This window comes from Bradyrhizobium sp. 482_C4_N1_8, from assembly GCF_052075965.1.
GTDB classification, from domain to species: domain Bacteria; phylum Pseudomonadota; class Alphaproteobacteria; order Rhizobiales; family Xanthobacteraceae; genus Bradyrhizobium; species Bradyrhizobium barranii.
On record NZ_CP197231.1, the window covers coordinates 6,748,197 to 7,204,705 of the forward strand.

Consider the following 456,509-nt stretch of genomic DNA (forward strand, 5'->3'; position numbering starts at 1 on the left):
CTCTGCTTCAAGAACGGCCAGCTCGAGGAGACGGGCCTTGCCGCCGGCGTGCTCAATCATCCCGCAACCGCCGTGGCCTGGCTCGCCAACAAGATCGCGCCGCTCGGCCTTGCGCTCGAGCCCGGCCAGATCGTGCTTGCCGGCTCCTTCATCCGTCCGATCGAGACCCGCAAGGGCGACACAATTCAGGCCGATTATGGCGCCTACGGCTCGGTGAGCTGCTACTTCGCTTAGACGAACAAAAAAGACAGGGAGTGAAACCGCGATGCCGCATTTCACCATCGAATATTCGGCCAATCTCGACGGCCGCCTCGACATCGGCGCGGTCTGCGAGGTGGTGCGGAAGGCGGCGGTCGAGACCGGCATCTTCCCGCTCGGCGGCATCCGCGTCCGCGCCATTAGATGCGAGCACTATGCGATCGCCGACGCGCGACAGGACTACGGCTTTCTCGACATGGTGCTGCGCATCGGCGAAGGCCGCGACCTTCCTACGCGTCAGAAAGCCGGCGAGCACGTCTTCCAAGCGCTTTCAAAACATCTCGATCCCGTCTTCGCCGCCAGCAAGTTCGCCCTGTCGTTCGACATGCAGATCAACGACAAGGACACGAGCTGGAAGCGCAACAACATCCACGACGCCCTGAAAGTGGAAGCTGCCCATGGATAAGCCCACGCCGAAAGCCGATGTGTTCCAGGCCAATCGTGACCGCGCCGCACCGCTGCTGAAGAAGCTGCGGGCCGACGGCATCGGCCACATGATCGACGGCAAGATCGTCCCCTCGATCTCCGGTGAGGCATTCGAGACGAAGTCGCCGGTCGATGGCGCCACGCTTGCGAGCGTCGCACGCGGCAACGCCGAAGACATCGACGCCGCAGCCACGGCCGCTACGCTGGCCTTCAAGTCCTGGCGCGACATGGGGCCGGCGATGCGGAAGAAGCTGCTGCACCGCGTCGCCGACGCGATCGAGGACAATGCCGACGACATCGCCGTGCTCGAATGCATCGACACCGGCCAAGCCTATCGCTTCATGGCCAAGGCAGCGATCCGCGCCGCCGAGAATTTTCGCTTCTTCGCCGACAAGTGCGCCGAGGCGCGCGATGGCCAGAACACGCCGAGCGACGAGCACTGGAATATCTCGACCCGCGTGCCGATCGGCCCGGTCGGCGTGATCACGCCGTGGAACACGCCGTTCATGCTCTCGACCTGGAAGATCGCCCCGGCGCTGGCCGCGGGCTGCACCGTCGTGCACAAGCCGGCCGAGTGGTCACCGGTGACGGCCGCCATTCTGGCAAGGCTCGTCAAGGAAGCCGGCGTTCCCGACGGTGTGCTCAACACCGTGCACGGTTTTGGCGAGGAGGCAGGCAAGGCCCTGACCGAGCATCCGGCGATCAAGGCGATCGGCTTCGTCGGCGAGAGCGCGACGGGGTCGGCGATCATGGTTCAGGGCGCGCCGACCTTGAAGCGCGTGCATTTCGAGCTCGGCGGCAAGAACCCGGTGATCGTGTTCGACGACGCCGATCTCGACCGCGCGCTCGATGCCGTCGTGTTCATGATCTACTCCCTCAACGGCGAGCGCTGCACGTCGTCGAGCCGTCTGCTGATCCAGCAAGACATTGCCGAGACATTCATCGAGAAGCTGACCGCGCGCGTGAAGGCACTCAAGGTCGGCCATCCGCTCGATCCCGCCACCGAGATCGGGCCGCTGATCCACGAGCGGCACCTGGCCAAAGTGTGCTCCTATTTCGACGTCGCGCGGCAGGACGGCGCTGTGATCGCCGTCGGCGGCAAGACCTATGACGGCCCGGGCGGCGGACATTACGTCGAGCCGACACTGGTGACCGGCGCAACCGGCAAGATGCGCGTGGCGCAAGAGGAAGTGTTCGGCCCCTTCCTCACCGTGCTGCCCTTCAAGGACGAAGCCGACGCCATCGAGATCGCCAACGACATCCGCTATGGCCTGACCGGCTATGTCTGGACCAACGACGTCGGCCGCGCACTGCGCGTTGCCGACGCGCTGGAGGCCGGCATGATCTGGCTCAACTCGGAAAACGTTCGCCATCTGCCGACGCCGTTCGGCGGCATGAAGGCCTCAGGCATCGGCCGCGACGGCGGCGACTACTCGTTCGACTTCTACATGGAAACCAAGCACGTCTCGCTGGCGCGGGGCACGCACAAGATTCAGAAATTGGGAATCTGACGCTCGTCGAGCCGAGGGGAAACGCCGATGCCCGTACCGCAACACATCTTCGAACCGCCGTTCAACATCATCCGCTCCAGCCACGTCGTGCTCGACGTGACTGACCTGAAGCTCAGCCGTGCGTTCTACGAAACCACCGTCGGGCTGCATGTCGAGGATGCCGACGACAAGGTCGTTTACCTGCGCGCAGCCGAGGAGCACCAGCATCACTCGCTGGTGTTGCGCAAGGCGGCGGTACCCGCCTGCGCCCGGCTCGGCTTCAAGGTCGGCAACGACAAAGACCTCGACAAGGCCGCCTCCTTCCTCTCGGAGAACGGTCTCTCCTACGCCTTCGTCGACCAGCCCTTCCAGGGCCGCACGCTGCAATTCACCGACCCCTTCGGCTTCCAGATCGAGCTCTACGCGTCGATGGACCGCCGCCCGCATCTGCTTCGCCGCTACGATCTCTACAGGGGATGCCATCCGCAGCGGCTCGATCATTTCAACGTCTTCGCCGCCGAGGTGCAGGATACCGTCGACTTCTATGCCCGGCTCGGCTTCCGTCTCACCGAATACGCCGAGGAGGACGGACCGAACGGGCGCATTGCGGCTGCCTGGATGCATCGCAAGGGCAATGTCCACGACTTCGCCATCACCAACGGCAAGGGCCCGCGCCTGCACCACTTCGCCTATTGGACGCCGACGGCGATGAACATCATCCATCTCTGCGACGTGATGGCCTCGCAAGGCTTCGTCAAGAACATCGAACGCGGACCGGGACGCCACGGCATCTCGAATGCGTTCTTCCTGTACGTGCGCGACCCCGACGGGCACCGTCTCGAACTTTACACCAGCGATTATTTCACCGGCGATCACGACCACGAGCCGCTGCGCTGGTCGCTGCGCGATCCGCGCCGCCAGACGCTGTGGGGCGCGCCGGCGCCGCGGTCCTGGTTCGAGCAGGGCTCGCCGTTCAGCGGGCAGGCCGTGCGTGAGCCGAAGTTCGTGGCCGACGTGCTGGTGGCGGATTAATGCCGATGACAGGCAAAGCCTCTCTCTTCGTCGTCCCTGCCTAGTGCGCAATTGCGCACGGGAGCAGGGACCCATAACCACAGGGAGGAGTTTGGCGAAGACCCGTTGTTCGGTACTCCTACCTCATCCAATCGATAGATTCCGCGGTATGGGTCCCGGCGTTCGCCGGGACGACAGGAAGTGAAGAGTCACCAATGAAGCTCCCTCGCCTCGCCACCTATTCCGTCAAGGGTGAAACCAAGTACGGCGCCGTCCTTGAGGGCGGCATCGTCGATCTCTCCGCACGCCACGCAAAAGACTATCCGACGCTGCGCGAAGTGATCGCCGCCGGAAAGCTCGTGAGCCTTGCCGAGGAGGCCGCCAGCCTGACGCCAGACCACGCGCTCGGCGACATCACCTGGCTGCCGCCGGTGCCCGCACCGGAAAAGATCATCTGCATCGGCGTCAACTATCCCGACCGCAATGCCGAGTACAAGGACGGCCAGGAGGCGCCGAAATATCCGAGCATGTTCATGCGCTCGCCTCGCTCCTTCGTCGGCCACGACACGCCTTTGGTGCGCCCGCGCGCGTCAGCGCAGCTCGACTACGAAGGCGAGATCGTGCTTGTCATCGGCAAGGCGGGCCGGCACATCGCGGAAAGCGCCGCGCTCGACCACATCGCAGCGCTCACGCTCTGCAACGAAGGCTCGGTGCGCGACTGGCTTCGCCACGCCAAGTTCAACGTCACGCAGGGCAAGAATTTTGATTCCAGCGGCAGCCTCGGCCCGTGGCTGGTGCCCTACACGCGGGAAGCGCAGATCGCCGACATCAGGCTCACCACGCATGTCAACGGCGAGCTCCGGCAGGACGACCGCACCAGCCGGCTGATGTTCCCGTTCCGCTATCTCATCAGCTATATCTCGACCTTCGCGACGCTGGTCCCCGGTGACATCATTGTGACGGGCACGCCGACCGGTGCCGGTGCGCGGTTCGATCCGCCGCGCTATCTGACGCCCGGCGATGTCATCGAGGTCGAAGCCGAAGGCATCGGCATGCTACGGAATGGCGTCGTCGACGAAGCCTGACAACAATCGAAGAAGCCTGACAACAATCGAAATGGAATAGTACAATGACCACCCTCACCGGCGGCGAAGCGATCGTAAGCGGCCTTGTCGCCCACGGCGTCGACACCGTGTTCGGCCTGCCCGGCGCGCAGGTCTACGGTCTGTTCGACGCCTTCCACCAGGCCCAGCTCAAGGTGATCGGCGCGCGGCACGAGCAAGCCTGCGGCTACATGGCGTTCGGCTATGCGCGCTCCAGCGGCAAGCCCGGTGTGTTCAGCGTGGTGCCCGGCCCCGGCGTGCTCAACGCGAGTGCGGCGCTGCTGACCGCCTACGGCTGCAACGAGCCGGTGCTGTGCGTCACCGGCCAGGTGCCGACGCAGTTTCTGGGCAAGGGCCGCGGCCATCTGCACGAGATGCCGGACCAGCTCGCCACCTTGCGCACCTATGTGAAATGGGCGGATCGGATTGAAACGCCCGGCAACGCGCCGACCACCGTGTCGCGCGCCTTCCAGGAAATGACGTCCGGGCGGCGCGGCCCTGCCTCGGTCGAGATGCCCTGGGACGTCTTCACCCAGCGCGCGGACACCTGTGCCGCAAAGGTGCTGGAGCCGCTGCCCGCGCCATTGCCCGACCCTGATCTGATCACGCAGGCGGCCGCGGTGATCAGGAGCAGCAAGGCGCCGATGATCTTCGTCGGCAGCGGCGCGATCGAGGCGCGCGACGAAATCCTCGAGCTCGCCGAGATGATCGATGCACCCGTCGTCGCCTTCCGCAGCGGGCGCGGCATCGTCTCCAACGCGCATGAGCTGGGGCTCACGATGGCGGCCGCCTACAAGCTGTGGCCGAAGACCGATCTCATGATCGGCATCGGCTCGCGGCTGGAGCTGCCGACCATGTCGCGCTGGCCGTATCGGCCCGACGGGTTGAAGAGCATCCGCATCGACATCGATCCCGTCGAGATGCGGCGCTTCATCTCCGACACCGCCATCGTCGCCGATGCCAAGACCGCGACCGCCGATCTGATCCAAGCGGTCAGCAAGGCCGGCTACGGCAAGACCGCCGGCCGCCGCGCCGCGATCCGCGAGGCCACCGCGGCCGCGCTGGCGGAGATCCAGAGCATCCAGCCGCAGATGGCGTATCTCAACATCCTGCGCGAGGTGCTGCCGGCGAACGCGATCGTCACCGATGAATTATCGCAGTTCGGCTTCGCCTCCTGGTACGGCTTTCCGATCTACGAGCCGCGCACCTTCATCACGTCAGGCTATCAGGGCACGCTCGGCTCGGGCTTCCCCACCGCGCTCGGGGCCAAGGTGGCCAATCCCGACAAGCCGGTGGTCGCGATCACCGGCGACGGCGGCTTCATGTTCGGCGTGCAGGAGCTTGCCACCGCCGTGCAGTTCAACATCGGCGTGGTGACGCTGGTGTTCAACAACAACGCCTATGGCAATGTCCGCCGCGACCAGCGCGAGCGCTTTAACGGCCGCGTGGTGGCGTCCGATCTGGTCAATCCGGATTTCGTCAAGCTCGCGGAGTCCTTTGGTGTGGCTGCTGCGCGCGTCACCGCGCCGGACCAGTTCAAGGCGGCGATGGAAAAGGCGCTGGCCCATGGCGGGCCATATCTGATTTCGATCGAGGTGACGCGGGATTCGGAAGTCAGCCCCTGGGCGTTTATTCATCCGCCGAAGCCGTAGTTGTTGTCATTCCGGGGCGCGCGTAGCGCGAGCTATGATGCGCGATTGCGCATCTGAGAATCCATAACCACGATCGGCAGTATGGATTCCGGGCCTGCGCCTTACGGCGCATCCCGGAATGACGAGAAGCGTCAGCGCGTCCGGCGGAAGGTCAAATTGATCCGCTTCCTTCCCAGCAGCGCGTGCTCGCCATCGGCGAGCGGCGCGACGCCGTGATAGGCGAGCCTGCTAGCTCCGCCCCAGACGACCACGTCGCCATGGACAAGCCGGAAGCGGCGTGGCTTGTCGCTGCGCGCCAGGCCGCCGAACAGGAAGGTCGCGGGCAGCCCAAGCGAGACCGAGACGATCGGCGCCGAATAGTCCAGCTCGTCCTTGTCCTGATGCAGCGACAGCCGCGTGCCGGGCTCGTAGCGATTGACGAGGCAGGCGTCGGGCGCAAAGCCGGTGAACCCGCCCTGCTCCGCCGCGCCTCGGGCCAGGTCGCGAAGCACCGTCGGCATCTGGGGCCATGGCGCGCCGGTTCGCGGATCGATGGGATCATAGCGATAGCCGGTGTGATCGGTGATCCAGCCGCGCTCGCCGCAATTGGTCATCGCCACCGACATCAGGTGGCCGCCGGGCGTGGTCATGCGGCGGAACGGCGACTGTGTCACGATCGCGCGCACGGCGGCGATCAACTCGCTCTCGATCGGCCTGACGAACCCGCGCAGCAAGACGGCACCGTCGGCGATCTCCTCGCGCGACGGCTGTGCCTCGGCGGCGGTGTCGAACAGATCACCCGTCAATCGCAACGCTCATTTGGCATCATGGAAGATCACACCCAGCGTGTGGCGCTGGCCGGACCTGATCCGGCTGACGCCATGGCGGAGATTAACGCGGTAAGTCCCGCGTGTCCCCTGCACCGGGCGGTGATGCACGGCGAAAGCGACCGCATCGCCCTGCATCAGCGGCACGACCTCGGCACGCGACTGCATGCGCGGGCGCTGCTCGGTCAGCACGAACTCACCGCCGGTGAAATCGCGTCCCGGCTCGGACAAGAGGATCGCGACCTGGAGCGGAAACACGTGCTCGCCATAGAGATCCTGGTGCAGGCAGTTGAAATCGCCGGTCTCGTACTGCAGCAGCAGCGGCGTCGGCCGCGCCTGGCCTGCCTCGTGGCAGCGCTTGAGGAACGCCGCATGCGCGGCTGGATAACGGATGTCGATCCCCATCGCCTCGTTCCAACGATTGGCAACGCCCTGAAGATGCGCATAGAGCGCCGGGCGGAGCTCCGCGATCAGATCGGGCAGCGGGTAGGAGAAATATTTGTACTCGCCACGGCCAAACCCGTGGCGGCCCATGACGATGCGGCTGCGGAAGCCCGCATCATCGGGATAGAGCGCGGCGATGGCGCGGCATAGGTCGGGCGCCAGCAGATTCTTCAGGACGGCGCTGCCCTGGGAGTCGAGCTCGGCCGTGATCTGCGGCCAGTCGAGGGTGTCGACATGGGCGGCGAGGTCGGCGGCCGACTTATGAGGCGATTGAGGCGATTTGCGTGCTGTTGCTGTCATAGCTACGACTTTCGCAAGATCGATCCGCCCGCCGCCACCCGATTCCCGATATCTCCCCGTCATTGCGAGGAGCCCTTGCGACGAAGCAATCCAGACTGCCTCCGCGGAACCAGCCTGGATTGCTTCGCTGCGCTCGCAATGACGGTGGGGAGGCGCCTCAGCCCCGCACCGGCAGCGTCGTCACGTCGTAGCCGTGCTTGATCGTGCGCTTCAGCACGGGGTCTTCCAGCTCGAAATCGAAGCGATCGGCGGGGCGGATGCCGCCCTTGGCAGCAAAGGTGCCGCCGAACATGGCGCAGCCGTCGGGGAACTTGCCACCCTCAAAGCCGCGCGCGATGAGGTCGGCGACCGGCAGCATCGCGTCCAGCGTGCCCTCCTGGTAGAGCACGCGCTCGCCCTTGATGGTGGCGTAGGAGCGCAGGATCATCCTGTCCCAATGACCGATGACGTCCTCGAGCTCCCAGAGCGTGGATGCGACCGGCTTGTCGCACATCTGCTTGGAGACCGTGACGTTGTAGGCCTCGACCTTGCGGTCGGTATGGTCGGAGCCGCAGCCGACGAAGATGCGGCCCTGCCAGCCGATCAGCACGAATTCGACCTCGCCGGAGGAATCGCCGCCACAGCATTCGATGCCGTCTTCCTGGGTCAGCCGGCGCGCCGAGGCGCGGTAGTAGATCGGCGTCGAGGCCGGCGGGGCGATGCCCATCTCTTGCAGCTCGGCGATGTGCTTGTCGCGCGCGACGGGATCGCGGCCGGTCCAGCCCGCAATGACCATCTGGTCGATCGCCAATGTCAGCGGCGTGGTGGTGTCCTGGGCGTCAACGGTGAAAGTCAGGTCAAACACGAATTACGGCCTCCATGCCGGCAGCAAGCTCGAAAATACGACGGTCAGATCCGCCCGCGCCCGCCAGCATCAGGCCGACAGGAACGTCACCCTCGCGATGCGCGGGCAGCGAGATGGCGCAGCCGTCGATCATGTTGATGAGGGTGCAATTGCGCAGCGCCCGCAGGTTTTCCCTGGTGAACGCCTTGTCATCGGCGAGATCGGAAATCTTCGGCGGCGTGTTGGCGGTGGTGGGCAGCACCAGCGCGTCATAGGGCGCGACGCGCGCATTGACGCGCACGATCAGCGAGCGGCGCTCGTTGAGGAGATCGATGTAATCGGCAGCGCTCTGCGCCTCGCCGCGCATGATGCGCACGGAGACCCTGGGGTCGTAGACGTCGCCCTTGGCCGTAATGAGGTAGCGATGCCAGGCATAGCTTTCGGACGCCGCAAAGCCGCCCTTGGCGTTCATCGGGCCGATGTCGTGAAATTCGGCCATCTCGATCCGCTCGATGATCGCACCGTGATCGGCGAGGCTCTTGAGCGCGCGCTCGAACGTCGAGGCCACGTCCGCATCGAGATCGTCGAGCGCAATCGTGGTCGGCACTGCGAGCCGCATGCCCTTTACCGGCCGCGGCTTCAGCGGGACGATCGGCTCGTTCGCGAGCACGGCATCGAGAATGGCACAGCAGCTGACCGACCGCGCCAGCGGCCCGATGCTGTCGAGCGAGAAGGACAGCGGCACGGAGCCGTCCAGCGGCACGCGGCGCTGCGTCGGCTTGTAGCCGACGATGCCGTTGAAGGCGGCCGGAATCCGGCAGGAGCCGCCGGTGTCGGTGCCGAGCGCGCCATGCGCCATGCCGTCGAGCACGGACACCGCGGCGCCCGAGGACGAGCCGCCGGGCACGTGTCCCTCGGCTCGGTTCCAGGCGCCCTTCGGCGTGCCGTAATGCGGATTGATGCCGATGCCGGAATAGGCGAACTCAGTCATGTTGGTCCGCCCGATCACGACGAAGCCGGCCTTGCGCAGCCGCGCCACCGTCGCGGCGTCCTGATCGGCCGGCGCAGAATCGTCGAGCGCGCGGGAGCCGGCGCGCGTGACCTGGCCCTTGATGTCGAAGAGATCCTTGATCGAGACCGGGATACCGGCATAGCGCGACGGCGCCGCCTTGACCTTGCGCAAGCCGTCCATCGCATCCGCGGTTGCGAGCGCGGCGTCCTTGTCGACGTGGATGAATGTGCGTTGGCCCTCGCCGGCCGGGTCGGCGATCCTGGCGAGGCATGCCTCGACCAGCTTGCGGGAGGTCGTGCGGCCGCTTTCGAGGTCGTCGGCGAGTTTCGCCAGTGTCGGAAAATCGGGCATGTCTGTCTCACGGAATATTGCGCGCGCAATCTATAGCGCCGCCTCGGTTCGACACAAGCATTGTGCGCATGATGGCATGCATGCGCATTGCTGGACCGTTGACGCGCGATGGTCGATTGTCGCATCAAGATCGAAATAGCCAGGCGTGAAGCCCAGGCCTTATCAAGAATTGCCTTTGGGAGGGTTTTCCGACATGGCCGAACCGCAGCGCGCGCGCCCGAAACCGACGCCGGAGACCCAGCATTTCTGGGACGGCACGAAAGCGGGCGAATTGCGTTTGCAGCGCTGCGACGCCTGCGCGCATGTCTATTTCCCGCCGCGTCCGTTCTGCCCATCCTGCGCCTCGCGCAAGGTCAGCATCTTCAAGGCGAGTGGCAAGGGCTTCCTCTACAGTTACGTGATCAATCATCGTCCCGCCGCTCCCGGCTTCACGCCGCCTTATGCGATCGCGGTGGTCGAGCTCGCCGAAGGACCGCGGATGATGAGCAACATCATCGATTGTCCGCAGACGCCGGAGGCGCTCGAGCTCGACATGAAGCTCGAAGTCGCCTTCCAGGCGCTCGACGACAAGATCACCCTCCCCGTGTTCCGTCCGGCGAAGGGATAGGCCATGCGCAGCAACCAGGTTGCCGTCGTCGGCGCGGCCGAGACCTCCGAACTCGGTGTCATCCCCAATATGTCGCAGCTCCAGCTCCACGCGGATGCGGCGCTCAACGCCATCGCGGATGCCGGGCTGAAACTCTCCGACATCGACGGCTTTGCCACCGCGGTCGAAACGCCGCAGCAGGTCTGCCATTACCTCGGCATTAGGCCTACCTGGGTGGACGGCACCTCGGTCGGCGGCTGCTCGTTCATGCTGCACGTTCGCCATGCGGCGGCGGCGATCGAGGCCGGTCTCTGCAAGACCGTGCTGATCACGCATGCCGAGAGCGGCAAGTCGATGATCGGAAAGGCGCCGCGCTCGACGCCGCCGGACAGCCTCAACGGCCAATTCGAGGCGCCGTTCGGCGTCTACGGCCCGCCCAGCATGTTCCCGATCCCCGTGCTGCGCTTCATGAAGACCTACGGCATCACCCATGAGCAGCTTGCTTCGGTCGCGGTGGTGCAGCGGGAATGGGCGGCGAAGAATCCGCGCGCGATGATGAAGGACCCGATCACGGTCGCCGACGTCCTCAACTCGCGCATGATCGCTTATCCGTTCCGCCTGCTTCAGTGCTGCCTCGTCACCGACGGCGGCGGCGCGCTGATCCTGACCTCGGCCGACCGCGCCAAGGATTTTCCGAGGAAGCCCGTCTACATCATGGGCACCGGCGAGAGCGTGGAAACGCCGATGGTCAGCCAGATGGAGACTTTCAACTCCTCGCGCGCGTTCAAGACCGCCGGCCCGCTGGCGTTCAGGGAAGCCGGCATCGCGCACCGGGATGTCGACCATCTCATGATCTACGATGCGTTTGCGCATCTGCCGCTGTTCGGCCTTGGCGACCTCGGCTTCATGCCGCATGAGGAGACAGGCCAATTCATCGCCGACGGCAACACGCGGCCCGGCGGCAAGCTGCCGCTCAACACCAATGGCGGCGGCCTGTCCTACATGCATTCGGGCATGTACGGCATGTACGCGCTCCAGGAGAGCGTGCGCCAGATGCGCGGCATCGCGCCGGCGCAGGTGCCGAACGCGAAGATTTCGGTGTGTCACGGCGTCGGCGGCATGTTCGCGGCAAGTGGCACGATCGTGTTTACGAACGAGAGGTAACGACTGTCATTCCGGGGCGTCGCGTCAGCGACGAGCCCGGAATCCATAACCACGATCGGGAGTATGGATTCCGGGCCTGCGCCTTGCGGCGCATCCCGGAATGACGGCGGAAATTGGAACGGCTAGCGGAGAACTCACATGACAAAATCACTGCAAGACAAGGTCATCATCGTCACCGGCGCGGGCCGCGGCATCGGGCGCGAGATCGCGCTGCTCTGCGCGGCGGAGGGCGCCAAGGTCGTCGTCAACGACCCCGGTGTTGCCGCCGACGGCGCCGGTTCCAGCGCTTCGCCTGCCGAGGAGGTGGTCGACGAGATCAAGAAGCGCGGCGGCATCGCGGTGCCCAATTTCGAGTCGGTGGCGGAAGCTGTCCCCGCCAGCAAGATCGTGAAGACCGCGACCGATCATTTCGGCAAGCTCGACGGCGTCGTCAACAATGCCGGCATCCTGCGCGACATGATCTTCCACAAGATGAGCGTGGAAGCGTTCGAGGCCGTCATCAAGGTTCACCTGATGGGCTCGTTCTACGTCAGCCACGCTGCGGCGCGGATCTTTCGCGAGCAGGAGAGCGGCTCATTCGTGCACTTCACCTCGACCTCCGGCCTGATCGGCAATTTTGGCCAAGCCAACTACGCCGCGGCCAAGCTCGGCATCATCGGGCTGTCGAAGTCGATCGCGCTCGACATGGGCCGCTTCAACGTCCGCTCCAACTGCGTCTCGCCGTTTGCCTGGACCCGCATGATCGGCACCATTCCGACCGAGACCGAAGCTGAGAAGGCGCGCGTCGAGAAGATCAAGCAGATGGGACCGGAGAAGATCGCGCCGATCTGCGCCTATCTGCTCTCCGATGCCGCCAAGGACGTCTCCGGGCAGATCTTCGGCGCACGCATGAACGAGCTGTTCCTGTTCAGCCAGAACCGCCCGCTGCGCTCGGTTCATCGCAGCGAGGGCTGGACGCCGCAAACGATCGCGGAACACGGCATGCCGGCACTGAAGGGCTCGTTCTACAAGCTCGACCGTTCGGCCGACATCTTCCCCTGGGATCCCGTCTAGCCGTTTTCCCAGCAATTGTTGCATTGCGATCTCCGGTTGTCCGACCGGAGATCGCCCGCATTACGCCCGATTGCGGGCGAATGGTTTCCTTCCAACAAAAAAACGGGAGGCGACTATGACAAAATCACTGACCAATTCTACCGGTACTGATGAGCCGTGCCTTGGACGCCGCACCCTCTTGAAGGGCGCGGCAGCGGCGGTAGCCGCGACCGGCGTTACGATGAACGCAACCCTGGCAGCCTCTGTCGCGCCATTGGGCCAGACCGGCACTCCGACGATATCGACGGCCCCGTTGCCCTTGGGACCGCTTCCCGGCAGCCGCTACCCGGACTCCCGTCTGGAATCCGCGAAGAAGGGGCCGCCAACGTTCGGGCCTGCCGACTTCCCGGCCTTCGCCGGCACCATGGCGGTTGAGCGTGTTGCAACCGGCTTCCGATGGGCCGAAGGTCCCGTGTATTTTGCAGCCGGACGATATCTGCTGTTCAGCGACATCCCCAACAATCGCATCATGCGCTTCTCGGAGGATGACGGTCATACCAGCGTCTACCGTCAACCCTCGATGAACTCGAACGGCAACACGATCGATCGCGAAGGACGCCTGATCACGTGCGAGCATAGTGGGCGGCGTGTGACGCGCACCGAACTCGACGGCTCGATCACCATCATTGCCGACAAATTCAATGGCAAGCGACTGAACTCGCCGAACGATGCGGTCGTCACCGCCGATGGCGCGATCTGGTTCACCGATCCGGCCTACGGCATCGGTGGCTTCTATGAGGGCATCAAGGCCGACCCCGAGCAGGAGAAGAAGAACGTCTACCGCGTCGACCCGAAAACCGGCGACGTCAAGGTCGTCATCGACGATTTTGTGGAACCCAACGGGATCACCATCTCGCCCGACGAGAAGAAGCTCTACATCTGCGAGACCGGATTCACGGACGGACCGGACAACCCATCGCATATCCGCGTGTTCGACCTCGACGTGGCGGCGGGGAAGGTGTCGAACAGCAAGGTCTTCGCCGAGATGCCAAAGCCAAGCATCACCGACGGCGTCCGCTGTGACACCGAAGGACGGGTCTGGTGTTCGGTGGGCTGGGGCGATCCGAACGAAGACGGCGTGCGCTGTTATACGCCATCGGGCGGTCTGCTCGGCAAGATTCATATTCCGGAAACAGTAGCGAATCTGAGCTTCGGCGGTCAGCAGCGAAACAGGCTGTATATCTGTGGCTCGACATCGCTCTATGCTGTGTACACCAGTGTGCAGGGCGCACTAAAGCCGTGAACATCAACAAATAGCGAATGGTGAGTAGCGAATAGTCGGCAGCGGCACGCCCTTCTGTTCGCTACTCGCCCCATTAACCCGTATTCCTCAACCCTGCCGAGATGCCGTTGATGGTGAGCTGAATCCCGCGCAACACCTGCTCGTCCGGGTTCTGCGCGCGGTGCTCCTTGAGTAGCTCGACCTGCACGTGGTTGAGCGGATCGAGATAGGGGAAGCGGTGGCGCACCGAGCGCTCCAGCAGCGGGTTGCCCTGGAGGAGCCGGTCCTGGCCCATGATGTCGAGCAGCGTCTCGATGCAGGAATGCCATTCGCGGCGGATGCGGCCGAAGATCTTTTCGCGCAAGGCTTCGTCCGGCACGAGCTCGGCATAGCGCGAGGCGATCGCGATCGAGCTTTTGGCCAGCACCATGTCCATGTTCGACAGCAGCATGCGGAAGAACGGCCATTCCCTGTAGAGCTCTTTCAGGAACGGCATGCCCTTGTCGGGATGCTCCGCGATCCACTGCTCGACCGCGCTGCCAAAACCGTACCAGCCGGGCAGCATCAGGCGGCACTGCGCCCAGGAGAACACCCAGGGAATGGCGCGCAGATCTTCGATCGCGCGGGTCTTCTTGCGCGAGGCCGGACGGCTGCCGATGTTCAGCGTCGCGATCTCGTTGATGACGGTGGAGGCCCAGAAATAATCGACGAAACCGTCGGTCTCGTAGACGAGGCCGCGATAGGCCTTGAAAGCCAAATTTGAAAGCTCGTCCATCGCGGTGAGATATTCGCGGCGCGGCGCGCTCTGGCGCGGATGCAGCAGGCTCGCCTCCAGCGTTGCGGCGGCGAGGATCTCCAGATTGTTGCGGCCGACTTCGGCGTTGGAATATTTCGACGAGATGATCTCGCCCTGCTCGGTGATGCGGATCTGCCCGTTCACCGCGCCGCCGGGCTGGGCGATGATGGCGTCATAGCTCGGACCGCCACCGCGGCCGACCGAGCCGCCGCGGCCGTGGAACAGGCGCAAGCGCACGCTGTGACGCTCGAACACGTCGACGAGGCCGATCTCGGCCTTGTAGAGTTCCCAGCCCGAGGTGACGAAGCCGCCATCCTTGTTCGAGTCGGAATAACCGAGCATGACCTCCTGTACGCTGCCGCGGCTGTCGACGAGGCGGCGGTAATCGTGCAGCGACAGCATGCGATCCATGATGCCGCTGGAGGCCTGCAAATCCTCGATGGTCTCGAACAGCGGCACGATGTTGATGGCGCTGCGCCCGGAGGGATGGACGAGGCCGACCTCCTTGAGCAGCACGGCCACTTCGAGCATGTCGGACATGCCCTTGCACATCGAGATGATGCATTGGGGAATGGCGTCCGAGCCAAACTTCGCATGCGCCTCCGCGGCGGAATGGAAGACGTTGAGCTCACCCATGGTCTCGTCGCTGTATTTGACGAATGGCGAGACCAGCGAGCGTGTGCTGCGCAATTCATTGGTGAGCAGCGAGATGCGCGCGTCCTCGCCCAGCGCGAGATAGGACATGCCGGGGTTCGCGGCATCCATCAGCTCGGCGATGGTACGTTCGTGCACGGCCGAATTCTGGCGGATGTCGAGCCGCGCCAGATGGAAGCCGAAGCAATCCACCGCGCGCCGCAGCAGTCGCAGCCGGCCGCGGGCGATGACGCGGGCATTGTTGGAGATCAGCGAACGGTGCAGCACGTCGAGATCGGCCTGCAGCTCCCTGACGGTCTCGTAAGGCCTGCCCTTGCCGACCGGCCGGCGCGTGATCTCGACCTCGAGCTTTTCGGCCGTCGCCGTCAGGCGCGCATAGATGCCGGAGACCGCGAGACGATAAGGCTCGCCGCTCCGGTGCGGCGAGGTGTCGGGCGAGCGTTCCGCCAGCGTCCGCAGCTCCTCGGAGACGTCGGCGAGGTGCGCTGCGATCGACAGCTCCGAGCCGAGCACATGCAGCTCGTTGAGATAGAATTGCATCACCCGGCTCGACTGCAGCCGCAGCGTCCCGCGCATGACGTCGGCGGTGACGAAGGGATTGCCGTCGCGGTCGCCGCCGATCCAGCTGCCCATGCGCAGGAACGAGGCGAGCTCGCTTGCAGCCGCCTCGCCGCTCTCCTCCAGCCGGTCTTCGAGCACGTTGACCAGCCGCGGTACCTCGCGCAGGAAGGTGTAGTCGTAGAAGGACAGGCCATTGGCGACCTCGTCGAGCACGGTGAGCTTGGTCCGGCGCAAGAGATTGGTCTGCCACAGCGTCAGCACCTCGCGGCGGAGCTGTTCGTCGCTGGCGGCGGCCTCGTCTTCAGTCAGCGCCACACGCTCGCGGCGGTCCAGCAATGCCGCGACCTCCATCTCGCGATCCATGGTGCTCTTGCGACGGACCTCGGTCGGGTGCGCGGTCAGGACCGGGCTGACCAGCGCGGTCTTGAAGAAATTACGCAGCACATCGGAGCTGATCCCGGCGTCCCTGGCATGGGCCAGCGTCTCCGCCAGTACGCCGGAACCGGTGCTCTGGGCGGCACTGCGGGCGCGCATCTGGCGAATGTTGTTCTGGTCCTCGGCGATGTTGGCGAGGTGGGAGAAATAGCTGAAGGCGCGGACAATCCGCACCGTCTCGGAGGTCGACATGCTGTCGAGGATCTGCTCGAGCTCGCGGCGGGCAAGCCGGTCCTCGTCGCGGTGGAACCGGATCGAGGTCTGGCGGATGCGCTCGACCAAGTCGAACAATTCCGCGCCCTCCTGGTCGCGCACCGTGTCGCCCAGGATGCGCCCGAGCAGGCGGATGTCGTCACGCAGCCGCACATCTGCCTCCAGCGCCTGGGCGTCCTCAGGGCGATTAGGGCGATGGTCAGTGGTGTCGGGTGGCACGGTCTGGAGGGACATGGCTCGCTTCCTTGTTCGAGCTCGCTTCGCTGCCCGGCTCAGCCGAGTGTGCAAGTTTTTTGCCGCAGCGCAAGATGAAGTTGGGGGCGGCGCACACTGAAAGGGGCGATCACTCCTTGCGGCTAGGCCGGCACGATCACCTTGCCGATCGGCCAGAGCGCGATCCCCGCAAGCTTCAGATGGGCCCAGGCAAAGGGAATGCCGATGATGGTGACGGCGAAGATCACGGCTGTCAGCACGTGGCCGAGTGCCAGCCACCAGCCGGCCAGCACGAACCAGATAATGTTCCCGATCACCCCGAGCGGGCCGGTGCCGATATCGCCCATACCGGTGACCTCGTCGCGGTTGACCGCGCGCGAGCCGAACGGCAGCAGGGCGTAGACCGCGATGTTGAACGCCGCCCGCGCCCAGGGAAGGCCGATGATGGTAATGGCCATGATGACAGAAGCCACCAGCCAGCCGAATGCCATCCAGGCACCGCCGATGAGAATCCAGATCACGTTGAGCAGAATGGAAACGGGGGCCATTAGATTTAGGAACCTTGGGATGATCCGGGGTCAATGAGCCCTCTTATAGCACGACCTCCGCGGTCATAGTCCATGACGCCGGCTGCGTTCGGCACGCAGCGATGTGCCGACAAATCCGACATCCTCGATCCCGCGCGAAATTTCCCTTGCGCAGAGCCACAGCGTCACCGCGGCGGCACCGATCGCGGCCAGCCCCGAGATCAGAACAGGATTGGGACAGAATATGACGAGAAGATTATCGAGTGGAACGGACCCGGTTGGCCAGCGCGGACTGCAAGAAGATGCCAGAGCCAAACCGCACAGCAGGATGGTGACAGCATTCGCTCCAGCCAGGGCGACCACGACGATCGCAAGACCCTTCTTCATGGAGAGGACGAGATCAACCACCTTCACGACCGCACAGCATGCGATCACGACAACGATGGCCAGGCCCCATCCGGAAATCCCGGCGGCGATGGCCTGACCGCTCCAAGCCCACGCAGCAGCAACACAGGCCAACAGAGTGAGATTGACCTTCACGGCTTCGGGAAATTTGCAACGAAGCGCGTAAGGATTCGCCTTCTCGATGAGGTCCAGCAATGCGCAGGCGATCAATCCGGCCGCAAAGCCGCCGAGATGGACGCCCCAGTCGATCCGCGAATTGCCGAGCGCAAACGCGATGTTCAATCCGATGTTGATGGCGAAGAAGTCGAACCTGACGTCGAGCTTGCCGAGGATCCACAGGCAGAGCAGCGCACCCAAAATGCCCGACGTGGCGCCGGACGCGCCGACGGTCAAATAGGGCGTGGAATGGATGCCATTGCCGATGACGGCGCCGAACACCATCGCGCAGAGATAGATGATGAGGAAATAGGCCGGTCCCACTCGCCGCTCGAGATGTCCGCCCCACAGCACGAGGCACAACATGTTCATGGTGAGGTGGACGAAGTTGACATGCAGGAAGCCATAGGCGAGCAGGCGCCAGTACTCATGCCGCGCGATTGCGCCCGAATACATGCCGCCATAGCGATACAACAACTCTGCCGGCGCCGCCGGACTACCTGCCTGGATGAAGCAGAATCCCGACGCCAGGACGGTCACCGTCATCAGCGCGTAAAGGGCCGCATGAGGAACTTCGAAGAAGCTGGCGCGGTATGAGGGCATCGGCGATCGCAAGCGGTTGGCGTGGGAACGTCAACCTAGCCGAGCCGATTACTGATTGCTACTCCAGCGTGCGCGATCAGGCGGCGCCTACCGCCCCTCGAACTTCGGCTCACGCTTCTCCATGAACGCCTTCATGCCCTCGGCCATGTCCTGTGTCTTGAACAGCGGCAGAAGCTGGAGGTAGACGTGGTGAACGTGATCGGAGAAGTTCTCGTTGAGGCCCATCCGCATCATGCGCTTGGAGGCCTGCACCGCGAGCGGCGCGTTGGCGGCGATTTCACGGGCAATCGCAGTGGCGCGGTTCATCAGCTCGGCATCCGGAACGACCTCGTTGGCGAGGCCCCATTCCAGGCACTCGCGCGCGCTCAGCGTGCGGCCCGTAAAAATCAGCTCGGACGCCTTGGCCCAGCCGAGCATCCGCGGCAGCAGCCACGTGCCGCCGGATTCCGGCACGACGCCGCGCTTGACGAAGGCCGCCGCAAGCTTCGAGGACTCCGCCATGATGCGGATATCGCAGCCGAGCGCGGTGTCCATGCCGTAACCGGCGGCGCCGCCGTTGACGGCGCAGATGGTCGGCTTGTCCATCGCCTGAAGCACGGTCGGCGGCGTGTTGCGCAGATTGATCGTGGTCGGCGAAGACGCGGCACTGAGGCCATTGCCGTCGCGCTCCCGACGCAAATCGAGGCCGGCGCAGAATGCCCGCCCCTTGCCGGTGAGGATCACGACCCGGACGTTGCGGTCCTCATTGGCCTCGGTCAGCAGCCGCGCCAGATCGTTCAGCATCGGGCCGGAGATCGTGTTCATGCGCTCCGGCGCATTCAGCGTGATCACCGCGATGTGGTCGGCGACCTCATAGAGGACTTCGTTTGCGGCGTCGGTCATGATCATTCGTTCCTGTGTTCGTAGCCCGGATGGAGCGAAGCGAAATCCGGGGTCTTTCTGACGCGAGCACCGCCCCGGATTGCGCTTCGCTCCATCCGGGCTACAAGGCTTTCAAATCTTCCGCCCCGCCTGCTCCCAATAGGGATCGCGCAGGCGGCGTTTGAAGATCTTTCCGGAGTCTTCGCGCGGCAGGCTCGTGCGAATCTCGATGTGCTTGGGCACCTTGTAGTCGGCGAGCGAGCCCTTGAGCCGGGTGCGGATATCGCCGGCATCGAGCGTGACACCCGGTTGCGGCTCGACCACCGCCATCAGCGCCTCGCCGAACTCGGCATCGGGGATGCCGAACACGGCGCAATCATGCACGCCGGGCACGGCATGCAGCACGGATTCGATCTCGGCCGGATAGATGTTGACGCCGCCTGAGATCACCATGTCGCGCTTGCGGTCGCAGATGAAGACGTAGCCGTCCTCGTCGATATAGCCGACATCGCCGGAGGTGATGAAACCGTCACGGTCGATCTCGGCGCGCTTCTCCGGCTTGTTGTGGTAGGTGAAGTCAGCCATTTCGGCCATGCGGGAATAGATCTCGCCGATTTCGCCCACGGGGAGCACGCTGCCGTCATCGCCGATGAAGCGCAGTTCGGCGCCGGGGGAAATCTTGCCGACGGTGCCGGGCTTTTTGAGCGCATCCTCAGAGGTCGCGAAGGTGACGGCGCTGGATTCAGTCGAGCCGTAGAATTCGTAGATCACCGGCCCCCACCATTCGATCATGGCGCGCTTGACGTCGGCCGGACATGGCGCGGCGGCATGGATGATGTGGCGCAGCGACGAGACATCGTATTTCTTGCGCACCGCCTCAGGCAGCTTCATCAGGCGGATGAACATGGTCGGCACCATGAAGATGGTGTCGATCTTGTACCGTTCGATCAGCTCAAGAAATTCTTCCGCCTCGAACCGCGGCATCAGCACCAGCGCGCCGCCGAGCTTGCCGGCGCGGATGCCGAACGAATTTGGCGCGGAGTGATAGAGCGGACCCGGCAGGATCGCGCGGGCGCCGGGCTTGAGCCCATAGATCATCGCACGCATGCGCTCGCCGGCCGCCGCCTGTTCCGGCGTCGGCGCATTGCGCCGCACGCCCTTTGGATGGCCGGTCGTGCCTGACGTGTAGATCATGTTCATGGGCTGCGGCACGACCGGGCCGTCATAGGGCTGGTGTTGCGCAAGCCAGGATTCGAAATCGATCGCGAAGTCCGGCGTCTTCAGGTGATCGGGGTCGATCTTGTAGTTGGACAGGATCTCCAGCGGGGTCGGCACGCTGAGCACGGTGACGCCTTTCGGGATGGCATCGCGCAGGGCGTGCAGCATGTCGGCATGCCCGATCAGCACGGACGTGCCGGTATCGCCAAGGATGTAGTTGATCTCCTCCGGCTTGAAGTGCCAGTTGATCGGCACGCCATAGGCCCCGAGCCGCATCGCAGCGTAGGCGGCTTCGAGGAAGGCGATGTCGTTGCGCATCAGCATGCAGACGCAATCGCCCTGCTTGACGCCGATTTTGGCGAGGCCGCTCGCGATGCGATCCGCGCGGTTGGCGACTTCGGCGTGGGTACGGCGGCGCTCGCCGGAGACGATGCCGAGGAATGGGGACGTTTCGCTCATTTGTTGCTTTTCCGATCTTTCGTCGGTTCAAAATTGTAGCCACACCCGCGATCGTCATTCCGGGATGCGCCGAAGGCGCAAGCTACGATGCGCAATTGCGCATCTGAGAATCCATACTCCCGATCGTGGTTATGGATTCCGGGCTCGATGCTACGCATCGCCCCGGAATGACGGGGAGTTACTAATCCACATACCTCGCCGCACGCTTCTCCAGATTGGAGCGCACCGCTTCGGTCTGGTTCGCACGACCGATCAGCTTCTGCTGCTCGATGGACTCGGCGAGCAGCGCCGGGCCGGGATCGACCGAGAGATTGTTGAGCAGGCGCTTTGCGGCGCGGATCGCATCGGGGCTCTTGCCGGCGATCTCGCGCGCGACTTCGAGAGCCGTGGCGCGAGGGTCGTCGCAGATGCGCGTCGCGAGGCCGTAGTTCATCGCCTCCTGTGCGGAGAAGATGCGGCCGGTGTAGGTGAGATCGCGCAGGATGTCGTCGCGCACGAGCGAGGCCAGGATCGGCGTGCCCGCCATGTCGGGCACGAGGCCCCATTTGATCTCCATCACCGACATCCGCGCATCCGGTGAGAGAAAGCGCATGTCGGCACCGAGCGAGAGCTGGAACCCACCGCCGAAAGCGACGCCGTGCACGGCCGCGATCACGGGAACCGGAAGCTGGCGCCAGCCCCACACCGCCTGTTGCGGAAAGTTCGCCTGGCCGTGCGTACGCGCCGTGAGGTCGCGATTTTCGCCACCCGGAATTCCGTTGCCGCCCTTCTCCTTCATGGCGGCAAAACGCCCCATGTCGAGACCGGCGCAGAAGGCGCGGCCTTCGCCCGAGAGCACGACGACACGCACGCCCTTTTCCTTCGAAAGCCGGTCGGTTGCGGCAACAAGGGCCTCGAACATCGCCTGATCGAGCGCATTCATCTTGTCCGCGCGCACTAGGCGCACGTCGGCGACGCCTTCCGAGATCGAGATCGAGACGCGCTCTTCCATGGATGAATTCTCCCCTGTTCTTGTTCAGTGCCGCTTTACAGGAAGCCGGCGGCCGGATTTAGTCAATCGACCAATTAACTGACAATGCCTGCGGAGGAAACAGCCATGTTCAAGGAAAATCTTCTGGCCGGCCGGAACATCCTTGTCACCGGTGGCGGCACCGGGCTCGGCAAGTCGATGGCGGCGCGCTTCCTCCAGCTTGGAGCAGAGGTGCACATCTGCGGCCGGCGCAAGATCGTGTGCGACGAGACCGCGACCGAGCTGATGGCTGAGTATGGTGGCCGCGTCACCAGCCACGGCGTCGACATCCGCAACGCGCTCGCGGTCGAAGAGATGATCGAGACCATCTTTCGTGACGCTCCCCTCACCGATCTCATCAACAACGCGGCCGGCAATTTCATCTCGCGCAGCGAAGAGCTCTCGCCCCGCGGCTTCGATGCCGTCGCCAACATCGTGATGCACGGCACGTTCTATGTGACCCATGCGGTCGGCAAGCGCTGGATCGCCTTGAAGCAGCCCGGCAATGTCGTTTCCATCACCACGACCTGGGTGCGCAACGGCTCGCCTTACGTGGTGCCGTCCGCGATGAGCAAGTCAGCGATCCACGCCATGACGATGTCGCTCGCGACCGAATGGGGCCGCTACGGCATCCGCCTCAACACCATCGCGCCGGGCGAGATCCCGACCGAGGGCATGAGCAAGCGCATCAAGCCCGGCGACGAAGCCGGCGCGCGCACCAAGGCCATGAACCCGATGGGCCGCGTCGGCACCATGGAGGAATTGCAGAACCTCGCGGTGTTCCTGATCTCCGGCGGCTGCGACTGGATCAGCGGCGAGACCATCGCCATGGACGGCGCGCAGGCGCTGGCGATGGGCGGCAATTTCTACCAGCTCCGCGACTGGAGCGACGACGACTGGAAAACCGCGCGCGAGAGCATCATGGCGCAGAACGAGAAGGACCGGGCCAAGCGGGGGTAGCTCGCTCTCTCCCGTATTGTCTTTGCCCGCGGATGACGCCACACTCCGCGACACAAAAACAAGATGCCACGGGAGAGACATGTCCACCACACAGCCATTGGCGAATCTCGCCGACATGGTGCGCGAGCGCGCGACCAGCCGCGGCAATGCCACCGCCTACGAGTTCGAGGGCCGCGTCACCAGCTTTGCCGAGTTCGACGTCAAGACCAACAAGGTCGCCAACGCATTGATCGCGATGGGCGTCAGACGCGGCGACCGCATCGCCTATCTCGGCAAGAACAGTGATCTCTATTTCGAGCTGCTGATGGGCGCGATGAAGGCCGGCGTGGTGATGGCGCCGGTGAACTGGCGCCTCGCCGGGCCCGAGGTCGCCTTCATTGTCGCCGATTGCAAGGCGCCGGTTCTGTTTGTGGGGCCAGAGTTCGTCACCCAGGTCCGCCAGATCAAGGACCAGTTGCCCAGCGTGCGCACTGTCATCACCACCGAAGGCGGCGCGCCGGAATGGCAGGATTTTACAGCCTGGCGCGATGCGCAAAGCGGCGACGACCCGAAGGTGCCGATCGACACGAAGGACATCGCGATCCAGCTCTACACGTCGGGCACGACAGGCAAGCCGAAAGGCGCGATGCTGTCGCATGCGAACTTCCTCAACCTCGTGCAAACCGGCAATGCCGAGGACAAGCCGGAATGGAATCGGTGGTCCACCGACGACGTGTCGCTGGTGGCGATGCCGATTTTCCACATCGGCGGCTCCGGCTGGGGCGTGATGGGACTCTATCACGGCGCCCGCGGCGTGATCGCGCGCGAGTTCGATCCAACCAAGGTTCTGGATTTCTTCGAGCAGTCGGGCATCACAAAGCTGTTCATGGTGCCGGCGGCGATGCAGTTCGTGGTGCGGCAGCCGCGCGCGAGGACGGTCGATTTCTCGCGGCTGAAATACATGCTGTATGGCGCCTCGCCGATTCCGGCGGCGCTGCTGAAGGAATGCATCGAGATCTTCAAATGCGGCTTCGTGCAGATGTACGGCATGACCGAGACGACAGGCACCATCGTCGCGCTGCCGCCGGAGGACCACGTCGAGGGCCTCGAGCGGATGCGCTCGGCCGGCAAGGCGCTGCCGGGCGTCGAGATCGCGATCCTGGATGCGGACGGCAAGCCGCTGCCGCCGCGCGAGGTCGGCGAGATCGCGACGCGCTCAGGCTCCAACATGGCCGGCTATTGGAACCTGCCGGAGGCGACTGCGGCGACCCTGCGCGGCGATGGCTGGCTGCGCACGGGCGACGCCGGCTACATGGACGAGGACGGATACCTCTACATCCACGACCGCATCAAGGACATGATCATCTCCGGCGGCGAGAACATCTACCCCGCCGAGGTCGAGAGCGCGCTGTGCGATCATCCCGATGTCGCGGAAGCCGCCGTGATCGGCGTGCCCGACGACAAATGGGGCGAGGCCGTGAAGGCCGTCGTGGTGATGAAGCCCGGCAAGCAGGCGACCGCCACCGACATCATCAACTTCACCCGCGAACGCATTGCCGGGTTCAAGACGCCGAAGAGCGTGGAGTTTTTGCCGGCCCTGCCGAGGAACCCGTCAGGCAAGATTTTGCGGCGGCAGCTGCGCGAGCCTTATTGGGCGGGGAAGGATAGAAGGGTGAACTGACCGCTTGGTGCGGTACCGTAGGGTGGGCAAAGGCGCGAAGCGCCGTGCCCACCAATCTTCGTTTGCAACAAGAACGGTGGGCACGCTCCGCTTTGCCCACCCTACGGCAGCGATGCTTCGCAGCAACCGCTCAATGCTTCCCCGGCCCCATATACCCGAACAAGAACCCCGCCACCTTGCGCATCTGGATCTCCTCACTCCCCTCCGTGATGCGATAGCGGCGGTGGTGGCGGTAGATGTGCTCGAACGGCTTGTGGCGTGAATAGCCCATGCCGCCGTGGACTTGCATGGCGCGGTCGGCGGATTCGCAGCAGAGGCGGTTTGCCCAGTAGTTGCACATGGAGACGCGGTCGGAGAGCGTGCGCTCGATCTGCTCCTCGGTGAGCTTGTCCATCTCCCACGCCGTCTTGCGGATCAAAAGGCGCAGCATCTCGGCTTGCGTGGCGAGCTCGACGAGTGGGAACTGGATCGCCTGATTCTCGGCCAGCGCCCTGCCAAACGGCTTTCGCTCGCGCGCGTATTTCACACTCTCGTTGATGCAGTAGACGGCAGCACCGAGCGAGCTTGCCGCCTGGCGGATGCGGTTCTGGTGCACGAAGCACTGCGCCAGCGACAGGCCGCGGCCGACTTCGCCGAACAACGCATCCTCCGGCACGAACACGTCCGTAAAGCTGACGCGGGGATGGTCGGTTGGCATGTTGAAGGTCCACATGTATTCCTCGACCTTCACGCCATGGCTCTTGGCCGGAACCAGGAAGCAGGTGATGCCGCGGGCATCTCCGTCATTGCCCGAGGTGCGCGCGAACAGCGCGCAATGCGTGGCGACGTGCATGCCGGTCGTCCACATCTTCTCGCCGTTGATGATCCAGCCCTTGACGTTGTCGCGGGTCGCGGGCACCGCGCGCGTCTCCATGTGGGTGGCGTCCGAGCCGTGATGCGGCTCCGTCAATCCAAAGGTGATGCGGTACTTGCCCTTGATCGAGCCGTCGATCATCGCCTTCTGGTCGTCGCGGCCATAGCGATCGAGCATGGTGACAACAGGGAAATTGCCGACGATGGAGTGCTCGTTCTGGAGATCGTTGTGCAGGCCGAGACCCTTGGCGGCAAAGTGCTCGCGGATCACGGCCATCCAGAGGTTGGAGCCGTCCTTGCCGCCATATTGCTTCGGCACCGGAAAGCGCAGATGGCCGGCGGCGTCCGCCAGATCCTTGGCCTTGCGCAGCAGCGCTTCCCATTCATGGCGCGGCAGGCCGCCATTGTCGAAATCGGTGCGCGCCCATTCGCGGCGATGGTCGAAGAAGCGGATGTTGTCGTCGGCTTGTTCGAGCGGCTTGATCTCGCGTTCGATGAAGCGATCGAGCTCTCCGAGATAGGCGACGAGATCGGCAGGCAATGAGAAATCCACGGCTCTCTCCCGGATTGATTTTGTTGTTTTGCGTTAAGGCGCTACCGCGCTTTTTGCTTCGCACGATTAAGGTGAGAAGTGCGCGCGCAAGTCAAGCAAGGCAAGGCGTGTGACGGGCGCAAGGCGCGCCCGCGCAATTCGATGGTGTCGCGGCGCCGACGCGCGCTAGTATGTCCGCAATATTCCTTCACGAGAAAATGCGGGAGCGCGCGATGGATCTGAAATTCTCAAAAGTGGAACGCAAGGGGCCAATCACGATCATCACGCTGTCGCGGCCCGAGGTCTACAACGCGCTGCACATCGATGCGCATTTCGAGCTCAACAAGGTGTTCGACGACTTCTCCGCCGACCCCGAGCAGTGGGTCGCGGTCGTCACCGGCGCCGGCGACAAGGCGTTCTGCGCCGGCAACGATCTGAAATGGCAGGCGGCGGGCGGCAAGCGCGGCTGGGACAAGGGCGGCTTTGCCGGCCTCACCTCGCGATTCGACTGCGACAAGCCGATCATCGCCGCGGTCAACGGCGTCGCCATGGGCGGCGGCTTCGAGATCGCGCTCGCCTGCGACCTGATCATCGCGTCCGAGAACGCGACCTTCGCCCTGCCCGAGCCACGCGTCGGCCTCGCCGCACTCGCCGGCGGCCTCCATCGCCTGCCGCGCCAGATCGGGCTGAAGCGCGCCATGGGCATGATCCTCACCGCGCGCCATGTCAGCGCCAAGGAGGGCCACGAACTCGGCTTCGTCAACGAGGTGGTGCCGCAGGGCGAGGCGCTGTCGGGCGCGCTGCGCTGGGCGGAGATGATCACCAAGAACTCGCCGATGTCGATCCGGGCATCGAAGCAGACCATCCAGAAGGGCCTCGCCGTGTCACTGGAACAGGCGATCGAGGAGCAGCGCGAATATCCGGCGGTGAAGGCGATGGTGGCCTCGCAGGATTATATCGAGGGCCCAAAGGCATTCTCGGAGAAGCGGCCACCGAAATGGGTGGGGAAGTAGAGCGCCGCTCTCCTCGTCACGACGACGGATGCCCCAACACCACAGGTGTCATGCCCCGGCTTGACCGGGGCATCCAGTACGCCGCGGCTTCAACGTATCTCACTGCCGTCTCTGGAATACTGGATCGCCCGCCCCTGTGCGCAATTGCGCACTAGGCGGGCGATGACAGCGGAGAATATGGCACCGTCTACCCGCCTATCGCCCCAGCTCCCGCTTGTATGACGCGTAATTCGGCTGGTCCACCGCGAGCTTGTCCATCGTGGTCGCCCACAGATGCTCGGCGAGCCCCGGCGTTGCGAGGTCGATCTCGCCCGTGGCGATGCGCTCGGCGAGCGCGCGGTTGAGATCGGTGACCGAGCCATCCATGCCCATCAGCGCGCGCAAACGCTCGACTTCCTTCGCGTCGCTCCCCTCCTCCTGCGTCAGCTGCCGCGTGACGAGGTCGAGGATGTTGACGGCGACGCGCAGCTTGAAGGCCTGGTGGCCCGAGATCAGCGGCGTGATGTCGTTGCGGAGGAAATCGGCGACCGCCTTGGTCAGCTCGGTCGGTGTTGGTTCGTCCTGCATGTGTCAGCTCCCGCGCGGCGCCAGCAGCCGCAACAGATCGATCTCGGTCTCGCTGGCGCGGCGGCCGATCATGGCGCGTTCCATCGAATGGTCAGGCCCCTCGCGAAACCGCTGCATCATGCCGCCGCACATGATGCCCCAGCGCAGCGTGCCCATCACTTCCCAGAATTTTACGCGCACGGGATCGACTTTTCGGCCTGCCGCTTCGTAGCCGGCAAACAACTCCTCGCGTGTGCCAAAACCGCCGACCGGCTTGTCGATCTCACCAAAACGCCAGGAATTGACGCAGACCCAGCCGAGATCCTCCATGGGATCGCCGAGATGGGCGAGCTCCCAGTCGAGCACGGCACGGACACCGTCGGCGCCGATGATCAGATTGCCGTTGCGGAAATCGCCGTGCACCAGCGTCATCTCGGCCGAGGGACCGGGATCATGGTCGCGCAGCCAGCGCAGCGCCAGCTCGAACACGGGCTTGGGCCAGTTCAGGCTGCGATAGTCGCGCTCGAACTCGCCGATCTCCTGAGTCGCGGACCGGCTGCGCAGCTCGGGCAGCTTGTCCTGCGGCAGTTTGTGCAGGCCGGCGAGCACGCCACCGATCTGCCGCGCGAGACGCGGCCGCGCCGCCGCGTACTCATCATCGCGAAGAATCTTGCGGGCGATGGTCTCGCCCTCGACCCGCTGCATGATGAAGCCGGTGCCGAGATTTTCGTCCGGCGTCAGCACATGCATGACGCGCGGCGACGGCACGCCTGCCTCGAAAGCGAGCTGCATCAACTGCGCTTCAGCGGCGAGACCCGCCGCGCGCGTCGGCGCGGCGCCATAGCCCTTCGGCGAGCGTCGCAGGATCGCGCCGATCAGCCCATCGGGATGCTCGATGTCGAAGCGCCAGGTTTCCTGGCTGGCGCCGCCGGACAGTTTTGCTGCGCCGGTGACGCCGGTCGCCCCTTCGCACCAGCGCGCGACGCTGCGGGAGAGCTCGGCCTCGATCATTTGCCTTTGAACTGCGCCGGGCGCTTCTCCAGGAACGCGCCAACGCCTTCACGGAAATCGTCCGTGTCGCCGGCACGCAGCTGGCACTGGAATTCGAGATTGAGCTGATCCTCGAACGAATTTTCGGGGCTGTCCCAGTAGAGCTTGCGGATCAGCGACAGCGCGACGGTCGGGCCGCTGGCAAGGTCGCGCGCAAGCTTCATCGCCTCCTCCATCAGCACGCCGTCGTCATAGACGCGGTTGACGAGGCCCCATTCCAGCGCCTTCTCGGCCGGCAGCCGCTCACCCATCAGCGACAATTCGACCGAGCGCGCCCGGCCGATCAGGCGCGGCAGCAGCCAGGTCGAGCCGCAATCCGGCACCAGGCCGATGCGACGAAACGCTTGAAGAAAATAAGAGGACCGCGCGCACAAAATCATGTCGCCGAGCAGTGCGAAGCTCATGCCGGCGCCGGCCGCCGGGCCGTTGACCGCGGTCACGATCGGGCAATGCAGATTGCGGATGCGCCGCAAGAAGGGATGAAAGCCGGTCTCGAGCGTCAGGCCGGCCTTGGTTTTCTTCGACTGGTTGTTGCGCCCCTGCAGATTCGCACCGGTGCAGAACGCCCGCCCCGCGCCGGTCAGCACCACGCAGCGGACCTCGCCCTTCTTCTCCTCGATCGCGTCGAGGGCATCGGAGAGGCCACCCAGCATGTCCATGGAGACCGCGTTCATCACCTCCTGATGGTCGAGCCGGAGGATCGCGACCGAACCATCGAAATCGAGCGTGACGTGTTTGAACTGCATGGTTTCCTCGTCAGTTGGTACTAGCGATGTTTCGCAGACCGGAATTAGTTTTGCCGGGGCGCATATTTGATTTTTGTCGCGGCCTTGTCCATGGTGGTCCGAACATACCTTGTCGTCGTATCGCACAATCTTGCGCGCACAGGCTGGTGCGCGCCCGTGCCAAAAACAGGAAACGCGCCATGAACCTTTTCGACCTCACCGGCCGCGTCGCCGTGATCACCGGCGGAAATGGCGGTATCGGGCTCGGCATCGCGCAGGCGCTCGCCGGCCAGGGCTGCAACGTCTCGATCTGGGGCCGCAATCCTGACAAGAACAAGGCTGCTGCCGCGAGCATGACGGGCCTCTCCGGCAAGGTCGACACCCGCGTCTGCGACGTCACCGATCCGGCTTCGGTCAATGCCGCGATGAAGGCGACGCTCGACATTTTCGGCCGGGTCGACGGCTGCTTTGCCAATGCCGGAATCGGCGGCGGCGGCCGGCGTTCCTTCATCGAGCGCACCGAGGAAGAATGGCGCACGATGTTTGCGACCAATCTCGACGGCGTGTTCCACGCGTTCCAGGCCGCCGCAAAACACATGACCGAACGCGCCAATGCCGGCGATCCCTTCGGCCGGCTGGTCGCGACATCGAGCCTCGCCTCGATCTTCGGCACGGCGCGCAACGAGCATTATGCCGCGACCAAGGCCGCGATCAACGCGCTGGTGCGCGCGCTCGGCGTCGAGCTGGCGCGTCACGGCGTCACCGCGAACGCGATCCTGCCCGGCTGGATCAAGAGCGACATGACCGCGGGCATCATGGCCAACGAGAAGTTCGTCGCCAATGTGATGCCGCGCATTCCGATGCGGCGCTTCGGCGAGGCCAGCGATTTCGGCGGCATCGCGGTGTATCTGATGAGCAAGGCGTCGTCGTATCACACCGCGGATACGTTCGTGATCGACGGCGGCTATACGGCGTTTTGAATCTCGTAGCCCGGATGGAGCGAAGCGTAATCCGGGATTTTCAAAAACAAGCAAGACCCGGATTTCGCTGCGCTCCATCCGGGCTACAAACTCTGAGGGGAATGGGCAAATGTTCTCACACATCATGATCGGCACCAACGATCTCGACAAGGCCAAGGCTTTTTACGACCAGCTGCTCGGCACGCTCGAGGTGCGCCCGGCCAGGGTCGACGGCCATCGCATCTTCTACATCACCAAGACCGGCGTGTTCTCGGTGACGAAGCCGATCAACGGCGAGGCCGCCACGTGTGCGAATGGCAGCACCATCGGCTTTGCCGCCAACTCGCCTGAGCAGGTCGACAAGTGGCACGCAGCCGGTGTCGCCGCCGGCGGAACGCCGATCGAGAATCCGCCCGGCATCCGGGAGGGCGCAGGGAACAAGCTCTACATCGCTTATTTGCGCGACCTCGATGGCAACAAGATCTGCGCGATGCATCGGCTGCCGAACTGATTGCTCCAGGACGGTGTCATTCCCCGCCTTGTGCGCAATTGCGCACTGGAGCGGGGAATCCAGTACGCCGCGGCTTCTCCGTAAATCGCTGACGTCACGGAGTACTGGATCGTCCGGTCAAGCCGGGCGATGACAACAGTGAGTGCGGCCCGCACCTGCCTCCTCACCCCGTTCAAACAACATTTCAAACACGCTCGCGATATTCCATCGCATGGCATGGGTCGCCTGAAAAAATGTGCGCTCGCGCTTTGGCCGCGCTGCGACTATTCTGCGGCCCAACGCGATCTCAGTGACCCCGGGAGGAACAATGACAAAGCACGCCTACATACCCCGCACCACCAACTACACTCTCAATCCCGGCGACGAGCTCAACGATCTGCGCATGTCGGACCAGGTCCGGCCGCTCTACGATCACGTCAGGAAATTCATCCGCGACACCGTCGAGCCGATGTCGATCGAATTCGCCAAGGCCGGCGAAGGCAAGCAGGATCGCTGGAGCTTCACCCCGAAGCAGCTCGAGGTGCTCGAGGTCGCCAAGAACAAGGCCAAGAAGGAAGGCCTGTGGAACTTCTTCCTGCCCGACGACGAGACCGGCCAGGGCCTGAAGAATCTCGACTACGCCTATATCGCCTCCGAACTGGGCAAGAGTCCGCTGGCCTCCGAGACGATGAACTGCTCGGCGCCGGACACGGGCAACATGGAAGTGTTGGAGCGCGTCGGCACCAAGGAGCAGAAGGAGAAGTGGCTGAAGCCGCTGATGGACGGCGAGATCCGCTCGGCCTATGTCATGACCGAGCCGAACGTCGCCTCCTCCGACGCCAAGAACATTTCGACGACCGCAAAGCTCGTCGGCGACGAATGGGTCATCAACGGCGAGAAATATTACATCTCCGGCGTCGGCGATCCCCGCTGCAAGATCCTCATCGTGATGGTGAAGACCAATCCGGATGCGGCGCCGAGCAAGCAGCAGTCGCAGATCCTGGTGCCGCGCGATACGCCCGGCGTCGAGGTGCTCGGGCCCATGTACGTATTCGGCCAGGACCACGCCCCGCGCGGCCACATGCACATGCGCTTCAACAACGTCCGCGTGCCCAAGGAGAACATGCTGCTCGGCGAAGGCCGCGGCTTCGAGATCTCGCAGCTCCGCCTCGGCCCGGGCCGCATCCATCACTGCATGCGCACCATCGGCAAGGCCGAGAAGGCGCTTGATCTGATGGTGCAGCGTGGCCTCACCCGTGAGGCCTTCGGCAAGAAGATTGCCCATCTCGGCGGCAACATGCAGATCATCGCGCAGGCGCGCTGCGAGATCGAGGCGATGCGGCTGATGGTGCTGAAGGCCGCCAAGGCCATGGACGTGCTCGGCAACAAGGAGGCCCGCGTCTGGGTCTCCATGGTCAAGGCCATGGTGCCGGAGCGCGCCTGCAAGATCATCGACCAGTCGATCCAGATGCACGGTGCCACCGGCATCTCGCACTGGACCCCGCTTGCCGAGATGTACCAGGACGTGCGCCATCTGCGCTTCGCCGACGGTCCGGACGAGGTGCACTGGATGGTGGTGGGACGCCACGAGCTGAGCATGGCGTAAAAGTCTCTCCTCCCCCTCTCCCCGTTCTTACGGGGAGAGGGTTGGGGTGAGGGGCCTCTCTCTACACGTGAGATCATCGAGGGACCTGTACCCCCTCACCCGAATTCGATCTGCGATCGAATTCGACCTCTCCCCGCATCCGCCTTCGCTAAAGCTTCGGCGGACATGAGCGGGGCGACAACTCACGGAGCCACCATGGAATACGCCGCCAGCGACCTGACGCCACGCGAGCGCTACAAGGTGCTGACGTCCTTCATCCTGCCACGGCCGATCGCGTGGGTGACCTCGGTCGGGCCGACCGGAATCGTCAACGCCGCGCCGTTCAGCTTCTTCAACGCCTTCTGCGAAGATCCGCCGCTGTGCATGTTCGCGGCGAACCGCAAGCCCAACGGCCAGGACAAGGACACGTTCCTCAACATCCAGCGCACTGGCGAGTTCGTGGTCAACCTCGCCGACGAGCCGCTGGCGAAGGCCATGCACGAGAGCAGCGGCGACTTTCCCCCTGAAGTGGGCGAGCCTGACTATCTCGGGCTGAAGCTCGCACCGTCGGCGAAGATCGCCGTGCCGCGGCTCGCCGACACGCCCTGGGCGATGGAGTGCAAGCTCTGGAAGATGATCGACGTCAACGACGATCGCCGGCTGATCATGGGCGAAGGCATCCACTTCCATATCCGCGACGAACTGTGGGACGACAAGGCGATGCGGGTGCACATGGACCGCTATCACCCGATCGGCCGCATGTTCGCCGATCGCTACTGCCGCACGGATGATCGAGTGGTGTTTCCGGCGGCGGAAGGGGCGAAGGGGAAGTAGGCCGCGCCATCGCGCTCCCTCGCCCCGTTCTTACGGGGAGAGGGCTGGGGTGAGGGGCTGCCTCCGAGAAAACAGTGTGAGTTGGACTCGCGGAGAGTCCCCCTCACCCGAATTCGATCTTCGATCGAATTCGACCTCTCCCCGCAAGTGGGGCGAGGTGAAGCGAGCACCACCTACGTCGCGGCCGGCTCGCCGATCTTGTCCTGGGTCTTGGTGTCGAAATCGCCGGCGTCGTGCCGCTCGTGGAGCTGGCTGGCGGGATCGCCGGAGACGCGGTTGACCATGCGGCCGCGCTTGACGGCCGGACGCTTGGCGATCTGATCGGTCCAGCGCTGCACGTGCTTGTAGTCCTGCACCGACAGGAATTCGCCGGCGCCATAGACCAGCCCCTTGGCGAGCGCGCCGTACCAGGGCCACACCGCGATGTCGGCGATGGTGTAATCATTGCCCGCGAGGTACTCGTTGTCGGCAAGGCGCCGGTCGAGCACGTCGAGCTGGCGCTTGACCTCCATCGCAAAGCGGTCGATGGCGTATTCGATCTTGGTCGGCGCGTAGGCGTAGAAGTGACCAAAACCGCCGCCGAGATAGGGCGCGCTGCCCATCTGCCAGAACAGCCAGGACATCGCCTCGGTGCGGCTCTTGATGTCCTTTGGCAGGAAGGCGCCGAACTTCTCGGCGAGATAGACCAGGATCGAGCCGGATTCGAACACCCGGATCGGCTCCGGACCGGAGCGGTCCACCAGCGCGGGAATTTTCGAATTCGGGTTGATGTCGACAAAGCCGCTGCCGAACTGGTCGCCATTGCCGATCCTGATCAGCCAGGCATCGTATTCCGCGCCCTTGTGGCCGAGCGCCAGCAGTTCCTCCAGCATCACCGTGACCTTCACGCCATTCGGCGTCGCCAGCGAATAGAGCTGGAAGGGATGCTTGCCGACCGGCAGCTCCTTGTCGTGGGTCGCGCCGGCAATGGGGCGGTTGATGCTGGCGAACTGCCCGCCGTTCTCCTTGTTCCAGGTCCAGACTTTGGGCGGCACGTAGGCGGGGGCGTCGGTCATGCGGGGGCTCCGGCGAAAAAGATGCGCCTGCATTAATTAGCCCGCGAATGGCCGATGGCAAGGGCGCAGAAATGCATTGCCGGGCAGGGCAACTCTACGTTTCGTCATGGCAGGCCACTTCCCCGCCCTCGTTCCGCGCCCGCCGCTCCGCGCCCCCCGGGAATAACGATCGGAAAGAGCCAGGTTCAGGACGCGGCTGCCGTCAGCCCCTGCTCGGCCCGCCCCAGCAAAAACCCCTCATATCCCTTCGCCGCGACCTCGTCGCAGATCCGGCGGTAGACACCGACGCCGCCGATATAGGGCATGAAGATGCGCGGCTTGCCTGGAATGTTGGCGCCCATGTACCAGGAATTGGCCTGCGGATAGAGCGTGCCGCGGGCGACCTCGTTGACATGGGCGACCCACTTGTCCTCGGCCTCCCCGCTTGCCTCCATGGTGGCAACACCCTGCCTGCGCATGTGGACGAGGCAATCGGTGATCCAATCGACATGCTGCTCGATCGAGACGATCATGTTCGAGAGCACCGACGGACTGCCGGGGCCGGTGATGATGAAGAGGTTCGGAAAGCCCGCGCTCATCAGCCCGAGATAGGTCTTTGGGCCTTCCGCCCATTTCTCGTTCAGCGTCCGTCCGCCCGGGCCACTGATGTCGATCTTCGCGACCGAGCCGGTCATGGCATCGAACCCCGTCGCCATCACCAGCGCGTCGACCTCGTGGTCCTTGCCTGCGACACGCACGGCATTCGCGGTGATCTCCTCGATCGGATTGGTCTTGATATCGACCAGCGAGACGTTCGGCCGGTTGAAGGTCGCGAAATAATCCGTATCGATGCAGATGCGCTTGGTGCCGATCGGATGGCTGTTGGGCTGGAGCAGCTTCGCGGTTTCGGGGTCCTTCACGATCTCGGCGATCTTGCTGCGCACGAAGTTCGCCGCGGTATCGTTCGCGGACGGCTCGAGGCCGAGATTGTTGTAGACATACATGAAGGTGAGCCCGCCGCGCTCCCAGCGCGCCGAATATTTGCCATTCCTGGTCTCATCGCTGTCGTCGAGCGCGCCGCGATCGGGTTGCTCGGCGAAAATGCCGTTGCGCGCGACTTCGCGGGCGAAGCGGCGGATCTCCGGATAGGTCTTGCGGACGTTACTGCGTTCTTCGTCGGTCAGCGCGGCGTTGCGCGCGGGAATCGAAAAATTCGCCGTGCGCTGAAACACGGTGAGATGTCTTGCTTGTTCGGCGATGACGGGCGTCGATTGGATGCCAGACGATCCCGTCCCGATCAAGCCGACGCGCAAGCCCGTGAAGTCGACGTCTTCATGCGGCCAGCTGCCAGTGTGGTAGACCGGTCCCTTGAAGCTCTCAAGGCCCTTGATGTCGGGCTTGCGCGCGTTCGAGAGGCAGCCGGTCGCGAGCACGATGAACTGCGCCTCAACCGTCTTGCCGTCGGACGTCGTCACCGACCAGCACTTCGCCCGCGCGTCGAACGCCGCGCGCTCGACGCGGGTGTCGAACTGGATGTCGCGGCGAAGATCAAAACGGTCGGCAACGTGGTTGGCGTAGTTCAGGATCTCCGGCTGCGGCGCGTAGCGCTCGCTCCAGTCCCACTCCTGCTGAAGCTCTTCCGAGAACGAGTAGGAATACTGCATGCTCTCGACATCGCAGCGCGCGCCGGGATAGCGATTCCAGTACCAGGTGCCGCCGACGCCACCGCCCTGCTCATAGACGCGCGCCGAGAAGCCAAGACCGCGCAGGCGGTGCAGCATGTACATGCCGGCAAAGCCCGCGCCGACGACGACCACGTCGTAAGCTTTCACGGTTCGAGCCGGACTCGCTTGCGCTTGCGACATCGGTTGGCGCTCCCTCGCTGTTTTCTCTTTGTTTGCGCCAGCATTCTCACAGACTCACAAAAGCGCAAGAGACAAATCGGCGGGCTCTGGCCTGTTTATTTTGTGCAGCGGAATGGCTCATCCGCCGCGTGGCGTCTGCACGCAAGATGCGCGGCCAAATCCGGATTGGCATCGTTGACGACGATGGGCTAGCTTCGAAGCGCCTTCGCTCAAGCAAAGCAACAACAGCAACGCGACGGCTGCCGGGAGAGAGCCATGAAATCGCCGATCTGCGACATGCTGGGCATCGAGTTCCCGCTGCTCGCCTTCAGCCATTGCCGCGACGTCGTTGCCGCCGTCAGCCGTGCCGGCGGCTTTGGCGTGTTGGGTGCCACCGTGCACACGCCCGACACGCTCGAACGCGAGCTGAAATGGATCGACGAGCATGTCGACGGCAAGCCCTACGGCATCGACGTCCTGATCCCCGAAAACATCTCGACCGCGGGCGAGAAGGACGTCACCTGGAAGAGCCTGGAGGCGCGCGTACCGCAGGAGCACCGCGCCTACACGCGCGACCTCCTGATGAAGTACGATATCGAGTTGACGACAAGTGATGTGGCCGACAATCAGCCGCAACCGTTCGACGCGAAGACCGCACTTCAGCTGCTCGAGGTCTCCTTCAACCATCCGATCCGATTGATCGCCAACGCGCTGGGCGTGCCGCCGAAGGCGATGATCGAGATGGGCAGGAAGCACGGCGTGCCGGTTGCCGCCCTCGTCGGCGCCAAGGAGCATGCGTTGCGGCAGGTTGCGGCCGGCGTCGACATTCTCGTGGTGCAGGGCACCGAGGCCGGCGGCCATTGCGGCGAGGTCTCCACCCTGGTGCTGGTGCCGGAGGTGATCAAGGCGATCAAGAACATCCGCGACGTGCCGGTGCTCGCGGCCGGCGGCATCATGACGGGACGGCAGATGGCCGCCTGCATGGCGATGGGCGCGGCCGGCGCCTGGACCGGTTCGGTGTGGCTCGCCACCGTCGAGGCCGAGACCACGGAGATCTTCCGCGAGAAGATGATCGCGGCATCCTCGCGCGACGCGATCCGTTCGAAGGGGCGCACCGGCAAGCCGGCACGCCAGCTCCGCTCGGTCTGGACCGATGCCTGGGACCGCGCGCCGGAAAGCCCAGGCGCGCTGCCGATGCCGCTGCAAAGCGTCATCAGCCGCGACGCCTTCAACGCGATCGACCGCGCGGCGGCGAGCGGCAACGCCAAAGCGCGCGACCTCGTCAGCTATTTCGTCGGCCAGGGCGTCGGCCTGATCGACAGCGTGAAGTCGGCGGGCGCGGTGGTGCAGGAGTTCAAGGAAGAATTTGCCGAGGCCGTCGAGCACATGAATGCGCTGGTGGCGGAGTAGCATCCACATCGTCATTGCGAGCGAAGCGAAGCAATCCAGACTGCCTCCGCTGATGCATTTCTGGATTGCTTCGTCGCTACAACGCAAAATTGCTTCGCAATTTTGTCGCGAGCTCCTCGCAATGACGAAGCAACTAACATCGTGAATCGAGATTATGACTGACAAGACCAATATCCCGGAAGACCTCATCCCCGTCATCGTCGGCGTCGGCGAGATCATCGACCGACCCAAGGAGATTACCGACGGCCTCGAGCCGTTGGATCTGCTCGAACAGGCGCTACGGCGGGCTGAGCAGGACGCCGGCGCAAAACTGCTTGGCGAGGTGCAGTCGCTCGACGTCGTCAACTTCCTGAGCTGGCGCTATCGCGATCCGGAAAAGCTTTTGGCGCAGCGGCTCGGCATTGCGCCGGCGCATTGCTATTACGGCCCGGTCGGCGGCGAGAGCCCGATCCGCTACATCCACGAGGCGGCAAAACGCATCGCGCGTGGCGAGTGCACGGTGGCGGCAGTCTGCGGTGCGGAGGCGCAGTCGACCGCGACCAAGGCTGAGCGCGCCGGGATCAAGCTACCCTGGACGCCGTTCGCCCATGACGTCGAGGAGCCCAAGCGTGGTGCGGCATTCCAGAAGCCGCTCGCGGTGAAGCTCGGCGTGTTCCGTCCCGTCACGGTTTATCCATTCTATGAGTCCGCCTCCTCCGCCCATTGGGGCCAGACGCCGCGCGAAGCCATGGCAGAGTCCGGCACGCTGTGGTCGCGCTACTCCGAAGCCGCCGCCGAAAATCCCAACGCCTGGCTGAAGCGGCGCTATGCGCCGGACGAGATCACGACGCCGTCGGCGGACAACCGCCTGATCGCCTGGCCCTACAACAAGCTCATGGTCGCCAACCCCAGCGTCAACATGGGCGGCGCGCTGCTGCTCACCAGCCTCGCCAGGGCGCGCGCGGCCGGCATCGCCGAGGACAAGCTGGTCTATCCGCTCGGTGGCGCCTCGGCCGAAGAGCCGCGGGATTACCTCCTGCGCGATCAGTTCCATGAAAGCCATCCACAGAATGCGGTGCTGAAGGCGGCGATGGACCTCGCCGGCGGCGACGGATTCGACGCGATCGAGCTCTATAGCTGCTTCCCTTGCGTGCCCAAGATGGCGCGGCGGACGCTTGGCCTCGGGGCCGACGTGCAGCCGACCGTGACCGGTGGTCTCACCTTCTTCGGCGCGCCGCTCAACACCTACATGACGCATGCGGCCTGCGCGATGGTGCGGCGTGTGCGCGATGGTGCCAAGCTCGGGCTGCTCTACGGCCAGGGCGGCTTCGTCACCAAGCACCACGCATTGGTGGTGTCGAAGACGCCACGTGCGGCGCTGGCGCAGGAGACCAGCGTGCAAGCCGAGGCCGACCGCAACAAGCGCGCGGTGCCCGAGTTCGTCACGGAGGTTTCAGGCAGGGGCAAGGTCGAGAGCTTTACGATGCTCTATGGCCGCGGCGGCGATGTCGAACACGGTGTGGTGATGCTGCGGACGGCGGACGAGCGGCGCACACTCGCGCGCATTCCGGCGAGCGACGCGGCGACGCTGGCGCATCTGCTCAACATGGATCGCACGCCGGTAGGCTCGCTCGGCGAGATCGCGATGGCCGCGGATGACGTGCCGGAGTGGCGGGTGGCGTAGCTTTCGTAGGGTGGGCAAAGGCGCTCTTGCGCCGTGCCCACCATTCTTCCTCCAATCACATGAAGACGGTGGGCACGCTTCGCTTTGCCCACCCTACGAGATCAACCTAGCCCTTCGGCGCCTGCTTCTCCGACGCCGTCGCCGGCTTGCCCTTGGCACCGGCACCGCCGGCGACGCGAACCTGGTCGCCGTCGGAAATACCATCCGGCGGGGCAGTGATCACGCGGTCGTCGGGTGCGATGCCCGAGGCGAGTTCAATCTCCTTGCCGAGATCGCGTGCGATGGTCACGGTCTTGAACTGCACCTTGTCGTCGGGACCGACGGTCGCAACACGCAGACCGCTGCCGTTGAAGATCAGGGCACTGGCGGGAATGCTCAGCGGCGCGGTGTCGCGCTGAAGGTTGAGCTTCACGCTGGCATAGCCGCCGGGCATCAACTCGCCGTTGGAATTGTCGAGCCGAAGCTGCATGCGGGTGGTTCCTGAGGCGACGTCGACGGCCTGCGAGGACGCCTCGACCGTCGCCTGGAATGTCCGGTTCGGGTATTCCGGCATGACCATGGTGGCCTTGGCGCCGATCTTGATCGCAGGCACGTAGTTCTGGGGAACGTTGACGTAAACGCGCAGCTTGGTGATGTCGGAGACCACGAACATCGCCGGGCCGGAGCCGCCGCCGGCATTGATCAACGCGCCGACGTCGGTATCGCGCGCCGTGACCACGCCATCGAACGGCACCGTGATCTTCTTGTAGCCGGCCAGCGCTTCAAGCCGTTCGACATTTGCCTGGCCTGAGTGGACGGCCGCGTTCTTGTTGGAGAGATCGGCGGTGCGCTCGTCGATCTCCTGCGCGGAGACGAAGTTGGAGGCGACCAGCGTCTTGCGCCGGTTGAGCGTTGCTTCCGAGAGCCTGGCACTGGCCTGCTGGCTGGCGAGGTCGGCGCGGGCCTGAAGCAGTTGCTGGTCGAGGTCGGGCGCCTCGATCTCGGCGATCACCTGCCCCGCCTTGACGCGCGCGCCCATGTCGACGCTCCAGCTCTTCAGATAGCCGGAGACGCGTGCGAAGATAGGCGCGCGGTAATAGGCTTCGAGCCGACCCGGCAGGTCGATGGTGCCGTTGAGGGATTTTGCGTTCGGCAGGGTCACCGCAACGCTGGGAACGGCCTGATCGTCGGTCCATTCCTTCAGCTTGGAGCCCTGCTCCTCGCGGGCACGAATGCCGGTACCCACGACGAGGCCTGCCGCAATCAGCGCCACCACGCCGAAGATGCCCAGTTTCCGGTGCGACACCGGGGAGCGGGGTTCAGTGGGCGACATGCGGAGTCTCCAATGGGGCGGCGGCTTTGGCGCCCTGTTTCTTGTGTACCATACTGAACACCACGGGAACAAACATCAGCGTGGCGAAAGTTGCAAAGATCAGGCCGCCGATCACGGCGCGGCCAAGCGGCGCATTCTGCTCGCCGCCCTCCCCGAGCCCCAAAGCCATCGGCGCCATGCCGATGATCATGGCGAGCGCGGTCATCAGCACCGGGCGGAACCGGACGAAGCCGGCCTCGAGTGCAGCGGCGATGGGGTCACCGAGCTCCTCGTAGCGCTCGCGGGCGAAGGAGATCACCAGCACGCTGTTGGCGGTGGCAACGCCCATGCACATGATCGCGCCGGTCAGGGCCGGCACCGACAGCGTCGTCTCGGTCATGAACAGCATCCAGACGATGCCGGCGAGCGCGGCCGGCAGCGCCGTGATGATCACGAACGGATCGGACCAGGACTGGAAGTTCACGACGATCAGGAAGTAGATCAGCACGACGGCACCGAGCAGGCCGAACAGAAGACCGGTGAAGGCGCTGTTCATGGTCTGCACCTGGCCGAGCAGCACCACGGAGGAGCCCTTCGGCACGTCCTTGGCGGTGTCGGCGATCACCTGGCGGATGTCGGCGGCGACCGCGCCGAGATCGCGACCCGAGGTCGTGGCAAAGATCTGCACCAGCGACTGGATGTCGTATTGCGACACCACCGCGCTCGAGGTCGAGCGCTTGATGTCGGCGATGCCGCCGAGGATCGGCGATTGCGAATTGCCGGTGGCCGTGATCGGCAGCGTCTGGAGCGCGCTGAGCGAGTCGATCTGGTATTGCGGCGTCTGCATCACGATCGAGTAGGACACGCCGTTGTCCGGATTCAGGTAGTAGGTCGGCGCTACCTGCGAGGAGCCGGCGAGATTGACCACGAGGCTGTTGGTGACGTCGCGCTCGGTCAGGCCGACATATTGCGCGCGGGTGCGGTCGACGTCGATGTTGAAGGTGGGATTGTTCGGCGACTGCTGGATACGCGCATCGGCAACGCCGGGAATCTTGCGAACCTTCGCCAGCAGGTTGTTGGCGTAGGCAAAGTTGGCGTTGATGTTGGCGCCGCGGATCTGCAGGTCGATCGGCGCCGGCGCGCCGAAGTTCAGGATCTGGCTGACGATGTCGGCGGGGAGGAACGCGAAGCTGACGCCGGGGAACAGGCGCGGCAGCTGCTCGCGCAGCACGCGCACGTGCTCTTCCGTCGGCTTGTGGCCCTCTTTCAGCTTGATCTGGATGTCGCCGTCCTGCGGGCCGATCACGCCCGTGTTGTTGTAGGTCATGTTGATGCCGGAGATCGGCATGCCGATGTTGTCGGTCAGCGTCTCGATTTCGCCGGGGATCAGCTTGCGGATCGCCTTCTGGACGTCTGCGAGCTGGTTGGCCGTCTCCTCCACGCGGGTGCCGACCTGGGTGCGGACATGCATCAGGATATTGCCGGCATCGACCGCCGGGAAGAAGTTGCGCCCGAGGAACGGCACCAGCGCGAAGGACGCGCCGACCACGCAGAGGAAGCCGATCACGAACACCGCGCGGTGCACCAGCGCCAGTCCCAGCAGATTATGGTAGCCGCCGCGGATGCGCTCGAACCGCTTCTCGAAGCCGCGCTGGAACCAAACCAGCGGATTGCGCGACTTCGGCGGGCCGCCCTCGTGATGGACGTGCGCCTGCAGCAGATAGTTCGCCATGGTCGGCACCAGCGTGCGCGACAGGATGAACGACCAGATCATCGCGAACATCACGGCTTCGGCCATCGGCACGAACAGGAAGCGGGCGACGCCGGAGAGGAAGAACATCGGCACGAATACGATGCAGATGCACAGCAACGAGACGAAAGCCGGCGTCACGATCTGGTTGGCGCCGTCGAGGATCGACTGCTCGACCGGCTTACCCTGCTCCAGATGGTAGTTGATGTTCTCGATGGTGACGGTGGCGTCGTCGACGAGGATGCCGACCGCGAGCGCAAGGCCGCCGAGCGTCATGATGTTGAGCGTCTCGCCGATCGCCGACAGCATGACGATGGCGCCGAGCACCGAGAGCGGGATCGAGACCGCGATGATGACCGTGGAGCGCCAGCTGCCGAGGAACAGCAGGATCATGACGCTGGTCAGCAGCGCCGCGATCACGCCTTCGATCGCGACGCCTTGAATCGCACCGCGGACGAACACCGACTGGTCGCCGATGAAGCCGATCTTCAGCGCGTCCGGCAGCTGGTCCTTGACGTCGATCACCTTCTGCTTGATGCCGGCGATGATGTCGAGCGTCGAGGTCGCGCCCGCCTTCAGCACCATCATCAGCACCGAGCGGTTGCCGTCGACATGGACGATGTTGGTCTGCGGCGGATTGCCGTCACGCACGGTCGCGACGTCGCGCACATAGACCATCGCGCCATTGACGGTCCTGATCGGCAGATTGCCGAGCTCGTCGATCTTCAGCGGCGAGTTGTTGAGCTGGATGTTGTATTCGAACTGGCCGATCTTCTGGGTGCCGACCGGCGTGATCAGGTTTTGGGCTGCGAGCGCGTTGGCGACGTCCTGGCCCGACAGGCCGCGCGCCTGGAGCGCGGTCGGATCGAGGTCGATCTGGATTTGGCGCTGCTTGCCGCCGAACGGATACGGGATCGCCGCGCCGGGCACGGTGACCAGCGGGGTGCGCAGGTTATTAATGCCGATATCGGCGAGGTTCTGCTCGGTCAGGCCATCGCCCGACAGCGCCACCTGGATGATCGGAACGGTCGAGGCGGAGTAGTTCAGGATCAGGGGCGGCGTTGCGCCCGGCGGCATCTGCTTCAGCAGCGTCTGCGAGATCGCGGTGACCTGCGCGTTGGCGGTGCGGATGTCGACGTTCGGCTGGAAGAAGATCTTGATGATGCCAAAGCCGTTATAGGAGTTGGCGGTAATGTGCTCGATGTCGTTGACGGTCGTCGTCAGCGCGCGCTGGAACGGCGTGGTGATGCGGCCGGACATCTGGTCCGGCGGCAGGCCGGTGTACTGCCAGACCACCCCGATCACGGGGATGCGGATGTCCGGGAAGATGTCGGTCGGCGTCCGCAGGGCCGCGAGCGGCCCGATGATCAGGAGCAGAAGCGCGAGCACGACAAACGTGTAGGGTCGGCTCAGGGCAATACGGACCAGAGCAATCATCGGTCAGGCAATTCCAAATCGGGGGACAGGGAACACGCCCCACGGGTTCCTGAGGCTGATTTACCCGAACACCGTGGAAATGGCCAACGACGGCGCCGCCCCGTGCGGTCACTTCCCTGCTATCGCACTGCGAAATCGCATTCCAGATATGCAGCCTGCGGCCGGAATATTACGGAAGCGGCTTACCCCCGTAAAAAGAAGCGGCTTACCCCCGTAAAAAAGCGGCGCCCGCAGGCGCCGCTTTCAGAACTGCGATCGTGTCCCGGCTCAGGCTGCGCGGACGTTGGTCAGGAACTTGCTGACCTCGATCTTGAGGCGGCTCGAGTCGTTGGACAGCATCTGCGCTGCCGACAGCACCTGCGAGGAGGCCGTGCCGGTCTCGGTCGCACCGCGCTGCACGTCGGTGATGTTGGAGGAGACCTGCTGTGTGCCCTGCGCCGCCTGCTGCACGTTGCGGGCGATCTCCTGGGTCGCTGCGCCCTGCTCTTCCACCGCAGCCGCAATCGCCGAGGAGATTTCGGAGAGACGCTCGATGGTCGAGGAGATCTCCTTGATGGCGCCGACCGAGTCGTTGGTCGCCGCCTGGATGCCGGAGATCTGCTGGCCGATCTCGCCGGTCGCCTTGGCGGTCTGCTCGGCGAGCGCCTTTACCTCGGAGGCGACCACCGCGAAGCCGCGGCCGGCTTCACCGGCACGCGCCGCCTCGATGGTGGCGTTCAGCGCCAAGAGGTTGGTCTGGCCCGCGATGGTGTTGATCAGCTCGACGACGTCGCCGATGCGGGAAGCCGCCTTCGACAGCTCGCTGACGCGCTCGGTGGTGGCACGGGCCTGGCCGACGGCGTCGCCCGCCATCCGCGCTGATTCCTGCACCTGGCGGCTGATCTCGCCGACCGACGAAGCCATCTCCTCGGTGGCCGAGGCCACCGACTGCACGTTGGTCGAGGCTTCCTCCGAGGCCGCGGCGACCGTGGTCGCCATCCGCTGTGAGCGGTCGGCGGTCGAGGTCAGCGTCGAGGCGGAGGCTTCGAGCTGGGTCGAGGCCGACGACACGGTCTGGACGATCTCGCCGATCATCGTTTCGAAATCGCGGGTGATGCCGTCGACGCGGCGGCCGCGCTCGATCTTGGCTTCGGCATCGGCGGCGGCGGCCTCGTCGGCGGCTTTCTTGGCGATCAAGGCTTCCTTGAAGATCTGGAGCACGTCGGCCATGGCGCCGATCTCGGTCTTCTCGCCGCGATGCGGGACTTCGGCGGAGAGGTCGCCCTTGCCGAGCGCCTGCATCGGCTGGATGATCGAGTTGATGCCGGCGGAGACGTCCTGGACCAGGTAGAAGCTGACGCCGATGCCGATGATCACGGCGGCGCCGAGGACGATCGAGACCAGCATGAAGGCATAGAAATAGCTGTCGGCGGCATCCTGGGCAGCCTGGTCGCCGCCCTTGGTGTTGAGATCGATGTCCTTCATCAGGACCTCATCCGACGCAAGGCCGATCTTGTTGACCGTCTTGGTGTTCAGCTCCTGGGCGTCATGCGGGACCTTGCCGGCCTCCTTGCGTGACAGCGCCATGACGTCTTCGGTGCCCTTCTTGTAGTCGTCCCAGAGCTTGGCCCATTCGTTGTACAGCCGGCGTTCCTCGGGTGAAGTGATCATCGGCTCGTAGGCCTTGCGGGACTTGGCGAGCGCCTCGATGACGGTGCCGGCCGTCTTTTCGTTGGCGAGCTTCTCCTCGAGGGTCTCGGACAGCATGTGCTGGCGGACCACGTTGCGGTAGGTGATGACGCTGGCGCGGAGTTCGCCGAGCACCCGGACGCTGGGCAGCCAGCTCGTGGTGATGTCGGTGGTGTTGGCGTTCATCGACCGCATCTTCGTGACGGCGAGCAGGCCCATGCCGGTCATCGCGACCAGCAGGAACGCCACGACACTGATGATCTTGGCGCGAATGGAAATGGTGGCGAACATAATCGGGTCTCGTTGTGCTGGCGCGGGCGCGCGTCCGGGAGGTCTTAACAATCAACCAAAAGGAGCGACGCCGACATCAGACAACAGAGCGACTGAGCAGATGTTAACTACGACTCCGTTCGAGTACGGAGCCTGAAAGAAATGAACAGGCAGCTAAGAACGTCCTGCGCTCAGCGCATGAGCCCAAGCGCGTCCGCGAAGAATTCCGGCCCGCCGAAATTTCCGGACTTCAGTGCGAGCAGCATATCGCCTGCTTCAGCGCCGACGGCGCGCAGCACCGGGACGCCCGCAGCGATCTCCGCGCCGACCAGGAAGCCGGGAATCCCGAGGCGATCGACGACGGCGCCGGAGGTCTCGCCGCCAGCCACGACCAGCCGACGGACGCCTGATTTCACTAGGTTTTCCGCAATGTCGGCCATCGCCTGCTCGATGGCGTGACCGGCTGCATCGCGGCCGTGGCGCGCCTGCAAGGCGGCGACCTGATCCGGTGTCGCGCTCGACGCGATCAGGACCGGACCGTCGGCTAAACGCGGCTTGGCCCAGGCGATCGCGCGCTGCACTTCGTCCGCTCCCGTAAGAATACGGTCCTGATCGAGATGGAGCACCGCCATGACGCGTTCGGCATTAGCGATCTGCTGTAGCGTCGCCTGCGAGCAGCTTCCGGCGAGGCAGGCCGCCGGTCCGCCGACGGCGGCGTCCGCCCCGCCGCTGCCAGCGGCCGACTTGACCTTGCCCGTCGAGACCAGAGCCCGCGCCAGTCCGAGGCCGATGCCGGAGGCGCCGACCGACAGCCGATGCTGGGCAGCGACGAGGCCGATGGCCTCGAGGTCGCGGTCGAACACGGCATCGATGATCGCGGCACCGATGCCCTTGCCTGACAATTCGGCAAGCCGAGCCCGCACGGCCTCCGCGCCGCGGGCGACGGTCGCGAGGTCGACGAGACCCACCTGCGTCTTGCTCTGGCGCGCCAGCACGCGCACCAGGTTGGAATCACGCATCGGGTTGAGCGGATGGTCCTTGAGCGGGCTCTCGTTCAGCGGCACGGCGCCGACGAACAGATTGCCCTGATAAACCGTGCGACCGGTCTCCGGGAAAGCCGGCGTCACCAGCACGACGGCCTCGCCGCTATCGGCGCGCAGCGCGTCCATCACCGGGCCGATATTGCCCGCATCGGTGGAATCGAAGGTCGAGCAGACCTTGAACAGCACATGGTGCGCCCCGCGGCCACGCAGCCATTTCTCCGCCGCACGCGAGCGCGACACGGCAAGGCCCGCCTCGATCGAGCGGCTCTTCAGCGACACCACGACGGCGTCGACCTCGGGCAGCGTGAGATCGTCCGCGGGCACGCCGATGGTCTGCACGGTACGCAGGCCCGCGCGCGTCAGCGTGTTGGCGAGATCGGAGGCGCCGGTATAGTCGTCGGCAATGCAACCCAGTGCGAGCGTCACGGCTTCACTCCCGCATAAGGCCTGAACCAGGCGAGGCCATCGGTGGTCTTGCCGCGCGGATTGTATTCGCAACCGACGAAGCCGGTATAGCCGAGCCGGTCGAGTTCGGTGAACAGGAAAGGATAGTTCAGCTCCTCGCCGTCGGGCTCGTTGCGCGAGGGGACGCTCGCGATCTGGATGTGCCCGATGATCGGCATCATCTCACGCAGGCGCATGGTGACGTCGCCGTGGATGATCTGGCAGTGATAGATGTCGAACTGGAGCTTCAGGTTCGCCAGTCTCAGCTCCTGGATCAGGTCGCGCGCGAAGCCGAAATCATTGAGGAAGTAGCCGGGCACATTGCGCGCATTGATCGGCTCGAGCACGATGTCGATGCCGTGCGGAGCGAAGAACTCCGCAGCCCACGCCACCGACTTGTAGAACGCCTCGATCGCGACCCGCTCGCCGCGGTTGGCAATGCCGGCCATCAAGTGCAGCCGCTTGACACCGGTCGCCTTGGCGTAAGGCAACGCGGTCTCCAGGCTCGCCTTGAGATCGGCGAAGCGCGCCGGCAGCGCCGCAAAGCCTTTCTCGCCGGCGTTCCAGTCGCCCGGCGGCAGGTTGAACAGCGCCTGCGTCAAACCGTTGCGCTTGAGCCGCTCGCCGACCACCTCGGCCGGATGCTCGTAGGGAAAGAGGAATTCGACCGCGGTGAAGCCCGCTTGCGCAGCGGCGTCGAAACGGTCAAGGAACGGCACCTCGGTGAACATCATCGAGAGATTGGCGGCGAAACGGGGCATCGGAATCCTCTTGGCTTACTTGTCGCCGGGAAGTTTTACGCCGGTGACCTGCGCGTACATGCGCGCCACCGAGGCGTCGTCATCGCGGCCCATGCCGGCAGCTGATGTCATCAGGAACATCTGGAGCGCGGCGGCCGAGACCGGCACCGGGAATCGGGCGCTGCGCGCCATGTCCTGGATGATGCCGAGGTCCTTGACGAAGATCTCCACCGCGCTGCGCGGCGTGTAATCGCCGTCAAGCACGTGGGGCATGCGATTCTCGAACATCCAGGAATTGCCGGCTGAGGCCGTGATCACCTCATAGACCTTGCGGATGTCGAGGCCCTGCTTGGCCGCGAACGCCATCGCTTCGCTGGCGGCGGCGATATGCACGCCGGCGAGCAACTGGTTGATCATCTTGAAGGCGGCGCCCTGCCCTGCGGCATCGCCGAGCTCGTAGAGTTTTGCCGCCATGGCATCGAGCGCCGGCCGTGCCTTTGCAAAGGCAGCGGGACTGCCGGAGGCGAGGATCGTCAGCTCACCTTGGGCCGCGCGCTGCGCGCCACCGGAGATCGGCGCATCCAGATAGTGACGGCCGGTCGCCTCCAACTGCTTTGCGAGGCGACGGGCCACATCCGGGTCCATGGTGGCGGAGGACAGGAAGACGCTGTCCTTCGGCAGGGTCTCGGCGGCGCCATCCTTGCCGAACAGGATGGTCTCGGTCTGCGCGGCATTGACGACGACGCTGACGACGATGTCGGCGCCCTTGGCCGCTTCCGCCGGCGTGCTGGCGCCTGCGCCGCCGTCCTTCACGAAACGCGCCACCGCGTCGGCCGAGACGTCGCAGCCGGTCACGGCATGACCGGCGCGCTTCAGCGAGGTCGCCATGCCGAATCCCATCGAGCCGAGCCCGATGACCGCGATACGCTGATTTTGCGACGTGGAGGCGGACATGCAACTGACCCTTGCGAACGTTTCCTGGACGGCCGCCCTTTGCGGCGGCTCACTGATCCGAATAACACGGCTTGGCCGCGCTGCCAAAGCGTGAGACAAGCGGGCATGACGGCTATGAGCAACGAGACCCGGCTGCGTGAGGATATCTGCCGCTTCGGACGGTCCTTGTTCGAGCGCGGCCTGACACCGGGCTCTTCCGGCAATATCAGCGTCAAGATGCACGACGGGGGTTGGCTCGTCACCCCCACCAACGCCTCGCTCGGCTTCCTCGACCCGGCGCGACTGTCGCGGCTGGACGCACGGGGGCGCCTCCTCTCGGGCGATGCGCCGACCAAGGAAGTTCCGCTGCACAACGCGCTCTACGATACGCGCGAAAGCGCGCGGGCGATCGTGCATCTGCACTCCACCCATTCGGTCGCGCTCTCGATGCTGCCCGAGATCGACCCGCGCGCCGCGCTGCCGCCGATGACGGCTTATTATCTGATGAAATGCGGCGCCACTGCGCTTGTGCCCTATTACCGCCCCGGCGATCCCGCGGTTGCGGATGTGATCAAGGGACTGGCGGGCAAATATTCGTCCGTGCTGCTCGCCAATCACGGCCCGGTGGTCGCCGGCGACACGCTGGAGGCCGCGGTGTTCGCGACGGAGGAGCTGGAGGAGACGGCGAAGCTGTACCTGCTGCTGCGCGGGATGAACCCGCGGTATCTGTCGCCGGAGCAGGTGAAGGATCTGGTGAAGGTGTTCGGGGTGACGCTGCCGGAGCATGGGCATGAGCATTAGCGCCCTTCGATCATGGGCGGACTAACGACGCCTCATCCACCACAGTCATTCCCCGCGGAAGCGGGGAATCCAGTACGCCGCAGCTTCTCCGTATCCAACTAGCGTCTCTGGAATACTGGATCGCCCGCCTTCGCGGGCGATGACACCGACCAGGTAGTAACTACAGCCCCAGATACGCCTTCCGTACGTCCGGGTTCCCCCTGATCTCCTCTGCCGGGCCCTGCATCAGCACGCGGCCGGTTTGCAGGATGTAGGCGCGGTCGGCGATCTCCAGGCACTCGGCCATGCGCTGCTCGACGATCAGCACAGTCATGCCGGCGTCGCGGATGCGCAGTACCGCCTGGAAGATTTCGTCGACCAGCTTCGGCATGATACCTTGCGAGGGCTCGTCCAGCATCAACAGCCGCGGGCGCGTCATCAGCGCGCGGCCGATCGCGAGCATCTGCTGCTCGCCGCCGGAGAGCGTCTCGGCGCGCTGCTCCAAACGTTCTTGGAGACGCGGGAACAGTGTGAAGACGAGATTGAGCGGCCCCTCGCGGTCGGCGTCACCGCGGTACAGATAACTGCCGAGGCGCAGATTGTCGCGCACCGACAGGCGCGGGAACAGGCGGCGGTTCTCCGGCACATAGGCGATGCCGGTGGCGGTGATGTGATGCTGCGCCATGCCGTCGAGACGCTTGCCGTCGAACGTCACCGTGCCCGAACGCGGACGCTCGGCGCCGGCGATGGATTTGAGCAGCGTCGACTTGCCCGCGCCGTTGGCGCCAGCGACGCAGACGATCTCGCCCTTCTGGACCTCGATCGAGACCGCCGAGATCGCGACCAGACCCTGATAGGCGGTCGTGACTTCATGCACCGACAGCATGACGATCTCCCAGATATGCGCTGATCACCTTGGGATCGCGGACGACGTCGGAAGGCTTACCCTCGACCAGCACCTTGCCGAGGTCGAGCACGATGGCGCGGTCGACCAGCGGCATCACGATCTCCATGACATGCTCGACCATCAAAACGGTGATGCCGGCATCGCGCACCTTGCGCACCAGCGCGACGCCGGTCTGCGCCTCGGTCGGCGTCAGGCCGGTGAGAACTTCGTCCAGCAGCAGCAGCTTTGGTTCGGTCGCCAGCGCACGGGCGACTTCGAGGCGGCGTTTCTCGGCCGGCACGAGGTCGCTCGCGAGCACGTCGGCGCGTGCGGCAAGGCCGGTGAATTCGAGCACCTCATGCGCCTTGCGGCGCGCCTCGCGCATCACAGTGTTGCGCACGAGAGCACCGACGATGACGTTGTCGATGACAGTCATGGTCTCAAAGCTCTTGACCACCTGGAAGGTGCGCCCGACGCCACGCTGGCAGCGTTCGGCCGCCGGCATGTTGGTGACATCCTCGCCGTCGAACCAGATCGACCCTTGCGTCGGCGGCAAGACGCCGGCGATGAGATTGAACAGCGTCGACTTGCCGGCACCGTTCGGCCCGATCAGACCGACGATCTCGCCGCGGCCGACCGAGATCGAGACATCGCTGTTGGCGACGAGGCCGCCAAACCGCTGCCAGACGCCGCGGGTTTCAAGGAGCGCAGTCATCGCGTGGCTCCTCTTGCCTTCGAACGGGAGAACAGGCTCACCAAGCCTCGCGGCAGGGCCAGCGAGATCGCAACGATCAGCGCGCCATAGACGATGAGGTCGACGCCGCGGCCGGAGCCACCGATATAGGAGCGCGTCAGCTCCGTCATCGGGATCAGGATGGCAGCCCCAAGCACAGGCCCCCAGAGGGTGCCGATGCCGCCGAGCACGGCCGGCAGCGCCATCAGCAGCGAGAACTGGAAGCCCATCACGCTTTCAGGATCGATATAGGCGAGAAACTGCGCATAGAACGCGCCCCCGATGGCGACGAGGAAGGCGGAGACCGCGGCCGCGCCCATCTTGGAGTTGAACACGACGACGCCGAGGCTCTCGGCCGCTTCCGGATTGTCCTTCACCGCGCGCCACCAAAAGCCCCATTTGGAGTCCTCCAGCCACCAGGTGACGAACCAGGCGAGGCTGCACAGCACCAGCGCGAAATAGAAGTACGGCAGCTTGCTGCGCATGAACTGGAATTTCAGCCAGCTGTCGCCGCGCACGGGAACGGTGATTCCCATCGCAGCCCCCGCCCATTCCCAGTTCTGGAACAAGAGCAGTCCGATCTCGGCGATGACGATGGTCGCGATCACGAAGTAATGGCCGCGCAGGCGGAAGAAGGGATAGCCGAGCCCCATTGCGATGATCGCCGCAATCACGCCGCCGGCGAGCATGCCGAACCAGGGCAGCACGCCGAACTTGGTGAACAGCAGCTCGGTGGTGTAGGCGCCGATGCCGAAATAGAGCGCGTGCCCCAGCGAGATCTGCCCGCAATAGCCGGACAGGATGTTCCAGCTCTGCGACAGCGCCGCATACATCAGGGTCAGGATCAGGATGTTCTGGACGTAAACATCCTTGATCAACAGCGGAGCCAGCGCTGCGAGCCCGGCCAGCACTGCGGCGATGATGAGATCGCGGCGGCGCCGCGCTGCAAAAGCCTTGTCCATCACATCGACCCGAACAGGCCACGCGGCCGGATGAAGACGACGAGGAGATAGACGGCATAGATGCCGACGGACTTCAGCGATGGCGGCAACACCAGCGCGGTCACCGCTTCGACCAGGCCAACAATGATGCCGCCGGCGAAGGCGCCGAACACGCTGCCGAAGCCGCCGAGCGCCACGGTGACGTAGGCGATCAGCGCGAACGACGCGCCGACATCGGGATAGATGTAGAAGAACACCGCCATGATCGCACCGGCGAGACCGACCAGCGCGGCGCCGAGGCCCCAGCCGAACGCGAACACGCGGTTCTTGTCGATGCCGACGAGCGCGACGGCGCCGGGATCCTCGCGGGTGGCTTCCAGCGCGCGGCCGAAGTCGGTGCGGTGGATGAAGAGGTAGAGCCCGGCGAAGGCCGCGATCGAGACCAGCGCACCGATGAGCTGCGGCTCGGGCAGGAAGATGCCGGCGACCGAGATGGTTTTACCGCCGAGCCAGGACTGTGGAATGCTGCGATAGTCCGGCGTGAAGAAGTACTGCGCGAGGCCGCGCATCACGATCGCAAGGCCGAAAGTCGTGAAGATCTGCACCATGCCGGCATTGGCCTTGGCCCGCATGGCGAAGCGTACAAGGAGTAGATAGACCACCGCTCCGAACACGAACATCGCCGCGGCGACCAATGGGGCCGACAGCAGGGGATCGATCGCGAAGAACGCGAACAGAAAGAAGGACAGGTACATCGCGAGCATCAGGAATTCGCCATGGGCGAAGTTCGTGACGTCCATCAGGCCGAAAATCAGCGCGAGGCCGACCGCGATCAGTCCGTAAAGCAGGCCCATCAGAAGGCCGCTCGCGAGACTCTGGATAATGGCTTGAGCTGTCAAAAGTCGTCCCCCGAAATAGATCCTCATCCTGAGGAGCGCGCACCAGCGCACGTCTCGAAGGATGGCCCAGCCCTCGTCCTTCGAGACGCGGGCTACGCCCGCTCCTCAGGATGAGGGCGGGAGCTACGTCCGAGCTCCCGCTTCCCAATCTTACTTCATCGGCCAGATCGCTTCCGCGATCGCGGCCTGCGGCGGGAAGATGGTGACGAACTTGCCGCCGACATATTGCAGCAGCACCGGGTCGGCGTCGTTGTTCTGGCCGGCCTCGTCGAACTTGACGCGCTTCCAGGGCATGATGGTCTGCTCGCCCGGGATGTCGGTCGCGGCCAGTGCATCGCGGATCTTCTCGCCGTCGGCCGACTTGGCGCGGTTGATGGCGTCGGCCAGGATGATCAGGCCCATGAACTGGCGCGAGGTCAGGTCGTTGAAGTCCTTGCCCGAGCGCGCCTTGAACATCTCGTTGATCTTGCCGACCATGGGACGCTTCTGCGCGAGATCGAGCGAGAAGGTGCCGCGCGAGATCACGCCTTCGAGCTTGTCGCCGACGGCATCATAGAGCGCCTTCTCCGAGAAGCCGGCGTCCTGCGCCACGATCGCGTTCGGCTTGTAGCCGAGCTCGCCCATGGTCTTGACGAGCAGGATGCCGTCCGTGGTGTAGCTCGAGGGCATCAGCACGTCGGCATTGGCGCTCTTGAGCTGCTGCACTTCGGCCGACAGCGACGGCGAATTGGCGCGATACTTGATGTCGGAGACGATCTTGTAACCGCGCTCGCCGGCGATCTTGGCCTGGGCGTTGCCGGAATCGGTGCCGAAGATGGTGTCCTCGTGGAACAGCGACAGCGTCTCGATCTTGGTGCCCTTCTTCTTCAAAGCATCGAAGAAGTCGAACATCGCAGCCGAGTACATCTCGTCATGCGGGGCGGCGCGGAAGTAATATTTGAGGCCGCGGCGATGCAGGCTCGGCGAGGAGTTGTCGGCGGAGACGAACGGGATCTGGTAGCGCTCGCAGATCTGGCTGACGGTGACGGCGACCGCGCTTTGATAGGTGCCGATGATCGCGGAGACCTTCTCCTGCGTGATCAGGCGCTCGGCCTCGGCGCGGCCCTTTTGCGGATCGGCCTGGTGGTCGGCGAACACGAGGCGGACTTTTGCGCCGCCGAGGCCCGGCAGACCCTCGCCCTTGGCCAGCGGCAGATCGAAATCGGTGTCCTTGTTGATGACCTCGAGCGCGGTCTCATAGGCCTTCTGCGCGTCGACGCCCTGCTGCGCGCTGCCGCCGGAGAACGGATAGATCACGCCGATCACGACCTCGGAGGTCTGGGCGCGTGCAGCGAGCGGCACCAGCGCGGCAGTGGCTGTGGCACCAAGCAGCACGTCGCGGCGAGAGATCGTCATGGCAAAGTCCCCTGTTACTAAATTTCGACTGATCGAATGGAGCGATTGATGGACGCGGTAAAGCCCGAAGAAGCAGCAAACGCTGCCTACTAAATCACGGCCATGTTCCGGTTCTTCAGATCCGTCACCAGCATCAGGCCGGGCGAATGCGTGATCGCGAACGGCAACCTGGCGGCGTTGATCACCGATTGCGGCGTCACGCCGCAGGCCCAGAACACCGGGATCTCGTCGTCGGCGACGGGCACGGGATCGCCGTAATCCGGCTTGGCGAGATCCTTGATGCCGATCAAATGCGGATGCCCGAGATGCACGGGGGCACCGTGCACGGCGGGATAACGCGAGGTGATCTGCACCGCGCGGATCGCATCGGCCGGCTTGAACGGACGCATCGACACCACCATGGGACCGGCGAACGGACCGGCCTCGCCGCAGGCGATGTTGGTGCGGTACATCGGCACGCGCACGTTCTGCTCGATGTGGCGGATCGGCATGCCCTCGTCGAGCAACGCCTCTTCGAACGAGAACGAGCAGCCGAGCACGAAGGTCACGAGATCGTCGCGCCAATGCTTGGTCACGTCGGTCGGCTCGTCGACCACCTCGCCGTCGCGCCAGATGCGATAGCGCGGCACGTCGGTGCGGATGTCGAGATCGGCGCCGAGCGCGGGGATGTGCGGGCTGCCGACATCGGACATGCCGATGATCGGGCACGGTTTCGGATTGAGCTGGCAGAAGCGGTGAAAGGCGCTGGCATATTCGGCCGGCAGGATCGCCAGATTGCCCTGGACGAAGCCGGGAGCGACGCCGGCGGTAGATCCGACCTGGCCGCCGCGATAGGCGAGCCGTGCCAGGCGGCTCGGGAGCGTGTCGGGCGTTTCAGTTTGCTGCGCTGCCACCAAAACAGTCATTTGATCGACCTGCCTATAAACTCGACAAAGACAGCCAACACCAAGCATGCTATAAAGTCTAATCTTCCTTTCTAATCGATATCGATAAATTCAATTTATCGATCGGGAAAATCCTTCTCAATGCTGGACTTCAGGTCGATCGAAACCTTTCTCTGGGTTGTGAAGCTCGGCAGCTTTCGCGGCGCCGCAGCACGGCTCAATACGACCCAGCCGGCGATCTCCCAGCGCATCGCCCAGCTCGAGCGCGAGATGGGCGTGAAGCTCCTCAACCGCGATCATCGCGTTGCTTCGCCGACGCCGAGCGGCCGGCAGATGATGGTCTATGCCGAGAAGCTGATCGGTCTGAGGGCGGCGATGATCGCCGAGATCGGCGATCGCTCGGCGATGCGCGGCGTGATGCGCCTCGGCGTCGCCGAGACCATCGTGCACACCTGGCTGCCGCGGCTCGTCAAGAGCATGAACGAAGTCTATCCGAACCTGTCGCTGGAGATCGAGGTCGACATCACGCCGAACCTCACTGCGCGCCTGCTCGCGCAGGAAATCGAGCTCGCCTTCGTGGTGGGGCCGCTGTCGGCGTCGGGCGTCCACAATCGCGTGCTCGCGGATTATCCGATCGGCTTTCTCGCAAGCCCCTCGCTCGGGCTCGGCGACGGCCCGGTGACGCGCGCCGACCTCGCGCGGTTTCCGATCATCACCTTCCCGCGCAAGACCAGGCCCTACGAGGTCGTGCGCGAAGTCTTCGACCGGCCGGAGCTGCCGCCGATCCGGCTGCATGCGTCCGCATCGCTGGCGACGGTCATCCACATGGCGGTCGAAGGGCTCGGCATCGCCGTGATCCCCGACGCCATCGTCGAGAACGAGCTCGCCGACGGGCGGTTGCAACTGCTCCAAACCGATCTCGCCATAGCGCCGCTGACATTCACGGCGAGCTGGCTCGCCTCGCCTGACGTCGTCGCGGTGGAGCGCGTCGCCGAGCTCGCACGGCAGATTGCGCAGAGCAGCCTCGCGGTTGACGAGTCCGCGCCGGCGCGTCATTGAAAAAGGCGCCGGACAACCGAGAGACCGACCGCATGAGCCGAGCCGCCACCAATCTGCAAATCGATTCCGCCCGCCTCTGGGGCTCCATCCACGAGACCGCCCAGTTTGGCGGGACGGCCAAGGGCGGCGTACGGCGGCTGACGCTGAGCAGCGAAGACAAGCAGGTGCGCGACTGGTTCCGCAAGGCTTGCGAGGACGCCGGCCTCGATGTGCACACCGATGCGCTCGGCTCACAGTTCGGCCTGCGCAAGGGCCGCGACATGACGAAGCTGCCCGTCGGGATCGGCTCGCATCTCGACACCCAGCCGACCGGCGGCAAGTATGACGGCATTCTGGGGACGCTCGGCGCGCTGGAAGTGATCCGCACGCTGAACGACGCAGGCATCGAAACCGAAGCGCCGATCTGCGTCGTCAACTGGACCAACGAGGAAGGCTCGCGCTTCGCACCGGCGATGATGGCCTCCGCCGCTTACGTCGGCGATTTCACCACCGATGACATCCTGTCGCGCAAGGATATCGACGGCACTTCCGTCAGCCAGGCGCTCGACAGCATCGGCTATCGCGGCGACAAGCCGGTCGGCTTCCAGAAGCTCGGCTGCTTCGTCGAATTGCACATCGAGCAAGGTCCGATCCTCGAGGCCGAGGGCAAGACCATCGGCGTGGTCGATTCCGGCCAGGGCGTGCTCTGGTACGACGGCAAGATTTCCGGCTTCGAGAGCCATGCCGGATCGACGCCGATGCCGCTGCGGCGCGATGCGCTCGCGACGCTCTCCGAAATCGTGCTGGCGATGGAGGCCATTGCGAAGAAGCATGGGCCCAAAGCAGTCGGCACCATCGGCGAGGCCGTGATCGCAAATCCCTCGCGCAACGTCATTCCCGGCGAGATCGCCTTCACCATGGATTGCCGCAGCGCGGATGGCGCCATCATGGACGCGCTCGATCGCGATCTGCGCGCCGCCATTGCCGAGATCGCCGCGCGCCGCAAGGTCGAGGTCAAGATCGACCTGGTCTGGCGCAAGCCGCCGACGCATTTCGATCCCAAGCTGATCGCGGCGGTCGAGAACGCGGCGAAGACGCTCGGCTATTCCTCTCGCCGCATCACCTCCGGCGCCGGCCACGATGCCTGCAACCTCAACACCGTCATGCCGGCGGCGATGGTGTTCGTGCCTTGCAAGGACGGCATCAGCCACAACGAGCTGGAAGACGCCACGCAGCCCGACTGCGCCGCGGGCACCAACGTGCTGATGCATACCGTGCTGGCGATCGCCGGCGTCGCGTCCTGATCGGAGAGAGCCATGCGCGGAGTTTTCGTCGACGCCAACGAAGCCCTCGCCGTGATCATGGAGCGGCTCGGGAAGCCCGGCGACCCCGAGGTGCGGATCCACAGGGATCCCGACATCAAGCCCGAACAATATCCTGAAGTCCTCGATGGCGCCGAGATCGCCATCGTCGACCACACCGCGCTGCCGACCGAGGTCGCGAAGACATGCACAGGCCTGAAGCATGTCGTGTTCCTCGGCACCGGCGCGCGCAGCTACATGAATCCGGAAGAGCTCGCCGAGCTCGGCATCTCCGTGCACCTGATCAAGGGGTATGGCGACACGGCAGTCGCGGAGTCCGCGATCGCCCTGATGTGGGCCTCCGCCCGCGTCATCGCGATGATGGACCGCGAGATGCGCGTCGGCAATTGGCTGCGCGAGGACGGCATGCAGCTAACCGGCAAGACGCTCGGCCTGATCGGCTTCGGCGGCATCGCCGCGGAAGTCGCACGCATTGCGGTCGGCTCAGGCATGAAGGTGATCGCCTGGAACCGGTCGCCAAAGAGCCATCCGGGCGTCGAGTTCACCGATCTCGACACGCTATTGGCGAGAAGCGACGTCGTGTCGCTGCATCTGCTGCTCAACGACGAGACCCGCGGCATGATTACGCGCGAGAAGATTTTTGCGATGAAGCCCGGTGTCATCCTGATCAACACCGCGCGTGCCGCCGTCGTCGACGAGACCGCGATGATCGACGCGCTGAAGTCCGGCCACATCCGCCATGCCGGCCTCGACGTCTTCAACATCGAGCCCCTGCCCGGCGACCATCCGTTGACGAAGATTCCGAACGTGACGCTGTCGGCGCATTCGGCCTTCCGCACGCCGGAAGCGAGCGAGAACCTGATTGAAGCGGCATGGGTCCATTGCCGCCGGATCGTGAAGGGATAAAAGCAACAACAATGGCCGACTATCGCACCATCAAGGCACAGCCGCTCACCAATGTCGTCCGTGCCATCGTCAAGGCGGGCGGATCTACGGACCGCGAAGCCGAGCTCGTGTCCACCAACCTCGTCGAGGCCAATCTTAGAGGACATGACTCGCACGGCGTCGGCATGATCCCGCGCTATGTCCAGAGCGTCACCACGGGCGGCCTCGCCGTGAACCAGCACGTCAAGATCGTGCTCGACACCGGTCCGCTTCTCACCCTGGACGGCCTCACCGGCTATGGCCAGGTGATCGGCCATGAGGCGATGGAGCTGGCGGCAGAGCGCGCCAAGCGCAACGGCGTGTGTCTCGTCGGCCTCTCCAACTCGCACCACATCGGCCGCATCGGCCATTGGGCCGAGCAGTGCATCGACCACGGGCTGGTCTCGATCCACTTCGTCAACGTGATCTCGCGCCCGATCGTGGCGCCGTGGGGCGGCAGCGATGCGCGCCACGGCACCAACCCGTTCTGCGTGGGCATCCCGCGCAGGGGCAAGGACCCGATCGTGCTCGACTTCGCCACCAGCAGGATCGCGCAGGGCAAGACCCGCGTCGCCCACAACAAGGGCGTCGAGCTCGAGCCCGGCACCATTATCGACAACGAAGGCAAGCCCACCGTCAATCCGCGCTACACCGTGATCCCGCCGCACGGCGCCATCCTGCCGTTCGGCGAGCACAAGGGCTCGGGGCTCGCACTGGTGTGCGAAATCCTCGGCGGGGCGCTCTCCGGCGGGCAGGTGGTCAAGGGCCCGTCCGACGGCAAGTACAACGTCCTCAACGGCATGCTCTCGATCGTCATCGACCCGAACAAGCTCGGCACCGGCGACAACCTTGCGAGCGAGGTCGAGAGTTTTGTTGCCTGGCACACCGGCTCGCCGCCCGCTCCCGGCATCGACAAGGTGAAGATCGCCGGCGATCCCGAGCGCGAGACCAGGAAGAAGCGTCTGGCCGAAGGCATTCCGGTCGACCCGACCACCTGGCAGGAAATCCTGGAGGCCGGGACGAAGTTCGGACTGGACCAGGCTGCGATCGAGAAGATCGCGGGCTAGTCGGGAACGAAGCGCATCGCTGAGAATAGCCCGGCCAAGTGCACTATCGCGCAACGAGGTCTGGACTAAAGCGAAGCATCACCGCACTCGTGGAGCGGATTTGAACCGGCCCGCGTCGTCTCACGACAACGCGAATATCCCGGTCCACATCCGCCCCCGAGGTTCACATGTTCTCCCGTCTTGCAAAGCTCATGTCCGGCTCGAGCGAGCCGTTACCCGAAATCGACTTCTACCGGCACCGGCTCGCGATCTATGAAAGCGAGCTGGGCGAGCCCGAGCACAGCTTCACGGACAGCGCGGAGCGCCGCATCGACATCCACGCCTTTGGCCGCGATTTCGTGCCGGTGTGCGAAGAGGGATCTGACGAAGGTTATGTGCTTCTGACCAACGGCATGAGCGAACAGCGAATGCCGGGGGTGCATGGCGACGCAAAGCCACGTGCCGAGCTGATGTGGTATGTCCGGGAGCCGACAGAGGAGGTTTGCGCCAATCTGCGCTGGCTCGCCAATCTGCCGTTCATCGACACGACCTGGTTCGGTTTTGGTCATCGCGTCGCGCTGCCGTGTCCGCCGGTTGCAGGAACGGACTTCCAGACGTTCCTGTTTCTCACACCGATCATCGGCCCCGATAAGCAGATCGCCGAGGCGCTGGAGATCGCGTGCGATCCCGTGGAGATCCTGACCGTGAACCTGATCTCGCATCAAGAGCTCGGCCTCATCAAGTCCCAGGGACTCGACCCGTTTCTCGATCTGCTCGACGAGAACGATTATCCGCCGATCTTCGATCCGACGCGGAAATCGTATGTGTAGGGTGGGTTAGCCCTGCAACTGCGCGAAGCGCAGTTGCTCGGCGTAACCCACCTCTTCTGTCTCCGCGGATACGAGCAGTGGTGGGTTACGCCTTCGGCTAACCCACCCTACGCAGCTCGCCCCGCCTCAATCCACCATATCCGCGACCGCCTTGCCGCAGGCGGTGGTGTCGGCGTTGCCGCCGAGATCCTTGGTGCGGAGCGTGCGTTCGGCGAGGGTGCGCTCGATCGCATCGACGATCGACTTACCGGCCTCCTTCTCGCCGAGGTGCTCGAGCATCATCGCGCCGGACCAGATCGCGCCGATCGGGTTGGCGATGCCCTGCCCCGCAATGTCGGGCGCCGAGCCGTGCACCGGCTCGAACACCGAGGGGAAATCGCCCTCGGGATTGATGTTGCCCGATGGCGCGATGCCGATGGTGCCGGTGCAGGCCGGGCCGAGATCGGAGAGGATGTCGCCGAACAGATTCGAGCCGACCACGACGTCGAACCAGTCCGGATGCAGCACGAAGTTCGCGGTCAGGATGTCGATGTGGTACTTGTCCCACTTCACGCCCGGAAACTTCTTCGCCATCGCCTCCACGCGCTCGTCCCAATAGGGCATGGTGATGGAGATGCCATTGGACTTGGTCGCCGAGGTCAGGTGCTTCTTCGGCCGCGACTGCGCGAGCTCGAAAGCGAATTTCAGGATGCGGTCGACGCCGATGCGGGTCATCACCGTCTGCTGCGTCACGAACTCGCGGTCGGTGTCCGGGAACATGCGGCCGCCGACGGAGGAATATTCACCTTCGGTGTTCTCTCGCACCACCCAGAAATCGATGTCGCCGGGCTTGCGGTTCGCCAGCGGCGACGGCACGCCGGGCATCAGCCGCACCGGGCGCAAATTCACATACTGGTCGAACTCGCGGCGAAACTTGATCAGCGACCCCCACAGCGAGACGTGATCCGGAATCTTGGCCGGCCAGCCGACGGCGCCGAAATAGATCGCGTCATGCTTGCCGATCTTTTCTTTCCAGTCGTCCGGCATCATCTGGCCGTGCTTCTCGTAATAGTCCCAGGACGAGAAGTCGAAATGGTCGAAATGCAGGGACACCCCGTGCTTCTTCGCCGCTGCCTCCAGAACGCGCAGGCCCTCGGGCATCACTTCCTTGCCGATGCCGTCGCCGGGAATGACTGCAATCCGGTATTGTTTCTTGCTCATCGAGAACGTCCCTGGTTGGTCCGGCAGCCGCCGCCTTTTTGACCGCACTGCAATGGACCAAACTCGGCAGCAGTGCAACGCTGCACTGCAATGTTGACCGTGGCGCGGCCGAGCGCCTACTGGTTTGATCCTGATGTTCCCACCGAGCGAGTACCCTTCATGGATCTGCATCTGCGTGGCAAGCGCGTCCTGATCACAGGCGCGTCCAAAGGCATTGGCGCAGCCGCCGCCGAGGCGTTTGCCGAGGAAGGCGCAAACCTCCTGCTCGCCGCCCGCAGCGGCGACCAGCTCAAGGCGCTGGCGGACCGCCTGCGCTCCGCGCACCAGATCGATGCCGCGACGAGCATCGTGGACCTGCGCAAGGCCGAGGATTTGGCGCGGCTCGCGAGGGAAGCCGCCGACATCGACGTGCTCGTCAATAATGCCGGCGACATCCCCGGCGGCTCGATCGACAAGATCGACGAGGCGACCTGGCGGCACGCCTGGGAATTGAAAGTGTTCGGCTACATCAACCTGACGCGGCAGATCTACGCGCAGATGAAGGCGAAGGGCGGCGGCGTCATCGTCAATGACATCGGCGCGGCCGGCGAAAAATTCGATGCCAATTACATCTGCGGCAGCGCCGGCAACGCCGCATTGATGGCCTTCACCCGCGCGCTCGGCGGCAAGAGCCTCGCCGACAACATCCGCGTGGTCGGCATCAATCCCGGCCCGGTCGGCACCGATCGCCACGTCACCCTGCTCAAGACGCGGGCAAAGCACCAATTCGGCGACGAGAGCCGCTACAAGGAATTCCAGAAGAGCCTGCCGCTCGGCCGGCCCGCGCATGCGCGCGAGATCGGCGATCTCATGGCGTTCCTGGCGTCCGATCGCGCCGGATATACGTCGGGGGTCATCTATACCGTGGATGGCGGCATCAGCGCGGGCTGGGGTTAACTCTATCCGCGTCATTGCAAGCGCAGCGAAGCTATCCAGATTGCCATCTCAGGTACATTTCTGGATTGCTTCACTGCGCTCGCAATGACGATTGAATAAGCACAGGAGTAGAATAGTTGTCTCAAGACCTGATCCGCGAAACGGCCTGCGCCGTCGTCGATAAGCTGCGATCCGGCGACGTCTCGCCGCTCGAGCTTCTGGATGTGCTGGAGAAGCGCATCGGTGAGGTCGACGGCAAGGTCAACGCGCTGCCGACGCTATGCTTCGACCGCGCGCGAGACAACGCCAAGGCGCTGATGCAGAAGCCGGCCGGAGCCCGCGGGCTGCTCGCGGGCCTGCCGGTACCGATCAAGGACCTGACCGATGTCGCGGGCGTGCTGAACACACAGGGTTCGCCAATCTTCAGGGACAATGTGCCCAAGCAGTCCGATCTCATGGTCGAGAACCTCGAAGGCAATGGCGCGGTCGTCTACGCCAAGTCGAACACACCGGAATTCGGCGCCGGCGCTAACACCTTCAACGAAGTGTTTGGCGCGACGCTCAATCCCTGGGATACGACGAAGTCTGCGGCCGGCTCCTCCGGTGGCGCGGCGGTGGCGCTGGCCACCGGCATGGCCTGGCTCGCCCAGGGCTCCGACATGGGCGGCAGCCTGCGCAGCCCCGCGGCGTTCTGCGGCGTCGTCGGCATGCGGCCGAGCATCGGGCGCGTCGCACATACGCCCAAATCGGCGATCGACCGCAATCTCGGCGTGGTGGGGCCGATGGCGCGCAACGTCGAGGATCTTGCGCTGCTGTTGGATGCCATGAGCGGTGACTATGCGGACGACCCGCTGTCGCTGCCCGCACCTGCGACCTCGTTCCTGTCGGCGGCGCAGTCAGGCAAGAAGCCGAAGCGCATCGCCTATTCGCCCGATCTCGGCATCACCCCGGTCGATCCCGAGGTCAAGGCGATCACGCGCAAGGCCGCTGAACGCTTCGCGGAGGCCGGCGCGATCGTGGAGGAAGCGCATCCGGACTGGCGCGAGGCGCATGAATGCTTCCACGTCCTGCGCGCCTTCGATTTCGCGATCACCAAGGCCAATCTGCTGCGGACCAAGCGCGACCTCCTGAAGCCCGAGGTGATCTGGAACATCGAGGAAGGCCTCAAGCTCACCGTCGAGCAGCTCGCGCGCGCCGAGGCGCAACGCGTCGGCATGACCGCGCGCGCGATCGAGTTCTTCAAAAACTACGACCTGCTGTTGACGCCAACCACGATCGTGCCGCCCTTCCCGATCGAGCACCGCTATGTCGCCGAATGCGCCGGCAAGAAGTTCGAGAACTATGTCGAATGGCTCGGCATCGTCTACGCTATCACGCTCGCCTGCTGCCCGTCGCTGTCGCTGCCCTGCGGCTTCACGGCGTCTGGCCTCCCGGTCGGCGTACAGGTCGTCGGTGCCCCGCGCGCGGATGCGCAGGTGATCGCCGGCGCGAAGGTATTGGAAGATATTCTGGGTCTGCGCGGCTCCACGCCGATCGATCCCAAGGTGAAGGCCTGACGCGAGCCGCACCGGCGGGGACTTGGCCGTCCCCGCCGTGCGCCGGTCAGACCCTAGTCGTTCGCTTTCGGCCCGCCGTGATACCGATGCGCATCGTATCCGGCCTCATCCGTTGGAGCGGCGAAGGCGAAGGAGTTCGGATGCGTTTCCGACATCTGGGCGGTGGCCGCCGAAGCCATGTGCGAGTGATTCATTGCCTCGTGGGCAGAGGCGGCGGAGCAAAGCGCGACCAGCATGGCCGACGCTGCGAGAACTGATTTCATCATGATGTGACGTGCCTCTTGTGAGTGCCACCAGCAAATTGCAGATGGATCTCGCCGCGTAGGATTGCCAGTTTGAATCCAGGCACGCGATATAGGCGCGGCATAAGCATTTCGCGCTCCAGTATAGGCTTCCAGCGTTTCTGGCTCGCTCCCGCGGCGGGGAAAGCCGCTCACCTCGAGGCGGTATTCGCCTCCAGGCCGCGACTGTACCGCGACATCGCAAAGCAAAAGACAAAGTAGATCGCGGCGACGAAGATGTAGACCTCGACCGAGAATTGCTGCCAGGCCGGATCGATGATCGCGGTCTTGGCCGTCGTCAGCAGGTCGAAGATGCCGATGATCAGGACTAGGCTGGTGTCCTTGAAAAACGCGATGAAGGTGTTGACCAGCGGCGGGATGACGTGGCGGATCGCCTGCGGCAGCACGATCAGACGATGCTTGCGCCAGTAGGACAGCCCGAGCGCATCGGCGGCCTCATATTGCCCGCGCGGCACGGCCTGGAGGCCGCCGCGGATGACTTCGGCAAGATACGCGCCCGCGAACAGGATGATGGCGATCTGCGCGCGCAGCAGCTTGTCGATATTGAAGCCGCTCGGCATGAACAGCGGAAACATCACGCTCGCCATGAACAACAGGCTCACCAGCGGCACGCCGCGGATCAGTTCGACATAGAGCACGCTGAGCGAGCGGATCGCCGGCAGCTTTGAGCGCCGGCCGAGCGCGACGAGGATGCCGAGCGGGAAACCAAAGGCCAATCCAAACGTCGCCAGGATCAGTGTCACCGGCAATCCGCCCCAACGGTCCTGCGAGACGAAGGAGAGGCCGAACACGCCGCCCCACATCAGTACGCTGATCAGCGCCAGCGCGCCGATCCAGATATAGGCCAGCTCGCGCCGCCACAGGGCGCGGCGGGTGGAGAGATAGAACAGCGCGATGAACAGCACCACCGACAGCGCCGGCCGCCACTGCTCGTCGAACGGATAGGTGCCGAACAGTATGAAGCGATATTTTTCGGGGATGATCGCCCAGCAGGCACCGAGGCCGCGCGCGGCGCGGCAGGCGCTGGAGTCGTTTGCCGGCGTGAGCCACACGGCATTCGCGATGCCCCACTGCACGAAGCTGAAGATGCCCTTGGCGAGGACTGCCAGCAACACGACCGAAAGAATAGCGTTCGGGATCGACGAGAACAAATTGGTGCGGAGCCAGCGCAGCACCGGGTTGCCCATCTGCGGGCGGCGGGCAGCGCGCGGGGCGTCCGGAATATCGGCGATCGCCGTCATGATCAGCGCTCCACCAGCGCGATGCGCGAATTGTACCAGTTCATGAAGAAGCTGATGCAGAGGCTGATGGTCAAGAACACCGCCATGATCAGCGCGATGGCCTCGATCGCCTGCCCGGTCTGGTTCAGCGTGGTATTGGCGACAGACACGACGTCCTGGTAGCCGATCGCGACCGCGAGCGAGGAGTTCTTGGTCAGGTTGAGGTACTGGCTCGTCATCGGCGGCACGATGACGCGCAGCGCCTGGGGCAGGATGATCTGCCGCAGCATGAAGCTGCGGCGCAAGCCGAGCGCATTGGCGGCATCCCATTGTCCGCGCGGCACGGACTGGATGCCGCTGCGCACGATCTCGGCAATGAAGGCCGAGGTGTAGGTCACGAGCGCGATCAGCAGCGCGAAATACTCCGGCGCGAGCGTCAGCCCGCCGACGAAGTTGAAGCCGCGCAGCTCCGGCCATTCGATCTTCCAGGACACACCAAGCGCCACCGACATTGCCGCCGGCAGCGCGACGATGAGGCCAACCGCAAAGGGCCACGCCGGCCGCGGCTTGCCGTCGCGCATCTGCTGCGCGATCAGCCATCGCCTGATGAGATAGAACACGGCAAGCCCGAGCACGGCTGTACCGAGCACCCAGAGCTGCGGCGAGCCGACCGGAATCGCCGGCAGGATCAGGCCGCGATTGGACAGAAATACGCCCTCGACCGGCCGCCAGGCCGCGCGCGCGGCCGGCAGCGCCTGCATCAACACGTACCAGAACAAGAGCTGAAGCAGCAGCGGGATGTCGCGGAGCGTTTCGACATAGACGGCGGCGAGCCGCGACAACAGCCAGTTGGCGGAGAGACGCGAAATGCCGATCAGCGTGCCCAGGATCGTCGCGAGCACGATGCCGATCACGGCGACGCGCAAGGTGTTGGCGATGCCGACGACGAAGGCCCACAGGTACGTGTCTCTCGGATTATAAGAGAGCAGGCTGTCGGCGATCGGCATGCCGGCTTCCCGGCCGAGGAAAGCGAAGCCGGTGGTGATGCGGCGGGCCGAGAGATTGGTGACGGTGTTGCACCAGAGGAAGGCGACAACCCCAAGCACGATTCCGACGACGAGCACCTGCCAGAACAGGCCTTGCAGCTCTCGGCGGCCAAATCCGCCGAAGAAGCGACGGCGGGGCGGCGGTCTTGGACTGTCTGAAGTCACAGCACAAAAATCCTTCTGGCGAGCAACGATTTCCGGCGGCGCACGTCAACTGTTGCACCAATCTTAAAAGCGTGCAACAAATGTTTCATGGCCGAGCCCACGAAATCCTCGCCCTTGAGCGAACTGCGCATTGCGTTGCCATCGCTCCCCCTGCGCCTGCAGGAGGTCGGCCGCTTCGTTGCCGCCAATGACTACGACGCCACCACCCGTTCGATGCGCGATCTCGCCGCCGAGGCCGGCGCCGACCCGGCTGCATTCACGCGGCTTGCCAAGGCCATCGGCTATTCCGGCTGGGACCAGTTGCGCGCGGCACTCACCGAAGCGCGGCGGCCTTCGCAGATCTCACCTTTCTCGGGCCGCGCCAAGAGCCGCCGTCACGGCCCGAACGCCGATGTCGCGCTCGTCACCGACAAGCTCGAGGCCGAGGGCGCCGGCCTTCTGCGCATTCCGGCCCAGCCGATTGCGGATGCAGCCCGCGCGCTGCACGACGCCAAGCGTATCTGGATTGCCGGTTACCGAAGCTGCCGGAGCGTCGCGGAGCTCTTGAACTACGAGCTCCGGCTGTTCCGTCCCGAACAGGTGCAACTCGTCGGCGCATCCGGCCCCGACGATCTCGATCTCGGCGCCTTTCGTACCGGCGAAGCCGTCATCGTCATCGGCTTCCTGCCCTACACGCATGCGAGCGTCCGCGTTGCGCAGGCCGCCCATCGTGCCGGCGCAGCGCTGATCGCGATCGCGGACAGCCTCTCAGCGCCGATGGCAGAAGGCGCCGACCACGTGCTGCTGTTTGAGGCGGCCTCGTCCCCCGGCTTCTTCCCGAGTCTCACGGGTGCCATCGCGATTGCGCAATCGCTCGCGGCGGTCACATTCTCGCTCGGCGGCACGGCCGCGAAGAAGCGCCTGGAAACCACCGAGGCGCGGCTCGCCGCGGCCTCCACATACATTTCAGAGAAAGGTTGACCCATGGCCGCTCGCACCAGCCGCGTGCTGCACCGTTCGTTGCGCGAAACGCCACCCAAGGCGATCGGCGGCGAAGGCGTCTATCTTTTCGCCGAGGACGGGCGGCGCGTGATCGACGCCTCCGGCGGCGCAGCCGTCTCCTGCCTCGGCCATCAGCATCCGCGCGTGATCGCGGCGATGGCAAAACAAGCCTCGACGCTGGCCTATGCGCACACCGCCTTCTTCTCCTCCGAGCCGGCCGAGGCGCTGGCCGAGACGCTGGTCGGGCATGAACCCGGCGGTCTCGCCTACGCCTATTTCGTCAGTGGCGGATCGGAGGCGATCGAAGCCAGCATCAAGCTGGCGCGGCAATATTTCATCGAGCGCGGCGAGCCGCAGCGGCAGCACTTCATTGCGCGGCGGCAGAGCTATCACGGCAACACGCTCGGCGCGCTCGCCGCCGGTGGCAATACCTGGCGGCGCGCGCCCTATGCGCCCCTGCTGTCCGGTGCCTTCAGCCATGTGACGCCGGCCTTCGCCTATCACGAGAAGCACGAGGGCGAATCCGATGCGCAGTTCGTGGCGCGACTGGCCGCGGAGCTCGAAGCCGAATTTCAGCGGCTTGGCCCCGACACCGTCGCCGCGTTCCTCGCCGAGCCCGTCGTCGGTGCCACCGCCGGTGCGGTGACGGCACCGGACGGCTACTTCAAGGCGGTGCGCGAGATCTGCGACCGGCATGGCGCCCTCCTCGTCCTCGACGAAGTCATGAGCGGCATGGGCCGCACCGGCACGACGCACGCCTGGGAGCAGGAGGGCGTTGCTCCGGATATCCAGGCGATCGCAAAGGGTCTCGGCGGCGGCTATCAGCCGATCGGCGCGATGCTCGCGAGCGGCAAGATCATCGACACCATCCGCTCGGGCTCCGGCGCGTTCCAGCATGGCCACACCTATCTGGCGCATCCCCTCGCCTGCGCAGCCGCGCTCGCGGTGCAGGATGTGATCCGCGAGGACCGCCTGCTAGACCGCGTCAAGGAGCGCGGCAAGCAACTCGAGCAGCGCCTGACCGAGCGCTTCGGCAATCACCGCCATATCGGCGACATCAGGGGCCGCGGCCTGTTCTGGGCGATCGAGCTCGTCGCCGATCGCGCCGGCCGCACCTCGTTCGATCCCGCGCTCAAGCTGAACCAGAAGATCAAGGCGGAAGCCTTCGCCAACGGGCTCGGCTGCTATCCCGGTGGCGGTACCGTGGACGGCGCCCGTGGCGACCATGTGCTGCTGGCGCCGCCCTATATCGCTTCGGCTGCCGAGATCGATCTGATCGTCGACAAGCTCGGCACCGCCGTCGACAACGTGTTGCGTAGTGTCAATCACTGAGGGGAGAGTCATATGATGAGGAAAGTGGTTATCGTAGCCGGCATGCTTGCAGCATCGACGGTTGCCGCGTCGGCGGCGACGCTCGACACGGTGAAGAGCCGCGGCACGCTGATCTGCGGCGTCAGCGCCGGCTTTGCCGGTTTCTCCGCGCCGGACTCGCAGGGCAATTACAAGGGTCTCGACGTCGATTATTGCCGCGCGCTCGCGGCCGGCGTGCTCGGCGACGCCAGCAAGGTGCGCTACGTCTCGCTGACCGCGCAGAATCGCTTCACCGCGCTGCAATCGGGCGAGATCGACGTACTCTACCGCAACTCGACGCAGACCTATCTGCGCGGCGTGACGCTGGGCCTCCGCCAGGGGCCGGTCAACTTCTATGACGGCCAGGGCTTTGTCGTGAAGAAGGACCTCGGCGTGAAGGAGATCAAGGATTTGAAGGGTGCGACTGTCTGCGTCGCGCAGGGCACCACGCATGAAGTCACGCTCGGCGATTACGGCCGCGCCAACGGCATCGACTGGAAGCCGCTGGTGTTCGACCGCGTCGACACCATGTACCAGACCTTCTTCGGCGGCCGCTGCGATGCCATGACCCAGGATGCCTCCGCGCTCGCCGGCGCCGTGACGACCGCGGCGCCGAATCCGGCCGACTACGTCGTGCTGCCGCAGACCATCAGCAAGGAGCCGCTCGGCCCGTTCACCCGCAACGGTGACGAAGTCTGGAGCGACATTATCACCTGGTTGCATTACGGCCTGATCGAGGCCGAGGAACTCGGTGTCACGCAAGGCAATGTCGACGAGATGGCGAAGTCACAGACGCCGGCGGTCCAGCGCCTGCTGGGTGCCTCCGGCGACCTCGGCTCGCGGCTCGGTCTCGATAACAAATGGCTGGTGACGGTGATCAAGGCCACCGGCAATTACGGCGAGATCTACGAGCGCAATGTCGGCAAGGCGAGCCCGCTCAAGCTCGACCGCGGCCTCAACGGCCTCTGGAGCAAGGGCGGCTTGATGTACGCGGTGCCGTTCAAGTAAACGGTGCTTCACCTCTCCCCGCCTGCGGGGAGAGGTCGACCGCGCAGCGGTCGGGTGAGGGGGAGCCTCCGCGAATTCATCCCTCACTTTCAACGTGGATAGAGCCCCTCACCCCGACCCTCTCCCCGTAAGAACGGGGAGAGGGAGAAGAGACACCGATGCGCATCGCCCTGATTCACGCCCTCAAGCATTCCATCGCGCCGATCGAGGCTGCGTTCGCGAAGGCGTGGCCAGAGGCGCGGCTGATGAACCTGCTCGACGACAGCCTGTCGGCGGATCTGGCCCGCGACGGCGTGCTCAACGATGCCATGACCGAGCACTTCCTCGCGCTCGGCGACTATGCGGCAGCTACGGGAGCGAACGGAATCCTGTTCACCTGCTCGGCGTTCGGCCCCTGCATCGAGGCCGTCGCGCGCGCACATGCGCCAATGCCCGTGCTGAAGCCGAACGAGGCGATGATCGAGCAGGCCGTGACCATGGGCAAGCGAATTGGCCTGCTCTCGACCTTCCCGCCGACACTGGCCTCGATGCCACCGGAGTTTCCGGCCTCGGCCCAGGTCGTGCCGAAACTCGCCGAGGGCGCGCTGGCGGCGCTCGATCGCGGCGATCGCGCCACGCACGACAGGCTGATTGTCGAGGCTTCAAAGGACTTGCGCGATTGCGACGTCATTGCGCTCGCGCAATTCAGCATCGCGGCAACCGCGCCGCTGGTCGCCGAAGCCACCGGCCGCCCGGTCGTGACGACCCCGGACAGCGCGGTCGACAAGTTGATGAGGCTGCTGAAAGCGAAGGCCTAGGCGCCGGCCTTTTTCCGACGACGCGCATCCTTGATCGCAGCAGCAAGCGCGGCCTTCGTTTCGTTCACAAAGTCCTCGACCAGTTCCTCGCGCGTGGCATGCGCGGCCTCGCCGGTGAACAGGCCCTGCTCGGCCAGCATCACCACGCCATGCAACGCCGCCCAGATCTTGAGCGCTTGCCGCTCGCGCAAGAAGCCGACCGCCGGCGCCTCGAGGGCTTCGATCACCAGCGCAAAAGTCTCGCGCGTGGCGTCGTGCAGCTCGCTGCCCTTTGCCGCGCATGACACGGTGCGGGAAGCGAACATCAGGCGATAGATGCCGTTGCGGCGCAGACCGAAATCGAGCGTCGCCTGCGCCAGCCGCGACAGTTTCGATTGCTTCGACGGCTTCGCCATCGCCTCGCGCAGAAGTGCACTGAGCTGCCGGAACGCTTCCGCCGTCACCGCCGTTAGCAGCGCATCACGGTCGGCAAAATGCCGATACGGCGCCGGCTGCGAGACGCCGAGCTGTTTGGCAAGCGCCTTGATGCTGATCGCCTCGGCGCCGCCCTGCTCCGCCTCGCGCAGCGCGGCCTTGATCAAGGCGTCACGGAGATCGCCATGGTGGTAAGTATTCTCCGGCTTACGGACGAGTTGTGAACGCATGTTACGTCAAGCCTATAAGTTTGCGCTTGACAGGGGAAGCCCGCCGCGAATGTAATAGCATATAACTTAAAGCGGCGGCAAATGCCGCCGATAAAATTGACATGAGGATCGCGCGGCCTTCGGGCCCCGCGCACACGACCGAGGAAGCCGCCATGACAGAGCGACTGAGGGTTCACGTCGATCCCGACAAATGCCAGGGCCACGCGCGCTGCAAGGCGCTCGCGCCGGAGCTGTTCGAGCTCGACGAATACGGCAACGCCCATGAGGCCGGGGACGGCACCGTGCCCCCCGGTCTCGAAGACAAGGCGTGGCTTGCCAAATCCAACTGCCCGGAAATTGCGATCGATGTGATCGAGGAGTAGCGCGGCCCCTGCCCGCTTGCGTGCTTTTAGCGAACACGAGCCCCGAGGGATTTCCTGCCATGTCCGACGTCAGCCAGCCTGTCGCCCACCCGCCCGTCACCGACTGGGTCAACGATTTCGACCACACCGATCCGCAATGGACGGAGGATCCGTTCTCGATCTGGGAGGAGCTTCGCTCCGCGAGCCCGGTGGTGCATACAAAGCGCTTCCTCGGCTGCTACATGCCGACGACTTATGAGGCGGTGCGCGAGATCGCCAACGACACCGAGCATTTCTCCTCGCGCCGCATCATCGTCCGTGACGTTCGACCCGAAGTCGCCAGGAACGCCGCTCCGCCGATCACCTCCGACCCGCCCGTACACAAGCCAGCCAAGCAATTGCTGTTGCCGCCTTTCACGCCGGACGCGATGAAGAAGCTGGAACCGCGGATGCGCGCGATCTGCAACGAGCTGATCGACGGGTTCATCGCCGATGGCAAGGTCGATGCCGCAGCGCGCTACAGCAAATATATTCCGGTTCAGGCTATCGCCCACATGCTCGGCATTCCCGAGAGCGACAGCGATCGGTTCATCGACTGGATCCACATGATCCTCGAGCTCGGCATCAAGGACGAGAGCAAGCTGCTCCAGGCCGTGCAGGAGATGAGCGCCTATTTCAGGACGCATATCGAGGAGCGCAGATCGAAGCCGACCGACGACCTGATTTCCTATTTGATGAACGCCAAGGACAAGGAAGGCCAGCCGCTGGAAGAGTCCCATGTGCTGGGTTCGCTGCGGCTGCTCCTGATCGCCGGCATCGACACCACCTGGAGTGCGATCGGCTCCTCGCTCTGGCATCTCGCCCGGACGCCGGCCGACCGCGAACGGCTGATCGCCGAGCCCGGGCTGATCCCGATCGCCGTGGAGGAGCTGCTGCGGGCCTATTCGCCGGTGACCATGGCCCGCGAGGTGGTCAAGGAGACCACGATCTCGGGCTGCCCGGTCAAGGCGGGCAACATGGTGCTGCTGTCGTTCCCGGCCGCCAACCGCGACCCCAAGATGTTTCCGGACGCTGACAAAGTCGTGATCGACCGCCGGGAGAATCGCCATGCCGCCTTCGGCCTCGGCATCCACCGCTGCGTCGGTTCCAACCTTGCACGCATGGAGATGCAGGTTGCGCTGGAGGAATGGCTGAAGCGGATCCCGGACTTCTCCCTCGATCCGGCAGGCACGGTGACCTGGTCACAGGGCACGGTGAGAGGCCCCCGCCAGTTGCCATTTCTGTTCGGAAAGGCGATGTAGGCCTTTCCAAGACCAACGGAGAGAGGCCGGACGTGACAGAGCAAGCAACCCTACCGGCCTCTGATCACATCGACATCGACATCGCCGACGCCAAACGGCGGATCAAGGCGATCTTCATCGGCTCGATCGGCAATCTCGTCGAGTGGTACGATTTTTACGCCTATACGGCGTTCGCGCTCTATTTCGCTCCGGCCTTCTTCCCTGGCAACGACCCCGTCGTCCAGCAATTGAACGTCGCCGTGGTGTTCGCGGCGACCTTCCTGATGCGCCCCCTGGGCGGCTGGCTGTTCGGCTACATCGCGGATCATTTCGGCCGGCGCATCTCGCTGACCTTGTCGGTCGTCTTCATGTGCTTCGGCTCGCTGATCATCGCGCTGACGCCGACCTATGCGACCATCGGTTTCGCCGCGCCGGTGATCCTGGCGCTCGCCCGCGTCATCGAGGGCCTGAGCCTCGGCGGCGAATATGGTGCCAGCGCGACCTATCTCAGCGAGGTCGCCGATCCCAAGCATCGCGGCTTCTATTCGAGCTTTCAATACGTCACCCTGATCGGCGGCCAGCTCACCGCGATCATCGTGCTGCTGCTCCTGCAAAAGGTCTTCCTCACGCCGGAGGAGCTCAAGGCCTGGGGCTGGCGCATCCCGTTTGCGATCGGCGCGGCGCTGGCGATCTTTGCCGCAGTGATGCGGCGCAATCTGCACGAGACCGAGGCCTTCGAGGAAGCCAAGAAGGTGGTGAAGCCGACCGGCTCGATCACCAATTTGCTGCGCTACCCCCGCGAGCTGCTGCTGGTGGTCGGCCTCACGGCCGGCGGTACCGCGGCGTTCTACACCTTCACCACCTACATGCAGACCTTCGTCAAGCTCTCGGTCGGCCTGACCGAGGACCAGACCACTTTCGTGATCTTCGGCACGCTGATCTTCGCGACCATCCTCCAGCCGATCTACGGCGCGATCTCCGACAAGATCGGCCGCAAACCGTTGCTGATCTTCTTCGGCGTCGCCGGTACGCTCGCGACCGTGCCGCTGCTGATGACGCTGAAGGAGACCAAGTCGCCGTTCATGGCCTTCATTCTGATCTGCTGCGCGTGGCTGTTCGTCGCCGGTTACACCTCGATCAACGCGGTGGTGAAGGCCGAGCTGTTCCCGACCAATGTCCGCGCCCTCGGTGTCGGCCTGCCCTACGCCATCACGGTCTCGATCTTCGGCGGCACGGCGCCGGCGATCGCGCTCTATTTCAAGAGCATCGGGCACGAGGAGTGGTTCTACTACTATCTCGCCGGCGTCATCTGCCTGTCGCTGATCATCTATTCCACCATGCGTGACACCAAGCACGCCTCCGCGATGCATCGCCACGAGTAGCTCATGGCCGACGACAACGAGCCGCCCGACAGCAAGCTGACGCGCACCAAGGAGAAATGGGCGCGCGAAGGCCGCTTCCTCACGGGCCGCGTTACGCGACCGGAGGATCAGCGGCTACCGCCGGGCCAGCATCTCACCAAGGACTGGCCGGTGCTCGATCTCGGAGTCGTGCCGCCGGTTTCGCGCGAGCGCTGGCGGCTCGACGTTTACGGTGCGATCGAGACCCCCGTGTTCTGGACCTTTGCCGAATTCGCGGCGCAGAAGCAGGCGCAGATCACCTCCGACATTCACTGCGTGACCACCTGGTCTCGCTACGACAATGAGTGGGAAGGCCTCGCCACGCGCGAGCTGCTTGCGGCTTGCCAGCCGCGCGAGGACGCGCGCTTCGTGGTCCTGCATTCCCATGACGGCTACACCACCAACCTCACGCTGGAAGACTTTGCCGCCGAGGACGCGCTGCTCGCCCACAGCTGGTCGGGTCAGCCGCTGACCGAAGAGCACGGCGGCCCGGTACGGCTCGTCGTGCCGCATCTGTATTTCTGGAAGAGCGCCAAATGGCTTCAGGCCATCGAGTTCCTGACCGAGGACGCGCTGGGCTTCTGGGAAGTCCGCGGCTATCATAACCGCGGCGATCCCTGGGCCGAGCAGCGTTATTCAGCCGATTAGGTTCACGCAAGGACGGGGGAAGCCCATGCCGACGGAACGCTTTCAATTCACCGGCGAAGGCGGTCATCAACTAGCCGCCGCGCTGGAGCTGCCCGATGGCGAGCCCGCAGCCTACGCGCTGTTCGCGCACTGCTTCACCTGCGGCAAGGACACGCTGGCGGCAAAACGCATCTCGGTCGCGCTCGCCGCCAAGGGCATTGCGGTGCTGCGCTTCGACTTCACCGGGCTCGGCTCCAGCGAAGGCGATTTCGCCAATTCGACGTTCTCCTCCAACGTCGCCGACCTCTTGCGCGCCGCCGATCATCTGCGCCAGGTCCGCACGGCGCCGTCGATCCTGATCGGCCACAGCCTCGGTGGTGCCGCGATCGTCGCCGCCGCCGGAAGGATTCCGGAAGCCAAGGCTGTCGTGACCATCGCGGCGCCGTCCGATCCCGCGCACGTCACAGGTCTGTTCAGCGAGCATCTCGACAGCATCCGCGCGCAGGGCGAAGTCGAGGTCTCGCTCGCGGGACGTCCGTTCCGGATCAAGCGCGAATTCCTCGACGACATCGCCGAGCAAGAACTGATGAAGGACATCACCGGCCTGCACAAGGCCCTGCTCGTGATGCAGTCCCCTGTCGACGACACCGTCGGCATCGACAATGCGACCAAGATTTTCGTTGCGGCAAAACACCCCAAGAGCTTCGTCTCGCTCGACCACGCCGATCACCTGCTGAGCAAGCCGGCCGACGCCCTCTACGCGGCCGACGTGATCACGGCCTGGGCCAGCCGCTACATCGACACCGCGAAGCCCGCGAAGGCGATGGATCTCGCGGAAGAGCCGCGCAGAGTGGTGGTGCAGGAGACCCGCAAGAGCAAGTTCAACCAGGCCATCACCGTCGGCCCGCATCATCTGGTGGCGGACGAGCCGATCGCGGCCGGCGGCGAGGATGCCGGTCCCGGCCCCTATGACTTCCTGCTGGCCGGCCTTGGTGCCTGCACCTCCATGACCATGCGCCTCTATGCCGATCGCAAATCGCTGCCGCTCGATCGCGTCACGGTCACGCTGAAGCACTCCAAGATCTACGCCAAGGACTGCGCGGAGTGCGAGACGCGCGATGGCATGCTCGACCAGATCGAGCGCGACATCGCGATCGACGGCGCGCTCGATGCGGAGCAGCGCAAGAAGCTGATGGAGATCGCCGACAAGTGTCCGGTGCACCGGACGCTGACCTCGGAGATCCGCATCGTGACGAAGGTCGTGGACTAGACGGCCAAGATAGTATTTTTCTTCTTGTCCGGAGCCTGGCGAAAATACTCCGTACCCGAAACAGCCGCACGGCTCATCCGCTTGGTGCCGCTGATGGGAAAGCAAGTCGAGATCGCTGATCGCGGTCGTTTCGAACTGCCTATCAAATGCAGGATCGAAGTTGCGCCCACATTGGGACTAGACCAAAAAACCCGGGGCGCGCTGGCCTGTGCGTAACAAGGATAACTTCGACAATAGGTTCGCCTAATGCGGGTGACACGGCATCCTGATCGCATCACGCGAATCAGGGAGATTGCCGATGGGCGTTTATTTGGTGACTTGGGATTTGAATAGGCACAAGCCGAACTACGCGCAGGCTCGACAGAACCTTGTCGATCACATGTCGCGCTACCCCCATATCAAAGATGAGGGTCTAGACTCCGTATGGTTCATCCAATCAACCTCCACGGCCGACGCGCTGGACTCTGACATTCGGGGCCACATGGATACCAACGACAGGTTGATGGTCACCAAACTCGTGAACGGGCAGCACCAAGGCTGGCTCTCGAAGGAGATTTGGGACTGGATCAATGCTCGCATCTAGCGACACCGCGCTAGGCATGTTCGAGTGGCTAAAGTATCTCGCGTCCGGACTGTCCTTCGCGACAGCCGTTACCCTGTTCTTTCGATGGCGCGACTACGAACGGAAGAAAGCGGCAGGTTCGACCTTGACGGTTACCGATGGAGTCGATCGCCGGAATGTGCGGTGGGCCAAGTTGAATTTGAGGAGCTGGACAGCCTCACCGATCCGGATAGGACGCCTCCGCGTCTTGTGGCCGCTTGGCCTTGGTGGGTACGCCTACACAGACGAAGACTCCGTAAAAGCGATCATGATCTACGACCGATCGATTGAACTCCCAGAGGGATGTCGGTCGATTGTGATCACTCCGCCTGCAGAAATACCGGAGAGCAACTCTCTCCGATTGACCTTCTTTGTGAAGGCGGATCAATCGCTCCGGCAATCGCGGCGACGATCGCGCCTATACGTTTGGGTCTCCGGTGAAACCGTTGACGCTCAACGTCGCCGCGTCGGCCTCCTGCTTCGGAGCGGGCCGGTAGATTGGTCGAAACCACCACAAAAGTGAGAGACCTAAACATGGAGAAAACCGGCCCCCCCAGCGGTCCGTCATTGAAGAGCACATTTTCAACGGCGCATTACGCCGCCGTGGTCTCGACCATTGCGCTGATAATCTCCGGCGGCAGCCTGCTTTTTACGAAGCGCTCCTACGACCTCAGCGCGGCAAAAGACCAGCGCGAACTTCTTGAGAAGTCACCGATCGTCGATGTGCAAGTCGCCCCCAATAGCAAGGCGAGAAGCGCCGACCTCACGATCTACATTTTCAATCGTGGGGACATCAACATCGTGCCGCAAGACATCACCGCCCTCCATCTACTCGAACATGGTGATCTCTATCTGTCGGGCTCGCGTCAAAATGTAGAGAAGCTCAGTACGTCCCTGAGCCTCAAATCGATGGGGGTCATTGCTCCAAAGAATTCAGCTACCATGAAGGGAACCGTATCCGGCGTAACCGACGAAAAAGACGATTGGCCTATCAATGGCGTTGACATCACATTCACTCTACGGATCAAGCTCGCCGATGAAGGCGAGACGCTCAAGACGATGAATGTGACTAGAGAGATCAAGCCGGGGCTTTAGGGAAGCACAGCCACCGCCCACTCGGCGATCGGACGACGGACTCCCTGTGAATAGAGTCGCGAAAAGCGATCGTTCGCTCCACCACTAGCGGCGAGAGTGCCATCCTCATCGCCCGCGAATCGATTCATGAGGGAACGAATGACGACAGACAGCGAGGGACGGAAGATCAACCGGAGCCTCCGAAAATCGCAAGCCGAGATCCAGCACCTGATCGACTGCTTCGGTGATCACCTTGCGCAGAAACACAAGTACGATCGATGGGGACTCGAGGCCGTCTGGTTCTACCTGGTCGAGCGGTATCACTGGACTCCCGCCATCGTTCGGGCGCCTAACACCGACGACCTCGATTTCCTGCTCCACGATGAGATGAACGGATGGAAGGCACCCAACGATGACAAGCCGAGCCAAGGTTACAGTTGATGCCGACGCCTGACGACACAAAAAAGTGGCAAGATCATCCAGTTGTCATCGCAATCGGCAGCGGCGCTGCCGCGCTGATCTTTGCGCAGACCGTGATCTTTCCGACGATGACAGCATCGCTTCAAAATGAAGTCTCGTCGGCGCGAAGCCAAACGCAAGAAGTTGCGGCGTTAAGGGAACAGCTCAAGAAGGCGACTGAAGACACTGCGAAGGCCAAGCTCGAGCTCAAAGCAGCCCAGATCAACAACGTATTCTCGGTGGGCAACCCTTATCCCATTGGTTTGAGCAAAGTGAAGATCGGCGACAGTCCTGAAGCCATTCTTGGTAACTATCCAGAGGAAAAAGTTACAAAGAACGTTGCCTCATATTGGTCGATTAAATTAGACCACGCCACGTTCAGGGAAGTTACGTATTTTTTTGATCGGCCGAAGAATCTGAAGGACAGAAAGATTCGAGCATTGCTCTTTTTCACAACTGAGCAATCGTCCGGGATTATCCGCGACAAACTGACAGAAGCACTCGGCAACCCTTCGATTTTCGGACCAAAGCCAGATTGTGCTGGTTGGTCGTTGGGCAAAGACCTATTCGCCAAGGCCGACGGATCTATATCGTTTTCGATCGTAAACACACAACCAGATTGTATTGTCGAGGAAAAATAGAGCCTTTTTTCTGCTCGTGGCAGCACGGCCACGGTGCATTCCGCGATCGCCGTCTTCAATCTACCGCCGCGCCATCGCCGGCATCTAACGAGAGAGAATGCCTTGCCAGTAACCCGAATCGAGAAATTCGATTCCAGCGGTTCGCCTACGCAGCGCGCCGAGCCCGATGCAGATGGCCAGTACCACTACTTCCACTTCGGAAAGAACGTTGATGCCGTCTGCTTTCGCGCGCTCGACGACGTGGCGGAGTTTCTTAGAAAGCCCCCGAAGGCCGGCGTTCGTATGAACCCGGGGTGGAGCAAGATTTCCCGTCGAATTTACATCGATGGAGTACCGCGCTAGCGCGGCTGCTCTAGAAGCACGACGCCATCGTCCGCACCGCCGCGCTGATCTCATTCTCGCGCCAGGCGGCGAAGCCGAGCAGCAGGCCATGGTCGCGTGGACGGCCGAGCGCCAGGCTGGACAGGGCCCGTGTTTCGACGCCTGCCTCGACCAGCCGTTGCACCGCCGCCTGATCGGCGCGACCGCGCTTGAGGCGAGCGACCAGTTGGATGCCGCCCGAGGGCACTTCAGCGGAGAGAACTTCGCCCAGATGGCGCTCCAGTCCCTCGACGAGGTGATCGCGGCGCGCGTGATAGAGCCGTCGCATCCGGCGCAGATGCGCGAGAAAATGCCCGTCTGCGATGAACTCCGCCAGCGCTTCCTGGATGTGGCTGGAGGCGATCAGCCCGACGTGTCGCTGTGCGATCTCAAGGGTGCCGACCAGCCCTGGTGGCGCGACGACATAGCCGAGCCGGATATCCGACGTCATCGCCTTCGAGAACGTTCCGACATAGAACACGCGGCCGTGGGCGTCTAACCCCTGCAAGGCCGGCACCGGCCGGCTGTCATAATGGAATTCGCCGTCGTAATCGTCTTCGACGATCCAGGTCTCGCCTGGCCTGCTCATGCCCAGGAATTCAGTGCGGCGCGCGAGCGACATCAGCCGCCCGGTCGGATGCTGATGCGAGGGCGTCATGAAGATGAGCTTTGGCGCGGCCAGTCCCGGCATCCGCTGCATGCCCTGCTCGTCCAGCTTCATTCCCATCACGCGCGCGCCGGAGGCGCGGAAAGCCGCCGCAGCGCCGGGATAGCCGGGGTCCTCGACCCAGACATCGTCGCCGGGCGTGATGAGCGCAGCTGCAATCAGGGTCAGCGCGGCCTGCGCGCTCGGCAGGATCAGGATCTGGTCTGCGGTGGCGCGGACGCCCCTGCTGGCGGCCAGATAATGCGCCAGCGCCTGGCGCAGGCGCGTCCGATTGACCGGTCCAAGCTCGCGCTTAGCTGCGCGCACCGCGCTGCGGCGCAGGCAGCGGGCCCACACTTCGTTCGGAAACTCCCGCGCATCTCCTTGCCCCGGACGCAAGGGTTTTAGCGGCGCCTGATAGGACATCGGCCAGTCGGTCTGCTTGAGCTTCGACGCCCAGGGTGAGAGCCGCGGCTTACCAGAGCGGACGCTCGGTGCGACGGCACCCGTCTCTTCGTTACGGCCGCCGTCGACCGTGACCATGGGACGACGACCGTGCGACGCCTCGAGATATCCCTCGGCGGCGAGCTGCTCGAAGGCATAAGTGACGGTGTTGCGCGAGACGCCGAGATCGCTCGCAAGCCGGCGGCTCGACGGCAGCGCGCGGCCTTTGCCGAGTCGACCGGTCGCGATCAGGTCTCGCAGCTGGCTCGTCAGTTGCGCCGTCAGCCCCTCGTCGTCGGTCCGCTTCAGCTCGATCAGGGCGGAGATCACACCTTCCGAAACTGGCACCTAATTCCTTTCCGATCTGGCACTTTTTCAGGTGCCAATCCGGATGCTATCCGCCGGACTGGACTGCTTCAAGGATTTTGCGATGAACTCCCTCTCCTCCCGCGCGGCCGTCGGCCTGTTCCTGATCGTCGTGCTGGCCTGGGGCGTGAACTGGTCGGTGACGAAGCAACTCGTCCAGTTCCTTCCGCCACTATGGACTTCGGCGATCCGGAGCTGGATCGCGCTGGCCGGATTGTTCGTGATCCTCGGGCTGAGCAACAATCTGATGATCCCGGAGCGGCGCGACATTCCGGTGATCCTGAGCGTCGCACTGCTGCACATGACGGTGTTCTCGGTCCTGGTTGCGGCCGGTGTGCGCTTCCTGCCCGCGAGCAAGGCAATCGTGCTCGGCTACACCACGCCGCTCTGGGTCGCGATCGCCGCGCCCTTGCTGGGGAAGGATACGCTGACGGCGCCCAAGCTCGCCGGCGCCTTGCTCGGGCTGATCGGCCTTGCCGTGATCCTGAACCCCACGTCGATCGATTGGACCAATACCAACGTCCTGCTCGGGGCCGGCATGGTCGTCCTGGCCGCGATGTCCTGGGCCGCGAACATCATCTATATGAGCGCGCATCGCTGGATTGCATCGCCGCTCCAGCTCCTGCTCTGGCAGGTGCTCGTGGCGACGATCGTACTGACGGGATCGGCTGTTATCACGGAAGGCCCGCCGCACGCGGAATGGTCGTGGAAGCTCGTGCTGCTTTTCCTGTATTCCGGCCTGATCGGAACGGCGCTGGCCTATTGGGCGATGTCGATGGTCAACAAGAGCATCTCGGCCCTGACGACGTCGCTCGGCACCACCGGGACGCCGCTCGTCGGTATCGCCAGTGCTGCGATCCTGCTGGGCGAGCCAATCGACATGAGTCTTGCTGTCGCGGCCGGACTGATCGTCACCGGCATCGGTCTTGCGACGCTGGGCGACCGGCTGCTGCGCGGTCAGGCCACCGCGAGCGGCTGAACCCGCAGTGCGCCGCGCAGGCCGGCCGTCGTGCCGAGCAGGATGCCGGCGACCGCGACGAACGAGCCCAGAGCGAGCGTCGATACGCCGGTGAGCCCCTGCCCGATCGAGCAGCCGAACGCCATCACGCCGCCGATCCCCATCAGCGCGGCGCCGCCGGCAGACCGCAGCATGTGGCGCGGCGAGGAATAACCTTCGAGGTGGAAACGGCCTGTGGCGAGCGCGGTGACAAGGCTGCCGGCGAGAACGCCGGCCACGGTGGCGATGCCGAAATTGAGCGTCAGACCGGTCGAGAGCATGGCATACTGCAGGCTATCGGCGATCGGCGCGACGAAGGTCAGCGAGGTCACCGGGACGGGATTGAAATCGTCGGCACCAAGATAGCCGGTGACGAACCAGCCGCTGGCGACCAGGAGGCCGACGACGACGCCGGCTGCAATCTGGCCGGGCGAACGCCGGAACGCCGGGTGCGCGAACGCAAACAGGATCAGCGCAACGACGATTATAGCAGCGCTCAGCGCACGCGAGGCCGCTTCGCCGGGACCGAGCGTCGCCAACAGTGACGGCAGCGAATTGGCGTTGACGGTCGTTTGCGAGGCCTGAACCAGCGCAATGCGCGCCGGCGCGATCAAGCCCTTGAGCGTCATCTGCGCGGCGATGGCGAGCACGATCACGACGACGAAGGAGCGGAGATTGCCGCGGCCGAGCAGCACCAGCGCCCGCGAGCCGCAGCCGTTCGACAACACCATGCCGTAGCCGAACAACAGGCCGCCGAGGAACAGCACCGGCACTGAAAAGGATTGTTGCAGATAGATCGACTTGCCGAGATCGACCATGCCGCTACCGGCAAGGAATTGGCTCGCAGCAACCGCAACAGCAATCGCCATCGCAAAGGTCCGCACCAGCCGCCCGTCTCCTTCGGCCAGCCAGCCGCGCATGCTGCTCATCAGGCAGAAGCCGCTGAGCAGGCCCACGGCGCCATAGATGAGCCCGATGATGAGGCCGGCGAGGATGACGAGTTGGGTGGACGAGTCCATGGTCAAGGCTTCAGGATCACGCGATCCCGCGACGAACCGGCGACCGCGACATAGGCCTCCTTGGCGCGCTCCAGCGGATAGACGGCATTCGCCTTGATCGGGAACGGTTTCAGGTGCCCGCTCGCAAAGCCGGGGCCGAGGTCGCGCAGCACCGCGCCGGTCGCGGCCGAGGACAGCCCGAGCGTGTCGATGCCGACATAGGTGTGTTGCCCGCGGTAGAATTCGAGGATGTTGAACTGCACGATGCGGTCGATCGCGGCGATCAGGATCTGGCGGCCGCGCAATCCGAGCGACTTGTGCGCGGCCTGGAAATAGGGATCGCCGACCGTGTTGAAGACGATGTCGGCCCCCTTGCCGCCGGTCAGTTCGCGTACGCGCGTGGCGACATCGGTCGCCGAGGCGTCAATCACCTCGATGGCTGCGTTGGCATGGCCCTCATAGGCTTCCGCCTTGCGCACCACGCCGATAACGCGCGCGCCCTGCCACGTCGCGATCTGGACCGCGGCCTGACCGACCTTCCCGTTGACGCCGAACACCAGCACGGTCTCGCCGGGCTTCGGAATGCCGGCGCGGCGAAAGCCTTCCATTGCGGTGACGAAAGGCACGCCGATGCCGGCGGCCTCCTCCCAGGACACCGTCTTCGGCTTCTCCACCACGGCGTCGGCTTCGACGACGAGATGGCTGGCATGGGTGCCGTCGCGGCGGATGCCGAGATCGCCGGAGGAGCCGAACACCTCGCGGCCGATCGTATCGGCCGGTCCGTCAATCACCACGCCGGCATAATCGCGGCCGGGCGTGCGGGGGAAGACCGCATAGGGCATCAGCCCGGTCGCAGCCTTCACATCGGAGGGGTTGACGGCGGCGGCCCTTATCTCGATCAGGAGATCCTTCGGACCGCGCGTGAGTAGATGACGCTCGATCAGCGGCGCGATCGCCGCAGCATTATCGGCCTTGGCATTGAGGCGGACGCAGCGCGCTTCGACGGTTTTGCAATCGGCTGGTGACATCGAAAGACCCACGATTTCTCGCGGGCCTTGTCGCCTTTGGGACCGGTCAAGTCAACCGCCTCCCCTCATCCTGAGGAGTCGCGCGAGCGGCGTCTCGAAGGATACAGGCCCGCGCTGCAGCATCCGGGCCTTCATGGTTCGAGACGCGCCTTCGGCGCTCCTCACCATGAGGAGCGACAGCTAGTCCTTCGGCCGCTTGTCGTAGAGGCGCTTGGCCTTGCCCAGCGAGCGCTCCAGCGTGGCGGGGGCGACCACCCGCACGTTGGAGCTGATTCCGATGGTGTTCTTGATGTGGGTCGAAACGCGGTCGGCATGATCGACCAGCCCGCGGCCGTCCCAGCTCTCCGGGCGCGCCTCGGCGATGATGGTCAGCTCGTCCATGCGGCCTTCGCGGGTCAGCTCCATGATGAAGTGACCGCCGCACCAGTCGGTCGCGAGCAGCACCTCCTCGATCTGGGTCGGGAACAGATTGACGCCGCGCAGGATGATCATGTCGTCCGAGCGGCCCGTCACCTTCTCCATGCGCCGCATGCCCGGCCGCGCCGTGCCCGGCAGCAGCCGCGTCAGGTCCCGGGTGCGATAGCGGATCACCGGGAAGGCTTCCTTGGTCAGCGAGGTGAAGACCAGTTCGCCCTTCGCGCCGTCCGGCAGCACCGCGCCGGTTTCGGGATCGATCACCTCGGGATAGAAATGGTCCTCCCATATGTGCAGACCGTCCTTGGTCTCGATGCATTCCTGCGCAACGCCTGGACCGATCACCTCCGAGAGGCCATAGATATCGGTTGCATCCATATCGAAGGCGTCCTCGATCTCCCCGCGCATCGCATTGGTCCAGGGCTCGGCGCCGAAGATGCCGACCTTGAGCGAGCACTGGCGCGGGTCGAGCTTCTGGCGCTTGAACTCGTCGAGGATCGCCAACATGTAGCTCGGCGTCACCGTGATGATGTCGGGTCGGAAGTCGTTGATGAGTTGCACCTGCCGCTCGGTCATGCCGCCGGAGATCGGCACCACGGTGCAACCAAGTTTTTCCGCGCCGTAGTGCACACCCAATCCGCCGGTAAACAGGCCGTAGCCATAGGCGTTGTGGATGATCATGCCGGTGCGGCCGCCGGCGGCGCGGATCGAGCGTGCCATCACCTCCGACCAGGTGTCGATGTCGCGCTGCGTATAGCCCACCACGATCGGCTTTCCCGTGGTGCCGGAGGAGGCATGCACGCGCACCAGCTTTTCGCGCGGCACGGCGAACATGTTGAAGGGATAATTGTCGCGCAGATCCGTCTTCACGGTGAACGGGAATTTTGCGAGATCGGAGAGTTCGCGAAAGTCGGACGGATGCACGCCGGCCTTGTCGAAGGCCTGGCGGTAATGCGCGACGTTGTCGTAGGCGTGCTTCAGCGACCAGGCCAGCCGCTGCGTTTGCAGCGCCATGATCTCGTCACGCGACGCGCGCTCATGCGCGTCCATCTCGGCGCGATAGGCGTTGCCACCTTCCTTGAGCCTCGTCAGAGCCATCCTCGTTTCCCCACATTGGTTGGTTCTTTTTATTGGAGTCTTACGGTTCTTGCGTCGGCAGCCACGTGCCGGGAATGACACGCGAATGCCCCCGGAATTCCGCGATGACGGTGTCGCCCGCTGTCACGCGCACGTCGTAGATGCCTGAGCGTCCGCCACGGCTGACCTCGCGCGCTTTTGCAACGAGGCGGTCATCAAGCCTGCCCGGCTTGATGAAGGTGATCTGGCCCTGTGCCGCCACGACACGTTCATTGTGCGAATTGCAGGCAAAGGCGAAGGCGGAATCGGCCAGCGTGAAGATGAAGCCGCCATGGGCGATACGCTGGCCGTTGACCATGTCCGGCCGCACATTCATCGCCAGCGTCGCAAAGCCCGGACCAATCTCGACGATCTCCATGCCGAGACCCTTGGAGGCATCATCCTCCGCCCACATCGCGTCGGCGCAGGCGCGGGCAACATCCTCGGGCGACAGGTTGGCTTTGACGTTCACGCGCTTCTCCCGGCCAAATGTTTGGCCATAATGCTCTGCTGCCCGGCCATAACTGTCAAACGTGATCGTAATCGACCACGACCCGCTCCGACGACGGCTTCGCCTGGCAGGTAAGGACGAAGCCGGCCTTCAACTCCCAGGGCTCCAGCGAATAGTTGACGTCCATCGGCGCCTCGCCCTCGACCAGCTTGGCGCGGCAGGTCGAGCACATGCCGCCCTTGCAGGCGAAGGGCAGATCGACGCCGGCGCGCAGCGCGGCATCGAGGATCGCCTCATCTTCGGCGACCGGCACGTCGCGGCGCTTGCCGTCGATGATCAGCGAGGCGATCGCCTTCGGCGGCGCGTCGGGTGCAACGATCTTCTTCGGTCGCGGCTTGCCGCCGAATTCGGAGACGAAGCGCTCCACGTGGATGCGCTCTTCCGCGATACCGAGATCGCGGCAGGTCGCCTCGATCTCCTCGCTCATGCCAAGGGGGCCACAGATGAAGATATGATCGACACTCGCGGCCGGCACCAGCGAGCGCAGCAACACCCTCACCTTGTCGCCATCGAGTCGGCCATGCAGGATCGGGATGTCCTGCTCCTCGCCGGAGATGACGTGGAAGATCGAGAGGCGATCGATGAAGCGGTCCTTGAGCTCCTCGAGTGCCTCCAGGAACATGATGTTGTCGGTGGCGCGGTTGCCGTAGAACAGGAAGAAGCGGCTGTCCGCCTCGCGCGCGAGCACGCCCTTGACGATCGACAGGATCGGCGTGATGCCGGAGCCTGCGGCAAAGCCGACATGGATGCGTCCGCTATCTGCCGGCGGGATCACGCCGAAGCGTCCGGTCGGCGTCATGACGTCGAGCTCGTCGCCGCATTTGAGTTCATCCGCCGCCCAGTTCGAAAATGCTCCGCCATCGACCTTCTTCACGGCAATGCGGATCTCGCCATCGTCAGGACCCGAGCAGATCGAATAGGAGCGCCGGACTTCCTCGCCATCGAGCATGGTGCGGAGCGTGAGGTACTGGCCGGGCGCGAAAGCGTAATCGCCCGCGAGTTCGCCGGGGACCGCAAAGGTCATCGACACCGCGTCGGCCGCCTCGCGGCGGAGGTCGTTGACGGTCAGGCGATGAAAGCGCGGTGCGGCTGCGGACATGATCAATGACACTTGAAATAATCGAAGGGTTCGCGGCAGGCCTTGCAGCGCCACAACGCCTTGCAGGAGGTCGAGCCGAATTCGGACAGAAGCTCGGTCTTGTCAGAGCCGCATTGCGGGCACGCAACGGCCTGCTCGCCGAACAGCGCGCGGCGAGAGCTTGACGCCTGCGGTGGCGCGATGCCGTAGGCGTGCAGCTTGCGGCGCCCCTCTTCGCTCATCCAGTCGGTGGTCCAGGCCGGCGACAGCACGGTGCGCACTTTCGGCTGGCGAAAACCGGCGCGTTCCAACGCAAGCTCGATCTCGAACGCGATCATGTTCATGGCCGGGCAGCCCGAGTAAGTCGGGGTGATCGCGACCTCGACATGATCGCCATCGAGAACGACATCACGGAGCACGCCGAGATCGGCGATGGTCAGCACCGGGATTTCAGGGTCAACGACGCTCGCCGCGGCATCCCAGGCGCGCCGGCGCAGCTCGCTGTCGCGCTCGAGCACCGTCACCATGTCTGCCCCGGAAATGTACGCTGCATCGACTGAAGCTCGGACAGGAGATGACCGAGATGCTCGCTGTGGCGGCCCACGCGGCCGCCCTGCTGCATCCAGTCATTCTGCGGCAACCTGAGCGTTGCTTCACCAACGACGTCAGACAACGTTGTCAGCCAGCGGCCGCGCAAGGTGCCGGGATCCACAGCGATGCCGGCATGGATCAAAGCGCGTTCGCCTTCGTCGACGGCAAACATCTCTCCGGTGAAGGCCCAGAGATGATCGATCGCGGCCTGCGCCCTGGCGTGACTCTCGCCGGTACCGTCGCCAAGCCGAATGATCCATTCCGAGGCGTGGCGCAGATGATAAGCGCTCTCCTTCTCGGACTTGGCGGCAATGGCCGCGAGCGTCGTATCGCGCGAATTCATCATCGCGCGCCAATAGAGGTCGGCGAAGGCGGAATAGAAGAACTGCCGCACCAGGGTCTGGGCAAAGTCGCCATTCGGCTGTTCGACCAGCAGCAGGTTGCGGTACTGCCTGACGTCGCGCAAATAGGCGAGCTTGTCCTCGTTGTTGTCCTTGCCTTCGGCTTTGGCTGCGTAGGTGTAGAGTTCACGCGCCTGGCCGATCAGATCGAGCGCGATGTTGGAGAGCGCCATGTCCTCTTCCAGCATCGGCGCATGTCCGCACCATTCCGACAGACGATGACCGAGAATCAGCGCATCGTCGGCGCGGCGCAACGCGTAGAGCACCAGCGGCGTTTCGGAGACCTGGATGTTGGCCACAAGCATCACATGTGCCCCACTTCCTCAGGCACCTCGTAGAACGTCGGATGCCGGTAGATCTTCGATTCCGCTGGCTCGAACATCATGCCCTTCTCGGCGGGATCGCTCGCGGTGATCGCGGTCGACGGCACGACCCAGATCGACAGGCCCTCGCCGCGGCGGGTGTAGATGTCGCGCGCGGCCTGCAGGGCCATGGTGGCGTCATTCGCATGCAGCGAGCCGACATGCTTGTGCGCGAGCCCGTTGCGGCTGCGAATGAAGACTTCCCACAGCGGTGTGTTCGGCGTGGCCATCGTGATCTCCTTATTCCGCGGCTTGTGCGGTCTGACGCTGCGCGCGCTTTGCGGCATAGCTAGCTGCCGCCTCGCGCACCCAGGCGCCCTCATCGTGCGCCTTGCGACGCGCGGCAAGCCGATCGCGGTTGCACGGGCCGTTGCCGGCGAGCACCTGCTTGAATTCGGTCCAGTCGATCTCGCTGTAGCGCCAGTGCCCTTCGGCGTCCCGCGTCATGCCGGGATCGGGGATGGCGAGGCCGAGATATTGCGCCTGCGGCACGGTGGCATCGACGAACTTCTGGCGCAGCTCGTCATTGGAGAAGCGCTTGATCTTCCACTTCGTCGATGTGTCGCTGTGCTGGCTCGTCGCATCGGGCGGACCGAACATCATCAGCACCGGCCACCACCAGCGGTTCAGCGCGTCCTGCGCCATCGCCTTCTGCTCATCCGAGCCGCGGCACAGCGTCAGCATGATCTCGTAGCCCTGGCGCTGGTGGAAGGACTCCTCCTTGCAGACGCGGATCATCGCGCGTGCGTACGGGCCATAGGAGCAACGACACAGCGGGATCTGGTTCATGATCGCGGCGCCGTCGACCAGCCAGCCGATGGTGCCGATGTCGGCCCAGGTCAGCGTCGGATAATTGAAGATCGAGGAATATTTGGCCTTGCCGGTGAGCATCGCGTCGACCAGCTCTTCGCGCGACGTACCGAGCGTCTCGGCGGCGGCATAGAGATAGAGCCCGTGGCCGCACTCGTCCTGCACCTTGGCCAGCAGCGCCGCCTTGCGGCGCAAGGTCGGCGCGCGCGTGATCCAGTTGCCCTCAGGCAGCATGCCGACGATTTCGGAATGGGCGTGCTGGGAGATCTGGCGGGTGAGCGTCTTGCGATAGGCCGCCGGCATCCAGTCGTTCGGCTCGATGCGCTCCTCGGCATCAATGCGGGCCTGGAACTGCGCAGCCTTCGCCGCATCCTCGAGACCGCGATCGTCAGTCTCGGCCGTATTCAGCGCCTGGGTATACATGCGCATCCTCCCGTTTATTGGGAGGCAATATATAACAAAAATTACGTCATGCAAGATATTTCTGTAACATATAAATCAGGCCTCGAACCGCCGCTCCAGGAGCTTTCGAGCCGGCGGCAGTGGCCCCTTCTCATTGGTTCCATGGCTATCAAGCCATTGTTCCGACGGCGCAAGCAGCGCGCGATAGACCTCGCCGCAGAGTTCACGTGCTGCCCTGCCGGGCCAGTCGCCCGGCAGCAAGCTCTCGGGCAGCAGCGGATCGCGCAACACAACACGGCGGTAATAGTGGATCAGCAGGATGCGCGCGGTGAAGGCGTCGGCCTCGGACAGATCCGCACCGCGCGCGATAGCGGCACGGAGCGGCTCGAACGTCTTCATGAATTTCAGATAGGCGTCTGCGGTGCGGTCCAGCGGCCAGCTCGCGCTGAGCAGACGGCGCCCGCTGTCATCCTCAGCCGAGACTTCGAGACGGATTGCCCCGCCAGCCTCGTCCGGCACCGGCACACCTGATGGCGCGACCCACACGCCGGGCAGCGGACTGCCGAAGCCGGCGTTGCGCAGCGCTTCGCGCGAGACGTCGCGATCCTCCCCGTTGCCGATCAGGAGCAGCTCGAAACGCCCGGTCCAGTCCGACGATGGCGGATCGTAGATGTGGCGCGTGGCGGCCTCGAAGGTCTGACTTCCTTTATCGGCCAGGCGATAAAAACTGTTCCGGCCAACCTTTTCGCGTGTCAGCCAGCCATCGGCAGCAAGGCGTGACATCGCGGTGCGCACCACGCCGCTATCGATGTCCACACTCTCGAAGAACTCCAACAGCGTGCCGAGCCACACCGAGCCGCCGCGCGGCACGATCGCGTCGCCAAACACGGTGATGACGATGGAGCCCGTGCGTGACGGCTCACGCTTGAGCTGGTCGATGATGCGGGACAATGGATGCGCCATGCGCGAGGCATAGCGCGTTTGGTGCGGGCGCGACAATGGACGGGAGCTACAATCAAAGCGAGAGCCGGGCTCGATCCTTCGAGACGGCCCTTCGCGCCTCCTCAGGATGAGGTCTGATCGCTTTCGCGCCGCATCACTAGCTCTCAGTCCTCATGGTGAGGAGCGCGGCAAAGCCGCGCGTCTCGAACCATGCAGGCCGCGCTTACCGATGCGGATCGGGATAGACCATGCTGCGCCAGCCGCTGCGGTCGAACGGCCGCCACTGGCCTTCCTTCTGCGCGAGGCGGTCGGCGACCGCATAGACGGCGGCGGGATGATGGCCCATGCCGCAATGGCTGCTCTCGACCTCGATGCTCTCGGTCTGCGCGCCCGTCTTCTCCATACAGCCCTGCCAGGCGCAGACGCCGTCGGTGCGGCTGAAGATGGCGGTGGTCGGCACCGGCGGCGGGACGGCGAGCTCGCCGCCGAACTGCGGATCGACCTCGTCGGACTTCCGGCCGCTCGCCCATTCATAGACGCGCCAGGCATTGGTCGAACGGGGATCGCCCGCGAAGGGGCTGCCGAGCGTGATCACCTGGCGCACGCGCGCCGGCATCATCTTGGCGAGCTGGCGCGCATAGAGGCCGCCGAGGCTCCAGCCGACCAGACTGATCCTGCGGCCATGCTTGTCGCTGAGCTCCTGCACGAGATCGACCATCGCATGCTGCACGCCCTCGCGCAGGCCGTAGTTGCGGCCCTGGCGCCAGCCGCTTGCCGCGTAGCCCTTGCTGGTCAGAATGGAGCGCAGCGCGCGCGTCGACGCGTCGGAGGCCACGAGGCCCGGGAACACCAGCACCGGATGCCCATCGCCGCGGGGCGCGAGGCTCAGCAGCGGCAGCGCGCCGAGGAATGCGCCGAACTCGTGGATCGCGCGCCCTTCCAGGAACATCAAGGTACGGGACGGCGGACGCAGCGTCTGGGCAGTAGCGGTCATCAATGGTCCCCTGGGCAGAATTGCTGAAAAGGCTACCGGTTGCGATGCCGGCAAATGGGTACGAATTCCAACAGTCCGGCTTCTCGAACGTTCCGCAACGCAGCATGAATCAGCTAGGCGGCCGGTTCCAGACATTCAAGCGGGTGAAGCCCAAGGCGACAATAGGCCCGCAGGTGAATGCCAGCGTCCGTGACGCAAAAGTCACAACCATCGAAGCAGGAATTCTACGGAGTAGAGCGCAAGACCTGCGAGCCCGCCGATCAACGAACCGTTGAAGCGGATGTATTGCAGGTCGCGGCCGATGTTGATTTCAATCAGCGAAATCAACTGCGCCATATCCCACGCCTTGACCTGGTCGGAAATGAAGGTCGAGACGCCGCTCTTCTGATCCGCAACGAAGCTGCGCAGCACCGCCACCAGGCCCTTGTTGATCTCGCCGCGGAGCTCGGCATCGCCGGCGAGCACCTCACCCGCGGCGACGAACATGCCGGCGAGATGATGCTGCAGTACCTGCGTCTCGCCGCTTGCGCTGCGCTCGATGAAGGAGCGCATGTTGGTCCAGACGGTCCGGGCGAGATCGGCAAGCTCGGGCCGGGCGAGCAGATCGCGCTTCAATCCGTCGATACGATCGATATAGGCCTGATCGGTGCCGAGCCGATCGACGAAGCCCAGCACCATGCGATCGAACTCGCCGCGAAACGGATGTTTGGGATCGCTGCGCACCTCGTTGAAAAAAGCCGTGGCGGACGCCACGATCTTGTTCACCAGAAACTTGTCGGCGCGATAGAGCCTGAGCAGGGTCGGCAACTCCGCGCGCACCTTCTCGCGGATCATCGCCATCGTCTCGGTCTGGTTCAGCGTCTCGTGCATCACGCGCAGGAGATCATCGAACAGGATCTGATGCCGCCCTTCCGCGACGAAGCCGCGCAGCGTGCCGGCCGCGAGCGGCGCAAGGTCGATCGCCTGGAGCTGCGAGGACATGCGGCGAATGATGAAGGTCATCAGACCCGAGCTTTCCGTCGCGGAGACGGCCTCCGGCAGCAGGCGCAGCGCGAAACGCGCGAGATCATCGCTGCGCTTGCGGTCGCGCAGCCAGTCGGCGACGAAGGAGCCGAAATCGATCTCCCTCAGCTTGGCCTCGACGGGGCGGGCCTCGAGGAAATGCACCTGGATGAACTCGCCGAGCTTGTCGGCGATGCGGGCCTGATTGCTCTGGATGATCGCGGTGTGCGGGATCGGCAGGCCGAGCGGCCGCTTGAACAGCGCGACCACCGCGTACCAGTCGGCGAGCCCGCCGATGGTCGCGGCTTCTGCGAAGGCCGCGATGAAGCCGAACACGGGATGCACTGGCAGAAGCCATTTCGCAACGACGAACAGGGCAAGCGTCGAGGCCAGCACCAGCGTCGCCAGTGCTTTGACGCGGCGAAGCTCCGCCGCGCGTTCGGCGTCACCGGGGGTGTCGAAGGAGAAGGTAGCGGGCGGGGTCATCACTGCATCACCCTACTCGTCATTGCGAGCGAAGCGAAGCAATCCAGAGTCTTTCCACGGAGACGGACTGGATTGCTTCGCTTCGCTCGCAATGACGGCAGCGCAAAAAACAAAGGCCCGCCGAAGCGGGCCTCAAATTTCAGTTTGTACTCAGGGTGCCGTATCAAGCGGTCTTGGTGTAGACCTTGGCAAAGTTGTCCTGAGCGGACTTCGCACCGTTGGCAGCGAGCTTGCCGACATAGTCGGCGGTCGCCTTGGCGCGCGAGACGAAAACTTCGCCGCGGGCGCGGAGCAGGCTCGACTGGATCTCGACGGCTTCGCTGATCGACTTGGCGGACGCGAGCTTGTCGATGCCCGCGAAGAACGCCTCGGCGTCCTCGTAGATCGCCTGCTGGATGTTGCGGCTGATCTTGCCGGCCTCGGTGACGGACTCGGTCACCGCGTTCTCGACGGCGGCGGTCACGCGCTCGGAGCCAGCGAACACCTCGGCAGCACGGTCCTTGGCGGTGTTGGCGGACTTCTTGACGAACTCGCGGGCGGCCTCGGGAACTTCCAGGTTCTGGATGTTCTTGAAAGCGTCCTTGAAGCCCTCGAAGGCAGTGTTGGTTTCGGTGGTCATGGGGTTCTCTCCATCCTCATTGGGTTGAGCTATGGGCTCACCCCGTCCTCATTGGCCCGGGGCACGGCTTATATGACATAATTAATGGTGCGATGCAATATTCGTATTGCACTGCGATATCACGAAATCGTGAACAGCCTTAATGGGAGGCAATTTGGCGCCTCCCTAGCCAGTTGGGTTCCCGGAAGGCGAGACGGCCGCCCTAATGCTGGACGGCTCCCGGCAAGCCATAGGCCTCCATCTGGGCCTGGACCTGTGCGATGTTGTGGCCGAGCACGACAATGTCGTGGGTCTTGCCGTCGACGTCCCGGACATGGTCCCGCAGCAGCGCCTCGGCCTTGAAGCCGAGGCTCTCGAACAGGGCGATCGCCGCCTGCTGGTCGACCGTCATCTGGACCGAAAGCTTTTCCAGGCGGGCGCCGAGCGCGAGCGCAAAGGTCTCCTGCGAGAGCGCCCGCCCGACCCCCTTCCCGCGCACGTCGAGGGAAACAACCATCCGGATCTCGCCGACATGGGGCGACCAGGAATGCGGATCGCGCACCAGCGTGCCGCAGCCGACGACCTTGGCGTCCCTGACCGCGAGCAGGCTGGTAATCGCGCCGCGCTCGATCTCCTTGACCCAGGCCGAGAGCACCTTCGGCTCGCTGATGTTGCGCGGCAGGAACAACAGATCATGGGTCGGCAGGCCCTTGCCGAAGGCCAGCATCGCGGCCTCGTCCGCAGGCGACATCAGGCGGATCTCGATATCGCCAGCGTCGGTCTTGACCTGACGCGGATAGGAACGCTGCTCACTCATGTCGATCTCTTCCCCAGCCAGGTATCCAGTTTCGGCCACAGCCGCTTCACCGCATTGGCGCCGGCGACCAGCGAGACGTGACCGCCCTTCAGCATCACCTCTTCCTTGTCCTCGGACCCGATCTTGGCGATCAGGTGTTTTGCGGCCTCATACGGCACGATGTGATCGTGCTCCGCGACCGCGTGCAGGAACGGCACCTTGATGTCTTCGAGCTTCGCCGCGCGGCCGCCGACCGACATGGTGTCGTTGAACAGCTTGTTGTCCCACATCAGGTCCTTGGTGATGGTGCGGAAATATTCGCCCGCCAGCGGCAGCGTGTCGGTCGCCCAGCGGTCGAACATCCGGTACGATTTCACGAACTCGTCGTTCCAGATGTTTTCCCAGAGCTGGATCTGGCTCACCGTGCGCGAGGCCGGGCGCAGCATCTCGAACGAGGACAGGATCATCTCCGGCGGCACGTTGCCGACGCTGTCGACGAGGCGGTCGACGTCGAAATAACGCCGGTCGGAGAAATTCGAGAACAGCTTCATCTCGCGAAAGTCGATCGGCGTGGTGAAGCAGATCAGGTTCTTCATCGGCCCGTCCTTGTGGATCGAGCCATAGAGCAGGGACAGCACGCCGCCGAAGCAATAGCCGATCACGGAGACGTCCTGCTCGCCGGAATCGGCCTGCACGCGGCGGACGCAATCCGGGATGAAGTCGAGGACATAGTCCTCCATGCGCAGGCTCTTCTCCTCCGGCCGCGGCGCGCTCCAGTCCAGCATGTAGACGTCGTAGCCGCGCTTGAGCAGGAACTCGATGAAGCTCTGACCAGGCACGAGATCGAGGATGTAGCCACGATTGGTGGTCGCCATCACGATCAAGACCGGTACGCGGTAGATCTCGTCGGACATCGGCCGGTAGTGATAGAGGCTCATGGTGCCGCGCGAATGCAGCACGTCCTTCGGCGTCGAGCCGAGCGAAGGGCCCGAAGTCGAAAAATATTCGACGCCCTTGATGCTGCGCTGGATGGCGCGCTGCACCTCGGACTGGATGCGATCAGGGAGCGATGCGAAATCTAGTCCGGTGGCTGCATTCATGTCTGCTCTCCGCCCTCGGACGGCGGGCGCTTGGTGCGCGGCGGTCGCAATGCCGTATCGGAGCCCTGAGATACGCCGGAACGTGCCGCCATCTGGCTCAGCATCCACTTGATCTCACCGATCTGGCCTTCGATGGCTTGCAACCTTTCGGCAAGGCCAGTGACCTGATCGCGGCTGGGCAGGTTCATGGAGACCAGATATTTTTCCATGAGCTCGCCGAGTTGCTTCTGAGCACCTGCAGCAACTCCTCCCGCGCGGTTCATCGCCTGTGAAAACTCGGGCGACGACATGGCCTGGTTGGCGAAGGAGTTGAACCCCTTCTCCATCTCACCAACCATCTTCTGCCACATGGCGACCGGGTCATTGGTCTTGTCGGTCATCGGCGTCCTCCTGATATCGAGAGCTGCGATGCCCTTCTTTTTTCGCCATACCACACCGTTGCGAGGGAGCGGTCAACCGGCAGGTCGCGCGGTGCGGCGCACACGGCTTCTTTGCGGCGGCAAATCGTGCGATACAGCATCGATCAGCAGGAGGGAACGCGCCCGTGACCACCCATCAGCCGCCCCAGACCATCCGCGCCAACGGCATCGACATCTGCTACGAGATCTTTGGCAACGACAATGCCGAGCCGCTGCTGCTGATCATGGGGCTCGGGGCGCAGATGATCCACTGGGACGATGCGTTCTGCGAGCAGCTCGCCGTGCATGGGTTTCGCGTGATCCGCTTCGACAATCGCGACATCGGCAAGTCGAGCCATCTGACGGGCGGTAAACGCCTGACGCCACTCGAGCTGTTGAAGCTGCGCTTTCTCAGGATTCCCGTGGCCGCGACCTACAAGCTGATCGACATGGCGAAGGACACGGTCGGCCTGATGGATGCGCTCGGCATCAAGTCGGCGCATCTGGTTGGCGCCTCGATGGGCGGCATGATCGCGCAGGAGGTGACGCTGTCGTTTCCAGAGCGCGTGCGCTCGCTGACCTCGATCATGTCGACGACAGGCAATCCGCGTGTGCCGCCGCCGACACGCGAGGCCTCCGCGATGCTGATGGCGCCGCCGCCACGCAGCAAGGAGGAGTTCATCGTCCGCTTCGGCGAGACCTGGAAGGTGCTGCGCGCCGGGTCCTTTCCGGAAGAGGAAGCGCTCGACCCCGATCGTGCCGAGCGCGTCTTCGCACGCGGCCTCAATCCGGCCGGCGTCGGCCGGCAGCTCCGCGCCGTACTCGCCTCCGGCAGCCGCAAGGAGCGGCTGCGTGGCGTGAAAACACCGACGCTGGTCATTCACGGCACCGTCGATCCGCTGGTGCGGCCCGAAGGCGGCAAGGACACCGCAGAGTCGATTCCCGGCGCAAAGCTATTGATGATCGACGGCATGGGCCATGCGCTGCCGATGCGCTTCTGGCCCGACATCATCCGCGCCATCGACAAACACGCTCATGGGGCGGCGGCGCAGGCGGCGTAGACGCGACCGGTCTCCTCGCGGTGACCATGTGAGCTTCCGGTTACTCTCTTAACGCGAGCCGGGGCGAAAGCTATACAGGCCTTCCTCAATCGCAAGACAGAGGCTGCGGCCTCTCGGAGCTCACATGCATCTCATCGTCCGGTCCGTCGCAATGATTGCGGCTTCCATTCTCATGCTGTCCCTCGGCAACGGCGCTGCGCTGGCCGCCAGCGCGCAGGAAGAAGCCAACCGCGCCGCCGTACTGGCCTTCTACGAGAAGGGCCTTAACCAAAAGGACGCCGACGCCGCCCTCGCCTATGTCGGCAACCGTTATGTCCAGCACAATCCGAACGCGCCCGATGGTCCGGACGGTTTTCGCAAGTTCATCGGCTTCCTGCGCGAAAAGTTCCCGAGCTCGCACAGCGAGGTCAAGCGCTCATTCGTCGACGGCGACTTTGTCATCCTGCACGTCCACTCCGTTCGCGAGCCCGGCAGCAGGGGCCGCGCGATCGTGGATATCTTCAAGCTGGAAAACGGCAAGATCGTCGAACACTGGGACGTTGTTCAGGACATCCCGGAAAATCCGGCGAACAACAATACGATGTTCTAGAGCCGTAGCCCGGATGAAGCGCAGCGTAATCCGGGACCACTCTTTGCGGATCGACCGCCCCGGATTTCGCTTCGCTCCATCCGGGCTACAAATCGCCGCCTAGCTCCTCCTCGCGATCCAGATCACATGGCGCGCGCCGCCGCCTCGTCCGGTGGCGCGAACGTTGACTTCGTTCACATCGAAGCCGGCGCTGCCGAGGCGCTTGGTGAAGGCCGGGTTGGGTCCCGACGACCAGACGGCGAGCACGCCGCCCGGCCGCAGCGCCACCTTCGCCGCTTTCAACCCGCTCGCATTGTAGAGTGCGTTATTGCCCTTCCGGGTCAGCCCCTCCGGCCCGTTGTCGACGTCGAGCAGAATGGCGTCGAAGGCCGACCGCTGCGCGCGGATGATCCCGCCGACGTCAGTCTCCCGGATCTTCACCCTGACATCATCGAGACTGTCGCCAAAGACCTCGGCCATCGGGCCGCGCGCCCAGGCGACCACCGCCGGCACGAGCTCGGAGACCACGATCTTCGCCTTGCTCCCGAGCACAGTCAGCGCCGCGCGCAGCGTAAAGCCCATCCCGAGGCCTCCGATGAGGACAACGGGTTTTGCGACCGTCTCGATCTGCTTTGCCGCGAGAGTTGCGAGCGCGGCCTCAGAGCCCGACAGGCGATTGTTCATCAGCTCGTTGGTGCCGAGCTTGATGGAGAACTCCTTGCCGCGCCGCATCAGGCGGAGCTCTTCGTCGGAGCCGGGGATTTTGGCGGTGTCGATCTTTTCCCAGGGAATCATGGGAGAGCTTTAGCACGATCGGACGAACAATCACCCTCCCGCCCAGACGTCCAGCACATAGCGGTTCTTCGCGCCCATCTCCTCGATCCAGCGCAGAGCCGTGGCGGCATCGCTGCCGCTCTTCTCGCGATGGATCGCAACGAGCGCGGCCTTCACGTCGGGCTCCATCTTGCCGCCATCGCCGCAGACATAAATGATCGCGCCCTGCTCGATCAGCAGCCAGACCCTGTCCTTCTGCGCGGCAAGCATGTGCTGCACATAGGTCTTCGGTCCATCTGCACGCGAGAATGCCGTGAAGAGCTCGGTGATGCCGCTTGCCGCCAGCCCCTTCAGCTCCTCCGCGTAGAGAAAATCCTGGTCGGGATGGCGGCAGCCGAAGAACAGCATGGCCGGACCGAGCGCGGCGCCCTTCGCCTTGCGCGCAGCGCGCTCCTGGAGGAAGCCGCGGAACGGCGCCAGTCCGGTGCCCGGGCCGATCATGATGATCGGCACGGATGACTCATCGGGGAGCCGGAAGCCGGCCTTGGTCTCGCGCACGGTGGCATAGATCGCATCGCCCGCACGCCGGTTGGAGAGATAATTCGAGCAGATGCCTTTGTAGACACCGCGCCCGGAGGCGGCCGGCCCTTCGACCACGCCGACCGTGACGCTGCATCGCGCCGGGTCGACCGACGGCGACGACGAGATCGAGTAATAACGCGGCGCCAGCAGCGAGAGCATTTCCAGATAAGCGTGGAACGGCAGTTCGCAGGCCGGATATTCGAGCAACATGTCGAACACCGATTTGCGCCTGGCCAGAATCTCGGTGCGATAACGCTCGAGCGGCTCGGCCTCCTCGCCAACGAAGGCCAGCAGCTTAGGCTTGGTGACCGGGCAGCGGGTGTGCTCGGCCATGATCTGGATCTGCTTCCGTGTCGCCACCTGCTGCAGCTCGACGAACTCGCTGAGCAGGCGTCCGACCGAGACGGCATTGCCGACCGGCAGCTGCGCGCGGCGGCCTTCGGCGACCTGAAGCCTGATCTGGTCCGCCGGCAGGAAGCCGAAGCGACGGGCAACCGAATCCACCAGCGTCGGATCATTGCGCGGGACCACACTCAGATGATCGCCGACGCGGTAGGTGATGTTGGACGGCAGCTGCACCTCGATATGGCGCGTCGAACGCTCGGACGGATTGGCGCCGGACTTGTTCTGAAGCTCGTCATTGACCAGCACCTTCATCGCGACAGCACCGCCCTGGGCCACGATGGTGTTGACGGCGGTTACTGCGACAGGCTCGATCGCATAGAGCGGATCGTCCTCCGCGGTGCGGGTGAAATTCCAGTCGATGCCGAATTCCTTGGTGGCAACCTGCGCGGCCGCAGGGAACCATTTCTGGAACTGGCCGTCGAGATCGCTGCGCGCATCGCCTTCGCCGCGCGGATAGACTGCGCGCGCACCATGCTTCGACAATTGCTCGTCGATGAAGCGCGGCACCGATTGATAGGTTGCCGCCCAATCGCTGTTGCCGCAGCCGAACACGGCGTAGCGCACATTGGCAAAGGCATCCATCGGCAGATCGTCGCCGAGCCATTTGACGAACTGCGTCGCGTTGTCAGGCGGCGCACCGTTATAGGAGGCGCAGATGATCAGCACGCCGCCCTCCTGCGGCAGCTTGCCGACGTAATCGTCGAGCGGCCCGAGATGCACGGCAAAGCCGTTGATCTCGGCAAGATCGGCCATGCGCGTCGCCAGCTCCTCGGCCGTGCCGAGATTGGAGCCGTAAAGCACCAGCATCGGCGTGTTGTGGCCGGGCCGCGCCGTCGGCTGACGCGGTGCTCTCGGCGCTGAAACCGCAGCCGCGATGGGCCCGCCATAAGCGCCGCGCTCGCGATCGGCGCGCGGACGTACCTTGATCTTGAAGCCTTCCGGCTTCATCGTCAGCGTTTCCTTCAGATGCATCTGATAGCGCTGGTGATCGATCAGCTTGAAGCGCTGGAGGATCATGCCGAGCGCGAGCGCGGCCTCGTGCATGGCGAAGCCGCGTCCGATGCAGGCGCGCTGGCCGTTGCCGAACGGCTTCCAGGCATTGATCGGCCGCTTGGCCTCCGCCTCGCGGCTGAAATTCTCGGGATCGAAGGCGTCTGGATTCGGGCCCCAGACCGAGGGATCGCGATGCAGCGCCGTCACCAGGATGGTGATGAAGGTGCCCTTCCTGAGCCTGTACTGGCCGCCGCCGATGGTCTCGTCGTTCAGCGGCGAGATGCCATAGGCCGGCGCCGGCGGCCACAGCCGCAGAGCTTCCTTGAGGATCTGCGTGATGTAGGTGAGCTGCGTCACCTGCTGGTAGGTCGGCTTGGCATTGACGTCGGGGCCGAAAACGCGGTCGACCTCGTCGTAGGCCTTCTTGAGAATGTCCGGGTGCTTGAGCAGGGCGTAGAGCGTGTAGGACAGCAGGCCGCTGGTGGTCTCGTGCCCCGCGATCAGGAACGTGTTGATCTGGTAGCGGATGTTGATGTCGTCAAGCTGCTCGCCGGTCGAACGGTCGACGCCGGTCATCATCGCGGCGAGCATGTCCTTCTTGTCGTCGATCCCTTCGGCGCTCTTGCGGCGCTCGGCGATGATCTCGTCGACCATCTTGTTCATGAAGGCGACGTCTTCGGCGAGCGTCTTCCGGCGCTTCTGCATCCAGAGCTGCTCGAACGGCAGGCCGCGCGTCATCATGATGGTTTCGAGCGAGCGCACCAGCGACTCGACGAAGGGATGATAGTCGCGCCGATAGAAGGAATTGAAGCGGTACTCGAAGCCGCACAGGCCGATCGTGTCCAGCGTCAGCGCGGTCATGTCATGGACGACGTCGATCTCGTCGTCGGCGTTGAGCCGTTCCCATTTGTTGACGAGCTGCTCGGCGATATCGACCATGCTCGGGTGATAGGACTGCATGGCGCGATTGCCGAACGGCTGCAGCAGGATGTTGTGTGCCTTGCTCCAGTTCGGCTCGCGGGTGTCGGCCGTGAAAAGGCCGTCGCCGCCGACCGCGCGCACGCGGCGCAACGCACCGCGCACCGTCTTGTCGAAGCGCTTCTCGTCGGAGAGCTCGTCGACGAGATCGTGGCCGGAGACGACGACGATCGGCGAGCCCATCATGTCGAGCCAGAAGATCGGCCCGAGCTCCTTGGCAAGCCGGGTCAGGTGCTGCACCGGCGCGGCCGAATCCAGCGACAGCATGTTGCCGACCACCGGCTTGGTCGGCGGCTGCGGAATCGGGTCCAGACGGTTCTTGGATGACATCGAAATGTAGTCCCCCTGCCTCAATGTCGTCATTGCGAGCGAAGCGAAGCAATCCAGAATATATCCGCGGAGGCAGTCTGGATTGCTTCGTCGCTTCGCTCCTCGCAACGACGAGCGCTAGCCAAACCGCCTTCTACGCCATTCGATCAGCTTGGCGCTGACCTCTTCCGGCTTCTCCTGCTGCGTCCAATGGCCGCTGTCGCGGACCAGATATTTTTCGAGATCGGGAATCAGCTTGTCCATGCCGTCGGCGGAAGACGGCGGCAACACCGCGTCGTTCTCGGCCATGATCATCAGCGACGGCACGCGCACCGTATGATCGAGCCCTTCGGCGCGCGTCCAGTTGCGCGACATGTTGCGGTACCAGTTGATGCCGCCGGTGAAGCCCGTTCTGGTGAAATTGTCGACGAACACCTTTTTCTCTTCCGGCGACAGGATCGGCGTGCGCGGATCGTGCTTCGCGTCGTAAGCCGCAATCATCTGCGGAAACGCCAGATTGACCCGCGGCGAGGCGCCCACGCCGGCAATCACTTCCTCTGCCGGCGCATCGGGCGGGCGTGGCGCCGGCTTGCGCATGAACGCATCGAATGTCTGCTCGACGCGATTGCCGAAGATCCGGTCGGGTTCGCGCGCCGGATCCTGGAACTGCACGATGTACATCTTGTCGCCGAAGCGAGCGCGCAGAAGCTCGATCGGATCGGCCCAGGCACGGTTGGTATGAGGCGTGTTGATGCCGACCACCCCCGCAACCCGGTCGATGTGCCGCAGCGGCATCTGCCAGACGATGAAGCCGCCCCAGTCGTGACCGACGAAGATGGCCTTGTCGATCTGGAGATGATCGAGGAGCCCAACGAGGTCGTCGGTCAGATGTTCGATGTCGTAGGCCTCGACCGGCTCGGGCCGGTCGGTCGCGCCATAGCCGCGCTGGTCCGGCGCGATCACCCGGATGCCGGCCTCGCTCAGCGCCTTGATCTGGTGACGCCAGGAGAAGGCGAGTTCCGGCCAACCGTGGCACAGCACCATCGGCGGCTTGTCGCTGACCGGGCCCGCCTCGTAGTAGCCCATGCGGATTCCGTTCGTCTGCACGAACTTGAGCGGTGGCATCTCAATCATCGCAATATTCCTACTCTGCGGCGCCCTTGACGTCGGCCGCCGGCGGCGCGTAGGCCGCCTCCAGCGCGGCGAACTCCTCCGGCAGCATGTCGCACATCACCTGCACGTGCGGAATGATGTTGGCGCCGACGATGAAGCCGAAGTCGAGCTGGTCGCGATAGCTCTGCACGGTGATGTTGAGCGCCTGCCCATGCGTCGAGATCGACACCGGGAAGATGTGCAACAGCTCCGCGCCGGCGGCATAGAGCGTCTGCCGCGGCCCCGGCACGTTGGACACCGTGATGTTGGCCGCCGGCGGCAGCACATCCGACAGGTTCGAGCGGCTGTAGAGCAGCGCCAAAACCTGCACCATCATCGGCGCACCCAGCATCGAGATGTTGGAAATCTGCGGCATCAGGGCCCGCAACGGATGCGACATCTCCTTGGACTTGGTCGACTGCGCGATGATCGCCTCCAGCCGCGCCTTGGGATCGTCGATATTGGTCGCGATCGAGCAGATCATGCCGAACACCTGGTTGTTGGCCTCGGTGTTGCCTTCCTCGCGCAGCGAGATCGGCACGGCGGCGGTCAGCGATTTCGCCGGCAACGTGCCATATTGCTGGAGGTAGCGCCGGACCACGCCGGAGGCGAGCGCCAGCACCACGTCGTTGAGCTTGCCGCCGGCCTGCTTGGCGAGCGCCTTCGAACGCGACAGCGAGATCGAGACGCCGGCAAAGCTGCGTTCCGAGGAAATCGTCTTGTTCAGCATGGTCGGCGGCGACACCATGCTGGCGAGGCTTTCCCGGGATTTCGGATCGGAGATCTTGCCGAGCACGTCGGAGACGCTCTTGACCATGGTCGGGATGTTGCCGGCGAAGCGCACCGCACTCTCGATCTGGTACATCGCATTGTCGAACAGGATCGAGCCGATGTCGCTCTTGCCCGTGCGCGGCAGTTGCAGGTTCTTCGCGGCGGCCGAGGCATCGAGCGGCTGGGTGAAGAGCTGCTGATAGGAATCGAGCAGGTTGGCGGCGATGTCGCGCGGCTCCTGTCCGGGCTTGCTGCCCGCCGTCGGCGGATCGACCTTCCGGGGGGTGGGCGAGATATCGTAGATCATGTTGGTCAGCGCCGCCCCGGCGCCGCCGTCGATGGCGGCGTGGTGCATCTTGGAATAGAGCCCGACCTCGTTGTCCTTCATGCCCTCGAACACGTAGAACTCCCAGAGCGGCCGGGCGCGGTTCAAGAGCTTGGCGTGCATCCAGCCGACGATGCGTTCGAGCGTGGCGCGGTCGCGCGGCTGCGGCAGGCTGGCGCGGAAGATGTGGCGGTCGATGTCGAACTGGTCGTCCTCGACCCAGGAGGGATGATCGATATCGAGCGGCGCCTTCTCCAGCCGCGCCTTCAGGATCGGCGCGATGTGCAAGCGCGAGACGATCATCGCCTTGAAGTCTTCGAAGAAGTCGCCCTTGTAGTCGTCAGGCAGGCGAAAGATCGCCATGCTGCCGACATGCATCGGCATCTCCGGCGTTTCCAGATAGAGAAATGATGCGTCCAGCGACGACAGCTTCTTACCGTCAGCCATAGTTCCCTCCGCTCGTTTTGACGGGCGCCTTTGCCGGCGCTTCTCGTCAGGCCGATACTGCCCGTTCCGGCGGGGCATATGCAATGGCAAACGGCCCTGCCCGGTCGAACGGCCAGAACTCCCCCTCCGGTTGGGCCAGGCGGTCCGCCACGGCCCACAGCGCCGCGGGGTTCACGCCGAGCCCGATATGGCTCGCCAGGTGCACCTCGATGTTCTCGGCGCGGTCGGAGGGACGCAACAAACAGGTTCGCCAGTTCACGATACCGTCGGCGCGCGAATAGATCGACGTCGCCGGCACCGGCAGATCGCCGGCGATCGCCTCGCGCAGTTCGGCGAAATCCTCGACACGCTCGCCGGTCAGCGCTTCGTACAGCCGCGTGGCGTTGGTCGCCCGCACGTCGTCGGCAAACGGGCTGCCGAGCGTGACGACGTAGCGGACCATCTCGGGCGCCTGGAGCGCGAGATCGCGGGCATAGACGCCGCCGAGACTCCAACCGACCAGGCTGACCTTGCGTCCGCTCGTGGCGTGGATTTCGGCAAGGCGCGCGCGCAGGGCTTCCCTCATCCGTTCCAGCCCACCGAGATTGCGCCCCATCCGCCAGGCATGCGCCTCATAGCCGAGCTCGCTGAGATAGCGCCGCATCGGTGCCATCGAGAGATCGCTGGCAAGAAAGCCCGGCAGTGCCAGCACCGGATGGCCGTCGCCCCTGGGCGCGCGCATCAGGAGCGGCGACAGCATTACGCTGGCGTTGAATTCGAAAAGTCCACGGGCTTCGGCCAGCAGCAGGCCGAGGCTCGGCGGACGAAGCCGGCCCGACCCCTGCGGCTCGTCCGGCCCGGGCGACATTTATTTCTTCTTGTCGCTGCTGCGCGGGCTGCCGAGACCGGCCATGGTGACGAACATGTCCTGAAACCGCTCGGCGATCTTGGGATCGAAGGTGAACCAGCTCTGGATCAGCGATTCCGGCGAGACCTTGTCGATGTTGGACATCATCTGCTGTTGCAACTTGTCCATCACGGCGGTCTGCATCGGCATCACGTCGGGTAGTCCGAAGAACTGGCGGGCTTCAAGGGGGGTGCAGTCAATTTCGATGTTAACTTTCATGTCCCCTCCAGATGAGATTCGAGCGGCCTGTCGCAGTATCGCCGCGAGACGGTGTGCAACGCAAGCGACCTGAGGCTGGCGGCCGGCCTTGCTTCCGCGATCGGCGGATATGGTCAATGAAATCGCGCCCGCCATGAGCCCGCTTCCTCGGCGCCCGGCGGGGCACGAGGGCCCCGCGGCCGGGGACTTCACCGATCGAAAGTCGAATATCGCCCGCGAACCCCTCGCCGCCAGATTGTCGGCCAGCATTGCTGCACAGCGGCGCAACTTGGCGCGTTCCTTGCTGGAATGGCGCTTGCACGGGTCGTGAACTCTGGGCAACATGGATTGGGACGCCCGCCGAACAATCAAAAATCACGGCGCGGCAGAGTGGAGAGGGTCAAGAATGTCAGTCGGTCGAACTCTGTTTGCGGCGACGCTCGCCGGTACGCTTGCGTTGGCGGTCTCGCCGGCGTCGAGCCAGACGCTACGTTATGCCAACCAGGGTGACCTGAAGTCGCTCGATCCCTATACGCTCAACGAGAGCACCACCCACGCCCATCTCGGTCACGTCTATCAAGGCCTCACCGCGCGCGACAAGGACCTCAAGATCATTCCGGCGCTGGCGGAAAGCTGGGAAACCCCGGAGCCGACCCGCTGGCGCTTCCATTTGCGCAAAGGCGTGAAATTCCACAACGGCGATCCCTTCACCGCCGACGACGTGCTGTTCTCGGCCGATCGCGTCCGCAAGAAGGGGTCCAACATGCAGACCCGCCTTGCTCCGGACGTCAAGGTGATCAAGGTCGACGACTACACCGTCGATTTCGTCCTGCCCTCGCCCAATCCCATCCTGCATAACGCGTGGGATGTCTGGTACATCATGGACAAGAAATGGGCCGAGGAGAACAACGTCGTCGACCCGACGCCGGTGGCGGCGACCACGCCGAGCTACGCCTCGCTCCACGAGAACGGCACCGGTCCCTTCGTCATCGAGAGCCACCAGCCCGGCGTGAAGACGGTGTTCAAGGCCAACCCCAATTACTGGGGCAAGGTCGAAGGTAACCTGAAGGAGATCATCTTCACCCCGATCGCCTCCGACGCCACCCGCGTCGCCGCGCTGCTGTCGGGCGAAGTCGACGTCATTGAGCCGGTGCCGATCCAGGACATCTCCCGCGTCGATTCGAGCCCGAACGCCCAGGTGCTGAAGGGGGCGGAGCTGCGCACCATCTTCATCGGCTTCGATCAAGTCCGCGACGAGTTGCTCTACTCCAGCATCAAGGGCAAGAACCCATTCAAGGACATCCGCGTCCGCGAGGCCTTCTACAAGGCGATCGACATCGAGCTGATCAAGACGCGCGTGATGCGCGGGCTGTCGACGCCGTCGGCGTTGATGATCGCTCCGGAATTGTTCCTGCTGTCCAAGGAGTTCACCCGGCCGAAATTCGACCCTGAAGGCGCCAAGAAGCTCCTGACCGAGGCCGGCTACCCCGACGGCTTCGAGGTCACCATGGATTGCCCGAACGATCGCTACGTCAACGACGCCGCGATCTGCCAGGCCGTCGTCGGCATGCTCGCCCGCATCGGCGTCAAGATCAATCTGCTGGCGCAGCCCAAGGCGCAATACTTCGCCAAGGTGTTGAAGCAAGGCGGCTACCAGACCTCGTTCTACATGCTGGGCTGGACGCCGAGCACGATGGATTCCCACAACGTGCTCTTTGACATCATGGGCTGCCGCGACGATGCCAAATCCTCGCGCGGCGAAGCCAATCTCGGCGGTTACTGCAACAAGGAGTTCGACGCCATCACCGACAAGGTGCTGGTCGAAACCGACACCGCCGAGCGCAACCAGCTGATCAAGCAGGCCTACGAAATCGGCAACAAGGACTGGTCCTACATCCCGCTGCACCAGCAGGCGCTGGCTTGGGGCGTATCAAAGAAGGTCAACCTGCCGCAGCGCGCCGACAATCTGGTCATGTTCCACTGGGCGACCAAGAAGGAATAGCGACAGTTGAACACGAGGTCCCGGCAGCGTCAGGCTTCCGGGACCTTTCCTTTTCCGGCTGACAAAGACGTCAGCCAAACGCACACCCAAGGATAGTGGAAGGCATGCTCGCTTTCACTCTTCGCCGCGCCCTTCAGGCCATCGGCGTCATGTTCGCCGTCGGCATCATCGCGTTCTCGATGTTCCGCTTCGCCGGCGACCCGGTCAACCAGATCGTCTCGATCGATACGTCGGCGGCCGAACGCGAAGCCGTGCGCAAATCGCTCGGCCTCGATGATCCCGTGCCGGTGCAGTTCGTCCGCTATTTCGGCAACGCCGCGCAGTTCAAATTCGGCGTCTCCTATCAGTTCCGCCAGCCGGTCTCTACGCTGTTGATGGAGCGCATGCCCGCGACGCTGGAACTGGCGATCTGCGCGACCGTATTCGCAATGGTGTTCGGCATCCTGATGGGCGTCTATTCGGCGCTCAAACGCGACACCGTGCTCGCCAAATTATTCCAGGCGGTTTCGCTGATCGGCATCTCGTTGCCGACTTTCCTGATCGGCATTCTCCTGATCTATCTGTTCGCGGTGACATTGGGCTGGTTGCCCTCGTTCGGTCGCGGCGAGGTGGTCAAGCTCGGCTGGTGGACGACGGGGCTGCTCACGCTGTCGGGCCTGAAGGCGCTGATCATGCCCTCGATCACGCTCGGCCTGTTCCAGATGACCCTGATCATGCGGCTGGTGCGCGCCGAAATGCTGGAAGTGCTTCGAACCGACTATATTCGCTTCGCTCGCGCCCGCGGGCTGACCACCCGTGCCATCCATTTCGGCCACGCGCTGAAGAACACGCTCATTCCCGTCATCACGGTGGCCGGACTGCAGTTTGGCTCGGTTATTGCATTTTCGATCATCACCGAAACCGTATTCCAATGGCCCGGCATGGGACTTCTGTTCGTGCAGGCCGTGCAAAACGTCGATATCCCGATTATGGCCGCCTACCTGCTGATGGTCTCTCTGATTTTCGTCACCATCAATCTGGTGGTCGACATCCTCTACACCGTGGTCGATCCGCGCCTGCGCTCGACCATCGGCCGCGCCGCATGAGGCAGCCTTCATGTCCGACGTAGTCGCCTCAAATTCCGACAAGCCGAGCACGCTGCCGACGCATGCCGCCCGGAGCTGGCTCAGCCGCGCGCTCGACAGCGACATCTTCTATTCGTTCCGCCGCTCCAAGCTGACCATGGTGGCGGCGGCCATTACCGTGCTGTTCTTCCTGCTCGCGATCTTTGCATCCGCGCTCGCGGTGCAGAACCCGTTCGATCCGGCGCAGCTGCAATTGATGAACTCGCGGATCTCACCGCTCTGGACCGCCGACGGCCAGAGCCCGTTCCTGCTCGGCACCGACGAGCAGGGCCGCGACGTGTTCTCCGCCATCCTGTATGGCTTGCGCATCTCGCTCGCCGTCGGTGTCGCCGGCGTGGTCTTCGCCGGCGCGCTCGGAATCGCGCTCGGCCTGACCGCCGGCTATTTCGGGGGCGCGGTCGACGGCGTGATCATGCGGATCGCCGACGTGCAGCTCACTTTCCCCGCCATTCTGATCGCGCTGCTGGTCAACGGCATCGCGAAATCGATCCTCGGCAACCGGCTGGATGCCAACAGCATGCTGGTGGTGCTGGTCATCTCGATCGGGCTTAGTTTCTGGGTCGGATATGCCCGGACCGTGCGCGGTTCCGTGATGGTCGAGAAGAACAAGGACTACGTGGCCGCAGCGCAGCTGATCGGCCTGCCCGCACCAAAAATCATGCTGCGGCACGTGCTGCCCAACACGATGGGACCGATCCTGGTCATTGCCACCATCAACCTCGCGCTTGCCATCATCACCGAGGCGACCCTGTCCTTCCTCGGTGTCGGCCTGCCCGACACCATGCCGTCGCTCGGGACGCTGATCCGCATCGGCAACAACTATCTGTTCGCGGGCGAATGGTGGATCGTCGCCTTCCCCGGGCTTGCGCTCGCCGCGCTGATCCTGTCGATCAACCTGCTCGGCGACTGGCTGCGCGACGCGCTCAACCCGAAACTTCGATGAGCAAGACTCGATGAGCAAAGCTTCGATGAAATCGCCTCGCCCATGACCGAACCCGTTCTCTCCGTGCGCAATCTTCAGGTCGAGTTCGCCTCCCGCCGCGGCACGCTGCGCGCGATCGACGGCGTCTCCTTCGACATCGCCAAGGGCGAGGTGCTCGGCGTGGTCGGCGAATCCGGCGCCGGCAAGTCCGTCACCGGCCTGGCGGTGATCGGCCTGATCGATCCGCCCGGCCGCATCGCCGGCGGTGAGATTCGTCTCGCCGGCCAGCGCATCGACAATTTGCCCGCCGAGCAGATACGCCGCATCCGGGGAAAACGGATCGGCATGATCTTCCAGGATCCCCTCACCTCGCTCAATCCGCTGTACCGCGTCGGCGACCAGATCATCGAGACGATCAAAACCCACCTGAACCTGTCCGAGGCGGCCGCCCGCCGCCGCGCCATCGACCTGCTCGCCGAGGTCGGTATTCCCGCGCCGGAAAAGCGCATCGACGGCTATCCCCACGAATTCTCCGGCGGCATGCGCCAGCGCGTTGTGATTGCGCTGGCGATCTGCGCCGAGCCCGAACTGATCATCGCGGACGAGCCGACCACCGCGCTCGATGTCTCCGTGCAGGCGCAGATCATCTCCCTGATCAAGCGGCTCGGGCGCGATCACGGCACCGCCGTGATGCTGGTGACCCACGACATGGGCGTGATCGCGGAGACCTCCGACCGCGTCGCGGTGATGTATGCCGGCCGCGTCGCCGAGATCGGCCCGGTACAGGACGTCGTCAGGAATCCGCTGCACCCTTACGCCAAGGGCCTGATGGGCGCGATTCCGACGCTTGCCGGGGACGACAAGCGCCTGGTGCAGATCCCCGGCTCCATGCCGCGCCTATCGGCGATCCCGCGTGGCTGCTCGTTCAATCCGCGCTGCGCCTTCGCCTTCGATCGCTGCCGGGTTGAACGGCCGGAGCCACTATCGCGCGGCACACAATCCGTTGCCTGCCATCTCTACGACACCGTGCCTGCGGAGAGCGCGGCATGAGCACGCCTTTCGTCCAGGCCACAAATCTGCGCCGCGTCTTCGACGTCTCAAAACCCTGGCTCAACCGCGTGCTCGAAGGCGGGCATCTCGAATATCTCAAGGCTGTCGATCACGTTAGCTTCGACATCAGGAAGGGCGAGACCTTTGCTCTGGTCGGCGAGTCCGGCTCGGGCAAGACCACGGTGGCGCGAATGGTGGTCGGCCTGCTGCCGCCGAGTTCCGGCAACGTGCTGATCGACGGCATCTCGATGACCGATCCACGGCAGGCGCAGGCGCGGCGAAAACTGCGCCGCCGCATCCAGATGATCTTCCAGGACCCCTATGCGAGCCTGAACCCGCGCTTCCGGGTCGATGCCATCATCTCCGAGCCGATCCGCGCTTTCGACCTGATCCAGGGCGAGCGCGATATCCAGGCGCGCGTCGGCGAATTGCTCAGCCTTGTCGGGCTGCATCCCGACGACCGGTTGAAATTTCCACACGAATTCTCCGGCGGCCAGCGCCAGCGCATCGCGATCGCGCGAGCGCTCGCCTCCGATGCGGAGTTCATCGTCTGCGACGAGCCGACCTCGGCGCTCGATGTCTCCGTGCAGGCGCAGATCCTGAACCTGATGCGCGACCTCCAGGACAAGTTCGGCCTGACCTACATGTTCATCAGCCACAACCTCGCCGTGGTCCGCCACATGGCGAGCCGCGTCGGCGTGATGTATCTCGGCCGCATCGTCGAGATCGCGGAGGGACGCGAGCTGTTCGCCAGACCGCGCATGCCCTACACCAAGATGCTGCTGGGCGCCGTGCCCGATCTCGCAATGTCGGGCCGCCAGCGTATTCCGGTGAAGGGCGAGATCCCGAATCCGATCAATCCGCCGCCCGGCTGCGCCTTCAATCCGCGCTGCCCGCTGGCGTTCGATCTCTGCCGCAAGGAAGCCCCGGAACTGATCGCCGGCGTCGCCTGCCATGCGGTGAACACCGCGCCGGTCCCGGCGTGACGCGCGCGTGCCATGCGGTCCACGCATTGGCGGCACGGCATCGCCTGTGATCAATTGCGCGCGCGACAAATAAGGTAGCGAAATCCCATGGCCAGCAACGTCAATCCCGATCCCTTCACGACGCGCCCCGAGATCGAGGGCACATTCGGGGTCGTCGCCACCACACACTGGATCGCGACCGCGGTCGGCATGGCCATCCTGGAAAAGGGCGGCAATGCCTTCGACGCCGGCGTCGCCACAGCGTTCACGCTCCAGGTCGTCGAGCCGCATTTGAACGGCCCGGGCGGAGACGTGCCCATCATCGTGCATGACGTCAAACGCGCACGCACCGAGGTGATCTGCGGCCAGGGCCCGGCGCCGGCGCGCGCCACCATCGCCCACTACAAGAGCGAAGGCCTCGACATGGTGCCCGGCACCGGCCTGCTCGCGGCCTGCGTCCCCGGCACGTTCGAATCCTGGATGATGCTGCTGCGCGACCACGGCACGATGCGCGTGCGCGACGTGCTGGAGCCAGCCATCTCCTACGCGCGCGACGGCTATCCGCTGGTCGAGCGCGCCTGCGCCACGATCCAGACCGTCGAGCAACTGTTCCGCAAGCATTGGCCGACCTCGGCCGCGGTCTATCTGCCCAATGGCGAAGTGCCGAGGCCCGGCACGCTCTTCACCAACAAGACGCTGGCTGCGACCTACGCCCGCATTCTCAGCGAAGCCGAGAGCGGCGGCGGTGACCGCGACGCCGAGATCGAGCGCGCGCGAAAGGCCTGGTCGCAAGGTTTCGTTGCGGAAGCCATCGACAAGTTCTGCCGCACCCAGGAGGTGATGGATGTCAGCGGCTCGCCGCATCGCGGCGTGCTCTCGGCCGACGACATGGCGCGTTGGCAGCCGACGATCGAGGCACCGCTCACCTACGACTACGGGCGCTACACGGTCTGCAAAGCCGGCGTCTGGAGCCAGGGTCCGGTGACGCTCCAGCAGCTCGCGCTGCTCAAGGGCTTTGCGCTCGACGGGCTCGATCCGACCGGGCCGGAATTCATCCACCTCCAGATCGAATGCGCCAAGCTGGCCTTCGCCGACCGCGAAAAATTCTACGGCGATCCCAAGTTCAGCGAGATCCCGATCGCGACGCTGCTGTCGGATGCCTATAACGACGAACGCCGCAAACTGATCTCAGAGAAGGCATCGCTCGACTTCCTCCCCGGTTCGGTCGAAGGTTTTGGCGGCGTGGTCAAGCTGCGCCGCGCCGAGGGGCAGCGCGAGGCGGTCGGCGCGCTTGGCGCGGGCGAGCCGACAGTCGGGCGTTTCGGCGAAGTGCGCGGCGACACCGTGCATTTCGACATCATCGACAAGGCCGGCAACATGGTGTCCTCGACGCCATCGGGCGGCTGGCTGCAATCCTCACCGATTATTCCGGAGCTCGGCTTCTGCCTCGGCAGCCGCGCGCAGATGTTCTGGCTGGAGGAAGACCATCCCGCAGCGCTTGCGCCGGGCAAGCGGCCGCGCACGACGCTGTCGCCGACCATGGCGCTACGCGACGGCGAGCCGTATCTGGCCTGGGGCTCGCCCGGCGGCGACCAGCAGGATCAGTGGATCACGCAGTTCTTCCTACGGCACGTCCATTGCAACCTCAATCTCCAGGAAGCGATCGATGCGCCGGCCTGGCACTCCGAGCATTTCCCGATCTCGTTCTGGCCGCGCACCGCGCGCCCCGGCGTGCTCGTGGTCGAGAACCGCGTGCCGAAGGCGACGATCGAGAACCTTCGCGAGCGCGGACACATTGTCGAGGTCGGCCCCGACTGGTCGGAAGGTCGCCTCACCGCGGCCTCGCGCGTCGGGGTGCGCCGCCGCGCCGCCGCCAACCCGCGCGGCATGCAGGGCTACGCCGCAGGGCGCTGAAGGCAGCACATGACCTGGTCGATCATCGCGCGAGACCCTGCCACCGGCCAGTTTGGCATCGCGGTAGCGACCCGCTTCTTCGCTGTCGGCGCGCGCGTGCCCTACATCGCGGCCGGTCTCGGCGCCATCGCGACCCAGGCCTTCGTCAATCCCTATTATGGCATCGACGGCGTCAAGCTGCTGCGCGAGGGCCTGAACGCGCATGACGTTCTCGCCACCCAGCTCGCGACCGACGACGGCCGCGAGAGCCGCCAGATCCACATCATGGACGCCAGCGGCGCGATCGCCGCGCATACCGGGCGCGACTGCGTCGACTGGTGCGGACACATCGCCGGCAGCGGCTTCTCCATTGCCGGCAACATGCTGGCCGGCGCCGACGTGCTCGACGAGACCGCGAAGACCTATATCGCCAATGACAGCCTGCCCTTCCCGCGCCGCCTGCTCGCCGCCATGCGCGCGGGCGAGGCCGCCGGCGGCGACAAGCGCGGCAAGCAATCCGCTGCGCTCCTGATCCACGGCGAGGAGGAATGGCCGGCGCTGGACATTCGCGCCGACGATCATCCCGATCCGCTGGGCGAACTCGAACGGCTGGAGCGCGTCAGTCAGGAACTCTGGGTGCATTTCCGCTCTTCCATGCCGACGCGGCAGAACCCGGCAGGCAACACCGATCGCAGCGTCATCGACGCCAGCATTGCTGCGAGCCGAGCAAGGCAATCATGAGCGCAAGTCCTCTCATCGAGATCAAGGATCTGCGCATCCGCTTCCACGGCGACGACGGCCGCGTGACCCACGCCGTCGACAGCGTCGATCTCAGCGTCGCCAATGGCGCGACGCTCGGCCTCGTCGGCGAATCCGGTTGCGGCAAGAGCGTGACGTCGCTGGCGATCATGGGTTTGCTGCCGAAGCAAAGCGCGGAGATCTCGGGCGCAATCCGCTTCGACGGCTTCGACCTGCTGAAGACTCCTGACCAGACGCTGCGCGATCTCCGCGGCAACCGGCTCGCGATGATTTTTCAGGAGCCGATGACGTCGCTCAACCCGAGCTTCACCATCGGCGACCAGATCATCGAGACCATTCTGCGCCACCGCGGCGGCTCACGGCGCAGCGCGCGCGAGCGGGCCATCGAGCTCTTGCGCCGCGTCCACATCCCCTCGCCGGAGCGGCGGATCGACGAATATCCGCACAAGCTCTCCGGCGGCATGCGCCAGCGCGTGATGATCGCGATGGCGCTGGCCTGCGACCCGCGGCTGCTGATCGCGGACGAGCCGACCACCGCGCTCGACGTCACCCTGCAGGCGCAGATCTTGGAGCTGATGCGCGAACTGAAGGCGGCGAGCGGCGCCGCCATCATCCTGATCACCCACGATCTCGGTGTTGTCGCCGAAGTCTGCGACGAGGTCGCGGTGATGTATGCCGGCGAGATCGTCGAGCGCGCGCCGGTCGACGAGCTGTTCGCGATGCCGCAGCATCCCTACACCGTCGGCCTGCTGGGCTCGATCCCGCGGCTCGACCACCGCGCCGAGCAGCTGGCCACGATCGAAGGCATGGTGCCGAACATGGCGCAGCCACCCGCCGGCTGCCGTTTCGCCGCGCGCTGCCCCTTCGTGCTGGACGCCTGCACGGAGGTGCCGCCACCGCTGGTCGAGGTCAGCCCCGGCCACCTCTCGCGCTGCATCCGCGCACCGCTCGAACTTCTGGTGTCGTGATGGCGCTTCTCGAGGTCGAAGGCCTGGTCAAGCATTTTGTCGCCGGGCGCTCGCTGTTCGGCCGGGCACTGGGGCATGTCAAAGCGGTCGATGGCGTCAGCTTCTCTCTCGACGCCGGCAAGACGCTGGCCCTGGTCGGCGAATCCGGTTGCGGCAAATCCACCGTCAGTCGCCTGGTGCTGCGGCTGATCGAGCCGGATGCAGGCACGGTGCGTTTCGCCGGCCGTGACCTGCTCTCGCTGGACGCCGCGGCGCTCCGCGCCTTCCGCCGCGAAGCACAGATCATTTTCCAGGACCCCTACGCCTCGCTCAATCCGCGCATGACGGTCGGCCAGATTCTCACCGAGCCGCTGGCGCTGCACGATCTGGTACCGCCGGCGCAACGGCGCGAGCGCGTCGCGGAAATCTTGCGGCTGGTCGGCCTCGAGCCACGGCTCGAGCGGCGTTATCCGCACGAATTCTCCGGCGGCCAACGCCAGCGCATCGCCATTGCCCGCGCGCTCGCGGTCGAACCAAAACTGATCATCTGCGATGAGCCGGTCTCGGCGCTGGACGTCTCGATCCGCTCGCAGATCCTGAACCTGCTGCGCGAGCTTCAGGACCGGCTTGGGCTGGCCTATATCTTCGTCTCGCATGACCTCGCCGTGGTCAAGCACATCGCCGACCATGTCGCCGTGATGAATCTCGGCCAGATCGTCGAGACTGCCGAGGCGGACGCCCTGTTCGCGGCACCCCGCCATCCCTACAGCCGTGCGCTGCTGTCCGCGATCCCCATGCCTAAACCGCGGGCAAAGCGCAGCCGAATTGTGCTGCAGGGAGAGATCCCCAGCGCACTCAGCCCGCCGCCGGGTTGCCGCTTCCACACCCGCTGCCCCTACGTGATCGACCGCTGCCGCAGTGAAATGCCGCAGCTCGTGCCGGATGGCATCGGACATGCAACGGCCTGTCACCGAACGTCGGAACTGCCGTCCTCCGCGGCGATCGTCCCGTCCGACGGCGGCTTCTCGCCGGTCCTTGAAAAATTGGTCGCCGCCTTCAGCGGGGGCCCGGAAGCAGTCCGCGGCAGCGGGGTTAGTTCATTGGGAACGGACCCGGCATAGCCGCAAAACAGAGGTTGAGAGCGATGAGTTTCATGCGTTTGACAATCCTGGCGTCGGCTGTGCTGACGTCGCTCGCGGGCGCAGCCCAGGCTCAGACCACGCTTCGCATCGGCATCGCCGAAGACCCCGATATCCTCGATCCCAGCATCGGCCGCACCTATGTCGGCCGCATCGTCTTCTCCGCCTTCTGCGACAAGCTGTTCGACATCGACGAGAAGCTCAACATCGTGCCGCAGCTCGCGCTGTCCTACGAGACTTCGGCCGACGGCAAGGAGATGACGATCAAGCTCCGGCCGAACGTCAAATTCCATGACGGCGAACCGCTGGACGCCGAAGCCGCAAAGTTCTCGATCGAGCGTCACATGACGCTGCCGACCTCGTTCCGGAAGTCGGAGCTTGCCAGCGTCGACCATGTCGAGGTGGTCGATCCCCTGACCATCAAGCTGGTGCTCAAGACCCCTTACTCGCCGCTGATCGCCCAGCTCACCGACCGCTCCGGCATGATGGTCTCGCCGAAGGCCGCGAAGGAGGCGGGCGACAAGTTCGGCCTGCATCCGGTCTGCGCCGGCCCCTACAAATTCGTCGAGCGCGTCCAACAGGACCGCATGGTGTTCGAGAAGTTTGCCGACTACTGGAACAAGGACAACATCCATATCGACCGCGTCGTGTTCCTGCCGATTGTCGACGCGACGGTGCGCCTTGCCAACCTCAAGTCCGGCGGGCTCGATTTGATCGAGCGCGTGCTGGCCACCGACATCAAGGATGTGCGCGCCGATCCCAAGCTGGTGCTGTCGACGGCGCCCGAGCTCGGTTATCAGGGCCTGACGATCAATATCGGCAACGACAAGACCAAGGGGCCACTCAGCCAATCCGCGAAGGTACGCCAGGCACTCAGCCTGTCGATCGATCGCGAGGCCATCAACCAGGTCGTATTCAACGGCGAGTTCACGCCGGGCAATCAATGGGTCAGCCCGACGCATCCATACTATCAGAAGGCTTTCCCCATTCCGGGTCGCGACATCGCCAAGGCCAAGGCGCTGTTGAAGGAAGCCGGTGTCAGCCTGCCCGTCACCGTCGACTACATGGTACCAAAGGGCACCGAGTACGAGGCCGTCGCCCAGGTCGTGCAGTCCATGGCCGCCGAAGCAGGCTTCGACATCAAGGTCCGCGTCGTTGAATTCGCGACCACCTTCAAGCAGGCGCAGGCCGGCGAGTTCCAGGTGTTCCAGATCAACTGGAGCGGACGCATCGACCCGGACGGCAATTCCTACATCTTCATGCGCAGCAAGGCGCCGCAGAACGACGGCGTGTATTCGAACCCCGAAGCCGACAAGCTGATGGAAGACGGACGGGCGACGTCCAATGTCGAGGAGCGCAAGGCGATCTACGGGAAGCTGACCAAGATCCTGCTCGACGACCTGCCGATCATCTACATCTATCATCGTACGCTCCTGATCGCGCATACGAAGAAGCTCGAGGGCTACCGGCAGATGCCTGATGGCCTCGTGCGCGTGGTCGGGCTGAAGTTCAAGTGATCGCGGCATCACTCGGGAAACGCGTGGAGCCATGCTGAACTTCCTCGCCCGCCGCATCGCGCAGATCGTGCCGACACTGTTCTTCGTGTCGGTGCTGATCTTCTCGCTCCAGCAATTGCTGCCGGGCGATCCCGCGCTGGTGATGGCCGGCGAGGAGCGCGATCCCGCAGCGATCGAGCAGATCCGGCAGCAGTACAAGCTCGATCAGTCGATCCCCGTGCAATATGTCTACTGGCTCAAGGGAGTCCTCACCGGTAATTTCGGCGAGTCGCTGCGCAACAAGATGCCGGTGCGCGAGTTGATCGCCCAGAAACTGCCGGTGACGCTCCAGCTCGGCTCAATGGCGATCCTGATCGCGTTCCTCATCGGCATTCCCGCCGGCATCATCTCCGCGGTGAAGAAGGGCACGGTTTGGGACTATGGCGCCAATCTGTTCGCGCTATGGGGCATCTCGACGCCGAATTTCTGGCTCGGAATCCTCATGATCTTCCTGTTCTCGATTCACCTGGGCTGGCTGCCGGCCTCAGGCTATGTGCCGCTCACGGAGGACTGGCGCGCGAGCCTGGCCGCCACCATCATGCCGGCCTTCGTGCTCGGCAACGCAATTTCAGCGGTCCTGATGCGGCACACACGCAGCGCCATGCTCCAGGTTCTGGAGAGCGACTATGTCCGCACCGCGCGCGCGAAAGGTCTCTCCGAGCGCTCGGTGATCCTCAAGCACGCGATGCGCAACGCGCTGACGCCGATCATCACCCTCGGCGCGCTCGAGCTCGGCACGCTGTTGTCGGGCGCGGTGCTGACCGAGCAGATCTTTTCCATTCCCGGCTTCGGCAAGCTGATCGTGGACGCCGTCTTCAACCGTGACTATGCGGTGGTGCAGGGCGTGGTGCTGGTGACGGCCACAGTCTACATCACGCTCAATCTCGTCGCCGACGTCGCCTATGTCCTCGTCAATCCGCGGCTGCGAGGTTAGACGATGACCGACGCCGCACTGCCAGCCAGTCCCGCCACCCAGGCCTACGAGCTGGACAGCCCGGCCCGCCGTGCGCGGCGGCGCCTGTTCAAGCGCAAGGCCGCGGTCTTCGGGCTTGTCGTGATCACAGCCTTCATCCTGCTTGCGGCCCTTGCGCCGCTGGTCGTGCCCTATGATCCCATTGCAACGAGCTGGAGCCTGGTGCGCAAGCCGCCCACCGCCGCCCACTGGTTCGGCACCGACGATCTCGGCCGCGACATCCTCAGCCGCGTCATCTACGGCGCGCGGGCCTCCCTGATGGCGGGTCTGATCTCGGTCGCGATCGCGCTCGGGATCGGTGTCCCTCTTGGTCTCCTCGCCGGCTATCGCGGCGGATTTGTTGACGCGCTGATCAGCCGGATCACCGATGCGATGTTGGCCTGCCCGTTCCTGATCCTGGCGATCGCGCTGGCCGCCTTCCTCGGTCCCAGCCTCGGCAACGCCATGATCGCGATCGGCATCTCGGCAACGCCGATCTTCATCCGCCTGACGCGCGGGCAGGTGCTGAGCGTCAAGGCCGAAGACTATGTCGAGGCGGCGCGCGCGCTCGGCAATCCGCCGTGGCGGATCGCGTTCTCGCACATCCTGCCGAACATCCTTCCCGCGCTATTGGTGCAGGCGACGCTGTCGATCGCCGCCGCCATCATCGCCGAAGCCGCGCTGTCGTTCCTCGGCCTCGGCCAGCAGCCGCCGGCACCGTCCTGGGGCAGCATGCTCAACGCGGCGCAGCGCTTCCTGACCCAGGCGCCGTGGATGGCGATCTGGCCGGGCCTTGCGATCTTCCTCGTGGTGCTGTCGCTGAACCTGCTCGGCGACGGCCTGCGCGACGCGCTCGACCCGCGCCAGCGCTAGCAGTCCCTCAGGTGAGGAGCGCGTTCTTACGCGCGTCTCGAACCATGAAGGCCCGACTGTCACCTGGAGCCATCGTTCGAGACGCGGCCTGACGGCCGCTCCTCAGGATGAGGACCTCAAATCACGGTCTCGCGCATCACGCGACGGCAATCCATCTCGTATTCGAGGTCGACCACCGGCGGACGGGCGAAATGCCAGGTCAGGCCGGAGCGCAGCGCGCCGTGGCGGACCAGCTCGTCGACCAGCGCGTGGTGGAAATCGTGCACGGAATAGGCCTGCACGCCGGTGGTGTCCTTCCAGCCGAAGCCGAAGGCCGTCATCCGGTTCTCCATCTGCGACGTCGTGGTGAACCGCACCTTCTCGCGAAGACCCTCCGGGCTGAGGTCGCGGTAGCGCACCGTGCGCTCGACATAGGTGCCGCCGCCCTCGCGCGCCTCGGCGCCACCGGCGATCACGAAGCTTGGTGCCTTCGAGGTTGTCGGACGCGTGAAGGAGAAAGCATAGAACGACGGCTCGGACGGCGGATCGATCTCCGGACAGACATTGCTGCGCGCCACCGGATTGGTGGTGCCGTCGAAGATGCCCCATTCGGACAGCGTCTTCACATAATGCAGGTTGAATGCGCGAAAGCCTTCCTCGCTGAAGGCCGCCGGTGAGCGCAACTCGCAGGCACAGAACGCCGTCAGCGGACGCCCTGCTTCCTGGATATACTTCGCCGCGAGCGCAAATCCCTCGGCCAGCGGCACCAGGCGATCGAACCGAACCCGCTCAATCTCGTATCCGTCGTCAGCGGCGGCACCCGCCGAATACTGGAACACGGACGGAATGAACCGATAGTTGCCGGCGGAGAAATCACCAATCATGTCGAACTCCTAATCCAGTTTCATGCGGATGCCCTTGGCACCGTTGAGCAAGCGCTTCAGGTGAAAGCCGGCCAGGGAATCGTCGGCGTGCATCCCGACCAGCGCGGCAAAGGCCGGCATGGCCGCGACGTCGCCGGCTTCCATCTTGGCAAAAGCCTCGGAATATTGCGCCGTCCTTGGCGCTTCGAATTTATCCTGCGGCAACGGTTCGAACGCACGCAGCGGTTCGCTGCGTCCGCGCAGCATCAGATCACCCACGGGACGGCCTTGAAAATGCTCGGCAGCCTTGGCGACGCTGGCACTGGCGCAGATGCGTGTTCCCAGATGCTTGTTGGCGGCCTCCAGTCGCGCCGCGATGTTGATGGTGTCTCCATAGGCGGTGTAGTCGAAGAAGCGGTTGCCTCCGAAATTGCCGACCAGTGCCGGCCCGGCGTGAATGCCGATGCGGGTGGTGCCGAAATTCACGCCCACGGCCCTCTGGCGCGCGCAGAAATCCTGTGCCCAGGCATCGAGGTCATGGGCGCAGGCGACCGCACGCGTCGCATAGTCCGGCTGATCGCCGGGCGCATTGAAGAGCACCTGGATCGCATCGCCGATGATTTTTGCGACCGTCCCCTCATGCGCGAAGATGGTTTCGGTCATCCCGCCGACATATTCGTTGAGGAGCGCGCCGAGCGTCTCGGGCGGCGCGCTCTCGACCAGGGAGGTGAACCCGGTGATATCGGTGAAGATGGTGGCGACATCGCGCCACTGCACCTCGATCCCCTCACCCTCGCCGCCCGCCACCAGACGCTTGGCGAGCTCGGGCGAGAAATGGCGCGACAGCGCGGCATGGGCCCGCTCCGCCTCCATCTGACGGCGCCGCACCTCGCGCAGCATCTCGATATGGCGAATGGTCTTCTCGATCGTGGCTTCCAGGTCGGCGAAGTCGATCGGTTTGGTGAGGAAGTCGAACGCGCCGCGGTTCATGGCGGTGCGGATGTTGCTCATGTCGCCATAGGCCGAGACGATGATAGTCGACTTCTTGTCCTCGGCCTCCTGGAGCTTCGCCAGCAGCGACAGCCCATCCATGCGCGGCATGTTGATGTCGGAGACCACCATGTCGACATGCGGGTTCTGCTCGAGGGACTCCAGCGCCTCGACGCCGTCGCGTGCAAACATGATGTCGACGAGCCCGTCGCGGATCTGCCTGCGAAACTTCTGCAGGATCAGCGCCTCGAGGTCTGGCTCGTCATCGACGAAGAGGATGGTCGAAGTCATGCGGCTTGCTCGAGCCTCGTGTCGATCTCCTGCCGCAGCAGCGCAAAATCGATCGGCTTGGTGAGGAGCCCGATGGCGCCACGCTCGATCGCCTTCCGGCGCGTCTCGGCGTCACCATAGGCCGTGATCATGATGACGGGAACGTCCGGATGCTCGGCGCGCACCTTGGGCAGCATGTCGAGCCCGCTCATGCCGGGCATGTTGATGTCGGACAGGATCAGGATCAACGAGGGGTCGCGCACCTCGGAGGCGAGCCTGAGCGCATCGGACGCGGACGGCGCGAATTCCATCTGGAAGCGTCCGGCGCGCAGGTCACGCCGGAACTGCTGCCGGAACAGCGCCTCGACGTCGGGCTCGTCATCGACGACCAGGATGTAAACGTTCAATTCTTGCCTCCGGGAGTATCGTCCGCCGCCATCTGGCGCGGCAGCGTGATGATGAATTCGGTGAATACACCGGGCTCGGTGTTCACGTCGATCGTGCCGCCGTGCTGCTTCACGACGATGTCATGGCTCATGGACAGGCCGAGCCCGGTGCCCTCGCCGGCCGGCTTGGTGGTGAAAAACGGATTGAACAATTTCGCCTTCACCTCGGGCGGAATCCCTGTGCCGTTGTCGCGGATCCGGATCTCGACCTTGTCGCCGAGGTTTTTGGTGGCCGCGTTCAAGGTGGGCTCGAAGCCGTCCGTCGCGCTCTCCTTGCGCTTGGCCGCAGCATAGAAGCCGTTCGAGATCAAATTGAGCAAGACGCGCGCGATCTCCTGCGGATAGACATCGACCGTCCCGGCCCCGGGATCGAACTCGCGCTCAAGCGTGACGTTGAAGGCGGGCCGTTCCGCGCGCGCACCGTGATAGGCGAGATTGAGGCTTTCCTCGACGACGGCATTGATATCGCTGGGGCGATGCTCGCCGGAACCCGCGCGCGAATGCAGCAGCATGTTCCTGACGATGGAATCGGCGCGCTTGCCGTGCTGCACCACCTTTTCCAGATTGCTCCTGAGCATGCCGGTCAGCTCGTCGACCTCCTCCTTCGTCTTGCCGTCGAGCGAAGCCGATTGCAGGGCCTGATTGAGTTCATCGATCAGCTCGGTCGAGACCGAGGAGAAATTGTTGACGAAATTGAGCGGGTTCTTGATCTCGTGGGCGATCCCCGCCGTGAGCTGGCCGAGGGAGGCGAGCTTCTCGGTCTGGATCAGGCGATCCTGCGCGGTACGCAGATTGTCGAGCGACTGCGACAGCTCCGTGGTACGCTCACGAAGCTGCTTGAGCAGTCGAGCGTTCTCGATCGCAATCACAGCCTGTTTGGTGAAATTCTCAACCAGTGCGATCTGCTTGTCGGCGAACGGACGGACCTCCTTGCGATAGACCGCGATCGTGCCAATCAGCTCGTTCTCCTTCAGCATCGGCACGATGACGATCGTACGGGCGCCGGCGACGTCTGAGATCGCGCGAACGGCAGGCCCACCAGCAAGATAGGCAGGTGTGTTTCGCACATCGTGAACGTGGACGACCTCACGTGTCCTGACGACCTCGGCGAGCGCGCTGTTCGGACGAGGTCGGATTTCCACATCTTTTCGCGAAGCAGCGAACGCAGCCGGCACATTGTAATCCGCCGCAATCGTGAAGCTTTCACCGTCCCAGAGATTCATGACGCCGAAACTTGCGCCACAGACCCGCGTCGCATTTTCGAGCATTTTGTAGAACACGGGAGCGAGTTCGCCCGGAGAGGAACTGATGACCTCCAGCACCTCAGAAGTCGCCGTCTGTTGCTCGAGCGTTTCGGACAATTCAGCCGTCCGCCGCTCGACCTTGTTTTCCAAATCCGCATAGGATTCCTGCAACCGCGCGCCCATGTCGTTGAACTGGTCGGCGAGTCCTTCGAGCTCGTCGCCGGTCTTGATCGAGATGCGCTGCGAGAAATCGCCGCCGCCGATCCGCTCGGCGCCGCTGCGCAGGGCCTGGATCGGTCCGACCATGCGGCGTGCGAGAAAAATCCCGGCGAGCACCGCGAAGATCGACGCTGCGAGCAACACGATCGCCAGCCGCTGCAGCGAAGCATAGAGCGCCGCATAGGCCTCCTCGACCGGCAGCTCGACGAGCATGGTCCAATGCAGCGGCTCGATCGGGGCCGATGTGGTCAGCACCTTCTGCCCCTGGATATTGCGCGCTTCGGGGAGCGCGTCGGACAGGGTGCCGCCTCCAGCCTGCGCGGCGCGCACCTGGGTGAGGCCCGACATGTCGGTGTTGCGCAGCACCAGGCTGATGTCGGGATGCGCGATCAGGCGTCCCTCCGGGCCGACCACATAGGCGTGCCCGTGTTCGCCGACCTTGATCTGGGACACGACGTCCCAGATCAGCTTGAGATTGACCTCCGCGATGCTGACGCCGGCATCCTTGCGCGCGCCGGCCAGCGCGAGCGTCATGTAGGGCTCGGACTCCCTGCGGAAATAGACCGGGCCGTAATAGACCTTGTGCGCGACCGCCTCGGTGAACTTCGGGTCGGCCGACAGGTCGATCCCGCTGTCGGTCGCGTCCATGGCCAGCCGCGAGACCCGCAAGCGCTCCTTGCCGGTCGCATCCACCTGGGCGAGCTCTGTGACCGCGGGCACCTGGCGCAGCAGCCGTTGTGCGTCGAACCGGCGCTGCTCGATCGAGCCCGCCGACCAGGGCAGCTGCGTGGTCCAGCCTAGCTGGCTCTCGATCTCCTTGACGAACTGGCCGATCTTGGCCGCGGCCGCCTCCGCCTGCTCATGCTGGACCCGGATCAGCGCGGCCTTGTGCTCGCGATAATAGAAGAAGACCTCGAACAGCCCGTTGGCCAGCAGCGCAATGGCGACGACGGCCACGAAGAGCGCGACATATTTGGTGAAAAGCCGGGTCCTGATCCCGCGCCCCGCCGCCTCGCCGGGCACGACGCCAGCCGCGGCCGCGCTCGGCGCCGTCCTGGCTTGCGGGGTGTCGGGGTGGAGGGAGATGCTCATCCCGGCGAATCTAGCAAGAAGGCCGGAACTTGTCTCTCGCCAACGCGGAAAGGGCTCCCCCTAAGCCTGACGGCGTCCGCAGGCTGCGGGGCAAATGAAAAGGGCGGCAACGGATGCCGCTGCCGCCCTTCTGGTTCGCTGACCTGCGGCTCAGGTCGGTCGCAGCGCCTTGGAATTGAGGTCGAGATCGTTGACCTCCTTGTTCCGCTCGGAATCGGCCGCCGCGCGGTGGTCGGTTGCCAGCACGACGTAGACCGCGGGCAGCACGAACAGCGTGAACAGCGTACCGATCGACATGCCGGCGACCACAACGAGGCCGATCGAGAAGCGGCTGGCCGCGCCCGCGCCGGACGCAGTCAGGAGCGGGATCAGGCCGGTCACCATCGCGGCCGTGGTCATCAGGATCGGCCGCAGACGAATACGGGCCGACATCTCGATGGCCGAGCGGCGGTCGAGCCGCTCGTTGACCTGGAGCTCGTTGGCGAACTCCACCATCAGGATGCCGTGCTTGGTGATCAGCCCGACCAGCGTCAGCAGACCGACCTGGGTGTAGATGTTCATGGTCGCCATGCCAAAGAACAGCGGGATCAGCGCACCCACGATCGCCATCGGCACCGAGATCATGATCACGAACGGGTCACGCAGGCTCTCGAACTGCGCCGCCAGCACCAGGAAGATGATGATCAACGCAAAACCGAAGGTGATCGCAAGCTGGTTGCCCTCCTGCACGTATTGCCTGGAGTCCGCGAGATAATCGTGGCTGAAGCCGGCCGGCAGCTTCTTGGCCTCGCCTTCGAGGAAGTCGACCGCCGATCCGACCGTCACGCCGGGCATCGGCACAGCCGAGAACGTCGCCGAATTGAGCTGATTGTAATGCGTCAGCGAATTCGGATCAGTCTTGGTCCTGACCGAGACCACGGTCGACAGCGGGAGCTGCTGGCCCGTGTTGGTCGTCACATAATAGCCGCCGAGCGATTCCGGCGAGAGCCGGCTGCTGCGCGGCACCTGTGGGATCACCTGGTAGGACCGGCCCTCCAGATTGAAGCGGTTGATGTAGTTGCCACCGAGCAGCACCGCGAGCGTAGAGCCGAGGTTCTGCATGTTAACGCCGAGATCCTGCGCCTTGGTGCGGTCGATCGTGACCTCCACGTTCGGCTGGTTGTAGGCGAGGTCGCTGTCGGAGACGATGAACATGCCGCTCTTGCGCGCGGCGTCCTTCAGCTTCTCCATCTGCTCATAGACCGTCTGGAAGCCCGCGGTGGAATTGATCACCATCTGAACCGGCAGACCGCCGGGGCCACCCGGCAACGGCGGCAGGTTGAACGCGAAAGCCTGCACGCCCTCGATCTTGGAAAGCTCGGCCTGCACCAGCGGCTTCAACTGGATCGACGAGCGCTTGCGCTCGTCCCACGACTTCAGCAGCATGCCGGCGATGCCGCCCTGCGGGCCGTTGATGCCGTTCAGCACGAAGCGCAGATCGGTTTCGGGGAACTTCTGGAATTTCTCGTCGAGCTTCTCGCCGTAGAAATCGACATAGTCGATGTTGGCGTATTTCGGCGCCTTGGTCACCGCGAACACGATGCCCTGGTCCTCCTCAGGCGCCAGCTCCTTCGAGGTGTGCATGTAGAGGAAGCCGACCAGCCCGAGGATCGTCACCGCGAACAGACCGGTGATCGCCTTGTAATCGAGCGAGCGGTCGAGCCTGCGCCCATACCAGCGCGTCAAAGCGCCGAACACCTTGTTGACCAGCTTGGCGAAGCGGCCCTCTTCGGTATTCTTGAGCAGAATAGAGCACATCATCGGCGACAGCGTCAGCGCGATCACACCTGACACGATCACCGAGCCCGCGAGCGTGAAGGCGAATTCGCGGAACAGCGAACCGGTCAGGCCGCCGAGGAAGCCGATCGGCGCGTACACCGCCGCGAGCGTGATGGTCATGGAGATGACCGGCCCAACGATTTCGCGCGCGCCTTCCAGCGCCGACTGAACCGGCGTCTTCCCCTCCTCCAGATGGCGATGGATGTTCTCCACCACGACAATGGCGTCGTCGACCACGAGGCCGATCGCGAGCACCATCGCGAGCAGGGTCAGAAGGTTGAAGCTGAAACCCAACGCCAGCATCAAGGTGCAGACGCCGATCATCGACAGCGGAATGGTGACGACGGGAATGATGACCGAACGGAGCGAGGCCAGGAACAGGAAGATGACCACGATCACGATGATCACGGCTTCACCCAGCGTCTTCTCCACCTCGTCGATCGAAGATTGGATGAACTTGGTCGAGTCGTAGGCGACCTTCATCTTCATCGACGGCGGAAGATTGCGCTCGAGTTCGGGGAACAGCGCGCGCACGCCCTTGACCAGCGTCAGCGGGTTGCCCTGCGGCGTCGCGTTCACGCCAATGAAGATCGCATGCTCGCCATTGAAGGCGACGCTGGCATCCGTGCTTTGGGCGGCGAGTTCGACTGTGGCGATGTCCTCCATCCGCACAAAGCCGCCGTCCTTCGCCTTGACGATCATCTTCCTGAACTGGTTGACGTCAGTCAGGCTGGTGTTCGTCGAGATGTTGGAAACGATCAGATAGCCCTTGGTCTGCCCCGCTGCGGACTGGAAGTTGTTGGCGGCGATCGCGGCGGCGACATCGGCCGGCGACACGTTGCGGCCGGCCATCTTCATGGGATCGAGCCACAGCCGCATCGCAAAGGTCTGGCCGCCCAGAATGTCGGCCGAGGCCACGCCGTCGACCGTCGACAGCACCGGCTGCACCACACGCGTCAGATAGTCTGATATCGCCGAGCCCGACAGCTCCTCGGAGGAGAAGCCGAGATACATCACGGCCGTGGTCTGGCCGGTGGTCTTGGTGACGATCGGGTCGTTGGATTCCTTTGGAATCAGGTACTTGACCGAGTTGGTCTTGGCGAGCACCTCGGTGAGCGCCTGGTTCGGATCGAAGTTCAGCTTGATGTAGACCTGGATCGTCGAGGTGCCGAGCACCGAGGACGAGGTCATGTAGTCGACGCCTTCGGCCGAGGCGACCGCCTGCTCGATCGGCGTCGTGATGAAGCCCTGGATCAGGTCTGCGGACGCGCCGGGATAGACGGTCGTGATGTTGATGACCGTGTTCGACAGCTTCGGATATTGCCGGATCGGCAGCACCATCGCCGCGCGCAGGCCGATCAGCAGGATCAGCAGACTGACGACGACCGACAGGACCGGTCGCTTGATGAAAATATCGGTAAAGCGCATCGCGGCGATCTCGATTTCTTTGTCTCAAGAAAAGTGATCCGGTCGAGCCGGATCACTTGGATGGTGTTGATCAGTAGCGCGGCGGCTGCGCCGGGATCTGCGGAGCCGGGTCGGTCGAAATCGACACCGGAGCGCCCGATTGCAGCTTGAGCTGGCCAACGGCGACGACCTTGTCGCCCACCTTCACGCCCTTGATGATTTCGACGCGACCGTCGACCCGGCTGCCGGTCTGCACGAAGGTGCGCACTGCGGAGAGGCTGGTCTTGCCGTCCTCTTCCTTCTTCTCGGTGATCACGAACACGGAGTCGCCGTAGAGCGTGTAATCGACCGCCGTTTCCGGCACGGTGATCACGGCCGGCTTCGCCGGCAGCACCACCGTCGTGGTCACGAACATGCCCGGCTTCAGGATCTTCTCCGGATTGGCGACCGTCGCCTGCACGCGGATGTTGCGGGTGTCGGCCGCGACCTGCGGCTCGATCGTGGTGATCTTGGCATCGAAGGTGCGGCCGGGGTAGGCGTCGACCTTGAGCCGGACCGGCTGGCCGACCTTGAGGTTGCCCGAGTCCTTTTCGGTCACCGTGAAGTTGGCCCACAGCTCCGACAGATCGGTCAGCGAGACGATCGCCGTGCCGGCCGTCAGGTACTGGCCGACTTCGACCTTGCGGACGCCGAGATCGCCGGAGAACGGCGCACGCACCAGCTTCTGCGAGATCACCGCCTCGGTCTTGGCGATGCCGGCCAGCGCCTGATCGTAGGCGGCCTGCGCGTTATCGACGGTCGCCTGCGGGCCGAACTGGCGCGATGCCAGCTGCTTGGCGCGGTCGAGCGAGAGCTGTGCGACGGTTGCCTGCGCCTTGTAGTTGGCGAGGTCGCCCTGCTCCGGCATGTCGAAGAACTGCACCAGTGGCGTGCCGGCATCGACATGCGTACCCGGCTCGAACTTGATCTCGGTGACGCGGCCATTGACGTCGGCGCTGACGTCGACCTGGTGCACGGCGGCAAGGCCGCCGACTGCGGTGAGCAGGTTCGGGACCACCTCGGACTTCGCCTCGGCCGCGCTGACCGCGGTCGGCGGCGGCTTGTTGTTGGCGAAGAACTGCTTGATCATCTGGCCGCGGAAGTAATTGAACCAGACGAGGCCGCCAACGAGCACGCCCAGGAGCGTGCCGACGATGATGAACCACAGCACTGGCCTAACCGGACGCCGGCGAGCCTTGGTGTCGATCGGTTCGCCCGAAATCTTGTGTTCGGTTACGATGTTCATGTCATGCGCTTTCTGCAATCGCCGTCTTGCCCGCATCCGCGGCCCGATCGCGGCCCAAATGCGAAGCAATTGCGGCGTCGTTAAGTCCGATACCCCTCAGGAGAAACTCACAGAGCTGCCGCTCCAGATCGTTCGCCTTGCCGTAGACGAGGCAGGGCGTGGCCGGCAGCCTGGTCAGCGCAGCCATCATCACCGAATGATGCGCGAACCAGAACAGGTTGAGCGGATCGCCGCTGAACGGTCGCGCGTCACCGCTGGCAACCGCACGCTCGAGCGAGGCGAGGAAGACCGCCCCGATCAGCTTCTCGATCTTGGCATATAGCAGACGGGCGAATTCGCCGTCATCCAGATGGCTGGTGGCCATCAGTCGCAGGCGCTGCGCCTCTTCCTGATCGGGCCCGTCGGCGATGTGGAGGAAATGCTGGACCATGCCACGGATCAACTCGACCAGCGTGGCCGTCGAGGGCTCCCGTTCGAGCAGGTCCATCAGTGCCGGATCGGCTTCGCATTCGTCGCTGAGGATTTCGGCGTAGAGCGCCGCCTTGGACGGAAAATGCTTGAACAGCAGCGCCTCGGAAATGGCAGCGGCGGCCGCCACGCTCTTGGTCGTGGTGCCGGTATAGCCGTGTCGGGCAAAGCAGCGTTTTGCGGCACCGAGGATCAATTGACGCCTCAGGTCGCTCGTCATTCGCAGTGAGCTCATGTTAGTGAGTAAGCACTCACCCACGCAAAAGTCAAGCAGAATGCTGCGACGCAACCTACGTGGGTACAAACTTGTTGGAAAATGGCCACACTTCCCCGCCCGGAGGGCCGGGAACGTTGCTCAGGACGGAGCCAAGCAGGGCTAGATCGGCTGGAAGCCGAGATCGCCACGGATCCGGTTGACGATGTAAGTCCCGTCCCGGACTGGGAGAATCCGGTCCAGGCTGGCGCTATCGATCTTCACATTGGCAAATCGCGGCCCCGCCGAGACGTTGTGGACGGCTTTGGCGAAGGCCTCGACCTCGGCCATGGTCGAGATCGCGCGGGAGTCCCCGATGCCGCAGGCCCTGGCGACGCCGACGAGGTCGGCAGCCGCGGAGGTGTGGCTGGTCTGGCCACCGGTCTCGCCATAGGCCTCGTTGTCGAGCACCACGATCGAGAGGTTGGACGGCTTCTGCAGGCCGATGGTGGCAAGGCTCCCCATCCCCATCAGCATCTCGCCGTCGCCGGTGATGACCAGCACCGGCAGTTTTGGTTGCGCCAGCGCCAGGCCAAGCCCGATCATCGCCGCGCCGCCCATGCCGCCCCAGAGGTAGAAGTTGCGCGCGTGGTCGCCGGCGGCACACATGTCGTTGGTGGAGGCCCCGAGGCCGCCGATCGCAACGACGTCCTTGCGGTTCGCAAGCAGGGTGGACACCACCTGGCGGCGGTCGAGGAGGTTGGCCTTGCTCATTTGGTGAAAACCTTCGCGCCGATCAGGCGCTGCGACAGCAGGACGGCGGTGGGCGTGAGCGCGTTGTAGGCCTGCGCTGCGGCTGCCTCCATCACCGCCGGCACCTCGGCCGCATTGGACGCGCGCAGCACCTGGACGCCCGAGAGTTCGAACACGCCCTGCGTGGTCGATCCCATCGGCACCTGCCATGGATTGAACTCGCCCCACTCGCCGCGCATGGTCACGAGCGTGAGGAACGGAAAGCGCAGGATCGGGATCAGCGACAGCATGTTGATGCAATTGCCGACCCCGCTCGACTGCATCAGCAGCACGCCACGTTGTCCGCCCGTCCAGGCCCCGGCCAGGAGCGCGACGCCCTCCTCCTCCGTCGTCAGCGGAATGCCGCGCATCGTGGATGAGGCCAGCACGCGCTGGATCAGCTTCGAATGGCCGGCATCGGGCACGTACGGCACCTGCCGGACGTCGAAGCGTTGCAATGTCGCGAAAATATCGTCGGGCCAATTCGGGGCCGTGTCGGCAGCGTCAGCGCGGGCGTGCATTTTCCTGTCCGGTCGGCTTGCAAATCACGACACGACTGTAGACGGTGAGCCGAGCCGCTCGAAAGAGCGAAAACAGCATATCGGTCTCAACCGGCGAGTATGGCGGCGATGAACGCAAGTGCGAAAGAACTGGCGGCCAATTTCGATCTGGAGAAGCTGACACCCGAATTCTACGACGATCCCTACCCGACTTATCGTGCACTGCGGGACAACGAGCCGGTCAAGCGCCTTCCCAACGGCACTGTGTTCCTGACCCGCTATGACGATCTCGTCACCACCTACAAGAACACAAAGTCGTTCAGTTCGGACAAGAAGCGCGAGTTCGCGCCGAAATACGGCGACACCCCGCTTTACGAGCACCACACCACGAGCCTCGTCTTCAACGACCCGCCCGCCCACACCCGCGTGCGCCGCCTGATCATGGGCGCGCTGTCGCCGCGCGCGATCGCGGGGATGGAGCCTGATATCGTCAAGCTGGTCGACGGCCTGCTCGATGCCATCGCCGCCAAGGGGACTTGCGAGCTGATCGACGACTTCGCCGCGTCGATCCCCATCGAAGTGATCGGCAATCTGCTCGACGTTCCCCACGACGAACGCGAGCCGCTGCGCGACTGGTCACTGGCGATCCTCGGTGCGCTCGAGCCCGTGGTGTCGCCCGAAGTGGCTGCGCGCGGCAACAAGGCGGTGAAGGACTTCCTCACCTATCTCGAAACCCTGGTCGCGCGCAGGCGCCAAAAGCCCGGCAATCCCGAGCGTGACGTGCTGACGCGCCTGATCCAGGGAGAAGGCAACGGCGAGGAGAACGGCGAGCGGCTGACCGAGAAGGAGCTGCTGCACAACTGCATCTTCCTGCTCAATGCCGGGCACGAGACCACCACCAATCTGATCGGCAACGGCCTCGTCGCGCTGCACCGGAATCCGGACCAGAAGCAGCGGCTGATCGAAAACTCCGACATGATCAAGACTGCCGTCGAGGAGATGCTGCGCTACGAGAGCTCGAACCAGCTCGGCAACCGCATGACGACAGAGAAGATCGAGCTCGGCGGCGTCATGCTCGACGCCGGCACGTCGGTGACGCTGTGCATCGGGGCGGCCAACCGCGATCCCGCCCAGTTTCCGGAGCCCGAACGCTTCGACATCGCGCGCACGCCGAACCGGCATCTCGCCTTCGCCACCGGCGCACATCAATGCGCCGGCATGGCGCTGGCGCGGCTCGAAGGCGCGATTGCGATCTCGCGCTTCCTGGCGCGCTTCCCGAATTATGCCGTGAGCGGCCGTCCGGTGCGGGGCGGACGGGTGCGGTTCCGCGGCTTCCTGAGCGTGCCCTGCTCCATAGGTTGAGGCCCGCGCGCATCATTTCGAACGAGCCACGCATTAGATCTGTTAGAATGCGCAAGACACGTGAGCTGGAGTGACGAATGAGTAGTCCGCCAGTCGCTGATTTCATCTCGAGGGAGGAGCGCTTCGGCGCCCGCAATTATGAGCCGCTTGGCGTTGTCCTGTCGCGCGGCGAAGGCGTCTTCGTTTGGGACACCCAGGGCAACCGATATCTGGATTGCCTCTCCGCCTATTCGGCGGTCAACCAGGGCCATTGCCACCCGAAAATCCTGGCCGCCATGGTCGAGCAGGCCGGCCGATTGACCCTGACCTCGCGTGCATTCCACAACGACCAGCTCGCTCTCTTCTACGAGGAGATCGCGGAACTCACCGGCTCTCACAAGGTGCTGCCGATGAATAGCGGAGCCGAAGCCGTTGAGAGCGCGATCAAGTCCGTGCGTAAATGGGGCTATGAGGTGAAGGGGGTGCCCGACGGGCAAGCCGAGATCATCGTCTGCGCCAACAATTTCCATGGACGCACCCTCGGTATCGTCGGTTTCTCGACCGACGCGGCCACGCGCGAACATTTCGGCCCCTTTGCGCCGGGCTTCAAAATCATCCCCTTCGGCGATCTCGCCGCGCTGAAAGACGCCATCACGCCGAACACCGTCGCCTTCCTGGTCGAACCCATCCAGGGCGAAGCCGGCGTCATCATTCCACCGGCAGGCTATTTCACGGGGGTGCGCGAGCTCTGCACGGCGCACGACGTGATGCTGATCCTCGACGAGATCCAGACCGGACTCGGCCGCACCGGCAAGCTGCTTGCGGAACAGCACGAGGGCATCGAGGCGGATGTGACGCTGCTTGGCAAAGCTTTGTCCGGCGGTTTCTATCCCGTCTCGGCCGTGCTTTCCAACAACGAGGTCCTCGGCACGCTGAAACCAGGTCAGCATGGCTCAACATTCGGTGGCAATCCCCTCGCCTGCGCGGTGGCGCGCGCGGCGCTCCGCGTTCTCGTCGAGGAAGGGATGATCGAGAACGCTGCGGTGCAAGGTGAACGCTTCCTGAAAGGCCTCAGAAGCATCCGCGCCAACACCGTGCGCGACGTGCGCGGACGAGGCCTGATGCTGGCGGTCGAGCTCAATCCTGAAGCCGGCCGTGCACGCCGCTACTGTGAGGCTCTGCAGACCGAAGGCATCCTCGCCAAGGATACCCACGAGCACACGATCCGCTTCGCCCCGCCGCTGGTGATTACCAGTGACCAGGTTGATTGGGCCTTGGAGAGAATCGCTGCCGCCCTGACGCAGGATTTCGCCTGAGGTCTGCCTGCGTCGGAAGACCGCAAGGCCGCTGACAGTCAACAACGAACGATTTCGCCGCCTGCGCGTTGAACGGTTCCGGGCGACTGGGACGAGCGTGGAGTTGCGATCATGCTTCCGCGTGCCGTGTGCCTTTCGGCGTTTTTGGTCGGTGCCTCGATGCTCGCGGCGAGCGTCGGAGCGTCCGCCCAGGACCATCGGGGTGGACCACCGGGAGCGGCTGCCCGACCGGCAGCGCCGCCCGCGATGGCCCGACCGGCGGCGCCACCTGCGATGGCGCGTCCTGCCGCGCCGGCATTTCATCCCCCACCCATGCCGCAGCGGCCGGCCATGGCGCCGAATCCGGCGCCTCGCATGGCCTCCCCGCCGCCGCGCCCGGCCCCGCACTTCGCGGCACCGCCGCAGCGAGCTGCCCCGCTCGTGGCGGCACCGCGACCTGAATTCCACCGCGCTCCGGCAGCACCGCAACGTCCGGCGATGGCACCGCCGCCGACGCCGCATATTGCCGCCCCCTCACACCCCAGCGCGCCGCCGACCGTGAGCGAGCGGCGGGAACAGCCGCGCGAGACGCTGTCGCGCCAAGCCTCGGAACGCCAGGGCCGCATCGACCATTTGCAGCAGCGTGTGCAGACATTGCAGTCGCAAAAGCCGGAAGGCGCAAGAGCGCAACGCGAGCAGCAGCGGTTGCTGCAGTCGCAGAATAGGCTGCTGGAGCGCGAGCAGCGCGTCCAACAGCGTGAGCAGCACGTCGAGCAGCGACAGCGCGAGATGCTGTCGCGCCAGACCACGGAGCGCCAGACCCGCATCGATCGCCTCCAGCAACGTGTGCAGACCTTGCAGTCGCAAAAACCTGAAGGCGCACGCGCACAACGCGCACAAGAACGCGCACTGCAGGCGCAGAACCGTCTGCTGCAGCACGAGCAACGGGCGCAGCAAATCGATCTGTCGCGCCAGCAGAGGCTGGGACCGCAGGCCCCCGCTGCAACAGCCGCAGCGGCTGTCGCCGCGCGCGGGCGGTTTGCCGCGCACTTCCGCGAGCGGGCGACTGCGCAAACCCAGGCGGCCCTCGTCACCCGCCACAGCGGCTGGGCTCCCCGGCAGGCCTGGCGACACCGCCATCCCGCGGTGTTCGTGGCATGGCTTGGGCCCGTGTTCTGGCCCTACGCCTATTCCGACATTTTTGACTACACGTTCTGGTCCTATGCCTACGAGCCCGGCTATTGGGCGTACGCGTATGACGACTTCGTCGACACCGTGTTCTGGGGCGATGACAGCCCCTATTCCGCCTATGCCAGCACCAACCCGAATGACTATCCGCAAGCCGGCGGCGGCACCCGCGCGCGCCAGCGCGCCAGCGCGAGCCCGCAAACGCTGCAGCAATTATGCGGCACACCGGACAAGGGCGTCACCGCTTGGCCGCTTGACGATATCACGCGGGCGGTGCGGCCGACGGCGGAGCAACGCGCGCTGCTCAACGCGTTGAAGACCGCGGCGGCCAACGCCGCCGGTGTGTTCAAGGACTCCTGTGCGGAGACTTATGCACTGACGCCGCCTGGCCGCTTGCGGGCGATGATGAACCGCGTCAGCGCGACACTGGATGCTGTCAAGATCGTGCGACCGGCACTGGAGACTTTTTACAACTCGCTCAGTGACGAGCAGCAGGCCCGCTTCAACGCGCTCGGCCCCAACATCGGCGACCGCTCGCCTCGGCAGCAGCAAGCCAGTGCCCAGGAAGCCAGTGCCGAAGGCTGCGGTGATCCGAAGTCCGGCCTGACCCAGTTGCCGATCCAGAGGATCGAGGCTGTGCTTCACCCCGCGGGCAAGCAGAAGGAAGCGCTCGACCGCCTCGGCGAGGCGACGGCGAAGGGCGTTGAGGGCCTACAGGCGGCCTGTCCGAACGATGTACCGCTGACGCCGGTTGGACGACTGGAGGCGATGCAGCACCGGCTCGAAGCCATGCTTCAGGCCGCCAAGCTGGTCGAGCCCGCCCTGGACGAGTTCTATGCCACGCTGAGCAGCGAGCAGAAGGCGCGCTTCAACACGCTGCAACAGCTCGCAGGCCCGTGACGGCGGCGTCGCATTCTCTCGTTGCAATGCGAGCAGCGGCCGAACGACGCGGGGCGCCGTCATCGCCCTGCTCCACAGCCGCTTCTCTCCGTGAGAAGTGCGGTGGCACGGAATGCAAACAACCGCCTCGTCTTGACCTCACGCGACGGAAATCGTCTTCGGTCCAGCGTCATTCGCGGTTGGGATCGCTTGAGGCCGCTCTTTCTCATCCGAGCTGATGGCGTTGCATTGCTGGGAGTGAGCAGACAACTCAAGATCGGCCAGGTGGTCCCAGTATTCTGCTTCTGCGAGCAGCTTCCATTTGTTCATGCTGTTGTACGCGGCCTGTTGGCGGCACAGCGAACCCATCGCACGCAAGCGCTGCACTCTCTCCACTGCCTCCACTGCGAACCTCCCTTCGCGCCAGCTTGTTTACAAGCGCATTTATGTTGTCACAATTTCGCAGATTGAATTGACGAGTGATAGTCCGGTGTTTGACGGTCAATCGATGATAGCGCAATCGTCTGACTTTTCACCGACGTGAGCAGCTCCAGCCCTGAGAGCTAGTCGAGCTCTCAGCGCCGCAGCCCCTTCGGCCAGCGCTGTACGCAGGCGCGCAACAAGACTCGCGTCGAACGACGGGTTCCCAAGTCGCAGGTGCATTCATTTCAGGACCGAAATCTTAATTGTCAGCGGCCTTCCCGCGATAGTGGTTAGCTGGCGATCAGACCGGGCCGGACAAGGTTTGATCCCGAAACTATTTTGGCCCGGCACATTGGACTGCAAGACCGCCTTCGGGCGGTCTTTCCTTATCGCCGCAATAGAACGGGCCGGGGCTGGATCACGCCGGGGCCCTTCGGCACGCCGATCACAACAATGGCCCCGACGATTGCGCGTCGGGGCCATCCAAGATCATCAGGCGTGGGTACATCCGCCGTGCCTGCCGATCGTTGATGCCACTCATTACCGCATCCGATCTGGCGCAGACCGTGGCGAGGCTGCGGCATCGGGATGATATCATTCTGCCTGAAAGCTGACGGCTGTCCACCTCTCGTTGGTGGTACTCCAACCGGCTCGCTGAGCGAGCCCGCCGCTTCGGTGCCGTCAAGCGGAAGGCGCGCTTCAACACGCGGCAACAAGTCGCAAGCCCGTGAGGACAGCGCGCGTGGGGGCTAGACCACCGTCCTGTGCCGCGTAATGCACGTGCGCAGCACGTCGTCCATCGGCTTGCTCCACCAGTCGTTGGAGAAGATCTCGATCTCCGAATAGCCGGCAAACCCCTGCGCCTCGACCGCGGCGCGCGCCGATTGGATGTCGATGACGCCGTCGCCCATCATGCCGCGGTCGTTGAGGATGTCCCTGGTCGGCACCAGCCAGTCGCAGACATGGAACGCGAGCAGGCGATCCTTGCCGGCGCGCGCGATCTGGGCCATCAGCTCCGGATCCCACCAGATGTGGTAGACGTCGAGCGCGACGCCAAGCATGCCGCTGCGGCCGGGGTCGAGCCGATCGCAGATGTCGAGCGCCTGTTTCGTCGTGTTCACGCAAGCGCGGTCGGCTGCATAGGCCGGATGGAGCGGCTCGATCGCCAGCGGCAGTTTTGCCTGTTTGGCGTAGACGAGCATGTCGGCAAGCGCTTCCTCGACCTGCCCGCGCGCTCCCGCGATATCCTTCGACGCCTCGCTGCCCGGCCGCGAATATTGCGGCAGGCCGCCAACGACGAGAACGATGCAGGGCGCGCCCAGCGCCTTGGCCTCATCCACGCAGCGGCGATTGTCGTCGCGCACTTCCCCCCGGCGCGATGCGTCCGAAGTGAACATGCCGCCGCGGCAATAGCCTGAGAGATCGAGCCCGGCCTCACGCACCGCGCGCGCGGTACGATCGAGACCGACGGCAGCGACCTGATCACGCCAGGGGTCGATGGCGCGGATGCCATGCCTTGCACAGGCCTCGATGATCTCGACGAGGTCACCCTGCTTGCGGACCGTCGCCGTGTTCAGCGACAGCCAGCGATGGTCGGACGAGAAATCGCGCATCAGTCTTCCAGTCCGTGCGAGGCCAGCACGGTCTTCATCCGCCGCATCGCCATTTCAGGATTGGCGAGCAGGCCGGCCTGATCGGCCAGCCGGAACAGCTCGGCCAGATGCAGCATCGAGCGCGCGCTCTCCTGGCCCCCGACCATGGTGAAGTGGTCCTGATGGCCGTTCAGATACGCCATGAAGACGACGCCGGTCTTGTAGAAGCGCGTCGGCGCCTTGAAGATGTGGCGCGACAGCGGCACCGTCGGCCCCAGCACGTCGTGGAAGCCGGCCTCGTCGCCAGCCGCGAGCCGCGACAGCGCGTAGGACGCTGCAGGCGCGATGGCATCGAAGATGCCGAGCAGTGCGTGCGAAAAGCCTTGGCTATCGCCGGCGATCAGCTCCGCGTAATTGAAGTCATCGCCGGTATACATCTTGATGCGCTTGTCGAGGCGGCGGCGCATGTCGATCTCGCGCTGCTTGTCGAGCAGTGAGACCTTGACGCCATCGACCTTGGCGGCGTTGTTGTTAATGATGGCCACCGCAACGTCCATCGCCTTGTCCAAATCCTTGGTGCCCCAATAATCCGTCAACGCCGGATCGAACATGTCACCGAGCCAGTGGATGATCACGGGCTCGCGGACCTGCGACAGCACGCGGTTGTAGACCTTGGCGTAATCGTCGGCGCTGCGGCCGAGTTTTGCGAGAGCACGCGACGCCATCAGGATGATGCGGCCGCCGACCTTCTCGACGGCCGAGAGCTGCTCCTCATAGGCGCGAATGACGTCGTCGAGGCTCTTGGCATCCTCGACCGCAAGATGATCCGTACCTGCGCCGGAGAACACCAGCGCATTGCGCCGCTTGGCGGCACCGACCGAGCGGGTGATCAGCTCCAGCGAAGTCGGCCAGTCCAACCCCATCCCGCGTTGCGCGGTGTCCATGGCTTCGGCGACGCCGAGGCCGAGGTCCCAGACGTGCTCGCGGAAGGCGATGGTCTTGTCCCAGTCGACAGCGGCGGAGAGCCAGGGATCGTTGTCCGCAAAGGGATCGACGACCGTGTGCACGGCCGAGAACGCGATGCGGTTCAAAGGGCCTTCGAGTTTTGCGGGGAACGTGCGCGAGGCCGCGAGCCGATAGGTCTCGATCGAGCGATCGGCCTTCGGCAGTTTCAGGGACAACGACGACATCGGCTGGACGGGCTTGTTCATGTGTCCCTCCTCAGGCCTTGATCGGGGCGACGTCGATCCAGCGCCGCTCCTTCCAGCTCTTCAGCGCGCATTCAGCGAGCTGCACGCCCTTGACGCCTTCGAGCAGTGTGAACTTGTAGGGCGCGTCCTCGTAGACGTGGCGGATGAACATCTCCCACTGCTCCTTGAAGCCGTTGTCGTAGGTGACGTTGTCAGGCAGCTTCTGCCAGTCGCCGTAGAAGTCGTGCAGCCGCTTCTCGTCGGGATTCCACACCGGCCGGGGCGTTGCCTGCCGCGCCTGGATCATGCAATCCGACAGGCCCGCGACCGCCGAACCGTGTGTGCCGTCGACCTGGAAGGTGACGAGGTCGTCGCGATAGACGCGCGTCACCCAGGACATGTTGATGTGGGCGATGACGCCGCCCTCGAGCTGGAAGGTCGCGTAGGCGGAATCATCCGCGGTCGCCTTGTATTTCTTGCCCTGCTCGTCAAAACGCTCGGGGATGTCGGTGTTGCCGATGCAGACCACGCTCTGGACGTTGCCGAAGAGATTGTCGAGCACGTAGCGCCAGTGGCAGACCATGTCGAGGATGATGCCGCCGCCGTCCTCGTCGCGGTAGTTCCAGGACGGTCGCTGCGCCTCCTGCCAACCGCCTTCGAACACCCAATAGCCGAATTCGCCGCGCACCGAGAGGATGCGGCCGAAGAAGCCGGAGTCACGCAGGAAGGCGATCTTCTTCAGGCCGGGCAGAAACAGCTTGTCTTGCACCGTGCCATGCTTGACGCCCTTTGCGTTGGCGAGCTTAACGACCTCGAGCGCCTCCTCGAAATTCGTCGCAATCGGCTTCTCGCAATAGACGTGCTTGCCGGCATTGATCGCCTGGGTCAGCAGGCCGGGGCGGGCCTGCGTGGTCGCTGCGTCGAAGAACATGATGTCGTTCTTGTCGGCGAGCGCCGCATCGAGGTCGGTGGTCCAGCGCGTGATGTTGTAGCGCTTGGCGAGGGCTTCGACCTTGTCGGCGCTGCGGCCGACCAGGATCGGATCGGGCATCACGCGGTCGCCGTTCTTCAGCCGAACGCCGCCCTGCTCGCGGATCGCGACGATCGAACGGATGAGATGCTGGTTGAGCCCCATGCGGCCGGTGACGCCGTTCATGATGAGGCCGAGGCGTTGGGTGGTCATGCCAATTGCTCCTGAAGTGATTTTGGCTGTTCGAGCGGACGGAGCGCCGACCAGTCCGGATGGACCGATGTCGCAAAGCCCGTTGCGGTCAGCGATCCCGTCAGGAGATCGCCGTTGTGAATGGAGAGCCGGATGCCCTGCCCGGCGTCGGCGTAGAGATCGGGATGCGCGGCCGCGAAGGCCTGCGCTTCGGCGGCAGGCGTCTCGCCAAAACCGTCGACATAGTGATGGCCGTTGCGCTCGGCATGGGTAACGCCGATGAACGCACCGAGCGCGAGATCCTGCTGCACGGCGAGACCTGCCTGGCAGGTCAGGTCCTCACCCGTCACGAAGAACCGCGCGCCGTCCGTGCTCCATTTCGCTGCGCGGGTCGCATTGACGATGGACTTGTAGAGGCCCTTGCAGGATTTCGAGGAAATGCCGCAATAGCCGAGCGCGCGCGCCGCCGGGAACGCATCGTAGGAATCGTCGGCCTCGTCGATGATGAAGCCGTGCGCGGCGAGCGAGCCGAGCGGCGACTGCCGCGTGATATCGCGCGGCATCGGCTGTTCGACATAGAGCAGCCGTGACGCGATCGACCGCAGCGCTGCATCGTGGTCGAGCCGGTCGGTCAGCGCATGCAGTGCGGAGAGATCGGCATACTGTTCGTTGGCGTCAAGCGTCACCTTGTAGTCACGCCCCAGCGTATCGAGCTCCTTGCCAATACGCGTCAACCGAGCCGCATCAGCCGCGAAATCCCCTGATAGCTTCAGCTTGAAGTAATTGGCACCGGCGTTCTCGCGTGCATCGGCAACACCGCCCTCACCTTCGACGGTATCGTCGAGGCCCACGGTGTGCCTGATGGCAACGCGCGGCAGCGGCTTTCGGCCCGCGAGAAACTGCGCGATATCCGTTTCCTTCAGGTCAGGAGAAAGTCGCGCATCGATGCCCGCGACGTTGCCAACCATGCCGTCGAAAAAGTTGGTTTCAACCCCACGCAGCAGTGCGTCGAGGATCGCCTTGTCGATTTCCGCGGGGCCATAAGCCGCCGCAAGCGCCGGAATATTCTTTTTCGCGCAAGTCGCGATCTGGGCACCGATGCACGAGGCATGCAGATCGAACGCCGTCAAGAATCCAGTCCGCGCAAGATAAAGGCCCCGCGCAATCTCCAGCGAACGCCGCAGGCCGTCGACCGTCTGCGCCGGCGACAGCTCCGGCCGCTTGTCGAACCATTTTGGCACCAGCAGCTCGGCGCTGGCACCGACCGCGCTCCCCCTGCCCTCGACCTCGATCTCGACCCGCACGAACAGCTGCGGCGTCGCGTTGATGGTGATCGCGCCAAAGCGGAACGGCCGCGCAAAATGCACGGGACGTTCAAAGAACGCGATGTCTCGCAGCTTCAGGCGCGGCGCCATGACTTCAATCCAGCGAACCTTGCGAGAAGAAATGCTTGCGGATGCGTTGCACGAGCTCGGTGAAGACAGGATCGGCCATCACATCGAGCGAACGCGGGCGCGGCAGCGGCACGTCGTAAATCGCAGCGATCGCGCCGGGCCGCTCGGTCATGACCAGCACGCGGTCGGCGAGGAACACGGCCTCGGGAATCGAATGCGTGATCAGGAGCACCGTCTTCCTGGTCTCGCGCTGGATCCGCATCAACTCGACATTCATGCGCTCGCGCGTCAACGCGTCGAGCGCGCCGAACGGCTCGTCCATCAGCATGATCTTGGGATCGTGCACCAGCGCACGGCAGATCGAGGTTCGCTGCTGCATGCCGCCCGAGAGCTGCCAGGGTAGCTTCTTCTCGAAACCTTCGAGGCCGACCAGCTTCAGCAGCGCCTTGGCGCGATCGAGATAGTGTTGTCGTGGCAGCCGCTTCATGTCGATCGGCAGCATCACGTTCGCGAGGATGTTGCGCCAGGGCAGCAGCAGCGCGTTCTGGAACACGATGCCGACATTGCCGTGCGGCTTCGTGACCTTCTCACCCTCGACCAGGACCTCGCCTGACGTCGGCGGCAGCAACCCCGAGATCAGCTTGAGCAGCGTGGACTTGCCGCAACCGCTTGGGCCGACCACGACGAAGAATTCGCCGTCGTTGATGTGGAAATCGAGCGGACGCAGCGACGGCACGTCGCCGTCGCGCGTCCGGTAGGTCTTCGACACGCCGGAAAGTTTGATGCCCGACGCATCGCCGGCAGCCCGGTCGCTCACCAGTCTCAGATGCGCGGCCTGCTGCACGATTTCGCTCACGACTGCGGCTTGCTTCACGATCCGCTCTTCGGCAGATAATCGTTGGTGTAGAAGGCCTTCGGGTTCTCCTTGGCCTTGGCATCCAGTCCGCCATATTCGACCATCAGATTGACGGAGTCCGTCATGTTCTGGTCGGTGACCTGGAACGGCCGCTTGCTCTTGGTCTCCGCGGTCCGGTAGAGCGGAATGGTCAGCTCAAAGCCCTGCGTCAGGGTGTCGATCTTGCCGCCCTTGGGGTTGGCATCGAGGATCGATTGCGCAGCCGCCTTCGGCTCCTTCTCGGCGGCTTCGACCGCCTTGGTCGTCGCCGACATGAAGCGGCGGACGAGGTCGGCATTGGCCTTCACATAGTCGGCGTTGGCGATGATGCCGGAGGAGACCATGTTGATGCCGTAGTCGGCGAACTTGATCGGGAACACGTCCTTTCCGGTAGCGTCCTTGATCTTCATCGACTGGTCCATGACGTAGCCGAGCAGCAGATCAGCCTGGCCGTTGATGACGGCATTGAGCTTGGTCTGGCCGTCGCCGGCGACCGTCTGGAAATCGCTCTCCTTCAGGCCGGTCTTCTTCAGGAACAGCGGCCAGATCTGGGTCATGGAATCGGCCGGTGTGATCGCCACCGTCTTGCCCTTGATGTCCTCAGGCTTCCTGATGTTCTTGTCGACGAAGCCCATGGCCGACATCGGGCTGGTCTGGAGCAGCACGCCGGTCGCGACGACAGGTGCGCCCTTGATTGCGGCGCGCATCATGGTGGGGACGTCGACATAGCCGAAATCGGCGGTCTTGGCGGCCACGGCCTGCGTGGTCGCAGCCGAGCCGCGGCCTTCCTGGATCTCGAGGTCGATGCCCTCGGCCGCATAGATGCCCTTGGCCTTGCCGTAATAGAACGGCGCGTGCTCGCCATAGACGTACCAGTTCAGCATCAGCACGACCTTGTCGGCGGCCTGCGCGGGCATCGTCGCAAACACCATCAGCGCAGCCGAGACAGCTCCTATCCACCGCTTCATCGTTTCTCTCCCTTGCCCTTGTTGCGTCGGCCGTTGATGGCCGTTCGTTGCCTTAGTTTTTGTTACGAGGCGAAAATCACGTCTTCGCGCTGGCTGACATGCCAGGGAATGACCAGCTTCTCGATCCGGTCCACGATCCAGAACAGGATCACGCCGAGCAGCGCCAGGATCACGAGCGCTGCGAACATCGTCGGCAGGTCGAACGTGCCGATCGAGCGCTGCATCACGTAGCCGATGCCGGAATTGGAGCCGACGAATTCGCCGACGACAGCGCCGACCACGGCCAGCGTCACCGACACTTTGAGGCCTGAGAAGATCGCCGGCAGCGCATGCGGCAGGTTCACCGCGAGGAAAACCCGGAACCGGCTGCCCTGCATGGCGCGCGCGAGATCGACCATGTCAGGGTCGACCGACTTGAAGCCCTGCACGGCGGAGACCACCACCGGGAAGAAGCCGAGCAGGAAGGCGGAAATCACTTTGGGAATGATGCCGAAGCCAAACCACACCACGAACAGCGGCGCGATCGCGATCTTCGGCACGGATTGCGAGAACACCAGCAGCGGATAGACATAGCTCTCCACTGTCTTCGACCCCGCGATCAGCATCGCAACGGGGATGCCGAACAGCGCCGACAGCAGGAAGCCGCAGACGGTGGCATAGGTGGTCGGCCAGGACTGGCGCAGCAATTCCGGCCATTCGGTGCGCAGCACCGCGACGACGTCGGCCGGCGCCGGGATCTGATAGGCGGGGATCCTGAACAGGCGGATCACAAGATCCCAGGCGACGACGATGAAGACCAGGAACAAAAACGGCCGGACCCAGGCCGCATTCAGCATCTTGGATACCGCACCTTGCGGCTTCAACTCAGCCACGTCTCACTCCCGGCATTCTTCTTCGTTCGGGGGAGAAATTAACTCGTTGGATAAATACTGTCCAGAGCTTTCCCTGTGACGTTTTGTGCCGGTTCCTGGCCTCCTCTCGTGTCCCGGACGCGCTGCTGCGCTACGTCCGGGGCACGAGACCGCCTCACCTTCGGTGTCATTCCCCGCGAAGGCGGGGGAGTACGCCGCGGCTTCTCGGTTCAATCTCAACCGTCTCTGGAATACTGGATTGCCCGCCTTCGCGGGCAATGACGGCGGAGATTGAGGAAACGACGGACGATTAGTCCACCAACGCGCGGACTAGGCCGCTAAACCGTCTGCGCCACGGCGCTGCGCGACTTCGGCGCCTTGGCGATCTCGAACAGCGCGGTCGATCGGCCCGTCAGCGCGGCCAGCACGAGGCCGACCATGTGCGAAAGCCTCTCGTCCTTGGCGTCCTTGGCCAGCAGATCGCGGCCGAAGATCACGCTCAACGTGGCCGAATTAGAGAGATAGAAGAAGCAGAGCCCCGCGATCGAGATGTAGAGCTGCACCGGATCGACCGCGACCTGGAAATCGCCGCTGTCGACGCCGCGCAGCACCACGGTGCGGATCATCTCGACGAAGGGCGAGTGCATCGACTTGACCTTGGTCGAGCGCTTGAGGTGCTTTGCGCGCGCGAGGTTCTCGGTCTGGAGCAGCGACAGGAATTCCGGGTTGCGCAGGAAGTAGTTCCAGGTGAACTCGATCAGCCGCCGTATCGCTTCGGGCGGATCGAGATGCTCGAGATCCAGCCCCCGCTCCTCGCTGCGGATCTTGTCATAGGCGCCTTCAAGCACCGCGAGATAGAGCTCGTCCTTGTTGCCGACGTGATAGTAGAGCATGCGCTTGTTGGCGCCGGCCTTCGCCGCGATGCGGTCGACACGCGCGCCCGCGAGCCCGTGCGCCGAAAACTCCTGCTTGGCGGCTTCGAGAATGCGCAGCCGCATCCCCTCGGGGTCGCGCTGCCATTTCAGAGTTCGCTTTGCCTTCGCCAAACCGGTTGCTCGCTGGGTGCTGTCATGACGCGTGTAACACGCGGGCGGGCGTTTGAGAACGATCTCGTGCCCCGGACGCAGCTTCGTAGGGTGGGCAAAGGCGCATTTGCGCCGTGCCCACGTCTTCTCATCAATTGGGCAAAGACGTGGGCACGCTCCGCTTTGCCCACCCTACGGGAGTCTTCGTCGCATCCGCACAACGACGCGGGAAGAGTACGGCCCCTTACTCCGCCGGCTTCGGCGAACGCTCCAGCAGCACCGTCTGGATGCCGCAGGTGCCGTTCCTGACCGTCATGATCCGCGTGCCCGGCTTGCGGCCGTTGCGCACCTCGGTGACGTCGAGGCCGGCGGCGATCAGGCGGGCGCGCGTGGCGTCGATGTCGGCGACCCGCCAGCTCAGGCCCCAGAGACGGTCATGCAGGGAATCCCCACCCGCCACGGGGCGGCGCACCACTTCGACGATGAGGTCGCCGCAGCGGAAGAACATCAGCTGACCCCAATCCTGGTGCGAGCGGTCCAGTGCGAGATCAAGGCCGAGCCGCGCGCCATAGAGTGCAGCGGCGCGGTCGGAATCCTCGGTGGTGACCACGACGTGGTCGAGCCCATCGATCGGCGCGATGTCGGTCGCAGCCGACAGCGGCCGCTCCTCGGCGAGCTCGAGGAAGAACATGCGCACGTCGCGCGTCAATTCGGTTGCGGCACGCGTGCGTTTCCAGTGCAGGACGGCGCCGCTCGCGACGTCGCTGCTTTCGACCTCGGCGACCGGATCAGGCCTCAAGGCCACCCGCTCCAGCCGCCGGTGCATCTTGCTCATGTCTGCGACACGAAAGCACAGGCTGGCGAGCACGCCCTCGCGGTCGTCGAGCAGCGCGCGGATCCGGTCCGCCGCGACGTTAAAGCCGCTCGGCGCCATCAGCTCGATCGTCATGTTCGCAAGCGTGAACAGCACGCGGTCGGCGCCCTCGCCGGAATTCTGCCAGGCCGGCGCGCGCCCGAGCAGCGTCTGATACGCCGCCTTGGCCGCACCGATATCCCTCACTAGGGCGACGACGTGATCGAGGCCGGTGATCATCATTCCCCCCCTTGATCGACCTGGAACCATTCCGAAGGACGGCGTTTGTCCGGGCTTGGCATGGACCGGTGATGGTCGTATTCCGGCCCCATGCCGACCTCAAGCGCTCGGGCGGCAGATTTGCGAATAATTTCAGCGTCCCCAGAGCGGAACCGGTGTTAGAGTAAGCTCGCCGGCCGGGACCACCCAGCGCATCACGGACAACCAATGCAGGCTCTCTTTATCGGTCAGACCTATATCGACGTCGTCTTCATCACCGACCACATGCCGACCGGCGACGAAAAGCACGTGGCAACGGACTACGCGGTCTCCTTCGGCGGCAACGCGGTGACGGCGGCGTTCTGCTGCGCCAAGCTCGGCATCGTGCCCGACCTCATCGCCACGGCGGCCAATGACTGGCTGGGGCGGATGTTCCAGGACATGTGCGCGAAATACGCGATCTCGCTGCACGGGCGGAAGGTGAACCAGTCCTCGCTGTCCTTCATCATGCCCAAGGACGGTAAGCGCGCCATCGTCCGCTGCCGCGATGACGAGCACATCCATCCGTTCCCGATGCTCAATCTCGGTGGCTGTCGCGCCCTGCACATCGACGGCCATCAGCCCGATGCCGCGATCCACTATGCAAAGGTCTGCCGCGAGGCCGGAATCCTGACCTCGCTCGACGGCGGCGGCCTGCGCACCAACACGCATGAGCTGCTCGCATTCATCGACGTCGCCATCGTCGCCGAACGCCTGTGTGAGCAGATGGACCTGACGCCCGAGAAGATGCTCGACTACCTCAAGAGCCGCGGCTGCAAGATCGGCGGCGTCACCATGGGTGAGAAGGGCCTGCTCTGGTACAATGAGACGGGTGCGGTCGAGGTCATGCCGGCGATGCCGATCCCGCGCGAGCGCGTGATCGACACCAACGGCGCCGGCGACGTCTTCCACGGCGCCTATGTCTATTCCTACCTCGCCCATCCCGGCAAAAGCTGGCGCGAACACTTTGATTTTGCCCGCGCCGCCTCGACCTTCAAGATCCAGCGCCTCGGCAACGAGGCCGGGCTGCCGACCCTTGTGGACATCGCCAAAGTCAGGCACGAGTTCGAAGTCAGGGTCTAGGGTTTTGTAAGGGCATATCATGGGGCGCGTCTTTATCGCCGGCAGCATCAACATGGATGTGGTGGCGACCGCCGATCGCCACCCCAAAGTCGGCGAGACCGTCGCCGGCCGGCAGGTGCTGTATTTTCCTGGCGGCAAGGGCGCGAACCAGGCAGTCGCGGCGTCACGGCTCGGCGTGAAAACCACGCTGATCGGGCGGCTCGGAAAGGATTCGTTCGGGGCCGAGCTCCGGGCATTCCTCGGCGCCCAGGGCATCGATCTCGGCTCCGTCCGCGACGCCGACACGCATAGCGGCACCGCCATCATCACCGTCGCAGAATCTGACAATACCATTGTCGTCATCCCCGGCAGCAATGCGCTGGTCAGTGCGGATGACGTCGCGGATGCGCCGCTGGCGAAGGGCGATGTGGCCGTCAGCCAGTTCGAGATTCCGCTGCCGACGATTGCCGCCTTCTTCCAACGCGCCCGTAGCGCCGGCGCCACGACGCTGCTCAACCCCGCACCGGCGCAAACGATGTCCGCCGAGCTGCTGGCGCTCGTCGACATCCTCGTGCTGAACGAGACCGAGCTCGGCTTCCTCGCAGGCGTGGAGCTCTCCGACGGCGACGAGGCCGCAACAATCATCGACGTCGCGCGACAACTGCAGGCACGCGAGGACCAGATCATCTGCGTGACGCTCGGCAAGCGGGGCGTGCTCGCGCTCGCCGGCCGCAAGGAATTCGCGGTGTCCGGCCGCGCGGTGAAGGCGGTCGACACCACCGGCGCGGGCGATTGCTTCGTCGGCGCACTTGCGGCGCAGCTGGCGGAGGGCGTGTCCCTGCGTACCGCGCTCGCCTTCGCCAACGCGGCCGCCTCGATCAGCGTGCAGCGGATGGGCGCCGGGCCGTCGATGCCGACGGCAGCGGAAGTCGCCGCGGTCTTGTAGAGCGCGGCGACTTCTTCACCTCGCCCCGAGAGCAGGCCGAGGGAAAAGATCAGGCCAGCGCGCTCTTCAGGTCGAAGCCTTCATCCGCGGCCTGCTCCGGCGTGATCGAGCGCTCCAGGCCGAACAGGCGGCGGCCGAACATGTGGTCGCCGGCACGGTTGACCGACTCGATGCCGAGCAGTCTGTCGCCCTTGTAGCAGAACGCCGAGAACGCTTTCTTCGCGGGATCGCCGCGCAGCACGACGCGGTCGTAGCCGGTGGTCAGCCCCGCCATCTGGAGCTTGTCGTCGCCCTGGTCGCTCCAGAACCAGGGGTGACTGTCGTAGGCCTTGCGGTCGCCGGTCAGCCGCGCCGCGAGGCAGCGGGCGTGATCGGTGGCGTTCTGCACCGATTCCAGCCGCTGCGATCCGCCGAAGCGCGGACTGGCGAACAGCGCGCAGTCGCCGATCGCGGAGATGTCAGGATCGGACGTCGAGAGATATTCGTCGACGATGATGCCGGCGGCGACGGCAAGCCCCGCCTCCGCCGCAAGCTCGATGTTCGGCAGCACGCCGACACCGACCACGACGAGGTCGGCCGGCAGATGCCTTCCGTCGCTCAAGGAAACGCCGGTGACCTTGCCGCCCTCAGCCTCGATCGAGGTTGCCTGCACACCGAGGTGAATGCGGATGCCGGCCTCGCGATGCCGCGCCTGAAAATACTCCGAGACCTCCGCCGTCACCGCGCGCGCCATCACGCGCGGGGCGAGTTCGAGCACGTCCACCTCGAGGCCCTTGATCCGCGCGGTGGCCGCGAATTCGAGGCCGATGAAGCCGGCGCCGATCACCACGACACGCGACTTCGACGGCATGATCTGTCGCAGCGCCTCGCTGTCGTCGAGGATGCGCAGATATTTCACGTCGGGCAAATTCGCATTCGGCAAATCAAGCAGCCGGTTGCGCGCGCCCGTGGCCAGCACGAGGTGGCCGTAAGGCAGCGTCTCGCCGGATGCGAGATGCACCTTGTGGCCGGCGCGATCGATCGACACCGCGCGGCCCCCAATCAGCTCGATCTTCTGATCCTGGTAGAATTTCTCCGGCCGGAACATCAGGCTCTCCGGCCCGGCCGAGCCCTTGATATAGGCCTTGGACAGCGGCGGCCGCTGATAGGGCAGATGCGCCTCGTCGTTGATCAGGCAGACGCGGTCGGAAAAGCCCGCCTGACGCAGGGATGCCGCGACCTGGTAGCCGCCATGGCCGGCACCGACAATGATCACCGGACCACCCGTCATTGGAACAGCCCATTTCCGGAGACACGAGCGTCACCCATGTCGTCTCCTCTCTCGCTGATATTGGCTTGGCTTGCCCAGGAGGAGCCGGCGCTCGTGTCCGTTCCTAAACGAAGGCGGCCCCATTTGAGCCCATCATTCCGTCCTGCGCAAGAGCGGCATGCGGGGATTGTCCCCCCCGACCTTCTGCGATTTAGTTGCAGCAACGACCTCATGCCGGGGATATTCCAGATGCCAGCTCCCGTCTCAAAACCCGACGATCCCGCCCTGCTGCGGATCGACGGCCCGATCGCAACCATCACGCTCAACCGCCCCGCCGCGTTCAACTCGATCAACCTTGCAATTGCGCAGAAGCTCGAACAGCTCGCGGCCTATCTCGAAGGCGCCGACGACATCAGGGTCGTCGTGCTCGAAGGAGAAGGCCGCGCCTTCTCAGCCGGCGGCGATCTGCAGACGATCGGCGCTGCGGCCGAAACCGGCACGGTCACGCCGGTCGTCGGCGAGCTGCTGAAGCATTATCATGCCTTCATCGAGATCATCCGGCGCATGCCGAAGATCTCGCTGTCCAGCGTGCACGGCTCGGCAGCCGGCGCCGGCATGGGCCTCGCCTTCGTCACCGATCTCTGCATCGCCGCGGAGGATGCCAAGTTCACGCCGGCCTATGCCAAGATCGGGGTGTCGCCGGACGGCGGCTCGACGGTCGGGATCGTCGGTACGGTCGGATCGCGACGTGCGCTCCAGATCTTCCTGTCGGAGGACAGTTTTACCGCGCAGCAGGCCTATGAATGGGGCCTGGTTGCGAAGGTCGTCCCCGCCGCGGAGCTGAAGGCGGCCACGCGAAAACTCGCCGAGCGCCTGGCGCAGAATCCGCCGGCGGCGATCGCCGGCACCAAGTCGCTGGTCTACCAGGCCGGGACCACACCGGTGAAGCAGCAGCTCGATGCCGAGGAGCAGAAGATCATCATGGCGATGAACACGGAGGATTTCCGCGTCGCCGTGAAAAAATTCACGAGCAAAGGCAAGTGAGCGCGCCGGCACCGGCGCGCTCGTTCTGCGGCCTGCGCCACGGCGCGACCGACTGGAACAGGCAGGGGCTGTTTCAGGGACGAACCGACAACCCGCTGAACGCGGACGGCCTTGCGCAGGCGCACGAGGCCGCGGACATGTTGCGCGGTACCGGCATCAGCCGCATCGTCGCGAGCCCGCTGGTGCGCGCGGCGCGAACGGCCAAGATCATCGCGGACGCCATTTCGGCGCCGCTCTCGATCGACGACGGCATCATCGAGTTCGATTTCGGAAGCTTTGAGGGCCTCCCTGTCCGCGACCTCATGATCAAGCACGGCGTCAACTCAGCGACGGGCCTCGTCTCGATCCTGCCCGCCGACGGCGAAAACTGGGACGCCATGACCGATCGGTCGCTGGCTTGCGTCTCCGCATGGCTCGACCGTCATCCTGACGACGACTTCCTGTTCGTCTGCCACGACGCGGTGATGCAGGGAATGGCGAAATCGCTCGCCGGCAGCTATTTCAAGAACAGCCACGGCACGCCGTTTCGCTACCTCCGTGAAGGCGAGCAATGGCGCGTCGAGCAGCTCGTCACTTAGGACAGATGTAGCCTGTCCCCGCCGGCGACTTGAAGCAGCCGACCGATTCCGGCAGCACTTTCTGCGGCAGCCACAGCACCACGCTCGGGAAATAGATCGCGAACGCGATCGTGGCCAGGAACACCACATAGATCGGCAAGGCGGCGCGTAAGGCCTTGGCAAAACTGATGCCGACGAATTTCGAGGCCATCAGCAGCACCAGGCCGTATGGCGGCGTGATCAGGCCAAAGGCGAGCGTGGCGATCAGCACCACGCCCATATGCACGGCGTTGATGTCGCCGGCCTCGGTCAGCGCGTTGACCAGCGGCATGAAGATGATGATGGTCGGCACCGGCTCGATGAAGTCACCGACCACGGTGAAGAGCAGCACCATCAGCAGCATGATCAGATGCGGATCGTTGCCGGCAATCGAGGTGATCATGTCGGCGATGTAACTCGCACCGCGTAAGTAAGCGAGCATCCAGCCGAAGGCATTGGCGGCGCCGATGGTGATCAGCGGCAGCGAGAAGATCAGGCCTGCAAGGCAGAAATCGTATGGGATCTTTTTGATATGCCCGCGGTTCAGCGCGGGGATCACGACGACGACAATCCAGACCACCGCAACGACGCCGGCTTCCGTCGGCGTGAACCAGCCGGTGAGGATGCCGCCGAGCAAAATGACAGGGATCATCAGCGGCAGGGCGGCGTCACCCGCGGCGAACACCACCTGCCGCAGCGGCGCGCGCGGCTTGCGCAGGCCGGAAGGGCCGAAGAAGTAGCAATAGATCATCAACCCGAAGCCGATCATCAGCCCAGGCACCACGCCCGCCATGAACAGGCCGGCGATCGAGACGTTGCCGACGGCGCCATAGACCACCGCCGTGATGCTCGGCGGCACCAGCGCCGCGATGGTCGAGGCAGACGCGATGATCGCGGCGATGAAGGCGGGCTCGTAGCCCTCGCGCTTCATCGGGCCGCCCAGCGCACGGCTCATCACGGCGACGTCGGCGGTGGTCGAGCCCGACATTTCCGAGAAGAACATGCTGAAGACGACGACGACCTGCGACAGCCCGCCCCTGATGTGCCCGACCAGCGATACTGACAGGTTGGCTATTCGTACCACCACGTTGGCCGAGCTCATGAGCTCGCCGACCAGCAGAAAGAACGGGATCGCCAGCAACGCCTCGGAGTCCACGCCGTCAAATATCTTCTGGATGATCGCGGCCAGCGAGACATCCGACAGGATCGCACCGATGAAGACGCCGGCCATCAGCGAGAACGGCACGGGCACGCCGAGATAGCCGAACGACAGGAAGCAGATCGACATCAACGCCAGGACAACAGGTGCGCTCACGGCTGCGCCCTCATCTGCACGTCCGTGATGACGGGCGCTCCGTCCTCTTCGGGCGGCTCGTGATGGTCAAAGCCGTTGCGCAAGCCGTTGACGAGCTGCTCGATGGTGAACAGGCCGATCAGCACGCCAGACAGCGGGATGATCGCATAGAGCGAGGCGATCGGGGTGCCCGACGGCAAGCGAAAGCTGCCGAAGCCGCGAAGATAGTTCTGATAGCCGTACCAAATCAGGCAGAAGGCGACGCCGAGCACGACGAGACGAATGATCACTTCGACGATCAGCCGCGCCGTGCCGTGCATCGCTTCGGAGATCGCGGTGAGATAGAGGTGATCGTTGCGTCGGGTCGCGACCGCGGTCCCGACGAAGATCGCATAGATGAACAGCGTCGAGGTGACTTCCTGGAGCCACAGCCAGGGGTGGCCGATGGTGCGTGTGACGATGTCGGCGGTGACCGACAGCGAGAAGCCGAAGCAGAGCACGCCGCAAAGGATCATCAGCGCAAGCTCGAGCCAGTCGAGCCAGCGCCACTTGAGGTGACGCTGGCGTTGAACGAGCAGTTTGTCGGCGACGGCCATTCAATTTCCCCTTCGTCCCGGAGCTATCGCATGTGACAGCTGGGAAGCTGCCGAACGTGCTCGGCCTGCATGGTTCGAGACGCCCGCTTTGGCGGGCTCCTCACCATGAGGGTCTAAAATCTCGCCGGAAAGCACGACCTCATCCTGAGGGCCCGCCATAGGCGGGCGTCTCGAAGGATGGCCACAGGCGGGCTAGTTCACCGACCGGATCAAATTCTTGATCTTCTCGGCATGCGGGCCGAGCTCCTTGGCGAGCTTGTCGAGATAGGGATCGGCGATCACCGTGAAGCTCTTCTTGTCGACGTTGTCGACGATCTTCACGCCCATCTTCTTCAGCTTGTCGGCCGCGGTGCGCTCGAGGTCGAACGCCTTCTGCGGCTCTTTCGTGCTGACCTCGTTGGCCGCCGCCTGCACCCACCCCTTCTGCTCCGCCGACAGGCTCTGCCAGAGCTTGTCGGAGACGAACACCAGCGCGTTGTTGGCCTCGTGCTCGGTGATGTTGAGGACCGGGGCGACCTCGTAGTGCTTGTTGACGAGGTAGACGTTGATGCTGTTCTCGGCGACGTCGACGACGCCGGTTTGCAAGCTCGTATAGACGCTGCCGAACGGCATATGCACGGTCTGGGCGCCGTAGGCCGGGAACATCATGTCCTCTGTCGCGGTCGCCTGGACGCGGATCTTCAGCCCCTTGATGTCGCCGACATTGTGGATCTCCTTCTTGGAGTACATGTGGCGTACACCCTGCGAGCCCGTCGCGATCACGTGCAGGCCCTGCGTGGTCTCGTCGATCATGGTCTTGAGGGCTTCGAACACGCGGGGATCGGCCAGCCCCTTGACCACGTGGTTCTCGTCGCGGAACAGGAAGTGCAGCGACATCACGCCGGCCTGCGGCGAGATCGTCGCGGTGTTGGCCGAGGAGATGATGGCGAATTCGATGTCGCCGGCCTTCACGAGCTGGAGCACCTGCGGCTCCTGCCCGAGCTGCGCACCCGGATACTGGTCGATGATCATGGTGCCCTTGCTCAATTCCTTGAGCTTGTCGGCAAAGAGGTCGCCCGCGATGGAATAGCCGGTGTTGCGCGGCTGATCGTAGGCAAAGCGATAATGCTTCACCTCCTGTGCCCCGGCCCCGGTGACGAAAAGTACGGCGGCCATGGCCACCAACCCACGCATGGATCGTGCAATCATCGTTTCCCCCTGTTTTATCGCCCGCCGCTTGTGCGGTCTGAGCGCTCGTTCGGGTGGTTCGTCACCCCTTCTCAGTCTGCTTCCCAGTCCTCTGCATGAAATCGAAGTCGCAGCCCTCGTCGGCCTGCATGATGGTCTCGTTGAACAGCCAGGCGTAGCCGCGCCGCGCCTCATCGGGTGCTGCGGCCGGCTTCAATGCGGCGCGCCGACGCTCCAGCTCGGCGGCATCGACCAGCAGCTCGATGCTGCGCTTGGCAACATCCAGCCGGATCATGTCGCCGTTCTTTACCAGCGCGAGCGGTCCGCCGACAGCGGATTCCGGCGTGATGTGAAGCACGATGGTGCCGAACGCGGTGCCGCTCATGCGCGCATCCGAAATGCGCACCATATCCTTGGTGCCGCCGCGCGCGAGCTTCTTCGGGATCGGCAGATAACCCGCCTCGGGCATGCCGGGCGCGCCCTTAGGGCCGGCGTTGCGCAGCACCAGCACGTCGTCGGAGTTCACGTCGAGATCGGGATGGTCGACCCGCAAGGTCATGTCCTCGACGGATTCGAACACCACCGCACGCCCGGTGTGCTGCAACAGCTTGGGGCTCGCGGCCGACTGCTTGATGACGGCACCGCGCGGGGCGAGGTTGCCGTGCAGGACGGCAAGGCCGCCTTCCTTCTTGATCGGATTGTCGCGCGGACGGATCGCATCCTGGCCCGGCACGTCCTCCGCATTCGCGACGACATCGCGCAGCGTCTGGCCGCTGATGGTCTTCGCGTCGAGATCGACGAGATCGCCGAGCTGCGCCAGCAATTTCGGCACGCCACCGGCGTGGTGGAAATGCTCCATGTAGTGTTCGCCCGACGGCTTGAGGTCGACCAGCACCGGCACTTCGCGGCCAATCTGGTCGAACACCTCGAGATCGAGGCGGTGGGGCGAGCGGTGCGCCATTGCCGTCAAATGGATCAGGCCGTTGGTCGAGCCGCCGATCGCCTGGAGCACGACCTGCGCATTCTTGAAAGACGCCGGCGTCAGCAATTCGCTCGGCTTCGGCCCCTTGGTCTTGGCCATCTCGGCGGCAACCCTGCCGCTCGCTTCGGCCAGGCGAAAGCGTTCGGCGTGCGGCGCGGGAATCGTCGCGCTCATCGGCAGCGACAGGCCCATGGCTTCGATCATGCAGGCCATGGTCGAGGCCGTGCCCATCACCATGCAGGTGCCGACCGACGGCGCGAGGCGGCCATTGACCGCTTCGATCTCGACATCGTCGATTTCGCCGGCGCGATATTTGCCCCAGAGACGGCGGCAATCGGTGCAGGCGCCGAGCACCTCGCCCTTGTGATGGCCGACCACCATGGGACCGACGGGAATGACCACCGTCGGCAGGTCGGCGCTGATTGCGGCCATGACCTGCGCGGGAAGGGTCTTGTCGCAGCCGCCGATCACGATCACCGAATCCATCGGCTGCGCGCGGATCATCTCCTCGGTGTCCATCGCCATCAGGTTGCGCAGATACATCGAGGTCGGATGCGCAAAGCTCTCGGCGATCGAGATGGTCGGAAACACGAACGGCATCGCGCCCGACAGCATCACGCCGCGCTTGGCGGCCTCGATGATCTGCGGGACGTTGCCGTGGCAGGGATTGTAGTCGCTATAGGTGTTGGTGATGCCGACGATCGGGCGCTCCAGCGCGTCGTCGGAATAGCCCATGGCCTTGATGAACGCCTTGCGCAGGAACAGCGAGAAGCCGGCATCGCCATAGCTCGTCAGCCCTTTGCGCAAACCACTCGTCATCATACCGCTCCTTCTCGCTTGCCATTGTGCTACAGCCTGCCCCCTGATTGTCAATAAGATTGGGCCAGATCGTCGCGCTTTCTGCCCCATACACCGCCATCCGACACAAATTATTGACAATCCGGGTTCTCCCTGCTCCACAAGGCGGACCGGCATGAGCCGGAGGCTGAGGGCATGTCCGACATCCGCACCGCAGACGCCATGCTGGTCCGGCGCGACGATCCGGACGATGTCGTCGCGCGGCTGGAAGAGGACATCATCTTCGGCCGCCTGCCGCCGGGCGCGCGCCTCACCGAAGACGCGCTGATGTCGCGCTACGGCACCTCCCGGCACTTCGTGCGGCAGGCCTTGGTCGATGCCGAGCGCCGCGGCATCGTCCGCCGCGAGAAGAACGTCGGCGCCACCGTGCGGTTCTACTCGGCCGAGGAAGTCCGGCAGATCTACGAGGTCCGCGAGATGCTGACGCGGCAGGCCGCGCTGATGATCCCCCTGCCCGCGCCGCAAGACCTGATCGACGAGCTGACTGGGCTGCAGCGGCAATATTGCGCGAAGGCAGATGTGCAGGATTTGCGCGGCATTCACGAGGCCAACGACGCCTTCCACCTCGCGCTGTTCTCGGCCTGCGGCAATCCCTATCTGGTGCGCTCGCTCCAGGACTACATGAACCTGACGCTGCCGATGCGCGCCAAGAACCTCGCCGACCGCGAGGGGTTGGCGCAATCGCGGCGCCAGCACGAGCTGATGATCGAGCTGTTGAAGGGCCGCGACAGCTGGGCGCTGGCGCAGCTGTGCGTGGATCACATGCAGTTCAGCAAGTCGGATTATCTGGCGCGGATTGCGGGTGAGGAGAGCTGACGCTAGACCAAGGCAACGCTACAGGTCTTACAATGCCGCATGATGTGAGCACGCCACCCCTGCTTGTTGACGTCGCCATCGAAGCGAAGTCCAGGGCCGATCATGAGAAGCTCGTTGCTGCGCTCTTGAAGCTCACCGCCAAGGACGGAGCGCTCGCCGTGTCGGTTGATCAAGACTCCGCTCAGATCATCCTGAAGGGAACGAACGAAAACCACATCGAGAGCGCGATCGACGCCCTCAACCGGACCTCTGGAATAGCCGTCAATATTGGTGCCCTGCAGGTGGCATTTCTTGAGCATCCGACCAAACGTGCGGAAGCGGAATACACTCACAAAAAGATCTACGGGCCTAAGGGGGAGTTTGCCGCCGTCAAGCTTGCCATCGAGCCGAATGAGCTTGGCGAGGGATACCAGCTTGAACGCAACATTGGTGTGGATGCGCTACCGAACAAATATATGCCCGGGATCGAGAAAGGGCTCGAAAGCGTACTGGCCTGCGGCGTGATTGCGGGCTTTCCGGTGGTGAACGTCAGGGTCCAGCTGATCGACGGCAAGTATCACGACGTCGATTCTTCACCGCTCGCCTTCGAGATCGCGGCTAATGCCGCGTTCCGCAGGGCGCTGCAAACGGCGGAATCGGTCTTGCTTGAGCCGATCATGAAGGTCGAAGTGGTGACACCGACGCCGTTCGCGCAATCGATCGTTGACGACCTGACATCGCGGCGTGGGACCGCCCACTCCAGGGTCGTCGACGAAGACACGGTCGCGATCGATGCGACGGTACCGCTCATAGCGATGTTCGGCTATGCGAACAGCCTCCGCGTGATGAGCCAGGGGCTCGCCAGCCACACAATGCGCTTCGACCGCTATGCCGCCGCACCGCAGCCTTGGGACGGTCCGCCATTTCGTCCGGCGATCGGGATGCGTGCCTGACACTCATCGCGGTAGAAGAGGCCGCCAACGCAGGCGGCCTCCCAAAATTCTGAACTGACCCGCGCTCTTATTTGAGGTCGAGAGCCCGGCAGTAGTAGCCGCTCTCAACGCCAGTCCAACCTCGCTCCATGCGGTTACTGCGGCACTCGTAGTAAGACTTGAAGTTGAGGACGTTCTTGCAATTCGCAACCGCGGCGCCGGAGAGCGAGCATCCGGGACCTTGGTTTGGGTTCAGGTGAGCCGCGGAGCCGATCGGTGCGGCGCTCACCGGCGCGACCGACAAGGTAGCAAGGATCAACGCTGACATCGCTAACGTCTTCATAGCCATCCTCCCTGTTCTTGTTGCCTGGGACGGGAAATGCACGTCCCGGAGCAGACGATAGCATAGCGCGAGTGACAGGCCATTCTCAATCAGAGCTTGTTCCCGTTTAGTATCGCCTCAGCAGGCCACGATCCACGCTGGCATCGCCGTAGTCGGCGCAGGCTCCTTTCGGGTTCTTGATCAAGTCCGCCCGGACGCGCCTGAACGTTTTGCCGGCCGCGTCGGACACCTCGGGGCGGAATTTACCGGGATCGTAGGTCTCGCCGTCGCGGGCCTTGATGGCCGCAGCATAGGCGTCGATCATGGCCATCGCCGCCTCAGGGCTGCCGAGAAGCCGCGCGCCGAGCTGAACGCCGCCGGCGCCATCGACCTCGTAACCGTCGCATCGCTGCTCCAGCACCACGGATGCGGTGACGAGCTGGTCGAGGAACGTCGCCTCGGCGTCGCTGAGCGCTCCGGCTCGCGCCGGCTCTGAGACGATCATCGCGAGCATCGCGACGGCTGATAGCGTGATTTTCAAGCGCGCCCCTGACGACCCATGACAAGGCCGTACAGGAAGAGGAGGATGATGGCTCCGACCACGCTGCCGATGAAGCCGGCGGCCTCTCCGAAATGATACCAGCCCACGGCTTGACCGAGCCAGGTCGCGACGAACGCGCCGACGATTCCCAAGACCGTCGTCAGGATGAACCCCGTGGGCTCGGACTTGTCACCGGGCATGATGAATTTCGCGACCACGCCGACGATAAATCCAATGATGATCGTCCAAAGGATACCCATGTCCATCGCTCCATTCGGTCGGTTTGCACATCAACGTCTGAAGGAATGCGTGATCGCTTGATGGGCCAGACGATCCCGGGAACGACGTTGATCTAGATCAATGGGTGGAAGCGGCCGGGCCGAAAGCTGGCGCCTGCTCTCTCTTGCGCGGGAAGGCGCTCAATGCGCTCCGCAACGCGAAGCGGATCAATGCATGGCGATCATTGGCGAGATCACGCACACCACGACCTACCGCTATGCAAAGCCGGTGACGTTCGGCACGCACCGGGCGATGTTCCTGCCGCGGCGCGGCGCCGCGACCCGGCTGCTTCGCTGGTCCGCTGCTACCAGCCTGCCGTCAAAGGTGCATTGGGTCACCGACTCCCGCTCCAATGCCGTCACGGTGATGGACTTCAGCGAACCCGGCAGCGAGCTGACATTCACGTTTAGGGTTCGTGGCGTCTATTTCGGCATCAAGGGTCTGGAGACATTTCCGCTGGAGCCCCGGGCCGAGGAGGTCCCCGTGCAGTACACCCCGGACGAATGGACCGACCTTGCCGGTTACCTGCGCCCGCATGCCGACGATGCAGACGGCAGCCATGCGGCGTGGACCAAGAGCTTCGTTGCCGGCGATCAGGATCGGACCGCCGACGTGCTGCGCCGAATGCTCGGCAAGTTTCGCAGCGACTTCAACTATCGCGGCAGAGATGCCGAAGGCACACAGTCACCCGGCGAAACGCTGCGCACGAAATCGGGCACTTGCCGGGACTTCGCCTGGCTGATGATCGAGACGTTGCGCCGGCTCGGCTTCGCCGCTCGCTTCGTCAGCGGTTATCTCTATGATGCGGCGCTCGATGGCGGTGCCGTGGGCATGACCGGCTCCGGCGCGACCCACGCATGGGTGCAGGTATTCCTGCCCGGTGCCGGCTGGCTGGATTACGATCCAACCAACAGTCTGAGCGCCGGATTCGACCTCATTCCGGTGGCCATTGCGCGGCATCCGGGCCAGGCCGTGCCGCTGACTGGCTCGTGGTTCGGCGATCCCGGCGACTATTTGGGCATGTCGATCAATGTCGCCGTCAACAAGATTGGCGAAATGCTCGATCCTTCGGAAGCGTAGGCTACCGAGATAGGCGCGGCGGTCGCTGACCATGGCATTTTATCGCAACAGTACGAAGGGACATGGGCCGCTCGACGTCGTCGCCGTCCCATTTGAGGCCCTGAAGGGCAGGATCCGGCAACTTTACGAAGGCGACACGTTCGGCTGCATAAAATTCCGATACGCCCTGCTTGCGCTGGACGTCGTCACGGTTCTGTTCATCATCGCGACCTCGTTCCTGCCTCGCAACAGGGCCGTCGAGTCGCTCGATGTCGTGTTCGGCGTCCTGATCCTTGCGGACTTCGCCGCACGGATGATCATCAGCCGTCAGCCGCTGCACGACCTGGCGCGGCTTTCGACCTGGACCGACATCGTCGTCATCATCTCGTTCCTTGCGCCGCTCGCCGGAGAGGCCGGCGGCTTCTTGCGCGCATTTCGAACATTGCGGCTGCTGCGCGACTACCAGATGGTAGCGCGCCTCCGGGTCGACAGCCCCTTCTTCCGGCGAAACGAGGAAGTTGTTTTTGCCGTCGTGAACCTCGGCGTGTTTATTTTCGTGATGACCGGGATCGTCTACGAGACGCAGAAGTCTCACAATCATCAGATCGCCAACTATGCCGACGCGCTCTACTTCACGGTCACCGCACTGACCACGACCGGCTTCGGCGACATCACCTTGCCCGGGACCGTCGGCCGCCTGATCACCGTCGTCATCATGATCTTTGGCGTGACCCTTTTCCTGAATCTCGCCAAGGCACTGCTCGCGCCCTCCAAGGTACGCTTCCCCTGTCCGGTTTGCGCCCTGCAGCGCCACGATGTCGACGCGGTGCATTGCAAAGCTTGTGGCACCGTCTTGAACATTCCCGATGAAGGCATGGACTAGGCTGCATGCCGGCGCGAGTGCCGCGGAGAGGCCCCCTCACCTCATGACTGTAGAGAGGGGGCATGGCATTTCAGCGCTTACTCCAATCAATGATGCGGCTCGCATCGCCGTCGAACTCATTGCTGCAGAACGCGCCGCCCTGGTAGTGGTCGCCGACCGGATCCGGCTTCAGCTTGGCCTGCTCGGCCATCGCGTGCTCGCGGAAATCCTCGGCGCGCCCCGTCGGGCGATAGCCGAATTCGTAGGCGCGGTGGTTGTCCCACCAGGCGCGCTCGTTGAGGGAGGCGCCGTAGAAGACCTCGAAATGGATGTCGGGATGTTCGAGCCCGATGCGGCAGAGCTGCACGAGGTCGTCGGGCTTCAGCCAGATCGAGAGCCGGCGCTGGTCGAGCGGCATGTCGCCGAAATTGCCGATGCGCAGGCAGGTCACCTTCAGGCCATGCTTGTCGGCGTAGAGCGCGCCGACGGCCTCGCCGAACACCTTGCTGACGCCATAACGGCCGTCGGGGCGCGGGGTGACGTCGGTCCCGATGTTGTGGTGGCGGGGATAGAAGCCGACGGCGTGGTTGGACGAGGCGAACACCACGCGCTTGACGCCCTTGCGGTAGGCGGCCTCGAACAGATTGTAGCCGCCGATGATGTTGGCCTGGAGGATTTGGTCCCAGGTGCCTTCGACCGAATAGCCGCCGAAATGGATGATGCCGTCGACGCCCTCGCAGATCGCCTCGCACTGCGCGAGATCGGCGAGATCCGCCGCCTTGAATTGTTCGTTCGCGCCGAGATCGGCTGGCGGCTTGATGTCGGAGAGCAGGAGATCCGGATAGATCGGCGGCAGCAGCTTTCGCAGGCTCGTGCCGATTCCGCCCGAAGCTCCCGTCATCAAAATACGCGGCATGTCTTCCCTCGCCTGTGGTGACCGATTTGCGGCCGTAGATAACTGATGCTAGCAGACTTGGACAGAGGGAACGCAACAAAGAGACCTGCACATGAACGATGCATCGTCCCACACTCAAGGCTGGCGGCCGGCGACCTATTACCCCGATCCGGCGATAAAAGCACTGGACCCCCGCTTCGAAAAATACTGGCTGAAGCTGTCGGCGGTGGAGCGGCTGGCGACCGGCCTGCGCTGGGCCGAGGGTCCGGTGTGGTTCGGCGACGGGCGGTATCTGCTCTGCAGCGACATCCCGAACCAGCGCATCATCAAGTGGGAGGAGGAAACCGGAACCGTCTCGGTTTTCCGAAAGCCCTCGAATTTCGCCAACGGCAACACCAGGGATCGTCAGGGCCGGCTCGTCACCTGCGAGCATGGCGGCCGCCGCGTGGTGCGCACCGAATATGACGGCAGCATCACCGTGCTGATGGACTCGTTCGGCGGCAAGCGGCTGAACTCGCCGAACGACGTCGTGGTGAAGTCCGACGGATCGATCTGGTTCACCGATCCGACCTTCGGCCTGCTCGGCAATTACGAGGGTTACAAGGCCGAGCCCGAGATCGAGCCGAACGTCTATCGGCTCGATCCTGCAACGGGCAAGGCGACCATCGTCGCCGAAGGCGTGCTCGGCCCCAACGGGCTGTGCTTCTCGCCCGACGAGACGATTCTGTATGTCGTGGAATCGCGCGGCGTGCCGAACCGAAAGATCCTCGCCTATGACGTCTCGCTTGACGGCACCACGATCTCCAACAAGCGCGTCCACATCGATGCCGGCCCGGGCACACCGGACGGCATGCGCTGCGACATCGACGGCAATCTCTGGTGCGGCTGGGGCATGGGCGATCCCGAGCTCGACGGCGTCGTCGTATTCGCGCCCGACGGCGTCATGATCGGCCGCATCGCGCTGCCTGAGCGCTGCGCCAATCTCTGCTTCGGCGGCGTCAAGCGCAATCGCCTGTTCATGGCGGCAAGCCAGTCGATCTACGCGCTGTATGTGAACACGCAAGGCGCGGTCGGGGGATAGGCGTTACGCAGAGACGGTCTCGTAGGGTGGGCAAAGCGAAAGCGTGCCCACCGCTTCTTGTTCGTCGCGGAATGGTGGGCACGTCGCTACGCTCCTTTGCCCAGCCTACGAATTCCCGCGTTGCAGACACGTCGACAAAACGAAAAACGCCGGAGCGGTCTCCCGCTCCGGCGCTTTGTTCGTTCAGGCGAAAAAACTTACGCCGCGTTGAAGCCCGCAACGGCCTTCACTTCGAGGAAGTCCTCGAGGCCGTACTTGCCCCACTCGCGGCCGTTGCCCGACTGCTTGTAGCCGCCGAACGGCGCGGAGCGGTCGTTGGGCACGCCCTGGAGGTTGACGTTGCCGGCGCGGATCTGCCGGCCGACGCGCTTGGCGTCCTCCACCGAGGCGCCCGAGACGTAGCCGGCAAGGCCATACGGCGTGTCGTTGGCGATGTGCACGGCCTCAGACTCGTCCTTGGCGCCGATGATGGTCAGCACCGGTCCGAAGATCTCTTCACGGGCGATCGTCATGTCGGGAGTGACGTCGGCGAAGATGGTCGGACGGACGTAGAAGCCCTTGTTGACGCCCTCAGGCAGGCCCGGGCCGCCGGCGACGAGCGTTGCGCCCTCGTCGATGCCCTTCTTGATGAGGCCCTGGATCTTGTCCCACTGGCCGCGGTTGACGACCGGACCAATGGTAGTGCCTTCAGCGCGGGGATCACCGGCCTTGGTCTTGTCGGCGACAGCCTTCGCGATCGCAGCGACTTCCTTCATCTTCGACAGCGGCACGATCATGCGCGAGGGTGCGTTGCAGGACTGGCCGGAGTTGTTGAACATGTGCATCACGCCGCCGGTCACCGCCTTGGTCAGGTCGGCACCTTCGAGGATGACGTTCGGCGACTTGCCGCCGAGCTCCTGGCTGACGCGCTTCACGGTCGGCGCGGCGCGCTTGGCCACGTCGATGCCGGCGCGGGTCGAGCCGGTGAACGAGATCATGTCGATATCAGGATGCTCGCTCATGGCGGCGCCGACCTCGGGGCCGAGGCCGTTGACGAGGTTGAACACGCCCTTCGGCACACCCGCTTCGTGGAGGATTTCCGCGAAGATCAAAGCCGAGGTCGGGGTGAACTCCGACGGCTTCAGGATCATGGTGCAGCCGGCGGCGAGCGCAGGCGCGACCTTGCAGGCGATCTGGTTGAGCGGCCAGTTCCAGGGCGTGATCATGCCGACCACGCCGACCGGCTCGCGCAGCACCATGGCGGTGCCGACCGGTTCCTCGAAATGATAGTCCTTGAGCACGTCGAGCGTGGTCATGAGGTGGCCGAGGCCGGCGCCGGCCTGGAGCTTCTCCGCCATCGGCAGCGGCGCGCCCATCTCGTCGGAGACGGCGGCGCCGATCTCCTTGAGCCGGCCCTTGTAGACCTCGATGACTTTCGTGAGCAGCGCGACGCGCTCCTCGCGGCTGGTCTGGGAGAAAGTTGCAAAGGCGCGCTTGGCAGCAGTGACGGCCTTGTCGACGTCAGCCTTGGAGCCCAGCGCAACCTCGTACATCGCCTCTTCCGTCGCGGGATTGACCACGGCGGTGGACTTCTTGACGGCGGGATCGACCCAGGCGCCGTCGATGTAGAATTGCATGCGATTGACCATCGTTAACCTCTTCTTGGGGGCTTGGAGGGGGCGTTTCGGCAGGCATCCTTGCACGAAAGCGCCGGCAATTGAACCCGCCATATGCGGGGCCAGCGTTGCGGCGGACGGAGGATATATGAGCCGATGGCGGGAACGAGGCAAGGCTCCCTCAGGTGTCAATCCGGGACGCGCCACTTGGCGCGGGCCCGGAATCCATAACCACGATCGGGAGTATGGATTCCGGGCTCGACGCTACGCGTCGCCCCGGAATGACAGGGCAGTTACCTCAACTACACCGCCATCTTCCGATGCAGCACCGGTGCGCCGGTGGTGAGGCTTTCCGCCGCATCGATGATGGCGTTCGCATCGATGCCGTAATGGCGGTAGAGGTCCGCGATGGTGCCGGTCTGGCCGAACTGCTCGACGCCGAGCGCCTCGACGCGATGGCCGCGAACGCTGCCGAGCCAGCCGAGCGCGGAGGGATGGCCGTCGATCACGGTCACGATGCCGCAGTCGCGCGGCAGCGGCGCGAGCAGCTTTTCGATGTGGCTGAGATGCTGCACACCCCGCCGATCGCGCCGCAATTTCCGCGCAGCGGTCCAACCCGCATGCAGACGATCCGCCGAGGTGATCGCGAGCAGGCCGATGTCGCGGCGGCTCTCGCCGATGAAGCCGGTCGCCTCGATCGCTTCGGGCGCGACCGCGCCGGTATAGGCGATCACGAGTTCGGCATTGGGCCCCGGCTTGCGCAGCCAATAGGCGCCGTCGGTGATGCCCTGCGCAAGCTCCGGCGTCATGATCCGCTGCGCCTGCTCGATGCTGCGCGTCGAGAGCCGCAAATAGACCGAGCCGCCCTCGCCCGGATCGCGCTGCATGTGATTGAAGCCCCAAGCCATGATCACGGCGAGTTCGTCGACGAAAGCCGGCTCGAACGAGGCGAGCCCGTCCTGCGCCATGCCGATCAACGGCGTCGCGATCGACTGGTGCGCACCGCCTTCAGGCGCCAGCGTGATGCCCGAAGGCGTCGCCGCCACCATGAAGCGCGCATCCTGGTAGCAGGCGTAGTTCAATGCATCGAGGCCGCGCTCGATGAAGGGATCGTAGAGGGTGCCGACCGGCAAGAGCCGCTCGCCGTTGATCTGGTGCGACAGGCCCAGCGCCGAGAGCATGATGAACAGGTTCATCTCCGCGATGCCGAGCTCGAGATGCTGCCCCTTGGGCGAGAAGTCCCAATTGAACGTGGAGGGAATTTTCTCGCTGCGGAATAAATCCGCCTTCTCGCCGCGCGCGAACAGGCCGCGCCGGTTCACCCACGGACCGAGATTGGTCGAGACCGTGACGTCGGGCGAGGTCGTGACGATGCGCTGTGCGAGTTCGCTGTCGCCGCGCGCGATCTCGTTCAGCACGAGGCCAAAGCCCTGCTGGGTCGACATCTGGGTCGACGGCTTGAACGCCAGCTGCTGGGGCACCTCGATAACAGGCGCGGTAAGCCGGCGGCCATCCTGGTTGAACGACACGCGCGCGAGGAAGGCGTCGAGCTCGGCGGCGTTCTGCGCGAGGCCTTCGTACTTGTCCCATTCGTGGCCCGGACGGATGTTCTGGCTCTCGCGATATTTCTCCATCTGCGCGACCGTCATCAGGCCGGCGTGGTTGTCCTTGTGGCCCTGGAACGGCAGGCCGACGCCCTTGATGGTGTAGGCGATGAAGCAGACCGGGCGATCGTGATCGATCGACTCGAACGCCTCCAGCATGCTCGCCATGTCGTGGCCGCCGAGGTTCGACATCAGCGCCAGCAGCTCCTCGTCGCTGCGCCTGTCGATCAGCTTGGTGATCGGGCCCTGGTCGCCGATCTCGTCGTGCAGATGCTTGCGGAAGGCGGCGCCGCCCTGGAAGCACAGCGCCGCGTAGAGCGCGTTCGGGCAATTGTCGATCCAAGCTTTAAGCGCCTCGCCGCCGGGCTCGGCAAAGGCCTCGCGCATCAGGCGGCCATATTTCACGATCACCACGTCCCAGCCGAAATTGCGGAACATGGTCTCGAACTTTTCCCAGAGCCCCTCGCGCACGACGGCGTCGAGCGACTGCCTGTTGTAGTCGACCACCCACCAGGTGTTGCGCAGACCGTGCTTCCAGCCTTCGGCGAGCGCCTCGAAAATGTTGCCCTCGTCCATCTCGGCATCGCCGACGAGGGCAATCATCCGCCCTTCGCGGCGATCCTTCATCCAGCCATGCGCCTTGACGTAGTCCTGCACCAGCGAGGCAAACAGCGTCTGCGCGACACCGAGGCCGACGGAGCCGGTGGAGAAATCGACGTCGTCGACATCCTTGGTGCGCGAGGGATAGGACTGCGCGCCCTTGAACCCGCGAAAGTTCTCCAGCTTCTCGCGCGTCTGCCGGCCGAACAGATACTGGATGGCGTGGAACACCGGGCTCGCATGCGGCTTCACCGCGACGCGATCCTCAGGGCGCAGGACGCTAAAATACAGCGCCGACATGATGGTGGCGAGCGAGGCGGACGAGGCCTGATGGCCCCCGACCTTGAGCCCGTCCGCGTTGGCGCGGATGTGGTTGGCGTGATGGATGGTCCATGACGACAGCCACAGCGCCTTGCGGGCCAGCGCGGTCAACGTGTCCAGACGGGCGGTATCAACGGGCATCACAATGGCTCCCGGAAACAGGTCCGACGATGATACGCCTGCGGGCGGCGCCAAACTTCTCAATTTTTCGCGCCATGCCCTCAAATATTGGGATACTTTACCAATGGATCAGCACTTCAGACAGGTTTCATCCCAATGCCAGACCTCGACGCCATCGACCGGAAAATCCTTGCTTTGCTCCAGAACGACAGCCGGCTGACCATGCAGGAGCTGGCCGACAAGGTCGGGCTCTCGGTGTCGCCCTGCCATCGCCGGGTCAAGCTGCTGGAGGAGCGCGGCGTCATCAGCCGCTACATCGCGACCGTCGACCAGAAGGCGCTGGGGCTGCATGTCAGCGTCTTCATCTCGATCAAGCTGGCGCGGCAGAAGGAGGAGGATCTGAATCGTTTCGCGCGCGCGATCTCGAAATGGGACGAGGTGCTGGAGTGCTATCTGATGACCGGCAACCGCGACTATCTCCTGCGCGTGGTGGCGGCCGACCTCGCCTCCTACGAGACCTTCCTGAAGACCAAGCTGACCCGGCTCGACGGCATTGCCTCGATCGAGTCGAGCTTTGCGCTGAGCCAGGTCAAATATTCGATCGCCCTGCCGGTCTGACGGCTCCGCCGGGCTATTTCGGAACCGGTGTCACATGGGCGCAATAAACCCCGCCGATGGTCACGGGCGACAGGCACCCTGCCGAAAGAAGGACCCATGACCGCATCCGACCGCACCCCTGAAATGGCCAAACGCGAGCGCATCATCCGGGAAATGACCGACGATCTCGACGAAGAGCTGGAGATGGAGCTCGATGACAGCAGGCTCGACGAGCTGCTGGACGAGACGGACGCGCTCCGCCCGACGGTAGATCGCAGGCTCTATTTCCGGGAATTGCTCCGCCTCCAGGGCGAACTGGTCAAGCTCCAGGACTGGGTGCAGAGCGAGAAGAAGAAGGTCGTGGTGCTGTTCGAGGGCCGCGACTCCGCCGGCAAGGGCGGCGTCATCAAGCGTATCACCCAGCGTCTCAATCCCCGCATCTGCCGTGTCGCCGCGCTCCCCGCCCCGAGCGAGCGCGAGCGCACGCAATGGTACTTCCAGCGCTACGTCTCGCATTTGCCCGCCGGCGGCGAGATCGTGCTGTTCGACCGCAGTTGGTACAACCGCGCCGGCGTCGAGCGCGTGATGGGCTTCTGCTCCGAGGAGCAATACCAGGAATTTTTCAAGACGGTGCCGGAGTTCGAACGGATGCTGATCCGCTCCGGCATCATCCTGGTCAAATACTGGTTCTCGATCACTGACGACGAGCAGCAGTTCCGCTTCAGCATGCGCATCAGGGATCCGCTGAAGCAGTGGAAGCTGAGCCCGATGGATGTCGAGGCGCGCAGCCGCTGGGAGGCGTACACCAAGGCCAAGGAGACGATGCTGGAGCACACGCATCTGCCGGACTCGCCATGGTGGATCGTCGACGCCGTCGACAAGAAGCGCGCCCGCCTCAACTGCATCGCGCATCTGCTCAGCCAGATGCCGTACCAGGAGGTCGCCCGCGTGCCCGTGGTGCTGCCGCCGCGCGTCCGCAACCCCGACTACCACCGCGGACCGATTCCGCCGGAGATGTACGTGCCTTCGAAATACTGACGGCACCCGCCGCGCCTGCCGTCGGGCGAGCTTGCCGATGAGGAAAGCGAGATGCCCGTGCCGAGCGATCTGAGCGTGAGGAGAGACGCGTCGTCTCGCCGCCGCAATCGCTTTGGCCCGTGGCTCGCGCTCGCAAGCGTGCTCTCGGTGCTCACGGTCGCTCTTGCCCTCGCCTACTGGGTCTGGCAGCCGGCGACGCTACGCATCGCGGTCGGGCCAGCCGGCAGTGACGACCAGGCGCTGATTGCGGCCGTGGCGAAGGCGTTCGACGCCAGGGGTGGCGCGGTGCGACCCGTGCCGATCGAGACCGACGGCACACTGCAAAGCCTCAATCTGCTCGGCGCCGGCAAGGCCGACCTTGCGGTGGCTCGCGGCGACTCCGCCATGCCGGCCGACACCAATTCGGTGGCGATCCTCCGGCGGAATTTCGTGGTGTTGTGGGCGCCAGCGGCGCGCAAGGGTGCCGCCAGGCCGAAGATCATGGAGATCGCCTCCCTCACCGGGCGCCGCATCGGTGTCGTCGGCCTTGGCGATGCCAATCTCAATCTGCTCCGTGTCATCCTCGCCGAGTCAGGCGTCAATCCGCAGAAGGTCACGATCGCACAGTTCGGTATCGACCGCATCTCCGAGATGGCCCAGGACTCAACGCTCGACGCCTTCATGATGGTGGGCGCACTCGACGACAAGGCGATCGCAAGCACGATCGCCACCACCGCACGCCTGCGCGGCGAGCCCAAGTTCCTGTCCGTCGACGTCTCCGACGCCATCGCAGAGCGGCATCCGCTCTACGAATCCGAAGAAATTCCCGCGAGCGCATTTTCCACGACGCCGCAGCGGCCGGACGACAAGATCGACACCATCGCCGTCAATCATCTGATCGTCGCGCCTGCTTCATTGTCCGAGGACACGGTCGCTGCCTTCACCCGCGAGCTGTTTACGGTCCGTCAGTCGCTCGTGAAGGACTTGCCCGGCGCCAGCCACATCCAGAAGCCTGACACCGACAAAGACGCCGCGCTGCCGGCCCATCCGGGAGCTGCCGCCTATATCGACGGCAACGAGCGCAGCTTCATGGACAAGTACAGCGACTACATCTGGGGCGTGGTGCTGCTGCTCTCGGGCTTCGGCTCGGTGGCCGCGTGGCTGCGGCACTATCTGCGGCGCGAGGAGCGCAGCGAGAACGCGCTGCATCGCGACCGCCTGCTCAACGCGATCTCGAGCGTGCGGGAGGCGACGTCGCTCGACGATCTCGCGGCGATGCAGAGCGCAGCCGACGACATCCTGCGCGAGACGCTGGCCTGTCACGAGGACGGCGCCATCGAAGACGGCGACCTCACCGCCTTCGGTCTCGTGCTGGCGCAATTCCATCAGGCGATCGTCGACCGCCGGGCCGTGATCGCCCAGATGAGCGATGCCGACGTCGCCGCGAAACCCGATGGCGGCGTGCTTCAGCCGTTCCCTATTTCCACGGCTGCACGATGATCTTGGTGTGCGCCTCAGGATTGGCGAGATCAGCGAACGCCTTTGCGACGCCGTCGAGACCGACCTCGGCGGTGACCATCGCCGCCGCATCCACCTGCCCTTCCGCGATCAGGCGCAGTGACGCTGCGAACTCATCCGGCGTGTAGCCGAGCACATATTGGACATTGAGCTCCTTCATGATGCCGAGCATGGGTTCGCTCCTGTCGGTCTCCATGCAGACGCCGACCACCACGATGCGCGCATCACGCGGGGCGCCCTCGAACACCTGCTGCAACAGGCCGGGCACGCCGACACATTCGAAGATGATTGCGGGCTTCAGTGCCGGCAGCATGGCCTGCAACGGCGGGCGCGCCGCCTTCTCGGCCTCCGACATCTGCGCGTGCTCGGCCCAGGTCGCATAGGGCTGCGTCACCCTGGGATCGACGACGATATCGGCCCCCAGCTTTGCGGCCAGTGCACGCCGCGCCGGCGAATAGTCGGCAGCAACGATCGGATGCAGACCCTTGATCCTCAGCGCGGCGATCACCGCGAGCCCGACCGGGCCGCAGCCGATCACGAGCGGCACCTCGCCGCCACGGATGTTGGCTTTCGCCACGGCGTGGACGCCGACGGCGAGCGGCTCGGTTAGCGCCGCATGTTCGGGCGCGAGACCATTGGGCACCTCAAGCAGCAGGGGCTCGCTGAGCAGCATCGCCTCGGCATAGCCGCCGATATTGTCGTTGGAATAGCCGATGCCCTCGATGCCCTGCGGCGTCACGAGCGCCGGCAGCGAGCAGACGCGGGTGCCGGGCTTGAGCTTGCGCGCGGCTCCGGGACCGTAATCGACGATCTCGCAGCAGAACTCATGCCCGAACACGACGTCGCGGGCGAGATCCATCGGCTTGCGGCCGGTCTTCCTCGCCATCTCCACCATGCGGGGGGCATGCAGGCGCGCGTGAAGGTCGGAGCCGCAGATGCCGCAGGCGAGCGTCCTGACCAACACCTGGCCGGGGCCCGGCTTCGGCTCGGCCATCCGGTCGACGACAATCTCACCGTTCCTGAAAATCGCAGCGCGCATCCGGCTCCTCCCGTGTTGTTGGAACCGTTGATAGCACGAAGCGGGACACGCGAACTTGCGTCAGGGGTTCGGGGAACGCTCTTCCAGCACCAGCAGCTGGGCGCGGCGGATGCGCTCGCGATGGGCGATGTATAGACCGCTGGCGACGATGAAGGCAGCGCCAGTGACGGTCCAGACGTCAGGCACTTCGCCGAACAGGAAGAAGCCCAGAATGCTGACCCACAGCAACTGCGTGTACGAGAACGGCGCCAGCACCGAGGCATCGCCGTAGCGATAGGCCAGCACGATGATCCACTGGCCCACGGTCGACGCGACGCCGATCACGATGCCGAGCCCGATCGCGGTCCAGTTCGGCGTCACCCAGACGAACGGCACCATCAGGCTGAGGATCGCAACGCCCGTGAGCGCCGAATAGGCCATGGTGGTGAGGACGGCTTCGCGCCCGCTCATCATGCGCGTCAGGATCAGCGCAGCGGCCCAGCAGAATGCCGAGATGATCGGGAAGAACGCGGCGGCGTGAAACGCATTTGAGCCCGGACGCAGGATGATCATCACGCCGATGAGACCGATCGCGGTCGCGATCCAGCGGCGCATGCCGACCTTCTCGCTCAGGAAGATGATCGACAGCGCGGTGACGAACAGCGGCGAGACGAAGCCGGTGGCCGAGGCTTCCGCGATGGGGAGGAAACGGAGACCGGTGATGAAGAACAGCGAGGAGCCGAGCAGCGCGACGCCGCGCATCAATTGCAGGCCGAGGCGATCGGTGCGCATCGCACGCAGCGGCGAGCCCGGCAGCATCACCGGCGTGAACATCAGCGCGAACGTGACGAAGCGGATCCAGGTGATCTCGATCGACGGCAGGCTCGTCGACAGATACTTTGCGGTGACGTCGGAGCAGCCGAGGAATACCGTCGACAGCAGCACCAGCGCGATGCCCTTGAAGGGATGATCGACGCGCGCAGGCGCGCGGCGAGCCTCCTGCTTCTTCTCCGGCACGGGCATGGGAATACTGTCGAGCCTTGCGGCTGCGGCGGGCGGCGGTGTCACGGCTGGAACCTGGGAAAACTACGATTCGGGAACGATCGTAAAAAACGACAAATGCGCCGCTTTCACAACTTCTGAAAACAGGATGCCGATATGCGCTGACGACCCCGCGCGTCAATACTCCATTAATAATAGGCGTTTGTGCACTACAACATGGGCAGACTGCGCGGCTTCGGACCGCGCGGAAACGCCGCATCGAGCGCCGAAATCTCCTCTTTCGTCAGCACGAGATCGCCGGCCGCCGCATTCTCGCCGGCATGTTCCGCGGACGACGCCTTCGGGATCGCGAACACCGTAGTTGCACGGGTGAGGAAGCTCAGCGCGACCTGCCGCGGTGTCACACGACGCGCCTCCGCGATGCGTGCCAGCACCGCGCCTCCCTTGCTGTTGCTTGCGGGAAAATCGTCGTGGCCGAACGGAGAGTATGCAACGACAGCAACGCCACGCTTCTCGCACCACGGGATCACCGCATGCTCGATCGCGCGCTCCTTCAGATGATAAAGCACTTGATTGCAGGCGATGCGGCCTTCGCCGGAGACGTCGAGAATTTCGTCGAGATCGTCGGCGTCGAAATTGGAGACGCCCCAGGATTTGATCTTGCCGGCCTTCACCAACTCTTCGAACGCGGCAACCGTGTCCTCGAGCGGATAGGAACCGCGCCAGTGCAGCAGATAGCAGTCGAGACGATCGGCCTTCAGCCGCTTCAGCGAGCGTTCGCACGCCGTGATGGTGCCGCCGCGCGAGGCGTTGCTCGGCAGCACCTTTGAAACCAGGAACACTTCATCGCGGCGGCCTGCGATCGCATCGGCGATGACGAGCTCGGCATCGCCGTACATCTCGGCGGTGTCGATGTGGGTCATGCCGAGATCGAGCCCGCGCTGAAGCGCCGCGATCGCGCGCTTGCGGTCGCCATGGTCGAGATACCAGGTGCCCTGCCCGATGACGGAGACGTTCGCGCCGGTCTTGCCGAAGGGTTTTGCGTTCATGTCAAAGCTCACAGTCCGCTGATATCCGCAACCAGCACGCTGCCGGTCCCTGACTCCGTGATATAGAGCCGATCTTTCTTGACGCCACCGATGGCGACATTGGTGCAGCTCGGACCCGCGCAGGACTTGATCCGCGCGATCAGCTCTCCGTTCGGCGCGAACACGAAGACGTGGCCGAGCGAGGCGTGGCCGACGAACAGGCGACCGGCCGCGTCCATGGTCATGCCATCAGGACCGCTGGTGCCGAACAGCGAGCAGAAGCGGCCGACCTTCGACACGCTGCCGTCCTTCATGAACGGCAACCGCCACACCGCGTTGTCGCGCGTCATGGCGACGAACAGCACGGTTTCGCTGGGATCGAGCACCAGGCCGTTCGGGCTGATGCCGGTGTCAACAAGGCAATCGAGCCGGCCGCTTGGCGTCAGGCGATAGACGCGGCCGCTTGCGTCGTGCAGACCGGTCTGGCCCTGATCGGTGAACAAGATGTCGCCGTTGGAGGCGAGATGCAGATCGTTGCAGCCACGGAACGATTCTGAATTGCGCGCGGTCAGGATGGGCCTGATGCGCCCCGCCCCGGCGTCGAGCTCCATGATGCCGTGCATGTAGTCGGCCACGAGGATGCGGCCGTCGGCGGCGATCTTCAACCCGTTCGGCCAGCCCTCATATTCGATCACGAGCGACCACCCGCCATCAGGCGCGATGCGGAAGATGCGGCCGAAGGGAATGTCGACGATATAGAGGTTGCCGTCTTTGTCGAACGACGGCCCTTCGATGAAACTATCGGTCGGCACACCCGGCCGGTTGGCCTCGGCCCAATCGGTCCGCACGCCCTTGCGGCGGAATTGGTCGGGCATGGCGGAGAAGATCTTGGTTTCGATCAGGCGCGGCGGCGTTTCCAGGTACATCATTGTTGTTTTTGTGCATGTGGAGGGGGATCGCGGCAACATAGGGCACAATCGCGGGCGCGTCGATTGGGCGAAGGGCATGGCTGCGTCCACGTCACTCTCTGTCCCGGACGCGCTGCAGCGTGAAACGCCGCTGCGCAGAGCCGGGACCCAGAAAGGCCAAACACTCTGCTGTGAGATGGGTCCCGGCTCTGCAGCGCATCACTTCGTGCTGCGCAGCGTCCGGGGCACGAGACCGTCTCCCAGTCTGGAGAGATCCCCTACCCCGCAGCCGCCGCGACCTTCGCCTGCTTCGCCGGCGCCACTTCCGTCGTCGCGATCAGCTGCTTCAGCTCAGGGATACATGACCCGCAATTGGTGCCGGCCTTGAGCTTGGCGCCGATCTCGGCCGCCGTGCGCGCGCCGCTCGCGATGGTGTCGCAGATGGTGCCGCGGCCGACGCCGAAGCAGGCGCAGACGATGGGGCCGGTCGAGGCCGCGCCCTCCGTCGATTTGCCTGACAGCAGCATGCGGCGCTGCTCGTCGGTGACGTGATCGGCCACGAACAGACTCTTCACCACCTCCCAGTCGCCGGCATCATGCGCGGGGCCGACGAACAGGCAGGTCTCGATGCGGTCGCCCGCGAACGAGGCCGCGCGATAAACGCCGCCGCCGAAGTCGCGATAGTCGGCGACGTCCTCGCCGGCGACACCGTCGAGCCAGGCCGGCCAGCGCGACAGATCCGCATTGTCGGCGAAGAGATAGCCGAAGCCACCCGCAACCGTGACACGCGTCCACATCAGGTTCGGCGGCAGATCGAGCTGTTTGCGCGACAGCGCAAAGCCGCGGAAGACGTATTCATAAGGCGCGATCGCCGCCGGCGTGGCTTTCGACTCCGGCTGGCCCGAGAACGGATCGGTGAAGGACTGCACGAGCGCCCCGACGCGGCCGTGCGAGGCGTTCATCGCGCTCCAGTGGATCGGCGCGAACAGCGTGCCGCGCTGCTGACGGTCGCTGACGACGACCTTCAGGATGCACTGGCCGTAATCGGTGGTGATGCGGGCGTAGCCGTCATGCGCGATGCCGTGTTTGCTGGCATCATCCGGATGGATCTCGACGAACGGCTCCGGCAGATGCGCGCCGAGACGCTGGCTGAGACCCGTGCGCGTCATGGTGTGCCACTGGTCGCGGATGCGTCCCGTGTTGAGCCGCAGCGGGCGCGACGGTCCGGTCTCGCCGCGCAGCGCCGGCACTTCCGGCGCGACGAAGCGGCCTTTGCCGTCATTGGTGAAGAAGCCGCCGCTCGCGAAGAAGCGCTCGCCGGGCGCCACTCCTTCGCGCGCCGGCCACTGCACCGGCTTCAAGGCGTCGAAGGCCTCGTCCGAGAGCGCGGTCAGCGCGCCGATGTCGAAATCGCGGCTGCCGTCGTTCTCGAAAGCAGAGAGCGCGGCATGCTCGCGGAAAATATCGGCGGCGGATTTGTAGTTGAAGCTGTCGCCGAAGCCGAGCCGCTTTGCGGTCTCGCTCAGAATCCACCAGTCCGGCCGCGCCTCGCCCGGCGCCGGCAGGAACGAGCGCTGGCGCGAGATGCGGCGTTCGGAGTTGGTCACCGTGCCCGACTTCTCACCCCAGGCGAGCGCCGGCAGCAGCACATGCGGCCCAGCCTCGACCGTGTCATTGGAGAGCACGTTCTCGGAGACCACGAACAGCTCGAGCTTCTTCAGCGCCTCACGCACGACGTCCGCGTCCGGCAATGACACCGCCGGGTTGGTGCCCATCACCCACAACGCCTTGACCTCGCCGCGGTTGATCGCCTCGAACAGCTGCACCGCCTTCAACCCTTCATGGGTGGCGATGCGCGGCGCCTTCCAGAACCGCCTGACACGGTCGATATCCGGCGGTGTAAAGTTCATATGCGCGGCGAGCTGGTTTGCGAGGCCGCCGACCTCGCGGCCGCCCATCGCGTTCGGCTGGCCGGTGAGCGAGAACGGCGAGGCGCCCGGCTTGCCGATGCGCCCCGTGGCGAGATGGCAGTTCAGGATCGCGTTGACCTTGTCGGTGCCCTGCGCCGACTGGTTGACGCCCTGCGAATAGAGCGTGACGACGCGCTCGGTGTCGCGGAACATCTTGAAGAAGGCGGCGACGTCCTGTTCGGACAGGCCCGTCGCCAGCGCGGTCGCGGTGACACTGCCGGCGATGTTGCGCGCGCGCGCCAGCGCGTCATCGAAGCCCGACGTGTTCTGCGCGATGTAATCCTGGTCCAGCGCGCCATTGTCGGCGAGATGGACGAACAGGCCGGAGAACAAGGCGGTGTCGGTGCCGGGCTTGAGGCCGAGGAACAGATCGACGTCGCTCGCCGTGTCGGTACGGCGCGGATCGATCACGATCATGCGCGCGCCGCGCTCCTGCCGGTTCTTCAGCATGCGCTGGAACAGAACCGGATGACACCAGGCCGCATTCGAGCCGACGAACACGAGGAGATCAGCCTGGTCGAGATCCTCGTAGCAGCCGGGCACGGTGTCGGCGCCGAAGGCGCGGCGGTGGCCCGCGACCGAGGACGACATGCAGAGCCGCGAATTGGTGTCGACATTGGCCGTGCCGACAAAGCCCTTCATCAGCTTGTTGGCGACGTAATAGTCCTCAGTCAGGAGCTGGCCCGAGAGATAGAACGCGACCGCATCGGCGCCGTCGCGCGCCACGATGTGTTGCATGCGATGGGCGACGTGGTCGAGTGCATCGCTCCAGGCGACGCGTTCGAGCACGCCCTTGCAGCGGATCATCGGATAGAGCAGCCGGCTCTCCAGCCCGACGGTCTCGCCGAGCGCCGAGCCCTTCGAGCACAGCCGGCCGAAATTGGCGGGATGATCCGGATCGCCCGCGATCGCCGCGCCACCGTTGCCGTCGGGCGTCGCCAGCACGCCGCAGCCGACGCCGCAATAGGGACAGGTCGTCTTGGTGGCGCGGAGCGTGGGATCGATCGCCGTCATATCGAGCTGCCTTATCAAGCCGCCTTGGAAGGACGCGCCAGAGCGCGGCCGAACATCATGTCGGTGCGGATCGCCGCCACCTTGTCGCGATTGCGGATCAGCTCGAGATACCAGAGCGCATCGACGGTATCGCCGATCAGGACCGCGCCGGTGAGCCGGCCGTCGGCGATGACGAGCTTCTTGTAGGTGCCGCGCCTGCGGTCTGACAGCACCAGGCTCTCGCTGCCGTCCCCGCCCATGAAATCGCCGGCGGAGAAGACGCTGACGCCGGACACCTTCAGATTGGTCGAGACCACGCTGCCCTGATAGGCGGCGGGACGTCCGGCGAGATGTCGCGCCAGCACGCGCGCCTGCTCGTAAGCGGGCTCGACCAGGCCGTAGCAGGTGCCGCGATGCTCGGCACATTCGCCGAGCGCGTAGATGTCGGGCGAGGCCGTCTGCATCTCGTCATTGACGACGATACCGCGGTTGACCGCGATGCCCGCCTCTTTGGCAAGCGCCACATTCGGCCTGATGCCGGCGGCGAAGATCACGGCATCCGCCTCGATGCGCGTGCCGTCGGCAAGCTCGACGGCTTCGACATGTCCGTCGCCGTGAATGCGGGCGGTGGAGGCATTGAGCAGGATGCGGATACCCTTGCGCTCGACCAGCGTCTTCAGCAGGTCGGCCGCCGGCAGATCGAGCTGGCGCTCCATCAGCCGGTCCATCAGGTGCAGCAGCGTCACCGGCGCGCCGGCTTTCGCAAGGCCATAGGCCGCCTCTAACCCGAGCAGGCCACCGCCGACCACGACGACGCGCTTCTTCGCCGCAGCGAGCGTCAGCAGCAGATCGACGTCGCGCGTATCGCGAAAGGTGTGCACCCCGGTGAGATCGGCGCCCGGCACGTTGAGCCGCAGCGGCGTCGAGCCGGTGGCGAGCACGAGCTTGGAATATTCGACGCTCTCTTCACCTTCGATCTTGAGTTCGCGACGGCCGGTGTCGATCTCGGTGACGCGATAGCCGTAGCGCACGGTGACGCCGCGATGGCGCCACCAGTCCGCCGGCCTCAGCTCGATCTCGTGCGAGCCGGTCTCGCCGGCCAGCACGGAGGAGAGCAGCACGCGATTGTAAGCGAGCCGCGGCTCTTCGCCGATCACCGCGACCGCGTAGCGGCCGAGCGAGGTCTTGGCGAGCTCGTCGACCAGACGCGCGGCCGCCATACCGTTACCGACGATGACCAGCGGTTCACTCACAAGGCATCTCCTATTCGGCGGCCTGCGCCTGTGCGCCATAGGCCTCGGAAATCATGTAGCCGGACAGGACGCCATAGGCGTCGGTCCAGGCCGTGGCGAGTTCGGGTGTCCAGGCCTCGCCGAGGCCCTTCTCGAGGGTCCAGAGCAAGGTCGCGCCGACCACCGGATAGTGCTCAGCCTTGGCGCCATAGGCGACGTGACGCTTGGCGAGCGCCGAGGCCGCGGGAAGAATCGTTTCGAGCTTCGACAGTCCGCCGACGACGGCGGCGAGCATGCCCATCAGCTTCTTGCGCTGCTCGGTCATGTCCTCGGGAAACATCGCGCGCACGGACGGCGCCACCTCGAACAGGCGATCGTAGAACAGCACCGCGGCCGCCTCTGAAATCGGCGCGACCTTGGAAAAGCTCTGCTGGACGAGGGTGATCTGTTCTGAAGTCATGATGTTCTCCTGTCTGTTTCGGTCTGCCTTTGTCCGCGCCATTGCGAACAAGGTTCATGGGTCAAACGTCATCAGAGAGTCTTCTCCCCGCGTACGGGGAGAAGCGACATTCGTGCCAAACTCAGACTCGCGCTTCCGCGAGGCTTGACGCGCCCTCACCCTGCGGGCTGCGACGCAGGTAGAACCACCAGGTCAGTCCGAGGCAGGAGGCGTAGAAAGCGAGGTAGATCGCGAGCGCGAGCGAGGGACCACCGGTCATGGCGATCGACTTGCCGAAACCGGTCGGGATCAGATAACCGCCGACTGCGCCGATCGCGCCGATGAAGCCGACCGCCGCACCGCTCTCGATGCTCGCGGTCTTCAACGCCGCCGCGCGCGCCGCATCGCCCTTGCCGCGCACTCTGAACAGGTTCTGCTCGCGGAAGATCGAGGGGATCATGCGGTAGGTCGAGCCGTTGCCGATGCCCGTCGTCACGAACAGGATCAGGAACATCGCAAGGAAGCCGGTGAAGTCCTTGTGCCCGACGAAGTAGAGCACGCCGACGGTGGCGCCCGCCATCGCGATGAAATTCCAGAAGGTGAGGATGGAGCCGCCGATCTTGTCGGCGAGCAAGCCGCCGAGCGGTCGCGACAACGAACCGACCAGCGGCCCGAGGAACGCGATCGAGATCGAGATCGCCGGAAACTGCGTCTTGATCAGCAGCGGGAACGCCGCCGAGTAGCCGATGAAGGATCCGAACGTGCCGATATAGAGATACGCCATGATCCAGGTGTGCTTGCGCTTGACCACGGCAAGCTGGTTCGTGATCGACGACTTGGCCGTGGTCAGGTTGTTCATGAAGAACACCGCGCCGAACACCGCGATCGCGATCGGCAGCACCCACATCAGGCCTGCGTTCTGGAGGAAGATGCCGTCGACGGGGGACGCCTGGAACAGGTTGATGACCGCGAGCGTCATCAGGATCGGGGTCAAGAGCTGCACGCTGGAGACGCCGATATTGCCGCCCGCCGCGTTCAGCCCCAGCGCCCATCCCTTCATCCGGTCAGGGAAGAAGAAGGAGATGTTGGTCATGCTGGAGGCGAAATTGCCGCCACCGAGACCCGCGGTCGATGCGATCAGCAGCATCAGCCAGAACGGGGTGTCGGGCTGGCCGACGAAGTAGGCGAGCGACAGCGTCGGGATGAACAGGACAGCCGCGCTGAAAATTGTCCAGTTGCGGCCGCCGAAGGTCGTGACCGCGAACGTATAGGGGAAGCGCATCAATGCGCCGATCAGCCCGGGCACCGCGACGAGCTGGAACAGCTGGTCGGTGGTGTAGTGGAAGCCCGCCTGCGGCAGCTTGGTGGTGACGATGCTCCAGATCAGCCACACCGAGAAGCCGATATGCTCGGCCACGATCGACCAGATCAGGTTACGCCGGGCGATCACTTTGCCGCCCGCATTCCAGAACGCCTCGTCTTCGGGGCGCCAATCAGAAATCCACGTCGGATTTCGAGTCGGATTCGTCGTCATTGATAATCCCTTCTTGGCTCACCGCTGCGTCGTTGCAGGCTCAGCCTCCACGCGGAGGCGCGCGCCGAGGCCATGCCCCGGTGGCGAGTTCACGATGCTGATTGATGATGTTGAGGGACGTCGTCGTTGGCGTCGGAAAAGGTATTTCAATTTCCGTGCCAATTGCGCGCATACGGGAAATACAGGGAATTCAGGAGCTTGTTCGCATTGCCCGAAGTTCTTGCAGGCGTATTTCGCTCGCAAATTTAGCGGTTCGCTCAATCCTTGTGCGGCGCACAAGGATTGAGCGAGGTGTCGATTATTTAGGCGCGCTTATCATCCACGTTAAACCTTGGTTTACGCGGCCTCGACGAAGCGATGACGCTCGTAGAGGAACTCGAGCACGCGGTGGCGGCACTTCAAATAGGTGGAGTTGGTCGCGAGATCGAGCCGCTTGCGGGGACGTGCGAGCGGCACCTCCAGCACCTCGCCGATGCGCGCACTCGGCCCGTTCGTCATCATGACGATGCGATCGGATAGCAGCACCGCCTCGTCGACGTCGTGGGTGATCATCAGGATGGTGTTGCCGAGCTTCTGATGCAGCGCCATCACCGAGTCCTGCAGATGCGCGCGGGTCAGCGCGTCGAGCGCGCCGAACGGCTCGTCGAGCAGCAGCACCTTCGGTTCCATCGCCAGCGCACGGGCGATGCCGACGCGCTGCTTCATGCCGCCGGAGATTTCCGAGGGACGCTTGTCCCTGGCGTGGGCCATCTGCACCAGGTTGAGATTGTGCATGACCCAGGCGTCGCGTTCGGCGCGGGACTTGGTCTTGGCAAAGACCTTGTCGACGCCGAGCTTGACGTTCTCGTAAACGGTCAGCCACGGCAGCAGGCTGTGGTTCTGGAACACCACCGCGCGATCGGGACCCGGCGAGTTGACCTCGCGGTTCTCGAGCAGCACGCCGCCGGTTGTGGCGCCGGTCAGGCCTGCGATGATGTTGAGCAGGGTCGACTTGCCGCAGCCGGAATGGCCGATGATCGAGACGTATTGTCCCTTCTCGATCGTCAGATTGATGTCCTTGAGCACCTCCGTGCTGGCGGCGCCGCGGGTAAAGACCTTGTCGATGTGGTCGAGCTTCAGATAGGCGGTCATGTGCCCTTCTCCCTCAGTTCTGCGCCGTGCCGCGGGTGACGATCTTGCCGATGCCCGCGATCAGGCGGTCGAGCACGAAGCCGACGATGCCGACATAGAACAGCGCCAGGATGATCTCGCTGATATGCGAGGAGTTCCAGGCGTCCCAGATGAAGAAGCCGATGCCGACGCCGCCGATCAGCATTTCCGCGGCGATAATGGCGAGCCATGACAGGCCGATGCCGATGCGCAGGCCCGTGAAGATGTAGGGCGCCGCCGCTGGGATCATGATCTTGCCGAAGAACTCGAGCGGATTGAGCTGCACCACCGCGGCGACGTTGCGGTAGTCCTGCGGGATGTTGCGGATGCCGACCGCGGTGTTGATGATGATCGGCCAGATCGAGGTGATGAAGATGACGAAGATCGCCGAAGGCTGGCCGTCGCGGAACGCCGCGAGCGACAGCGGCAGCCAGGCGAGCGGCGGGATGGTGCGCAGCACCTGGAACAGCGGATCGAGCCCGCGCATCGCCCAGACCGACTGCCCGACCAGCACGCCGAGCGCGATGCCGGCGATGGCCGACAGCGAATAGCCGAGCGCGACGCGCTGGAGACTGGCGGAGAGATGCCAGAACAGGCCCTTGTCGATGCCACCATGATCGAAGAACGGATCGAGGATCAGTTCCTTGGTGTCCTTGAACACCCGCGACGGCGGCGGCAGCGCCGAGCCGGCGCGGCGGCACACCAGCTCCCACACCAGCGTCAGCAACGCGATCACGACCAGCGGCGGAATCACGCGCACGGCGGTCTCCCTGGCGATGCGGGCGTAAGTCTCGGCGCGCGGCGGACGCTTGAGCGTCATCGCGACGACCGGCGCGGCGGCACCCGCAGGCGTTGCGGTCTCAACCTCAATCTTCGTGGCAGGCATGTTCATTGAAAATCCCTCTCCGGCTTCAAAGGACGATGCGGCCGCCCAAGGGCGGCCGCTGGCTCCATCAGACTTCGACGCGCTTGATCGCGAGCGATTTCAGATAGGCCGCCGGATTTTCGGGATCGAACACCTTGCCGTCGAAGAAGGTCTCCTTGCCGCGCGAGGTGGAGGCCGGGATCTCGGAAGCCGCGACGCCGAGCGTCTTGGCCGCATCGCGCCACATGTCCTCGCGGTTGACCTTGCCGATCAGCGCCTTGCTGTCGAAGGAAGCTTCATATTTGCCCCACCGGATGTCCTCGGTCATGAACCAGAGATCATGGCTCTGGAACGGATAGGAGGCGAAGTCGCGCCAGTACTTCATGATGTGCGGTGAGTTCTCGACCACCTTGCCGGCATTGCCGTAGTCGAACTTGCCCTTGGCGCGATCGGCGATGTCCTCGACCGGGCAGTTAATCCACTGCCGTTTCGCCATGATGGTCGCGAGCTCTTCCTTGTTCTCCATCTTGTCGGCCCATTGCTGCGCCTCCATCACGGCCATCAGGATCGCCTTGGCAGCCTTCGGGTTCTTGTCGACCCAGGCCGCGCGCATGCCGAGCGACTTTTCGGGATGCTTGCTCCAGATCTCGCCGGTGTTGACGGCGGTGTAGCCGATGCCCTGATGCACGAGCTGCCCGGGCCAGGGCTCGCCGACGCAGAACGCGTCCATGGTGCCGACCTTCATGTTCGCCACCATCTGCGGCGGCGGCACGGTGATTGTCTCGACGTCCTTGTCGGGATCGATGCCGCCGGCGGCGAGCCAATAGCGGACCCAGAGGTCATGTGTGCCGCCCGGGAAGGTCATCGCGACCTTGGCCGACTTGCCATCGGCCTTCTTCTTCTCGAACGCCGCCTTCAGCACCGACGCGTCGGCACCGACCTTGAGGTCGGCATATTCCTTGGCGACCGAGATGCACTGCGCATCGAGATTGAGCCGCGCCAGGATGTACATCGGGGTCGGCTGGTTGTTCTGCGTCACCTTGCCGGCGGAAATCAGATACGGCATCGGGGTCAGGATGTGCGCGCCGTCGATGCCGTTCCCCTCCGAGCCGAGCACGAGATTGTCGCGCGTGGTGCCCCATGAGGCCTGCTTCTGCACGTCGGTGTCGGGCACGCCGTATTTGGCGAACAGGCCCTTGTCCTTGGCGACGAAGAGCGGACCGGCATCGCTCAACGCGATGAAGCCGAGCTTGGCGCCCTTGACCTCGGGGCCTGCGTCCTGCGCGAAGGCGCCGGCGGGGAAATTCAGCTTGGCGGCGGCGAGAAGAGCGGCGGTGCTGCCGGCGGCCTTCAACAATTGACGGCGGCTCAGGCCCGAGGGCTGGCGGGTGCGCTTGGTCATAGGCAGTGTCGTCCTTTGCATCGTTGCAGAATTGATGGCGTCAGTGCTCGCGAGCAGCCCGTCCGTCCGTGACGCCAGAAAAAGGCGCATGCGAACGCATGGCGGGGGAGACCCCCGTCTGGTGGCGTCGGCAAATCGGATGAGAAGTCTCGCGGGACGGCTTCAATGGCGTCGGCTTGAATGATTCAAGCTTCATGCCAAGCCCGCCACTTCGAAAACTATCGAAAAATGAATGGGTTATTGATGCCGCGCCAGACTGTCGCAGGCTTGCTGCGCACGCGGAACTTGCGGATTGCTCATTCCTTGTGCGCCGCACAAATCTTATGCAGCGGCCCAAGCAAAAGGCCGTGCGTCCGCAAAAGTCAGCTGAACGCGCGCAGCATCCGTCTGATATCACTAGCCTTTTCTAACACGCCCATACGGCACGCAACTTGCTTCTTCACCGACGTCAACGAAGACTGCGGCTCGCCGCATTGTTGCAGCCTCTGGCGGCTGCATCCCGGAAGCTCAACTGCTTCGCGGCCCTCCCCGGCTCAGTCCTCGTGACGCGATTCCCAAGGCTTCCAAACCTTCCATAGCCCTCGTGCGGCAGAGCTGTCCGCACGGCCAATGATGTTCAGCTGCGCTCTCTCGGGCGTGTCGATCTCACTTACGAAGCAAAAGGAACCATTGATGTCGTATCTCGCGCCTTCGGAATTCGTCACCAAGATGGTGGATGCGGGCGAGTCCAAGATCTTCATGTCCACCCGGGATACTGCCATCCGCGCCTTCATGGCCGGCGCCATCCTCGCACTCGGCGCATGGTTCGCCATCACCATCAACGTGAACACGGGCCAGCCGCTGATCGGCGCGATACTGTTTCCGGTCGGCTTCATCATGCTGTACCTGCTCGGCTTCGATCTGCTCACCGGCGTGTTCGTGCTCTCGCCGCTCGCCCTGATCGACAAGCGTCCCGGCGTCACTCTTGGCGGCGTGCTGCGCAACTGGGGCCTGGTCTTCGTCGGCAACTTCGCCGGCGCCTTCACCGTGGCCTTCATGATGGCCTTCGTGACGACGTTCGGCTTCACGCAAGACCCCGACAAGGTCGGAGCGGCCATTGGAAACATCGGCGAAGGCCGAACGCTCGGCTATGCCGCGCACGGCGCGGCCGGCATGGCGACGCTGTTCATGCGCGGCATGCTGTGCAACTGGATGGTCTCGACCGGCGTCGTCGGCGCCATGATCTCGACCTCGGTCCCCGGCAAGGTCATCGCGATGTGGATGCCCATCATGCTGTTCTTCTACATGGTGTTCGAGCATTCCGTCGTGAACATGTTCCTGTTCCCGTCCGGCCTGATGCTCCATGCCAAATTCTCGATCATGGATTATCTGATCTGGAACGAGATCCCGACCGTGCTCGGCAATCTCGTGGGCGGCCTCGCCTTCACCGGCATGACCCTCTACGCCACCCACGTCATGACCAAGCCGAAGCGCCAGGCCGGCAAGGCTGCGCCGACCCGCGTTGCGGCCTGATACGTCTCGACAGAGGAGCCTCGCCCGACCAGGGTGAGGCTCCCTTCGCCTGGTGATGACGATGACCCGCGGACTCCTGATCTCTGTCGGCCAGCACTCCGACAAGGGGCGCAAGCCCGTCAATCAAGATTTTCACGGCGTCCTGATTCCGGAAGAACCGCTGCTCAGCCTGAAGGGCATCGCGGCCGTTCTCGCCGACGGCATCTCGAGCAGCACGGTGAGCCAGATCGCCAGCGAGTCGGCGGTCAAGAGCTTCCTGATGGACTATTACTGCACGTCGGAATCCTGGACGGTGAAGACCTCCGCCCGCCGCGTGCTCGACGCGACCAATTCCTGGCTGCACGCGCAGACGCGCAAGAGCCAATATGCCTATGACCGCGACAAGGGTTATGTCTGCACCCTGACCGCCATGGTCATCAAGGCGACCACCGCGCACATCTTCCATGTCGGCGACTGTCGCGTCTACCGCGTCGCCGGCAAAGCGCTCGAGCAGCTGACCGACGATCATCGGATCATCGTGTCGTCGGAGCAGACCTATCTCGGCCGCGCGCTCGGCATCAATCCGCAGCTCGAGATCGACTACCAGACGGTCGAGATCGAGGCCGGCGACACCTTCATCCTGGCGACCGACGGTGCCTATGAATTCGTCGACCAGCGTTTTATCACCAGCGTACTCGGCGAGCACGCAGCCGGGCTCGATGGCGCGGCAAAGGCGATCGTCGAGGAAGCCTACCGGCGCGGCAGCGACGACAACATCACCGTCCAGATCCTGCGCATCGACGCGGTGCCGCAGCGCGAGCCGTCCGGTATCTTCAATCAGACGTCACAGCTGCCGCTTCCTCCGTTGCCGGAGCCGCGCGCGGTCTTCGACGGCTACAGGATTATCCGGGAAATCCACGGCAGCAGCCGCAGTCATATCTATCTCGCCGTCGATGTGGAGACCGAGGCGCCGGTCGCGCTCAAGCTACCGTCGATCGACTTGCGCGACAACGCCGCCTATCTCAAGCGCTTCCTGATGGAGGAGTGGATCGCGCGCCGGATCGACAGCCCGCACGTGCTGAAGCCGCTGTCACAGTCGAGACGGCGCAGCTACCTCTACGTCGCGACCGAATTCGTCGAAGGGCAGACCCTGAAACAGTGGATGACCGACAATCCGCGCCCCGACCTCGAAACCGTCCGCGGTATCATCGAGCAGATCGCCGCGGGGCTGCGCGCCTTCCACCGCATGGAAATGCTGCATCAGGACCTCAGGCCCGACAACATCCTGATCGACAAGACGGGCACCGCGAAGATCATCGACTTCGGGTCGGTCAGGGTCGCGGGCGTCGCGGAAGCCGCGCCGCGAGACGAGGCCGACGACATCCTGGGAACGGTCCAGTACACGGCGCCGGAGTACTTTCTGGGGCAAGGCGGCTCGCCGCGCTCCGACATGTTTTCGCTGGCCGTGATCTGCTACCAGATGCTGACGGGAAAGCTTCCCTATGGCACCCAGATCGCCAGGATCCGGCGCAAGGCAGACGTGCGGAGACTTCAATATCGCCCGGCCGGCGACGATCGCAACGTGCCGGCCTGGGTCGACGGCGCGCTCAGGCGCGCGCTCCATCCGGATCCCTACAAGCGGCACGAGGATCTGTCCGAATTCGTCTTCGAGCTTCGCACGCCCAATCCGGCCTATCTCGACACACGGATCACGCCGCTCTTGGAGCGTAGCCCGCTGATGTTCTGGAAGCTGACCACGGCAGCGCTTGCTTGCGCAGTCGTCGTGCTGCTGGCGCTGCTGCACGGGCGATAGGGCGCAGAAGGGCGCAGACGTCCACTTCTATCGGCCAAGTGGAACCATTATCGTTCGTCAGAGCATTGCCGCTGGTGACCCATATGCGACATCGGCCAAATAGCCCAAACATCGCGCGATTAGCCGGGTTTAAAGGTTGATTGCGGCTAGACGTTTTTGCGCTCGACTATGCCGTCGCGACGGCGTTGAATCCGCTACGCGGGCTCTTTTGTTTCAAGGAGGGAGGACCGAAAGGTGAAGACAACGATCATCGCACTTTGTGCCGCCGCTCTCATCGCCGCCGCACCAGCCGCGCTTGCGCAGGGTGTACCAGGCAAAGCAGTTGGTCTGCAGCATAAGATCTCTAAGAGACATCACCCGGGCGTCCCCGGCTACGCTCCGCTGCATGAGCTGCAAACAATGGGATCGAAGAAGGGCTATCCGGGAGCTTTCGGTTACGCGCCTAATGAACCCAGTCGTTTAGACAGAAATCTCGAAGCGTCCAGACAAGCTGGTGGTGGCGGCGGCGGTGGCGGAGGGAGTGGCATGTGAACCCACGCGCTGCACGAACAGGCGGTATCCGTCCTGCTTAATCGGGACGCTCCGGGGGCGTTAAGGCCGGCTCGCCTCGCGTCTTCTTTATGTTCGCAGTATGTTTGTTGTTGGCCCAACTCGGACATCCAGTGAGGTCCGCTGTTGCGCAGCTACCAGAAGCACAGCGGACGTCGCACGCGCCCTGACTACCGGGCGGCCGAATGTGCGCTCCAGCGCAGCGCCGTCACGCCGGCTCCTCCGCCTTCACCCCCAGCGGCTTCGGCGCCATGCCGCCACCGGGCTTGAGGTGGAATTCGTACGTCATCAAATGCCACTGCCCGTTTGCCTTGGAGCCGTCAGGCATCGCCGGGTCGTTGCGCGGCTCGACCTTGGCGACGAGGTCGTCCTTGACCCCGAACACCACGTCGGAATCGAGATATTTGTCGCCATCCATGAAGACGTGGGTGATCAGCGGCTCGTAGCCCTTGGCATTGACCAGGAAGTGCACGTGCGCGGGCCGCATCGGATGGCGCTTGGTCTGCATGATCATCTCGCCGACCGGGCCATCGGTCGGAATCGGATAGCTGCAAGGCAAAATGGTGCGGAAGAAGAAGCGGCCGTCGGCGTCGGTGATGAAGCGCGCCCGCGCCGAAGCGCCGACCTCGTCGTAGTTCGGCTTCTGTGAATCGTAGAAGCCGTCATCGTCGGCATGCCAGACGTCGACGGGAACGCCCGCAAGCGGCTTGCCCTTGAGGTCGGTGACACGGCTCTGCACGAACATCCGTTCGCCGGTCTGATTGTTCGGCGAGATGTCGGTGCCGTGCGCGGTCACCTTGTGCTCGCCGACATAGAAGGGCCCGAGCACCGTGGTCTGGGTCGCCCCCTCGCGGTCGCGGTGGTTGACCGCGTCGACCAGCATGGAGACCCCGAGCGCGTCGGAGAGCAGGATGAACTCCTGCCTTGTGTCGGTGCATTTGTGGCCGGTGCGGGTCAGGAAATCGATGGCGTATTCCCATTCCTCGAAGGTGAGACCGGTCTTGCTCACGTAATCGTGCAGCGACTTCACCAATTCCTGGAGCAGGAATTTTGCCCGAGGGTTCGGCGTATTGTCGAAGCTTTTGACGACGGCTTCGGTGAGTTCGGTCTCGTTGAACTGGGTCATGGTGCGTTTGCCCTGAGTTTTCTCGTTGGCCCGGGTGGGCTCCTTGGAGGCGTTCCACAGTGCAGCCTACACCAGCAGGCCCGGCCGCGTTAAGCGCAACCGGCTTGGAATGGGGCCGGCATTTCGCTATCAACTTTCCGACAAAACGCCCCGGAGGAACTGATGCTCGCCCCTACCCCCGCCTCGCCCGAATCCGTGGGCATGTCCAAGGCCGCGCTCGACCGCGTCGATGCGCATCTGAAGAGACGCTACATCGATGCCGGCCGCTTCCCGGGCACGCACCTGCTGGTCTATCGCCGCGGCAAGGTCGCCCACAGCTCGGTGCAGGGCTTTGCCGACGTCGAGCGCAAGGCGCCGGTCAAGGACGACACCATTTACCGCATCTATTCCATGACCAAGCCGCTCACCAGCGTCGCCTTCATGATGCTGGTCGAGCAAGGCCTCGTGGCGATCGACGAGCCCGTCGCCAAATACATTCCGGAATGGAAGGATCTCGGCGTGTTCGTCGCTGGCACCGCGCCGGCCTTCCTGACCCGGCCGCCGTCCCGGCCGATGCTGATCGTCGACCTGCTGCGGCACACCGCCGGTCTCACCTACGGCTTCCAGCAGCGCTCCAACGTCGATGCCGCCTATCGCACCGAAAAGATCGGCGAAGTCGAGAAAGCCGGCACGCTGCAGAGCATGATCGAGGCGCTGGCAAAGATTCCGCTGGAGTTCTCGCCGGGCGAATCCTGGAACTACTCGGTGGCGACCGACGTGCTTGGCTATCTCGTCGGCAAAATCTCCGGGATTCCCTTCGAGCAGTTCCTTAAAACGCGCATCCTCGATCCGCTCGGCATGACCGACACTGATTTTCACGTGCCGGCCGCCAAGGCGCATCGCTTCGCCGCCTGCTACTCCGCCGATCCGGGTGGCGGCATGACCTTCCATGCCGGCCAGCGCCGCGAGGGCCTGACGCTCCAGGACGACCCGACCAAGAGCTCGTTCCTGTCTCCGCCCTCGTTCATCTCGGGCGGCGGCGGACTATGCTCGACGGTCGCCGACTATCTCACTTTCTGCCGCGCGCTGCTCAATGGCGGCGAGCTGGGCGGCGTCCGCCTGCTCGGGCCGAAGACGCTCGCGCTGATGACGAGCAACCACATTCCGGGCGGCCGCGCGCTGCCGGAGGTATCGCGTTCGCTGTTCTCCGAAGCCACCTATAACGGCATCGGCTTCGGTCTCGGCTTCGCCGTGACCATGCGGCCGGCGGAGACGCTGATCGCCGGCAGCCCGGGCGAATATAATTGGGGCGGCGCGGCCACGACCTCGTTCTGGATCGACCCGGCCGAAGAGCTGATCACCATCTTCATGACGCAGGTGCTGCCGTCGAGCGCCTATCCGCTCCGGCGCGAACTGCGCAGCATGGTCTATGCCGCGATCACCGAGAGCAATCTCTGAGCTGCGTCTCAACAAGAACGGGCCCTCGCGATCGATCGCGAGGGCCCGTCGTTGCCTAGTGCATATGGCCGATCAGATAAATTCCGCCGCCGAGCACCAGAACGGCGGGCACGGCCCACAAAATCAGAACTGCGTCATGCTCCTCAGTTGGACGTGCAGACCTTGACGGTCTTCATGCCGCTTTCAGCCTCGGTGCGCGACTTGACGCCCACGACCGCGCTGCAAAATCCCGCTCTGACGCGCTCGCCGGACGCGAAAATCGTGGCGCGGTGCAAGTCTCACCCGTATGGTCTCCCCAAAATCATAATCCGGCGCCGCTGCGCTGGAACCGGGACGCCCGCGTTTGTCAAAGCTCACTCTGCCGGTCCGGCTCGCTCTTCTGGTCACGGGAACGATGTTGCCGCTGATCGTCTTTGCGGTGGGTATTGCCTATTCCAACTACCGCCAGGACCGCAGCGACGCGACACGACGCGTGCTGGAGACGGTGCGAAGCATGCGCCTCGTGCTCGATTCCGAAGTGCAGCGGATGACCGGCGGCTTGCAGGTGCTGGCGCTCAGCAACGCCCTGCAAAGCGGCGACTTCGACGACTTCCGCCGGCTGGCAACCGGGTTCATCAGCCAATATGGCGAGGACAGCGTCCTGCTGGTGGCGGACGGGAGCGGGCACCAGCTGTTCTCGACCGTCACGAGTGAAACGACAAACCTGCCACCCCGCAATAATCGCGAGATCGTCGAGCGGGTATTTGCGAGCAAGTCACCGCAATATTCCGACCTGTTCACCGGCTCGACCAAGAACCGACCGATCGTGACCGTCGAGGTTCCCGTGCTGCGCAACGATGAGGTCGTCTACGCGCTCTCCTTCAGCCCGCCGATCGCGACATTCCAGAAACTGGTCGAGCAGCAGCGGCCGAACGATCAGTGGACGGTGTCGCTGCTGGACACCAAGGGTCGGGTGTTCGCGCGCGCGCCCAATCCGGCCGAGACGTTCGGCAAGCAGGCCTCCGGCGCACTGAACGATGCGATGGCCCGGACCCCGGAGGCGACCCTCTCCACCGTTTCGCTCGACGGCGTCGCGCTGTCCTCCGCCTATACGAGATCGCGGCTGACCGGCTGGACGGTCGTGGCCGGTGTCGCCGAGAGATCGCTGATCGCCCCGCTCTGGCGCGACATCGCGATCACCAGCCTGATCGGCGGCATCCTGCTGCTGACCGGCCTGACCTTCGCGGTACGGATGGCGACCACGATCGCGCGCGGCGAGATGCTGCACAATCTGCTGATCGAGGAGCTCAACCATCGCGTCAAGAACACGCTGGCCTTGATGCAGGCGATCGCAGTGCAGACCTTCCGAAGTTCAAGCCGGGACGAGCGGACGAAGTTCGAGGGACGACTCGGTGCGCTCGCCGAGGCGCACAATCTCCTGAGCCAGGAGAAATGGGCGGGATCGGAGCTGAGGGATGTGATCGCGCGCGTGCTCCAGCCGTTCCTGCTGAGCAATCCCGGTCGCATCCGCATGGCCGGCCCCGCCGTGCCGCTGTCGCCGCGGCTCGCCGTGGTGCTGTCGATGATCGTGCACGAGATCGCCACCAACGCCGCGAAATACGGCGCGCTGTCGAACGAGACCGGCCGGGTTACGCTGGACTGGGAGGTCATCGCCGACACGCCGAAGCCCCGGCTGCGGCTGATCTGGAGTGAGATCGGCGGACCGCCGGTGACGGAGCCGGTGCAGCGCGGTTTCGGCTCGCGCCTGATCGAGCGCAGCGCGCGCGACCAGCTCGGCGGCGAGGCGACCGTCGACTTCCTGCCGCGCGGCGTCGTCTGCACGGTGACGTGCGTGCTGGACGAGGCGCGGTGAACGGATTGAAGGAACATCGGCGATGAAGATCACCAAGGTGCGCACGCACATCCTCGAAGCAAAGCTCTCGCAGCCCTTCGCCTATTCGCGCGCCTGGTACGACACGCGCACCGCGATGCTGGTCGAGATCGAGACGGATGACGGCCTGACCGGCTGGGGCGAATGCTACGGGCCGGCGCGGATGACGGCGGCGGTGGTGCAGAGCATCGCGCCCTGGCTGATCGGCGAGGATCCGCTGCGCACCGACGTGCTGTGGCAGATGGTCTACGCACGCTTGCGCGATCACGGCCAGAAGGGCGTCGTGATCCAGGGCCTGAGCGGCATCGACATCGCGTTGTGGGACATCAAGGGCAAGCATTTCGGCGTGCCAGCGCATCAGCTTCTCGGCGGCGCCGCGCGCAAGGAGATAGCGGCCTATGCGACCGGGCTCTACCGGCGCAAATCAGGCGATCCGCTCAAATACCTGCCGGAGGAAGCGGCCGGCTACGCCGCGGAAGGTTTCCGCGCCGTGAAGCTGAAGGTCGGCTTCGGCATCGCCGAGGATGCCGCGGTCACCCGCGCGGTGCGCGAGGCGATCGGCCCGGATGTCGCGCTGATGGTCGATGCGAACCACGCCTATGACGCAGTGGCGGCGATCCGGCTCGGCCGCATGATCGAGCGCTACGACATCGGCTGGTTCGAGGAGCCGGTGCCGCCGGAGGATGTCGCGGGATATCGCGCGGTGCGATCCGCGCTGACGATTCCCATCGCCGGCGGCGAATGCGAATTCACCCGTTTCGGTTTTCGCGACCTGTTCGCATCGCATGCGCTGGACATCGCCCAGCCCGACACCTGCGCCGCGGGTGGCCTCTCCGAATGCAAGAAGATCGCCGACATGAGCGAGGCGTTCGGCATCCGCTACAATCCGCATGTCTGGGGCACCGGGATCGCGATCGCGGCCTCGCTCCAGCTCCTCGCCGTGCTGCCGTCACACACGCCGATCTCGCTTGCGCCGATCGAACCGATGCTCGAGTTCGACCGCACCGAGCATCCGATCCGGCAGGCGATTTTGAAGGAGCCGATCGAGCACGAGAAGGGTTTCGTGCGGGTGCCTGACAGACCGGGGCTAGGTATCGAGATCGACCGCGAGGCGCTCGCGCGCTTCGCGGTTCAATAGAAAAAACGGTCGACACCGTTAATTCGGCGGCACGTCGATCGGAACGAGAAACGCGAAGCCATATTTGGCGTCCTCGCCGCGCGCCTCATCGATGCCGCGTCCAAGTTCCACCGCGGCAATCTCGGCGGGAAGCGCGAGCCTGACCTGTCGGACATGATCCGGGCACAGGAGAGGACGCCCACCTGAACGCATGCTCTCCAGTTCCTCGACGAACCAGGCTTCCTGCACGCGCGCCTTGGCGGATCGCAGTGAGCTGGCCGAGAATGCAAGAACCGGTCTCTGGTTGATCTCCAGCACGAAGCAGCGCTGTCGCGCCGCCTGTGCGGCGCGATTGCTCTTGCGTGCCGTCGACCTGCCTTCAGCTCGGCCACTCGCGCGTGTCATCTCAACACCATCAGAAGTTCGCCGTGGCTGACAATCTGAACACACGTGGAGACCCCGGCGTGATGTTGTTATTCCCGTCCGCGGTCGAATAGTACTTCCGGTCGAGGAGATTTTCGATGTTGAGCTGAGCCCGCCAGGTCTCGTTGAGCCTGAGGAACACAGCGGCGTCCACTCGCGTGAACTCCGGAATCAGGACGGTGTCGTCGGACGATGCGAAGAAGTTCGAGTAGTGGATCACACCGAGGCCCGCGGCCCACTGCTCCGTGAACTGATACTTGTTCCAGAGGGAAAAGGTAATGTACGGCACAAGTCCCACGCGGTTGCCGGCGACAATGGTCGCGGAGTTGTTGCTGGTGATCCGCGCATCCGTGTAAGCGTAGCCGCCCGTGATTTGCCAGGCGTCCGTCACGTAGCCGGTCAGAGACGCTTCGAAGCCGCGGGTCTTGGTTGCTCCGCTCAGAATGAAGAATCCCGCATTGTTGGGATCGGCAAAGCGCTGATTGGTCCGGTCCAGTTCGTAGATCGCCGTAGCGAACTGCAGGCTCGGGAAGATGTCGTATTTGAGCCCGACTTCCTTGTTCACGAACTTCTCGGGCGCTGCGATGGCCAGGCCCGGTGTCAGAGCGCTGAACTGGTCGCCGGCGCTCGGCAGATACGAGATGCTGTAGCTGCCGTAGATCGACAGGTTTTCGAGCGGCTTGAACAGGACACCGGCGCGTGGCGACACCAGATCATCGACTCGGTTGAGCTCGACGAATGTGCGGCGGTCTCGCGACGTTAGGTCGAAGTGATCGAACCGCACGCCGCCAATCAGTTCCAGATAGCGCGTGATCTCGACCTGGTCCTGGACGTAGACGGCGCCGAGATTGAGCTTGTAGGTGTTGTTGGCGTCGGTGCCCCCGTTATTGGCGAAAGTGACCGGAACGTACGATGTCGGATTCCTCGGATCGATCGTGATGGTCGACGATACGCCATTGAAGAGCCCGCTCTGCCGGTAGTTCAGGCCGTTCTGACGGCCCACCTCGGCGCCGAAGACGACGGTGTGACGAATTGGGCCCGTCCCGAACTTGTAGTTGAGATCGGTCTGGTTGAAGTAGTTCGTCCGGTCGGTCTCGTTATTGTATGCTTGCAGATTGCTCGAGGTTCCGGCGGCATTGACGGCACCGGAATTGGCTCCTCCGCCCGGATAGATGTTCTGGTAGAACTTGTCGTAGTTGGCGATCTGCGACGAATTCTTGATCGTCCACCCGTTCTCGAAATCGTGCTCGACGACAGCGGTTCCGATATCCACATCGGCGAGCGCATAGTTGAGGTTGGGGTTGCCGAAGAACGCAGACGGCGACGTATCGTAGGGATAGCGCGGGAAGGCGTTTCCGGGGCGGATCTGCGAAGGGATGCCGCGATCGACGGTACGCCGGTCGTGCAGATGCTCGTAGCTCAGCTTGACCGTCGTGGTGTCGTTCGGCGCAAAGGTCGCGGTAGGATTGATCGCCCAGCGTTCGAGGTTGACGAAATCGCGATAGCTCTGCGTGTTTTCGTACATCGCGTTGAGGCGGAAGGCCCAGTTCTCGTTGATCGCCTGGCCGACGTCGGTGGTCACGCGGGCGCCGGGATAGGAATTGCCGCCGACCGTCACCTCGCGAATGGTCGTACCGTCGGCCTCCTTGAGTACGCGGTTGACGACGCCACCGCCACCGCCGCGGCCGAAGATCATCGCGTTCGGCCCCTTCAGGACCTCGAGCCGCTGAATGTTGTAGAAGTCGCGAAAATACTGGACGTCGTCGCGGATGCCGTTTGTGTAGAAGTCGGCGTTGCTGCGCTGGCCGCGGATGACGAGGTCGTCACGATGCGATTCGCCCTGGTGATAGATCACGCCGGGCACATAGCGGGTCGCCTCGCCGATCGAGGTGAAGGCCTGGTCCCTGATGAAATCCTTCGTCAGCACCGTCACCGACTGCGGCACGTTGAGGAGAGCCGTATTGGTCTTCGTCGCGCTGGTCACGCTCCGCGTGACATAGCCCTTCTGGCCGGTACGCGCGTCCTGATTGTTGACGCTCGGCGGCTTCTTCTCGACCGGTGCGACGGTGGTCGTCCGGCGATTCGATCGCGCTGCGCGCGAGGCCGTCGCGGTCTGCGCCCGGCGGGCGCGCTGCTGCGGAGCGGAAACGACGACTGACGGCAAGGCTCCCGCCGCCTGCCCCTGCTGCGCAGAGGCCGGGCCGGCCTGCATCGTCAGCCCGCCAATGAATGACAGCGCTGCCGTCGTCGACAGCAGAAAACCACGCAACGCCTTACGGCCAGCCCAACAACCCAATTCCATCTGCAACGCCCCAAAACTTCGCGTGCCGCTCTGAAAGACGGCTTCGCGGTCCCAAACTGGGGCGCATCTGCAATGCGAAGAATTAGATGAGGATTAGATCGGATTTAGAATAGGTCGAGCCTCTCTACGCTCACGCCCAAATTTGTAAGAGTTCTAAATTGAGGCGCAGGCGGTTGACCATTTGGCCGCGGTGTCGAATGTGGCGCTTGGTGCTGCGACGCGCCACCACTCCAACACAGCGATTTTCCCTGAATCAATGCGCCTCCTGCTGATCGAAGACGATCCGATGTTCGGCAAGGCGCTCGTCCGCGGATTGAAGCGAAACGGAATGACCGTGGACTGGACCCGCGACGGACAGGACGGCTACGCCGCGCTACAACGCGCCGAGCACGCGATCACGCTGCTCGATATCGGACTGCCCGGCATGACCGGCTTCGAGATTCTCAAGGCCGCGCGCAGCAGGAAGGCTTCGCCCATCCTGGTGATCACGGCCCGCGACCGGGTCGAGGACATGGTCGCGGGACTCGATCTCGGCGCCGACGACTTCATCGTCAAGCCGTTCGAGTTGCGCGCCCTGCTCGCGCGCATTCGCGCGGTCATGCGCAGGGTCAACGACCGCTCCAATTCGCTGATGAGCAGCAAGGAGATCACGCTCGATCCATCGACCCATGTGGCGACCTTCCGCGGCATCCAGTCGACGCTTTCGGCGCGGGAATTCTCGGTGATGTACGCCCTGATGGAGCGTCCCGGAACCATTCTGTCGCGAGGCCAGATCGAGAGCCGGATCTACGGCTGGAGTGACGAGGTGCAGAGCAACGCCGTTGACGTCGTCATCCACGGCCTGCGCAAGCGGTATGGCAAGGACGTCATCCGGAACATCCGCGGTGCCGGGTGGATGGTCACAAAGTCCGGATCATGAGCTCTCTTCGCAAGACGATCATCACGCGTGCGACGCTGTTGCTGGCCGCCATCGGCCTCCTGGCGACGGCAACATCGTTCGGCCTGGTCGCCTATGAGATGAACAAGTTCCTCGACGCGCAGTTGCAGGAGATCGCCGTCAATGTCGGTCCAGGCGACCGCAACGGTGCGGGTCCGCTGCTCGAAGGCGAAGACGAGGATCAGTTGGTCGTCCGCATCTGGGATCGCTCCGGCGCGCTGCTGCATCGGGCGGGTCCTCCGATCGACATTCCGTGGCAATCAGTGCCGGGATTGTCCGACGAGATCGCCGACGGGCAGGATTGGCGCGTCTATCGCTGGAGCCACGCGCAGCACGATATCCAGATCGCGCAGGCGTGGAGCGCCAGGCACGAGATCGCGCTGCACGCGGCGACAGGCGCCGCGCTTCCGCTGCTGCTCGCCATCCCGCTGGTCTGGGCCGTTCTGGGTTGGTCGATCAGCCGCACGATGAGCGGTCTGCAACGGCTGTCGGCCGAAATCGGCCAGCGCAGCGTCGATGCGCAGGAGCCCCTGCGTCCGGTGGGCGTACCGGCGGAAGTGGCTCCCCTGATCGTTGCCATCGACAAGCTCGTCGATCGTCACCGGTCGGCACTCGAAGCGCAGCGCCGCTTCGTGGCGGACGCGGCGCACGAACTGAGGACACCTCTGGCCGCGCTCCAGATTCAAGCGGAAAACCTGATCGCCGCGGATCTGTCCGGACAGACTCGCGAGCTTGCCGACGAACTTCGGGACGGCGTGCGGCGCGCATCGCATCTGGCGAGCCAGTTGCTCGAAATGGCCAGAACGGAAGGCGCCTCGATCCGGAAGCGCGACGACGTCGATCTTGCCGCGCTCGCGACCTCGTTGCTGGCGGACTTCTATCCGCTGGCTGAGGCGCGCAACGTCCAGCTCGCGATGACGGCGGAGACACCGTGCAGGTTCCTCGGCGATCGCGACGCGATCGGCAAGCTCATCGCCATCCTGCTGGACAACGCCATTCGCTATTCAGGCTCAGGCGGCTCCGTGGAACTCAGGGTCGTCAATGACGGCAAGATTTGCGCGCTGGAGATCGTCGATGACGGCCCAGGCATTCCCGAGGATGCAATGCCGTTCATCTACGACCGCTTCTTCAGGGCTGCGCCCCAAGGCGTCGAGGGGACCGGGCTTGGTCTTGCGATCGCCAAATCCACCGCCGACCGGCACGGCTTCAGGCTGATGCATCAGAACCGGAGCGGCGCGACCGGCATCGTCGCGCATGTCCGGTTTGACCTGACTGCCGTACCAACAGCGTGAGCTAACCGATCGTCTGCAGCGCCGGAAACGTCTCGAGCAGCCAGATGCTGACATTCGAGACCGTGCCGGTGAGGAAGCCGATGCCAGTGATCACCATCAGGACGCCCATGGCGCGCTCGACATTGACGAGCTGGCCCTTCATGCGCGCGAACAGCTTCGAGAACTGCTCGATCATCAGGGCGGCGATCAGGAAGGGAATGCCGAGGCCGGCCGAATAGACTGCGAGCAGGCCCGCCCCCTTCGTCACCGTCGCCTCCGCCGCGGCGATCGAGAGGATCGCGGCGAGGATCGGGCCGATGCAGGGCGTCCAGCCGAAGGCGAAGGCGAGGCCCATCACATAGGCGCCCCACAGGCCGACAGGCTTGGGCGCGGTCAGGCGCCCCTCGCGCATCAAAAGGCCGATCCGCGTCAGTCCCAGGAAGTGCAGGCCCATGATGATGATGACGATGCCGGCGAGGATCGACAGCTCGGCCGACCAGGCACGAATCAGCCCGCCGATCAGCGAAGCGCTGGCGCCGAGCGCCACGAACACCGTGGAGAAGCCGAGCACGAACAGGAGCGCCGACATCATGATGGCGCGCTTGGACGCCGAGGCCGGCTCCTTGTTCTCGACATGCTCGATCGTGGCGCCCGTGAGATAGATCAGATAGGGCGGAACCAGGGGCAGAACGCAAGGAGAGAGGAAGCTAACGAGGCCGGCAATCAGGGCCGCCGGGATCGAGACATTTTGCATGATGCAGTCGGAGCCATCTCAGGCTCTTTGGCCGCGCACCGGGAATGCGCGCGGGCGGGAGCCGAACCGGCTCTGGTGTAGCCGATGCCGGGGAATGCGCACAACAGAGGCGCACGAAACCAGGCTCCTCCCGATGCCGTCTGCGATCACAGATGCGGCATCGGGACGCGCACAAACCTCGCCAAAAAGCGAGACTCGGCGGCGCGGCTACTTCACCACGCGGAGCAGCGGACGCCGGGGCTGGTCCTGCGTCTGCTTGGAGGGGGGCTGCGGTTCGCTTCCAGCGCTCCGCAACATTTCGTCGCACAGCGCCTTGAGATCGGCACTGTCAATTCCTTTGAGCTTCATCCGCACGTCGAGGATGACGATAGACAGCAGCTCGGCCGACTCGCGGTTATTGCTCTCGTTGAGAACCTTGCGGCACTCCTCAAGCGTTTCCAGCACCGACTGCAACTGTTCGTCTGAATGCGACACCGGCGTTCTTTCCGTTAGTTCGGCCTGCGAGACGTGTTTGTGGAAATCCCCTCGGCCCCCATGGGATACCGAGAATAACACGAGGCGCCGACGCCTCCGAACATGATTTCAGTATGATTTTGCCGGGAAACCGTGGCTCCCGCGAACATCGACCCGCTGCGCGGGACGCCATTATCGTCGTGGCCGGGACTCGAACGCGCGGCACTGGATGATCGACCCATTCCGCGCGGCGACAGCTCGCGCGCAAGGACTTCCGTGACGGAAAACGCCGACAATCCTGCAGCCATTTCAGGGCTCGCAACGGAACTCACGCCACACCCCTCATTCCAACGTTGGTCGGCCGATTCGATTCTCAGCCTTAGTAACACTCTGATACCGCCCACGAGGCAGTAACGATGGCGTTCAAAAGTCGCCGTTCCCCAACCCGCAGTGGTTGTGGTTTGCGCCCAATTCTGCCAGTTTAGCAACCCGAAGGGACTTGTATGCACTCCTTGGCGGAAAGGGGCGTTCCACAGGAGGAACGCCCAAAGATCAACATCAGCGGCCTCTCCGATTGGGATGCGGCCCGCATATTCCTGGAAGTCGTTCGATGCGGCAGTTTTCGCTCGGCGTCTGAACGCCTGTCGCTGTCGATCAACGCCGTCCGCCGCCGGATTGATGATTTCGAGCGCCAGACCGGCACCACCCTGTTCACCCGCGACGTCCACGGCACGCATCTGACCGATGAAGGTGCACTGGTGGTCTCCGCAGTCGAGCGCATGGAGGCGGCCGCCTTCGACGTGCTGCGCACCAGCGATTCGACGGCCAACGCCCTGTCCGGCGAAGTTCGCGTGGCCGTCACCGAGGGTCTCGGGACGTTCTGGCTCGCCCCGCGGCTGGTCGAATTCCAGCAGGCCTATCCGAAGATCCTGGTCGACTTGCATTGCGCGATGCGCTCGGCCGATGTCTCTCGTCACGAGGCCGACGTCGCCATCCATCTGTCGCGTCCCTCCGCGCTCGACGTCAAGCTGGTGCGGCTCGGCCGCATGCACCTGATGTTCTGGGCTTCGGAAAAATACCTTGAAAAACACGGCACGCCGCGCTCGGCGCTCGAATTGATCAAGCACCGCCTGGTGCTGCAATTCGCCGACCAGCTTGCCGCCAAGGAAACCTTCGAGAGCTTCTTCCCAGGCGTTCCGGAACGTGACCTGCTGGTCATGAAGACCAACGTCTCAAGCGCCAATTATTGGGCGGTCGCGAATGGCGCCGGCATCGGCGTATTCCCGAGCTACGCCATTGCGCTTGGCGGGAAGTTGATTCCACTGGAGGTCGAGCTGAACAGGCCGCTGGATATCTGGTTGTCCTACCACCCTGGTAGCGGCCGGATTCCACGCGTGCGGCACATGATTGACTGGCTGATCGAAGCTTTCAATCCGGCGCGATTCCCGTGGTTTAAGGAAGAGTTCGTGCATCCGCATGAATTCAAGGACGAGTATATGGGCGAACCCCTGACCCAGCTCTTCGGGGGATTTTCAACCGAAGAACAAAGGTGAGAGTATGAAAGCAGCGGCGAAAAGAATGAAGCAGCGCAGCGCCGGCAAGCCGGACATTGAGCTTGGCAAGCGGATCCGTCTGCGGCGCGTCGAGATGAAGATCTCGCAGGCCGAGCTCGGCGAGAAGCTCGGCGTGAGCTTCCAGCAGGTCCAGAAATACGAGAAGGGCGTCAATCGCGTCGGCGCGGCTCGGCTTCAGCAGATCGCCACCGCCCTCGATGTGCCCGTGACCTTCTTCTATGACGGCGACAACAAGGCGCGCGAAGTCGAGAGCCTGCTGTTCCTCGATTCCGCCTTCAGCCTCCGCCTGCTGCGCGCCTACAGCAAGATCAAGGACCAGACGGTGCAGCGTCAGCTCGTCTCGCTGATGGAATCGATCGCAGCGAACGAGGCCTGAGCCGATCGGGCTCTGACCTTTACGGCCGATGTTCAATCCGCCGCGTCACGGGGGCGCGGCCGGATTGAACGAGACCCAGTCCGCGCGCTTGCGCGCGGCTCTCCTTTCGGGGCGGCCAAGCCGCCCTTTTTTCTTGCGGATTTCTTGCTGCGGATTTCCCGGCAATTTGCCCGCCATTGTCGCGGATTTCGCGAACCGATCCCGCCCCTGCCGCGACCCAATCGAGACGCCCCGCCTCGAACGCGCGGGCTTTCGACTGCCGCCCTTAATGGGACCTCAACTCCGGGGCTCTAGCTTCCCGCCGATTTTTGCGAATCGGCGCACGCAGCGCGGCGAGCGGGAATTGCCAATGCGAGCGCCCGTCCGGGCCTCGTCCTCGTGGGGAAAATGGGACACATGTCGAAACGCCATGCGATGATCGTTGCCGTCGGCGTGCTCGCGAGCGCCTCCGCGCTGGCGCAAACCGAAACCACGGGACAGGCAAACCCCAGGCCGGCAACGGCGGCCGGTACGGTGCCGGCAGCGGCGAACCCGGCCCATGCTGCCGCGCCGAAGGCCACCGCACCCGCTTCGACGGCGGAGAGCCGCTCCGCCGCGGCGCTCGCGCTGACGCACGAGCCAACCTATGACGAGGGCTCGGCCCAGCGCATCAAGGATGCCGCGCTTAGCTACTCCGATCTTGCCGTACGCGGCGGCTGGCCGACCATCCCTGCCGATGCCAAGTTCGCCCTCGGCGTCCAGGGCGCCAGCGACGAGCTGCTGCGCAAGCGACTAATCCTCTCCGGCGATCTCGCCGCCGACAAGGCGACCGGCGCCCTCGACCAGGATCTCGCCGACGCTGTAAAACGCTTCCAGGCCCGCCATGGACTGGCGCCGACCGGCACGGTGACGCCTCGTACGCTCGCGGCGATGAACGTCTCCGTGCAGAAGCGCATCCGGCAGCTGGAGGCTTCGCTCCAGCGGCTCGAGAACATGAATTTCGGCTTCGGCCAGCGCTATGTCGTGGTCAACATTCCCGCTGCCTTTGCCGAAGCGGTCGAGAACGATGTTGTGGCGCGGCGCTATCGCGTGATCGTCGGCAAGACCGAAAAGCCCTCGCCGACCCTGACGGCCCAGATCACCAGCGTCGTGCTCAATCCGACCTGGACGGTGCCGTCCTCGATCGCCAAGACCGAGATCTCGGCGCATATGCGCAAGGATCCGACCTATTTGTCGCGCATGCACATGGAGGTGCTCGACGCCCACGACAATCCGATCGACCCGCATTCGGTCGACTGGTCGGGCACGCACACGCCGAACTTCACCGTGCGCCAGCACAACGGCACCTTCAACGCGCTCGGCGCGGTGAAGATCGACATGCCGAACGCCTATTCGGTCTATATGCACGACACCAACCAGCGCAACCTGTTCAGCGACGACTACCGCTTCGATTCCCACGGCTGCTCGCGCGTCGACAATGTGCGCGATCTCGCCGCCTGGCTGCTGAAGGACCAGCCGAAATGGAGCCGCGCCGCGATCGATGCGGAGATTGCGGGCGGCCAGCACCTCGAGGTCGCCATGGCGAAGAAGGTGCCGGTGGCCTGGATTTACCTCACTGCATGGATGACCAAGGACCAGACCGTCCAGTTCCGCAACGACGTCTATAATCAGGACGAGCAGTTGCTGGAGGCCACCGCCGAAGAGGCGGCGTTTTTCAGCAATGCCGGCAGCCATCCCCTGACCGCGCACATGCACGCAACGCAGTAGAGCATGATCCGGAAAAGTGTGCAGCGGTTTTCCGAAAAGATCATGCTCAAGGAATAGCCGCTTCTCGCGCCATGCAATCGCGGCACAGGCGGATGCAGAGCCGCGTCCCTCGTCGCGGTTGACCCGGGCCGCGCCCCGGCCGCACATTGCGCCCGGCCTACGACAGCGAGCGCGCAATGCCTGACATTTCCAGCACGACCGAAACACCCCATGCCGACGGCAAGATCCTCAAGCAGGTCATCGACGGCGTCGGCGTGATCACCTTCAACAATCCCGACAAGCGCAACGCGATGTCGCTGGAGATGTGGGAGGGATTTGGCGAGGCGCTGACGAGCCTGCGCGATGACGAGACGGTGCGCGTCGTGATCCTGCGCGGCGCAGGCGGCAAGGCATTCGTCTCCGGCGCCGACATCAGCCAGTTCGAGAAGACCCGCCACAACGCGGCGGCGTCCGAGGAATATGCCAGGCGCAGCGCCGCCCAGCGCGCGCTGCTCGCCGACTATCCCAAGCCGACCATCGCCTGCATCGAGGGCTTTTGCCTCGGCGGCGGCATGCAGGTCGCGATGCTCGCCGACATCCGCCTCGCCGCGCATGGCAGTCAGTTCGGCATTCCCGCGGCAAAACTCGGCATCGCCTACGGCTATGACGGCTTGAAGCATCTGGTGTCGCTGGTCGGTCCGTCCTGGGCACGGCTTCTGATGTACACGGGCATGCGGATCGATTCCGCCGAGGCGCTGCGCATTGGCCTCGTCGAGCGCTTGTTCCCGATCGACGAGTTGTGGGGTGAGACGATGACGATCGCGCAGACCATCTCCGAGAACGCCCCGCTCGCGATCAAGGCCGCCAAGATCACCATCGCGCAGGTGTTGAAAGACGAGAGCCAGCGCGACCTGGAGGCGATCAAGGCGATCGGTCACGCCTGCATGGACAGCGCGGATTTTCGCGAGGGCCGGCAGGCCTTCATGGAAAAGCGCAAGCCGCAGTTTACGGGCAAGTAGCCTCGGCGACCGGGCTCAGCAAGGCGCAGGCGCCTGATCACCAAACACCTCGATCAGGCGGAAGCGCTCGCACATCAGCATCATGTCCTCGCTGAATCGTCCGAGCCGGCCGAAATAGGTCCGATGGGCGCTGCGCCAATAGGCGAGGCTTCGATCGCCTTCGCCCTCATCGTGCGCAAAGGTGGCATCGACTTCATTAAAGCGCCGATAGGTGATCTCGACGGATTCGATGACGCAGCGCGGTTCTCCGCGCCCGTTGAGTACGACCCAGCGCTCACCCGGCGTCGACGTGTTCGGTTCGTCTTCCGTGCTGCAAGTCGCGGTCTTGACGCCCTTGACGACGAGTTCGACCAATTCATCCGCGAGCGCAGGATTGTCGCCGAAGGCGAAGGTCCTGAGGTGCCGATAGTGCTCGGGAACCGGATTGCTCATTGACTTCCGGCTCCTCCGATATCGACCGCCTGCGGTAACTACAGCGCAGCGAGCACCGCTTTCGTAATGTCAGCCGTGCCGTTGCTGCCGCCGAACTCCATCGGCTTGATGCCGCCGGCGTAGATCTGGTCCACCGCAAGCTCGATCTGCTCGCCGGCTTCTGCCGCGCTCTCGACGCCGTGCTTGTCGGCGAGCCAGTCCAGCATCATCGCCGCCGACAGGATCATGCCGGTGGGATTGGCCTTGCCCTGCCCCATGATATCGGGTGCGGTGCCGTGGCAGGGCTGGAACACGGCATATTTGTCGCCGATGTCGGCGGACGGCGCCATGCCGAGGCCGCCGATCAGGCTCGCGGTGATGTCGGAGACGATGTCGCCGAACATGTTCTCCATCACCATCACGTCGAAATCCCAGGGACGCTTCACCAGCATCGCCGAGCAGGCATCGACATAGAGCCGGTCGGTCTTCACGTTCGGATGCTTCTTCTCGATCTCGTCGAAGATGCCGCGGAAGAACGCAAAGGCCTTGAACACGTTCGCCTTGTCGACGCAGGTCAGCATCCCCGGCTTGCCGCGCGCCTTGCGCCGCTCGGCGAGCCGAAACGAGAACTCGAACAGGCGTTCGGAGGTCTTGCGCGTGATCACCATGGTCTCGCGCGCGTCCTCATGGGTGACGACGCCCTTGCCCATCGAGGCGAACAGGCCTTCGGTGGATTCGCGGATCACGACGAGATCGATGCCGCGCTGGTCGGCGCCGACGATCGGGCTCGGCACGCCCGGAATGAGCCGCGCCGGGCGCACGCCGGCATAGAGATCGAAGATGAACCGCAGCTCGATCTGTGGCGCGATCTCGGTATTATCGGGATAGCGCACCGACGGCAGGCCGCAGGCGCCGAGCAGGATCGCGTCGGCCTCCTCGCAGAGCTTGATAGTGGAATCCGGCATCGACTTGCCGGTCGCGAGATAATTGTTGGCGCCGGCGGGCGCCTCGGTGAAGCGGAAGCTCAGGCCGGACTTCGCCTCGATCTTGCGCAAGACTTCGATGGCCGGTGCCATGACTTCGGGACCGATGCCGTCACCGGCGAGCACGGCAATGTGGAAGGCGTTGTTTGCGGACATGGCGGTTCCTGCGTGAAGAAAGGCGTGGCTCGTCATTGCGAGGAGCGAAGCGACGAAGCAATCCAGACTGTGTCCGCGGACGGATTTCTGGATTGCTTCGCTTCGCTCGCAATGACGACGGAGAGAGTGAGACTACGGCGTCAGCACCGTGCGACCGACCACCGCGCCCTGCTGCAATTGCACCAGCGCGTCATTGGCCTTGTTGAGCGGCTGACGCGTCACCGGGATCGGCGGCACGTTCTTCGCGCGCACGAGGTCGAGCAGTTCCTGCGTCTCGCGCAGATTGCCGACATAGCTGCCCTGGATCGTCACCGCCTTGATCGGGATCAGCGGCAGCGCCCAGGTCGCGCCGCCGCCGAACAGGCCGACGATGACGAGCTTGCCGCCCTTGGTCAGGCAATCGAAGCCGAGTTGCGTGGTCGCGGCGTTACCGACGAGATCGATCACGGCGCGGATCGGCCCGCCCGCCTTTTTGGCAAGCTGCTCCAGCGCATCCGGCGCCTTGGGATCGACGGTCGCGAGCGCGCCGGCCTTTTCGGCGGCCTCGCGCTTCCTGGCGTCGATGTCGACCATGATCGCGCCCTTGCCGCCCATTGCCTTCAGCAGCGACAGCGCCATCAGGCCAAGACCGCCGGCGCCGAACATCACGATCGGCGTGTCAAAATGCTGCTCGACCTTCTTCAGCGCGCTGTAGGTGGTGACGCCCGAGCAGGCGTAGGGCGCCGCCGAGGCGGGATCGAGCCCCTTCAGGTTGAGCAGATAGCGCGGATGCGGCACCAGCATGTGGTCGGAATAGCCGCCGTCGCAATAGACGCCGAGCGAGCGCGGCGTCAGGCACATGTTCTCGTCACCGGCCAGGCACGTGGCGCACTTGCCGCAACCGATCCAGGGATAGACCAGGCCGACATCGCCGAGCCTGAGATCGCCCTGGTCGGTCGGCTTCACGTCGGGGCCGAAGGCTGCGATTTCGCCGACCGTCTCATGACCCATGGTCAGCGGCAGATTGATACCGCGGTCCTTCAGCGACAGCGGCTTGCGGCCGTGGCCGAGATCGTAGCCGCCTTCCCAGATGTGGAGGTCGCTGTGGCAGACGCCGGCGGCCTTCACCTTGATCAGCACCTGCGTGCCCGACGGCTGCGGCGTGGCCTCGTCGAACTCCTGCAGCGGCGCCTTGAAATCGGCGACCTTGAAACTCTTCATCGGCGTCCTCCCGGCATACTTCTTTGTCGTCGCCACCATGCCATGACCGGCGGGGCTAAACAAATCCGCTACCGTCTTTAGTTCAGGCCAGCGGATGGTGGCAAGCCGCGAACTGGCCGGGTGCGACCTCGCGCAACTCCGGTATCTCCGCGCTGCATCGCTGGTCGGCCCGCGGGCAGCGGGTGCGGAAGCGGCAGCCGGACGGCGGCGCAATCGGCGATGGCGGCTCGCCGGTCGCCACACTCTCGACGGGACGCACGTCCGGATCGGGCACCGGGATCGCCTGCAACAGCAGGTCCGTGTAGGGATGCGCGGGCCTTGCGAACAATTGCTCCGACGGCCCGACCTCGCAGAGGCGGCCGAGATACATCACCGCGACGCGGTCGCTGACCGCTTTCACCACCGCGAGGTCATGCGCGATGAACAGCAGCGTCAGGCCGAAGCGCGCCTTCATCTCCTCGAGCAGATTGAGGATCTGCGCGCGGATGGAGACGTCGAGCGCCGAGACCGGCTCGTCGCAGACGATGAATTCGGGGTTGAGCACCAGCGATCGTGCGATGCAGATGCGCTGGCACTGGCCGCCGGAGAATTCGTGCGGCAGGCGGCCCGCCACGATGTCAGGATCTAGCCCGACCGCGGACAACACCTCGTGAACGCGTCGCTTGCGCTCCGTGGCATCCTTGACGCCGGCGATGATGAGCGGCTCGGCGACGATGTCGCCGATGCGCCGGCGCGGATTGAGCGAGGCGATCGGGTCCTGGAAGATCAGCTGCACGCGGCGGCGCATTTTGCGCAGCGCCTCGCCTTCCATCGCGGTGAGGTCCTCGCCGTCGAACAGCACGCGGCCGGACTTGGCGCGGCGCAATTGCAGCACCGCGCGCCCCAGCGTCGACTTGCCGCAGCCGGATTCGCCGACCAGCCCCAGCGTCTCGCCGCGCGCGACCTGGAGGCTGACGCCGGAGACCGCGTGCACCGTCTTGTTGCCGAGACCATATTCGACGACGAGATTGTCGACGTTCAGGAGCGGCTCGGCGGGCATGGCAAACTGCATCATGCGCCAATCCCCTCCGTCATCTGGATGGGATGGAAGCAGGCATAGAGATGCCCCGGCATCTCCGCGCCCTTTAATTCGGGCTTGGCCTCGTGACAGCGCCCCACGGCATAGCGGCAACGCGGCGCAAACGAGCAGCCCCTCAGCGGCCGGGTCGGATCGGGCGGACGGCCGGAGATGGCGGGCAGCGGCGTATGCGGCGCGGTCTCCAGCTTCGGGATCGCCGCCAGCAGCGCCTCGGTGTAGGGCATGTGCATGCGCTTGAACAACGCCTGCGTCGGCGCGCGCTCGACCACCCTGCCCGCATACATCACCGCGACCTCGTCGGCGCGGCCGGCGACGACGCCGAGGTCGTGGGTGATGATGATCATCGCCATGTGGCGGCGGCGCTGCTCGCGCGCCAGCAGATCGAGGATCTGCGCCTGGATGGTCACGTCGAGCGCCGTAGTCGGCTCGTCCGCGATCAGCAGTTTCGGCTCGCAGGACAGCGCGATCGCAATCGCGATGCGCTGGCGCATGCCGCCGGAACATTGATGCGGATATTGCGCGAGCCGCTGCTCCGGCGCCGGAATGCCGACGGCAGCGAGGAGCTCGATGCTGCGCTTCCGCGCCGCCGGCGCATCGAGCTCGAGATGCTCCTGGATCGTCTCCATCAGCTGGGTGCCGATGGTGAGCACCGGATTGAGCGAGGTCATCGGGTCCTGGAACACGACCGCGAGGTCGCGCCCGCGCAGGCGCCGCAGGCTTTCGGCATCGAGCCGCACCAGGTCCTGGCCGTCGAACATCACGCGCCCGGTCAGCTTCGCCTTCTTCGGCAAGAGCTGAAGCACCGCGCGCGACAGCATGGTCTTGCCGCAGCCGGATTCGCCGACGATGCCGAGCGTGCGGCCCGCTTCCAGCGACAGATCGACATGATCCACGGCGCGCAAATTGCCGCGCGGGGTCGGCAGTTCGACCGCCACGTCCTCGATGGTCAGGAGCGGCGCGCTCATAGCGCCCCCTGACGCGGGTCGGTCAGGGCCCGCAAGGTGTCGCCGACCAGGTTGAAGGCCAGTACGGTCAAGAACAGCGCCGTTGCCGGCAGGAAGGCCAGCCGCGGCGCGACGTCGAGGCTGTCGCGCCCCTCGCCGATCATGCTGCCCCAGCTCGCCATCGGTGGCGGCACGCCGAGCCCGAGGAAGGACAGCGCGCCCTCGACCACGATCGTGACGGCGACGCCGAGCAAGAAGAAGGCCAGCAGCGGCAGGATCACGTTCGGCAGCAGCTCGCGTATCAGGATGCGCGCATGGCTGGCGCCGAGCGCCTCGGCCGCGATCACGAACTCGCGCCGCGCCAGCGTCAGCGTGGCCGCGCGCGCCACGCGCATGAAGGCGGGAATGCCGAGCACGCCGAGGATCAGGGTGAGGTTGGGAATCGACTGGCCGAGATAGGCGGTCACCGCGAGCGCGAAGATCAGCGGTGGAAACGCCAGCAGCACGTCCATGCTGCCGACCACCAGCGTCTCGAACCGGCCGCGGAAATAGCCGGCGAGGAGACCAAGCGCGCCGCCGAGCGCAAGCCCGATCATCGGCGCGATCAGCCCCACCGTCAGCGACACCCGCGCGCCAAAGATCAGGCGGGCAAATTCGTCGCGGCCGAGCCCGTCGGTGCCGAGCCAGTGTTCCCCGGAGAACGCCGCACGGCGCTCCAGCATGTCCATGTCTACAGGATTCTGCAGCGGCAGCACCGGCGCCAGGATCGCGAGCGTCAGGACAATCGCGAGCCAGGCGCTCGCGAACCAGAACAACAGGCCGAGCTTGCGCCGGCGCCGAACCGGCTCGGAGACCACCTCGTCCTGCATCGACAGCTCAAGCGTGGCCATGGCGGATCCTCGGATCGAGCACGGCGTAAAGCATGTCGACGATGAAATTGACGATGACGAAGCCGCAGGCGACCAGCAGCACCACGCCCTGGAGGATGACGAGGTCGCGGGTGTAGATCGCGCCAACCAGCAGGCGGCCGATGCCCGGCAGCGCGAAGATCGATTCCACGATCAGCGTGCCGCCCAGCAGGCGACCGATGTTGATGCCTGTGACCGTCACCAGGGTCAGCGACGATGGCTTGAGCGCATGCACGAACAGGATGCGCGCGGGCTTGAGGCCTTTCGCTTTCGCGAGAGCAATGTAGTCCTCCTGCAGGGTCGCGATCATGTCGGAGCGCAGCACCCGCATGATTCCAGGCCATTCCGCCAGCGCCAGCGTCAGCGCCGGCAGCACGAAGAAGCGCAGGTTCGACAGCGGCTCCTCGGTGAACGGCACATAGCCGGTCGCCGGCAGCCAGCGCAACTCGACCGCGAACAGATAGATCAACAAAATCGCCATCAGGAAGGACGGCATCGACAGCATGGCGAAGGCGCTGCCGGTCATGAAGCGGTCGAAGGCGCCACCGGCGCGCGCAGCGCAGGCGATCGCGAGCGGCACGCCGATCAGGAGCCCGATGAATTCGGCCATCAGCATCAGCTCGAGCGAGACCGGAATGCGCTCGGCTACCGCCTGCAACACCGTCTGCCCGGTGCGGAAGGAGCGGCCGAGATCGCCCTGCAGGACATGACCGAGCCAGCTCAGATAACGCCACCACAGCGGCTGGTCGAGCCCCATGTCACGGCGCAACGCCGCGACATTCTCCGGCGTCGCCTGATCGCCGAGGATGACATAGGCAAGATCGCCCGGCAGCAACGCGGCGATCAGGAAGGTGAGCAGCGAGACGGCGAGCAGCACCGGCAGGATGGCAAGGAGCCGCCGCACGACGAAGTTCAGCATCGCGCGGTCATTCCAGCCAGGTGGAGGAGACGTCGATCACGCCGTTGTAGATTTTCGGAAAGCCCTTCAGCCTGGCGCTCGACAGCGCGTAATAGGTGTTCTGGAAGGTCCAGAACCAGATCGCCTCCTTGTTGATCAGGCGGCTGATCGCGCAATAATCCTCGATCCGCGCCGCGGGATCGGCGGTGACGCGGGAGTGGTCGAGCAGCCGGTCGAGCTCCGGATCGGCGAAGTTGGCCAGCGCCAGCGGGCTGCCGCTGCGGAAGTTCGCATACATCTGCGGATCGGGATCGGCGAGGTCGACGATGCGCCAGGGTATGAGCTGGAACTGACGCATGAACGCGCGTGGCGGAATGGTGGCCTGGTCGACCTGCTCGATCTCCATGTTAGCGCCGGCGCGCTTCCAGAATTGCTGGAGCACCTGGCCGATCATGCGGCCGCGGGGCGTCGCGGTCACCATCGTCTTGAACTCGACCGGCTTGCCATAGTCCTTGATCAGCGCCTTGGCCTTCTCGACATCGAACGGCAGCGCGCCGTCGTCCTTGCACTTGACCCAGGAGCCGTCGCCGTAGGGATTGGTCGCGGGCCGGCTCAGGCCGTTGCTGATCGCCTGCGACATCTTTGGACGGTCGATCGCCATCACCAGCGCCTGCCGCACGCGGACGTCGTCGAACGGCGCCACCTTGGTGTTGAAGGCATAGACCTGCGCGCCCGAGCCCTTGTAGGTGTGCACGGTGAGCTTGGAGTCCTTCTGCGCCTTCATGATGTTGTCAGCGTCGTTCTCGTCGTCCCAGATGATGTCGGCCTCGCCCGATTGCAGCGAGGCGAAACGCGACTGCGCGTCGGGCAGCGGCTTCAGGATGATGCGGTCGAGATAGGGACGGCCCTTGTCCCAGTAGCCCGGGTTCTTCTCCAGAACCATGCGATCGCCGGCCGTCCATGATTTCAGGATGTAGGGACCGGTGCCGACGGGATTGCGATTGTAGTCGTCGCCCTTGGTCTTCCACGCCGTCGGCGAATGCACGACGTTGTTCTGGCTCTGGATGGTGTTCGTCGCCGGCAAATTCACGGAAGGATCGGTGAGATTGTAGACGACAGTATATTCGTCGGGCGCCAGCACCTCCTTGACGTTGGTGATGTAGAAGGCGCAGCGGCACTTGTTGGCGGGGTCCTTCTGCCGATCGAAGTTCTCCTTGAAGGCTTGCGCATTGAACGGCGTGCCGTCGTGGAATTTCACGCCCCGGCGCAGCTTGAAGGTCCAGGTCTTGTAATCGTCGGAATGGGTCCAGGACACTGCCAGCTTTGGCGCGGCCTCGCCCTTGTCGTCGAGCGTGGTGAGCGTATCGAAGATCGCGGCCGCGGCGGTGAAGGTCGAGGTGTCGTAGACCCCGACCTTGAGCGGATCGAAGCCCGTAATCTCCAGCTCCTGACCGACGGTGATGCTGCCGCCCGCCTTCTGCGCCTGCGCCGGCCCAGCCGGCGGAAGGAGAGTAAATGCCGCAACAAGGAAAATCGGCGCGCGCTTGCGCGCCGCGGCAGCAAGGTTCGTCATGGTTCCTCCCGGGATCCCTCGTCCGATGTTTCGGATCGTTGAATGACTCGGAAGCGAGCTTGGCGATAAATGCTCGCCACGGCAAGAGGAACACGCGAGAGATCAAACGCTGTAGTGGTGCTGCGATGCGCTCAGTTTGTCGCAGCCGTTTTGCCTGACGGAATTGGAGCATCGCCGGCGAGGCCGATCTCCTGGCGCAATGCGTCCGTGTGCTCGCCGAGCACGGCCATCGTTTTGGCGGGCGTGGTGTCGGCGCCCGACATCCGGAACGGCAGATTGAGCACCTGGAACGAGCCACCCTCGTCCTCCACGGACGAGAGCGCCTGCCGGTGCGCGAGTTGCGGATCGGCCAGCGCCTCGGACACGGTGCGATAGGCCGAGGCTGGCACACCGGCCGCGCCAAGCGCGACAAGGCATGCATCGGTCGTGAGCGGCCGCGACCAGGCTTCGACACCGTCCATCATGTCGGCCCAGTTCTCGCGCCGCGCGGCGTAGGTGGAGAAGCGCGGATCGGAAATCCAGTCGGGGCGGCCGATCACACCCATCAGGCACTGAAACGTCTTCTCGCTCGCGACCGTGATCATGACATAGCCATTGGCCGTCTCGGTCGGCCCGAACATCGGGCGCGGCGGTGGCTTCACCGCGAATTGCGAGCTCTGCAGCTCGATCACCGTCAAGGTCAGCATCGATTCCAGCATCGAGACGTCGATGTGCTGGCCCTGCCCGGTCATAGTGCGCTGATAGAGCGCCGACGCAATCGCGCCAAAACCGTAGGTGCCGGTGACGACGTCGGCATGGTAGATGCCGCAATAATCCGGCCGGCTGCGGCCGGGCTGGTACGCGAGATGCGCCATGTCGTAGCCGGAGGCCGCGTGGATTACCGGCGCGTAGGCCGGCAGCTCGGCCGAGGGACCGGTCTGGCCGTAGCCCGAGATCGAGCAATAGATCAGCTTGGGATTGACCGGGCACAGGCGGTCGTAGTCGAGCCGCAGCCGGTGCATCACGCCGGGGCGAAAATTCTCGACCAGGATATCGGCGGTCGCGGCGAGCCGGCGCACCGCCTCCTTGCCCTCCTCGGACTTGAGATCGAGCACGACGCTTTTCTTGCCGACGTTGAGCTGGCCGAATACGGTGCTGCACCCCTTGCGCAGCGGCGGCCGGGTGCGCATCGTCTCGCCGCCGTCGGTCTCGATCTTGATGACCTCGGCGCCCATGTCGGCAAGCATCCGCGCACAATGGGGACCGGCGATGGTGGTCGAAAAATCCAGGACCCTGAGGCCCGCGAAGGCCTTTGTCGTCGTCCCCTCATGCTTATCTGCTAACGGCATGCCTGCTGCGCCCCTCGGCCTCTTAGGAACTATCGAAGTTCTCTCTTGTTGATGCGCCGACCCTAGAGGGCGGCGGGTGAGTAGGAAAGTCTTTACCGAACGGACGCGTCTCACGGGCGGGCTTGGGAATTCCAGGACAACTGGACCCGTTCTTGCATAGCAATAAACGGGATCGGAAGAGGGCAGCTGTTCTTGAGGGTCTTGTTCGTCACAACCGAGATGGACGATTTCGTCCGCGTTGGCGGACTCGGCGCCGTTTCCGCTGCACTTCCCAGGGCGCTTCGCCCTCTCGCCGATATCCGGGTCATGTTGCCCGGCTACCGCGACATCATCGAACAACTCACGCATATTCAGATCGTTGGCCGCTGCCCGGCGCTCGCGGAGATGCCGGCCTGCTCGCTCGGCCGGGCTGCGACCAAGGACGGGCTGCCGGTCTATGTGCTGTTGTGCTCACAACTCTACGACCGACCCGGCAATCCCTATGGCGACGAGTCCGGACACGACTGGCCGGACAACGACATCCGCTTTGCGCGCTTTGCCTCGGCAGCCGCTGAGCTGGCCATGGGCAAGCTGGACAAGAATTGGGCAGCAGACCTGGTCCATGCCAACGACTGGCAGGCCTCGCTCGTGCCGGCCTACCTCGCCTGGCGCGGGGCCAGGCTGCCGTCGATCCTGACCATCCACAACCTCGCCTACCAGGGACTCTTCCCGAAGGACTCGCTGCGGCGGATCGGCGTCCCCGAGAGTTCCTTCCATATCGACGGCGTCGAATTCTACGACCAGCTCTCCTTCCTCAAGGCCGGGCTGGTCTATGCCTCGCACCTCACTACCGTGAGCGGCACCTATGCACGCGAGATCACGACGGAGGAATTCGGCTGCGGTCTCGAAGGCCTGCTTCGTGTCCGCTCGGATGCTGCCGAGCTCACGGGCATCCTCAACGGCATCGACGAGAGCTGGGATCCACGCTCCTGCTCCCAGCTGGCCCAGCAGTTCGGCGCCGGCGACTGGGTCGGCAAGAAGGCCAATGCGGATTATATCCGCAAGCAGTTTGGCCTGGCGGTCTCGCGCGGGCCGATGTTCGCGATCGTCGCACGCCTGGTGCACCAGAAGGGCATCGACCTCGTGCTGTCGGCCGCCGACGAGATCATCGATGCCGGCGGGCAGATCGTGGTCACCGGCTCCGGCGAGCCGGCGCTCGAGCAAGCGCTGATCGACGCGCATCGCCGCCGCCCCGACGCGATCGGGGTTACGATCGGTTTCAACGACGCCCAGGCGCGGCGCATCTTCGCGGGCAGCGATTTCACATTGATGCCGTCGCGCTTCGAACCGTGCGGGCTCAGCCAGATGTACGCCCAGCGCTTCGGCTCGCTCCCGATCGGTCACCAGACCGGCGGCTTGGCCGAAACCATCACCGACGGCGAGACCGGCTTTCTGTTCTCGCAGCCCTCGCGCGCGTCCTTCCTCGGCGGCGTCCGCCGCGCCTTCTCAGCTTTCGTGGCGCATGACCAGCTCGACTCCATGCGTCGCAGCGCGATGGGACGATCGTTCTCCTGGAGCATCTCCGCCGGCAGCTACAGCGCGCTGTATCGGAGGCTGGCATCGGTGTGAGGCTGAGGCGGCGCTTCTCCATTCTCCGTCATTGCGAGGAGCGAAGCGACTAAGCAATCCAGACTGTCTCCGCGGCGACAGTCTGGATTGCTTCGCTGCGCTCGCAATGACGATGTGGAGAGAGTGCGCGCCACTCTATCGCCCGTCACCCTAAGAGTGGAGAACCTCACCCCTTCCCGCGCACATCCATTTGCGGCCGCCCGATCCAGGCGCGATTGAGACACCGTGTCATCCAGTCGGGCTGCGGCTCGCCCCGCAGCCGCGCCTGCGCTTCCTGGTATGGACCGACATAGCGCAGCCGGTCCGGCAGTTTCGGATACACGCGCCTCATCCATTTCAGCGCGTTGTCGGCTGCCCTCTTGTCGCGCTCCTCGAATTCAAACCCGAAGCCCGCTCGCAGCCGCTCCGGCAACAAACTCGCCGTGAGCGCGCGATACCATCGCGGTGGCCGCAGCCACGGACGGGCGCCGCCAAGGATCTGCGCGGCGATCTCGCGCGCCGCCGGGCTGACGGTCAGCGTGTCCGACTGCGCCATCGCCGCGGTGTAGGCCGCAAAGCCGGACCAGTCCGCGGGCAAATCGTCGGCCGTCAATCCGAACAAGGCGCCGAACATCCGGCTCTCGCTCCAGTAGCGCTCGCGCTCCTCCGCCGAGAGCGGCGGCAGGACCAGCTCATGCGCCATCACCGCGGTCTCGACCAGCGTCGCATGAACCCAGCGCAACGACGGAATGTCGTTGGCGCAGTAGCGCGAGCCTGCCGCGAACGGACCGACGGCCTCGGGCATCGCGCCGACGATCATGCTGTGGCGCCGATGCAATTGCCGGGACGACAACTGCGCCCGGTCGAGCGAGCCGAACACCATCGCAAAGACGATGTCGAAGGTGCGATGGAAGCGACCGATCGGATCGGCAAGCGTTCGTGAATGCTCCGCGATGGCGGCAGCGACCCAGGGATGCGCCAGCTGCAACAACAGCGCGCGGCCGGCGCCGAGAAAGATGACGGCCTCCCGGTCGATCTGCCAGGTCACCGTGTCAGGGCCGAACACGCCGGCAACCGGTCCCGCGGCGTCGGCGCGGACCTGATCGAGGGCCAATTCCAGATCGTTCCCGGATACCAACTGCAAGGCCTCTCAAAAGCGGACGACGACCGACAATCCGCAGGGCCTGCGGCAATTCGATGAAAGCGGACGCGGCCCTACTCCGCCGCCATCGGCATCTCGTCCATATGCTCGTGCAGCACCACGCCGGCAAGCGGATCGAATTCACCGATCCACGGCTTTCGCGCCAGCACCGATCTCGTGTGGGCGTAGCCCGCAAGCCAGCGCCGCGTAATGCCTGACGGACTGAAATCGATATCCTTGGTATGGGTTTCGCGATCGAGTTGCGGCGCCAGCAGCCGCACCACATGCATGCGGGTCGGACAGCCGTAGCTCATCAATTCCCTCACCGCGGGATCGTTGCGCTCGCTCTCGGGCAACCGCGCGGCAAGCTGGTTGATGACGTGGCGCAGGCGATGGGCCTGCTGCTGCCGCACGATCTGGCTCGCGATGCGGCTGGAGTACTGCACGTCCTTATGGCGGTTCAAGACCTCCGCCATCGTGGTCGGCTCGGCGCCGACGGAATTCCACAGATGCACGGAGAAAATCAGCGAATCCCTGCGTGGATTGTCGTCGAATACGGCCTCCGTCGGCGTGTTCGACAGGATGCCGCCGTCCCAATACAGCTCGCCATCGATGCGCACCGCCGGGAAGGCCGGCGGCAGCGCGCCCGAAGCCATGACATGCTTCACCGTCAGCTCGCCGTCGCGGCTGTCGAAATAGCGCATTTCGCTGGTGCCGACATGAGCCGCACCGACCGTCAGTCGCGGCGCGCAGCGATTGGCCAGATCGAAATCGACCAGCTCGCTCAGCGTCTTCTCCAGTGGCGCGGTCGAATAGAAGCCGGCGTGATCGGCGCCGAGTGGAAAGGAATCTCCCGCATGCGCCAGCGGGTTGGGCCGGAAGAAGCCGGGAATGCCGTTGGTGACAGTCGACAAATAGGCGAGCTTCTCGCTGAAGTCGGGAAAGGCGCCACCCAGAGCCCAGACCGGATTCTGCTCCATCCGCTTCCAGAACTCCTTCAGGCGCGCGAGCCTGTTTTCCGGCGCATTACCGGCGATCAGGCTCCCGTTGATGGCGCCGATCGAGGTGCCGATGACCCAGTCCGGCTCGATCCCGGCCTCGTGCAGGGCCTGGTAGACGCCCGCCTGGTAGGAGCCGAGCGCACCGCCGCCTTGCAGCACCAGCACGACCTGTCCCGGCAGATCGTTAGCCCCGCACACTCCGACATTTTTCTGCATGCTCGTCACGCTCCTGCTCCGGAGAGCCTGCCCCGTCGCTTCTACGCAAAATCCTCCGGCATTGTTACGCCCGGCGACCGCCGGCCGTCCAGCGACCATGTCCGAAAAGGGCAGCGCGGAACCAACGGTTAACGCTTGGCTGGGGCGTCCTGCGGCGGCTCGTCGTCGGCGATGGCGCGCCAGGCCGCGCCGTCGAGATCGTCATATTGGCCGCTCCGCAGCGACCAGAGGAAGGCGACGAGGCCGGCGCCTCCGAGCATCAGCGCCAGCGGCACCAGGATGACCAGGATTTCCATCACACGATCTCCCGCGCAGCTCCGCGCGCGCGCAACGAATTCAGCATCACCAGGATCGAGGATCCGCTCATGGCTGCCGCCGCAATCAGGGGCGTCACTACGCCGCTGATTGCCACCGGCACGGCGAGGACGTTATAGCCGATCGCCAGCCAGAGGTTCTGCCGCATCAGATACAGCGCCTTGCGGGAGGCGTCGATCGCGGCGACGACAGGCACCAGCGGCCGGCCGAGGAAGACGAGATCGGCGGTCGCCTGGCTGAGATGCGCGGCCGAGATCGGCGACATCGAGACATGGGCCGCCGCCAGCGAGGGCGCGTCGTTCATGCCGTCGCCGACCATCAGCACTTTGGCGCCGCGCCGCTTCAGTTCCTCGATCCGTGCGATCTTGTCGGCCGGCGTGACGCCGGCGCGCCATTCGGCGATGCCCAGCGCATGGGCCGCCGCGATCACCGCGGGCTCGCGGTCGCCGGAGAGAATCTCGATGCCAATATTGCGCGCCCTCAACGCCGCGATCACGGCCTGCGCGTCCGGCCGCAGGCCCTGGCGCACCGAGAGGATGAACTTCTCGTTGCCCTTGCTGAAAGCCACGATGGAGGCCTCAGGATCGAGCGTTGCCCCGCCGACCATCGCCTCGGCGCCGCAAAAGGACGGACGGCCTAGGCGAAGCTCGACACCGTCCACCACAGCGCGCACGCCCTGCCCGGCCTCCTCGACCGCGCCAACGATCGGCGACCTTGCACCGGCGGCCTGCGCGACGGCGGCGGCAACGGGATGGTGGCTCGACAGCGCGAGCCGCCCGGCAAGTGCAAAAATGTCGGCGGGAATATCGGCCGCGTTCATCACTTCGAGATCGGGCAGCGTCAGCGTGCCGGTCTTGTCGAAGATGACGTGGTCGGCCTCGGCGAGCCGCTCGATGGCGTCGCCGGAATTGAGCAGCACGCCAGCTTTGAACATCGCGCCCGAGGCCACCGTCTGCACGGTCGGGATCGCGAGCCCGAGCGCGCAGGGACAGGTGATGATCAGCACGGCCACGCCGGTCACGATCGCATCGTGCCAGCCGGCGCCCGCGATGACCCAGCCCAAAATGGTGATCAGCGCGGTCGCATGCACGACTGGCGCGTAGAGCCGCGAGGCGCGATCTGCGAGCCGCATGTAGCGCGAGCGTGCCTGCAGCGCGTTGTCGAGCAGCCGCGTGATCTCGGCGAGCAGCGTCGCCTCCGACGCCGCCGAGACCCGCACCCGCAGCGTGCCGGAGATGTTCATGGAGCCCGCATAGGCCGCCGTGCCCTGCTCCGCCGTGACATACAGCGTCTCACCGGTGATCAGGCTCTGGTCGATCTCGGAGCGTCCCTCGATCACGGTGCCGTCGACCGCGCAACGCTCGCCGGGCCGGAGCAGCACGATGTCGCCGGGATGGATCGCCGCGACCGGCACCTGCGAAATCTCGTCGGGCCCGACGAACTTGGCCGCCGTCTCCGCCTTCAGCGCGGCGAGATTGCCGGCGACCGCGCGGGTCCGCCGCCGCATGTTCTGGTCGAGGAAGCGGCCGACCAAAAGAAACGTGAGCAGCATGATCGCCGCGTCGAAATAGGCGTGCTCGGCGTGATGGATGGTCTCGACCACGGACATGCCGAGCGCAAGGCACACCCCGATCGAGATCGGCACGTCCATGTTGGTGGTCTTGGCCGACAGTGCGCGCCAGGCCGAGCGGAAGAACGGCTGGCCGGCATAGGCCGCCGCCGGCAGCGCGATCAGCGCCGACAGCCAGTGGAAAAAGTCGCGCTGCTCCGGCAGCATGTCCGAGACGTTGCCGGACCAGACCGGGATCGACAGCATCATCACGTTCATGGTGGCGAACGCGGCGACGCCGAGGCAGCGCAGCAGGAAGCGCGATTCCGCAACTTCCGTCGCTTCCGCACTCTCGGTCTCGTAAGGATAGGCCTTGTAGCCGAGTTCCTCGAGCCGATCGATGAAGCGGGCCGGGTCGAGCGTGCCCTGCTTCCATTCCAGCGCGACGCGGCGGTCGGTGAGATTCACGCGCGCCAGCGTGACGTCGGGGATGGCCGACAATCCGCGCTCGATCTTGGCCATGCAGCCGGCGCAGTGAACGCCCTCGACCGCGAGATCGATGTGCTTGATACCCTCGCCCGCGGCCCGGACGTAATGCGAAAAATCCCGCGTGACCTGCATGACGAATTCCCTCAGTTCAGGATCACGCGGTTGCGCGACATGAACACGCGTGTTCCTCGCGCCTCGCCTTCGATCACGAGATCCCACTGCCCCGGCGCAACCGACGCGGCATTGCCGCGGTAGATGCCGATGTCGGCCTCCGAGAGCTCGACCTGGAGATCGGCGCGCTTGTCGGTCGGCCGCTCCAGGCGGCCGCCGAATTTCAACCCGCTCATCGGCTGGCCTTTTGCGTCGCGCGCGTCGACCTGCAGCGTAGCCGCACCATCGGCGCGGCGCTCGATATGGGCGCTGACCTGCCATTTGCGCGCGGCCTGGTCCTGCGCCGCCGAGATCTCGCGATCATAAGTGAGGCCAGCGGCATAGGGGCTGTCGACGTCGGTGCCGGGCAGCGTCGCGATCGCGAGCTTCATCATGGTCACGTTGACGCCGATCACGAGCCCGAAGAAGGCGACCAGCATCAGGAACACTTTTGTTCCGGTCAGCGGCTTGGTGGCCATGGCAGTCTCCTGATCCTAGGGCGAGACGAAATTGTCGGTGGCGGTGGCGACCTCGCCCAGCCCGATGTCGGTGACGTGGAAGCGAACAGGAACCGACTTTTCCGGATTGCTTTCCGCCGGCGCAGTGACGAGCAGGCGCAGCTCGCTGGTGGAGTCGCGCGGGATCACGATCATCGGCCTATCCGGCGTCACGGAATCGATGCCGACGACATGCGTGGTCAGATTGGCCGGACCGTTGGCGTCGATCGCGATGACGCGGTCATAGCCGCTCTTGTTCAAGAGCCGCACCGTATAGGCATTGCGGATCGAGCCATCGCTGAGCCTGACCGCGACCGGGTTGCGGTCGTGCAGCACGTTGACGTCGAGCAGGCTACGGGTCGCGAGCGTGTAGATCATGATGCCGCCGACCGCCGCGATGATCGCGCTGTAGGCGACGGTGCGGGCCCGGACGATGCGGTAGACCGGCGCCTTGCCTTCCTGGCGGCGCTGGATGTTGATGTCGTTGTCGTAGCCGATCAGCCGCTTCGGCCGGCCGATCTTGGTCATCACGTTGTCGCAGGCGTCGATGCAGAGTCCGCACTGGATGCATTCGAGCTGCGGCCCGTTGCGGATGTCGATGCCGGTCGGGCAGACCGCGACGCATTGATAGCAGTCGACGCAGTCGCCGACGTGTTCGCCGAGCGCGCGCAGCTCGATTGCCTTCTTCACCGAAGTGCGCTTCTCGCCGCGGTCGTAGCGATAGGTGACGTTGAGCGCCCATTCGTCGGTGAGCGCGGCCTGGATGCGCGGCCACGGGCACATATAGGTGCAGACCTGCTCGCGCATGAAGCCGGCGAGCACATAGGTCGTCGCCGTCAGGATGCCGATCCAGATATAGGCGATCATCGGCGCCTGGAAGGTGACGAGCTCCTTCACCAGCGTCGGCGCGTCGTTGAAATAGAGCACCCAGGCGCCGCCGGTCCACCAGGCGATCAGGAGCCAGATCGAATGCTTGAGCACGATCTCGGAGATGCGCTCCAGCTTCATCGGATCGGACGACTTGTCCTTCTTCATTCGCTCGCGCCGGTCGCCTTCGACCAGCCGCTCGACCGCATAGAACAGATCGGTCCACACGGTCTGCGGGCAGAGATAGCCGCACCAGATGCGGCCGCCGACTGAGTTCATCAGAAACAGCGCCACCGCGGCGACGATCAGCAGGCCGGTGAAGTAGTAGATTTCCTGCGGCCACAACTCGATGAAGAAGAAGTAGAAGCGGCTGTTGGGAAGATCGATCAGCACCGCCTGGCTCGGAGCACCGATGCCGCGATTCCAGCGCACGAACGGCAGGAAGTAGTAGACGCCGAGGCAGAACGCCATCAGCCCCCATTTGATTCGGCGGAACGTGCCGGAGACGCTCTGGGGATACACCTTCTTCTGGGCTACGTAGAGCGGCCCATTGTCATCGTTCGATGTGAGGTCGTTCGGGTTCACGGTCTTGTTCATCGCCAAGAAGCTTCTCGAAAAGGTGCGATTAAACCTAGACCCGGCGCGAGCGCGTCAGTTGATCCAGCTCAAGCGGGGACACTTTTGTTCGCCCCCGCTTGTCGCGAGCAGGCTATTTGCCACCGCCCAGCGAGTGGACGTAGACCGCCATCGCCTTGATGGTGGCAGGATCGAGCCGCCCTTCCCAGGCCGGCATCACACCGGCACGGCCCAGGCTGATGGTCTCGATCAGGCTCGCTTCGTCCGAGCCGTAGAGCCAGATCTTGTCGGTCAGATTCGGGGCGCCCATCTCGGGGTTGCCCTTGCCGCCGTCACCGTGACAGGCGACGCAATTCTCGGCAAAGATCTTCTCACCCTTGGCGGCATCAAAGCCCTTGCGGGTCGAGAGGCCCGACAGCGACCGCACGTAATTGGCGACCGTGACGATCTCTTCCGGCTTCAGCACGCCGTCCTTGCCAAAGGCGAGCATCTGGCCCTCATGCGCCTTGGCATGGCCGGAACGCGCGCCGAACTGGATGGTCTGCATGATCTGGTCGAGCGTGCCGCCCCACAGCCAGTCGTCGTCGTTGAGATTCGGAAAGCCCTTTGCGCCGGCGCCGCCGGAGCCGTGGCATGGCGCGCAATTGTCGCCGAACACGGTCTTGCCCTTGGCTCGCGCAAGCGCCAGCAAGGCCGGGTCCTTCTCGATGTCGGCGAGCGAAGCCGCGCCTAGCGCCGCCATCCTGTCACCCCGGATCTTCTCGAGGTTGGCGAGCTCCACCGCGACGTCGGCGCGCGAGGAATAGCCGAACAGGCCCGTGGTATTGCTGGAGATCAGCGGCCAGGCCGGATAGACGATCCAGTAGCCGATCGCCCAGACGATGGTGAGGTAGAATGAGATCACCCACCAGCGCGGCAGCGGCGTGTTGAGCTCCTTGATGCCGTCCCACTCATGTCCGGTCGTGGACTTGCCGGTGACGGAATCGATGTCGCCATGATGTTCGGTCATGATCTCTTACTCCTCCCGCAACGGCAGGCGCGCCGCTTCGTCGAAAGCGGCCTTGTTGCGGGGCCATAATGCGTAGGCGATGATCGCGAGAAAGATCGCGACGAACACCGGCGTCCAGATCGTGGTCACCAGACCGGACGCGAGATTGTCGAGTGTCAGGATGGCTTTCATCGGTGATGCCTTCTCAGCGAAGATTTGCTTTCTCGTTGTAGAGCTTGAAGTCGACCAGCGTGCCGAGCATCTGCAGATAGGCGATCAGCGCGTCCATCTCGGTCGGCGTGCCGGCCTTGCCGTCGAAATTGCGCACGACGGCCTTGGCGTAGCGCTTCCCGAAGGCGTCTGAGCCGGCATTGTCGGGATCGGCCTGGGCCTTCAGATCGGCGCCTGCGTTTGCGATCTGGTCGTCGGTGTAGGGCGTGCCGATGGCCTTGAGCGTCTTCATGTGGTCGGCGATCGTATCGGGATCGACCTCGGTCTGGCTCAGGAACGGATAGCCCGGCATCACCGACTGCGGCACGATTGCGCGCGGGTTGGTCAGATGGGTCACGTGCCAGTCGTCGGAATATTTGGCGCCGACGCGGGCGAGATCGGGACCGGTGCGCTTCGAGCCCCACTGGAACGGGTGGTCGTACATGCTCTCGGCGGCGAGCGAGAAGTGGCCGTAGCGCTCGACCTCGTCGCGCAGCGGGCGGATCATCTGCGAATGGCAGAGATAGCAGCCTTCGCGGACATAGACGTTGCGCCCCGCGAGCTCCAGCGGCGTGTAGGGCCTGACGCCGTCGACCGCCTCGATCGTGCTCTTGAGGTAGAACAGCGGAGTGATCTCGACGAGACCGCCGATCGCGATCACCAGCAAAATGCCGACGATCAGGACGATCGAGTTCTTTTCAAAGATTTGATGGCGTGTCCAGAACGACATGGAAAGCTCCTCATTCCGCCGGCTGAAGCGCGACGGGCATCTGGACTTCCACTTCGCCGACGCGAACGGTCATCCAGAGATTGTAGGCCATGATCAGCGCGCCGATCAGGAACAGCCCGCCGCCGGCGGCGCGGATGATGTAGAAGGGATGCATCGCCTCGACGCTCTCGATGAAGGAATATTCGAGGAAGCCGAGCGAGGTGTAGGCGCGCCACATCAGGCCTTGCAGGATGCCGGACACCCACATCGCCGAGATGTAGAGGACGATGCCGAGGGTCGCGATCCAGAAGTGCCAGTTGACGAGCTTCAGGCTGTAGAGGCCCTTGCGATTCCATATCCACGGCACCAGGCAGTAGAGCGCGCCGAAGGAGACGAAGCCGACCCAGCCGAGCGCGCCGGAATGCACGTGGCCGATGGTCCAGTCGGTGTAGTGGCTGAGCGAGTTCACCACCTTGATCGACATCATCGGGCCTTCGAAGGTCGACATGCCGTAGAAGGCGACGGAGACCACGAGCATGCGCAGCACGGGATCGGTGCGCAGCTTGTCCCAGGCGCCCGACAGCGTCATCAGGCCGTTGATCATGCCGCCCCAGGAGGGCATCCACAGCATGATCGAAAAGGTCATGCCGAGCGTCTGCGTCCAGTCGGGCAGCGCCGTGTAGTGCAGATGGTGCGGGCCGGCCCAGATGTAGAGGAAGATCAGCGCCCAGAAGTGGATGATCGACAGCCGGTAGGAATAGATCGGCCGCTCCGCGCGCTTCGGGATGAAGTAGTACATGATGGCGAGGAAGCCGGCAGTCAGGAAGAAGCCGACCGCGTTGTGGCCGTACCACCACTGGAACATCGCGTCCTGGATGCCGCCCCAGGCGACGTAGGATTTCGAGCCGAACACCGAGACGGGGAGCGCGGGATTGTTGCCGAGATGCAGGACCGCGATCGTCACGATGAAGGCGAGATAGAACCAGTTCGCGACGAAGATGTGCGGCTCCTTGCGCTTGATGATCGTGGCAAGGAAGACCAGCAGATAGGCGACCCAGACGATGGTGAGCCAGAGGTCGGCATACCATTCCGGCTCGGCATATTCCTTCGACTGGGTGACACCGAGCAGATAGCCGGTGCCGGCGACCAGGATGAAGAAATTGTAGCCGATCACGACGAACCAGGGCGCGAGGTCGCCCGCAAGGCGCACCCGGCAGGACTTCTGCACGACATAGAGCGACGTGCCGATCAGCACGTTGCCGCCGAAGGCGAAGATCACCGCGGAGGTGTGCAGCGGACGCAGCCGGCCGAAGCTGGTCCAGGGCAGATCGAAGTTCAGTGCGGGCCACGCCAGCTGCGAGGCGATGATGAGGCCAACGAGGAAGCCGGCAATGCCCCAGAACATCGCCATGACGGCGGTGAACTTGATCGGACCCATATTGTAGTTGGGGCGGCCGTTGATCTCCGCCGGCGGCAGCGCCGCCGGACGATCGAAGTAGCGGTTGATGATGCCAAAGACCACAGCCAAGCTCGCCGCTGCGCTGAGCGCGGCATGGAAGGCAAAGGCCGAATCGAGCGCCTTGGCCGAGGCGATCACGCAAAGGAAGGCGGTGACTGCGAACACGATGGCCAGGCCGCTTTCACCGATGGTCATGGATTTGGAGATGGAGGGCTGGCTCATGCGGATTCTCTCTGAAAGAACACGCCGCCAGAAACCACATTCGACCTCGCGGCGAATTGATTGAAATCAAGACAGGTGGATTTCTATTCGGGTGAGTGATGCGGCGCCCGCCAGTTGAAGTGCCCTCTCCCCTTATGGGAGAGGGCAGCGAGGACGGTGCCGCGCACTCACTTGGGTGAGCGGTTGGCTCCGCACGGAGAGTCTTTCGGTGGAGAGAACCCCTCATCCGGCGCTTCGCGCCACCTTCTCCCACATCCGCCTTCGCCAAGGCTTCGGCGGACATGAGGGGAGAAGGAAGGAGTCACTCCCGCGCCGTCGCCTTGAGCGCCTTGATGACGTCCTCGCGGGCGATGATTCCGACCAGCTTTTCCGCGCCGTCGAGCACGATGATGCTCCTGATGCGGTGCTCGACCATGATCTGGAGCACGCGCGTCAGCCGCGTGTCGGGGCTGACATAGATGAACTCGGGCGTCATGACGTCGCCGATCCTGCGGCTCATCAGGTCGCGATAGTGCGGCAGCATCTGGCTCGGCGAGAACGCGAAACACTTCAGGATGTCGAACTTGGTAACGATGCCGACCACCTGCCCGTCGTCCTCGACCGGATAGGAGTTGAAATCATCACGCTCGAACATCTCGCTAAGCGCGAGCAGGTCGTGGTCGCGCCGCACCGTCGTGACGTTGCGCGTCATGTAGCTGTCGACGGTCTCTTCAAGAAATTTGTACACGGCGCGTCCTCCTCGATTAGCTTTTGGGCCGGGCGGCCGTCAGTGCGACAGCAGCACGCTGCGGGCGGATTGGGTGACCAGATATTCGGTGACGCCGCCGAGGATCAGCTCGCGAAAGCGCGAATGACCATAGGCGCCCGCCACGATCAGGCCGGCCCCAAGGTCGCCGGCGACCTGCTCCAACTGCGCGGCAGCGGTTGCGTTCCGCACGGCCTCCGAGACGCGTGCGCTCGCGGTGACGCCGTGACGGGCGAGCCAGGCGGCAACGTCGGTGACGCCGGCCATCACCGCCGAACGGTCGTCGTCGCGCTCCGGGATTTCGACGATGGTGACGTCCCTCGCCTTGCGCAGCAGCGGCAGCGCGTCGGCCACCGCGCGCCGCGCCTCCGGCGTGTCCTTCCACGCCACCAGCACGCTGCGCAGGTCGAGCCAGTTGACCTTGTCGGGAACGACGAGAAGCGGGCGGCCGGCCTGCATCACCAGGTCCTTGGGGCTCGCGAGCGCGAACGCATCGGAGAAGGCCGGGCTCTGGCCGCCGCTGACGATGATGTCGGCACATCGTGCCTGCGCCAGCACGAAACGGGTCGGAAAATCCATGGCGCCGCGCCACTCCACGCGGCCGCCGCGCGCCTTGGTGGCGGCGCGGAATTGCGCCTCCAGATCGGCAAGGCGCTTCCTGATGGAGGCTTCCTCCTGATCGATCAGGCTCTGGGCTTCAGCGCCGTCGGTGAAATAGAGCGGCGGCGCGAACTGCCCTGCGGCAACCCCGATAATGGCCGCCTCGAATCGCTCGGCGAGTTCGCCCGCGACCTGAAGGCGCGCCTCGTTGGACTGGTCGAGCGCCAGGCTGACCATCACGGTCGCGTAAGTCATTGGGATTCTCCGCTCAGCTATGAACTGGCGCGAAATCTAGCCTCGCCGTGACGGGGCAGGATGAGGTAGATCAAATCGCCGGGCGCGACCTTGCGGGAAATCCGCCAATGGAATCAGACATCCGAACTTGCCTCGGGCCGGTCCATGGGCGAAATTGCGGTCATGTTCGCGGCACCACGCCCGCCGCGCGAAGATGGGAGTCATCGATTGTCGCCGACCCGCGTAACGCATCCGCCAGACGACAGTCGCGGCGAGCATTTCCGGGTCCGGATCGAGGGATTCGGCGTCGGCACCTGGGATCTCGACCTCGCGACGCGCGAACTGGAGTGGTCGGAAACCGCGAGGATGCTGCTCGGTATCGAGCGGGGCCAGCCGGCAAGTTACGACCTCTTCCTGTCGCGCCTCGAGCCCGGTGACCGCGCGCGCGTCGAGAACGCGATCAAGCAGGTCTCCGAGCATGGCGGCGGTTTCGACGTCTCCTTCAGGATTTCCGCCAATTCCGGCCGCGGCAAATGGATCAGGGCGCGCGCCGGATTGATTCGAGACGAATCCGGCGTCGCGCGCCATCTCAGCGGCATCTTCCTCGATATCGACGAGGAGAAGCAGGTCGAGGAAGCCCTGCGCACGCGTGAGACCCACCTCCGCTCGATCCTTCACACCATTCCCGACGCCATGATCGTCATCGACGGCCGCGGCATCATGCAACTGTTCAGCACCGCCGCCGAGCGCCTGTTCGGCTGGTCCGAGCAGGAGGCGATCGGCCAGAACGTCAGCATCCTGATGCCGGAGCCCGACCGCACCCGCCACGACAGCTACATCGCGCGCTATCGCAGCACGAACGATCCGCACATCATCGGCATCGGCCGCATCGTGACCGGCAAGCGCCGCGACGGCACGACCTTTCCGATGCACCTGTCGATCGGCGAGATGCAGTCCGGCGGCGAGCCCTATTTCACCGGCTTCGTCCGCGACCTCACCGAGCACCAGCAGACCCAGGCGCGGCTCCAGGAATTGCAGTCCGAGCTCGTCCACGTTTCGCGGCTGACCGCGATGGGCGAGATGGCCTCGGCGCTTGCCCACGAGATCAACCAGCCGCTGGCGGCGATCAGCAATTACATGAAGGGATCGCGGCGGCTGCTGGCCGGCAGCACCGATCCCAACACGCCGAAGATCGAAAGTGCGATGGATCGCGCCGCGGAGCAGGCCTTGCGCGCCGGCCAGATCATCCGCCGCCTGCGCGACTTCGTCTCCCGCGGCGAGTCCGAGAAGCGGGTCGAGAGCCTGTCCAAGCTGATCGAGGAGGCCGGCGCGCTCGGGCTTGCCGGCGCGCGCGAGCAGAACGTGCAGCTCCGCTTCAGCCTCGATCCCGACGCCGATCTCGTGCTCGCCGACCGCGTGCAGATCCAGCAGGTGCTGGTCAATCTGTTCCGCAACGCGCTGGAAGCGATGGCGCAGTCGCCGCAGCGCGAGCTCGTCGTCGCCAACACCCGCGTCGGTGACGACATGATCGAGGTCGAGGTGTCCGACACCGGCTCCGGCTTCCAGGGCGACGTCATTCCCAACCTGTTCCAGACCTTCTTCACCACCAAGGAAACCGGCATGGGCGTGGGACTGTCCATCAGCCGCTCGATCATCGAGGCTCACGGCGGACGCATGTGGGCCGAGAGCAACCCATCAGGCGGCGCGACATTCCGCTTCACTCTCCCGGCAGCCGATGAGAATTGATCCATGACGACCAAGGGACATGTCTACATCATCGATGACGACGAGGCTATGCGGGACTCGCTGAACTTCCTGCTGGATTCCTCCGGCTTCGGCGTCACCCTGTTTGACGATGCGCAAGCCTTCCTCGATGTCCTGCCCGGCCTTGCCTTCGGCTGCGTCGTCTCCGACGTGCGCATGCCTGGAATCGACGGGATCGAGCTGTTGAAGCGGATGAAGGCGCAGCAAAGCCCGTTCCCGATCCTGATCATGACCGGTCATGGCGACGTGCCGCTCGCGGTCGAGGCGATGAAGTTGGGGGCGGTCGACTTTCTCGAGAAGCCGTTCGAGGACGACCGCCTCATCACCATGATCGAGACGGCGATCCGCCAGGCCGAGCCGGCGGCGAAGAACGAGGCGATCTCGCAGGACATCGCCGCCCGCGTCGCCTCCCTCAGCCCGCGCGAGCGCCAGGTCATGGAAGGGCTGATCGCGGGCCTCTCCAACAAGCTGATCGCCCGTGAATACGACATCAGCCCCCGCACCATCGAGGTCTACCGGGCCAACGTCATGACCAAGATGCAGGCGAACAGCCTCTCGGAGCTGGTCCGGCTGGCGATGCGCGCCGGGATGCTGAAGGATTGAGGCAGGTCAAAATCATTCTCCCGGGCCGTGCTAGCCAAAGGGGATGATCGAGATCGGCTCGCACCAACAGCGGCTTCCAGTGACGTCATCCGCAAAGCCCACCGTCTACGTGGTCGACGACGATGCCGCCGTGCTGGGATCCCTGCAATTCCTGCTGGAAACCGACGGCTTTGCCGTGCGGACCTTCAGGAATGCCACGGCGCTGCTGAATGCCAGCGGCGCGCCCGGCGCGGACTGCTACGTGATCGATTACAAGATGCCCGACATCAACGGCATCGAGCTGGCCGGCCGGTTGCGCCAGTCCGACGAGGGCACGCCCGTGATCCTGATCACCGGCTATCCCGATGGGAATATCTCGGCCCGGGCGGCCGCAGCAGGCGTCAAGGACGTGATTTTGAAGCCGCTTCTCGACGAAACCCTGGTCAAGTCCATCCGCCACGCCATCCAGGGCGGCCGCGGCAACTGACCTACGGGGTTCTACGTAGGTAACCTCCCTTAAGATATCTCGCGAAATTTTCGAAGCGCCCGAACCCGCGTACCAAAGCGTCATCACAACGGAGATGGCGCAGATGCTGACCGAGACGCTCAACACCCAGGCGATCAACACGCAAATTCGTGGCAAGATTGCTCCTGCCCATCCCGTCTCCGACCAGTTCGGCGCGATCGCCGGCCATGTCGGCCTCGTCGCCACGGAGTTCTCCTACCGCAAGGACGAGGAGATCTACGGCGAGGACGAGCCGGCCGAATATGTCTACCAGGTCATCACCGGCGCGGTGCGCAGCTACAAGCTGCTCTCCGACGGCCGCCGCCAGATCGGCTCCTTCCATCTTCCCGGTGACGTGTTCGGCCTTGAATCCGGTCCGAGCCACCGCCTCGCCGCTGAAGCCATCATCGACACGACCGTGCGCCTGGTGAAGCGCGCGAGCCTGGAGAAGGCCGCCAGCACCGATGTGCAGGTCGCGCGCAAGCTCTGGGCCATGACCGCCGGCGAACTACGTCACGCCGAGGACCACATGCTGCTGCTCGGACGCAAGACCGCGATGGAGCGCGTTGCAACCTTCCTGCTCGAGATGGACCGCCGCCTTGCGGTAGCCGGCATGATGGCACTGCCGATGTGCCGCCGCGACATCGGCGACTATCTCGGCCTCACGCTGGAGACCGTGTCGCGCGCGCTGTCGCAGCTTCATGCCCAGGGTATTTTGGGATTTTCCGGCGCCCGCCAGATCGTGCTGCGCAACCGTCAGCGCCTGCACAATCTCGACGCCTGATTTCTGTCTTCCTCCCCACCCGCTTTGGCCGGCTGAATTCGTTCAGCCGGCCAATTTTTTCGGCGCGATCATGCCGGTGCGCCGGGTTTCCGGCATCACAAAGAGGATCAGCAAAAGCCCGGTCGCGGCGACGCCGGACAGCCCGATGAAGGCGGTGGCATTGCCGAACTTGTCGCTGACATAGCCGCCAAGCGCCGTGCTCAAGGACGCCCCGATGCCGGTCGCGGTCCCGACAATGCCTTGCGCCAGATTGAAATGGCCGCTGCCGAAGGCGACGTCGGCCACGATCAGCGGGATCATCACCGCGAACACCGCCGCCGTGATGCCGTCGAACACCTGCACCGCGACCAGCAGATAGGGATCGCGCACGGTCGCAAACAGAAGGCCCCGGATCGTCAGCGCAGCGAATCCGATCAGCAGCAGCGGGCGCCGGCCCCAGAGCTGCGCCTTGCGCCCGACCGTCGGCGACAGCAGCGCCACAATCGCCTGCGGCACGACGATGCAGAAGGCGACGAGCACGGTTGCCCACTGGCTCGACCGCGCCGTCACCGCGCTCGCCATCAGCGGCATCATCGCGGCGTTCGCCAATTGCAGCAGCAGCACGCTCAGCGCGAAGACGATGAGCGGGCGTTGCCGGATCAGGTGCCAGAGATTGGTGTCGCCTGGAACCGGCGCCTCGCGCGGCATCTCGCCGTGACAGCGCGCGATGTCCACTTCCTCCTCGCGGATGCGCGACAGCGCGATCAGGGTCGGAATCGCGAGCAGGAAGGTGACGAGGAACACCGAGCGGCTCGACAGGAGATAGCCGGCCGTGCCCATCACGGCGGCGGCGACGCCGTTGCCGAGGGACGCAAAGCGCGCATTGCGGCCGAGCCGCTCGCCGATCGCAAGCGGACCGACCAGGCCGAGGCTGATCGCCGCGATCGCCGGCCCCAGCACGCAGCTCGCCGCCGCATGCAGCGTGGCCGCAGCAACCACCACGGGGAAGATCGGCATCGCCGCATAGGCGAGCGCGCAGAAGCCGATGGTCGCTATCGCAAGCGCTGCGACCAGCCGCTCGGACTTCGCGGCATCGATGATCGCGCCACCGGGCATCTGTCCGATCAGCGCGACGATGCCACCGATCGACAGCACGAGGCCGATCTCGACCTGGGTCCATTTCTGCGTCGTGAGGTAGACCGCGATGAAGGGGCCGAACCCGGTCTGCACGTCGGCGAGGAAGAAGATGAACCAGTCGAGGCCGCGCAGGCTCTGGCGCGACGGCGCCGGAAGGCCCGCAGGCGGCGGCGCGGCAACGTTGTACCGTTCAACGCGGCTATCGCGATCTGCGTGGTTCGGCGTCCTCGACAACAGCACCGGCGGCCATCCCTCCCCGCGCCTCACTGAATCGCTTGCAGCGGCTGCAGGCTGCCGGACGCGCCGAGCACCACCATCGGCGTGTCTTCCTTGTATTCCGGCGCGGCTGCGACCTGCGCCTTGGTCAATTCCAGTGTGATGCTGTCCTTCTTGTTGGCAATCTTGCCGAACCGCATCGCGTTCCAGTCCACCACGATCTTGCGGCTACCGACGCCGAGGAAACCGCCGAAATCAATCACGGCGGCGCGCACGCGGCCGGCGCGGTCGACGATGATGTCGACGATGCGGCCCATGTCCTCGTCGGCTGCGCTGCGCACGTCACGGCCGAGCACGCCATGGGCGTCGCTCGCACCGATGATGGTCACGGACGGCGGCGGCGCGGCGTCCTTCGGCGTGACCGGCACGGTGGAGGTCGACGGCTGCACCGCGGCCGGCGCGTTCGCTTCGCTGGGGGGCGTCGTTGGGCCCGCGGGCGGTTCCTCCGCGGCACGCGATGCGGCGACCGTCAATCCCGCGACGATCGCTGCGCTCAGAACCAACCATCCGGCGGTACGCATAAAACCCTCCTCGCAGGCGCCGCTAGCGTGCCAGCACGATCGAGACCTGGATCTGGCCGCGCGTGCGCAAGACCTCCAGCGCGACGTCGTCGCCGTGACGACTGACGCGCAGATCCACGCTGGAATTGCCCAATCGCAGATCGCGCAGGATCACCTCGTTCAGGAACGCCGGCAGATGCGGATTGCGCAGGCGAATCTCGCCGCGCGCGACGTCGAACTCGATGCCGAGCGCTGCCTCCAGCAGCGTGAATGGCGTCGCGCTGGCCCAGGCCTGCGGCGCGCAGGCGACCGGATAGAGCGTCGGGCCGCGCCGCTTCTCGCGCCGGAAGCCGCAGAACAATTCGGGCAGCCGCCGCAGGTCCATGTATGTCGCCGCGTCGAACAAGCCCTTGAAGACATGCGCCACCGAATGCTTGAGGCCGTAGCGCGCGAGCCCGAGCGCGATCAGCGCATTGTCGTGCGGCCAGATCGAGCCGTCATGATAGGACATCGGATTGTAGCGCACCTCGCCTTGCGCGACCGTGCGGATGCCCCAGCCCGAGAAGAAGTGCGGCGCCATCAGATCGGCGGCGACGAGACGTGCGCGGTCCTCGCGGATCATGCCGCTGAACAGCACCTGCCCGGCGTTGGATGTCCGCACCTTGCAGGGCCGCTTCTTGCCGTCGAGCGCGAGCGCATAGGTACCGAGCTCCTCGCACCAGAATGCCTTCTCGAACCGCTCGGCCAGCGCCTTGGCCTCGGTCTCGAGCTTTTTGGCGAGGTCCGGCTTGCCGAGCCGCAACGCGCAACGTGCGGCGAGCTGCTTGGCGGCAAAGACGTAACCCTGCACCTCGGCAAGGGCGAGATTGCCTTCCGCAAGCTGGCCATCGGCATGGAAGATCGCGTCATACGAGTCCTTCCAGCCCTGGTTGGCGAGGCCCTTTTCGGTGGCGCGCTGGTATTCGACGAAGCCGTCCCTGTCGGGGTCGCCCGGGCCGTCGATCCAGGCCAGCCCCGCCTCGATCGCCGGCCACAGCTCGGTCAGGGTCTTTTCGTCGCCGGTGCGCTCGAAATAGCTTCCGGCGAGCAGCACGAACAAGGCGGTCGAATCCACGCTGCCGTAATATTGCGCGAACGGCACCTCGCGGAGCGCAGCCATCTCGCCGCCACGCATCTCGTGCAGGATTTTTCCGGGCGCCGCATCGTTCAGCGGATCGACCGTCTCTGCCTGAAAATGCGCGAGCCGCCGCAGCACGCCCTTCGCGACCCGCGGATCGATCCACAGCATCTGGAGCGCGGTGATCAGGCCGTCGCGGCCGAACGTCGTCGAGTACCAGGGAATGCCGGCATAGGGATAACGCCCCTGCGGCGTCTCCGTCATGAGCATGTTGAGGTCGGCCATGGCCTGGCACAGCACCTCGTTGAAGATGTTGTTCGACGTCTCGATGCTGGCCATGCCCTTCGTTGACTGGCGCATCTCGCGGCGATGGGCGAGCAGGCCCCTGAAGAAGCGCGCGGGCTTCTCCGCGATCGGCCGGTTGCAGGACACCGCCACGAAAAGGGATTTCGACTGGTGCGGGTCCAGGTCGAGCTGCCAGGTCGCGGCATTCACCGACAGCCGCGTCGGACGCGGGTCGAAATGCAGGCCGGTGGTACGCACGGCATCGTCAAGCCCGCGATAGTGGAACAGCACGTCGGTCGGCCCGAGCAACTTGCTGGTGCCGGTCCCGCGGTGCGGGCGCCGCTCGCCGCGCACCTCGAACAGATCGGCAAAGTCGCTGTCGAACAGCAGCGTCAGCTCCGGGCTGGCGCGACGGTCGCCATGGTTCTGCACGCCGATGCGCTGATAGGCCGTGCCGCGCCACAGGAAGATCGTGCGCACGATGTGCAGCAGGTCCTTCTGCAGCACGATGCGGCCCTGGCGATAGATATCGGGATTGGTGAGATCGACGGTCAGGGCCGAATTGTCATCGCGAAGATTCGAGCCGAGCAGCAGCGGCTGGAGATCGTCGAGCACGAGCTCCAGCCGCGCCAGATAGCGCGTGTCGCAGTTGAACAGGCCGTCCGGCCCGCCCGCGGAGGCGCCGATGTCACCATGGCTGTCCAGCACGATGAAGGTGTCGTCGTGCTTGAGCGACCGACGGGGCCGCGCGGCGGGCCCCGTCATCGGAATGTAGAACGCCTGCTCCGCGACGGCCTCCTCCGTCTGCGTTACCGAGATGATCTGGGTTACGGCTTCGGCTGCCATGAGCTGCTCCCCTGCGGCCAGTTTTTCGAACGCGACCAACGCAAACGCAACTGTTGGACTTACGCGGCGAACTTCGCCAGCCGGCTCATCTCCTGCGTCACCAGCTCACGGTAGGGGCCGTGGCCCTGCATCAGGCGGTCGGGCGCGCCGTCCTCGATGATCTTGCCATTCTTCAGCACCAGGACGCGATCGAAATTGCGCAGCGTCGCCAGCCGGTGCGCGATCGCGATCACGGTACGGCCGCGCATCAGGCGCGACAGCGCCTCGCGGATCGCCTCCTCGGATTCGCTGTCGAGCGCGGCGGTCGCTTCGTCCAGCAGCAGGATCGGCGCGTCCTTCAGGAAGGCACGCGCGATCGCGATGCGCTGGCGCTGGCCGCCGGACATCTTGACACCGCGGTCGCCGACCATGGTATCGAGACCTTCCGGCAGGCTGTCGATGAAATCGCAGCGCGCCGCGATCGCCGCGCGCAGCACCTCGTCGTCGGTCGCGTTCGGACGGCCGTAGCGGATGTTCTCGCGGATGGAGCGGTGGAACAGCGAGATATCCTGCGGCACGACCGAGATGGCCTCACGCAGGCTCAGCTGGGTCACCTTGGAAATATCCTGGCCATCGACGGTCACGCTGCCTTCATCGACATCGTAGAACCGCTGCAGCAACGTGAACAGGGTCGATTTCCCTCCGCCCGACTGGCCGACCAGGCCGACGCGCTGGCCGGGCTGAAGCCGCAGGCTGAACCGTTCAAAGATTTTTTCGCCGCCGGGATAGCCGAAGGTGACGTTGTTGTACGCGATCGCGGCGCCGCTCTTCATCAGCGGCTCGGCCTCGGGATGATCGCGCAATTCATGCGGCACGAGCAAGGTCGCGATCGCCTCGGTCAGGCGCGCGACGTGCTGGGTGACATCGACCAGCGCCACCGCGAGGTCGCGCGTCGCGTTGAGAATGGAGAGGCCGAGCGTACAGACCAGCACGACATCGCCGGTGGTCGCCTCGCCCTGCTGCCAGAGCGTGATCGCCCAGGCCATCAGCGCAACCGTCAGGACGACCGTCACGCCGGCATGCGTGAGCCGCAGCTTTTCCAGATAACGCAGGCTACGGCCGCGCGCGGTCAGTTCCCGGTTCACCGTCGCGTCGAACCGCTCGTGCTCATGGCCGATGCCGCAGAAGGCGCGGACCAGCGGCATGTTGCTGATGACGTCGATCATCTCGCCGTCGACGACGGCGGCCTTGTCGGCAAAGTCGTCATGCAACGGCTTGCCGGCTGCGGCCAAATGGAACATCGCTATCACCATACCGCCCGCGACCACGATCAGGCCGAGTGCCATATAGGGACTGACGGTTCCAATCAGCCCGATGGCCGCAATTGTGGCGATGCACGGCGGCAACACATTCCAGACGAACATGTTCTCGACCGTGAACACCGCGTTTGAGGTCGCGGTGATACGGCTCGTCAGCATGCCCGGCATGCGATCCGAGAAATAGCTCGGCGCGTGTCCGGTTAGATGACGAAATATGTCACGGCGTAAATCGCCCGTGACACGAACGAAGGTGAAGCTCGCGGTCCAGCTCGCGATCCGCCACAGGAAATTATCGGCAGCGATCAGCGACATGAGTAAAATGAATGCCAGCCATACGCTGCCACCGTGCGAAGTTCCCGCGGACAGGCTGTCGACCAGGGATTTGACGCCGTATTGCGTGCCCACGGAACAGGCAACGGCTGCAACGACAGCGGTCAGGATCACGAGATGCGATGCCGGCCGTCGTCGCAGATAGCGCAAGACAAAGGCAAATGGCCTGCGCGCGTAACCAGAAAGATGATCCATGTGACTGCGACCCCGTCGTATTGATTTCGATTTTTCTATTAGCCGATTGAACATCGACCGCTTCGCCTCGGTTCCCGGGCCGGGCCATCACGACATGCGGATGCGGACGATGTGAGAAGAGGAGATGGCAGCATCGCGGCCGACTGAAGTGTGTCGAAGAAGTAACGTTCGTTGAAGGAACTTCGCAATTGCGAGAACGTTCCCTCGTCTGGCATGCCGGTGCCGAGACACGGCGGGGGTTTTACTTCCATGATCACAGAGGAGATGGCGAGATGCGCATCGCGCAGGTAGCTCCGTTGACTGAGGCTGTTCCACCCAAGCTGTATGGCGGCACCGAGCGGGTGGTGCACTGGTTGACGGAGGAGTTGGTTGCCCTTGGACACGATGTCACGCTGTTCGCCAGCGGTGACTCGCAGACGTCGGCGAAGCTGGACGCACTTTGGCCGCGGGCGCTTCGCCTCGACGGTTCCGTGCGTGATCCCAACGCGCTGCATATGGTGCTCCTGGAGCGCGTGCGGCAGAAATGTGACGACGAGGAGTTCGACTTCCTCCACTTCCATCTCGACTACTATCCATGGTCCCTGTTCCACCGGCAGCCGACCCCGTTCGTGACCACGCTGCACGGCCGGCTCGACCTGCCGGAGCATCAGCCCGTGTTCAACACCTTCTCGAAAATGCCTGTCATCTCGATCTCGAACGCGCAGCGCAGGCCGGTGCCGCAGGCGAACTGGGTGACGACGATCCAACACGGCCTGCCGGAGACCTTGCTGACGCCGAAGCCGGCGAAGCAGGAATATCTCGCCGTGCTCGGCCGCATCGCGCCAGAGAAGGGCGTTGACCGCGCCATCAAGATCGCGATGCATTGCGGCATCCCGCTGAAGATCGCGGCCAAGGTCGATCGCGCCGACCAGGACTATTACGACGAACTGATCAAGCCGATGATCCAGAACAATCCGCTGGTCGACTTCATCGGCGAGATCGGTGACCACGAGAAATCCGACTTCCTGAGCGGCGCGCTCGGCCTCCTGCTGCCGATCGACTGGCCGGAGCCGTTCGGTCTCGTGATGATCGAAGCGATGGCTTGCGGCACGCCGGTCGTCGCCTTCAACCGCGGCTCGGTGCCCGAGATCATCGATGAGGGCCTCACCGGCTTCGTGGTCGAGGACATCATCAGCGCCGCCGGCGTCGTCAAGCGCCTGCCGCAACTCGATCGCGCGGCCATCCGCAAGCAGTTCGAGAAGCGCTTTACGGCGCGGCGGATGGCGCTGGATTATCTCGCGGCCTATCGCAGCCTGACGGAAGCGCAGGCGCCGCGGATCAAGCTGGTGAGCAGCGCGGAGTAAGGGCCGCTTTCACCTCACGACACACTGTCATGCCCCGGCTTGACCGGGGCATCCAGTACTCCGCGGCTTCTCGGCTCAAGCACTGCGGTCTCTGGAATACTGGATCGCCCGGTCAAGCCGGGCGATGACAGCGAGAGTGCGGAGGGCGATGCCAGCAAGAACGAGGCGAGCGGTGCCCTAACTCACCACCGCCCGCTTCGGCTCGACGATCTCGAACATGCGCGGGAATTCGTCCATCAGGCCCATCAGCTCGGCAAGCCGTATCGGGTTGCCCGCGAGCTTGATCTTGCCGGCGGCGACCGCTTCCGGAAAGCTCGTCAGTTTCGCGATGACCTCATCGAGCGTTGCGCGCGCGAGCGTGAAACTGGCGTCCGCGCCTTCCGCCTGCACGCCCTCCGTATAAGTCAGCGCGCAATTCTCCAGGTTGAGCACGAAGATCTCGCCGGTATCGGAAAAGCTCCAGTTCAGCACGATGTGCTTGCCCTCGGCCTTGGGGCCGTTGAGCCGAATGCCGAGCACGTCCCAGAGCTGCTCGGTGCGTAGCGCCGCCAGCGTCTCGCGCGGCATCGGCGGACGCGGCGGGGTCTTCGGCATGCCCTGACGCAGCTCCTGCGCGCCGAACAGATAGGCGTTGCGCCAGGTCGAGCTCTCGGCGGCATAACCGAGCTGCTCGAGCGTATCCGCGAGCAACGCACGCGCCGCTTCATTCTCCGGCTCCGCGAAGACGACATGGCCGAGCGCCTGCGCGACAAAGCGAAACTCGCCTTTGTCGAAGTCCTTGCGCGCGCGCGCGAGGATGGCCTCGGCGCCGCCCATGTACTCGACATACTTCTTGCCGGATTCCACCGGCGGCAGCGGATCGAGATTGACCGGGTTGGCATCGTACCAGCCGAGATACTTCTGGTAGATCGCCTTCACGTTATGCCGGATATGGCCGTAATAACCGCGGCCGTGCCAGGCGCCCTCCAGGCTCTTCGGCAACTGGATCGTCTCGGCGATCTCGGCTGCGGTGAGGCCGTGGTTCATCAGGCGGATGGTCTGGTCATGCGCGAACTTGTAGAGATCGCGCTGCTGCCGGATCATCGTTCCGATCCGCTCGCGGCCCCACACCGGCCAGTGATGCTGTCCGCACATCGCCTCTGCCTTGCCGTCCCAGAGCCGCAAGGCCTCGTTGAGATACTTCGACCAGGCCAGCGCATCGCGCACATCGGCGCCGCGGAACGGCAGCAGATTGTGGAAATTGTGCGTGCAGTTCTCGGCGAGGTTCAGCAGCTTGTAGCGCGGGATGAAGAAGTGCATCTCCGCCGGCGCTTCGCTGTTCGGCGCCATCTGGAATTCGAATTCGACGCCGTCGATCACCCGCCTGTCGCCGGTTGCCATGATCAGGTCTGCCGGACGCAGCAGTGCCACGGCGCCCGCCGCCATCGACTTGCCGAGCCCGTTGTCGACCTGCCCCCGCACGCCTTTGGCGAGGAACGGCCCGAACTGGTATTGTGCCCGCCGCAGCATCGCCGGCCCCGCGATGATGTTCTCGGAGACGGCATGCTCCATGAACAGGTTCGGCGCGATGATCGGCACGGCGCCGGTTGCCAGCGCGTCCTCCTCCAGCACGCCGCGCGCGCCACCCCAATGGTCGGTATGGGTGTGGGTGAAAATGACGGCGGCCACCGGCTTCTGGCCACGATGCCTGTAATAGAGATCGAGCGCGGCACGTGCGCCCTCGATCGACGTCAGCGTGTCCACCACGATGACACCGCTGTCGCCCTCGATCAGCGTCATGTTGGCGATGTCGAGCCCGCGCACCTGGTAGACCCCGGGCACCACCTCGAACAGGCCGTGATGCATGTTGAGCCGCGCCTGTCGCCACAAGCTCGGATTGACGGTCGGCGGCGCCGTCTCGCTGGAGAGGAAGCCATAGGGCTTCAGGCTCCACACCGTCCGCCCCTGCGGGTTGGCGATCTCCGCATTTTCGATCGTACCAAGGAAGCCACGCGCGGCGTCGTCGAAATCCCGCGTGTCGGAAAACGGCAGCGCATTCAGCATCGTTGCTTGCTGCGCGATGACGGAGGGTGTTGCGTCCTTCGGCTCGTTGCTGGTCATTCTTGTTTCCTCCCGGCCTGTGCGAGCATCTAACCGCATCTCGCGGGTGATTGCTATCGGAGGAGACTGCCGAAATCGAGCGAGATGCCTCTTCCCTTCTCCCCTTGTGGGAGAAGGTGGCGCGAAGCGCCGGATGAGGGGTATATCTCCGCCCGCAAGACTGTTTGTGCGGAGAGAAACCCCTCACCCGCCTCGCCGCTGCGCGGCGAGCCACCCTCTCCCACAAGGGTAGAGGGTGCACCGTTCGCGTGGCTTACGCAGCGAGCTCTTCCGCCAAGATCTGGCCCGATGCGCTCGCATCCGCCATCCGCAATCCCGCGCCAGCACATAACCGCCGCGTTCCTGCTTGGCCCGATAGAGCGCCTTGTCGGAGCGCGACAGCAACGCTTCCGCGGTGCGCCCGTCGTCCGGCGCGACGGCGACGCCGACGCTGACGCCGAGCTCGATCATTTGTCCGTCGATATCATAGGGCGCGCTGATCGACTGCACGATGCGCTGCGCCATCGCTTCCGCATCAGCCGCCGCACGCTGCACCAGGACGAACTCGTCGCCGCCCATCCGGACCACGAGGTCATCCTGCGCGGCGAGCGCCTTGAGCCGCCCGGCGACCTGCTTCAGCAGTGCGTCACCGACGGGATGGCCGAACCGGTCGTTCGCCTCCTTGAAGCGGTCGAGGTCGAGCGTATGAACGGCAATCATCCCGGCCGCCAGCATCTGCGGCAGGTCCGTGGCCAGCACCGAACGATTGGACACGCCGGTCATCGGGTCCAGGCGCGACAGCTGCTCGAACTGCCGCTTGAGCGTGATCTGGTTGATCGAGGCGTTGAAGCTCAGCCGCACCATCTCGAAGCTCGCGACCACATACATCAGGATGAGGAGCCCGAGCCCGACGTGACGCAGATCAGGTTGCATGAAGGTCACGATCGCGGCAGGCGCGGCGATCGCGACGAGATCGAGCAGCGCCGCGACGGGACGCAGCGCCAGCCGCGCCACCACGCCGGCGCCAAAGCCGAAGCCGATGCCGATCGCCATCACGGAACAGAGCGCGTCACCCAGCACGATGCTGCGCGCGGCAAACACGCCAAGCACCAGGGCAGTGACGACGGTGCCTGCAACATAGCGCCGCTCCCAGAGCACGGCTTCGGCTCGACCGAGCTGCGGCGGATACGCGAGGCGGCGACGGAAGGCGAAGATTTCGAACAGGCGGACAATGGCCACCACGACACCGGCGACCGACAGGCCGGCCGTCACCATGTCGCCGGTCTCGTAGGTCGTAATCGCACCGACCATCGCCTGGCAGGCGGCCGCGAGAACGGTGGGCATCGTCGTGCCGTGAAGACCCGTGATGACTTCCATATAGACGGGGTCGGAAATCGACGCCCGTCCGGATTCCATTCTGTTGAAGAACATGCCAGCCCCATCCGCTGGCATGCTTCTACCGCAGACCCGTAAAAATGGGTTCCCAGCACAGCGATGGCATTTGAGCGCGCGTGTTTACCGCGCGTTAGCCATGTCCCGCCCGCCCGCGGCGCTAATGCATCCCCAGCACCCGCGGCAGCCACAGCGTCAAATCGGGCCAATACGTCACGATGACGAGGAAGCCGAGCATGGTGATGAGCCACGGCAACACGGCGACCGCGAGCTCGGTTATTCGCATGCGCGCTATCATCGAGGCGACATAGAGATTTAACCCGACAGGCGGATGGCAGAGGCCGACCTCCATGTTGACGTCCATCACGATGCCGAAATGCACGAGGTCGATGCCGAGCTTCTTGGCCGCCGGCGCCAGGATCGGCGCCATGATCAGGATGATCGAGTTCGGCTCCATGAAATTGCCGGCGAGCAGCAGGAGGATGTTGACGACCAGCAGGAAGCCGACCCAGCCGAGGTTCTGCGCCGCGATCCAGTCGGCCAAGGTCGCCGGCAGGTTCTCGTTGGAGAGCACGAAGGAGAACAGCACCGCGTTGGTGACGATGTAGAGCAGCATCGCGCTGGTGTTGGCGGCGCGCAGCAGCACCCGCGGCACGTCCACGATCTTGATCGCCTTGTAGACAAACACCGCGATGATAAAGGAGTAGACCGCAGCCATCGCGGCCGCCTCGGTGGCGGTGAACAGGCCGCTGTAGATGCCGCCGATGATGATGACGACCAGCATCAATCCCCAGATGCTCTCGCGGAAGGTGCGGACGGTCTCGCCCCAGCTCGCCTTCGGCAGGCGTGGATAGTCGCGCTTGCGTGCGAGCCACCAGGTGACGATGCAGAGCATCGTCGTCAGCATGATGCCCGGCAGCAGGCCCGCGACGAACAGCGCGCCGATCGAGGTATTGGTGGAGACCGCATAGACGATCTTCGGTATCGACGGCAGCATCAGGATGCCGAGCGAGCCGGCAACGGTGATGATGCCGGCGCCGAAATGCATGGGATAGCCGTGGCGGACCATCTCCGGCAGCACGATCGCGCCGATCGCGGCAACGGTCGCGACGCTCGAGCCGCAGACCAGCGCGAACATCGCGCAGGCGACGATGCCGGCAAGGCCGAGACCGCCGTGCCAGTGGCCGATCAGCGAGGTCGCGAAATTGATCATGCGGCGCGCGACGCCGCCATGGGTGAGGAAATTGCCGGCGAGGATGAAGAACGGGATCGCCATGATCTCGAACCCCTCGATGCCGGTGAAGAGCTTCATCGAGACCGCTTCGATCGGCACCGTGGTCAGCGTGAACAGGAACGTCATCACGGTGAGGCCAAGCGCGATCGAGACCGGGATGCCGGTCAGCATCAGCGCGATCAGCAGCGCGAACACGGTCGCGGCACGCATCCAGTGCGGCAGCACCACCACGCCAAACTTCTCGGCGAGACACATCGCGAAGATCAGGATCGGCGCCATGATCAGGATGACGCCGAGCGGCGACACTTTTCGCGCGGCGGCCCTGGTCGCCGCGCCGGCGGGCTGCGGATGCAGCGCCGGCGAGACGTCGGCCTCCACGCCCTCGACATGGCTCTCGTCGTGATGCGGCAGATGGCCGGTCCAGTAGTAGGACCACGAGACCTGGAGGAAGCGGAAGCACATCAGGCCCGAGCCGAGCGGGATCGCCAGATAGACGAACCACATCGGCGCTTCCAGGTCATTGGACTGCTGGCCGGTCTTGAACATCTCGGCGACGAAGGAGGCGCCGAAGGCCGCGATCATGCCCGTGAACAGCGCGCCGCACAGCAGCGAGAACAGGATCACGTGCTTGCGCGAATGTTCGGGCAGGCGGTTGACGAGCAGGTCGACGCCGACATGGATGCCGGTGCGCACGCCATAGGCCGCGCCGAACTTCGCCATCCAGATGAACATGTAGATGCAGAGTTCCTGCGCCCAAGACAGGTCGAGCTCGGACAGGAAGGTGAACACCGCCATCGACAGCGTCGCGAGCCAGTTCATCCCGTGCGCAGCCGCCCATCTGGAGAGGACGATCGATTCGCCTGCGCCGTAACGGTGCACCACGGCGATGAAGATCAACCCGGTTGCAGCCGCGATGAGCGTCGCGATCAGCCATTCTTCGAGATGGTTGAGCGCCTGATTGAGCACGCGAAGCAAATCAAAGTCCCCCTATCGATGCGAAACGGCCGGAAGTGCGCACACTCCCGACCGTTCGTATTGTCCTTGCGGAAAACGCGTCAGTTCATCTTGACGTCGAGTTCCTTGGCGACGAGATCGAGCACCTCCTGCCCGACCCGACCCTTTGCCCATGTATAAGTCGGCCGCATCGATTCCTGCCACGCCTTGCGGTCGGCGTCAGTCAGATAATGCAGCTTGGTCTTGCCCGCCTTCTTGATCTCGGCCAGCGCGTCCTCGTTCTCCTGGTGCGCGATCTGGTTGGTGTACTCGGTTGCATCCACCATCGCCTTCTCGAGCTGGGTGCGGATGTCGGGCGGCAGGCCGGACCAGAATTTCGAGTTGACGATGACCGCATATTGCAGATGCGCGTGATAGGACACTGTGATGTCCTTCTGCACCTCGTAGAACTTCTGGGTCAGGTAGTTCGACGCGGTGTTCTCGCAGCCGTCGACCACGCCGGTTTGCAGCGCCTGGTAGACTTCGGAGAACGCCATGATCTGCGGGATCGAGCCCATCAGGCGGAAATACTGGTCCGCGATCTTCGATCCGGAGATGCGGAATTTCAGGCCCTTGAAATCCTCAGGCTTCATCAACGCGCGATTCGACGACACCATGTGGAAGCCGTTGTCCCAATACGCGAGCCCGGTGATGCCCTTGGCCTCGAGCTTCTGGAACAGCCACTTGCCGATCGTGCCCTTCATCGCGTTGGAATAGGTCTCGTCGTCCTTGAACAGCCAGGGCAGGTCGAGCGCCTCGAATTCCTTGATGCCGAGCGGCGCGAATTTCGCGGTCGAGGGTGCCAGCATCTGCACCGAACCGAGCTGGAGCGCCTCGATCTCCTCCTTGTCCTTGTAGAGCGAGGAGTTCGGATAGACTTCGATCTTGACCTTGCCGTCGGTGTACTTCTCGGCGAGTTCCTTGAACTTCAGCGCGCCCTTGCCCTTCGGGGTGTCGTTGGCGACCACGTGGCTGAACTTGATGACAACAGGGCTCTGGGCCTGTGCCACGGCTGGGGCCACGAGAATACCTGCGGCGGCGACCGCAAGAAGCAGCTTGCGCATGAAGTAACCTCCCAACAACCTCTAAAACCGGGTTCTTTTTGTTTTGCAGCCCGGTTTGCAGCCCAGTAGTGGCAGCAATCCACCACCCGAACAACTAGACCTAAGCCCAATTTGCCACAGGCAAGCTAGCTTGACGGCTGTTGTCCGTGCAACCCGGGACCCGCTCCCAGTCCCGGGTTGCGAACGGTTATGTCGCATTGCGGCAGTGCGATCAGTCCTTGCGCTGGGCGACCATGAACAGACGCCGGAACGGAAACAGCGTCTGCCCCGCCGCATTCTTCGGATAGGCCTTCGCCACCCGCTCGCCATAGGCGGCCTCGAACGCGGCCTTCTCGTCGCCCTGCAGGATGTCGAGATAGCGCGTCAACCAGGTCCCCTTGGTCCATTCCTTCACGGGATTGTCGCCTTCGAGCACCTGCAGATATTCGGTCTCCCAGATGTCGACGTTCTGGGAAAGCGGCGCGAGTAGATCATGATAGAAGGCCGGCCCTTCGACCGGCGGCGGGGTAACGAGATGCTCGACCTTTGACCGCCACGGGCCGTTCAGCGCCGTCTCGCCGATCAGCACATGCGATAGCGCGAGGAAGTTGCGCGGCATCTGCACCGCAAGCATGCCGCCGGGCGTCACCTTCTCCATGACTGACGGAAACAGTGCCGCATGATCGGGCAGCCAGTGCAGTGCGGCATTGGAATAGATCAAATCGTATTGCCTGGCGGGGCGCCAATGGCCGAGATCCTCGTGCGACCATTCCACATCCGGCGCCGCCTTGCGGCCCGCGGCCACCATCTCGGCCGAGCCCTCGACACCGGTCACGGTCGCGTCCGGCCAGCGTTCCTTGATCAGTTTTGTCACGTTGCCGGCCCCTGCCCCGAGATCGGCGATCGCGCGCGGGGCGAAATCCGGAATCCGCATCAACAGGTCGACGGCGGGCCGAAGCCGATGGCCGGAGAATTTCAGATATTGCTGCGGATCCCAGACCATTGCTCAACGCCTTTTCTTTTTCGTGTTTCCTTCGTCGAGGCTCTTGGTTACCACTGCTCGTCCCGCTCAGGCAATTCGCGAAGCCGGCGGGACGGGCAGGAAACGAACGACAAGAAGCAAAAAGCAAACAAGAGAGCGTGTGACCATGGACCTCGGGCTCAAATCGAAAACCGCAGTCGTGACAGGCGCGAGCATCGGCATCGGCCGCGCCATCGCCAAGGGCCTGGCTGCCGAAGGCGTCCGCGTCGTCGGCGTGGCGCGGCGCACTGATCTCCTTGCCGAGCTGGTGCAGGAAGTCGGCTCCGGCCTGATCACGCCGTTCGAGCAGGACGTGATGGCCAAGGACGCCGCGGAGAACATCGCGGCCTTTGCGCTCAAAGAGCTCGGCCATGTCGACATCCTCATCAACAATGCCGGCGGCAGCCGCCCCCTTCCCGTCGATGCGCCCGACAGCAAATGGGACGAGGCGATCGCGCTGAACTTCACCAGTTACCGCCGCATCGCGCATGCGCTGCTGCCGCAGATGATCGAACGCAAATGGGGCCGCATCGTCAACATCACCGGCAAGTCCGAGCCGGAGGGCCTCAACGCCGCCTTCGCAGCAAAGGCCGCCGTGCACGCCTGGGCCAAGGGCCTGTCGCGCGAGATCGGCGAGCACGGCATCACCATCAACTGCATCCCGCCCGGCCGCATCATGAGCGAGCAGATCCGCCGCAACTATCCGCCGGATTATCGCGAGCGCTTTGCGGAGGAAGAGATCCCGGTCGGCTATTGGGGCGAGCCGGAGGACCTCGCGGCGCTCGCGGTGTTTCTGGCGTCACCGGTGGCAAGGTACATCACGGGCACGGTGATCCCGGTGGATGGGGGGCTGCGGCGGTATCAGTTCTGAGGGCTTGCCCTGGCTTCGCATACAGTGCGCCCCGCCGCTCCGCTCCTGCGGGAATAGCGCGCAACGAAACCCATCGACAACATCCAGAGAGGTCTCGATGATCGAGAGATACTCAGACCACGCGGCAAACGAGCGGACTTTTCTCGCCTGGGTCAGGACGGGCATCGCAATCATCGCGTTTGGCTTTGTCGTCGAGAAATTCAACCTCTTCGTCCGAACTATCGCTGAAGCCAACAGGACGGAGATCGGGTCCCGACTGCAATTCGATCGCTTCACGGGAGCGTTCAGTCACTATGACGGCCTCGCGCTGATCGCGATCGGGATCGCAATCATCGTGATTTCGCTCTTTCGCTTCATCAGGACTGGCCGAATGATTGACGATGCACAATCTCATTCCGCCGGCGGCATCAAGACAGAACTGGTGCTCGCCGTTGTGCTGGGCCTGATCGTTACAGCGATGACCGTCTATTTTGCGCTCTGACTTTGGACCTAGCGGTGGCGCCGGCTTCCATCGACAACGTCTGGAGATCGCTTTGCATCACCATACGGGTCTGGGCATCGAGAGCGCCGAACGGCTCGTCCATCAGGATCATATCGGGGCCGACCTCGGTGTTGACTGACGTGATGTTGCGGCCGCGATGATGGACCGCATGTCTATACATATTCCAAGCCGCCGAAACGAGCAAGCCGAGGCCAATGGTGAGAGTTTGGGCTTCGCGGGTTGAATGAAAGGCAGTGCCGGCTGCGGCATCGCCGCGGCGGTGCGTTGGGGTTGCGGCGTTCGCCGCACACTCGTCCACATCTACTGGCGTCGCCGCCGTCAATGACGCAGAGGCGGTCCCTTTAAGAAACACACTCGGAAGGTCGGCGGCCGGGCTCTCTGGTCATGCATCAGTCGACGTGACTGCATTTCCTGCCGTCGACAACGCGCGTGGATGAGAGGCAAGCCGGATGATGTGCGGCGAGGCTGCTCCGCTATAGAGACTGTCGAGAATGGCGGAACGGTTCTTCAGGACCCCGCGCTGATTGATGTAGCCCTTGTCCGTTGTCTCGCCTGCCGCGAGCGACAGCGGCTGGATCTGGATGGCAACGGCCGATATCCGCGCGTTGGTCGCTGCCGCCAGGTTATGCTCGGTCAAGACCCGATGGACGTATGCGCGAACGCCGGAATCCAATGAAAGGGTGTCACCGGAATCCGCGCCTGCTGCGCCGTTAGCATGTCGCCTTGCACGGTCCGGATTGAGCCATACCAGCGCGACGAGAGAATCGCGGCCCTCGCCTCCGATGACCAGATCCTGCAGCACGCCGCCCATCCGGTTCAGGATGGCGGCACGCAGCTCGCCGACGAGCACCCACGTGCCTGTCATCATTTTGAAATTCTCCGAGAGACGCCCGGAAAACCTCAGGCCGCGGCAGAGATCGGCGGGATCGATGAACGAGACCGCGTCGCCTACCCGATAGAAGCCCTCTTCGTCGAATGCTGCCGCGGACAATTCGGGTAATCCGAGATAACCGGGCATGACGTTCGGGCCACGGACCCGCGCCTCGTAACCGTCCATCGCCGGAACCAGCTTGAGTTCGATGCCGGGTGCGGGCAAGCCGATCTCTCCCGGCGCTTCGCACGGTCGATAAGACACGCAGATGGTCGGCCCGGCTTCCGTGGCACCGTATCCGGCCAAAATCGGAACTCGCTCGCCGCGGACTTCGATTGCATATTCCTGAAGCGTTGCCATTACGGACGCCGGGATCGCCGCGCCCCCGAAAATCATTCTGTCGATGCGATGGAAGAACTTCCGCCTCAGGTCTGGATCCTCGCCGAGCGCGGCGCATAACAACGCGTAACCGGTTGGGACATTGAATGAGGCCGTCGGAGAAACGTCGTGCAGATTGGCGATTGTTCGATGAAACGCTTCGGGCGTCGGTCGGCCATCGTCGATATAGAGAGAGCCGCCGTTCTTCAGAATCCCATTCAGTATGACGTTGCAGCCCATGGTATGATGCCAGGGCAGCCATTCGATCTGAACCAGGGGCTGCGAGACCGGCGTGACCTGAGCGGCCATCTGCAGCACGCTCGACATCATGCGATGGGTATTGATCACTCCCTTGGGAGAGCCGGTCGATCCCGACGTGAACAGGATTCTGCCGACGGTCTCCGGTCCGAGTGCTGCGAACGCCGCCTCAAACGCGTGACCCGGTTTCGCGGCGGATAGCTCCGACAGCGGCGTGGTATCCGCCGCCTCTTCCGCCGTTATCCATTCGGCCTGCGCAAAGCCGGGGATGGCACGGGCTTGCACGAAGGGATCCGCCTTCTGGGCAAACACAAACTTCGGCGTGAGGACCTTCGCGATGTCTTCGATGCGGCTGAGGCCACCTGGCAGAAGACTGTAGCTTGGCGAGATCGGCGCAACCTGCAGACCGATCGACATCGCGGCGAACTGGATCACCGCATTCTCGATCGAATTGCCGGACAGGATGGCCAGCGTATCGCCCGCTGCGCCACCCCGATCAATCAGCGCCTGCCCGACCGAGCGCACTCGAGACCAGAATTCGCCATAGCTGATCGACTGCCATGCATTGTCGCGGGTTCGTTGCGCGAGAAAGACGCGGTCCGGCGTTTCCTGAGCCCAGTGGGGAAGGTATGCGCAAATCGTCCCGCTCACTCCAGCGAGCATAATCCGCGATCGCAATATCAGGGTGCCGTCATCCCTTCTCGTGACCTCGATGTCGGTCGGTGGTGAAGGCATAGAACAATATGGCGTGGAAGCAGGATGGTCGAGAGCAGGCTGCACAGGCGTTCTCCTTTCGATATCCGCGAAGGCCCGGCTGAGGCGGCGGCGATCGACGCAAACGATCTGTAGTCCTCACGCGCAATGAGGCTCCTGCAGAACGTCGGGAGGGCAATATCTCGATGCTACGTTGCGTGAGAATTTCATCTTCGCGAGGATCGCGTTGCATTTGCAATGTCGCTAATCCGGCGCCACGGACACCAGTGAGGGTTCCAATGGGGGATTCACGGGTGCCGAGAGTTCGCGCAAGACGTCCGCCCGTGAGTTCACGCGCGATGCCAGGAAGCAGCCCCGCTGCTAAACGCGCTCGTCGGCTATGGACCAGTTGCCAGAGGCTGCGACCTATTCATGCAGCAGCGATTGCCAGTCTGAAGGCACCGCGCCGTCCGGCCCGGGCACCGGCTGGTCCAACGGATGCGCGTGCGGGCCTTGCAGCTTCGGGCCCGCGAAGGGCTGTCCCGTGCGATAGTCGTAAAACCACCGTTCGCCCGGCTCGAAGCTCGTGATGATCGGGTGACCCGTCGCCGCGTTATGCTTCGTTGCATGCTGATTGGGTGACGTATCACAGCAGCCGATGTAACCGCATTCGACACATCTGCGAAGATGAAACCACCATCCGCCAGCAGCCGAGCATTCCACGCAACCCGTTCCGCTTGGCTTGGCCGCGAGGTTGATGCCATCCCTGTCAGACTTCATCGATCCACTCACTGAAAGTGATTGCGGTCATCGCAAATCTTCGCCGCCATCGCATTTTGCCAGTGTTTCGCCCGACGGGTCAACCTCGCGACATCAGGGAGCATCTCGCGGGAGAATTGGAGAGGCGTTCACACAAAGTTGCGGCGGCGATGCACAGGCGTGACGCGAGGCATCGTTCGGCGACGAAAAATCGGCGTATTCCAATCCCCAACAATCATTGCCCCGCTGCGGCCGCACCACAGACAGCGGAGGGACGAAACGTTCTGCCGATAGAAGCACCACAGGCCTTGGCTTTGCCAGTTCGTCACGGGAGACGTGCAACATGAACAAATGGGATCAAAAATCTCGAGGGCATCACGCCTGCCCCACCTGCTACGGCCCGCCCTCGTCGCGCCGCGGCTTTCTCGCTGGCGTCGGTGCAGTTGGCCTTGCCTCGGCCATCCCCGCCGTTGCGGTACACGGACAGGCCAAGCCGGCGCTGATCGATACTCACCTTCATTTCTATCCGCCTGAGTATCAAAAGCTCTGGCTTGGCTACGAAGACGCACGCAAGCAGCCGCACTTTCCCGGCCAGGTGGCCTGGACCCGCGAGAAGCTCGTCGAGGACATGGACCGCAATGGCATACGCACAGGCATCCTGTCGGTCGCCTCCACGCCCGGCGTGTGGTTCGACCTCGGGCCGGCGGAAGCCGGCCGGCTTGCGCGCGCCTGCAACGAGTACGCGGCCGACATGATGCGCGACCATCCGGGCCGTTTCGGCCTGTTCGCGACCTTGTCGATGCAGGACGTCGATGCCACGCTCAGGGAGATCGAATATGCGTTCGACACGCTGAAGGCGGACGGGATCGGGCTGCAAAGCAGCTACGGCGACAAATGGCTCGGCAATGCCGCCTACAGGCCGGTGTTCGAGGAGCTGAACCGTCGCAAGGCGGTCGTGTATGTGCATCCGCTGGTCGCGAGTTGCTGTAGCGCGCTCAGCGTCGGCACGTTTCCGGCGGTGATCGAAGTCCCGCACGACACCACACGGACCGTGACGAGCCTTCTGCTCAGCGGCGCATTTGCCCGCCATCGCGACATCAAATGGCTGTTCTCGCACGCCGGCGGCACGATTCCGATGATGGCCGGGCGCATCAATTCGTTCTATGGGGCGCGGCCCGACCTGAAGGAGTTTGCGCCGGACGGAATCGAAGGCGAACTACGCCGGCTTCACTACGACACCGCGAATGCGACTTTCGCGCCCTCCATGGCCGCGCTGCTCAAGCTCGTGCCCGCCTCGCAGATCACCTATGGCAGCGACTATCCGTATTTCGGCCTTGGCCAGTTCGCGCAGTTGCAGAAGCTTGGCCTCTCGACAGACGATCTCGACGCGATCGGCCATCAGAACGCGGCACGTCTCGTTCCCCGGCTGCACACTTAGAGCATAATCCGGAAAAGCGTGGCGCGGGTTTCGCCCGGGCCCTGCTCCCGATTGCTGCCACGATGACATCGTGCCCGTGGATGGAGGGTTGCGGAGGTATCAGTTCTCGGGGGCGGGCGGCGGAGCCCGATCGGCCCGCGAAATCATGCTTCATTGCGCGATCGTTCTTGCCGGGTCGGCCGATGACTGCGGCGCCGGAGGCATGGCGCCATAGACGCTGATACGGCCTGCTTCGCAGTGAAGGAACGTTGTGGCGACCGCGTCGGAATACAATCGCGCCGAGGTCGGGCTCAGCCGATCGGCCGACAACAGCGCACCCGTCGCGACCAAGGCGGACGACAATGCGTTGAACAGGCCCTGAGAGGCAATCGGATCGAACGCCATCGCCGCATCGCCCACTGCAATCCAACCTTCGCCCGCGGCCTCCGAGAGGAGGCAAGCAGACGCGTCCACGCTGAGCAGCGCATCTCCCGCCGATGTGCCGGATCTGCGAATGCGCCAAGTCTGCACACGCCCTTGCGGTCCATGGATGCGATAAGACCAGGTCGGTCCATCGCTGCTGTATTCGAGCCACGATGCGGAACCGGCCGGCGCGCCATCAGCCGCATCCTCGACCAGTTCGGCGACCATGCGATCCCGGGCGGCCACGCGCGCGCCCCGGCGCCGCGCAATCGCGGCGGCGCGACCCGTTGCATCGACGACGACCTCCGCAAGGACGACCTTCGCCCCAGCGCTATCACTCGCACGACAGATAACGCCGCGGTCCGGCGTGACGCCGATTGCGCGCAGCCCATAAAATGTAACCCCGACGGCGACAGCCTCGTCGCGAAGGCGCTCGTCGAAACGGGCGCGATCGACCACATACCCGACGCGGCAGGGATGACGCAGAAAGTCCTCGTAGTCCGACGCGCCCGAACGGTGTGTTCGCCGAATCCCGAGACAGGCTCGGGCGATCTCCGGATCGTCGAGCAGATGTTCAAGTCCCACCGCCGCGACAGTGACGAGCGAGGCCGGAGCAAGGAGCTCAAGCCGCGTCGTCGGCTTGACGCCGGAATCTGCGAGAATGACCGTGCGGCCCCTAAGGGCCAGCAGGCGTGCGGCGGTCAAGCCGGCAGGCCCCGCGCCGACCACGAGACAGTCGGTGCGCAGCACGTCCAAGGTCAGATCTCGCCCGGGCGATAGGTCCGCTTCGGCGGGGGAGCCGTCTTGCGTGCACCGCGCCGCTGCGCCAGGCCTGCCGTCGTCTGCGGCAAGAAAAGGCTCTCCATGTCTTCGACCGCGTGGTACTTCGGATCGGCCGTGACATCGATCGGCCCGTTGTTGTCGCGGCGTCCCTGCTCGACCCGCAGATCCTGCACCGGCAGAGATGCAGGCGCGTTCTTCACCGGCAACACCATGCCGAGCTCGGACCATTCCGCAATCATGTTCGACAGGCGGTCATAGTAATCGTTGCCGCGGATGTCGCGCAACCAGTCGACCCGGTTCATCAGGTGCTTGAAGGTCTGCTGTTGCGTCGCCTGGCCGAGAGGCGCGATGGCGGCCGCACGCAGATAGTTTCCGTCTGCCAGAACCTGATCCGGGGCACGCGGTCCCCAGAACGTCGGCATCGACAGGAACGTCGACGGGAAGTAGTCGGCCGCCGAATTGCACGAGGTATGATCGGTCTGCCAGGGCACGCCGAGGAAACGGGTGAGGCAGCCTGCGGCAACACCGTCGTGTGGGCCGTTCGCGCCGGTGCAGACCGCCGGCGTGAGAGTCCCCCCGAAGTCCTGCCGCGCTGGTTGCTCACCGGCCAGGACCTTCAGCCGATACGCCGATGTCCACATCAGCGGAATCCGCATCACCCATGTCATCTCCATCGCGGGATGGAACGGGCCGCCGAGACAATCGTGCAAGGATGCGCGCTCGAGATGCTTGACCTGGACCTCGGGAGGCAGGGCATCGAAGTCCTGCGCCTGCGGCGGCTGGTGCGACGGCCCGTCGGCGTCGAATGTTCCAGCAGCCCAGCGCTTGAGGTGCGCGTACTGGGTCTTCGTCACGGCAAGCAGCGAATTCGAAGGCTTCGGCGGACCTTCGAAGAATTGGTCGACCGCATCGCCGAACACCTGCGCTATCTGATCTTCGATCAGTGCGCCGCTCGCGCCTGGATCGCGAAACAACGCCAGCACGGCCGCGCGCCACGCCGCATTCGCAGCAGACGCGTCGTTGAGCTTGGCGAGGACTTGCGCATTCTGCGCGTCGAGCGGCGAGCCAAAACCATGAACGACGAAGAGCCCGTGGTTGACCCATTGCAGTCCGGTCAGGCGCTGAAAGATTGGTTGCACGTCGTTGACGAACGAGGTCTTGACCGGTCGTGGAATCCAGCCCTTGTCGTAGAACACCTCCCGCACCACGTCGTCCATCGTTACGAGACAGAACAGCCCCGGCGCGTAATTCGGCGGCGTAACGCAGACATAGCCGGGCTCCGCATCGATCGGTGCATGCCCCGCAAATGTCACTTGCGCCCGCACCGGCCCGTCGCTGACGTCATCGTGCCAACCTGGATTGTTGGCGAAAGTCAGGGGCCGGGTCCCTTTGCGGAACGGCCGCGAAACTCCATTGCCGCCGAGGAAGATCAGCCGCCCCTCCTCGTCGGTACGAAGCTCGCCGAGATAGACCGGCGAAGCCCAGAACGCGCCATCGTCCAGCCTGATCGGGCCAGCCCCCTGCCCCACGATGCTTCGCGGGGTTGGCGTGATGTCGAGCTTCCACCTGGCGTCCGGCAAAACCAGCTCGCGATTTCGCTGCAACGCGCTCTGGCTCAGCGGGCCGAGGTCCATTGCCTGGTTGAACTCGTACCAGCCGGCCTTGAGGTTTGCGATGCAGACGCGCCACTCGATCTTCGCGGACGCAGCGGTCACCTCCTGCACACTGCCGTCCTTCATGTGGGCGTAGATGCGGAAGCGCGCGGCTTGCCGCTTGATCTCTCCGTTCGCGGTGCGAAAGTCCTCGACAAAGCGAGCCGGCTGTTCCGGCGTCGTGCCGGGCAAGGTCGACGCACCGCCGATCATCTCGGGGCCGATGACGTAGTCGCCGGCGCCTTGCGCGTTGCCAACGCGGGCGACGCCGATGGGCGGATAGACTTTCAACGCTGCAATTGCGTTTGGATCGATCATCGTCTGACCTCGATATCAAAAGGGATTGTCCAAAAACGGAGGCGTCGCACGAGACTTGCCGCGAGGCCATCAGCGCGGATGGTCCGGCTCGTCGATCGGCTGTCCGTTCAGGCTGCGCCTCACGGCGGCGGGCTTCTCGCCGGCCTCGATCCGCCGCCTCTGGAATTTGTCGATGAACGAGGCGCGGATGTCCTCGATCGGCTCGAACTCCGAACGTGGCGGCGCGGTGCTCTGCGGAGCAGCTGCCGCGCCGAGCCCACGCGACTGAAAGCGATGCAGCATCGAACGTCCTCCGCGCAAATAATTCGCCGCAGAACTTGCTGTGCGGGGGCCTTTCGCGACCGGCTCCGACAACAGGCTATGTCAACCGCGCTGCGTCCAAATGACCGATCCGCAGGGTTGGCTTTGTTCAATTATAGCGAGTAGTATAGTATCAATGTAGACCTAAAGTCCACGCGACAAAGCGAAGCTCGCGTTACGGGTCATCAAAGCCGGAACAACACCATGTGCATGATGTGCGTGCATCGCGGCTCGGGCGTTCCCAGACTCAAACCTCGCAAGCGCCGCCCGCTCGGCCTTGCTCAGCCGCAGACCGGCGTGCAGGTGCGCGGCGTCGAGATCGTCCAGTGTGTTCAGGACGTGACGAATTCGGTGCCGCTGGTCGCCGATAAGGCGACGCTCGTTCGCCTCTATCTTGAGCCGACTTCGGTGTCGCAGCCCGGTCAGATCACCGCGGAAATTGCGTGGAGCCGGAGCGGCGGAGGCGACACGTTCGTCCCGGCCCTCAACTCGCTTCGGGTGGACCCGGGCTCGCCCTTCAGTCTCCGCGAACAGCGGGAAGACATCGACAAGAGCCTGAACTTCCGCCTGCCGGCCGCGGCCATCGGCGCGGGCACACTCAACTTGCGCATCAGCCGCATCTTTCAGCCCGGAGGCGGCGACCTTCCGGCGGCGGCGTTCAACATCGCGCCCGTAACATTCGCGGCGGCGCCGCCGCTGCGCATCCGGGTGATCGGTCTTCGATACAGGGCGGGCACAACGACCGTCACCCCCGCTGCGGTCCACTTTTCGTATCTCAAGTCGTTTCTCAACCGCGCCTATCCTGTCGCCGCGCTCGAATGGTCCCACATGGTGGTGGACGCGGATTTTGCCGCGCCGTTCGACGACTCGACGGTCGATCTCGCCAATGCCCAGATCGCCGCGCTGCGAAGCCGCGAGGTGAGCAGCGGCGTCGACCCGCGCACGCACTATTACGGTCTCGTCGACGATAACGCGTCCAACAACTTCATGCGAGGAAAGGCGTTCGCCATTCCGGGCACGCCCCAGCCGGACACCGTCGCTTCCGGACCCGCGGGCGTGCCGAACGGATTTGCCGGCGATCGCGACGCGTCATACGCCGACTGGTACGGCGCTCACGAACTCGGACATACGTTCGGCCGGTTTCATCCGGGATTTCCCCCCGCCGCGCAGGACGCGAGCGATCCGACATTCCCTTATGAGAACGGCTGTATCAGCAAGCCGGACAACAAATATGTCGGTGTCGACACCGGGGATCACGAACTCGGCTTGCCGGCCGCTGCGTTGCCGGGGCTCACATATCACGACGTGATGACCTATGCAGACAACCAGTGGCTATCGGCGTACACTTACCAGGCGATAATGACCCGGCTTTTGGAAGAGGACGCCCTCGGTCCGCCGGTCGCTTAGGAGGATCCGATGAAGACCGAAATCAAGACCGGATCATTCGTTCACGTCGTCGCCACCATCAACAAGACCGCTGGTGACGGCAAGATCATGTATGTGAACCCGTCGGTCTCCACCATCGCGTCGGACGCCGCCACCGACAAGGATGTGGAACTCGTGGCTTACGACGGCACCGGCAAGGAAGTCTACCGTGAGCCAGTCGTGATCCGCCGGTCATCTGCTGAACCCGACCGGCCGAACGAAGTCGGTCTGATTCAGGCGGACCTTCCGCGGGTGAGCGGCATGAAGTCGGTAAGCCTCCAGCTCAAGGGGAAGGAGATCAGCCGGTACGAGGCCGGGGCGGCACCTCCCGGGCCGACCGCAGGCGCCACCTTCGGACTTGAGCTCGCCGGGGCTGCGGCAGCCAGCCGGCGACCATTGAGGATCGACCAGCTCGGCGGTTTGCAGCCCGTCGCCGGCGTGACCTACTCGGTCCAGGTCAAGCCGGACAACAAGTCGACGTGGGACACGATCGCTGTGAGTCGCCCCACCCCCGAGGTGGACGTCGATCGCAATCAGTTCGCCGGCGCCAAACGTGCCGCGGTACGCGTGTTGCGAACGACCGGATTCGACGAAGAAATCATCGCGGAAGATACGGTCGACTTGAAGTAGCCGCCCGCAAGGAGCCTGCGCGTGCTTACCGACGGCATCGCACATTGATCCCGTCGAGGTCCAGGCCGGATACGCCGTCGACGCTTGATCTGGATCAAACCCGCCGCGGCATTGCCATCCCGGAATGGGTACGACCGCGCAGAAAGCGCCGCCCGTAAGCCAAGGAGATGATCGATCATGACATCCTCGAATTCCCTGCGTACCTTCGTTCTCGCCGGAGCCGGCGCCCTGCTATCAGGCACAATCGCTCAGGCCGGGCCGATCCCGACGCATCTTTCGACGATGAAATCGATGGTCGATCAGACCACCACCGAAGTGCGCTGGGTCGGCGGCTGGCGCGGCGGCGGCTACGGCTATCGCGGCGTCGGCTGGGGCTACCGCGGCGGCTGGGGTTATCGCGGCTACGGCTATCGCGGCCTCGGTTACGGTGTGGCCGCCGGCGCGGTCGTCGGCGGCGCAATCGCGCGGAGCGCCTATTACGGCGGCTATGGCGGGTACTACGGTGGCTACTCTGGCGGTTATCCCGCCTATGGCTATGGCTACCCGGCCGCATCGTATTACGGTTATGGCGGCGGCAATTACGGCTATGGCTATGGCGGCGACAATTGCCCGCCCACCGGCAGCTACTGGGCCTACTAGCGGGAAACGTATTCGCCGCTTCGGAGGATGGCTCGCCACGGGCCGCCATTCTCCGATGAGCCAATTCACCCCTGTGCCGGCGGGCGAGTGCACCTCATCCCTCGCCCGCCGGCGGGACGACATACAGCGTCAGCGCAAACACCGCATAAATGAAAATCATCAGCGCGCCGACGAACCATGCCGAGCGTCCACTGGTGGTGATGAAGGTCGCCGTGACTGTTGCGATCATCACCATGGTGACGGCGCCAGGCCAGAACTGAAGGTTCATTGGCGTCGGTCCCACGACATAGCTGAGCAGCACGAGCGCGGGTGCAACGAACAGCGCGATCTGGGAGGCGCTGCCGAGCGCAATGCTGACGACCATGTCGAGGCGGTCCTTGCGCGCAGCGGCAAGGGCAACTGCAAATTCGGCAGCGGCGCCAACCAGCGAAACGATGATGAACCCGACGAAAGCCGGACTCATGCCGAAGGTTTCCGCCGCCTTCTGCACCGATTCCACGAAGATCTCGCTCACCAGCGCCACCAGCACGGTGACGGCCAGCAGCGTCCCAACGGCTAGCCCGATCGGCCAGTGCGCTTCCTCCTGCTCGCCGTGATCGACGCTTGCGAACAATTCCTTGTGCGTCCCGAGCGAGAACCACAGGCCAAGCGCGTAAGCCGCGATCAGCAGGACTGAAATGCCGACGCTAAGCTTGTGAATGACGCCTCCGTCCTGCGGCAAATGCTCGAGGTCGGCGACTGCCGAGGGGCCAGCAGGGCGACTGTCGCCATCAGCAACAGGCCGGACGACAGGCGCGCGCCGGCGCGGTTGTACTCCTGCACGTGGTAGCGCAGGCCGCCGAGCAGCAGGCAGGCGCCGAGCATGAATGTCGCGTTGGTGACGATCGCGCCGGCAATCGAGGCCTTCACCAGCATGTACTCGCCTGCCCGCAGCGCCGTGATGGCGATGATCAGCTCCGGCAGATTGCCGAGCGTTGCGTTGAGCAGCCCACCCACGGCATCGCCGGTCCTGGCGGCGACCGCTTCGGTGGCGTGGCTGAGCAGCGCCGCCAGCGGCACGATCGCAAGCACGGCGAGCACGAACAGCAGCGTGTGGGAATGCGGGGCGACCGCCTCCGCCACCAGCACGATGGGCACGAAGACCAGCATCCAGAGCAGAGGTGTATCCCGGATTTCCCTGAGCAGGGTTGTCATATGGGCCGCCCTTTCCATGGAAGCGTTGATGGAAAGGTCCGGCGGCGCCGCGGGGTGAGTCTTGATCTGGCTCAAGCGGGCCAGAGGAGACGGGCCACTGGACGTCAGGAAGCGGACGTCGCGCATGATGAGAATGCGCCCTTGTCCCCGACCGCTGGCACGATAGCATCATGCCAGTGTTTTGCCCGACGGGTCAACGTGATCACTGCCACGAAGGTCGTCGCGACGCGCTCCGAAAATCCCTTATCGATCAAGGAGCCTTCTACTGTGCATGGGGTTGTTTTTCGAGTTTTTGTGTTGGCCCCCAAAAAAAATCGCAGGCATCCGCGACGATGGCTCACTCCGCCTGCAAGACCTCTGCAATCGCAGCCCCCGCCGCGATGGTGCCGAGCTTGCCACCGACGTCGCGCGTCGCCCTGCCCTCGCCGATCGCCTTCGCCACCGCGGCTTCGATCGCACGCGCCGCTTCCTCGTAGCGGACGGCGCCGCTCTTCTCGCCATGCCGGGCCAGCAGCAACGCGGTCGACAGGATCAGCGAGACCGGATTGGCAACGTCCTGCCCCGCGATGTCAGGTGCCGAGCCGTGCGCGGCCTGCGCCATGGCGTAGCGATCACCGACATTGAGCGAGCCGCCGAGGCCGAGGCTGCCGGAGAGCTCGGCCGTGAGATCGGACAGGATGTCGCCGAACATGTTGGTGGCGACGATGACGTCGAAGCGATCGGGGTTGCGCACGACATGCGCCATCATGGCGTCGACCAGGATGTCGTCGACTTCGAGGCCGGGATAGCCCTTCGCCGCCGCGCGGCAGATGTCGAGGAACATGCCGTCGCCGATCTTGAGCACATTGGCCTTGTGCACGATGGTCAGATGTCTTCGCCGCTTCATCGCCAGACGGCAGGCGGCGTGCGCGATACGCTCGCAGCAGAGGCGCGTGATCCGGCGCAGCGAGATCACGACGTCAGGCGTGACCAGCATCTCGCCATTGCCCTGTTCCATGTTGCGGTCGGCGTAGAACCCTTCGGTGTTCTCGCGCACGACGACGAGGTCGAACTCGCCAAGCCGGCCGGGCCGCCCCGCATAGGTGCGCGCCGGCCGGACATTGGCGTAGAGGTCGAGGCTCTTGCGAAAGTGCCTGGACGGGTTGATCTCGCCATGGGCCTCGTCCTTGAAGTCGAAGGTCGCGGTCGGCCCCAGGATCAGGCCGTCGGCGGCGCGGACGATGTCGAGCAGCTCGGGGCGCACCGTCGTGCCTGATAGCTTCAGGCTCGCATGCCCGACCGCGTGCTCCTCGAGGCGCAAGTCAAGCTGGAAGCGCTCGGAGGCCGCGCGCAGCACGCCCGATGTCGCGGTCGTGATCTCCGGTCCGATGCCGTCACCGGGCAGAACGACGATTTGCATGGTGATCCCCCAAGATTGCAGCAGTTGGCGCGATCATACGCCAGCCGCCGGCCGCATCGCCTGACCTTCGCGCATACACAGCATGCAAGCATATGCCTGTGGAAGCGGCCTTCGGCGTAGTACATGCCAAAAGTCCCCTTTCACCACGCCGCCGGAGCAACGCGCCAGGCAATGACAATCACGTTACCTGCCGCCGCGCGCGAGCCCGATCATCCCATTGCCGACGGCCTTCCGGCCACGCAGCGGCGCTGGGCGATCGCCGCCATCTTCACCGCGCTGGCGATGGCCTCCCTCGACACCGCGATCGCGAATATCGCTCTGCCAGCCATTGCCGCCGATTTGCACGTCACGCCGGAGCAATCGGTCTGGGTGGTCAATGTCTACCAGATCGCGCTGGTGGCGACCCTGCTGCCGCTCGGTGCGCTCGGCGAGATCGTCGGGCACCAGCGCATCTATCTCGGCGGCCTGATCCTGTTCACCATCGCCTCGCTGCTCTGCGCGGTGGCGTGGTCGCTGGACAGCCTGCTGGTCGCGCGCACGCTGCAGGGCCTGGGCGCCAGCGGCATCATGAGCGTCAACACGGCGCTGGTGCGCTTCGTCTATCCCGGCCGGATGCTTGGCCGCGGTTTTGGCCACAACGCGCTCGTGGTCGCGACCGCCTTCACCATCGGTCCATCGATCGCCTCTGCCATCCTCGCAGTCGGCCCGTGGCCGTGGCTGTTCGCTGTCAACATCCCGTTCGGCCTCGTCGCGATCGGGATCGGCTTTGCAATGCTGCCGAAGACGCCGCGCGCCGATCACGGCTTTGATTTTCTCGGCGCGGTCCTTGCGTCCGCCTGCCTCGGCCTGTTCATCACGGGCATCGGCAGCGCCGCGCACAATCTGTCGCCCGTCGTCGTGGGCATCGAGCTGATCACGGCCCTCGCACTCGGCTTCATCCTGACGCGCCGGCATGCCGACCATCCCGCGCCGATGCTGCCGATCGACCTGTTCAGCCGGCCGATGTTCGCGCTGTCGGCAGCGACCGCGGTGTGCTCGTTCGCCGTGCAGGGCCTCGCCTTCGTCTCGCTGCCGTTCTATTTCGAGGACGTGCTCGGGCGTTCGCAGGTCGAGACCGGCTTCTTCATGACGCCCTGGCCGCTGGTGGTCGGCATCATGGCGCCGATCGCGGGGCGCCTCTCCGACCGGCACGCGGTCGGCCTGCTCGGCGGCATCGGGCTCGTGCTGCTCGGCCTCGGCATGGCATTGCTCGCGATGCTTCCGTCCAATCCTGCCATCCCCGACATCATCTGGCGGATGGTGATCTGCGGCATGGGGTTCGGCTTCTTCCAGGCGCCGAACATGAAGGCCGTGATGTCGAGCGCGCCGCCGCACCGCAGCGGCAGCGCCTCCGGCATCGTCGCCACCGCGCGGCTGACAGGGCAAACGACGGGAGCCGCACTCGCGGCGCTGTGCTTTGCGCTGGCCGGTCACGATGGCGCGACCGTCGCTCTGGGGCTCGGCGCCGGCTTCGCCGCGCTCGGCAGCGTGATGAGCTTCCTGCGGCTGGCGGTGAAGTAAGCCTTCAGGCCAGGTGCCGGGCTGCGGTGGTGTCGAGCGTCGCAGCGGTCGGGATGACCGTCTCGTCATCGAGCGCAGCGAGGCGCCCGTCGATGGCTTCGATGACCTTGCGCGAGAACGGCCCGAGATGCGCATAGGCGGCAATCATCTGCACCGCGATCCGTGCCGATGACGTGTCGCGCTTGGCGCAGTTCATGAAGGTCTGCCACAGCGGCCCGCGCGCTTCGGGAAGGGCGGTGACAACGCGGTGCACCGTCTCCATCGCCCCGACCCGCGAGCGGATGTCGCCCTCGGCGAGCTCGGGGCGCTGCCTGGATCGGTCGAGCAGCGTCATCAGGCGGTCGACGCGTCCTGCGTAGGCGGCGGGGCTGTAGATGTGCTCCAGCACCCGCTTGTAGTCCGTCAGGATGTCGCGCAACGGGCGGACCGGATCGAAGTTGATGCCGTCCGTGCACTGATCGGCGCCGATGGTCGGCGCCAGATCGTGGCCCGGATGCAGCCGGCCTTCACGCTCGAGTCGGCGCGTGAGCTGCGTGTTCGGCAACGCATAGAGCAGGCCGACCATGGCGACGGGAATCGCGGCCTCCTCGATGAAATCGATCATCGCTTCCGCCATCGAGACCTTCTCGGTGTCGAAGCCGACGATGAAACCCGCGGTGACGAGCATGCCGGCGGCATAGATCTTGTGGATGCTCTCGGCGATGTTGCGCCGCGTGTTCTGCTTCTTCCGCATCGCGACCAGCGTTGCAGGGTCCGGACTTTCGATGCCAACGAAGATGCCGAAGAAATTGGCCGCGCCCATCAGCTCCAATAGCTCGGGATCGTCGGCCAGGTTGACCGAGGCCTCGGTGGACAATTCGAAGGGATAGCCGTGCGCGCGCTGCCATTCGGCGAGCTGGGGCAGAAACTGCCGCAGCGACTTCTTGTTGCCGATGAAATTGTCGTCGACGAAGTCGAGATGGCCGCGGTAGCCCATCCGGTAGAGCGTCTCGAGCTCGACAAACATCTGCTCGACCGTCTTGGTGCGCGGCACACGGCCGTAGAGCTCGATGATGTCGCAGAACTCGCAGGTGAACGGACAGCCACGCGAATATTGCACACCGAGGTAGAGATAGTCCTCGAACTTCAGGAGATCGAAGCGTGGCACCGGCGTCTTTGTTACGTCGGCCTGGAATTTCGGCGCAGTGAAGACGCCGGCGCGGGCCCCGCTTTCCCAGGCCGCGATGAACTCGTCGATGACGCTTTCGGCCTCGCCGAGCACCCGGAAGTCGGCCTTCTCGTAGATGTGCGGGCTGGAGGTGGGATCGGGTCCGCCGACGACCACCGGCTTGCCGGCGGCGCGGCAGAGTTCGATCAGGCGCAGCGTATCGGCCTGCTGCGGCAGCATGCCGCCGGTGAACACGACGTCGGCCCAGGTGAGATCCTCGTCACCCAAGGCTTGCGTGTTGCAGTCGATCAGCCGGACCGTCCAGTCCTTCGGCAGCATCGCGGCCACCGTGATCAGGCCGAGGGGGGCCGCGGGTCGCTTCACACCCATCAGCTCGCAGGATTCGCCAAAGCTCCAGAACGACTCCGCCAAGAACAGCGGATAGAGCATCAATACGTTGCAGCGCTGCGGTACGTTCATGGAATCCCTTTTTGCTTCGTCCCAGTGTACCAGAGCGCGTTCGTCTTGCACCCCGGTAAAAAGGACAAACTGTCGCCGCAATGGGAACTGCCCGGAACGCGCCGGGCGTCGTTCCGAGCCACCTCTTGGCGCCGGGAGAGGCTCATCCGGCCGCTTGGACGGCGATTTCGGCGGCAACACCGCGCTCCCGACATTCTTCCCCGCGCATGCCAGCCTCGCTGTTGGCCACCCCTCGGACTATTGATTTGAACAGTTCCAATTTGCCAGACACATTGTTCCCTGAGTCCGATCGGTGGATTGGGCCAATCAGGGGACTTGCGATGGCAAACCTAACAATCAACGGAAAAACCTTCACGCTCGACGTCGAGCCGGATACGCCGCTGCTCTGGGCGATCCGTGAGAATGCCGGCCTGACCGGCACCAAATATGGCTGCGGCATTGCGCAATGCGGCGCCTGCACCGTTCACATGGACGGCGTCGCCATCCGTTCCTGCGGGATTTCGGTCAGCGAGGCCGAAGGCAAGAAGATCACCACGATCGAGGGGCTCGCATCCGGCGACACGCTGCACAAGGTGCAGGCAGCCTGGATCGCCAAGGACGTTCCGCAATGTGGCTATTGCCAGAGCGGCATGATCATGGCGGTGGCCGCACTCCTCGCCGAAAAGCCGAAGCCGACCGACGCCGACATCGACGAGGCCATCACCAATATCTGCCGCTGCGGCACCTTCCAGCAGGTGCGCGAAGCGATCCACACGATCGCCAGCGCCTGAGGAGCCGTCCCATGAACAAGCATGTTTCTCCCAAGATGAACCGTCGCGCCTTCGTCATCGGCACCGCCGCTGTCGGCACCGGCCTCGCGATCGGGCTCGATCTCCCCTTCGGTGGCCCCGCCGTGGTCCGCGCGGCCGACGGCGCGCCGGAAGTCAACGCCTGGGTCGTAGTCAGGCCCGATGACACCGTCGTGATCCGCATCGCCCGCTCCGAGATGGGCCAGGGCTCGCTCACCGGCCTCGCCCAGCTGGTCGCCGAGGAACTCGAATGCGACTGGTCGAAGGTCACGACCGAATATCCGACCCCCGGCCAGAGCGTCGCCCGCAAGCGCGTCTGGGGTGATTTCTCGACCGGCGGCAGCCGCGGCATCCGCTCGTCGCAGGACTATGTCCGCAAGGGCGGCGCCACCGCGCGCGTGATGCTGATCGAGGCCGCCGCGAACGAGTGGAAGGTGCCGGCCTCCGAATGCACCGTCGCCAAGGGCGTCATCACCCACAAGGCGTCGGGCAAGACGACAACTTACGGCAAGGTCGCCGAAGCCGCCGCCAAGCTGACGCCGCCGGCCGACGTCAAGCTCAAGGATCCCAAGGACTGGACCATCGCGGGCAAGGGCCTCTTGCGGCTCGACACCGCCGACAAGACCACCGGCACGATGATCTACGGCATCGACGTCAAGCTGCCGGGCATGCTGAACGCCGCAATCAAGGACTGCCCGGTGTTTGGCGGCAAGCTGAAGAGCTATGACGAAGCCAAGATCACCGGCATGAAAGGCGTCAAGAAGGTCGTCAAGGTCGGCGATACCGCGGTTGCGGTCGTTGCCGACACCTGGTGGCACGCCAAGACCGCGCTGGAAGCGCTGCCGATCGTCTGGGACGAGGGCGAGAATGCCAAGGTCTCCAGCGAGTCGATCGCGAAGTGGCTGGCTGAGGGCCTCGACGACGCGCAGCCGGCCTATGTCGGCAACAAGAACGGCGACGTCAAAGCCGCGATTGCCGGCGCAGCGAAGAAAGTCGAAGCCGTCTACAACTACCCCTACCAGAACCACGCCACCATGGAGCCGATGAACGCCACCGCGCTCTACACGGCCGACAAATGCGAGGTCTGGTGCGGCACGCAGAACGGCGAAGCCGTCTTCGCGGCGGTGCTGGAGGCCTCCGGCCTGCCAGCGGAGAAGTGCGACGTGTACAAGGTGATGCCCGGCGGCGGCTTCGGCCGGCGCGGCCAGACCGACTACGTCCGCCAGGCGGTCATGATCGCCAAGCAGATGCCGGGCACGCCGATCAAGCTGTTGTGGTCGCGCGAAGAGGACATGGCGCACGGCAGGTATCACCCGATCACCCAGTGCAAGATGACCGGCGCGTTCGACGCCAACAACAATCTGGTGGCGCTGCACTACCGCCTGTCCGGGCAGTCGATCCTGTTCTCGCTGCGCCCCGAAGCGCTGCAGAACGGCATGGATCCGGCCGCATTCCAGGGCGTCGCCCAGTCCGGCGAAGCCGCGTTCGGCTATTCGGTGCCGAACCTCCTGATCGAGCATGCGATGCGCAACCCGCACGTTCCGCCCGGCTTCTGGCGCGGCGTGAACGTCAATCACAACGCGATCTACATGGAATGCTTCATGGACGAGCTGGCCCAGGCCGCAGGTCAGGACCCGCTCGAATTCCGCCGCAAGCTGATGGGCAACCATCCCAAGCATCTGGCGGTGCTCAATGCCGTGGCCGAGAAGATCGGCTGGGACAAGCCGGCGCCGCAGGGCGTCTATCGCGGCATCGCGCAGGTCATGGGCTATGGCAGCTATGTTGCCGGCGCCGCCGAAATCTCGGTGACCGACGGCAACAAGATCAAGGTGCATCGCATCGTCGCCTCCACCGATCCCGGCTACGTCGTCAATCCGGCGCAGGTGGAGCGGCAGATCGCCGGCTCCTTCGTCTATGGCCTGTCCGCGTTGTTCTACGGCGGCTGCACCGTCAAGGACGGCAAGATCGAGCAAACCAACTTCGACACCTACAACTCGATGCGCATCAACGAGATGCCGAAGGTGGAATCGGTGATGGTGCCGAGCGGCGGGTTCTGGGGCGGCGTCGGCGAGCCGACCATCGGCGTCGCGGCGCCGGCGGTGCTCAACGCCTATTTCGCGGCGACGGGCAAGCGCATCCGCTCGGTGCCGCTGCGCGACCAGAACATCACCTTCGCCTGAGAAACGCCGCGGCGGCTGCAACGGCCGCCGCGGCATTTTTGCCTGGATGATCCTGATGACCACGCGCCCGGTGACACGGCGGAATGCCGTGCTCGGCATCACCGCGGCCGCCGCAACGCTGGCGCGGCCATCGGTCCCGCGTGCGCAGTCGGCAGCACGTATCGTCGTGGTCGGCGGCGGGTTCGGCGGCGCGGCCTGCGCCCGCGCGCTGAAACGCGCGCAGGAAAACCTGCAAATCATCCTGATCGAACCGAACGCGGTCTTCACCTCCTGCCCCTTCAGCAACGAGGTGATTGCGGGCCTGCGTGAGATCGACGCGCAGCAGTTCGACTATGACAAGCTCGCCGCCGAGGGCATCACCGTGATCGGCGAGGCCGTCACCACAATCGAGCCGCAGCGGCGCAGCGTCGTGACGACCGACGGCGTCGCGCTGCCCTATGACCGTCTCGTACTCTCCCCTGGCATCGACTTCCATTTCGAGGCCCTGCCCGGCTATGACGAAGCGGCATCCGAGAAAATGCCGCACGCCTGGAAGGCCGGCGCGCAGACGCTGCTGCTGCGCAGGCAACTGGAGGCGATGGCGGACGGCGGCACGGTCGCCATCGCCATCCCGGCCAACCCGTCGCGTTGCCCGCCGGCGCCCTACGAACGCGCCAGCCTGATTGCGCATTACCTGAAGACGAAGAAGCCGCGCTCGAAGGTGCTGGTCCTCGATGCCAAGGACAATTTTTCGCAGCAGCGGCTGTTCGAGAAGGCGTGGAAGGAGCTCTATGGCGACATGATCGAGCGTATCGCGCTGTCGCAGGGCGGTCGCGTCACCTCGGTCGATCCTTCGACAAGGACCATCATCACCGAGTTCGGCAACTACACGCCTGATGTCGCCAACGTCATCCCGCCGCAACGCGCCGGCCGCATCGCCGAGATCGCGGGCGCGGCGGATGCGACCGGCTGGTGCCCGATCGATCCCGTGACATTCGAGTCGAAGCTCGTCCCGAACATCCATGTCATCGGCGACGCCTGCCTCGGCGGCGGCATTCCCAAATCGGCGTCGGCCGCGAGCGCACAGGGCAAGGCCTGCGCCGCCGCCATCCTCAACCTGTTCGCGGGCCGCGCGCCGGAGACGCCGCGGCTGACCGGCGTCTGCTACAACACGGCCGCGCCCGGCTACGGCTTCTCGCTCGCCGGCAATTACCAGCCCAGGGGCGACATCTTTGCCGAGGTCGAGGGCGGCGCGACCAGCCCGGTCGATGCGCCGCGCGAGCTGCGCGCCCGCGAGGCCGCGGAGGCAGAACGCTGGTTTCAAACCATCACGGCGGACACCTTTGGCTAGAGCATTCCTTCATATCGCAGCGCTGATCGCCGCCGGCGTTGCCCTGGCTTGCGGCGCAAGAGCCGACGAGCTCGTGCGCTACAAAATCATCGGTGACACCATCCCGGAGCCGCTCACGGGCTCACCAGCCGATCCCGCGCGTGGACGCGCGCTGGTGGTTGCGCGCACCACGACCTGCATCCTTTGCCATTCCGGTCCGTTCCCGGAGGCGCGGTTCCAGGGTGACCTCGCACCCGATCTCACCGGCACCGGAAACTGGTGGTCGGCGGGCCAGTTGCGGCTGCGGCTGGTCGATGCATCGCGCTACAACCCGCAGACCATCATGCCGTCCTATTATCGCAACGACGGGCTGGTCCGGGTCGGGCGCAATTTTGCCGGCAAGCCGATATTATCCGCCGCGGAGATCGAAGACATCGTGGCCTTTCTTGTAACGCTTCGGAACTAGCTTCATGCCAACCACGCGACGACAATTCCTGAGTATTGCAGGCGGCGCGACGGTCGCCGGGACGATCCCGATCGTCACGCTGCGACCGCTGGAAGCGACGCCCGCGATGCTCAGCACCGCCATCCGCAACGTCGTCGGCGAAGCCCAGATTCGCACCGGCAAGGTCAAGCTCGACATTCCGCCTCTGGTCGAGAACGGCAACACGGTGCCGATGACGGTGAGCGTCGCAAGCCCGATGACCGCAAACGACTACGTCAAGAGCATCCACGTCTTCAACGAGAAGAACCCGCAGCCGAACATCGGCAATTTCTATCTCAATCCCTCCTCCGGCCGCGCCCAGGTCTCGACCCGGATCCGGCTCGCCGACACCCAGAAGGTGGTGGCAATCGCACGCATGTCCGATGACACGTTCTGGCAGGTCGCCGCCGACATCGTCGTGACGCTGGCCGCCTGTACCGAGGAGATGAACTGATGGCCGCGCTCATCAACGTCCCGGCAAAAGCCAAACGCGGCGATGTCATCGAGATCCGCACGCTGACCTCGCACATCATGGAGACCGGCTTCCGCCACACCGCGGACGGCGCGCTGGTGCCGCGCGACATCATCACGAGCTTTACGTGCCGCTACAATGGCACCGAAGTTTTCCGCGCCGACCTGTTTCCGGCGATCGCGGCCAACCCATACCTCTCCTTCTTCACGGTCGCGAAGGAGAGCGGCAAGTTCGAATTCGAATGGATCGGCGACAACGGCTATTCGTCGACCGCATCGGCCTCGATCACGGTCGAATGATCTTTTGGCGCGCGATAGCGGCGGCAACATTGTTGGCCGCGGCCCCTGCCCTGCTCGCCGGCGAGATTCCGCCGGACGCGCGCCGCTCCGGCTATTCGTTCATGGGGCCGGACACGCGCGCGATGCAGGATGACGACACGTCCAATCCGGGCATGCTTTTCGTGCTCGACGGCGAGGCGCTCTGGGCGAAGAAGGCCGGCAGCGCCGACAAGGCCTGTGCGGACTGCCACGGCGATGCAACGACCAGCATGAAGGGCGTCGCGGCGCGCTATCCGGCCTTCGACAAGGCGCTGGCGCGCCCCGTCACCCTCGACCAGCGCATCAACCTCTGCCGCGCCAATCATCAGCAGGCGCCGGCGCTGCCCTACGAGAGCCACGACCTCCTGGCGCTGTCCGCCTTTATCGCCCACCAGTCCCGCGGCGTCGCGATCTCGGCCGGCGATGATCCGGAGCTGAAGCCTTTCGTGGCGCAGGGCCGCGACCTCTTCATGCGGCGCGAGGGTCAGCTCAACCTCGCCTGCACCAACTGCCACGACGACAATTTCGACAAGCGTCTTGCGGGCGCGCCGATCACGCAAGGACAGCCGACCGGCTATCCGCTCTACCGCCTGGAGTGGCAGACGCTGGGGTCGATCGAGCGAAGGTTGCGCAGTTGCATGACCGGCGTACGCGCCCAGGCCTTTGATTACGGCGCGCCCGAGCTGGTCGCGCTTGAACTCTACCTGATGTCGCGGGCGCGCGGCCTGCCGATGGAGACGCCTGCCGTGCGTCCCTGAGTCCCCAGATTAGGACTAGGCAGGCGTGGCACGGCCGTTAGTATCCCTCCCAAAGAAAATGAATCAGAGGGAGGGATTTGACGTGGCCAACCATAACATCTCGCGCCGCACGCTGTTGACGGGGACCGCCGCGGCTGGCGCGCTCAGCCTGACCGGACTACCGGCACGCGCCGAGGTCAACTGGAAGAAATACGCCGGGACCAAGCTGGAGGTGATCCTCGCCAAGGGTCCGCGCGGCGACAACCTGCAAAAAAACATCAAGGAGTTCACCGAGCTCACCGGCATCCAGGTGGAATCCGAACAGATCCCCGAGCAGCAACAGCGCCAGAAAGTGGTGATCGAGCTGACCTCGGGCCGGCCGAGCTTCGACGTCGTCCATCTCAGCTATCACGTGCAGAAGCGGCAGTTCGAGAAGGGCGGCTGGCTGGCCGACATGACGCCCTTCATGAAGGATCCGACGCTGACGGCGCCCGATCTCGTCGAGAGCGATTTCTCGGCCGCCGGCCTGCAATACGCCAAGAACGACAAGGGCCAGATGCTGTCGCTGCCCTGGTCGGTCGATTACTTCATCCTCTACTACAACAAGGAGTTGTTCCAGAAGAAGGGCGTCGCCGTCCCCAAGACCCTCGACGAGATGGTCGCGGCCGCCGAAAAACTGACCGACACCAAGGAAGGCACCTACGGTTTCGTCGGACGGGGCCTGCGCAACGCCAACATGACGTTGTGGACCAACTTCTTCCTCGACTATGGCGGCGAATTCCTCGACGCCAAAGGCAACATCCTCACGGACGGCCCCGAGGCGGTCGCGGCGACAAAGCTCTATCAGACGCTGCTGACGAAGGTCGCCCCGCCAGGCGTCGCCGGCTTCAACTGGATGGAGTCGATGGCCTCGTTCACGCAAGGACGTTCGGCGATGTGGATCGACGGCGTCGGCTGGGCGCCGCCGCTGGAGGACCCCGCCGCCTCGCGCGTCGTCGGCAAGGTCGGCTACACCGTCGTGCCGGCCGGACCGAAGGGGCAATATTCGGCCACCTATGGCGACGGCATCGGCATTGCCGCGGCGAGCAAAAACAAGGAAGCCGCCTATCTGCTCTGCCAGTGGGCGGTCTCGAAGCAGCAGGGCGCACGGCTGTTGCAGGCCGGCGGCGGCGTGCCGTTCCGCAACTCGATCCTCGGCGATCCCGAGGTCCAGAACGGCGTGAAGATGCCCAAGGAGTGGCTGCAGTCGGTGATCGATTCCGCCAAGATCAGCAAGCTCGGCCTTCCCGTCGTGATCCCGGTCGCCGAATTCCGCGATCTCGTCGGCGCGGCCCTCACCTCGACACTATCGGGCGCCGATCCCGCGACCGAGTTGAAGAAGGCTCACGATCAGTACCGGCCGATCCTGGAGCGCAGCGAAAAAGCGTGAGTGCGTTGACACAATCGACTCCGGCCGCGGCACAGTCTGATGCCGCGCCGGAGAAGGCGTTGCGGCCGCCGTCCTACTGGCCGTTCGTGGTGCCGGCGCTGGTCGTCGTGCTCGCGATCATCATCTTCCCGTGGGTCTTCACCATCTGGATGAGCCTGAACGAGTGGAAGGTCGGCTCACCGACCACCTTCGTCGGGTTTTCCAACTATCTGCGGCTGACGAGCGATCCCCGCTTCATCGACGCGGTGGGCCACACCATGGTCTACACTTTGCTATCGGTGCTGCTGCCGCTGATTCTCGGCACGTTCGCGGCCGTCGTGTTTCACCAGAAATTCGTCGGCCGCGGCTTTCTGCGCGGTATTTTCATCATGCCGATGATGGCGACCCCCGTCGCGATCGCGCTGGTCTGGACCATGATGTTCCACCCGCAGCTCGGCGTGCTGAACTACCTCTTGTCGCTGGTCGGGATCCCCGCACAGCTCTGGGTCTTCCACCCCGCGACCGTCATTCCCTCGCTCGTGCTGGTCGAGACTTGGCAATGGACGCCGCTGGTCATGCTGATCGTGCTCGGCGGCCTCGCCGCCATCCCGACCGAGCCTTATGAAAGCGCGCAGATCGACGGCGCCAGCTTCTGGCAGGTGTTCCGCTTCATCACCCTGCCGCTGATCATGCCGTTCCTGTTCATCGCCGGCATGATCCGCATGATCGACGCCGTGAAGAGTTTCGACATCATCTTCGCGATCACGCAGGGCGGACCGGGCTCGGCGTCGGAGACGATCAACATCTATCTCTACAGCGTAGCCTTCACCTATTACGACCTCGGCTACGGCTCGGCGATCGCGGTGGTGTTCTTCCTCCTCATCGTCGCCCTCGCGGCCGTGATGCTCTATGCCCGCCAGCGCATGCTGTGGACCGAAATCGCGAGCGGCGCATGAGCTCAAGTCAAGTCAACCCAAGTCGAATCAACCTACGTCAGGTCATTGGCAGGATCGGTCTGTGGCTCTCGGTGTTCGTCATCGTGTCGCCGGCGATCCTGTTCTTCCTCTGGATGGCGTCGCTGTCGCTCAAGTTCGAGGTCGACAATGCCGCCTACCCGCCGGTGTTCATCCCCGATCGCATCGCCTGGAAGAACTACGCCGACGTGCTCGCTTCCAACCGCTTCCTGACCTATTTCGTCAACAGCCTGATCGTCACCGGCGGCGCGACCACGCTGGCCCTGCTCGTCGGCGTTCCCGCCGGCTACGGCATCGCGCGCATGGCCGCGCACAAATCCGCGATCGTGATCCTGATCGCGCGCATCACGCCCGGCCTGTCCTATTTGATCCCGCTGTTCCTGCTGTTCCAGTGGCTGGGATTGCTCGGCACGCTGGTGCCGCAGATCATCATCCATCTCGTCGTGACGGTGCCGATCGTGATCTGGATCATGATCGGTTACTTTGAGACGACACCGATGGAACTGGAGGAAGCCGCCCTGATCGACGGCGCCACGCGGTGGCAGGTCTTTCGACACGTCGCCCTGCCGATCGCCAAGCCCGGGATCGCGGTCGCCTTCATCCTCGCCGTGATCTTCTCCTGGAACAATTTTGTGTTCGGCATCGTGCTGGCCGGACGCGAGACGCGCACCCTGCCCGTCGCCGTCTACAACATGATCTCGTTCGACCAGTTGAGCTGGGGTCCGCTGGCCGCGGCCGCGCTGATCGTCACTCTCCCGGTGCTGCTGCTCACAGTGTTCGCCCAGCGACAGATCGTGGCGGGGCTCACGGCGGGGGCGGTCAAGGGCGGGTAGCTGCGCCAATCTCAATCCTCTGGGGAGCGCACTCTTGCGCGCTTCCCGCGCCACGAGCACGCGCTCTACTTGGAGTTGACGCAAGGTTTTCGCGTGTATATGCTACATACCGTAGCACTACGATGCGCGATGGAAGTCGCGCCTGCGTACGAGACGCCACATGTCAGCTCGCCCTCTGATTCCGCGCCGAAAACTGTTTGGCAATCCGACCTACGTCGGCACCAAGTTGTCACCAGATGGGCAATGGCTGTCCTGGCTCGCCCCTGTCGATGACGTTCTGAACGTCTGGGTTTCTCCGGTCGACAGCATTGCGGCGGGCCAGCCCGTAACACGCACCACGGGCCGACCAATCAACTGGCAGAGTTGGAGCCCGGACGGCCGCTACATCATGTTTCTCAACGACGAGAACGGCGATGAGAATCTGCGCCTGTTCGTCGTCGATCCCCGCAGTTCAGAGCTCCGGGATCTCACGCCCTTTGCCAATGTCCGAGCGATGCCGACGCACTGGTCGCACATGGTTCCTGACAAGATTGCAGTCAGCCTCAACGATCGCGACCCGCGCTGGCACGATGTCTACGTGCTCGACCTCGCAACCGGCGAACGCAGCCTGGTTTGGGAAAATCGCCAGGAGTTCCATTACGTCGGGCTCGACTGGCAGTTGAAGCCGCGCTACGCGCACAGCAACGCGCCTGACGGAGGCACACGGCTCTGGCGTATTGACGACGGCGAGGTCACGCATTGGCGCGATACCTCATACGAGGCCTACATCAGCACCCGGCCCTGGAATTTCGACGCGGAGGGCAACTACCTCCATATGACTTCGAGCGTCACGCACGACAAGTCGGCCCTGCTAAGCATCAACTGGTCGACGGGTGACGAACGTGTCTTGTTCGCAAGCGACCGCGCCGATGTGACGGGAGCCATATTCAACACCCGGACACTCGAACCCGAAGCGGTCTGCATCGATCCCGGTCGGCAGGAATGGACGGCTTTCACGCCTGCGATTGCGGCCGAGCTTGATCTGATCAAGGCGCGACTACGCGACCACGCGTTTTATGTTGAGAGCCAAACCGACGATGGCCGCCGATGGATCGTGGCGAGCCACGCGCCGGATCAACCCATCACATATCATCTCCTTGACCGCGACAAGCAGACCATCACCGAGCTGTTTTCGGCGCGCCCCGAGCTGAAGCCCTACCGCCTCGCTTCGATGCAGGAAGTGCAGGGCAAATCGCGCGACGGCCTGCCCCTCGTCTCGTACCTCACGCTGCCCGCCGACATCGATGGTGATCGCCCGCCTCGGCCGCTGCCGATGGTCCTCATCGTCCACGGCGGTCCGTGGGGACGGGATATCTACGGCTATCGCAGGGATCACCAATGGCTGGCCGATCGCGGCTACGCCGTGCTTTCGGTCAATTATCGGGGATCGACGGGCTTCGGCAAGGCGTTTGTCGCGGCGAGCGAGAAGGAGCATGCGCGAAAGATGCACGACGATCTCATCGACATGGTCGATTGGGCGATCGCCGAAGGCATCGCGCAAAAGGACAAAGTCGCGATTTTCGGCCTGTCCTACGGCGGCCTGGCCTCGTTCGTCGGCGCAACCTTCACGCCGGACGTCTTCTGCTGTTCCGTGCCGGTCGTCGGCATCTCCAACCTGCAAACCCTGCTGGAGTCGATGCCACCCTATTGGGCCGGCTTTGCGGAATTCATGTATCGCAGCTACGGCGATCCCCGCACCGAGGAAGGCCGTAAGCTGCTCGCCGAACGTTCACCGATCAACAAGGTCGACAACATCAAGAAGCCCATGCTGATCTTTCATGGCGCCAACGACGTTCGCTGCAAGATCGCGGAAAGCGACACCATCGCAGCGGCTATGCAGGCGAAAGGCATTCCCGTGACCTACATCGTCTATCCCGATGAGGGGCACGGATTCCAGAGGCCGCCGAACCAGCTCTCCTATCTCGCAATTGCCGAGGCGTTCTTTGCACGGCATCTGGGTGGCGCCTGCGAGCCCGTTGGCGAGGATTTCCGGGGATCCAGTCACGAGGTTCGTGCCGGGGCCGATATCCTGTCCGATCTGGGCGTCGCCTAAAAAAACGCCGCCGGGCGACATGGTGTCACCCGGCGGCGATCAATACTGGCCGATGCCTACTCCGCCGGCGCGGCGTGCATCTCCGGATGGGCGGCGTAGCGCTCGGTGGCGCCGAGCTTGCTGGCGGAAAACAGTCCCGCCGCCATCACCGCGTAGGCGAACGCCACCGCGGGCGTGACGCCGAAGCCGCCGCCAATACCCACGGCCTCGCCATGCATGAAGCCGAAGTAAGTGAGCACGGCACCGACCAGCGCGAAGGCCGAGGCCTTCTCGAAGTCGCGCTCGATGATGAAGACACCGATCGCACCCAGGATGAGGCCGCCGAGGATGGAGCCGCCGCCCATCACCTCTAAGCCGTGATAGAACACGCCCTGCTGTGGCAATGCTGCGATCGCCGCGGCCTTGACCGCGTCGGCCTTGTCGGCGGCGAGACCGCCGACAGTGGTCGCCGCCATCATGGTCGAGCCGAGCATCGTGTCGATCTGGAGCTTGGCCCAGGCAGCAAGATGCGGCGTCAGCGCCAGCACGATCGCGGGCGCGTGCTTGACCGGTGTGGTCTGGAACGCCTGCGCGCCGATCAGCATGCCGATATAGAGCAGGATCGGCGAGATCGCGACGACGGGCACCAGTGCCAGCAGCACCGAGATGATGCCGAACCAGGCCAGCACCACCACCATGATGCCGGTCGCAGCCGAATAGCCGATGCGGCCGCCCATCGCCTTCCAGCCGGGATGACCGATATAGACGGCGTTGATGAAGGGGTTGCCCATCAGGCAGCCGATCAGGCTGACGACGCCGTCGGCGGTCAGCACCCGCGTGGTGGGATATTCGTCGCCGGCCGCTTCCGCGCTCTCGACATTGTCCATGGCCTCGACGAGGTCGTAGATGCCGAAGGGAATGGCGGTAACCAGGATGACGCCTAGGAATTCGAAGCCGGAGAAGACATAGCCTACCGCCGGAATCGGCACCGAGAAGCCGAAGTTCGCGAAAGCGTCGCCGACGCCCTTGACGCTCAGCCCACCGAGACCGAGGCCGAACAGGTTCGAGCCCCAGGCGATGACCATGCCGACCGCGATCGCGACGAGGCCTGCGGGAATGCCGCGCCAATATTTCACGCCGCCGAACCAGCTCACCAAGATGATGGCGAAGCAGACCAGGCCGATTTGCGGCGTCATGTACATCTCTAACGCCGGACGCATCGAGATGAAGGTGACGGAGACGCCGGCGAGCGTGCCGAGCAGCGCCGCGCGCGGCGTGATCTTGCGGATGAACGGTGCGATGAAGCCGCCGATCATCAGGATAAAGCTCTGGAAGAACACCCAGACGAGGCCGGCCGACCAGCCCTTGAGCGGATCACCGGTCTTGATCGTGATCGGCAGCATGATCACGAAGGTGACGATGAACATGTGCGGTACGCTGACGCCCGAGGGCAGTGCGCAGACGTCGTTACGGCCCGTCTTCTGCGCCAGCCGATAGGCGAGATACGCGTAGTAGAAGGTGGAGAGACACATCATCAGCCCGAGCGCGGGCAGGATGCGGCCGAACACGAGACTATCAGGCATCTTCAGGACGAAGCGCAGCAGGCCCGTGAGCACCAGCATGTTGACGAGGATGTTGGTGCCGAAGCCGAAGAACGCGTTCCAGTCGCCCGATGTCCATAGTGCCGGCTTGAACTCGGACTTGCTCAGATCAGATTTACCGGCCGTCCCCGTCAATGTGCTCATGACATTACCCCTGTGTGGTCGAAGTCTTCATTGCCTCCAGTACTGCGGCTGAGTCCGCGACCCAGCCGAAGATGCCGCCCTGGGCCTTGATCATCTTCAGGCCCATCTCGTGAAATTGCGGGAAGTAGGATGCGCAGCCGTCCGAGATGACGACACAGCGATAGCCGCGGTCATTGGCCTCGCGCACGGTGGTGTTGACGCACACTTCCGTTGTGACGCCGCAGACGAGCAAGTTCTCGATGCCGTATTTCTCCAGCACGTCCGTGAGCTCGGTGGCGTAGAAGGCACCCTTGCCGGGCTTGTCGATCACGACTTCGCTGTCGAGCGGATAAAGCTCGGGAATGATGTCGTGGCCGGCCTCGCCGCGAATGAGAATGCGCCCCATCGGGCCGGGATCGCCGATGCGCAAGGACGGCGCGCCGCGCTCGACTTTTGCGGGCGGCGCGTCGGACAGATCAGGTAAATGCCCCTCGCGCGTGTGGATCACCAGCATGCCGGTGTCACGCGCCGCCTTCAGCACCGCGCCGATCGGCTTCACCGCGCGCGCGAGCTGGCTGACATCGTTGCCAAGCGTCTCGCCGAAGCCGCCCGGCTCCATGAAATCCCGCTGCATGTCGATGATGAGAAGTGCGGTGGCAGGCCAGTCGAGCCTGATCGGCTCGGGCTCGGCGCTGATGACGCCCAGTGTCGGCTTGGTTGAGTTCAACATAACTCAAGGCCCCCGCGAGAACTCTCTTTGCCAGGAGTTCTGCAAACGCCGTGCCATTGTGTACAATAGCGGTGGGGCACAGGCCGCGAGAGAATTTGCTGCGCACTCAGAAGGTTACGTCAGCGGCTGACGGCTGCTTATTCCCTGTGCGACGGCTTTGCGACGTGCAGTTGCTTAAAGGATGAGCGGGCAGCGACGGACTCGCTCGCCGTCATTCCGTGGCGACGCGACAGCGTCGAGCCCGGAATCCATCGGGCCGCAGTACGCGAGGAAAGTGGATTCCGGGTTCGCGCTGCGCGCGCCCCGGAATGACGGCGGAGGCCGTAGCGCTACCGCCCCGTGCCGTACAGCTGCCGATACTCCATCTCATACGGCGCATACGAATCCTTCAGCGTCGCCATGTTGAGCAGCATGGTGGCCACCACCGCGCCCGTCTTGCCGAACACGCGCGTTTTAATCCAGGCACTCTCGGTGCGGCGGCTGCCGGAGAGCGCGACAACCTCACGCTCGATTTCGTACTCCTCATCGACGAAGAGCGGCCCCTTGATCAGCCTGATCTCCTGATCCGCGAACAGGCCGACCGCCGGCCCCTTCGCCGGCAGCGGATCGTCCTTGGAACGGTACTGGAAGAGTACGCTCAACATCTCCATCGGGATGATGGCCTTCCCCCACGGATTGTCGGCGCCTGAATAATATGGCGAGTTCTCGGTGATGACGGCGAGCTTCTGCCGGAGAGAGAACGGATAGAGGTCGCCCATGTTCTGGTCCAACGCCATCCGCACCGTCTGCCGTTTGCTGGTCTGCGCCACCTTCACATCGCGCAGGATCACGGGATCGGCGAGCGGCTTGAGCTCGGTGAGGCGCGCCTCGAGCGCGGTCGCCGCATGAGGTTCGCCGACCGAGGCCGTGCCGCGCAGCACCTCGGTGCCGTCGCGCTTGACCATCTGGATCTGGCACTGGCTCGTGCCGGGCAGCGGCTTCGACAGCATCGCCTGCACCTCCTCACCTTCGAAGCAGGCGTTGCGGTAATGCGCGGACAGGCAACCGCTCTCGAACCAGGCCTGCCCCCACAGCCGCGCGCCGAGCGGGGCGAACTGGCTGAAATGTGTCGGGCCTTCGATGGTGCCGCCCTTGAAGCCGAGCTTTTGCGCGGTGGCATCGTCGTGGATCGAGGCGTGCGCGTCGTAGACTTGCGCGTGAAGCATCTGGCGCGGCTGGCGCCACGGGCCAATCAGCGCCTCGGCCGTCTCTGTAATCTCGGTGTCGAATGCGTTTGCAGCCATGGTGTCCTCCACAGGCAGCCATGACTAGCAGGAGCGCCACGGATGCGGCTAGCCGTATTGACTTCGCCGGCCCATGCTCTTGACTGTCGCAATTCGCGTCGCGCCGCCGCTATCCCTCCCGCAGCGCAAACCCCCACGCCGAACGAGAGACGAGGACTCCTGAAATGACGCTGATGCAGGTCGAGCTGGACGACAAATACCGGCTCGAATCGAAGCGGATCTTCCTGTCCGGCACGCAGGCGCTGGTTCGGCTGCCCATGTTGCAGCGCGAACGCGACCGGCTTCAGGGCCTCAACACCGGCGGTTTCATCTCGGGCTATCGTGGTTCCCCGCTCGGCATGTACGACCACGCGCTGTGGCGCGCGAAGTCGCACCTCCAGCAGCACGACATCGCCTTCGTCCCCGGCCTGAACGAGGACCTGGCTGCGACCGCCGTCTGGGGCAGCCAGCAGGTCGGCCTGTTTCCCGGCGCCAAGGTCGATGGCGTGTTCGGCATCTGGTACGGCAAGGGCCCCGGCGTCGACCGCTCGGTCGATGCGCTCAAACATGCCAATGCGGCCGGCACCTCGCTCAATGGCGGCGTGCTGGCACTCGCCGGCGACGACCACGGCTGCCAGTCCTCGACGCTGGCGCATCAGAGCGAGCAGGTGTTCGCGGCGGCGCTGATCCCCGTGATCAATCCGGCAACGCTCCAGGATTATCTCGACCTCGGCCTCTACGGCTTTGCGCTGTCGCGCTTCTCCGGCTGCTGGGTCGGCTTCAAGGCGATCAGCGAGACCGTGGAAAGCTCGGCCTCGATTGACAGCGATCCCGAGCGCATCAAGATCGTGCTGCCCGATGATTTCGAGATGCCGCCCGGCGGCCTCAACATCCGCTGGCCCGATCCGCCGCTGGACGCCGAGAGGCGCCTGTTCGGCCCGAAGATGGCCGCCCTGCAGGCCTTTGCCCGCGCCAACCAGCTCGACCGCATCGTGCTCGATTCCAAGCCGGCACGGCTCGGCATTCTCGCGACCGGCAAGGCCTATCTCGATCTGCGCCAGGCGCTGGCCGATTTGGGCATCACCGACAAGGAGGCGCAGGACCTCGGCCTGCGCATCTACAAGGTCGCACTGACCTGGCCGCTGGAGGAAAGCGGCGCCAAGCGTTTCGCCGAAGGTCTTCAGGACGTGCTGGTGGTCGAGGAGAAGCGCGGCTTCATCGAAGACCAGCTGATGCGCATCCTCTACAATATCGATGCCTCCAGGCGGCCGACGGTCACCGGAAAACGCGACGAGCGCGGCGCGCCGCTGCTGCCGAGCGAGGGCGAGCTGACGCCGACCATCGTCGCGGGCGCGCTGGTGGCACGCTTGCGCAAGCTCGGGCATCACAGCCCGGTGCTGGAGCAACGCCTCGCCCGGCTCGAGGCCTTCGACAGTCCCGTCACATCAAGCACGCAGATCAAGCTCGCGCGCACACCGTTCTTCTGCTCGGGCTGCCCGCACAACTCCTCGACGCGCGTGCCCGAGGGAAGCCGCGCCATGGCCGGCATCGGCTGCCACGGCATGGCCTTGAGCATGCCGACCCGCCGTACCGATCTGATCTCGCATATGGGCGCCGAGGGCGTGAACTGGATCGGCCAGTCGCCCTTCACCACCGAGAAGCACATCTTCCAAAACCTCGGTGACGGCACCTACACCCATTCTGGCCTACTTGCGCTGCGCGCGGCTTCCGCCGCCGGCATCAACATCACCTACAAGATCCTCTACAACGACGCGGTCGCGATGACCGGCGGCCAGCCCGCCGAAGGCGCCTTCAACGTCGCGCAGATCGCGCATCAGGTCTGGGCCGAGGGCGTCAAGCGACTTGCGATCGTATCGGACGATCCGACGAAGTATCCGGAAGGCAACTACTTCCCGCAGCGCGCGACCATCCATCACCGCCGCGAGCTCGACGCCGTCCAGCGCGAGCTGCGTGACATCAAGGGCCTCACGGTCGTGATCTACGACCAGACCTGCGCAGCCGAAAAGCGCCGCCGCCGCAAGCGCGGGCTCTATCCCGATCCCGCAAAGCGTGCCTTCATCAACGAGCTGGTCTGCGAAGGCTGCGGCGACTGCTCGCAGGCCTCCAACTGCGTCTCGGTGCAGCCGCTGGAGACGGAGTTCGGCCGCAAGCGCCAGATCGACCAGTCGAACTGCAACAAGGACTTTTCCTGCGTCGAGGGTTTCTGCCCGAGCTTTGTCACCGTGCACGGCGGCAGCCTGAAGCGGATGAAGACGTCGGCGGTCGATTCCGGACAGTTGTTCGCCGACCTGCCGCTGCCTCCTGCCCGCGAGCTCGAGGCGCCGTACAACATCCTCGTCACCGGCATCGGTGGCACCGGCGTCATCACCATCGGCGCGCTGCTCGGCATGGCCGCCCATGTCGACGGCCGCGGCTGCTCGGCGCTCGACTTCACCGGCCTGTCGCAGAAGAACGGCGCGGTGATGAGCCATGTCCGCATTGCACGGAGGCCGGAGGACATCTCCGCGGTCCGCATCACCACCGGCGGCGCCGACGTCATTCTCGGCTGCGACATGATCGTCTCGGCAGGTCCCTCCGCGCTGAGCCGTGCCGAACGCGGGGTGACGAAGGCGTTCATCAACGCCGACCTGCAGCCGACCGCGAGTTTCGTGCAGAATCCCGATCTCGACTTCGAGATGGGCACGATGCAGACCGTGCTGCGTGACGCCGTCGGCGACACGAACCTCGACATCATCGACGCGACAGGCATTGCCTCGGCCCTGATGGGCGACTCGATCGCGACAAATCCCTTCATGCTCGGCTTCGCCTTCCAGAAGGGCGCGATCCCGCTGTCGCTGGAGGCCCTGCTCCGCGCCATCGAGATCAACGGCGCGGCGATCGAGATGAACAAGCTGGCCTTCACCTGGGGACGGCTGGCCGCCCACGACATGTCGCGCGTGCGCAGCGTGCTGCAGTTCAAGAGCCGCGCTTCCGCGCCGACGAAGTCGCTCGACGACGTGATCGCGACCCGCGCGGAGTTTCTGACCGGCTATCAGGACAAGGCCTACGCCGACCGCTATCGCACGGCCGTCGCCAAGGTGCGCAAGGCAGAGAGCACAGTCTCGCCCGCGTCCACGGAGCTCACCGAGGCGGTCGCCAAAAACCTGTTCAAGCTGATGGCCTACAAGGACGAATACGAGGTTGCACGGCTCTACACCGACGGCAGCTTTGCCAAGAAGGTGTCGGAGAAGTTCGACGGCGACTTCACGCTGAAGTACCACCTCGCCCCGCCGATCTTCGCGCAGCGCGACAAGACCACCGGACACCTTCAGAAGAAGGAGTTCGGCGGCTGGATGATCCACGCCTTCCGCCTGCTCGCCAAGCTGAAGGTCCTGCGCGGCGGCGCGTTCGACCCGTTCGGCCGCACCGAGGAGCGCCGGACCGAACGGAAGCTGGTCGCGGATTATCTCGGCATGATCGACCAGCGGATGGCCGGGCTGAAGGCGGAGCAGATCCCGCTGCTGGCGCGGCTCGCCCGCGTGCCCGAGACGATCCGCGGCTTCGGGCACGTCAAGGAAGCCAATATCAAGCTGGCGGCGGCCGAGACAGCGCGGCTGGAGGCCGAACTGGAGAACAGCCGCTTTGCGGCGGCGGCGGAGTAGCGGGGGTGCTGTCGCCTCATTCTCGGTGTCATCGCCCGCGAAGGCGGGCGATCCAGTACTCCGAGGCGGTTGTGGTTGAATCGATAGGCCGCGGCGTACTGGATGCCCCGCCTTCGCGGGGCATGACGGTGGAGGTAGTGGCTAGACCGAAGCTGACACGCCGGCAGCCGTCTCACGCGCCGCACCACCCTCCGCCAGATGCCGCCCCGCGATATACCCGAACGTCAGCGCGGGCCCGAGCATGATCCCCGGCCCCGGATAATTCCCGTTCATGATCGACCCCATGTCGTTGCCGCAGGCGTAGAGACCTGCGATCGGGGCCCCGTCCTCGCGCAGCACGCGCGCCTGGGCATCCACCTTCATGCCGATGGCCGTGCCGAGATCGGCCGGATGGATGCGCATCGCGAAGAACGGCGCGCGGAGGATCGGCGCGACGCAGGGATTGGGCTTGTGCGTGGCATCGCCGAGGTGGCGCTGATAGATGGTGCTGCCGCGGCCGAATTCGGGATCGCGGCCCTGCTTCGCATCAACGTTGTAACCAGCGATCGTCGCCGTGAGCACGGACGGATTGACGCCGATCTTCGCCGCGAGCTGCGCGATGTCTGGAGCCTTGAGCAACTCGCCGCTCGCCAGATAGCGCCGGAGGTTGAGCGTAAACGGCTTGATGCGGCCGAGGCCATAGCTCCACAGGAACTGACGGTCGCAGACGAGATAAAACGGCCGGTCCGGCTCGCCATTGCCGTCGCGCAACATCGCCAGCACGAACTCATGGTGCGACTGCGCCTCGTTGACGAAGCGACGGCCGGCCGCGTTGATGGCGATCACGCCGGGCTTGGCGTGGTCGGTCACCGTATGCGGAAAAACGCCACGGCTGCCATCGTCGCGACGGAACAGCGAGGCCGGCACCCAATAGGCCGGACTCGTCGCCTCCGTGTTGAGCGCGGCACCGGCCGTGGCCGCAAGCCGGAGCCCGTCGCCAGTGCCAGCGGTGCTGGCCGCCGAGACGAAACCAGCCGCGGCCGGGAAGAAGCGTTTGCGCAACACAGCGTCGTGCGAAAAGCCGCCGGTCGCAACCACCACGCCGCGACGCGCTGAGATCAGGCGGTCGCGGGAGCCGTGGCGGATGACAACGCCGCCGACGTGATCGCCCTGCATCGACAAGTCCTCAACATCGGCGCAGAAGAGAATCTCGACCTGCCGCGCCAGCAGCGAGGCATAGAGCCGCGCCGCGAGCGCGTTGCCGAGATGCAGCGTCGTGCCGCGCCGATTGCGTAGCCGCTGCAACGCGTATTCCGAAACGAGCCGCGCCGCGCGCAGGGTCGAACGCAACGATTTTCCGGCCCGGCGCAGATGCGGGATGTCGAGGCGGTTGACCATCATCCCGCCGAACAGCGTGAGCTCCGGCAGCGGCGCGCGCAGCCGCGCGAAAGGCGCGCCGAGCCGGGTGCCGTCGAACGCGACCGGCTCCAGCACGCGCCCGCCTGATGTCGCGCCCAACCGCTCCGGATAACAGTCCGGACAGGCTTTCACCGGCTGGAGGCGCACTTCCGTGTTGGCTTCGAGATAGGCGACCGCCTCCGGCCCGCGCGCGAGGAAGGCTGCGCGCAGGCCGGCATTGGCAGGCTCCGGCACCGTGCTCGACAGATACCGGACCGCGTCCGTGATGCTGTCGGACAGCCCGACGTCCTTCATCTTGGGATTGGCGGGGATCCAGACCATGCCGTCGCTCCAGGCGGTGGTGCCGCCGACGAACGCCGTCTTCTCGATCACCAGCACGCGCAAGCCTTCAGCGGCGGCCACCGCCGCGGCCGTCATGCCACCGGCGCCAGCGCCGACGACAATGACATCGTAGGTCTCATGCGCCGGAATCATGCGGCAAGGGTCCGGGAAAGAGGCATGACGCCGTCATACCTCGCCCGGAGGCACCAACGCTAGCGCGCCGGCTTGCGCTCGATCGGGTCGATATCGATCGCCCGCAAGCGGCCGAGCCGCAGCACGTCCATGGCGAGCCGCCGGCCGATCCGGTCGCGGTCGAGCACGCGGATCAGATCGTCGACGCCGTTGATATCGACACCATCGAGCTTGATGACGACGTCGCCGGGCAACAGGCCCGCCTTCGCCGCCGGTCCATTCGGCTCGATCTGCATCAAGAGCGCGCCCATCTTGTTGTCGACGCCGGCCAGTACCGCGTGCCGCCGCGGGACCGGTGCAGTCTGCCCGGCGACGCCGATAAAGGCGCGGCGGACATAGCCGTGGCGGATGATCTCCGACAGCACGAACTGCGCGGTGTTGCTGGCGACCGCGAAGCATATGCCTTGCGCGCCATTGATGATGGCGGTGTTGATGCCGATCACCTCGGCATTCGACGACACCAGCGGCCCGCCGGAATTGCCGGGGTTGAGCGCAGCATCGGTCTGGATCACGTCCTCGATGGTGCGGCCGCTCACTGAGCGGATCGAGCGCCCCAGCGCCGAGACCACGCCGGCGGTCACGGTCGACTCGAAGCCGAGCGGATTGCCGATCGCGATCACGAGCTGGCCGCGCCGCAGGGTCTTGGAGTTGCCGAGCGCGGCATAGGGCAAGTCGCGCACACCATTGGCGCGCAGCAACGCAAGGTCGGTGTCGGGATCGACGCCGAGTACGCGGGCCTCACCGACGTTACCCTCGACGTCCCGCAGCCGGATCTCCCTGGAGGAACCGACCACGTGGCTATTGGTGAGCACGAGCCCGTCCGGCGAGATCACGATGCCGGAGCCGAGCCCGCCGCGCTCGCGGCCGTTCGGCACCTTTGGCCCGGTCTCGACGCGCACGACGGCGGGGCCGACACGGTCGGTCACGTCGATCACGGCATTGGAATAGGCGTCCAGCAGAGCCCGGTCGTCGACCGGGGCAGACGCTGTCGCTCGCGATGACGCGGCGTCATCGACGATGTCTGAGGTAAAATCCAGCATGGCAAGAGTCCTTGAGGCTCACACAGATGGTGGCCTGTTCCTGCCAACGCAAGGGACCCGCCTGGGGCGCAAGGCTGGGCTGTCAGGACTTGACCTACCAAGGTGGCTAGGGCGCCCGCCGCAGCGTGCCCGCCCTCGCCTTGACCGGGTCGAGCAGCGACCAGTCGCCGTCCGGGAGCACGTAACCCTTGGGGAACGGCGCGCGCAGCTCGAGCCCGAGCGAGCGCAGCACCCGGTCGTCGCGGTAGTAGCATTGCAGGACGACGCGGACGAGCGTTGCGGCAGCCGCGCCGCCGGAGCTGCGGAACTCCTGCGCCACCGCATCGCGCCTGGCGGCATCGAGCTCGGCGAACGGTTGCCCTGCGAGCCGGGCCAGATGGTCCAGCGCCGCCGCCACCAATTTGGTGTCGCGGCCCAGCGTCGTCAGAATATCGGCCTGGATCGCGGGGTCGTCGGCGCCGGGCACCTTGTACTCGTCGCTGGCGGGCACGATCATCGCAGCGATGGTGCGGAGATCGTTGCATTGGGCGCGCGTGAGTTGATTGTCTGCGGACATGACGGCCTCAGTCGAACAAGTTTGCGAGGCGCTGCTTCATCTGGTCGGCGATGTAGAGCGCGAGGGCCTGGATGGTGGACGTCGGGTTCACGCCGCCCGAGGTGACGAAGATGCTGCCGTCGACGATGAAGAGATTTTTGACGTCGTGCGTGCGGCCCCATTCGTTGACGACGGAGCGTTCGGGGTCGGTGCCCATCCGCGCGGTGCCGAGCAGATGCCAGCCGCCCCACGGGATCGGCGAGTTGACGCAGATGTCGGTCGCCCCCGCCATTTCCAGAACCTCGCGGCCGCGCGCGAGCGCATGCTCCATCATCTTCCGGCTGTTCTCGCTGATCGAGTAGTCGATCTTCGGTGCTGGAATGCCGTGGCTGTCCTTCAGGACAGGATCGAGCGTGACGCGATTGTGCTCCTCCGGCAGGTCCTCGCAGATCGCGGAGAATCCCAGCCGATGGCCATTGAGCTTGCGGAAGACGCGGTGATGATCCGCGCCCCACGGCAAAATGCCCCTCTGCTCGCTCACGACAGCCTCGAACACCGGTCCTGCCCCGCGCACGAACTGGACGCCGTAGCCGCGTACGAAACCGCGCGACAGGTCGGTGTCATACCATTCCTTGCTCCACAGGCAGGTCGGCGGCGCGCGGTTGCTGTCGGTCGGCTCCTTCACATAGCCGTAGATCTGCGCATAGGGATGGAACATCAGGTTCTTGCCGACGAGGCCCGACGAATTGGCAAGACCGTGCGGGAAGCGGTTGGATGCCGAGTTGAGCAGCAGCCGGGGCGTGCCGACGCCGTTGCAGGCGATGATGACGACATGCGCCGGCTGGAACTGCTCGACGCCGTCCTTGTCGTAATAGACCGCGCCTGAGGCCATGCCGTTCTCGTCGGTGGTGATCTCGCGCACCCGGCAATGCGTGCGCAGCTCGACGCCGGCACGGATCGCGTGCGGCCAATAGGTAATGTCGGTCGAGGACTTTGCGCCTTGGGCGCAGGCCGGCGTGCAATGGCCGAGATTGATGCAGCGCGCGCGGCCCTCATAGTCCGTGGTCGCGACTGTCGTGTCCGACGGCCACCAGTGCCAGCCGAGCTTGTTCATGGCCTTGCCGATGATGGCGCCGGACAATCCCATCGGCTGCTGCGGCATCGGCGGATGCGTCAGCGGTGACAGCGGATCGCCCGATAGCCCAGACGTGCCCATGATGCGGTCGTTCTCTTCGAAGAACGGCGTCAGCGCGTCGTAGTCGATCGGCCAGTCGTCAGCGACGCCGTCGAGCGTCTTCACCTTGAAATCGGAGGGATGCAGCCGCGGCCAGTGCGCGGTGTACATCACCGTCGAGCCGCCGACCGCGTTGTAGTTGACGACCTTGATCGGCGAATTGTCGTCGTTGATCGGATAGTCCTCGGGCCGGCCGCGGACATTCGGGCTCGACGACCACTCCCCGTAGAACTTGGCCTCCCAGTCGCGGCCCGTGCTGGGATATTCCGCCGGGTTCATCCAGCCGCCCTGCTCCAGGCAGAGGATGTGCATCTTGGTCTCGGCCAGCGACCACGCGATCGCGGCACCTGAAGCGCCGGCGCCGATGATCAGGACGTCCACGGGGTCTTTCATCGAACTTTCTTCCTCCCGCCCTCGCCGCTTCAAGGGCGATTCGGTCTACGCAGGTTTTTGATCGTGCCGAACGATAGGGGCAGACCGGCCGGTCAGTAAAGGCTGGCCCGCGAATGTCGCACTTCGCAGGGCGCAGACCATTGGTATCGCGACCTCCGGATGCTAGGAACGAGGCGCCAGAGCAATCGATAGCGAGACGTTATGTCCTTTAGGAATTCATTTGCCGCCGCCCGCGCCTTCGCGCTTGTTTCGTTTCTCGCTCTGTCCGGGTTTCTGGCCTCTTCCGGGCCCGCCTCCGCGCTGACGGCGGCCGCGACCGTCCGGGACGCCAATTCGATCCAGCTCGGCGACGTCACCTACCGCCTCGACGGCGTCGACGCGCCCGAGCTGGACCAGGTCTGCATCGACGATCACGCCGATCCCTGGACCTGCGGCATCGAGGCCCGCGACCAGCTGGCGAAGCTGATCAACAAACGCAGCGTGCGCTGTGACGATGTCGGGCCGGAAAAGAGCTTCGGCAAACGGCACCGGGCGATCTGCACCGCCGAGGGCGACAAGGTCTCGTTGAACGAGCAGCTGGTCAAGCTTGGCTATGCCATCGCCCGCGAGCCGATCAAGGCGAACGTCAAGGCTGCCGCGGCCGATGCCAAAACCGCGTCAGCCGGCATCTGGAAGGGCTGCTTTGTTGCACCGCAAGAATTCCGCATGGGCAAGAAGGACGGCACGCTGCTCGGCGCCGCCTGCCGCGCCGACCGCGACAAGGAAATCCGCGCGGCGCTGTTTCCGGAGGAGCTGACCATGCCGCCGAGTTGCAGCATCAAGGGCAAGCTCGCCGTGCGCGCGCGCGTCACCGGCAATATCGGCATCTATCACTTGAGAGGCTGCCCAAGCTATCCCGCGACCACCAAGCCGGACCGCTGGTTCTGCTCGGAGGACGACGCGCAGGCCGCCGGCTTCCGCAAGGCCTACAATTGCCGCCGGCCGAAATGAGGAAGCCCGTCACGAGCATGTGAGCGGTAGCCGGAGACAGTATTGATCCGGAATTGAACTCTCTCGGTGGTTGCTACATCTAATATGTACGCAAGCGCTTTGCGCGAGCGTTCCTTGGCAGCAATCCGGCTTCGGTCCGATTGCTTTGCTCGGGCGTTTCCTCCCTAGACTTGGGCCGCTTGTCACAACAAGCGGCTCTTCTTTTTTGTGCGCCCTATTTCCGCATCGGCATGATCTGGTCCATCGGCGGCATGTTTGCATTCAGATGCCCCATGATCCAGACGGTGCCGCCGACGACCAGGAAGACGACCAGAAGGCCGAAGGCGAGCGCCAGCACGTTGTTGGTATTGTCAGGCCCGGTCGTGATGTGCAGGAAGAACACGAGGTGCACGCCCATCTGCGCGATCGCCAGCACGATCAGAGCGACGGGGATCGATGGCTGCCAGACCAGGTCGGTTCCGGCGATGAAGAATGACGTTGCCGTAAGCAGCAGCGCGAGGCCGAGCCCAACGACATAGCCGAGCACCCGCTCGCCGACGCTGTGTTGCTCTTCCTCGCCCGGTGCGAGATCGTGTCCGGTCCGCACATGCGTCTGATCGCTCATACGGCACTCCCAAGCAGGTAGACGACGGAGAAGACCCCGACCCAGACGATGTCGAGCGCATGCCAGAACAGCGCAAAGCACATCATCCGGCGCAAGACGTCGGCGCGAAAGCCCTTTGCGAATACCTGGGCTATCATGGTGAGCAGCCACAATATGCCGGCCGAGACGTGCAGGCCGTGGCATCCGACCAGCGAGAAGAACGAGGTCAGGAACGCGCTGCGCGACGGGCCATAGCCGCGTGCGACGAGGTCCGCGAATTCGCGGAACTCGATAGTGAGAAAGATCAGTCCGAGCACGCAGGTCACGGTCATGCCGAGATAGAACCAGAACCGGTTGCGCACGTCGGCGGCAATGCTGGCCATGCCGCAAGTGAAGCTCGACAGCAGCAGGCAGACCGTCTCGATCGCGACGTTGCGCTGCTCGAAGATCTCCGAGCCGCTGGGGCCGCCCGCGGTCTGGCCGGACAGCACCGCATAGGCCGCGAAGAAGCAGGAGAACATCACGATATCGGAGAGCAGGAAGACCCAGAAGCCGTAGGCGGTCACGATCCGCTTCGATGCCGGACCTGGATGCTCGACAACGAGCCCGATATGGTGGGGGTCGGCATGCGCGCGGCCCGCGGTCGCCGTCATCGACATCAGAGCGCTCCCGCCATGCTGACGAGGCTGCGCCGTTCCTCGATATTGATGCGATCGATCGCTGCGACCTCGTCGGCCGGAATGACGTATTCGTCATGGTCGCGCCAGGCGAACACGACGAAGGTCGCGAAGGCGCCGATGCCGCCCAGGATCACCATCCACCAGATGTGCCAGATCAGCGCGAAGCCCATGATGGTGGCGAAGAACGCGCAGACGAAGCCGGTCGGCGAATTCCTGGGCATCTCGATATCCTGATACTCCGGCCGATCATGCTCGAGCTGCTGCTGCTTGGCATGGGCCTTCTGATCCCAATAAGCATCCTCGCCGCGCACATCCGGATAGAAGGCGAAGTTGAACACGGGCGGCGGCGACGAGGTCGCCCATTCCAGCGAGCGGCCGTCCCAGGGATCGCCGGTGCGGTCGCGCAGGGCCTCGCGGTTGCGGATGCTGACCACGAGCTGCACGATCTGGCAGATCACGCCGATCGACAGCACGGCCATGCCGGCGGCCGCCACGAACATCCATGGCCGCCAGGCCGCGACGTCGTAGTGCTGCATGCGCCGGGTCATGCCGAGCATGCCGGCGATATAGAGCGGAATGAAAGTGACGTAGAAGCCGAGGAACGTGAACCAGAACGCCGCCTTGCCCCAGCGCTCGTCGAGACGAAAGCCGAACGCCTTTGGGAACCAGTATTCGAAGCCGGCGAAGGCGCCGAACAGCACGCCGCCGATGATGACGTTGTGGAAGTGCGCCACCAGGAACATGCTGTTGTGGAGCATGAAGTCGGCCGGGGGCACCGCGACCAGCACGCCCGTCAGCCCGCCGATGATGAAGGTAACCATGAACCCGACCGCCCACAGCATCGGCGTCGCAAAACGGATGCGGCCGCCATACATCGTGAACAGCCAATTGTAGATCTTCACGCCCGTCGGTATCGCGATGATCATGCTGGCGATGCCGAAGATGGCGTTGACGTCGGGGCCAGCGCCCATCGTGAAGAAATGGTGCAGCCAGACCATGAAGGAGATGACGCAGATCGCCATGGTCGCGAGCACCATCGAGCGGTAGCCGAACAGCGCCTTGCCCGAGAAGGTCGACACCACCTCGGAGAAGATGCCGAAGGCCGGCAATACGAGGATATAGACCTCCGGGTGCCCCCAGGCCCAGATCAGGTTCATGAACATCATGACGTTGCCGCCGGCTTCATTGGTGAAGAAGTGGAAGCCGAGGTAACGGTCGAGCAGCAGCATCGCGAGCGTGGCGGTGAGGATCGGAAAGGCGGCGACGATGAGCAGGTTGGAGGCCAGCGTGGTCCAGCAGAACATCGGCATGCGCAGATAGTTCATGCCCTTGGTGCGCAGCTTCAGCACGGTGGTGACGAGGTTGATGCCGGCGACCAGCGTGCCGACGCCGGAGATTTGCAAAGACCACGCGTAATAGTCGACGCCGACGCCGGGCGAATAGGACAGTTCCGACAGCGGCGGAAAGGCCAGCCAGCCGGTGCGCGCGAACTCGCCGACCACGAGCGAGATATTGACCAGCAGCGCGCCGGTCGCGGTCAGCCAGAAGCCGACCGAATTCAGCGTTGGGAAAGCAACGTCGCGCACGCCGAGTTGAAGCGGCACGATCAGGTTCATCAGCCCGATCACGAACGGCATCGCCGTGAAGAAGATCATGATGGTGCCGTGCGCCGAGAATATCTGGTTGTAGTGCTCCGGTGGGAGATAGCCTTGTGACTGGTAGGCGACCGCCTGCTGGAGCCGCATCATGATGGCGTCGCTGCCGCCGCGCAGCAGCATGACCGAAGCGAGCAGGATGTACATCACGCCGATGCGCTTGTGATCGACGCTGGTGATCCATTCGTGCCAGAGATAAGGCAAATGACCTTTCACGACGACCCAGATCAGCACGCCGAGGATCGCGACCAGCACGACGGCACCCGCGACGAGGGGTATCGGCTGGTCGAACGGAATCGCCGACCAATCGAGCTTACCGAGCATCGTGGCCTCCACTATGCGGCCTGCCGGCATCGGAGAGTAGCTCCGGGCCGGGCCCTGGCGGAATGTGCTGGGTTGCGATCAGGTCGAACAGACGGGGATCGTCCAGGCGAAAGGTCAGCCTGTTCTTCTCGATGCCCTGCTGCATCAGCTTCGTATAGCTCTCCTCGTTCAGCACGGCATCGGTCTTCGCAATGGTCGCGACCCAATCCGGGAAGGCGAGCGGCGAGATCACGTTGACGTCGAACATCATGTCGGGAAAGCCGTCGCCGGAGAAATGCGCCGACAGACCCTGCAGCTTGCCCTCATTGTCGGCACGCAGGTTCAGCTTCGTCACCATGCCGTTCATGGTGTAGATCATGCTGCCGAGCTGCGGGATGAAGAACACGTTCATCACGCTCGACGACGTCAGCTGGATATTCAGCTCGGCACCAGCCGGCACCGTCAGCGTGTTGACGGTGGCGATGCGCTGGTCCGGATAGATGAAGAGCCATTTCCAGTCGAGCGAGACCGCCTGGATGCGGACCGGACTGCCGGTGCCCGGCACGGGCGCGGCGGGATCGAGCTGGTGCGAGCCGATCCAGGCGACGCCGCCGAGCAGGATCACGGTGAGCGCTGGGATCGCCCACACCACCATCTCGACGCGGCCGGAATAGACGAAGTCGGGCTGGTAACGTGCTCTCGGATTGGACGCGCGAAACCAGAACGCAAAGGCCAAAATCGCGAAAATGGTCGGCACCACGATCACGAGCATGATGAAGACGGAATCGACCAGGATGGTGCTGTTGGCGGCAGCCACCGGCCCTTTTGGATCGAGCAGATTCATCGGCAAGCCACTGGCGATTGGGAAACCCCAGGCGAGAGCCTAGCGCGGAAAAGCCCCCGCAACAAACGCAAGCTCGGCAGAACGGTTCCGCGATACGCCCGCTTAATTGTGCGCCGTGCCGCCCGGCGGCATGCAATTCCATGCGATGTCAATGACATCTGCGCGGGACCATCGGCCTTCTCTCCTGTCAGGGCGATTGCTAATCTGCACGAAAATAATTGGGATGAAACGACATGCAGGGCCCCGAGGACGATGCCGGCCTCGCCGGCAGGGTGGCACTGATCAGCGGCGGTGGCGCCGCTGGCGACGGCATCGGCAACGGCCGCGCTGCAGCAATCCTATTGGCCCGCGCCGGCGCAAAAGTGCTGGTGGCCGATCGCGACCTCAGGCTCGCCGAGCGCACGGTGGAGATGATCATGGCCGAGGGCGGCACGGCAGCAGCACATGGCGGCGACGTCACCAGCGAAGCCGATTGCAAGACACTGGTCGAGGCTACGCTCGACCGCTGGGGCCGGCTCGATTTCCTCGACAACAATGTCGGCATCGGCAGCCGCGGCAGCGTGGTCGACGAGACTCCCGAGCAGTATCGCCGTGTCATGCAGGTCAACGTCGAGACCATGTTCCTGCTCTCCAAGCACGCGATCCCCGCGATGATCAGGACCGCCAAGGGCGGCGCGATCGTCAATATCTCCTCGATCTCGGCGCTCAGGCCGCGCGGGCTCACGACCTACACGACCTCAAAAGCTGCGATCATCGGCCTGACCCGCGCTATGGCGGTCGATCACGGTCGCGACAACATCCGCGTCAACTGCATCTGCCCCGGACCGATGTACACGCCGATGGTCTATGCCCGCGGCATGAGCGAGCGGGCGCGCGCCAACCGCGCCAGGGCCTCCCTGCTCAAGACCGAAGGCACCGGCTGGGATGTCGGCCACGCCGTCAAATTCCTGCTCAGCAATTTTGCGCGCTACATCACCGGCCAAGTGCTGGTGGTCGACGGCGGCGTGACGCTGCAAGCGCCGGAACGTGAATCACAGGAACACTGAAAGGAACACGGATGGCCCGCCTGCCCTATCTCGAGGCCGACCAGGTCGCGCCCGAATATCGCGACATGCTCAAGCGCAACACCAACCTGCACAAGCTGCTGGTCAACTCGCCGGAGATGGCGCGCGCCTTCAACGGCATCGGCAGCTATATTCGCTTCAAGAGCAAGCTCGACCCGCGGTTGCGGGAGCTCGCGATCCTCCAGGTCGGCTGGATGGAGAAGTCGGAATACGAATTCACCCACCATGTGAAGATCGGCAAGGAGTTCGGCGTCACCGACGAGGACATCGCAGGTCTGATGGCGGAGACCGACGGCAAGCCGTCGAAGCTGGAGCCGCTCGCCAGGGCGATCCTGAAAGGCGCCCGCGAGATGGTGCGCGAGCTCGCGATGTCGGACGCGACCTTCGCCGAGATCAAGAAAGATCTCTCTGACGAGCACATGGTCGACCTCGTGCTCACCATCGCCTTCTATTGCGGCGTGGTACGCGTGCTCGCCACTATGAAGATCGACAACGAACCGTATTACAAAGAGGTACTCCAGCAGTACCCGATCCCGGGAGTGAAGTGACATGCGCTTGAAGGACAAGGTCGCGATCGTCGTCGGCGCCGGCCAGAGCCCCGGTGAAGGCATGGGCAACGGCCGCGCCACCGCGCTGACCTTCGCGCGCGAGGGTGCCAAAGTGCTGTGCGTCGACCACCACCTGGAATCGGCGCAGGAAACCGTCGATCTGATCGCAGCGGAGCAAGGCACCGCCGCGGCTTTCAAGGCCGACGTGACCAAATCCGCGGACATCAAGGCGATGGTCGCGGATGCGCTGGCGCGCTGGGGCCGCATCGACGTGCTGCACAACAATGTCGGCGTCAGCCTGTCCGGTGGCGATGCCGAGCTGCTTCAAATCACCGAGGAGGCGTTCGACCGTGTCGTCGCCATCAATCTGAAGAGCTGTATTCTGGCAGCGAAGGAAGTGATCCCGATCATGCGCACGCAAGGAAGCGGCGCCATCGTCAACATCTCCTCGATGGCCGCGATCACGACCTATCCTTACGTCGCCTACAAGGCGACGAAGTCGGCCATGATCGCCTTCACCGAGCAGCTCGCCTACCAGAACGCCGAATACGGCATCCGTGCCAACGTCATCCTGCCCGGCCTGATGAACACGCCGATGGCCGTCGACACCCGCGCCCGCGAATGGTCCAAGCCCCGCTCTGAAGTCGAAGCCGAGCGCGACAGCAAGGTGCCACTGCGCAGGAAGATGGGCACCGGCTGGGACGTCGCGAATGCCGCACTGTTTTTGGCGTCGGACGAGGCGAATTTCATCACCGGCGTGACGCTGCCGGTGGACGGTGGCGCGAGTGTGAGACGGGGGTAATTCGAGCGCGCTGCTTACCCTCCCCTGGAGGGGGAGGGAAACAGCGTCACTGCGGTGCGCGCGTCGCCCGCCAGATGGTGCCATTGCCGTCCTCCGACACCAGCAGCGATCCATCCTTCGCCACGGCGACACCAACCGGCCTTCCCCAGACCTCCGTGTCACTCACGACAAACCCCGTGACGAAATCCTCGTACTCGCCGGTGGGCTTGCCGTCCTTCATCCTGATACGGATCACCTTGTAGCCGGTGCGCTTGGAGCGGTTCCAGGAGCCGTGCTCAGCGGCGAAGGCATCGCCTTGATAGTCGGACGGAAACTGCGTGCCCTGATAGAAAGTCATGCCGAGCGAAGCCGAGTGCGGCTGGATCAGCACGTCGGGCACCGTCACCTTGTCCTTGAGGTCCGGCCGCGCGCCGGCGTGACGCGGATCTTCGTTGCCGCCGATATAGAACCACGGCCAGCCGTAGAACGCGCCCTCCTTCACGCTGGTGACGTAATCGGGCACGAGATCGTCGCCGAGCCCGTCGCGCTCATTGGTCGAGCACCAGGGCAGCCCGCTCTGCGGCTCGATCGCAAGACCGACGCAATTGCGGATGCCGGTGGCATAAATCTTCCGGTCCTTGCCGTCAGGCGTGAAGGCCATCACGGTGGCGCGCTCGAGCTCACTGGCCCAGGCCGCGCCGAGCGGCTGCGTCTTCGACCAGCCATCCAATCCGCCCGGCGGCGTCCCCATGCCCTCGGCGACGTTGCTGAGCGAGCCGACCGAGACCAGCATGCGCTTGTTGTCGGGCGTGAAGACGATGTCGCGGGTGGAATGGCTGCCGTCCTGCGGCAGGCTTGCCACGATCGTCTCCGCCCTGCCGCGCGCCTTGAGATCGCCGGCCTGATAGGGAAACCGGACGACGCTGTCGGTGTTGGCGATATAGACCCATTGCGGATTGTCGCCGTTCGGAAAGAAGGCGATGCCGAACGGCCGTCTCAATCCGCTGGCAAACACCTCGTTGGTCGCAGCCTTGCCGCCATCCCCGGCGCGCAGCACGCGGATGGCGTCGGCCCGCGTCTCCGCGACGAAGACATCGCCGTTCGGCGCGACCCTCACAATGCGCGGCGCGCGCAAGCCTTCGGCGAACAGCTCGATCTTGAAACCCGCCGGCACACGTGGCGTGGCCTCCGGCGGTCGCGACGCCACACGCGCGGTGCTCGCAACCGACCGTGTCGCGCCGGGCCTGACGAGGTCCTGCGGCCGGATCAACCTGACCGTGCCGGGCTTGTCGGCCTGCCAATCGCCATAGGCGTCCTTGCCTTGCAGAACCGGCTCGGCCTGCGCGCTGGCAGCAACCGCGACCAGCAATCCCGCAGCCGTTGCTGCGGACGAAATCCTGCTTTTCACGTCGTTTTCCTCCCAGCCTGCGCGTCCTGAACGTCGACGCTTATAGGTCCGCAAATGTTCTGCGGCAGTACAAACACCTGCCGAATCCCACGTCAGCTCATGCCCGCACGATGTGCATCAGCCGCAGCCCATCGTACTGGAAAATGCGGCAGATCGGTGCGACACATTGTAAGGGCGCGACCGCCGGTTGCGGTCATCAAAGCTGCGGCATCCAGGTCGCAATTGATGGGGTGATCATGTGGGGATCCATCATATCGGAATGGGCGAGCCTGCTGCTGCGCTGGCTGCACGTGGTGGCGGCGATCGCCTGGATCGGCAGTTCCTTCTACTTCATCGCCCTCGATCTCAGCCTGCAGCCGAAGACTGACCTGCCGGACGGCGTGCAGGGCGAAGCCTGGCAGGTCCATGGCGGCGGCTTCTACCGGATCATGAAATATCTGGTGGCTCCGAGCCAGATGCCGGAGGAGCTGACCTGGTTCAAATGGGAGGCCTACACCACCTGGCTGTCCGGCTTCGCGCTGATGGTGGTGGTGTACTATCTCGATGCCGACCTGTTCCTGGTCGACAAGTCGATTCTCGACCTCACACCGATCCAGGCCGGGCTGTTCAGCTTCTGCAGCCTGGCGCTGGCATGGCTGCTCTATGAGGCGGCCTGCCGCACCGGGCTTGCGCAGCGCGAGCTGCCCTTTGCCATCGGCGGCTATCTGTTCCTGGTCGCGCTCACTTACGCCTTCACCCACGTCCTGAGCGGGCGCGGCGCCTTCAACCAGATCGGGGCGATCATCGGCACCATCATGGTCGCCAACGTGTTCGCACTGATCATCCCGAACCAGAAGAAGATCGTCGCCAGCCTGATCGCGGGCCAGGCGCCCGATCCGAAGCTCGGCAAGGCCAGCAAGGAGCGCTCGGTTCACAACAACTACCTGACCTTGCCCGTCGTCGTGCTGATGATCAGCAATCACTATCCTCTGCTCTACGCGACGCGCTTCAACTGGATCATCGTCGCGATCATTCTGGCGCTCGGCCCCGTGATCCGCCACTTCTTCAACGAGCGGCACGCGGGGCGCAAATCGCCGTGGTGGGTGTGGGGTGTCGCCGCGTTGGGCGTGATCGCGATCCTCCTGCTCTCCGCGGCCGGCCCCCGCGAGGTCAAGACGGGCGCGCTGTCGGCACAGCCGACGCGCGCCAATGTCGAGGAGATCGTGATGTCCCGTTGCAGCATGTGCCACGCGGCCGAGCCGGTCTGGGCCGGCATCGTGACCGCGCCCAAAGGCATCTTGCTCGACGCGCCCGAGCACATCCATCGCAACATCCGCCTGATCGGCCGCGTGGCGGCGTGGTCCAATGCGATGCCGCCGGGCAACATCACCGACATGACCAGCGAGGAGCGCGCCATCCTCGCCGCCTATATCGAGCAGGCGCAGTGACGCCATCACGCGTCGATACCGCATTTCGCGAAATGAAATTCCGCATCCGCCCCCGATTTGAAAATGACTTGATCGCCTATCCGGCGTAGACAGGGCCAGCGGCCGCTGGCGCGGTCCAGATCCAAGTTTGCATCTGCTGCGGGGAAAGAACAGTGGCCCTCAAGAACATCATCGGTATCGACCACGCCGTGGTCATGGTTCGCGACCTCGACAGGGCCGCCGAAAACTACAGGCAGCTCGGTTTCACCCTGTCGCCGCGCGGCACCCACAGCGCGCATATGGGCACCGGCAATTACACCATCATGTTCGACCCCGACTATATGGAGCTGCTCGGCGTGCTGGTGGCGACCGAGCACAACGCACCGGCCCGCGCCTTCGTCGACAGGCACGGCGAGGGCATCGAGCGCATCGCCTTCACGGCGATCGACAGCGCGGCCGGCGCCGAGGAGATCCGTGCGCGCGGCCTGACGCCGATCGGCCCGACCGATTTCGAACGGCCGGTGACGCTACCCGATGGCACGATCTCGGCGGCAAAATTCCGCACCTTCATGTGGCCGACCGCGGAGGCGCCCGGCGGCGTGCGCATCTTCGCCTGCCAGCACAAGACCCGCGAGACGGTGTGGATTCCTGAATTGATGAAGCACGCCAATGCGGCGAAGCGGATCAGGCAGACGCTGATCGCAACGCCCGAGCCCGCGCAGGATGCGGCGCATCTCGGCCGCCTGATCGACCGCGAACCGAGGACGGAAGCCGATGGTGCAGTCGCCGTGCCGTCCGGCGGCGACCGCGCCGACTTCGTCTATTTGACGCTGGAGCAGCTCGGCAAACGCTATCCCGGCGTGCCGCTCACCGGTCTTTCCGCGCGCGGCGGCGCGGCCCTGGTCCTCGTCAGCGGCGATCTCGCAGCCACCGAGAAGGCGCTGGGTCCGGCTACGTTGCGCAGCGGGGCTGCGATCTGCGTGCCGCCGGCCAAGGCCAACGGCACCCTGCTCGCCTTCGTTGCCGGCTGATTTTAACTAATTCTTTAACGAGCGTTTACCCGGCGGCACTAGGACTTTCGGGCTTTCCACGCCGCCCGAGGCCAAGCGCATGTTCAAAGAGGAATCGCCGATCGCCTATGACGCGCCGGCCGAGCTGAAGAAGTGGCCGTCGCTGAAAGGCGAGAGACAGAAGGACCGGGGTCCGCCCTATCTCGTCTACAACGGCACGCTCGCCGACTGCGTTCGCGTGCTCATGGATAAGCCGATCAAGGGCATCTCGCTCTACGACATCATGACGAAGCCGCAAGCAGCGTTCGAGCAGACCGTGCTGTCGCCCGGCGACGCCGCCGAGATCGCGATGCGCAAGGATTTTCCCAAGGACTAGCTCGAAGCCCGCTTCGCGGCCAGTTTTCCCTGCTGCTTTAATGAGGATTCCGTCGGCGCATCGAGGAAGACGACCGGCGCGAAGGTCCGCGCCGTGCGCCTCGCATCGAGCGAGCGCTGATCCGCTACCGCAAGCAGATCCTCTCGCCCTGACGCCCCTACTCCGCCTTGATGTTCGCGGCCGCGACGACCTCGGCAAGCTCCGTGGTCTCCTTCGCGATCTTCGCGGCGTAGTCGGCCGGGTTGAGCACGCTGACGACGCCTTGCGACTCAAGCCGCTCCTGCACCGCCGGATCTTTGGCGGCGGCGACGATCTCACGGTGCAGCGTCTCGCGGATCGGCGCGGGCACGGCCTTCGGCATGAAGAAGCCGACCCAGAACGAGATGTCGAAGCCGGGATAGCCGGCCTCCGCGACGGTCGGCACATCAGGCAGCGCCGGCAGCCGCTCGGCCGATGACACCGCGAGCGCGCGCAGCTTGCCGGCCTTCACCAGCGGGACGGCGGACAAGGGATCGAACACCGCCAGGACCTCCTGCGCGAGGATGCCGACCTCGGATGCCGCGCCGCCGCGATAGGGCACGTGGATCAGCTTGATGCCGGCCTTCTGGCTGAGCAGCTCCATGGCGAGATGGGCAAGGTTGCCGTTGCCGCCCGAGCCGTAGGCGAGCGCGCCCGGCGCGGCCTTCGCCGCCGCGACCAGATCGGCGACGGTGTTGATGTTGGCCGTCTTGGGATTCTCGGGATTGACCACGAGAACGAGCGGCGCCGAGATGACGGTGGTGAGCGGCGCAAAGTCCCCTTGCGGATCGTAGCGGGCGTCCTTGAACAGCGTCTTGTTGAGCGTGATTGTGGACGAGTTGCAGGCGAGGATGGTGTAGCCGTCCGCGTCCGCGCGCGCCACGCCCTCGGCTGCGATCATGCCGTTGGCGCCGGCGCGGTTCTCGACCACGAAGGGCTGGCCGAGCTTGTTGCTCAGCCGGTCGCCGATGATGCGCGCGACCACATCGACCGGGCCGCCCGCGCTGAAGCCGACCATGATCTTGACCGGACGCGTCGGATATTTCTGCGCGAGAGCCTCGGTCGTCACGCACAATCCGGCGACAATCGCCAGCAGGCGAATCGTTCGTTGCATTCGTTCTCTCCCCGGACCCGCGCTGCCGCTTTTGCATGGTGCGGCGCCTCTGGAGATCATGATTAGCGGTCGCGCCGGATTTCGCAATCGCGTTTGCGCGCCGTCATTCCGTCGCGCGGCACGCGAGAGCCGCATCCAGACAAAAAATGCGAAAACAACCCCATGCACAGTAGCCGGCCCCGGTCAGGACAAGGACTTGCGCAGGACAAGCACCTTCGGATACCACGAAATGCAATTTGACACGTCGGGCAAAACACCGGCATGATGGCATCATCGCAACAATCGCCAGCGTCCAAGCCGCCCGCTCCTCGGGCGCCTCGCCGCGATCGCGCGTAAGCCTCTCATCGACATCTCGAAATTGGTAGCCGCGCGCAGCACGCGGGCGGGCGGTCGCGCACCTGCGCCGGCAAAGGACACGACACATGACGACATCCCCAAATCGCCACACCACGCCACCGGTTGCGGCAACCGATCGCAGCGACCCGGCTGCGAGCCCGCGCATCAAACTCTACAGGCGCCGCATTGCCATCGACCATCCCGACCCGAAAACCGGCGAACGGCTGCTGGCCGACGCGCTCGGTGCCGTCGACCGCGATGCGCTGCACGGCATCTTGAAGCAATTGGTGAAAGCCAGCGTGATTGCGCAGAAGCCGGACGAGGCCAATCTCGCCTTCATGATCTCGATGATGAAGAGCATCGCGCCGAGGGACTCCATCGAGGCCATGCTGGCGGCGCAGATGGTCTCCATTCACGTCCTGGCGATGCGCTGCGCCCATCGCCTCGCCTTCGCCGACGACATCCCGCGGCAGGACAGCGCCTCACGCGCGCTCGCCAAGCTAACGCGAATCTTTCCGGCCCAGGTCGAGACGCTCAACCGGTACCGCAACAATGGCGAGCGGGCGATCACGGTGCAGAGTCTGACGGTGCAGGATGGCGCGGGAGCCACCGCGAGCCACGCCGTACAGCACGCTGGAATGATCGTAACGGAGCAAGGCGTCGCGGACACGCCGATGGGAGCAGGATCGATCTCGCCTCACGAAGCCGGCGAAGGCGAACATGAACTGGTCGATGCCGCACAAGGCGCCAGCGCATGAGCGGCGATCACTCCCGCAACATGGCTGCGATGCTGGCGAGTCCGCGCTGCGGCGCCAGGACACGCAGCGGCACCGCCTGCCTCGCGCCGGCGGTGCACGGCAAGACCCGCTGTCGCATGCATGGCAGCGCCGCGAGGTCAGGCGCACCGAGAGGAAATCAGAATGCGCGGAAGCATGGGCTATTCACGCAAGACCGGATCGCAGAACGAAGGGCGATACGGGCGCTGCTGGGCGAGACGCGGAAGCTGCTGCAAGAGCTGGGCTAGGCCGTGTACCCATAAACCCCGCGGCGTGATGCGACGAAGGCTACGCCTGCTTTGCCCCAATAGCGACCAGGTTCGTGCGGCAGCACAAGAGGTCGCGATGGGCCATTCGCGACATTCTAGCTGTGCGCCGACGAATTCCGGTCTACCCCGATAGGCAGACATAACGCATTCGTGAACCTCGCCACAGGGCGACCGCTGTCCTTGCGAATGAACACAAGGGACGGCAGGGGCGACCAACCCTACAGCGGGAAAACTTGCCACAGCGCCTGCCTCGGCTGCATGTCAGGACGTTCGAGGCAGCATTCCCGTTCCGGGGAGGCGCGATATGCTGCAGTTGAAAGACAAGGTCGGACGGTTCGCGACGACAGGGCGCAGCTGCCAAAACTGGAAAAAGGATCAGGAGCTGGTCATTTCGCTGCTCAACAAGATCGCCATTTCCGACGGCGGCGCCGAGAACACGCTTAAACCACAGATGGTCGTGACCGGTTACGCCAGCGACGGCCTTTACAACTCGATTCTGTACTTCCAAAAGAAGAACTTTCCCGGCACGCCTGACGGCTATGTTCGGCCTGCCGGCCCGACATTCAGTCGGCTCGTTGAACTGTCGACGAAGGCGGCTGCCAAGCCCGCCCTGCCAAAGGGCCAATGGGACGCAATCGCGACTCCTTCCGTCGATGCTGCACTTCGCAAAGGCCTCATCGACGATTCAAAGCTGGACTACGCAGAGATCGTTGACATCATCCGGGCTACCGTCGCAGACGGCATGGTCACCGCATTCGAGCTGGACGACCTGACCACCATTGCGAACACCTCCAGAACGCTCTCCCCCACCTCGAAAAAGCTCATCACGCTCTTCGTCGGAGAAGAATACAAGGAGAAGCGCGGGATCGGACCGTACGACCTCAATTCCGACCAGAAAAAACTAGCCGCGGAAATGGTCTGCGATTTCCTGAAAAACACGAGGACGACGTTCTTTCCGAAGCTCGACCCACACCGCGTCGGCATAGGTATTCTCAGGCGCATTGCGAAGCCGAGCCTCATCAATCAAGATCAGGGAAGTCTGTGCGGGCCATCCGCCCTGATGTTCGGCTACGCGTCCGACAAGCCAGGGTCTTACGCGCGGTTCGCGATCGATCTCTATCAGAAGGGGCAGGCGAACCTTGGCCGCCTGCTGATCAAGCCGGGAAAGGATGTGAGGAACTTCACGCCACCCTGGTCGCTGGACCACGTCGATTGGCTGACATGCGCCTCCATACGCGATTCGGAGAACTGGTTCCTCGATTTCGACGACACAGGCAAGATCAGCGATCTTGCGGGTGTCACCCTGCCGAGCGAAATGGAGCAATGGTTTCGCAAGGCAGGATACCGGGACGTGCGGGAGAATACCAACATTTCGCGATACAACAAAGACATCGACGATGTAAACGAAGCCAACCGGCTGCTCGACAGCGGATATCGCGTATGTCTTTTCATAAGCGCCAATATGATCGACTATGACGACCAGTCCGATAAAGGCTCCGCGTTTACAATGCACTGGGTCGTGCTGCGCGAGAAGATACAAGTGATGAACGGGTACGTGAAGGCGAAGGTCTTCTCATATGGCGATGGAGACTACGTGATACCGCATCCGCAGGAAAAAACCGGTGCCGTCAAGCCCCTCGCCGTTCGGGACTTTCTTATGAATTTTTATGGGTACGTTGCTGCCAAGGGGTGACCGGGGCGAGAAGCGCCGAAGGCATCATCATGCTGGTCACGCACGAGATGGCCTTCTTCCGATGTCTCGACCTGCGTCGGCTTCATGAATGCCGGCATCATGGCCGAGGATCGGCACGCCCGAGGAAACCATCCGCCAGCCGCGCAGCGAAACGGCTGAAGGTTCTTGAGCCGGTTTCACGAGGCGCACCGAGGCTTGTACTCGCAGAACGCCCGGCAGTCAGGGCGCGTATGAGGTCCGCTGTGCCCCTGATAGCGGCGCAATAGCGGATCTCAGCAGAGGTCGGCTTTTGGTCAAAAGCAGCGATCAGGGGTAAGCGCGGGGTGTGTCGGGTTTACCTCCGTCAGCTGACACGCTGAGACCTGAAGCACGGTTCGGCTCGACGATCGCATTCGCGATGTCCGGCCGCTTGAGGGGACATACGAAGACTGGTCGGTCGACATTGGGAAGACGGCGGTTAGCCTCCGTCGGAGATGCTACTGGTCTTGAACCAAAGGCCAAGCGAAGGTCGTCAGACACAGCATGGCGGAGCCGATCGCGATGCCAACTAAACGCTCTAGCCCAGGCGTAATATCTGTGATCGGAGCTGGTCCCTGAACTAGGGTGATGAGAAGCCCGAGCGTGAACTGCGTTCCGAGATAGTTGATCTCCCGTCCTGTCTGGATTTGGTAGCCGATCCAGACGCCGGCAGCGAGGGTGAGCACGGTTACCGGCAATCCTGTGCCGAACAGGCCAATAGAGACAAGAGCGACCGCGCTACCAAGCAGGCATCCGAACGCCCTGTGGGCTATCCTCTCGTAGATCGTAGCATATCGGCGGTTCCCCACCGCGGCCGATGGGACGATCATGATGACGTACGATGTGACCGCAGTTTGTGAGAACTCCTCAATGCCGAACCACCGCCAGATGAGGGGAAGCAAGGCGACGGCCAGCGCCGCGCGCGTACAGTGCTCGAGCAGCAGCCAATTCTCTCGTAGCCAGCTCTCATTCAACACATCACGCAGGCGTCCACACCAGAGCATGTCGTAAGCATGTTGTTCCCTGCGGCTCGGTGTATCCGGGAACAGGCTTGCAACAACAAGGCATGCGCACGTTCCGACCGTAATCTCCGCCACCCGCGTGGCGGCGAAATGCACGACAGAGTCTGGCGAGGCGAGCGCCTCGGTGATGACCATCCCGGCCGTAAGGCCAAAGAACAGCCATGCGTAACTGTAGTTGGTCGCCAGCGACTGAAAGGTGCCGATCCATGACACAAGGAAGAGGAAAACGATTAGCAGCAAAGGGGCGTCCGCTGCGCTGGGCGCAAGCAGGAGCCCCAGCAGTGCTCCACCGGCAGTGCCCACGATTCGCATCAGTCCCCGCCGGAATGTCTCGGCGAGGCTGCCACGTATCACCATGTAGCCGCTGAACGCTGCCCAGGAGAGATCATCAAGGTTGAGAATGGTTGCCGCCGCGACAGCAACCAGCACCGAGATCGCGAGTTTTGCTGCGTCTCTGGCGCGCGGGCCGCGAAGCTCGAGCGATTTGAGCTCACGCACCAGGGCTTGCGGTATGGGTCGCAGGGCCGATATCAGGAGCGGCATCGTCAAGATTCTCCCAATCAGTAGATGACCAGGACGCGGGCGTCGACGCCCATGAAGAGTTGGTCGCTCCCAGGAGATTCGAGCAGCGTGAATCGAACTGGAATCCGTCGTTGCAGGCGAATCCAGTTCACCGTTGGAGATACGTAAGGGACAAGTGTCTCGCTTCCTTGCTGGCGACTAATGCCGTGCGCCAGACCTTGGATGCGCGCGCGATAAAGATGCCAGGGATGGCTGTCGAGCCAGATCCAGGCGAGGCCGCCGGGATGGAGGTGTCGTAGATAATATTCCTTGTAATTGGCAACGACGCGCCAGGCGTTTCCATCGACGATCGCAACCGCTGCCTGGCTCGTGGAAACCATGTCGCCAGTTTGAATGGCAAGATGCGTCACGAAACCATCAACGGGCGCCACGACTTTGGTGCAGCCCAAGCGCCATTCGGCGAGAAGACGTGCAGCGTGGGCCGATGAGACGGCAGCCTTATCCAGGCTGAGAGTCTCGCTCTCCTTCTGCAAGGCAGCTTCGGCAGCATGTTGCTGGGCCGCGCTTTGCTCCTCGGTGGTACGAGTCGTGTCGAGGGCCTGCGCGGAGATCGTACCGGACTGGGCAAGCGGCGTGTCACGGCGCAGGTTTGCCGCAGCGAGCCTCTCGGCAGCACCCGCCGCTTCCTTCTGCGCCTGCAGAACCTGCAACTGCGCCCGGTCGACCGGCAGCTGAGCCTCAGTTCGCGCCTCCTGCGCGCGCGCTTGCTCTACGGCCAATCTGAACGGAACCGGATCGATGGTAAAGAGGAGGGTTCCCCGCTTCACCCATTCGTTGTCTTTCACAAGAACCGCTGCGATCGGACCCGTAACTTCCGGCGTGATCGACAGCACATCGGACGTGACGTATGCGTCGTCCGTATAGGCGAACAGATGGCCCGATATCCACCAGGCTAAGACAGTTGCTGCAACGGCGAGGAGGAACAGCAAGGCGCGCCGGCGGTGCGAAAAAACGCGCGATCGATCGAGTTCGGGTGTCGCGGAAAGCGAAGGTGCAGCAACCGGGAGACGGGGTTCCATGTTCCCAATCGCCGGCTCGGGGATGGACTTGTCTTTCAGACTGACGTTCAGATTCTGGTCCAATTTCGATCGTCCAAGTCAATCGGCGCCCCCGATAGGAGATATTTGATTTCGATAATCGCGCAGTCAAATATATAGGAAGCACGATCTCGATAGCTTTTGGCACTGACATGGAACTGCGCCACATCCGCTATTTCCTCGCGGTTGCCGAGGAGAAAAACTTCACACGCGCCGCTGCGCGCGTTGGAATCGGGCAGCCGCCGCTGAGCCAACAGATCAAGGATCTTGAGGCCGAAGTCGGGGCTGCGCTCTTCCATCGCATTCCCCAGGGTGCTGAACTGACCGAGGCAGGGCGCGCTTTTCTAGAGAACGTGCGGGTCATTCCTATGCAGGCGGAGCGCTCCATTCGCGCCGCGCAGAGGGCTGCGCGGGGTCAAATCGGTTCGCTGCGGGTCGGCTTTACCAACTCGGCACCATTTAATCCCGTTGTTACCTCGACAATCCGATCGTTTCGCCGAGCTTATCCCGATGTGGATCTGACGCTGGAGGAAGCAAGCACATCCCGCCTCCTTGCGGGCCTTCGGGAAGGAGAGCTGGACGCGGTGTTCCTGCGCCCCGATGAGGGCGAGGACGATCTACAGTTTCGGCGTCTCTCCAGCGAGCCGATGCTCGTCGTATTGCCCGCAAGCCATCCGGTGGCGAAGTCGACTGAAATCGATCTTATCAGGCTCAAAGGGGATCCGCTCATTCTGACGCCGCGCGGATCGGCCTGGGTTGACACAGTCATCGCGGCCTGTCGGCGGGCGGGCTTCGAGCCGACCCTCGGGCAGTCCGCGCCGCAGATCAGCTCTGTCGTCAGCCTGGTGGCAGCTGAGCTTGGCTTTTCGCTCGTGCCGGCGTCAATGCGCCAGCTTCATGTAACCGGCGTCACCTATCGTGAGGTCAAAGGGGACGCTCCAATCGTGCGCTTGGCTCTGGCGTTCCGGCGTGGCGAGACCTCGAAGATCGTCCGCAACTTCATTGCCCAGGCGGTGGCGTGAAACAGGGGGAGACCTCGGGCAACGCTCAACCTGCTGGCAACCATACGGGAAATAGACGCGACCGGCTCGGCTCAAACAAGCATAGATTGCGGCAGTTCGTCTCACGAGGGGCCAAGTGTGCTTGCCCGGGAAGGCGCAAAATATGTTACCCGCAGATTACGTTTTTGATCTGGCTGTTGCGTTAGTTGTAACCCTAAACCTCTATTTCGCGCCTCGTATCGAGCGGGACCGCATCGCAATGCAGTGGGGACGCAACGGCGAGCCAACATGGAGCGCCCCAAAATGGTTCGCGATGTGGGGAGTGGTTGTCTTCATGGGAGCTGTTCGGCTTTTTATTTGGCTGGTTTCGACCTATGCGCCGCAGAGCGTGCACGGCGTTGAACTAGGAATAGTCATTTTCTCGGTGGTCGCTTTAGCCTCCCATTTGTTCGTTTTGATGAAGGCGAGAGCGGCACACTGAGCTGGGTCATGAAAGTCGGCTAAGGGCCACGAGCCGTCATCAATGTGGTGTTGTGACGCGGTGGCCTGAGGCGGCCCGAAACTGGTGAAAGCACAACCTTTAGTGTATTGGTATCAGTAGCTCGCGTGGACGCCCCTTGAGCTTGGACGCGCTGTCGTAGGTTGCGCCCCTTGAGAGCACCGTCCGCGGTTGAGACTAGCCTTCGACTGATGACTGGCTGAGGCGTTCAAGCGTGCATCACGGCTACGGCGAGATACCTGTAACACCAACGATGATCCAGGCAGTACACCTGAACACAGGGACGACGACGTCATGGATGCGCACAACTATCCATATATACGGGACACAGTCGTCATTAATGCCTATGTGCAGGGCTTCTATAATAATTTTGTAGGATCGGGCCCCGTCTTTCTACTCGGGCGAGTTGTGATCCATGAGGTTGACCTCATAGTAGGTCAGAAGCCCCTGATCATCATCGCCGACGAGTATCACGGCAACGGGAAGATAATTAACGCAAGGGGAGCATACCCCGGCGGGGGTGGCGGCACCGTCATTGTCCGGTGCAAACGATCAACCGGCGCCTATGTCAGCGTGTCTGGTGGCCACGGAGCCGCCGGCCTAACGGGAGCCGATGGCACCGAAGGCGTGCCCGACACCATTATCGAGGGATACTGGATCACGGTCCCCGATCCCTGGCCCATGGAAACCACACACGAGGAATGGGTTCCCGGCGAGATAATTCCCGGCACGCCAGGAAGTCCTCCCAGCATGGGCACCAGCGGCGGAGCAGGAGGAAATGCCGGCACGCTGACCTTCACGACCATGACCGAAGATGGCTTTCCCGCACTTGAAGCGGAGGGCGGTGGCGGTGGTGCGGGCGGCGCCGGAGGGTTCCTGGGTGACGAACAAGCCCAGTCTGGCGCGGACGGAGCTTCGGGCATCTCGTCGGCCATCGCTTACACCGTTGTTTCCGAAGCGGAGTTCCTGGCGCTTGTGCGCGGTGATCTTGGCGTTTACGCCAATTACTGGGCCCCGTTCCGTATTGCTGTCGGGGACTATTTTTATCACAGGTACAACTCTCGCGTGACCGATCGCGCAGGCTATCTGACGCTTGCTGCAGGTGAGTTCGCGGCCGCACTGCAGTTTCAGCCGGACAATGTGGAGGCCCTTCGTCTGCAAAGACAGATGGTGGGCTTTCCTGAACCCGTTGCAGGGACGAACGAGGTGGTGTGGAAGGGTGGCGGCAACAACGCGCTGGGCCTGCCGCGCGAGATGGACCTGTTGCCGCGGTTTGACTACTACATCGCCGCCTATACCGGCTTTGGGTCCCTGACGCTGAGCTTCCTGACCATCGGCACGTCATGGCTTTTGGGCGCGGAGGGAATCGCGGTCATGAGTGAGTTCGCGGCGCAGCAACTCACGGAAGTCCTCGCGGCGCGCGCAAACAGCAGTGACGAGCTCGACATAGCGAAGACCGAACTGAAGAACTCAGTTGACGAAGTCACCTATGCGAAGCAACGGCTCGACAAGGTGACCGCCGAAATTCAGACGGCGCTGCCGGTGATGGCGACCAAGAGTTTCTCTTTCGGCGGATTCCTCGGCACGGTGGCGTCGATCGGCGCGGCGGTGGTGAGCATCGTAGCCGCTATCCCGACAGCGGGCGCGAGCGTCGTCGCGCTTGTGCCGTCATTGGTCGCGCTTTCCAACTCCCTCAGCGACAACGCGGAACCGATCGTAAAGGCTCTGATCGACGACGCAAAGGTCAAGGACGCAGACCTCAAGCAGGTCAAAAAAGCCTACGAGGAGGTGGGCAAGAACGTCGACGCTGTCGTCAAGGGCGGCAAGTCCATCGTGAGCTTCGTGAAGCTGGTGCAAAATCTCAACGCCACCACGGCGCCCGACAGCTCCAAATATGTCGCGCTGGTCAAACAGGGTGTCGAGTTGGCTCACGAACTGATGCTTGCCGGGAACCGGGCGACCTTGGCCCAGCAGCGCCTTGACGCCGCAACCGCCAAACTTGCGCGGGCCGAAGCGGTGGTTGCATCGGTGAATAAGCTGATATCCGACCTGCTGAACAGGCAGCACACGATTCGGCAAGTTGGACTGGCCGCCATAGACATAGCAGCCTCAAAGGCCCAATCGCTGCAGACACTGGCCTTCCGGGCGCAAAGATCGGTCGAAATATATACGCTCGACGACCAGGAACAGAACGTCTTCCTGGATGCTGGAATGATTAGTCCGGACGTCAGCCGGGCCTTCTACGAAGGCGAAAAGGACGAAGCCGCTCTCGCAAACGCCTTGATCGCGTCCTGGGGCAGCATCCTGAACCCCGTCAATATGCAGCTGTCCTATATCTCCTACTTTGACGCCAGGCCCGACTGGGACACCCATAGGCTCTCGTTCACGGACGGTCCGGAATTAGCATCGCTCCGCAATACACATAGCTTCAGCTTTCGGCTTGAAGCGACGGACCTGCCCGAAGGCCACTTTGAGACCAAGGTCAAGAACGTGCTCGTCTCCTTTGTTGGAGCGCGCAATCAAAGCGGAGAAATCTCATGCGTGGTGCGGCACGGCGCGCAGTATGAGCAGCGTCGACTGGATGGAACGGTTGAGGTGCAGCATCTGGCGCCGCAGACCGTCAATCGCCGGGCGGAAACGACGCGGCTGGACCGCCCCGTCGAGAACACCGACCCACCGATCGATGCTCCTACGTCATTGGCCATCTGGGGCCGCGGCGTGGGCGGAGATTGGGACGTGACGATTGAGCCGCACGAAATCGAAGCGGGCTCGTTGGACTTGAGCGGACTATCGGAAATTCAGGTTTGGATCGATTATCAGTTCACTCGCTAGCAATACCGTTTCGTGGCCAGGCTCTCTGATGCAGTGAAGGACCGCTTTGGGTCATTCGCATCTATCGAGCACTCCTCGGTTTCTGTCAGCTCCCCTGAGAGCCGACATGTGAAGTGCCGGCAGAGCCACCATCAAAAAATTTTTCTAATTGACCGGACCGCGCTCGCCGTCGGCGTGGATGTCAAACAGTCACTCCGCCGCAAAGACCCCTGATTTCTTCCGGTCCAGCTTTTTGAAGACGTCCAGATCGCCGTCGTCGACAACGTCCTCTTCCTGAGGATCGCTTCCTGCGTGTGGTTTCGGACTGAACCATTGCGAGACACGGTCCAGATAAAGATAGACAACCGGCGTGGTGAAGAGCGTCAGGACCTGGCTGACCAAGAGACCGCCGACCATGGCGTAGCCGAGCGGTTGACGCAGCTCCGAGCCGGTGCCGTGGCCGAGCATCAGCGGCACGCCGCCGAGCACCGCCGCCATCGTGGTCATCAGGATCGGACGGAAGCGCAGCAGGCATGCCCTTCGAATGGCCTCAACCGGCGACAGGCCCTGATCCCGCTCCGCCGCGATCGCGAAGTCGACCAGCATGATGCCGTTCTTCTTGACGATGCCGATCAGCAGGACGAGGCCGATCAACCCGATCAGACTGAAGTCGAAATGGAAGATGAGGAGCGTCGCCAGCGCGCCGACACCGGCCGACGGCAGGGTCGACAGAATCGTCAAGGGGTGAATGTAGCTCTCGTAGAGCACGCCGAGAATGAGATAGACCACGATCAACGCCGCCACGATCAGCAGGGGCACGGAGGACAGCGACTCCTGGAACGCCTTCGCCGTGCCTGCGAAAGTCGAGGTGATCGCGGCCGGCACGTTCATCTGCCTTTCCATCGCGTCGATCGCCTGCGTTGCCTGGCCGAGCGCGACGTTGGGCGCGAGGTTGAAGGAGATCGTCACCGCGGGAAACTGGCCCTGATGGTTGATGGCCAGAGGCCGGACCGGAGCCGTGGTCCACTTGGTGAACGCCGACAATGGCACCTCGCCTCCCGTCGTCGGGGAGCGGAGGTAGATCTGCTCCAGCGTGGACGGGTTCTTCTGCAGCGAGGGCAGCACCTCGAGGACGACATAGTAGGTCGACAATTGGGTGAAATATGTCGCGATCTCCCGCTGCCCGAATGCGTCATAAAGGGTCGCGTCGATCACGTCGGGCGTGATCCCGAAACGCGCGGCCTGATTGCGGTCGATCGACAGCGTCAGCGTGGTGCCCGACGTCTGCTGGTCGGACGCGACGTCGCGAAGCTCGGGCATCTCCTTCATCTTCGCGAGCAGCTTCGGGGCCCATGTGTTGAGCTGGTCCATGTCGGTCGACTGCAGGGTGAACTGGAACTGCGTCCGGGACGCCCGGCCGCCGACACGTACGTCCTGCGCCGACTGGAGATAGAGCCGCGCGCCCTGAACCTTCGCCGTCTGGACCTGCAGACGACGGATGACCTGGTCGGCCGAGTCGGTGCGTTCATCCCGCGGCTTCAACGTAATGTACATCGTGCCGTCGTTGAGCGTATTTCCGCTTCCGCCCATCCGCATCGCCATGTGGTCGATCGCAGGGTCCTTCAGCACGATCGCGCCGATCTCCTGCATGTGCTTGGCCATGTCGGCGATCGACACGTCCTGCGACGTTTCGACGATTCCGGTGATCAGCCCGGTATCCTGTTGCGGAAAGAACCCCTTCGGGATGATCACGAACAGATAGACCGTCAGCGCGATCGTCGCAAAGAACACCATCAAGGTGGCGAAGCGGAAGCGCAGCACGAGGTCGAGGCCGCGCGCGTAGCCGTCCACGAGGCCCTGGAACATCCGCTCGCTGAGCATATAGAGCCTGCCGTGATGCTCCTCGTCGTGCGATTTGAGGAAGCGCGACGCCATCATCGGCGTCAACGTCAGCGATACCAGGGCCGACACGGCGATCGTCATCGCGAGCGTCACCGAAAATTCGCGGAACAGGCGGCCGATAATCCCGCTCATGAGCAATAGCGGAATCAAGACCGCGATCAGCGAAACGGAGATCGAGATGATCGTGAAGCCGATTTCGCTGGCGCCTTTGAGCGCGGCGGCCATCGGCGTCTCGCCCTCCTCGATGTAGCGGGTGATGTTCTCCAGCATCACGATGGCATCGTCGACCACGAAGCCGACCGCGATGGTGAGCGCCATCAGTGACAGATTATCGAGGCTGTAGCCGGCTATCCACATCAGCGCGCAGGCGCCCAGCAACGCAAGCGGCACCGTGATCGACGGAATAATGGTGGCCCAGACGCTGCGCAGGAAGACGAAGATCACCATCACGACGAGGCCGATCGTCAGCAGCAGCGTGAACTGCACGTCCTTCACCGCCGCGCGGATCGTCTGCGTGCGGTCCGACAGCACCGAGACCTTGATGGCCGGCGAGATGCCGGCCTGCAGGTGCGGCAGCTGTTTCATGACGCTGTCGACGGTATCGATGACGTTGGCGCCGGGCTGCTTGAAGATGACCAGGAACACCCCGGGCTTGCCGTCGACCCAGCCGTACTGGGTATTGTCCAGCGGCGCACTGACGGCATGGCCGATGTCGCCGACACGGACGGGACTGCCGTTCCGATAGGCGATGACGATGTCGTTCCAGGCCTCGGCCTTGGTGAACTGGTCGTTGGCATAGACGGTGTAGGTGCGGGTGTCGCCGTTGAGGGTTCCCTTGGGATTGTTGACGGTGATCACCGAGAGCGGGGTGCGCACGTCCTCCAGCGACAGGCCCTTGGCGACCAGCTTGGCGGGATCGATCTGGACACGGATCGACGGCGCCTGCTGTCCACCGACACTGACTTGGCCGACACCGCTGATATGGCTGATCGCCTGCGCGAGCTTGGTGTAGGTCTCGTCGGACACCTGCGTCATCGGCAGCGTCGTCGAGGTGGCGCCAAGCGTGAGAATGGGCGAGTCGGCCGGATTGACCTTTCTGTAGGTCGGCGGGGTCGGCATGTTCTTGGGCAATTGCCCGCTCGCCGCATTGATGGCTGCGAGCACGTCGGAGCCGGCGCCATCGATGTTGCGCGAGAGATCGAACTGCAGAACGATCTGGGTCGAGCTGGTCTGGCTCTGCGACGTCATCTCCGAGACGCCGGGAATGAGCGCAAATTGCGATTCGAGCGGTTGCGCCACCGAAGAAGCCATCGTTTCCGGATCCGCGCCGGGAAGGTTGGCGGAGACCTGGATGGTGGGGAAGTCGACTTCCGGCAGCGGCGCCACCGGCAATTGCGGATAGGCGATGATCCCGACGAAGACGATGCCGACCATCAGCAGCGACGTCGCGATGGGGAGGCGAATGAAGGGAGCCGAGATACCGCCAGCCATGTCAGTCAGCCGATCCGGTCTTGGTTCCGCTCTTGGTTCCGCTCGTGGCCGGAGTGGCAGTGGCGCTTGCATCCGCCATCGGCGCAGCCGCAGGCGCTTCCTCGACCAACGCGCCATCGAACAGGCGTGACTGTCCGGCCACCACGATCCTGTCTCCGACGTTCAGCCCTTCGGAGACCACGGCATTTGCATCGCCGCTCTGACTGACCTTGATCGGCCTCGCGCTGACCTTGCCATTGTCGCCGATCACGTAGGCGAACAGACCCGACGGCCCGTGCTGCACGCCATCCTGCGGCACGACGATGACGTCCTTGCGCGTATCGATCAGCATCCGCGTGGTGACCGACAGGCCGGGCCACAGCGCATTGTCCTTGTTGTCGAAGCGCGCTTTCAGGCTGATGGTCCCGGTGGCCTGGTTGACCGAATTGTCCATGACCACGAGCCTGCCTTGCGACAGTGTCCTGGTTCCGTCCGAGGTCAGCGCCTCGACGGGCACCTCACCGGCGTCAAAGGCCTTGTCGATGGCCTGCAATTGCTCTTCAGGCTCCGTGAACTGCACGGCGATCGGCTGCAGCTGGGCGATGGTGACGATCCCCGTCGTATCCGCGGCATGCACGATGTTGCCGGGGTCAACCAGCCGGAAACCCGTTCGTCCGCTGATCGGCGCCTTGATCGAGGTGTAGCCGAGATTGGTCTGCGCATTGTCGATGGCGGCCTCGTCGCCCTTCACCTGCGCGATCATCTGATCGACCAGGGCCTGCTGGGTATCGAGATTTTGCTGGGTCTCGAATTGCTGTTTCGCGAGCTTCTGAAATCGCTCCAGGTTCAACCGGTCGTTCCTCAGATTGGCCTCGTCCTGGGCCTTCTTCGCCACCGCCTGCTCGAGAGCCGCGGTAAAGGGGCGTTGATCGATCTCCAGAAGCGGATCGCCCTCCTTCACCATCTGCCCCTGTTTGAAGAACACCTTGATGATCTGACCGTCGACGCGGCTCTTGACCGTGACCGTCTTGAACGGCGAGACGACTCCGAGACCGTAGGCGCGTACGGGAAAGTCGGCCTTCTTCACCACGAACGAGGTGACGGGAATCTTCGCCGCAGCCTGACTGGCAGCGCTTTGGGCGGCCGCTGCGGCTGGCTTGACGCCCCCGAGGAGCTCATACCAAACGCCATAGGCCACCGCGGCTATTGCAAGGATTCCAAACAGCGCAACGCTGAGCTTCGGTCGCGTTGACAAATTGATGGCCCTCTAACTGTTTGTACCTGCCTTCAGATAAACCGACTGATTGCAGGTGAAACCGCCGCCTCGGATTGGAAGTATCGCGGACAAAATCCCAGCGTCAAAATGACGATCGCGTGCGAAAATCTGTACAAATTTTCATGTTCGCTCGCTGCAAAACGCAGTCGCGCAATCAAAGCGTCCAACGAAGGACAGGCAGAAACAAACAGAAACGAAATGGAAAGACGCGAGAGATCACCGCGGCATCACGCTGAATTGCGCCGGTGCTCGCGAATTTCAGGATCGCTCGCCTCAAGTCAGGCCTTATCATTGAAGTTCAGCAAGCGCTGCTTGATGGGAACGAGGCGCGAGATGAAGGCTGATCAACCGAACTTCCGGGGAAATGTCGTACCGTTTCGGACGCGATCGGGAAGCGGCAGAGATCCGGTTGATCATGCACGGTCCGGCAACATCTTGCGCATGCTCGACCTCTCGAAGTTCGAACACCATCGCCCCGCTGTCGAGAACCGCCCCAGCATGCGTTCCAACATCGCGGCAATGGTTCTGCTCGGACTTCTCGTATTCATCGCGACAGAGGACTTTTCCAGGCTCGAGCAATCGAACCTTTGCTTCGATAAATCGGAATGCAGGAATTGAACAGCGCTCGTCATCAACTGACGGCGTAACGACGAATCGCAGTTTCAGCGGCATCGACGCGGGGCCTGGCTCGATCATCGGCTCTCCGGAAGACACAAAGCATTACACACCGGATCGGCCCTCCCCCATTGGCACCGTCCCGCCAATCGTGTAACCCGGCCGAAACCCTCGCCGGGACGGGACGCTGATGAGTGCGGTTGCCACTGATAACGCGGGAGATGGCACCCGCGCGCTGATCTTTGCGCTGCTTGCGCTCGCCTGCGGGCACATGCTCTCGACCTTGCTGCGCACGATTCCCGCCGTCAGCCTCGACCTGATGGCGGCGGATTTCCACATCGAGCCGCAGGCGCTGGCGAGCCTCACCTCGGTCTATCCCTTTGCCTTTGCCGCCGCGCAGATTCCGGTCGGCGCGGCCATGGATCGCTTCGGCGTGCGGCCGGTGTCGCTGAGCCTGCTTATGGGAACCGTGATCGGCGCCATCGCGTCGGGATTCGCGACGGGGCCCGAAAGCTTCGCGGTCGGGCAGGTGATGCTCGGCATCGCGACATCAGGCATGCTGATGTGCCCGATGACGCTGGCGGCCAAGCAATTGTCGGCGGCGCGGTTCGGGCTGTGGTCCGGCGCGATCCTCTCGATCGGCAATATCGGCATGCTGCTGTCGTCGAGCCCGCTCGCTTTCGTGGTCGATCATTACGGCTGGCGCGCCGGGTTCTGGATCTCGGCGCTCGGCGGCGTCCTCGTCGCGCTCGCGGTGTTCTTGCTGGTGCCGAGGCAGCCGGCCGAGCACAAGGACGAGTCCTCGCCGCTGTCGCAGATGATCGAGGTGCTCAGGCTCGGACTCTCGCGCCCCCTGCGTGGCCTGATCGCGCTGGCGCTGGTGTCGCTCGCGACCTCGCTGGTGCTGCGCGGCCTGTGGGGCGGACCTTGGCTGATGGAGATCAAGGGACTGACGCGGGTCGAGGCCGGCAACCAGCTCGGCGCGTTCACGCTGGCGATGATCGCAGGTCCCCTGTGCATCGGCATGATCGACCGCAGGCTCAGTCGCCGCCGCGAGCTGGTGGCGGGCACGCATATGGTCGGCGCGCTGCTGCTGGCGCTGATGGCGCTGGGGGCGCCGCATTATGCGGTCTCGATGCTCTTCGGCGTGCCCGTGATGCCGCCGCAATATGATCTCGTGCTGTTCGTGCTCATCGGCCTTGCGACCTCCGCCCAGCCGCTGCTGTTCGGCATGTCGCGGCAGCTGGTCGATGCGCAAACCGCGGGCAAGGCGCTCGCGGCGATCAACCTCGCCTTCTTCCTTGGCGCCGCCCTGATGCAGTCGATGACGGGCGCGGTGGCGGCGTTCGCGGGGCTGCCGGCGGTGCTGCTGTTCATGGCGGCGGCGCTACTTCTGGGCGCGCTGTTCTTCCTGGCCTATACGCGCACTGCGTGAAGCAGCCTCGTACAACAGCGTGGCGCAGGGGATGCTCCCGATTCTTCCTGTCGCGCCAGCCTCTGTGAAAAGTCGCAACCTGCAGTGGCCGTTATTTCCACTGTGACCCGGTGGTTACAGCCGCCGCATGACTCGCCGGATATTGTGACCGGATCGCGAAGTCGGACAACTCACCAGATGAAGTCGCTGGCCTGTGCGATGCCGACACGCACGATGCGCCTCAGGCGCCATTGCCGTTAGTTGAAGGAAGATCCTCGCATGACCACCAAAACCCTTTTCAGCGCCATTGCGCTGGCCGTTTCGACGTTGACCTCGGCCATGGCGGCGGACGTGTCGATGCCGTACAAGGCGGCGCCCGCGGCCCCGGCCTTCTCCTGGACAGGTTGCTATGTCGGCGGCAATGGCGGCGGCGGCCGCGGGGTCAACGAGCAGCAGCCCATCGTCGGGCAAGCATTCACCGCCAATCACAACAGCGGCTGGCTCGCCGGTGTGCAGGGCGGCTGCGACTATCAGGTCGGCTCCCTGGTGGTCGGCCTCGAAGGCCAGTTCGATTGGGCCGACATGAAGGACACCAGCACGACACTGATTCCGGGCGGCGCCGCCGGCTTCCTGCTGACGACCCAGCTCGATCGCGTCGCCACCGCGACCGGCCGCATCGGCTACGCCTTCGATCGCGTGCTGTTTTACGCCAAGGGCGGCGCCGCCTTCGCCCGCTTCAATTATCAGATGACGCAGACCGATTTCGCCGCCTTCTCGGTTGATTTCAAGGGGTCGCGCGATGTGACGGGATTCGTCGTCGGCGCCGGCCTCGAATATGCGCTGCTGCCAAACCTGTCGTTGAAGGCCGAATACAATTATTTCGACTTTGGAACGAACGGCTACACCCTGAACTGCACCAGCAGTCCCGGATGTGCTACTCCCTTCTTCCCGGCCACCGTCCGGCAGAACATGCAAACCGTCATGCTGGGCGTGAATTGGCGATTCAATTCTGCCCTCACCCCGCTCGTCGCGCGATACTGATTTTTGTGCCGAAAGCGTCGGCGGCGCGTCGTGTTCGGCGCGCCGCCGCATGCAGCCGCCGTGGCTTTGATGCGGTCTGCCCCGCCCTAAAACTCACCGGACTGTCCGAGAGGCCTTGCGAAACACGGCGCAGCGAAGGATGCTGACGCGTACCGTGCATCAAAGGACCATCTCATGCCTGTCGATACCAAAGCCGCCACCGACCGCCTCATGCGCTTCCTCTCCGTCGAGGGCGTCACCGGACAGGAGGCGGCGATCGGGCGTGAGCTCACCGCCGCGCTGAAGGAAAGCGGCGTGCCGGCCAAGGCGATCCGGCTCGACGACGCCAACACCCGCATTCCCGTGCCGACCGAGACCGGCAACCTCATCGTCGACCTGCCCGGCCGCGGCGCGCTGCACAACCAGCCGCGCATCATGTTCATGACCCACATGGACACCGTGCCGCTGTGTGCCGGCGCCAAGCCGAAGAAATCCGGCCGCAAGATCGTCAACGAGGCCAAGACCGCGCTCGGCGGCGACAACCGCTGCGGCTGCGGCGTGCTGGTGACGCTGGCCGCCGAGCTCGCCAAGCAGAAGCTCGATCATCCCCCGATCACGCTGCTGTTCTGCGTGCGCGAGGAGAGCGGGCTCTACGGCGCACGCCACGTCAAGCTGGACGAGCTCGGCTCGCCGGCGATGGCCTTCAACTATGACGGCGGCTCGGCCTCCAACGTCATCATCGGCGCCGTCGGCGCGGACCGCTGGAATGTCGAGATCTTCGGCCGCGCCTCGCATGCCGGCGTCGCACCCGAGCGCGGCATCTCCTCGACCATGATCATGGCGCTCGCGCTTGCAGACGTGAAGGCCGGCGGCTGGTTCGGCAAGGTCGTGAAGGGCAAGAGCCAAGGCACCAGCAATGTCGGCCCCGTCACCGGCGGCGAGGGCCGCCCGGCGGGCGATGCCACCAACGTCGTCACCGACTACGTCCATGTGCGCGGCGAGAGCCGCAGCCACGACGGCAAATTCTTCAAGGAGATCACCAAGGCCTACAAGGCCGCGTTCGAGAAGGCCGCCAAGAAGGTGACGAACGCGCAAGGCAAATCCGGCAAGGTCAAGTTCAAGGCCGAGACCGACTATTTTCCGTTCCGCATGAAGGACAATCAGCCCGTCATCAAGCGCGCGATCGAGGCGGTGTCCGCGGTCGGCGGCACCCCGAACGTCCGCACCGCCAATGGCGGCCTGGATGCCAACTGGATGGTCCGCCACGGTGTTCCCACCGTGACCTTCGGCGCCGGTCAGAACGAAGCGCACACGATCGACGAGTGGATCAATCTCGACGAATACGATCGCGCCTGCGCGCTGGCCGTGCAGCTTGCGACGATGCGGTGAGGCGCGTTGCGCGTGAGCTCAGAGAGATCATTTGTCGCCAATGACGGCACCGTCATTGGATATCGGCAACTGGGCTCAGGCCCCGGACTGGTGCTGCTCCATGGCGCGCTGCAGAGCGCAGCGAGCTTTACTGACCTTGGCGCAGCGCTGGCCGACCGCTTCACCGTTCTGATCCCGGACCGGCGCGGTCGAGGTCTGAGCGGACCGTTCCGGCCCGACCACTGCATGGCGACCGAGATCGATGATCTCGGCCGGCTTCTCGCCGAGACGGGCGCACGCAATGTGTTTGCATTGAGCGCCGGGGCCTTGGTTGCCATGCACACCGCGCTCGCCAATCCGGCGATCGCGCGCCTCTCGCTTTACGAGCCGCCGCTCGAATTCGGCGGGGTCCAGCCGCGCTACTGGGCCGCTGGCTATGAGGCGGCCCTGGCGAAGGGGGATCTGCCGGGCGCCCTTGTTGCCGTGCTCAAAGGCACCGGCGACAACGAGATCATGACAAGGCTCCCTGCGCCTGTCCTTAAATCGTTCTTCGCCATGATGATGCGGCTCCGTCCCAACGCGGCCGTTGGCAACGGGCCGCCTCTGGCCACGCTCATCCCCACAGTCCACTACGACATCGAGCTGATTGCGGAGAAAGCCGGCGATCTTGACCGCTTCAGGAGCTTGAGCACGGAAACGCTGCTGCTTGGCGGCGATCGGAGCCAGGGCTATCTCGCCACCGCTCTCGATGCTCTCGCCGCGATCCTGCCGAACGCGACGCGCGTTGAATTCAAGGGCGCCGGACACATCGCGGCAGACAACGAAGGCGACCCGATTCGCGTTGCGGCGGAGCTGCGTCGTTTCTTCGCATGAAGTCGTCCGCAGGATGGGGAGAGCGCAGCGAAACCCATCGCCGCGGTCACGAAGATGATGGGTTTCGCTGCGCTCTACCCATCCTACAGAACTGCCCTGCATCGCCCGCGGTTGCCCGCCGATGCCTGCCGGCCTAGCCTGCAAGGAAAAGCAGGAAGGAAACATGGCACGCATCTCGACAATCGAGACCGGGTTCTACCGGATCCCCCTCCCCGTCACGCTGTCGGACTCAACGCATGGCGAGATCGCGGCGTTCGAGCTGATCACCTGCCGCATCCGCGATGCCGACGGCGCCGAAGGCGTCGGCTACACCTACACGGTCGGGCGCAATGGCGGGGCGACTGCGGACATCCTCAAACGCGAGATTCCGCCGCTCGTGGAGGGACGCGAGGCCGACGACACCGAGGCGATCTGGCATCACGTCTGGTGGGGCCTGCATTATGGCGGGCGCGGCGGACCGGCGGTCTTGGCGCTGTCCGCGCTCGACATCGCGTTGTGGGACCTGAAGGCGCGGCGCGCGAAATTGCCGCTGTTCCGCCTGCTCGGCGGCTTCGATGCGCACGTGCCTTGCTATGCCGGCGGCATCGACCTCGATCTCTCCGTCGAGGCGCTGCTCGCGCAGACCGACGGCAATCTCGCCAAGGGCTTTTGCGCCATCAAAATGAAGGTCGGCCGGCCCGATCTCAAATCCGACGTCGCGCGCGTCGCGGCCATGCGCAAACATCTCGGCGACGGCTTTCCGCTGATGGCGGACGCCAACATGAAATGGACGGTGGAGGACGCGATCCGCGCCGCCCGCGCATTCGTCCCCTACGACCTCACCTGGCTCGAGGAGCCTGTTATCCCCGACGACGTCGCGGGCCATGCCCGCATCATGCAGGCCGGCGGCGTGCCGATCGCGGCCGGCGAGAATTTGCGCTCGCTGTGGGAGTTCAAGAACTACATCGTCGCCGGCGCGGTATCCTACCCCGAGCCTGACGTCACCAATTGCGGCGGCGTGAGTGCGTTCATGAAGATCGCGCGGCTCGCGGAGGCGTTCAATCTCCCGGTCACCAGCCACGGCGCGCACGACATCACGGTGCATTTGCTCGCGGCCTGCCCGAACCGCTCGTATCTGGAAGCGCATGGTTTCGGGCTGGACAAGTATATCGAGCACCCGCTGGTGCTCGCGGACGGCAAGGCGCTGGCGCCGGACCGGCCGGGCCATGGCATCAGCTTCGACTGGAAGGGACTGGCGAAGCTCTCGCCGTAGGGCAATCCGTCATGGCCGAAGCAAGACGTGGATGGCCGGGTCATAGGCGAGCGGAAGCGACGCCGTCCTTCGGACCGCTATGGCGAGCGGAAGCGACGCCGTCCTTCGGACGGCTATGCCCGGCCATGACGATGTTGCTGCACGCGAGACACTCGCAGGCGCTTGACGGGTCGGCTCAATATTCGGCTATGCTGGCATTAGCCGGCCCTCCTTACGAAAGATCCCCGCCTTGCCCCCCGAGCTGCACCAGAAACTGACCCAGTGGCGCCGGCATCTGCATGCGCACCCGGAACTGGGCCTCCACGAGAAGGCCACCTCGGCCTTCGTGCAGGAGAAGCTCACCGAGCTCGGCATTCCCTTCGAAGCGGGCATCGGGGGCCACGGCGTGGTTGCGACGCTGACGCGAGGGTCGGCGCAGGGCCGCGTCGGCCTGCGCGCCGACATGGATGCGCTGCCGATCACCGAGGACACCGGCCTGCCCTACGCCTCGACGACATCAGGCGTGATGCATGCCTGCGGTCATGACGGGCACACCGCCTCGCTGCTCGGCGCGGCCGCGCTGCTGGTGGCCGACACCAGCTGGAGCGGCACCGTCGACTTCATCTTCCAGCCGGCCGAGGAAGGACTTGGCGGCGCGCGCGCGATGGTCGGCGCGGGCCTGTTCGACCGCTTTCCGATGACGCGGGTGTTCGGCTTCCACAACTGGCCGGGGCTCGCAGCCGGCACCATCGCGGTCCATGACGGCGTCGTGATGGCCTCCGGCGGCCGCGTCAGCATCACCATCGACGGCCATGCCGGACATGCCGGCATGCCGCATCTGACCCGCGATCCCGTGATGGCGGCGGGACACCTGATCGTGGCGCTGCAATCGGTCGTGTCGCGCAGCATCGATCCGCTCGACACCGCCGTGCTCTCGCTGTGCACGCTCGAAGGCGGCACGGCGCGCAACCAGATCGCAGGACGCGTCACCATCGGCGGCACGCTGCGGTATCATCGCGACGCGGTGAAGGACGTCATCCTGGCGCGGATCGGAGAGGTCTGCGCAGGCATTGCAACGACCTTCGGCGTCAAGGTCACGCCCGAAATCGTCATGGGCGTCGGCGTGGTGGTCAACACGCCGGCCGAGGCGGGCCTGGCGCGCCTCGCCGCGGAGAGGGTGCAGACCGAGGTGCGACGCGATCTCGCGCCGAGCATGGCCGGCGAGGATTTTGCCTTCTTTCTCAAGCAGTGCCCCGGCGCCTTCGCCTGGATCGGCAACGGTGAATTGCGCGACGGCGCCGAGCTGCACGGCCCGCGCTACGATTTCAACGACGCGATTTTGCCGGTCGCCTCGAGCTGGATGGCCGAGGTCGCCAAGGTGGCGCTGAAGTCGAACTGACCCCGGAACGGCAGGGCCTCGGATTCCCTGCGCATGACGTCGGCCGTGCGCCGACCGTCCCGCCGCACTGTCCCACCGACACTTTTTCTTTGGCCTGCAACCCTTTGAACATGCAGCGGCGATGACTGCCCGACCGGGCGCGTTGCAGCACCGCACCGCTGCGCGCGCTTGACGCGGGACGTGCGGGCAGGAATAATGAAATTAAAGAACAATTGTTCGCATTCCGAACAATATGCAGCGGGATCAAGCGGGCTCACAACACCGCATCCGCGCCACCAGAGGAAACGTCATCGATGCAAGCCATCCTCAATGGCGACAGCACGCTCATCGTCGCGATGATCGTCGCCTACATCGCCTTCACGTCCTGGCTCACGTTCAGGCTGCGCAGCAGGACCAGCGATCAGTTCATGACGGGCGCACGCGCGATGCCGGCGGTGGTCGTCGGCGTGCTGATGATGTCCGAATTCGTCGGCGCCAAATCGACCGTCGGCACGGCGCAGGAAGCGTTTCAGTCGGGCATAGCGGCGGGGTGGGCCGTGCTCGGCGCCTCGATCGGCTTCCTGCTGTTCGGGTTCCTGATGGTGAAGAAGCTCTACAGTTCCGGCGAATACACCATCTCGGCGGCGATCGCGCAGAAATACGGCAAGTCGACCATGCTCACGGTGTCGGTGATCATGATCTACGCGCTGCTGCTCGTGAACGTCGGCAACTATGTGAGCGGCGCGGCCGCAATCGCCACCGCACTGCATGTCAGCATGCCTGTTGCGATGTGCATCATCGCCGTGGTCAGCACCTTCTACTACGTGTTCGGCGGGCTGAAGGGCGTCGCCTGGGTGACGATCCTGCACAGCGCCATCAAGGTCGTCGGTATCGTCATCATATTCTCGGTTGCGATGTCGCTGACCGGCGGCATCGCGCCGATCCAGGCCAAGCTGCCCGCCTATTACTTCAGCTGGGACGGCAAGATCGGCTTTGCGACCATCTTCGCCTGGACCTTTGGCACCGTCGGCGCGATCTTCTCGACCCAGTTCATCGTGCAGGCGATCTCATCGACGCCGAGCGCCGATGACGCGCGCAGGGCCACCTTCTATGCGGCGGCGTTCTGCCTGCCGCTCGGATTCCTGCTCGCCTTGATCGGCGTCTCCGCGAAATTCCTCTATCCCGACATGAACAGCCTCTACGCGCTGCCGGTGTTTTTGGAGAAGATGCCGCCGCTGGCCTCGGCTTTCGTGACGACCTCGCTCGTCGCCTCGATCTTCGTCAGCGTCTGCACGGTTGCGCTCGCGATCGCCTCGCTGGTGGTCCGCGACTTCTACGTCCCCTACTGGAAGCCAACGCCGGAGCGGGAGCTGAAGATGACCCGCCTGTTCTCGGTGGCGATCGGCATCGCGCCGCTGGTCTTCGTCTTCTTCATCCCGGAAATCCTCAAGCTGTCGTTCTTCACGCGCGCGCTGCGCCTGTCGATCACTATCATCGCGATGATGGGGTTCTATTTGCCGCTGTTTGCCAGCAACCGCGGCGCCACCGCGGGCCTGATCGGCGCGGCGATCTCGACGACGGCCTGGTACATGCTCGGAAACCCCTTCGGCATCGACAACATGTATGTCGCGGCCGCGACGCCGCTGGTGGTGATGGCGGTCGAGCGCCTGGTGATGGGCCGCGCTCCGGCCGCCGCCACGACGCCGCAGCCAAATGCATTGATGGAAAGGACTTCGACATGATCATCGATACCGGGATCGTGACCACCGACATCGGGACCGCCGCCGATGGCGTCGTTCGCCCGGCCGCCGGCGATCCCGACCGGTCCGACGCTTTCATTCCCTCGCCTTGCGTGCAGAACCACGCCGCCAATCTGATGCCGCTCGCGAACGGCGATCTGGCCTGCGTCTGGTTCGGCGGCACGCAGGAGGGCATGTCGGACATCTCGGTCTATTTTTCGCGCCTGCCCCGCGGCGCGACGCAGTGGTCTCCCGCCGAAAAGCTGTCCGACGACAACGGACGTTCGGAGCAGAACCCGGTGCTGTTTCCCGCACCTGACGGCACGCTGTGGCTGATGTGGACGGCGCAGCTGGCGGGAAACCAGGACACCGCGCTGATCCGCCGCCGCCTCTCCCGCGACAACGGCAAGAACTGGGGCCCGATCGAGACGCTGTTTCCCGAGCAGCGCGGCCGCGGCACCTTCATCCGGCAGCCGATCGTCGTGCTCGACAATGGCGACTGGCTGCTGCCCGTGTTCTATTGCCACAGCACCCCGGGTCGGAAATGGAACGGCGACGAGGACACCAGCGCGGTGAAGATCTCGTCCGATTCCGGCGCGACCTGGCGCGACATCGACGTCCCCGGCAGCCGCGGCTGCGTGCATATGTGCATCGCGCGGCTCGACGACGGCTCGCTGATCGCCCTTTACCGCAGCCGCTGGGCAGACAACATCTATCAGAGCCGGTCCACCGATCACGGCCGCACCTGGTCGGCGCCGGTCCAGACCGTGCTGCCCAACAACAACTCCTCGATCCAGGTCACGCGACTTGGCAACGGTCATCTCGCGCTGGTCTTCAACGATTCCAGCGCCAGGGATGCGACCGGGCGCCGCCTCTCGCTCTATGACGAGATCGAGGACGATTTGCCGCCCGTGCTCGCCGGCGACGGCAAAAGAACGGATGAACGCACCGCGTTCTGGGGCGCGCCGCGGGCGCCGATGACGCTGGCCGTCTCCGCCGACGGCGGGCGGACGTGGAGCAAACGCAACGTCGAGACCGGTGACGGCTATTGCATGACCAACAATTCACGCGATCAGACCAATCGCGAACTGTCCTATCCTTCGGTCAAGGAGACCGCCGACGGAGCGATCCACATGGCCTTCACCTTCCATCGCCGCGCGATCAAATATGTGCGCGTGACCGAGCCATGGGTGAAACGCGCCATCCGGGACTGAGAGCATGGACAAGAGCCCGCACGCGCTCGTCACGGGCGCCAGCTCAGGGATCGGCGCTGCGATCGTCGAACGGCTGCTGCGCGATGGCTGGCGCGTCACCGGCATCAGCCGCCGTCCCGCGCCATTCAACCATCCGGCCTTCGATCACCTCTCGCTCGATCTCGGAGAGGTCGATAACATTGCGAACGCCGTCGCAGGCATCGCGCCGACCGCACTGGTTCACGCGGCCGGCATGCTCAAGGTCGGCGAGCTCGGATCGCTCGACCATGACGACGGCACCGCGATGTGGCGACTGCATGTCGATGTCGCCGAGCGTCTCGCCAACGCGCTGGCGCCGCGCTTGCCGAAAGGAGGACGCATCATCCTCATCGGCAGCCGCACCGCCTCGGGCGCGGCCGGCCGCGGTCAATATGCCGCGACCAAAGCGGCGCTGGTGGCGCTCGCGCGATCCTGGGCCATCGAGCTCGCGCCGCGCGGCGTCACGGTCAACGTCGTTGCGCCCGCCGCAACCGAGACGCCGATGCTGAAAGACCCGACCCGCGCCAATGTCGCACCAAAACTGCCCCCGATCGGCCGCTTCATTCGCCCGGAGGAAGTCGCGCACGCAGTGGCGTTCCTGCTTTCGCCGGAGGCTGCGGCCATCACCGGACAGCAGCTCGTCATCTGCGGCGGCAGCTCGCTCTAGGCGCACGGCCGCAATCACGGTCGACCCGCAATTGCGCGAGGGACAGCCCTCGCGCGGCGGTTACCCTCACATCATCGAGATGGCAACGGCCGCCATCAGCGCGTGGCCGCGATCCTTGCGCGGAAGCTCGCCTGCCCCTGCATGATCTTGTCGAGCAGTGCATCGAGCGCCCAGAAGCGCTCACGGATGTCGAAATCGATGGTCCGGCTGTGGGCGCAGGCGAACGTGCCGAGCCTCTGATGGTACAGCTTCGCCAGCTTGGGATATCCCATCGGCTCGGCCATCGCCGCGAGCGCGAGATAGACGGAGAGATCGTCCGCCAGCGCCGGATGCCGCGCGCTGTCGGTCAACAGCCATTTGTAGAGATCGGGATGGAAGTTCGTGAACACGCCGGTGAAGCCGGCGGATCCGCTTCTGATGGCGTCGAAGGCGATCGCCGCATTGGCATTGACGATGGCGAGCGAGGAATTTTTCGTCAGCGCCACGCGACGCTTCACGGTCTCGAGGTCGCAGGACACGTCCTTGAGGATCGCGAAGCGCCCGCTCTCGGCGCAGAACGCCAGCTCGTCGTCGGACATGAGCCGCCGGAACGGCGCGGGACATTCGTAGAGGCCGAGCGGAAGATCGGCGGGCAGCGCGTCGAGCAGATGGCGCAGATTGTCCATGAAGACCGTGCCGCCCTGCCCCTTCGGATCGAACCGGTTCGTCACCAGCACCAGTCCGTCCACGCCGGTCGCGGCGATGGAGGTCAGCTCGGTCACTTGATCGTCGCGGGATTCACTGACGTGGCCTGACGCGATGACGGGCACCCGGCCCGCCGCCTGCCGCACGACGAAGCGCGCCAGCGCGACGCGCTCCTCCAGGCTCAAAAACTGCATCTCGCTCGACTGGGCCACGGCGAACAGCGCATCCGCGCCATTGGCGATGTACCATTCGACGAGGTTTTCGAGGCCCGCATAGTCGATCGCGTCGGCTTCAGTGAACGGCGTCAGCATCACCGGAATGATGCCCTTGATGGTTGCGGTCACAAATCGGCTCCCAAGACGTTGAATTCGGTGACAGGCAGGAGCCTGCCGCTCACGCGTCTTGCAACGCGTGAGCGTAGCTGTTCGGGCTGGCGGTCAGTTGCCGGCTACTTCCTTAATGCGCGCGATCATGTCGTCGACGGCCTTGTCGACCGGCACCTTGTTGGTGACGATGGCGTTCACGGCCTTCATCCAGACGTTCTCGTTGTTCAGGGTGGTGAACTTGTAGTTCTTGCTCATCTCGTAGCCGCCGACGCCGGCGAAGAACTGGTCGCGCACGGCGCGGCGATGAACGTCGCCGTCCCAGAAGGCGGACTTCTGTGCGGCCGTCTTGACCGGGAACCAGCGGCCGAGCGCGCCTTCGACGTAGGGCTGGAGGTTCTCGTCACGCAGCAGGAACGAGACGAACTCCTTGGCGCGGTCCTTGTTCTTGGCCTGCTCGAAGATCAGGCCGACCACCACGGAGGCGCGGGTGTGGACCGGCGTACCATCCGGCTTGTTGGGCCAGACCATGGTGCGGATGCGGTCATTATAGTTCTTCTTGGCTTCGTCGCGCTGCTCGGCGGTGAGCGTCTCGTTGCCGGCGTCGTCGAGCCATTTGCCGGGGAGCGAAACCGTCGAATTGTGCGTCATGATCGTCGTCTTGTTGTGGAAGGCGACGTTGTTGTCGGGATCCTTCCAGCTCGTCGCCGATTGCGGCGTGCAGCCTTTCGCGGCGAACTCGACATAGTCCGTCATGGCGGCGACGAGGCCCGCCTTCACCTTGGGATCGTCGACCAGGAGCTTGCCGTTGTCGTCGACGAGCACGACGTTGTAGGCGTCCATGAACACCAGGAACGAGATGAAGCTGTCGGTGGCGTCGACACCCATCGGATGGCCGACGCCGTAGATGCGCTTGCCGGACGCCTTGCGCACCGCCGGTTGCGCCTTGTCACACCAGAACGACCAATAGCCCTTCCAGTCCTTCGGGATGTCGGTCTCCTTGAGACCTCCCTCCTCCAGCATGTCCTTCCAATAATGCAGATGCAGCGTCGCCTGCTTCAGCGGGAAGGCGTAATAGGCCTTCGCCTTGGTCTTGTCGTTGTACAGCATGACCGTTTCGAGCGACTGCGGAGAGAACTCGCCCTTGATCGGCGCGAGCACGGAGCCGAGATCGACCAGCTTGCCCTCGGAGGCCCACTTGCCGGCGCCCTGGAAATGGTAGGTGTCCGCATAGGTCACGTCGGGCGGACTGCCGGCATCGAGCGCCGCCACCAGCTTCGGCATCATGTCCTGCGTCGCATATTGCGACAGCTCGACCTTGACCCCGGTCTTGGCCTCGAACTTCTTGATGACGGCGAGCAGCGCGTCTTCCTCGGCCTTGTAGTAGCCCTTGTTCCACCAGACGACGAGCTTCTCCTCGGCGGCCGCGGGGCTCGCCGTTCCCATCATCGGCAAGACCAGCGAAACCGCCATCGAACAGTTTCTGGCCCACCGCAAAACGCTATTCCGCATTGTCGTTTCCTCTCCGTCTCATCCGGCGAGGGGCCCGCCGGTTGCTCTCATGGCGTTTAAAACGCAGTTATGTAAGCGCTTACATATGAGGAGTCAAGCAGCCCTTTGAGAGGGAAGCAGCCCTCTTGGCGGGACGATATGCGCGCTATCGAAGAGACGACCGCTCTCTGCGGGATCAGGCGCCCCTGGCGTGACCTGCGCTGTCGCGGATTTTCAGGACGGGCACGACTTCGCGGGACTGCGCCTGCGCTTGCCGGCCCGCGATCACGGCGAGAAGCTCGTTGGCCGCGAGGACGCCGATCTCCTGATTGTCGACCTTCATCGTCGTAAGCCCCGGAGAAAAGCGCGATGAAATCGCAAGATCATCGAAGCCGGTGATCGAAAAATCCCCGGGCGCGTCCAGGCCGCATTCCCGCGCAGCCATCAACGCACCGAGCGCCAGATTGTCGTTGCCGCAAACGATCGCGGTCGGCCGAACGTCGACGGCTTGCGTCATCAATCCGGCAAAGCTGGCCGCCCCGAACTCCAGCGTCGAGGGACCCATCATCAGATCCTGCGCGGCAATTTCCAAACCCGCGGCCGCGAGCGCTTCGCTGACGCCGCGAAGCCTGTCCTTGACGCGGTCGTTGTTGGTGTCGGGCTGGAAGATGGCGGCAAACCGGCGATGGCCGAGCGACAGCAGATGCTCCGTCATGCGGCTGAACGCGGCGCGATTGTCAAAGCCGATGCACGGATGCGGTGACAGCTTGTTGTAGGAGTACGTCACCACATAGGGAATGCCGCGCGAGTTGAGCGCATCAAAAAGCTCGGGGGGATGATTTTCACCGACCACGGCAATTGCTTCCACGCCGCGCGCAAGCATCGCTTCGGCCTGCCGCAAGCCCTCGTCCGGATCGTAGTTCGAGCAGCCGAGGAACAGCGTGAAGCCGCGTTCGCTGAAGACGGTCTGCATGCCGCCGATCTGGTGGGCGAAGATTTCATCGTCCAGGGTGGGAATGATGGCGCCGGCAATATGCGTCCGGCGCGAGGCCAGCGCCCGTCCGGCAGCATTGGGAATCCAGTTCAGCGCGCGTGCAGCGTCCTTGACCCGCTGCCTGACCTCTTCGGAAACCTTGTCGGGTTCGTTGAAGGCGCGCGAGACGGTCGCGGTCGAGACATTGGCCTTGCGGGCGACCTCCTCGAGCTTGACGCGGCCGCTGCCTCCACGCGCTCTCTTTGAACCTGCCACCATCCCCGCCACGTCGGTCGAACGCTTGATCGATCAATACCTTGCCATGGTATTGACGACCACTGGAGTCCTCAATGAAAATCTCCTGGCGTGAGGCGCGCGCGCTTCCTAGACGATCCCGCCCTGCCGAAGCGTCGCGATCGCAGCCACGTCGTAGCCAAGCTCCGTCAGGACGAGGTCGGTATGCTCGCCGAGCATCGGCGGACGCGATGCGATCTCGCCGGGCGTTTCCGACAGTCGGACGGCAGCGCGGGCGACGGGAGCGCGTTTCGGCAGGCCGGGATATTCGACCTCCTACATGAAGCCAGCGGCGCGAATATGCGGATGGTCCAGCGCCTGTTGCGGGCTGAGGACGGGCCCGGTCGGAATCATGGCCTTGCCCAGCATATCGACCGCCTCCTGCGTGGTGCGCTCGGCGCACCAGCGCGCCATCCGCGCGCTGATGACGGGGCCGTTGTTACCGCGGCTGATATCGTCGGCAAAGCGCGGATCGTTCAGCCACTGCTCCTCCTCACCCATCAGCTTCGCCCAGCGTTTGAACAGCGGATGCCCCGTGACCTGGCACAGCACCCAGCCGTCCCTGGTGCGATAGATGTCGGCCGGCGCTGCGGTCTGGCCGAGATTGCCGGTCGGAACACGGTTGACGTTGATGACCGCCTGCTCGATCAGCGTGGCATTGGTGAAGGACAGCGCGGTGGCGAGCAGCGCGCCCTCGACGATCTGGCCGCGTCCGGATTTGCCGCGCTCGATCAGGGCTGCGAGGGTCCCGAACGCGCAATGCAGCGCGGTGCCGAAATCGACCCAATTCACCGCGGCCCGATATGGCGGGTCGCCGGCACCGGTCATGTACACCGAGCCCGACATGACTTGGCCGACACCGTCGAAGCCGACGCGGTCGGACCATGGCCCCGGCCCGCCGAACGCGGTGGCGGTCGTCAGGATGATGTCGGGCTTGATCGCCTTCAAGGAGTCGTAGTCGAGCTTCATCGCGCGCAGGGTCTGCGGCGGCAGATTGGCGACGACGACGTCCGCGGTCGCGATCAGGCGGCGCATCACCTCCTGCCCCTCCGGCTTCATCGGATCGAGGGTGATGCACTTCTTGTTGCGGTTGACCTGAAGAAACAGCGCGCCTTCGCCGCCCTCGCCGACCGGCGCCACGAAGCGGTCCTCGCTGCCGTCGCGCTTTTCCACGCGGATGACCTCGGCGCCGAATTCGGCCAGCAAGGTCGCGCAATAGGGCCCCGCGATATAGCGCCCGAAATCGAGGACGCGCACGCCCTCCAAAACTCCTCCCATCGATCCCTTCCCATATTCATATGTTCTCGCCAGATTACAGGGACTGGCCGCCACGGCAAGGCGGCAGAGGACATCATGCCCCTGCCCCCAAGATGTGATCGCCTGACTGTTTCGGCTGGCGGAAATTCTGCTCTAGTATTGCCCCGTCCGTCCCCCAGCCAGAGCACATCCATGCCGCAACAATTCGATCGATCCGCAGAAGATCTCGGCAACGCGATCCATTTCGAGCACGTCAACATCCAGGTCCCCGACCAGCGCCTCGCCACGCTGTTCTACGTGACCGGGCTTGGACTGACCCGCGATCCCTACCTGATGGTGTCCGACACCAACATGTGGATCAATGCCGGACGGAGCCAGTTTCACCTGCCGAGCGGCAGGCCGCAGGTGCTGCGCGGCCATGTCGGGCTGGTCATCGAGGGCCGCGAGGCGCTGCTGGCGCGGCTCGCGTCGGTCGCGAAGAAGCTCGAGGGCACGACGTTCGCGTTCGCCGAGCACAACGATCATGTCGAGGCGACCTGTCCGTGGGGCAACCGACTGCGCTGCTACGAACCGGACGCTGCGCGCTTCGGGCGCATCGCGCTCGGCATTCCCTATGTCGAGTTCGACGTGCCGGAAGGCACCACGAAGGCGATTTGCGCCTTCTACCCCGAGATCATGGGCATGCCCGCAAGCTTGCGAAACGGCGACGGCCAGATCGCCGCCGTGAGGACCGGCCGCGACCAGCATCTGTTATTCCGCGAGACCGATCGGCCGCAGGGCGACTACGACGGCCACCATGTGCAGATGTACATCACCGACTTCTCCGGCCCCTACCGCAAACTGCTGGCGCGCGACCTGATCTCGCGTGAGGACAATCAATACCAGTACCGCTTCTGCGACATCGTCGATCTCGACAGCGGCAGGCATCTCTTCACGGTCGAGCACGAGGTCCGCAGCGCAACCCATCCGATGTTCATGCGGCCGATGGTCAATCGCAATCCGGCGATCAACAACCGCAATTACGCGTTCGGCCACGACCATTCGCTCTGGGCGATGGGGCCGGATCAATACGAGGGATAGGGAACGGCGAACGCGCGCCTTGCGGCGCGCGCGATCCATGACCTCGGCCGGCCATCAGCAGCCACGGCAGATGATCAGCCGGCGGTCGATCTCCTTGTCGAGCCGCTGCAGCTCCGCGTCTTGGGGCGAGGCTTGCGTCGACCCGGGCACGTCGCTGCGTCGCGGCTGCCGGTGACCGATGGGAGCCTGCCGGGACAGGTCCGCGAACTTCATTGCGTCCACACTGCCAGGCGAGGACATGGTCACAGGCGCGCTTGCGCCTCCGGCAGCCCTGAGGCTGGAAACCGATCCGAACAGAAACGTAGCTGCGACGACGGTCACGCCAAGTCTGATTGACATCATCATTCTCCTATCGCGGTGACGTTGCGACGATGCGCACACGATGGATAGGAGGTCCCGGCTACTCGACCATTTCGCCCGCGGTGACATCGCGTTACCATTGCAACCGCGATCGCCGATTGTCGTGCGCCAACTCTGGATTCCTGTTTTGACGCGCTTCGTTCGCGCGAGCCGGCTTCCGCTTCGCTCGAAAACGCTCTACCGCGCCACGGCGGCCCGCCTCACGCGTCGTCGCGCGGCCGACGAGGCGACGCTCCGCGCCAGGACGCCGGCGAGCTCCGCCGATATCAGCGGGTGATGAACGAGCTCGGTGATCCCTGACGTCTCCAGCGACGGCACCGCCAGCTCGCGCGTCGATGGGCTCGCCAGAATCATCGGCAAGGCCGGCGCCGCCGCGTGCAATGCCGCCGCCAGCTCGATCGAGGAGCCTCCGGGCATGTGACACACCAGCGCCGCATCGAAGCGTGCTTGCGCGGTGCGGCAGGCGGTGATCGCCTCCGCCAGCCTGTTGAACCCGACCGGCTCATACCCCAGCGCCGCGAGGATTTCCTCATGGCGCAACAGGCGACGGCGATCGGTGTCGAGCACCAGCACCGTCTCGCCCGCGCCACGGAACGCCAGATCGGGGCTGTGCTGAACCGGCACCGCCTCGTCGGGGTCGCCGGATGGCAGCCAGACGTCGAAGCGCGTGCCCGCATCCGGCTCGCTCTGCACGGCGACGGCGCCGCCATATTGCTCCGCGATCTCGCGAACGGTTGCGAGCCCGATGCCGTTGCCGTCCGGGCGCGTCGTGAAGAAGGGCTCGAAGATCCGTTCCAGCGTCGCCTCGTCCATTCCCGGCCCCGGATCGGTGACCGAAATCACGGTGAAGCGGCCGGGGCCGACCTCACTGCGTCCGATCGACAATGGCTGTTGAAGATCGCGCACCTTGATGCCGAGTTCGATGCAACCCGGCTCCGTCATCGCCTGAGCCGCATTGTTGCAAAGATTCAGGATCACCTGCTGCAACTGGGCGGGCTCGCCCATCACGGTGGCCTCTTCGGCCGACTCGTTCACCTCGAACTGGACGTGCGAAGGCAACGAAGCCGCCAGCAGCGATCTGGTTTCGTCGATCAGGGTCCTGACGCAGACACGCTCCCGCCTGCCCTCGCCGCGGCGGCCGAAGCCGAGAATCTGTTCGACCAGTTCGCGCGCCCGCTCGCCGGCACGGCGGATCTCCGCAAGGCTGCCGGCCGGCCGGCCTCCTGACCGGATTCGCGCTTCGGCGATCTCGGCATAGCCGAGAATCGCACCGACGATATTGTTGAAGTTGTGGGCGATACCGCTGGCAAAGGTGCCGAGGGTTTCCATGCGGCGTGCCTGTTGCAGGCTCGCCTGCAAGCGCTCCTTCTCGCCTTCGAGCCGCACCCGGCGGATCGCGTTGCCGATGGCGTCGAACGCCATGCGAAACAACGAGACTTCGGACCAGTATGCGAGCGCCCCGGCCGGCACGGTATCGAAGCCGAGGATTTCATCGCGATGTCCCCTGACCGCCGTCACGCACAGCCAGCCACCGACGCCGGCGTCCTCGAGCAGGTTCATCGTGTCGTCGGGATGGGCGGCCTTGACCTTGGGAATATAGACGATACCGCCTTCGCCACTGTCGAAGCGTGGCGCGAGGCTCAGCGCGCGATCCGGCCAACCCGGCTCGAATGCGATCCCGTCGCGGGACCACCGATAGGTGCTTGTCGTCGTCCCGGTCGCGCCGACGAAATAGGCGCGATCCGCACCGATGCATCCGGCGAGCTGTTGCAGCGCGGTCTCGACGTCAGCGGTGATCCTCTCGCGGCTCGAATCGATGAACCGCATCGAGATGCCGGCCATGACGTGCTCGAACGCCGCACGGCGGCGCAGCGTGACCGCGCGCCGGTGCAATAGCAATCCGAAATAGACCACGCCGCAGAGCAGCAGCAGCGACGTCATGAACTGCAACAGGCGTACCCGGCGCGCCGACGCCCGCGAGGCGAGCTGACGCCTGGTGATCAATGCCAATACGGCATCCTGCTCGCGGTTGTTCGATTCGGCGACGAGCGTCTTCACGATCGTGTCGATGTCGGGCAGAAGGTCATGCAGCATCTCCCCGTGCATCAACAACGCGCGGACCGAATCCATGTCCTGCGGCGGCGTTTGCACGAGCGCCAGCTCTTCCAATCGACCCTGGACCTGACGCGCCACGACGTCCGACGTATCGAGCGTCAGGCGCAGCATCGCTGCCGCCAATGCGGAGGCGGCCGTGACCAGCGCCCGCTGATCCGACTCAGCCAACTTGTCGCTGAACAGACCGAAATAGGCAAAGGAGTTCTGGAGCAACGCGTTGCGGCTCTTGAACCGTTCGACCAGATCCTCCTGCCGGAGGGCGCGTGCCGACAGCACATCGATGGCCCTGGTCTCTTCGGCATTGAGACCCGGCGTTTCGCGCAGCCGCGTCAGGGCGTCGTCATAGGCATCGGTCATCTGCACCAGCTTGTCATAGTTGCGCGACAGGCCGACGCGCGCGGTCAGCACTTCCCTGGTCATCGCGCGTTCGAACCGGGTGAAGTCGCCAAGCGCCTGGAGCTGACGGTCGTAACGCACCGAATTGAAGTTCAGCCCGTTCAACAACAGCCAGGTCAGCAGGGCGAGCACGCAGGTTACGCCGATCACGGCGGGGGCAAATTTCATGGGGAGCCTCCGACAGTCGCGCCGCGATAGGTGCCGGTCAGACTGTTCAGAAAGGCGACGAGCGCCTTGACCTGCTTCTCCGTCAACGTGGCGTTCAATTGGGCAAAGGCCATCTTGCGAACCGCGTCATCGAGCGTCGGCGCGCTGCCGTCATGGAAATACGGCGGCGTGGTCGCGACGTTGCGCAGGCTCGGCACGCGCAGAATTTTCGGCTCGGGCGATGCGAGCGGGTGGAATATGCCGTGGCGCTGGAACAGATTGCCGCCGACATTGACGCCCTGATGGCAGGACGCGCAGCCCAGCGATTTGAACAATTGGTAGCCGCCCAGCTCGTCCTCCGACAGCGCCGCGGCGTCACCCGCCAGCCAACGATCGAACTTGCCGCCCGGCGTGACCAGCGTGCGCTGGAAGTTCGCGAGCGCGTCGACGACATCGCCGCGCTCCGGGCGGTGGCCGTAAGCCGCGAAGAAGCTCTCGCGCATGTCGGGATCGGAATTGAGCTTCTCTGCGATCTCGACCGAGCTGCTCGCCATGGTGCGCGGGCTTTCCAGCGACGCCCTGGTATCGGCCTCGATGTTGCGTAATTTTCCTTCCCAGCCGAAGCGAAAGCTGAGCGCCGCATTGAAGACGGTGAGCGTGTTGAGCGTGATCGCCGCCCCGTCGGGGCCGACATCGTGCTGCCTCGGGCTCGCGCCGTTCGTCGCGATATCGTGACACGATGCGCAACTGCGTGAATTGTCGTGCGACAGCCTGCGATCGGAGAACAGTCGTTCGCCGAGCTTGACCTTCAGCGGATTGATTGCCGGCGGTGCCGGAATGGGCGTGATGGGCTCATCCTTGCGGACCGACACGAAGGCCGGCGGCGACTGCGACGGTGCCGGAGAGACCTTCAGAGAGCACGGCACCAGTGCGCAAATCACGATCGCGCAACGTCGAAGGCCGGCACCTCGTCCGGCCCCGAGAAATCTGGCGAACTGCTGCACGCCCAGCAATGTGGGGGTGAAGCGAGAATTGTCGCGGCTGCTCAAGGAATTTTGATCGAAGCTGGATGATTTCGCGAAGGTGGCCGCCACATGCTCCGGGCGATGCTGTCAGCAATCACGGCAGTACCTCACCACCCGCTCGATGTCCGACCTGCCGGAAATCCCGAGGTCCCGCAAGGTCCGGTCATCGAACTCCATCAACGCAGCGACGGCCTTCCTGATCTCACGTTCCCGACGCCAGTACGCAGGCAGGTCCATCAGAGTCCCCAGGGTCGCGCCGAGCGACCCCAGCCGATTCCAGCTGCGCTCCAGTCGCGCATCGCGCGGCGCGGCGCGATCGAGCCTGACGATATTCCCATTATTGTCATTCCCATTGTTGTCGGCTCCATCGTTGCCGCTCTTCTCCGCGGGCTCGCGACCCGCCGAGGGCGATCGGCAATCTCTCGTGGCCTCCAGCATCGCCTGAACCGGCGCGGCTGCGGTCGGATGCAAGGCTGCACCGTAGAGGGCAAAGCCCTCCATCAGGGAGGCGAAGACCGCCCACCAGAATGTGGTGACGGGCTGATCCTGCCCGGCAGGCGGCACATCCGGAGGCGAAGCAATGTCCGGCGCGCGATGCCTCGCGGCAACCGCACCGAGACGGACCATGCCGCGACCGTCAGATCGTGCGACCCAGTTCGCCCTGTCGAGTTCCATGTGACCCGGCAAGGCAACGCGGCTCACACTGTGAGAATACTTCTCCATCGTAAATCTCCCACACGCTGTTGGTGGGAGGCAATCTGACGGCCCGCTGTTACGCCAAGGTCACCGCCATCGGCAAATTGGCTACAATTGCAATCCGCCAATTGCTTCTAGAACGGATCGACCGGCACCGCGAAGACATAGCCGACGCCGCGCTCGGTCTGAATGACGCGCGGCGCGCTCGGATCGGTCTCCAGCTTGCGCCGCAGCCGCAGCACCTGGACGTCGATGCTGCGATCGAAGATATCCTCATGGATACGGGTCGCCTGCAGCAGATGCTCGCGGGTCAGGGGACGCTGCGGCGCCTCCAGAAAGGCCAGCAGCAGCGCATATTCTCCCTTGCTCAACGGCACCGGCGCTTCGTCGGGATCGGTCAGCTTTCGGCTACGGCGTTCGAGCTTCCAGCCGCTGAAGCGATAGCCCCCGCGCTCGGGATCGCGGGCGCGCGCGGCCCGTCCCATCTCCTGCCGCCGCAACACCGCGCGGACGCGCGCCAGCAGCTCCCTCAGGGAGAACGGCTTGATGATGTAGTCGTCGGCGCCAAGCTCGAGCCCGACGATACGATCGATCTCGTCGGGACGATGGCCCGTCGTGATGATGACCGGCACGTCGGAATGCGACCGGATTTCCCTCAACAGGTCCAGACCGTCATCCTGACCAAGCCGAAGATCGAGGATGATCAGGCTCGGCTGGCTGCCATCGAGATAGTGGTTCAATTCCGATCTGTTGGAGGCCGCCCTTGTCGGGATATTGTGCTCCTCGAGATATTTGATCACCATTTGCCTTAACGTCGGATCGTCATCGACGACGACGATGTGGCCAATATCTGCAAGCATTCCATACTCTCAAAATTCGCCGTCCGCCGAGTGAGCTGTACTTAAGAATTGCGAACGTCAACGTCCGGCTGTGGTGAAATGATATTGATGTCATCCGAATTGGAATCGCTCAAAATAGAACGGGATATCCGAGGCCATCGGCACACACTGAGCCTATCTATGATGCCGTGATGACGTCGCAACAGGGTAATTCTGCGGCTAATTCCGCCGGATGTCGCATACGTGAATAATTGTGATCCCAACGCTTACTACTTTGGGGCGATAGGAAGCCTGCGGCCTGCGCTGTCGTTCAGCGACTGCGATGTGCTGCGCAGGCTGTTGCCCGCCCCCGCAGGGCGCGATCGTTTGCGGGCTTCACGGAATCATCAGGAGCCCGGCAGAGCCAACAGGTACTGGTAGATCGCGGCGAGATCGTCGTCATCCATCCGCCCGATCGGCCGCCACGGCATCTGCTCGCCGAGCCGATGCCCGTTCGGATCAACGCCTGTGCGCATGGTGTCGACGAATTGCGCAAGGCTCCAGTTCTTGACGATACCGAGGTCCGGTCCGAGCGGCGGCAATTGTCCCGGCACGCCGCCGCCGAGATCCCTGCCGTGGCATTCGCGGCAATCCTGATAGGACAGCAGGTACTTGCCATAGAGCGCCGTCGGCGCCTTCGGCGGCGCGGTGATCACGCCGGTGAAGACGGGCTTCGCATCCGGCAACAGTCCGGCGCCCAGCATCACGATGCCCAGCAGGCTGAAGCGATCCGGCGGATCCGGGGTCTGCGTACCGCTCGCGGGCAGGCTGCGGATGTAGGCGATCACCGCCTTGGTGTCGTCGTCACTGAGCCGGCCGGCATTGGTGAAGGACATGATCGCCAGCCAGCGCCCCCTCGCGTCGATCCCATTGCGAATGGCACGAAAGATCTCGGCATCGGACCAATTCTTCAAGACGCCGGCGGGCGTGAGATTGGCCGGCACGAACGAGCCGATGGGAATCGGGAGATCCTTGGCCACGTCGCCGCCGCCGGTCAGCGTCCCGGTCTGCGAGTGACATGCGGCGCAAAAGCCGTCGGCCACGGCCATGCCTCGGGCAATCTGGTCCGGTGTCGCCTCGATCTTCACATCCGGGACCGGTGCAGAACGGGCGTGTTGCCGGACGATACCGACCGCGGTCAAAGCGGCAACGCCGAACACTGAGATGGCCAGCATGGCCGTCAGCACCATGCCGCTCCACTTCGCCAGAGCAGATTTCGTCCGGGAGGCGCGAACGCCCAGCCAGGCCAGAAACGCGATGAACGCAACCATCGCAATCAGGGCGACAATATTTTCCATGCCAGTCCTCAATGAATTGGGCGCGACCGATGCCGCGCGACATCCGGATCGTCAAAAATGAATTTCGGCCGACGCCAACGCGCCAATATCTGCGAAGGTGTGCCATGCGGAGGTCTGCCGGATTAACAGCGCGGTGTTTCCGTGCCGTTTCATCGCCCGCCGCTCGCGTTACAATTGTAATCCTGTGCGAGTTATCGGCTTCCGGCGCGATGTCACCGGTTTTTGCACCGGCCTTTTTGCCCGGCCTTGGCAGCGCCACGATGCGTTGCCGCCGTAACCATTTTCGCTGCCGCCGGAAGTCTTGGCGTAACGGCGATCGCTTCAATTGCCTCTCACTCGACCGGACGCTCTGGGGCGACCGTGCATCGATCATCAAGAGGTCAACTCACATGAAGATTCTTATCGCTTCGACACCGGCGACGGGTCATCTCAATCCGATGCTGGCGATCACGCAAATCCTGCGTGGCGATGGCCACGAGATCGCTTTCCTGACGGGCACCGCCTTTCGTGCCCGCGTCGAAGCCAGCGGCGTCAAATTCTTTCCCCTTCCCGAGGACGCGGACTTTGATCCGAACGACGTCTTCTCGCGGTTCCCCGAACTCAAGACCATCCCGCCGGGACTGGAGTGGTTCCGTGTTGCTTGCGAGCGCATCTTCGTCGACGCCATTCCGGCTCAGCACCAGGGGCTGCTGCAAATCTTGCGGCAATTCCCCGCCGACATCATTGTCGCCGACGACATGCTGTTCGGTGTACTGCCGATGCTGCTCGGACCGCGCTCGCAGCGGCCTCCCATCGCGCTCTGCGGGACCTCGTTTCTGCATTGGGCGCGCGAGGACGGCGCGCCCAATTTCCTCGGTCTGCCGCCGGCAAAGAGCGGCGAGGAGCGCGATCGCTATGCGGCCATGGCGCGGGAATTTGATGCGGCAGTCGATCAGCCGGTGTCACTGCGCCTGAATCGGGCGTTGAAGTCTCTCGGGGTCGGGCCGATCGCGATGCCGATGTTCCATTCTGTGGTCGCTCTCGGGGATGCCTATCTGCAATTGTCGGTGCCAAGCTTCGAATTTCCTCGCGAGATTCCGCCCTCAGTGCATTTCGTCGGCACCCCACCGATCATCGCCAACCAGGTCCCGCCGCCCCCCTGGGCCGAAGAGCTCGACGGATCGCGCAAGATCGTTCTGGTGACGCAGGGAACGGTGGCCAATCACAATTTCAATCTGCTGGTTGCCCCGACGCTGGCGGCCCTCGCGGACGAGAAAGACATCCTGGTGATCGCGACGGCAGGCGGCCGCCCGGTTGACGCCATCCCCGGCAAGATCCCGTCGAACGCGCGCATCGCCAGCTATCTGCCGTTCGAATGGCTGCTGCCGAACGTCGACGTGCTCGTCACCAACGGCGGCTATGGCAGCGTCAACCAGGCCATGAGCTTCGGCATCCCGCTGGTCACTGCGGGGCTGACCGAAGACAAGGCCGACGTCAACGCGCGGGTCGCATGGTCCGGGGTCGGCATCAACCTCGCGACCAACGAGCCGACACCGAAGGCGCTGCGCGACGCGGTGCGGACGGTGCTCGATCAATCCCGCTTCCAGTCGCGAGCCTCGCAGATCGCGGACGAATTTGCCGGGATCGACACGCGGGCCGAAATCCTCCGGGTCATCGGCGAGCTTGTGGCCGACGAGAGCTCGCACACCGGCGCGATGGCGGCAACCCGGGGGCGGCGCGCCGAACGGCGCGCGTAATCGCCGAACGCAGCGATGGAGGGCGGGCGACCGCGCCTCCATCGCCTCATGCACATCGACCAAGCCGGAACCGGAAATCTGTCCATGCAAATCGACCCCGCATCCTTCGCCTTCACGCTGCTGCTCGGTTTTCTGGCGGCCGTGCCCTATTCCGGCATCGACATCAATCTGCCGGCGCTGGCAGCAACCGGTGCGACGCTCGACGCGAGCGCGTCGGATGTCGGGCTGACCATGAGCGCCTTCATGCTCAGCCTCGCCACCGCGCCGCTGATCTACGGACCTATCTCCGACCGCCTGGGCCGCAAGCCGATTCTGGCATTCGGCCTCGTACTGTTCGTCGCAGCAAGCCTTGCCTGCGCGAAAGCGTCCTCGCTGCCGGTTCTGTTGCTGGGCCGCTTCGTCCAGGGCATCGGCGCCGCCGCCACCGCAACGACCTTTGCCATCATTCGCGATCTCTTCGACGGCAACGCCGCGCGAGGCAAGATCGCCAACGTCATGGTCACGGTCAATGTCGCGACCGTGATCGCACCGACGGCCGGCGCCGCCCTGCTGGCGATCGCCGGCTGGCGATCGATCTATGCCGCCCAGGCGGGGATCGGTCTCATGCTGCTGGTCGTGGTGATGTTTCGCTTCGCGGAGACTGCGACGACCGACCGCGCCGGCCGCCTGGGGCTTTCTGCTGTCATCGACAGCTACCGCCAGGTGCTGACGCATCCGGTGTCGTTGCCTTTCATCCTGGTCGGCGCCGCGGGCGGCGCGACCGTGTTTGCCTACGTCACCGGCGCCTCGCTGTTCTTCGTCGGCGCCATCGGACTGCGCCCGGAGCAATATGGCCTGATCTTCAGCGCATGCTCGGGGGCCGTCATGGTCGGCGCCTTTCTCGACGGCCAGCTCGGCCGGCGCGGCGTAGAGTCGGCGCGCATGCTCACAACCGGGCTGACGCTGTCGGCCGCCGCCAGCACCGCCCTGCTCGCGATGACATTGGCCGGCTGGATGCCCACGTCACTCGTGGTCGCGCTGCTGATGGCGGTCGCACTCGGCTTCGGGTTCAGCGTGCCGAACGTGATGAGCGCGACGATGCAGCGTCTCCCGGAGATCGCGGGCGCCGTCAGCGCTGCCGCCGGAAGCATTCAGCTGACCGCCGGCGCGATATCGAGCGGACTGGTCGCACTTCGCTTCGACGGGCGGACCGCGTTGTCGATGACGGCGGTGATGGCGGCAACGTCGCTGCTCGCCCTGGTTCTCTATCTGCTGGTCGCGCGCCCCGCCGAACGCCGCCTGCCGTCGCAGACGATCGATCCCGGCGTGGCGGTCCGCAGCCCCACGAAGTCCTGAGTTGGGGTTGCGACCTGACTAGGCCAGTGAGGGATCGAACCTCCGCATGGCGGAACCAAAACCTGTTTGATTATTCGACGATTTCAATCCGCATTTGGAACAAGCGGCGTGGCGCGCCCCGCCCTTATTCTCGCCGCCATCATCATTCAGGAACGCGCGCAGGGGGCGGGCTCCTCCAGGGGGCAGTTCCCAAAGGTTCTGCGTGATCATCCGACGTTTAGTGCAACACGAAGTGATTGCGTCCCGCCGTGCGCTCCTTGGCGGGCTTGCGTCGTCAGCCTGCGTTGTCGCGCTGGGCGGATGCGCCAGCCTGGGTGCTACCGGCGCACGCTACGACGCTTCGTCGCTCTCGGTCGACCCTACATTGCTCGTCGTAACCACGCGCAAGCCAGTGAACGGCGGCCGGACGAAGCCGTGGTTCGGGCCGGAGCGGGCTTCTACGATGACCGTCGCACGCGCGAAGCTTGTGGCGCCTGGTGACAGCCGTTTTTCTCTGGCTGCAGCGGGGCTTGACGATTGGCGTCTTGATGGGGTCGAGCCGGTATCGGGCGATGTCGGCAGTCTTGTCGCGCAGGCCGGCGGCGGACCGGACGTCCTGATCTACGTGCACGGCTTCAAGCAGACGTTCGAGACAGCGGCGCTCGATGCCGCGCATCTCTCCGATGGCATCAGGTTCCGCGGCCAGACGATGGTATTCTCCTGGCCCTCGAAGGCTGGACTGTTCGACTACGCCTATGACCGCGACAGCGCAATGTGGTCCCGCGATGGCTTCGAACGCGTGCTGCAATCTGTCGTGACGAGTTCAAGCGCCGGCCGCGTCCACATCGTCGCGCACAGCATGGGAACCATGCTCACGCTCGAAAGCCTGCGCCAGCTCTATGCGCGATCCGGTGACGCCGTTGCGGGCAAGATCGGGGCCGTGGTGTTCGCCGCGCCGGACATCGACATGGACGTGTTCTCGTCGTCGATCAACCGCATCGGTCCGCTTTCGCGCAAGATCACCGTCATCGCCGCGACGAACGACCGCGCGCTGGCGTTGTCGGGGCAAATCGCTGGTGGGATGACACGGGTCGGCGCTGCCGAGAAGACCGCCATCGAAGGGCTTGGGGTGCGCGTGGTCGATGCTTCCGAGGCAGGCTGGGGCGTTATCAACCACGACCTGTTCCTGTCGAATGCGGAGGTGCGCCAGGTGATCCGCCGCTCGATTGATACCGTGGCCGCGTGAACCCGGCGTGGCGGAAACGATATCGCTGATAGAGAGGTATCTTGGGGCTAGCTCTGACATCCCGTTGACAGGTTCAATGCCTTGAACAGGCCATCGAAGACACCTGACCGGCAGGGCTTGACCTCCGCGACTGGCTTGGCGCGCTTGGCATTCGCAAATGCCTTGGACGTTCCCTGCACGGGCCGAGGTCTGGGCAGCATGACCGCGAATTTTCTCCCGCTTGCGGTGCGCTGGTGTGGCGCGATGATCTTCAAAGGCTCTGGCGCAACATTCGCCGTTTGATCCGGCGGAGGCATCGGTTCGCTCAAGGAGACCGGCTGCGGAGGCGCTTCAAATTGCATGTGCATGTGCGGGGTCCCGAGCCGGTCTGCCGTCGTCAGCGTATCGGCTGAGACGCGTAACCCGACGGTCGCCTGAACAGGCGGCGCGTTCACGGGCTTGGTCATGCGCGGCGCCGTCTCAAGCTCCATCACCGCGAGTGTACTGAAGCCAACGAGGATGAGAGCCGCCTTCATCTGATTTCACGCTTCCCGAACGCGACGCCTCGTTCAAAGCCTGCCGAAAAATAAGCTCCCGAAAATCGGAGACCAATTGCGGACATCCAATAAGGCGGCTTGGCGGCAGAACCGAACCAGCCGGCGGGGCGACCGGACAAGATCAGAGACAGGGTTAACGCGGGTCATGCGAACTGGCCCCTTATGCGGAGTGCTCGCTGTCGCCTAACGACCGGTACCTGAGGCCCCCCCTCGAGCTTGCAATGTGCTAGTCTGAGCCGGCACTCAGCCCGGACGGTGCACCGTGACCGATGGTCGTCACCCGGCATGGACCGAGGAAAGCCGCTTTCGCGGTGCGCTCGACGATGTGATTATCATCCCACTTGTTGTTGTTGCGCTCGCCACGAACAAGATCCTGCGTTTCGTTCTTGCGATCTTGATGCGGATGCTTGACTTCGCCTTCCCTTTTGCGATGCAGATTGTCTGGCTGCCGCTGTTCGCGGCCAGGGTTGTCGGCGATGTCATCGTAACTGTCATCAATGGCGCGGTGCGCTTGCTTCCCCTGTCCGCGTCGAAGCGTCGACAGTGGGGTAGATCGATTCGCCGAAACTGGTTGTGGTTCCGGCGGAAGATCAGCTATCGGGCGTTCGAACACGCTGTGCATGATGCCTTTGAAGGCGGCATGGCATGGGTGTTCAGAACATGCCGGCATCTCACGCCGAATGCCGCATTGCTCGTGATCCTGTGCGCGGTCCTTTGGCTGCCGATCTCTTTCGGTGCGGCAACGGCGATGCACGCGATATTGTTTGCCAAGGTCACATCCTGGCCAGCCTGGATGCAACTCCTGCATCCGCTCGCAACGGTCATCGCGAAGAGCAAGCTTCTGGTGCTACCGGTCTATCCGGCAGCCTGGCCGCAGGCCAGAAAGCATCCACTCGTTCAGCTCGTCTTCAAGGGCTACGACATCATCAAGCGCGTGCATGTGATCAGAAAGGTCGGCCTTCGCTATCGGCAGGCAGAGATCGCCGGGACCGCAGCGGTTGAGAGGCTCGAGCGCATTGCCGGCCTCACGTCGGCGGTGAGGTGGTTGCGCGAGGCGCATGTCGCAGAGCATTTGGGCGTCGAGAAGCCCACTCAGGAATTGCGTTCGTTCTTCGCGCGATGGTCCATCAAGTTCTCGGCCGAATATTACGAAGCAAAGGAACGGCAAGCCTCAGCGGTCCCATCATCAAACAGCAGCAAGCTGCGACCGCCGAGTTGATCGTCAATCGCCAACGGCCTCACCGTGCCGCCGTCGCTGCCCGATCTCTCTCCAACGGGCAACGGACTGCGACATTTCCAAATGAAGCCAGGACAGCTTGTCTTACCATCCGGCAGCGAATCCCACTGGTCGATAGATCAGAAGCTTGGGTGCAAACCAGCGCCGGGACGCGATTGCGGTGTTTCTGTCTGTCAGCATCATTGCCGCGCCTGAGGGATTGGTCGGACGCTGCCGGGCGCGTGCTCCTCGCCGCCAATTGCTGCCGACTCCATCGCTCGCAACTACGATGTCGTCGAAGATGGCAGTGAATTGTTTCTGACTACAATCCGCTACAGCAGCTCTTTTGCCGCGCGGCACGATTGGACGCACGGCAAAGCGATCCGTGCGCTCCTCTGGCAATCTTATTTATGCCGAGGGCTCGCTATTCATCGCTTCGATCCCCACATTTAAGTCCACCTTGGTCAACCGTCGAGATTGGCCGGAGTGCGCGGAGACTTCCAACGAAAGGGCTCTGCATATGTCCAAATCTCAGCAGCATCGCGCAAGAGCGACCGCGTCCGGCGAGCTCGTTAAGGATTCGGCCAGCGCTGAGGAAAGCTGTAAATTCAACACCTGGCGGGCCGGCTTCGTCTTTTTGACGGATCACAGGCGCAACAATGAAATCGGTCGCAACAAGCTGCCTTTGAAAAAGGACACGCCTGGCGATGCGAGATCGAGCGCAACCGCTCTGTCACGATGGGAGAACGAGGGAGGCTCGGTCCGCGACGAACTGCCGCCCTGATCCGCTATTCGAGTGGGCTAATGTCCCGCGTTTGGCCCGGCGCTCGGTTTGGCCGCGCGGCGGTCAGTTCTTCCGGTCTATCTCGGGTTTGTCGCGCAGAACCGCGTTCAGAAGCGAGCTATGGACCTCGATCTTTCCATTGTAGCTGATGAAGCCAAGCTTCCGGAACTTGTTCATGAAGAAGCTGACCCGTGATCGGGTCGTACCGATCATTTCGGCCAGCGTTTCCTGGCTGATATTGACGCCAATGGGCTGCGAGCTGGCTTCCTTGCCGAAGTTCGCCAGCAGAAGCAGCAGGCGCGCCAAGCGTTTCTCGCTCGAATTGAAGAGTTGGTCGATCAGGTCTTCTTCAATCCGGCTATTGCGCGCGAGCAAATACGCCATGAACAATTGAGAGAACTTCGGCTTGCCTTCGAGCGCTGTAGTCATCGCCGTCTTCGATATTCTCGTGATGACACAGGACTCCATTGCCGTAGTCGTGGCAAGACGCAATGGATGACCATTGAGGCAGCCCTCGCCAAAGAATTGTCCGGGCTCCAAAATCCCAACGACGGCTTCCTTGCCTTGGTCCGAAACGACCGTGAGCTTGATCTTTCCCTCTTGAATGTAGAATACCGCGTCCGCAGCATCTCCCTGCACGAACACGCTCCGACCTTTGCCAACTTTCGAGATCGATTTCCCGGCCCCGACCTTGGCAAGGAATGCTCTGGGATCAAAGTCCTTCGCCGCTTTCACCAAGGCAGGACTCTCGTTCGCTGGACCATTAACACGCAATCATACTACCACAATTGAAAGGATGTTCACCCGTTGGAAGGCCGCGTGGCGTGCGGCAAATCGGGAACTGAAATGACGAGGGGAAGCGCTCGGCTCGACCTGGGCTTCAGGGATTTCGTCCCATCGAGTTCTCCGTTCAAAGTAGATACGACGAATTTGATGCTTGACCATCTGGCGACGACTGCCTGGTCTGCTTTGCAGGAGCCCCCTTCCACTGCGCAAGATGCAGACGTGTCGAGGGGCCGGCGCGTCTATGCGCAGATTTCCGCCGCGCGACTTGCCTGACTATCCGCGCAGCTCCACAGCTTTCTTGCTACCAAGCGATTCGGCACAAGCTTTCGCAACGGCTGAATTTGGCTCAGTGCTTCCCGGCATCGTGGCCCAACCGCCTTTTTCGACGAACTTGCTCTGATCCCACGCATAGGTCGTCTTCTTCATTGCGACCAGGTTTTCCGACGCATCAGCGGCTTGTTGAAACTTCTCAACGCAGATGGGTGTGAGAGCTGCGACGACAGCCGTCGCAGCACTATTCCTCGCGAGCGTCTCGGCGGCCCCACCCGTCACCCAGCCGCCCCAGCTGAAACCCACGATTGCCAGAGCAATTGCTCCGGCCACGGCTCCCCACAGTGCCGGCCGCACGGCAGCTTTCGTCTCCCTGGAGATTTCCATGATCTTCGCCTTGATTTAGAGGTATGTTGAGCTTCACCGGTTAAGGAGGCTAGACACGTAGAGGGATCGGCGTCTGTACCAAATTGCTCACTGCACTCGCGTAGGGATACCTTCGGGATGGCTTGATGCGCCGGCTCGCTGCAGTCTGATGCCAGCGCGCCACGGCGAGTATCTGCACCCTTGATGCTCCTGGAAATGCAGGGCCTTTGTGAGATTCTCCGCCTTTCGCGGTTGAGCGCTGGCGGTACCAATAATCGGTTCAGGTGTTCCTTTTCGAACAGACGGCGACGCCTCTCCCCGCTTTATTCCTGCATTGCCTGACTTGAATATATTACCGATCAGCCCGGCCCTCGCGGCCGGGCTTTTCGCTTGGGAAGGCCGTTCGCAGTCGAGGCCGATAGAACAGCAGTCTCACCTCGGCGTCTCGGCAAACGAGGAGAAGCTTCCCTGGAAGGGTTTGCCGGACTGCGGAGTGCGCATGCGGTTCTCAACTGACCCTTTCCTGTGAGCAGATCGTCGCTTCTGCCTCCTGGAAATCGGCCATCCCTTCCCTTGTCTCCGTTCGGCCATGAGCGGGTTGACCTAGAAATCCATACCGCCCATGCCTCCCATGCCGCCGCCACCCGCAGGCGCGCCGCCGCCGGCGTTCCTCTTCGGCACCTCGGCCACCATGGCTTCGGTGGTGATCAGGAGAGCCGCAACCGAAGCCGCGTTCTGGATCGCCACGCGAACCACCTTGGTCGGGTCGATGATGCCCTTGGCGACCAAGTTGCCATACTCACCGGTCTGCGAGTCGAAGCCGTAGGCGTACTGTTCCTTTTCCAGGATCTTGCCGACGATGACCGAGCCGTCTTCGCCGGCGTTGATCGCGATCTGGCGAGCCGGCGCGGACAGCGCCTTGCGCACGATCTCGACGCCGGTCTTCTGGTCGTCGTTCTTGGTGCGCAGCCCCTTGAGATGCTCGGAGGCACGGAGCAGGGCGACGCCGCCGCCCGGGACGATACCTTCCTCGACCGCCGCGCGGGTCGCATGCATCGCGTCATCAACGCGATCCTTGCGCTCCTTCACCTCGACCTCGGTCGCGCCGCCGACGCGGATCACCGCGACGCCGCCTGCGAGCTTGGCGAGACGCTCCTGGAGTTTCTCACGGTCGTAGTCCGAGGTGGTCTCCTCGATCTGCGCCTTGATCTGGGCCACGCGCGCCTCGATGTCGGCCTTCTTGCCGGCGCCGTTGACGATCGTTGTGTTCTCCTTGTCGATCATCACCTTCTTGGCGCGACCGAGCATGTTGAGCGTGACGTTCTCGAGCTTGATGCCGAGATCTTCCGAGATCGCCTGGCCGCCGGCCAGGATCGCGATGTCCTGCAGCATGGCCTTGCGGCGATCGCCGAAGGCCGGAGCCTTGACGGCCGCGACCTTCAGACCGCCGCGCAGACGGTTGACGACGAGGGTGGCGAGCGCCTCGCCTTCCACGTCTTCGGCGATGATAACGAGCGGCTTGCCGCTCTGTACGACAGCTTCCAGGAGCGGCAGCAGTTCGTTCAGGCTGGAGAGCTTTTTCTCGTAGATCAGGATATAGGCGTCGTCCATTTCAACGCGCATCTTGTCGGCGTTGGTGACGAAGTAGGGCGAGATGTAGCCGCGGTCGAACTGCATGCCTTCGACGACTTCGAGCTCGGTCTCGAGCGATTTGGCTTCTTCAACCGTGATGACGCCCTCGTTGCCGACCTTCTTCATGGCGTCGGAGAGGAACTTGCCAATCTCCGCATCGCCGTTGGCCGAGATGGTGCCAACCTGAGCGATCTCCTCGTTCGAGGTGACCTTCTTGGAGTTCTTGACGAGGTCGGCGACGACGGCGTCCACTGCCAAGTCGATGCCGCGCTTGAGGTCCATCGGGTTCATGCCGGCGGCAACCGCCTTGGCGCCTTCCTTCACGATCGCAGCCGCGAGCACGGTGGCGGTGGTGGTGCCGTCGCCGGCCGCGTCAGCCGACTTGGAGGCAACTTCGCGCACCATCTGTGCGCCCATGTTCTCGAACTTCTCTTCGAGCTCGATCTCCTTGGCGACGGTGACGCCATCCTTGGTGATGCGGGGAGCGCCGAACGACTTGTCGAGGACAACGTTGCGGCCCTTCGGACCGAGCGTCACCTTTACCGCGTTGTTGAGAATTTCGACGCCGCGCAACATGCGGTCGCGGGCATCGACGCCGAATTTGACTTCTTTGGCTGACATGGCGATCTCCGTTTTCAACTGGTCAGATCCCAAAAGCCGCGCAACTGGCGAGCTCTTGAGGGATGAGATTTGAATTGCGGGCCTCATCCTTCGAGAACCCGGCTACGCCGAATCCTCAGGGTAAGGAAAACCGGCTGGCGCTTACGCGGCCTTCTTCTTGGCGGCCGGCAGATCAGTGAGGACGCCCATGATGTCGCTTTCCTTCACGATCAGCAGGTCGACGCCGTCGATCTTGACTTCAGTGCCGGACCACTTGCCGAACAGCACGCGGTCGCCGACCTTCAGGTCGATCGGGATCAGCTTGCCGGCTTCGTCGCGGCCACCGGGGCCGACGGCGATGACTTCGCCCTGGGAGGGCTTCTCCTTGGCGGTGTCCGGAATGATGATGCCACCGGCTGTCTTGTCGTCGGCCTCTATGCGCTTGACCACGACGCGGTCATGGAGCGGACGGAATTTCATGCGATCCTCCCTGGCTTTTGTGATTATTTCTGGATTGGCAGTCGTAATGAAGCACGTGCCGTAAACGAAGTCTTCCGCTTCCATCAAGACGCGAGGCTTCGTCTCAAAAATTGGCGGCGACCAGATCGTAAGAGCCCCTGCTGCCGCGGACGTACACCCTGGCAGCGGCGGCGCATATCACATCACGATTGGAATCGAATGCGCTCAGGAAATCCGATTCATTGTTGGAGTGAGCGCCCGGTTCAAGTCGCCTCAGCGCGTCTTCCTCTATGAAGAACGATGCCTCTAACGCGCTATCGTATCCCCAAAAACGCACGGCGTGCCGCGTTCGGTCATATGAACGACTGAAATTCGGAAACTCGATCATGGTTGGGTCCGATCAAGTTTGCGCAACGGGAATAGGTTCTGAGAGCGATCCGGCTGCGCTAAACCATAAATGGCTACTCTGGAATCGGATTACAACTGTCCACGAAAATTAAGTGCGACCAGCCTCGTGATCTTCTTCGGGCTGTTGATCGTCGCTGCAATTAATTTTCAGTGGTAGTTCTCTCGGCTCACCCGCGCTATCGGCTCAAGCCAACAGCTAGTTGGCTCCGCTGAAATGACTCACGAGCTCAGCCCGGCGGCAGTTGATGCGATCCTTTCACAAGGTACGACCGTCACTCGTACTGCGCTCAGTCCTACAGGTGGTCAGCTTGTCTTCAGCGACCCGCGCGATCGTTGTGCGAAATTCGCGAACACCGTCCGGGTAACTGATCTCGAGTTTCTGGAAGATGTTCTGAGTGAATGGTGGCGAACAAAAACAGCAACGTCTCCAGCGGACGGCGCCATCCGCTCTCCAAATGGGGCAACGATGACGTCGATTTGGTAAGCAATATCAATTGGCTGGGGCGGGAGGGATCGAACCTCCGAATGGCGGAATCAAAATCCGCTGCCTTACCGCTTGGCTACGCCCCAACAGGCGACCAGGGAACGGGCGGAAGAACCGGCTACCGCAGATTCCCGCTGGTCGCAGCCGGTCTATAGGGAGCGGCGCGCCATTTCAACCGCCTGGAGGGGCAAAATACCTGAGGTCCAGGACCGGGGCCGGCGCTGGCCGAGCCACCCTTTATTATAGGCCCGGCGGCGGCGCCGTTCCGGGCCGGCGCAGTCCCGGCGTTCGGGCAGTTGAGACCTCCCCCGTTTCATGGGAATACGGCGCCAATACCTGTCCACGGGAGTGAGCCATGACCTACCGCGCGCCGATCTCAGACATGCTGCTGTCGCTCAACCATGGCGCCGGCCTCAAGGCTGCCGTGGAGGCCGGCCATTACGGCGATTTCGACGGCGACATCGTGAGCGCCGTGCTGGAGGAAGCCGGCAAGTTCGCAACCGACGTGCTGGCGCCGCTCAACCAGGTCGGCGACGAGCACGGCATCAAGCTCAGCGATGGCAAGGTCACGACTGCGCCGGGCTGGCCGGACGCCTACAAGCGCTGGACCGAGGGCGGCTGGAACGCGGTCTCCGGCCCCGAGGATTTCGGCGGCCAGGGCCTGCCGATCGCGATCAACGCCGCCTGCACCGAGATCTGGAGCGCTTCCAACGTCGCCTTCGGCCTCTGCCCGCTGCTGACGGCCTCGGCGATGGAGGCGCTGGATGCGCATGGCAGCGACGAGCTGAAGAAGATCTATCTGGAAAAGCTCGTCTCCGGCGAATGGACCGGCACGATGCAGCTCACCGAGCCGCAGGCCGGCTCCGACGTCGGCGCGCTGCGCACCCGCGCCGACAAGCAGGCCGACGGCACCTATCGCATCAAGGGGACGAAGATCTTCATCACCTATGGCGAGCACGACATGACCGACAACATCGTGCATTTCGTGCTGGCGCGCCTGCCGGACGCGCCCGCGGGCACCAAGGGGATCTCGCTGTTCCTCGTGCCGAAGTTCATGGTCAATGCCGACGGCTCGCTCGGCGCGCGCAATGACATCTATGCGTCGGGCGTCGAGCACAAGCTCGGCATGCACGCTTCCCCCACCTGCACCATGACCATGGGCGATCATGGCGGCGCGATCGGCTTCCTCGTCGGCGAAGAGAACCAGGGCATGCGCTGCATGTTCACGATGATGAACCAGGCCCGCCTCGGCGTCGGGCTGGAGGGCGTCGGCGTCGCCGATCGCGCCTACCAGCAGGCGCTGGCCTATGCGCAGGAGCGCAAGCAGGGCCGCGCCATCGGCAAGAAGGGCGACGGTTCGGACGCGATCTTCGTGCATCCGGACGTCAAGCGCATGCTGATGCGGATGCGGGCGCAGACCGCCGCCGCACGCACCATCTGCTATGCGACCGCGGTCGCGATCGACGTCTCCACGCGCGCCAAGGATCCGAAGGTCCGCGCGGACGCCGCCGCGCGCGCGGCGCTGCTGACGCCGATGGCGAAGGGCTATTCCACCGATATCGGCAACGAGGTCGCCTATCTCGGCGTGCAGGTGCACGGCGGCATGGGCTTCATCGAGGAGACCGGCGCCGCGCAGCACTATCGCGATGCGCGCATCACCGCGATCTACGAGGGCACCAACGGCATTCAGGCGATCGATCTCGTCACGCGCAAGCTCGCGGCCAATGGCGGCGCTGCGGTGTGGGCGCTGCTCGACGAGCTCTCGGCAACCGTGAAGCAGGTCGAAGCCTCCAACGATCCCGCTTTCGGCACCACAGGTATCAAGCTGCGCGAGGCGCTGGAGGCGCTGACGCGCACCAGCAAGTGGCTGCTGGAGCGCGTGACCTCCGCGCCGAACGAGGCGCTCGCCGGCGCGACGCCGTATCTGCAGCAGTTCGGCTCGACGCTCGGCGGTTGCATGCTGGCCTCCGAGGCGCTCGCCGCCAAGTCCGACGGCAACACTGACGCCCCGCGCTACGTTTCGCTCGCGCGCTTCTTCGCCGAGAACATCACGGTGCAGGCCGGCGCGCTGGAGCGCACGGTGACGGAGAGCGCGGAGTCGGTCGCTGCGGCGGATGCGGTGTTGTTGTAAGCGAGATACTGCCAACGCGTTGTCATGGGAGATTTCTCCTCCTCCCCGCTGTCATTCCCCGCGAAAGCGGGGAATCCAGTACGCCGCGGCCTCGCGATAAAACAACAAACGTCTCGGCGTACTGGATCGCCCGATCAAGTCGGGCGATGACAGCGAACATGTGGGACGCACGTGCCACACTCGAGCCTATCCCGGATTGCGCTTCGCTCCATCCACCCTACGAAGCGGCGAGCTTCGCCCTTCTCCCCGGCCGCCACAGCACGATTCCCGCCGCCACGAGATCGAGCATCACACAGATCGCAAACGCGCTCGTGTAGTTGCCGGTGAAACTCCGCACGAGGCCGATGATGCCGGGGCCGAAGGCGCTGACGACGCCGCTGATCGACGTGCCCAATCCCATTGCGGCGGCAAAGGCGGCAGCGCCGATCTCGCGCTGGATGATCAAGGGTGGGAACGTGATCATGTTGCCAATCGAGAAGCCGTAGACGGCGCAGCAGACGAGCAGCACGGTCGGGTTCGTGCTTTGGAGAAGCACGAACAGCGCCGCCGCCTGGCTCGTCATCGACGCCGCGCAGGCGAGCCGCGGATCGAGCCGGTCGACGAACAGGCCGAGCGACAGGCGGCCGACCACCGCCATCGCCGCCATGATGGTGACCGCAAGGCCTGCGGCATAACGCCCGATCAGCGGCTCGAGGAACGTCACCTGGTGGATGATGAATCCCATCTGCGCCAGCAGCGCGATCGCGATCGGCAGCACCATGGTCCAGAACGCCGCGTTGGCGAGCAGCGTCTTGCGGGAATGGGCCGGCGCGGCCATGCCAGCGGACGAGCGGCCGCCCGATGCCGGCGATATCTGCGTCGGCCAGCCGATGAAGATGACAACCACCGGCAGCACCAGCACCACCATCGCCATCGTGGCGGCAAGCATGGCGGACTGGAAGCCGATGCTGCCGGTCAGCGACAGCAGCAGCGGAACGAGGACGATGCCGCCGCAGGTCGCGCCGTTGAAGGCGAGGCTGAGCGCGAGCCCGCGCCGCCGTTCGAACCAGGCGTTCAGCACGGTGGCGATCACCACGGTGCCCATGCCGGTCCAGCCGACCGACATCAGCGCATAGGCGAGATAAAGCTGCCAGGGCGTCTGCATCAGCGCCAGCAGCACGGTCGACGCGCCGAGCGCCGACAGGCCGCACAGGATCAGCGCGCGCAGCCCGATGCGGGCGAGCAGATCGTCGGTGAAGATGACGAGCACGGAGGTGAGGAGAAACGAGAAGGTGCTGGCCGCGGAGACCAGCGTGCCCGGCCAACCATGGGCGCGCTGGAGCTCGGCGAGATAGACGCCCTGGCCATAGAGGCCGAAGCCGAACATGAAGAAGGCCATCAGGAAACAGGCCAGCACGACGCGCCAGCCGCGATAACGCAGCGAGGATTCGTCAACGCCCGTTGCGGCAATCATCAAACGAGCAATCGGCCAAGTGGAACGGCATTGGGCAATCGTGCCCTACAACCCCCGGTTTTTCAAATGAAACATTGTAGCCATTTGTTGCAATGCGCAACTGCATGTGCGAAGCAATACAACCGGCATGATCCGGTGCGGTGCGGTTCCCGATCAGAAAAACGACAGCGCGCCATATGGCGGACTCACGAGGACGTTCTCGAAAAGGCCGAGCGGGCGGATTGGCACGCCTGCAAGATGATGTAGGCTGAGGCTTGCGAGACTCGCCAAGGCAAGCGTCGCGGCGACCGCAGGGGGCTCTCATGCCGAATGGCAATATCGTCGTCACCGAAGAGCGCGGAACGCGCGTCATCACCCTGCGCCGCCCGAGCAAGAAGAACGCGATCACGCAGGACATGTATCGCGAGATGAGCCGCGCGATCGACACCGCGCAGAACAATCCCGACATCCGCTGCATGATCATCACCGGCGGCTCCGGCGTGTTCACCGCCGGCGACGACATCGACGACTTCATGCAGGCCGAACCGAATTCCGAGACGCTGTCGGACGGCGCAAAATTTCTCTATTCGCTCGCCCTCAACGTCAAGCCGATCATCGCGGCCGTCGACGGCGCCTCGATCGGCATGGGCACCGTGATGCTGTTCCATTGCGACTATGTGCTTGCCTCGAACGCCGCGACCTTCTCCGCGCCCTATATCCATCTCGGGCTCGTTCCGGTCGGCGCGGCCAGCCTCCTGATGCCGAACACGATGGGCTACCAGCGCGCCTTCGCGATGCTGGTGATGGGGCGAACTTTCACCGCCGCGGAGGCGCACGCGGCAGGCTTCGTCAACACCGTGGTCTCGCCGGGACATACCGAGGTCGAGGCGCGCAAGGTGGCGCGCGATATCTGCCGGCTGCCGGCCGAGGCGGTCGCGGCCTCGCGCAAGCTGCTGCGCGCCGCGCCCGAGGAGCTCACCCGCCGCATCGACCAGGAGGCCCATCTGTTCGGCGAGCGGCTGAAGTCGGACGAGGCGATTGCCGCGTTCAAGGCGTTTGCGAATCGGAAGAAGAGGTAGGGGGCGGCCGGCGCCCAGCCAATGGTCGTCATTCCGGGGCGCGACGAAGTCGCGAGCCCGGAATCCATCGTGCGGCAGAGTTGGTGGATGAATGGATTCCGGGCTCGCGCTACGCGCGCCCCGGAATGACAGCGAGAACGTTCGTGAAATCTTCGCGGGGAACGACTAAACTTGTTCCATGCGATACGCCTTCCTATTCCTCCTTGCCGCTCTCGCCACCCTCCCCGCCTCGGCCCAGACCGCCGCGCCCGTCGAGCTGCGCATTCTCGCGATCAACGATTTCCACGGCAATCTGCGTCCGCCGCCGGGCGGCATCCGGATCGGGGATCCCGAGGACAAGAGCAAGAAGGTGACGGTCGCGGCCGGCGGCGCGGAGTATATGGCGACGCTGGTCAAGCAGCTGCGCGAGGGGCACACCAACACGATCTTCGTCGCCGCCGGCGACCTGATCGGCGCGAGCCCGTTCCTGTCGGCGATGTTTCACGACGAGCCCTCGGTCGAGTCGCTCTCGATGATGGGACTTGCGATCACATCGGTCGGCAATCACGAGTTCGACGAGGGCAAGACCGAGCTCTTGCGGATGCAGAACGGCGGCTGTCATCCGGTCGACGGCTGCCAGGGGCCGCATCCCTTCACCGGCGCCAAATTCCATTATCTCGCGGCTTCCACCATCGAGACCGCGACCGGCAAGAGCGTACTGCCGCCCTACGAGATCAGGGAGGTCGAGGGCATCCCCGTCGCCTTCATCGGACTGACCTTGAAGGAGACCGCGGGCATCGTCTCGCCCTCAGGCATTGCCGGGCTCGAATTCCGCGACGAGGCCGAGACGGTGAACGCGCTGGTGCCGCAGCTGAAGGCGCGTGGCGTCGAGGCGATCGTGGTGCTGATCCACCAGGGCGGTGAGCCCTCGGGCGACTACAATGAATGCCCTGCCATTACGGGGCCGATCGTCGACATCGTCAAGAAATTCGACCGCGCCGTCGACGTCGTCGTCAGCGGCCACACCCACCGCGCCTATGTCTGCGACATCGACGGGCGGCTCGTCACCAGCGGCGACAAATACGGCACGCTGGTCACCGCGATCGACCTCAAGCTCGATCCTGTAACCCGCGACATCGTCGGCGCCAAAGCCGAGAACGTCATCGTCGCCAATGCCTCGCTGGCGAAGGATCCCGAACAGACCGCCCTGATCGATGCCTATGACAAGCTGTCGGCACCGATTGCGAATCGCCCTGCCGGATCGGTGACGCAGACGCTGTCGCGCGTGCCGAACGAGGCCGGCGAGAGCGCACTCGGCGACGTCATCGCGGACGCTCAGCTCGCCGCGACGAAGGACGCCAAGGATGGCAGCGCTGTCATCGCGTTCACCAATCCCGGCGGCATCCGCACCGACATTGTTCCGAAGGAGAACGGCGCGGTGTCGTTCGGCGAACTGTTCGCGAGCCAGCCGTTCCGCAATCGCCTCGTTACGATGACGCTCACGGGCAGCCAGCTCAAGGACATGCTGGAGCAGCAATGGCTCGATCCGAAGCGCCCGCGGATTCTCCAGGTGTCGAACGGGTTCAGCTACACTTGGGATGCGACGAAACCTTTCGGCGAGCGAATCAGCATCGAGAAGGTGACGCTCAACGGCAAGCCGATCGAGCCTGGGAGCGGCTACCGCGTCACCGTCAACGATTACCTCGCCGTCGGCGGTGACGGTTTCACGGCCGCCAAACAAGGCACAGCGCAGCAATATGGCGGCTACGACGCGGACGCGCTGTTCGCCTTCTTCAGGGCACACGGACCGATCGGTCCGCTGCCGCCCACCCGCATCCTGCGCGTGAATTGATCCGGATCAAACGGACTTGTCCGGAACCACCCTTTGCCATCCCCGCCCAAGCGCTTAGATTGCGTTTTGCATTTGCGTTTTGGCTCGGGATGCGCCAAGCGACGTCAAGAGCCCGTTCCCTGTGAGGCCGACCTGATGAGCACGCTTCTCCTCTCCCACAAGGCCTGCCTCGACCACGTCACGCCGCCGGGACACCCTGAAAGGCCCGACCGCCTGCGGGCGGTGGAGGAAGCGCTGTCGCAGGAACGCTTCCAGTTCCTGGCGCGCGACCTGGCACCGGAAGGCGATCTCGATCTCGTGACGCTGTGCCACAACGAGCACTACGTCACCGAGCTGCGCCACATCGCGCCGACCAGCGGCCAAGTCTATATCGACGGCGACACCTCGATGTCACCAGGCACGTGGGAAGCAGTGATGCGCGGCGTCGGCGGCGCAGTGGCTGCGACCGAAGCGGTGATGAATGGCGAGCATCGCAACGCCTTCGTCGCGGTGCGCCCGCCCGGACATCACGCCGAGATCGGCAAGCCGATGGGCTTCTGCTTCTTCGACAATGCCGCGATCGCCGCGCGTCACGCGCAGCGCAAATACGGCGTCCAGCGCGCCGCCATCGTCGATTTCGACGTGCATCACGGCAACGGCACGCAGGACATCTTCTGGTCCGATCAGACCGTGATGTACTGCTCGACGCATCAGATGCCGCTGTTTCCGGGTACCGGCGCGAAGGGCGAGCGCGGCGACCACGACACCATCGTCAATGCGCCGCTCGCTTCCGAAGACGGCGGACCAGAATTCCGCGCCGCGTTCGAGCAACTGATCCTGCCGCGCCTCGAAAAATTCAGCCCCGAGCTTCTCGTCATCTCCGCGGGCTTCGATGCGCATTACCGCGATCCGCTGGCCTCGCTGAATTTGCGCGCGGAGGACTACACCTGGGTCACGCGCAAGCTGATGGACCTTGCCGACAAGTCCGCAGGGGGCCGCATTGTTTCGGTGCTCGAGGGCGGCTATGACCTGCAAGGATTGAAAGAATCTGTTACGGCGCATGTCGGCGCCCTGATGGGCGCTTGACGCACCCGCCACATTACGCCCGCAAAACTGCGCTTTTTCTCACGTGAAGCGGGCAATCGGAAACGGATATGGCCGAAAATACCCAAGTCGACGTCTCCAGGCTCACCTTCGAACGCGCCATCGAGGAGCTCGAAACCATCGTGAAGCGGCTCGAGGACGGCAAGGTGCCGCTCGAGGAATCCGTGACGATCTACGAGCGCGGCGAGGCGCTGAAGCGCCGCTGCGAGGAATTGCTGCGCCAAGCCGAGGCACGCGTCGACAAGATCACCACCGATGCCAGCGGCCAGGCCACCGGCACCGCACCGCTCGACGTGCAGTAAGGTCCCCGTTTCAAGCCGCCCGCCTCAAGCATCGGCCATCTGCAGTTTTTCATGATCGCACGCCGCTGTTTGGGCTTACAGCCCTCGGCGGCCAAGCACTGACATCGAAGAGTTCCCCCGGCCAGGGCCTCTCGGGCTCGCGAATCTGGCCAAAACGGCCTTCCTCTCGCCCAAAATGCAGGCGAGGAACCGGGCAAGACTGGAACCCATCCGCCGGCGCCAGGATTAACCAAGCTGGCCCGCGGGTTGCAGGTGCATACCCCTAAACGACCCTGCGGGTTGGCTTTGGCCCAAGCTTTGGTGTAAAGCTGCGCGGAGTGTGGCTTTTTGCAAGCCTTGCGTGGGCACAAATTACCGACGACAAGCGCTTCAAACTGCTAATGAAATTGGCTGGGACGGACGAAGCCGATCTAAGTGACAGGGATCACAGGGACTGAACCGGAGCGCACCTAAGCTCACCTAAGCTTGAAGACGGGGCCCTGCCCCATGCAGGTGGCTCCGACGGTTTAAGGACTCGCGCTGCGCCGATATTGTGCAAACCCATCGCGCACCGGAACGATCTTCCGGCGCTGACAAATTGGAAATCGCCGTGAACGCATACAGTAAAACGCCGCTTCTCGACACCATCCATACGCCGGATGACCTGCGCAAGCTCAAGATCGAGCAGGTTCGCCAGGTCGCCGACGAGCTGCGGCAAGAGACCATCGATGCCGTCTCGGTGACCGGCGGTCACTTCGGCGCCGGCCTCGGCGTGGTCGAGCTCACCACCGCGATCCATTATGTCTTCGACACGCCGCGCGACCGGCTGATCTGGGACGTCGGCCATCAGGCCTATCCGCACAAGATCCTCACCGGCCGGCGCGACCGCATCCGCACGCTGCGCACCGGCGGCGGCCTGTCCGGCTTCACCAAGCGCAGCGAGAGCGATTACGATCCGTTCGGCGCAGCGCATTCCTCGACCTCGATTTCCGCCGGCCTCGGCATGGCGGTCGCGCGCGACCTCTCCGGCGGCAAGAACAACGTTATCGCGGTGATCGGTGACGGCGCGATGTCAGCCGGCATGGCCTATGAAGCCATGAACAACGCCGGCGCCATGAACTCGCGCCTGATCGTGATCCTCAACGACAACGACATGTCGATCGCGCCGCCGGTCGGCGCGATGAGCGCCTATCTGTCGCGCCTCTACTCCGGCAAGACCTATCGCACGCTGCGCGATGCGGCCAAGCAGATCAACAAGCGCCTGCCCAAGATCATCGCCAACCGCGCCAACCGCGTCGAGGAATATTCGCGCGGCTTCATGATGGACGGCGGCACGCTGTTCGAGGAGCTCGGCTTCTATTATGTCGGCCCGATCGACGGTCATAACCTCGACCATCTGCTGCCCGTGCTGAAGAACGTGCGCGACATGGAGACCGGCCCGATCCTGGTCCACGTCGTGACTCAGAAGGGCAAGGGCTACGGCCCGGCGGAAGCTTCCGCCGACAAGTACCACGCGGTCGTCAAGTTCGACGTCGCGACCGGCACCCAGGCCAAGGCCAAGCCGAATGCGCCGGCCTACCAGAACGTGTTCGGCCAGAGCCTCGTCAAGGAAGCGCAGAAGGACGACAAGATCGTCGCCATCACCGCGGCGATGCCGTCCGGCACCGGCGTCGACATCTTCAACAAGGCCTTCCCGGACCGCACCTTCGACGTCGGCATCGCCGAGCAGCACGCGGTGACGTTCGCCGCCGGTCTTGCGAGCGAAGGCTACAAGCCGTTCTGCGCGATCTACTCGACCTTCCTGCAGCGCGGCTACGACCAGATCGTGCATGACGTCGCCATCCAGAACCTGCCGGTCCGCTTCGCCATCGACCGCGCCGGCCTCGTCGGCGCCGACGGCGCGACGCATGCCGGCTCGTTCGACAACGCCTATCTCGGCTGCCTGCCGAACATGGTGATCATGGCCGCGGCCGACGAAGCCGAGCTCGTGCACATGGTGGCGACCCAGGTCGCGATCGACGACCGTCCGAGCTCGCTGCGCTATCCGCGCGGCGAAGGCCGCGGCATCGAGATGCCCGAAGTCGGCGTTCCGCTCGAGGTCGGCAAGGGCCGCATGATTCGCCAGGGCAGCAAGATCGCATTGCTTTCCTTCGGTACGCGCCTCGCCGAATGCGAGAAGGCGGCCGACGAACTCGCCGCCCACGGCCTCTCCACCTCGATCGCCGATGCGCGCTTCATGAAGCCGCTCGACACCGAGCTGGTTCTCAAGCTCGCCCGCGACCACGAGATCCTGATCACGATCGAGGAAGGCTCGGTCGGCGGCTTCGGCTCGCATGTCGCGCAGTACCTGACCGATCAGGGCGCGCTCGACGGCGGCATGGTCAAGTTCCGCTCGATGGTGCTGCCCGACGTGTTCCAGGACCACGACACGCCGGCCGCGATGTACGGCCGTGCCGGTCTCGACGCCAAGGGCATCGTCGCCAAGGTGTTCGAGGCGCTGGGCAAGGACGTCAAGACCGAGACGGTCAAGCTCGCCTAACGGCGAGCTTCGACCTTCGCGAACCAGCGCGACCTTCATGAAAATCTATCTGGCAGGGCCCGACGTGTTCCTGCCGGATGCGGTTGAGATCGGCCGGCAAAAGGCCGCGATCTGCGCTGCGCATGGGCTCACCGGCCTCTATCCCCTCGACAACGCGATCGATCTCACCTCGCCCGACGCCTCGCGGCAGATCTTTTGCGGCAACGAGGCGATGATGGACGAAGCCGATGCCATCATCGCGAACCTCACCCCGTTCCGCGGTGCCGGCGCCGACCCCGGCACCGTCTACGAGCTCGGCTACATGGCCGGCCGCCGCAAGATTTGCCTGGCCTATTCCAACGACGGCGCCGTCTATGCCGACCGCGTCGGCCGCTTCATGGACGTGACCTCCGAGGACGGACGGCTGGTCGATGCACAGGGGCTGACGGTCGAGGATTTTGGCCTCGTCGACAACCTCATGATGATCCATGCGCTGGAGCTGCACGGCTGCCCGCTGGTGACGCCGGCGCAGATGCCGATCGACGTCTGGCACGATCTGGCCGCGTTCGAGGCTTGCGTCCGGATCGCGGCCGCGCGATTGATCGCACCATAGACGTTTCAGTCGCCTCCGGAGATCCGATGTCCCCTGCCCGCAAGCGTGCGGATGTTCTGCTGGTCGAGCGCGGCTTGTTCGAGAGCCGGGCGCGGGCGCGCGCGGCGATCGAGGCCGGGCTCGTCACCGCCGACGACAAGCAGGTCGCCAAACCCTCGGAGACGATCGCCGAGGACGCGGTGATCGTCGCCGAGCCTGCGCATCCCTATGTGTCGCGCGGCGGCGTCAAGCTCGCCGGCGCGCTGGAGCGCTACCCCATCGAGATCGAGGACCATGTCTGCCTCGACGTCGGCGCCTCCACCGGCGGTTTCACCGAGGTGCTGCTGGCGAACGGCGCCAGCCTGGTGTTCGCCATCGATGTCGGCACCAGCCAGCTGCATCCCTCGCTGCGCGACCATCCCAAGATCGTGTCGATGGAGGAGACCGACATCCGCAGCTATGACGGCAAACGGTTGCCGGCGCGGCCCGACGTCGTCGTCATCGACGTCAGCTTCATCTCGCTCAAGACGGTGCTGCCCGTGGCGCTGTCACTGGCGGCGGCGCCGATGAGCCTGCTGGCGCTGATCAAGCCGCAGTTCGAGGCCGATCGGAAGCACAACAAGAAGGGCATCATCCGCGACGCCGCCGTGCATCAGGAGATCTGCGACGACATCGCGGTCTTTGCCGCTTCGCTCGGCTGCACCGACATCGAGGTGTTCCCCTCCCCGATCACCGGCGGTGACGGCAATATCGAATTCTTCCTGGGCGCGCGCCGTGGTTGAGCGCATGAGGATCGATCACGTCGGCCATCGCGGCGACGGCGTCTCGCTCGCTGCGGGCGATCCCGTCTATGTGCCCTACGCGCTTGGCGGCGAGACCGTCGAGGTCGACCACGTCGCCGGCAGCCATCCCGACCGCCGCAAGCTGCTCGCGGTCGATGTCGCCAGCCCCGATCGCATCGAGCCGTTCTGTCCGCATTTCGGCGTCTGCGGCGGCTGCGCCATCCAGCACTGGGCGGCTGAGCCCTATCACGCGTGGAAGCGCGGCATCGTGGTCGAGACGCTGGCCCAGGCCGGGATCGACTGCGAGGTGGCGCCGCTGGTCGATGCCCATGGTGCCGGCCGCCGGCGCGTCACGCTGCACGGGCGGTTCGGCACGCATGACGTCCTCAAGGTCGGTTTCTCGGCGGCGAGCTCGCACGACGTGATCCCGATTCATCGCTGCCCGATCCTCGATCCCGGGCTCGAGGGCGCGCTCGATGCCGCCTGGGCGCTTGCCGAATCCCTGACGTCTAGGATGGCGGTGACGAAGCCGCTGGACATCCAGGTCACCGCGACCGCCAACGGCCTCGATGTCGACGTGCGCGGCTCCGGCCCGCTGCCGACGCCGCTGGTCACGGCGCTTTCGCGCGTCGCCGAGCAGCATCGGCTGGCGCGGCTGACGCGGCACGGCGAGCTGGTGCTGCAACGCCTGCCGCCGACGGTGCGGATGGGCCGCGCCGAGGTGACGCTGCCGCCGGGCTCGTTCCTGCAGGCAACGGTCGCGGGCGAGGAGACGCTGGCGTCGCTCGTCGCCGAGCGCGTCGGCAAGGCCAAGGAGGTTCTCGACCTCTTCTGCGGCGTCGGCCCGTTTGCCTTGAGGCTCGCCGAGAAGGCGCGCGTCACCGCCTATGACAACGACGCCGGCGCCGTCGCGGCGCTTGTGAAGGCTGCGCGCACACCCGGGCTGAAGCCGATCAAGGCCGAACCGCGCGACCTGTTCCGCCGCCCGCTGGTGCCGCCGGAGCTGCGCGACTTCGACGCCGTGGTGTTCGACCCGCCGCGCCAGGGCGCGCAGGCGCAGGCGCTGAAACTCGCTGCGAGCAAGGTACCCGTCGTGATCGCGGTGTCCTGCAACGCCGCAACCTTCGCTCGCGACGCCCGGCTCCTCATCGACGGCGGCTACAGGATCGAGACCGTGGTCCCGGTCGATCAGTTCCGCCACACGCCGCATGTGGAATTGGTGGCGCGGTTCACGCGCTGACGCGCTACCTGCCGCTCACCGTCCGAACCCTTCCAGACTGCTATGCCGACGGTTCGAATTGCGGCTGCCATCGCAGCAGGTAGGACTGCAGCGAGCGCACCGCGATCGCCAACAGGATTCCGACGAACATCATGACGAAGATGGCGACCATCATCTCGCTGGCATTGGCGCGCGCCTCGGCTTCGATGATGAGCTTGCCGAGCCCGCGCTCGGCGCCGATGAATTCGCCGACGATGACGCCGATCAGCGCGAAAGACACCGCCGGCAACAGCGACGCGAACACCCAGGCCAGCGCGGAGGGGATCACCACCGTGCGCAGCACGGTGAGTTCGCTGGCACCGAGCAGACGGGCAGCGGCGATCTGGTCGCGGTCGACCGCACGCGTTCCCTCGAAGGTGTTGAAGAACACCACGAAGAACACGACGAGCCATGCCGTGGCGATCTTGGAGAGATCGCCGAGGCCGAAGATCAGGATGACGAGCGGCACCAGCGCGATGCGCGGTATCGAGTTGAGCGCCACGACATAGGGCCCGAACACGCGGGCCAGGAAGTCCGAACGGCCGAGGACCAGGCCGGCCGCGATTCCGCTCGCTGAGCCGAAAAGAAATCCCCACCAGGTGTTCTTCAGCGTGACGAGCGTGGCGAGCCACAAATTGTTGTCGTTGCCGTTGATGCAGGCGGCAAAGCCGGCGGGATCGGCAAAGCAGCCAAGCCGCAGGAAGCTCTGCCAGATCAACGACGGCTTGGCGACGAAATAGGGATCGAGGATTTTCGGCACATAGGCCTTCGGCAACAGCGCCTTGCTCCATTCGAAGCCCCACTGCCAGACGACGAGAACCACCACGAGAATGGCCACTTGCCAGAACAGGACGGCGCTACGGCTGTTGGACATGATCATTCGGCCCTGGTGCGGCGGAATTCTTCGCCGAGGGAATGCCAGATGTGAGAGTAGAGGCGGCCGAATTCGGCGGTCTCGCGCACGTCCACGGGATCGCGCGGCCGCGGGATGGCGACGTCGAAATCTTCCTTGAGCCTCCCGGGCCGGGCCGAGAGCAGGATGATGCGGCTCGCCAGCGTCAAGGCCTCGCCGAGATCGTGGGTCACGAACAGCACAGTCTGCCGCTCGCGTTCCCATATCTCCAGCAGCGTCTTGTGCATCTCGAGTTTGGTGTGGGTGTCGAGCGCGCCGAACGGCTCATCCATCAGCAGGATCTCGGGCTCCATGATCAGCGTGCGCATCAAGGCGACGCGCTGACGCATGCCGCCGGACAGCATGCTGGGGAAGCTCTGTGCAAAGCCGGAGAGCCCGGCCTTCTCGACGGCCGAAGCGACGCGCCCGGCGCGCTCGGTCTTTCGCAGCCCCGCGATCTCCAGCCCATAGCCGATGTTCTGCTCCACGGTTCGCCAGGGAAACAGCGTGTCGCGCTGGAAGACATAGCCGACCCTGCGGTTGACCTTTCCGGTCTCAACCATGTCCTCATCGATCAGGATGCGTCCGCCCGAGCGCGGCAATAGCCCCGCAACCATGTTGAGGATGGTGCTCTTGCCGCAGCCGGACGGACCGAGCAGCGCGACGAACTCGCCTTGCTTGACCTCGAAGGAAACGTCATCGACCGCCACGAACTCGCGGCCGGACGCGTTGAAGCGCTTGGCGAGACCTCGCACCGCGATGCGGGTTCGCTCCTCCACCTCGTCTCGCGCGAGCGCGAATCCTGGGCCTGGCGCAGCGATCATTTGTATTTCGCCATCGCCGCCTGGAGGAAGCTCATGTCGACGACATCCTCGTATTTCGTCTCGGGAATATCCGTTCCCTTGCGGTACCAGGGCTTGGCCCCGCGTTCGAACGAGGACTTGTCGATGACGCCGTCATAGGCCCAGGTCGATTTGTCGAAGCCGAGCTCGGCGCTGACTGCATCGGGGTCTATTCCCGAGAAATATTTCGGCGTGACCAGTGCCTGTACGTCCGCGAGCGGCGTCGCCTTCACGAAAGCGATCGCGCGGTGGATCGCGTTCACATAGGCCTGCACCATCGCCTTGTCCTGCTCGATCGTGTCCTGGAGCGTGTAGATCACCAGCACGGGCAGCGTGCCGCCGAAATCCTTCTCGAATACGCCGGGCTTGGAGGTGTCGTAGATCGTCCTGCCAAAGCCCTTCTTCTCGACCTCGACGATCCAGCTTGGCGGCGCCATGATGGCGTCGAACTGCTTGGTCTGCAGCGACGGGAACATCGTGTTGGGTCCGCCGCCGGCGACCCAGTTCACCCTGTCGCCGAGCCCGCGCGTTTCGAACACATAGGTGCCGAACACCCAGGTGCCCGACCCGATCGCGGTGGCCGCGACGATCGGCTTGGCGCCGTCAGGCCGTTTATGCTCGGCGAGCTTCTCGACTGAATTGATACCGCCGTCGTAAAGGTCCTGCCGGACCACGATGTTGGCGTAGGAGCACACCATCTCGGTCGCGAGCAGGATCTTGCAGGGTTTGCCGCGCGCACTGAGCTGGAGCGGATGGCTGGCATCGCCGTGCGCGAACAGGGCTTGTCCCGCCGCCAGCGTCTGACGGCCGAACGTGCCGGCGTTACCGGTGACGAGCTTGGAGTCGAGACCTTCGTCCCTGAAGTAACCCTTCAGCTCGGCAATCATGCCGATGGCGTAGACCGGCGACACCGGCCCGAAGGCGAGCGATACCTGCTTGGTCTCGGCGCGGAGCTGCCCGGGCAGCATCGATGCGCCGGCCAATGTGGAGCCCGCGATCAGCGCCTGGCGTCTGGTGATGTTCATGTGCTCCTCCTTGATTCTTGTTTGATCGATCCGTTCGTCAGGACGGCCCAGGCGCAATCCGGATGGTTCCTGCCTTTTGCAGCGTCTCGATTTCACTCGACGAAATGCCGATCTCGCTCAGGATCTCGCGCGTCTGCTCGCCGATCTGCGGCGGATCGTAGCGGTTGGGCAGCCGGCGGCCGTCCATGGAGATCGGCAACAGCGGCGTTTTTGCCTCGCCGCCGTCAGGCAGGTGAATGTTGGTCAGCCCGCCCGACTGGTTCAGATGCGGGTCGTCGAAGAGATCGCCGGGCTTGTTGACCGGCGCGTAGGGCAGATCGAGCTGCTCGAGGCGTGCCGCGAGATCGGCCTTGTCCCATTGCTTGAAGATCTTCGCGATCTCCGGGATCAGCCAGCCGCGATGATCGACGCGGTCGTTGCTCGTCGCAAAGCGCGGATCGGCAAGCCAGGATTCGCGATCGAAGGCGCGGCAGAACGCCTCCCATTGCTCTTCACCGACGATGGTGACGAACAGCTTCGAGCCGTCCCTGGTGTCGAAGAGATCGTAGACCGGCCAGGGGCTGTCCTTGATCGAATAGGGGATCGAGGGCTGGCCGCTGACCACCTCGCACATCATGGCCTGCGCCATCAGGAACACGTTGTTCTCGTAGAGCGCGCTCTGGATGTAGCGGCCGCGCCCGGTGCGCTGCCGCTCGGCCAGCGCGGCCTGGATCGCGATCACGCCGAACATGCCGCCCATGATGTCGTTGACCGAGGCACCGGCGCGCATCGGCCGGTCCGGCAGGCCCGTCATGTAGGCAAGGCCGCCCATCATCTGCACGACCTCGTCGAGCGCGAGGCGATTCTCGTACGGGCCGGGCAAATAGCCCTTGAGCGAGCAGTAGATCAGGCGCGGCGCAAAAGCGGCAACCGACTCGTAGTCGAGACTGATCCGCTTCAGCAGGCCGGGTCGGAAATTCTCGATCAGGACGTCGCTGCTCTCGATCAGCCGCCGCGCGATGGTCTGGCCTTCCGCGGTCGACGTATCCAGCGCGATGCTGCGCTTGTTGCGGCTGTAGGTGGCGAAGAAGCCGGCAGCGGGCCCCTTGAAATAGCGGGTGCGGTCGCCCTTGGGCGGCTCGACCTTGATCACGTCGGCGCCGAGATCGGCGAGGATCAAGCCGCAGCTCGGCCCCATCACCATCTGGCTGAACTCGATGACACGAAGGCCGGCCAGCGGACGCAGCTCCGTTGCCGCCTCGGGCGCGGCCGTCGTCATGCCGCCCTCCGCAGCACCTTGGGAATGCCGGCCTCGTGCAGGTGCCCGGTCAGATGTTTTGCCTGGATGTGGCGGGCCAGAATCTCGCGCGTTTGCATCAGCCGATCGAGGTCGATGCCGGTCGAAAGTCCCATGCGTTCCAGCATGAACACGAGATCCTCGGTGACGATGTTGCCGCGGGCACCAGGCGCGAAAGGACAGCCGCCAAGTCCTGATACCGCGGCGTCGAAACGCCGGATCCCGGCTTCGAGGCCGGCGACGGCATTGGCGAGGCCAGCACCGAGCGTGTCGTGCAGATGCAGCCGCAGCGTCATCTGCAATCCGACTTCACGCCTGACGGCTTCGACGATCTGCCTGACCAGTTTCGGGGTGGCGTAGCCGACGGTGTCGGCGAGCCCGATCTCGTCGGCACCGGCCTCGGCAAAGGCGCGCGCGACCCGGCACACCGCCGCTTCGCTCACCTCGCCTTCCAGCGAGCAGCCGAAGGAGGTGGCGATCGCGCCCATCAGGTGCGGCCGCCGGCCCGCCGGACAGGCGTCGATCGCGGCGCGGACCGCGCGAAACCCGTCGAGCTGCTCTTCGATCGAGCGCCGCACATTGGCGCGGTTGTGCGTCTCGCTGGCGGAGATGACGAAGTAGACGGCGTCGACACCGGCGGCGATGGCGCGCTCGGCGCCCTTCACGTTCGGCACAAGTGCACCGATGGTCGCGGTCCTGTGCGCGAGCGCGTGCGCCATCACCGCATCGACATCGGCGAATTGCGGTACGACCTTCGGCGGCACGAAGGATCCCGCGTCGATCTCGCGCACGCCGGCGGCGGCGATCGTATCAATCAGCGCGCATTTGGCTTCGGTGGGAACGAACACGTCCAGGTTTTGCAGCCCATCGCGGGGGCCGACCTCGCAAATCAGGACATCCGGCGCATGCGCCATCAGGCTCTCCCTGGTTCGATTGTATATTATTGCGTAAAAGAACAATCCGTGGGACAGTCTGTCAAGCTCAAAATCCGCGTGCACTGCAATGACCGCCTCCGACAATTCCCGACCGCCCGCTTCAAGCAAAGGCGGTTCCGAGCGCGCCGAGCACCTCGCCGGGCTGATCATGGCGCTCGCCCGACGCGAAGGCATGAAGGCTGGCGATCGCTTGATCGAACAAAGGCTTGCCGATGCGCTCGATCTTTCACGCGCGCCGATCCGGCTCGGCCTCAAGGCTCTGGAAGCGGCAGGGCTCGCGCGCGGCGAGCCACATCGCGGGTTCGTGCTGGCCAAGCATCCGACCAGCGGCGCAGCCCAGCCAGCCCTCGCGGCGGTCAGGCGCAGCGAACAGGTTTATACGTCCATCGCAGGCGACGTGCTCGCAAGCCGGCTGCCGGCTGACGTCACCGAGGCGGAGCTGATGCGCCGCTATGGCCTCAGCCGGGCCGAGTTGCAGCGGCTGCTTGACCGGATCGCTGCCGAGGGCTGGATTGCACGCCTGCCGGGTTATGGCTGGCGCTTCGCGGAGACGGTCTCGAACCCCGAAGCTCACGCCAAGGCCATGGCGTTTCGCGCGGTGATCGAACCTGCGGCAATCGCGCAGCCCAGCTTTGCGCTGCCGCAGGAGGTGATTGCACGCTTGCGCGAGCGCCAGCTGCGCGTATTCGAAGGCGAGCTCGAGAAGATGACGATCGGCGAGGTCTTTCTTTCCGGTTGCGAATTCCATGAGGAGATCATTCGCGGCGCCGGCAATCCCTTCTTTCTTGAATCGCTCCGGCGCGTGAATTCGATCAGACGCCTGTTCGCCTATCGCAGCTTCGCCGACCGCGACGGTATGCGGCGGCACGTGCGCGAGCATTTGCGCCTGCTCGAGGTTCTGGAAACGCGGCGTTACGCCGAAGCGGCAGAGCTGATGGCGAAGCACCTGCAACGCCCGCTGGTGGCGGGCTTGTCGTAAGCCAACGCGGCTGCCGTCAAGCGGGCGGCGAAAGCGACGCGTGACCGCTCAACGACGCAAGCCACCCAACGCCGGTGACTCGCCGGGCAGCATTGACGAATTGATGTCGCTGTCCATGCGTCCCGATTGCTGCTGGGTGAAACCGGCGCCGAACGACAGGCTGAGGTTGGAGGTCGGCTTGAACTCGACACCCGCGAAAGCGCCGTAGCCGGGCGAGGCGCTGGAGGTGAGCGGGGCGAGCGAGCTGCCGATGCCGCCATTGTATTTCAGCGTGTCGAACCCGGCAAAGAACGTGACGGGCATGCCGCCCGCGGTCTTGTAGTTGTAACCGAACTGCGTGCCATCGTAGGAGAGCGCGTTGAAATTGCCGGCCGGCGCAGGCTGGCTGAGGCCGCCCAGGCCTAGATTGCCGCGTTCGCTTCCGACGAAGAAACCGGGACGAAAATCATAGCCTGCGTTGGCATCGCCACCCTTGAAGCTCGGAAAATTGCCGTAGCCATCGGAGCCCTGGCCGGCGCTGCCACCAAAGCCGAAAGGCCCGCCCGGGATCCAATATTGCAGGGGCGCGACTTGCGCATGAGCCGGCGCTCCGCCGAGGCAGAACACCACGAAGAGAGTTGCGAGACCGCAGGAACGTGCAAGGCTGGACATTCAGGTAACCGTCAAAAAAGTGCGGAAATTATATGCCGGGGATCACACGAATACCAGTGACGCGATGCCGGTGGTCGCGCCATCGAGTTCCAAAATCACGTTATCCTGACGTGTTGAACCTCCTGCGCGACGGATTGACCCACATAGAGGACGCGCGAACGCGAGCCGTCGCTTCGATCCTGATCGGCCGGCGCAGTCCGGCAAGACGCAATTGCGCAGACCTTTGAAAATGCCAGACACAACATGGAGGCTGTCATGGAGGTCGATTCCGACAGGTTGAATGCCTTTATGGGCAAGATGATCACCGAGGTCGGTGCCGCGATGAACGCATCGCTGGTCCTGCTGGGCGACAAGCTCGGCCTCTACCGCGCCCTCGCCGCCAAGGGACCCATGAGCTCTGCCGAGCTCGCAAGCGCCACCGGAACGAACGAACGCTACGTCCGCGAGTGGCTGGCGAGCCAGGCGGCTTCTGGTTACGTCGAATACGACTCCGCTTCCGGCAAGTTCTCGATGCTGCCGGAGCAGGCGATGGCGCTTGCCGATGATGACAGCCCGGTCTTCCTCGGCGCGGTCGGTAATGTCATTGCCGCGGCGTTCCTCGACGAGCCGAAAATTACGGACGCATTCAAGTCCGGCAAGGGCGTCGGCTGGAATCGTCGCAGCGAGTGCCTGTTCTGCGGCACCGCCCGGTTCTTCCGCACCGGCTACATGCATCATCTGGTGCAGGAGTGGCTGCCCGCGCTCGAAGGCGTCGTGGACAAGCTGAAGCGCGGTGCCAAGGTCGCCGACGTCGGCTGCGGGCACGGCGTCTCGACACGGCTGATGGCGGAGGCCTTCCCGAACTCCCGCTTCTACGGCTTCGACTATCACGAGGGCTCGATCGCGGCCGCACGAAAGGCGACGACTGAGGCGAAGCTGGGCGATCGTGTCAGCTTCGCGGTTCACTCGGCGAAGACCTATCCCGCCGAGGGCTACGATCTCGTCTGCTTCTTCGATTGCCTGCACGACATGGGCGATCCCGTCGGCGCCATCAGCCACGTGCGCAAGACCATGGCGAAGGACGGCACCTGCATGCTGGTCGAGCCGTTCGCAGGCGACCGCCTCGAAGACAATCTCAACCCGGTCGGGCGGGTCTACTATGCGGCATCGACCATGATCTGCACGCCGGCCTCGCTCGATCAGGAGGTGGGCCTCGCGCTGGGCGCCCAAGCCGGCGAGGCAAGGCTGCGCAAGGTCGCCAGCGAAGGCGGCCTGTCGCGCTTCCGCCGCGCCGCCGAAACACCCTTCAACCTGATCCTGGAGGCCAGGATCTGATGCAATGGCGGACGCGCGGCCGGCGATGTCAGGCCGCGTCGTCCGTTCCCATACCGAACGTGAGCTGATTGCCGTCGGCGTCGACGACGTCGAAATCGCGCATGCGATAGTCACGGTCCTCCGGCCGGTTGAGCAGCCTGGCGCCGCGTCCCGATAGTTCGGCATAGATCTGATCGACGTCCCTGACGAAGATGCAGATGCCGCCGTGCCCGGGCAACCGCTTCGTTACCGCCGCCGCAAGCAGATGCAGGCCGACCTCGTCACGGCAGAGGCAGGCGTAGGACGGAGGCTGACCGTATTCGAAGGTGACCTCGAAGCCGAGCACGTCGCGGTAATAAGCGAGGCTGGCTGTGATGTCGGACACGACGAAGACGGTGGCGGAGCCGGCCATCATCGGGTGTTCGTCGGTCATTGGTCCCTCCATCCGGCAAGCAATCTCCTGCACGCAGTCTAGCATGCGCGCTGGAGGTCTTGCACGGCCCAAGCCGCACCGTAAGCTGTCGCCCGGACAAGGCGGAAGCACCGAACGACAGCGTCCCGCCGCCGCCGCTCGCCGCGAAATAACCGGGCCACCACCTCGATCGATGCCGCACGTTTCCCGAAAGCATGGAGAACCCGGTGACATCTGACAATCCCGTCGCCTACGAACGCGCAGGCAACATCGCCCGCATCACGCTGCGCCGCCCGCCCGTCAATGCACTGAGCCTCGAGGTCATCCGTGCGGTGGTCGCGGCCCTGCGTCGCGCAGCGAACGATCCGGAAGCTCGCGTTGTCGTGCTGGCGAGCGCGATCGCCAAGCGCTTTTCGGCCGGCCTCGACCTCGACATCCTGCTTGGCAAATCCGGCGCCGAGATCCGCGAATTCCTCCAGGCGCTCTATATCGACCTTTACGACGCCCAGTACGGGCTCGGAAAACCGTCGATCGCCGCGGTCGGTGGTGCGGCGCGCGGCGGCGGCATGACCATGGCGGTGTCCTGCGACGTGGTGCTGGCGGCCGAGAGCGCGACGTTCGGCTATCCCGAGATCGACGTCGGCGTCATTCCCGCGATCCACTACGCACACCTGCCGCGCATCGTCGGACGCCACCGCGCTTTCGAGCTGCTGTTCACCGGCCGCGTCTTCACCGCCGCGGAGGCGCGGGAACTCGGCGTGGTCAACCGCGTCGTCGCCGATGCGGAGCTCGACACCGAGGTGATCAAGCTCGCGGCGCAATTCGCCGGCAAGTCGGCCGCCGTGCTGCGGATGGGCCGCGCCGCCTTCATGCGCCAGATTGATCTCGACTACCGGCGCAGCATCGCAAGTGCAGTAGACGATTTCTGCAATGTCGCGACGTCGGACGAAGCGCAGGAGGGATTGAGGGCGTTCGTGGAGAAGCGGGCGCCGAAATGGTGAGGGGGGCCGCCGGCCGCCCAGGGAGGCTGGCGTTCAGGCCGTCCTGTCCACCGAGGACGACGAATCCGCAGGCGGATATTTCGTCACCGGCACGGTGAAGGATTTGGAGCCGACCTGATAGATGATCTTGCCGTTTTGTCCGTTGTCGGTCGATATCTGCGACTGCCCGAACATGATGACGTTCCTGTAGACGTAGCCGGTGCCCTGGCGGGTGATACCGTCGGTGGTGACGCTGACCGTCGCCTCCTTGCCGTTGATGGCCAGCACGCGAAAGCTCGCACTCTTGCCGATGTCGGCGGAATAGCCGCCCCAGCTTCCCATGAGGATGCTGTCGGAACCCGGCGCCGCCTGTTTCTGCAAAGTCGCGCTCTGCTTGCCAACGCCCGAGGAGAACAGGAGCACTAGGTTCTTGCCGTCCTTGGTGCCGACCGTGACGTTGCCGTAGCTTATCGTTGCACCATTGACCTCGCCGATACCGCGCTCGGTGTGCCCGTTATGGGTGTACTCGATTTGGGCCCTGGCCCCGCGGATGTTCACGACCTTGAAGCCGACGGCCTGGTTGTTGCCTGCCCAATTGCCCTTCCAGTCACCCACCAGACTGCTCTGGTGATACACCCGCTCGTTGGCGGGCGAAATCTGGCTGGTGCTCGATGTGACGATGGCCATTGGATTGCTCGGCGGATTTGTCTGACAGACCCGCTTCTGTTCGCGCGCCGGACGGCGAAGTCAGAACTTTATCCGGAAACAACGGGAAGCAGGCCGATTAGGGCCACGCAGCAGTTAACGCGTGGTTAAATTCGACCGCGGGCGGGACAGGGCAAAAGGTCTCATTCGGGGTGGTGCGGATCAGCGCCCCCAGCGGTCCGACCAGATTTTCTCGCCGATCAAGCAGCTGACCCGTGGCTCCTTGTCGGCAACGCGCCTCACGGGGCGCTCCGGCATGCGGCCCGCGACCTCCATCAGGAGCTTGGTGCGGATCGCTTCCTTGAACTTGTCGCGATCCTTGATCGTGATGACGAAGGAGCCGGGACCGCCGATAACGCAGTCCTCGTAGTAGTAGTCGAGATTGTCGATATCCATGGTCGAATAGGACGGCTCCTTGACCATGATCGGCAGGCCGTTGATGACGATGCCCTTCTCGAGCGCGGCGTCGCGCGCGGCCGTCACCGGGCCGCCATTGTTGTTCGGGCCGTCACCGGAAATGTCGATCACGCGGCGCAAGCCGCGATAGGGATCCTCGTCGAACAACGGCATCGCGAACGTGATCGCCCCGGAGATCGAGGTGCGCGAGGCGCGCCGGATCGGCGTCTTCAAGATCTCGGCGGCGACCGCGTCCGCCGTCTCCGGTCCGTCCACCAGCCGCCACGGGATGATGATCTTCTGGTCGCTGGAAGCGGCCCATTCGAAGTAAGTCACCGCGATCCGGCCATTCGGCCCGAGCTTCAGCGCCTGGAGGAATTCCTTCGACTGGATCGCCTGCGCATAGCCTTCGCGCTGGATCGCGAGTTCGTCCATGTCCATGGAGTAGGAGACGTCGACCGCGAGGACCAGCTCGACATCGACCGTCTGCGCGTCCCGATCGGCCGCTAGCCGTTGTGGCGAACTCTTGCTCGGTTCAAATTTGGGCCCTGGTGCCGCGATGCCCGCGACATCCCCTCCGGCGAGTACGCCGGCCACCAGCACAGCCCCGATCGAGAACAGCATGCGCATCGCAGTCTCCCGTCGTATGACGCGATGGTGACATGCAATCGCCTTGCCGCAAAGTCCGAAGATCGCTTGCGCTTCACATTCCGGTTAGGAATTCGCGAGTTGGGAATGCGCACGTCACGCAAAGCTGCCGCCGTGTTGCCGCGCTTGCGCCACGGGGACATGCGCGATCGCTCACGCCATCATTCCGGAGCGTCCAGCAGCATCGAGCCGAAGACAGACCTTCCCCGCCCACTTGTCCGGTGCGATTTCCATGCTAGGTTGGATGTACAGATGGGGATGGAGTCCCCCGACAACCGCCCGTCGGCCTGTGACCGTAGTGGGCTGATGACTCCTGCTCGAGGAGGGGCAATCTCAAAGCCTCGGCCTTTGGCGGGAGCATGGACAAACCCGCCGATGGCGGGTTTTTTGTTGCCTGAAGGCGAAGGTCAGGGCGTGACGACGACGACACCGAATGCTGCGCGTGCGGGGCTGCCCAGGGGGATCTGGGTGCTCGGCTTCGTCTCGATGCTGATGGACGTCTCCTCCGAGATGATCCACGCGCTGCTGCCGGTCTATCTCGTCACCGTGCTCGGGGCCTCCACGCTCACGGTCGGCTTCATCGAGGGCATTGCGGAGGCGACCGCCTCGATCACGAAGATCTTCTCCGGCGCATTGTCCGACTGGCTCGGCCGGCGCAAGCTCCTCGCGGCGCTCGGCTACGGCCTAGCCGCGCTGACAAAACCGCTGTTCCCGCTTGCCCCCAGCGTCGGTTGGCTGATTGCCGCGCGCTTCATCGACCGCGTCGGCAAGGGTATTCGCGGCGCACCGCGCGATGCGCTGATCGCCGACATTGCACCTGCGGGTCTGCGCGGCGCGAGCTTCGGCCTGCGGCAGTCGCTCGACACCATCGGCGCATTCGTCGGACCGCTCGTGGCGATCGGCCTGATGTGGTGGACGGCAGATAATTTTGCCCTCGTCTTCTGGGTAGCGGTGCTGCCGGCCTTCCTGTCTTTCGGCCTGATCGCATTCGCGGTGAGCGAGCCGGAGCCGGACCCAAGCCGGGAGACTACGAAGAATCCGCTGAACACCTCCGCCATGCGGCAGCTCGGATCCGTGTACTGGCGCGTCGTCGCGGTCGGCGTGGTGTTCACGCTCGCGCGCTTCAGCGAGGCCTTTTTGATCCTGCGCGCGCAGAACATCGGTCTCTCGGCGATGTGGGTGCCGGCGGTGCTGGTGCTGATGAACGTGGTCTATGCCCTGTCGGCCTATCCGGCCGGCGTGCTGTCGGACCGGATCAACCGGACCGGCCTGCTCGCGCTCGGCCTCGTCTTCCTCGCCGGCGCCGATCTCGCGCTCGCGCTGCTGCCTAGCCTCGCGGGCCTCGCGCTCGGCGTCGTGCTGTGGGGGCTGCACATGGGATTGACCCAAGGCCTGCTGTCGGCCCTCGTCGCCGACGCCGCGCCGCCGAGCCTGCGCGGCACCGCATTCGGCTATTTCAACCTGTTCACCGGACTGGCCTTGCTAGCCGCAAGCGTGATCGCCGGCGCGCTGTGGGATGCCTACGGTCCTGCGGGCACGTTTTTGGCCGGGCTCGGCTTCGCGCTGGTCGCGCTCGCAGGGCTGCTCGCCGTCGGCAATGGTCTGGCAGCGGAGGACAAATGATGATGGAGGAGCGTTCGTCGTGTTGAGCGGAGTGATCGCAATCGTGGTCGGCAGCGTTCTCGGCGGCTGCGCGCGCTATTTCGTCTCGGGCGCGATCGCGCGGCGGCTGGGCGAGACCTTTCCCTGGGGCACCATGACCATCAACATCACCGGCGCCTTCCTGATCGGCATTTTCGGCGCGCTGGCAACCCATCCCGGCTCGATCTTCGCCGCGCCCAATCCATGGCTGTTCGCGGTGACCGGGTTCCTCGGCTGCTACACCACGGTGTCCTCGTTCAGCCTGCAGACGCTGACACTCGCGCGCAACGGCGAGCCGATGCATGCGCTCGGCAATGTCGCGCTCTCGGTCGGGCTTTGCCTTGCCGCCGTCAGTTGCGGCTTTGTCATCGCTGACGGTCTTGGAGGCTAGAGGCGGATGACCGTTCCCTCCTCCACCGACCGCTGGCGCAGCGCGATGCTCTATGCCTGGGTTTCCTTCGGCAGCGTCCTTGGCGGCCTCGCGCGCTATTTCGTCTCCCTCGTGCTCGACACCGGCCCGGGCTTCCCCGTCGCGACGCTGTTCATCAATGCCACGGGATCGCTCATCATCGGCTTCTACGCAACGCTGACCGGCCCCGACGGCCGCGTGCTGGCGCGGCCCGAGCACCGGCAGTTCGTCATGACCGGGTTTTGCGGCGGCTACACCACCTTCTCGGCCTTCAGCCTGGAGACCTTCCGCCTGTTCCACGGCGGCATGAAATACACGGCACTCGCCTATATCGCGGCATCCGTCATCTGCTGGCTGGTGTCCGTGTGGCTCGGCCATATGATGGCAAGCCGCTACAACCGCTTGACGAGGAGCTGACCATGCAAATCCCCAATCAGGCTGTTTCGCTCCGGATCTTCATCGGCGAGAGCGACCATTTCGGCGGCAAGCCGCTTTACGAAGCGATCGTGATGACGGCGCGCGAGCGGCATCTCGCGGGCGCCACCGTGCTGCGCGGCCCGATGGGGTTTGGCAAGTCGAGCCGGCTGCACACCTCGAAGATCCTGCGGCTGTCGGAAGACCTGCCGCTGCTGATCGAGATCGTCGACAGCGAGGACAGCATCAACGCATTCCTGCCCATCCTGGATGGCATGATGTCGAGCGGCCTGATCACCTTGGAGAAGGTGCAGGTCCTGCAATATGGTGAGAGGACCGCACACTGAGCACCGCGGCTGAACCGAGCCCGCCGTTTCCGGGAGGCGGAATGAACGACACCGTTACCAAGCCTAAAACCAGGACGAAGACCAAGGTCGAGCGGCCCAAGCTGCACAAGGTCATCCTGATCAACGACGACTTCACGCCACGCGAATTCGTCACGATGATCCTCAAGGCCGAGTTCCGCATGACCGAGGATCAGGCCTACAAGGTCATGATCACCGCGCACAAGCTGGGCGCCTGCGTGGTCGCCGTGTTCACCAGGGACGTCGCCGAAACCAAGGCCACCCGCGCCACCGACGCCGGCCGCGCCAAGGGCTATCCGCTGCTGTTCACGACGGAGCCCGAGGAATAGGGCTTCATGTTGCGACGATGAATGATCTTCATCTCATCGCGCATCAGGCCATCACCACCGGCGTCTCTTCGGCGAGCCCGTACACGCGTTGCGCCTTCGAAAACCCTGCGATCGGAAATTCGCCGAGCTCGCGCCAGTCATGGCGGCAGGCGTTCGCGAAGACTTCCGAGACCACGACGGTCCGCCCCAGCCTGCCCGTGATCTTCTCAAGCCTTGCCGCGAGATTGACGGCGGGGCCGATGCAGGTGAAGTCGAGGCGATTGCCGCCGCCGATATTGCCGTAGAGGATGTTGCCGACGTGCAGCGCGACGCCGAAGCGGAAGCGCTCGACGATGTCGCCGACCGGGAAAGCGAGCGCCTCGACGCTGGCGCGGGATTCGCGCGCGGCCTCCAGCACGCGGGTGCAGACATGGGCGGCATCGCCGACATATTCGTCGATCGGGAACACCGCGAGCAGGCCGTCGCCCATGAACTTCAGCACCTCGCCGCCATGGCCCCGGATCGCGGTGACCTGGCAGTCGAAATACTGGTTGAGGATCTCGACCACGGTCTCGGCCGGCAGCCGGTCCGACAGCGCAGTGAAACCGCGCAGATCCGAGAGCCAGATCGCAGCCTGCATGGTGTCGTTGTGGCCGCGTCGGATCTGGCCGCCGAGGATGCGCGCGCCGGCACGGTTGCCGACATAGGTGTCGAGCAGCATCTCGGCGGTGCGGCGCAGGCTGATGATCTCGCTGACGCGCGCGAGCGGTGCCGCAAGGGTCCGGATCGCCGCGATGTCGTCGTCGCTGAAGCCGCCGGGCTGCCGCGTCACCCAGCTCGTCGCGTGGATCGAGCCGTCGAGATAGTGCATCGGCATCGCGAGGTAGTCGGTCACGCCTTCGGCGCGCATGTCGTCGAGGAACGGAAACCGCTTGCTGTCCGGGTCGTCCATCCGTCCCCGGACCTCCAGCCCCTCCTCGAACACGATCCGGAGCGGGCTCCTGGCGAATTCAGGCGTGTCCAGAATCTCGAAATCGACAGTACCAATCTCGACCTTCTGACCTTCCCGCCAAATGAAATTGCGGCCGAAGATTTCCGGATGCAGCGTTCGGATGAAGATACCGAACCGCGACAGCGGCAGGCCGGCCGCGACCAGATGCTCGCAGACCTCGGCGATCATCTCGGAAGGGGTCCCAGACGACCTCGCACCGTCGATCAGCCAGTTGGTGATGCGCTGGATCTCGGAGTTTTGCATGACCGCATTTGCGGACGAAGTTGTGGGGACGTCAAGCTGCGCGGTGGGCTAGTACCGCGACACGAATGCTCTAGCGGCCGACCTGCCCGCGATCCCGAATGAAGTGATCGGCGAGCACGCAGGCCATCATGGCCTCGCCGACGGGCACGGCGCGGATGCCGACACAGGGGTCGTGGCGGCCCTTGGTCATGATCTCGGTGTCGGCGCCCTTGCGATCGACAGTGAGGCGCGGCTGGAGGATCGACGAGGTCGGCTTCACCGCGAAGCGGACCACCACCGGCTGTCCGGTGGAGATGCCGCCCAGAACGCCGCCGGCATGGTTGGAGAGGAAGCGCGTGCCATCATTGCCTGTGCGCATCTCGTCGGCGTTCTCTTCGCCGGTGAGCTCGGCCGCGCCAAAGCCGGCACCGATCTCGACGCCCTTCACGGCGTTGATGGTCATCATCGCACCCGCGAGATCAGAATCGAGTTTTGCGTAGATCGGGGCACCTAAGCCTGCCGGCACGCCTTCGGCGACGACCTCGATCACCGCGCCGATCGACGAGCCGCTCTTGCGGATGCCGTCGAGATAGGTCTCGAAGAAGGCGGCCTTGTCCTTGTCCGGACAGAAGAACGGATTTTTGGCAATCTCGTCCCAGTCCCATTTGTCGCGGTCGATCTTGTGCGGGCCGATTTGCACCAGCGCGCCGCGGACCTTGACGTCGGGCAGCACTTTTCGCGCGATCGCACCGGCGGCAACGCGCATCGCGGTCTCGCGCGCCGAGGAGCGGCCGCCGCCACGATAGTCGCGCAGGCCGTATTTGGCCTCATAGGTGAAGTCGGCATGTCCGGGACGAAACTTGTCCTTGATCTCGGAATAGTCCTTCGAGCGCTGGTCGGTGTTCTCGATCAGGAGCCCGATCGGGGTGCCCGTCGTCACCTGCACGCCGGTCTCCGGATGCGCCATCACGCCGGACAGGATTTTCACCTGGTCCGGCTCCTGGCGCTGGGTGGTGAAGCGCGATTGGCCGGGCCGACGGCGGTCGAGATCCTGCTGGATATCGGCCTCGGTGAGCGGGATCATGGGCGGACAGCCGTCGACCACGCAGCCGATCGCCACCCCATGGCTCTCGCCGAAGGTGGTGACGCGGAACATGTGGCCGAAGGTGTTGAAGGACATCGCTGCTCGCTGGGTCGGTTCGGGCGTGTGGTAACGCGCGGGGGGCCGGGGGTCAAACCCATAGCCACCGTGGATGACGGCGAACCGACCTAACTAAACTTCTCAAGCCGCCCGTCGCGGAAGACGTAGACGGCGCCCTGCTCGATATAGAGCTCGGCGGCGCTGGCCGGCGTCTCAAGGCCGAGCGAAACCATCAGGGCCCGGCAAGTCCCGCCGTGGGCGACGGCGACGGTGTCGGTCCGGAGCTCGTTGTACCAGGCCCGCACGCGGACCTGCACATCGGCGTAGGTCTCCCCGTCCGCGGGGCCGACCGTCCATTTGTCGGCGAGGCGCCTGGCATAGACGTCCGGATCGGCCGCCTCGCTCTCGGCCAGCGTCAGCCCTTCCCAGCTGCCGTAGCCGATCTCGCGCAGGCGATCGTCGAGCGCGTAGTCCGCCGGCGGCAGTTCGAGCTTGCCGCGCGCGAGTTCCATGGTCTGGCGTGCACGCCCGAGCGGGCTCGACACGTAGGGTAACGCCGCCTTGTCCTTGCCGTCGCGCTTGAAGAGATCCGCCAGCACGCCGCCGGCCTGCACGGCCTGACCGCGTCCACGCGCGTTCAGCGGAACGTCCTTGGTGCCCTGAAGCCTCCCGAGCGCATTCCACTCGGTCTCACCGTGGCGAAGGTAATAGATCGTGGGCACCGGCATTCCAGATTTATAAGCTAGTCCTTGCCGCCGAACGAGATGTCCGGCGCGTCCGGGCGCTTCATGCCGAGCACGTGATAGCCGGAATCGACGTGATGCACCTCGCCGGTGACGCCGCGCGCGAGGTCGGAGAGGAAATACAGCGCGCTGCCGCCGACGTCTTCGATCGAGACGTTGCGCCGCATCGGCGCGTTGTTCTCGTTCCACTTCAGGATATAGCGGAAGTCGCCGATGCCGGATGCCGCGAGCGTCTTGATCGGGCCGGCCGAGATCGCGTTGACGCGGATGTTCTTCTCGCCGAGATCGGCGGCGAGATAGCGCACGCTGGCCTCCAGCGCGGCTTTCGCCACGCCCATCACGTTGTAGTGCGGCATCCACTTCTCGGCGCCGTAATAGCTGAGCGTGATGAGCGAGCCGCCATCGCTCATCAGCTTCTCGGCGCGCTGCGCCACGGCCGTGAACGAGTAGCAGGAGATCAGCATCGACTTGGAGAAATTCTCCGGCGTGGTGTCGACGTAGCGGCCGTCGAGCTGCTCGCCATAGGCGATCGCATGCACCAGGAAGTCGATCTTGCCCCACTTCTCCTTCAGCACTGCGAAGGCGGCGTCGATGGTCGCGGCATCGGTGACGTCGCAATGGCCGAGCACGAGGCCGCCGATCTCGGCAGCGAGCGGCTCGACGCGCTTCTTGAGCGCATCGCCCTGATAGGTGAAGGCGAGCTCGGCGCCGGCTGCGTGGCATGCCTTGGCGATGCCCCAGGCGATCGAGCGGTTGTTGGCAAGGCCGAGGATGACCCCGCGCTTGCCCTGCATCAGACCTGAATTCTGCGCCATTTGCTAACGTCCCGTCGAGCTCTCGTTGAGGTCTGGAGGTACACCAGCCCTCCTTCGCGGTACAGTCCTAATACGCGGCGTTAACGCTGTTTCAAGCGCCGGAATAGCCGTTCCGTTCGGGTGTTATGATGATTGAGGCGCTCGCGCCGGACAGCAGGACGTCAAGACGGCATGAGTGCGTTTCGCCAGAGTGTGGAAGCCATGATCCCGGCGTTGCGCCGCTACGCCCGCGCGCTCACGCGCGATGCGGATGCGGCCGACGACCTGGTGCAGGATACGCTGGTGCGGGCGCTGCGTTCGGAGCGCCTGTTCCTCGGAGGCGATGTCAGGAGCTGGCTCTATACGATCCTAACCAACCTCAACAAGAACCGGCGGCGCTCGCTGGCAAGGCGCCCGCAATTCACGCAGCTGACGGAGAACAATCCGGATGCCAGCGGGACCGAGGCCGAAGGGCGCGACATCGAGAAGGCGCTGGCGACGCTGGTCGAGGAGCAGCGCTCGGTGCTTCTGCTGGTGATGCTGGAGGGCATGAGCTACCGCGAGGTCGCCGACATCCAGGGCGTGCCGATCGGCACCGTGATGTCGCGCCTGGCGCGAGCGAGAGCCCACGTTAAAGCCTCGCTGGAAGGTGAGCGCCCGGCGCTCAAGCGGGTGAAGTGATGGCAGTGTTGATGCATCGCGCAGGTCGCTTCGCCTGCATGGCGCGGGAAGCAGCGCAGTTGAACTGCGAAAGACATTTTGGGCCGCAGAGCCAGAGACGATCGATATGAACGACCATAATATTCCCATTACCGAAGACGAGCTGCACGCCTATGTCGACGGCGAGCTGCCGGCCGAGCGCCGCGCCGACGTCGAGGCCTGGCTTGCCGCACACCCTGACGATGCCGGACGCGTGCAGTCCTGGCGCGCCATGGCCGAGATGCTTCACGCGCGTTACGACTCTGTCGTCCAGGAGCCGGTGCCGGCCCGGCTGGAGCTCGAGCGGCTGGAGCGCCGTCCCCGGCAATGGCTCTATGGCGCCGCGGCGGCTGTGCTGGTCGCCTTCGTGGCCGGCGGCACCGCCGGTTGGGTGGCGCATGGCGCGGCCAACGCCCCCTCGACCTTCCAGAGCTTTACAGCGGACGCGCTCGACGCCCACCGCCTCTATGTCGTCGAGGTTCGCCACCCCGTCGAGGTCGGCGGCAACGAGCGCGACCATCTCCAAGCCTGGCTGACCAGGCGTTGCGGCTGGACCGTGTTCGCGCCGAACCTGGAGGCGAGCGGGCTGAAGCTCGTCGGCGGCCGGCTCTTGCCGGGGCCGAACGGTCCGGCGTCGTTCCTGATGTATGAGGGCGCCTCGGGCGAGCGGTACACGATCTACACCGCCAAGACCGAGACCGGCGCGACTCAGATGCGCTACGCCAAAGCCGACAAGGACGGCGCACTGTTCTGGGCCGAGCGCGGCGTCGGCTACGTCGTCAGCGGCGGCAGCGATCGCGATCGCCTGACCAAGGTCGCGCAGGCGGTCTACGACCAGGCCGAGAAAAACGGTACCTGAGCAACCGCTTGAAGGCGGTGCCTCGATTCCGACATTGAAAATTTGGAATCAAGACATGGGTGCGTCTCATTATCGCACCGGATGCTCACGAGAAAATGAGTAGCGTTCGATCCGCCGATCGACGCGGGCGGCCTCGATTGGGGTTTTTGGTACCGCGCTGGTCCCCCTCTCGAGGCCGCACCTATTATCGACTGCCCCGCCGGACAGCCGACACGTCGAACCACATGAGCCGAGAGGCGCTCTCACGCCTCAGGCATATGACGAGCATCATCTGTTGAGAGATGCTCTGGTCCTTTGGGAGACCCCCCTTCAGTTGCGATCTCGCCCTAAAGCGCGATGGCTCGCGCTTTAGCAATTTTCTTTGCGCATGATCTTTTCGGAAAACGGCTGAACGCCGCATGAACGCCTCGCTCTCACGCGGCCCTCCGGGTCCGGATCATGCTTTAGCCACGCCCGCTACGTGGATTGTAGGGGTGTTGGTCCCGCCACTTCTCCATCAATGCCTCAAGCTCGGCGTCGTTCCCGTCCGGTAGCATAATCCTGATGGTGACGAAGAGATCCCCGGTTCCGCCAGTTTTTGGCAATCCCTTGCCCTTGAGGCGGAAGGTCCGGCCGCTGGAGGTGTTTTTCGGGACCGACAGTTCCACGGCATTGCCGAGGGTCGGCACGCGGACCTTGCCGCCGAGCACCGCCTCGTAGAGCGTGACCGGCAGGTCGATCCTGAGGTCGGCACCCTCGATCTTGAAGAACGGGTGCGGCGCGATGCTGATCGTGATCAGGAGATCGCCCGGCGGATGGCCCTGGGCGCTCTCGCCCTGCCCTCGCAACCGGATCTGCTGGCCCTCGGTGACGCCGGCCGGAATCTTGACGTTGAGCTCCTTGCCCGTCGGCAACCGGACGCGCTTCTCGCCACCCTTGACCGATTCTTCCAGCGAGACGCTCATCGCGACATTGACGTCGAGATCGAGGCCGATCCCTCCGGTGTCGAATTCGAACTGCCCGGCGCCGCCGGCCCCGGGCCGCGCACCACGCGTCCCGCCGAACATGCTGTTGAGGATGTCCTCGAACGCGCCGCCGCCCTGACCAGGGCCCGCGCCGCCGCTGCGGAACGTATAGCTTTCGAACCCGCCGGGACCCGCACGGCCGCGCGGCCCGCCGCCGCCCGGAAAACCCTGGAAGCGCGGCTTGCCGTCGGCGTCGATCTCGCCGCGGTCGAACTGCTTGCGCTTGTCCTCGTCGCCGATGATCTCGTTCGCCGAATTGATCTCGGAGAAGCGCTCGGCGGCCTTGGGGTCATCCTTGTTGCTGTCGGGATGGTGCTTCTTGGCAAGCTTGCGATAGGCGCTCTTGATCGCGGCAGCGTTGGCGCTCCGCGGCACCCCCAAGACCTCATAGGGGTCGCGCATCCGTCACGTCTCCTTCAAGAAATCGAATTGTTCAAAGGGCTCCCCGCCCCATCTGCTCGTCATGTGGGAGGCGAGTGGCATTTTTGCAACTAGCCGCAGAGCCGATTCCTAGCTCCGCCACGGCTTTAGCGTATGAATCTCCCAACGGCCACGGCTGCTTTGGCAGCCGGCGCCCTGGAGCCAGCTTTCGGTGCTGCCATTGACGTAGCTCGCCAGGAAGTCCCGGCACTTGCGGCCGTCCTCGGCAGCGTAGGACTGCGCGATCGGCGTCACCGAACCACGCGCACCGGTTTCCGGATTCTCCCAGTGCTGGCTGGAATCCTTGTCGCCCTTGCTCAGCACGTCGGAGGCGGCGTTACGGGCGAAGGCAAGATCGGTGTCGGTCGGCGGGGCGTCCTTTGCCGCCCGCGCGATCGAGCCGGTCAGGTCACTGTCGTCGGCCTTGGCGTAGGCGCTGGTGTCGTTGCGGGAAAAGCTGCAGCCGCCGGAGCCGAGCCCGATCAGAATCATTGTCATGACAAAGCCGGACGGCCGGATCGCCGATAGGCCAACGCGTCCCCATGCCCTATATAGGGCGGTAGCGGACAACAACGCGTTTTGGGCCGCTGGACGCAATTCGGACTCCGGACATGACCGACACGACCTCGATGAAACACCAGACACCCTTAACATCCGGTGATTTCACCGCCGCCGACGAGCCATTTGCGCTGTTCGAGGCCTGGCTGAACGAGGCGATCAAGACTGAGCCGAACGATCCGAACGCCATGGCGCTCGCAACCGTCGACCCCGACGGGCTGCCAGACGTCCGCATGGTGCTGATGAAGGGCTTCGATGCCGACGGTTTCGTCTTCTACAGCCACATCGCGAGCCAGAAGGGCCGCGAACTCGCCGCAAATCCTAAGGCGGCGTTACTTTTTCACTGGAAGTCACTGCGCCGTCAGGTCCGCATCCGCGGCAACGTGACGCCGGTGACCGACGCCGAGGCCGACGCTTACTTCGCCACCCGTCCCAAGCAGGCGCAGATCGGCGCCTGGGCGAGCAAGCAGTCCGAGGCGCTGGAAAGCCGCTTCGCCTTCGAACAAGCCATCGCCAAAGTCGCGGCCAAGCACATCATCGGCGAGGTGCCGCGGCCGCCGGGCTGGAGCGGCTGGCGCATCACGCCCTCGCGTATCGAGTTCTGGCACGACCGCCCGTTCCGCCTGCACGACCGTATCGAATTTCGCCGTGACGCGGCCGGCCAGCCATGGTCCAAGACGCGGATGTATCCCTGAGCTTAGGCCGACCTGAAAGATGTCCATGCCGCATTCGTCCAATGCGCCGCGCCGCACGCTGCTCCTGACCGGAGCGAGCCGCGGCATCGGCCACGCCACAGTGATCCGCTTCTCGTCGGCGGGCTGGCGCGTCATCACCTGCTCGCGGCATCCCTTCCCCGAGGACTGTCCGTGGGACGCCGGCCCCGAGGATCACATCCAGGTCGACCTCGGCAACCCCCTGGACACCGCGCGCGCGATCACCGACATCCGCAACCGGCTCGAAGGCGGCATGCTGCATGCGCTCGTCAACAACGCCGCGATCTCGCCGAAGGGGCCGGGTGGCTCGCGGCTTGGCTCGGTCGACACCGACCTCGACACCTGGACGCACGTCTTCCACGTCAATTTCTTTGCGCCGATCATGATCGCGCGGGGATTGATCGAGGAGTTGAAGGCGGCCAGGGGCTCGGTCGTGAACGTCACCTCGATCGCGGGCTCGCGCGTGCATCCCTTTGCGGGCGCCGCCTATGCCACATCGAAAGCTGCGCTTGCATCCCTGACGCGCGAAATGGCCTCCGATTTCGGCCGCGTCGGCGTCCGCGTCAACGCGATCGCGCCGGGCGAGATCGACACCTCGATCCTGTCGCCGGGCACCGAGAAGATCGTCGACCAGCAGATCCCGATGCACCGGCTCGGCACGCCCGACGAGGTCGCCAAGATCATCTACGTGCTGTGCACGGACACCAGCTCTTACGTCAACGGCGCCGAGATCCACATCAACGGCGGCCAGCACGTGTAAAGGCCACGCAGGCGAAGCATGGGCCGGTTCGCGAGCACTGCGTCACTCTACGAGCATTTGCGGCCGCCCTACCCGAGCGAATTCTTTCGCAGCGTCGCGCACAAGCTTGGTCTCACCAAACAGAGCAGCCTGATAGACCTCGGCACCGGACCCGGACTCTTGGCGCTCGGCTTCGGCCCCTATGTCGGCCGCGTTGTCGGCGTCGATCCCGAGCCCGAGATGATCGAGGCGGCGCGACGCGCCGCAGCGGGCGCAGGGCGGAATATCACGCTGATCGAAGGCAAGGCCGAAACGCTGGCTCCCGACATCGGCAGCTTCGATGTCGTGACGATCGGGCGCGCCCTGCATTGGATGGATCGCGACCTGACGCTTGCACTGCTCGACCGGCTCGTCGCGCACGACGGCGCAATTGCCATCTGCGCCTCATTCTCGGCCACCGACGGCCGCAACCCGTGGCTTGACGGCTACAATGAAGCGCGCCGCCGATGGTCACCGGCCAAGCTGTGGGAGGAGGCCGGTCGGGGCACGCGGACTCACCGCGACCTCCCAGCATTCTTTCGCGGCAGTTCGTTTCAGCCCGCTGAACTCGTCTCAATCGAGACCAGCCATCTGGTCGGCCTGCACGACCTGGCGAAACGCACCCTCACCTACTCGTCGTCATCGCCGGAAGCGCTTGGCGAAAATGCCGACGCGATGCTGCGCGATGTCGGGCAGCATCTCGCTCCCTTCAGTCGCGACGGTGCTATCGCCGAGACCGTCGTCTCGACGGCCCAGATCGTGAAGCGCTAGATGATTTTCCCGCTCGAAGCGCGGGAAGCAAGGCGATCCAGACAACGCCGCCGCAGGACCTGGATCGCCTTTACCCTTCCGTTCCTCAATCGACTCGAATCCGACGCGACCGATCGCGCAGCCGCGGAGCGGCCGTGCTGAACGCAGTCGAGCAGTCGTCGTCGTTCTCACCGTCGAGCAGCGGAGCACCACAGTGCCGGCACATGCGCGCCGACATCGACGACGCCTTGCCGCTCGCCAGGACCTGACGGTAATTCGCCAGATCGATGACGTTGCGGGGCGACGTTATGTGTTTTTCAACCATGGCTGTTCCTCGCGGCTAACATGCTGCTTATCGCAGACAAGTTTCGCGCAAACGTTCAGCCCACTGCTCAAATTTTACCGGAGGAATTGGGGCGGCGGGCACACATCACGGCGCGGCCTCAATCCCGCTCTATTCTGCGACACCAACCATCGTGTCTCGTTGAACAGCGTAAGGTCTCGGTAGGTATCAAAGCCACTTCTTCCACTTGAAGAGCCAGTACGGGACGATCGCGGCGGCGAGCATCATCACCAGCGCCATCGGATAGCCGTGGACCCATTCGAGTTCCGGCATCGCCTTGAAATTCATGCCGTAGATCGAGGCGATCAGCGTCGGCGGCATCAGGACAACGGCCATGACCGAAAACAGCTTGATGATGTTGTTCTGCTCGAGATTGACGACGCCGAGCATGGCGTCGAGCACGAAGGTGATCTTGCTGGAGAGATAAGAGGCGTGGTCGGTCAGCGAGGCGACGTCGCGCTGCATGGTCTTGAGCTGCTCGCGCATGTCCTTCGACCATTTCACGCCCTCCACCACCGCGGAGAGGAAGGTGACGACGCGGCCGATCGACACCAGGCTTTCGCGAACCTTCGAGGTCAGGTCGCCCTTGCGGCCGATCGAGATCAGGATCTGGGAATATTGCTTGGCGTGGCCGTGGCGCTCGCTCTCGGGCTCGAAGATGTCGTGCGAGACCTGGTCGATCTCCGCGCCGCAGCGCTCCAGGATGTCGGCGCAGCGGTCGATCACGGCGTCCAGCAGTTCCATCAGCACCATCTCGCCGGTGATCGCGGGCGTGCAGGAACGGGCCAGCTTGGCCTCGACCAGCGCAAACGGCTTGGGCTGGTCGTAGCGCACCGTCACCAGGCGATGGTCGCCGAGAATGAAGGTCACAGCCGTGGTCCGGGGCATGTCGGTGTCGGACTGGCACATCAGCGTTGCCGTCATGTAGCGGGCGCTGTTCTCGATATAGAGGCGGCTGGAGATCTCGATCTCCTGCATGTCCTCCCGGGTCGGGATCGCAATACCGGAGAGCCGCTCCACCGCCTTGTCCTCAGCCGCGGTCGGGTTGACCAGGTCGATCCACACCGCATGCTCTGGAACCGCCGCGAGGTCTTCGACAACCGCTTTCTTGAGGGAGGAGTCGGTGGGAACGAACACAGAAAACATGCACAACTCCAGCAGGGGCCTGCGACAGACTGACAGCCCTTAGCGCGATTCTGACAAGTTCATGATGACAAGCACATTAACGGAGCGTTTGCATTTGTGGCGGCGCCGTGGCCCAACCGTGGCACGGAATCGACAGTCGGGCGTGCTTTGCCTAAAAACCAGCACAGGAGCGCAAAACTTGCGGCAAAAAAGCCACAGCTCGGCTCTTGCAGCGCGGGAAAAGGTCCGAAACGCTGGAATTGTGGCAGATTTCAACGATAATAGGGCCCAACGGAGTCGTGGTTTGGGCGCGTCTCAAGCCCCGCGAAAGCTAGTTGTTGTCGATTGGAACCAAATCATGTCGTCGCTGAAAGTTATGCTGGGTATTTTGGCCGCTGGCCTGATGCTGTCGGGCTGCATGCAGGCCACACATTTTGAAGCGACCGACACCAAGGCCTTCAAGCCGAAGGACAAGGAACTCCTCGCCAAGGTCCGGTACGAGAACACCCCGGTCGCCGAGCCGTTCCGCCGCGCCATCGTCGATTACCACCGCAAGGAATCGCCGGGCTCGATCGTGGTCGATTCCGACAACCATTACCTCTACTGGGTGATGGATGGCGGCAAGGCGATCCGCTACGGCATTACCGTCGGCGAAGAAGCCATGGCATGGTCGGGCATTGCCAAGGTTGGCAGCATGACCGAGTGGCCGGCCTGGCATCCAACCCCGGGCGAGATTTCGCGACTGGGCGTGCCGACCTACGTTGCACCGGGTCCGGACAATCCGATGGGCTCCCGCGCGATGTATCTCTACTCCGGCGGCAAGGACACGCTGTTCCGCATTCACGGCACCAACCAGCCGGAATATATCGGCGCCTCGATCTCGTCGGGCTGCATCCGCCTGACCAACGAGGATGCCATCGACCTCTATGGCCGCGTCAAGGTCGGCACCATCGTCGTGGTGCTCGAGCCGAAGCATGGCGACTCGCCCTACAATTCGCGCCTCGCGCTCGGCGGCAGCCAGACGGGCCAGGCGGGCAGCTACTGATCGCTTCCTGCTCTCGGACATTCAAAAGCGCCGGTTTTACCGGCGCTTTTTTGTTGCCGGCTTGTGCGGCTCGGCTTTGGTGCCATCGGCGGCCGACTTGTCCGCCGGCGCAGGGGATTTCTGCGCCGGCTCGTCATCAGCTCCGTCCTTGGCTCCATCCTTGGCCTCAGGCCTGGCCGCGACCTCGCGCGGCGGCGCCTCCTCGGGCCGTCCCGCCGGCAGCAACGGGGCGACCTGCGGCAGGGGATCCCAGACGTTCCACTGACAAATCCGGTAGTCGTTGCGCCGTTGCGCCAGGTCGAGATGGATGTGGTCCTCGTGATACCAGTCCGAGCCCGGACCGAGCACGGTGGAAAAGCGCGCGCAGACTGAATGCAGCACGCGCTCGCGCACATCGCGCGGCATGCCGCGGTCGGTCAGGCCGATCGACCGCCCGTTGGCGAGCTTGATGGCGCGGACGTCGAGCGCGTTGGCCTTGCCGTGTTCGGACAGCATCGCGCCGGCGACGCGGTTACGGCCTCGGCATTCGAAGCTGTCGAAATTGTCGAGATCGCTGATGGTCGAGCCGAGGCTCGCCGCCAGCGGCACCATGTCCTTGCGCACCCAATCGGCGATCGCGGACGCCATGGTGCAGCGGAGGATCGCCGCCGGCTTGACCGCCACCTTGCGCTTGTCCGGCAGCACGATCGCCTCCAGGCGCACCAGATCCTCGCCGCCGCAGGCGCCGGGGCCGCGAATATCGGGAATGGACGGCGCGACTGCGATCTCCTCGGTCAAGGCGAGCCGGCAGGCCGAGAGTTGCTTCTCGGGCGGCGGCGCGGCCTCGGCGGGCTTGGTCGCGCTCGGCTTGTCTGCGGAAGGCTTCCCCTCTGCCTCCGGCGCGGCCTCGTCCGTTGCTTGGGGGGCCTCCTCCGGACGGGGCTTTGGTAGCGGTATCCTGGCGGAGTGCACCTTCGTACGTGGCCGTGGTGTCCCGAGGCCAAAGATATCCAGCGGCGCAGCATATTTTCGTGCTTCTGCCCGCTCCGCCAGCACAAGCGACAGCCCGAGCGCAGCGGTAACCATTGCCGCGCCTGCGGACATATAGCCGCGACAAGACCATTTGCGGCGAAAGTCCGGCAGGCTAAAACTCATGACAATTCTTTGGCCCAGCGCTGAGAGCTATAAAAAGTCCAGCCCACCTCGGAGGAATGTCTGAATGCTTGGTTTGATGCAAGATTGGCCCCTGCTCTGCCACCGGATCATCGAACACGCCGCCAAGATTCATGGCAAGCAGGAGGTCGTTACGCGATCGGTCGAGGGACCGATCCATCGCACCACCTACGGCGAAATCCACAAGCGGGCGCTCAAGGTCTCGCAGGTGCTGGAGCGAGACGGCATCAAGCTCGGTGACCGGGTCGCAACGATCGCCTGGAACACCTGGCGCCATCTCGAGGTCTGGTACGGCATCATGGGGATCGGCGCCATCTGCCATACCGTCAATCCCCGCCTTTTCCCCGAGCAGATCGCCTGGATCATCAACCATGCGCAGGACCGCATCGTGATGACCGACCTCACCTTCGTTCCGGTCCTGGAGAAGATCGCCGACAAGCTGCCAAGCGTCGAACGCTACGTCGTGCTCACCGACAAGGCGCATTTGCCTGAGACCACGCTGAAGAATGTGGTCGCCTACGAGGACTGGATCGCGGAGGCCGACGGCAAATTCGAATGGAAGGACTTTGACGAGAACACGGCCGCCGCGATGTGCTACACATCCGGCACCACGGGCGATCCGAAGGGTGTTCTGTATTCGCATCGCTCCAACGTGCTGCACGCGCTGATGGCAAACAATGTCGATGCGCTCGGCACCAGCGCGTCCGAGACAATGCTGCCGGTGGTGCCGCTGTTCCATGCCAATAGCTGGGGCATCGCCTTCTCGGCCCCCTCGCAAGGCACCAAGCTGGTCATGCCCGGCGCCAAGCTCGACGGCGCCTCCGTCTACGAGCTGCTCTCGACCGAGAAGGTGACGCACACGGCGGGCGTGCCCACGGTGTGGCTGATGCTGCTGCAGCACATGGCCGCCAACAATCTGAAGCTGCCGGCTCTGAAGATGGTGATCTGCGGCGGCTCGGCGATGCCGCGCTCGATGATCAAGGCCTTCCTCGACATGGGCTCGAACGTGCGCCACGCCTGGGGCATGACCGAGATGAGCCCGATCGGCAGCGTCGCGGCGCTGAAGCCGCCGTTCCAGAATGCGACCGGTGAGGCGCGGCTCGACGTGCTGCAGATGCAGGGCTATGCGCCCTTTGCGGTGGAGATGAAGATCACCGACGATGCCGGCAAGGAGCTGCCCTGGGACGGCAAGACCTTCGGCCGTCTCAAGGTCTCCGGCCCCGCCGTCGCCAAGGCCTATTACCGCGTCGACAGCAACATCCTCGACGAGGAGGGCTTCTTCGACACCGGTGACGTCGCGACCATCGACGAGGCCGGCTACATGCGGATCACCGACCGCTCCAAGGACGTGATCAAGTCCGGCGGCGAGTGGATCTCCTCGATCGACCTCGAAAACCTCGCGGTCGGCCATCCCGCCGTGGCGGAGGCCGCCGTGATCGGCATCTATCATCCCAAATGGGACGAGCGGCCGCTGCTGATCGTGCAGCTCAAGCAGGGCCAGCAGGCCAGCCGCGAGGACATCCTGAAGTTCATGGACGGCAAGATCGCCAAATGGTGGATGCCTGACGACGTCGCCTTCGTCGAAGGCATTCCGCACACCGCGACCGGCAAGATCCTGAAGACCGCACTACGCGACCAGTTCAAGGATTACCGTTTCCCGAACGCGGCGGCGTAACCCTCGGTACCACCCTCCCCTGGAGGGCGTGAGCGCTCGACGCATTGAAGCCCCACAACGTCATGGCCGGGCTTGTCCCGGCCATCCACGCCTTGCCCCGCGGCACGGAGAACGTGGATGCCCGGGCATAGGCGAGCGGAAGCGACGCCGTCCTTCGGACGGCTATGCCCGGGCATGACGGTCTGGGCGCATGCGGAACCCTTGAATTTGCCTCCGGGCCGTGGTCTCAACGGCCCATCGTCGCGCCAAATCGGCCGACATCGCCCAAACCCCCGGCAGAGCTTCACCCTATGGCCCGCAGGTTTTCCGCTCCCTATCAGTCGGAGCCCGTGTCCAGCCTCGCGAGTTGGGCGCGCAATCTGGCCGTGTTCGCGGTGGTGGCGGTGGTGGTCTCGATCATCATCGTCCGCTTCGACTTCCTGGAGATGAGGCCGGCGCTGATGACGTTCTTCGGCGGGCTCGCGATCGCCGGCCTCTCGATCCTGTTTGGGCTCGCGGGCTTTGCCGCGATCTGGCAGAACGGCTCGCGCGGCATGGGGCGCATCCTGCTCGCCTTCCTCATCAACGGCGCGATCCTCGCTTATCCCGCTTATCTCGCCCTGCAATACCGCAAGCTGCCCCCGATCTACGACATCACGACCAACCCGATCGACCCGCCGCGCTTCGACGCGCTCGCGCATCTGCGCACCGGCGATGGCACCAACACCGCGGTCTATGCCGGCCTCTATTCGGCCGAGCAGCAGCGCCAGTTCTACCCGGACATCGAGCCGATCGAGCTGGAGATCCCCGTCGATCGGGCCTATGCGATCGCGCGCCAGCTCGTCATCAAGCGCAAATGGCTCGTCATCGACGAGCGCGAGCCGCAGCCGCCGCGCCGTATCGGTCGCATCGAGGCGGTGGCACGGACGCCGATCATGGGGTTCCGCGAGGACATCTCGATCCGGGTCGTGCCCGACGGTGACGATTCCCGCGTCGATATCCGCTCGGCGTCGCGCTATTTCGACAGTGATCTCGGCAGCAACGCCGCGCGCGTCAAAAAATTCATCGACGATCTCAACACCGCCGCCGACGCCGACGCGCTGAAACCGGTGAAGAAGACGCCGGTCGCGCCGCCGAAGGCACCGGCGAAGACGGTGAAGAAATGAGATCGGCGAATGGGGAGTAGCAAATAGCGAGTGGAAAGCACCTATTCGCTGCTCCCTATTCGCCATTCGCCCCTAAGCCATTCGATACGTTCCACCGATCACGGGATCGCCGTCCGTCGTCACCACGCCGCGCGCGACCAGATCTTCCAGATGCGCCAGGACCGAATAGCCGGCGGCCGTCGTCAGCCTGGGATCGATACCGATATAGATCGCGCGCACCATGGTCGGGATATCGGCCTCGCCCTTGGCTAGGCGATGCAGGATCGAGGCCTCGCGCGCCTTGCGGTGGCGGATCAGGAAGCGCACGAAGCGCTGGCCGTCCGGGATCTCCGGGCCGTGGCCTGAGAAATACAGATCCTCCTCGCGCCCGGCGAGGCGGTCGAGCGACTCCATGTAGTCGATCATCGAGCCGTCGGGCGGCGCCACGATCGAGGTCGACCAGCCCATCACGTGATCGCCGACGAAGTTGAATTTCCGTTCGGGCCAGGCGAAGGCGAGATGATTGGCGGTGTGGCCGGGCGTCGCCACGGCCTCCAGACGCCAGCCGTCGCCTTCGACGACGTCGCCATGGGCGATCCTGATATCGGGCGCGAAATCGCGGTCGGCGCCGGACTCCGGATTGTGCTTCTCGCTCTCGAAGCGCGGTCGCGAGGCACGGTGCGGGCCCTCGGCATAGACAGGCGCGCCGGTCGCCTGCTTGATCCGTGCCGTGTTCGGCGAATGGTCGCGATGGGTGTGGGTGACGAAGATATGGCTCACCGTCTCGCCGCGCACGGCATCGAGCAGCGCCGCCGCATGCGCCTCATCGTCCGGGCCGGGATCGATGATCGCGACGTTGCCTTGGCCTACGATGTAGCTGACCGTGCCGGTGAAGGTGAACGGGCTCGGATTGTTACAGAGCACGCGCCGCACGCCGGGACGGACTTCCTCGACGACACCGGCTTTGAGCGGAAAGTTGCGGTTGAACGGGATGTCGTCGTTGTCGGACATGGGACTTCCTGTGCACTGCAGCCCCAACCCTCACCGTCATACCCCGCGAAAGCGGGTATCCAGTACGCCGCGGCGCCTGAGGCGAAGGCGAGGTCTCTGGGATACTGGATCGCCCGCTCTAGTGCGCAATTGCGCACAGGGCGGGCGATGACAGCGGAGCAAACTAGCCGCGGCCGAAGAACGCTGCGACTAGAAAAACGCCTGGATGCCCGTGATCGCACGTCCCAGGATCAGGGCGTGGACGTCGTGAGTCCCCTCGTACGTGTTGACGGTCTCGAGGTTATGGACGTGGCGCATCACGTGGTACTCGGCCGAGATGCCGTTGCCACCGTGCATGTCTCGCGCGACGCGGGCGATATCGAGGGCCTTGCCGCAATTGTTGCGCTTCATGATCGAGATCATCTCGGGGGCAAACTTGCCCTCGTCCATCAGACGGCCGACGCGAAGCGAACCCTGGAGGCCCAGCGCGATCTCGGTTTCCATGTCCGCCAGCTTCTTCTGCACGAGCTGGGTCGCGGCGAGCGGCTTGCCGAACTGCTTGCGATCGAGCGTGTACTGGCGGGCGCGGTGCATACAGTCCTCGGCGGCGCCGAGCGCACCCCAGGAGATACCGTAGCGGGCGCGGTTGAGGCAGCCGAACGGGCCCTTGAGGCCGGACACGTTGGGCAGCAGCGCGTCCTCGGGAACCACGACGCCATCCATCACGACCTCACCGGTGATCGAGGCGCGCAGGGACAGCTTGCCGCCGATCTTCGGCGCGGAGAGGCCCTTCATGCCCTTTTCCAGCACGAAGCCGCGGATCTGGTTGTCGTGCTCGGCCGACTTGGCCCAGACCACGAACACGTCGGCGATCGGCGCGTTCGAGATCCACATCTTGCTGCCGGTCAGGCGATAGCCATCCGAGACCTTCTCGGCGCGGGTCTTCATGCCGGCCGGATCGGAGCCGGCGTCGGGCTCGGTGAGACCGAAGCAGCCGACCCATTCGCCGCTGGCGAGCTTCGGCAGGTACTTCTTGCGCTGGTTCTCGTCGCCATAGGCGTAGATCGGGTACATCACCAGCGAGGACTGCACCGAGTTCATCGAGCGATAGCCGGAATCGACCCGCTCGATCTCGCGCGCGACGAGGCCGTAGGCGACGTAGCTCGCATTGGCACAGCCATATTCCTCAGGCAGCGTAATGCCGATCAGGCCGAGCTCGCCCATCTCGTTGAAGATCTCGCGGTCGGTCTTCTCCTCGAGATACGCCTTGGTGACGCGCGGCAGCAGCTTGTCCTGGGCATAGGCGCGCGCGGTGTCGCGCACCATGCGCTCGTCTTCGGTAAGCTGCTCGTCGAGCAGGAACGGATCGTCCCATTGGAAAGAAGCCGCAGCCGGCTTGTCCTTGGTCTGAGGGCGCACGCTCATGAAACGTCCTTTCGTCTGGTTCCGTCAAAATTTGCCCGACAAAGTAAAGCGCCGCGGCAACAAGTGCAATTGCGTTGCAGATGGATGGCTCTGCGTGAACCCCGGGGATGCGCAACGCGCGCCCCCGGAATGACAGCGCTAGCTTTCAAGCTGCTCGTTGGCGACGATCTCGATGCCGAAGCCTGACAGGCCCTTGTAGTCGTGCACCGAAGAGGTGAGGTGGCGGATCGAGGTGACGCCGAGGTCGCGCAGGATCTGCGCGCCGACACCGACCTCGCGCCACTGGCGGTTGCGGTCCGCCTCGCTCGCGCTCTCATCGGGCAGCGGAGCAACGGGGACACCGGCGGCGCCGTCACGCAGGTAAACCAAGACGCCACGGCCGGACTTCTTGAAGTGCTCGAGCACCGCCGCCATGCGCTTGTGGCCGGTGAAGATGTCCTTGACAATGTTGGGCTTGTGGAAGCGCGTCAGCACGTTCTTGCCGTCGCCGACGCCGTTATAGACGAACGCGACGTGGGCGATGGAATCGAACGGCGAGCGGTAGGCATAGCCCTGAAGCGGCCCGATCGGGCTGTCGGTGACGAAGGTCGAGACCCGCTCGATCAGCTTCTCGCGCACCTGGCGGTAGGCGATCATGTCGGCGATGGTGACATGCTTGAGCTTGTGCCTGGCGGCGAACTGCGCAACCTGCTCGCCCTTCATCACGCTGCCGTCGTCGTTCATCAGCTCGCTGATGACACCGACCGGCGGCAGGCCGGAGAGCTTGCACAGATCGACCGCGGCCTCGGTATGGCCGGAGCGCAAGAGCACGCCGCCGTCCTTGGCAATCAGCGGGAAGATGTGGCCCGGGCGGGCAAAATCGTTGGCGCCGACATTGGGATTGGACAGCGCGCGGCAGCACGAGGCGCGCTCTTCGGCCGAGATGCCGGTGCCGCCGTCGGGCTTGTAGTCGATCGAGACCGTGAATGCGGTGGTGTGCGCGGAATCGTTGTGGGCCACCATCGGATCGAGCCGGAGGCGGCGCGCGTCCTCGGTGGTCACCGGCGCGCAGACGATGCCGGAGGTATGGCGGATGATGAACGCCATCTTCTCGGCGGTGCAGAGCGAGGCGGCGACGATCAGATCGCCCTCGCCCTCGCGGTCCTCGTCGTCGGTGACGACCACGAGCTCACCCCGGGCAAAGGCCTGCAAGACTTCCTGAACGTTATCGGGCATTTCCCAATCTCTATCGGTTATGGCCGGGAGGCTTAGCCGGACGCCTTAGCCGGACTTGGCCCCAAGCGCTAGTGTCCTGGACGCAACCGCATATGCCTGATGGCGGGCCGGCCCGCGGGTCTAAGGCTTGCACCGAAGATACCAGGGATATAGGCGCACACGGCCCGGACGGAAAGCGGCCGCGCCGCCTTCAGGGCAGCACTTCGCGCCGCTCGCCGAGCCGGACATCGAGCTCGGCCCGCTTGTCGGCCAGCAGGCCAGCCTGGGCCGCTTCGATCACGGTAAACAGCTCATGAGCGTCGCTGAGCCGGGTCACCGTGACGTAGCTGGCGCCGGCCGCGTAGAGCTCGCTCACATCCGACAAAAGATCGGCCGTGGCCACGATCATGGCGGTCGGGTTGAGGGTACGGACGTGGCGGACCAGCTTCTCGTTGCTGGCGCCCTTGAGAAGGGCGTCCGGCACGCTGAGGATGATCATCTCGGACTTGCCGACGCCGGCATGGAGCAGCGTGTCGGCGCTGCTGATGTCACCATAGATCACGTGCAGGCCGCGCGATAGCAGCGTCTTGTACACATTGGGATTGAAGTCGATCACGGTGATCTGCTCGAGCAGCACCGGCGCCTGCCGTTCGATCTCGGCCAGCAGCGCGCTCGCCGCACGGAAAAAGCCGAGGATGACGATGCGGCGGGCCTCGCCGTGGCCGCCCTCGTGCCCCTCCTCGGCGTGGCCGTTGCCATGGTCGAGGTCGCGCAGGCCGATCCGCTTCAGGGGGCCGATCGCCCAGCGGGTGATCTCGTCGCTGCGGGTCATCACGAAGGTCGAGAGCACCGCCAGCACCACGAAGGCAAAGGAGGCCGCATTCGCCGTTTCGGCCGCGATATGATGGTCGGCGACGCCGGTCTGGATCACCACCAGCGAGAACTCGGAGATCTGCGCGAGGTTAAGGGCCGGCAACAGGCTGGCGCGCAGGCCCTGCTTCATCAGGTAGAGCGGGGCGAAGGTGGTGACGAGGCGGCTGACCACCGTGAACGCCGCGATCATCAAGGCAAGCCCGATCACGGAGAGGCCCGGCACGGGAATGGTCATGCCGAGCGCGACAAAGAACAGCGTGATGAAGAAGTCGCGGAGCGTGGTGACCTTGGCGGTGACGTCGAGGGCGTAAGGGAAGGTCGACAGCGAAACGCCGGCGATCAGCGCACCCATCTCGCGCGAGAGTGAGAGCCGCTCCGCGGTCTCGGCGACGAGGAAGCACCAGGCGAGCGCGCCAAGCAGGATCAGCTCGGGGCGGCGGGCAATCTGATGGAATAGGCGCGGCAGCACGTAGCGGCTGACCAGCAGCGCGGCGGCGACCAGCACCGCGACACGGCCGATCGACAGCAGGATGACGCTGACCTCGAGATTGGCGAGGCTCGGCTGCACCGCCAGGAACAGGATGGCGAAGATATCCTGGAGCACCAGCACACCGAGCGTGATGCGGCCGGGCAGCGTGTCGAGCTCGCGCTTCTCGTAGAGCACCTTGACGATGATCACGGTGCTCGACAGCGCGCAGGCGACGCAGAGATAGACCGCATCGAAATGCCCACCGCCGAGCGACAGGCCGATGCCAACGAAGAACAGCACCCCGAGCACGCAGCCGCCGATGAGCTGGCCGCCCGCCGCGAACAGGATCACCTTTCCCGCCCGCACGATCTTCTTCAGGTCGATCTCGAGCCCGATCATGAACAGCATGAAGATCAGGCCGAGCTCGGAGATGACGCTGATCGATTCCTGCGATTTGACCCAGCCGGCACCGAATGGACCTATGCAGAAGCCGGCGATAAGGTAGGCCAGGATCAGCGGCTGCCGGGAGAAATGGGCGAGCAGGCCCAGCATCCAGGCAAACAGAATACAGAGAGTGATGTCGCGAATGAGTTCGTGCATACCAAATTGGTCCGTTTTGCCGCACCCTAGGGCCAGGTTGCGGCGCGGCAAGCGAGCAATTCGTCACATGCGAGCAGGGCTTTTCGCAGCAATGCTGCTATGTCCCCTCGCCTCTGCCGCGCCCGCAGCCGCGCAATCCAAAGTCAATATCGAACAAAACTTTGCCGATTCGCTCACCACACTGCCGAAGGAGGAACTCGCCGTCTCCGGCGGGTTCTATGTGCCCGCCTATTCCAGCGTCGCGATGAGCCAGGGCAAACTACGTGTCGACTTCTCGGTGACGCTGAGCGTTCACAACGCCTCCGAGACCCAGCCGCTGGTGGTCAAACGCATCGCCTATTTCGACACCGCAGGCAAGCAGGTCGAGACCTACCTGAAGGGCCAGGTGGCGCTGAAGCCTCTGGCCACCGTCTCGATCTTCATTCCGACCGACGATGTGCGCGGGGGGACCGGGGCCAATTTCCTTGTCGACTGGGCCGCAACAGGCGAGATCGCCGAGCCAGTGGTCGAGGCCTTGATGGTTGGCGGCGTCGCCAATGCGCATTACGCTTTCATCAGCCTGGGCCGTCCGACGAGGACGGCCGGCAAGAAGTAAGGCACGCCGGCGCAAGGCCGGCCGCTCAACAAGAACAAAACGAGGAACGCCCCCATGACGTCCAGCTTCGATTTCGCGCCCCTGTTTCCCGCAGGGCTGCCGGCCCCTTCCGCGCGCTGGACGGGCCTCGCCAAGTACAGTTTCGTCGGCGGCAACAACGATTCCGAGCAGTTGCCGCTCGACGGCCTGATCGAGGCGACCAATTCCGCCCTGCAAAAGGAAGGCCGCTCGCTCGCGACCTACGGCCTGGCGCACGGGCCGCAGGGCTACCTGCCCTTGCGCGAATTCCTGGTGACAAAACTGAAGCGCGACGCCGGCATCAACTGCACCGTCGACGATCTCCTGATCGTCTCCGGCTCGCTCCAGGCGCTCGACCTCGTCAACGCGACGCTGCTGACACGCGGCGATACCGTGATCTTCGAGCAGGACAGCTATCAGGGCTCGTTGACCCGACTGGCGCGGCTCGGGGTCAACGTCGTCGGTATCCCCCTCGACAAGGACGGCATGCGCATGGATGTGCTGGCCTCGACGCTGGCCGATTTGAAGAGCCGCGGCATCCGGCCGAAATACATCTACACCATCCCGACCGTGCAGAACCCGACCGGCAGCATCATGCCGGAGAGCCGCCGCACCGAACTGGTGCGGCTCGCGGCCGAATATGGCGTGCCCATCTTCGAGGACGATTGCTACGCCGATCTCGTCTGGTCGGGGCAGCGACCGCCGGCGATCCACGCGATGAGCCCGAACGGCGGCGTGATCCATATCGGCTCGTTCTCGAAATCGATCGCACCGGCGCTGCGCGTCGGCTTCATCGTCGCGCCCTGGGATGTGATGTCGCGGATGCTGGCGCTGAAGACGGATGCAGGCTCCGGCGCACTGGAGCAGATGGTGCTGGCCGCCTATTGCAAGCCGCATTTCTCGACCCACGTGCCCGCGTTGACGAAGGCGCTGCGCACCAAGCTCGATACGCTGATGGAGGCGCTGAACGAGCAGTTCGGGACGGCGGCCGAGTTCGAGGAGCCCAAGGGCGGCATCTTCCTGTGGGTGAAGCTGCCCGACCAGGTCGATACGCTAAAACTCTATCAAGCCGCGCTCGCCGCCGGCGTGTCGATCAATCCGGGCCCGGAATGGTCGACCAACAAGCCCCATTCCAGCTCGCGGCTCAGGCTGTGCTTTGCGAGCCCCTCGCATCAGCAGATCCGTGAGGGCGTCGCCGTGCTGGCCGAGGTCTGCCGCAAGGAGTTCGGCGTGCCGGCCCGCAGCGCCAACGTGGAGAAGCGGGCCTAAGGCTCGCTCTAGGCCACCTGAGGCTGGCTGCCGTGGATCGCGGAGGCCAGCCGCAGCAGCAGCACGATCGAGACGTTGCCCTTGCCGGCCTCGATCTGGGCGATGTAGCGCTCGGAAATCCCGGAGCGGCGTGCCAGCTCCCGGCGCGACAGCTCGCACCGCGCACGCGAGGACCTCAAGCGCTCGCCCAGCTCGGCCAGGAACGCGGTCTCGGAATAAGGCGGCACGGCACAGCTCCCCGGCAGTACCTCGCCCGCGAAATCCACGACTTGATTCAGCATCGCTCTCACCAACTTCGCCTTCGGGAGCGCCATCCTACCCTTGATACGACCGGCCTCATTGACGCGGATCAAATTCGCGCGCGATTGCCAGCTCGCATGGACGATCGCGCGCGGGATGCTACACTTGGACTTGTTCGAGGCGGGGTTTTTCAGGACATGAAGCGTTGTCTAGGCTGCTGGATCGCGGCGGCGATGCTGTGGATTGCGTTCACGCCAGCGGCGGGCGCCGAGACGCTTGCGGCGACGGTCGAGCAATGGGGCCTGCTCGGTTCATGGGCGGTCGATTGCGCGGCGCGGCCGGACCGCGACAAGGGCTCGCTGTTGACTTACGAGATCAGGAAGGACGGCCGGGTGATGTACCGGCGCGATTTCGGCGAGGCCAGGGACGAGAACGAAGTTGTGTCCGCCACGGTCGAAGCCGAGGGCCTGCTCAATGTGATGGTGTACTTCCCCTCGCTGCACCAGACGCGTGAGTTCGGGCTGCTGCTGGCGAAGGATGGCAGCTTGCGCGCGATCTACAATCGCAGCGAGCGCGGTGTGTACACGATCAGGGACGGCAAATACGTCGCGACAGGCGCGCCGACACCAGCGCAGCAACGCTGCGATTGAGCATCACGTTTGAGCATGATCGTTTGGAAAACCGCTTCACACTTTTCCGGATCATGGTCTGTCTGAACATCCATTCAGAATTCTCTTCCAGTTCCTCCGGAACGTTCGCACACATGCGCCGTTCTCATGTGCATTGCATTGGAGGAGGACATCATGAAGAAGCTTGGTTATGTGGTTGCGGCTCTCGGCGCGCTCGCGATCGTTGCACCGACGATGGCGAATGCCGAAACGGTGGTGATCAAGAACGGCTACCATCATGGCTACGGCGCCCGCGCCGAAATGCGCGAGCATCGCGACCACGGCTGGCATCGCGGCTGGCACCATCACGACCGGGTCGTCGTGGTCAAGCGCGGTCACCATCACCACTGGGATTAATGCGTAACGCATGATGGAAATGGCCCCTCGCGGGGCCATTTCTTTGCGCTCTTTCTTCCTTCTCCCCTTGTGAGAGAATGAGGCTCTATCTAACCTGTTGATCGGGCACGGGAAACCAAAAGTAGTGTCCCAACAGTGTCCCCATCGCAGGGTTCCCCCGCGAGGGGTTCGCAGGGACGGGCGATAGTGCGTTCAAGGGGCGGGATCATCGCATGCACGACCGGGCAGAACGCCCACCAGCGACGTTCCCACGAGCGCTCAGATGTGTCTACGGGCGAATGCGACGACGGGACAGACGCGCACCACGAGCGTCCCCTGCGGTCTCTCGACATCCTGTCACCTGCCGTCGCGATCATTGGATGCGGTCGGCGACGATGCCGAGCATAACAACTACGGCTGCGAGCAGCCACATCACCGCTCTGATGTCCTGCCGCGTATGTCGGATGTAGTCGTCGGTGCTGCCAGTGTCCTTGCGCTGCTCTCTGTTCGCGAGGAAGGCCACTACGACTATCATGCCAATGCCGATCAGCGTGAACATGGTGCGCGCGCTCCCCCAATTGTCGGTCACACTAGAGAGTTCATTGCGGGCGATGAGCAATAGACGGATGCGATTATCCCCCGCCTTCGCCCGTTCGGCGCTGCGACCCGGTTAGTATGAAGCGGGCAACGCTGTTGTTGCCCGCCCCAATCGCTTACTTGAAAACGCCATTCGGCCAAATAGAGCCAACGAGGACGGCTAAGGCGATGAACAACTCGGATAGAGCATGCATCGCGGCGGGTTCGAGCGCGAACATCGCGTTCCCCCTTCAGCAATGGATGATTGTTTTGCGATGCATGTTGGACGAGACATGCCCAGTGCGCTGCGAGACACCGATTGCGACCAAAGCACGCAAGCTCCCGAACGATAGCGCCCAAACTCCTAAAACTTCGCTAAATCCGAGCTGGCGGCGGGCTGTAGAGCCTTCCTGCGGCCCTCGACGCTGGCGCGCCCGCCCGTCCGGTTACAGCTTCGTACACTTGCCGATCATGATGTACGGGGTGTTGCCGGGAAAGTCGCCCCTAGTATATCCGATGCCGTGAAATTGCTGAAAACGAAGCGTGTCAAAATTGAAAGTAAAATTGTATACCAGTCCGCCGCAGATCATTTCCGGGTCAGCCAATGTTCCTCCCGGAAGGGCCAATGCCTTGCGTTGACAGTAATGAACAATTTTTTCTGACCCAGTTTGCTTTACTATGTAGTCGTTCTGCGTCTCGCCCTGCGAAATCACAAACTTCTCATTGGCGAGAAAGCCTGCCCGTTCCCAAGTCGATCCGGTTAACTTGAAGCCCGTCGATTGTTCGCCGACGCACACGTAGGTTTCGGCTGCACTTGCAGGCGCCGTCATCACGCTGACTATCAGCGCGGCAAAGAGCAATCGTATCATCTGAGTTCGCCCCCGCGCATCGCCCGGCCCGTTACTGGATCGAAGCCGAATTTCCGATGGCCACCATGAAGCGTATCGCGGTTGAATGCGGCGGCATAGGTCTGACCGCTGAAGGATGGCGGTCCCTCCACAAGGGGGGCGCAACGCTCAGACACGCCCCAGAGACTGTCTTAAGAGAGGTCGGGGCTGGGGTCCTCTGAGAGAGGGAAAAGGATGGGGGGACCGCGCAACGGCCCCCTTTCAAGATATTTGCCCCGGCGGTTTTCCGGGTTGCGTTGCGAAGGCAATCTTGCCGAGGTCAAGGGCGCGAAGATGCGCGGCGAACTGGTCGAGGCCGCCGCCGTCGAGGCGGAATGGTCAGGCCATCCTGCGAACGGTTCGGGCCGGAATGCGCCTACGCACTGCCTCACGAACCTAGAAATATCGCCAAGGACAGGCACGCGCAATCTGTGCGTTAGGAACTTTATTCAATCTTATGATCCTTCTAATATTTGCACTGCCGCAGACAGGACAGAAGTACCAATACTCACTTGCGATTACCCTCGGACCTGGACTTGGATTGTAACCGCACATCGTTCGATGACATTGAAAACCGTCACAAGCATCATAACCCATGAATGCAATTTCAGGGGCGGGATAACCTGAACAATACACTTTCGTTCCAGTCCAGCATTTGCCACCGTCGTCCCCTTTTGTATCACTCTTCACGTATGTCATTCCCAGATCAGTGCAGTCTGCTGGCGACGCAAAGCAAACTGGTGCTGTCCCGATCCACATCCCTGGCTCCGCAAATGCATCTCTGCTTAGCAAGATAGCGGTTACTGCGAAGACTATCCTGAATAGGATCATAGAAGCCTCCCTATCTGTGACAGATGTGGAGGGGGGCTCCAGGATACCCTGACCCACCGTAGAAGATATTTGAGCAACCGGAGACGCCTGTAAAGACGTTCACCAGACCGCTACCGCGGAAGAGCACGACGGCTCGGCGCCCGCGAGTAGAGAAGCGGCTCCGCGACCCGGCGACAGATTGGCGCGGGCTCTCTGCCAACCTTTAGCTGCGCACGGCGGCGCGGAAGCCGACGAAGCTCAACGCGCCCGCCACAATGACGGCAATCCAGCTCGGCCAGAACGGTATATCGACGCCATTCAACGTGACGGACCAACCCATCACAATCCGGATCAACTGCAGAAGCGCGATGAGGGCAAAGATGGCTGCGGCAAGTGTGCAGAAGGTTCTTATGGTCATTGCCCATCTCCGATGGCACACGAGGACCTGCTCGTCCCGTACACCCAAAATGGGGAGGGGCCCGGCGCGGTGGCCACTCGCCTTTAGGAGTACACGACCTAGATCACCCCCATTGCCGCGCTGCTTGATGGCCCACAGCCGGTAGGCTTCGTCCTCTTAGGGTCAGCGGCCGTCGGCGGCGGGATCAGCTTCGCCAGCCGCCCTCAGAAGATGGGCAATGTCGCTGTCCGAAATCGTGAAGCGAGCCAGATCAATCGCGACGAGCGGCGGCTCTCGGAGCCGACGCCGGAGCCAAGCCCGCAACTCTAGCCTGTCGAGCCGAAGCGCCGCCGCCAGGAACGCCTGGAAAAACCTCTCGCGCTGCGCTGCGTCGAGCCGCGCCCAGCCCAGCATTGTCGCCTCGGTCAGATCAGTGCGCCGCATCTCGCGTGAACCTCCAAAGCGAAATTCAGCATACGAAACCCGAAAAACGGAAACTGCAAATATACCGAAGTGGTGCGTTTAGCCCTGGCCCCCGAGGGACCCGAAAATCGAATAGGGTGACCCCTGGTGCGCGTCTGAGCGCTGTGCGCTTGCCGCGCCCGTGCCGGGTGTGCCCGCCGCCTCAGTTGTGCCCGCCACGTCAACCACCGCAATCTGTAACGGCTTGCCTGTCCATCGCTGCCCGGCGGGCAGCAAATCGCGCGAGAACAACCGCTATGTCGGCACCATCATGCCGATGCCGCGCGTTCGTTGCTTGCCATGCGCCGCGTCGCCGCCTGTGCGCTGGCGCGGCCTGCCCGGTGTCCTGTAGCCCAGCGCGCTGCGGCGCTTAGGACGTTCCAGCGGCCTCGCCTGACGCCTGTCCGTCGCCTGCCGTTCGCCTGGTGAATGATGCGATGACGTGATGGCGTCCGCTATCGGCGACGAAAAAGCCGCCACCGGGACAAAGCGGTGAACGGCTTCTTTCGCGCTCGTGACCCACGAAACAAACCTTTAGCGCCGCACCCCGACGCGATTGACGCCACCATTTAAGTTGCCACCGGCGTTATGCCGAACCGCAGCGCGCGCCACCGGACGAGGCCTCAGCACGACGCCTGCCCGGGCAACGCAGCCCGCCGGGTATGCCGTGTACTGGCAATATATGACCGCATTGGCGGGCTCTGAATTGAGAGTGAGACCTGTAAGGCCCAACAGGGCGCTAGCAGCAATCCCGGCAACAGTCGCTGCCTTAATCGAAAAATGCTTCCTCGAATGCATGGCGGACCTCCCTGTTCGCTTTGCGTCACCGAAAGGTGGCAGAAGCCGCCTCAGGTGCGGGAACATAGCGTAGGCGCCGCAGTGCGCGGGTTCGATTGATTTACATCAACCTCCTGCGCGGAGAGAGCCGCAATCTCGCGAGCGGGGCTTAAGGAAGGATGTCTGTCATGCTCCGCTATATTCTCGCTCCTCTTGCCGCTTTCGTTTTGCTCATCGCCTGCTTGATCCCCGATGATGCCGAGGCTCGGCGTGGCGGAGGTGCCTATCGGGGTGGCGGCGGTTACCGCGGCGGTGCGGTCGCAGTTCGAGGACCGCGGGGCGGCGGCGCTGTTGCAGTGCGCGGCGCAGGCTACCGGGGCTACGGCTATCGGGGCGGCTATCGGGGCTACGGTGTCGGAGCGGCAGCGGTAGGCGCGGCTGCCGTTGGCGCTGCTGCGTACCGCCGCAGTTGCTACGATGCGTACGGAAACTATATTTGCGCCTATTAATACGTGGCGACGCGTGATAGCGCGGCTTGGCCCTCTACGGGTCCTTCTGAGGGCGCGGGTTTATGCGGGGACCGCGCGACCGTGATTGTCGAGAATATCTGCTGCTAGAAAATCCGTGGTTGCAGTTGCAGGACCGGCCGGACATGACAGCTACGGACAGTACATTTGTCCGGAGCAAACTTACTGGTATTGATGCAGCCGAAGTTCAGGACGGCGGTTCGCAGCCGCCGTTCTCCCTATGCTTCGGCCAAGCATGCAGCTCGTCAACGGCCGTAGTGAATTTGTAAGATGGCCAAGACGCCCACTGCGCGGCGGCTTCTGCAATTTCAGACTGGGAACTGATTTGCAGTTTCTGCAGCAGGCGTTTCCGCTGTTCGCCAACTTGTTCTGGTCTTCCGCCGATCTGAACCGCAATGGCACGATCAGAGTAGCCTCGGGCTAGACGCCGCAAGATGCGCTTCTCACGCGGGCTCAAAATAGGAACGCTACCGTTGATCACTTTGACCTCTGCAATAGCACGGGACCGAGCATATCCCAGTGGGCCACCGGCAGTCACTGAAATTCCGGTGGCCGGTCGAACCCGCTCCCAATTTCCCCTGTTTGGTAGAGACCCGAACCGACTAGCATACCAGTGCAGGCCGCCCCTCCGAAATTGACGCAGATCAATTGCAACGTGCAGACCTCCCGCTTTAGTGGGCGATCAAAGTGCCAGCATGGACGAATGGTGATTGTGCCCCAGCGAAGTTGAAGCACGGGGGTCGTCATGAACGTACGAGAATTAATTGAGACGTTGAAGGCACTCCCAAATCATGATGCGATGGTGGTCATTGGCGAAGGCCAAATGCCCGAGGTTTGGCTTATTGTTTCAGGTGTGGTGGAGCGTCGCATTCATGTAAGTGAGACCACACTCGATTGTGTGGGGCCGGGCAACGATATCGCTATCGAAATTGTCTGATCGCGCCGACCGGACGACCGGCGTACGGGCTGCATGAGCGCGCCTTGGCCGTCGGCCCGCCTCACTGCGGCAAATCCTCGCAGAGCTTGATCAGGATCATGACCGTCGAGCCGACTGCAACCACCACGGCGCAGACAAACGGCAACTCCAGGCCGACAAGGACCGCTCGAACACGGGGCGATCTTTTCAATTGCGCGAAGCGCAAGCCTGCCACACCCATCGGACATCTCCGTTTGGCCCCCAGCAGCAGCGGTCTATACTCAGCGCGCGAAATGAGGCCCGGCTATTGCCGCTTCGGCTGTTCCCTACATCAAGGTGAACAAACCGTAGCGAAGCCGTGGCTCGGTTCATTTTTGAACTTAGGTGATCCACACCTCGCGCATTTCGCGCATGCGACCCGAACGATGTCGAACAGGCAGAATTGCTATACGTGACGGCAGCAATCTCGCTTTCGTCACGGATATTCCAAAGCAGCGCGGAGCGCACCGACGCTGAGTGGGCGAAGATACGTGCCGCGCTCGGCATTCTTCGACTGAGGTTGCCTAGCACCTATGTGCGCCTGCTGACGTCGAGCGAAGAGCTGCTCGCCGGACATAGGAACGACGGATGACAGGGCGCATTTGCATCCGCTGGCCGCTGCATGGGCCAGCAAAGGGCGGCCCCGACCCACATTTTCTCCAGCCCTTGTGGGCGGGGCCGTTCCAATCCATTGCGCATAACGCCCATCACCGCAGCCGAGCTTGACGCCCTTGCTGCGCCCCGGTTGGATTGATGCTCTGGCTCGGTGGAGTGGTGTTATGCGTTCTTCCCCGTCAATCGTTCCTGGCTCCGACCGGGAAATCTATCTCGTGTTCGATGATTTCGGCGACCACCTGGGCCGGGCATGGACCGAGACGGACGAGGAACATACCGATCGCGAAACGCTGCTGCGGCACCTGATGGAGGGCCAATACAGCAACCCGGTGCGCATCGTCAGTTTCAACACTGGCGAAGGCTTGTCGCGGGACGCCTCCGAGGACATCGCCGAGGAACTGCAGCAGCGGTTCGCCACGCGCGGCGAGGTTCCGGCATCCCTGGAGGCGTTCCTCGAAACCCACGGGCGCGGGATCGACATCCAGCTATCCCTGCTTTGAGCGGAAATGACCCCTTTCGGCCTCGTCATCGTCGCGGTCATCGTCACGCTGTTTGTCGTCACGCTGGCGACGCCCGCCGGACGGGTCGCCTTTATCGGACGCGCCCGCGGGACGGTCCTCATGCTGGTCTGGCTCGCCCTGCTCTTGCTGCTCGGTGCCATGTGGGCGCGGATCGGCTGGTGATTAGGTCCTACCTCCTATTCTGGTGGACTTGCGCACCTGCCTTGATGGTCCGCACTGTAACTGGAACGACGAGACGGCGAGTGCATTGGCGTCCATGGATGATAGGAAGTGGATCGCCATCATGGTCTCGTCGATGCTGCTGCTGGTTGGCGCGGCTGCAGTGCTGGTGTCACGGCCCGAACTCCTCGGCGCGGTGAGGTGAAGAGCCGGTTCGCGCGCGGCATAGTCGTCATGATGGGCTGGCTCGTGCTGCTCGGTGCCCTGTGAGCGCGAGCTCGGCTTGGGATCCGGCCTACTTCCTATTCTGCTAACTGGTCTGGCCCGCCCGATGCAAGAATGCCAGCCCGTTCCGAAAGAGAAACAAGTTCCGGCAACGACCGAACCTGCATTTTTGTCATTACATTAGAACGATGGGCCTTGATCGTGCGCTCGGTCGTGCCCAGAGCGCTGGCGATCTGCTTGTTGATTTTGCCGCGAATGACCAGTTCAAAGACTTGCCGCTCGCGTGGGCTCAAGGTCGCAAGATGAGAAAGAAAGGCTTCGCGCATGCTCTTCAGGGGGCGCGCCGCGTCGTGTTGCGCCAAGGCTCGTTCGACCGCTTGAAGAAGCTGGTCCGAAGATATCGGCTTGATCAGAAAATCTTGCGCACCTGCCTTGATGGTCCGCACCGTAACTGGAAAATCAGGGTAACCAGTCAGGAATATAATGGGCAGCGTTAAGCCAAGTTCGATTAGGCGCTCTTGCAGCTCTGGACCGCTCATTCCCGGCAACCGCACGTCAAGAAGGATGCAACTCGGCACCGCGTTGCTCGGCAAGTGATCCAGTAGGTGTTGAGCCGAAGGATAGGTCGAAACCTCGTAACCGAATTCCTTTAGGCGATCTCCTATCGTTTTGCAGAAGGTCGCATTGTCATCGACAATATGCACGAACCTCGGACCGAGCTTCACCTCCACTACTTCCGACCTCCGGCTTTAGGGAAAAAGTTGCACGCGCCACCATAAGTGTTGGTTCAATACAACGTTAGCGGGAACTCGCCAAGAGCTTGAAATCACGCCTCATTAATAAGAGAGACCCCAGCCCAAATGGGGCGATGAGCTGGGACCCTTGAGTTTGCCCTCACGAGCTTGGGCATTGGGCAAACTTGGCAAAAGTCGCGATGGTTCCTGGCCCGCGTCAGAACAGCGCAAGCTGGATATCACGCGGTACCCTGGGGGAGGTCTGGAGCCTCCACCATGGCGGGCGTGGACTAACCTGCTCTTCGATTGCGATTTCCTGCCCTCGTAGATAGATCGCGGCTCATGGCACCGCGTATCGAGTTCGCCATCCCGGTCAAAGGCATCAAGGTTCCGACCGGCCCCGATTGGCTCCACGAGATCAAGCATGACGGCTGCCGCATTCGACTGGTGCGGGAGAGCAAGCGCGTGCGCCTCATCACCAAGGGCGGCCACGACTGGGCCGACCGCTTCCAGTGGTCATGGTCCGCCCCGACATTCCGCGTCTGGCGGAGGCCCACATAACCGCGAAGGGTCGCCGCCTCATCCGCGTTCGGCATCCGCGTCCGCAACAGGATGCCCTCGTCGTCGCCGTCCTGATGGGCGCGCAGGCGGTGCGGGTTGATCCATCTTGTTCACTCCGGTTTGGATGGGGCGGGCGACGTAGCCCCCGACCTATGGCCACGCCGCCCGACACGACGGTCTCGACACCGGATGGGTGCGCCATCGCGTTGGATCGGGCGAAGCAGGCCAAGGAGCAACCGCTCCGCCCGGAGCCAGACACCTGCGCCAGCGGGTGCCTCGCCATGCGCGCCATCGGGCATGCTGCGTGCCCGAAAGCGCGGTTCGTGATAGGTGTGGCGACGGGGATCGACTGCTTGACCGATCCATCCCCGCCGCCGCGCATTCGTCCCCAAGCCGTTGGCACGAGCCGAGAGGAAGAACGCGCATCTCGCTCATCGCCCGCCGATCAGGTTGTAGCCAGCAACACTCGGCGACGATGGTCCGCTGGGCGCGCGCGGTACGGTTCGAAGCGCCACGCCAAGCGCCGCTTGAGGTGAAGTCGTGCAGCGGAAATCGATCACTTCGCCCTTGTCATCGGCGTGCCAAATCAGCGCGCACTCGGCTCTCTCAGCAGCCAGCATGTCAGCGCCGATCTGCGCCTCCGCTTCTTCGCGCTGCTGCTGGCTCAGCGCCGACTTGTCATCAGCAATCTCATCGAACCCGGCGTTGATCTTCGCCAGTAGCTGATCGCGGAACAGCCACGCGAGTAGACCAAGCACGTCGGGGACTTCCGCGTAAGCCACGGCTCCCGGCCGCGCGTTGTAGACTAGCGACTGCAACCTCGTCGTCGCGAAGACGATGTCCATCCCATGTTCGATAGCGGCGTCAAGATTGGGTTGGCCTTGGTCGGCGAGCCGGTCGATAAGTCCTTTCGCTGCGGCCTTCGTCACCGATGATGGCCAAGGGCTGGAGTGCACTCGGTGCAAATCTGCAGCGCCTTCTCGCAACTTCAACCGGCAACGCTCGACCGCCGCCTCGATGCGACCACCGTCAGCCTTCGTCAGCAGTTCGCTGAGCGGCTGATCCTCGACCACGTCGAGCGTGCAGTCGCCGGGAACGCCTCGCAAAACCCAATCATTGACGGATTGACGCAGTTGACCGGCAGCAGTCGATCTGACCATGCGGACTTCCTTCAACTCGGTCCGCCGCGCGAGTTCTTTTTCGGCGCGCTCTAGCTTGCGCGTTTCAGAAAGCACCTGAGGCGCTGACGGGTCTTGCTCGAACCCTCCTTCGCTTCGGTGCCGGGTGAGATCGGAGATGCGATTTTTGTAGCCGATTACTTCGAGCCGCACTTCCTGCACCTCCTCGAACGTCGGCACCGCCGCGAAAAGATCGGCCGCTCGCTGTTCTATCGCTATCGCTTTCGTGGCGGCTGCATCGGGCAGCAGCGCCACCGCATCGTCCGGCGTTCGGTCGCCGCGAAAGATGATCGGCCCAAAGTCGCTCGGTGTTGCTGGTTGAAAGCCGTCTGTTATTTGTTCGCTGGTCGCTTCCATTCGCGGAAGCATGCCGAGAACGTGTTCACGCCAGCTCTGGTTGGGGTCGCGGTTGGCCATGGCTCTCCTCCATCGTCGCGATGACTGATCGAGCAAGCATGACCCCTTCGTTGGGCAACGAATAACGGAAGATCACTGACGCGCGCGTGCGACCGCAGCCCTCACGATCCGGTCGCACGGCAGGCGATCATGCAGCTTGAGGATCGCCCAAAAGAGCAGCCGGTAGGTGCCTGCATATTGCGGCGGACACGCCTCAATGGCGCGATCTCTTTGCCATCGACCGGCGGCGTATATTGTCAACGCGTCGAGCAGCAGCCGCGCGGTCTCACGATTAGACGAACTGGGAAAGTATGCCGCCGCCATGACCAGCAGAATATCGCGCGCCCGGATCAGCCGCAGTGTGTGATTATAGCGCTTGCCTCGATAATCGGCAGGCGCGGCATCGAAAGCTGATGGTCGAACCGGCTTCATCGCCGCGTGTCTCGAAGAGGCTCGAACCTTCCGTTGGGCACCACCGGCTGCAGCACCTCCGTCGCCTTTCGTTCTATCGCCTCCAGTGACAGATCACGAATAACCCAGCACTCGCGACAGACCCCGAAGACGCTGGCGGTAGTCGGTTGAATGATTGCTGGCTTGGTGAGCAGCAATGCTCCGACATACTTCCTGCCTGACATCTGAACGCCGCAGGTGACGCATTCTCTATGTGGGGGCGTCGAGAGACCATCACACCAGTAGCGCGCAGCGCGTTGCAACAGTGGATGAGCATCGAGCGGATCATTGATATCGACCAGATAGGTCAACAGCGCACCGGACGCCTCGCGCCGGTAACGGCGACGTTCGTGACGGGTGCTCATGTCACCACCTCCCAGTCGCGTTGCTCATGCGATCATGTCTGATCGTGGTGGCCTGGTCCAGCGATGGCTAGTCCGCCTTCTGTGCTGGCATCATCGGCCCGCTCTCCGTGAGACGGGCCGGTGGTGTCTCTCGGTTCTCGTTCGGTCCTCATTGCCTGCCGGTCCTGCGCGCCTGACCGTGCTCACAGCTCCGTTTGCGATAGCGTCGCGTTCCTCGAAAGAGAACCCGGCAGCTAACGGGCTGTCACGCAAGGCGATGATGCGAGCGATGCGTTCAGTCCGATCAATCTTGCCGCGAAACTCGGCAAGAAAGATTGCTTCATAGGCTTGCTTCAGTTCTTCACATTTAACCATGCGGATACTCCATCGTGCTGATGATCGGCGCGGCTTTGGTGCCGCTGGTTGCATTGGCTCACATCACATCGGGCTTGAGGTTACGATGGCTTGCCTCCTTCCTCGCGGAAGGTCTCAAGGTCCTCGTCGGCCTGCGTCAATGCCATGTTCGTTGGGTTGTGGATGCGCTCTTGGATATGTTCGCTGCACAGCCAGTTGTCGTTTTCGACCTTGATCAGTCCGACCTTGGTGCAGCCGGGGGCGAAACAGGGTTGCGGCTCCTTCTTCGTGCTGTTGTTCGTCATGGTGTCCTCGCTTGGTTGGTTGACGGTCGCTCATGGCGATGCTCGCTTTCAAGGCCTCAAGCCTTTCGGCCTCTGGCCCCTGCGCCAACGCCGCGACCGCAGCCGCTCCGTTCCCGGCATCGCGTTGAACGGATCGTTGCGAGGGAAATCTTCCGCCGCCAGCATCCGTCCGATCCGCCGTTCAAGGCACCCGATGCAAAGGCAGCCGCTCATCTCCTCCATGCCCGCAGCTTTCCAAATCTTCGGCTTGACAGTGTAGACCTCCGACGAGGCATCGACGGTTTGCTTGACGCCCTGATCATTCCAGTCGAGCGCCATCGCCTGCTCCATCTGCTCCCGGTTGAAGAACCCCGGCGCGGTGTTCACCCCGCAGTCGATGCACGCCCAGCTCTCGGGCAGCTTGCCGCGCAGGTCCGGCTTGTGGACAGTATGCTCGAACCGATCATCGGCCCCAATGTCGGCGCGCCTTGCGGCGGCAACGGTTCGTCTAATCATGCTGCTGGTCATGCTCTCGCTCCTCTCGCTGTTGTCACTGCCTTTGGCGGCGCGCAGCCGCCTCAGCCTCAATGTCCATCTGGACGTACTGGCGCGGATCGCTCTCCTCCTCGGCGACGGCCAGCGTGTCGAGCGCGGCGTCAACGTAGCCGTCGTGGGCCGCGAGCAACTCGGTGATCACCGCGTCGGCGTCGTCACCAAGGACTTCACGGCCACGCTGGTAGACTTCGGCGAAGGCGGGGTCCGCGTCCGTGCTCACGGGACGCTCCATTTCTTTAGAAGTGGCTCGGCAAGGTGGTGGTTGCTCTTGCTCTGCCAGCGGTTGTTGGAGCGCCGCGCTAGCGGTGCGCGCTACAGGTCTATCCGTCGCGGGAACTGGCGCGTCATTGGGGGTGGTTTTTGCGCTCTCTCTATCCGCATCCGCGGTGCGCTCGCCGTGAGCGGCGAGCCCGCTATTCATGACACCTATTCCTTGACACTTATTTGGGTGCACGGGTGGACACCCGTCAGCTACCGATCTGGACACCCGTCCGCTAACTGGACGGACACCCGTAGGCGCATCGGATGCCGGTTTGACGGGTGTTCGTTTGGACACCCGTGACTTCGATCCCACGGGTGTTCGCTTGGACACCCGTCGATAGGGTATGATCAAGGTGAAATCGTTGGTGGCGTCATGGCGTCCGCCAGGAACTCGCGTGTCGGCAATCATCCCGATCTTCCGATATTCGGCGACCGCCTTTTGCGCTGTCCGTTCCGTGGTGCCGCACTCCTTCGCGAGCGTCGCGTAGGACGGGTTCAGTTGCCCGGTTTCCCCGTTGCGGAAATGAGCCAGCCTCATGCCGACGACGCGCAATATCGGCGACAATTCCTGCACTGCTGCGAGGCGCACCCATTCGTCGCGGAGTTTGAACGTTGTCACCTCGCGCGGAGGTCCACGCTCATCTTCGCGGGCGGCGACGTGGCTGGCGTTGTCGGCGGGCATTGTAGAAATCCCGGCTTCTGATACAACGCTCGCGTTCCAAGGCGAGACGATGCATCCCAAAATGAAGCCAGCCGTGGTAACGCGGCTGGCGCTTTCGTTAGGTGTTGGCCATCTCGCTGGCCTTGGTCTTCGCTCTCGTGGCTGCGGCCTTGCGCGCTCCGGCCTTGCGCCGTTCAGCTCTGCGCTGCTTATCGTCAGCCACGCTCGCTTTACGAAGCTCGGTGACGAAGCTGCGGTGTCGCCGCTCCAACGCGTCGCGGAAGTCGAAGTACAGATCTTGCGCAAGCGGGACCGCCGCCAAATCCTCGATGGGCATGGTGGCGATGGCGTCGGCGAGTTGCTTGATCGCGGCGCGATAGGCGGGAGTGCGACGGAAGGTCATGACGCATCCGCCTCGGCGGCGCTCGCTGCCTCGCGCTCACGACGCCATACTTCAGCGGCCTCGACGGTAACAAGCACGCGCCGCAGGACGCGCGTCTCTTTCGGGCCGAAACCCAGTTGGCGCATCTTTCGATACAAACCCATGGAGAGGTTGTGCGCGGCGCAGAACTCATCGAGCGAATATGCCCCGCGCGGGATCGAGGCGGCGACGGCGGCTGCGGCATTCTCGGCTTTCGATCGGTAGACCATGATGCTTCTCCTCGACAAATGATGGAGAGAAGCATGCAGACACGCCGTAGAAAATTCCAGTGAGGCAGGCGAGTTAGGGAGGCCAAAAACCTCGACAAACAAAACGAAAATTCGGGGCTCGTTTGTCGCGCGAAACCCGGCGGCTACGGGGTTGACAAGCGACGTTCGAGCCACCGCACGACCGACATGAAGGAACGAACTGCTTTGCCCATCACCGGCTTGCTCGCGACCCACAGAAATTCCGCCGCGGCACGCCCGCGCGGTTTGCCGCCGAGATCGCACCAGATCGCCAGCAATTCGCTCCAGCACTGATCGCGGGCAGTCTTGCGTGCGTTGTCGCCGCGCTGTCCAGCCCCCTCGATCTGCCGGTCGAGGTTGCGCACCAGCTTGGTGAAGTAGTCGCGGGTTGCGGTCTCCATGTCGCCATCGACGCCCTGTCGCAGCAACAGGCGCGCGGTGTCGCCATATTTGACCTGTACGGCGAGCGCAGCAATGATGCTGTTCCGCAGGTTCTCGGCATCGTTGCGAAGGGCGATCAGTTCCGCGCGGCGCGGGCGCTGGCGGGCGTTGGCACTCTGGAAAAGATACATGCTGGCCGCGGTCTCGATGTGGTTCCGCAGCCCTCTGGTGATGCCGACCGTCCGCTCAATCTCAATACGCTCGATCTGGTCGGCATCGAGGCCAAGCCTATCCACGGCGACCTTGATCCGATCCCACTGCTGATCGGTGTAGGCGAAGAACTCGAATTCGATCGTCCCCGCCGCCCGCGCGGGTGTATGATCGCCGTTAGCCTTGCCCATGTGTTCATCCCACTGGGTTGGTCAGACCGGGCCGGGGTGCTTCCAACACCTGGGCCCGGTCGCCTTTATCGCGCCAGTTTCACCACGTTGTCCAGTTGCGGCGCGGCCTCGTCGGCGAGCAGTCCCTTGCGCGCGTCGTCCGCTGCGACGTTCAAGTAACGAGCGTAAGTTTTTTCAATTTCAACCACAGACGTGTCGTGGGTGAAGGCGATGATGCGCAGATGCGTGCCCTTGCGGATTTGCCGGATGATCGAGCTATGCCGCAATGTGTACGGCGTCAGCGACAGATCGAGATCGAGCCGCTCCAGCACGACACGGAAGCGCGCCGACAGGTTCCAGATGCGGTCGAACAGCAGGCGGTTCTGCCCGCGTGCGATGGCCCGCGCGCGCAGCGTCCGTGCGAGCTTCGGCGTGACCGGCAACGCGCGCTGTTCGGGATCGCGGTCCCGGCCCTTTGCGCTGCACCACATCATCAGGCGCGGCGCTTCGGTGTCGTCGTCCTGCAAGTCATCGGGCCACAGCTTCAGCGCTTGGCTCTCGCGAACGCCGGTCCCGGCCAGCGTGTCGATCAGCGCGCCGAAATCGGCGTCCTCAACGTAGCATTCGCGGACGATCGCGAGGATGGTTCCGTCCGGCAGATAGTAATTGTCGCGCGGTGGGGCGTTGCTGCCCTTCGCCTTCAGCGGTTTCAGGCCGTTCTTCCATGCGATGCCGTTGGTGATGCGCTTGTCGCGCTTGGCGGCCAGCGCCAGCGCCGCCTTGAACGATTTCCCGATCCTGTTGGCGGATGACAATTTGAGGCCCTTGGCGACCAGCCCGTTGCGCCAGTCCCGCAATTCGGTCTCGCCCAACAGCATCACCACCTTCGCCGCCATCGATGACGACAGATGCTTGCGAACGCTGATGGCATTGTGCTTGTTGCCGCCGCGCGCCGCGAGATCGGTCTCATAGGCGTCGAGCGCTTCGGCGACGGTGACCGGCTTGTCGCTGTCGCCTTCACTGCCGCGAACCATCTTCAGCGCGTGCGCCTGCGCCTGATAGAACGTCATGACGCTTTTGTTGTTGGCATTCTCGAAGTCGTCGGCGATGGCGAACCGCTTCAGCCATCCGGCTTGAACGCTCCACGTGCCGGGTCCTTCGTTGCGCCGATAGCAAAGGAAGATGCCGGGAGCGATCAGCGCCTTGTAGGGCTTCTTCCTGATCGCGAGCTTGAGCCTGTTGGTTCTGTTCTTCAGTTTGTCGGAATAGATGCTGCGTGCCATGATCCCCTCGGGTGTCCCTCAAAATGTCCCCAACGTGTGGGTATTTCTCAATGAGGTCAGAAAACACTCAATGAGGTATATTCCAAGGGTTTCAATGAGTTACGAACAGACCATGAGATATCATGAGCCCCTGTGAGGGTCAAAAGCTCCCCTTGTGGGAGAAGGTGGCGCGAAGCGCCGGACGAGGGGTTGCTTCAGCGCATTCAATGAGAATTGGACTCGCGGATGGAGACCCCTCACCCGTCTCGCCGCTACGCAGCGAGCCACCCTCTCCCGCAAGGGGAGAGGGTAAGGGCGGCGCGTTCAGCGTCGAGTTTTAATCCCACACCGGCGCAAAGCCTGGATTGACGCAACGCCTGTCCTTGGGCAACGCCGCGATCTTCTTGCGGTCGGCATCGTCGAGCGTGATCTTCAGCGCATCGAGGTTGGCTTGCTGGCTCTCCCGGCGCGAGGCCTTCGGGATCGCAGCGACACCGCCCTGGTCGAGCAGCCATTTCAGCGCGACCTGCGCGGCGGTCGCGTTGTGCCTGGCGCCGATCTCGGCCAACGCCGGATCTGACGCGATGCGTCCTTGCGCGAGCGGGCAATAGGCGACCAGCGGGATCGATTTGGCGTTGAGATAGGCCAGCACCCTCGATTGATCGAGCATGGCGTGATATTCGATCTGGTTGCAGGCGATCGGCGCCTTGATGTCCTCGACCGCGATCTTGAGCAGCGCCGTGGTGAAATTGGCAACGCCGATCGCCCGCGTACGCCCCTCCTCCTTCAGCTTCATCAGGGTCTCGAACACCGCGCCCCAGTTCGCGGATTTCGACGGCCAGTGCACGAGGTAGAGATCAACATGGTCGAGCCGGAGCTTGGTCAGGCTGGCGTCGAAGGCGCGGCGGATCGCATCGGGGCTGAGATTCTCGTGCCAGACCTTGGTCGTGACATGCAGCTCGCCGCGCGGCAGCCGGGCCGCGGCGAGCGCGGCACCGATCGATTCTTCGTTGGCGTACATCTCGGCGGTGTCGATGTGGCGATAGCCGATCGACAGTGCGCTCTCGACCGCCGCGCGGCAGGCATCGCCCTGCATGCGGAAAGTGCCAAGGCCGAGCTTGGGCATGCTGATGCCCTGTGTCTTCAGATGATCCATGAGCTAACTCCTGACGTATTTCAGCCGCCGAACACGCGGTGGGGCCGCAAGGGCAGACTCTTCGGTGATTGAAAAGAGGTGGCGGGGATAGAGACTATAGCGCAGGAGACGCGAGGCGGCCAATCAAGATCGGGTTAGTGCTGGGATGCGCGATCCGTCCCCACCGTCATGCCCGGGCATAGCCGTCCGAAGGACGGCGTCGCTTCCGCTCGTATGCCCGGGCATCCACGTTCTCAGGGCCGAGCAGCAAGGCGTGGATGGCCGGGTCAAGCCCGGCCATGACGACGGAGAGAGTTGCCCACTCACGAATGCTGCGCGACCACGGCCGGGCGCGCCTGCGGCTGCGGCTGCGGCTGCGGCACGATGTCGACCGACCAGAGGTCGCGGTTGTCGACGTCTTTCAAGGTCACGGTCATCACGCCGCTCGCACCGTCGATATCGACCCTGCCGAAGAACTGCAGGCCGAAGCACGGCGCAAGGTTCTCCCCCTGCGCCTCGCTGCAGCCGTTCTGGTACATCGCGACCGGGCCAAACGTATTGTCGAGCTCGCCCGGACCCCAGGTGCCGGCATGCAGGGGTCCGGAGACGAACTCCCAGAACGGCTCAAAATCCTGGAATTGCGCCTTGTTCGGATCGTAGTAATGCGCGGCGGTGTAGTGCATGTCGGCGGTGAGCCAGACGATGTTGCGCACGCCCGCGTGCTTGATCGAGGCCAGCAGATCGGCGACCTCATGCTCACGCCGATCGGGCGCTCCGTTGCCGAGCGCGACGGCATCGAGACTGACGAGGCCAATCGGCAGGTCGGCCGCGATCACCTTCCAGGTCGCGCGCGAAGCGGCGAGCTCCCGCTTCAGCCATGCGAGCTGCTCGGCACCGAGAATCCAGCCGCGATGGTCCTCGCCCTTGTTCCAGCTGTCGTCACGATAGCTGCGCATGTCGATCATGAAGACGTCGAGCAGCGGACCATAAGCGATCTTGCGATAGACGCGCCCCTGTCGCGTGCCGATGTCGCGGATCGGCATGAAATCGAAGAAGGCACGGCGGGCACGCGCGACCAGGCGCGGCGTGCCGTCGTCCTCATAGCCGGCGTTGTCGTAGCTGCCGGTCGGCGACCAGTCGTTGGTGACCTCGTGATCGTCCCACTGTGCGAACATCGGCACCTGCGCGTGGAAGGCGCGAAAATGCTCGTCGAGATGGTTGTATTTGTAGTTGCCGCGGAATTGCGCCAGCGTGTGCGCGGCCTCGGCTTTCTCCTCGGTCACCAGATTGCGCCAGGTCTCGCCGTTCGGCAGCTTCTGCTCGGAGGGAATCGTGCAGTCGGCGTAGATATGATCGCCGGAGTGGATGAAGAAGTCCGGGCGATTCTCGAGCATGGTGCGATAGCTGCGATAGCCGCCGCGCGAGATGTCGATGCCCCAGCCCTGCCCCGCGACGTCGCCCGACCACACGAACGAGATAGATTGCCCTGCAGCCGGCGCGGTGCGGAAATGGCCGACGCGGCTTTCGCCGGCAATGCCGGTCGCGATGTCGTCGAAACGCACGCGATAGAAGATATCCTGCCCGGACGGCAGATCGTTCAGCAGCAGTTTTGCGGTGAAGTCGGCATCGGGCAGCGCGTCGCGCGAAGCTGACGCTATGATCGTCTTGAAACTCTCGACGGTCGCGCATTCCACCTGCATCCGCGCGGGCCGGTCGGCGCGCGCCCAGATCACGGCGGAGCCATCCGAGACGTCGCCGGACTGAATGCCGCCCGCGATCTGCGGGCGATCGGCGGCGCGGCTGATGGATGGCTTTGCGACTGTGCCGAGCGCGGCAACGGCGAGGCTTGAAGTCGAGCGGACCAGGAACTGCCGCCGGGTCCATGCGCGCGAGGCGCGGAGCGTTGCCATTCAGGAAACCTTCGTCGAATCGCGACGGAAGGTGCCTGCGCTCCTTGACTCCTATCCTGACGGTTTCTTGACTCCGCGCCTACGGTTTTGCGACGCCCGGATGACGCGAGAGATCCGGCTAGTGCTTCCAGTTGCAAATGCCGCCGGTGCGGCACGGCCAGGTCTGGATGCGGGTGTCCATCGCCTGCGCGTCCAGCGGATTGCCGCGACGATGTGCAAGCTTGGTGCGCGCTGCGCCGCGTGGCTGGGCGCCCCTGGCATGAACAACCTTCGGCTGGGCCACGTGCACGCGTTCGGCGGCAACTTTCTTCGGCACGTCGATGGGTTCGCCGCGCGCCTGCGCCTCGTTGCCTCCCTTCGCCTCCAACGCAACCGGGGCGAACTGCGTCTCGGGCCCGAGCCGCTTTGGCGACAGCACCGCCTTGGAGAGATCGAGACCGAGATATTCGTCGGGCTTGTAGTCGTCAGCGCGCGCAATGCCGCCCCATGCGAGCACGAGGGCAACGGCAACTGCAAATGGAACGCTCTTCAGGACCACGGACGCCTCCTGAAATTGCTTATTTCAAGGGGTAATTTACTCCTATTTAGGAGGCGTCACGCGCAATTCCAGCGGCCAAGTGCCGCCGTGGTTAAGAAGTTTGGCGGAGTCAGGCGACCTTTCGCGCCGCACCCGTCCCGTCCAGGAACCCCATCAGGCGGCTGCGGATGATCTCTTCCGCCTCATCCATGATGCGATCGACGAGCTCCTTGCAGGAGGGGATGTCGTGGATCAGCCCTGCGACCATGCCGCAGCTCCAGGCACCCGCGTCCATCTGGCCGTCCAGCATGATCTTCGGATAGACGCCCGCGACCTGGTCGTGGATGTCGTCGATGCTCAGCTTGGCGCCCTTCTCGCGCTCGATCTCGAGCAGACGATCGACGTTGGCGTTCTTCAGCACGCGCTCGGTGTTGCGCAGAGCGCGCATGATCAGCCGGGTGTCGAGCTCGGTTGCCGCAACAAGCGCGTTCTTCACGTTCTGATGCACCGGTGCTTCCTTGGTGGCGATGAAGCGCGTGCCCATGTTCATGCCGGCCGCGCCCAGCGACAGCGCCGCGACGAGGCTGCGCCCGTCAGCCATGCCGCCGGAGGCCACGAACGGAATCTTCAGTTCCTCCGCCGCGCGCGGCAGCAGGATCATGTTGGGAATGTCGTCCTCGCCGGGATGGCCGCCGCACTCAAAGCCGTCGACGCTGACGGCGTCGCAGCCGATGCGCTCGGCCTTCAGGGAGTGGCGCACGGACGTGCATTTGTGGATCACCTTGATGCCGGCGGCCTTCAGCGCAGGCATGTATTGCTCCGGGCTGCGCCCCGCCGTCTCCACCGCCTTGATGCCGCCTTCGACGATGGCCGCGATGTATTCCGGATAAGGCGGCGCCGAGAAGGTCGGCAGGAAGGTGAGGTTCACGCCGAACGGCTTGTCCGTCATGTCGCGACAGCGCGCGATTTCCTTCGCGAGCAATTCCGGCGTCTTCTGCGTGAGGCCCGTGATGATGCCGAGCCCGCCGGCATTGGAGACGGCAGCGGCGAGTTCGGCAAAGCCGACGAAATGCATGCCACCCTGGATGATCGGGTGCTCGATGCCGAACAGTTCGGTGATCGCGGTCTTCACGTAGGGGCCTCCCGGATTTCAGTTTGTATTGAGATCAGTCTAGCCGCAGTCTTGCTCCGCGGTCACCATTTCTCTCCGAAGGGACGGATCTCCATCTCGAAGGTCCAGGCGCTCTTCGGCTGCTGATAGAGCTGCCAATAGGCATCCGCGACAGATGACGGCGGCATCAGAAGATCGGGATTATCAAGCGCATTCGCCCCGAGCGCTTCGAGCCGGCGCTGCCGCACCCACTCGGTGTCGACGCCGGAATCGATGATGAGATGGGCGACGTGGATGTTGTTCGGCCCGAGCTCGCGCGCCATCGCCTGCGCCACCGCGCGCAGTCCGAATTTTGCGCTGGCAAAGGCAGCAAAGCCGCTGCCGCCGCGCAGGCTCGCCGTCGCGCCGGTGAAGAAGATGTTGCCGCCACCGCGCGGCAGCATCAGCCGCGCCGCTTCCCTGCCGGCCAGGAAGCCGGAATAGCAGGCCATCTCCCACACCTTCCGGAACACGCGCTCGGTGGTGTCGAGGATCGGGAAATTGACGTTGGCACCGACGTTGAAGATGCAGACTTCGAGCGGCGCATGCTGGTCGGCGTCATTGAGGAAGGAGATGACCTCCTCCTCTTTGCGTGCATCGAGCGAGCGCGCGTGAATCTCGCCGCCGGCGGCCTCGATGTCCTTCACCAGCGGCGCCAGCTTGTCGCCGTTGCGGCGCCCGGCAAAGACCGTGAAACCTTCCGCGGAAAATTTCTTGGCGATCTCGGAGCCGATGAAATCGCCGGCCCCGATCACGGCGGCTGTCGCGTTTCGCTTGGGCAAGGTCACCTCCTCCGGTGAGAACGGTATGTGATTGGGCCGGAGGCTATAGTTCTAAAATAGAACTGTCAAACTACAGGGGTGAATGATATTCTCTATTAGAAATAGCGCTGATCATTCAAGTCAGTTCCTTTTTCTGACTTACTACCCTTTGCCGGAGATTCGCTACATGAAGTGGGACACGCTGGATGAAGAGCCCTGCTCGCTCTCCCGGACCGTCGCCGTGGTCGGCGACCGCTGGACGCTGCTGATCCTGCGCGAATGTTTTTTACGCGTGCGCCGGTTCGAGGCGTTTCAGTCCTCGCTCCAGATCACGCGGCACCTCCTCTCGGAGCGTCTGAAGAAGCTGGTGCGGTTCGGCATCCTGCGCCGCGTCCCCTATTCCGAGGCGCCCAAGCGCTACGAATACATCCTGACGCAGAAGGGCCTCGACCTCTACCCGATCATCATGACGATGGTGCATTGGGGCGACACCCACATGGGCGACGAGCGCGGCCGCCCGCTGCTGCACCAGCACAAGACTTGCGGCAAGGATTTCGACCCCGTGATGGTCTGCTCGGAATGCGGTGAGCCGCTACATGCGAAACAGGTGCATGTGCATGCGGGGCCGGGGCGGAAGGAGGCGGTGGGGTAGAGTGGCGGAGAGCAAAGGTGTCGTGCCCCGGCTTGACCGGGGCATCCAGTCGGTGGGCCGTTCCTTGCTCATCGGATCGCTTTCCATGGGGGCTTACGCGAAGGGAACGCCGTAGTACGAGTTGATGCCGCGGACTGCCGCGTCGTCACCCCAGTTCCAATCGCTGCGTTCACCGTATTTCGGCGCGCCTTCGAGCGTCTTGGCGGTGATCCCGGTGACATAGCCGCCGAGCTCCGTATCGTATTTGAGCGACTGCCAGGGCAGCGGATAGTGGTCGTTGCCGAGGCCCAGGAAACCGCCGAAGCCGAGCACGGCGTAGGACACCTTGCCGCTGACCTTGTCGATCATCACGCGTTCGATCGAACCGATCTTGTTGCGATCGGCGCCATAGACCGATGTTCCCTCGACCTTGTCGCTGCCGATCAACCTGTCCATCTCGCTGCGGTCCAACTCGCCTTGTTTCAGCATTCCAATTCTCCACTCGGCCAACGTGTGGACCAACCGGGTCGGCGAGCGAACGTTCCGGCGCATGTTCTGGTGGTCGCGTCAGACACGGAGCACGGTCGCCAGGGGCGATCAGCGAGCGGCCGCGGCCTCCGGTAGCATCAGGAAATCATGCATCGCGGCAGCAGTCTGAAGCTGATCAATGCGCGCCATAACAGAATCGCGCTGCTGTCCATCCGGCAAGCCCGACAGTTCGTGCTCGAGCCGCAGCTGCTCTGCCTTGAGACGTTGTTCGAACGTGTGGGGCTCAGATCGTCTTCGCATCTTCCGTCCTCGGTGGTTGCAGCCCCGAGCTGTTGGCCCAGCGCTCGACTTGCTCGATGACCTTCTGATGGCTCGGACGCACCGGTTTGGGCGCCTCGGGCTCTTCGGAAAGCTTGCGGGGTAACCTGACTTCCTCCGCCATGGCCTCTTCTCCCTCTCTCCCGAAAGAATGCGCCACCGCCAGAGTTGTTTCAATAATAACTTATTGATTTTACTAACTATTTTTACTCATCTGACGATTTTTCCGACTCTTGTGGAACTCGCGCCAAACTCGTTCGTTGAGCAAACTACTCAACTTACTCACTTTGCGTGATCGACCATGAATGACCTTCGCGCCGAGCGCCTCCAGGTCATGCTCTCGCCGGAAGAGCTGGCCGCCGTCGATGATTTCCGATTCAAGCACCGCATGCCGACGCGCGCTGCGGCGGTCCGAGAGCTTCTCAAATTCGGGCTCGCAGCCGCGGGCATCGAGACGAGCATCGACCCGTCGGCAGGCATCAAATCAAGCGAGTTTGGTGTCTTTGGTCGCGGTCCCGAAGGACACGCGCCCGCGAAGCCCGAGGGCGACACCGAGGATTGAGTCTCTCCCAAGCAAAAACGACCCCGGCACAGTGGGGTGCTAGGGCCGTCCTTGGAGATTGCTTCCGGCGCACCGGGGGCATGACAGCCGGAAGCAATCCGTCGACTCGTCGCGAAGGGATTCGTTCCTCGCGAGAACTAGCCGGTCGGCGCGTCGCCGGAATCGTCCGGCATCACGCCGGAGCCCGGTGTCTTGGTGTTGTCGTTGAGCTTGGGATCGCGCGTCGCTTCGCGCGACGGCGAGCCTTTCGAATCCGTCTTGTGCACGGTTTGCGCGCGCTGCTTGTCGCGCGGTTGATCTTCCGCCCGCTTGTCCTTGACGATGCCGTGGTCGGAATGCGCCATGATGTCCTCTCGCCTCTCCAGATGTCCTGAAGCGCTTACGCGCCGGCACAACGAATGTTCCAGCGCGCGAGGCCCGCAGCGCTAACTATGCGTGGCGTGGATCGCCGCCGATGCATTCTCCAGATGCACCTGCCGCACCGTCGTCACTGTCGCGAACGCGACCGAGACGCCAAAGGCGAGAATGAGCGAGAGAAGAGCCAGACGTGGAGCCATCGCAAAACCTCCTTCTGGAATCAAAATCAACGCGATCGACTGTTCGTGGATGATCCTGGATTGGTTGCTTGCATTCCGTGAGCAGTCTCACATGCAGATTCACGAAAATGAGAGCGCTTACGCATCCTGCGTTCGAAGGACGCGGACCTTTACGGGCGGGATTTCACCGTCCAGCCAGTCCTGCTCGTTCGCCAATGCCGTCCAGGCATCCGCCATGCGCAAATAGCGTTTGTGGGTGGGCTGCCCTTCCGCGCGCTCGGCGAGCTGAAGGCAGTTGTCGGCGTTATCCCTGAAGATGTCAGACTGTTTCATACAGAAGATGTGGGAACGGAACTCTCGCTCCGCAATCGCCTTTACCGGATCGTAACGCCGGGGGAACTTCGCACGCCATCGGTCATTGGAGATGCATGAGGATTCTCGTGGCAATCATCCTGGCTCTCGTCAGCACCTCGGCGTTCGCCGACAATATGGGCGAGCGAACGGCCGGCGACCGCGTGCCGACCGCAACCGATGTCATCACCGGCCTCTATAGCTTCAGCCGTTTCCAGCAGGGCCTGCTGGAGAGCACCGACCTGAAAGGCAATGCGGAGGTGAAAAATCTCGCGGCCCTGCGCGCCGAGGAGGCGGGCAAGCGCGACAAGACCCTGAAGCAGATTCAGGACGCAATCGGTGCGGAGCCGCACGCCGGCAAGACGACGTCAGTGAGCGCAAGCCTCGTCGAGCCCGAAAATGCGGATGGACCAACTTACGTCAGAAGCTTCTATGCCGCGCAAATCCCCGAATACGAATCCGCCATCAGCCTGCTCGAGCGCTATCTGAAAGCGCCCGACAATCCTGCGCTCGCCGCCTTCGCGCGCGAGCAATTGCCGATGCTGCGCACGCAGGTGAAAGATGCGGAGCGCACCATGGCGGACAAATAGCAGCCTATTTGTCTTCCGGATGATGCTGCTGGCTCTCCGGCCGCACCGTACGGTTACTCTCGGGGCCGGCATCGCCGTTGTCGTCCCTGCCGCCCGAGGTCGAGGCGCCGCTGCCGCTGGGGCTCGATCTGGTCGCGGTCCTCGTGGCCTGCGAATCAGCGTGCGGCGTGGCGGAGCTTGCGGCGGGGTCGCCAGTCACAGCCCCGCGCCCGCTGGGCGCGCCAGCGCCTCTCCTAGGACGGCTCTGAGCTCTGGTGCAGCGGCCGGCCGGCTTTTTCCTGAGCGGGATGGAACCATCGTCACTCCTCACCGTTATTTTGGCCGGGCTGAGCACCGCAGGTTCCAATTCCAAGCGCTGCAACGTTGGCGCTTGATTTCGAATTTGGCTGACGGTCTATTTTGACAACTGCGTCACGCCTTGGATTCGGCCGACGCCGCGGGGGAATCAGTATGAGCGACCTCGATCCCGGAACTGCATCACGCTCCGGTCGTCGCGTTCCAAAGCCAAAAACCAACGGTATGTCGGACCCGGATTCGCGGCCGGAATTGCTGCTTGCCTTGCAGGCCATGCGCAGCGGCGATTTTTCGGTGCGGATGAGCGGGGACTATCTCGGCATCGACGGCAAGATCGCCGACACTTTTAATGAAATCATCGCCGCCAACCAGCGCATGGCGCAGCAGCTCGAGCTGGTCGGTCAGGTCGTAGGGCGCGAGGGCAAGACCCGCCAGCGCGTGAAGTTCGGCCTCGCCAGCGGCTCCTGGGCCGACATGGAAGGCTCCGTCAACACGCTGATCGACGACCTCCTGTGGCCGACGCGCGAGGTGACGCGCGCGGTCGCGGCGGTGGCGCAAGGCGACCTGCTCCAGACCGTCAAGCTGGACGTCGACGGCCGCCCGCTGCGCGGCGAATTCCTGCAGTCGGCGACCATCGTCAACACCATGATCAAGCAGCTCGGCGTGTTCACCTCCGAGGTGACGCGCGTCGCGCGCGAGGTCGGCACCGAAGGCAAGCTCGGCGGCCAGGCCCAGGTGCCGGAAGTGACCGGCGTCTGGAAGGATCTGACCGAGAGCGTCAACTCGATGGCGAACAACCTGACCAACCAGGTTCGCAACATCGCCGAGGTCACGATCGCGGTCGCCAACGGCGACTTGTCCAAGAAGATCACCGTCGACGTCCGCGGCGAGATCCTTCAGCTCAAGGAAGCCATCAACACGATGGTGGACCAGCTGCGCTCCTTCGCCTCCGAAGTGACGCGCGTGGCGCGCGAGGTCGGCACCGACGGCAAGCTCGGCGGCCAGGCGATCGTGCCCGGCGTCGCCGGCACCTGGAAGGACCTCACCGACTCCGTCAACGCGATGTGCGGCAACCTCACCGCCCAGGTCCGCAACATCGCCAACGTCACCACTGCCGTGGCGCGCGGCGACCTGTCGCGCAAGATCACGGTGGACGTGCGTGGCGAGATCCTGGAGCTGAAGGACACCATCAACACCATGGTGGACCAGCTCAACTCCTTCGCCTCCGAAGTGACCCGCGTGGCGCGCGAGGTCGGCACCGAAGGCAAGCTCGGCGGCCAGGCCCAAGTGCCCGGCGTGGCCGGCACCTGGAAGGACCTCACCGACAACGTCAACTTCATGGCGTCGAACCTGACCGCGCAGGTCCGCAACATCGCCGACGTCGCGACCGCGATCGCAGGCGGCGACCTGTCGAAGAAGATCACGGTGACCGTCTCGGGCGAGATCCTTCAGCTGAAGGAAACGCTCAACACCATGGTGGACCAGCTCAATGCGTTTGCCGGCGAAGTCACCCGCGTCGCGCGCGAGGTCGGCACCGAGGGGCGGCTCGGCGGTCAAGCCAACGTGCTCGGCGTCGCCGGCACCTGGAAGGACCTCACCGAGAGCGTCAACTCGATGGCGTCAAACCTGACCGCACAGGTCCGCAACATCGCCGAGGTGACGACGGCGGTCGCGGGCGGCGATCTGTCGAAGAAGATCACCGTGGACGTGCGCGGCGAAATCCTGGAGCTGAAAGACACCATCAACACGATGGTGGACCAGCTCAACGCCTTCGCCGGCGAAGTCACCCGCGTCGCGCGCGAGGTCGGCACCGAAGGCAAGCTCGGCGGCCAGGCCCAAGTGCGCGGCGTCGCCGGTACCTGGAAGGACTTGACGGACTCGGTCAACTCGATGGCCTCGAACCTGACCGGTCAGGTCCGTAACATCGCCGAGGTCGCGACCGCCGTTGCGAAGGGCGACTTGTCGAAGAAGATCACCGTGAACGTGTCGGGCGAAATCCTTCAGCTGAAGGAAACGCTCAACACCATGGTGGACCAGCTCAACGCGTTCGCCGGCGAAGTCACGCGCGTGGCGCGCGAGGTCGGCACCGAAGGCAAGCTCGGCGGCCAGGCCCAGGTGACGGGCGTCGCTGGCACCTGGAAGGACCTGACCGACAACGTCAACTCGATGGCGGGCAATCTCACCGCCCAGGTCCGCAACATCGCCGAGGTCGCAACCGCCATCGCCGGCGGCGACCTGTCGCGCAAGATCACGGTGGACGTCCGCGGCGAGATCCTTCAGCTCAAGGACACGCTGAACACGATGGTCGACCAGCTCAACCGCTTCGCGGGCGAGGTGACGCGCGTGGCGCGCGAGGTCGGCACCGAAGGCCGGCTCGGCGGTCAGGCCAACGTGCCCGGCGTCGCCGGCACCTGGAAGGACCTCACCGACAGCGTCAACTCGATGGCGGGCAACCTGACCGCACAGGTCCGCAACATCGCCGAGGTCACCACCGCCGTGGCGCGCGGCGACTTGTCGCGCAAGATCACCGTGGACGTGAAGGGCGAAATCCTCGAGCTGAAGAACACCATCAACACCATGGTGGACCAGCTCAACGGCTTTGCCGGCGAAGTGACGCGCGTGGCGCGCGAGGTGGGTACCGAGGGCAAGCTCGGCGGCCAGGCCGAAGTGCCCGGCGTTGCCGGCACCTGGAAGGACCTCACCGACAACGTCAACTTCATGGCCTCCAACCTGACGGCCCAGGTCCGCAACATCGCCGAGGTCGCGACCGCAATCGCCGGCGGTGACCTGTCGAAGAAGATCACGGTGGACGTGCGCGGCGAGATCCTGCTGCTCAAGGACACCCTGAACACGATGGTGGAGCAGCTGCGCTCCTTCGCCGCCGAAGTGACGCGCGTGGCGCGCGAGGTCGGCACCGAGGGCCGGCTCGGCGGTCAGGCCGTCGTGCCCGGCGTCGGCGGCACCTGGAAGGATCTCACCGACAACGTCAACCTGCTGGCCGCGAACCTCACGACGCAGGTCCGCAACATCGCCGAGGTCACGACCGCCGTGGCGCGCGGCGACTTGTCCCGCAAGATCACCGTGGACGTGAAGGGCGAAATCCTCGAGCTGAAGAACACCATCAACACCATGGTGGACCAGCTCAACGCGTTTGCCGGCGAAGTCACCCGCGTCGCGCGTGAAGTCGGCACCGAAGGCGAGCTCGGCGGCCAGGCCCAGGTGCCCGGTGTGGCCGGCACCTGGAAGGACCTCACCGACACCGTCAACTTCATGGCGGCGAACCTGACCGAGCAGGTCCGCGGCATCGTCAAGGTGGTGACCGCGGTTGCGAACGGTGATTTGAAACAAAATCTCACCGTGAAATCCAAGGGCGAGGTCGCGGCGCTCGCCGACACCATCAACAACATGACCGAGACGCTCGCGACCTTCGCCGATCAGGTGACGTCGGTGGCGCGCGAGGTCGGCGTCGAGGGACGGCTGGGCGGCCAGGCCGACGTGCCCGGTGCCGCCGGCACCTGGAAGGATCTCACCGGCAACGTCAACCTGCTCGCGGCCAACCTCACCTCGCAGGTGCGCGCGATCGCGGAAGTCGCGACCGCCGTGACCAAGGGCGACCTGACGCGGTCAATCCAGGTCGACGCCCGCGGCGAAGTCGCCGAGCTGAAAGACAACATCAACACCATGATCACGAACCTCCGTCTCACGACGGACGTGAACACCGAGCAGGACTGGCTGAAGACCAACCTCGCTAAATTCACCAACATGCTCCAGGGCCAGCGCGATCTCACCACCGTCGGCCGGTTGCTGCTGACCGAATTGTCGCCCCTGGTGAACGCCCATACCGGCGTGATCTACCAGGTCGAGAACGAGGATAGTCCGCGGCTCCTGCTGCTCGCCTCCTATGCCGGCGACGGCGTCTATCCCTATCAGCGCGTGCTCCCGCTCGGCGACGGCCTGATCGGCCAATGCGCCCTCGACAGACGGCCGCGCGTCATCGCCGATATTCCGCCCGACGTGGTGCCGATCAACTCGGCGCTGTTCCGCGTCGCGCCAAAGAACCTCGTCGTGCTGCCGGTGCTGTTCGAAGGCCAGGTCAAGGCGGTGATCGAGCTCGCCTCGCTGACCTCGTTCACGACCTCGCAGATGACATTCCTCGAGCAGCTTACCGACTCCATCGGCATCGTGCTCAACTCGATCGAGGCGACGATGCAGACCGAAGGCCTGCTCAAGCAGTCGCAGCAGCTCGCCGGCGAGCTTCAGACCCAGCAGCGCGAATTGCAGCAGACCAACGACCAGCTCGAGCAGAAGGCGCAGCAGCTCGCCGAGCGCAACGTCGAGGTCGAGCGCAAGAACCAGGAAATCGAGCAGGCCCGCCGCGCACTGGAGGAAAAGGCGACCGAGCTCGCGCTGACCTCGAAGTACAAGTCCGAATTCCTCGCCAATATGAGCCACGAGCTGCGCACACCGCTGAACTCGATCCTGATCCTGGGACAGCAGCTCACCGACAATCCGGATGGCAACCTCTCTGCCAAGCAGGTCGAGTTCGCCCGCACCATCCATGGCGCCGGCACCGACCTGCTCAACCTCATCAGCGACATCCTGGATCTCTCCAAGATCGAATCCGGCACGGTGACGGTCGACGCCGAGGAGATTCTGACTGCGAACCTGCTCGAGACCGTCGGGCGGCCGTTCCGGCACGAGGCGGAAAACCGCAACCTGTCGTTCAAGATCGACGTCGACCCGAACCTTGCGCGCAGCATCGTCACCGACTCCAAGCGCCTGCAGCAGGTTCTCAAGAACCTGCTTTCCAACGCCTTCAAGTTCACCGCCGAAGGCGAGGTGCGCCTGAAGGTCGTCGCCGCGGTCGGCGGCTGGGGCACGGATCATCCGGTGCTGAACTCCGCGCCGGCGGTAATCGCGTTCGAAGTGACGGACACCGGCATCGGCATTCCCCTCGAGAAGCAGAAGCTGATCTTCGAGGCATTCCAGCAGGCGGACGCCGGCACCAGCCGCAAATATGGCGGCACCGGTCTCGGACTTGCCATCAGCCGCGAGCTCGCAAGCCTGCTCGGCGGCGAGATCCATCTGCGCAGCGCGCCCGGCAAGGGCTCGTCCTTCACGCTCTATCTGCCGCTGAAATATTCCGGCCCGACGCTCGCGCCGCGTGCGCCCGCGCCGCAGCAGTACAGTCAGCCACCGGCGTTGCAAGCGGCTGCACCCGAACAGCAGCGCGTCATCGAGCAGATTGCCGACGACCGGCTCAATCTCGAGCCCGGTGACACCATCCTGCTCATCGTCGAGGACGATCCGCATTATGCGCGCGTGCTGGTCGATCTCGCCCGCGACAAGGGCTTCAAGGTTCTGGTCGCCGCGCGCGGCGCGGAGGCGCTGGAGCTTGCGAAGCAGTACCAGCCGCGGGCCGTTTCGCTCGACGTGTTCCTGCCTGATATGCTGGGCTGGACGGTGCTGAGCCAGCTCAAGCACAATCCGCTGACCCGCCACATCCCCGTGCAGATCATCACGCTCGACGAGGACCGGCAACATGCGCTGGCCCGTGGCGCCTTCTCCTTCGTCAACAAGCCGACCACGACCGAGGGCGTCTCAGCCGCGCTGACGCAGATCAAGGAATATGCACGGCCGCGGCGCAAGCGGCTCCTGATCGTCGAGGACAACGAGGCCGAGCAGCTCTCGATCCGCGAGCTGCTGCATCACGACGACATCGAGATCGTGACGACGGATACCGGCGCCGGCGCGCTCTCGACGCTGCGCGAGGCACCCTGCGATTGCGTGGTGCTCGACCTGCGGCTGCCCGACATGAGCGGCTTCGAGGTGCTGGACCAGATCCGCAACGACGAGAGCCTGTCGAACGTTCCGGTGGTGGTCTTCACCGGCCGCGAGCTCTCGGCGGAGGAAGATGCGGAACTCCACACCATGGCGCGCAGCATCGTGGTCAAGGGCGTGGAATCGCCGGAGCGCCTGCTCGACGAGACCGCCTTGTTCCTGCATCGCGTGATCACGGAACTGCCGGTCGAGAAGCAGCGCATGCTGGAGAAGCTGAACAGTTCCGACGAAGACCTGATCGGCAAGACCGCCCTGCTCGTCGACGACGACGCCCGCAACATCTTCGCGCTGTCGAGCGTCTTGGAGCGGCGGGGCATGAAGGTGCTGACGGCCACGACCGGCCGCGAGGCGGTAACGCTGGTCGAATCCAATCCGGAGATCGCCATCGTGCTGATGGACATCATGATGCCGCAGATGGATGGCTATCAGACCATCGGCGTCATTCGCGAAAATCCGGCCTTCGCCCGCCTTCCGATCATCGCGCTGACAGCCAAGGCGATGAAGGGCGACCGTGAGAAATGCCTGGAAGCCGGTGCGTCCGACTACCTCGCCAAACCCGTCAACACCGATCAATTGCTGCTTGCAATCCGCATGTGGCTGCACCGCTGAGTTTGGATCCGCGAATGGACCACGAAAAGGTCAACATCCTCCTCGTCGACGACCAGCCGGCCAAGCTGCTCGCCTACGAGGTGATCCTGAAGGAACTCGGCGAGAACCTCGTGATCGCATCATCGGGCCGCGAGGCGCTGGAGGTGCTCCTCAAGACCGAGATCGCGGTGATCCTGGTCGACGTCTGCATGCCCGAGCTCGACGGATTCGAGCTGGCCGCGATGATCCGGGAGCATCCGCGCTTCCAGAAGACCGCGATGATCTTCATCTCGGCCATTCAGGTGAGCGACATCGACCGTTTGCGCGGCTACGAGATGGGCGCGGTCGATTACGTGCCGGTGCCTGTGGTGCCGGAGGTGCTGCGCGCCAAGATCAAGGTGTTCGCCGAACTCTACCGCAAGACGCGCGAGCTCGAACGGCTGAACCGGGAGCTCGAGGACCGCGTTCGCGCGCGCACGGCCGAGCTGGAGAATTCCACCGCAAAGCTGCGCGAGAGCGAAGAGCGGCGCAGCATGGCGATTGCCGCCGGCAAGATGGGATCCTGGGACTGGGACTGGGTCAACGGCGACTGGATGTGGGACGAAGGCCAGTACCGCATCTTCGGCGTGACGCCGGAGACCTTCAATGTCACCTCAGCCAATATCCAGGCGCTGCTGCACCCTGATGACGTCGACCAGTTCAGCCAGGCGATTGCCGCGTTCAACACCGGCGCGCACGCCTATGAAGGCGAGTTTCGCGTCAGCCGGCCCGATGGCGAGGTGCGCTGGTGCGTCGGCACGGCGGCCGCGACGGTGGACCAGGGCGGCCGCGTGGTGCGCGTGAGCGGCGTCACCGTGGACATCACCGAACGCAAACGCGCGGAAGAGAGACAAAACCTGCTCGCGCGCGAGGTGGATCATCGCGCCAAGAACGCGCTGGCGCTGGCGCAATCGATCGTGCGCCTCACCCGCGCCGACGAGGTCAAGGCCTACGTCAACGCCGTCGAAGGGCGCATCAACGCGCTGGCGCGCGTGCACACGATCCTGTCGCTGTCGAGCTGGCAGGGCGCCGAACTCTCGAGGCTGATCGACGAGGAACTCGCGCCCTACTCGCTCGGCGGCCAGATCAAGCTGGCCGGTCCGGAAGTTCAGCTGGCGCCGGCGACAGCGCAGACGCTGGCGCTGGCGCTGCATGAGCTCTTCACCAACTCGGCGAAATATGGCGCGCTCTCGACGCGGTCGGGGCGGCTCGCGATCGGCTGGCAAGTCGAGGACGACCACCTCACACTGACCTGGGACGAAACCGGCGGCCCGCTGGTGAGGACGCCGAAATCCCGTGGCTTCGGCACGCGGAGCCTGCTTGCCAGTGTGGAATCGCAACTCGGCGGACAGGCGGAATTCAACTGGCGTGCCGAAGGCCTGTTGTGCCGCCTTGAGGTGCCGCTGACGCGGAAGACCGTAGCGCCGTCGGCCGCGAGCAAGTTCGACGCGGCTCCGTCCGAACCCCTTCAGCAGGCCTCAGGCTAGCGCGTCTGCGAGCGAAGTGGGCTCCGGTTCGCGCGTAAAGACAGGAATCTGGAGCTTCGGCCCTGATTCACTCAGAACCGATCATGCTCTAGCGCGTCGCGGCGACCCTCATGCTCTGCATCGCCTGCGGTTCGTCAGCGACACGTCCTTCCAGCCAGGCTTCCGTTTGCGAAAGCTCGCGCAGCGCCCGCGCGTAACGGCGGGCTGCGCTCCGCTCGGCGCCGCGCGGCAGCTTGCGCGCCTTGCGCAGCATATCCGCAGCCGCGTTGCGATAGGCCAGCGAGCGATAGAGAAAGACGACCTTACCCATATCGAATGTTCCCGTGTTGATGGCATTCATCCTCGCAAGACCGCCATGAACGTCGGATGAAGCGGGGAATGACAAAATCGTCATGACAATGGAACCCGCAATCGTCGTGCGCGTTTTATGCCACACCGCGAGGCGGTTCCATGCGCGGGAAAAAGTCGCCGAGCCTCATCTCTCCGACCGGCGTCATCAAGCTGATGACGCATGCGATGATGGGCGCAGCCCTCGGCCTTGTCTTCGGGCTCGCCCTCGTCCTGTTCAATCCGGCAGTCGCAAATTTGCTGAACCACGGCGGACATTCGGCCGCCATGGTCTTCATCATCACACTGGTGACGACGTTCGCGATCGGGGCGACGCTCACGGGCCTCATGTTCATCCTCGCCGAGGACAAGGAATTTTGAAGCGCGCGTGACGCGCACCGGGCGCTTTCGTTCGGAACTCCTGCGGCAAATGGCAGTTGGCTGCCTGCGTCAATTCAACTCAGGGAGTTCCCGCGCGTGAAAACCACCAAGCTCGCTCTTACCGTGATGTTGGCAACTGGCCTCGCCGCCGCTCCGTTCGCCGTGCAGGCCAAGTCGCATAAGGCCAAGCATGGATCCGCTATGTCCTCGTCGCAGACCACGGGTGCCAACACCAAGTCCTCCAAGGGCGCTGATCCCTCCGGTCAAGGTGGTTCTGGCCCCGGCTCCGACCAAGGCGGCACCATGACGAACAACAAGGGCGGCATGAGCAACACCAAGTGAGCTCCGGCCGACCATCAAAGGCCTCGCGGCGACGCGGGGCCTTTCGCTTTGGAGCTGGAGCTTGGAGCTGGATTGGGAATCCTTCCAGCGTCAGATCGCTAAAGCGGCCGTCCCGCGGCATTCGCCTTCACGAGATGCTCGAGCTGTGCACGTTTGCGTGCGATCAGGAGTTGGGCTGCGGCATCGTCGAGACCCTCGCGCTGCAATTGCCGGATGGCGGAGCCGAGTTCGAGAATTTCGGCGCGCAGCTTTAGAATCCGGTACGTGTCCGGGTCTTCGTCCACCGCACGCTCCCAAAATTCTCAGCGGCGCGCGATCACGCGCAGCGGACTGCCGGATGTCGTTGCAGGACGAAGGCGTACCCGCTCGCGGACGTCAGGCAGGACATCGCCGCCACCGGCCGCCTTCCATTCGCCGATCAGCAGGTTGATTTTCCGGCGCAGATCCATCTGCGTCAGGGCCTTTTCCGTGCAGTCGCGGTCGCGATTGACGAGGTCGCGCACAGACACCTCAATGTCGGCCATCTCAAGCCTCAAGGCGCTGATTTTGCGTCGAATTTCATTAATTCTGTTGTCCATGGCTTGTTAGAACAAAATAAGAACATATAGTCAAGTCAGGATTTGAGAACGGAGAGGCCAGATGCAGGTTCAGGGTAAATACGACGCCAGGGTTTTCCTCGCGGAACAGATGACGAGAGCGCAGGGGCTGAGGCTGAAGCGTCTGAGCGAGGAGGCCTATCAGCCCACCCAATACGATCGGGCTCTGTCCTCGACTGAGGCTGCGCGCCGCATTCGAGCGCTGGAAGACGAGATCGAGTTGGCGAACTCCTTCTGAGGAGCGCGGCCAGCGCATTTGGAACGTAGGGTCAGTGATGCGGTTCTTTCCCGTGGCCAAGGGAGAGAGTCGATGGCACGCAAGGCAAAGAAGCGCCGCTACTCACGCAGCGCCGGCGGTGATGTCGAGCGCGAGATGCGCCGCTATAAGAAGGGCACCGCGAAAAGCGGCCCCGGCGGTCGTGGCGGACGCGTGAAGAGTCGCAAGCAGGCGATCGCAATCGGCCTGTCGGAAGCGCGCGCGAAGGGCAAGAAGGTCCCGAAGAAGGCGTCGAAGCGGAAAACGTCCAAGAAGACAGCCAAGAAGACGGCCAAGACAACGAAGAAGACCGCGAAGCGCAAGTCCAGCAAGCGGTAACGCCGATCCGGGTCAGATCATGCTGCCCGGCATGAAGCAGCGGATCGAAATCCCGAACGCAGTCTTCACCGGCCACACCATGGTGTGGCCAGCCCGGTTTGGCTCGGTGATGACGGCCTCATCAGGCACGTCCACCCACTGCCCGTCGAGCCGCACGCGATAGTGCCCATCGTGCGATTCCCAATCGGGGTCGGATACAGCAAAGCCATCTGCATCCGAGCAGCAGGGCCCGAGATGGCTGCGCAAACTGTCGAACCAGGGTTTTAGCGGCGAGTTGGCGTAGCGGCCATCGTCGCGCCCCAAGGCGCTTCCGGTCGTCAGGACAAGCGGCGCCACAAGCAGCGCACACCTCAGCGAGAGCTTCAATCGATCCATGTCGGCACCGATCAAATGCGAACCACCGGTTCCACAAGAAGGCCGGGCGTTCGAAGTTCCACTCCTGCAATTCGCCTGGGCGTCTTCATTGACGCCAAAGCCCAACACGTGATTCCCAACTGTGACGAGCGAACGCGGCTTTTTCGGACGAACCCGTCATCAACGCTGCCGTTAACGAGAATGTTATCGACACCTGTGGGAATCTTCCAGACGCGCACGAAAAAGGCGGCCCGCAGGCCGCCTTTTGAGTTTGCCGCGGGAAGCGCGAGGCTTAGGCCAGCGGCACCGCGACGAACCGCGTCGCTTCCTGGCTCTTCACCTGCAACAGCACGCTGTTCTTGCCGGATGATTTGGCCTGCGCCAGCTCGGAGCGGACATCACCGACATTGGCAACGGCCTTGCCGCCGACGTTGAGAATGACGTCGCCGGTCTGGATGCCGCGCTGCGCGGCGGGTCCCTGCGGATCGACCTCGGTCACGACGACGCCCTTCTGGCCCGCGCCCTGGACGTCGCCGGCCGGCGCCAGGCTGAGACCGAGGCGCGGCGTGCCGGTGTTCGGCTGCGCCTTGCCCTCGCCGGCCTTGGCCTGCCGCTCGTTCGGCAACTCGCCGAGGGCGAGTGTCACCGTCTTGCTCGCGCCTTTGTGGAAGACGTCGAGCTTCACGGAGGTGCCCGGCGCCAGGGTGGCAATGGTGCGGGCGAGATCGCGGGAGTCCTTGATCGCGGTACCGTTGACGGCGGTAATGACGTCGCCCGCCTCGATGCCGGCCTTCGCCGCGGGGCTGCCGTCCTGCGGATTGTCCACGATCGCGCCGCGCGCCTCCTTGAGGCCGAGGCTGTCGGCGATCTCGGCGCTCACCGGCTGCACCTGCACGCCGAGCCAGCCGCGGGTGACCGAGCCCTTGTCCTTCAGCTGCGCGACGACGAGCTTCGCGGTCGAAGCCGGAATGTCGAAGCCGATACCGACCGAACCGCCGGAGGGCGAGAAGATCGCGGTGTTCACGCCGATCACGTTGCCGTTCATGTCGAAGGCCGGACCGCCGGAATTACCCTTGTTGATCGGCGCGTCGATCTGGATGAAGTCGTCATAGGGACCGTTGCCGATGTCGCGACCATTGGCCGAGACGATGCCGGCGGTCACGGTGCCACCGAGGCCGAAGGGGTTGCCGACCGCGACCACCCAGTCGCCGATGCGCGGCTTCTGGTCGGAGAATTTGACGAACGGAAAGTCCCTCTTGCCATCGACCTTGATCAGCGCGAGATCGGTCTTCGGATCGGTGCCTACCACCTTCGCGGTGTAGCTCGTGCCGTCATCCATAGTCACCTGTACCGACTCGGCGTGATCGACGACGTGGTTGTTGGTCACGGCATAGCCGTCGGCGGAGATGAAGAAGCCGGAACCCTCGCCCGTGATCATCTGGTGGCGCTGGCGCGGCATGCCGTTCATGCCACCCGGGCCGCGGAAGCCGAACTGCCGCGAAAACTGGTCGAACGGCGAATCCTCGTCCGAATCCATCCGGTTCTGTTGCAGCATCGCGCTCTTGTCATTGTCCTGGTCGATCCTGACCCGCACCGAGATGACGGCGGGTTTGACCTTGCTGACGAGATCGCCGAAGCCCGGCGGCGTCGCGGCGGCTTCCGCCGCCTGGGCCGGCCCGATGAAGGAATTCAGACCGAACTGCGAAGAGGCGGGAGAGGCAGCGAGCACGGCCACGCCAAGCGCGGCCGCGGTGCCCAGCAGCGCAAGCCGGCGCGGCTTCAATATCTTGCGGGACGTGGTGGTGTCGGAATTGACGTGATCGTTCATGTCGAAATGTCCATGTTGGGTAAGTCGCCTTGCAACCAACATGGACATCGTCACCTTACGGCGTCCCGTCCGTCCGATTAAATCTTGGCAAAGGTGCCGCGAAAATCAGGGCTGCACATTTGATGCGGCTCAACGCAGGCCCCGTGCGCCGTGATAGACTGCGGCCACTGGATGATGTCCACCGGAGGCGCGCCATGTACAAAGACATTCTCGTCCACATCCCGACCGAGCGCCCGATGAGCGCGGTGATCGACGGCTCGATCTCGCTCGCGGCGAGACTCAACGCACACGTCGACGCGGTCGCCGTCGGGTACGTCGCGAGCAGCACTGCCTACGTCCTGGATGGCGGTGCCGCCGTAGCGGCGGTGTTCGAGATGGAGCGCGAGCGCGCGGTGGAGCGTGCCGAGGCCGCGTTGGCGATATTTCGGAGCGAAGCCACGAACGCCGGCATCTCCTGCACCTGCCACCCGCTCGGCGCAATCCCGGCGGACGCAGCCGGCTCGCTCGGCGAGATGGCGCGGCTCCACGATCTCAGCATCGTGCTGCAGCCCGATCCGGCGCAAGGCTCATTCGACAATGATATGCCCGGCGAGATCCTGTTCCAGGCGGGCGGACCGGTGCTGTTCCTGCCCTACACCTTTCGTGGGTCATTCAGGGCGAACCGGATCGGCATCTGCTGGGATGGCAGCCGCCTCGCCGCCCGCGCGATGCGCGACGCCGCTCCCTTCCTGGCCCGCGCCGAGGAGATCGTGATCATCACGATCAACGAAGCCGACGCCGTTCCCGACGAAGTCTCGGCAAGCCATCTGGCAAGACACCTCGGCCGGCGCGGATTGTCGACCCGCACGGTCAGCCTGTCGGCGGCACGCGCCGACATCCAGCCGACCATCCTGTCGCTGGCCGCCGACGAGAGCCTCGATCTCCTGGTCATGGGCGGCTACGGCCACTCACGATTGCAGGAACGTTTCCTCGGCGGCGTCACCCGCGCCATGCTGGAAGCCATGACGGTCCCGACGCTGATGTCGCATTGATCGAGAGATGATCCGCAACGGACCGACGCCCTCAGGCCGCAGCAGGGGTCTCAAATGGCGCGGTGGCGATGGCGTCGTCCTCGGGTTGCGCATTGCACGCGTCGAAATGCGCCTTCAGCGCAATCTCGGCGAGATATTCGAAATGTTCGGCTTGGCCAAGGAGTTGCCAGTTCTGGAGCGGCCGATAGGCCGCCTGCTGACGACAGAGAGACGCCAGCGCCCGGTAGCGACGTACGTTCTCCATGAGACCCTCCCTCGCATTCACTGAGCTTATTGCCCTGATTTACGTCAGGCCGATGGCGGTTATGCAAAACATTTACTGCGTGCGAGGCGCCCCGCGCAACCTGGGTTAACGTCTGGGAAACGCGCAGGCCTCCATTGGTTCCTATCGGAGAACTCCACGTGGAACTCATTGGCCAGGCGTAGCGCTGGCGCGCGACGGAGATGCCGATCAGATCAAGATACCGTTCGATCGATTCCGGCCACCCGATGAGATTGCCCTGCATTTCTGCGCAGAACTCTCGCGCGAGGAAGGCCCGCTGCGCTGTGCGGCATGCCCTGTAGAACCTCGGACGGGATGGCACGCCATGGCACAACCAGTGCGACGCCGGCGCTGCCACGCCTGTATGCCGTATTCTACCGGGTGAGCGCGGCCTCGCCGGCCCGGATCGTCTGTGCCGAACCATGTTGCAGCTTCGAAACCCGGCCGGCCTCCGCAGCAGCGCGGATGGCGGCGATGTTGCCCGCATAATCGGCGCTGCTCTTGCCGCGGAACACGGCCGATCCTGCCACGAGGGTGTCGGCGCCCGCGGCAGCCACGGCGGCGGCATTGTCGCGCGTGATGCCGCCATCGACCTCGAGCCGGATCGGCCGGTCGCCGATCATGCTTCGAATGCGCCTGATCTTCTCGATCTGGGAGTCGAGGAAGGACTGGCCGCCGAAGCCGGGATTGACCGTCATCACCAGCACGAGGTCGAGACGATCAAGCACGTATTCGATCGCGGCTTCCGGTGTAGCCGGACACAGGCTGACGCCAGCCTTCTTGCCGAGCGCACGGATGGCCTGGAGCGAGCGGTCCAGATGCGGGCCGGCTTCGGCATGGACCGTGATGACGTCGGCGCCTGCCTTTGCGAACGCCTCCAGGTAGGGATCGGTCGGCGCGATCATCAGATGCACGTCAAAGATCTTCGCCGTCGCCGGTCGGATCGCCTTGATGACGTCGGCGCCGAAGCTGATGTTCGGCACGAAGTGCCCGTCCATGACGTCGCAGTGGATCCAGTCGGCGCCGGCAGCATCAATAGCCCTAATCTCCTCGCCGAGGCGCGCGAAATCGGCGGCCAGGATCGAAGGCGCGATGAGGATTTCTCTCGTCATGGCTTCGCACTCCTCTGCGCGTCCGCACCACCGCTGAAAACGCGACTCGCAAGGACATCCGTCGGATCGATCGTTTCGAGATCGGCGACATCGAGCATGCGGTCGAGATCGGAGACGAGGCGATCGGCCTGCCGCAGGCGGATGCGATCGACCGCGTTGCGGATCGAGCGCGCATTGGAGAAGAACGGCTGGGTCCGGCGCAGCGCGATGTATTTTTCAAAGGCCCCGCGCGCCGCCGCCGAGAAGCGGTATCCACGCTCCTTCAGCATCAGCTCGGCGATGACGAGAAGCTCGGCTTCCGCATAGTCCGGGAAGTCGATGTGATGGGCGATGCGCGAACGGAAGCCCGGGTTGGAGGCAAAGAAGCTCGTCATCCGCTCGCCATAGCCGGCGAGGATCACGACGAGGTCCTCGCGCTGGTTCTCCATCACCTGGAGCAGAATCTCGATCGCCTCCTGGCCGTAATCTCGCTCGTTGTCAGGCCGGTGCAGATAATAGGCCTCGTCGATGAACAACACGCCGCCCATCGCCTTCTTCAAGATCTCCTTCGTCTTCGGCGCGGTATGGCCGATATACTGGCCGACGAGATCGTCGCGCGTCACCGAGATCACCTGCCCGCGCCGCACGAAACCGAGACCGTGCAGGATCTTTGCCATGCGCAGCGCCACCGTGGTCTTGCCCGTGCCCGGATTACCGGTGAACGACATGTGCAGTGTCGGTGGCGACGATGCCAGTCCCGCACGCTGGCGGATGCGCTCGATCAGCAGCAGTGACGCGATCTGGCGCACGCGGTTCTTGACCGGCCGGAGGCCGATCAGCTCCTGCTCGAGCTGTTGCAGCGTGTCGGTGATCCCGGCCGCCTCGGCCTCCTTGCGGAGATCGAAACTGGTCTCGCTGGTTTCAGCGGTCGTCGCATGAGGGACATCAAGCATCGGCACCTCGAAGAAAAGAGCTTCGCCGCGGGGGGAGCGGCGAAGCAGTGGTCCGCCAAGGAAACGGAGCAGGGAGTGCTCCGCGCGGAGAGGAGTAACTAGGTCGACGCGTGCGCGGCCGGCCGGCGCACGGTGGTGTAGCGGATCGCACGTCCGCCCACCTCCTGCCGCACCAGGTCGAACTCGGCTTCCTGCGGCGGGCGGTTGACGAGGAACGAGATCCGCACCGATTCCCAGCCATGGCTGGAGTCGAATCCACTGATGCGGATGTAGCGGTCGCCGTAAACCCTGCGGCATTCGGCGAGCTCCATCATCACGCCGGCGGCGTCCTGGAGGTCGAACATCGGCAGGCCCCACATCTCCCAATAGGTGTTGCGGGGATGCGGATCGTCGGTGAACTCGATATTCACCGCCCAGCCATTGGCCAGGCAATACTGCACCTGCTTGGTGATCTGGTCGTCGGTCAGATCAGGCAGGAACGAGAAGCAGCCCTGGGTCAGTTTCATGTCAAAACTCCTCAAACGGTTTCGAGCGCGGTCGGCACGAAGTCCGGCGTATCAGTGGATTGATAGTTGAAGCTGACGTCCTTCCAGACCTCGAGCGCGGCCTTTAGCGGGGTGCAGGTCTCGGCCGCCCTCGCCAGGATCTCGGGACCTTCATGGACGTAGTCGCGCCCCTCGTTGCGGGCGAGGATCATCGCCTCGAGCGCCACGCGGTTGGCGATCGCGCCAGCCGCAATGCCCATGGGATGGCCGATGGTGCCGCCGCCGAATTGCAGCACGACGTCCTCGCCTAGGAGATCGAGCAGCTGGTGCATCTGGCCGGCATGGATGCCGCCGGAGGCGACCGGCATCATCTTGTTCAGGCTCGCCCAGGACTGGTCGAAGAACAGGCCATGCTCGAGCTTGGTCGGGTTGAAGTCTTCGCGGCAGACATCGTAATAGCCGCGCGTGGTGTTGGGATCGCCTTCGAGCTTGCCGACCACCGTGCCGGCGTGGATGTGGTCGACGCCGGCGAGCCGCATCCACTTCGCGATGACGCGGAACGACACGCCGTGGCTCTTCTGCCGCGTATAGGTCGAGTGACCGGCGCGATGCAGATGCAGGATCATGTCGTTGCGCCGTGCCCATTTCGCCATGGACTGGATCGCGGTGTAGCCGATCACGAGATCGATCATGACGATGCACGACCCGAGCTCTTTGGCGAACTCTGCGCGCTCGTACATGTCCTCCATCGTCCCCGCGGTGATGTTTAGGTACGTGCCCTTGACCTCGCCGGACGCCGCCTGCGCGCGATTCACGGCCTCCATGCAATAGAGGAAGCGGTCACGCCAATGCATGAAGGGCTGCGAGTTGATGTTCTCGTCGTCCTTGGTGAAGTCGAGCCCGCCCTTGAGCGCCTCGTAGACCACGCGGCCATAGTTGCGCCCGGACAAGCCGAGCTTCGGCTTCACCGTCGCGCCCAGCAGCGGCCGGCCGAACTTGTCGAGCCGCTCACGCTCGACCACGATGCCGGTCGCCGGCCCCTGGAACGTCTTCACATAGGCGACCGGGAAGCGCATGTCCTCCAGACGCAGCGCCTTCAGCGGCTTGAAGCCGAACACGTTGCCGATGATCGAGGCCGACAGGTTGGCGATCGAACCCGGCTCGAACAGGTCGAGGTCGTAGGCGATGTAGGCGAAGTACGAGCCCGGCGTGCCGGGCACCGGATCGACACGGTAGCACTTTGCGCGATACTTCTCCGCAGCGGTCAGGCGATCGGTCCACACCACCGTCCAGGTCGCGGTCGAGGATTCGCCGGCAACCGCCGCTGACGCCTCGATGGGGTCCACGCCCTCCTGCGGCGTCACGCGGAACAGCGCGATGACATCGGTGTCCTTCGGCGTGTAGTCGGGCTCCCAATAGCCCATGCGCGCGTATTCCATCGTGCCCGATCGATAGCGCTCTTTGCCCCGGACGGTTCCTGCGTGTGCATTCATGGCTCTCTCCTGCTCTTCTCTCTCTGAATGATTAGGCGGCGACCGACTCGCGGGCGCCGATGCGCGGGTCGAGCTCGCCGGCGCGATAGCGCCGCGCCATCTCGCTCAAGGGAATGACCTTGATCTTGCTGGCGTGGCCCGCGGTGCCGAACTGCTCGAAGCGATCGCGGCAGAGCTCGCGCATCGCATCCATCGCAGGCTTGAGGAATTTGCGCGGATCGAACTCCGAGCGCGTTTGCGCGGCGACCTTGCGGAACACCGCGGTCATCGCGAGGCGACAGTCGGTGTCGATGTTGACCTTTCGCACACCGCTCTTGATGCCGCGGACGATCTCCTCCACCGGCACGCCCCAGGTCTGCGGCATCTCGCCGCCGAACTGATTGAACATGTCCTGGAGCGGCTGCGGCACCGAGGAGGAGCCGTGCATCACGAGATGCGTATTCGGCAGGCGGCGGTGAATCTCCTCGACCACCCGCATCGCCAGGATGTCGCCATCAGGCTTGCGGCTGAACTTGTAGGCGCCGTGGGACGTGCCCATCGCGATCGCGAGCGCATCGACCTTGGTGGCGCGGACGAAGTCGACGGCTTGGTCGGGATCGGTGAGGAGCTGGTCGTGGCTGACCTTGCCCTCGACGCCGTGGCCGTCCTCCTGCTCGCCGCCGCCATGCTCGAGCGAGCCGAGCACGCCGAGCTCGCCTTCGACGGAGGCGCCCACCCAATGCGCGAGATCGACGACGCGGCGGGTGATGTCGACATTGTAGTCGTAATCGGCGGCGGTCTTGGCGTCGGCCTTGAGCGAGCCGTCCATCATGACGGAGGTGAAGCCGTGGGCGATGGCGGAGGCGCAGGTCGCCTCGTCATTGCCGTGGTCCTGGTGCATGCAGAGCGGAATGTCCGGATAGGTCCGCTCCAGCGCGTCGATCATGTGCGAGAGCATGAGATCGCCGGCATAGCTGCGCGCGCCGCGCGAGGCCTGGATGATCACGGGCGCATCGACCTCGGCCGCGGCCTGCATGATCGCAATACCCTGCTCCATGTTGTTGATGTTGAACGCCGGCACCGCGTAGCCGTGGTTGGCGGCGTGATCGAGCAGCTGACGAAGGGTGATACGGGCCACGAAAGTTCCTCCTGTTATGGCTTGCCGGCGCGGGTGATCGTCCGCCGGGCGGCTTCGGCAACGCTTTGCGGCGTGATGCCGAATTCGCGGTAGAGCACGGGCGCCGGCGCAGAGGCGCCGAAGCCGCGCATGCCGACGAACTCGCCGTCAGTGCCGATCCAGCGATGCCAATCGCCGGCGACTGCGGCCTCGATGCCGACGCGCGGGGCAGTGCCGAGCACACAGGCGCGGTAGTCCTCCGGCTGCTCCTCGAACAGCGCGAAGCATGGCGCGGAGACCACGGCGGCGCGGATATGTTCCGTCGCGAGCAGGCGAGCGGCTTCCAGCGCGATCGAGACTTCGGAGCCGGTCGCCATCAACGTGACGTCGCGACCGCCGTCCGGCGAGACGATGAGGTAGGCGCCGCGCGCGACACGGTTCCTGCCGCGCACGTCGCTGCGGAATGTCGGCAGCGCCTGACGCGACAGACACAGCACGGAGGGGCGATCTTCCGCCTCGAGCGCGCAGTCCCAGGCTTCCAGCGTCTCGACCGCGTCGGCGGGGCGGAACACCAGAAGATTCGGGATGACGCGCAGCGCCGCGAGATGCTCGACGGGCTGATGCGTGGGACCGTCCTCGCCAAGACCGATGGAGTCGTGGGTCATCACATGGATGACGCGCAGCCGCATCAGGGCCGCAAGACGGATCGCCGGCCGGCTGTAGTCGGAGAAGGCGAGAAAGGTGCCGCCATAGGGGATGAATCCGCCATGCAACGCGAGGCCATTCATCGCGGCGGCCATGCCGTGCTCGCGGATGCCGTAGTGGATGTAGCCGCCGGCGAACGCCCCACGCGTCACCGGAGTCTGCGCTTTGGCGTGCGTGAGGTTCGAATGCGTCAGGTCCGCCGAGCCGCCGACCAGTCCGGGAATTGTCCCGGCAATGCCGTCGAGCACCTGTTGCGAGGCTTGCCGCGTCGCCAGCTTCGGACGCTCGCTGGCAAAGCGCTCGCGCAATTTCGCCGAGGCCTGGGCATAGGCCTCCGGCAGGGCAACGGCCTTGCCCTCGATGAACAGCTCGCGCTGCGCGGCCGTCGCGCATTCGTAGCGGTCGAGCCAGGCAAGACGCTCGACCTGCCCGCGCTGTCCGATCATCCGCCATGCCTTGAGGATCGGGATCGGGACCACGAAAGGCTGATAGTCCCAGCCGAGCGTCCGCCGCGCCGCCGCTGTTTGCTCGGTGCCGAGCGGCGCACCATGCGCCTTCTCGGTGCCCTGACGGTCCGGCGCGCCATAGCCGATGATGGTACGGCAGGCGATCAGCGACGGTCTTGTGCTCTCACGCTCTTCGGCAATCGCCTGCGCAACCGCTTCGGGGTCATGGCCGTCGACACGGCGGACCGACCAGCCGGACGCCGCAAAGCGCGCGAGCTGATCATCGGAAGTGGCCAGCGAGGTCGGCCCGTCGATGGAGATGCCGTTGTCGTCGAACAGCACAATCAAACGGCCGAGCTGGAGATGACCGGCGAGCGAGATCGCCTCCTGGCTGATGCCTTCCATCAGGCAGCCGTCGCCCGCGATCACATAGGTGAAGTGATCGACCAGGCCGTCGCCGTGCCGTGCATTGGCCATGCGCTCGGCGAGCGCCATGCCGACAGCGGTCGCAATCCCCTGCCCCAGCGGCCCGGTCGTGGTCTCGACACCCGGCGTGTGGCCGTATTCCGGATGCCCCGGCGTCTTCGAGCCCCACTGCCGGAACGCCTTGATGTCGTCCAGGCTGACGTCGCCGCCGGTGAGATGCAGCAGCGCATAGAGCAGCATCGAACCGTGGCCCGCCGACAGCACGAAGCGGTCGCGATCCGGCCAATTCGGGTGAGCCGAGTCGAATTTCAGGAACCGCGAGAACAGCACGGTTGCGACGTCGGCCATGCCCATGGGCAGGCCGGGATGGCCGGACTGCGAGGTCTCGATCGCATCGACCGCGAGGAAGCGGACGGCATTGGCGAGATCGTTGTGCGCGACTGCCGTGATGTCGGCTTCAGCGTGGACGGAGATGTTCATCGGATTCTCTCCCTGTTCACTTCAGATTTCGCTTGCGCTCGATCAGCTGCATGATCAGCGGCGTCAGGATCAGCTGCATCGCCAGATCGAGCTTCGCGCCTGGACACACGATGGAGTTCGCGCGGGACATCCAGCTGTGGGGAAGCATCGACAGCAGATAGGGGAAGTCGATGCCGCGCGGATTCTTGAAGCGGATCACGACCATCGATTCGTCCGGCGTCGGGATCCAGCGCGCGATGAACGGATTGGAGGTGTCCACCGTCGGCACGCGCTGGAAGTTGATGTCGGTCTCGGTGAATTGCGGGCAGATGTAGTGGATGTAGTCGGGCATCCGCCGCAGGATGGTGTCGGTGACGGCCTCGGTCGAATAGCCGCGGGCGCTGCGGTCGCGGTGCAGCTTCTGGATCCATTCGAGATTGATGACCGGCACGACGCCGATCTTGAGATCGGCGTAGCGCGCGACATTGACCTTGTCGGTGACGACGGCGCCGTGCAGGCCCTCGTAGAACAACAGGTCCGAATTTTCCGGCAGCCGCTCCCACTCGGTGAAGGTCCCGGGCGCCGTACCATGCAGTGCGGACTCCTCGGCATCATGGACATAGTGCCGCGTCGTCGCGGTGCCGGTCTCGCCATAGTCGCGGAAGGCACGCTCCAGCTCCTCGAACAGGTTGGTCTCGGGGCTGAAATGGCTGAAATGCTTGTTGCCGCGTTCGGCCTCCTGCGCCATCTGCGTGCGCATCTCGGCACGATCATAGCGATGGAAGGCGTCGCCCTCGATGTAGACGGCGTTGACCTTCTCGCGGAAGAAGATCTGCTCGAACGTCTTCTTGACCGAGGTGGTGCCGGCGCCGGAGGAGCCGGTGATGGAGATGATCGGATGCTTCCTGGACATGGGTCGCCTCGCTCACAGCCGGAAGAAGCCGCGCCGCGCGAACAGCGGTGCGGAGATGCTGGCGACCAGCAGCGGATCGCAATGCAGTTCCTCGACGCGCTGCACCTCGTTGCTCGAGCCCATGATCAGCGGCACGCGCTGGTGCAGGCTCTGCGCCGATAGCTCGAGGATGCGCTCGCGCCCGGTCGTGGCGGAGCCGCCGGCCTGTTCGATGATCATGGCCATCGGGTGCGCCTCGTAGGTGAGGCGCAAGCGGCCGTCGCCATAGCCGGGGCGCGCGTCCGAGGGATAGAGGAACACGCCGCCGCGGGTGAGTATTCGGTAGGCCTCCGCAACCAGCGAGCCGATCCAGCGCATGTTGAAATTGTGGTTGGCGGGCCCTTCGACGCCGGCAAGACATTCGTCGACGAAGGCGCGGACCGGCGTATCCCAGTGGCGGCGGTTCGACGCATTGATCGCGAATTCTTCGCACGTCTCGGAGATCTGCACGGCGCTGCGCGCGAGGCGGAAGCAGCCCGCCCTGCGGTCGAGCGTGAAGATGTCGACGCCGTCGCCGAGCGTCAGCACCAGTGAGGTCTGCGGCCCATAGGTGACGAACCCCGCGGCAAGCTGCGCCGAGCCGCGCTGATGGAAGGCGAGAGCCAGGTCATCCGGGGCAGGCAGGATCGAGAAGATCGTGCCGACGGTCATGTTGATGTCGATGTTGGAGGAGCCGTCGAGCGGATCGATCGCGACGCAGATTTTTGCCTCGCGGTCGCCGATTTGCGGCTCGCGCATCTCCTCCGACGCGAGCGCCGCGATCGGCAGTCTGCTGAGACAGCGGCGCAGGATCGCATCGGCCTGGAGGTCGAGGTCGCGCTGGAGATCGCCGTCGCTGTTGCGGCCGGTGGTCAGGCCCGATGCGTCCGCGGAATCGCCGGTGGCGATGAGGTCGGCGATCTCGATCGCCGCCGCCGCGATGGCATCGACTGCGGCTGCCACGGCCAGCGCATGCGGCGCCGTCTCGGAATACCGTTGAAGGTGGTCGTCCAACCTGAGTTGCCCGGTCATCTGCGTCCATCCCCTTGCGGGCGCCGCTTCCAGTTCCCTCCCCGCTGGAGGTCGGTGCGGTCGGTCCCAACACGAGGAGATTGACAGGGGCGGCTTAATAAGGAAAATTTCTATTCATAATGAGTGCCAAAGAATTTTCTTATAATGGCCCCGGCCACGCAGCGGCCCAGCTCCGGCATCTGACGATCCGGCAGCTGCGCTCGCTTGCGGCGCTCTCGGCGAAGGGCAGCGTCACTGCGGCCTCGAGCCAGCTCGGCCTGACCCAGCCAGCCGTCACCCAGCAGCTCCGGCAGCTCCAGGACCTCGCCGGCCTGCCGCTGGTGCAGCGGACCGGCGACGGCATGCTGCTGACGGAGGCAGGCAAGGAGGTGCTGACGCTCGCCGAACGCGTCGAGGCCGCGATCATGGACTGCCAGGGCGCGCTCGATCTGCTCGCTGGACGGACCGGCGGCACGGTGCATCTCGGCGCGGTCTCGACCGCGAAATACTTCGTGCCGCATGCGATCGCGGCGTTCTCGAAGCGGCATCCGAAGATCGAGATCAAGCTCACGATCGGCAATCGCGAGGAGATCCGCGAGGCCATGCACGGCTACGATCTCGATTTCGCCGTGATGGGTCGGCCACCGGCCGACGTCAGCGTCGACGTGCGTCAGCTCGGGCGCAATCCGCACATCATCGTCGCGCGCAAGGGGCACTGGCTGGGGAAGGATTCCGGCCTCAACCTGACCGACCTCGTGCACGAGACCTTCCTCACCCGCGAGCCGGGATCAGGGACGCGCACGCTGATGGAAGGCATGTTCCAGAGATCGGATCTCGAGCCGATCATCGGCATGGAGATGAGCAGCAACGAGACCATCAAGCAGGCCGTCATCGCCGGGCTCGGCATCGCCTTCATCTCGGCCCACACGGTGGCGCATGAGCTCGCCGAAGGTCGTCTCATCGTGCTCGATGTCGCGGGCCTTCCGATCGTCCGGCAATGGTACGTGATCCGCCGCAGCGACAAGGTGCTGCTGCCACCGGCGCAGGCGATGTTCGATTTCCTGGGCTCCGAGGGCTCGAACTATTTGCCCGACGTGCCCGAGTTCGGCGGGCAATAGCCTGCCGATACTCACCCCATCAGCTTCATCGCGATCGTCGCGGCCAGAACGACGATGATCTGGAGCAGACGCTCCGTCGTGAAGATGCGGTTGAAGGTGGTCATCGCTTGGCCCGGCCGACGTAGGAGATCTCGATCGGCGTGTTGCTAGCACACGCGGGCGCCGAGATAACTCCGTAGTCGCCACGGATCCTGCCGGTGCGCCGAAACATGTGATCGCCTGGAACCCGACAAGTTTCGAACGATTCAAATCATCCTGCGCGGAATGGCCGCGCGGTCACTTTGTTCATGCACACAGTGACTTCGCGTGCACGGATGCGCCTTGCCCCGCATCCGGCCGTGCAATGGGGAATCCGGGCGAGTTTTGAAAGAGTCGGGGAGGGCGCGATGAGCCACATCGCCGCCGCGGGAGAGCTTTTGTCTGCCGCAAGCTACATGTCCAAGCGCAATTTTTCGGGTATCGGAGGCGTGTTGACCGCGCTGATGACGTCAGCTGCGTTCTTCGCCAGTCCGCAGGCCTTTGCGCAATCCACGCCCGCGCAAGGCGTGACGATTCCATCCGTCACCGTGACCGCGCCGGACGCACAGCGCCGTACCAATCCCGCTTCGGCCGCACGCCGGTCGAGCGGCACGCGGAGCCGCCGGACGCAAACGGCACGGCGGCCGGGGACGACCGCCGCGCCACAACCCTTCCTGCCATCGCAGGACGCGCGCACCGGCACCGTCGGCTATTTCGCCAACAGCACCTCCGTCGCCACCAAGTCGAACACGCCCATCGTCAACATCCCGCAATCGCTTTCCGTCATCACCCAGCAGCAAATCCGCGACCAGAATTATCAGGGCTTGACCGATGTCACGCGCTACGTCCCGAGCGTCGCCGTCCACCAGGGCGAAGGCAATCGCGACGAGCTCGTCATCCGCGGCGTCGATTCCAGCGCCAACTTCTTCGTCAACGGCTTTCGTGACGACGTGCAATATTTCCGCGACCTGTACAACGCGCAAAGCATCGAGGTGCTGAAGGGCCCGAGCGCCCTGACCTTCGGCCGCGGCGCCGGCGGCGGCGTGCTCAACCGCACCCTCAAGGAGGCCGATGGCACCCGCATCTACCAGGCGACGGGGCAAACGGGCTCGTGGGGCGACCGGCGCGTCACGCTCGACGCGGGCCAAGCCGTCAACGACAACGTGGCGGCACGGCTGAACGTGTTCTACGAGGGCAGCGATGCCTTCCGCGACTTCAATCATCTCGAGCGCTACGGCATCAACCCGACCGTCACGCTGAAGCCCGACGACTTCACCAAGATCAAGCTGTCCTACGAATATTACCACGACGGCCGCACCGCCGATCGCGGCAATCCCTCGCAGGGCCTTCCCGGCGGCGTCACGCGATTCAATCCGACGACACCGTTCGCGCCGAACGGCAATCTTCAGACCTTCTTCGGCAGCCCCAGCCTCAACACCGCGCAGGCGACCGTGCAGACCGGCATGGCGATCATCGAGCACGACTTCCAGAACGGACTGTCGGTGCGCAACGGCACGATGGCGGCCGACTACCAGAAGTTCTACCAGAACGTCTATCCCACCGGCGGGCCGCTCGCCGGTGCCGTCAACGCAGCCGACACCGCGGTCAACCTTGGCGCCTATCAGCACACGACCAACCGCGACAACGTCTTCAACCAGACCGACTTCACCTACAAGGGCTGGACTGGGCCGATCGCGCACACGGTGGGCTTCGGCACCGAGTTCGGCCGCCAGACCGGTGTCGACATCCGCAACACCGGCGTCTTCCCGAACGGCACCAACACCATCGTGCAGAACCCGTTCGCTCCGACCTATTTCGGACCGGTCACCTTCGTCCACCACTTCACCGGCACCAACACCGATGGCGTCACGACACCGGATTCGAACAGTAAATATGCGCTCAACGTCGAGTCCGGTTACCTGCGCGACACCATCGAATTCTCACGCGCGCTCCAGCTCATCGTGGGCACGCGGTTCGACCGCCTCGAGATGTCGGCGCTGGACATGAACACCAACCTCAACCGCAACCGCACCGACAATCTGGTGTCGCCGCAAGCGGCCGTCCTCCTCAAGCCGATGGAGACGATGTCGGTCTACACCGCCTACAGCATCTCCTATTTGCCCGCGTCCGGCGACCAGTTCTCCTCGCTCAACGACGGCACGCTGATCCTCCAGCCGCAGAAGTTCGAGAACACCGAGGTCGGCATGAAGTGGAACATCAATCCGAGGCTGCTGTTCTCGACCGCGATCTACAACCTCAACCGCACCAACCAGCCGATCGCGGACGGCAACAATCCCGGCTTCTTCCTGCCCTCCGGCAGCACGCTGACGCGCGGCTTCGAGGCGAGCCTCGTCGGCTACGTCACCGAGCAATGGCAGTCCACGCTCGGTTATGCCTATACCGATGCGAAGATCACCAGCGCGACGTCGGCGACCGTGGTGCCGGGCAATCGCGTGCAGCTGGTGCCGTACAATCAGTTCGCCTGGTGGAACAAGTACCAGTTCACGCCGATGTGGGCGGCCGCGCTCGGCATCATCTATTTCGGCGATTCCTTTGCATCGTCGGATGACACGGTGAGACTGCCGAGCTTCGTGCGCTTCGATGCCGGCGTCTACGCCACGATCGATGCCAACTGGCGAGCGCAGCTCACGGTCGAGAACATCTTCAACCGCGGCTATTGGGCGTCCGCCGACGGCAACAACAACATCTCGCCCGGCCAGGGCCGCACCGTGAGGGTCCAGGCGAGCTACCGGTTCTGACGGCTATGGCGCGAACGTCTGCGTCCCATCGCGTGTCGTTCGCGCCGTTCGTCATCGATACGAATACCTGTGATGGTTAACGATCAGGCAGCGCGCTGGACGGCGGCGTAATCCGCGCGCGCGGCGAAATAGGCTTCCAGCTCCGACAGCGCCCGCGCTTCCCACTCGCTCGCCTGCTCCAGAAGCGACCAGCTCTGGCCCGGGCGGAATGCAGCGGTCTGGCGATAGAGCGATGCGATGCCGCGATAGCGGCGCACGTTCTCAAAGATGGCGTGACCGTTCATGTTCAAAAACTCCCTCGTCATTCCCGGGGGAGAAATTGCGGCCAAATCTTTTTCGAAAAGTTAGCGGCGCGCACCAAGCTCGCGGATGGTTGCCGGACTGTTGCGCCGGCGCAACGCGCCCCTTCCGCACGAGGCGGATTTATTGCGAATTCGTTGCCGTGCTCTCGCCCGAGGGCTTCAGCCCGCCGCGGCTGATCATTGCCATCATCTCGCGGCAGAGATCGGCAAGGCCGATCAAGAGCACCGCGAGCAGGCAGAACAGGTTGATGGAATCCGCGCCCGCGCTGGAGAGCGGCATGAACTGGAAGAACGGCGGGATGAACGCCCACCACACCAGCGGAACGGTGAGCAGCGCGGCGAACACCGCCGCCGGCGCGCCCGCGACGATTCCGAGCACGAACAGGCTAGGCAGGAACGCCGCGAAATAGAGCTTGGCGCCGAGTGCGACGCAGACGCCTTGAAGCGCGGCCGACACGGCGACGACGATAAATCCGAGCAGAAACGCCTGCCACGACCATGGCCGTACCCGCGGTACGCCAACCAGTCCCGCACGCCTCATCAGCCTCCCCCTGCCGCCCGTTAACCGGGCTCGCTTGCGACCAAAGTACTACAGCCGCAGGGAAACCGCGAGACGGAAATCGCACGGTGCCGGGCTGCGTATCCAGGGCTTGGTAAACGGCCGCGGGCACGATCGTACCGCTACTCTGTCGCCGCATAGAGCAGGCCCGCGACGGGCAGAGCAAGGCCAATGGCCGACGCCAGCGTCCAGCCGCCTTGCGCGAAGGCCCAGGCGCCAACCGCAGAGCCGGCAGCGCCGGCGGCGAAGAACGTCGCCATATAGAGGCCGTTGAGACGGCTGCGGTGCTCATGCCCGAGCGCGAAGATGGCGCGGAAGCCCAGCACGACGTTCCCCTGGACACCGATATCGATAGCGATCGCGGCCACGACCAGGCAGGCGAGATTCAGCGTCGAGCCGGCCGCACCGACATAGGTCACCAGGAAGCCGGCGGCCGCGAGCAGCATGGCGACCAGCGTCGCGATGCGGCTATGGCCGCGATCGGCGAGCCGTCCCGCGATTGGCGCGGCGAACACGCCGGCGACGCCGGCGAGCGCGAACAGCGCGATGCCGCGCTGGGAGAAGCCGAATTCACTGGCGAGCTGGAGTGGCGCCACCGTCCAGAACAGGGTGAAGGCACCGAACAGGCTCGCCTGATAGAGCGCGCGGCGCCGGAGCAGCGGCGTGGTCCGCGCCAGATGCGGCATCGACAGCAGCAGCGTGCCGTAATGCATGCGCGCGACCGGCTTGCGCTTGGGCAACGTCGTCCACAACACCGCCGCGAGCACGATCATCAGCGCGGCGGACATGAAGAACACCGCGTGCCATG

Annotated in this window: 421 protein-coding genes, 1 tRNA gene, 3 pseudogenes and 1 riboswitch (2 of these 426 cut by a window edge); of the genes and pseudogenes, 179 read left to right on the plus strand and 246 right to left on the minus strand. The window is 64.2% G+C overall.

Annotation, left to right across the window (positions count from 1 at the left end; translation table 11 throughout):
* From hpaH to AB7Z56_RS32070, 6 genes are all read left to right on the plus strand, one after another.
* Positions 1–234: the end of a 2-oxo-hept-4-ene-1,7-dioate hydratase gene (hpaH, locus tag AB7Z56_RS32045; protein ID WP_063984665.1), read on the plus strand. 573 nt of this gene lie to the left of the window's left edge; only the last 234 of its 807 coding nucleotides appear in the window; its start codon lies beyond the left edge, outside the window; the stop codon is at positions 232–234.
* 31 nt (positions 235–265) lie between these two features.
* Complete coding sequence (locus tag AB7Z56_RS32050; protein WP_038957103.1) at positions 266–664, plus strand: 5-carboxymethyl-2-hydroxymuconate Delta-isomerase; 399 nt, start codon at positions 266–268, stop codon at positions 662–664.
* Positions 657–2,195 carry a 5-carboxymethyl-2-hydroxymuconate semialdehyde dehydrogenase gene (gene hpaE, locus AB7Z56_RS32055; RefSeq protein ID WP_063984666.1) on the plus strand — a complete coding sequence of 513 codons (1,539 nt, stop codon included), beginning with the start codon at positions 657–659 and terminating at the stop codon, positions 2,193–2,195. The genes AB7Z56_RS32050 and hpaE overlap by 8 nt, the downstream gene beginning before the upstream one ends.
* A gap of 27 nt (positions 2,196–2,222) precedes the next feature.
* Entirely contained in the window at positions 2,223–3,206 is a 984-nt protein-coding gene (gene hpaD, locus AB7Z56_RS32060) for a 3,4-dihydroxyphenylacetate 2,3-dioxygenase (RefSeq protein ID WP_063984667.1), read from the plus strand.
* A gap of 194 nt (positions 3,207–3,400) precedes the next feature.
* The gene (locus AB7Z56_RS32065) at positions 3,401–4,270 is read left to right on the plus strand and encodes a fumarylacetoacetate hydrolase family protein (RefSeq protein ID WP_063984668.1); all 870 of its coding nucleotides are present in this window, start codon (positions 3,401–3,403) and stop codon (positions 4,268–4,270) included.
* Between the two features lie 44 nt (positions 4,271–4,314).
* Positions 4,315–5,940, plus strand: a complete 1,626-nt coding sequence (locus AB7Z56_RS32070; RefSeq protein ID WP_063984669.1) for a thiamine pyrophosphate-dependent enzyme — start codon at positions 4,315–4,317, stop codon at positions 5,938–5,940.
* A 131-nt stretch (positions 5,941–6,071) separates the two neighbouring features.
* On the opposite strand, the gene alkB is transcribed toward AB7Z56_RS32070, so the two are convergent.
* The 4 genes from alkB to AB7Z56_RS32090 form a co-directional block, all read right to left on the minus strand.
* Positions 6,072–6,725: a DNA oxidative demethylase AlkB gene (alkB, locus tag AB7Z56_RS32075; protein WP_063984670.1), complete on the minus strand. Its 654-nt coding sequence runs from the start codon at positions 6,723–6,725 to the stop codon at positions 6,072–6,074.
* 9 nt (positions 6,726–6,734) lie between these two features.
* Positions 6,735–7,490 carry a 2OG-Fe(II) oxygenase gene (locus tag AB7Z56_RS32080; protein WP_063984671.1) on the minus strand — a complete coding sequence of 252 codons (756 nt, stop codon included), beginning with the start codon at positions 7,488–7,490 and terminating at the stop codon, positions 6,735–6,737.
* Between the two features lie 157 nt (positions 7,491–7,647).
* A complete protein-coding gene (locus AB7Z56_RS32085) occupies positions 7,648–8,334 on the minus strand; it encodes a DUF2848 domain-containing protein (protein ID WP_063984672.1) in 687 nt (228 codons plus the stop codon).
* Entirely contained in the window at positions 8,327–9,676 is a 1,350-nt protein-coding gene (locus tag AB7Z56_RS32090; RefSeq protein ID WP_063984673.1) for an amidase, read from the minus strand. The genes AB7Z56_RS32085 and AB7Z56_RS32090 overlap by 8 nt, the downstream gene beginning before the upstream one ends.
* A 193-nt stretch (positions 9,677–9,869) precedes the next feature.
* Between AB7Z56_RS32090 and AB7Z56_RS32095 the strand changes: the two genes are divergently transcribed.
* The 4 genes from AB7Z56_RS32095 (at position 9,870) to AB7Z56_RS32110 (ending at position 13,761) form a co-directional block, all read left to right on the plus strand.
* Entirely contained in the window at positions 9,870–10,283 is a 414-nt protein-coding gene (locus AB7Z56_RS32095) for a Zn-ribbon domain-containing OB-fold protein (protein ID WP_038957112.1), read from the plus strand.
* 3 nt (positions 10,284–10,286) lie between these two features.
* On the plus strand, positions 10,287–11,426 hold the full coding sequence (locus AB7Z56_RS32100) for a thiolase C-terminal domain-containing protein (RefSeq protein WP_063984674.1): 1,140 nt from the start codon (positions 10,287–10,289) through the stop codon (positions 11,424–11,426).
* A 138-nt stretch (positions 11,427–11,564) separates the two neighbouring features.
* Positions 11,565–12,479, plus strand: a complete 915-nt coding sequence (locus AB7Z56_RS32105; RefSeq protein ID WP_014496864.1) for an SDR family oxidoreductase — start codon at positions 11,565–11,567, stop codon at positions 12,477–12,479.
* 115 nt (positions 12,480–12,594) lie between these two features.
* Positions 12,595–13,761 carry an SMP-30/gluconolactonase/LRE family protein gene (locus AB7Z56_RS32110; protein ID WP_063984675.1) on the plus strand — a complete coding sequence of 389 codons (1,167 nt, stop codon included), beginning with the start codon at positions 12,595–12,597 and terminating at the stop codon, positions 13,759–13,761.
* A gap of 73 nt (positions 13,762–13,834) precedes the next feature.
* Here AB7Z56_RS32110 and ppc read toward each other — a convergent pair whose 3' ends face one another.
* The 6 genes from ppc to AB7Z56_RS32140 all read right to left on the minus strand — a co-directional run bounded on the left by ppc (position 13,835) and on the right by AB7Z56_RS32140 (position 21,832).
* Positions 13,835–16,633 carry a phosphoenolpyruvate carboxylase gene (gene ppc / locus AB7Z56_RS32115; protein WP_063984676.1) on the minus strand — a complete coding sequence of 933 codons (2,799 nt, stop codon included), beginning with the start codon at positions 16,631–16,633 and terminating at the stop codon, positions 13,835–13,837.
* Between the two features lie 122 nt (positions 16,634–16,755).
* The gene (locus AB7Z56_RS32120) at positions 16,756–17,160 is read right to left on the minus strand and encodes a YccF domain-containing protein (protein ID WP_071915736.1); all 405 of its coding nucleotides are present in this window, start codon (positions 17,158–17,160) and stop codon (positions 16,756–16,758) included.
* A gap of 63 nt (positions 17,161–17,223) precedes the next feature.
* The gene (locus tag AB7Z56_RS32125; RefSeq protein WP_063984678.1) at positions 17,224–18,303 is read right to left on the minus strand and encodes a rhomboid family intramembrane serine protease; all 1,080 of its coding nucleotides are present in this window, start codon (positions 18,301–18,303) and stop codon (positions 17,224–17,226) included.
* Positions 18,304–18,390: 87 nt separating this feature from the next.
* A complete protein-coding gene (locus AB7Z56_RS32130) occupies positions 18,391–19,185 on the minus strand; it encodes an enoyl-CoA hydratase/isomerase family protein (RefSeq protein WP_063986557.1) in 795 nt (264 codons plus the stop codon).
* A gap of 111 nt (positions 19,186–19,296) precedes the next feature.
* Positions 19,297–20,841, minus strand: a complete 1,545-nt coding sequence (locus tag AB7Z56_RS32135) for an acyl-CoA synthetase (protein WP_231144416.1) — start codon at positions 20,839–20,841, stop codon at positions 19,297–19,299.
* Between the two features lie 181 nt (positions 20,842–21,022).
* On the minus strand, positions 21,023–21,832 hold the full coding sequence (locus tag AB7Z56_RS32140) for a crotonase/enoyl-CoA hydratase family protein (RefSeq protein WP_063984680.1): 810 nt from the start codon (positions 21,830–21,832) through the stop codon (positions 21,023–21,025).
* A 105-nt stretch (positions 21,833–21,937) separates the two neighbouring features.
* Between AB7Z56_RS32140 and AB7Z56_RS32145 the strand changes: the two genes are divergently transcribed.
* Both AB7Z56_RS32145 and AB7Z56_RS32150 read left to right on the plus strand, forming a co-directional pair.
* Positions 21,938–22,810 carry an SDR family oxidoreductase gene (locus tag AB7Z56_RS32145; protein WP_063986558.1) on the plus strand — a complete coding sequence of 291 codons (873 nt, stop codon included), beginning with the start codon at positions 21,938–21,940 and terminating at the stop codon, positions 22,808–22,810.
* A 79-nt stretch (positions 22,811–22,889) separates the two neighbouring features.
* Entirely contained in the window at positions 22,890–24,470 is a 1,581-nt protein-coding gene (locus tag AB7Z56_RS32150) for a fatty acid--CoA ligase (protein ID WP_063984681.1), read from the plus strand.
* A gap of 130 nt (positions 24,471–24,600) precedes the next feature.
* On the opposite strand, the gene AB7Z56_RS32155 is transcribed toward AB7Z56_RS32150, so the two are convergent.
* Positions 24,601–25,875: an acyl-CoA dehydrogenase family protein gene (locus AB7Z56_RS32155; RefSeq protein ID WP_063984682.1), complete on the minus strand. Its 1,275-nt coding sequence runs from the start codon at positions 25,873–25,875 to the stop codon at positions 24,601–24,603.
* A gap of 212 nt (positions 25,876–26,087) precedes the next feature.
* Between AB7Z56_RS32155 and AB7Z56_RS32160 the strand changes: the two genes are divergently transcribed.
* Positions 26,088–26,867: an enoyl-CoA hydratase-related protein gene (locus AB7Z56_RS32160; protein ID WP_166351187.1), complete on the plus strand. Its 780-nt coding sequence runs from the start codon at positions 26,088–26,090 to the stop codon at positions 26,865–26,867.
* Positions 26,868–27,062: 195 nt separating this feature from the next.
* On the opposite strand, the gene AB7Z56_RS32165 is transcribed toward AB7Z56_RS32160, so the two are convergent.
* The 3 genes from AB7Z56_RS32165 to AB7Z56_RS32175 are packed head-to-tail and all read right to left on the minus strand — an operon-like array spanning position 27,063 to position 29,209.
* Entirely contained in the window at positions 27,063–27,434 is a 372-nt protein-coding gene (locus tag AB7Z56_RS32165; RefSeq protein WP_063984684.1) for a DUF6285 domain-containing protein, read from the minus strand.
* Positions 27,435–27,437: 3 nt separating this feature from the next.
* Positions 27,438–28,424 (minus strand): phosphotransferase family protein, encoded by a 987-nt coding sequence (locus tag AB7Z56_RS32170; protein WP_063984685.1) that lies wholly within the window; start codon positions 28,422–28,424, stop codon positions 27,438–27,440.
* The gene (locus tag AB7Z56_RS32175) at positions 28,421–29,209 is read right to left on the minus strand and encodes an enoyl-CoA hydratase/isomerase (RefSeq protein WP_028146899.1); all 789 of its coding nucleotides are present in this window, start codon (positions 29,207–29,209) and stop codon (positions 28,421–28,423) included. Before AB7Z56_RS32175 ends, AB7Z56_RS32170 begins: the two co-directional genes overlap by 4 nt.
* Positions 29,210–29,388: 179 nt before the next feature.
* Here AB7Z56_RS32175 and AB7Z56_RS32180 point away from each other — a divergent pair, with 179 nt between their 5' ends.
* From AB7Z56_RS32180 to AB7Z56_RS32195, 4 genes are all read left to right on the plus strand, one after another.
* On the plus strand, positions 29,389–30,168 hold the full coding sequence (locus AB7Z56_RS32180) for an SDR family NAD(P)-dependent oxidoreductase (RefSeq protein WP_063986559.1): 780 nt from the start codon (positions 29,389–29,391) through the stop codon (positions 30,166–30,168).
* A gap of 109 nt (positions 30,169–30,277) precedes the next feature.
* Entirely contained in the window at positions 30,278–30,658 is a 381-nt protein-coding gene (locus tag AB7Z56_RS32185) for a VOC family protein (RefSeq protein ID WP_231144415.1), read from the plus strand.
* Positions 30,659–30,965: 307 nt separating this feature from the next.
* Positions 30,966–32,243, plus strand: coding sequence for an acyl-CoA dehydrogenase family protein (locus AB7Z56_RS32190; protein ID WP_063984686.1), 1,278 nt, complete (start codon positions 30,966–30,968; stop codon positions 32,241–32,243).
* Between the two features lie 195 nt (positions 32,244–32,438).
* Positions 32,439–33,056 (plus strand): flavin reductase family protein, encoded by a 618-nt coding sequence (locus AB7Z56_RS32195; protein ID WP_063984687.1) that lies wholly within the window; start codon positions 32,439–32,441, stop codon positions 33,054–33,056.
* A gap of 173 nt (positions 33,057–33,229) precedes the next feature.
* On the opposite strand, the gene yghU is transcribed toward AB7Z56_RS32195, so the two are convergent.
* Both yghU and AB7Z56_RS32205 read right to left on the minus strand, forming a co-directional pair.
* A complete protein-coding gene (gene yghU / locus AB7Z56_RS32200) occupies positions 33,230–34,111 on the minus strand; it encodes a glutathione-dependent disulfide-bond oxidoreductase (protein WP_063984688.1) in 882 nt (293 codons plus the stop codon).
* Positions 34,112–34,296: 185 nt separating this feature from the next.
* Entirely contained in the window at positions 34,297–35,955 is a 1,659-nt protein-coding gene (locus tag AB7Z56_RS32205; protein ID WP_063984689.1) for a flavin-containing monooxygenase, read from the minus strand.
* 255 nt (positions 35,956–36,210) lie between these two features.
* On the opposite strand from AB7Z56_RS32205, the gene AB7Z56_RS32210 reads away from it, so the two are divergent.
* Positions 36,211–37,344 carry a nitronate monooxygenase gene (locus AB7Z56_RS32210; RefSeq protein WP_063984690.1) on the plus strand — a complete coding sequence of 378 codons (1,134 nt, stop codon included), beginning with the start codon at positions 36,211–36,213 and terminating at the stop codon, positions 37,342–37,344.
* Positions 37,345–37,498: 154 nt separating this feature from the next.
* Positions 37,499–39,007, plus strand: coding sequence for an acetyl-CoA acetyltransferase (locus AB7Z56_RS32215; protein WP_063984691.1), 1,509 nt, complete (start codon positions 37,499–37,501; stop codon positions 39,005–39,007).
* A 106-nt stretch (positions 39,008–39,113) separates the two neighbouring features.
* On the opposite strand, the gene AB7Z56_RS32220 is transcribed toward AB7Z56_RS32215, so the two are convergent.
* The 6 genes from AB7Z56_RS32220 to ltnD form a co-directional block, all read right to left on the minus strand.
* Positions 39,114–40,319, minus strand: a complete 1,206-nt coding sequence (locus AB7Z56_RS32220; protein WP_063984692.1) for an efflux RND transporter periplasmic adaptor subunit — start codon at positions 40,317–40,319, stop codon at positions 39,114–39,116.
* Entirely contained in the window at positions 40,306–43,485 is a 3,180-nt protein-coding gene (locus tag AB7Z56_RS32225) for an efflux RND transporter permease subunit (RefSeq protein WP_063984693.1), read from the minus strand. Before AB7Z56_RS32225 ends, AB7Z56_RS32220 begins: the two co-directional genes overlap by 14 nt.
* A gap of 267 nt (positions 43,486–43,752) precedes the next feature.
* Positions 43,753–45,444 carry a methyl-accepting chemotaxis protein gene (locus AB7Z56_RS32230; RefSeq protein WP_441256725.1) on the minus strand — a complete coding sequence of 564 codons (1,692 nt, stop codon included), beginning with the start codon at positions 45,442–45,444 and terminating at the stop codon, positions 43,753–43,755.
* 170 nt (positions 45,445–45,614) lie between these two features.
* Positions 45,615–46,892 carry a 3-oxo-tetronate kinase gene (otnK, locus tag AB7Z56_RS32235; RefSeq protein WP_063984695.1) on the minus strand — a complete coding sequence of 426 codons (1,278 nt, stop codon included), beginning with the start codon at positions 46,890–46,892 and terminating at the stop codon, positions 45,615–45,617.
* Positions 46,889–47,671, minus strand: a complete 783-nt coding sequence (gene otnI / locus AB7Z56_RS32240; RefSeq protein WP_063984696.1) for a 2-oxo-tetronate isomerase — start codon at positions 47,669–47,671, stop codon at positions 46,889–46,891. The genes otnK and otnI overlap by 4 nt, the downstream gene beginning before the upstream one ends.
* Positions 47,672–47,686: 15 nt before the next feature.
* On the minus strand, positions 47,687–48,604 hold the full coding sequence (ltnD, locus tag AB7Z56_RS32245; RefSeq protein ID WP_014496893.1) for an L-threonate dehydrogenase: 918 nt from the start codon (positions 48,602–48,604) through the stop codon (positions 47,687–47,689).
* A 105-nt stretch (positions 48,605–48,709) separates the two neighbouring features.
* Here ltnD and otnC point away from each other — a divergent pair, with 105 nt between their 5' ends.
* The gene (gene otnC, locus AB7Z56_RS32250) at positions 48,710–49,384 is read left to right on the plus strand and encodes a 3-oxo-tetronate 4-phosphate decarboxylase (protein ID WP_063984697.1); all 675 of its coding nucleotides are present in this window, start codon (positions 48,710–48,712) and stop codon (positions 49,382–49,384) included.
* A gap of 160 nt (positions 49,385–49,544) precedes the next feature.
* Here the strand turns inward: otnC and AB7Z56_RS32255 are convergent, their stop codons facing one another.
* The 6 genes from AB7Z56_RS32255 to AB7Z56_RS32280 form a co-directional block, all read right to left on the minus strand.
* A complete protein-coding gene (locus AB7Z56_RS32255; protein WP_063984698.1) occupies positions 49,545–50,249 on the minus strand; it encodes an ABC transporter ATP-binding protein in 705 nt (234 codons plus the stop codon).
* On the minus strand, positions 50,233–50,964 hold the full coding sequence (locus AB7Z56_RS32260) for an ABC transporter ATP-binding protein (protein WP_028146884.1): 732 nt from the start codon (positions 50,962–50,964) through the stop codon (positions 50,233–50,235). The genes AB7Z56_RS32255 and AB7Z56_RS32260 overlap by 17 nt, the downstream gene beginning before the upstream one ends.
* The gene (locus AB7Z56_RS32265) at positions 50,961–51,944 is read right to left on the minus strand and encodes a branched-chain amino acid ABC transporter permease (protein WP_063984699.1); all 984 of its coding nucleotides are present in this window, start codon (positions 51,942–51,944) and stop codon (positions 50,961–50,963) included. The genes AB7Z56_RS32260 and AB7Z56_RS32265 overlap by 4 nt, the downstream gene beginning before the upstream one ends.
* Positions 51,944–52,822, minus strand: a complete 879-nt coding sequence (locus AB7Z56_RS32270; RefSeq protein ID WP_063984700.1) for a branched-chain amino acid ABC transporter permease — start codon at positions 52,820–52,822, stop codon at positions 51,944–51,946. Before AB7Z56_RS32270 ends, AB7Z56_RS32265 begins: the two co-directional genes overlap by 1 nt.
* A gap of 150 nt (positions 52,823–52,972) precedes the next feature.
* Complete coding sequence (locus AB7Z56_RS32275) at positions 52,973–54,217, minus strand: ABC transporter substrate-binding protein (protein WP_063984701.1); 1,245 nt, start codon at positions 54,215–54,217, stop codon at positions 52,973–52,975.
* Between the two features lie 89 nt (positions 54,218–54,306).
* The gene (locus tag AB7Z56_RS32280; protein ID WP_063984702.1) at positions 54,307–55,122 is read right to left on the minus strand and encodes a putative hydro-lyase; all 816 of its coding nucleotides are present in this window, start codon (positions 55,120–55,122) and stop codon (positions 54,307–54,309) included.
* A gap of 120 nt (positions 55,123–55,242) precedes the next feature.
* Between AB7Z56_RS32280 and AB7Z56_RS32285 the strand changes: the two genes are divergently transcribed.
* From AB7Z56_RS32285 to AB7Z56_RS32305, 5 genes are all read left to right on the plus strand, one after another.
* Positions 55,243–56,160: a LysR family transcriptional regulator gene (locus AB7Z56_RS32285; RefSeq protein ID WP_063984703.1), complete on the plus strand. Its 918-nt coding sequence runs from the start codon at positions 55,243–55,245 to the stop codon at positions 56,158–56,160.
* Between the two features lie 32 nt (positions 56,161–56,192).
* The gene (locus tag AB7Z56_RS32290; RefSeq protein ID WP_063984704.1) at positions 56,193–57,443 is read left to right on the plus strand and encodes a Zn-dependent hydrolase; all 1,251 of its coding nucleotides are present in this window, start codon (positions 56,193–56,195) and stop codon (positions 57,441–57,443) included.
* Positions 57,444–57,455: 12 nt separating this feature from the next.
* Complete coding sequence (locus tag AB7Z56_RS32295) at positions 57,456–58,367, plus strand: NAD(P)-dependent oxidoreductase (RefSeq protein WP_063984705.1); 912 nt, start codon at positions 57,456–57,458, stop codon at positions 58,365–58,367.
* Positions 58,368–58,378: 11 nt separating this feature from the next.
* The gene (locus tag AB7Z56_RS32300) at positions 58,379–59,452 is read left to right on the plus strand and encodes a malate/lactate/ureidoglycolate dehydrogenase (protein ID WP_063984706.1); all 1,074 of its coding nucleotides are present in this window, start codon (positions 58,379–58,381) and stop codon (positions 59,450–59,452) included.
* 167 nt (positions 59,453–59,619) lie between these two features.
* Positions 59,620–60,261: a suppressor of fused domain protein gene (locus tag AB7Z56_RS32305; protein ID WP_063984707.1), complete on the plus strand. Its 642-nt coding sequence runs from the start codon at positions 59,620–59,622 to the stop codon at positions 60,259–60,261.
* Between the two features lie 126 nt (positions 60,262–60,387).
* Here the strand turns inward: AB7Z56_RS32305 and AB7Z56_RS32310 are convergent, their stop codons facing one another.
* Complete coding sequence (locus tag AB7Z56_RS32310) at positions 60,388–61,461, minus strand: tartrate dehydrogenase (RefSeq protein WP_063984708.1); 1,074 nt, start codon at positions 61,459–61,461, stop codon at positions 60,388–60,390.
* A gap of 159 nt (positions 61,462–61,620) precedes the next feature.
* Here AB7Z56_RS32310 and AB7Z56_RS32315 point away from each other — a divergent pair, with 159 nt between their 5' ends.
* Together AB7Z56_RS32315 and AB7Z56_RS32320 are read left to right on the plus strand one after the other, a co-directional pair.
* Positions 61,621–62,397, plus strand: coding sequence for an SDR family oxidoreductase (locus AB7Z56_RS32315; RefSeq protein WP_063984709.1), 777 nt, complete (start codon positions 61,621–61,623; stop codon positions 62,395–62,397).
* A 116-nt stretch (positions 62,398–62,513) separates the two neighbouring features.
* A complete protein-coding gene (locus AB7Z56_RS32320; protein ID WP_063984710.1) occupies positions 62,514–63,932 on the plus strand; it encodes an amidase in 1,419 nt (472 codons plus the stop codon).
* Between the two features lie 53 nt (positions 63,933–63,985).
* On the opposite strand, the gene AB7Z56_RS32325 is transcribed toward AB7Z56_RS32320, so the two are convergent.
* The 3 genes from AB7Z56_RS32325 to AB7Z56_RS32335 form a co-directional block, all read right to left on the minus strand.
* Positions 63,986–64,168, minus strand: a complete 183-nt coding sequence (locus tag AB7Z56_RS32325; protein ID WP_135215961.1) for a hypothetical protein — start codon at positions 64,166–64,168, stop codon at positions 63,986–63,988.
* A gap of 197 nt (positions 64,169–64,365) precedes the next feature.
* Complete coding sequence (locus AB7Z56_RS32330) at positions 64,366–65,475, minus strand: amino acid ABC transporter permease (protein ID WP_231144412.1); 1,110 nt, start codon at positions 65,473–65,475, stop codon at positions 64,366–64,368.
* Between the two features lie 2 nt (positions 65,476–65,477).
* Positions 65,478–66,665 carry an amino acid ABC transporter permease gene (locus AB7Z56_RS32335; RefSeq protein ID WP_283018531.1) on the minus strand — a complete coding sequence of 396 codons (1,188 nt, stop codon included), beginning with the start codon at positions 66,663–66,665 and terminating at the stop codon, positions 65,478–65,480.
* An 87-nt stretch (positions 66,666–66,752) separates the two neighbouring features.
* Between AB7Z56_RS32335 and AB7Z56_RS32340 the strand changes: the two genes are divergently transcribed.
* The 4 genes from AB7Z56_RS32340 to AB7Z56_RS32355 all read left to right on the plus strand — a co-directional run bounded on the left by AB7Z56_RS32340 (position 66,753) and on the right by AB7Z56_RS32355 (position 70,801).
* Entirely contained in the window at positions 66,753–67,625 is an 873-nt protein-coding gene (locus tag AB7Z56_RS32340) for a MurR/RpiR family transcriptional regulator (protein ID WP_063984714.1), read from the plus strand.
* Between the two features lie 3 nt (positions 67,626–67,628).
* Positions 67,629–68,978, plus strand: a complete 1,350-nt coding sequence (locus AB7Z56_RS32345; protein WP_063984715.1) for an aspartate aminotransferase family protein — start codon at positions 67,629–67,631, stop codon at positions 68,976–68,978.
* A gap of 12 nt (positions 68,979–68,990) precedes the next feature.
* Complete coding sequence (locus AB7Z56_RS32350; RefSeq protein ID WP_063984716.1) at positions 68,991–70,004, plus strand: amino acid ABC transporter substrate-binding protein; 1,014 nt, start codon at positions 68,991–68,993, stop codon at positions 70,002–70,004.
* Positions 70,005–70,162: 158 nt separating this feature from the next.
* On the plus strand, positions 70,163–70,801 hold the full coding sequence (locus AB7Z56_RS32355) for an aspartate/glutamate racemase family protein (RefSeq protein ID WP_063984717.1): 639 nt from the start codon (positions 70,163–70,165) through the stop codon (positions 70,799–70,801).
* Here the strand turns inward: AB7Z56_RS32355 and AB7Z56_RS32360 are convergent.
* Positions 70,798–71,445, minus strand: coding sequence for a TetR/AcrR family transcriptional regulator (locus tag AB7Z56_RS32360; protein ID WP_063984718.1), 648 nt, complete (start codon positions 71,443–71,445; stop codon positions 70,798–70,800). The genes AB7Z56_RS32355 and AB7Z56_RS32360 overlap by 4 nt on opposite strands.
* Before the next feature lie 152 nt (positions 71,446–71,597).
* Between AB7Z56_RS32360 and AB7Z56_RS32365 the strand changes: the two genes are divergently transcribed.
* The 9 genes from AB7Z56_RS32365 (at position 71,598) to AB7Z56_RS32405 (ending at position 79,138) form a co-directional block, all read left to right on the plus strand.
* A complete protein-coding gene (locus AB7Z56_RS32365) occupies positions 71,598–71,807 on the plus strand; it encodes a ferredoxin (RefSeq protein WP_007607931.1) in 210 nt (69 codons plus the stop codon).
* A gap of 59 nt (positions 71,808–71,866) precedes the next feature.
* Positions 71,867–73,087 carry a cytochrome P450 gene (locus AB7Z56_RS32370; RefSeq protein ID WP_063984719.1) on the plus strand — a complete coding sequence of 407 codons (1,221 nt, stop codon included), beginning with the start codon at positions 71,867–71,869 and terminating at the stop codon, positions 73,085–73,087.
* Between the two features lie 32 nt (positions 73,088–73,119).
* Positions 73,120–74,448 carry an MFS transporter gene (locus AB7Z56_RS32375; protein ID WP_063984720.1) on the plus strand — a complete coding sequence of 443 codons (1,329 nt, stop codon included), beginning with the start codon at positions 73,120–73,122 and terminating at the stop codon, positions 74,446–74,448.
* Positions 74,449–74,451: 3 nt separating this feature from the next.
* Entirely contained in the window at positions 74,452–75,114 is a 663-nt protein-coding gene (locus tag AB7Z56_RS32380) for a sulfite oxidase-like oxidoreductase (protein ID WP_283018529.1), read from the plus strand.
* A 25-nt stretch (positions 75,115–75,139) separates the two neighbouring features.
* Positions 75,140–76,363 (plus strand): bifunctional alpha/beta hydrolase/OsmC family protein, encoded by a 1,224-nt coding sequence (locus AB7Z56_RS32385; RefSeq protein ID WP_063984722.1) that lies wholly within the window; start codon positions 75,140–75,142, stop codon positions 76,361–76,363.
* A gap of 298 nt (positions 76,364–76,661) precedes the next feature.
* Positions 76,662–76,946: a hypothetical protein gene (locus AB7Z56_RS32390; RefSeq protein ID WP_231144411.1), complete on the plus strand. Its 285-nt coding sequence runs from the start codon at positions 76,662–76,664 to the stop codon at positions 76,944–76,946.
* Positions 76,947–77,498: 552 nt separating this feature from the next.
* Entirely contained in the window at positions 77,499–78,059 is a 561-nt protein-coding gene (locus tag AB7Z56_RS32395) for a hypothetical protein (RefSeq protein ID WP_063984723.1), read from the plus strand.
* 138 nt (positions 78,060–78,197) lie between these two features.
* A complete protein-coding gene (locus AB7Z56_RS32400; protein WP_084795234.1) occupies positions 78,198–78,479 on the plus strand; it encodes a hypothetical protein in 282 nt (93 codons plus the stop codon).
* Positions 78,479–79,138 carry a hypothetical protein gene (locus tag AB7Z56_RS32405; protein WP_231144410.1) on the plus strand — a complete coding sequence of 220 codons (660 nt, stop codon included), beginning with the start codon at positions 78,479–78,481 and terminating at the stop codon, positions 79,136–79,138. Before AB7Z56_RS32400 ends, AB7Z56_RS32405 begins: the two co-directional genes overlap by 1 nt.
* Before the next feature lie 352 nt (positions 79,139–79,490).
* Here the strand turns inward: AB7Z56_RS32405 and pdxR are convergent, their stop codons facing one another.
* Complete coding sequence (gene pdxR, locus AB7Z56_RS32410; protein ID WP_063984725.1) at positions 79,491–80,936, minus strand: MocR-like pyridoxine biosynthesis transcription factor PdxR; 1,446 nt, start codon at positions 80,934–80,936, stop codon at positions 79,491–79,493.
* A gap of 82 nt (positions 80,937–81,018) precedes the next feature.
* On the opposite strand from pdxR, the gene AB7Z56_RS32415 reads away from it, so the two are divergent.
* Positions 81,019–81,933, plus strand: coding sequence for a DMT family transporter (locus AB7Z56_RS32415; RefSeq protein WP_071917623.1), 915 nt, complete (start codon positions 81,019–81,021; stop codon positions 81,931–81,933).
* Here the strand turns inward: AB7Z56_RS32415 and AB7Z56_RS32420 are convergent.
* From AB7Z56_RS32420 to AB7Z56_RS32495, 16 genes are all read right to left on the minus strand, one after another.
* A complete protein-coding gene (locus tag AB7Z56_RS32420) occupies positions 81,912–82,970 on the minus strand; it encodes a YeeE/YedE family protein (RefSeq protein ID WP_231144408.1) in 1,059 nt (352 codons plus the stop codon). The two genes, AB7Z56_RS32415 and AB7Z56_RS32420, sit on opposite strands and share 22 nt — an antisense overlap.
* A 2-nt stretch (positions 82,971–82,972) precedes the next feature.
* A complete protein-coding gene (locus AB7Z56_RS32425; protein ID WP_063984726.1) occupies positions 82,973–83,977 on the minus strand; it encodes a quinone oxidoreductase family protein in 1,005 nt (334 codons plus the stop codon).
* Positions 83,978–84,157: 180 nt separating this feature from the next.
* On the minus strand, positions 84,158–85,489 hold the full coding sequence (gene paaK / locus AB7Z56_RS32430; protein WP_441256726.1) for a phenylacetate--CoA ligase PaaK: 1,332 nt from the start codon (positions 85,487–85,489) through the stop codon (positions 84,158–84,160).
* A 40-nt stretch (positions 85,490–85,529) separates the two neighbouring features.
* Positions 85,530–85,979, minus strand: coding sequence for a hydroxyphenylacetyl-CoA thioesterase PaaI (gene paaI / locus AB7Z56_RS32435; RefSeq protein ID WP_063984728.1), 450 nt, complete (start codon positions 85,977–85,979; stop codon positions 85,530–85,532).
* A 55-nt stretch (positions 85,980–86,034) separates the two neighbouring features.
* Positions 86,035–87,117, minus strand: a complete 1,083-nt coding sequence (gene paaE / locus AB7Z56_RS32440; RefSeq protein WP_063984729.1) for a 1,2-phenylacetyl-CoA epoxidase subunit PaaE — start codon at positions 87,115–87,117, stop codon at positions 86,035–86,037.
* 2 nt (positions 87,118–87,119) lie between these two features.
* Positions 87,120–87,623: a 1,2-phenylacetyl-CoA epoxidase subunit PaaD gene (paaD, locus tag AB7Z56_RS32445; protein WP_063984730.1), complete on the minus strand. Its 504-nt coding sequence runs from the start codon at positions 87,621–87,623 to the stop codon at positions 87,120–87,122.
* A complete protein-coding gene (gene paaC, locus AB7Z56_RS32450; RefSeq protein WP_063984731.1) occupies positions 87,617–88,393 on the minus strand; it encodes a 1,2-phenylacetyl-CoA epoxidase subunit PaaC in 777 nt (258 codons plus the stop codon). Before paaC ends, paaD begins: the two co-directional genes overlap by 7 nt.
* Positions 88,393–88,680, minus strand: a complete 288-nt coding sequence (gene paaB / locus AB7Z56_RS32455; protein WP_014496929.1) for a 1,2-phenylacetyl-CoA epoxidase subunit PaaB — start codon at positions 88,678–88,680, stop codon at positions 88,393–88,395. The genes paaC and paaB overlap by 1 nt, the downstream gene beginning before the upstream one ends.
* A gap of 10 nt (positions 88,681–88,690) precedes the next feature.
* Positions 88,691–89,683, minus strand: a complete 993-nt coding sequence (gene paaA, locus AB7Z56_RS32460) for a 1,2-phenylacetyl-CoA epoxidase subunit PaaA (protein WP_063986562.1) — start codon at positions 89,681–89,683, stop codon at positions 88,691–88,693.
* 75 nt (positions 89,684–89,758) lie between these two features.
* Positions 89,759–90,625 carry a phenylacetic acid degradation operon negative regulatory protein PaaX gene (gene paaX / locus AB7Z56_RS32465; RefSeq protein ID WP_063986563.1) on the minus strand — a complete coding sequence of 289 codons (867 nt, stop codon included), beginning with the start codon at positions 90,623–90,625 and terminating at the stop codon, positions 89,759–89,761.
* A 202-nt stretch (positions 90,626–90,827) separates the two neighbouring features.
* Positions 90,828–91,598 carry an esterase/lipase family protein gene (locus AB7Z56_RS32470; protein ID WP_441256727.1) on the minus strand — a complete coding sequence of 257 codons (771 nt, stop codon included), beginning with the start codon at positions 91,596–91,598 and terminating at the stop codon, positions 90,828–90,830.
* Positions 91,599–91,799: 201 nt separating this feature from the next.
* On the minus strand, positions 91,800–93,086 hold the full coding sequence (locus AB7Z56_RS32475; protein WP_063984733.1) for a DUF445 domain-containing protein: 1,287 nt from the start codon (positions 93,084–93,086) through the stop codon (positions 91,800–91,802).
* A gap of 163 nt (positions 93,087–93,249) precedes the next feature.
* The gene (locus tag AB7Z56_RS32480; protein WP_063984734.1) at positions 93,250–93,705 is read right to left on the minus strand and encodes a phasin; all 456 of its coding nucleotides are present in this window, start codon (positions 93,703–93,705) and stop codon (positions 93,250–93,252) included.
* 202 nt (positions 93,706–93,907) lie between these two features.
* On the minus strand, positions 93,908–94,501 hold the full coding sequence (locus AB7Z56_RS32485) for an N-acetyltransferase family protein (RefSeq protein ID WP_441256728.1): 594 nt from the start codon (positions 94,499–94,501) through the stop codon (positions 93,908–93,910).
* A complete protein-coding gene (locus AB7Z56_RS32490) occupies positions 94,498–95,580 on the minus strand; it encodes a PHA/PHB synthase family protein (RefSeq protein ID WP_063984736.1) in 1,083 nt (360 codons plus the stop codon). Before AB7Z56_RS32490 ends, AB7Z56_RS32485 begins: the two co-directional genes overlap by 4 nt.
* Entirely contained in the window at positions 95,577–95,960 is a 384-nt protein-coding gene (locus tag AB7Z56_RS32495; protein WP_063984737.1) for a hypothetical protein, read from the minus strand. The genes AB7Z56_RS32490 and AB7Z56_RS32495 overlap by 4 nt, the downstream gene beginning before the upstream one ends.
* A gap of 164 nt (positions 95,961–96,124) precedes the next feature.
* On the opposite strand from AB7Z56_RS32495, the gene AB7Z56_RS32500 reads away from it, so the two are divergent.
* Positions 96,125–97,039: an alpha/beta fold hydrolase gene (locus AB7Z56_RS32500; protein WP_063984738.1), complete on the plus strand. Its 915-nt coding sequence runs from the start codon at positions 96,125–96,127 to the stop codon at positions 97,037–97,039.
* Between the two features lie 124 nt (positions 97,040–97,163).
* A complete protein-coding gene (locus AB7Z56_RS32505) occupies positions 97,164–97,628 on the plus strand; it encodes a nuclear transport factor 2 family protein (RefSeq protein WP_063984739.1) in 465 nt (154 codons plus the stop codon).
* Positions 97,629–97,727: 99 nt separating this feature from the next.
* Here AB7Z56_RS32505 and AB7Z56_RS32510 read toward each other — a convergent pair whose 3' ends face one another.
* The 6 genes from AB7Z56_RS32510 to AB7Z56_RS32535 all read right to left on the minus strand — a co-directional run bounded on the left by AB7Z56_RS32510 (position 97,728) and on the right by AB7Z56_RS32535 (position 105,448).
* On the minus strand, positions 97,728–98,402 hold the full coding sequence (locus tag AB7Z56_RS32510) for a spermidine synthase (protein WP_063984740.1): 675 nt from the start codon (positions 98,400–98,402) through the stop codon (positions 97,728–97,730).
* Between the two features lie 30 nt (positions 98,403–98,432).
* Positions 98,433–101,669 carry a bifunctional cytochrome P450/NADPH--P450 reductase gene (locus AB7Z56_RS32515; RefSeq protein ID WP_063984741.1) on the minus strand — a complete coding sequence of 1,079 codons (3,237 nt, stop codon included), beginning with the start codon at positions 101,667–101,669 and terminating at the stop codon, positions 98,433–98,435.
* 117 nt (positions 101,670–101,786) lie between these two features.
* Positions 101,787–102,782 (minus strand): alpha/beta fold hydrolase, encoded by a 996-nt coding sequence (locus AB7Z56_RS32520; protein ID WP_063984742.1) that lies wholly within the window; start codon positions 102,780–102,782, stop codon positions 101,787–101,789.
* A 10-nt stretch (positions 102,783–102,792) separates the two neighbouring features.
* The gene (locus AB7Z56_RS32525) at positions 102,793–104,343 is read right to left on the minus strand and encodes a WS/DGAT/MGAT family O-acyltransferase (protein ID WP_028157105.1); all 1,551 of its coding nucleotides are present in this window, start codon (positions 104,341–104,343) and stop codon (positions 102,793–102,795) included.
* Positions 104,344–104,389: 46 nt separating this feature from the next.
* Complete coding sequence (locus AB7Z56_RS32530; protein WP_063984743.1) at positions 104,390–105,190, minus strand: esterase/lipase family protein; 801 nt, start codon at positions 105,188–105,190, stop codon at positions 104,390–104,392.
* Positions 105,191–105,448, minus strand: a complete 258-nt coding sequence (locus tag AB7Z56_RS32535) for a DUF6489 family protein (protein WP_063984744.1) — start codon at positions 105,446–105,448, stop codon at positions 105,191–105,193.
* Between the two features lie 385 nt (positions 105,449–105,833).
* Between AB7Z56_RS32535 and AB7Z56_RS32540 the strand changes: the two genes are divergently transcribed.
* From AB7Z56_RS32540 to AB7Z56_RS32595, 12 genes are all read left to right on the plus strand, one after another.
* On the plus strand, positions 105,834–107,429 hold the full coding sequence (locus tag AB7Z56_RS32540) for an ABC transporter substrate-binding protein (RefSeq protein ID WP_063984745.1): 1,596 nt from the start codon (positions 105,834–105,836) through the stop codon (positions 107,427–107,429).
* A 104-nt stretch (positions 107,430–107,533) separates the two neighbouring features.
* Positions 107,534–108,514 carry an ABC transporter permease gene (locus tag AB7Z56_RS32545; protein ID WP_063984746.1) on the plus strand — a complete coding sequence of 327 codons (981 nt, stop codon included), beginning with the start codon at positions 107,534–107,536 and terminating at the stop codon, positions 108,512–108,514.
* A gap of 10 nt (positions 108,515–108,524) precedes the next feature.
* Positions 108,525–109,496, plus strand: coding sequence for an ABC transporter permease (locus AB7Z56_RS32550; RefSeq protein WP_063984747.1), 972 nt, complete (start codon positions 108,525–108,527; stop codon positions 109,494–109,496).
* A 42-nt stretch (positions 109,497–109,538) separates the two neighbouring features.
* Positions 109,539–110,525, plus strand: coding sequence for an ABC transporter ATP-binding protein (locus AB7Z56_RS32555; protein WP_063984748.1), 987 nt, complete (start codon positions 109,539–109,541; stop codon positions 110,523–110,525).
* Entirely contained in the window at positions 110,522–111,511 is a 990-nt protein-coding gene (locus AB7Z56_RS32560; RefSeq protein ID WP_085404388.1) for an ABC transporter ATP-binding protein, read from the plus strand. Before AB7Z56_RS32555 ends, AB7Z56_RS32560 begins: the two co-directional genes overlap by 4 nt.
* Positions 111,512–111,598: 87 nt before the next feature.
* Positions 111,599–113,404 carry a gamma-glutamyltransferase family protein gene (locus AB7Z56_RS32565; protein ID WP_441256729.1) on the plus strand — a complete coding sequence of 602 codons (1,806 nt, stop codon included), beginning with the start codon at positions 111,599–111,601 and terminating at the stop codon, positions 113,402–113,404.
* 9 nt (positions 113,405–113,413) lie between these two features.
* Entirely contained in the window at positions 113,414–114,124 is a 711-nt protein-coding gene (locus AB7Z56_RS32570) for a DUF1028 domain-containing protein (protein WP_063984751.1), read from the plus strand.
* Positions 114,121–115,110, plus strand: coding sequence for an ABC transporter ATP-binding protein (locus tag AB7Z56_RS32575; RefSeq protein ID WP_063984752.1), 990 nt, complete (start codon positions 114,121–114,123; stop codon positions 115,108–115,110). Before AB7Z56_RS32570 ends, AB7Z56_RS32575 begins: the two co-directional genes overlap by 4 nt.
* Positions 115,110–116,210, plus strand: coding sequence for an ABC transporter ATP-binding protein (locus AB7Z56_RS32580; RefSeq protein ID WP_063984753.1), 1,101 nt, complete (start codon positions 115,110–115,112; stop codon positions 116,208–116,210). The genes AB7Z56_RS32575 and AB7Z56_RS32580 overlap by 1 nt, the downstream gene beginning before the upstream one ends.
* A gap of 23 nt (positions 116,211–116,233) precedes the next feature.
* Positions 116,234–117,745 (plus strand): ABC transporter substrate-binding protein, encoded by a 1,512-nt coding sequence (locus AB7Z56_RS32585; protein WP_063984754.1) that lies wholly within the window; start codon positions 116,234–116,236, stop codon positions 117,743–117,745.
* Positions 117,746–117,776: 31 nt separating this feature from the next.
* On the plus strand, positions 117,777–118,718 hold the full coding sequence (locus AB7Z56_RS32590; protein WP_231144406.1) for an ABC transporter permease: 942 nt from the start codon (positions 117,777–117,779) through the stop codon (positions 118,716–118,718).
* Between the two features lie 3 nt (positions 118,719–118,721).
* Positions 118,722–119,609 (plus strand): ABC transporter permease, encoded by an 888-nt coding sequence (locus AB7Z56_RS32595; protein WP_039151440.1) that lies wholly within the window; start codon positions 118,722–118,724, stop codon positions 119,607–119,609.
* Positions 119,610–119,725: 116 nt separating this feature from the next.
* On the opposite strand, the gene cnbZ is transcribed toward AB7Z56_RS32595, so the two are convergent.
* The 9 genes from cnbZ to AB7Z56_RS32640 all read right to left on the minus strand — a co-directional run bounded on the left by cnbZ (position 119,726) and on the right by AB7Z56_RS32640 (position 131,196).
* A complete protein-coding gene (gene cnbZ, locus AB7Z56_RS32600; protein ID WP_063984756.1) occupies positions 119,726–120,472 on the minus strand; it encodes a 2-amino-5-chloromuconate deaminase CnbZ in 747 nt (248 codons plus the stop codon).
* A gap of 9 nt (positions 120,473–120,481) precedes the next feature.
* Positions 120,482–121,732, minus strand: a complete 1,251-nt coding sequence (locus AB7Z56_RS32605; protein ID WP_063984757.1) for an adenylate/guanylate cyclase domain-containing protein — start codon at positions 121,730–121,732, stop codon at positions 120,482–120,484.
* On the minus strand, positions 121,729–122,118 hold the full coding sequence (locus tag AB7Z56_RS32610; RefSeq protein ID WP_014496960.1) for a response regulator: 390 nt from the start codon (positions 122,116–122,118) through the stop codon (positions 121,729–121,731). Before AB7Z56_RS32610 ends, AB7Z56_RS32605 begins: the two co-directional genes overlap by 4 nt.
* The gene (locus tag AB7Z56_RS32615; RefSeq protein ID WP_441256730.1) at positions 122,115–124,712 is read right to left on the minus strand and encodes an ATP-binding protein; all 2,598 of its coding nucleotides are present in this window, start codon (positions 124,710–124,712) and stop codon (positions 122,115–122,117) included. The genes AB7Z56_RS32610 and AB7Z56_RS32615 overlap by 4 nt, the downstream gene beginning before the upstream one ends.
* Positions 124,713–124,862: 150 nt before the next feature.
* Positions 124,863–127,958, minus strand: a complete 3,096-nt coding sequence (locus tag AB7Z56_RS32620; protein WP_071915899.1) for a MexW/MexI family multidrug efflux RND transporter permease subunit — start codon at positions 127,956–127,958, stop codon at positions 124,863–124,865.
* 70 nt (positions 127,959–128,028) lie between these two features.
* A complete protein-coding gene (locus AB7Z56_RS32625) occupies positions 128,029–129,222 on the minus strand; it encodes an efflux RND transporter periplasmic adaptor subunit (protein ID WP_231144405.1) in 1,194 nt (397 codons plus the stop codon).
* Position 129,223: 1 nt separating this feature from the next.
* Positions 129,224–129,925, minus strand: coding sequence for a TetR/AcrR family transcriptional regulator (locus AB7Z56_RS32630; RefSeq protein ID WP_084795235.1), 702 nt, complete (start codon positions 129,923–129,925; stop codon positions 129,224–129,226).
* Between the two features lie 141 nt (positions 129,926–130,066).
* Positions 130,067–130,657: a thiamine pyrophosphate-dependent enzyme gene (locus AB7Z56_RS32635; protein WP_063984762.1), complete on the minus strand. Its 591-nt coding sequence runs from the start codon at positions 130,655–130,657 to the stop codon at positions 130,067–130,069.
* On the minus strand, positions 130,654–131,196 hold the full coding sequence (locus tag AB7Z56_RS32640; RefSeq protein ID WP_063984763.1) for a phosphonopyruvate decarboxylase: 543 nt from the start codon (positions 131,194–131,196) through the stop codon (positions 130,654–130,656). Before AB7Z56_RS32640 ends, AB7Z56_RS32635 begins: the two co-directional genes overlap by 4 nt.
* A gap of 108 nt (positions 131,197–131,304) precedes the next feature.
* Between AB7Z56_RS32640 and AB7Z56_RS32645 the strand changes: the two genes are divergently transcribed.
* Together AB7Z56_RS32645 and rocD are read left to right on the plus strand one after the other, a co-directional pair.
* Positions 131,305–132,537 (plus strand): cytochrome P450, encoded by a 1,233-nt coding sequence (locus AB7Z56_RS32645; protein WP_063986564.1) that lies wholly within the window; start codon positions 131,305–131,307, stop codon positions 132,535–132,537.
* 77 nt (positions 132,538–132,614) lie between these two features.
* Positions 132,615–133,832, plus strand: a complete 1,218-nt coding sequence (gene rocD / locus AB7Z56_RS32650; RefSeq protein WP_063984764.1) for an ornithine--oxo-acid transaminase — start codon at positions 132,615–132,617, stop codon at positions 133,830–133,832.
* A 513-nt stretch (positions 133,833–134,345) separates the two neighbouring features.
* Here the strand turns inward: rocD and AB7Z56_RS32655 are convergent.
* The gene (locus AB7Z56_RS32655) at positions 134,346–134,912 is read right to left on the minus strand and encodes a hypothetical protein (protein ID WP_245328462.1); all 567 of its coding nucleotides are present in this window, start codon (positions 134,910–134,912) and stop codon (positions 134,346–134,348) included.
* A 69-nt stretch (positions 134,913–134,981) separates the two neighbouring features.
* Between AB7Z56_RS32655 and AB7Z56_RS32660 the strand changes: the two genes are divergently transcribed.
* Positions 134,982–135,899: a Spy/CpxP family protein refolding chaperone gene (locus AB7Z56_RS32660; RefSeq protein WP_283018527.1), complete on the plus strand. Its 918-nt coding sequence runs from the start codon at positions 134,982–134,984 to the stop codon at positions 135,897–135,899.
* A gap of 138 nt (positions 135,900–136,037) precedes the next feature.
* On the opposite strand, the gene AB7Z56_RS32665 is transcribed toward AB7Z56_RS32660, so the two are convergent.
* The 10 genes from AB7Z56_RS32665 to AB7Z56_RS32710 form a co-directional block, all read right to left on the minus strand.
* Entirely contained in the window at positions 136,038–136,283 is a 246-nt protein-coding gene (locus tag AB7Z56_RS32665; RefSeq protein WP_310473371.1) for a hypothetical protein, read from the minus strand.
* 767 nt (positions 136,284–137,050) lie between these two features.
* Entirely contained in the window at positions 137,051–137,914 is an 864-nt protein-coding gene (locus tag AB7Z56_RS32670) for a sugar phosphate isomerase/epimerase family protein (RefSeq protein WP_063984766.1), read from the minus strand.
* Positions 137,914–139,104, minus strand: coding sequence for a dihydrodipicolinate synthase family protein (locus tag AB7Z56_RS32675; protein ID WP_063984767.1), 1,191 nt, complete (start codon positions 139,102–139,104; stop codon positions 137,914–137,916). The genes AB7Z56_RS32670 and AB7Z56_RS32675 overlap by 1 nt, the downstream gene beginning before the upstream one ends.
* Before the next feature lie 10 nt (positions 139,105–139,114).
* On the minus strand, positions 139,115–140,266 hold the full coding sequence (locus tag AB7Z56_RS32680; protein WP_063984768.1) for a Gfo/Idh/MocA family protein: 1,152 nt from the start codon (positions 140,264–140,266) through the stop codon (positions 139,115–139,117).
* Positions 140,263–141,660 carry a hypothetical protein gene (locus AB7Z56_RS32685; protein WP_063984769.1) on the minus strand — a complete coding sequence of 466 codons (1,398 nt, stop codon included), beginning with the start codon at positions 141,658–141,660 and terminating at the stop codon, positions 140,263–140,265. Before AB7Z56_RS32685 ends, AB7Z56_RS32680 begins: the two co-directional genes overlap by 4 nt.
* A 4-nt stretch (positions 141,661–141,664) precedes the next feature.
* Positions 141,665–142,513: an ABC transporter ATP-binding protein gene (locus AB7Z56_RS32690; protein ID WP_231144403.1), complete on the minus strand. Its 849-nt coding sequence runs from the start codon at positions 142,511–142,513 to the stop codon at positions 141,665–141,667.
* The gene (locus AB7Z56_RS32695) at positions 142,510–143,502 is read right to left on the minus strand and encodes an ABC transporter substrate-binding protein (RefSeq protein ID WP_063984770.1); all 993 of its coding nucleotides are present in this window, start codon (positions 143,500–143,502) and stop codon (positions 142,510–142,512) included. The genes AB7Z56_RS32690 and AB7Z56_RS32695 overlap by 4 nt, the downstream gene beginning before the upstream one ends.
* A 62-nt stretch (positions 143,503–143,564) precedes the next feature.
* Entirely contained in the window at positions 143,565–144,374 is an 810-nt protein-coding gene (locus tag AB7Z56_RS32700) for an ABC transporter permease (RefSeq protein WP_063984771.1), read from the minus strand.
* Positions 144,375–144,691: 317 nt separating this feature from the next.
* A complete protein-coding gene (locus AB7Z56_RS32705; protein WP_014496982.1) occupies positions 144,692–145,399 on the minus strand; it encodes a TetR/AcrR family transcriptional regulator in 708 nt (235 codons plus the stop codon).
* 223 nt (positions 145,400–145,622) lie between these two features.
* Positions 145,623–146,471, minus strand: coding sequence for a VOC family protein (locus AB7Z56_RS32710; RefSeq protein ID WP_063986566.1), 849 nt, complete (start codon positions 146,469–146,471; stop codon positions 145,623–145,625).
* A 207-nt stretch (positions 146,472–146,678) separates the two neighbouring features.
* Between AB7Z56_RS32710 and AB7Z56_RS32715 the strand changes: the two genes are divergently transcribed.
* Positions 146,679–147,572 (plus strand): sugar kinase, encoded by an 894-nt coding sequence (locus AB7Z56_RS32715; RefSeq protein ID WP_014496984.1) that lies wholly within the window; start codon positions 146,679–146,681, stop codon positions 147,570–147,572.
* Between the two features lie 19 nt (positions 147,573–147,591).
* Positions 147,592–148,497, plus strand: coding sequence for a ribokinase (locus tag AB7Z56_RS32720; protein WP_063984772.1), 906 nt, complete (start codon positions 147,592–147,594; stop codon positions 148,495–148,497).
* Between the two features lie 49 nt (positions 148,498–148,546).
* Here AB7Z56_RS32720 and AB7Z56_RS32725 read toward each other — a convergent pair whose 3' ends face one another.
* Positions 148,547–149,767, minus strand: a complete 1,221-nt coding sequence (locus AB7Z56_RS32725) for an NAD(P)/FAD-dependent oxidoreductase (RefSeq protein WP_063984773.1) — start codon at positions 149,765–149,767, stop codon at positions 148,547–148,549.
* A 228-nt stretch (positions 149,768–149,995) separates the two neighbouring features.
* On the opposite strand from AB7Z56_RS32725, the gene AB7Z56_RS32730 reads away from it, so the two are divergent.
* Both AB7Z56_RS32730 and AB7Z56_RS32735 read left to right on the plus strand, forming a co-directional pair.
* Positions 149,996–150,790: an enoyl-CoA hydratase/isomerase family protein gene (locus AB7Z56_RS32730; RefSeq protein ID WP_063986567.1), complete on the plus strand. Its 795-nt coding sequence runs from the start codon at positions 149,996–149,998 to the stop codon at positions 150,788–150,790.
* A complete protein-coding gene (locus AB7Z56_RS32735; protein ID WP_063984774.1) occupies positions 150,787–151,368 on the plus strand; it encodes a histidine phosphatase family protein in 582 nt (193 codons plus the stop codon). Before AB7Z56_RS32730 ends, AB7Z56_RS32735 begins: the two co-directional genes overlap by 4 nt.
* On the opposite strand, the gene AB7Z56_RS32740 is transcribed toward AB7Z56_RS32735, so the two are convergent.
* From AB7Z56_RS32740 to AB7Z56_RS32755, 4 genes are all read right to left on the minus strand, one after another.
* Positions 151,361–152,701 carry a TRAP transporter large permease gene (locus AB7Z56_RS32740; protein ID WP_063984775.1) on the minus strand — a complete coding sequence of 447 codons (1,341 nt, stop codon included), beginning with the start codon at positions 152,699–152,701 and terminating at the stop codon, positions 151,361–151,363. The two genes, AB7Z56_RS32735 and AB7Z56_RS32740, sit on opposite strands and share 8 nt — an antisense overlap.
* Positions 152,698–153,276, minus strand: a complete 579-nt coding sequence (locus AB7Z56_RS32745) for a TRAP transporter small permease (RefSeq protein WP_063984776.1) — start codon at positions 153,274–153,276, stop codon at positions 152,698–152,700. Before AB7Z56_RS32745 ends, AB7Z56_RS32740 begins: the two co-directional genes overlap by 4 nt.
* A gap of 192 nt (positions 153,277–153,468) precedes the next feature.
* Positions 153,469–154,464 carry a TRAP transporter substrate-binding protein gene (locus tag AB7Z56_RS32750; RefSeq protein ID WP_063984777.1) on the minus strand — a complete coding sequence of 332 codons (996 nt, stop codon included), beginning with the start codon at positions 154,462–154,464 and terminating at the stop codon, positions 153,469–153,471.
* A 61-nt stretch (positions 154,465–154,525) separates the two neighbouring features.
* Positions 154,526–156,244 carry an IlvD/Edd family dehydratase gene (locus tag AB7Z56_RS32755; RefSeq protein WP_063986568.1) on the minus strand — a complete coding sequence of 573 codons (1,719 nt, stop codon included), beginning with the start codon at positions 156,242–156,244 and terminating at the stop codon, positions 154,526–154,528.
* 174 nt (positions 156,245–156,418) lie between these two features.
* On the opposite strand from AB7Z56_RS32755, the gene AB7Z56_RS32760 reads away from it, so the two are divergent.
* Both AB7Z56_RS32760 and AB7Z56_RS32765 read left to right on the plus strand, forming a co-directional pair.
* Positions 156,419–157,099, plus strand: coding sequence for a GntR family transcriptional regulator (locus AB7Z56_RS32760; protein WP_063984778.1), 681 nt, complete (start codon positions 156,419–156,421; stop codon positions 157,097–157,099).
* 32 nt (positions 157,100–157,131) lie between these two features.
* Complete coding sequence (locus tag AB7Z56_RS32765) at positions 157,132–158,031, plus strand: hypothetical protein (protein WP_063984779.1); 900 nt, start codon at positions 157,132–157,134, stop codon at positions 158,029–158,031.
* Positions 158,032–158,459: 428 nt separating this feature from the next.
* Here AB7Z56_RS32765 and AB7Z56_RS32770 read toward each other — a convergent pair whose 3' ends face one another.
* Both AB7Z56_RS32770 and AB7Z56_RS32775 read right to left on the minus strand, forming a co-directional pair.
* Positions 158,460–158,846, minus strand: a complete 387-nt coding sequence (locus AB7Z56_RS32770; protein ID WP_371496045.1) for a hypothetical protein — start codon at positions 158,844–158,846, stop codon at positions 158,460–158,462.
* A gap of 23 nt (positions 158,847–158,869) precedes the next feature.
* The gene (locus tag AB7Z56_RS32775) at positions 158,870–159,133 is read right to left on the minus strand and encodes a GlsB/YeaQ/YmgE family stress response membrane protein (RefSeq protein WP_063986569.1); all 264 of its coding nucleotides are present in this window, start codon (positions 159,131–159,133) and stop codon (positions 158,870–158,872) included.
* Positions 159,134–159,326: 193 nt separating this feature from the next.
* Here AB7Z56_RS32775 and AB7Z56_RS32780 point away from each other — a divergent pair, with 193 nt between their 5' ends.
* Positions 159,327–160,232 carry a transglutaminase family protein gene (locus AB7Z56_RS32780; RefSeq protein WP_063984782.1) on the plus strand — a complete coding sequence of 302 codons (906 nt, stop codon included), beginning with the start codon at positions 159,327–159,329 and terminating at the stop codon, positions 160,230–160,232.
* 31 nt (positions 160,233–160,263) lie between these two features.
* Complete coding sequence (locus AB7Z56_RS32785) at positions 160,264–161,094, plus strand: potassium channel family protein (protein WP_187387771.1); 831 nt, start codon at positions 160,264–160,266, stop codon at positions 161,092–161,094.
* A 70-nt stretch (positions 161,095–161,164) separates the two neighbouring features.
* Here AB7Z56_RS32785 and AB7Z56_RS32790 read toward each other — a convergent pair whose 3' ends face one another.
* Positions 161,165–161,989 (minus strand): NAD-dependent epimerase/dehydratase family protein, encoded by an 825-nt coding sequence (locus tag AB7Z56_RS32790; protein WP_063984783.1) that lies wholly within the window; start codon positions 161,987–161,989, stop codon positions 161,165–161,167.
* A gap of 91 nt (positions 161,990–162,080) precedes the next feature.
* Between AB7Z56_RS32790 and AB7Z56_RS32795 the strand changes: the two genes are divergently transcribed.
* Positions 162,081–163,049, plus strand: a complete 969-nt coding sequence (locus AB7Z56_RS32795; protein ID WP_063984784.1) for an SMP-30/gluconolactonase/LRE family protein — start codon at positions 162,081–162,083, stop codon at positions 163,047–163,049.
* Positions 163,050–163,246: 197 nt separating this feature from the next.
* On the opposite strand, the gene AB7Z56_RS32800 is transcribed toward AB7Z56_RS32795, so the two are convergent.
* Positions 163,247–164,677, minus strand: coding sequence for an aldehyde dehydrogenase family protein (locus AB7Z56_RS32800; protein ID WP_063984785.1), 1,431 nt, complete (start codon positions 164,675–164,677; stop codon positions 163,247–163,249).
* Positions 164,678–164,946: 269 nt separating this feature from the next.
* Positions 164,947–167,310, minus strand: coding sequence for a transketolase (locus AB7Z56_RS32805; RefSeq protein WP_063984786.1), 2,364 nt, complete (start codon positions 167,308–167,310; stop codon positions 164,947–164,949).
* Positions 167,311–167,445: 135 nt separating this feature from the next.
* Here AB7Z56_RS32805 and AB7Z56_RS32810 point away from each other — a divergent pair, with 135 nt between their 5' ends.
* The 3 genes from AB7Z56_RS32810 (at position 167,446) to AB7Z56_RS32820 (ending at position 170,403) form a co-directional block, all read left to right on the plus strand.
* Entirely contained in the window at positions 167,446–167,907 is a 462-nt protein-coding gene (locus AB7Z56_RS32810; protein WP_014497003.1) for an Lrp/AsnC family transcriptional regulator, read from the plus strand.
* Positions 167,908–168,003: 96 nt separating this feature from the next.
* Complete coding sequence (gene ppk2, locus AB7Z56_RS32815; RefSeq protein ID WP_166089860.1) at positions 168,004–168,924, plus strand: polyphosphate kinase 2; 921 nt, start codon at positions 168,004–168,006, stop codon at positions 168,922–168,924.
* A gap of 51 nt (positions 168,925–168,975) precedes the next feature.
* Positions 168,976–170,403 (plus strand): TAXI family TRAP transporter solute-binding subunit, encoded by a 1,428-nt coding sequence (locus AB7Z56_RS32820; RefSeq protein WP_063984787.1) that lies wholly within the window; start codon positions 168,976–168,978, stop codon positions 170,401–170,403.
* Here AB7Z56_RS32820 and AB7Z56_RS32825 read toward each other — a convergent pair.
* The 11 genes from AB7Z56_RS32825 to AB7Z56_RS32875 all read right to left on the minus strand — a co-directional run bounded on the left by AB7Z56_RS32825 (position 170,381) and on the right by AB7Z56_RS32875 (position 183,961).
* Positions 170,381–171,460, minus strand: coding sequence for a zinc-binding dehydrogenase (locus AB7Z56_RS32825; RefSeq protein WP_231144401.1), 1,080 nt, complete (start codon positions 171,458–171,460; stop codon positions 170,381–170,383). The two genes, AB7Z56_RS32820 and AB7Z56_RS32825, sit on opposite strands and share 23 nt — an antisense overlap.
* 60 nt (positions 171,461–171,520) lie before the next feature.
* Positions 171,521–172,462, minus strand: a complete 942-nt coding sequence (locus AB7Z56_RS32830) for a DMT family transporter (protein ID WP_187388086.1) — start codon at positions 172,460–172,462, stop codon at positions 171,521–171,523.
* Positions 172,463–172,650: 188 nt separating this feature from the next.
* Positions 172,651–173,490 (minus strand): aldo/keto reductase, encoded by an 840-nt coding sequence (locus AB7Z56_RS32835; RefSeq protein WP_063984789.1) that lies wholly within the window; start codon positions 173,488–173,490, stop codon positions 172,651–172,653.
* An 8-nt stretch (positions 173,491–173,498) separates the two neighbouring features.
* On the minus strand, positions 173,499–174,395 hold the full coding sequence (locus AB7Z56_RS32840) for an SMP-30/gluconolactonase/LRE family protein (RefSeq protein ID WP_063984790.1): 897 nt from the start codon (positions 174,393–174,395) through the stop codon (positions 173,499–173,501).
* A gap of 260 nt (positions 174,396–174,655) precedes the next feature.
* Positions 174,656–177,361, minus strand: coding sequence for a nitrate reductase (locus AB7Z56_RS32845; RefSeq protein ID WP_063984791.1), 2,706 nt, complete (start codon positions 177,359–177,361; stop codon positions 174,656–174,658).
* A gap of 14 nt (positions 177,362–177,375) precedes the next feature.
* Positions 177,376–178,593, minus strand: a complete 1,218-nt coding sequence (locus AB7Z56_RS32850; RefSeq protein WP_071915934.1) for an NAD(P)/FAD-dependent oxidoreductase — start codon at positions 178,591–178,593, stop codon at positions 177,376–177,378.
* Between the two features lie 10 nt (positions 178,594–178,603).
* Positions 178,604–179,032: a globin family protein gene (locus tag AB7Z56_RS32855; RefSeq protein ID WP_063986572.1), complete on the minus strand. Its 429-nt coding sequence runs from the start codon at positions 179,030–179,032 to the stop codon at positions 178,604–178,606.
* A 121-nt stretch (positions 179,033–179,153) separates the two neighbouring features.
* On the minus strand, positions 179,154–180,545 hold the full coding sequence (locus AB7Z56_RS32860; protein ID WP_063984793.1) for an MFS transporter: 1,392 nt from the start codon (positions 180,543–180,545) through the stop codon (positions 179,154–179,156).
* Positions 180,546–180,881: 336 nt separating this feature from the next.
* On the minus strand, positions 180,882–181,676 hold the full coding sequence (locus AB7Z56_RS32865) for an ABC transporter ATP-binding protein (protein WP_063984794.1): 795 nt from the start codon (positions 181,674–181,676) through the stop codon (positions 180,882–180,884).
* A gap of 13 nt (positions 181,677–181,689) precedes the next feature.
* Positions 181,690–182,586 carry a nitrate ABC transporter permease gene (ntrB, locus tag AB7Z56_RS32870; RefSeq protein ID WP_063984795.1) on the minus strand — a complete coding sequence of 299 codons (897 nt, stop codon included), beginning with the start codon at positions 182,584–182,586 and terminating at the stop codon, positions 181,690–181,692.
* A 61-nt stretch (positions 182,587–182,647) separates the two neighbouring features.
* A complete protein-coding gene (locus AB7Z56_RS32875; protein ID WP_063984796.1) occupies positions 182,648–183,961 on the minus strand; it encodes a CmpA/NrtA family ABC transporter substrate-binding protein in 1,314 nt (437 codons plus the stop codon).
* A 672-nt stretch (positions 183,962–184,633) separates the two neighbouring features.
* Here AB7Z56_RS32875 and AB7Z56_RS32880 point away from each other — a divergent pair.
* Positions 184,634–185,473 (plus strand): formate/nitrite transporter family protein, encoded by an 840-nt coding sequence (locus AB7Z56_RS32880; RefSeq protein WP_028146778.1) that lies wholly within the window; start codon positions 184,634–184,636, stop codon positions 185,471–185,473.
* Between the two features lie 55 nt (positions 185,474–185,528).
* Positions 185,529–187,265, plus strand: a complete 1,737-nt coding sequence (locus AB7Z56_RS32885; RefSeq protein ID WP_063984798.1) for a bifunctional protein-serine/threonine kinase/phosphatase — start codon at positions 185,529–185,531, stop codon at positions 187,263–187,265.
* Positions 187,266–188,022: 757 nt separating this feature from the next.
* On the opposite strand, the gene AB7Z56_RS32890 is transcribed toward AB7Z56_RS32885, so the two are convergent.
* The gene (locus AB7Z56_RS32890) at positions 188,023–188,940 is read right to left on the minus strand and encodes an intradiol ring-cleavage dioxygenase (protein WP_063984799.1); all 918 of its coding nucleotides are present in this window, start codon (positions 188,938–188,940) and stop codon (positions 188,023–188,025) included.
* 162 nt (positions 188,941–189,102) lie between these two features.
* Here AB7Z56_RS32890 and AB7Z56_RS32895 point away from each other — a divergent pair, with 162 nt between their 5' ends.
* The 3 genes from AB7Z56_RS32895 to AB7Z56_RS32905 all read left to right on the plus strand — a co-directional run bounded on the left by AB7Z56_RS32895 (position 189,103) and on the right by AB7Z56_RS32905 (position 193,385).
* A complete protein-coding gene (locus AB7Z56_RS32895) occupies positions 189,103–190,377 on the plus strand; it encodes a serine hydrolase domain-containing protein (protein ID WP_063984800.1) in 1,275 nt (424 codons plus the stop codon).
* A gap of 394 nt (positions 190,378–190,771) precedes the next feature.
* Entirely contained in the window at positions 190,772–192,229 is a 1,458-nt protein-coding gene (locus tag AB7Z56_RS32900) for a sensor histidine kinase (protein WP_063984801.1), read from the plus strand.
* Positions 192,230–192,251: 22 nt separating this feature from the next.
* Positions 192,252–193,385 (plus strand): mandelate racemase/muconate lactonizing enzyme family protein, encoded by a 1,134-nt coding sequence (locus tag AB7Z56_RS32905; RefSeq protein ID WP_063984802.1) that lies wholly within the window; start codon positions 192,252–192,254, stop codon positions 193,383–193,385.
* 18 nt (positions 193,386–193,403) lie between these two features.
* Here the strand turns inward: AB7Z56_RS32905 and AB7Z56_RS32910 are convergent, their stop codons facing one another.
* Both AB7Z56_RS32910 and AB7Z56_RS32915 read right to left on the minus strand, forming a co-directional pair.
* Positions 193,404–193,682, minus strand: coding sequence for a hypothetical protein (locus AB7Z56_RS32910; protein WP_187387772.1), 279 nt, complete (start codon positions 193,680–193,682; stop codon positions 193,404–193,406).
* 97 nt (positions 193,683–193,779) lie between these two features.
* Positions 193,780–196,089 carry a TonB-dependent receptor gene (locus AB7Z56_RS32915; RefSeq protein ID WP_063984804.1) on the minus strand — a complete coding sequence of 770 codons (2,310 nt, stop codon included), beginning with the start codon at positions 196,087–196,089 and terminating at the stop codon, positions 193,780–193,782.
* A 256-nt stretch (positions 196,090–196,345) separates the two neighbouring features.
* On the opposite strand from AB7Z56_RS32915, the gene AB7Z56_RS32920 reads away from it, so the two are divergent.
* Entirely contained in the window at positions 196,346–197,008 is a 663-nt protein-coding gene (locus tag AB7Z56_RS32920; protein WP_063984805.1) for a response regulator transcription factor, read from the plus strand.
* Entirely contained in the window at positions 197,005–198,318 is a 1,314-nt protein-coding gene (locus tag AB7Z56_RS32925; protein WP_071915946.1) for an ATP-binding protein, read from the plus strand. Before AB7Z56_RS32920 ends, AB7Z56_RS32925 begins: the two co-directional genes overlap by 4 nt.
* Position 198,319: 1 nt before the next feature.
* On the opposite strand, the gene AB7Z56_RS32930 is transcribed toward AB7Z56_RS32925, so the two are convergent.
* Both AB7Z56_RS32930 and AB7Z56_RS32935 read right to left on the minus strand, forming a co-directional pair.
* Positions 198,320–199,051, minus strand: coding sequence for a cytochrome c biogenesis CcdA family protein (locus AB7Z56_RS32930; RefSeq protein ID WP_085404442.1), 732 nt, complete (start codon positions 199,049–199,051; stop codon positions 198,320–198,322).
* A 207-nt stretch (positions 199,052–199,258) separates the two neighbouring features.
* Entirely contained in the window at positions 199,259–199,525 is a 267-nt protein-coding gene (locus tag AB7Z56_RS32935; protein WP_028152051.1) for a hypothetical protein, read from the minus strand.
* Between the two features lie 482 nt (positions 199,526–200,007).
* On the opposite strand from AB7Z56_RS32935, the gene AB7Z56_RS32940 reads away from it, so the two are divergent.
* Positions 200,008–201,057 (plus strand): LysR family transcriptional regulator, encoded by a 1,050-nt coding sequence (locus AB7Z56_RS32940; protein WP_038943246.1) that lies wholly within the window; start codon positions 200,008–200,010, stop codon positions 201,055–201,057.
* A gap of 25 nt (positions 201,058–201,082) precedes the next feature.
* A complete protein-coding gene (locus tag AB7Z56_RS32945; protein ID WP_014497036.1) occupies positions 201,083–201,454 on the plus strand; it encodes a helix-turn-helix domain-containing protein in 372 nt (123 codons plus the stop codon).
* A 45-nt stretch (positions 201,455–201,499) separates the two neighbouring features.
* Here AB7Z56_RS32945 and AB7Z56_RS32950 read toward each other — a convergent pair whose 3' ends face one another.
* Positions 201,500–201,631, minus strand: a complete 132-nt coding sequence (locus AB7Z56_RS32950) for a hypothetical protein (RefSeq protein WP_256376427.1) — start codon at positions 201,629–201,631, stop codon at positions 201,500–201,502.
* 219 nt (positions 201,632–201,850) lie between these two features.
* Here AB7Z56_RS32950 and AB7Z56_RS32955 point away from each other — a divergent pair, with 219 nt between their 5' ends.
* Positions 201,851–203,200, plus strand: a complete 1,350-nt coding sequence (locus AB7Z56_RS32955; protein ID WP_063984808.1) for a L,D-transpeptidase family protein — start codon at positions 201,851–201,853, stop codon at positions 203,198–203,200.
* A 176-nt stretch (positions 203,201–203,376) separates the two neighbouring features.
* The gene (locus tag AB7Z56_RS32960) at positions 203,377–204,198 is read left to right on the plus strand and encodes an enoyl-CoA hydratase (protein ID WP_063984809.1); all 822 of its coding nucleotides are present in this window, start codon (positions 203,377–203,379) and stop codon (positions 204,196–204,198) included.
* 15 nt (positions 204,199–204,213) lie between these two features.
* Here the strand turns inward: AB7Z56_RS32960 and AB7Z56_RS32965 are convergent, their stop codons facing one another.
* The 9 genes from AB7Z56_RS32965 to AB7Z56_RS33005 all read right to left on the minus strand — a co-directional run bounded on the left by AB7Z56_RS32965 (position 204,214) and on the right by AB7Z56_RS33005 (position 213,677).
* Complete coding sequence (locus AB7Z56_RS32965) at positions 204,214–204,630, minus strand: ASCH domain-containing protein (RefSeq protein ID WP_063984810.1); 417 nt, start codon at positions 204,628–204,630, stop codon at positions 204,214–204,216.
* A gap of 38 nt (positions 204,631–204,668) precedes the next feature.
* On the minus strand, positions 204,669–205,748 hold the full coding sequence (locus AB7Z56_RS32970) for an isocitrate/isopropylmalate dehydrogenase family protein (protein ID WP_063986573.1): 1,080 nt from the start codon (positions 205,746–205,748) through the stop codon (positions 204,669–204,671).
* A 132-nt stretch (positions 205,749–205,880) separates the two neighbouring features.
* Entirely contained in the window at positions 205,881–206,948 is a 1,068-nt protein-coding gene (locus AB7Z56_RS32975; RefSeq protein WP_166089648.1) for an alcohol dehydrogenase, read from the minus strand.
* An 82-nt stretch (positions 206,949–207,030) separates the two neighbouring features.
* Positions 207,031–208,002: an ABC transporter ATP-binding protein gene (locus AB7Z56_RS32980; protein WP_063984811.1), complete on the minus strand. Its 972-nt coding sequence runs from the start codon at positions 208,000–208,002 to the stop codon at positions 207,031–207,033.
* Positions 207,999–208,991: an ABC transporter ATP-binding protein gene (locus tag AB7Z56_RS32985; protein WP_063984812.1), complete on the minus strand. Its 993-nt coding sequence runs from the start codon at positions 208,989–208,991 to the stop codon at positions 207,999–208,001. Before AB7Z56_RS32985 ends, AB7Z56_RS32980 begins: the two co-directional genes overlap by 4 nt.
* Complete coding sequence (locus AB7Z56_RS32990) at positions 208,988–209,860, minus strand: ABC transporter permease (protein WP_063984813.1); 873 nt, start codon at positions 209,858–209,860, stop codon at positions 208,988–208,990. Before AB7Z56_RS32990 ends, AB7Z56_RS32985 begins: the two co-directional genes overlap by 4 nt.
* A complete protein-coding gene (locus tag AB7Z56_RS32995) occupies positions 209,847–210,797 on the minus strand; it encodes an ABC transporter permease (protein WP_028152064.1) in 951 nt (316 codons plus the stop codon). The genes AB7Z56_RS32990 and AB7Z56_RS32995 overlap by 14 nt, the downstream gene beginning before the upstream one ends.
* A gap of 7 nt (positions 210,798–210,804) precedes the next feature.
* The gene (locus tag AB7Z56_RS33000) at positions 210,805–212,349 is read right to left on the minus strand and encodes an ABC transporter substrate-binding protein (RefSeq protein WP_063984814.1); all 1,545 of its coding nucleotides are present in this window, start codon (positions 212,347–212,349) and stop codon (positions 210,805–210,807) included.
* Positions 212,350–212,480: 131 nt separating this feature from the next.
* Positions 212,481–213,677: a CaiB/BaiF CoA transferase family protein gene (locus tag AB7Z56_RS33005; RefSeq protein WP_063984815.1), complete on the minus strand. Its 1,197-nt coding sequence runs from the start codon at positions 213,675–213,677 to the stop codon at positions 212,481–212,483.
* Positions 213,678–213,869: 192 nt separating this feature from the next.
* Between AB7Z56_RS33005 and glgA the strand changes: the two genes are divergently transcribed.
* Complete coding sequence (gene glgA, locus AB7Z56_RS33010) at positions 213,870–215,285, plus strand: glycogen synthase GlgA (protein WP_063984816.1); 1,416 nt, start codon at positions 213,870–213,872, stop codon at positions 215,283–215,285.
* A 166-nt stretch (positions 215,286–215,451) separates the two neighbouring features.
* Here glgA and AB7Z56_RS33015 read toward each other — a convergent pair whose 3' ends face one another.
* The 12 genes from AB7Z56_RS33015 to AB7Z56_RS33070 form a co-directional block, all read right to left on the minus strand.
* Positions 215,452–216,402 (minus strand): oxygenase MpaB family protein, encoded by a 951-nt coding sequence (locus AB7Z56_RS33015; RefSeq protein WP_063984817.1) that lies wholly within the window; start codon positions 216,400–216,402, stop codon positions 215,452–215,454.
* Between the two features lie 77 nt (positions 216,403–216,479).
* Positions 216,480–217,622 carry a patatin-like phospholipase family protein gene (locus AB7Z56_RS33020; RefSeq protein WP_441256731.1) on the minus strand — a complete coding sequence of 381 codons (1,143 nt, stop codon included), beginning with the start codon at positions 217,620–217,622 and terminating at the stop codon, positions 216,480–216,482.
* 128 nt (positions 217,623–217,750) lie between these two features.
* Positions 217,751–217,918, minus strand: a complete 168-nt coding sequence (gene ccoS, locus AB7Z56_RS33025; RefSeq protein ID WP_063984819.1) for a cbb3-type cytochrome oxidase assembly protein CcoS — start codon at positions 217,916–217,918, stop codon at positions 217,751–217,753.
* Positions 217,918–220,107 carry a cation-translocating P-type ATPase gene (locus tag AB7Z56_RS33030; RefSeq protein WP_063984820.1) on the minus strand — a complete coding sequence of 730 codons (2,190 nt, stop codon included), beginning with the start codon at positions 220,105–220,107 and terminating at the stop codon, positions 217,918–217,920. Before AB7Z56_RS33030 ends, ccoS begins: the two co-directional genes overlap by 1 nt.
* 11 nt (positions 220,108–220,118) lie before the next feature.
* A complete protein-coding gene (locus AB7Z56_RS33035; protein WP_063984821.1) occupies positions 220,119–220,604 on the minus strand; it encodes a FixH family protein in 486 nt (161 codons plus the stop codon).
* A 15-nt stretch (positions 220,605–220,619) separates the two neighbouring features.
* Positions 220,620–222,086, minus strand: coding sequence for a cytochrome c oxidase accessory protein CcoG (gene ccoG, locus AB7Z56_RS33040; RefSeq protein WP_063984822.1), 1,467 nt, complete (start codon positions 222,084–222,086; stop codon positions 220,620–220,622).
* Positions 222,087–222,198: 112 nt separating this feature from the next.
* Positions 222,199–223,074 (minus strand): cytochrome-c oxidase, cbb3-type subunit III, encoded by an 876-nt coding sequence (ccoP, locus tag AB7Z56_RS33045; protein ID WP_063984823.1) that lies wholly within the window; start codon positions 223,072–223,074, stop codon positions 222,199–222,201.
* A gap of 6 nt (positions 223,075–223,080) precedes the next feature.
* Positions 223,081–223,245 (minus strand): CcoQ/FixQ family Cbb3-type cytochrome c oxidase assembly chaperone, encoded by a 165-nt coding sequence (locus AB7Z56_RS33050; protein WP_014497064.1) that lies wholly within the window; start codon positions 223,243–223,245, stop codon positions 223,081–223,083.
* A gap of 13 nt (positions 223,246–223,258) precedes the next feature.
* A complete protein-coding gene (ccoO, locus tag AB7Z56_RS33055; RefSeq protein WP_014497065.1) occupies positions 223,259–223,993 on the minus strand; it encodes a cytochrome-c oxidase, cbb3-type subunit II in 735 nt (244 codons plus the stop codon).
* A 10-nt stretch (positions 223,994–224,003) separates the two neighbouring features.
* Positions 224,004–225,653, minus strand: coding sequence for a cytochrome-c oxidase, cbb3-type subunit I (gene ccoN, locus AB7Z56_RS33060; protein WP_063984824.1), 1,650 nt, complete (start codon positions 225,651–225,653; stop codon positions 224,004–224,006).
* A gap of 301 nt (positions 225,654–225,954) precedes the next feature.
* Positions 225,955–226,380 (minus strand): CBS domain-containing protein, encoded by a 426-nt coding sequence (locus AB7Z56_RS33065; RefSeq protein WP_063984825.1) that lies wholly within the window; start codon positions 226,378–226,380, stop codon positions 225,955–225,957.
* Between the two features lie 39 nt (positions 226,381–226,419).
* Entirely contained in the window at positions 226,420–227,253 is an 834-nt protein-coding gene (locus AB7Z56_RS33070) for a universal stress protein (RefSeq protein WP_231144398.1), read from the minus strand.
* A gap of 207 nt (positions 227,254–227,460) precedes the next feature.
* Between AB7Z56_RS33070 and fixL the strand changes: the two genes are divergently transcribed.
* The 4 genes from fixL (at position 227,461) to AB7Z56_RS33090 (ending at position 230,867) form a co-directional block, all read left to right on the plus strand.
* A complete protein-coding gene (gene fixL, locus AB7Z56_RS33075; protein WP_063986575.1) occupies positions 227,461–228,978 on the plus strand; it encodes a sensor protein FixL in 1,518 nt (505 codons plus the stop codon).
* Positions 228,979–228,981: 3 nt separating this feature from the next.
* The gene (gene fixJ, locus AB7Z56_RS33080) at positions 228,982–229,599 is read left to right on the plus strand and encodes a response regulator FixJ (RefSeq protein WP_063984827.1); all 618 of its coding nucleotides are present in this window, start codon (positions 228,982–228,984) and stop codon (positions 229,597–229,599) included.
* Between the two features lie 43 nt (positions 229,600–229,642).
* Complete coding sequence (locus AB7Z56_RS33085; RefSeq protein WP_063984828.1) at positions 229,643–230,065, plus strand: response regulator; 423 nt, start codon at positions 229,643–229,645, stop codon at positions 230,063–230,065.
* Positions 230,066–230,168: 103 nt separating this feature from the next.
* Positions 230,169–230,867: a helix-turn-helix domain-containing protein gene (locus tag AB7Z56_RS33090; RefSeq protein ID WP_063986576.1), complete on the plus strand. Its 699-nt coding sequence runs from the start codon at positions 230,169–230,171 to the stop codon at positions 230,865–230,867.
* Between the two features lie 42 nt (positions 230,868–230,909).
* Here the strand turns inward: AB7Z56_RS33090 and AB7Z56_RS33095 are convergent, their stop codons facing one another.
* The 4 genes from AB7Z56_RS33095 to AB7Z56_RS33110 are packed head-to-tail and all read right to left on the minus strand — an operon-like array spanning position 230,910 to position 236,830.
* Positions 230,910–232,223 carry an MFS transporter gene (locus AB7Z56_RS33095; protein ID WP_063984829.1) on the minus strand — a complete coding sequence of 438 codons (1,314 nt, stop codon included), beginning with the start codon at positions 232,221–232,223 and terminating at the stop codon, positions 230,910–230,912.
* A 23-nt stretch (positions 232,224–232,246) separates the two neighbouring features.
* The gene (locus tag AB7Z56_RS33100; protein ID WP_063984830.1) at positions 232,247–232,780 is read right to left on the minus strand and encodes a PRC-barrel domain-containing protein; all 534 of its coding nucleotides are present in this window, start codon (positions 232,778–232,780) and stop codon (positions 232,247–232,249) included.
* A gap of 22 nt (positions 232,781–232,802) precedes the next feature.
* Positions 232,803–235,007 (minus strand): amylo-alpha-1,6-glucosidase, encoded by a 2,205-nt coding sequence (locus AB7Z56_RS33105; RefSeq protein WP_063986577.1) that lies wholly within the window; start codon positions 235,005–235,007, stop codon positions 232,803–232,805.
* Between the two features lie 59 nt (positions 235,008–235,066).
* Positions 235,067–236,830, minus strand: a complete 1,764-nt coding sequence (locus AB7Z56_RS33110; protein WP_028150105.1) for an ABC transporter ATP-binding protein — start codon at positions 236,828–236,830, stop codon at positions 235,067–235,069.
* Between the two features lie 272 nt (positions 236,831–237,102).
* On the opposite strand from AB7Z56_RS33110, the gene AB7Z56_RS33115 reads away from it, so the two are divergent.
* On the plus strand, positions 237,103–238,173 hold the full coding sequence (locus AB7Z56_RS33115) for a glycosyltransferase family 4 protein (RefSeq protein WP_063984831.1): 1,071 nt from the start codon (positions 237,103–237,105) through the stop codon (positions 238,171–238,173).
* 177 nt (positions 238,174–238,350) lie between these two features.
* Here the strand turns inward: AB7Z56_RS33115 and AB7Z56_RS33120 are convergent, their stop codons facing one another.
* The 6 genes and pseudogenes from AB7Z56_RS33120 to AB7Z56_RS33145 all read right to left on the minus strand — a co-directional run bounded on the left by AB7Z56_RS33120 (position 238,351) and on the right by AB7Z56_RS33145 (position 245,917).
* Positions 238,351–240,273, minus strand: coding sequence for an alkyl/aryl-sulfatase (locus tag AB7Z56_RS33120; protein WP_063984832.1), 1,923 nt, complete (start codon positions 240,271–240,273; stop codon positions 238,351–238,353).
* Between the two features lie 183 nt (positions 240,274–240,456).
* Entirely contained in the window at positions 240,457–241,683 is a 1,227-nt protein-coding gene (locus tag AB7Z56_RS33125; RefSeq protein WP_441256732.1) for a diguanylate cyclase domain-containing protein, read from the minus strand.
* Between the two features lie 121 nt (positions 241,684–241,804).
* On the minus strand, positions 241,805–243,088 hold the full coding sequence (locus tag AB7Z56_RS33130; protein ID WP_063986578.1) for a TRAP transporter large permease: 1,284 nt from the start codon (positions 243,086–243,088) through the stop codon (positions 241,805–241,807).
* 240 nt (positions 243,089–243,328) lie between these two features.
* A pseudogene (locus AB7Z56_RS33135) lies at positions 243,329–243,697 on the minus strand (TRAP transporter small permease); the annotation flags it as partial.
* Between the two features lie 236 nt (positions 243,698–243,933).
* The gene (locus AB7Z56_RS33140; protein WP_063984834.1) at positions 243,934–244,935 is read right to left on the minus strand and encodes a DctP family TRAP transporter solute-binding subunit; all 1,002 of its coding nucleotides are present in this window, start codon (positions 244,933–244,935) and stop codon (positions 243,934–243,936) included.
* A gap of 211 nt (positions 244,936–245,146) precedes the next feature.
* Positions 245,147–245,917, minus strand: coding sequence for a methyltransferase domain-containing protein (locus AB7Z56_RS33145; protein WP_063984835.1), 771 nt, complete (start codon positions 245,915–245,917; stop codon positions 245,147–245,149).
* 145 nt (positions 245,918–246,062) lie between these two features.
* Here AB7Z56_RS33145 and AB7Z56_RS33150 point away from each other — a divergent pair, with 145 nt between their 5' ends.
* The gene (locus tag AB7Z56_RS33150; RefSeq protein ID WP_063984836.1) at positions 246,063–246,806 is read left to right on the plus strand and encodes an SDR family NAD(P)-dependent oxidoreductase; all 744 of its coding nucleotides are present in this window, start codon (positions 246,063–246,065) and stop codon (positions 246,804–246,806) included.
* Between the two features lie 97 nt (positions 246,807–246,903).
* Positions 246,904–247,287, plus strand: coding sequence for a YidH family protein (locus AB7Z56_RS33155; protein WP_028150113.1), 384 nt, complete (start codon positions 246,904–246,906; stop codon positions 247,285–247,287).
* Here AB7Z56_RS33155 and AB7Z56_RS33160 read toward each other — a convergent pair.
* The 3 genes from AB7Z56_RS33160 to AB7Z56_RS33170 all read right to left on the minus strand — a co-directional run bounded on the left by AB7Z56_RS33160 (position 247,256) and on the right by AB7Z56_RS33170 (position 250,288).
* Entirely contained in the window at positions 247,256–247,630 is a 375-nt protein-coding gene (locus AB7Z56_RS33160) for a hypothetical protein (RefSeq protein ID WP_199877110.1), read from the minus strand. The genes AB7Z56_RS33155 and AB7Z56_RS33160 overlap by 32 nt on opposite strands.
* 60 nt (positions 247,631–247,690) lie before the next feature.
* Positions 247,691–249,595: an AMP-binding protein gene (locus AB7Z56_RS33165; RefSeq protein WP_231144397.1), complete on the minus strand. Its 1,905-nt coding sequence runs from the start codon at positions 249,593–249,595 to the stop codon at positions 247,691–247,693.
* Positions 249,596–249,934: 339 nt separating this feature from the next.
* Entirely contained in the window at positions 249,935–250,288 is a 354-nt protein-coding gene (locus AB7Z56_RS33170) for a UBP-type zinc finger domain-containing protein (RefSeq protein ID WP_063984838.1), read from the minus strand.
* A 322-nt stretch (positions 250,289–250,610) separates the two neighbouring features.
* On the opposite strand from AB7Z56_RS33170, the gene AB7Z56_RS33175 reads away from it, so the two are divergent.
* Positions 250,611–251,705: an amidohydrolase family protein gene (locus tag AB7Z56_RS33175; RefSeq protein ID WP_063984839.1), complete on the plus strand. Its 1,095-nt coding sequence runs from the start codon at positions 250,611–250,613 to the stop codon at positions 251,703–251,705.
* A gap of 150 nt (positions 251,706–251,855) precedes the next feature.
* Here the strand turns inward: AB7Z56_RS33175 and AB7Z56_RS33180 are convergent, their stop codons facing one another.
* From AB7Z56_RS33180 to AB7Z56_RS33190, 3 genes are all read right to left on the minus strand, one after another.
* The gene (locus tag AB7Z56_RS33180) at positions 251,856–252,857 is read right to left on the minus strand and encodes an NAD(P)/FAD-dependent oxidoreductase (RefSeq protein WP_231145225.1); all 1,002 of its coding nucleotides are present in this window, start codon (positions 252,855–252,857) and stop codon (positions 251,856–251,858) included.
* Positions 252,858–252,865: 8 nt separating this feature from the next.
* Entirely contained in the window at positions 252,866–254,860 is a 1,995-nt protein-coding gene (locus AB7Z56_RS33185; RefSeq protein WP_231144396.1) for a LodA/GoxA family CTQ-dependent oxidase, read from the minus strand.
* 69 nt (positions 254,861–254,929) lie between these two features.
* Positions 254,930–255,142, minus strand: coding sequence for a hypothetical protein (locus AB7Z56_RS33190; protein WP_063984842.1), 213 nt, complete (start codon positions 255,140–255,142; stop codon positions 254,930–254,932).
* Positions 255,143–255,364: 222 nt separating this feature from the next.
* Between AB7Z56_RS33190 and AB7Z56_RS33195 the strand changes: the two genes are divergently transcribed.
* The 3 genes from AB7Z56_RS33195 (at position 255,365) to AB7Z56_RS33205 (ending at position 257,854) form a co-directional block, all read left to right on the plus strand.
* Positions 255,365–256,567, plus strand: a complete 1,203-nt coding sequence (locus tag AB7Z56_RS33195) for a hypothetical protein (RefSeq protein WP_199877111.1) — start codon at positions 255,365–255,367, stop codon at positions 256,565–256,567.
* Between the two features lie 9 nt (positions 256,568–256,576).
* Positions 256,577–257,215, plus strand: coding sequence for a hypothetical protein (locus AB7Z56_RS33200; RefSeq protein WP_063984843.1), 639 nt, complete (start codon positions 256,577–256,579; stop codon positions 257,213–257,215).
* A gap of 177 nt (positions 257,216–257,392) precedes the next feature.
* Positions 257,393–257,854 carry a hypothetical protein gene (locus AB7Z56_RS33205; protein ID WP_063984844.1) on the plus strand — a complete coding sequence of 154 codons (462 nt, stop codon included), beginning with the start codon at positions 257,393–257,395 and terminating at the stop codon, positions 257,852–257,854.
* A 94-nt stretch (positions 257,855–257,948) separates the two neighbouring features.
* Here AB7Z56_RS33205 and cax read toward each other — a convergent pair.
* Together cax and AB7Z56_RS33215 are read right to left on the minus strand one after the other, a co-directional pair.
* Positions 257,949–259,048, minus strand: a pseudogene (gene cax / locus AB7Z56_RS33210) (calcium/proton exchanger).
* Positions 259,049–259,385: 337 nt separating this feature from the next.
* On the minus strand, positions 259,386–260,447 hold the full coding sequence (locus AB7Z56_RS33215; protein WP_231144394.1) for an isocitrate/isopropylmalate dehydrogenase family protein: 1,062 nt from the start codon (positions 260,445–260,447) through the stop codon (positions 259,386–259,388).
* Between the two features lie 171 nt (positions 260,448–260,618).
* Here AB7Z56_RS33215 and AB7Z56_RS33220 point away from each other — a divergent pair, with 171 nt between their 5' ends.
* On the plus strand, positions 260,619–262,007 hold the full coding sequence (locus AB7Z56_RS33220) for an MFS transporter (RefSeq protein ID WP_063984847.1): 1,389 nt from the start codon (positions 260,619–260,621) through the stop codon (positions 262,005–262,007).
* A 4-nt stretch (positions 262,008–262,011) separates the two neighbouring features.
* Here AB7Z56_RS33220 and AB7Z56_RS33225 read toward each other — a convergent pair whose 3' ends face one another.
* On the minus strand, positions 262,012–263,634 hold the full coding sequence (locus AB7Z56_RS33225) for a B12-binding domain-containing radical SAM protein (protein ID WP_231144393.1): 1,623 nt from the start codon (positions 263,632–263,634) through the stop codon (positions 262,012–262,014).
* Between the two features lie 320 nt (positions 263,635–263,954).
* Here AB7Z56_RS33225 and AB7Z56_RS33230 point away from each other — a divergent pair, with 320 nt between their 5' ends.
* From AB7Z56_RS33230 to AB7Z56_RS33280, 11 genes are all read left to right on the plus strand, one after another.
* Positions 263,955–264,404 carry a (2Fe-2S)-binding protein gene (locus tag AB7Z56_RS33230; RefSeq protein WP_028156974.1) on the plus strand — a complete coding sequence of 150 codons (450 nt, stop codon included), beginning with the start codon at positions 263,955–263,957 and terminating at the stop codon, positions 264,402–264,404.
* An 11-nt stretch (positions 264,405–264,415) separates the two neighbouring features.
* On the plus strand, positions 264,416–266,602 hold the full coding sequence (locus tag AB7Z56_RS33235; RefSeq protein WP_063984849.1) for a xanthine dehydrogenase family protein molybdopterin-binding subunit: 2,187 nt from the start codon (positions 264,416–264,418) through the stop codon (positions 266,600–266,602).
* A 46-nt stretch (positions 266,603–266,648) separates the two neighbouring features.
* A complete protein-coding gene (locus AB7Z56_RS33240) occupies positions 266,649–267,932 on the plus strand; it encodes an NAD(P)/FAD-dependent oxidoreductase (RefSeq protein ID WP_231144392.1) in 1,284 nt (427 codons plus the stop codon).
* On the plus strand, positions 267,925–268,377 hold the full coding sequence (soxX, locus tag AB7Z56_RS33245; RefSeq protein ID WP_063984850.1) for a sulfur oxidation c-type cytochrome SoxX: 453 nt from the start codon (positions 267,925–267,927) through the stop codon (positions 268,375–268,377). The genes AB7Z56_RS33240 and soxX overlap by 8 nt, the downstream gene beginning before the upstream one ends.
* A gap of 4 nt (positions 268,378–268,381) precedes the next feature.
* Positions 268,382–268,849 carry a SoxY-related AACIE arm protein gene (locus AB7Z56_RS33250; protein WP_063984851.1) on the plus strand — a complete coding sequence of 156 codons (468 nt, stop codon included), beginning with the start codon at positions 268,382–268,384 and terminating at the stop codon, positions 268,847–268,849.
* Positions 268,849–269,166, plus strand: coding sequence for a thiosulfate oxidation carrier complex protein SoxZ (soxZ, locus tag AB7Z56_RS33255; protein ID WP_014497100.1), 318 nt, complete (start codon positions 268,849–268,851; stop codon positions 269,164–269,166). The genes AB7Z56_RS33250 and soxZ overlap by 1 nt, the downstream gene beginning before the upstream one ends.
* Positions 269,163–269,942 (plus strand): sulfur oxidation c-type cytochrome SoxA, encoded by a 780-nt coding sequence (gene soxA, locus AB7Z56_RS33260; protein ID WP_063984852.1) that lies wholly within the window; start codon positions 269,163–269,165, stop codon positions 269,940–269,942. The genes soxZ and soxA overlap by 4 nt, the downstream gene beginning before the upstream one ends.
* A 58-nt stretch (positions 269,943–270,000) precedes the next feature.
* Entirely contained in the window at positions 270,001–271,350 is a 1,350-nt protein-coding gene (locus tag AB7Z56_RS33265; RefSeq protein WP_063984853.1) for an ABC transporter substrate-binding protein, read from the plus strand.
* Entirely contained in the window at positions 271,347–272,285 is a 939-nt protein-coding gene (locus tag AB7Z56_RS33270) for a carbohydrate ABC transporter permease (protein ID WP_354123428.1), read from the plus strand. The genes AB7Z56_RS33265 and AB7Z56_RS33270 overlap by 4 nt, the downstream gene beginning before the upstream one ends.
* On the plus strand, positions 272,282–273,136 hold the full coding sequence (locus tag AB7Z56_RS33275) for a carbohydrate ABC transporter permease (protein ID WP_371496096.1): 855 nt from the start codon (positions 272,282–272,284) through the stop codon (positions 273,134–273,136). The genes AB7Z56_RS33270 and AB7Z56_RS33275 overlap by 4 nt, the downstream gene beginning before the upstream one ends.
* 160 nt (positions 273,137–273,296) lie before the next feature.
* The gene (locus AB7Z56_RS33280) at positions 273,297–275,228 is read left to right on the plus strand and encodes a S9 family peptidase (protein WP_063984855.1); all 1,932 of its coding nucleotides are present in this window, start codon (positions 273,297–273,299) and stop codon (positions 275,226–275,228) included.
* A 56-nt stretch (positions 275,229–275,284) separates the two neighbouring features.
* Here the strand turns inward: AB7Z56_RS33280 and AB7Z56_RS33285 are convergent, their stop codons facing one another.
* The 3 genes from AB7Z56_RS33285 to AB7Z56_RS33295 all read right to left on the minus strand — a co-directional run bounded on the left by AB7Z56_RS33285 (position 275,285) and on the right by AB7Z56_RS33295 (position 278,944).
* Entirely contained in the window at positions 275,285–276,952 is a 1,668-nt protein-coding gene (locus AB7Z56_RS33285) for a hypothetical protein (protein ID WP_063984856.1), read from the minus strand.
* A 4-nt stretch (positions 276,953–276,956) separates the two neighbouring features.
* The gene (locus AB7Z56_RS33290; protein ID WP_063984857.1) at positions 276,957–277,661 is read right to left on the minus strand and encodes a cysteine hydrolase family protein; all 705 of its coding nucleotides are present in this window, start codon (positions 277,659–277,661) and stop codon (positions 276,957–276,959) included.
* A gap of 329 nt (positions 277,662–277,990) precedes the next feature.
* Positions 277,991–278,944: a hypothetical protein gene (locus AB7Z56_RS33295; protein WP_063984858.1), complete on the minus strand. Its 954-nt coding sequence runs from the start codon at positions 278,942–278,944 to the stop codon at positions 277,991–277,993.
* A 164-nt stretch (positions 278,945–279,108) separates the two neighbouring features.
* Here AB7Z56_RS33295 and AB7Z56_RS33300 point away from each other — a divergent pair, with 164 nt between their 5' ends.
* Positions 279,109–282,585: an indolepyruvate ferredoxin oxidoreductase family protein gene (locus AB7Z56_RS33300; RefSeq protein ID WP_441256733.1), complete on the plus strand. Its 3,477-nt coding sequence runs from the start codon at positions 279,109–279,111 to the stop codon at positions 282,583–282,585.
* A 141-nt stretch (positions 282,586–282,726) separates the two neighbouring features.
* On the opposite strand, the gene AB7Z56_RS33305 is transcribed toward AB7Z56_RS33300, so the two are convergent.
* The 4 genes from AB7Z56_RS33305 to AB7Z56_RS33320 all read right to left on the minus strand — a co-directional run bounded on the left by AB7Z56_RS33305 (position 282,727) and on the right by AB7Z56_RS33320 (position 287,698).
* Complete coding sequence (locus tag AB7Z56_RS33305; protein WP_441256734.1) at positions 282,727–284,457, minus strand: FAD-dependent oxidoreductase; 1,731 nt, start codon at positions 284,455–284,457, stop codon at positions 282,727–282,729.
* A gap of 59 nt (positions 284,458–284,516) precedes the next feature.
* Entirely contained in the window at positions 284,517–285,536 is a 1,020-nt protein-coding gene (locus tag AB7Z56_RS33310; RefSeq protein ID WP_283018522.1) for a S1C family serine protease, read from the minus strand.
* A 106-nt stretch (positions 285,537–285,642) separates the two neighbouring features.
* Positions 285,643–286,092 carry a hypothetical protein gene (locus AB7Z56_RS33315; RefSeq protein ID WP_063984862.1) on the minus strand — a complete coding sequence of 150 codons (450 nt, stop codon included), beginning with the start codon at positions 286,090–286,092 and terminating at the stop codon, positions 285,643–285,645.
* 7 nt (positions 286,093–286,099) lie between these two features.
* On the minus strand, positions 286,100–287,698 hold the full coding sequence (locus tag AB7Z56_RS33320) for a GMC family oxidoreductase (protein ID WP_063984863.1): 1,599 nt from the start codon (positions 287,696–287,698) through the stop codon (positions 286,100–286,102).
* 201 nt (positions 287,699–287,899) lie between these two features.
* On the opposite strand from AB7Z56_RS33320, the gene AB7Z56_RS33325 reads away from it, so the two are divergent.
* On the plus strand, positions 287,900–288,688 hold the full coding sequence (locus AB7Z56_RS33325; protein WP_063984864.1) for a thermonuclease family protein: 789 nt from the start codon (positions 287,900–287,902) through the stop codon (positions 288,686–288,688).
* A gap of 214 nt (positions 288,689–288,902) precedes the next feature.
* On the opposite strand, the gene cyoD is transcribed toward AB7Z56_RS33325, so the two are convergent.
* Genes cyoD through AB7Z56_RS33345 form a run of 4 tightly spaced genes read right to left on the minus strand, consistent with a single transcriptional unit; the run spans position 288,903 to position 292,753 of the window.
* Positions 288,903–289,292, minus strand: coding sequence for a cytochrome o ubiquinol oxidase subunit IV (cyoD, locus tag AB7Z56_RS33330; RefSeq protein WP_028150137.1), 390 nt, complete (start codon positions 289,290–289,292; stop codon positions 288,903–288,905).
* The gene (locus AB7Z56_RS33335) at positions 289,289–289,930 is read right to left on the minus strand and encodes a cytochrome (ubi)quinol oxidase subunit III (protein WP_063984865.1); all 642 of its coding nucleotides are present in this window, start codon (positions 289,928–289,930) and stop codon (positions 289,289–289,291) included. The genes cyoD and AB7Z56_RS33335 overlap by 4 nt, the downstream gene beginning before the upstream one ends.
* Entirely contained in the window at positions 289,930–291,930 is a 2,001-nt protein-coding gene (gene cyoB, locus AB7Z56_RS33340; protein WP_063986581.1) for a cytochrome o ubiquinol oxidase subunit I, read from the minus strand. Before cyoB ends, AB7Z56_RS33335 begins: the two co-directional genes overlap by 1 nt.
* Positions 291,920–292,753, minus strand: coding sequence for a cytochrome ubiquinol oxidase subunit II (locus AB7Z56_RS33345; RefSeq protein ID WP_354123427.1), 834 nt, complete (start codon positions 292,751–292,753; stop codon positions 291,920–291,922). Before AB7Z56_RS33345 ends, cyoB begins: the two co-directional genes overlap by 11 nt.
* Positions 292,754–292,986: 233 nt before the next feature.
* On the opposite strand from AB7Z56_RS33345, the gene AB7Z56_RS33350 reads away from it, so the two are divergent.
* Genes AB7Z56_RS33350 through AB7Z56_RS33360 form a run of 3 tightly spaced genes read left to right on the plus strand, consistent with a single transcriptional unit; the run spans position 292,987 to position 295,167 of the window.
* Positions 292,987–293,799 carry an SDR family NAD(P)-dependent oxidoreductase gene (locus tag AB7Z56_RS33350; RefSeq protein WP_063984867.1) on the plus strand — a complete coding sequence of 271 codons (813 nt, stop codon included), beginning with the start codon at positions 292,987–292,989 and terminating at the stop codon, positions 293,797–293,799.
* 11 nt (positions 293,800–293,810) lie between these two features.
* Positions 293,811–294,365, plus strand: coding sequence for a carboxymuconolactone decarboxylase family protein (locus AB7Z56_RS33355; RefSeq protein WP_063984868.1), 555 nt, complete (start codon positions 293,811–293,813; stop codon positions 294,363–294,365).
* A gap of 1 nt (position 294,366) precedes the next feature.
* On the plus strand, positions 294,367–295,167 hold the full coding sequence (locus AB7Z56_RS33360) for an SDR family NAD(P)-dependent oxidoreductase (RefSeq protein WP_063984869.1): 801 nt from the start codon (positions 294,367–294,369) through the stop codon (positions 295,165–295,167).
* Between the two features lie 46 nt (positions 295,168–295,213).
* Here AB7Z56_RS33360 and AB7Z56_RS33365 read toward each other — a convergent pair whose 3' ends face one another.
* Positions 295,214–296,554 (minus strand): PQQ-dependent sugar dehydrogenase, encoded by a 1,341-nt coding sequence (locus tag AB7Z56_RS33365; protein WP_063984870.1) that lies wholly within the window; start codon positions 296,552–296,554, stop codon positions 295,214–295,216.
* Positions 296,555–296,790: 236 nt separating this feature from the next.
* Between AB7Z56_RS33365 and AB7Z56_RS33370 the strand changes: the two genes are divergently transcribed.
* The 3 genes from AB7Z56_RS33370 to AB7Z56_RS33380 all read left to right on the plus strand — a co-directional run bounded on the left by AB7Z56_RS33370 (position 296,791) and on the right by AB7Z56_RS33380 (position 299,346).
* Positions 296,791–297,981: a urate hydroxylase PuuD gene (locus tag AB7Z56_RS33370; protein ID WP_063986582.1), complete on the plus strand. Its 1,191-nt coding sequence runs from the start codon at positions 296,791–296,793 to the stop codon at positions 297,979–297,981.
* Between the two features lie 152 nt (positions 297,982–298,133).
* Positions 298,134–298,991 (plus strand): VOC family protein, encoded by an 858-nt coding sequence (locus AB7Z56_RS33375; RefSeq protein WP_063984871.1) that lies wholly within the window; start codon positions 298,134–298,136, stop codon positions 298,989–298,991.
* A gap of 79 nt (positions 298,992–299,070) precedes the next feature.
* Positions 299,071–299,346 (plus strand): hypothetical protein, encoded by a 276-nt coding sequence (locus AB7Z56_RS33380; protein WP_063984872.1) that lies wholly within the window; start codon positions 299,071–299,073, stop codon positions 299,344–299,346.
* A gap of 157 nt (positions 299,347–299,503) precedes the next feature.
* Here the strand turns inward: AB7Z56_RS33380 and AB7Z56_RS33385 are convergent, their stop codons facing one another.
* The gene (locus AB7Z56_RS33385; protein WP_063984873.1) at positions 299,504–300,478 is read right to left on the minus strand and encodes a Bug family tripartite tricarboxylate transporter substrate binding protein; all 975 of its coding nucleotides are present in this window, start codon (positions 300,476–300,478) and stop codon (positions 299,504–299,506) included.
* Positions 300,479–300,900: 422 nt separating this feature from the next.
* Between AB7Z56_RS33385 and AB7Z56_RS33390 the strand changes: the two genes are divergently transcribed.
* The 3 genes from AB7Z56_RS33390 to AB7Z56_RS33400 all read left to right on the plus strand — a co-directional run bounded on the left by AB7Z56_RS33390 (position 300,901) and on the right by AB7Z56_RS33400 (position 303,552).
* A complete protein-coding gene (locus AB7Z56_RS33390) occupies positions 300,901–301,572 on the plus strand; it encodes a hypothetical protein (protein ID WP_283018521.1) in 672 nt (223 codons plus the stop codon).
* Positions 301,569–301,838: an HGGxSTG domain-containing protein gene (locus AB7Z56_RS33395; RefSeq protein ID WP_063984875.1), complete on the plus strand. Its 270-nt coding sequence runs from the start codon at positions 301,569–301,571 to the stop codon at positions 301,836–301,838. Before AB7Z56_RS33390 ends, AB7Z56_RS33395 begins: the two co-directional genes overlap by 4 nt.
* Positions 301,839–302,163: 325 nt before the next feature.
* Positions 302,164–303,552 carry a hypothetical protein gene (locus AB7Z56_RS33400; RefSeq protein WP_063984876.1) on the plus strand — a complete coding sequence of 463 codons (1,389 nt, stop codon included), beginning with the start codon at positions 302,164–302,166 and terminating at the stop codon, positions 303,550–303,552.
* A 476-nt stretch (positions 303,553–304,028) separates the two neighbouring features.
* On the opposite strand, the gene AB7Z56_RS33405 is transcribed toward AB7Z56_RS33400, so the two are convergent.
* Both AB7Z56_RS33405 and AB7Z56_RS33410 read right to left on the minus strand, forming a co-directional pair.
* Complete coding sequence (locus tag AB7Z56_RS33405) at positions 304,029–305,135, minus strand: FUSC family protein (RefSeq protein WP_063984877.1); 1,107 nt, start codon at positions 305,133–305,135, stop codon at positions 304,029–304,031.
* A 17-nt stretch (positions 305,136–305,152) separates the two neighbouring features.
* Positions 305,153–306,256 carry an HlyD family secretion protein gene (locus tag AB7Z56_RS33410; protein ID WP_283018520.1) on the minus strand — a complete coding sequence of 368 codons (1,104 nt, stop codon included), beginning with the start codon at positions 306,254–306,256 and terminating at the stop codon, positions 305,153–305,155.
* Positions 306,257–306,363: 107 nt separating this feature from the next.
* On the opposite strand from AB7Z56_RS33410, the gene AB7Z56_RS33415 reads away from it, so the two are divergent.
* The 3 genes from AB7Z56_RS33415 (at position 306,364) to AB7Z56_RS33425 (ending at position 310,543) form a co-directional block, all read left to right on the plus strand.
* On the plus strand, positions 306,364–307,233 hold the full coding sequence (locus tag AB7Z56_RS33415) for a LysR family transcriptional regulator (RefSeq protein WP_063984879.1): 870 nt from the start codon (positions 306,364–306,366) through the stop codon (positions 307,231–307,233).
* Between the two features lie 142 nt (positions 307,234–307,375).
* Positions 307,376–307,693 (plus strand): hypothetical protein, encoded by a 318-nt coding sequence (locus AB7Z56_RS33420; RefSeq protein ID WP_187387775.1) that lies wholly within the window; start codon positions 307,376–307,378, stop codon positions 307,691–307,693.
* 312 nt (positions 307,694–308,005) lie between these two features.
* Positions 308,006–310,543 (plus strand): hypothetical protein, encoded by a 2,538-nt coding sequence (locus AB7Z56_RS33425; protein ID WP_063984881.1) that lies wholly within the window; start codon positions 308,006–308,008, stop codon positions 310,541–310,543.
* Positions 310,544–310,732: 189 nt separating this feature from the next.
* On the opposite strand, the gene AB7Z56_RS33430 is transcribed toward AB7Z56_RS33425, so the two are convergent.
* The 3 genes from AB7Z56_RS33430 to AB7Z56_RS33440 form a co-directional block, all read right to left on the minus strand.
* Positions 310,733–313,915, minus strand: coding sequence for an efflux RND transporter permease subunit (locus AB7Z56_RS33430; protein ID WP_063984882.1), 3,183 nt, complete (start codon positions 313,913–313,915; stop codon positions 310,733–310,735).
* Position 313,916: 1 nt separating this feature from the next.
* Positions 313,917–315,149 (minus strand): efflux RND transporter periplasmic adaptor subunit, encoded by a 1,233-nt coding sequence (locus AB7Z56_RS33435; protein ID WP_283018518.1) that lies wholly within the window; start codon positions 315,147–315,149, stop codon positions 313,917–313,919.
* A gap of 309 nt (positions 315,150–315,458) precedes the next feature.
* Positions 315,459–315,866 (minus strand): hypothetical protein, encoded by a 408-nt coding sequence (locus tag AB7Z56_RS33440; protein ID WP_187387776.1) that lies wholly within the window; start codon positions 315,864–315,866, stop codon positions 315,459–315,461.
* 109 nt (positions 315,867–315,975) lie between these two features.
* On the opposite strand from AB7Z56_RS33440, the gene AB7Z56_RS33445 reads away from it, so the two are divergent.
* The 9 genes from AB7Z56_RS33445 (at position 315,976) to AB7Z56_RS33485 (ending at position 326,707) form a co-directional block, all read left to right on the plus strand.
* Positions 315,976–317,220, plus strand: a complete 1,245-nt coding sequence (locus tag AB7Z56_RS33445; protein WP_063984884.1) for an MFS transporter — start codon at positions 315,976–315,978, stop codon at positions 317,218–317,220.
* A 258-nt stretch (positions 317,221–317,478) separates the two neighbouring features.
* Positions 317,479–318,240: an outer membrane protein gene (locus tag AB7Z56_RS33450; RefSeq protein ID WP_063984885.1), complete on the plus strand. Its 762-nt coding sequence runs from the start codon at positions 317,479–317,481 to the stop codon at positions 318,238–318,240.
* A 174-nt stretch (positions 318,241–318,414) separates the two neighbouring features.
* Positions 318,415–319,608 (plus strand): M20/M25/M40 family metallo-hydrolase, encoded by a 1,194-nt coding sequence (locus AB7Z56_RS33455; protein WP_063984886.1) that lies wholly within the window; start codon positions 318,415–318,417, stop codon positions 319,606–319,608.
* 90 nt (positions 319,609–319,698) lie between these two features.
* The gene (locus tag AB7Z56_RS33460; protein ID WP_283018517.1) at positions 319,699–320,460 is read left to right on the plus strand and encodes an alpha/beta fold hydrolase; all 762 of its coding nucleotides are present in this window, start codon (positions 319,699–319,701) and stop codon (positions 320,458–320,460) included.
* Between the two features lie 163 nt (positions 320,461–320,623).
* Positions 320,624–321,712 (plus strand): mandelate racemase/muconate lactonizing enzyme family protein, encoded by a 1,089-nt coding sequence (locus AB7Z56_RS33465; RefSeq protein WP_063986583.1) that lies wholly within the window; start codon positions 320,624–320,626, stop codon positions 321,710–321,712.
* A 229-nt stretch (positions 321,713–321,941) separates the two neighbouring features.
* Positions 321,942–323,090 carry an amidohydrolase gene (locus tag AB7Z56_RS33470; RefSeq protein ID WP_231144387.1) on the plus strand — a complete coding sequence of 383 codons (1,149 nt, stop codon included), beginning with the start codon at positions 321,942–321,944 and terminating at the stop codon, positions 323,088–323,090.
* Between the two features lie 293 nt (positions 323,091–323,383).
* Positions 323,384–324,811, plus strand: a complete 1,428-nt coding sequence (locus AB7Z56_RS33475; protein WP_063984888.1) for a sodium:solute symporter family protein — start codon at positions 323,384–323,386, stop codon at positions 324,809–324,811.
* Positions 324,808–326,022 carry a sialidase family protein gene (locus AB7Z56_RS33480; protein ID WP_231144386.1) on the plus strand — a complete coding sequence of 405 codons (1,215 nt, stop codon included), beginning with the start codon at positions 324,808–324,810 and terminating at the stop codon, positions 326,020–326,022. Before AB7Z56_RS33475 ends, AB7Z56_RS33480 begins: the two co-directional genes overlap by 4 nt.
* A gap of 4 nt (positions 326,023–326,026) precedes the next feature.
* On the plus strand, positions 326,027–326,707 hold the full coding sequence (locus tag AB7Z56_RS33485; protein WP_231144385.1) for an SDR family NAD(P)-dependent oxidoreductase: 681 nt from the start codon (positions 326,027–326,029) through the stop codon (positions 326,705–326,707).
* Between the two features lie 95 nt (positions 326,708–326,802).
* On the opposite strand, the gene AB7Z56_RS33490 is transcribed toward AB7Z56_RS33485, so the two are convergent.
* The 4 genes and pseudogenes from AB7Z56_RS33490 to AB7Z56_RS33505 form a co-directional block, all read right to left on the minus strand.
* Positions 326,803–327,735 carry a dihydrodipicolinate synthase family protein gene (locus AB7Z56_RS33490; RefSeq protein WP_084795241.1) on the minus strand — a complete coding sequence of 311 codons (933 nt, stop codon included), beginning with the start codon at positions 327,733–327,735 and terminating at the stop codon, positions 326,803–326,805.
* A 93-nt stretch (positions 327,736–327,828) separates the two neighbouring features.
* The gene (locus tag AB7Z56_RS33495) at positions 327,829–329,187 is read right to left on the minus strand and encodes an ABC transporter substrate-binding protein (protein ID WP_084795242.1); all 1,359 of its coding nucleotides are present in this window, start codon (positions 329,185–329,187) and stop codon (positions 327,829–327,831) included.
* 214 nt (positions 329,188–329,401) lie between these two features.
* Entirely contained in the window at positions 329,402–330,457 is a 1,056-nt protein-coding gene (locus AB7Z56_RS33500) for a LacI family DNA-binding transcriptional regulator (protein WP_063984892.1), read from the minus strand.
* A 105-nt stretch (positions 330,458–330,562) separates the two neighbouring features.
* A pseudogene (locus AB7Z56_RS33505) lies at positions 330,563–331,750 on the minus strand (CaiB/BaiF CoA transferase family protein).
* 171 nt (positions 331,751–331,921) lie between these two features.
* On the opposite strand from AB7Z56_RS33505, the gene AB7Z56_RS33510 reads away from it, so the two are divergent.
* Positions 331,922–332,809 carry a VOC family protein gene (locus AB7Z56_RS33510; RefSeq protein WP_063984894.1) on the plus strand — a complete coding sequence of 296 codons (888 nt, stop codon included), beginning with the start codon at positions 331,922–331,924 and terminating at the stop codon, positions 332,807–332,809.
* Positions 332,810–332,863: 54 nt separating this feature from the next.
* Here the strand turns inward: AB7Z56_RS33510 and AB7Z56_RS33515 are convergent, their stop codons facing one another.
* The 6 genes from AB7Z56_RS33515 to AB7Z56_RS33540 all read right to left on the minus strand — a co-directional run bounded on the left by AB7Z56_RS33515 (position 332,864) and on the right by AB7Z56_RS33540 (position 339,724).
* Positions 332,864–333,148, minus strand: a complete 285-nt coding sequence (locus AB7Z56_RS33515) for a hypothetical protein (protein ID WP_187387777.1) — start codon at positions 333,146–333,148, stop codon at positions 332,864–332,866.
* A gap of 198 nt (positions 333,149–333,346) precedes the next feature.
* Entirely contained in the window at positions 333,347–335,848 is a 2,502-nt protein-coding gene (locus AB7Z56_RS33520; RefSeq protein WP_441256735.1) for a two-component system VirA-like sensor kinase, read from the minus strand.
* Positions 335,845–336,753 carry a cytochrome-c peroxidase gene (locus tag AB7Z56_RS33525; protein ID WP_231144383.1) on the minus strand — a complete coding sequence of 303 codons (909 nt, stop codon included), beginning with the start codon at positions 336,751–336,753 and terminating at the stop codon, positions 335,845–335,847. The genes AB7Z56_RS33520 and AB7Z56_RS33525 overlap by 4 nt, the downstream gene beginning before the upstream one ends.
* Positions 336,754–336,939: 186 nt before the next feature.
* A complete protein-coding gene (locus AB7Z56_RS33530) occupies positions 336,940–337,575 on the minus strand; it encodes a DUF1127 domain-containing protein (RefSeq protein ID WP_063984897.1) in 636 nt (211 codons plus the stop codon).
* Between the two features lie 107 nt (positions 337,576–337,682).
* Positions 337,683–338,408, minus strand: coding sequence for a response regulator (locus AB7Z56_RS33535; protein WP_014497160.1), 726 nt, complete (start codon positions 338,406–338,408; stop codon positions 337,683–337,685).
* Positions 338,409–338,773: 365 nt separating this feature from the next.
* Positions 338,774–339,724 (minus strand): c-type cytochrome, encoded by a 951-nt coding sequence (locus AB7Z56_RS33540; protein ID WP_063984898.1) that lies wholly within the window; start codon positions 339,722–339,724, stop codon positions 338,774–338,776.
* A gap of 389 nt (positions 339,725–340,113) precedes the next feature.
* Between AB7Z56_RS33540 and AB7Z56_RS33545 the strand changes: the two genes are divergently transcribed.
* The 3 genes from AB7Z56_RS33545 to AB7Z56_RS33555 all read left to right on the plus strand — a co-directional run bounded on the left by AB7Z56_RS33545 (position 340,114) and on the right by AB7Z56_RS33555 (position 344,020).
* Positions 340,114–341,460, plus strand: coding sequence for a nucleotide disphospho-sugar-binding domain-containing protein (locus AB7Z56_RS33545; RefSeq protein ID WP_063984899.1), 1,347 nt, complete (start codon positions 340,114–340,116; stop codon positions 341,458–341,460).
* A gap of 84 nt (positions 341,461–341,544) precedes the next feature.
* The gene (locus tag AB7Z56_RS33550) at positions 341,545–342,795 is read left to right on the plus strand and encodes a multidrug effflux MFS transporter (protein ID WP_231144381.1); all 1,251 of its coding nucleotides are present in this window, start codon (positions 341,545–341,547) and stop codon (positions 342,793–342,795) included.
* A 202-nt stretch (positions 342,796–342,997) separates the two neighbouring features.
* Positions 342,998–344,020, plus strand: a complete 1,023-nt coding sequence (locus AB7Z56_RS33555; protein ID WP_084795243.1) for an alpha/beta hydrolase — start codon at positions 342,998–343,000, stop codon at positions 344,018–344,020.
* Positions 344,021–344,067: 47 nt separating this feature from the next.
* Here AB7Z56_RS33555 and AB7Z56_RS33560 read toward each other — a convergent pair whose 3' ends face one another.
* Positions 344,068–344,535 carry a hypothetical protein gene (locus tag AB7Z56_RS33560; RefSeq protein ID WP_063984901.1) on the minus strand — a complete coding sequence of 156 codons (468 nt, stop codon included), beginning with the start codon at positions 344,533–344,535 and terminating at the stop codon, positions 344,068–344,070.
* A 283-nt stretch (positions 344,536–344,818) separates the two neighbouring features.
* Between AB7Z56_RS33560 and AB7Z56_RS33565 the strand changes: the two genes are divergently transcribed.
* Both AB7Z56_RS33565 and AB7Z56_RS33570 read left to right on the plus strand, forming a co-directional pair.
* Positions 344,819–345,775 carry a hypothetical protein gene (locus AB7Z56_RS33565; protein WP_063984902.1) on the plus strand — a complete coding sequence of 319 codons (957 nt, stop codon included), beginning with the start codon at positions 344,819–344,821 and terminating at the stop codon, positions 345,773–345,775.
* 517 nt (positions 345,776–346,292) lie between these two features.
* The gene (locus tag AB7Z56_RS33570; protein ID WP_354095203.1) at positions 346,293–346,556 is read left to right on the plus strand and encodes a hypothetical protein; all 264 of its coding nucleotides are present in this window, start codon (positions 346,293–346,295) and stop codon (positions 346,554–346,556) included.
* A gap of 63 nt (positions 346,557–346,619) precedes the next feature.
* Here the strand turns inward: AB7Z56_RS33570 and AB7Z56_RS33575 are convergent, their stop codons facing one another.
* From AB7Z56_RS33575 to AB7Z56_RS33600, 6 genes are all read right to left on the minus strand, one after another.
* A complete protein-coding gene (locus AB7Z56_RS33575) occupies positions 346,620–347,294 on the minus strand; it encodes a Crp/Fnr family transcriptional regulator (RefSeq protein WP_063984903.1) in 675 nt (224 codons plus the stop codon).
* A 321-nt stretch (positions 347,295–347,615) separates the two neighbouring features.
* Positions 347,616–347,999, minus strand: coding sequence for a hypothetical protein (locus AB7Z56_RS33580; protein ID WP_063984904.1), 384 nt, complete (start codon positions 347,997–347,999; stop codon positions 347,616–347,618).
* Positions 348,000–348,581: 582 nt separating this feature from the next.
* Positions 348,582–350,231 carry a chaperonin GroEL gene (gene groL / locus AB7Z56_RS33585; RefSeq protein ID WP_441256736.1) on the minus strand — a complete coding sequence of 550 codons (1,650 nt, stop codon included), beginning with the start codon at positions 350,229–350,231 and terminating at the stop codon, positions 348,582–348,584.
* Between the two features lie 141 nt (positions 350,232–350,372).
* A complete protein-coding gene (locus tag AB7Z56_RS33590; protein ID WP_063984905.1) occupies positions 350,373–350,690 on the minus strand; it encodes a co-chaperone GroES in 318 nt (105 codons plus the stop codon).
* A 103-nt stretch (positions 350,691–350,793) separates the two neighbouring features.
* Positions 350,794–351,057, minus strand: coding sequence for a DUF1488 domain-containing protein (locus tag AB7Z56_RS33595; RefSeq protein WP_063984906.1), 264 nt, complete (start codon positions 351,055–351,057; stop codon positions 350,794–350,796).
* Between the two features lie 515 nt (positions 351,058–351,572).
* Positions 351,573–351,647: transfer RNA gene (locus AB7Z56_RS33600), tRNA-Gln, on the minus strand.
* A 269-nt stretch (positions 351,648–351,916) separates the two neighbouring features.
* Between AB7Z56_RS33600 and AB7Z56_RS33605 the strand changes: the two genes are divergently transcribed.
* Positions 351,917–353,692, plus strand: a complete 1,776-nt coding sequence (locus AB7Z56_RS33605; protein WP_063984907.1) for an acyl-CoA dehydrogenase — start codon at positions 351,917–351,919, stop codon at positions 353,690–353,692.
* Between the two features lie 217 nt (positions 353,693–353,909).
* On the opposite strand, the gene AB7Z56_RS33610 is transcribed toward AB7Z56_RS33605, so the two are convergent.
* Positions 353,910–355,145: an MFS transporter gene (locus tag AB7Z56_RS33610; RefSeq protein WP_063984908.1), complete on the minus strand. Its 1,236-nt coding sequence runs from the start codon at positions 355,143–355,145 to the stop codon at positions 353,910–353,912.
* A 302-nt stretch (positions 355,146–355,447) separates the two neighbouring features.
* Between AB7Z56_RS33610 and AB7Z56_RS33615 the strand changes: the two genes are divergently transcribed.
* The 8 genes from AB7Z56_RS33615 (at position 355,448) to AB7Z56_RS33650 (ending at position 364,530) form a co-directional block, all read left to right on the plus strand.
* A complete protein-coding gene (locus tag AB7Z56_RS33615) occupies positions 355,448–356,203 on the plus strand; it encodes an enoyl-CoA hydratase-related protein (protein WP_028148179.1) in 756 nt (251 codons plus the stop codon).
* 178 nt (positions 356,204–356,381) lie between these two features.
* A complete protein-coding gene (locus AB7Z56_RS33620; RefSeq protein WP_063984909.1) occupies positions 356,382–358,034 on the plus strand; it encodes a bifunctional metallophosphatase/5'-nucleotidase in 1,653 nt (550 codons plus the stop codon).
* Between the two features lie 135 nt (positions 358,035–358,169).
* Positions 358,170–359,099, plus strand: a complete 930-nt coding sequence (locus AB7Z56_RS33625; protein ID WP_063984910.1) for a histone deacetylase family protein — start codon at positions 358,170–358,172, stop codon at positions 359,097–359,099.
* A 68-nt stretch (positions 359,100–359,167) separates the two neighbouring features.
* Positions 359,168–359,419, plus strand: coding sequence for an exodeoxyribonuclease VII small subunit (locus AB7Z56_RS33630; protein WP_008132970.1), 252 nt, complete (start codon positions 359,168–359,170; stop codon positions 359,417–359,419).
* Positions 359,420–360,008: 589 nt separating this feature from the next.
* The gene (gene dxs / locus AB7Z56_RS33635) at positions 360,009–361,937 is read left to right on the plus strand and encodes a 1-deoxy-D-xylulose-5-phosphate synthase (protein ID WP_028148183.1); all 1,929 of its coding nucleotides are present in this window, start codon (positions 360,009–360,011) and stop codon (positions 361,935–361,937) included.
* Between the two features lie 37 nt (positions 361,938–361,974).
* A complete protein-coding gene (locus AB7Z56_RS33640; RefSeq protein WP_063984911.1) occupies positions 361,975–362,529 on the plus strand; it encodes a nucleoside 2-deoxyribosyltransferase in 555 nt (184 codons plus the stop codon).
* Positions 362,530–362,555: 26 nt separating this feature from the next.
* Positions 362,556–363,290: a TlyA family RNA methyltransferase gene (locus tag AB7Z56_RS33645; RefSeq protein WP_063984912.1), complete on the plus strand. Its 735-nt coding sequence runs from the start codon at positions 362,556–362,558 to the stop codon at positions 363,288–363,290.
* On the plus strand, positions 363,283–364,530 hold the full coding sequence (locus AB7Z56_RS33650) for a class I SAM-dependent RNA methyltransferase (RefSeq protein ID WP_063984913.1): 1,248 nt from the start codon (positions 363,283–363,285) through the stop codon (positions 364,528–364,530). Before AB7Z56_RS33645 ends, AB7Z56_RS33650 begins: the two co-directional genes overlap by 8 nt.
* A gap of 40 nt (positions 364,531–364,570) precedes the next feature.
* Here AB7Z56_RS33650 and AB7Z56_RS33655 read toward each other — a convergent pair whose 3' ends face one another.
* The 5 genes from AB7Z56_RS33655 to AB7Z56_RS33675 are packed head-to-tail and all read right to left on the minus strand — an operon-like array spanning position 364,571 to position 369,497.
* A complete protein-coding gene (locus AB7Z56_RS33655) occupies positions 364,571–365,422 on the minus strand; it encodes an ABC transporter permease (RefSeq protein ID WP_063986589.1) in 852 nt (283 codons plus the stop codon).
* 2 nt (positions 365,423–365,424) lie between these two features.
* Positions 365,425–366,264 carry an ABC transporter ATP-binding protein gene (locus AB7Z56_RS33660; protein WP_084795245.1) on the minus strand — a complete coding sequence of 280 codons (840 nt, stop codon included), beginning with the start codon at positions 366,262–366,264 and terminating at the stop codon, positions 365,425–365,427.
* Positions 366,261–367,307, minus strand: coding sequence for an ABC transporter substrate-binding protein (locus AB7Z56_RS33665; RefSeq protein ID WP_063986590.1), 1,047 nt, complete (start codon positions 367,305–367,307; stop codon positions 366,261–366,263). The genes AB7Z56_RS33660 and AB7Z56_RS33665 overlap by 4 nt, the downstream gene beginning before the upstream one ends.
* 37 nt (positions 367,308–367,344) lie before the next feature.
* A complete protein-coding gene (locus AB7Z56_RS33670) occupies positions 367,345–368,565 on the minus strand; it encodes a CaiB/BaiF CoA transferase family protein (RefSeq protein WP_063984914.1) in 1,221 nt (406 codons plus the stop codon).
* Positions 368,562–369,497: a hydroxymethylglutaryl-CoA lyase gene (locus AB7Z56_RS33675; protein ID WP_063984915.1), complete on the minus strand. Its 936-nt coding sequence runs from the start codon at positions 369,495–369,497 to the stop codon at positions 368,562–368,564. Before AB7Z56_RS33675 ends, AB7Z56_RS33670 begins: the two co-directional genes overlap by 4 nt.
* 88 nt (positions 369,498–369,585) lie before the next feature.
* On the opposite strand from AB7Z56_RS33675, the gene AB7Z56_RS33680 reads away from it, so the two are divergent.
* Positions 369,586–370,497: a GntR family transcriptional regulator gene (locus AB7Z56_RS33680; RefSeq protein WP_084795387.1), complete on the plus strand. Its 912-nt coding sequence runs from the start codon at positions 369,586–369,588 to the stop codon at positions 370,495–370,497.
* Positions 370,498–370,545: 48 nt separating this feature from the next.
* Here AB7Z56_RS33680 and AB7Z56_RS33685 read toward each other — a convergent pair whose 3' ends face one another.
* On the minus strand, positions 370,546–371,148 hold the full coding sequence (locus AB7Z56_RS33685; protein WP_063984916.1) for a hypothetical protein: 603 nt from the start codon (positions 371,146–371,148) through the stop codon (positions 370,546–370,548).
* A gap of 255 nt (positions 371,149–371,403) precedes the next feature.
* Between AB7Z56_RS33685 and AB7Z56_RS33690 the strand changes: the two genes are divergently transcribed.
* On the plus strand, positions 371,404–372,462 hold the full coding sequence (locus AB7Z56_RS33690; RefSeq protein WP_063986592.1) for a class I SAM-dependent methyltransferase: 1,059 nt from the start codon (positions 371,404–371,406) through the stop codon (positions 372,460–372,462).
* A gap of 28 nt (positions 372,463–372,490) precedes the next feature.
* Here AB7Z56_RS33690 and AB7Z56_RS33695 read toward each other — a convergent pair whose 3' ends face one another.
* Positions 372,491–372,874, minus strand: coding sequence for a bleomycin resistance protein (locus AB7Z56_RS33695; protein ID WP_063984917.1), 384 nt, complete (start codon positions 372,872–372,874; stop codon positions 372,491–372,493).
* Between the two features lie 206 nt (positions 372,875–373,080).
* On the opposite strand from AB7Z56_RS33695, the gene AB7Z56_RS33700 reads away from it, so the two are divergent.
* Positions 373,081–373,854, plus strand: coding sequence for an enoyl-CoA hydratase/isomerase family protein (locus tag AB7Z56_RS33700; RefSeq protein ID WP_441256737.1), 774 nt, complete (start codon positions 373,081–373,083; stop codon positions 373,852–373,854).
* 33 nt (positions 373,855–373,887) lie between these two features.
* Here the strand turns inward: AB7Z56_RS33700 and AB7Z56_RS33705 are convergent, their stop codons facing one another.
* The gene (locus AB7Z56_RS33705) at positions 373,888–374,520 is read right to left on the minus strand and encodes a hypothetical protein (RefSeq protein ID WP_063984918.1); all 633 of its coding nucleotides are present in this window, start codon (positions 374,518–374,520) and stop codon (positions 373,888–373,890) included.
* Positions 374,521–374,700: 180 nt separating this feature from the next.
* Positions 374,701–375,564: a DUF1194 domain-containing protein gene (locus AB7Z56_RS33710; RefSeq protein ID WP_063984919.1), complete on the minus strand. Its 864-nt coding sequence runs from the start codon at positions 375,562–375,564 to the stop codon at positions 374,701–374,703.
* A gap of 263 nt (positions 375,565–375,827) precedes the next feature.
* A riboswitch (Fluoride riboswitch) is annotated at positions 375,828–375,905 on the plus strand.
* 52 nt (positions 375,906–375,957) lie between these two features.
* Between AB7Z56_RS33710 and AB7Z56_RS33715 the strand changes: the two genes are divergently transcribed.
* Genes AB7Z56_RS33715 through clpS form a run of 5 tightly spaced genes read left to right on the plus strand, consistent with a single transcriptional unit; the run spans position 375,958 to position 378,740 of the window.
* On the plus strand, positions 375,958–377,205 hold the full coding sequence (locus AB7Z56_RS33715; protein ID WP_231144376.1) for an MFS transporter: 1,248 nt from the start codon (positions 375,958–375,960) through the stop codon (positions 377,203–377,205).
* Positions 377,180–377,614 carry a fluoride efflux transporter CrcB gene (gene crcB / locus AB7Z56_RS33720; RefSeq protein ID WP_063984920.1) on the plus strand — a complete coding sequence of 145 codons (435 nt, stop codon included), beginning with the start codon at positions 377,180–377,182 and terminating at the stop codon, positions 377,612–377,614. The genes AB7Z56_RS33715 and crcB (AB7Z56_RS33720) overlap by 26 nt, the downstream gene beginning before the upstream one ends.
* 6 nt (positions 377,615–377,620) lie before the next feature.
* Positions 377,621–378,049 (plus strand): fluoride efflux transporter CrcB, encoded by a 429-nt coding sequence (gene crcB / locus AB7Z56_RS33725; protein ID WP_212487035.1) that lies wholly within the window; start codon positions 377,621–377,623, stop codon positions 378,047–378,049.
* A 2-nt stretch (positions 378,050–378,051) separates the two neighbouring features.
* Entirely contained in the window at positions 378,052–378,393 is a 342-nt protein-coding gene (locus AB7Z56_RS33730; RefSeq protein ID WP_063984922.1) for a DUF190 domain-containing protein, read from the plus strand.
* Between the two features lie 41 nt (positions 378,394–378,434).
* Entirely contained in the window at positions 378,435–378,740 is a 306-nt protein-coding gene (gene clpS / locus AB7Z56_RS33735; protein ID WP_014497217.1) for an ATP-dependent Clp protease adapter ClpS, read from the plus strand.
* A gap of 43 nt (positions 378,741–378,783) precedes the next feature.
* On the opposite strand, the gene AB7Z56_RS33740 is transcribed toward clpS, so the two are convergent.
* From AB7Z56_RS33740 to fabI, 4 genes are all read right to left on the minus strand, one after another.
* Positions 378,784–379,974, minus strand: a complete 1,191-nt coding sequence (locus AB7Z56_RS33740; RefSeq protein ID WP_063984923.1) for an adenylate/guanylate cyclase domain-containing protein — start codon at positions 379,972–379,974, stop codon at positions 378,784–378,786.
* A gap of 70 nt (positions 379,975–380,044) precedes the next feature.
* Positions 380,045–381,133, minus strand: a complete 1,089-nt coding sequence (aroC, locus tag AB7Z56_RS33745) for a chorismate synthase (RefSeq protein ID WP_063984924.1) — start codon at positions 381,131–381,133, stop codon at positions 380,045–380,047.
* An 89-nt stretch (positions 381,134–381,222) separates the two neighbouring features.
* Positions 381,223–381,822, minus strand: a complete 600-nt coding sequence (locus AB7Z56_RS33750) for a histidine phosphatase family protein (RefSeq protein WP_063984925.1) — start codon at positions 381,820–381,822, stop codon at positions 381,223–381,225.
* 14 nt (positions 381,823–381,836) lie between these two features.
* A complete protein-coding gene (gene fabI / locus AB7Z56_RS33755; RefSeq protein WP_063984926.1) occupies positions 381,837–382,652 on the minus strand; it encodes an enoyl-ACP reductase FabI in 816 nt (271 codons plus the stop codon).
* Between the two features lie 171 nt (positions 382,653–382,823).
* On the opposite strand from fabI, the gene AB7Z56_RS33760 reads away from it, so the two are divergent.
* Positions 382,824–383,312, plus strand: coding sequence for a sigma-70 family RNA polymerase sigma factor (locus AB7Z56_RS33760; RefSeq protein WP_014497222.1), 489 nt, complete (start codon positions 382,824–382,826; stop codon positions 383,310–383,312).
* A 106-nt stretch (positions 383,313–383,418) separates the two neighbouring features.
* The gene (locus tag AB7Z56_RS33765) at positions 383,419–384,189 is read left to right on the plus strand and encodes an anti-sigma factor family protein (RefSeq protein WP_014497223.1); all 771 of its coding nucleotides are present in this window, start codon (positions 383,419–383,421) and stop codon (positions 384,187–384,189) included.
* A 443-nt stretch (positions 384,190–384,632) separates the two neighbouring features.
* Here AB7Z56_RS33765 and AB7Z56_RS33770 read toward each other — a convergent pair whose 3' ends face one another.
* On the minus strand, positions 384,633–385,595 hold the full coding sequence (locus tag AB7Z56_RS33770; RefSeq protein WP_441256738.1) for a DnaJ C-terminal domain-containing protein: 963 nt from the start codon (positions 385,593–385,595) through the stop codon (positions 384,633–384,635).
* 108 nt (positions 385,596–385,703) lie between these two features.
* The gene (locus tag AB7Z56_RS33775; protein WP_063984928.1) at positions 385,704–386,111 is read right to left on the minus strand and encodes an RT0821/Lpp0805 family surface protein; all 408 of its coding nucleotides are present in this window, start codon (positions 386,109–386,111) and stop codon (positions 385,704–385,706) included.
* Positions 386,112–386,224: 113 nt separating this feature from the next.
* Here AB7Z56_RS33775 and pdxH point away from each other — a divergent pair, with 113 nt between their 5' ends.
* Genes pdxH through AB7Z56_RS33790 form a run of 3 tightly spaced genes read left to right on the plus strand, consistent with a single transcriptional unit; the run spans position 386,225 to position 388,433 of the window.
* Positions 386,225–386,866, plus strand: coding sequence for a pyridoxamine 5'-phosphate oxidase (gene pdxH / locus AB7Z56_RS33780; RefSeq protein WP_063984929.1), 642 nt, complete (start codon positions 386,225–386,227; stop codon positions 386,864–386,866).
* 25 nt (positions 386,867–386,891) lie between these two features.
* Complete coding sequence (locus tag AB7Z56_RS33785; protein WP_063984930.1) at positions 386,892–387,644, plus strand: SDR family NAD(P)-dependent oxidoreductase; 753 nt, start codon at positions 386,892–386,894, stop codon at positions 387,642–387,644.
* 18 nt (positions 387,645–387,662) lie between these two features.
* Positions 387,663–388,433: a class I SAM-dependent methyltransferase gene (locus AB7Z56_RS33790; RefSeq protein ID WP_231144375.1), complete on the plus strand. Its 771-nt coding sequence runs from the start codon at positions 387,663–387,665 to the stop codon at positions 388,431–388,433.
* A gap of 490 nt (positions 388,434–388,923) precedes the next feature.
* Here AB7Z56_RS33790 and AB7Z56_RS33795 read toward each other — a convergent pair whose 3' ends face one another.
* A complete protein-coding gene (locus tag AB7Z56_RS33795) occupies positions 388,924–389,901 on the minus strand; it encodes a magnesium transporter CorA family protein (RefSeq protein WP_063984932.1) in 978 nt (325 codons plus the stop codon).
* 337 nt (positions 389,902–390,238) lie between these two features.
* Between AB7Z56_RS33795 and AB7Z56_RS33800 the strand changes: the two genes are divergently transcribed.
* Positions 390,239–390,925, plus strand: coding sequence for a L,D-transpeptidase (locus tag AB7Z56_RS33800; protein ID WP_063984933.1), 687 nt, complete (start codon positions 390,239–390,241; stop codon positions 390,923–390,925).
* A 36-nt stretch (positions 390,926–390,961) separates the two neighbouring features.
* Here AB7Z56_RS33800 and AB7Z56_RS33805 read toward each other — a convergent pair whose 3' ends face one another.
* Positions 390,962–392,059, minus strand: coding sequence for an extensin family protein (locus tag AB7Z56_RS33805; protein ID WP_063984934.1), 1,098 nt, complete (start codon positions 392,057–392,059; stop codon positions 390,962–390,964).
* A 64-nt stretch (positions 392,060–392,123) separates the two neighbouring features.
* Here AB7Z56_RS33805 and AB7Z56_RS33810 point away from each other — a divergent pair, with 64 nt between their 5' ends.
* Both AB7Z56_RS33810 and AB7Z56_RS33815 read left to right on the plus strand, forming a co-directional pair.
* Positions 392,124–393,752, plus strand: a complete 1,629-nt coding sequence (locus tag AB7Z56_RS33810; RefSeq protein WP_063984935.1) for a fatty-acid--CoA ligase — start codon at positions 392,124–392,126, stop codon at positions 393,750–393,752.
* 290 nt (positions 393,753–394,042) lie between these two features.
* Entirely contained in the window at positions 394,043–394,897 is an 855-nt protein-coding gene (locus AB7Z56_RS33815) for a DUF1499 domain-containing protein (RefSeq protein WP_063984936.1), read from the plus strand.
* 72 nt (positions 394,898–394,969) lie between these two features.
* On the opposite strand, the gene AB7Z56_RS33820 is transcribed toward AB7Z56_RS33815, so the two are convergent.
* The 4 genes from AB7Z56_RS33820 to AB7Z56_RS33835 all read right to left on the minus strand — a co-directional run bounded on the left by AB7Z56_RS33820 (position 394,970) and on the right by AB7Z56_RS33835 (position 400,427).
* A complete protein-coding gene (locus tag AB7Z56_RS33820) occupies positions 394,970–395,887 on the minus strand; it encodes an MBL fold metallo-hydrolase (RefSeq protein WP_063984937.1) in 918 nt (305 codons plus the stop codon).
* Between the two features lie 189 nt (positions 395,888–396,076).
* Positions 396,077–397,291: an acyl-CoA dehydrogenase gene (locus AB7Z56_RS33825; RefSeq protein ID WP_028148218.1), complete on the minus strand. Its 1,215-nt coding sequence runs from the start codon at positions 397,289–397,291 to the stop codon at positions 396,077–396,079.
* 138 nt (positions 397,292–397,429) lie between these two features.
* Positions 397,430–398,506 carry a 3,4-dihydroxy-2-butanone-4-phosphate synthase gene (ribB, locus tag AB7Z56_RS33830; protein WP_063984938.1) on the minus strand — a complete coding sequence of 359 codons (1,077 nt, stop codon included), beginning with the start codon at positions 398,504–398,506 and terminating at the stop codon, positions 397,430–397,432.
* A gap of 190 nt (positions 398,507–398,696) precedes the next feature.
* Positions 398,697–400,427: a cation:proton antiporter gene (locus tag AB7Z56_RS33835; RefSeq protein WP_063984939.1), complete on the minus strand. Its 1,731-nt coding sequence runs from the start codon at positions 400,425–400,427 to the stop codon at positions 398,697–398,699.
* A gap of 67 nt (positions 400,428–400,494) precedes the next feature.
* Here AB7Z56_RS33835 and AB7Z56_RS33840 point away from each other — a divergent pair, with 67 nt between their 5' ends.
* Positions 400,495–401,022 carry a DUF3124 domain-containing protein gene (locus tag AB7Z56_RS33840; RefSeq protein ID WP_063984940.1) on the plus strand — a complete coding sequence of 176 codons (528 nt, stop codon included), beginning with the start codon at positions 400,495–400,497 and terminating at the stop codon, positions 401,020–401,022.
* A gap of 54 nt (positions 401,023–401,076) precedes the next feature.
* Complete coding sequence (locus AB7Z56_RS33845; RefSeq protein WP_063984941.1) at positions 401,077–402,309, plus strand: aminotransferase-like domain-containing protein; 1,233 nt, start codon at positions 401,077–401,079, stop codon at positions 402,307–402,309.
* A gap of 8 nt (positions 402,310–402,317) precedes the next feature.
* On the opposite strand, the gene AB7Z56_RS33850 is transcribed toward AB7Z56_RS33845, so the two are convergent.
* On the minus strand, positions 402,318–402,590 hold the full coding sequence (locus AB7Z56_RS33850; protein ID WP_014497240.1) for a helix-turn-helix domain-containing protein: 273 nt from the start codon (positions 402,588–402,590) through the stop codon (positions 402,318–402,320).
* A 156-nt stretch (positions 402,591–402,746) separates the two neighbouring features.
* Here AB7Z56_RS33850 and AB7Z56_RS33855 point away from each other — a divergent pair, with 156 nt between their 5' ends.
* On the plus strand, positions 402,747–403,199 hold the full coding sequence (locus AB7Z56_RS33855) for a hypothetical protein (RefSeq protein WP_063984942.1): 453 nt from the start codon (positions 402,747–402,749) through the stop codon (positions 403,197–403,199).
* Positions 403,200–403,352: 153 nt separating this feature from the next.
* Positions 403,353–403,574 (plus strand): hypothetical protein, encoded by a 222-nt coding sequence (locus AB7Z56_RS33860; RefSeq protein WP_063986595.1) that lies wholly within the window; start codon positions 403,353–403,355, stop codon positions 403,572–403,574.
* A 352-nt stretch (positions 403,575–403,926) separates the two neighbouring features.
* Here the strand turns inward: AB7Z56_RS33860 and AB7Z56_RS33865 are convergent, their stop codons facing one another.
* From AB7Z56_RS33865 to AB7Z56_RS33890, 6 genes are all read right to left on the minus strand, one after another.
* A complete protein-coding gene (locus AB7Z56_RS33865) occupies positions 403,927–404,112 on the minus strand; it encodes a hypothetical protein (protein ID WP_283017817.1) in 186 nt (61 codons plus the stop codon).
* A gap of 463 nt (positions 404,113–404,575) precedes the next feature.
* Positions 404,576–404,998: a hypothetical protein gene (locus AB7Z56_RS33870; RefSeq protein ID WP_283017816.1), complete on the minus strand. Its 423-nt coding sequence runs from the start codon at positions 404,996–404,998 to the stop codon at positions 404,576–404,578.
* A 1,051-nt stretch (positions 404,999–406,049) separates the two neighbouring features.
* On the minus strand, positions 406,050–406,244 hold the full coding sequence (locus tag AB7Z56_RS33875) for a hypothetical protein (RefSeq protein ID WP_283017815.1): 195 nt from the start codon (positions 406,242–406,244) through the stop codon (positions 406,050–406,052).
* Positions 406,245–406,406: 162 nt separating this feature from the next.
* A complete protein-coding gene (locus AB7Z56_RS33880; protein WP_354102332.1) occupies positions 406,407–406,667 on the minus strand; it encodes a hypothetical protein in 261 nt (86 codons plus the stop codon).
* 552 nt (positions 406,668–407,219) lie between these two features.
* Positions 407,220–407,483, minus strand: a complete 264-nt coding sequence (locus tag AB7Z56_RS33885; RefSeq protein WP_283017813.1) for a hypothetical protein — start codon at positions 407,481–407,483, stop codon at positions 407,220–407,222.
* Between the two features lie 693 nt (positions 407,484–408,176).
* Positions 408,177–408,527 carry a response regulator transcription factor gene (locus AB7Z56_RS33890; RefSeq protein WP_441256739.1) on the minus strand — a complete coding sequence of 117 codons (351 nt, stop codon included), beginning with the start codon at positions 408,525–408,527 and terminating at the stop codon, positions 408,177–408,179.
* A gap of 207 nt (positions 408,528–408,734) precedes the next feature.
* Here AB7Z56_RS33890 and AB7Z56_RS33895 point away from each other — a divergent pair, with 207 nt between their 5' ends.
* The gene (locus AB7Z56_RS33895) at positions 408,735–408,926 is read left to right on the plus strand and encodes a hypothetical protein (protein WP_283017812.1); all 192 of its coding nucleotides are present in this window, start codon (positions 408,735–408,737) and stop codon (positions 408,924–408,926) included.
* Between the two features lie 61 nt (positions 408,927–408,987).
* On the opposite strand, the gene AB7Z56_RS33900 is transcribed toward AB7Z56_RS33895, so the two are convergent.
* The gene (locus tag AB7Z56_RS33900; RefSeq protein WP_441256740.1) at positions 408,988–409,146 is read right to left on the minus strand and encodes a hypothetical protein; all 159 of its coding nucleotides are present in this window, start codon (positions 409,144–409,146) and stop codon (positions 408,988–408,990) included.
* Between the two features lie 577 nt (positions 409,147–409,723).
* On the opposite strand from AB7Z56_RS33900, the gene AB7Z56_RS33905 reads away from it, so the two are divergent.
* A complete protein-coding gene (locus AB7Z56_RS33905; RefSeq protein WP_283017810.1) occupies positions 409,724–410,059 on the plus strand; it encodes a hypothetical protein in 336 nt (111 codons plus the stop codon).
* A gap of 6 nt (positions 410,060–410,065) precedes the next feature.
* Positions 410,066–410,242, plus strand: a complete 177-nt coding sequence (locus AB7Z56_RS33910; RefSeq protein ID WP_283017809.1) for a hypothetical protein — start codon at positions 410,066–410,068, stop codon at positions 410,240–410,242.
* Positions 410,243–410,541: 299 nt separating this feature from the next.
* Here AB7Z56_RS33910 and AB7Z56_RS33915 read toward each other — a convergent pair whose 3' ends face one another.
* Positions 410,542–411,189, minus strand: a complete 648-nt coding sequence (locus AB7Z56_RS33915; protein WP_283017808.1) for a response regulator transcription factor — start codon at positions 411,187–411,189, stop codon at positions 410,542–410,544.
* 351 nt (positions 411,190–411,540) lie between these two features.
* On the opposite strand from AB7Z56_RS33915, the gene AB7Z56_RS33920 reads away from it, so the two are divergent.
* Positions 411,541–411,759, plus strand: coding sequence for a hypothetical protein (locus tag AB7Z56_RS33920; RefSeq protein WP_283017807.1), 219 nt, complete (start codon positions 411,541–411,543; stop codon positions 411,757–411,759).
* A gap of 431 nt (positions 411,760–412,190) precedes the next feature.
* Here AB7Z56_RS33920 and AB7Z56_RS33925 read toward each other — a convergent pair whose 3' ends face one another.
* The 15 genes from AB7Z56_RS33925 to AB7Z56_RS33995 form a co-directional block, all read right to left on the minus strand.
* Positions 412,191–413,354 (minus strand): hypothetical protein, encoded by a 1,164-nt coding sequence (locus AB7Z56_RS33925; protein WP_283017806.1) that lies wholly within the window; start codon positions 413,352–413,354, stop codon positions 412,191–412,193.
* A 72-nt stretch (positions 413,355–413,426) separates the two neighbouring features.
* Positions 413,427–413,765, minus strand: coding sequence for a hypothetical protein (locus AB7Z56_RS33930; RefSeq protein WP_283017805.1), 339 nt, complete (start codon positions 413,763–413,765; stop codon positions 413,427–413,429).
* Positions 413,762–414,148, minus strand: coding sequence for a hypothetical protein (locus tag AB7Z56_RS33935; protein ID WP_283017804.1), 387 nt, complete (start codon positions 414,146–414,148; stop codon positions 413,762–413,764). Before AB7Z56_RS33935 ends, AB7Z56_RS33930 begins: the two co-directional genes overlap by 4 nt.
* Before the next feature lie 434 nt (positions 414,149–414,582).
* Positions 414,583–414,786, minus strand: a complete 204-nt coding sequence (locus AB7Z56_RS33940; protein WP_283017803.1) for a hypothetical protein — start codon at positions 414,784–414,786, stop codon at positions 414,583–414,585.
* Positions 414,787–414,834: 48 nt separating this feature from the next.
* Positions 414,835–415,293, minus strand: a complete 459-nt coding sequence (locus tag AB7Z56_RS33945) for a hypothetical protein (protein ID WP_283017802.1) — start codon at positions 415,291–415,293, stop codon at positions 414,835–414,837.
* Between the two features lie 22 nt (positions 415,294–415,315).
* Entirely contained in the window at positions 415,316–416,263 is a 948-nt protein-coding gene (locus AB7Z56_RS33950) for a helix-turn-helix domain-containing protein (RefSeq protein ID WP_283017801.1), read from the minus strand.
* Between the two features lie 97 nt (positions 416,264–416,360).
* Positions 416,361–416,645 (minus strand): hypothetical protein, encoded by a 285-nt coding sequence (locus AB7Z56_RS33955; protein ID WP_283017800.1) that lies wholly within the window; start codon positions 416,643–416,645, stop codon positions 416,361–416,363.
* Positions 416,642–416,893 (minus strand): hypothetical protein, encoded by a 252-nt coding sequence (locus AB7Z56_RS33960; protein ID WP_283017799.1) that lies wholly within the window; start codon positions 416,891–416,893, stop codon positions 416,642–416,644. Before AB7Z56_RS33960 ends, AB7Z56_RS33955 begins: the two co-directional genes overlap by 4 nt.
* A gap of 143 nt (positions 416,894–417,036) precedes the next feature.
* Complete coding sequence (locus AB7Z56_RS33965) at positions 417,037–417,693, minus strand: hypothetical protein (RefSeq protein WP_283017798.1); 657 nt, start codon at positions 417,691–417,693, stop codon at positions 417,037–417,039.
* A gap of 65 nt (positions 417,694–417,758) precedes the next feature.
* On the minus strand, positions 417,759–418,955 hold the full coding sequence (locus tag AB7Z56_RS33970; RefSeq protein ID WP_283017797.1) for a site-specific integrase: 1,197 nt from the start codon (positions 418,953–418,955) through the stop codon (positions 417,759–417,761).
* 316 nt (positions 418,956–419,271) lie between these two features.
* Positions 419,272–420,090, minus strand: a complete 819-nt coding sequence (locus AB7Z56_RS33975) for an aldo/keto reductase (RefSeq protein WP_063984943.1) — start codon at positions 420,088–420,090, stop codon at positions 419,272–419,274.
* A gap of 302 nt (positions 420,091–420,392) precedes the next feature.
* Complete coding sequence (locus AB7Z56_RS33980) at positions 420,393–421,979, minus strand: alkaline phosphatase D family protein (protein ID WP_354123423.1); 1,587 nt, start codon at positions 421,977–421,979, stop codon at positions 420,393–420,395.
* 118 nt (positions 421,980–422,097) lie between these two features.
* Positions 422,098–422,517, minus strand: a complete 420-nt coding sequence (locus tag AB7Z56_RS33985; protein WP_063984945.1) for a hypothetical protein — start codon at positions 422,515–422,517, stop codon at positions 422,098–422,100.
* 109 nt (positions 422,518–422,626) lie between these two features.
* Entirely contained in the window at positions 422,627–423,628 is a 1,002-nt protein-coding gene (locus AB7Z56_RS33990) for an NAD(P)H-dependent flavin oxidoreductase (protein WP_063984946.1), read from the minus strand.
* 62 nt (positions 423,629–423,690) lie between these two features.
* Positions 423,691–424,428 carry an SDR family oxidoreductase gene (locus AB7Z56_RS33995; protein ID WP_063986596.1) on the minus strand — a complete coding sequence of 246 codons (738 nt, stop codon included), beginning with the start codon at positions 424,426–424,428 and terminating at the stop codon, positions 423,691–423,693.
* Positions 424,429–424,594: 166 nt separating this feature from the next.
* Here AB7Z56_RS33995 and AB7Z56_RS34000 point away from each other — a divergent pair, with 166 nt between their 5' ends.
* Entirely contained in the window at positions 424,595–425,059 is a 465-nt protein-coding gene (locus AB7Z56_RS34000; RefSeq protein WP_063986597.1) for a winged helix-turn-helix transcriptional regulator, read from the plus strand.
* 93 nt (positions 425,060–425,152) lie between these two features.
* Here the strand turns inward: AB7Z56_RS34000 and AB7Z56_RS34005 are convergent, their stop codons facing one another.
* Together AB7Z56_RS34005 and AB7Z56_RS34010 are read right to left on the minus strand one after the other, a co-directional pair.
* Positions 425,153–425,527 carry a PRC-barrel domain-containing protein gene (locus AB7Z56_RS34005; protein WP_063984947.1) on the minus strand — a complete coding sequence of 125 codons (375 nt, stop codon included), beginning with the start codon at positions 425,525–425,527 and terminating at the stop codon, positions 425,153–425,155.
* Between the two features lie 283 nt (positions 425,528–425,810).
* A complete protein-coding gene (locus AB7Z56_RS34010) occupies positions 425,811–425,969 on the minus strand; it encodes a hypothetical protein (protein ID WP_187387779.1) in 159 nt (52 codons plus the stop codon).
* Between the two features lie 177 nt (positions 425,970–426,146).
* On the opposite strand from AB7Z56_RS34010, the gene AB7Z56_RS34015 reads away from it, so the two are divergent.
* Positions 426,147–426,407 carry a hypothetical protein gene (locus AB7Z56_RS34015; protein WP_028148230.1) on the plus strand — a complete coding sequence of 87 codons (261 nt, stop codon included), beginning with the start codon at positions 426,147–426,149 and terminating at the stop codon, positions 426,405–426,407.
* 137 nt (positions 426,408–426,544) lie between these two features.
* On the opposite strand, the gene AB7Z56_RS34020 is transcribed toward AB7Z56_RS34015, so the two are convergent.
* From AB7Z56_RS34020 to AB7Z56_RS34030, 3 genes are all read right to left on the minus strand, one after another.
* Complete coding sequence (locus AB7Z56_RS34020) at positions 426,545–426,751, minus strand: hypothetical protein (RefSeq protein ID WP_063984948.1); 207 nt, start codon at positions 426,749–426,751, stop codon at positions 426,545–426,547.
* A gap of 81 nt (positions 426,752–426,832) precedes the next feature.
* Positions 426,833–426,964, minus strand: a complete 132-nt coding sequence (locus AB7Z56_RS34025) for a hypothetical protein (protein WP_256376429.1) — start codon at positions 426,962–426,964, stop codon at positions 426,833–426,835.
* 117 nt (positions 426,965–427,081) lie between these two features.
* Positions 427,082–427,276 (minus strand): hypothetical protein, encoded by a 195-nt coding sequence (locus tag AB7Z56_RS34030; protein WP_063984949.1) that lies wholly within the window; start codon positions 427,274–427,276, stop codon positions 427,082–427,084.
* A gap of 95 nt (positions 427,277–427,371) precedes the next feature.
* Between AB7Z56_RS34030 and AB7Z56_RS34035 the strand changes: the two genes are divergently transcribed.
* From AB7Z56_RS34035 to AB7Z56_RS34045, 3 genes are all read left to right on the plus strand, one after another.
* On the plus strand, positions 427,372–427,884 hold the full coding sequence (locus tag AB7Z56_RS34035) for a DUF4142 domain-containing protein (protein WP_063984950.1): 513 nt from the start codon (positions 427,372–427,374) through the stop codon (positions 427,882–427,884).
* A gap of 450 nt (positions 427,885–428,334) precedes the next feature.
* Positions 428,335–434,628: a HAMP domain-containing protein gene (locus AB7Z56_RS34040; protein WP_063984951.1), complete on the plus strand. Its 6,294-nt coding sequence runs from the start codon at positions 428,335–428,337 to the stop codon at positions 434,626–434,628.
* A gap of 14 nt (positions 434,629–434,642) precedes the next feature.
* Positions 434,643–436,133, plus strand: a complete 1,491-nt coding sequence (locus AB7Z56_RS34045; protein ID WP_063986598.1) for an HWE histidine kinase domain-containing protein — start codon at positions 434,643–434,645, stop codon at positions 436,131–436,133.
* An 88-nt stretch (positions 436,134–436,221) separates the two neighbouring features.
* Here AB7Z56_RS34045 and AB7Z56_RS34050 read toward each other — a convergent pair whose 3' ends face one another.
* Positions 436,222–436,527, minus strand: coding sequence for a hypothetical protein (locus AB7Z56_RS34050; protein WP_283018511.1), 306 nt, complete (start codon positions 436,525–436,527; stop codon positions 436,222–436,224).
* Positions 436,528–436,583: 56 nt separating this feature from the next.
* Here AB7Z56_RS34050 and AB7Z56_RS34055 point away from each other — a divergent pair, with 56 nt between their 5' ends.
* Positions 436,584–436,841 (plus strand): hypothetical protein, encoded by a 258-nt coding sequence (locus tag AB7Z56_RS34055; RefSeq protein ID WP_063984952.1) that lies wholly within the window; start codon positions 436,584–436,586, stop codon positions 436,839–436,841.
* A gap of 96 nt (positions 436,842–436,937) precedes the next feature.
* Complete coding sequence (locus tag AB7Z56_RS34060; protein ID WP_063984953.1) at positions 436,938–437,183, plus strand: hypothetical protein; 246 nt, start codon at positions 436,938–436,940, stop codon at positions 437,181–437,183.
* Positions 437,184–437,281: 98 nt separating this feature from the next.
* Here AB7Z56_RS34060 and AB7Z56_RS34065 read toward each other — a convergent pair whose 3' ends face one another.
* On the minus strand, positions 437,282–437,467 hold the full coding sequence (locus tag AB7Z56_RS34065; RefSeq protein WP_084795247.1) for a hypothetical protein: 186 nt from the start codon (positions 437,465–437,467) through the stop codon (positions 437,282–437,284).
* Positions 437,468–437,485: 18 nt separating this feature from the next.
* The gene (locus tag AB7Z56_RS34070; protein ID WP_441256853.1) at positions 437,486–437,707 is read right to left on the minus strand and encodes a hypothetical protein; all 222 of its coding nucleotides are present in this window, start codon (positions 437,705–437,707) and stop codon (positions 437,486–437,488) included.
* Between the two features lie 115 nt (positions 437,708–437,822).
* On the opposite strand from AB7Z56_RS34070, the gene AB7Z56_RS34075 reads away from it, so the two are divergent.
* Together AB7Z56_RS34075 and AB7Z56_RS34080 are read left to right on the plus strand one after the other, a co-directional pair.
* The gene (locus tag AB7Z56_RS34075) at positions 437,823–438,017 is read left to right on the plus strand and encodes a DUF3072 domain-containing protein (protein ID WP_063984955.1); all 195 of its coding nucleotides are present in this window, start codon (positions 437,823–437,825) and stop codon (positions 438,015–438,017) included.
* 72 nt (positions 438,018–438,089) lie between these two features.
* A complete protein-coding gene (locus AB7Z56_RS34080) occupies positions 438,090–438,374 on the plus strand; it encodes a DUF6496 domain-containing protein (protein WP_354123421.1) in 285 nt (94 codons plus the stop codon).
* Positions 438,375–438,386: 12 nt separating this feature from the next.
* Here the strand turns inward: AB7Z56_RS34080 and AB7Z56_RS34085 are convergent, their stop codons facing one another.
* The gene (locus AB7Z56_RS34085) at positions 438,387–438,749 is read right to left on the minus strand and encodes a hypothetical protein (RefSeq protein WP_028148242.1); all 363 of its coding nucleotides are present in this window, start codon (positions 438,747–438,749) and stop codon (positions 438,387–438,389) included.
* Between the two features lie 271 nt (positions 438,750–439,020).
* Complete coding sequence (locus tag AB7Z56_RS34090) at positions 439,021–440,556, minus strand: Do family serine endopeptidase (protein WP_441256741.1); 1,536 nt, start codon at positions 440,554–440,556, stop codon at positions 439,021–439,023.
* 194 nt (positions 440,557–440,750) lie between these two features.
* On the opposite strand from AB7Z56_RS34090, the gene AB7Z56_RS34095 reads away from it, so the two are divergent.
* Entirely contained in the window at positions 440,751–441,587 is an 837-nt protein-coding gene (locus AB7Z56_RS34095) for a universal stress protein (protein WP_063984958.1), read from the plus strand.
* A 31-nt stretch (positions 441,588–441,618) separates the two neighbouring features.
* On the opposite strand, the gene AB7Z56_RS34100 is transcribed toward AB7Z56_RS34095, so the two are convergent.
* The 9 genes from AB7Z56_RS34100 to AB7Z56_RS34140 form a co-directional block, all read right to left on the minus strand.
* Positions 441,619–441,831: a hypothetical protein gene (locus tag AB7Z56_RS34100; protein WP_028148245.1), complete on the minus strand. Its 213-nt coding sequence runs from the start codon at positions 441,829–441,831 to the stop codon at positions 441,619–441,621.
* Positions 441,832–442,223: 392 nt separating this feature from the next.
* Positions 442,224–442,961 carry a ribulose-phosphate 3-epimerase gene (gene rpe / locus AB7Z56_RS34105; protein ID WP_063984959.1) on the minus strand — a complete coding sequence of 246 codons (738 nt, stop codon included), beginning with the start codon at positions 442,959–442,961 and terminating at the stop codon, positions 442,224–442,226.
* Positions 442,958–443,893 carry a CbbX protein gene (gene cbbX / locus AB7Z56_RS34110; RefSeq protein ID WP_063984960.1) on the minus strand — a complete coding sequence of 312 codons (936 nt, stop codon included), beginning with the start codon at positions 443,891–443,893 and terminating at the stop codon, positions 442,958–442,960. Before cbbX ends, rpe begins: the two co-directional genes overlap by 4 nt.
* Positions 443,894–443,991: 98 nt before the next feature.
* Entirely contained in the window at positions 443,992–444,399 is a 408-nt protein-coding gene (locus AB7Z56_RS34115; protein ID WP_063984961.1) for a ribulose bisphosphate carboxylase small subunit, read from the minus strand.
* 11 nt (positions 444,400–444,410) lie between these two features.
* A complete protein-coding gene (locus AB7Z56_RS34120) occupies positions 444,411–445,871 on the minus strand; it encodes a form I ribulose bisphosphate carboxylase large subunit (protein ID WP_063984962.1) in 1,461 nt (486 codons plus the stop codon).
* A gap of 31 nt (positions 445,872–445,902) precedes the next feature.
* The gene (gene fba / locus AB7Z56_RS34125; RefSeq protein ID WP_063984963.1) at positions 445,903–446,988 is read right to left on the minus strand and encodes a class II fructose-bisphosphate aldolase; all 1,086 of its coding nucleotides are present in this window, start codon (positions 446,986–446,988) and stop codon (positions 445,903–445,905) included.
* Positions 446,989–447,002: 14 nt separating this feature from the next.
* Positions 447,003–449,024: a transketolase gene (tkt, locus tag AB7Z56_RS34130; protein WP_063984964.1), complete on the minus strand. Its 2,022-nt coding sequence runs from the start codon at positions 449,022–449,024 to the stop codon at positions 447,003–447,005.
* Positions 449,025–449,040: 16 nt separating this feature from the next.
* Entirely contained in the window at positions 449,041–449,916 is an 876-nt protein-coding gene (locus AB7Z56_RS34135; RefSeq protein WP_063984965.1) for a phosphoribulokinase, read from the minus strand.
* Between the two features lie 12 nt (positions 449,917–449,928).
* Positions 449,929–450,966, minus strand: coding sequence for a class 1 fructose-bisphosphatase (locus tag AB7Z56_RS34140; protein ID WP_063984966.1), 1,038 nt, complete (start codon positions 450,964–450,966; stop codon positions 449,929–449,931).
* Between the two features lie 119 nt (positions 450,967–451,085).
* Between AB7Z56_RS34140 and AB7Z56_RS34145 the strand changes: the two genes are divergently transcribed.
* Together AB7Z56_RS34145 and AB7Z56_RS34150 are read left to right on the plus strand one after the other, a co-directional pair.
* Positions 451,086–452,063 carry a LysR family transcriptional regulator gene (locus AB7Z56_RS34145; protein WP_063984967.1) on the plus strand — a complete coding sequence of 326 codons (978 nt, stop codon included), beginning with the start codon at positions 451,086–451,088 and terminating at the stop codon, positions 452,061–452,063.
* A gap of 386 nt (positions 452,064–452,449) precedes the next feature.
* On the plus strand, positions 452,450–454,840 hold the full coding sequence (locus AB7Z56_RS34150; protein WP_063984968.1) for a TonB-dependent receptor: 2,391 nt from the start codon (positions 452,450–452,452) through the stop codon (positions 454,838–454,840).
* 83 nt (positions 454,841–454,923) lie between these two features.
* On the opposite strand, the gene AB7Z56_RS34155 is transcribed toward AB7Z56_RS34150, so the two are convergent.
* From AB7Z56_RS34155 to AB7Z56_RS34165, 3 genes are all read right to left on the minus strand, one after another.
* Complete coding sequence (locus AB7Z56_RS34155) at positions 454,924–455,124, minus strand: hypothetical protein (protein ID WP_014497279.1); 201 nt, start codon at positions 455,122–455,124, stop codon at positions 454,924–454,926.
* Positions 455,125–455,263: 139 nt separating this feature from the next.
* A complete protein-coding gene (locus AB7Z56_RS34160) occupies positions 455,264–455,683 on the minus strand; it encodes a hypothetical protein (RefSeq protein ID WP_063984969.1) in 420 nt (139 codons plus the stop codon).
* Between the two features lie 140 nt (positions 455,684–455,823).
* Positions 455,824–456,509, minus strand: the 3' portion of a protein-coding gene (locus AB7Z56_RS34165) for an MFS transporter (protein ID WP_231144373.1). 508 nt of this gene lie beyond the right edge of the window; only the last 686 of its 1,194 coding nucleotides appear in the window; its start codon lies off the right edge, out of view; the stop codon is at positions 455,824–455,826.

Bases quoted from the DNA above. Each gene is read 5' to 3' on its own strand.
- AB7Z56_RS32050 (WP_038957103.1), top strand. From the start codon at position 266: ATGCCGCATTTCACCATCGAATATTCGGCCAATCTCGACGGCCGCCTC.
- hpaE (WP_063984666.1), top strand. From the start codon at position 657: ATGGATAAGCCCACGCCGAAAGCCGATGTGTTCCAGGCCAATCGTGAC.
- hpaD (WP_063984667.1), top strand. From the start codon at position 2,223: ATGCCCGTACCGCAACACATCTTCGAACCGCCGTTCAACATCATCCGC.
- AB7Z56_RS32065 (WP_063984668.1), top strand. From the start codon at position 3,401: ATGAAGCTCCCTCGCCTCGCCACCTATTCCGTCAAGGGTGAAACCAAG.
- AB7Z56_RS32070 (WP_063984669.1), top strand. From the start codon at position 4,315: ATGACCACCCTCACCGGCGGCGAAGCGATCGTAAGCGGCCTTGTCGCC.
- AB7Z56_RS32080 (WP_063984671.1), bottom strand. From the start codon at position 7,490: ATGACAGCAACAGCACGCAAATCGCCTCAATCGCCTCATAAGTCGGCC.
- AB7Z56_RS32090 (WP_063984673.1), bottom strand. From the start codon at position 9,676: ATGCCCGATTTTCCGACACTGGCGAAACTCGCCGACGACCTCGAAAGC.
- AB7Z56_RS32095 (WP_038957112.1), top strand. From the start codon at position 9,870: ATGGCCGAACCGCAGCGCGCGCGCCCGAAACCGACGCCGGAGACCCAG.
- AB7Z56_RS32100 (WP_063984674.1), top strand. From the start codon at position 10,287: ATGCGCAGCAACCAGGTTGCCGTCGTCGGCGCGGCCGAGACCTCCGAA.
- AB7Z56_RS32105 (WP_014496864.1), top strand. From the start codon at position 11,565: ATGACAAAATCACTGCAAGACAAGGTCATCATCGTCACCGGCGCGGGC.
- AB7Z56_RS32110 (WP_063984675.1), top strand. From the start codon at position 12,595: ATGACAAAATCACTGACCAATTCTACCGGTACTGATGAGCCGTGCCTT.
- ppc (WP_063984676.1), bottom strand. From the start codon at position 16,633: ATGTCCCTCCAGACCGTGCCACCCGACACCACTGACCATCGCCCTAAT.
- AB7Z56_RS32120 (WP_071915736.1), bottom strand. From the start codon at position 17,160: ATGGCCCCCGTTTCCATTCTGCTCAACGTGATCTGGATTCTCATCGGC.
- AB7Z56_RS32125 (WP_063984678.1), bottom strand. From the start codon at position 18,303: ATGCCCTCATACCGCGCCAGCTTCTTCGAAGTTCCTCATGCGGCCCTT.
- AB7Z56_RS32130 (WP_063986557.1), bottom strand. From the start codon at position 19,185: ATGACCGACGCCGCAAACGAAGTCCTCTATGAGGTCGCCGACCACATC.
- AB7Z56_RS32135 (WP_231144416.1), bottom strand. From the start codon at position 20,841: ATGAGCGAAACGTCCCCATTCCTCGGCATCGTCTCCGGCGAGCGCCGC.
- AB7Z56_RS32140 (WP_063984680.1), bottom strand. From the start codon at position 21,832: ATGGAAGAGCGCGTCTCGATCTCGATCTCGGAAGGCGTCGCCGACGTG.
- AB7Z56_RS32145 (WP_063986558.1), top strand. From the start codon at position 21,938: ATGTTCAAGGAAAATCTTCTGGCCGGCCGGAACATCCTTGTCACCGGT.
- AB7Z56_RS32150 (WP_063984681.1), top strand. From the start codon at position 22,890: ATGTCCACCACACAGCCATTGGCGAATCTCGCCGACATGGTGCGCGAG.
- AB7Z56_RS32160 (WP_166351187.1), top strand. From the start codon at position 26,088: ATGGATCTGAAATTCTCAAAAGTGGAACGCAAGGGGCCAATCACGATC.
- AB7Z56_RS32165 (WP_063984684.1), bottom strand. From the start codon at position 27,434: ATGCAGGACGAACCAACACCGACCGAGCTGACCAAGGCGGTCGCCGAT.
- AB7Z56_RS32170 (WP_063984685.1), bottom strand. From the start codon at position 28,424: ATGATCGAGGCCGAGCTCTCCCGCAGCGTCGCGCGCTGGTGCGAAGGG.
- AB7Z56_RS32175 (WP_028146899.1), bottom strand. From the start codon at position 29,209: ATGCAGTTCAAACACGTCACGCTCGATTTCGATGGTTCGGTCGCGATC.
- AB7Z56_RS32180 (WP_063986559.1), top strand. From the start codon at position 29,389: ATGAACCTTTTCGACCTCACCGGCCGCGTCGCCGTGATCACCGGCGGA.
- AB7Z56_RS32185 (WP_231144415.1), top strand. From the start codon at position 30,278: ATGTTCTCACACATCATGATCGGCACCAACGATCTCGACAAGGCCAAG.
- AB7Z56_RS32190 (WP_063984686.1), top strand. From the start codon at position 30,966: ATGACAAAGCACGCCTACATACCCCGCACCACCAACTACACTCTCAAT.
- AB7Z56_RS32195 (WP_063984687.1), top strand. From the start codon at position 32,439: ATGGAATACGCCGCCAGCGACCTGACGCCACGCGAGCGCTACAAGGTG.
- yghU (WP_063984688.1), bottom strand. From the start codon at position 34,111: ATGACCGACGCCCCCGCCTACGTGCCGCCCAAAGTCTGGACCTGGAAC.
- AB7Z56_RS32205 (WP_063984689.1), bottom strand. From the start codon at position 35,955: ATGTCGCAAGCGCAAGCGAGTCCGGCTCGAACCGTGAAAGCTTACGAC.
- AB7Z56_RS32210 (WP_063984690.1), top strand. From the start codon at position 36,211: ATGAAATCGCCGATCTGCGACATGCTGGGCATCGAGTTCCCGCTGCTC.
- AB7Z56_RS32215 (WP_063984691.1), top strand. From the start codon at position 37,499: ATGACTGACAAGACCAATATCCCGGAAGACCTCATCCCCGTCATCGTC.
- AB7Z56_RS32220 (WP_063984692.1), bottom strand. From the start codon at position 40,319: ATGTCGCCCACTGAACCCCGCTCCCCGGTGTCGCACCGGAAACTGGGC.
- AB7Z56_RS32225 (WP_063984693.1), bottom strand. From the start codon at position 43,485: ATGATTGCTCTGGTCCGTATTGCCCTGAGCCGACCCTACACGTTTGTC.
- AB7Z56_RS32230 (WP_441256725.1), bottom strand. From the start codon at position 45,444: ATGTTCGCCACCATTTCCATTCGCGCCAAGATCATCAGTGTCGTGGCG.
- otnI (WP_063984696.1), bottom strand. From the start codon at position 47,671: ATGCCCCGTTTCGCCGCCAATCTCTCGATGATGTTCACCGAGGTGCCG.
- ltnD (WP_014496893.1), bottom strand. From the start codon at position 48,604: ATGTCCGCCTCCACGTCGCAAAATCAGCGTATCGCGGTCATCGGGCTC.
- otnC (WP_063984697.1), top strand. From the start codon at position 48,710: ATGACGGCTATGAGCAACGAGACCCGGCTGCGTGAGGATATCTGCCGC.
- AB7Z56_RS32255 (WP_063984698.1), bottom strand. From the start codon at position 50,249: ATGCTGTCGGTGCATGAAGTCACGACCGCCTATCAGGGTCTGGTCGCG.
- AB7Z56_RS32260 (WP_028146884.1), bottom strand. From the start codon at position 50,964: ATGACTGCGCTCCTTGAAACCCGCGGCGTCTGGCAGCGGTTTGGCGGC.
- AB7Z56_RS32265 (WP_063984699.1), bottom strand. From the start codon at position 51,944: ATGGACAAGGCTTTTGCAGCGCGGCGCCGCCGCGATCTCATCATCGCC.
- AB7Z56_RS32275 (WP_063984701.1), bottom strand. From the start codon at position 54,217: ATGACGATCTCTCGCCGCGACGTGCTGCTTGGTGCCACAGCCACTGCC.
- AB7Z56_RS32280 (WP_063984702.1), bottom strand. From the start codon at position 55,122: ATGACTGTTTTGGTGGCAGCGCAGCAAACTGAAACGCCCGACACGCTC.
- AB7Z56_RS32285 (WP_063984703.1), top strand. From the start codon at position 55,243: ATGCTGGACTTCAGGTCGATCGAAACCTTTCTCTGGGTTGTGAAGCTC.
- AB7Z56_RS32290 (WP_063984704.1), top strand. From the start codon at position 56,193: ATGAGCCGAGCCGCCACCAATCTGCAAATCGATTCCGCCCGCCTCTGG.
- AB7Z56_RS32295 (WP_063984705.1), top strand. From the start codon at position 57,456: ATGCGCGGAGTTTTCGTCGACGCCAACGAAGCCCTCGCCGTGATCATG.
- AB7Z56_RS32300 (WP_063984706.1), top strand. From the start codon at position 58,379: ATGGCCGACTATCGCACCATCAAGGCACAGCCGCTCACCAATGTCGTC.
- AB7Z56_RS32305 (WP_063984707.1), top strand. From the start codon at position 59,620: ATGTTCTCCCGTCTTGCAAAGCTCATGTCCGGCTCGAGCGAGCCGTTA.
- AB7Z56_RS32310 (WP_063984708.1), bottom strand. From the start codon at position 61,461: ATGAGCAAGAAACAATACCGGATTGCAGTCATTCCCGGCGACGGCATC.
- AB7Z56_RS32315 (WP_063984709.1), top strand. From the start codon at position 61,621: ATGGATCTGCATCTGCGTGGCAAGCGCGTCCTGATCACAGGCGCGTCC.
- AB7Z56_RS32325 (WP_135215961.1), bottom strand. From the start codon at position 64,168: ATGCTGGTCGCGCTTTGCTCCGCCGCCTCTGCCCACGAGGCAATGAAT.
- AB7Z56_RS32330 (WP_231144412.1), bottom strand. From the start codon at position 65,475: ATGACGGCGATCGCCGATATTCCGGACGCCCCGCGCGCTGCCCGCCGC.
- AB7Z56_RS32340 (WP_063984714.1), top strand. From the start codon at position 66,753: ATGGCCGAGCCCACGAAATCCTCGCCCTTGAGCGAACTGCGCATTGCG.
- AB7Z56_RS32345 (WP_063984715.1), top strand. From the start codon at position 67,629: ATGGCCGCTCGCACCAGCCGCGTGCTGCACCGTTCGTTGCGCGAAACG.
- AB7Z56_RS32350 (WP_063984716.1), top strand. From the start codon at position 68,991: ATGATGAGGAAAGTGGTTATCGTAGCCGGCATGCTTGCAGCATCGACG.
- AB7Z56_RS32355 (WP_063984717.1), top strand. From the start codon at position 70,163: ATGCGCATCGCCCTGATTCACGCCCTCAAGCATTCCATCGCGCCGATC.
- AB7Z56_RS32360 (WP_063984718.1), bottom strand. From the start codon at position 71,445: ATGCGTTCACAACTCGTCCGTAAGCCGGAGAATACTTACCACCATGGC.
- AB7Z56_RS32365 (WP_007607931.1), top strand. From the start codon at position 71,598: ATGACAGAGCGACTGAGGGTTCACGTCGATCCCGACAAATGCCAGGGC.
- AB7Z56_RS32370 (WP_063984719.1), top strand. From the start codon at position 71,867: ATGTCCGACGTCAGCCAGCCTGTCGCCCACCCGCCCGTCACCGACTGG.
- AB7Z56_RS32380 (WP_283018529.1), top strand. From the start codon at position 74,452: ATGGCCGACGACAACGAGCCGCCCGACAGCAAGCTGACGCGCACCAAG.
- AB7Z56_RS32385 (WP_063984722.1), top strand. From the start codon at position 75,140: ATGCCGACGGAACGCTTTCAATTCACCGGCGAAGGCGGTCATCAACTA.
- AB7Z56_RS32390 (WP_231144411.1), top strand. From the start codon at position 76,662: ATGGGCGTTTATTTGGTGACTTGGGATTTGAATAGGCACAAGCCGAAC.
- AB7Z56_RS32395 (WP_063984723.1), top strand. From the start codon at position 77,499: ATGGAGAAAACCGGCCCCCCCAGCGGTCCGTCATTGAAGAGCACATTT.
- AB7Z56_RS32400 (WP_084795234.1), top strand. From the start codon at position 78,198: ATGACGACAGACAGCGAGGGACGGAAGATCAACCGGAGCCTCCGAAAA.
- AB7Z56_RS32405 (WP_231144410.1), top strand. From the start codon at position 78,479: ATGCCGACGCCTGACGACACAAAAAAGTGGCAAGATCATCCAGTTGTC.
- AB7Z56_RS32415 (WP_071917623.1), top strand. From the start codon at position 81,019: ATGAACTCCCTCTCCTCCCGCGCGGCCGTCGGCCTGTTCCTGATCGTC.
- AB7Z56_RS32420 (WP_231144408.1), bottom strand. From the start codon at position 82,970: ATGGACTCGTCCACCCAACTCGTCATCCTCGCCGGCCTCATCATCGGG.
- AB7Z56_RS32425 (WP_063984726.1), bottom strand. From the start codon at position 83,977: ATGTCACCAGCCGATTGCAAAACCGTCGAAGCGCGCTGCGTCCGCCTC.
- paaK (WP_441256726.1), bottom strand. From the start codon at position 85,489: ATGGCTCTGACGAGGCTCAAGGAAGGTGGCAACGCCTATCGCGCCGAG.
- paaE (WP_063984729.1), bottom strand. From the start codon at position 87,117: ATGTCCGCAGCCGCACCGCGCTTTCATCGCCTGACCGTCAACGACCTC.
- paaD (WP_063984730.1), bottom strand. From the start codon at position 87,623: ATGGTGACGGTGCTCGAGCGCGACAGCGAGCTGCGCCGGCGCGCCTGG.
- paaC (WP_063984731.1), bottom strand. From the start codon at position 88,393: ATGCTTGTGGCCAACATCCAGGTCTCCGAAACGCCGCTGGTGCTCTAC.
- paaB (WP_014496929.1), bottom strand. From the start codon at position 88,680: ATGGCCACGCCGAACACACCGCTGTGGGAAGTCTTCATTCGCAGCCGC.
- paaA (WP_063986562.1), bottom strand. From the start codon at position 89,683: ATGTATACCCAGGCGCTGAATACGGCCGAGACTGACGATCGCGGTCTC.
- paaX (WP_063986563.1), bottom strand. From the start codon at position 90,625: ATGGCGCATCCATTGTCCCGCATCATCGACCAGCTCAAGCGTGAGCCG.
- AB7Z56_RS32470 (WP_441256727.1), bottom strand. From the start codon at position 91,598: ATGACCGCTACTGCCCAGACGCTGCGTCCGCCGTCCCGTACCTTGATG.
- AB7Z56_RS32475 (WP_063984733.1), bottom strand. From the start codon at position 93,086: ATGACCCCGCCCGCTACCTTCTCCTTCGACACCCCCGGTGACGCCGAA.
- AB7Z56_RS32480 (WP_063984734.1), bottom strand. From the start codon at position 93,705: ATGACCACCGAAACCAACACTGCCTTCGAGGGCTTCAAGGACGCTTTC.
- AB7Z56_RS32485 (WP_441256728.1), bottom strand. From the start codon at position 94,501: ATGAGTGAGCAGCGTTCCTATCCGCGTCAGGTCAAGACCGACGCTGGC.
- AB7Z56_RS32490 (WP_063984736.1), bottom strand. From the start codon at position 95,580: ATGAATGCAGCCACCGGACTAGATTTCGCATCGCTCCCTGATCGCATC.
- AB7Z56_RS32495 (WP_063984737.1), bottom strand. From the start codon at position 95,960: ATGACCGACAAGACCAATGACCCGGTCGCCATGTGGCAGAAGATGGTT.
- AB7Z56_RS32505 (WP_063984739.1), top strand. From the start codon at position 97,164: ATGCATCTCATCGTCCGGTCCGTCGCAATGATTGCGGCTTCCATTCTC.
- AB7Z56_RS32510 (WP_063984740.1), bottom strand. From the start codon at position 98,402: ATGATTCCCTGGGAAAAGATCGACACCGCCAAAATCCCCGGCTCCGAC.
- AB7Z56_RS32515 (WP_063984741.1), bottom strand. From the start codon at position 101,669: ATGTCATCCAAGAACCGTCTGGACCCGATTCCGCAGCCGCCGACCAAG.
- AB7Z56_RS32520 (WP_063984742.1), bottom strand. From the start codon at position 102,782: ATGATTGAGATGCCACCGCTCAAGTTCGTGCAGACGAACGGAATCCGC.
- AB7Z56_RS32525 (WP_028157105.1), bottom strand. From the start codon at position 104,343: ATGGCTGACGGTAAGAAGCTGTCGTCGCTGGACGCATCATTTCTCTAT.
- AB7Z56_RS32530 (WP_063984743.1), bottom strand. From the start codon at position 105,190: ATGTCGCCCGGGCCGGACGAGCCGCAGGGGTCGGGCCGGCTTCGTCCG.
- AB7Z56_RS32535 (WP_063984744.1), bottom strand. From the start codon at position 105,448: ATGAAAGTTAACATCGAAATTGACTGCACCCCCCTTGAAGCCCGCCAG.
- AB7Z56_RS32540 (WP_063984745.1), top strand. From the start codon at position 105,834: ATGTCAGTCGGTCGAACTCTGTTTGCGGCGACGCTCGCCGGTACGCTT.
- AB7Z56_RS32545 (WP_063984746.1), top strand. From the start codon at position 107,534: ATGCTCGCTTTCACTCTTCGCCGCGCCCTTCAGGCCATCGGCGTCATG.
- AB7Z56_RS32550 (WP_063984747.1), top strand. From the start codon at position 108,525: ATGTCCGACGTAGTCGCCTCAAATTCCGACAAGCCGAGCACGCTGCCG.
- AB7Z56_RS32555 (WP_063984748.1), top strand. From the start codon at position 109,539: ATGACCGAACCCGTTCTCTCCGTGCGCAATCTTCAGGTCGAGTTCGCC.
- AB7Z56_RS32560 (WP_085404388.1), top strand. From the start codon at position 110,522: ATGAGCACGCCTTTCGTCCAGGCCACAAATCTGCGCCGCGTCTTCGAC.
- AB7Z56_RS32565 (WP_441256729.1), top strand. From the start codon at position 111,599: ATGGCCAGCAACGTCAATCCCGATCCCTTCACGACGCGCCCCGAGATC.
- AB7Z56_RS32570 (WP_063984751.1), top strand. From the start codon at position 113,414: ATGACCTGGTCGATCATCGCGCGAGACCCTGCCACCGGCCAGTTTGGC.
- AB7Z56_RS32575 (WP_063984752.1), top strand. From the start codon at position 114,121: ATGAGCGCAAGTCCTCTCATCGAGATCAAGGATCTGCGCATCCGCTTC.
- AB7Z56_RS32580 (WP_063984753.1), top strand. From the start codon at position 115,110: ATGGCGCTTCTCGAGGTCGAAGGCCTGGTCAAGCATTTTGTCGCCGGG.
- AB7Z56_RS32585 (WP_063984754.1), top strand. From the start codon at position 116,234: ATGAGTTTCATGCGTTTGACAATCCTGGCGTCGGCTGTGCTGACGTCG.
- AB7Z56_RS32590 (WP_231144406.1), top strand. From the start codon at position 117,777: ATGCTGAACTTCCTCGCCCGCCGCATCGCGCAGATCGTGCCGACACTG.
- AB7Z56_RS32595 (WP_039151440.1), top strand. From the start codon at position 118,722: ATGACCGACGCCGCACTGCCAGCCAGTCCCGCCACCCAGGCCTACGAG.
- cnbZ (WP_063984756.1), bottom strand. From the start codon at position 120,472: ATGATTGGTGATTTCTCCGCCGGCAACTATCGGTTCATTCCGTCCGTG.
- AB7Z56_RS32605 (WP_063984757.1), bottom strand. From the start codon at position 121,732: ATGACTTCGACCATCCTCTTCGTCGATGACGAGCCAGACCTCGAGGCG.
- AB7Z56_RS32615 (WP_441256730.1), bottom strand. From the start codon at position 124,712: ATGAGCATCTCCCTCCACCCCGACACCCCGCAAGCCAGGACGGCGCCG.
- AB7Z56_RS32620 (WP_071915899.1), bottom strand. From the start codon at position 127,958: ATGCGCTTTACCGATATTTTCATCAAGCGACCGGTCCTGTCGGTCGTC.
- AB7Z56_RS32625 (WP_231144405.1), bottom strand. From the start codon at position 129,222: ATGAACATCGTAACCGAACACAAGATTTCGGGCGAACCGATCGACACC.
- AB7Z56_RS32630 (WP_084795235.1), bottom strand. From the start codon at position 129,925: ATGAGCTCACTGCGAATGACGAGCGACCTGAGGCGTCAATTGATCCTC.
- AB7Z56_RS32635 (WP_063984762.1), bottom strand. From the start codon at position 130,657: ATGAGCAAGGCCAACCTCCTCGACCGCCGCCAGGTGGTGTCCACCCTG.
- AB7Z56_RS32640 (WP_063984763.1), bottom strand. From the start codon at position 131,196: ATGCACGCCCGCGCTGACGCTGCCGACACGGCCCCGAATTGGCCCGAC.
- AB7Z56_RS32645 (WP_063986564.1), top strand. From the start codon at position 131,305: ATGAACGCAAGTGCGAAAGAACTGGCGGCCAATTTCGATCTGGAGAAG.
- rocD (WP_063984764.1), top strand. From the start codon at position 132,615: ATGAGTAGTCCGCCAGTCGCTGATTTCATCTCGAGGGAGGAGCGCTTC.
- AB7Z56_RS32670 (WP_063984766.1), bottom strand. From the start codon at position 137,914: ATGCGCGATTTCTCGTCCGACCATCGCTGGCTGTCGCTGAACACGGCG.
- AB7Z56_RS32675 (WP_063984767.1), bottom strand. From the start codon at position 139,104: ATGAACAAGCCCGTCCAGCCGATGTCGTCGTTGTCCCTGAAACTGCCG.
- AB7Z56_RS32680 (WP_063984768.1), bottom strand. From the start codon at position 140,266: ATGACCACCCAACGCCTCGGCCTCATCATGAACGGCGTCACCGGCCGC.
- AB7Z56_RS32685 (WP_063984769.1), bottom strand. From the start codon at position 141,660: ATGGCGCCGCGCCTGAAGCTGCGAGACATCGCGTTCTTTGAACGTCCC.
- AB7Z56_RS32695 (WP_063984770.1), bottom strand. From the start codon at position 143,502: ATGAAGCGGTGGATAGGAGCTGTCTCGGCTGCGCTGATGGTGTTTGCG.
- AB7Z56_RS32710 (WP_063986566.1), bottom strand. From the start codon at position 146,471: ATGATCACCGGCCTCGATCACGTCGTCGCCCTAGTGAGGGATATCGGT.
- AB7Z56_RS32715 (WP_014496984.1), top strand. From the start codon at position 146,679: ATGCAGGCTCTCTTTATCGGTCAGACCTATATCGACGTCGTCTTCATC.
- AB7Z56_RS32720 (WP_063984772.1), top strand. From the start codon at position 147,592: ATGGGGCGCGTCTTTATCGCCGGCAGCATCAACATGGATGTGGTGGCG.
- AB7Z56_RS32725 (WP_063984773.1), bottom strand. From the start codon at position 149,767: ATGACGGGTGGTCCGGTGATCATTGTCGGTGCCGGCCATGGCGGCTAC.
- AB7Z56_RS32730 (WP_063986567.1), top strand. From the start codon at position 149,996: ATGCCAGCTCCCGTCTCAAAACCCGACGATCCCGCCCTGCTGCGGATC.
- AB7Z56_RS32745 (WP_063984776.1), bottom strand. From the start codon at position 153,276: ATGGCCGTCGCCGACAAACTGCTCGTTCAACGCCAGCGTCACCTCAAG.
- AB7Z56_RS32750 (WP_063984777.1), bottom strand. From the start codon at position 154,464: ATGATTGCACGATCCATGCGTGGGTTGGTGGCCATGGCCGCCGTACTT.
- AB7Z56_RS32755 (WP_063986568.1), bottom strand. From the start codon at position 156,244: ATGACGAGTGGTTTGCGCAAAGGGCTGACGAGCTATGGCGATGCCGGC.
- AB7Z56_RS32760 (WP_063984778.1), top strand. From the start codon at position 156,419: ATGTCCGACATCCGCACCGCAGACGCCATGCTGGTCCGGCGCGACGAT.
- AB7Z56_RS32765 (WP_063984779.1), top strand. From the start codon at position 157,132: ATGCCGCATGATGTGAGCACGCCACCCCTGCTTGTTGACGTCGCCATC.
- AB7Z56_RS32770 (WP_371496045.1), bottom strand. From the start codon at position 158,846: ATGCTCGCGATGATCGTCTCAGAGCCGGCGCGAGCCGGAGCGCTCAGC.
- AB7Z56_RS32775 (WP_063986569.1), bottom strand. From the start codon at position 159,133: ATGGGTATCCTTTGGACGATCATCATTGGATTTATCGTCGGCGTGGTC.
- AB7Z56_RS32780 (WP_063984782.1), top strand. From the start codon at position 159,327: ATGGCGATCATTGGCGAGATCACGCACACCACGACCTACCGCTATGCA.
- AB7Z56_RS32785 (WP_187387771.1), top strand. From the start codon at position 160,264: ATGGCATTTTATCGCAACAGTACGAAGGGACATGGGCCGCTCGACGTC.
- AB7Z56_RS32790 (WP_063984783.1), bottom strand. From the start codon at position 161,989: ATGCCGCGTATTTTGATGACGGGAGCTTCGGGCGGAATCGGCACGAGC.
- AB7Z56_RS32795 (WP_063984784.1), top strand. From the start codon at position 162,081: ATGAACGATGCATCGTCCCACACTCAAGGCTGGCGGCCGGCGACCTAT.
- AB7Z56_RS32800 (WP_063984785.1), bottom strand. From the start codon at position 164,677: ATGGTCAATCGCATGCAATTCTACATCGACGGCGCCTGGGTCGATCCC.
- AB7Z56_RS32805 (WP_063984786.1), bottom strand. From the start codon at position 167,310: ATGCCCGTTGATACCGCCCGTCTGGACACGTTGACCGCGCTGGCCCGC.
- AB7Z56_RS32810 (WP_014497003.1), top strand. From the start codon at position 167,446: ATGCCAGACCTCGACGCCATCGACCGGAAAATCCTTGCTTTGCTCCAG.
- ppk2 (WP_166089860.1), top strand. From the start codon at position 168,004: ATGACCGCATCCGACCGCACCCCTGAAATGGCCAAACGCGAGCGCATC.
- AB7Z56_RS32820 (WP_063984787.1), top strand. From the start codon at position 168,976: ATGCCCGTGCCGAGCGATCTGAGCGTGAGGAGAGACGCGTCGTCTCGC.
- AB7Z56_RS32825 (WP_231144401.1), bottom strand. From the start codon at position 171,460: ATGCGCGCTGCGATTTTCAGGAACGGTGAGATTGTCGTCGACCGGATG.
- AB7Z56_RS32830 (WP_187388086.1), bottom strand. From the start codon at position 172,462: ATGCCCGTGCCGGAGAAGAAGCAGGAGGCTCGCCGCGCGCCTGCGCGC.
- AB7Z56_RS32835 (WP_063984789.1), bottom strand. From the start codon at position 173,490: ATGAACGCAAAACCCTTCGGCAAGACCGGCGCGAACGTCTCCGTCATC.
- AB7Z56_RS32840 (WP_063984790.1), bottom strand. From the start codon at position 174,395: ATGTACCTGGAAACGCCGCCGCGCCTGATCGAAACCAAGATCTTCTCC.
- AB7Z56_RS32845 (WP_063984791.1), bottom strand. From the start codon at position 177,361: ATGACGGCGATCGATCCCACGCTCCGCGCCACCAAGACGACCTGTCCC.
- AB7Z56_RS32855 (WP_063986572.1), bottom strand. From the start codon at position 179,032: ATGACTTCAGAACAGATCACCCTCGTCCAGCAGAGCTTTTCCAAGGTC.
- AB7Z56_RS32860 (WP_063984793.1), bottom strand. From the start codon at position 180,545: ATGACGACGAATCCGACTCGAAATCCGACGTGGATTTCTGATTGGCGC.
- AB7Z56_RS32865 (WP_063984794.1), bottom strand. From the start codon at position 181,676: ATGACCGCCTATCTGAAGCTCGACCACATCGACAAGGTCTTTACCCGC.
- ntrB (WP_063984795.1), bottom strand. From the start codon at position 182,586: ATGAACATGCCTGCCACGAAGATTGAGGTTGAGACCGCAACGCCTGCG.
- AB7Z56_RS32875 (WP_063984796.1), bottom strand. From the start codon at position 183,961: ATGACCAAGCGCACCCGCCAGCCCTCGGGCCTGAGCCGCCGTCAATTG.
- AB7Z56_RS32880 (WP_028146778.1), top strand. From the start codon at position 184,634: ATGTCGTATCTCGCGCCTTCGGAATTCGTCACCAAGATGGTGGATGCG.
- AB7Z56_RS32885 (WP_063984798.1), top strand. From the start codon at position 185,529: ATGACGATGACCCGCGGACTCCTGATCTCTGTCGGCCAGCACTCCGAC.
- AB7Z56_RS32890 (WP_063984799.1), bottom strand. From the start codon at position 188,940: ATGACCCAGTTCAACGAGACCGAACTCACCGAAGCCGTCGTCAAAAGC.
- AB7Z56_RS32895 (WP_063984800.1), top strand. From the start codon at position 189,103: ATGCTCGCCCCTACCCCCGCCTCGCCCGAATCCGTGGGCATGTCCAAG.
- AB7Z56_RS32900 (WP_063984801.1), top strand. From the start codon at position 190,772: ATGTTGCCGCTGATCGTCTTTGCGGTGGGTATTGCCTATTCCAACTAC.
- AB7Z56_RS32905 (WP_063984802.1), top strand. From the start codon at position 192,252: ATGAAGATCACCAAGGTGCGCACGCACATCCTCGAAGCAAAGCTCTCG.
- AB7Z56_RS32915 (WP_063984804.1), bottom strand. From the start codon at position 196,089: ATGGAATTGGGTTGTTGGGCTGGCCGTAAGGCGTTGCGTGGTTTTCTG.
- AB7Z56_RS32920 (WP_063984805.1), top strand. From the start codon at position 196,346: ATGCGCCTCCTGCTGATCGAAGACGATCCGATGTTCGGCAAGGCGCTC.
- AB7Z56_RS32925 (WP_071915946.1), top strand. From the start codon at position 197,005: ATGAGCTCTCTTCGCAAGACGATCATCACGCGTGCGACGCTGTTGCTG.
- AB7Z56_RS32930 (WP_085404442.1), bottom strand. From the start codon at position 199,051: ATGCAAAATGTCTCGATCCCGGCGGCCCTGATTGCCGGCCTCGTTAGC.
- AB7Z56_RS32940 (WP_038943246.1), top strand. From the start codon at position 200,008: ATGCACTCCTTGGCGGAAAGGGGCGTTCCACAGGAGGAACGCCCAAAG.
- AB7Z56_RS32945 (WP_014497036.1), top strand. From the start codon at position 201,083: ATGAAGCAGCGCAGCGCCGGCAAGCCGGACATTGAGCTTGGCAAGCGG.
- AB7Z56_RS32950 (WP_256376427.1), bottom strand. From the start codon at position 201,631: ATGGCGGGCAAATTGCCGGGAAATCCGCAGCAAGAAATCCGCAAGAAA.
- AB7Z56_RS32955 (WP_063984808.1), top strand. From the start codon at position 201,851: ATGTCGAAACGCCATGCGATGATCGTTGCCGTCGGCGTGCTCGCGAGC.
- AB7Z56_RS32960 (WP_063984809.1), top strand. From the start codon at position 203,377: ATGCCTGACATTTCCAGCACGACCGAAACACCCCATGCCGACGGCAAG.
- AB7Z56_RS32965 (WP_063984810.1), bottom strand. From the start codon at position 204,630: ATGAGCAATCCGGTTCCCGAGCACTATCGGCACCTCAGGACCTTCGCC.
- AB7Z56_RS32970 (WP_063986573.1), bottom strand. From the start codon at position 205,748: ATGTCCGCAAACAACGCCTTCCACATTGCCGTGCTCGCCGGTGACGGC.
- AB7Z56_RS32975 (WP_166089648.1), bottom strand. From the start codon at position 206,948: ATGAAGAGTTTCAAGGTCGCCGATTTCAAGGCGCCGCTGCAGGAGTTC.
- AB7Z56_RS32980 (WP_063984811.1), bottom strand. From the start codon at position 208,002: ATGATGCAGTTTGCCATGCCCGCCGAGCCGCTCCTGAACGTCGACAAT.
- AB7Z56_RS32985 (WP_063984812.1), bottom strand. From the start codon at position 208,991: ATGAGCGCGCCGCTCCTGACCATCGAGGACGTGGCGGTCGAACTGCCG.
- AB7Z56_RS32990 (WP_063984813.1), bottom strand. From the start codon at position 209,860: ATGGCCACGCTTGAGCTGTCGATGCAGGACGAGGTGGTCTCCGAGCCG.
- AB7Z56_RS32995 (WP_028152064.1), bottom strand. From the start codon at position 210,797: ATGCTGAACTTCGTCGTGCGGCGGCTCCTTGCCATCCTGCCGGTGCTG.
- AB7Z56_RS33000 (WP_063984814.1), bottom strand. From the start codon at position 212,349: ATGACGAACCTTGCTGCCGCGGCGCGCAAGCGCGCGCCGATTTTCCTT.
- AB7Z56_RS33005 (WP_063984815.1), bottom strand. From the start codon at position 213,677: ATGCCGTTAGCAGATAAGCATGAGGGGACGACGACAAAGGCCTTCGCG.
- AB7Z56_RS33020 (WP_441256731.1), bottom strand. From the start codon at position 217,622: ATGCAGAAAAATGTCGGAGTGTGCGGGGCTAACGATCTGCCGGGACAG.
- ccoS (WP_063984819.1), bottom strand. From the start codon at position 217,918: ATGGAAATCCTGGTCATCCTGGTGCCGCTGGCGCTGATGCTCGGAGGC.
- AB7Z56_RS33030 (WP_063984820.1), bottom strand. From the start codon at position 220,107: ATGCAGGTCACGCGGGATTTTTCGCATTACGTCCGGGCCGCGGGCGAG.
- AB7Z56_RS33035 (WP_063984821.1), bottom strand. From the start codon at position 220,604: ATGGCCACCAAGCCGCTGACCGGAACAAAAGTGTTCCTGATGCTGGTC.
- ccoG (WP_063984822.1), bottom strand. From the start codon at position 222,086: ATGAACAAGACCGTGAACCCGAACGACCTCACATCGAACGATGACAAT.
- ccoP (WP_063984823.1), bottom strand. From the start codon at position 223,074: ATGACCGAACATCATGGCGACATCGATTCCGTCACCGGCAAGTCCACG.
- AB7Z56_RS33050 (WP_014497064.1), bottom strand. From the start codon at position 223,245: ATGAAAGCCATCCTGACACTCGACAATCTCGCGTCCGGTCTGGTGACC.
- ccoO (WP_014497065.1), bottom strand. From the start codon at position 223,993: ATGTCGTTCTGGACACGCCATCAAATCTTTGAAAAGAACTCGATCGTC.
- ccoN (WP_063984824.1), bottom strand. From the start codon at position 225,653: ATGAGCCAGCCCTCCATCTCCAAATCCATGACCATCGGTGAAAGCGGC.
- AB7Z56_RS33070 (WP_231144398.1), bottom strand. From the start codon at position 227,253: ATGACTTACGCGACCGTGATGGTCAGCCTGGCGCTCGACCAGTCCAAC.
- fixJ (WP_063984827.1), top strand. From the start codon at position 228,982: ATGACGACCAAGGGACATGTCTACATCATCGATGACGACGAGGCTATG.
- AB7Z56_RS33085 (WP_063984828.1), top strand. From the start codon at position 229,643: ATGATCGAGATCGGCTCGCACCAACAGCGGCTTCCAGTGACGTCATCC.
- AB7Z56_RS33090 (WP_063986576.1), top strand. From the start codon at position 230,169: ATGCTGACCGAGACGCTCAACACCCAGGCGATCAACACGCAAATTCGT.
- AB7Z56_RS33100 (WP_063984830.1), bottom strand. From the start codon at position 232,780: ATGCGTACCGCCGGATGGTTGGTTCTGAGCGCAGCGATCGTCGCGGGA.
- AB7Z56_RS33105 (WP_063986577.1), bottom strand. From the start codon at position 235,007: ATGGCAGCCGAAGCCGTAACCCAGATCATCTCGGTAACGCAGACGGAG.
- AB7Z56_RS33110 (WP_028150105.1), bottom strand. From the start codon at position 236,830: ATGGATCATCTTTCTGGTTACGCGCGCAGGCCATTTGCCTTTGTCTTG.
- AB7Z56_RS33115 (WP_063984831.1), top strand. From the start codon at position 237,103: ATGCGCATCGCGCAGGTAGCTCCGTTGACTGAGGCTGTTCCACCCAAG.
- AB7Z56_RS33120 (WP_063984832.1), bottom strand. From the start codon at position 240,273: ATGACCAGCAACGAGCCGAAGGACGCAACACCCTCCGTCATCGCGCAG.
- AB7Z56_RS33125 (WP_441256732.1), bottom strand. From the start codon at position 241,683: ATGTTCTTCAACAGAATGGAATCCGGACGGGCGTCGATTTCCGACCCC.
- AB7Z56_RS33130 (WP_063986578.1), bottom strand. From the start codon at position 243,088: ATGCGTGCCGCGACCGTGTTCGCGCTGCTGATCGCGCTGATGCTGACC.
- AB7Z56_RS33140 (WP_063984834.1), bottom strand. From the start codon at position 244,935: ATGCGCAAGCTGCTTCTTGCGGTCGCCGCCGCAGGTATTCTCGTGGCC.
- AB7Z56_RS33145 (WP_063984835.1), bottom strand. From the start codon at position 245,917: ATGGTCTGGGATCCGCAGCAATATCTGAAATTCTCCGGCCATCGGCTT.
- AB7Z56_RS33150 (WP_063984836.1), top strand. From the start codon at position 246,063: ATGGACCTCGGGCTCAAATCGAAAACCGCAGTCGTGACAGGCGCGAGC.
- AB7Z56_RS33155 (WP_028150113.1), top strand. From the start codon at position 246,904: ATGATCGAGAGATACTCAGACCACGCGGCAAACGAGCGGACTTTTCTC.
- AB7Z56_RS33170 (WP_063984838.1), bottom strand. From the start codon at position 250,288: ATGAAGTCTGACAGGGATGGCATCAACCTCGCGGCCAAGCCAAGCGGA.
- AB7Z56_RS33175 (WP_063984839.1), top strand. From the start codon at position 250,611: ATGAACAAATGGGATCAAAAATCTCGAGGGCATCACGCCTGCCCCACC.
- AB7Z56_RS33185 (WP_231144396.1), bottom strand. From the start codon at position 254,860: ATGATCGATCCAAACGCAATTGCAGCGTTGAAAGTCTATCCGCCCATC.
- AB7Z56_RS33190 (WP_063984842.1), bottom strand. From the start codon at position 255,142: ATGCTGCATCGCTTTCAGTCGCGTGGGCTCGGCGCGGCAGCTGCTCCG.
- AB7Z56_RS33195 (WP_199877111.1), top strand. From the start codon at position 255,365: ATGTGCATGATGTGCGTGCATCGCGGCTCGGGCGTTCCCAGACTCAAA.
- AB7Z56_RS33200 (WP_063984843.1), top strand. From the start codon at position 256,577: ATGAAGACCGAAATCAAGACCGGATCATTCGTTCACGTCGTCGCCACC.
- AB7Z56_RS33205 (WP_063984844.1), top strand. From the start codon at position 257,393: ATGACATCCTCGAATTCCCTGCGTACCTTCGTTCTCGCCGGAGCCGGC.
- AB7Z56_RS33215 (WP_231144394.1), bottom strand. From the start codon at position 260,447: ATGCAAATCGTCGTTCTGCCCGGTGACGGCATCGGACCGGAGATCACG.
- AB7Z56_RS33220 (WP_063984847.1), top strand. From the start codon at position 260,619: ATGACAATCACGTTACCTGCCGCCGCGCGCGAGCCCGATCATCCCATT.
- AB7Z56_RS33225 (WP_231144393.1), bottom strand. From the start codon at position 263,634: ATGAACGTACCGCAGCGCTGCAACGTATTGATGCTCTATCCGCTGTTC.
- AB7Z56_RS33230 (WP_028156974.1), top strand. From the start codon at position 263,955: ATGGCAAACCTAACAATCAACGGAAAAACCTTCACGCTCGACGTCGAG.
- AB7Z56_RS33235 (WP_063984849.1), top strand. From the start codon at position 264,416: ATGAACAAGCATGTTTCTCCCAAGATGAACCGTCGCGCCTTCGTCATC.
- AB7Z56_RS33240 (WP_231144392.1), top strand. From the start codon at position 266,649: ATGATCCTGATGACCACGCGCCCGGTGACACGGCGGAATGCCGTGCTC.
- AB7Z56_RS33250 (WP_063984851.1), top strand. From the start codon at position 268,382: ATGCCAACCACGCGACGACAATTCCTGAGTATTGCAGGCGGCGCGACG.
- soxZ (WP_014497100.1), top strand. From the start codon at position 268,849: ATGGCCGCGCTCATCAACGTCCCGGCAAAAGCCAAACGCGGCGATGTC.
- soxA (WP_063984852.1), top strand. From the start codon at position 269,163: ATGATCTTTTGGCGCGCGATAGCGGCGGCAACATTGTTGGCCGCGGCC.
- AB7Z56_RS33265 (WP_063984853.1), top strand. From the start codon at position 270,001: ATGAATCAGAGGGAGGGATTTGACGTGGCCAACCATAACATCTCGCGC.
- AB7Z56_RS33275 (WP_371496096.1), top strand. From the start codon at position 272,282: ATGAGCTCAAGTCAAGTCAACCCAAGTCGAATCAACCTACGTCAGGTC.
- AB7Z56_RS33280 (WP_063984855.1), top strand. From the start codon at position 273,297: ATGTCAGCTCGCCCTCTGATTCCGCGCCGAAAACTGTTTGGCAATCCG.
- AB7Z56_RS33285 (WP_063984856.1), bottom strand. From the start codon at position 276,952: ATGAGCACATTGACGGGGACGGCCGGTAAATCTGATCTGAGCAAGTCC.
- AB7Z56_RS33290 (WP_063984857.1), bottom strand. From the start codon at position 277,661: ATGTTGAACTCAACCAAGCCGACACTGGGCGTCATCAGCGCCGAGCCC.
- AB7Z56_RS33295 (WP_063984858.1), bottom strand. From the start codon at position 278,944: ATGGCTGCAAACGCATTCGACACCGAGATTACAGAGACGGCCGAGGCG.
- AB7Z56_RS33300 (WP_441256733.1), top strand. From the start codon at position 279,109: ATGACGCTGATGCAGGTCGAGCTGGACGACAAATACCGGCTCGAATCG.
- AB7Z56_RS33305 (WP_441256734.1), bottom strand. From the start codon at position 284,457: ATGATTCCGGCGCATGAGACCTACGATGTCATTGTCGTCGGCGCTGGC.
- AB7Z56_RS33310 (WP_283018522.1), bottom strand. From the start codon at position 285,536: ATGCTGGATTTTACCTCAGACATCGTCGATGACGCCGCGTCATCGCGA.
- AB7Z56_RS33315 (WP_063984862.1), bottom strand. From the start codon at position 286,092: ATGTCCGCAGACAATCAACTCACGCGCGCCCAATGCAACGATCTCCGC.
- AB7Z56_RS33320 (WP_063984863.1), bottom strand. From the start codon at position 287,698: ATGAAAGACCCCGTGGACGTCCTGATCATCGGCGCCGGCGCTTCAGGT.
- AB7Z56_RS33325 (WP_063984864.1), top strand. From the start codon at position 287,900: ATGTCCTTTAGGAATTCATTTGCCGCCGCCCGCGCCTTCGCGCTTGTT.
- cyoD (WP_028150137.1), bottom strand. From the start codon at position 289,292: ATGAGCGATCAGACGCATGTGCGGACCGGACACGATCTCGCACCGGGC.
- AB7Z56_RS33335 (WP_063984865.1), bottom strand. From the start codon at position 289,930: ATGTCGATGACGGCGACCGCGGGCCGCGCGCATGCCGACCCCCACCAT.
- cyoB (WP_063986581.1), bottom strand. From the start codon at position 291,930: ATGCTCGGTAAGCTCGATTGGTCGGCGATTCCGTTCGACCAGCCGATA.
- AB7Z56_RS33345 (WP_354123427.1), bottom strand. From the start codon at position 292,753: ATGAATCTGCTCGATCCAAAAGGGCCGGTGGCTGCCGCCAACAGCACC.
- AB7Z56_RS33350 (WP_063984867.1), top strand. From the start codon at position 292,987: ATGCAGGGCCCCGAGGACGATGCCGGCCTCGCCGGCAGGGTGGCACTG.
- AB7Z56_RS33355 (WP_063984868.1), top strand. From the start codon at position 293,811: ATGGCCCGCCTGCCCTATCTCGAGGCCGACCAGGTCGCGCCCGAATAT.
- AB7Z56_RS33360 (WP_063984869.1), top strand. From the start codon at position 294,367: ATGCGCTTGAAGGACAAGGTCGCGATCGTCGTCGGCGCCGGCCAGAGC.
- AB7Z56_RS33370 (WP_063986582.1), top strand. From the start codon at position 296,791: ATGTGGGGATCCATCATATCGGAATGGGCGAGCCTGCTGCTGCGCTGG.
- AB7Z56_RS33380 (WP_063984872.1), top strand. From the start codon at position 299,071: ATGTTCAAAGAGGAATCGCCGATCGCCTATGACGCGCCGGCCGAGCTG.
- AB7Z56_RS33385 (WP_063984873.1), bottom strand. From the start codon at position 300,478: ATGCAACGAACGATTCGCCTGCTGGCGATTGTCGCCGGATTGTGCGTG.
- AB7Z56_RS33390 (WP_283018521.1), top strand. From the start codon at position 300,901: ATGACGACATCCCCAAATCGCCACACCACGCCACCGGTTGCGGCAACC.
- AB7Z56_RS33395 (WP_063984875.1), top strand. From the start codon at position 301,569: ATGAGCGGCGATCACTCCCGCAACATGGCTGCGATGCTGGCGAGTCCG.
- AB7Z56_RS33400 (WP_063984876.1), top strand. From the start codon at position 302,164: ATGCTGCAGTTGAAAGACAAGGTCGGACGGTTCGCGACGACAGGGCGC.
- AB7Z56_RS33405 (WP_063984877.1), bottom strand. From the start codon at position 305,135: ATGCCGCTCCTGATATCGGCCCTGCGACCCATACCGCAAGCCCTGGTG.
- AB7Z56_RS33415 (WP_063984879.1), top strand. From the start codon at position 306,364: ATGGAACTGCGCCACATCCGCTATTTCCTCGCGGTTGCCGAGGAGAAA.
- AB7Z56_RS33420 (WP_187387775.1), top strand. From the start codon at position 307,376: ATGTTACCCGCAGATTACGTTTTTGATCTGGCTGTTGCGTTAGTTGTA.
- AB7Z56_RS33425 (WP_063984881.1), top strand. From the start codon at position 308,006: ATGGATGCGCACAACTATCCATATATACGGGACACAGTCGTCATTAAT.
- AB7Z56_RS33430 (WP_063984882.1), bottom strand. From the start codon at position 313,915: ATGGCTGGCGGTATCTCGGCTCCCTTCATTCGCCTCCCCATCGCGACG.
- AB7Z56_RS33440 (WP_187387776.1), bottom strand. From the start codon at position 315,866: ATGATCGAGCCAGGCCCCGCGTCGATGCCGCTGAAACTGCGATTCGTC.
- AB7Z56_RS33445 (WP_063984884.1), top strand. From the start codon at position 315,976: ATGAGTGCGGTTGCCACTGATAACGCGGGAGATGGCACCCGCGCGCTG.
- AB7Z56_RS33450 (WP_063984885.1), top strand. From the start codon at position 317,479: ATGACCACCAAAACCCTTTTCAGCGCCATTGCGCTGGCCGTTTCGACG.
- AB7Z56_RS33455 (WP_063984886.1), top strand. From the start codon at position 318,415: ATGCCTGTCGATACCAAAGCCGCCACCGACCGCCTCATGCGCTTCCTC.
- AB7Z56_RS33465 (WP_063986583.1), top strand. From the start codon at position 320,624: ATGGCACGCATCTCGACAATCGAGACCGGGTTCTACCGGATCCCCCTC.
- AB7Z56_RS33475 (WP_063984888.1), top strand. From the start codon at position 323,384: ATGCAAGCCATCCTCAATGGCGACAGCACGCTCATCGTCGCGATGATC.
- AB7Z56_RS33480 (WP_231144386.1), top strand. From the start codon at position 324,808: ATGATCATCGATACCGGGATCGTGACCACCGACATCGGGACCGCCGCC.
- AB7Z56_RS33485 (WP_231144385.1), top strand. From the start codon at position 326,027: ATGGACAAGAGCCCGCACGCGCTCGTCACGGGCGCCAGCTCAGGGATC.
- AB7Z56_RS33495 (WP_084795242.1), bottom strand. From the start codon at position 329,187: ATGGCGGTTTCGCTGGTCTTGCCGATGATGGGAACGGCGAGCCCCGCG.
- AB7Z56_RS33500 (WP_063984892.1), bottom strand. From the start codon at position 330,457: ATGGTGGCAGGTTCAAAGAGAGCGCGTGGAGGCAGCGGCCGCGTCAAG.
- AB7Z56_RS33510 (WP_063984894.1), top strand. From the start codon at position 331,922: ATGCCGCAACAATTCGATCGATCCGCAGAAGATCTCGGCAACGCGATC.
- AB7Z56_RS33515 (WP_187387777.1), bottom strand. From the start codon at position 333,148: ATGTCAATCAGACTTGGCGTGACCGTCGTCGCAGCTACGTTTCTGTTC.
- AB7Z56_RS33520 (WP_441256735.1), bottom strand. From the start codon at position 335,848: ATGAAATTTGCCCCCGCCGTGATCGGCGTAACCTGCGTGCTCGCCCTG.
- AB7Z56_RS33530 (WP_063984897.1), bottom strand. From the start codon at position 337,575: ATGGAGAAGTATTCTCACAGTGTGAGCCGCGTTGCCTTGCCGGGTCAC.
- AB7Z56_RS33535 (WP_014497160.1), bottom strand. From the start codon at position 338,408: ATGCTTGCAGATATTGGCCACATCGTCGTCGTCGATGACGATCCGACG.
- AB7Z56_RS33540 (WP_063984898.1), bottom strand. From the start codon at position 339,724: ATGGAAAATATTGTCGCCCTGATTGCGATGGTTGCGTTCATCGCGTTT.
- AB7Z56_RS33545 (WP_063984899.1), top strand. From the start codon at position 340,114: ATGAAGATTCTTATCGCTTCGACACCGGCGACGGGTCATCTCAATCCG.
- AB7Z56_RS33550 (WP_231144381.1), top strand. From the start codon at position 341,545: ATGCAAATCGACCCCGCATCCTTCGCCTTCACGCTGCTGCTCGGTTTT.
- AB7Z56_RS33560 (WP_063984901.1), bottom strand. From the start codon at position 344,535: ATGAAGGCGGCTCTCATCCTCGTTGGCTTCAGTACACTCGCGGTGATG.
- AB7Z56_RS33570 (WP_354095203.1), top strand. From the start codon at position 346,293: ATGTCCAAATCTCAGCAGCATCGCGCAAGAGCGACCGCGTCCGGCGAG.
- AB7Z56_RS33580 (WP_063984904.1), bottom strand. From the start codon at position 347,999: ATGGAAATCTCCAGGGAGACGAAAGCTGCCGTGCGGCCGGCACTGTGG.
- groL (WP_441256736.1), bottom strand. From the start codon at position 350,231: ATGTCAGCCAAAGAAGTCAAATTCGGCGTCGATGCCCGCGACCGCATG.
- AB7Z56_RS33590 (WP_063984905.1), bottom strand. From the start codon at position 350,690: ATGAAATTCCGTCCGCTCCATGACCGCGTCGTGGTCAAGCGCATAGAG.
- AB7Z56_RS33595 (WP_063984906.1), bottom strand. From the start codon at position 351,057: ATGATCGAGTTTCCGAATTTCAGTCGTTCATATGACCGAACGCGGCAC.
- AB7Z56_RS33605 (WP_063984907.1), top strand. From the start codon at position 351,917: ATGACCTACCGCGCGCCGATCTCAGACATGCTGCTGTCGCTCAACCAT.
- AB7Z56_RS33610 (WP_063984908.1), bottom strand. From the start codon at position 355,145: ATGATTGCCGCAACGGGCGTTGACGAATCCTCGCTGCGTTATCGCGGC.
- AB7Z56_RS33615 (WP_028148179.1), top strand. From the start codon at position 355,448: ATGCCGAATGGCAATATCGTCGTCACCGAAGAGCGCGGAACGCGCGTC.
- AB7Z56_RS33620 (WP_063984909.1), top strand. From the start codon at position 356,382: ATGCGATACGCCTTCCTATTCCTCCTTGCCGCTCTCGCCACCCTCCCC.
- AB7Z56_RS33625 (WP_063984910.1), top strand. From the start codon at position 358,170: ATGAGCACGCTTCTCCTCTCCCACAAGGCCTGCCTCGACCACGTCACG.
- AB7Z56_RS33630 (WP_008132970.1), top strand. From the start codon at position 359,168: ATGGCCGAAAATACCCAAGTCGACGTCTCCAGGCTCACCTTCGAACGC.
- AB7Z56_RS33640 (WP_063984911.1), top strand. From the start codon at position 361,975: ATGAAAATCTATCTGGCAGGGCCCGACGTGTTCCTGCCGGATGCGGTT.
- AB7Z56_RS33645 (WP_063984912.1), top strand. From the start codon at position 362,556: ATGTCCCCTGCCCGCAAGCGTGCGGATGTTCTGCTGGTCGAGCGCGGC.
- AB7Z56_RS33655 (WP_063986589.1), bottom strand. From the start codon at position 365,422: ATGTCCAACAGCCGTAGCGCCGTCCTGTTCTGGCAAGTGGCCATTCTC.
- AB7Z56_RS33660 (WP_084795245.1), bottom strand. From the start codon at position 366,264: ATGATCGCTGCGCCAGGCCCAGGATTCGCGCTCGCGCGAGACGAGGTG.
- AB7Z56_RS33665 (WP_063986590.1), bottom strand. From the start codon at position 367,307: ATGAACATCACCAGACGCCAGGCGCTGATCGCGGGCTCCACATTGGCC.
- AB7Z56_RS33670 (WP_063984914.1), bottom strand. From the start codon at position 368,565: ATGACGACGGCCGCGCCCGAGGCGGCAACGGAGCTGCGTCCGCTGGCC.
- AB7Z56_RS33675 (WP_063984915.1), bottom strand. From the start codon at position 369,497: ATGGCGCATGCGCCGGATGTCCTGATTTGCGAGGTCGGCCCCCGCGAT.
- AB7Z56_RS33680 (WP_084795387.1), top strand. From the start codon at position 369,586: ATGACCGCCTCCGACAATTCCCGACCGCCCGCTTCAAGCAAAGGCGGT.
- AB7Z56_RS33685 (WP_063984916.1), bottom strand. From the start codon at position 371,148: ATGTCCAGCCTTGCACGTTCCTGCGGTCTCGCAACTCTCTTCGTGGTG.
- AB7Z56_RS33690 (WP_063986592.1), top strand. From the start codon at position 371,404: ATGGAGGTCGATTCCGACAGGTTGAATGCCTTTATGGGCAAGATGATC.
- AB7Z56_RS33695 (WP_063984917.1), bottom strand. From the start codon at position 372,874: ATGACCGACGAACACCCGATGATGGCCGGCTCCGCCACCGTCTTCGTC.
- AB7Z56_RS33705 (WP_063984918.1), bottom strand. From the start codon at position 374,520: ATGGCCATCGTCACATCGAGCACCAGCCAGATTTCGCCCGCCAACGAG.
- AB7Z56_RS33710 (WP_063984919.1), bottom strand. From the start codon at position 375,564: ATGCGCATGCTGTTCTCGATCGGGGCTGTGCTGGTGGCCGGCGTACTC.
- AB7Z56_RS33715 (WP_231144376.1), top strand. From the start codon at position 375,958: ATGGCGGGTTTTTTGTTGCCTGAAGGCGAAGGTCAGGGCGTGACGACG.
- crcB (WP_063984920.1), top strand. From the start codon at position 377,180: ATGGTCTGGCAGCGGAGGACAAATGATGATGGAGGAGCGTTCGTCGTG.
- crcB (WP_212487035.1), top strand. From the start codon at position 377,621: ATGACCGTTCCCTCCTCCACCGACCGCTGGCGCAGCGCGATGCTCTAT.
- AB7Z56_RS33730 (WP_063984922.1), top strand. From the start codon at position 378,052: ATGCAAATCCCCAATCAGGCTGTTTCGCTCCGGATCTTCATCGGCGAG.
- clpS (WP_014497217.1), top strand. From the start codon at position 378,435: ATGAACGACACCGTTACCAAGCCTAAAACCAGGACGAAGACCAAGGTC.
- AB7Z56_RS33740 (WP_063984923.1), bottom strand. From the start codon at position 379,974: ATGCAAAACTCCGAGATCCAGCGCATCACCAACTGGCTGATCGACGGT.
- aroC (WP_063984924.1), bottom strand. From the start codon at position 381,133: ATGTCCTTCAACACCTTCGGCCACATGTTCCGCGTCACCACCTTCGGC.
- AB7Z56_RS33750 (WP_063984925.1), bottom strand. From the start codon at position 381,822: ATGCCGGTGCCCACGATCTATTACCTTCGCCACGGTGAGACCGAGTGG.
- fabI (WP_063984926.1), bottom strand. From the start codon at position 382,652: ATGGCGCAGAATTCAGGTCTGATGCAGGGCAAGCGCGGGGTCATCCTC.
- AB7Z56_RS33760 (WP_014497222.1), top strand. From the start codon at position 382,824: ATGAGTGCGTTTCGCCAGAGTGTGGAAGCCATGATCCCGGCGTTGCGC.
- AB7Z56_RS33765 (WP_014497223.1), top strand. From the start codon at position 383,419: ATGAACGACCATAATATTCCCATTACCGAAGACGAGCTGCACGCCTAT.
- AB7Z56_RS33770 (WP_441256738.1), bottom strand. From the start codon at position 385,595: ATGCGCGACCCCTATGAGGTCTTGGGGGTGCCGCGGAGCGCCAACGCT.
- AB7Z56_RS33775 (WP_063984928.1), bottom strand. From the start codon at position 386,111: ATGACAATGATTCTGATCGGGCTCGGCTCCGGCGGCTGCAGCTTTTCC.
- pdxH (WP_063984929.1), top strand. From the start codon at position 386,225: ATGACCGACACGACCTCGATGAAACACCAGACACCCTTAACATCCGGT.
- AB7Z56_RS33785 (WP_063984930.1), top strand. From the start codon at position 386,892: ATGCCGCATTCGTCCAATGCGCCGCGCCGCACGCTGCTCCTGACCGGA.
- AB7Z56_RS33790 (WP_231144375.1), top strand. From the start codon at position 387,663: ATGGGCCGGTTCGCGAGCACTGCGTCACTCTACGAGCATTTGCGGCCG.
- AB7Z56_RS33795 (WP_063984932.1), bottom strand. From the start codon at position 389,901: ATGTTTTCTGTGTTCGTTCCCACCGACTCCTCCCTCAAGAAAGCGGTT.
- AB7Z56_RS33800 (WP_063984933.1), top strand. From the start codon at position 390,239: ATGTCGTCGCTGAAAGTTATGCTGGGTATTTTGGCCGCTGGCCTGATG.
- AB7Z56_RS33805 (WP_063984934.1), bottom strand. From the start codon at position 392,059: ATGAGTTTTAGCCTGCCGGACTTTCGCCGCAAATGGTCTTGTCGCGGC.
- AB7Z56_RS33810 (WP_063984935.1), top strand. From the start codon at position 392,124: ATGCTTGGTTTGATGCAAGATTGGCCCCTGCTCTGCCACCGGATCATC.
- AB7Z56_RS33815 (WP_063984936.1), top strand. From the start codon at position 394,043: ATGGCCCGCAGGTTTTCCGCTCCCTATCAGTCGGAGCCCGTGTCCAGC.
- AB7Z56_RS33820 (WP_063984937.1), bottom strand. From the start codon at position 395,887: ATGTCCGACAACGACGACATCCCGTTCAACCGCAACTTTCCGCTCAAA.
- AB7Z56_RS33825 (WP_028148218.1), bottom strand. From the start codon at position 397,291: ATGAGCGTGCGCCCTCAGACCAAGGACAAGCCGGCTGCGGCTTCTTTC.
- ribB (WP_063984938.1), bottom strand. From the start codon at position 398,506: ATGCCCGATAACGTTCAGGAAGTCTTGCAGGCCTTTGCCCGGGGTGAG.
- AB7Z56_RS33835 (WP_063984939.1), bottom strand. From the start codon at position 400,427: ATGCACGAACTCATTCGCGACATCACTCTCTGTATTCTGTTTGCCTGG.
- AB7Z56_RS33840 (WP_063984940.1), top strand. From the start codon at position 400,495: ATGCGAGCAGGGCTTTTCGCAGCAATGCTGCTATGTCCCCTCGCCTCT.
- AB7Z56_RS33845 (WP_063984941.1), top strand. From the start codon at position 401,077: ATGACGTCCAGCTTCGATTTCGCGCCCCTGTTTCCCGCAGGGCTGCCG.
- AB7Z56_RS33850 (WP_014497240.1), bottom strand. From the start codon at position 402,590: ATGCTGAATCAAGTCGTGGATTTCGCGGGCGAGGTACTGCCGGGGAGC.
- AB7Z56_RS33855 (WP_063984942.1), top strand. From the start codon at position 402,747: ATGAAGCGTTGTCTAGGCTGCTGGATCGCGGCGGCGATGCTGTGGATT.
- AB7Z56_RS33860 (WP_063986595.1), top strand. From the start codon at position 403,353: ATGAAGAAGCTTGGTTATGTGGTTGCGGCTCTCGGCGCGCTCGCGATC.
- AB7Z56_RS33865 (WP_283017817.1), bottom strand. From the start codon at position 404,112: ATGTTCACGCTGATCGGCATTGGCATGATAGTCGTAGTGGCCTTCCTC.
- AB7Z56_RS33870 (WP_283017816.1), bottom strand. From the start codon at position 404,998: ATGATACGATTGCTCTTTGCCGCGCTGATAGTCAGCGTGATGACGGCG.
- AB7Z56_RS33875 (WP_283017815.1), bottom strand. From the start codon at position 406,244: ATGACCATAAGAACCTTCTGCACACTTGCCGCAGCCATCTTTGCCCTC.
- AB7Z56_RS33880 (WP_354102332.1), bottom strand. From the start codon at position 406,667: ATGCGGCGCACTGATCTGACCGAGGCGACAATGCTGGGCTGGGCGCGG.
- AB7Z56_RS33885 (WP_283017813.1), bottom strand. From the start codon at position 407,483: ATGCATTCGAGGAAGCATTTTTCGATTAAGGCAGCGACTGTTGCCGGG.
- AB7Z56_RS33895 (WP_283017812.1), top strand. From the start codon at position 408,735: ATGAACGTACGAGAATTAATTGAGACGTTGAAGGCACTCCCAAATCAT.
- AB7Z56_RS33900 (WP_441256740.1), bottom strand. From the start codon at position 409,146: ATGGGTGTGGCAGGCTTGCGCTTCGCGCAATTGAAAAGATCGCCCCGT.
- AB7Z56_RS33905 (WP_283017810.1), top strand. From the start codon at position 409,724: ATGCGTTCTTCCCCGTCAATCGTTCCTGGCTCCGACCGGGAAATCTAT.
- AB7Z56_RS33910 (WP_283017809.1), top strand. From the start codon at position 410,066: ATGACCCCTTTCGGCCTCGTCATCGTCGCGGTCATCGTCACGCTGTTT.
- AB7Z56_RS33920 (WP_283017807.1), top strand. From the start codon at position 411,541: ATGGCACCGCGTATCGAGTTCGCCATCCCGGTCAAAGGCATCAAGGTT.
- AB7Z56_RS33925 (WP_283017806.1), bottom strand. From the start codon at position 413,354: ATGGCCAACCGCGACCCCAACCAGAGCTGGCGTGAACACGTTCTCGGC.
- AB7Z56_RS33930 (WP_283017805.1), bottom strand. From the start codon at position 413,765: ATGAAGCCGGTTCGACCATCAGCTTTCGATGCCGCGCCTGCCGATTAT.
- AB7Z56_RS33935 (WP_283017804.1), bottom strand. From the start codon at position 414,148: ATGAGCACCCGTCACGAACGTCGCCGTTACCGGCGCGAGGCGTCCGGT.
- AB7Z56_RS33940 (WP_283017803.1), bottom strand. From the start codon at position 414,786: ATGACGAACAACAGCACGAAGAAGGAGCCGCAACCCTGTTTCGCCCCC.
- AB7Z56_RS33945 (WP_283017802.1), bottom strand. From the start codon at position 415,293: ATGACCAGCAGCATGATTAGACGAACCGTTGCCGCCGCAAGGCGCGCC.
- AB7Z56_RS33950 (WP_283017801.1), bottom strand. From the start codon at position 416,263: ATGCCCGCCGACAACGCCAGCCACGTCGCCGCCCGCGAAGATGAGCGT.
- AB7Z56_RS33955 (WP_283017800.1), bottom strand. From the start codon at position 416,645: ATGACCTTCCGTCGCACTCCCGCCTATCGCGCCGCGATCAAGCAACTC.
- AB7Z56_RS33960 (WP_283017799.1), bottom strand. From the start codon at position 416,893: ATGGTCTACCGATCGAAAGCCGAGAATGCCGCAGCCGCCGTCGCCGCC.
- AB7Z56_RS33965 (WP_283017798.1), bottom strand. From the start codon at position 417,693: ATGGGCAAGGCTAACGGCGATCATACACCCGCGCGGGCGGCGGGGACG.
- AB7Z56_RS33970 (WP_283017797.1), bottom strand. From the start codon at position 418,955: ATGGCACGCAGCATCTATTCCGACAAACTGAAGAACAGAACCAACAGG.
- AB7Z56_RS33975 (WP_063984943.1), bottom strand. From the start codon at position 420,090: ATGGATCATCTGAAGACACAGGGCATCAGCATGCCCAAGCTCGGCCTT.
- AB7Z56_RS33980 (WP_354123423.1), bottom strand. From the start codon at position 421,979: ATGGCAACGCTCCGCGCCTCGCGCGCATGGACCCGGCGGCAGTTCCTG.
- AB7Z56_RS34000 (WP_063986597.1), top strand. From the start codon at position 424,595: ATGAAGTGGGACACGCTGGATGAAGAGCCCTGCTCGCTCTCCCGGACC.
- AB7Z56_RS34005 (WP_063984947.1), bottom strand. From the start codon at position 425,527: ATGCTGAAACAAGGCGAGTTGGACCGCAGCGAGATGGACAGGTTGATC.
- AB7Z56_RS34010 (WP_187387779.1), bottom strand. From the start codon at position 425,969: ATGGCGGAGGAAGTCAGGTTACCCCGCAAGCTTTCCGAAGAGCCCGAG.
- AB7Z56_RS34015 (WP_028148230.1), top strand. From the start codon at position 426,147: ATGAATGACCTTCGCGCCGAGCGCCTCCAGGTCATGCTCTCGCCGGAA.
- AB7Z56_RS34020 (WP_063984948.1), bottom strand. From the start codon at position 426,751: ATGGCGCATTCCGACCACGGCATCGTCAAGGACAAGCGGGCGGAAGAT.
- AB7Z56_RS34025 (WP_256376429.1), bottom strand. From the start codon at position 426,964: ATGGCTCCACGTCTGGCTCTTCTCTCGCTCATTCTCGCCTTTGGCGTC.
- AB7Z56_RS34030 (WP_063984949.1), bottom strand. From the start codon at position 427,276: ATGAAACAGTCTGACATCTTCAGGGATAACGCCGACAACTGCCTTCAG.
- AB7Z56_RS34035 (WP_063984950.1), top strand. From the start codon at position 427,372: ATGAGGATTCTCGTGGCAATCATCCTGGCTCTCGTCAGCACCTCGGCG.
- AB7Z56_RS34040 (WP_063984951.1), top strand. From the start codon at position 428,335: ATGAGCGACCTCGATCCCGGAACTGCATCACGCTCCGGTCGTCGCGTT.
- AB7Z56_RS34045 (WP_063986598.1), top strand. From the start codon at position 434,643: ATGGACCACGAAAAGGTCAACATCCTCCTCGTCGACGACCAGCCGGCC.
- AB7Z56_RS34050 (WP_283018511.1), bottom strand. From the start codon at position 436,527: ATGACGATTTTGTCATTCCCCGCTTCATCCGACGTTCATGGCGGTCTT.
- AB7Z56_RS34055 (WP_063984952.1), top strand. From the start codon at position 436,584: ATGCGCGGGAAAAAGTCGCCGAGCCTCATCTCTCCGACCGGCGTCATC.
- AB7Z56_RS34070 (WP_441256853.1), bottom strand. From the start codon at position 437,707: ATGGCCGACATTGAGGTGTCTGTGCGCGACCTCGTCAATCGCGACCGC.
- AB7Z56_RS34075 (WP_063984955.1), top strand. From the start codon at position 437,823: ATGCAGGTTCAGGGTAAATACGACGCCAGGGTTTTCCTCGCGGAACAG.
- AB7Z56_RS34080 (WP_354123421.1), top strand. From the start codon at position 438,090: ATGGCACGCAAGGCAAAGAAGCGCCGCTACTCACGCAGCGCCGGCGGT.
- AB7Z56_RS34085 (WP_028148242.1), bottom strand. From the start codon at position 438,749: ATGGATCGATTGAAGCTCTCGCTGAGGTGTGCGCTGCTTGTGGCGCCG.
- AB7Z56_RS34090 (WP_441256741.1), bottom strand. From the start codon at position 440,556: ATGAACGATCACGTCAATTCCGACACCACCACGTCCCGCAAGATATTG.
- AB7Z56_RS34095 (WP_063984958.1), top strand. From the start codon at position 440,751: ATGTACAAAGACATTCTCGTCCACATCCCGACCGAGCGCCCGATGAGC.
- AB7Z56_RS34100 (WP_028148245.1), bottom strand. From the start codon at position 441,831: ATGGAGAACGTACGTCGCTACCGGGCGCTGGCGTCTCTCTGTCGTCAG.
- rpe (WP_063984959.1), bottom strand. From the start codon at position 442,961: ATGACGAGAGAAATCCTCATCGCGCCTTCGATCCTGGCCGCCGATTTC.
- cbbX (WP_063984960.1), bottom strand. From the start codon at position 443,893: ATGCTTGATGTCCCTCATGCGACGACCGCTGAAACCAGCGAGACCAGT.
- AB7Z56_RS34115 (WP_063984961.1), bottom strand. From the start codon at position 444,399: ATGAAACTGACCCAGGGCTGCTTCTCGTTCCTGCCTGATCTGACCGAC.
- AB7Z56_RS34120 (WP_063984962.1), bottom strand. From the start codon at position 445,871: ATGAATGCACACGCAGGAACCGTCCGGGGCAAAGAGCGCTATCGATCG.
- tkt (WP_063984964.1), bottom strand. From the start codon at position 449,024: ATGAACATCTCCGTCCACGCTGAAGCCGACATCACGGCAGTCGCGCAC.
- AB7Z56_RS34135 (WP_063984965.1), bottom strand. From the start codon at position 449,916: ATGTCCAGGAAGCATCCGATCATCTCCATCACCGGCTCCTCCGGCGCC.
- AB7Z56_RS34140 (WP_063984966.1), bottom strand. From the start codon at position 450,966: ATGACCGGGCAACTCAGGTTGGACGACCACCTTCAACGGTATTCCGAG.
- AB7Z56_RS34145 (WP_063984967.1), top strand. From the start codon at position 451,086: ATGAGTGCCAAAGAATTTTCTTATAATGGCCCCGGCCACGCAGCGGCC.
- AB7Z56_RS34150 (WP_063984968.1), top strand. From the start codon at position 452,450: ATGAGCCACATCGCCGCCGCGGGAGAGCTTTTGTCTGCCGCAAGCTAC.
- AB7Z56_RS34155 (WP_014497279.1), bottom strand. From the start codon at position 455,124: ATGAACGGTCACGCCATCTTTGAGAACGTGCGCCGCTATCGCGGCATC.
- AB7Z56_RS34160 (WP_063984969.1), bottom strand. From the start codon at position 455,683: ATGAGGCGTGCGGGACTGGTTGGCGTACCGCGGGTACGGCCATGGTCG.